The following is a 461,373-nucleotide window of genomic DNA, read 5'->3' as shown; positions in this document are numbered from 1 at the left end:
TCGGAAAAATGCGACAGATTTACAAGTAGATTTATATAAACAGCTTCTTGATGCGATCAAAAATTCGAAGTCTGATGAGACCGTTGCAGGACTTGTGGCTCAGAATTTTGTAGCGGATTATTTTACGTTCGCTAATAAATTAAAAGTCAATGATATCGGAGGGCTGCAGTTTATTGATCCAACACTGAAAGTTAGTGTATATCGACAAGCAAAGGATACACTGTATTCGGTGCTGCTTGAACATCTTAATAACAACACTGTAAATCAAACTCTGGAAGTCGCATCTGTAAATGGTGTGTCCGCTCAGAAGATTGACTTTACCTTATTGGGTGAAGAAGATGATGATGGAGAACGTGAAGAATCTATCGTAGATGCAATTGAAGTAGTAGTAAGGTGGACATATCTTCCTTCCACTGAGATAGACAGCACAAAGTATGATACAGAGGCACAGATTATATTGATGAAAGATGGTAATGGAATCTATTATATAGTGGGGGTAAATCATGAAGAAGAAACGCAATAATAGAATCGTGAATTCTATGATTTTCGCGATTATTACTGCAGTAGTCATGAATGCACTTTGCATCTTGTTGGTATTATTTACACGACGGTATGCTGCAATTGAACCCCATTACTATACAATTTTTGTAGCTGTTTCTGTAGGGTTAATTTTACTATTAAATCTATTTTTGCTCTTTGGATATGGGAAACCCATCTTGTGGATGCGTAAAGCCTTTGTCTTGGTGGGAACACTTTTTATTGCAGTATCAGGCGTCGCAACCTATTATGTATATCGCATTAACTCAGGCTTTGATGGATTGACAGATACCTCTGCAACTGAAACGGTAAATTATTCGGTGATTACATTAAATGATAACCTCAATAAGGGCGTCATCACCAGTGATTATTCAGTGGGCTTTGTAGAAGGCAATCAAGAATTTAATCAACTTCTCAAAAGTAAACTCGAATCAATTAGTGGTTCCGCTACCGTCGCAACCTATGAGAATTATGCAGATTTATTGAGGGACTACCTGCAGGAACCTTCAAGCCTTGATATGGTTGTAGTTCCTTCGCAGTATACACGTCTTGCGGAAAATATGGATTCATTATTTCAAGAACGCCTGAACCAATCCATTGAAATGGGTAATTTTAATCTATCACTTACGGCACAAGTGTCGGGTGTGAATGTATTGGAAGAACCCTTTACCTTACTTATTATGGGGATTAATGAGAACCTAGCGGATTCTATTATCCTTGCTTCCATTAATCCGCAAACGATGACCATCACCCTTTCAAGTATTGCGAGAGACTCATTGGTTCCGATTGCTTGTTATGCAAATAACAGTATGGATAAACTGAACCATGCCCATGCGCGCAGTCGCCAATGCTTAATTGATACGATTGAAGACTATGTGGATACGGATATTGATTTTTATTTTGAAGCAGATTTCTATGCGCTCATTAAGATTGTTGATGCATTGGGTGGGTTAGAATTGACCAGTCCAATTACATTTACAGGAACCCTTCCGTTAGAGGATGAAAGTGGATTTAAAGATATAACCATTCATGAAGGGACCTATGTAATGAATGGTGAAGAGGTGCTCACTTTTGCACGAGAGCGGCATCATTTCTTGATTGGTGATTATCAAAGGCAAATTAATCAACAGTATATCATTAAGGAATTATTGTTCTCAATTATAAATAAAGCGAAGACCAATCCAAACATTTTGGTGGATGTGCTTGATGCTGGAAAAGACAACATCGTGATGAATTTGTCTATGGAAAATCATATTGCACCTCTTCTAGGTTTTGCATTGAATGCATTTTCAAGCTCACCAGTTGACATGCAATCAACCTTTACAATTAATCAAACACAGATTGTTGGGGAAGAGCGGATGATTAATGGGACAAGCTACACAATCCCTTTAAAAGGTTCTGTTTTAGAAGTGAGAAGTTTAATTGATGAAACACTTGGAATTGGTTCACAAGATCCATTGACAACCTTATCCATTGACATAAATAACCCCTATACAGGCTTTGTGTTTAGACGCTATGCGCATATGAACTCAGGAAGTATGTATAGTCTATATGGAAATAACAGCAGTACACGTGATCAAAACGAATCAAATTCATCGGGTTCAAGTGACTCAGATTCAGAAACATCTAATCCTACCCAACCCGATACATCCCCTGAACCTACGTCGACCTTCACGGTTCCAGAATTAACAAACTATGGCGGAATTGATAGGGTTAAGGAATGGGCAAATACTAACGGGTAACCCTAAATATTACGGTCATTACCAAAGACAGTCCGTCTTATCGCGAGGTCTATGAAAATGGACAAGTCATTCATCAAAGTGTGGATAAGGGCGAATATGAGACAAAACCAACGTCAATCTCGATTTCAGTTGTTGAAGTTTCTGAGAACCAAGAGTAATTTATAGCTAAAAGCGTGATTTATATCGCGCTTTTTCTTTTGATTGTTTGACGTGAATGATATAATACTACTAGTGGACAAAGGTGAGTACATGAAACATATTTTTATTATCAACCCAAATTCTGGAATTGGGGAGTACAAAGAAGTACAGCAATGGATTGAAAAACATCAACACGATACAGGTTTTGATTATGAAGTATTTGAAACACAGTATGTTGGCCATGCTACTGAAATTGCATCGACATTTGATGACCCAAATGTCGTGCTATATTCATGTGGGGGAGATGGGACATTACATGAAGTGTTGAATGGAATTGGATTAAACAGTCAACTCGGCGTGATTCCAGTCGGGACAAGCAATGATTTTTGGCGTATGCTTAATTTCTCGGGAAATATTGATGAAATATTAACGGAGCTTGTGTTCAACGGACATGAAACGAAGGTCGATATCGGTGTTTCAAATGGAGAACGGTATCTTAATTGTGCCAATTTTGGGCTTGATGCATGCATAAATCGTGATGTAAACTTATCGACCAATACAGTGGTTCCAAGAAGAATGCTGTATCTTTATTATGCAGTAAAGAATATTTTCAAGATGAAACCTGTGAAGTATGAACTGGAAATGAATGGCAAGACACGACATGTGGATGCAATCTTAACATCAATCATGAATGGACGGTACTATGGGAATGGGTTTAAAAGCACCCCAGATGCACGCATTGATGACGGTCTTTTTGATGTTTGTGTCGTTGATCCTATATCCATACTTGAGGCATTCAATTTACTTCCAAAGTATATGAAGGGGACTCATGTATCTCATAAAAAAGTTCATGTTGAACAAACCCAGGCTTTGACAATAAGAAGTATGGCACCCATACTTTATGGTCTTGATGGGGAAATCTTTGAAGCGACACAGCTTGAATTCTCAATTGAAAAACATGCATTACGCTTGCGTGTACCACGTGGATACTCATCATGATTCGATGCATTGTCAGTGATCTTGATGGGACGCTTGTAAAGACATCCATGAATGTAGTGGATGAGAAGACAATTGCATACTTGAAGCAATGTCAAAAACAGGGAATGTTGGTAATTCTTGCCTCAGGACGTCCATTGTCAATGATGGAGGATTTGGGTGAAATCTTAGAACTTGATTTATATGGTGGTTATCTTATTGGTCACAATGGTTATCAAGTGTTGGATTACAAGCAAAACAAAACCTATGAATCTTCAAGCTTACTCCCAAAAGAGGTTGTTGAGGATGTGTTTAATTTCTCGAAAACCCATTTGGGGTATCTGACATTGATCACACATAAAGCCAGCTACAATTTCGGTTCAAAGTTAGTAAGGCATGTGAAACGTTTGTATTTTTATATACGACTTCGAAAAACCGCCCATGGATTTCTGCGAGAATATAATGACTTTAAGTCGTTAAATGAGGTTCAAGAACCAATATTCAAAATTGGCTTTGCCTCATACAGCCGTCGAGCGCTTGTTCAACTTCAAAATGAAATGGATGCAGTATTTGGGGATTCGATTGAAGTGGTGCGGGTTAACTCGCGCTATATTGATATCACCCCTAAGGGAATTACAAAAGGACAAGCTTTGAAGACACTCATGGACAAAGAAGGACTTCTACCAGAAGAAGTTGTCGCATTTGGTGATGCAGAGAATGATGTCTCAATGTTTGAGGTTGTGGGAACGGCTGTAGCCATGGATAATGCGTTAGATAGTGTAAAAAGTAAAGCAGATGCAATTACTGATTCAAATATGAAGAATGGTGTTTTGAACTATCTGTTGAAGGCTGTTGGGCATATAGATGAGTGAAATTTAAAAATGTGCTATAATATTAATGCTATCAGGAGGTGCATATATGGAAATTGTAAAAACACATACATTTGATGAAGCAGTAAAAGAAGGTGTTGTCTTAGTTGACTTCTACGCCGATTGGTGTGGGCCATGTAAGATGATATCTCCAATCTTAAAAGAAGTTGCGGAAAGTAATAAAGAAAACGTTAAAGTTGTTAAAGTTGACGTTGACGCTGATGGAGAACTTGCACAACGTTTCGACGTTATGTCAATTCCTACATTGATTCTCTTTAAAGATGGGAAACCTGTTGGACGTCGCACTGGTTTTATGCCAAAACCAGAAGTTGAAAAATTCATCAATTCATAGTAAAAATCGACATTAACATGTCGATTTTTTTTATCCTTTTATACTGACTGGGTTATTATTATACCCATATAAAAAAATATTTAATGACATCAAGGAATATTTTGATAAATCTACTTGCATTTTCAAGTGAACTCTGTATAATAATGTTTGTTTGGTCTTACTAACATTTAAGTTTAGTAGAAGTAAACAAGGAGGCTAAAATGGAGATCGGCAAGAAAATTAAACGCTACCGAATTCAGAATGGATTAACACTTGAGGAATTAGCAAGCCGTTGTGAATTGTCGAAGGGGTTTCTCTCTCAACTCGAGAATGACTTAACATCACCATCAATTGCAACGCTTAGTGATATTGTTGAAGCGTTAGGGATGGATTTATCTCGATTTTTTGAGGAAGAGTCTTCAGAACAAATAGTCTTTAAAAAAGATGATTTCTTTGTGGATGAGCGGGAGAACTCAAAAATACATTGGATTGTGCCAAACGCACAAAAAAATGAAATGGAACCAATCTTATTAGAGTTAGGTCAAGGGGCTGAGTCTAATGAAATTGCGCCACATGAAGGCGAAGAGTTTGGCTATGTCTTAATGGGAAAAGTCACCCTAGTATATGGGGATGAGAGTTATGTCATTAAAAAAGGTCAAACATTCTATATTAAAGGGAACAAGGGTCATCTCTTAAGGAATGACTATCCTCAACAGGTACAAGTCCTATGGGTTTGTACACCACCAGTCTTTTAATAGGGAGGAAAGCAAAAACATGGATGCTTTAATTCAATTTAAGAATATTGTTAAACAATTTGACGATCAAATTGTATTAAAAGGTATCAATCTTGATATCTTTGAAAATGAGTTTGTAACATTACTTGGACCATCAGGATGTGGAAAAACAACTTTATTGCGTATCTTAGGTGGATTCTTAGAACAAGACTCGGGTGAGGTGGTCTTTGAGGGGATTGAGATTAGTAAAGTTCCTGCTTATAAACGTGAAATTAATACAGTCTTTCAACGTTATGCACTCTTCCCGCATATGAACGTATACGATAACATTGCGTTTGGTTTGCGTATTAAAAAAGAATCGGAAGAAATTATTAATCAAAAAGTGAATCGCATGTTGAAGCTTGTTAACTTAGAAGGTTATGGAGAACGTTCTGTAACATTGATGTCAGGGGGACAACAACAACGTATTGCGATTGCGCGAGCGCTCATCAATGAACCGATGGTATTGCTTCTGGATGAACCATTGGGTGCGCTTGACCTTAAGTTGCGTAAAGAAATGCAACATGAACTTAAGGAAATCCAACAAAACGTTGGGATTACCTTTGTTTATGTAACCCATGATCAAGAAGAAGCCTTAACAATGTCAGACAAAATTGTTGTCATGAATGAAGGTGAAATCCAGCAAATTGGAACACCATCGGATATTTATAATGAACCTGAAAATCGCTTTGTTGCTGATTTTATTGGGGAGTCGAATATCATTGAAGGCACGATGATTCGTGATCGTTTGGTTTCATTTGATGATCATGAATTTGAATGTGTTGATTATGGATTTGATGAAAATGAAGCGGTTGATATTGTAATACGACCTGAAGATCTAGATATTGTGGATATTGAGATGGGGAAACTCAAGGGTGTTGTTGATTCTATTTTGTTCAAAGGCGTTCATTATGAAATCGTTGTATCCACAAAATACAGAGATTATGTAATCCATACAACGGATAATTCAGAGATTGGAAAAGAGGTAGGTATCCATTTCTTCCCTGAAGACATTCATGTTATGTGGAAGTTGGAGGCATACTGATGAAGGTATATCGTAGACTGGTTATTCCTTATATCGTCTGGATATCCTTATTGATTGTAGTGCCAATGTTGTTGATTGTGTTGTATGCTTTTACCACAACAGGGTCAAATACAATTGTGCCTATTCACTTCACCCTTGAACACTTTAAACGGTTCTTTGAACCGGTGTTCTTACAAGTGTTGTGGCAATCACTAAAGATAGCGCTCATTACTACTGTGATTTGTCTCATTATTGGCTATCCGCTGGCTTATATAATTTCTCGCAAATCAGAGAAGATGCAAACCTTTTTAATTCTTCTTGTTACAATTCCAATGTGGATTAATATGTTGATTCGGACCTATGCGTGGATTAGTATCTTGTCCGATGTGGGGCTCATTAATGGATTCTTAGCAAAATTTGGTTTGGGTCCCATCAAAATGCTTTACACTGACTTTGCGGTTGTATTAGGGATGGTTTATAACTTTTTGCCCTTTATGATTATTCAAATCTATACGGTATTAAGTAGAATGGACAATTCACTCATCGAAGCAAGTTATGATTTAGGGGCAAATCGACGTCAAACATTCATGAAAGTCGTTTTCCCACTCTCTTTGTCTGGTGTTATCTCAGGAATAACATTGGTGTTCTTACCCGCTGTTTCAACCTTTGTAATTCCTCAATTCTTAGGGGGTGGACAGTATATCCTAATTGGTAACTTAATTGAAAAGCAATTTATTACACAAGGAAACTGGAACTTTGGATCTGCGATTTCATTGATTATGGCAGCACTGATTATGGTGTCAATGCACTTAACAAACCGTGTTGATCAAACTGTCGATAATGATCGGCCAAGTAAGAAAGTGAAGGAGGCTTAATTATGGTTGGAATTAAAAAGCATAAAGGGCTCTCGTTTGCTGGAATGTTTGCGATGCTTGCATTCTTCTACGCTCCGATTCTTGTGATGATCGTGTTCTCATTTAATGATTCACGCTCACTCACTAATTTTACAGGATTCTCATTACAATGGTATGAAACCTTATTTAATAATCGAGAAATGATGGCAGCAGTTCAAACGACAATTGCGATTGCTCTTATTTCAACCTTTGTTTCAACGATTGCAGGAACGTTAGCTGCAATTGGTCTGAGTGATTCAAAGCCTTTAGTTAAACAGGTTGTCTTGACGATTAATAACTTACCAATCATGAATCCAGAAGTGGTGACTGCGATCAGTTTAATGATTCTCTTTACGGCATTCAAAGTGCCACGTGGTTTTGTGACCATGTTGATTGCGCATATTGCATTCAGTATTCCATATGTAATCTTGACGGTTTTACCAAAACTGAGAAGAATTGATCCGAATTTAACGGATGCAGCAATGGATTTAGGTGCAACACCCTCTCAGGCATTAACAAAAATTATTATTCCGCAAATTATGCCAAGTGTGATTTCCGCAGCGTTATTGGCATTTACAATGTCATTTGATGATTTTGTGATTTCATATTTCGTGACTGGGAATGGCGTCAAAAACATCTCAATTATGGTTTATACCATGTCAAAACGCTTAAACCCATCAATTAATGCACTGAGTACAATTATGGTACTGGTTGTCACAGTGTTCTTAGTCGTTATTAATGTAGTACCAATGTTAAATAAGAATAGTGCAAAACGTATTAAAGTTTAAGGAGGAAATACGATGAAAAAAATATTTGTAGGATTGGTTGCATCCCTAATGGTATTAGTTGGATGTGGTTCAAATAGCAGTGGACAAGAAGTGTTAAGAGTGTATAACTGGGGTGAGTATATTGATACGGATGTAATCAGTGCATTTGAAGAAGAATATGGTGTTCGTGTTCAGTATGATACATTTACATCAAATGAAGAAATGTATACGAAACTTTTATCCGGCGAAACTTATGATGTTATTGTGCCTTCGGATTACACAATTCAACGTCTTCGTGAAGAAGGTCTCTTAAGTAAAATTGATTTTAGTAAGATTACAAATTACTCAAACATTAGTGATGACTATCAAGACCGTCACTTTGACCCTAACAATGAGTACAGCGTTCCTTACTTTGTAGGAAGTGTTGGAATTGTGTATGACACAACAAAAGTGGACTCAAGTGTTGTTGAAGCACAAGGTTGGGAAATCTTTAAAAATACAGATTACAATGGGCAAGTGTTCTTCTACGATTCAGAACGCGATGGTTTTATGGTTGCACTTAAGGCTTTGGGATATTCGATGAACACAGAAAATGAACAAGAACTCAATGAAGCATACGAATGGCTTGTGGAAATGAAAGCCGCAACAAATCCAATCTTTGTGACTGATACTGTAATTGATGGTATGATTGGTGGCGAAAAGAGCATTGCAGTTATGTACTCTGGAGATGCGACATTTGTTATATCTGAAAACGAAAACCTTGAATACTTTGAACCAAAACAAGGAACAAATCTATGGATTGATTCAATGGTAATTCCTGAAGTGTCACAGAATAAAGACTTAGCACATAAATTCATTGATTTCATTACACGTGAAGAAAACTCAATGGCTAATTCTGTTTATGTTGGATACTCAAGTCCAATTGAAGCGGTGGTTGAAGAACTAACAGCAGAAGGCGGAGAATTTGAAGGTATTTCTTCTTATATTCCACGTGCTGACTTTGATTTAGATGAAGAATTCTTCTACAATGCAGTAACAAAAGAAATTATGGGTGACCTTTGGATTAAAGTAATCTCTCAATAAAGTGAAACAGAAGATCTAGCAGTATTCAGATCTTCTGTTTTCTTATGATTATTGAGAAATCATACGTTGTAAGATTAAGGTGTATAGTGTATGATTTAGGTGTTACCTATGAGTGTATTTATGGGTGATTTAATGCGTTAAATAAACGCAAAAGAAAGGCAAATAATATGGATAAATTAAAGGTTGTTACGATTGGTGGCGGGAGCAGTTATACGCCTGAATTAATTGAAGGATTTATTAAACGTTATGAAGAGTTTCCTCTAACAGAACTATGGCTTGTAGATATTGAAAAAGGACGCGAGAAACTCGAAATTGTTGGTGCATTGGCAAAGCGGATGGTAGAAGAAGCAAACCTACCGATTAAAGTTGTGTTAAGCTATGATCGACGCGAGGCACTTGTTGATGCGGACTATGTCACAACTCAAATGAGAATTGGGTTATTAGAAGCTCGGATTAAAGATGAACGGATTCCCCTTAAACACGGAATTATTGGTCAAGAAACAAACGGAGCGGGTGGAATGTTCAAAGCCTTTAGAACAATTCCGGTAATTCTTGATATCGTGAAAGACATTCAGGAACTCTGTCCAAATGCATGGCTAATTAACTTTACAAATCCAGCAGGTATGGTAACAGAAGCTGTATTACGCTATACAAACTTTAAACGTGTAATTGGCTTGTGCAATGTACCTTTTGGGCTTAAACACAATATCGCAACACAACTAGATGTTGATATGAATGATGTGACATTAGAAATCAGTGGAGTAAACCACCATATTTATGTTACTAATGCTTATGTTAAAGGAGAGTCTGTATTAGACAAGGTCATTGAGAAGCAAATAGAGAGCAGTGAAGAAGCCTTACAAATGAACAACTTTACAGCTCAATCGTATTCACCAAGCTTTATCAAGGGGCTAGGATACCTTCCTTGTCCATATCACAACTATTACTACTTCACAAAGGAACAACTCGAGACAGAATTAGAAGAATACAAAGAAGGTCGCGTACGCGGAGAAGTTGTTAAAAAACTTGAAGATGAATTATTTGAATTGTATAAAGATCTCGAGCTTCGTGTTAAACCCCCACAACTTGAAAAACGTGGTGGAGCGCATTATTCCGATGCTGCGTGCAGTCTTATAAACTCAATTCACAATAACAAGCAGGACATTCAGTATGTAAATGTGCGAAACAATGGTGCTATTTCAAACATTTCTTCAGATAGTGCTGTCGAGATTGCGTGTGTTATTACAAAAGATGGTCCGAAGCCAATTACAGTTGGAGAACTTGATCCACGAATTAATGGTTCAATTCAAAACATTAAGTCATTTGAACGCATGGTATGTGAAGCAGCAATCACTGGAAATCGTGAACTTGCAATATATGCCCTTAGCGCAAATCCATTGTGTCCAAGTGCAACGATCGCTGAAGTTGTCGTAGATGAATTGTTAGAAGCTCATAAAGAGTATTTGCCACAGTTCAATAAATAAAACATTTATATCAAGAGAAACAATTGAGTACTGAAGAGGATCCATAACTGGCTTCCTCTTTTCAGTATTCTCATATAGAGACAAAATATAATATGACCTAAAAGTTGTGTCAAAACTCAACATAAATAACTGAGAAAAAACAATTAAAAAAAAAGTAAATTAGTGCTTGCAATTTTTCACTGATATTGTATAATGAATAAGCACAGTGTGAAACGGTTCCTTAGCCAAGTGGTAAGGCAATAGACTGCAACTCTGTGATCATCGGTTCGAATCCGATAGGAACCTCCAATAAAACATGGGGATGTGGCGGAATCGGTAGACGCAACGGACTTAAAATCCGTTGAAGCCAGCTTCGTAAGGGTTCAAGTCCCTTCATCCCCACCATCTTTATTTAAAGGTTAATCGGATAAGATAGAAACGCGCCCGTAGCTCAATTGGACAGAGCGTCTGACTACGGATCAGAAGGTTATGGGTTCGACTCCTGTCGGGCGCGCCATTTTTTTATCGGGATGTAGCACAGCTTGGTAGTGCACTTGATTTGGGATCAAGGGGTCGCAGGTTCAAATCCTGTCATCCCGACCATTTAAAAAAAAGATACTGTTTATATACGGCGGGATAGCTCAGTTGGCCAGAGCGTCCGGTTCATACCCGGGAGGTCGTGAGTTCGACCCTCACTCCCGCTACCATTTAAATTAATAACAAAAGGGACGGACCCTTAGCTCAGTTGGTTAGAGCATCCGGCTCATAACCGGTGGGTCGTAGGTTCGAGTCCTACAGGGTCCACCAAATAAAATTCAACTGGAGGAGTACCCAAGTGGCTGAAGGGACTGGTCTTGAAAACCAGCAGATGTGAGAGCATGCGTGGGTTCGAATCCCACCTCCTCCGCCATTGATTTTTATTTCAAAGTTTGTTATACTGTATAAGCGCAGTAAATATATATCGCGGGGTAGAGCAGTTCGGTAGCTCGTCGGGCTCATAACCCGGAGGTCGCAGGTTCAAATCCTGTCCCCGCAACCATGGCTCTTTAGCTCAGTTGGTAGAGCAACGGATTGAAGCTCCGTGTGTCCTCAGTTCGATTCTGAGAGGAGCCACCATTCGACATCAAGTCCACTATTTAGTGGACAATGGGGTCAACTTAGCATAAGCTTGGTTGACTCCTTTTCTTTTGTTTTCAAAGAATATTTCCAATAAATGTAATATCAAAAGATATAAATGTAGTTAAGAATAAATGTAATATAACCTTTAATTTAATTGCTTATAGATATATAATGTAGTTAAGAAAAGGAGGGTTTTGTTATGTTTGTTAGAGCAGTTAAGAATAATAAAGGGAATGATGATTCATATTATTGTGCCCTTGTTGAATCATCTCGTGATCATTTGGGTGTATCAAAGCATAAAGTACTGATTAACTTTGGTAAAGTCCCTTCGGAAAGCGTCCCATATCTAAAAGCAGCTTTTGCTAAGAAGAAGCCGAGGTTAGTTTATGATGACGAACCAAGTAGTTAAGAATTCTACGATTACTAATTTCATTCACACTTTCAGACAATCATTGAATCAATCTTCTCTTGTTGACATCGCCCGTAAGTCACCAGCTTATTTCACGCGTACTAGGGAACTGACATTTTTCCGATTATTGATGTTTCTCATTTTTAGAAGTGGGAAAACAATCAATCAAGAATTGATCCGTTTTTACTCGCGTGTTGACTGCATAAAGAGTATCGTTTCAAAGCAAGCACTTTCTAAAGCACTTCGTAAAATTAATCCAAAAGTGTTTGATTCAATTATGCAATCTTTCACTCGTATTTTTTATAAATCAAATCTTGTTAAGACTTATAAAGGATACATAATTCTTGCAGAAGATGGGACTGTTATAGAAGCTCCCTTATCGAAAGAATCAATTAGTACATTTGGCTTCCATAAGAACCAAAAAGTTCGATGCGAAACCGATGTAAAACGTGTAACGACTAAAATGGGGGGATTGTTTGACATAACCAACGATTTTTTCTTAAGTACCACCATTGGCGCATGTATTTGTCAACTGAATAATGGTCCAAATCTCAATTGAAAACTGGTCCACTACCGTTTGTCATTCTTTGCTCTTTAGCCAAGCAATTGTTTCTTCAACACGATAACTCTCTCCACTCATATTTAATAGATGTGATTTATAGGTTAAGCGGTCGACTAGAGCAGTTGTTAGAATGGGATCTTTGAATATTTCTTCCCATCTATCAAACATTAAATTTGTTGTAATAATCATAGAGCCCACTGTTATTCTATTTGAGATTAGATTGAATAGAATTTCACTTCCTTCTTTATCAAATGACACATAGCCGAGTTCATCAAGAATTACTAGATCAAATTTTTCAAACTTCTTTTTGTATTGCGTAATTTGATTTTTTGACATAGCTTCTTTTAACTCTATAATTAGATTAGGAACGCTGATAAATAGCACTTTTTTATTTTCTAGACAAGCTTTGATTCCAAGTGCGGTCGCATAATGTGTTTTTCCCATTCCAGGATTACTCATTAAGATAATGTTTTCTTTATTTTCTATAAAGTTCAATGTTTCCAGTTCTTTAAACTTTCGTTTTAATTCTGAATTAAATTTTACAGTCGTAAAATCCTCCAATGTCTTGTTTTGAGGAAATCGAGCAGCACGAATGCGTTGTTTTATTCCGTTGTCACGACGATTGTTTCGTTCGCAATAAAGCAGTTCGTTAAGAAATTCTTGAAAATCCAATCCTTTGTGTTTCGCTTCCTGTATTGCTGCTTCATAGTGTGTTTTTATGAATGAAAGTTTTAATTCTTTTGACAATTGTTCAATTGTTTCCATTAATTTTTCTCCTAATGCATTAATTGGCTTATTTTCTTAAGTTGTTTACGTGATTGTTCTTGTATGCTGTCATCATACTCAACGGTGTCAATTGTATTTGAAACCAACCGATACTTTAAAGCATCTTTGAGCGTTTTATACGTTTCATTCCTGTTTTCTTGAAGAATTTCTATGAACTCTTTAGTTCTTGTTTTATAATGATTATGGTAGATGTTATAAAGCTCAGGATGTTGTTTTAGGACAAGTGAATTCTTTACGGATCCCGGCTTAGTCATCATTGTATTCAGATAGTGGTCCAACACAAGCTGATATTGATGGTGACCATCTATCTTTTTATGTTCGTACACAAATGTGTGATTTGAATAGATGCGTATCGAATTTACGGTGTTTTTGACCGTAACTCTTTTGTGTTGGAGATAGTCTGGGACTGAATAAAAATTATTTTCAACGTGTATACAACCATACTTGTCAACACTATATACTTCGATATCAGCGAATTCATAAGGAATTCTGTAAGGTTGAAGTTCTTTCTTTTCATCTTCGATTGAACTCTTTATATTGATTTCATCAAGAGTCTGTTCAAGATGAACACATGCCTCTTCAAATGTTTCAAACTTATAGTCCTTTGCGAATACACGATTTCGAATTACCTTAACACTGTTTTCTACACTTCCTTTTTCATGACCACTTCGTATATTAGTCAGGTTAATTTCAAAATTATAATAGAGTGCCAGTTTGAGGCAATCATCATTAATTTCTTTTTCATAAGGCGTTATAAAGCGCTTCACGACGTTTCTCATATTGTCATATACAACTTCACCCCAAGAGCCTTTAGAATGCTCAAAGAAGCGAACATGTGCATCTATGAATACTTGTTTGCGTTGGTTTGGATATAAATATGCATACCGATATCCGCTTGCTGGTGATGAGAAAACAGCGAGATAATATGTTCTTAGTTCACCATTAATTAAAAGCTTTACTTCTCCAAAGTCAAACTCTAACCGCTCACCATATCGATAATCTTGTCGAATAAATGTTTCTCGTGAAGCTTGAATTTCATGCACAAAATTTCGTATGGTTGTCTGACCAATATCATGTCCCTCGCTTTTGATAATTTCAAATATTTGAGTGACTGTTAACTTTTGCTTATGATGTCTTCCTAGTAACATATCTTTATCTTTTTCTGAATCCATAATTTCAATGATGCGTGCTTGAATTTCTTGCGTTAACTTGCGCTTACCTCGTTTGCTTGCATCATAGTGACGGTCCCCAACAATTTGATCAATGACTTCTACTTTTCTTTCGTCTGATAAATCATGATTATCAATCAATTGTATTTGACATTTATTATATTCCTGAAGATACCGTGCGACCGTCTTTCGGTCTATACCCAATTCAAGGGCAATCTTTCTGTTGGACCATCCTTTCTTTTTTAATGTGATAATTGAATATTTGCTCATTTGTGATATCACCTCTTTCACCTCCAAAAGCATTATCACACACTTCTGAAGTTATAAAAATAGTGGACCAGTTTTCAATTGAGAATTGGCCCACTTTTAGATTAACAAATACAGCGCACGAAACACATCAGAAATCAAGCTAGGATATGAAAACCTGTATAAGTCAATTGATTTGATTCGCAACCACAAATCAATTTATATTACGGATCGGTATTATGGTAGTGTTGAACTGTTCAGATTCCTTGAACTGAATGGATGCAAGTATTGTATACGAGGGAAAACGAACTTTTTCAAAGAGGAAGTAGCTAAAATTGAGAAAGATGGATGGATTGATATTACAGTCAATAAACAGTGGCAAAGAAGACTTAAACACGAAGAAGTGCGTGATTCATTTGAATCGAATCCTCGCATTAGAATACGTGTGGTGAAATATGAATTGAAAAATTCCAGTAAAAAAGACGAAACACACCATATCTATTTCACAAATTTGAGTCAAGCCGAGTTCTCGCATAAAGAAGTTGCTGAACTATATTCAGATCGTTGGAAAATTGAAACACATTTTAAATATTATAAGTCCGAATTAGAAGCTGAGCGATTCAATACAACTTGTCCTGATGTTTACAAATGTAAAATTCTTGCACGCATTATTGCTTTGAATATTTTAGGTATCATTGAAGCAGAACTGAATGCAGAATTACACAATAAAAGAACCCAAAATCACGTGGATGGATTTAAAACAAAATTTGTAACTCTAAAAGATCTGATGTATGAAGGAACCTTGGTAAAGGGGGGTGATATTTGACAATGTTAAAATCATTTTTGAGGCAGTGTCCTTAATCACCGAAATTGCTATAAAAAATATAGTGCCTATCAGGAGAGATAGACACTATGAACGCTATGGTCGCTTTATGAAATCTCCTCCATTCTATCGGTTTAGAATAGATGGTAGAAATCATCCGAAGGTCCGAAGAACTCACTACGGACTGAGAACGGTACGACAATAGTGTAGTTAAGACAATTAAATTGTAACACAAAATTTGCGTAACCATATAGCGAAAGTTGTTTTAATGACGCTTGATTTATACATTGCTAAGCATTACTTAATTGTCCGAATAATTGAAACCGTCATTATAAAGAACAAAAGAAAAGGAGTCAACCAAGCTTATGCTAAGTTGACCCCATTGTCCACTATTTAGTGGATTTTTTTGTACCCAAAAGTCTTCTGAGAAGATTTTGAGAAGATTTTATGGCGGTCTGAAATAACTTGGGGATAATTCAGAAAATGATATAAAATAACTTGGGGAGTAAGTTACCCCAAACAAGTTTGTTAAAGACCAAAGGGAAGCGTAGTCGCACATGACTATAGCTTCCCTCTTTTTGTTATAGTATATCAATAATGAGTCATTTCTTAAGAGAGTCCTTTGTCATAGGTTGTTTTAATTATTGGGTTAATTCGATATGTTGCGTCTTCATTAAGCACATACAACACACGATTCCTAAACCGCTCCCAATTACGATAGCCACTTGCATTGTTTTTTATTTGCTTGATTATGCGATTTCGATTCTCAATCAACGCACTGTTTATGTGTGTTATGGAAACTTCATAATGGGTTTCTCCTGTTTTCTTATTTGTGACCTTTGTGCATTTTTCTACTTTATTGAAAGTTGCGACAATTTCATTTTTCCACTTTCCTAAAGTTCGGCTAAAATCAACGATTGATGCAACTCTACTCTGAGCCATCACTCTGATGAGTGTGTTCAGATTCTCGTGTGCATTCTCAGCTTTTGATTCATTGAAGAATTGATCGAGTAAGAACTTCATGTTATATGCATCTTCAAGGCCATTGCTCGTTTGAAGAATTAGGTCTATTATGTCGTAAAGGTTTAGAAACTTTCCCAATTTCTTATTGCGTTGTTTCGGTACATTTGGATCAAATATATTGTATTTCTTATCTTTAACTGTGGTTGTTGCTTTGGGGTTTTTATAGAGTAACCAGTTGAACTTTTTAAGCAGATAGTATTGCTGGTCACGCTTATAATATTCTTGTCTTTTGACTTTATCTTCTGTTTGCTTCCAGTTCTTAGGAGGTTTTAGTTTCTTCATAGTGTCTACCCTAATAGAGTCGATACGTTTCATTAAATCACTATAAACATGAAAACGATCAACACTGATAAACGCGTTTGGAAGGAATTGTTTTGCGACGACTCTATAGCTATACCACATGTCGATTCCAATACCTAAGACTCCTTTGCGTTCTTCAAGGGGGATTTGGCTAAAATACGCGACTAAGTCTTGTTTCTTACGGGACGGTAATATATCTACGATATTCTTTGTCATTGCATCAATAAGAACGCATACATAATCACTGCGATCACTGTGGTACGCATAACATTCATCAATAAGCAGATAAGCGGGTAGTTTTTGTCTGGAGACAGAAACGTGGGAATCGAAAATAGATGATACTGTAGTGGGAGATAACCGATATCTATTGGCAACTGTGGTAAACGTTTCATGTGGCGATTTAAGATCATTCAGGACATTATATACGGTCAGCTGAGTAATCTTCATATTTCGATACGCAAATGGATTGTGTTCAAAAAAGCATTTATTACACGTTGTGCATTTATAACGTCGTGCACGGTAACGAATGTAACAGGGTATATGTGTTACCAGTGAGTGGAGAAGCTTCTTTTCAGAATAATCTTTGATTGTGGATGTTTTGCTTTCACAAATTGGGCATGTTTGTTCCTCTACCTGAAGCGTAATGTACACATTCAATGCGTCACTTTGACCTTTGATATCAATCTTCTGGACTTGATGGTGTTCTAAGTTAAATAATTCAAGAATTTTTTCGTTACTTAAAAGAGTGGCATTAGCGTTCATAGAAACCCTGCCTCTCTTTGACTATTTTGATAAGGTTTCATTATGTATCTTGCTCCTAAATATAAAAATGATTGTCTGTTATTTAAATAACCATCTTCATTATATTCAATCTGAGGAGTTAAAACTATTTTTCTCATGTTGGTGAAGTAATGGCGGAATGATAGATATTCCGTTTTGTGGATAATATGAAGTAATTCAATCGTTCCAAATAACTTAAATGTCTCACCGATTCATAATCGTTAAAACGTATTTTTATCCGAATATATGTTGATTCATCAATATCAGTTAAAAGCGTGCTATCAAGTTCATGGGTTAATATTATTTCAATTGTGGGTACAGACAGTTGAAAATAGGGAAGTAAGTTACTTGGTATTATTGCATGAGTTCTCTTACATTGATTACAAAAGAAACGTGCGATTTCTACGACAATGGTTAATCGCCCAGTAATTATGGTTTTCGGATAGTATCCATAACGAATCAGTGTATCTGTTTTTGAACAGCACGGACAAGGTATTGTTTTTGGATTAATTGAATTGAGAAATTTGTAATATTCCTTTTGAGAAAACTGTTTATTATTGAATGTGTTTGAGAAAACTGTTATCATATTCTTACTCCTTTATAGGAGGTATTGGATTGGTAGAAACTTAGGTCTGGAAACTTGGGGTTTCTACCATTTTATTAACCTCGTTAAACTAATAATACAAAAAAAATCACTTTAATACAGCACTTAATTGTGCATAAAGTAAAGTGATTTTTTATTCTGCTGGTCTAAGATAATCAGTTTACAACAGAAATCCCCAAACTTCTTTAAAGACAGAGGCTAGAGCAAGATTACCTCACCCCAAGAAATAGTGTTGCGAGTGAAAACCCCAAGTAAAGTTTAATATCCGATTTTATATTATTATTTAGGGAATAAACTCTCAACCTTCACTGTTTTTTGTGCTTGAAATAGATAACTGGTCTAACATTTTTTTTCGAGAATTCAAGAATTAAGAGAGCGCAAAATAGGAGTATATGTTCGTGTCAGCGCTGATGAACAAGCCAAACATGGTTATAGTGTAAGACATCAATTTGATGTACTTCAAAATGTGATCACAAATAGTGGAATAGGAGGTGTTCACAATGTAAGATTTTATGTGGATGATGGTGAAAGTGGAACGACTATGGACCGCCCTAATTTTCAAAGACTTCTATCAGATATAAAGAAAGGTAATGTGAATCTTGTTATGGCAACTGATAGTGAGAGAATTGGACGTGAGAATGAATACAATAGTTTCTGGATTAAGTATCTGAAAGCTTACAATTGTGAGTTTTATCTACATGTGTTTATCGTACCGATTCTGGTGTGAACGAATATAAAATCAAATTAGCATTCAGAGGGTATGAATTAAAGAAGATAAAGAAATGTTCTGAAGCAAGAATAACACGCTTATTTTTGGAGGGGAATTATGCATCACCCCAAGCACCACATGGATATCGTAAAGAAAACAAGAAATTGATTGTCATCGAAGACCCAGCTGAGGCAGTAAGAAGAATGGTTACCCTGATGATGAATACTTTTTCTAAAGTTAATTGATGCAAGTAGAAAAACCTATGTTAAAAATGTAACATCCCACAAGATTTGTGATTGCAATAAAAATAAAAATAACAATAAATGAAAGGGTATACATTTTCGGTTGTCATGATAAAATATAATTAGAGCGGAAGATATAAACAAGGGGACTAACTATGATTAGAGCTACAAAAAATAATGGAAGGAAAATATTTACTGCGATTTTATTGCTTGGACTTACACTTATTTTGTTTTCAACAAACATATCAGCATTGTCAAAGACTGATTCTTATATGACCGTAAGAGTTTCAATGGTCAGTGATAGAAAATCAGTTGATGGGTCAATTGCTAATGATACAAAGTATAACGGTCAAATAACGACGTATATTACTGAGACTATAGGGTATCAATCATTCGATTCGTCAGGCAGTTCCAGTGGTATGGGTGGAGCATATGTTAGAGTTTATTGTCAATTTAAGAATTACGCTATTTCTAGTGCTTCTTCAAGAGGAACTGTGACTTATCAGGGTAAAACTTTGAGCACGCTCGGTTCAGGAACTGTTACAGCACCCGGTCAATAAATTCTTTTTGTTGTAAAAAATATCACTAGGGAATCCGCTCCACTAGTGATGTGCACAAAAGCGTATTAAGCTTGATTAGTTGCCGTATTTTTTACAGGTAAAATCAAATTTACTAGTCTTGAATGTAAAAGTTATTAAGACTGATGAAAGAAAATTAAAACACAATATTATTTATTAGTCTTGGTAAGCCACGGAAGAGGGAGAAGAAGAATATATGAAGAAAGGTTTGTTGATTGGACTTTTATTGTTGGCTGGATGTACGCAAACATCCACTAAAATTGACGAGAGCATTCCTGCAAATCAGATGTTTACTGGGATGAATACTAATATTTCAAAAATTAGCATTTCAGCAACAGATGACGCAATTTATTACATTGATTCTGGAACACTTTATGTGTACGATGATGCGATGCAAGAGTCTTTAAAATTAGCGGATTTGAACTATATCGATGATGAAGTCGTCAGTGTTTCTCAGGATTATGAGCTAGAGTATGAGAAGTATTTTGATATCATGGATGGGGAATACTTTCAATGCTATGGTGGGTCGCTCTATTATATTTCATACTATGGAACGATTGAAGGGGAAAATGGCTTAATGCTTAATCGCCTTGATTCTGAAGGGTTAAATAAAGAAGTTGTTTATACTTTTGACACGGTCCCTGATAAGATGTTTATTACCTATGGTCACCTATTTTATGTTGATACTTTTACCCAGGAAGTATTTGTGGTAAACCTAAATTCGAAGGAGAAAACACAAATTATCGAACCTGAAGGACAACGTTTCCTTCGTTATGTTCCTTCACAAGATGGTTTATATCTTAATATGTATAATCAATCAACGAATGTTAGTACATTGTATGCTTTTTCCTTTGATGATTATTCATTGGAAAATGTAATATCGGCTCCAGACTATTTTTTAGCAAGTTCTTATGATTCCAATTTTATTTATTATGAAATCCAAGCCGATAAAATATTAGCACATGTTGTGAATGAAGCGGGTGATGTTAGAACCACTTTTGAACATACAGTGATGGAATATATTGATGATCAGTATATTTATGCTACAAGTGCAGAATCTCCGTTGAAATTTCAAGTGTATGATTATGATGGAACACTTGTCTATGAAGTGGAGGCAAGTGAGTCATTTGTCCCTTCGAATTCTTTGGACCTAAACGGCAGTAAGGTTGAAGTGTCTGGAATCATCGGTGTGTTTAAAGACACGCTGGTTGTTGTCGCAAATGACAAGAATGATGGCTTGGGATATTATACAGTAAACTATAAAACAGGTGAGTGGACTAAGATCGCAACCTCTTCTTATCTCAACGCACTTGATAATTAGGATTCATGATGTTAAATCAAGAGCTAAAGCGTCTTAAATCTTATCGTGGTATTCTTCCAGGGGTCATGATACTGATGCTGGTACTCCTGGTTTTTTTGGTGGGTACATTTTATAGTGATGAAAACCAAAGTTATATAACACAACGGAATCAGTATCTTCAAGGGAATCTTTCCACTGAAGCACTCAGTAGTTCATATCTTAAAAATCAAATTGAGACGATTCAAAACTTTACGCAATATAATAACGAAATCATTGAAAACAATCAGAAGAAAATACAGTCATCGCTTTTTAATTCAAAAGATAATTTAGTGAGGTTTAAGAAGGAAATTCAATATTATCAAACATTGAACACACTCGAATTGAATGTGGAAAATACCTATGTTCCATCGGTTGTATTGCGCTCTCCTATTTTTTCAATCCTGTCATTTATTTTTGTAATTATGTGTGTACAAGCGCTTTTCTATCAGGATGTTCAAATAAAGATTTTGCGTCTTTTTGAGAGTACGCATACATCGTTGAAGCACCTATATATTTCTAAGATACTGGCATTATTAGTTAGTGTTGTTTTGTTTAGAGTGGGTATGCTTCTTATTACAGTGGGTACACTTAAGTTAATGGGGTTGTCATTATATGTTCCGATTCAATTTATTTCAGGATTCAACCGGTTCCCTTATTATCTAAATTGTTTGTCTTATCTCATTATGATTTCAAGTCTTGGTATTCTGAGTATGCTTTTCATTGGTTCCATTCTAATCATATTTATTCACATTTTTAGAAATGATGCACTGGCATTGTTTGTATTTATTTTGATGACATTAGTTCAGTACTTAATGCATAGCTTTATCTCAATTACATCGGGTTACAGTGTTCTCAAATATATTAATGTGTATGCTTATCTTATTGGATCAATGCCAAGCTTTAATATTTCGATTGTTTTGGGACTAGGGTTTCAACTTGCTACACTGCAAATTGTTGCACTGTGTGTTCTTACTGTTTGTGTTAGCATTTTATCTTGGGGAATGTATCGAAATATCAATCGAATTGGCTTTAAGCAGTTTGACCTTAAACTTTCCTTTAGGTTTAAATCACTTGCCCTTCAAGAATTCTTCCAAATGGGAATCCTTTATAAAGCATTTTTAATCTGTGTAATCTTAATTGGATACAATGGGTATCGCTATATGAGCTATACCATCTTAGAAGATGCAGAACAAGCAAACGTGGATGCTATGCGTGCTGAGTATCTGGGGATTGTTGATGCGGATGTTTTGGAAGCTTTGAACGTGCGCATCCTTGACGCTCAAGAAGCGCGCGACAAACTCAATGCCTGTATTGATAATACAATGGATTGTGATGAAACCAATAATAGTGAACTCATCGAGAAAGCAAACAACCTCAGTACCCTTGTCATGATACGCGATGAAATCGAACAAGTACTAATAAATGGGGAGGCCTACTATTCAAATATACAAGGGTACGAACAGCTTTTTGGTAGAGAGTCCTTGTTTAGCATGCAGATTCATTTTATAACCCTTTCTTTAGCACTGATGAGTCTTGTGTTTATGTTTGTGAATCCAACGAAGACATCAAAGATTGATGCACTTTTTGATAGTACTCTTTTAGGTCGAAAACAAAAGAAGAAGATCGACCTCCAGTTGTTGTTGGGGATTGGTGGGGTGCTCTGTATTGGTGTTTATGGAATATATATTGCGAAGATCTTAAAATACTATAATTTGTTTACTGTGAACTATCCAATGAGTCTAATTCTTGACACTGACCTGTCCTTGGATGTTTCACTTGCAGTGTACATGGTGTGTACACTGTTAATTAGGGCCTTGGTGTATGGATTGATTGTTTTGAGTAGTTATCGACTTGCCCGACAAACAAGCGGATTAAAGGCATTATTTGGCATGATATTTGTTGTTATTGTGGTGATGGGGTTGTTTACACTCTTCCCTGAATACTCACCACTTATGGTGCTTACAACGGCTATATTAGAACATCCTGTGGTTGCGGTAGGTTATATGAGTTTGGTCATTGGTGGTATTGGTATGAATGTGAAAAGAGGGTTAATATCATGAGTATTCTTGAGCTTAAAAACATAACAAAACGCTATGGAGAAACCATAGCGCTGAATAAGATTAGTTTATCGTTAGATGAGGGTGTGTATGCTTTATTGGGACACAATGGTGCTGGGAAATCGACCCTTATTAATATTTTAAGCACAACCTTGGGCTATGAAGGGGACGTTTTATATCATGGAAAAAGCATTCATCAATTGGGTGATGACTATCGAAAGATGATTGGCTATATGCCACAACAACAATCGCTAATCCCTAATCTCACAGTGGAGTCTTTTTTGATTTATATGAGTACAATGAAAGGGATTAAGCGAAACGTGATTTCAGAGAACGTAAACACCATCATGAAACGCACTGATTTAGAAACGATTAAACATAAATCTTTGGATCAATTATCAGGTGGTATGAAGCAGCGGGTCCTCATTGCCCAAGCACTGCTTAATGATCCCAAGATATTATTATTGGATGAGCCGACAGCAGGCCTTGACCCCGTTCAACGGTTAAATTTAAGAAAGGTTATCGCGGAAGTAGCGACAGATCGCATTGTTATTCTTGCAACGCATGTTATCTCGGATGTTGAAATGATTGCAGACCAGATTATTGTGATGAAAGATGGACAAATTCTGTCGATAAAGAATCAAGAAGCACTGATTAATGATACAAATGTTTTTGAATCGTATGAATCCTTTGAGTCAATCAAAAATGAGGATGATTCTGCGAAGTTTGTGAGCGCAATGGCTACATCAAACGGTTTAAAGATTCGCTTTATTTCAAAACTTTTACATGAGAGACAAGTCCAGACAACCCTTGATGATGTGTACATTGATTTGTTAGGCTGACAGTTTAAAATATTTTGTTCAATATTGATTGAAACGAGAATAATGGATTTATGGAGAAATTGAATTCTTAGAAAGTAAGGATTTATAGGTAGCAGAATATGTGTGAATATGCTTTATTCAACGCTTTTAAATGTTTACCAATGTATCCATTGAACTGTTGATTGTCACTTCAAAGATAATCGTAATATTAAAAATTTTTTTCGCAAATAGTGCCACACTTTATTTGTAAATGCTGATTGAATCTCAGCTCGCTACGGCATTTTTTCTTTCATTTATGCCTTTGAAAATAAGATAAACCAAACACTTTAAAGAGGGAGTTTAGAGAGAAACTGTCTCTCCCATAGTAATTGTGTTGGCTGTCAAAACCCCATATAAAGTTTAATATTCAAACATATATTATTTATTGAAGTATATTTAGTTCATTATTATACCGTTAATATAGAGCAAAATTACTAATTATTCACCTTGATATGTGAAATCTGTTGAAATTAAGTAAAATAAATACAAACCACTTAAAAAATAGCGTGATAGTACTACATATTTTTTGGAAGATTAAGTATAATAGTTTTAGGAACCATAGCATAAGGGTACAATTTTGATGAGCAAAACTAAAAAGAAATTACTTGGAACAATTCTTTCGTTAACAGTTTTTCTATTTCTTTCACAAAGTGTAAGTGCTGCAACTGATACATACGAATATTTGATTAACAAAGTAAACGACACTACTGCAACTGCATCCATAAAGTCAAATAGTCTAAGTACTGCATTGATAGTAATTCAAACCACATGGGCATATAAGGGCTCAACTATGTTACAGCGTACAGCATCAGACAATAGTGCAGGGGACGGTTTTGAGTATACGATGATAACATTCACTTCTGGTTATAAAATCGCACGTGTTAAAGGTGAATTTTCTTATGGAAATATCAGGCGAGTCCTGGATAAAAGTTATTAATTAATCTGTAAACTAACTAACAAAAACAGCTATAGTCCCTTGTTAACTAGATACTTTGATAAGGAGAAGTGCTCTATGAAAATAAAAACAAGTGTGCTCGTTGCATTTTTATTGCTTACTGGGTGTAGTAAAACAGAAGAAAAGCCAATTGACCCCACAATTTGGGGTTATGATTATAATATAAACCAATTAAGTGGTTCTTTTGCAGCGATGAGATCTGCCACCGAAAGTGAAGAGGGTATTTACTTTGAAATTTTAAACACGGATTTTGTGCAAATCAATAATACTTTCATGTTGGGTTATGTTGATAAAAAGACTAATCAATTTTCAATTGTTGACGCTAGTGGCGATGCGAAATGTTCGTTTCAGTCACCAGAATCATGTACTTCATTTTCAGAAACCGATTACTATCAACTAAACTATTATAATGGCTATTTATATTACGTTAGTGATAGTGTTAATGATGCTGGAATCATATCAGAAGTACTAATGCAAATGGATTTGGATGGTAACAACAGGAGGCAAGTTGCGGTACTATCTGAACGTAAACCTGATGAATCATCATTCACTATGATTTATCATAGGGGTTATGTTTATTACACATATGGCGGCACTAAAGTCAACCGTATTGATATGAGTGACTGGAGTCTTGAGGAAATAGAAGGCGGAACAGGTCTTCGACTTATATCGGCCTCCGGTAATGAAGTATTTTTGAATGCCACAACATTCACTGATGAAGACAAGACTAGTAGTAATGCAATTATTTCGTTGAATACAGAAGACAATCAGTTATCACTCATCGATGAAAATCTATCCCCTTATCAAAAGGAGAATGATAAATATGTAACCTACGTTGAAGCAACCAATTCAATGAATCTCTATAATTCCAGTATCAAAGAAACAGTGTACATAAAACCAGCAACAGGCAGTGTTATCATGCAAAAAGATTACTTTGTGATTGGGAATTTAGCTGATGAGCCTGAAGATATTTTCCTTTATGATATTGAAGGAAATATCTTGTCGACATATACAGAAAAAGAAGACCTCAGACTCGTTGGGTTTGTGCAAATAGTAGCTGATGATTATTACTATGCGTATCGATATGGGCAAGATTATATGGAGTTTATAAGAATACCAATCCAAAACAATACATTTGGTGAAGCAGAAATTATCGCAAGTTGGCCTTGGGGCTTATTGAGTCACTAATATGGAACTTCTAAATCTAACAAATGTGTCAAAGAAATTTAAAGAAGTTCAGGCACTAAAAGATGTTTCTTTTACCATGAAGCCAGGTATATATGGGTTAATTGGGCCCAATGGTGCTGGTAAGAGTACGTTGATTCGGCTCATTGCGACACTTGATAAAGCTACATCAGGTGTTATTTCTTATGGTGACAAACATATTTGGGATATAAAGGAATCGTATCGTTCTTTAATTGGACTTATGCCACAAAATCAAAAAGGTTATGGTAATTACTCGGGACTCGCTTTCATGTATTATATGGCGAACCTAAAGGGAATTTCAAAACAAGAAGCGACAATACAAGTCAATGCCTTGGTTAAGCAAGTTGGACTTGAAGAAAGTATTAACCGGAAGATTAAGACCTATTCAGGTGGCATGAGACAGCGCTTGATGTTTGCGCAATCCTTATTGGGTGATCCGAAGATCATCATTCTTGATGAGCCAACCGCAGGACTTGACCCATTTGAACGGATTCGGTTAAGAAATTATATCAGTGAAATTGCAGAAAATCGTATTGTATTAATCGCAACCCATGTCATGCAAGATATTGAGTCCATTGCAGACAAAGTTATTTTACTTAATAAAGGGAATATTGTGTTTGAAGGTACAGGCTTTGAACTTTTAGAGACATTGAAAGGCAAGGTTGTAGAAAAGTTTATTGAAGTCCATGAGTTACCAAATTATCAAAGTCAATACCGCGTTTCAAGAGTATACAAATACGAATCCAAGTATTTGATTCGCTATATTGATGAAACAGCACAAGGGGATAAAACACCTACTTTTGAAGACGCATATCTATACTATATGGTGGATTATGATGCTAATATATGAGGAGCTAAAAAAGCTGTGGTCACAGCGTTTCATTAGGGGAGTCTTATTGATTTCGCTCTTTCTTTCAGTAGGAATGATGTATATATCAAAGACAAGTTTAGAGAAAGACTCGGTAAATATTTCGGCATATTCGGAATTAAAGGACAACTATGATTCTTTGGAAATAGATGTCGCTACACAGGAAATAGCGCATGAAATAGAGACGCTTAATCTATATATTGATTATGAAACTTATATAGCACTTCCTGATATTGCTGAGAGTATGCGTCAAGAATACTATAATGATGCATTTATGACAGAAAGTTTTATCCAAGACTATCAAACATTTGTAAGGGATTTTGATATCAATGAGACTTTAATGCTCTATCAAGCACTCTTTGATTATTATACAATGATTCAAGACTTTCCAAGGTTTGTTGAGGATTCGATCAATGTCATTGAAGCCATGGAAAACCAACCTTTTTGGAAAAACTACTCTGAACAAAGAAAGGACTACTATAGTAAACAAAGTGCATATTTTGAGAACCTAAGGGGAGTGAGTTTGTCATCTGAGAATCATAAGGGTGTTGATGTGCTTTTAGGTACAAATCTTGAGCCAATCCTGATAATTGTGGGAATATTTATCTTTTTATCTGTTTTTGAAATAGACCATACAACACAGATGAATGATCTATTATTGATTACCAACAAAGGAAGAACAAGAACAACCATCGCAAAACTTATTGCAGGGACAATGAGTTTGTTGGGGGTCTTTATATCCATCTATGCCTTGCTTATCCTAACAAATCAACTCATTTTTAGTTCTATCAACTGGCTTGCACCAATCCAATCTTTTCCATCTTTGGCTTATAGTTCTTTTAATATGTCTTTGGGTCGATGGTTTATGTGGATGGTGTCTGGGCAATTTGTAGGCATGCTGGCGTTGTCATTTTTGTTTGGATTACTCTATCAAGTTATTCCAAATCGTATACAAGCGGTATTCTCTTTCCTCTTGATTTTTTCATTCAGTGCAGGGTTATACTTCACCATTCAAGATACCATGATGCTTGTTCCTTTCAAGTATCTAAATGTTTATGCGCTTATTCAAGCAAGAGACCTATTCCAATCATATTCAATAATTGAGACATTGGGTTTTTCCTTATCAAAAATTAATTTTATATATGGAGTGGGAATTATTATATGCATTATTGGAACAATCTGCATTATCGTTTTGCGCAATGCGCAATTAAAACCACAACTTTCGATCAATTTAAGATTTGATAAACTTCATGCGACTATTGTACCAAGATTGAAACGGTTTGGATTTGAGTCTTACAAAGGTTTCATTATGCAAAAGGGATGGCTTGTGGTACTCGTAATCGGTCTGTATTTGGGAAATATCTATATCGGAATATATCAAGGACTCAATATCAAGACACTTGATGAAAAACTTGTTGAGGTTTATCGTGAACATGGTGGAGAACTCAATGAAGAGAAGATATTGTGGATTGATACGCAATATGATTTTTATGATAACTTAAATAAACAATTGAGTCTAAACGCAAAAGCATACAAAGATCACACGATTACAGAAGAAGCATATTACGACTTTATAAATGAATACCTATCACATTCAGTTGATAAGGCGGTTTTCAATCAATTCTATGACCATTACATAACGAATAATTCAGAAGAACTCGTCTATCCAAATGGATACCAAGCATTGTTTTCTATTAATACAGAAACACGAGAATTTAGAAATGCATTACTACTCATTGTCTTACTAGTACTCGTGTTATCACCCATTATTGCATTTGATTATGAACAAGACCCAGATGGGATTGCTACCATCACGAAAAAGGGTAATTTACCCCTTTTCAAAAGTAAGATTAAGCTTGCTTATCTCATTGCATTCGGAGCAGTTATCATAGTATCACTTGTTGACCTTTTTACATTCTCTTCGATATATACCATGGATGCATGGCAAAGTACGTTCCAAAGTATCTTACCAAGTGATTTCAAAATAAGTAACATACCAGCTTGGGTACTGGATCTAAAACTGTGGCAATACCTGCTTCTAGTTTGGGTTTTAAGACTCTCTGGAGCAATATTTTCAACCAGCATTATTCTATGGATATCCTCTAAATTTACGTCTATAGTTATTGTATTTATTATGACAGGGGTTGTGTTACTCCTTCCATTACTTATGATACTTATTGGGATACAATCTTTTGAAGCACTATCATTGCATAGTCTACTAATGGGGAATGGTTCGATATTTAATGGGACCTTCTTAACATCACTAATTGTCTATGGTTTCATAGCCTTAATAAGCAACTATTCACTTTATATCTATTATAAGAATCGGTGAATAAACTGTAGCAATTAGACTTTAAATGAATGTTTAAATGCTTAATCAAAGGGTTTTGAGGCAATGAAATCAAATAATGAGGGAATGCTATATTGGTTATATTATTCTGGTGATTATGATTTTTCTTTTTGGCATTTAAAATGGTAAATACCAGTATAATTTTGCTTAAGTATTGAAACGATGTTTGCAGAGAATGGTGTATCAAATATCAAACTATGTTCACCAATAATGAGAGAACTGTTATCAGGAAAAATATATGTTCCGCGTTCATAGTCTGAATTTGGGAAAGGTTCTGCCATAGTTTGTTCAAGGATAGTTTTATCACTGAATAAATTAAGAATCGTTGTGCCATCTAAAAACATCATTAATGTAAAATTAGGGACATCAAACTCCAAAAACATTTGTCCAATTATATTCAGAAGAAGACTGTGACAGTGAACCCCATAGAGATGCATCGCCACACAAAAGGTGTTATTAAATCCGCGACGATATCAAGGAGTACAACAGGAATCTATCACGTCTCACTCTTAGTCGAAGAAACAATCGAGCACCTACCTAAGACGGGGTCTGAGGTTGGGATTGATCTTGGATTGATTGCTTTTGCGGTACTCTTTTGATGGAACACGGATTTTTAAACCCACGGTTCACGAACCAAGAAGCACAAACACTGAAACGAGAACAACGTAAGTTATCAAAACGTAAAAGGGAGGCAAAGAAACGGGGTGTCCCGCTGAGTGAAGCTAAGAATTACCAAAAGCAAAAGTTAAAAGTCGCACGAATCCATGAGAAGATCGCAAATCGACGCAATGATTTCTTAAACAAGGTGAGTAAGGAGCTAATCGAGAACCATGATGTGCTCTTTTATAGAAACCTTAAAAGTTAAAGAAATGATGAAGACGAAGCGGGTTTCAAAGAGTATTGCAGATGTGTCGTGGTCACAATTTGTGGCAAAGCTAAAAATACAAACCCGGTTGGTATGGGAAAAAAGTAATCAAGATTGATTCCTGGTATCCGTCCAGTCAGCTGTGTTGTCACTGTGGACATAATGATGGAAAGAAACCACTGGAGATACGTCAATGGGAATGTTCCAACTGCAACATCACACACGATCGTGATTTGAATGCAAGCATCAATATCCTGAATGAAGGATTAAGACTTTCGCATCAATCCTAAGAATGAAAAACAATAAACCGATGGGACATCGGGGATAGCTTGATAAATAAAAGTGACCGCTGGTCGACAGGAATGTCGATTAAGTTTGCTTTGTTCTCAAGAAGCCCTCACTTCGAGCGTATGCTAAGTGGCGAGTAGTTCACGAAGTAATGGGTAATAATGATTCCAATGAAGTTTGGTGGATACTTTCAGGTGTCCTCTTCTAAACATCAGATTAAACGATACGATACGGTTTTGAAAAATGCTAGAAGTAAGATGGGTGTTTCAAAAGGATTCTGTTTAAATATCGTGAAATGTTTGCTGTTCCTAACAAAATTCAGCGCATTCTTGGATTATATGTTGATTTTGTGAATAAAATATTAAATGAGTGCCAGAAAAAAGGTGTATTGATATGTATTTGATGTATGATTTTATAAAAGGGGGGAATTTTACTAATGAAAAAATTAATGTGTATTTTGGCTGTGATTCTATTCGTTATCACAGGATGTGGTAAGTCAAATACCACGGATAAAGACAGTGACGAGAAATCGAGTGCTACTTCATTTCAAGGTGCTAAACTTGATACGTTAAAAGACGCATATGATGTAATTGTAATCGGTGCAGGTGGTGGAGGAATGTCCGCTGCAATCGCTGCAAAAGAAGCAGGTGCTGATACTGTCATCTTCGAAAAGATGCCAGTTGTTGGTGGAAATACTTCTAAGTCATCGGCGGGGATGAATGCATCTGAAACCAAGTTCCAAAAGAATGAGGGAATCGAAGATTCAAACGATTTGTTTTATGAGGAAACGCTCAAAGGTGGGAAAAACACAAACGATCCTGAATTGCTTCGGTTCTTTGTGGATAATTCATCAAGTGCTATTGATTGGTTGGATTCAATGGGAATCACATTGTCTAACTTAACAGTGACTGGGGGAATGAGTGTGAAACGTACTCACCGCCCCGCAGATGGATCAGCAGTGGGACAATATTTAGTCAAAGGACTTTTAGAGAATGTTGAAAGCAGACAAGTACCTATCTTCTTACAAGCTGAAGTAACAGAACTTGTAAAGGAAGGGAATGAGATTGTTGGCGTCAAAGTAACCTTCAATGGCACAGAAACAAAGACCATCAAAGCAAAAGCAGTAATCGTGGCAACAGGTGGTTTTGGTGCTAATGCAGATATGGTTACACAATACAATCCATCACTTAAAGGATTTGTTACAACCAATCAAAAAGGATCAACGGGTGATGGCATTGTCATGATTGAAAAAGTAGGTGGTTATGCAATAGATATGGAACAAATCCAAATCCATCCTACAGTTGAACAAAAAACATCGTATCTGGTTACAGAAGCTGTGAGAGGTGAAGGTGCAATCTTAGTGGCTCAAGATGGCAAACGTTTTATTAACGAATTAGAGACACGAGATACTGTGTCTCAAGCCATTATAGGATTGGATGATCACGCTGCGTACCTTGTATTTGATCAAGGTGTTAAAGACCGCGTTAAAGCAATCAATACCTATGTTGAAGCAGGATTTGTACTCGAGTCCGACACACTTGAAGGCCTCGCTGAGAAAATGAATGTAGATAAAGAAAGCTTTACAACCACACTGGAATCGTGGAATCAATCAGTTGCTTCTCAAAACGATACGGACTTTGGACGAAAAACTGGAATGGATCATGATTTAGGTACTGGACCATATTTCGCAATAAAAATTGCACCGGGTGTTCACCATACAATGGGTGGTGTAAAAATGAATGCAAATACTGAAGTATTGGATCAATCGAACACACCAATCCCTGGATTGTATGCAGCCGGTGAGCTCGTAGGCGGTATCCATGGAAATAATCGTATTGGTGGTAATGCTGTAGCAGATATCATTATATTTGGAAGACAATCAGGTGTTAAAGCTGCGGAATATATCAAGAATAAATGATTTAAGGTCAAAGGGGTAACCATAGCGGTACCCCTTTTTATTAAAAGGTGTAGCAACAATATTTATGATTTAATTATAGTTCGATCATAAATAAATAGTGAATTATTACAAAGAAAATCCAGTGAATCGTATCATATCAATTATGATTTAAATAAAATATATTGGAAGAATCTATATCAAATTACGATAAAAATAACGAATAACCCTACTAAACAGTACCTTTATGATTAAAGTATTGAAATCTTTTATGGTTATCATGATAATTTTTCAATTTCATGAAGTAATTTACCTTGTTTGGCTCAGATGCACTCCCCTATAATAGGAGAGATCCAAAGGGAGGGGACTTATGAAAGAGAATAAAAAGAATAACGGAAAAAGAAGCCTAGCGCTTCTAATTAGCATTGTAGCACTCTTTGTTTTTGCAGGCTCACTATTAGCTTACTTTAGTGACCAAGTTAAGGGAGATGCGAAAATCACTGCTGGTACACTTGATATAGATGGTAAGTATCAGCTATATGATAAAGATGGTAATCTATTGCCATCAAACACACTTACAAACTTTAACCCAGGGGATGTCATTTACGTAAAAGCAACGATGAAAAATTACGGGACAAAAAGTGCATGGATTCGCAATGGACTTACCATTAGTGGTGAACTGACAAAAATTACATATGGTTCACCTGCGACACCAGTAGTTAAAGTGTATGAAGGGGAAGTCAAAGATTTTACCCAATCTGGACTTACACTTTTAACCTTCGATCCTAATGGTGCATATACATCGAAAATCGATAAAATAAGTGGTTCAGTTGAAATAGATGGTCCTTCAGATGAATATTCTGTTGTATATACCATTTTATTTGCACCAGAAGCTAAGAATGATGCACAAGATAAGGCGATTGATTTTACATTCATTACAGAAGCGCTACAACTTCGTAATAATAACGAGGGAAGACTTCCAACAAATGCAGGATGGCAAAATATCGAAACAACCAGTATTAAAACTCCGTAATTATGAAATGGCTCTTGGCAACATTAATATGTTTGTCAACACCTGTTTCAGTGATTGATATCAATGATGCATTAATCAATCAAAAAAATACTGTCATAGAGATAAGTGTTGATGATGTTCATCCAGGAATGTCATCAACATTTACTTATTCATTTAACAATACAACACATGAAGTAGTGGATATTTATCTCATAAGTGTGAAATCGATGAATGATAATGCATTAACACAAAGTATGACACTAAAGTTACCTCAAAGCTCTGAAGCCCTTGATGTCTCAGGACTTGAGGTAAATCAATTAATAACACGATTGAACATCAATGAAACCTATGATTTTAATGTGGATTTTAGTATCTATCCAGGCACAGGAAATGTCATTCAGACCTTATCTGAGACGTATCGCTTTACCTTTGGTATTGTTCGAAAAGGCGAAAAACTCGCCAATACGGGACATCAATCCAAACACTGGGAATATCTCATAATCATAGGGGCTTCTTTGATACTTTGTGGATATTTAATTAAAGAAAGAAGTGAAGACGATGAAGAAAAATCTATTCAATAATCTGCTTATTGGATTATCGATTGTTTTGTTATTGCTTGCACTCCACTTTTCTTTAACACGAAAAGATAGAGATGAAGTGTTTATATTTGGATATAAACCATTTATCATCACTACGGGGTCTATGGCTCCAGATTACCCCATTAATACCTTAGTAATCATTAAGAAAACGGATGCTTCGAGCCTCAATGTTGGGGATCCAATTGCATTTCATAGTAACGTTGTGAATGCGACGGTATTCCACCGTGTTGTGGATATAACCGAAGAGGGGTTCATTACTAAAGGCGATAACAATAACGACATTGATCCAGAAATCATCGCGTCTCACGATGTTTTAGGACGCGCAGTTTTTCATACAACACTTGCAGTATTCTTAATTGAAATCGTTAAAACACCAGTAAACTTTGTACTTTTTGGATTGCTGCCCATTGCGTCCATAATGCTTGGTTTATATCTGTTTAAACAATACCGTAAGCATAACAAGGAAAAAGTATCATGAAACGACGTCTCATAAGTGCGCTTTTGATGGGGTCATTTTTCCTGTTTCTTTTATCTGTGTTCTCTCCAATACAAAGCATGTTCAGTGACAACGTGCGTAGTTCATACCAAGTTAGTGCATCAAAACTAAACATTGACATCACAGAATTTAGAGTGGGTGTCATTAACCAAGATGGTACAGTAACCTGGTATGCAAATGATGCAAGTGGATTTGGCACAAAAATCGTGCAGGATGATATTTTGTTGGTCGAATTTGTCGTTAAAAACAAATCTGATCTTAGTGTTGACATTGAATCAAGTATCGAGCTCGCTTTTGAAAACGAAACCAATGAAAAAGATATTGTGCTTTTATATCCTTCAACAACTGATGATGGTGATATCCGATCAAACACAGGAACGCATGCATTGATTGGGTTTAACGAAAACGATACACAAGCATTACAAACACCCGGTGGCGTTCGATATGGGGTTAAAAAAACCGTCAACCAAGATACTCTTTCAACAATCAGTGGTGAAGGAGACGGGTATGACTCGAAACGCTATACGTATAAATTACACCTTAGTGACGCGAAATTAACGGTAAAAGAATTACGAGATCGGTTAATGGCGAATAAAATCGGAATTGGAGTCCGTGTCAATGCAAGCGCAAGCAACCCAACCATTTTATGGACAGACATGGCACAAGTTTATGGACCCATTGATACCGGCATAAACATTCCAAGCAGTTTAAGAATTGAACTATTGGGTGATACGCCCATGTATATCGATCAAAACACAAAATTCACTGATCCAGGGGCTGTGGCATTCAATGAGTTTGATGAATCGGTACCTGTCATCACATCCGGAAATGTGAACACATCAAAGGTTGGAATCTATACAATCACTTATACCGCAAGCCATGATGGACTCTCACAAAAGGTGGTGCGTGAAGTTTATGTAACGGATGGAGAACCACCAGTAATCACACCAATCAGCGATTCACCACGAAGGGCGAAAACTGATAATTTATCTCTATCAAGTCTTGTGAATGTGAGTGATAATATTGATGATGAACAAACATTAAGAAACAACCTCGTCATTACAACACCTCCAAACTATGATTCAAAGGTACCAGGAACCTACCATATCTGTTATAACCTAACCGATAGCTCTGGGCTTGCGGCAATTGAGAAGTGTCTTGATCTTACAATCTACAGTACCAGAGGTGTGCAATTGTTGTATGAAAACACAATCGTTTTGTCCAGTGATGGAAGGGTTTATACTGCGGGTTATGGTGGAAGCGGACAGTTAGGAATCAATTCGGGAGCCGCAAAAAATCGATTAGTTGAAGTGTCTTTACTTAAAGATCATAATATTGTAGACTTAGCTGGCGGTATATATTTTATTATCGCACAAAGTGATGAAGGTCGTATTTTCATTTGGGGTTCAGATGCATACGGCGTACAAGGAAATGAGTCAGGAACCAAGCATAACTTTGTACCTACTGAACTTAAAGGTCTTGGAAAGATAAAACAAATCGATGGTGAATATTACACACCTCTAGTCTTAAATGAAGCAGGAGAAGTCTATTCATGGGGACAAGGGCTAAACTATAGAACCGGCTTAGGTACATCAAAAGATACAGAAGTACCAACAAAACTAACGTTTCCAAATGATGCAAAGATAAAATACGTCGAACAAGGTTACTACAACGGTTATGCAATATCTGAAGATAATCAATTATATGCTTGGGGAAGGGGATTATATGGATTAAACCTTGAATCAACTTCAGAAGACTCAAAAACACCGATTAATGTAACGCAAAAACTGCCAAGTACACTCAGTGTATCGGATATAAAAGAGATTGAAGCTGGAGAAAAGCATACATACATCCTAACACAGGATGGTAATGTTTATTCGTGGGGATTAAATGAACTCGGTCAGCTGGGTCATAATAATCTAACAGCACTGACAACACCAACACTCATTGAATACTTCCCAGATAACAACATCACCGTTGAGCGTATCATTGCAGGAATGCGTTATGGAATTGCAGTGGACTCAAATGGCGTTGCATATGCTTGGGGAGAAAATGTATCGTATGCTTATGGAGAAGGCCACACCACGGTTCCCATTGTAATATCACGGAGTATTGGAGACAATATTGTCTCAATGGGAGCATACTATAACCATAGTGTCTTGATCAATGACAAGGGTGAAATGTATGTCATTGGAAGCAACAATTATGGAAAACTTGGACTTGGTGATTCTATTTTTAGAAAATCTTGGGTTGAGTTAACGCTACCATAAGGTCCATTTCATGACATCCAAACGATACAAAAGTGAAAGTCAAATCGGTGATTTTCATTCCGATAATCAGAAGACTTGGAAGCCAATTCCAAGTCTTTTTTTAAACCGCTCTTATGGAAAACACAGCGTTGGATTTTATAAAATATTGTTATAAAATGGGAGAAAATTAGAAATAAATTATCAAATATATTAATTAATTACCCGTTATTACTTAAATGTCGAAATTATTATCAAGATGATTTATAGGTATAAATTTTAAAAGTGTTTAATAAGTGTTCTAAGTGTATACAAGGGTTGCGGTGAAAAGAGTTGTCCACTTATAATAGACCTAACAAGAGGTTAGAATAGGGGGTATGTATGGAGAAATACATCCAAGATGTGATTAAGTTGGTTGATTTGGGCCAAAATCTACCACTTTACCAAATTATTTATGAGGGATTACGCACCGCAATTATTAGTGGTGTTATTCCAACAGGGGAACGGATTAATGAGAAACAGTACGCTGAGTGTTTAAATGTAAGTCGAACACCCGTACGCGAAGCATTGCGACGGATTCAAGACGAAGATATTGTCGAATATGTGCCGAATTATGGGATTGTTGTTCGTCAGTTTTCAATGGAAGACGTTCATGAGATTTACCAGATACGAACATCCCTCGATATCTTAGCAGCAGAAAATGCAATGGTAATGATGACTGAGGAAGACTTCAGAATTATGGAGGATTTGTTAGATCGTACCGATGAAGCACAGCGTGAAAATAATGTAAAACAAGTGATTAATTTGTCTCGGGAATTTAACTCGTTGATTTTCCAATTTGCAAGAATGCCACGACTTGAGGCAATCCAAAATCGGTTGCATGATTATCTTGCACGGTTTAGAAACATTTCACTGTCCGCTGATGCACGGAGGGAACATGCTTTACATGAACATCGGTTAATATTACGATGCTTAAAAAACAAAGACACCGAACAGCTTAGAATGGTAATCGCAGAACACTTAGCTTTATCCGAGGATTTTATTCTTGATGAATTTACGGAGTTGATCCGTTAAGTGATGATGCATGAAGTTGTGAATCAAGCAATTAAAGCACTCATATTGGAAGCTGCATTAACACCAAAACCAGGACTTGTTGATGCAGCTGATAATGGTGCCCATACTGATATGGATTTTGAACTATTCATTGATAGTGCGTTGTGCTTTAAGGAAAGTTTTGAGGCGTATTATCAGGTAGGTTTTGAACATGCGTCGAATCCTAAATACGTGTTCAATAAAATACGCGTCATTGGATTAAACGCAGAAGAAACCATGTTTAGAACTACCAAGGGTGTTAACACACACAAAGGTGCAAACTTTTCCTTTGGTGTTGTGTTAAGTGCGATTGGTGCATGCCAAGCGCAACAGAACACTGATTTAGTCAGTATCATTGCGTATGTGATGGCGATGACAAAAGGATTGACCGAAAAAGAACTGACTTCTTTGAAGTCCTACCAAACACATGGTGAACACATGTACCATCAATTTGGAATTTTAGGCATACGGGGGGAAGTAGAACATGGATTTCCGCTTATCATGCATGAGGCACTGCCGTATCTTAAAAAAAATAAGCACCTTCCTCCACGTCAACGCCAACTGGGCGTATTACTGCATTTAATGGCAAAGAATGATGATTCTAATATTTTGAAACGGGGTGGAATGGAGGCGTTGAGTTATACGCAACATGAAGCCAAACGAATCTTAAACAGGCCCCCCGCACAGTTTGAACATGAACTTGAGGTGTTAAATCGTGAATTCAAAAGCCGTAACTTAAGTCCAGGAGGATCTGCAGATCTACTTGCATTAACTTTATTTTTCGATATGATTGAGACCTCGCTATGAGGTTTTTTTATGAAAAAAAAGAATGACCGAAGTCATTCTATAGGATTACGGTAACATCTTGAACGATCACATCGTAAAATGGGTCATGCTTCTTCTTTAAGTAAGGAAGGACAAGTTGAGGGAAGAGTGCATAACTTAAGACATCTTCTAAAGAAGTGGCAATTTCTTTAAGGGTCTCTTTACATTGTTCAAGTTCAGGCTGAAGCAGGTCAGCAGGGCGGACACTGATGATTTCTTGGTCATCACCCAACACCTGATGAATTATGTTCTCATCTATGGGTGCAGGTGGTTTACCGTAGTATCCCCGCATGTATTCTTTAATCTCATTGGGTACGAGTTTGTAGCGTGCATTGCTTAAGATATTCATAACCGCTTGTGTTCCAACCATTTGTGATAAAGGCGTTACAAGAGGTGGATACCCCAGTTCTTTACGAACACGTGGTACTTCATTGAGAACATCTTGGAATTTATCCAATTGTTTCGCTTCTTTGAGTTGCGATAATAGGTTGGATATCATGCCCCCTGGTACTTGTGTGATCAATGTGTTTGGATCAATTGCATACACTTGAATGTTGAGGTCGCCACTCTCTACAAAGGTTTCTTTTACCTTGAGGAAATGGTCACGTATGATTTGAACTTCATCAAGATCGACGGCGATGTCATATCCCATTTCTCTTAATGCAAGGATCATGGATTCTGTAGCAGGTTGGCTGGTACCACCAGAGAATGCAGAGACTGCTGTATCAATAATGTCTGCACCTGCTTCAATTGCTTTTAGGTAAGTCATTTCGGAGATACCACTTGTTGCATGAGTATGCACTTCGAGTGGAATCGTGGTAATTTTTTTAATCCCTTTAACGATGCTTTCTGCACGGTGCGGTGTTAAGATTCCAGCCATATCCTTAATGGCAATAGAATCTGCGCCTAATTCAACCATTTCTTTCACAAGATCAAAGTAATACGCATCTGTATGAACATCACTGATGGTATAACAAATCGCAAGTTGTGCATGGCCTCCGTATTTCTTCACAGATTTAACGGCTTGTTTCAGGTTTCTAATATCGTTAAGTGCATCAAAGCAACGGACAATGTCAATACCATTTTCAATGGATTTTTGAATGAATGCATCGACAATATCGTCAGGATAGTGTTTGTACCCCAATAAATTTTGCCCACGTAGTAGCATTTGCAGTTTTGTATGTTTTACATGCTTACGGATTGTGCGCAATCGCTCCCATGGATCTTCGTTTAGGTAACGTATGCATGCGTCAAAGGTTGCGCCACCCCATACCTCTAAAGCATGGTATCCTGCATTATCGAGATTTTCTAGTACAGGAATCATTTGTTCTGTAGTCATGCGTGTCGCAATCAAACTTTGATGTGCGTCACGTAGAATTGTATCAACAATTCCAACTGATTTAGTCAATAGACTCAGCTCCTCTCTCTTTTATTAGATATTTAATGATCGTATCATGGAGCTCAGAAACAGAGTGTTTGCGCGAGCGTCCACACGCTTTGGCTTCGTGATCACAGATGAGACATTTTCGTGGGCTAAACCCTAATGCTGTTCGTGATTGTGAATGAAGTGCGTTGTTTTCATAGGTCAGTACATCGATATCAAACAGACGACCAAGGGTGTCTGTTTCTTCAAGTTGAACCATCGCACTTTTTACTTCTTTCATGTGAGCCTCTTTTACAACATAGAACCCATCAAGTCCAGTCGGTAGGTTTATGGTTTTATGATAAACCATGTGCCATGAAACAGTTTGAAGTGTTGTGAGAATGCGCGTATGTCCAACGTTAAAGATCTGTGTGATGACCGCATTATTCTTAATGGGACCCGGTATGTTACATTTATAGGAGATAATGACACACCCAGGATATGTTTGTCCCAACTTGATCTGAAAACTTCTGCGCTTTTCGCGATGATCTAAGATTGCATCCAGTGTTGATACTTCACCAACACTGAATGCTTGTTTCAACGAAATTTCTAAGTTATTCATCACGCTTAACTTGACGTACAACATCAATCAAGCTACCGTCACGGTATTCAATGAGTGCCACAACTTTTTCACCGTACTCAATTGGATCAGGTGTCCCCACAATGCTGTAAGCCTTGTTTTTGAGTTCTTCGATGGTGAATTGTGGAATGTCTGAATCCTTAAAGACTTCAAGAAGGTCCTTACGCAATGGATTAATTGCAATCCCCACTTCGGTACATACGATATCAATCGATTGTCCTGGTGTGATAATGGTATTCACATGTTCTACTACAGTTGGAATCCGTCCACGTACCAATGGTGTTAAGATAATACATACTTTTGATCCGCATGCAGTGTCAGAGTGTCCACCAGATGCCCCACGAATCATACCATCGGATCCAGTCATTACATTCACGTTGTAATCGGTATCGATTTCAAGAGCAGATAATACGACAAAGTCAAGGTTGTTGACAGCTGCACCTTTGTTTCCAGGATTCGCATAGAATGAAGCAGAGATTTCATAGTGTGATTCATTCTTTTTAAGTGATTCAGTTGCTCCAATATCAAAGGATTGGGTATCGAGTACTTTCTCGATGAGTCCTTCTTCCATCATGTCACATAAATGGCCTGTAAGACCACCCAATGCGAAGCTTGCTTTGATATGATCGCGCATCATTGAGTTGCGAAGATAACGAGCAACAGCCAAAGCAGAACCACCAGTACCGGCTTGGAATGAGAAACCATTCTTATAGTATGGTGTTTCTCTGATGACGCGTTCTGCATATTCTGCAATCAATAACTCTTTAGGATTTGTGGTATAACGTGTTGCACCTTTCGCAATTCCTTTTGGATCACCAATTGAATCCACCACAACCACATAATCTACATGATTTTGAGGAATACTAATCGGTGTGTTAGGATATGGCACAAGGTTATCCGTAATGATTACTACCTTATCTGCAAACTCAGCATCAACCTTAGCATACCCTAAAGAACCACAGGTTGCTTTACCATGTGAGCCATTTGCATTACCGTAATGGTCACAACTTGGTGCACCTAAGAAGGCAACATCAATGTGAATGTCACCCATTTCAATCGCACGTGCACGGCCACCGTGTGAACGAATGACAACAGGGTTTTCCATGATGCCTGATGATATTGCAGCACCGACTTTATCACGAAGTCCACTGGACGTAATGTTTGTAATCACGCCATTTTTAATATGGTCAATGAGTGGTGCGTGAACATTTGCAATTGAACTGGATGCAAGCGATAGGTTTTTAATTCCCAGTGCTGCAATCTCGTCCATTACCATGTTTAAAACCTGATCACCCTCACGGAAGTGGTGGTGAAATGAGATGGTCATACCATCTTTGAGTCCAGTCTCAAGGATTACCTCACGAATTGAATCTCTAAGTTTTGATTCATTGGGTAACATTGCGACTGCTTTACCACTTGCACGTTTGTATTCTGGTTTGCGTGCAAATTGATCTTCAAATACACCAAACTTCGATGCATATACTTCTGGAATTTCACGTCCGACTTTATTCTTTGCCATGGTCAGTCTCCTTTGCATTTAGGTTAATTCCTGCTGCTTTAGCAAGCATAATCACACGTTCTGCACGTTCAACAATTGGTTTGTCAATCATCTTACCATTGAGTGAGATAACCCCAAGACCTTTGCTTTCAGCTTCTTGAATTGCGGCAATAACATCAAGTGCATTCGCAATTTCTTTATCTGTTGGACGGTATACTTTATTTACAATCGGTATCTGACGTGGATTAATCACGGATTTACCGTCAAATCCAAGTTGACGGATAAAGGCTGTTTCACGTTCAAATGTTTCTGAATCATTGACATCTGAGAATACTGTATCAACCGCTGCAATGCCTGCAGCACGTGCTGCATGAACAATCATTGAGCGTGCAAAGAAAATTTCATCGCTGTTACGCTCTGGGTAACGACGAGTCTTCATGGCGGTTACATAGTCCTCTGCACCTAAGGCAATCCCTACCAAGCGCTCGCTTGCAGTTGCGATGCTGTAAGCATTGAGCACTCCTAATGGGCCTTCAATTGCTGCAAAGATCTTGGTTGAGCCAATTTCGCGACCACATTTTGTTTCTGCATCTAGAATTACTTTTTCTGCAGCAATGACATCCTCTTTTGTCTCCGTTTTAGGGAGTCGAATCACATCAATCCCCGCACGAACCATCGCGTGAATATCATCAACACCCCCATTAGATAAGTCATTGACACGAACCACCGTTTCTGTTGTTCCAAAATCAAGCGTTTTTACTGCTTGATAGAGTAAGAACCGTGAGGTATCTTTTTCTTTCAATGAGATTGAATCTTCAAGGTCAAACATAATTGAGTCTGCACCATAGAGATTTGCATCACGTAACATTCCAGGATTACTCGCTGGTATAAACATCATCGTTCTTCTTAAACGTTCCATGAATCAAGTTCCTCCCAATCATAATTCATTGTAATGCCACATGCACGATGAACTACTGCGATTGTACGTGCTTTGATTGTACAATCTAAAGCACCTTTATCCACTGCTTCAACCTTTGCATCAGTGATACCCAGTTGATTGAGTGTTTCAAGGATTACTTCTCGGATTTGTTTCCCAAATTGATACTCAACACTTGATTGAAGATTGATTTCAATTCCCTTGCCATCGTTTTTGTCGATTACGATTTGTAAATCAGATGACTCAAGTGTTCCTGCCATTGCTTGTTTCTGTATTTCAAATTTAGCCATTTCCACTTCCTCCTGTTCTTAGTTTTTCTATTGTTTTTTGTCCATCAGTACTGATTAAGTACTGATAGGTTGTGGCCGGTACAAAAGGCTTTACAGCCTCTGTGTTCTTTTCCTTTAACAATTTACGCACAGTCGTAGCGCTTACGATGTGGTTGTTGATTTTCTTGCGTTCAAGAATTTCAACATGAATTGTTGGTTCTAACACTTCTTTTAAAACTGTGTTATAGATTGCAGTAGCGAATGAATACGGTTCATCCCCAACAAATCGCTTGGTAATTGAGAGTGCTGGTGCAATGTGTGTTTTAAATACCATTGCATCGAGTGTTGCATGAACCCGTGTTACATCTTGATCGTCCTTCAAAAAATATGAAGGGAATGTTTGCGAAGATACCATGTAGTTCCGTGTGTCTAAAACAACAACATTTTTTAAATGAGACACCCCTTTAACGACAAGTTCTTTGCGAATTGCACTTGGAAACTGTGAACTGTCTTCATTTACAACAAAGACATAAACACAGTCATTTTCCGAAGATGCTTGTTCAACCAAATACTGATGCCCCAATGTAAAGGGGTTAGCATTCATAACAATTGCGCATGCATTATCAGATGCTTGTTTGTTATCTTTTAGATAAGCAAGATAGGAATCAAGACCTGTCATGCTTTTCTCAAGGAATACAAGCGCATCATTAACGCGGACAATTTCTTTAAATCCAAGATGCATAAATGACTGGACAACACTGGGTTTTGTGTACACATAACATGCTGTGTATCCTTTTTGCCATACTGCATCCATAAGATGCGATATCAGTTTGTTTAATGCCGCACCTCCTTGATAATCCTCGCTAATTGCAAGACATTTCAAGATGTTTTGGTAGATGGCACCCGTACCAATCAGCGTTTGGTCGTCATAAATACCATAAACCGCATCAACACTTGCTTCAGACTTGATGCCTGATGTTTTAAGAAACGATTCCCATGTATCCTTTTGGTATTGATTGCGATGAATGAATAATTGCTTCAATTGAAACATACAGATTATTTATGCGTTTCTTCTGGGAATATTTTGAGTAAAAGCGCACTGGATGCATAGATAATAAGCAACGATGCAAAGATGCCACCCATACCTACAACCATGATTTCTAACCCTTGTTTAATTAACTCCATATCGAATGTCATACTGGGTTCCTCCTATTTAAAATCCAAAGAACATTAAGATCATACCACCTGCGATAACAGAAGCAATTTGACCCGAAACGTTTGCGCCAATTGCGAAATTGAGAACAAAGTTTTGAGGATCTTCATCTGTTGCAAGTTTTTGAACAACACGTGCCGACATTGGGAATGCAGAGATTCCTGCAGCACCAACCATCGGATTGATTTTTTCTTTTCTGAAAAGATTTAAGAGCTTCGCAAATAAAACACCACCAATGGTATCCATGATGAATGCCACAAGACCAAATCCAATAATCATCAGTGTTTGAATATTAAGGAAGGCTTCTGCTGTCATCTTCAAAGAGATAGTAAGACCTAAGAGAATGGACACAAGGTTAACGAGTTCATTTTGCGCTGTTGCACTTAAACTATCCAAGACACCACATTCACGCAATAAGTTTCCAAACATAAGGAATCCTACAAGTGGAAGTGATACCGGAGCGATAAATCCTGCGACAATTGTAATCACAATTGGGAAGAAAATCTTCACGCGTTTTGATACACCCGTTGCTTTATACGTCATCTTAATTTTGCGTTCATTTTTTGTTGTAACAAGCTTAATTGCTACAGGTTGAATGATTGGCACAAGTGCCATGTATGAGTATGCTGCAACGGTAATTGGCCCCAGCAAATCAGGAGCGAGTTTATTCGCAACAAAGATAGATGTTGGTCCATCGGCAGCACCAATGATTCCAATTGAAGCCGCTTGTTCAAGTGAGAAATTAAACAATAATGCGACGATTATTGTGAAGAAGATTCCAAACTGCGCTGCAGCACCATATAGAAGCATGGAAGGATTTTGAAGTAAGGGTCCAAAGTCAATCATGGCCCCAATTCCAATAAAGATGAGTAATGGGAAGAGCTCTGTAGCGATCCCGGCATCAAACAATACATTTAACACCCCTTCTGGTCCACCAGGGTGGGTAATCAATCCAGATGAAGGAAAGTTCACAAGTATTGAGCCCAATCCCATTGGAATAAGAAGGGTTGGTTCATATTTCTTCACAATCCCTAAATAAATTAAGATGGCCCCAATCACCATCATGATGATCTGCCCCATTGTAATGCTGGTAATACCTTGTATTAGAAAATCCATGTTCGCCTCCTACTTAACTACAATCATCAATGCGCCAACATCAACTGTTGACCCTTTGGTGACATTTACTGCTACAACTGTACCCGCTTGTGGAGAAACAATATTGTTTTCCATTTTCATGGCTTCAAGTACAAGAAGCACTTGGTTTTCAGTAACATTATCGCCAACTTTAACCAAAACATCTAAAATGTTTCCAGGCATCGGTGAGAATACTTCTGTACCACCGGTTGTATCCATCTGAACTTGCGGTGCTTGTTGGACCGGTTGTGGTTGGGCCGCAGGTTGTGGGGCACTTTGAGGTTGTGGCGGTGGTGTTGGTTGGACAACAGGTGCTCCAAGTTCCTCCATTTCAACGATGTATTCCTTGTCATTTAATTTGACTCTAAATTTCCTTAGCATTTATGCTTCCTCCTTATTAACTTCGTGTAAACTGACTAAGCGTACGCTTGATTCTGGTTTATCTTGAGCCAGTACGGATGCAACAATCGCCGCAACCGCAACTTTATCTTCATCAACACGCCTTACAGAACGCACTTTAAACGTTGTATCTGTTTTATCTTGCGTGAGTATGGAAGATGTGATGACACTGACCAATTCGACTTCTTCTTGTGTCGCTTTTACTGTAAAATCAAGTGGTTCAACACGGGGTTCCATATGAATGGGTTGACGTTGTGTTTGCTCACGTGACGCTTTCTTTTTACGATTCCAAAACATGATTTCACCGACCTCTCCTCTACACAATAATTATAAATTCTCTTTAAATCAAATAGTGCTTTTCAAGTGTTCTTTAGACTGTGAACCCTGTGAAAAACATCAAAAGAACACCTATTGTAAACTAAAATCATTATTTTGGTTTACAATGGTTCAAAACCGTGATACTGTTCCTCATGGGAGGACACTTTATGAATCAGAAATTACTTGAAATTCTAGAAAATAACATGCATCAACATGTAAGTGGCGAAGCGATTGCTCAGTCTCTTCATATGACGCGTGCAAATGTCTGGAAAGAAATTCAGAAACTTAAAGACCTGGGGTATTCAATCGACTCCGTTCGAAATCTAGGGTATTGCTTGAACAGTCATTCTGGCAATATCTCACCAGACTATATCAAAAGGTCGGTGGATGATGTTTCTGAAGTTCATTATTTTGAATCGCTAGATTCAACAAACACCTATGCGAAATCACAGCCTTTTAGCGCAAATACCTTGATTCTCGCAAGTCACCAATCACAAGGCAGGGGTCGCTATGGGCGCAATTTCTATTCACCATCAAATCATGGTGTTTATATGTCGCTTGTATTAGAACCCAAGCTCGAACTCAATGATGTTCAATTGGTGACGGTCTGTGCAGGGCTTTCAGTATGTCTCGCACTTGAAACCTTATATGGTTTAAAACCGAAGATTAAATGGCTCAATGACATCTTGTTAAATGGCAAGAAGCTTTGCGGCATCTTAACTGAAGGCGAAATCGAATTGGAAACACAGAAATTTAAACACTGTATTGTAGGATTTGGTATCAATACAGAACACGACACGCATCTTCCAGATTCGCTCAGTGCAATCTATACTGCACTTAATGAAGACACCGACCATCTTATTGATAAAAATGAGTTAATTATGAGTGTACTTCACCAATTTTATACGCTCTATAACGCATTGCCTGACAATCGTGAGGCACTGATTGATGCGTATAAACATCGTTCAATGATCTTAGGAAAAGATGTAACCTTAAGTACCAAAGAAGGCACTTATAAAGCACTGGATATTACCCGTGATGGTCATCTGGTCGTGAGTGATGAACACCAAACAATTCACATCCTCAATTCAGGAGAAGTAAGTATAAAGGAGAAAATCAATGAAAACTAAAGATTTAGTACATATAGCACTGTTCGCAGCTTTAATCGGTGTCTGCGCACAAATTACCATTCCTACACCGATCGTTCCATTTACATTACAACCATTCGCAATCTCACTCACCGCATTAACACTTCCTCGTAAGCAAGCTGTTTCTGCAGTTATCCTCTATGTATTATTGGGACTGATTGGACTTCCAGTCTTTGCAGGAGGATCGGGTGGATTTGGCGTTGTACTCAGTCCAACCTTTGGATTTATCGTTGGGTTTATTCCCATGGCTTATGCGATTGCAACCTTTAAAGACAAGAAAGTATATGGGTTCAGGATACTATCCCTTATTGCAGGAATTGTGGTACTCTATGGTATCGCAATGCCTTACCTCTATTACAATCTAACTGTACTTCTAGAAGCACCTACTGAAATCAGCAAGCTTTTGATGCTCTACTGTTTACCATATCTTCCAACGGATAGTCTCAGTTCTGTGGTATCATCATGGATCAGTGATCGAATCCCTGTTTAAAATAAACAAGAACCGAGATGCACTCGGTTCTTTTTAAACTATTAGAATGCTTTTATGGTTATCGCACAAATGGTACGATATTTAAAACTCCGGCTGTAATGATAAAGATTGCGAAGATACCCAATGCCCATTTCGCAGATTCTTTTTGCCATTCGAACATATCAAGTTCAGTTTTCGCAAGAAGTAGGTAAATGAAGGCAACAAGTGGACTGAGAAGGTGGAATGCTTGACCAAGTAGGGAAGCAACACCCATTTCCATTTGAGTAAATCCATAAGTAGCACCAACATCAGAAAGTACCGGTAACACACCATAGTAGAATGCATCATTTGATAAGAAGAATGTACCTGGTGCAGATAGGAATGCAATAACAAGTCCCCAGTAACGTCCAAGGCTTGTAGGAATAATGCTTGTTAAGCTAAGCGCAAGTGCATCAGACATACCTGTAGCGGTAAAGAGTCCAGTAAATGCTCCAGCACCTAATACAAGAATAACAACTTGTACTGCATCTCCAGCGTTGTCTTGGATACGTGCTTTTTGATCCTTCAGTTTCGGATAGTTAATTAGAAGTGCTAAGATTGTTCCAATTAAGAATAGGAATAATGAAGGGAATGTATCTTCTATCATCAGCAATGCAATCAGAACAACGGTCATTGTTAAGTTAACCCAGAATAATTTAGGACGTTTCAGTGCGATTTCTTCAGGGTCTACTGAGGTTGTCAAACGTTCGATGTCAGCTTCTGTTAAGTGGGCAACACCTAAACGCTTACGTTCTTTCATCCCTAGATATGCTGAAACACATAACATATAAATTGTTGCAGCAATCATACCTGGTAATAAAGCTCGAAGGATTTCTGAATCCTTACCGTTAAGCTCCGTTAATACTGAGATAACACGGGCAGTCGGACCACCCCATGGAAGTAAGTTCATAATCGTGTTCATCAAGATTACAACAACCCCAAGATTCATCATCTTCATGTTGAGTTTCTTATAAAGTGGTATAAAGGCAGTACATACAATCAAGGTTGTTGTTGTACCATCACCATTTAAGGATACTGCTGCAGCAACAACTGCTGTTGCCACTAATACCTTAAGGGGATCCCCATTTGCCATACGAATCATGACTTTAGTAATTGGATCAAACATACCTGCATTCAACATGATTGCGAAGTAGAAGATCGCGAAGAGTAACATAATACCAGTCGTGGATGTCTTTTTCACACCATCTTGTACGAACTCTCCTAAAATTCGAATTTGATGCCAAACATTTGGATTGGTTATTTCTGGCCACAGTTCTTTAATTTGCTCTGTATAGAGTCCTAAGAATGCACCGATTAAAGCAAATACTAGTGGCACAATGATAAGTGCCGTGAATGGTGATAGTTTTTTTCTCATTAATAAAACGATGAAAACAACAATCATCAACCAAGCTAAGATCGTAATTGTATTCATTTATTCTTCCTCCCTTATGAATGCTTATAGCAATTACACTTTTACAATAAAGTATGCAAGCGGTTACCACAATGGATTTGGCGTTAATAGAACACAATAAAAACACCATAAACACTCAAAATACACTTTGTTATAAATAAAATCTATATTCGAAGTTGAAGCATAAAAAAAACAACTCGTTTAACCAAGTTGTTTCATTGAATCGTCTAAATAATGAAGTATTTCTTGGATCGTTTCATGAACTTCATCCGGTAATATTTGATAAGCATCTGTCCATGTATTGAGAAGATTTTCTCGAAATTTAAATGTGTCATAAAGATTACTTATAGTGGAGTCTTTGTGAATTAATTGATCAAATTCACGAAGTTTCATGACGCTCATTCCCGGTATCCCACACAATGATTCAAACTCTGCACTGTTATTTACGATGGATTCAATGGCTGAAAGGGTACACTGGGGTGTAACTTTCTTCCCCGAAAAACTCCCTGTATTCAAGATATAACACGCAATATCATCACATTCAAAGAGGTTTTTGAAGTCCTCATAATCTTCACTCAATGGATACAGTCTAAATGGATTCGCGAAGGGTTCAATGACACGAACATTCACATCCTCTGTATTTTCTGCATTAGAGCGTTGGGTGGTCATGGTGGCCCCCATGATGGCCCCAAGGCGGGGATTATCAATTCGAATGAGAGGTGGAAACGATTCATCTTTCATAATCCAAAACACTGCATTGATTTTATGATTAAAGACATTCACACGATTGGGAGTACAAAATTTTGACTTTATCGTACGCCCATTGCCATTGCGTATGTCCTCAGTCACAAACACCCGTTTTCCATGTTTTAAAGTAACGCCCACATTTTGTAAGGTTAAAAAGTACTTAAGCTGAGGATGGGTAAGCGGATAATCCGCGGTCTTATCAAAATATGAGGGCTCAAGGGCAATTGATTGCGTGCCATCATGGGATAATACAAAAGCATCATCATGCAAGATCTCAGTTTCAAACTTCTGATTGTGATCACTTAGGGTAATGGTTGATTTTCCCGAGCCAGATAATCCAAAGACAGCCATGGTATAACTCGGATCGCCTTTTATGCGCTTAAGGCCCCCATGACAGGGGATGAATCCTTTCGATTTAGACAAATTCCATGCTAATGAAAGAATCCCTTTTTTAATTTCGCCAAAATAATTCAACCCAAGAATTGCACCTACATTGTCAAAGGGGTCCAAAATCACAAGACCTTGAGGAAACAAGTCATTACGCCATGTTGAGTCGACATAAAGAAAAATGGATTCATCATTTGAATCGTCCACTGGTTCAAAGTCCTTTTCAAAATTCAATAAGGTATTATATAAGTTCACAACATCATCTTCATGAACCATGACATGCGCTTTTACTTCAAACGCTTCATCCAATCCAACTTTAATGCGTGATGCATAAAATCGATGTTTATGATTATGTGCAATCACATCCCGCATTATGCCACAATAATCAAGGGTATCTTTTCCCACAATATGACGGGCCTTGGCAGTACGCCCCACTATCTTGCCATCATTGGTTACAATTACTTTCGCACCTTCAGGAAGACCAAAGGCAGTCGGATTTGTCACCAACATATCACTCACAATTGATTGAGGTGCTAAAGAAGCAAGATCATATGCTTCATGTAAACTCGAAATCGAAACAACATGATTGCTATAAAATGCTGTTTCGATGGTAGTTCTTAATGCTTTCATAACGATTCACCATCCTTTACTTTATCATATCACGATGAAGGTTCAATGAATGCTCTTTCAGTGTCTTAAAACGCTTTATAAGACATTTTTTTCACGATCTTGCGACACCGCTTAACTGGATGAGGTATATCAGGCTATATTATGATATAATCATGACAAAGAATACACCATTCAATGCGAATACAGGAGGACATGATGACACAATTCAAATCAAAAAAACGGGTGTTTATCACACTGTGTCTTTTGATCGTTTTAGGAATCGGGATGTTTAGTGTTGATTCAAACAGAATACACAAAGGAAAAGCACCGATTTTTTCGATAAAAGTATCAGAATATACCTATATAGGACTTGGCACCAAAATAAAATATGTACCCGGTGGTTATGCAACAATGCTCTTATTATGGGGTGATTTTGAAAGTGCTGGCGAACCATCAAACCATGCAACTATTTTTTATATCGGATATAAGTAATGTGCGAATTTAAGGCATTCACCTGTTGATGTAAATCCTTGAACTAAGGTCTGTATGATGCAGACTTTTTTTATACCCATACCACAACCAAAAGGGATACTGTGCGTGAGCGATGACTTATAAGACTATTATGAGTTGTCAAAGGTATGTCCAAGGATGTACACTATAAGTGAGGATAAGCCGTTCATAAACTTTAAAAAGATTATAAACACAATCTTTAAGGGGGGTCTTATGAAAAAGCGTTATGTATGGGGTTTAGTCGCATGCTTTAGTATCGTGGTGGGTGTTTTTTGTTGTGCTCAAAATCAAGCACTTGAAATACGTACACCAACACTTACGATAGAATATGGACATCCCTTTAATGTTGATGTTGCCCAATTACTGAATACAGACGACCAACGGGTGATCCAATCCATTAAAGTGGATACCACATCACTTGTTATGAAAGCGCACGATTATCCTGAAGTGGGTCACTACATCCTACCCTTTACATATAAATACGGATTTGGAGAAAAAAAAGGGGAACTTAAGCTTGAAGTCAACGATACCACAGCCCCTGTGTTCACCAAGAAACGCGATGTATTTGAATTTGTTATAGGGGAAATCGATTCTGATTTCAACTATATAGAAAGCTTCAGCGTTGAAGATCTCTCACCAGTCACACTTGAGGTAATGTTTGATTTCATCGATTATGATACACCGGGTGAATATTATGGAACCTTGAGTGCAACGGATACATCAAAGAATCAAAGTCAAACGCCATTCACACTCAAAATTAAACAGAAGGTAATCACAAAGGCAGAAAACCCAACGCATGCAACGTGCAGTGTAACCCCGGATACTGTAACCCAACCTACCATCATACAAGGCGTTATCATCGCAAATAAGAAACACCCACTCCCACAGTCGTATGCACCTCAAGAAAATGCGGAAGCTGGGGATAACATTCGAAGACTTATTCAAGATATGCGCGATTTAGGATTTGATATCAGTACAGGATACAGTGGCTATCGAAGCTTTGATACCCAACAAAAAATCTATAACAGTTATGTTTCAAGTGATGGAAAAGAGGAAGCTGAGCGCTATTCAGCGCGTCCTGGATATTCAGAACACCAAACAGGTCTAGCTTTTGACCTTAAACACAAAAATGGGAATCTTGTTGAGAAAGAACACGAAGCAGCGTGGATCAAAGAACATGCCCATACCTATGGATTCGTTTTACGCTACTTGGAAGAAACCGAGTCAATTACAGGCTACATCTATGAACCCTGGCATTTACGTTATGTTGGGGATCTTGCAGAAGATATTAAAAATTCAGGACTCACCCTTGAGGAATATCTGGGCTTTGAAGGGGGTGGATATTGTCAATGACGCGCTGTGTTTTCGATGTTCTTAATACCATGAGCACGCTTGCGAAAGCAGTGTGAGAATGGTACGATAGTATTGAAAAAGAGGCAACATCACGCTCAGGTATAAAGGAACCTTAACAAAAGGACAACCCTAAAATATTATCCGGGAAATAATGAACGTGAAACATCACCATTACGGATGCAGCACGTTAAGTGGCAAGTAGATGGTTTTTTACATAAGGCTTAAAAATAAAAAAAGATAGGGGGTTTAATATGGACAAGAAGGATGTGTGTAAGCATTGTGGTGGAAACAGTTTTGTAGAGACAAAACATGGCAACGAAGCGGTAGTTCATTCCATTAACCGATTAAATTCTAGAAAAGAGACGTTGTATCATATGATTTGTGTTGATTGTGGTACTGTAAAACGTTCCTATGTTAAAAATGCCAAACGCTTGTTGTGATGGGTTGAAACCATAACCAACCCTTAAGAATTCATGTATAAAGACAAAGGGCTTTTTATAATGAATTCTTTTTTTATGCATTGCCCAATAAATCAAGTATAATAATCCTAAAGATTGTGAGTGATGAAAATGATAAAGCGATGGCTTGTTTTAATGTTAATACTCCTAAGTGGTTGTACCCAGACTGTAAGAGAAGACCTCGTGTCCACAAACCCAATTCTAAGTGATGCTGATGAGGTGCGTATCATGATTGCTTCTGATCTTCACTACCTAACACCACAGCTTTATTCACAAGACAATGAAACCTTCATGAAAATGATCCGATATTCAGATGGTAAGATGGTTCATTACGCTGAGGAAATTGTGGACAGTTTTATCAATGAGGTAATCGAAACAAACCCCGAAGTGCTCATTTTGTCGGGTGACTTAACCTTTAATGGAGAACGACTCAGTCATGAAGCACTGGCTCAAAAACTAAAACGGGTAAAAGATGCGGGCATCAGTGTTTTTGTAATTCCAGGCAACCATGATTTCTCACAATACGCTGCTTTTGACTATCATGATGAAGGCACAGCATATCAACGCGCGGATAATACAAGCATCAATGAGTTTCTGAACCTATACAAAGATTATGGATACAGTAACTATGCCTCAATGGATCAAACCTCATTGAGCTATCGTGTGATTCTTAATGATTCAGTGCAACTGCTATTTATTGATGTAAATGGCAATGAAAAAGAGAATGTGATTTCAGATAAGACCCTGACATGGATTGAAACACAGTTAATAGAAGCCCAACAGGCCAACAGTCAAGTAATTGTAATCAGTCATCAAAACATGGTTATGCATACGCAACGCTTTTCAAACGGATTCACCATCGAAAACAACGAGAGCTTGTTGAATCTGTTTGAGACTTATGGTGTACGTCTTGGATTTTCAGGGCATTTACACATCCAAGACATTGCGACTCAATCCGGCTTTTATGATGTCGCCTCCAGTTCTCTTTCGGTATTGGACCATCGCTATGGCATCCTAACCATCCATAAAGATACATCGTTGGACTATCAAACAATCCCTTTGACACTTGACATACCCGAAGATTCAACGGATTTCTTTAACACAATCTCTTATTGGAAAGGGTATGAAGCCTTAGAAGGCTATGACTTTGACAAAGAAACAAAAGACGCCATGCTTGAGTTTGTGGTCAGTGTCAATGAACACTATTTTAGAGGGGATTTATATGCGTTTTCTGATTTGTTTAAAGCTAGTGAAAGCTACACCCGATGGACACAATTAAAATACAATGCCTTTGGAACTTATATCGAATCCATGTTGAACCAAGAACTCCAAGATGAAAACACCCTGATCCTAGCGCCAATACGGTAGGTTTAAGGGCACAATCGAAATCAAACAAACACGTGCTGGGAAGACGCGTGTTTTTTTAAGTTATAACACATCAACACCAATACCTGTGAAAAAATCACACCTCCCACTTCATTTCATGGATTTTTTGTTTTATTAGGTATACTAAATGAAACCCTCAAATCAGGTTAAAGTAATGACGCAATCATCTCAAAAACAGCGTGAAGTAACGGGGGAATGCGTGGATTTGTTTAGTCAGAATAAATGAAATGAATCGACGGGTTTTCTAAAATGATTGAGTTTAGTAATGGTAAACAAAAGTATTGATATGAATTAACAAATTTCTCTTGTCAGTTGGCCTTCAGGCATGATATTATCAATCTCGTTAGTTTAAAACAGGAGGGAAGTATGAAACTAAAGAAGCTACTATTAATCAGTGTTCTTGCACTGATTCTGGCAGGGTGTTCACCTAAAAGTGAACATGTTACACTGGCCCAAGCACAGGCTCAGTTTATTGAAAAGGTGGATACTCAGTATGCGTATGATTTTGCATTAAAGTTGGGAACCTTTCGAACCAATGAAGCCTTAGGTTATCGCAGTGCAGGATCATCTGCTGAATATGAAGCAGGGGAAGCAATCAAAGAAGAAATGGCTGCAATTGGGTTACAAAATATTACCAAAGATGAAATTACTGTCGATGCGTGGACCTTTGAGTATGCAAAGTTGACGTACACAACCGTTGATGGATCACAAAAAGAAGTTGAATTGGGGATGTACCAAACCAACTTTGATTCCAGTGGGTTGTCTGAGTATACCTTGATTGATGGTGGTCAAGGGACTCAAGAAGATCTCAAGGATTTGGATGTTAACGGGAAACTGGTGTTAATCGACATTAACCAACGTGAAAACTGGTGGGTGAACTATCCTGCCTATGAAGCGTACTTAAACGGAGCGTTGGGTGTCATTGTTGCGCAAGATGGTGGATATTCAGAAATCAGCGATGATGCGTTAAATGCACAGGATATTTGTGGCAGCGAAGATGCTGCAGCGTTCTCAATCAGTCGAAACGATGCGAATGCAATTCGTGAAACACTCAACCAAAAAGCATCCCATGAAATGAGCATTAAACTGGATGCGAAAAGTGAGGTCGTGCGTGATCAAAAGACCTACAACATCGTGGGAACAATTCCTGGAAAAGACCCCGAATCCATGGTCTTAATGAGTGCTCACTATGATGCTTATTTTGAAGGATTCCAAGATAACAGTGTTGCGGTGTCATTAATGCTGGGGATTGCGAAATCCTTGGTTGATTCTGGGTACACACCTGAAAAGACCCTGGTTTTTATTGCAACAGCAGCAGAAGAATGGGGTGTATCCAATACCCGTTATGACTGGTCAACAGGGGCATACAAACAAATCTTTGAAGTGCATCCAGAGTGGGTTGGAAAGGTAATTGCGAACATTAACTTTGAACTCCCGGCAATGGTTGAAGGCGATGTGGATCAAATCCGTGCATCGTATGAGTTGACCTCTTATCTTGAAACCTTTATTCCATCAATTCAATCGAGTGAAGGGGTTTTTGAAGGGGGCGTTGAAATCATTAACCCAATCCAAACATGGTCGGATGATTTTTCATTCTCCATTGCAGGTATCCCATCATCAGTCACCGCTTTACGTGGCGGATTTGCGGCATCCACCTATCACTCACCCATGGATGATAAAACGACGTACAGCGAAGCTGCATTAAGACATCATTATCATATGTATGGGCAATTGATGATTCATTATGATCGTCTTGCGATATCACCGCTTGACTTTTCCACACGACTTGAAGCATTTAAAGAACGTTTGGATGAATCGGTTTTAGGGGGAGTTATTATGGACGATAACATCACAGCTTATGATGCTTTGTCTGCAAAAATTGAAAGCCTTGAAACCTTTGCAAATCAAGCTTGGGAACGTGTAAAAACACTCAATGATGCCTACGTGAAAGCGTTGGATGAAGATAAGCAAGATGAAGCACAGTCAATTCTTAATGAAGCGGCCGATGTCAATCATCAGGTTCTTGAAACCTTTAGGTATGTTGAAGATAACTTTGTACGACTCACATGGGAAGATGTATCGATTTTCCCACACGAACACTCACAAAACAATCTCATTGCACTCAAGGATTCCATTCAAGCCCTTGAAAATGGTGTTGCTTCCGAAGCGCTAGACAATTCACTTTATCTCATTGACAACAATTGGTATGCGTATGATTGGAGTAAAGAAACCTATGAATACTTTACAGATTATGCCATCAACCAACCACAAGATCGCTTATTATGGGGATATGGAAGACTTCAAGGTCATGTTGATCTGTATGATGTCATTAAAAGCCTTCAAGCTAAAGGGGATCAAGGTCAGTATGCTGAAGAACTTGAGATACTCAAGAATGCAGTAGAAGGTGAGATGGACAATCTGCAAGCTCAAGTTCACCATGAGCTCAATGCGTTGGATGGTTTATCAACCAAACTTCAAGAAATATTGAAATAAATCACGATCGAACCACTTCACGACAATCATCTGTTATACTTAACACATGAGGTGATGATCATGGATGAGCTGTTTGTGTATCTTGTGTTAGCCATCGTAGAAGAAATACCACGTGGGTATGTGAGTACCTATGGGGATGTTGCGAAACGTGCAGGGGCACCCAAAAACGCACGACTCATTGGGAAAATTCTCTCACACGCATCGATGTATGGTGATTATCCATGCCATCGTGTTGTGAATCACAACGGACGATTGGTGCCTGGATGGGATGAACAATACACCCTTTTACTTCAAGAACACATCACGTTTTTACCCAATGGCTGTGTTAACTTAGCCAACCATCGATTGAAGGGATAAAGGATTGATAACTCAATCATTTTAGCCAAAATCTGTCACTTTTTTATTCTGGGTTCACGATGTTATGTTCATATCATTTGAAATATTTCAATTATAAGCGTAATTTATAGGTATACCAAGAAGGGAGTACTTATGAAAAAGTATTTGAGTATTTTAGTTGTATTATTTGCATTGGTTGCGTGTGGCAACTCAGGTGATTCAGAAAAACCCGATGCAAATTCGACAGCATCTGTGACCAATGATGCCACGGTTGTCAAGAAATCATTAAGTGCTGAAGGGAACTGGATTACAGCAATTACCGCTGATGTGACATTTACCGATGAGCTTGTTGTTGATGGAACATTCCACCAATCAAACGAAGAATCAAAGGATATCTATCGTAAACTCGCATTACATACCCAAGATGATGCTTACAACGTTATTGATAACTTTACACTCACAACACCAAAACTTGTGGTGAATTCAGAAAACTTTACCATTTTCTATGGTACAGTCAAAGGTGACATTTATGTCAATGCCGATGGTTTTGCGTTGTATGGTACAAAAGTAGATGGAAATATCGTCTTTGCCAGCGATGCGTATAAAGCATCTTCAGATTTAGATAAAGAAAGTAAAGGCGCTGAAGTAACTGGCGACATTACGGTTGAATAAGACAGGTGTTAAAAAGGATGTTTCACACAATAAGGTGAAACATCCTTTTATTAAGTTATAAAATAGGGTTCGAGTTGTTTGGAAATCATAAACAAGAGCGCTTCGTTTCCTTTTGATGCCATAAACTGAGATCCCAAATTAAACCCTTTAGCGTTTTGATATAAGGGTAAACTGATCGCCGGTTGACCCGTGATATTCGCAAGCATGGTATAGGGTGTATTTGCTAAAGACCGCTCAAACATGTCCCATAAGACCGCATATTTATGCGGATCTTTTTCAATGTGCTTCATTTTGTTTAAGCATGCTTGTGATTGATAGATTGTGTCAATTTTTGGCGCTGTTGTGGCAGTCGTTGGGGTTAAATACAAATCATGAGTTTGATGAAATGCATGCATGATAACACTGCACTGGTCCCAAAAGCTGAGTGCATCCACTACGTCAACCCCACTTAAGTCTTTGCCATATTGATACATCACCCATGAAGTAAGTTCCATATCATCGATTGTGATTGGTTTTTGAAAGATGTGTTCAAGTGAGCGAAACATTGCGGCGGTTTCAACCCCATTGACTTGATAATACGTTTCCATCAAACGGTTTCCATCAATATCTGGGGTATCTTCAACCAGTATGTGTCCTAAATCCTTAAGATGTTGGATGGTTTTTAAAAGGGCAGCGTGCGCATCTGGGGAAACATCCAGACCAACTGGTGATTGTAGACTATAGGCAATGGTCAGTGTCTTATTGAGGTTGGGTTTTTCAACATAAGGAAACGGTGCTTCAATTTGGGTTTGTTTCATGGCATTAAAGAGGCTTTCACAATCTTCCACAGTGTGAGTCAAAAAGAAATTGATGGCGGCACCTTGCCAACTTCGATAACCATGAGGGCCAACAGGCATACTTCCACGCGTAGGTTTGAGTCCAACAAGCCCGCAGTAACTTGCAGGGATGCGTATGGATCCTCCACCATCACTGGCTCCTACAACAGGCACCATCTGAGCCATTAATGCACTGGCACTCCCACCACTTGACCCACCAGGTGTATAGTCATAGTGTGTTGGCATCCGTGTTGAACCATACAAAACAGGATCTGTAATGTTCTTGAATCCAAACTCAGGAGCATTGGTTTGTCCCACTATAATAAACCCTAAGTCTTGAAGTTTTTGGACAAAATAACTGCTTTGATTGGAAACCATATCCTTCAATAACACAGCACCATTGGTACTGGGTTCACCCTTTAAATCCTGTCCCAAACATTTGATCAAAATAGGAATTCCTTTATACAGTGTGTTTGAATAATCCCGTTTTGATTCAGCTAATGCCGCTTCAAAGCGTGTCGATACAACAGCATTAACCTTAGGGTTTTCACGTTCAATGATTTCAATGGCCTGCTTTACAAGGTCATAGGGTGTCACGCTGTGTGATGAAAGCTTACTAACAAGGCTTCTCAGTGTCATCATTTTATGGGTCCCAATAAGGTAGCTGCCCATGCACCATGGAGTGATTCTTGATCTGATGGTTGGAAGAGTCCGGCATAAACATCTCTTAATAAACGCGAGAGTTCCTGATCATTATAGTAAGCACGTCCTCCACACGCACGGATTATTGCTTCAACTGCAATCTTTGATGTTTCCACTGCATTGTTTTTCACAGCTGAGAGTTTTGGCATCCAAAACCTGCCATAATCAAAGTCTGATTCGAATTTATGTGAGAGCCCTTCAATTTGAAGTTCAACACTATCTACGGCAATTGCCGCATCCGCAATTCGCCACCGAATGTCTTTATCTTGATCATACGTTGTGTTATTGGATACACTGTGACGTTTAGCGCTGATTTCAACCCCTAATTCAAGGGCACGTTTTCCGATGCCATGATAGGTAGCCGCTAAAAGAATCTCAAAGTTTGCGAAGATTCCAAAAATCACAGGGTCAAAACTTGGACCAGGTGACACTTTTGTTAGGATACGCGACTGTGGAGCATAAGCACCCTTTAGTTCGATATTTTGTGATTGTGTTGCCCGCATGCCCAAGGTATTCCAATTTGGATTCACGACGAGTGTTTCAGGGTTGTTATCGAGATAGGCAAAAATCGAGTATGGCCCCGTGTCAGTGTCTTCTTGACCAAAAGTAATCAGACGTGTGCATTGTTGGATCATGGAGATGAAGACCTTTTGACCATAAAAGTGGTATCCACCTTGATCATCTTGGATTGCTTTACTGATGGAACCAAATAATACTTTGTCATTGGATGGTTCAGAAATTCCAAACGCCAATAGTTCACCATTCACAGCATCTTCCAAGATTTGAACGCCTTGCATATTCCCATGACGCACCATATGTTTTGCCATTCCCACAATCACATGATGCATGTTAATCGCCAGTGCAGTTGCTGCTGCATAGCGTGCTAATCGAGTTTGTTCAGCTGCAACCTCAGCTAAACTCAGCCCATAGCCACCATACGCTTTGGGGACTAAGACCTTTAGGTATCCTGCGTCTTTGAGGGCCGTAAAGTCTTCGTGTGGAAAACTGTTGGTTGCATCATAGTGTGCAGCGCGTGAGCGTATTTCATTGAGTAATTCTTCATTTAGAAACATGTTAAATCAATCCTTCCTTTAGTTCATTTTACCATATGAGAATCTTTACGTTTGGGTTTGTACCCTGTGAACGCTCGTTTGACCTTTCACAAACTTAAAGTGTGTATTCATACCCATGGGTCTTTATGTGGATTATAATAAGAGCATAAACAAGGAGGAACAGGATGAAAGCAGTTCAATATAAAGACTATGGGAATCCAGATGTGTTAAAACGTGTTGATGACGCATTGATTCCGGTATGTGGTCCTCATGAAATACGGATTAAAGTTGTGTGTGCAGGCATTAATCCCTTTGATGTCAAGAAACGTTCAGGCATGATGTCCAAAGGACACCCCCTTGACGCACCGATTATTCCATCCACAGAAGCATCTGGGATTGTTGATGCACTGGGATCACAGGTTACGGATACGAAGATTGGGGACGCGGTGTTTGGCTTCGCCTTTGGGGGTGCTGCGTGTGAATATGCGTTGTTATCCCAATGGAGCCATAAACCCGATAATGTGAGTTTTGAAACAGCAGGGTCTGTTTTGGTTTCAGCCCATGCAGCATTGCGGGCTTTAAATGAACTTGATTTAAAACAGGGAAACACCTTATTTGTTCATGGTGGATCGGGTGGTGTGGGTCAAGCAACCATTCAAATGGCAATCGCAAAGGGCCTTAGTGTTATCGCAGATGGTAGTGAGAAAAACCAAGCCCTTATTCAATCGCTTGGCGCAACACCAATTCGCTATGGTGAACACCTTGTCCGTGATGTGTATGCGCATGCTCCAAACGGTATTGATGGGATTGTAGATACATCTGGAACACAACTGGAAGACTTACTAACCATCGCCAAAACACCTCTTAAAATCCGCACTTTAGCAAATTATGATGGCCCCAGCTTTGGGGTAAAAATCCCATCGTATCCTAAAGATTCCAAACAGTTGTTGGATGAAATTACCGGTTATTTAGCGGATGGTAGACTGAAAGTAAAGGTCACAGGTAAGTTCACACTTGATCAAGCACAAGAAGCCCATCGATTTGTGCAAACGCAACATACATCAGGGCGTAGTGTCTTTATCATAAACGAAAACTTGTAAAAAAAAGCACTTCAATTGAAGTGTTTTTTTAAATCGATGCACCCGCATCAACAGTCTCAAAAGGTTTCATCCACGTTGGTTCAAGAATGTTTCCATCAGGATCACAGACTTCAAGTCCAAACATCACATCCTCAGATACTCCTGAGTCAATGCGATAGACGCTGCCTCCATGTTCAACCGCTTTTTGACCAAACGCTTTCACCCCTTCTGCACTGTCCATTAAAAAGGAGATTAATGCAGCACTGTGTGTTTGGGTATTGGCAATGGCTTTATCGCCAATGAAACGTTGGTAAAAATCATGGGTAAGAAGCATAATAACAAAATGATCATCCCATGCCATTGAAGCAGCATGGTCATCTGAAAAATCAGGGTTTAACTTAAATCCCAAATGCGTGTAAAAGGATACGGACCGTGCGAGGTTTTGCACGGGTAAATTCACAAATACCATTGAACTCATAAAAGGTCCTCCTTAGCTTTATTATAAGGACCAAAAGCTGATATATCGAGGGAAGTGATATTTTTTTGTGGAAGGGTAAAAAGAGTTCGCAAAGAAACGTTTCAATGTGAAATTAATTTCAAATTATGATACATTTTTTATTGTTTATTCAACGCATTAAGCTATAATTGAGTGGTGGAATAATAAAAATTATTTATGAGGATAGAATGAAAAATAGAAATCGCAATTCAAGAAATTTGTTCTATGGTGGTAGTGAGCCCTTTGACGAGCTCAAAGTGATCCAAGAGTATCAAACACTCCAAGATTTTCGCCATGATACTTCAGTTATGAGAAATCATTTAGCGGGTGTTTTGTATCTGCTTGACCATAGTCCGTTGGGAATCTATGTTACGGATTTAAGGGGCGTGATCACATGGACCAACGCTGCAGTGCATGTCATTACTGGATATAGCCGTGAAGAACTTCATGGACATAACATGAAAATACTACAATCTGGTCACCAAGACCACTTGTTTTATGAAGCAATGTGGGCGGATATTCTTTCACATGGAACCTGGGAAGGTGAAATCTGGAATCGCAGAAAAAATGGTGAAATCTACTATCAATGGATGCGCATATCATCCGTAAGTAACCACGAAGGTGAACCCTATGGCTATGCATCCGTCGTATTTGATATGTCGTATCGCAACCATATCCAACACACATTTAATGAACGATTATATGTTGACGGACTCACTGATTTACCAAGCCAACAACAACTTAGACAAGATATTAATTACTTATTAACTGAAAAAAACAAACGAGAAATGAAACATGCTTTGATTCTTTTAAACATGAATTACTTTCACGAAGTGAACCTGTGCTATGGGTATCGCAGTGGTGATGAAGTGTTAAAAGAAATCGCACGAAGACTTGAGAATGCTGTAGGTTCACGGGCACGGATCTATCGATTTAGAAATGATATATTCGCGGTATTCATTGATCACATTGAAGCACATGAAGTCATCACAACCATGATTGACGATGTGTATGTATGCTTTGAAAAACCTTTTGAAATTTATGACAAACTTGTTGAAATGAGTCCTTCATTTGGCATTAGTCTTTATCCAGATGATGGACAAACTGTGGATGATATCATCGGAAGTGCAGAGATTGCATTAAATGCTGCGAAACATGCAGAGAACCACTTCATCCAATTCAGTAATGCCTTACTCAATGAGAAAGCAATCCGTCGGCTCTTGTTGGGGGATGCAATCCAAACCGCTATCGAAAATGATGAATTTGAAATGCACTACCAAGTTATTGTTGATAATGAAAACGAATGTCCAGTGGGTGCAGAAGCGCTAATTCGCTGGCATCACGATCAATTGGGGTTTGTATCCCCCCATGAATTCATATCGTATTCTGAGAATACAGGCCTGATGATTCCTTTAGGAAATTGGATTATTGAACATGTATTTCATGATATGAAACACATCAAAAAACGATCCACGAAACAGGATTTCTATATGTCCATCAATTTATCAGGCAAGCAAATTGAAGATCCAAACTTTGTAGAGATTGTGAAATCACTGGCTCATCAATATCACATTGATCCCAAAGATGTTGTGTTTGAAATTACGGAGCGTGTTGCGATGAATAACGTATCTAAAACCCAATCAATCTGTAAACAACTGAAGCAAATCGGCTTTAGATTGGCTTTGGATGATTTTGGAAAAGGTGAATCCTCCCTTTCATTTTTATCCGATTTTGAGGTGGATATCGTGAAGATTGACAAGATGTTTATTACAGGGATCCATGATCAAAATTACAAACGAAGACTGACTCAAGCCATCTTTGACTTGTGCAGTCACATTGGTGTTCAAACCGTTGCGGAAGGGGTGGAGACACTGGAAGATCGAACCTTTTTAAAAGAACTAAAATGTAAGAATCTTCAAGGGTTTTTCTTCAGTAAACCCAAATCCCTACAACCTTTCATCAAGTGGTTGAATCAAATGTGTACATAAAGTATGCTAGGCCATCATATCCCCATGACGGTCATTTATTTTCTTTGATAGCGATGGAGCGTGGTGTTTTATGAAACTGATTTCCAAGTTGATACATAACCCCCTATAAATCATGCTCACCACAGATTTTAAGCGAAACTCGTGGTATACTGAACATGGATAAAAGAGGTGATGACCCCATGATTATTAAAATGAACCTAGAAAATGATGCGTATGATATGATTCGTTTAGGGATGAAAGATGTGGAAATGAGAATCAATGATGAAAAACGCCAACTCATTGAAGTGGGTGATACCATTATCTTTACAAACCTCACAACACGCGAACGGTTTAATGCAACAGTCACTGCATTGACCCCTTTTAAATCATTTAAAGAACTCTTTGAAGCGTATGAGCCAACACGTTTGGGATACAAAAAAGATGAAATCAGTGATTATCGTGATATGTATCATTATTATGCTCAAGAAGCAATTGAAACCTATGGTGCATTGGCCATTGAAATACAGTGTGTAAAGGAGCAATCATGAGCATAAAAATTGTATTCTTTGATGTCGATGGCACACTTGCCAGTAATGCAGACCATTCGCTTGGTTTTTTAGAACGCATTCCATTCAGTGCGAAACAAGCCATTCATAAACTCAAAGAAAACGGTGTTTTGGTGGCCATCGCAACTGGACGCAGTTATGCAAGTATGAAACCATTTGAAGATATTTTAGAGATTGATACCCTTATTTGTTCAAATGGAAATATCGTGATTCATCATGGAGCCATTCTCGATATCAATGTGATTCCATACGAATTGGTAGTCCAAGCAATTCACGTCCTTGAAGGTGTTTGTGACCTCAATATTTTTGTTGAAACATCCAAAGGAGACTATCGCATAGGCCCCCCTAAAAGTGACTTGAGTTTTATGGGCGATGATCTACAAACCATCCACCATATCGAGGATTTGAAGCACTATGACGTATTTCAAGTAATAGGGAATGGGTATGATGTTGCACAGTATGTAAATCATTTGGATGAAAAGCTAACAATTCGTAAATTCGGCCCGCATGCCTTTGATATTTGCCTTAAAGACATCAACAAAGGCGTTGCAGTGGAACATGTCTTAAAAAAACTTGGACTAACGCCAGATGAAGCCATGGCCTTTGGTGATGAAGCCAATGATCTCGAGATGTTTATGAGTGTAAAAACTTCTGTCGCTATGCAAGACAGCAATGAAGCACTCAAACAGGTTGCAACGCACGTGACCTCATCCGTAGAATCGGATGGTATCGTGAATGGCTTGAAATACTTCAACTTAATCTAACTAAATAAGCATCCTCATACATGTGGATGTTTTTTTTAAGCCCGTCTAATCATCCCACGAAACAAGATAAATATAGACTTATACTTTTTTATAGGTAAAAAAAAGAAGAATATTAAAACCCCGAAACATGATGTTATGGTTGTATTCTAAGAAACAAGAGTGCTTTTTTGAAATGCAAAATAGGTCACTTTTGATTAAGGGGGAAATAATATGAATAAAAGAGACGCTGTATTTCGCGCACTCCTTCAGCATATATGTGTATTGTGTACAGTATGCATGACGGTTATGACCATACATATCACACCGATATTCGCTGAAGACGAAAACTACTATGATACCTGTGGCTACGATGCTGCCAACGTCTGCAGTATCAATAGTCAGTCCGAGTTAGAGGCATTACAAACTTATGTCGCTTCTGGCGGAATTACAGCTTCAAGGTATTATCGTTTAGAAACGGACATTTCTCTGAACAAAAGATGGACACCAATCGGGAATGAAACCCATCCTTTCTCAGGAAACATTAATGGCAATGCAAAGACTATTTACGGATTAGCTATTTCTACCAGATACCCGGAAGAAACCCATGCCGGTCTCTTTGGATATCTTAGCAATGCGACCATTTCAAGCCTTACGATTTTCACCAATTCAACTGGCGTTGATGGCACCAATTATGTTGGTATCCTGGCAGGGCAAGCTGTAAATTCTACTATCGAAGGCGTCCATGTATCTGGAAGCGTAACAGGCAGTAATGATGTCGGCGGTCTTGTTGGTTCTATGTCTGGGTCAATAATGACGAGTGTTTCTACTGCAATTGTTCAAGGAACCATCAATGTCGGCGGTTTAGTTGGATATTCTTCCGCAACCATATCAGAATCGTTTGCGAGTGCTAGGGTTAATGGCACAACAAATGTCGGAGGCCTTGTAGGCAATAACAATAACCAAATCAGTGACAGCTATTCAACGGGGTCTGTTTCTGGTACAACTGCAACGGGTGGCTTTGTGGGTAACAACCAAAGCAGTATAAATAAATCGTATTCAACTTCAGATGTAGCGATCCAAACAAATATGGAATCGATTGGACTTTTTATTGGAAGGTCATCCGGTAGTATTTTTGGGGGTTACGTCTACCAACGACCAGGATTTGAGACAGCAGGTATTGAGGGATTGACCGAATTGACGCTAGCACAAATGCTTGCAAGTAATGCACTTGGCATTAATGGAACTATGGCATACCTGGGCGGTCAAGCATGGGAGAAAACGACCAGTACCGATCAGACACATCATACCCCTGAACTCATTCGAATGCAGACTTCAAGTGATGAAAGGGTCAAACAGATTTCAAGTGACAGTACCCGAGTGGATCGAAAACCGATCACATTAAACGAGGATACCCTTGAGAACCTAACCTTAGGTACCACCGCAACTGAACTTATAAATCGTATTGAAGTAAAGGATGCGGATACCAACAGTGTGATTTTAGGAAGTCTAGAAATAATTGCATCAGAACCTGAACTCAATGACAATTCTGAGTTTCATGAATCATCCCATACAGTGTCATTAAGGTTTACGCCTGATGATATCCTTTATGAGGTGCGGACATTCCAAGCAACACTCAATTTTCTTAAGAAGACGGGTGCTGCCATTAGCGACATAACTGCCACCACACTGGGATCTGATTCAATACGCATTAATGCTGAACTTGAAACACAAACAGGACAAAGGATCCTCTATGGTGTGATAATAAATGGAGAAATACAATGGTCTTCCAGTAACATCATCACCGAACTTGAACCCGAAACAACCTATGAAGTCTATGTGAAAAGCGAAGAGAACGATCTCTATTTTGAAGGCGCAATAATAAGTGGTGGGACAGTACGAACAGCAAGCACCCACCTTCCGATCATAACCATAGGGTCTGATAATTGGTCTAGATTTCTTACCACCACAACCTACGATACCATGTATAAGACACCGATAATCGTGGAATTTGAAGTAAACGAAAGTGCTACAGAACAAAAGGCCTTTAATTACCTGATGGTCGATGCGTTCTATATGGATGAAGCATCCTTAAGGGACAGTGAGCATTGGAAGACAAACATGCAACGTCAACCGTTGTCACCGGGACAAAATACCTATACATTGAACATAACACAACCATTCAAAGGGGTTATCTACATGGAAACAACCGATGAATTTGGTTTTCTCAAGATGTCACGAACCCCTGGTATCCTGATTGTTGCAGAAAGTAATCCATTCCTCCAAGCAGATTTCAATCGTGAACGTGACGATGATCTTGAACTAACAGTTGAGATGCGTCAAAACACGGTAAAAGCGATTCAATACAAGGGTGAGACGCTGGGTGAAGATGTCGTATCTTATGGCGTTGATACCATCACATTTACCCAAGCATACCTTGAATCGTTACCAAACGGAACACACGATTTTATCGTCAGTTATTATCCATTGGGTTATGAAGAACCGCTTCCAGAAGGTACAATTGGTGTCAACGACACCCTGATTTCCATTAATATCCAAGGAAAAAATAATACCGTGTTGGAGGTGCCGTCAGGTATTCAAACAGTGACCTATGGGGATCAAGGCGTTCATTTTCCAGTTAACTCAAATAGGCCAGGTGAAATACACTATACCATCAGTGACCCATCGGTGCTTTCCATTGACGCACATACTGGAGTGATTACACTGCACAAAGCATCTGAAAATGTCATTGACATTACTGTGACACAAGAAGAAACCCAAGACTATACACAAGCAAGTGCGACGATTCAGGTTAAGGTTGAACCAAAATCCATCAGCTTAACCATTAACGATCAAGAGAAATACTATATGGGTTCAGAACCTGAGTATACCTATGAAATAAATGGGCTTGTGAATGGGGACACCTTAGCAGTCGACTTTAATGAAAATACTGAACTGCCAGGACAATATGAAATATCCTATACGATTGACCTTGAAGATAAGTATGTGATTGATACTCAAAGCATTGGCATGATTACCATCAAAGACAATCCACCAACTGGATCCATTACCATTAACGAAAACCTGTGGGATACTTTGGTGAAAACCATTACCTTTGGACTCTTTGGTAAAGATACGCTCTCTGTTAATTTTAGTGCTGACGATATAGAAGCGCCTGATTCCTTACATTTATCCTATCTTCTCTCTGAGAATTCACTCAGTGAAGAAGACCTTGAATACAACCCCGATATGATTCAAATTGTGAATGGGTATACCCTTACGTTGGATGCAAATTTTGTTGGGTTTGTGTACCTTAAAATCACGGACAGCAATCAAAATATCACCTTAATTGGATCGGATGGCTTGGTTGTCTTTAAAGACAGTGAACCTGAAATTGAACAGGAATTCTCAAAAGCACAATCCAGTGATCTGCGTGTTGAGATTGAAATGAATGGAAATGTCGTAAAGGCAATTGAACGTCACACACAAGAGGGGAATATACTGGGTTCAAATGATGCAGTGGAAGTAATCCAAAACGCACTCATCTTCAAGAATGCTTACCTTAAAACCCTGCCACAAGGAATCCATACCTTTGAAATTTCATACCACCCACTTGGTGTACTTGATTCAATGGACCAAAGTGGTATAGGAACAACCACACTCACGATCCAAGTATTCGATATTAGTTCAAACCCAACCTTATATGGAGGGATGCTTAATGTACAGTATGGGGATCAACCCCTTGACTTGAATGAAGGCCTTGAGGGTGTGTTGGGCAGTAGTCCAATCACATGGACATCCTCTCATCCTGAGTTAGTATCGGTTGATGCAGACTCTGGCATGGCAACCTTCCACCATGCAACACACGATACAAGAGTTATGATCAGCGCAACACAACGCAGTGATGGACTCTATGAAGACGCAATCGCCACAGCGGTTGTGACTGTAAGCCCGATGGACGTAGTCGTCCAAGCCAATCATGTCACACGACACCTAGGAGAAGCTATGCCAGACTTTACCTATACAATAAGTCCAAGCATTCAAGACGACCTTGGTGGTACACTGATATCACAGGGTGAAGGTGTTGGCGAATATGACATTGTGGAAGAGATTCCATTTGAGCATCGTGACTACACCATTACCTTTATCAAAGGAACCTTGAGTGTTGTGAATTCAGAAGCAATGGATCAAATCATTGCGCAGATCAACACTCAGCTCAGTGATGAAGCTTATGCAGAAGTGGTGATTCTCGCTACACAGACCTTCAATACACTGAGCGCCCAAGAACAAGCCCCTCTATTAGAAGCACTTCAACGTGCCCAAGAACAGGTGAGGGAGCTGTATCATACGACAGACCATGCAATCATTGACAATGTTGCGTGGAACGTTCGCTTAATTTCAACACCCGTAACGCCAACTGACGTAACATTTGAACCGACGGAGACACAGCTTGACCAATACTCATTAATTAGAATGTTAGATTTAAAGTTAGTTGATATCTTAACCATGCAAGATTATCAAATTCCAAGCGGTGACCGTGTTCGCGCTACCCTTGTTGATATAAATCAGCCAGATGGTGTGGAAGTGTTAATTGTCCACCAAAAGAATGATGGAACCTTTGAGACTTTCCGGTCTGTGGTTCAAAATAATGCATTGGAATTTGAAATCGACTCATTTAGTCTCTTTGGCTTCTATGTATTATCAACACCAACACCACCGGATGTACAACCAACACCACCGGATGTACAACCAACGCCACCGGATGTACAACCAACACCACCGGATGTGCAACCAACACCACCGGATGTACAACCAACACCACCGGATGTACAACCAACACCACCAGATGTACAACCAACACCACCAGTTGAACAAGAAACTGTGGATGGGGAAGATCGCATATCAAATCAAACCGAAACCGATCAACAAGAGATCGTCAATGTAGGAAGTGTTTCATATACACTTCAACCAACTCGTTTGATTGTTGGTGGAATGCTTGTTCTTCTTGGTGTGTACTATTTACGGCGAAAAGAAATGAAGTAAACATTAACAAATAGGTATGATTAAGGGCATGGATCTTCCGTGCCTTTTTTCAATGTTAGGGGGTTATCGGATCAAGAAAGTCATGATTGTACACAGTTCAGGGTGTTTTTTTTACGAATATCCGCTAAAATAAAAAAAGGACAAAAAATTTGAAGAAAGTTGTAATTAACCAGTCATTATGAATGAACCAACTAAAAAAAAGGTTTATTATAGGCATATAAAAGGAACACGAGGGATACTTATGAATACAGATCGAATGACACAGTCGTTTATGGAACTTGTTGGAGTTGCATCAGTCTCACGACATGAAGGGGTATTTCATGATGTGCTTAAAAAGAAACTGATTGACTTAGGGTTAGAACTCAATGAAGACAGCTCAAGAACACAAACAGGATTAGGTGGGAATAATCTTGTTTTTACACTAAAGGGAAACTGTGAAGGGACACCACTGTTCTTCTCAGCACATACCGATACAGTACAACCAGGGGAAGGCATTGTTCCAATCCTGGATCAAGGGATAATCACATCGCAAGGCCACACTATCCTTGGTGCTGATGATAAAGCAGGGATTGCGATTATCATTGAGCTCATACAGACGATTCAAGAAGAACACTTACCCCACCCAACCTTAGAATTTGTGTTTACCCCTGGTGAGGAAATTGGACTTGTTGGGGCAAGTGCACTGGATATGTCTACGATCCACGCACATTATGGAATTGTATTGGATAGTGATGGACCTGTGGGTGGCATTACCTGTGCAAGTCCCACCCTTATTACCCTTGAGACAGAGATTACTGGAAAATCTGCCCATGCTGGTCTTGAACCTGAAAAAGGTATTTCCGCAATCAAAGTGTTAGCGGAAATAATCAGCCAAATTAAGATGGGACGACTTGATGAAATCACCACGGTCAATGTGGGTGTTATTAAAGGGGGCAGTGCAACGAATGTTGTTGCGGAAAAAGCCACAATGAAAGCAGAAGTACGGTCCATTGATCATCAAGTATGCCTCAATGAGATCGCATCAATAACCCAGATTATTGATGCAGTAACTACTCAATATGGTGCCCATCATCATACGACAACCCAACAACTTTCAACCGGTTATCGATTTACTCAAACCATGCCATTTATTGGTGTGATTGATCAAGCAATCAAGGCGAACCGTTGCATGTCACGCTATGTTATTTCGGGTGGAGGCAGTGATGCGAATGTGTTCAATGCACATGGAAAGCAATGCGTGAATATCGCGATTGGTTATGAAAAAATACACACTGTAGACGAAATGATTCCTGTATCTCAAATGGAAACATGTGTCGGTGTGTGTTTGGATATTATAGACAGAATGAGAGGTTTTAAAGATGAATCATAAAACATTGATACGTATCTTATGGATTGCATTGGGGGTAGGGCTTATTACCCTAAGCATCCAGTGGTTTTTAGCTCCCTTTAATATTGCGGCAGGGGGAGCCAGTGGGTTGGGGATTATTCTTCACTCAATGATTGACATTGAAGTTGGGACAGTTGTCTTGTTATTTAATATTGTAGTCCTTACATTGGCTTACTTCATGTTGGAACGCAAAGTGTTCGCAAACGCACTAATTGGAAGCATCATGCTCCCAATCTTTCTAGACTTAGTCCCAGAATTACAACTTGTAAATGATCAATTGTTTGCAGTTATTGTAGGAAGTATTGGATTTGGTATCGGAGTATTTGTGTTGTTTTCACACAGTGCGTCCAGTGGTGGGACGACCATTCCACCCCTTATCTTAAAGAAGAAATTCAACATTGATCCTGCATTAAGCCTCATGATTACTGATGCTTTTGTGGTAGGATTCTCCTTTTTCATCTTTGGTGTTGAGTCCTTCTTGCTTGCGATTTTCTCAATTCTCTTAACGATGGCAACCATGAACTTCTTGAAATCACAAAGCAATAATGGACGCTCAATTATGATTATGAGTCCAAAACACGAAGAGATTCGAACCTATATTACCAAGACCTTATCGCGTGGTGTCACAATTTTGAGTGGTCAAGGGGGGTATACCCAAGAATCATTCCCTGTATTGATTGTGGCAGTGAAAGGGAAAGAATATAAAACATTAATTCATGAGATTCAAAAGATAGATCCCGATGCCTTTATGATCTCACAAAATACACACAACATTTACGGATCGGGATTCACATATACACGAGCAGTGTAGGAGGATAGCATGAACGCGCTAACAGCTTTTGCGATTATTATGATGATATGGACGATTAGTGATGCGGTATCAAAGAAAACCAAATCCATGGTCTCTTCATTATTAGTTGCAAGTGTTTTGTTTTTGATTGGCTTTAAAACAAATATTTTACCCGAAAACATCTTAGTTAACTCAGCATTATTACCACTGGGTGCAACCGTCGTTGGACTGATTATCATTCACTTAGGAACCATGTTGAGTGTGGATGATTTTAAGAAACAATGGCGAACTGTAGTCATTGGGGTGGGTTCAATCATTGGATCAACAGGTGCCCTATTGGCACTGTTCCCATTATTTGGTGGCACATTTAGTGAAGCAATTGCTGCAGCAGCAGGGATTACTGGAGGAACCATTTCCGTGATCTTAGTTCAAGATGTCGCCATACCTTTAGGGCTTTCGACTGTTGCGGTCCTTCCAGTACTCATCGTCGCAATCCAGGGGATTATTGGATTTCCAATTACATCCTTTATCCTTCGTAAAGAAGCACAACGCATTAAGAAAGATGGCATTAAACCTTTGGTAGAAGATGAAGAAAAAGAAACAAAGAAACGCAGTTTTGCGCTTCCTGAAGCCTTTCAAACAACTGCGGGTACACTGTTTCTTCTTGCAGTCATCATGTTGATTGCATCCCAAATCAGTGCCCTTACCAACAATGTTATCAATGAATTTGTAGTTGCCTTGTTGTTTGGGGTAACGCTCAGACACTTTGGCATTTTAAAACCAAATGTACTCAGTGGCATTGATGCGTTTGGTTTCCTTATGATTACCATTCTGATTATCATCTTTGGACCCCTGGCATCCCTATCCATCCATGATTTAATCGCGATGGCAGTACCTTTGGTTTTATCCTTTACAATCGGTGTCAGTGGTGCAGTAATTGGCGGTGTATTGGTTGGTAAGCTCTTGGGCTACAGCGCGATGATGTCAATTGCAATCTCCTTAACACAACTCTTTGGATTCCCAGGAACCATGATATTAAGTCAAGAAGCAGCAAAAAGTGTGGGTGAAACTGAAGAAGAAGTAAAAGCAATTGAAGGTGAAATCTTACCGAAAATGATTGTTGCGGGGTTTTCAACCGTAACCGTTACATCCGTTTTGGTCATTGGACTGCTTGTTCAATTTATTGGTTAATGAAGACAGGTTTTAAGACAACCTGTTTTTTTTAGCCCATTCACAACAGCCTCATCGCATCATGGATGATGGGCAAACTATAAAAAAATGCGAATTCTTCACAAACTTTTGATAAAAAAAAGATGTCACACCCTGCAATCTTTGTGAAATGTTTAAAATTCTATAATTTTTTAGGTTCAATCACAAATCTTGTGGGATGGCACATTCCTAACATAGGTTTTCCTACTTGCATCAATTAACTTTAAGAAGAAGTATTCATCATCAGGGTAACCATAACCTTGTCTTCGTAGAGTCTTGATTTTATTATTGATACCTTCTATTTTACCCGCAGAAATCTTAATAGTTGCATGAGCGATGATTCCTTCAAAGTGATTGTCTAAGAGTCGTCCAAACCATTGAAAGTGTTTGTTTTTTGTAGCTTGACAGATTTCGACAATTGAACTGATTTCATCTGCCATTTTACTCTCATCATTAAGGGTGTATGCGTAGCGCAATTTCTCTTTTACCACATCCAGTGTGAAGATTAATGCATTCTCTTTCAATAGTTCATCGTAACGTACTTCATGACCTTCTTTACGCGTAATGTTGGGTATATTAAATAAAGAACTGCCTTCCTTGATAATCTTTCCATTTCTGGCTTCATTGTCTTTTCTAATGAGCGTTTCTCGTGATGACATTAAGATGTATCTTGTCTTCTTAAGTGCCGCAGCAGCCTCTATATTCCCTTCATTCTTCAAACGATTTTGCTCATCCTTGCGAACCTCGTTGATGACCTTATCATTAAAGTTTTTGATGATATGAAAATGATCAAATACAACTTGGATGTGTTCGCATTTTTCTTCAAACGCTTCTTGGTAATTTGAGTTCATATCGCATGCAACAGCTTCAACGTGATCCATCCACTTTAGGCCAACATGCTCTATAAAATCATAGACGACTTGCTTCTTCTTTCCGTGTGCAATCCATAAAATGTGACCCGTTTCCATATCGATAATATGGGTTGCATACTTATGTCCATCATGGAGTTTAAACTCATCAATGCCTAGGTATCGTGTGTAGTCCTCTGGTTTCTTTAGTACCTCGCCATCAATTGTATAGAGTTCTTTCAAGCGTTTGAGGTCGATGGCTTTAACAGTGTTTTTCCCTAATCCTGTAATCTCAGCGACTTGCTTGAGGGTATATGTTCCAATACTGAGTAGGTCTCTTGTATAGTTTTCAAGTTCAATAGTAATAAAGTGGTTTTCAGCCTTAAACGGTACACTCTGCATCTTTGAATTCCTACAAGAAACACAATAGAATTGGGGTCTATCAAAACGAACATGCATCAGTGTTGCACCAATACTTAAATGCCTTAGTGTGCACGGTTTACGATTGTTTATATGCATCACCTTACCACAACCGCTGCATACTTTATCTGTTTCTTGAACTTCTAAAATACCATGCATGCAATAAGCATCTCTTTGGGATCTTGTTGTTTCGATTGTGGTGTTGGTGTTATGAAATCCACGGAGTGTATTAGGGATTAAGAAATGATTTAAACATAGTTCTTGTGATTGGGTTAGTGTCTGTGTATAATTCATGTATGGACCTTCCTGTTTGTTTATTCTGCAAAATAAATTCTACAGTAAGGTCTTTTTTCATTCAAGTTGTTATTATTTTACAAATGTCATTCACAGGCAATCCCACATAAAAAGTGATTGACCCATTTTTTAACTTTTTTTCTTAAATTTAAGACTAATTAAGGGTATAATTCGTCATATATATAGAAGCTTGTATATCTATGGCTTGATTTTGCTTCAAAGGTCTACTTTGAGATGATTTCAAGACATTGAGGGTATGCAAATTTTGGGGGTGGGACTTTAACAATGAGCATAACATACAGTGAAGTACGAGTCTGTAATTCACAAGCGTTTTTAATCCAAAGTGCACATGGATGTTTTTATGATATGTGCACCAAGGATAAAGGAGGAATCGTTAGAACGAATATTGAATGGATTTGATTAAACCAATGGAATGTCAATTAAGTTTTAGTGAAAAGTGATTTAATTCCATTGCGATGATATCCAATTGGGTGGGGGATAGTCGTGTGAATAATGATGAAAGAGTTTATGATTCTGACGGACTGACGTTAGAACTTTTTGACTACTTGTATCATGTAACATACAAGTCAGTCTATTTTACAATATCAAGATATATCAATAATGAGAGTACAATCTTGGATTTGTTGCAAGACACGTATATTAGTTCTTTCATAAAGTTTGAATGTCTTGGAACTTTTAGTGTTGAAGGATATCAACGATGGGTAAATCGAATTGCGACCAATAAAGCAAAAGATTACCTTAAACGAAAAAAACCAGCGTTGTTTTCCGAGCTGTCGTATCCAAATTCTGAGTTTGATGCTGAGGATTTGTCCAAGCGATACAGCCCAGAAGATTACGCGCAGCGTAAAGAGCTTACTGAGCTTTTTGATTATGTTTTAGGATGTTTACCCAAAGATCAAAGGGAATGCATCTTTCTATATTACTATGAAGATATGCGAATATGTGAAATCGCGAAGTACTTAGGAATTACTGAGAGTACCGTTAAAAGTCGTCTGCGGTATGGAAAAGAAAAAATGAAGCTAAAACTTGAGGAAAGTGAGAAAAATGGGTTTCGCCTGTTTTCCTTAACACCAGGTTCGATGGTTTTATATATTGTGAAACACAAGCAACCCAAACGACACTTCAAACATGAAGACGTCTTTCAGCTGATTCAAACCTTGTGTACACTCCTGGCAGTAGTAGGGATGATTATGTCCTTAATGCTCCCGTTTGGAATCATGAAGCCAAGTCAAAAGAACATCAGTACTGTCTCATTTACCAATACGTACCTACCGCGATTTATGAGGTGTTCAAATATGAAATTCGCATCCATAAAATGAAGCAGATCAACACGTCTTAAAAACGTGGACTTCATGAATTGGATTGCTGCTTGAGTGGTTAGACTCAAAGTGAGTGATCACAAATGTGTCAAATTCGTACCATTTAAGTGCGAAACCCTCTATAAAAATAAAACAAATAAAGACACAGGCTTTTGATGTATCGTGAAGCCTTGAATGTCATTAAAATAAACATACTTTACGGGTTTAAAAATCATCGTTTGCTTTATGAGATGTAATGTTTAAACATCCAATTGCGAACTGTTCGTAAGGTAATAATAGTGTTTGAATCAATGTTGAGAAAAACACTGAAAGATGAATCCTGAATCGTATCGGGGTCTTTGTGATCCTTAAAAGTGTGCACTTCACCAAATGGACTTGAACCAATTATCAAGCGTCTTGTCAAAAATGAAAGAAGATGCGCTAAATCAGGACTGACTCAGTGTACTCAGTATCTACCCCCCCTTAGATGTGATGAGATTATGTTGATTAATGTTTTACAGGTTTTAAATCAATCTACCTAAAAAACATAAAACGATGTTTTATGCATCTTTGTTTGGAACATAAAAGCCAAGCAAAATTACTGAAAAGGAGAAGAATATGGCAACGACCGATAAATCTTTACTGGATCGATTATCAAATGTTATGGATTTGCTAAATAAAAAATCCGGTGAAGTATCAATTTTAGAAACATCAGAAGTGAATGAATGTTCAGAAACTACGGTATATTCCGATGTGAAGTACCTTGTAAACTACTATGATAATTATCTGGACATTGGTACAACGGGTGGAATCATTAAGACACGTAACAATGTGTGCGAGAACTATCAATATATATTGAATTGTCTCATGGCATCTCAAACTGAGATTCTTATTTTAAGAGATATCATTGAAAGGCCTGGACAATCCATTAAGGAACATTCCGCAACAACCTTCCGTAACAGACAAACTGTGAAAGCAATCATCCAAATTCTTGTGGATAAACTTGCCCAAGATGATGTTCGACTCAATAGCCGAAACAGACTGTTACTTGAAGGCGATGAATATAAAATACGCGTATTTATCGCATCATTTTATTACTACTTCCAAAGTGCGTTCTCATTTAGAGACCGTGTTCCAAGTTTTAAACTGAACTATATGGATCAATTATCAGCAAACTCAGACTTACTGGACTTCTTGTACTATTTGGAAAAAGCATCAATCCTTCGCAATATGCAAGGGTTTAGAATGAAATCAAGTGATACGCACAATGTCATGGATGTCGAACATGATATATCACAAACGATTTACAGATACTGCAACGAACTGCAAGCACTTGTGAATGAAAAAGAAGAAACCCTCAAGACCATTATTGATGAACTCAATGTCTTGGGTTATGGTATCAGTGAAGATTCCTATAAATCATTATACTCAATTATTGCGCATATCATGATTAGCAATGACAAGCTCTTCTCATTCTATAAGAATCGTAAATTCACAATCGATAAATTTATGATAAACCATCTTGAAAGTGTCTATAACAAGTACGATATGAGAAATACAAACCTTAGATCACTTTTTAAAACACTGACGGATGGCAATGAACAACTCATTGGATGCCTTGTCTACTATTTAGAAACCAATGAGAATAAGAAGAAAATGCCAAGTGGCCGAAATATCGCAATTTATTGTGACTTCAGCGTCAATTATGGCAATGCAATGGTGAATTTCATTTCATCAATCTTCCCAAATAACTACTATTTCCTTTATCATGGAAATGACAAACAATCGCAACAAAATGGGCAATCACTTGAAGACTTTATGAATGAACATAATTGTTGTGCTGTTGTCTCAGCGCGTAATCTAATTAAAGACATCGCAAAACCAAGCATTGCAATTAACAGCTTTGCGAATGAGGAAGATATTGGGCGGATGTATTACTTCTTTAGGTGTCTGAATAATCACAAAGATTAAACACACACACGCATGATTGTCATCCATGAGAATGGCTGATAACATTCTTTAAAATAAGGACTATAATATTATAATCAATTCAAAAAATGCACGTGTTCCACACAAGGAATGGGTGCATTTTTATATGGGTACACCGATTCATAAGTGTTCCATAAATAGTCATAAATTATTGAGTCTTTTCGATAAATTGAATCGTTAATAGGGTGAAGGGATAGGCAATACCCACCCGGAGCCACCCTATAATATAAAAGGAGAAAGTGTATGAATCGAAAGATTATGACCTTTATTTTAGCAAGTTTGCTTGCTTTTTCATCGCTAATCTCTTCATCAACTACGCATGCGTTGGATGATGGAAGCTTAGGAGGAAACCAATACGTTAAGATTACTACCAATTCTAACGGGGAAGGCGAAAGGAGTGAATATCGTTCACATGAACAGATTACATTCTATGTATCGGCTAATATATCTGCACTTGTTACCAATGAAGAAGGATCAAAACTTACAGTAACAATTCCTAAGCAATATATTCCAAAGGATTCAATCACATATCATAAAGATGGTCCAATCAAGGGGATTACTTTAGAAGAAGATGAAACCTCTTATAAGATAATTTATGATATTGGAAACTTAGGAACCGCGGGTTCAATCAGCACAGCGATTACAATTAATACTGAAGATGGAAATACACCAGACGGATACACGTTTAATGTTGCTGCTGATTATGAAACAAATAATAAGGTAACAATCGGTAAAGCAGAAAAGGAATATGTCATCGTTACCGAAGCACCTACTTTCAAAAAAGCAGTCTTTGCTGGTAATTGGCAAGATGTGGATGGGAAAGTTGCACCTGCAGGCATTCCGGATGAGAATGATCCAACAATCCTGAGTAAAGATCCTTCAAAATTAAGGAACGTTGCATTTTCCTATAAACTCAATAGAACGGAGAATTATGGAAATCGATTCTATTCTCAAATACTTGTCTCGGATATTTTACCAGAAGGGGCAGAATTTGTTCAGGAGCATAATGAAGACTGGACTTATGATGAAAAGACCCGTATTGTAACGTATACGTATAATTTGAATGAACCAAGTATGCTAAAAGATATACGGCTTACCCCTTATTTACATGTAATTTTCCCTGGTGGAGCGCTTGATAAAGACTATACAAATAGTGCCACATTGACGCTGGTTCCACATGAGAAAAAAGACTTTGAACAAAATAAAGTTGTCAGTGATTCAATTACGTTTAAACTGGGAATACTTGAACAGTATCGACTCACTAAGTCAACGCTGACGACTGTTTTTGATATTGAGCGTTCCAAAGAACAAGAAGTGTTGTGGAATGTAGTCTTTAAGAATCTTGCATTACAAGATAATCCAGAGTCTCAGATATACAACATTTCCCTCATGGATTTTAACCTTGATTCAAACCTGAAGTACTCAAAAATTAAGGTGCCAAGATCCTATAACTACGTGGGAACCTACAGTATCTACTTAGATTATGGGGATAAAACTGAAGCACTTGTTGAGAAACAACCTGCAACCACCGCTTTTGAAAAAGAGATTCCTGATGGTGTGCAAAATGTCACATTAAAATCAGACGGTGATGGGTATTTAAAGGGCGGTGATCGATCACTGAGCTTTGAAATTTATACGAAATTTATCGATCCAACCAAGAAAATTCTGAATGCGGGTGAAAAAACACGATCCCTTGAAAACTCTGCGCGGGTTACCGGACACAATGGTCTAAATGATCCAATCGATATCGGTATTACCGGTAAGCTAAAACTCACCGATGGCGACCCACAGGCATTTATCAAGAAAACCATCATTGGTGAAGATGGGAAGCAATGGAGCGAAGGCAATTGTAATTTTGTGCCTGGAAGTACCATCCATTTTAAACTTGAAGTCAATGTAAAAGACATTGTTGGGGAAACAATCCTAAAAACAAACGCACTTGTCGATATATTACCAATGGGGTTGGAATATATAGGGGGTTCTGCCACAGTGAGTTTTCCACTCAATAACTTTGATGTAAGCATTCATTCATCGACATTAAGAGAACCATACATATACCGTAACTTTATGGATACGGGGTTGACATCAATCAGTTGGTTGTTAAAAGATATTAAAGGGTCTGATGTTAAACCAAATTCATGGAATATACCGGTGGTAATTACGTATAGTGCCATGGTTACAAATGATACACCAGAAGGTCTAAATACGAATCAATCCATTCTTTCATGGACAAATTCGGATGTTGTGAAACCAGTGAAAACCGATTATTCACGAATTGTTTCTGATATCTATAATATAACAAGCTTAGGGACTGGAAAAGTATTGCTATCGCAATCGGATGCGAAGTTTAATTACCTTCCGGATAAAGTATTGTTTATCAGTAAAAAAGTAAAAGGCGATGCTGACCGTGATTTTGTGGCAGCACCACTCAAAGGAACATCAAGTGTCGGTGGCACTGCAACGTATCGAATTCATCTTAAAAACTATACGGATGAAGCATTCAGTGAAATCACCTTGATTGACCTTCTACCAACACCAAATGACCGCACTGTTGCAAAGGATTCTCAGGATGCACGCGTAAATCGTAATTCAACATTCAATGTGAAATTAGCGGGTCCGATAAGCAAGACGGACAAGTTTGAGGTATTTTATACAACAACAATACCAACTGAAGATATGCATGATTTCAATTCAAACGCAAGCTGGGTATCACAACCTAAAAGCTTTGCGGCAGTAACTGCACTCAAAATCGTCTTACGAAACGATCAAAAATTGGATGTCAATGAAGAAGCCATCTTTGATATACCTGTTAATGTTCCGGATAATCCAATACTTGGAAGTAAGGATGTTGCGATAAATTCAGTGGGGCTCTTAACGCCAAACTCAGAAGACTTCCTTGAGTCTAATTTCGCAATACTGACACTTTCTGAGTATACCATTGATGGCTATGTATTCTTTGATGAAGACGCAGATGGTATCTTTGATCCTAAGACCAACGATCAACCGATAAAACCGTATACCGTCACACTCTATGACAGTCAAAATCGACCAATCGATCGTGTTGATACAGATGCAAATGGGTATTATCAGTTCATCACAAACAAAGCAGGTTCGTATCGAGTTGCTGTTCCGATTCATCCAGAATATGACGTTACTCGACTTGGAACGGGGCCAATGGAAAGTCATGTTAAACGTGCTACCAATGACCTAAGCTCCGAAGCCTTTACTTTATCACTGGAAAAGCCAACGGCACGTGTCAATGCTGGATTCATCTCTGTTTATACGGGGTTGGCTGTCTTTAAAACGGTGAAAAATGAGGATGGAGCGCTCTTGGATATCGATGAATCCTTTGAATTTGAGTTGTTGATCGATGGAAGCCCATATAATGGTGGTGCAACTTTCTACTCTGGAGGTACTGAAAAACCGATAACCATAACCGATGGACTTTTCTATTTGAAAAACGCTGAGAGAATTGCTGTGTTTGATTTACGGATTGGCTCAACCTATAGTGTTACTGAAGCATTCAATGAGCGCTATAAAGTATCACCGCAATCTAGAAATTTATCAGGAACATTGACCAGTGATGCCCCAAACATCGTTTTCGATAATGTGTATCAAGTTCCATTCACAGAGTTAATCCTTAATAAAGTTTGGGAAGGGGGACCATCACCACGACCAGATATTGAGGTGACCTTGTACCAAAATGACGTGGTATACCTGGATCATATCGTGATCAGTGGAGAAAGTGGCACCACAATCATCAGGGATATACCACTCACTGATAAGAAAGGCAATCCGTATGTTTACACAATTGATGAGAAAAATGTGCCACAAAACTATACTAAATCCAGAAAAGATCTCACCATTACCAACACCTATGTGATTCCAAAGATCGACATTACCGTTGAGAAAATGTGGGAAGGCGGCCATACCGATCGTCCAGAAATCCAAGTTCAACTGTATCGTGATCAGATTGCTTTAGGTGATCCTGTCACATTTAGTGCAGGTAAAGTGAGTCACACATGGGGTGGCATGGATGAAACGGATATCAATGGCGTCAAATATACGTATACCGTTGATGAAGTAAATGTTCCTGCACACTATACCAAACGTGTTGATAACTTTATAATTACCAACACCTACGTGATTCCAAAGATCGACATTACCGTTGAGAAAATGTGGGAAGGCGGCCAAACTGATCGTCCAGAAATTCAAGTTCAGCTGTATCGCGATAAAATCGCTTTAGGTGATCCTGTCACATTTAGTGCAGGTAAAGTGAGTCACACATGGGGTGGCATGGATGAAACGGATATCAATGGCGTCAAATATACATATACCGTTGACGAAGTAAATGTTCCTGCACACTATACCAAACGTGTTGCTGACTTTGTCATTACCAACACCTACGTGATTCCAAAGATCGACATTACCGTTGAGAAAATGTGGGTGGGCGGCCACACAAATCGTCCAGAAATCCAAGTTCAACTGTATCGAGATCAGGTTGCTTTGGGTGATCCTGTCACATTTAGCGCAGGTAAAGTGAGTCACACATGGAGTGGCATGGATGAAACGGATACCAAGGGTGTCAAATATACATACACTGTTGATGAAGTAAATGTTCCAGAAAACTATACGAAACGTGTTGAAAACTTTAAGATTATCAACACCTATGTGAGTCCAAAACGAAACATTGACGTTTGGAAAGAATGGGTTGGAGGATCCGATGACCACCCAACAATTGAACTCCAACTCTATCGCAATGACGTACCATTTGGAACTCCAATAACACTTGTGAATGGTGTGGAAAAATTCACCTTCATCAATCTTGATGTAACCGATCAAAACGGTGTCAACTATGAATACCGTGTTGATGAAGTGACAGTTTTAGAAAATTATGCCAAGCGTGTTGAAGGGTTTGTTATTTCCAACACCTATGTGATTCCTAAGACTAACCTTGTTGTGAATAAAGTGTGGGATGGTGGTCCAACCACCCATCCATCAATTCAAGTGCAACTCTATCGAGATGGCCTTGCAGTTGACACACCGATAACCTTAGTGAACGGAGTTTTGACGTATACATGGTTTGATCTTGATGCAACCGATGCAAATGGAAAAGCATATGTTTACAGTGTTGATGAAGTCAATGTACCTGCTAATTATCAAAAACGTGTGAATGGGCTCACCATTACGAATACATATAGAGCCCCAATTATTCCGGATACTGGTAAGAAAACAATTCCAAATCCACCAGTAACGCCAACGCCAGTACGACCAGCACCTGTGCTTCCTTCAACCGGAATGCAACACGATCCTACCATGATCCTTGCAACCCTTGCAGTAGTGTGTGGTCTTGGATTGATTCTTGTTTCAATCCGTCGAAAAGCACCAAAGAAGAAATAAAAACGCGTTGAGATGATTGAAGTGGGAGGGCATTAATGAAAGGCTAAATAAGCCTTAATCCCATCAACAAACCAATAAGTGGAAACTCTAGTACTATCAGAGTTTCCGCTTATTTATAAAAATTTCCCTACTAAAGAAAAATATCATCACGATTAATCGAAATGGTTTCGTTATAATAATGTTAGTTTGATTCATTGTTTTATCATTGAATCATAAATCAACACATAAGACAAAACCACACATCGGTCTGGATTAAATACTGGGTGGTGTGTGTTATTATGATGCACATGTAGAAGAGAAGACCGTATGATGGATAAAGAGCGCACAACCCAAAGAATATCAACAGAAATAATTGATCTAGACCATAGTGAGTTTGTGGCACAAGTGCTTCAAGGGATGGACAAACAGGAATTTAAATTGTTGTTTCATCCGATTTTGTGTACCCAAACACAATCAATTGAAGTTGTGGAAACACTTGTTTATTGGCAACACCCTACCTATGGATATATCTGTTGCAATGACTTTTCAAGGAAAATTGAAATGTGTTCGCTTTGCATCCCTTTTGGGATTCATATCTTACGTCTGTTTAGTGAAACCATGAGTTTTATGAAAAAAAGAATTGAGAAAACACTACGGTTTAGTATCACCATCTCAATTCGACAGCTGATTTCGGAAGGATATGTTGAATATATTTGTAAAACGCTTCACATGTTTAATAATTCTTTAAAAGATATCTTAATTGTGATTCCAGATCATGAAGCCATTGAGAATCTTGATCTGGTTGAGTCGGTTTTAACAAAACTTTGCGAACAAGGGTTTTCCTTTGCACTTAGTAAATACGAAACGGGATTCAAGACATTGGAATGCATTAATCGCTTGCCGTTGTCGATGATTAAAATTGATCAGCAATTTATTCCCAATAAGCCATTACATGATGAGTTTCAAGTTGGATCATTATTTGAGTCAATTGTTGGACTTTGTCAGTGTAAAAATGTCACAACAATCGCACATGGAATACAGGATAAAACACAAGCAACCATGATTCAATGTCTGGGTGTGGATTTTATGCAAGGCGCAATCTTTCATGAACCCATGAGTGTTTCTGATTTGATCAGTCTTTGTAGTCAATGTGATTAGTGGAAAATTAGGGAGGGTTTAGCATCGAAACTTTAGTTTATACTGTTCAAAACAGTCAGTCGTGTCGCCTATTGACGCGACAAATCAGAGAAAAAAATGTAAGTGCACGGATTCATCACATCACGAAATCCAGACCCCTTACGTATAATGAAGTGAAGTATCTTTTAGTGTGTTCAGATACCGGAATTGATGGATTGATTGCGAAAAAATCATCTGCGTATCATCTCATAAAAGACTGCATTGATGATATGTTGGTCTCAGAAGTGATTCAGTTCATCATCAACAATCCCAAAGTATTACGATTCCCAATATTTGTCGAGAATGGAATCGTGTTATCGGGGTTAAGAAATATAGGGTTTGATGATTTCTCATAAACCCTAAGGGGTTATATGCAAATAAGAGGACTTGTCTCATAAGGGCAGGTCTTTTTTAACAGAAATGCCAAGAAGTCTCCGACTTCTATAAGTGGGGGATGAATTGGCTGTCTTTAACCCTTAAATCATGATATAATATAGTCAGTAGAAATGTAAGGGGAGTGCATAATATGCAGGTTTTAGACAATAATGCTCATTCTGTGTTTTTATTGACATATCATATGGTTTTTGTCACAAAATATCGCAGAAAAGTCATCAACGATTCAATTTCGAAACGGGCTCATGAAATCTTTGTTTCCATTGCTCCAAACTACAATATCACCTGTATTGAATGGAATCATGATGTTGACCATGTTCATATTCTATTCAAAGCCCATCCAAATACACCACTTAGCAAGTTTATCAATGCTTACAAAAGTGCAAGCAGTCGCTTGATTAAGAAAGTATTTCCAGAAGTGAAAGCACCCCTTTGGAAAGATGCTTTTTGGTCAAAAAGTTTCTGCTTGATTTCTGTTGGTGGTGCACCTCTAGAAGTGTTGAAACAGTATATTGAGACACAGGGGGAAAAGCGATGAAACGTGCCTACAGGTTTAGAATTTATCCAAACCAAGAGCAAATCACCTTTTTCGCAAAAACGTTTGGTTGTGTTCGTAAGACGTATAACCTCATGCTTGAAGAGCGGCTTCAAATGAATGAGGATTATCGAAACGGACTTCCAACAAACGATAAAATTCCAACACCTGCAAAGTATAAGGAAGATCACCCTTATTTGAAGGAAGTAGACAGTCTTGCCTTAGCGAATGCACAATTGAATCTTGACCGAGCATTTAAGAATTGTTATCGAGATCCAAAGGTAGGTGAGCCAAAGTATAAATCAAGAAAAATGGAGCAGTCCTATACCACAAACAATCAAAAGGGAACAATATCCGTTAAAAATCATAAATACCTTAAACTGCCAAAACTTAAGAGTCTTGTGAGAATCAAGATGCATCGTCACCCAAAAGGTGATATTAAATCCGCAACGATATCAAGGAGTACAACAGGAATCTATCACGTCTCACTCTTAGTCGAAGAAACAATCGAGCACCTACCTAAGACGGGGTCTGAGGTTGGGATTGATCTTGGATTGATTGCTTTTGCGGTGCTCTCTGATGGAAGACGTATTCCAAACCCACGGTTCACAAACCAAGAAGCACAAACACTGAAACGAGAACAACGTAAGTTATCAAAACGTAAAAGGGAGGCAAAGAAACGGGGTGTCCCGCTGAGTGAAGCCAAGAATTACCAAAAACAAAAGTTAAAAGTCGCACGAATCCATGAGAAGATCGCAAATCGACGCAATGATTTCTTAAACAAGGTGAGTAAGGAGCTAATCGAGAACCATGATGTGCTCTGTATAGAAACCTTAAAAGTTAAAGAAATGATGAAGACGAAGCGATATTCAAAGAGTATTGCAGATGTGTCGTGGTCACAATTTGTGGCAAAGCTCGAATACAAAGCCGATTGGTATGGGAAAAAAGTAATCAAGATTGATTCCTGGTATCCGTCCAGTCAGCTGTGTTCTCACTGCGGACATAATGATGGAAAGAAACCACTGGAGATACGTCAATGGGAATGTTCCAACTGCAACATCACACAAGATCGTGATTTGAATGCAAGCATCAATATCCTGAATGAAGGATTAAGACTTTCGTATCAATCCTAAGAATGAAAAAACAATAAACCGATGGGACATCGGGGATAGCTTGATAAATAAAAGTGACCGCTGGTCGACAGGAATGTCGATTAAGTTTGCTTTGTTCTCAAGAAGCCCCCACTTCGAGCGTATGCTAAGTGGGGGTAGTTCACCGACTTAGCTTAATATAAATTCAACGATATGAAAAAATACTTAATTGTTTAATGGTATTATTAATGCGTAACTAAGGAGGGTTCACATGCTCGCAAAAGTATATACTGAAAACTATCGGAACCTTCAAGATGGGGTCATATCGTTAAGAAACCGAAAAGGTGCAGTTAAACAATTCATTTTCCTATTTGGTGAAAATGGGGTTGGAAAGTCAAGCTTTGTAGATCTATTTGCCTTTCTTAAACAGAGTTGCAATGCCCTGTATTATAATTCCCGTGTCATCCAAATGACCAAAGAAACACCCCTGTTTAATTTGAAAGAAGCCGCATTACAAAATTTGAGAATGGGATCCAATCAAAATCACGTGCTCATTTATGAGTTAGTTTTCAATCGTGATCACTATGATTACCAACTCCGCTTATCCCCTGAAGGAAATATCGTGTCTGAATCACTCTTTAGACGCGCTCATAATGAGTATCACGTGGTATTTTCGGCGACTGAAACCGGATTATATATCGATGAAAAATTATTGAGTCAAAGAAATCGAGAAATTGTTGAACGGTATTATCACGACTATGGTCAGGATTATACGGTCCTATCGATTTTTTATTTTGCTGAACGGTCTGAAAAAATACGCGTCAAGAAGAGTTTACGAGAACTGCTCCGTAAGTGTGGCCGTATTCACATTCAATCCGATGAGCTACACCATGTGGAATACCAAAACATTATTGAAGACTTCGGGGTTTCATCATCGCATGGATATGCCCAAGAAGATCTGGTTCATTTCTATAAAGCATCATCAATTGTTATCAGTGAAATTGTCAAGTCAATTTACCCCCAAGTTGACCACGTACGTTATGAATTCAAACGTGAAGGATCAATGCTTACCTATAAACTAGTGACCTATATGAACACCGGTGATGGGGTTCAAAAAGCCCATGATTGTCACTTACCTTCAAGCTATAAAGAAGTCCTTGATTTCTGTACGGTGTTTTTAGATAGTTATGTGGGTAATACTGTTGTTTATGATAATGTTGGAAGAAATTTTAGTCCTGAAACACTGAAATACCTCTTAGGGAAAATATTGAAACGCGCAACCGGTCAAGCCATCTTTACACTGAACTATCCAACATTGTTGAACTATGTTGATTCGCATTATATCTATGTGTTTCAAAAGGAAGACAGTTATGCAAAAATCAGTTCACTTGAAGATATTGAGACGATTCGAGAGAATCACAATATACGCAAACGCTACGAGTCCGGGGTATATGATCAATTCAACCCGGTATTTCCAGACTATAATCACTACCGTTTGATGGAGTGGTTTGACAAGCATGTGGAATTGTTTGTGAAGAAAAGTAATGGACTTATCAGCGAAAAGTAAGCATATGATGAATCAGCCATTAACACTAAGGTGCTTTAATGGCTTTTTAATGCAGACAAAAAGCCCGGGAATACCGAGCTTTAAGGGAAAAAGATGAAATGTTAGGGTTTATCCAATAAACTGAACTAAGAATCCAACAATTAGTACCGAAGTTACTGTTACCGTTGAGAATCCTGCAACGATCATCTTAGGAAGAATCTCGCCTTCGATCATACTGATCTCCTCTGGTGTATCACCAGCACTCTTCGCAGCCTCTTGGCTAAGAATCATTGTTCCTGGGAACCCAAAGAGCATTGTTAGAGAAATCGCGGTTGAGATCATAGTGCTAAAGCCAACAACCTTACCTGCGAGGATGCCACCCAGTATACCACCACTGATTCCGATTACAAACGCCATGAGTAATGGGTAAGCCATTGCGATGAGGTCATGGATTGATAGGTTAGCCAAAGGACCGAAGATGATAATCATAATGGTAATCATCATGAATCCAAAAGCGTCAATACCACTGAGTACATTTGGCTTTAGTACGCCAAAGTGACGTAGTGCAACACCGAGAAGTAATGCAACAACAAACTCATTGATTGCGCCTCCAGTTAAAGCAGCAATTTGGGATGCGATTAGCATGAATACTGCAAGTGTAAAGAGTGTTCCAGCCGTTGTCTGGAGTGCCTCAGGAAGCTTGAATCCACGCTTCTTCTCTTCTTGATTTGAAGTGTCAACAGGTGTTGAAGGACCTTCTGCTTTAATGCGAAGTGCTTCCTTACGAAGAATGAAAGATGTAATTGGGAATCCTATGATTCCTTGAATTGCGACAATTAAGATTGGAAGTACTGCTGCGGTTGTCAGTCCCAATGGGATTGCGGCATCTTGTACTAAGATTACGGAAATGGTTCCACCTGTGATTCCACCAACTGCTGCAATTGCCTCACTGAAGCTAAAGCCAAAGAGTGGGAATACAAGAAGAAGGGCAGCTGTTGCGCTTAGAATTGCGGAAACACCGATGACTACGGTTTTCCATTGCTTCTTGAATTCTGCGATACTGAGCATGGTTCCTAGGTGAATAATAATGAGTCCTACGACGGTTGCACCTAAGGGGAGTAGGGCAGATGTCACTAGGATATCTGCTGGAAGAATATTCGTTTTAAATCCTACCAGAAAGAAAATACTGGCAACAAGTAGTGACGAGACAAGCGACTTTGTTTTCTTTGATACGGCATCGCTAATGGTCCATATCATCATGATTATTGCAAATGATTGTAGTGCGTTCATATGTTTTACCTCCTATTTTATACGACACGTGCGTAGGTGAACCCTGATCCGTAGATGTTATGCGTATTTTGCGATATCATAAATGCTTCGGGATCAATCTCGTTAACACACTGAATTAATGCTTTGTATTCTTTTCCAGTAAGTGCAACCATGAGAACTGGAAAGGTCTCAAGTGTATAACCACCCTGTCCATGAAGTACAGTGACGCCACGGTTTAATGTTTCTTGGATGGTGTTGCGGATTGTTTCATGTTTTGAACTGATGATCGTGACTGAGCGTCCCACATTTTGTTGGGATTTAAGGAAATTCATCGTTGCCATCGTAATTAAGATAGAGACGATTGCGAGTAAGAATGGTTCTACGCCAAAGAAGAAGAGTGACAAACTTACAACGATTGCATCCGTTAACATCAAGCTCAGTGCTGGATCGATGTTGAATTTTTTCTTTAAAATGAGCGGGGGAATGGTTGTTCCACCACTAGAAGCATTCAAGGAGAAGAGGATGAAGACACCAATTCCAAAGAGAATACTTCCAACGATTACTGCAAATAATTGGTCTTGTACCAATTGAATCTCAGGGATAAAAGCAAGCATTACAGGAAGCATTGCACTTCCAATAAATGCACTTGCGAATGCATCGAAGTCTAAGAAAATAAATGCGAGTGTTAATACAATGATGTTCATGACTAATACCACTGAAGAAACACTCACTCCGAGTACATTATGTAGAATTATACCCAGTCCGCTTGCCCCTCCAGCTGCAATGCTGAAGGGTGCAAGGAACCATTGGATACTGATGGTAATAATTGCTACGCCAAGTGCGATGAGGGTGATCTTTTTGATCTTATTTAAGATCATGATTCCCTTGTGCCATGCGCTTAATCAGCTCGAGGCATAATAAGACGCATCGCTTCATTTCTTGAACCGGAATGTACTCATTGGTTGTATGAATCTCCTCATACCCAATGGAGATATTAATTGCTTGCTTTCCACCTGCATTAAATGCGTTCGCATCACTTCCACCACCTGAAACCATGTAGTTTGGTGTAAGGTCATAGACGCTCAATGCATCAACTAAGAGTTGTACAAATGGCATATCTTGTGTAAATTGGTATCCTTGAGATAGTATTTGTGTTGTTGTTTCATGGGTTGCGCCATGCTTTGATGCAATTGCTTCAATCGTATCAAGCATCTTTTGCTTTGTGACTTCAAACTCTTGAAGATCAATGGAGCGAAGCTCTGCTTTCATTTCAGCCTTGTCACAGACTACATTGGTTGCACTTCCTCCAGAGATAACTCCAACATTTGCGGTTGTGTTTGCGTTGAGTCGGCCAAGTTCTAGGTTATTAATAATGTCTGCAAGCACAGTGATGGATGAGATTCCCTTTTCAGGCTCAAGTCCAGCATGGGCAGATTTACCATGAATGGTTGAGCTTAAGGTCATCAATGTTGGGCTGGCCATTGTAAGACCACCTACAGGACCATTGCTGTCAAGAACCAATCCATATTGAGAGATAAGCTTTGAGTGATCCAATGCAGCTGCACCTACAAGTCCAATCTCTTCACCTGGAGTAAATACAAACTCAAGTGTTGGATGAGCCATGTCATTTTCTTGAATATGACGAATCATTTCAACTAAGATAGCGATCCCAGCTTTATTATCAGCGCCTAAAATTGTATCGCCTTTTGAAGATAAGATGCCATCGACGCAAATTGGTTCAATGTTAACACCTGGCTCAACTGTATCTGTATGTGCTGAGAAGAAGAGTGGTGTTCCTTCTGTATTTCCTTTTAATGTGAAGATGAGGTTGTTTCCACCAAGACCGGTTGTCTCCATTGTGTTGTCCTCATAAACCTCTAATCCTAAATCTTTAAATAGCCCCTTAAGGTAATCATGAAATGCTCCTTCATTTCGTGATACCGAATCTATCTTTACCATTTCAATAAATGTGTCAATCATTCTGTTGATGTTCATAATTGTTTCCTCCTTCATCATGTTTATCCTGATTGGTGTAACTAACTTACGAACTAAGTGTAACAAACAGAATTTCATTTAAATTATCAAAATAAGCGTCATTTCTCGCAAAATTTGATAATATAATACTAAAGAGGTATAAAAATGATTAATTTACTATCGAAACGAGATCAACGTATCGTTCAGATCCTAGATTACCTTGTTGATACCCGTAAAACTTCCTTACAAGCACTCAGTAAAGGCTCAAATGTACCTGAGAGGACCTTGTGGGGAGATATAAAACGTATTAACGAGATGTGTGAACCTACCCAAATTGTCTCAACTTCTGAAGGGGTAGAGCTGTATATACCAAGTGAGTACAATGAACGCTACTTATTTGATAAAATACTTGAAGAAAGTGTGGAACTTCGTGTATTAGAAGATATTTTCTTACAAAAAGTATGGAGTATTGGGGGACTTGCAGAGCGATTATTCTTAAGTGAAGTGACCGTTCGACGCTTGATCCAACAAATCAATAAGGGACTTGAAAAGTTCAACATCCAGATTTCATCCAATCCTTTGGAAATAAAAGGGGATACCAAAGCAATCATTCAATTGTTTACAATTTTTTTCCTTGAGAAATACAACAGAGTCAATCTGTTTATGAAACCTGAAGAAATTGAAGCAGTTGAATTATTACTTCATAGCATTGAACTCACCAATAAACTCATTCAAAACAATCAGGACTTTAACCTGGTTCTTTTACGGTTTTATGTGCGGTTGAAATACTATATCGGATCACCCCAAGATACCGTTGAAGAAGAGATTACAGATTACGTAAATGATTTCGATGCTGTGAATCAGAAATTTAGAAGTGCCTTTGGTATCAAACTCACCCCTTCGATTGTGCATTTCTGTATTCCATATTTGTTTGATAAAACATCGATTGCATTAACAGCTAAAGAACTTGAATCACTCTTGGTAGATGATAAAGAAAAAGAGATCTATGATAAGGTTGTTGAGTTATTACAACGCTTTACACAGACCACAGGGATGGAATTTACCAGTTATGATGAACTGGTTGTGACATTATTTGATGTGATGAAAGAGGCCAATAAGACGCCGTATATTGTCTATGATCGTGATCGGCACTTTGTGACACACTTAGAACTTTACAATCCGATTCTTGTGAAGCAAATGATTGATGTCTATGATTCCTTGTTTAGTGATAAAAAATATCAGGTGATGAAATACAACGTGTTGTATATCTTTATTACACACTGGGAAGGACTCATGACCTTATTTAAGAAACGCGATCGCGAGATTGATGTTGCGATCTTCTTTGACAGTGATATTGAACATGCTTTATTTGCGAAAGAAGTTTTGGGACATGAATTTGGTGAACACATTCACTTTGAAGTCCTGGATTGCAGAACCTATGAGGAATTGTATCGGGATTTAGATCGATTTGAGGTGCTCATTACCAATAAACCTGGATTGAGATACACAGGATGTGACATCCTGTGTTTGGATGAATTCTTCTTGGATGAATCATGGACTGATTTAAGAAAAAAGTTAGTTCAAGCAGAAAGTGCGCTTTTATCGCAAGGATAAAAGATCGCGTCCATTGATTTATAAGTTTGTATAAACATGAAAAAACGTCTGAGGGGGGAAGATTTGCCAGACGTTTTTTTATTGATAATCAAATATATCTTTGGTTGACTGTGGGATAAACACGAAGGGTGTTTTAACCAAATTTGCTTATATAAAATTCTAGTTGTGTGGGGGGATAGAATTCAAGCTTGATAATATTTGACCATTTACATTATAGCAAGTTCACACCCTCAATTTGGTTAGATAATTTACCTCGAAAAGAAAATATTTTTAAGGTGATGATTGAAAACTTATTCAACAGATTTCAAGGACTCAATCATATTGATGGTCTTGATCTTAAGATAGGTGACCCCTTGCATGATCATGATGAAACCCAATGTCATCACAAATGAAATCACAAAGGTTAAGGGTTCAATGGTTCTAAAGAAGATGCTACCAACCAGTTCCACAAGGCCAATCACAAAGCGATGGAGTCCAATCCCCAATCCCATGCCAATAAAGATTGCGATGATGGAGAGGATCAAGGCTTCTCGATAGATATAGGCATTGGTTTCATGATCTTTGAATCCAAGAACTTTCAAGGTCGCAATCTCACGAATGCGTTCACTGATGTTAATGGATGTTAGGTTGTACAGCACTACAAGGGCTAAGATCGAAGCGATAATTACGATTAAGGTTACCACACTGTTTAACCCACTATTGGCATCCAGAGCAGCTTGAATGATGTCCTGGGTAAAGGTAATGCTTACCACGTCATCTAAAGCCATTAACACTTCACCTAATTGAGATGCGTTTGTGGTGAAGTCCGCAAAGACGCTGTTGAACGTCAGGGTCTCATTGATAAAGGTTTCATAGGTGTGTGGTGTCATAAAGATATAGTTGGAGAGATAGTTCTCTGCAATTCCTGATATTTCTACGGTAAATTGCACTTTATCTGCATTTTCAAAGGTCAGGGACTCCCCAACGCTTAAGGATAAAAGACTGGCAGCATTTTGAGATAGGATGATTTTATTGTCTTCAAGGGTGAGGGGTTGCTGGGTTTGAAAGTCCACTAAGTTAAAGTAGGTTTCAAATTGATCCAGGTTCTCAGGAACAATCATGATTGCATCAATACTTTGATCCGATCCAAGCAGTGAATACGAATTTTGATTCACAAATAGGGGGTTGATCAGACCGTTTAACTCAAGGGTATCTTGAAGTGGTGAAACATCGCTGAGTGCATCACTCAGGATTACCATGGAATCATACGTGAAGATTTCATTGTATTGTTTTTCCACTACACCATTCACACTGTCGCGAATCCCAAAGCCCGTCACTAGAAGTCCAGTACAAGCTGATACACCCACCAGTGTCATAAGGCCACGTTTTTTATAACGGAACATGTTACGAATCGTTACTTTCCACGTAAAGGATAAGCGAGACCAAATAAAGGGGATGTTCTCTAGGAATATCTTTTGACCTTTCTTTGGAGGAAGGGGACGCATCAGGTTTGCGGGCATGTGTTTGAGTTCAGTATTGCACGACCACATCGTGACCACACTCATCATCCCTGCAATAATGAGAAGCATGATTCCAAAAAGTGGGAAGTTGAGATCGTTGATAAGGGGTGGAATTGAGAAGTCAAAGGTTGAAAAGATAACCGGTGGGATGATGAAACTACCCAGTACAAATCCAATCAGGGCACCAACACCCGAAGATGACAAGACATAAAGAAGATATGCGCCTGTGATTTCTTTGTCTTTAAAGCCAAGGGATGTGAGGGTTCCCAGTTCACTGCGTTCTTCCGCAATCATACGCGCCATTGAGTTTGAAGTCATTAAGACTACGATTGCGATAAAGAATAAAGGAAAGACGTTTGTTACTTGTCGTATGACTGTAATCCCTGTTTTAAGAAAGCTAAAAGCAGTGATGTTATCACGTGTTGTGATATGCCATGTTGGCATTTCAAGGGTTAAAACCTCTTGACGTGCATCGTCGATTTTCGCTTGTGCATCCTTGATTTCTTGATTAAAGGTCAGGGTGTTTTCATCCAAGGTTTCATAGCCATCGTATACTTTTTGTAAGTTTGTATCAATGTCTTGTTGTCCTTGATCAATTTGACGTTGTGCATTATCTATTTCGGCATTAAACTGTGTTACACCTTCATTAAGCTGTAGTTCCTGTGCATCCAATTGATTGATTGAATCGGATAAGGTTTGAAGCTGTGCTTGTTGGGTTTGAAGTTGTGTGAGATAGCCTTGTGTTTGGGCATACAATGGATCTTCAGGGTCCAATAAGGAGAGCTGTTGTTGGATGGATAAGATGGTTTCATCCAGTTGTGCTAAGGTTGTTTCAAGGGATGTGGGGGTCAAACCTGCCTGGTCTAATGATGCATTGATGGTAATGCGTGCTTGATTGATTTGAGTGCGCGCTTCATCAAAGGCTGCATTTTGTTGGGTGATTTGATCATTGAGTGTGGCACGTTGAGCATCCAATTCCTTTTGAGCATCTTGAAGTTTAAGGTAATTGGTATCCAGTTCATGGCGTGCATCGTCAAGCTTTTGAAGCCCGTTTTGTCGTTCTTGATCCAACGTCCGTTGATTCGCATCGATCTCTTTTAAAGCATCCGCGATAATTTCATCACGACGTGCATTTTCTTGTGTTGCACTGATACCTCTGACTTCATCCACAATGCGACTTACCTGTTGGGTGTATGCATCTGAAAAAGGTGCATCAACGGTGTTGTTGATGCGAAGATAAATCTCAGTATAGACATCAAGAATAAAGTTTTCACGCGGTATGAAGATATAACTGGTGAGGCGTCCATCACCAATCGTGGCACTGCCATAATCATTGGATAAAAACAGGACGGATTGTACCGTACCAACCACCGTGAAACTGGTTTGCGAGAGTGTGTCTTGGACATCACTGGTGATGGTAATCACATCTCCTACTTGATAGGTGTTGGCATCCGCAACTACTTCACTGAAGCTTTCAGGCAATCGTCCTTCAATAAGACGCACTTGATTGACATCGTTTTCTAAAGCGAATACGCGAATGACTTGATCGTTGTTAAAGACATCAACAGAATATGTGGGGGTAACAGATTGAATCCCATCCAGTTTTTGAAGCTGTGTGACATCATCTGCGGTTAACCCAAGGGTACTGACAATCTTGATGTCCATGAGGTTGTAGTCTGTGACATAAGTTTCTGCGGTTTTTTCAATATTATCGGAGCTGGCTTGAAGCCCTGCCATAAAGGCAACACCCACCACAACAATGGTGAGGATTGAGAGGTATCGTCCCAGTGATTTTTTTATTTTCGACAATGTATTTTTAACTAACATACATTATTTACCATTCGACTTCATCGACTTTCTTTGGATGCTTATTATGGATGACAGATTCTACAGATCCATTTTTCACACGGATGACCTTGTCTGCCACTTCAGCAATTGCAGAGTTATGGGTAATTAAAAGGGTGGTCATGTTGAGCTTGCGACTGTTTTGAATCAAAAGTTCAAGGATCAGTTGCCCCGTTTTACTATCAAGAGCACCCGTAGGCTCATCACACAAAAGTAACTTAGGATTTTTTGCGATGGCGCGGGCAATGGAAACACGTTGTTGTTCCCCACCCGATAGTTGTGAAGGGAAGTTATTGACACGATGCGATAAACCCACTTGTTCTAAGACCTGTATGGGTTCTAGAGGGTTTTTACGAATTTGACATGCAAGTTCGACATTTTCTAATGCGGTGAGATTTCCAACAAGGTTATAAAACTGAAACACAAACCCGATATCATCCCGTCGATAATCCACGAGTTTTTTCTTTGAGAGTTTGTGAACGTGATTTCCATCCACGATGACTTCACCAGCCGTGGGTAAATCCATACCCCCTAAGATGTTGAGTACGGTTGTTTTCCCCGCTCCGCTGGGTCCAAGCACCACAACAAATTCACCTTCATCCACTGAGAATGAACAATCAGCGACAGCACTGATGGTGACATCTCCGACATGGTAATCTTTTTTAACGTTTTTGAATTCAATAAATGACATAGAACCAACACCCTTTCCTTACGTTCTTATTTGACACTTTATACCTTATATATAATAATAACAGTGTGTTGTTTTTACAACAGTCAGTTTAGGACTAACTGTTTTGAAATCAACAATTTCTATATCAAGTGTTGTTTTTGTGAGCCTTTCACATATGATACACACAAAAGAAAGAGGGTTTATGGAACAGAAACTGAGCCGAAAAGTACGGTATACACAAAGCGCTTTAAAGGATAGTTTGATTGAATTGATGCAACAAAAATCCATTGGGAAAATATCCATTACTGAGTTGTGTGAAAAAGCAGATATCAACCGGTCAACCTTCTATAAGTACTATAAAGATCAATACGACCTACTTCAAAGTATTGAAGATGATACACTCACCTGGCTTCAAGCACGACTTACGACCCTCAGTGGTGCGAAAAGTGAACGTGACTTTAAGATTATTGAGAGTTTCTTTGAATACTTTAATGAAAACTCTCAGTACATGAAAGTCTTGATGAGAAAGGGTGGAAACATTAGTTTTCAAGAGAAACTGATGGGGATTGTGTTTAGCCGTGTTGATCAGATCATAAACACTCAACCCCATGGATCAAATTTGAATCGTTATTATTCAATCTTTATGTTGAGTGGTGCCTTAGGCATCTTGCAAGAATGGCTGGATAATCCCGATGATATTGATGAAAAACAACTCGCAGAAATTGTGTTTAATATTGGTGGACAACTCGAACTATAAACAAAAAAAGATGTCGATCTTCTTTTCTTTTGTTCATATGTATGGAAAGTATTGCGTTCTTCATATAAAATAGTTTTATAAATGAATCGCAATGAACCTTAAAACGTGGGTTTTTATCACAGTTCATTGGGCTCATCCCTCCATCCATAATTTTGATAGCATATGGATGTGAGGCACTTATCCCCTCAGTCATTTGCATACATACAAACGGTTCACCTCCTTGATGTAGTATCACTATAAGGTCATTGATCGCATGTCTTGATTAAAAAGACGATGAACCTCGAGTCGTAATGTATAAATGCAGTCTTATCACGATCGCAATTGGACACCCTAATCCTTGCGACACATTTTCCCCCACGTGATAGGATTATCGATGCAGAGGATGGTATCAAAGAGATTACACTTGATTTTTAAAACATGGTAAGTGGGTTTATACGATGGTCCCTTTATTAGATATATGTGAATATAAACCTTTTAATAACCATGGTGTCGTAAGCAAAAACCATTCGCTTCCTATACATTACATTTATGAGGGTGTCCAGTAAGTAAGTCTGACTTTAAAGGTTGGGCTTATTTTTTATCCCTAAAAGGTACTTGATTATTGTTTGACACAAGACAATGATATAATAAGCATGAAAGTAAAGCACAATGCGTTATGATTAAGACAGAACCAAAGCTTCGCAAGATTATCAATCAAGGTGTATCGTGTGTGATTGATTAAAAGGGATGTTTAAGGTGGATTAAGTGAAGGGTTTTTTAAGGCATTAAAGCGAATTAAATCACAAGTAAATGACCTTAAGTTCACTGACCCATGATTCATTTATGGTGTGTTTTAAGTATAATAGGTGCATTGGTATAGGAGGGTATGAACCGATGATTAAGAATTTAGAATCTGCTCAAATTATGAAGCTGGATGAGCAAGTAGATTATGCAACAGGACAAGTTGTCAGTAAGACCTTGTCACAAAATAAAAATGTAAGTTTGACGTTGTTTGCCTTTGACCAACATGAAGGGCTATCAACCCATACATCAACAGGGGATGCCTTGGTACAAGTGTTGGATGGTATGGTTGAGATTGTGATTGATGACACACCCTACACACTGCACAAAGGCGAAACGATTTGTATGCCTGCAAATGTGCCGCATTCACTGTATGCCACAACACGCTTTAAGATGTTGTTGACGGTAGTGTTTGCGCAATGAGTAAGTCGTTGACCCGACCCGAGGTGGGCCATAACTTTTTGGCAAGTCTTGGAAAACGTCGCTTAAGACCTGGTGGTAAAGAAGGGACAGAGTGGTTGTTGGATCATCTGGACCAAAACAAGCCCCTTAAAGTGCTCGAAGTTGCCTGTAATCAAGGGACAACGACCTTTGAACTGGTTGATAAGTATCCCATTGATATTGTTGCTTGTGACTTAAGTGAAGATGCACTGAACCGTGCAAGAAAACGCGCAAAAAATCATCCGAAAAAAGATCACATTGAATTTAGAATTGCCGATGCCAGATCGCTGCCATTTGAAGACAACAGTTTTGATATTGTGATCAATGAAGCAATGCTCACGATGCTCAGTGATGTGGATAAGCTTAAAGCGCTTAAAGAATATCATCGGGTCCTTAAGCCTGGTGGCAAAGTTCTTACCCATGATGTCCTCTTTAGAACCGATGACAAAGCATACCAAGTAAAGATTCGTAAAGATATGACACGAAATATCTTAGCGAATGTGAAGCCTTTGACAGGTGTAGAGTGGGAAAGTTTATTTACCTCATGTGGGTTTATTGTGCAAAGTAAAACGGGTCCGATGTCTTTAATGGATCCCAAAGGTATGATTAAAGATGAAGGATTTGGTGGCACACTTAAAATCATTTCAAACGCATTAAAACTAAAGAACCGTGCACGATTTAAATCCATGTTTAAGATGTTTAAAGAATACCAAAATGACTTGGGATTTATCGTGGTAGCGGGTGTGAAAAAAGATTAATATCAATGAGGGTCAGTGAATGCTGACCCTTTCTTTACCATTGGTGTTCTTTATGGCTAATCAGAGTCATAATAAAGGTTGACTTTTAAAGAAATGTGGTGTAATATCTGTTAGTACCCTAACAATCGAGGTGAGATTATGGATCGAAAAATTGGCTATGAAATCCGAGAGTTTCAACAATTACTAAATCGAAGAATCGAAGCACAACGCGAAGCATCAGAAGTTTCACTCACGCACACCCAAACACGGATTGTGCTTTTTATTTCCAAACAAAAAGGACCTGTATTTCAACGTGATATTGAAAAAGAACTCAGTGTCAGGCGTTCTACCGCTACAGAGATGTTGAATGTTTTGGAAAGAGATAGCATTATTGAGCGAAAACGCGTTGATTTTGATGCGCGGTTAAAAGAAGTCGTGCTTACAGAAAAAGCCAAGTCGTTTATAACGGCGATGAAAAAAGACATCCAAGGCACTGAAGCGTTGTTACGGAAAAACGTTGATCCCAACGATTTAGACGTGTTCTTTAACGTATTGGATCAAATTAGAGAGAATTTGAGGTGAAGGTAAGATGGTAAAAAGACTCTTACAAGAAGTAAAAGAATACAAAGCAGCATCAATACAAGCACCTTTGTTTATGGTGGGAGAAGTATTGATGGAGCTCATGTTGCCGTTCTTAATGTCTTTCATTATTGACCAAGGGGTGAATAAACAAGACATGGGAGCTGTGATTCGTTATGGTTCCATTATGCTAGTGTGTGCGTTTATGTCTTTGCTATTTGGAGCATTAAGTGGAAATAAAGCAGCCTATGCGTCTGCTGGATTTGTTAAGAATTTAAGAGAAGCAATGTTTGTGAAGATTCAAGATTTCTCATTTTCAAATATTGATCGCTATTCAACATCAGGGCTTGTTACGCGAATGATGACCGATGCAACCAATGTTCAAAATGCGTATCAAATGATTTTGAGAATGTGTGTGCGGGCACCACTGATTCTAATTGTCGCAATGTTTATGACCTTTTACATCAACTCAGAACTTGCACTTATCTTTTTAGTAGCGATGATCTTCTTAGGTGCTATCCTAGCAGTGATTACACTAAAATCGTATCCAATGTTTAAAGCAACCTTTGAAAAGTATGATGATTTAAACGAAAGTGTTCAAGAAAACATCACAAACATTCGTGTTGTGAAAGCCTATGTAAAAGAAGAAGCAGAGTCACAGAAATTTGTGAAAGCTGCATCCAACCTCAAACGCATGTTTATGCGTGCTGAGAATATTCTTGTGATCAATAACCCAGTAATGCAACTCACCATGTATGCATGTGTGATTGCTTTAAGTTGGTTTGGTGCACATTTTGTAGTAGCGGGATCGCTAACTACCGGTGAATTGATGAGTATGTTTACTTATACCATGAACATCTTAATGAGTTTAATGATGCTGTCAATGATCTTTGTGATGTTAAGCATGTCCTTTGCATCCGCACAACGGATTGTGGAAATCTTAGAAGAAGAACCAACAATTAAAAATCCAGAAAATCCACGGTATGACATCAAAGATGGTTCCATATCCTTTAAGAATGTATCCTTTGGATATTATAAGGGTGAGGATAAGTATGTGTTAAAAAACGTGAATGTAGAAATTCAAGCTGGCGAAACCATTGGGATTTTAGGGCCAACGGGTTCCAGTAAAACAACGCTCACCAATATGATTCCCCGTCTTTATGATGTGAGTGAGGGGCGTGTTGAAGTGGGCGGTGTTGATGTACGGTCGTATGATGTGAAAGCACTTCGTGATGCCGTTTCAGTTGTACTTCAAAAAAATGTCTTATTCTCTGGAAGCATCTTAGAGAATATGCGATGGGGTAATGAAAAAGCAACACGTGAACAAGTAGAACAAGCGTGTCGCATTGCCTGTGCGCATGAATTCATCATTCAACAGCCACAACAATACGATGCGTGGGTTGAACAAGGGGGTTCAAACTTCTCAGGGGGACAAAAACAACGGTTGTGTATTGCACGTGCGTTATTAAAAGATCCAAAAGTATTAATTCTTGATGACAGCACCAGTGCGGTCGATACAAAAACAGACAGTATGATTCGTGCTGCCTTTAGAGAAAGCCTTCCCCATACCACAAAGATTATCATCTCACAACGGATTTCATCGATTGAAGATGCGGATCGAATTATCGTGTTGGATGAAGGGATGATTACCGGTATTGGTGATCATGATACCTTACTTCAAACCAATGAATTGTATCAAAAAGTATATGAAACACAGAAACGAGGTGAAGACGAATGAGTCAACGACCACGTAACGTAGGACGTGATGGCGAAAAGCTTGATATGAATATCTTAAAACGCTTAATGTCATATGTCTTATCGTCTTATAAAAAACACTATATCGTGATATTGATCTGCATCGTGATTACATCCCTTGCATCGGTCATGTCTTCACTCTTTATGAAGACCCTCATTGATTCTTATATTAATCCATTAATGGGTGTTTCAAATCCAAACTATGGACCTCTTGCCAGTGCACTGGTTACCATGGCAATGATTTATGGTGTTGGAATCATTTCAAACTTTACCTACCAAAAATTATTGGTCATCGTTTCACAAGGGACGATGGAAAAGGTAAGAACCGACCTGTTTACCCATATGGAAACCTTGCCTATTCGATACTTTGACACCCATTCACATGGGGATATCATGAGTATCTATACAAACGATACCGATACCTTGCGTCAAGTGATTTCGCAAAGTATTCCACAATTTATTTCTTCAAGTATTACCATTGTATCCGTTGGTGCATCGATGTTATTTATCAGTGTGCCATTAACCCTGGTTACGGCCTTTATGGTGTTGGTAATGCAACTTGTAATGCGCTTTATTATGTCACAATCGGGGCGTTTCTTCTCAATCCAACAACGTCAGTTGGGTAAAGAAAATGGCTATATTGAGGAAATGATGGAAGGGGCTAAGGTTGTGAAAGTCTTCAATCATGAAGAAAAAGCAATTGAAGCCTTTAAAGAAATTAATGATGAACTTGCAAATGCGTCGTACAAAGCCAACAACTTTGCGAATATTTTAATGCCGATTGTGGGAAACCTAGGAAACATCTCCTATGTTATCAGTTCCTTTGTCGGAGGGGCACTTGCGATAAGTGGTGGATCCAGCCTATCAATTGGTGGATTGGCATCATTTCTCGCTTTAAACCGCTCCTTCAACATGCCACTGAGCCAAATATCCCAACAGCTCAACGCTGTGATTATGGCCATGGCTGGTGCAAAACGAATCTTTGACCTTCTAGATCAAGTGCCTGAAGTCGATGATGGGATTGTGACTTTAGTCAATGCATCCCTGGATACACAAGGTGAACTTCAAGAAGTTGTGGAAGAAACGGGAATATGGGCATGGAAACATGTGCATCCTGATGGCAGTATTGATTATGTTAAACTCACAGGAGATGTGCGCTTCCATGATGTGAACTTCTCCTATGTCAAAGAAAAACCAGTCCTTCATGACGTAAATCTCTATGCACAGCCGGGTCAAAAAATTGCCTTTGTTGGGGCAACAGGGGCTGGTAAAACAACCATCACCAACCTCATCAACCGCTTCTATGACATTGAAGAAGGATCCATTACCTATGATGGCATTGACATTAAGCTCATTAAAAAAGATGACTTAAGAACCTCACTGGGGATTGTCCTTCAAGATACACACTTGTTTACAGGAACCATTGAAGAGAACATTAAGTATGCGCGTCCTGAAGCAACCCATGAAGAAGTGGTGGCAGCTGCGAAACTTGCGAATGCCCATACCTTTATTAAACATCTTGAGTTTGGGTACGATACCTTACTCAGTGGGGATGGATCATCCCTTTCCCAAGGGCAACGTCAATTGCTCTCAATTGCACGGGCCGCATTAGCAAACCCACCCGTACTCATTCTTGATGAAGCAACCTCATCCATCGACTCACGCACTGAGAAACTGGTACAAGAGGGCATGGATAAGTTAATGAGTGGTCGTACAACCTTTGTAATTGCACACCGACTCAGTACCATTAAAAACTCTCATGCCATTATGGTTATGGACCATGGTCGCATTATTGAACGTGGTGACCATACATCCTTGATGGGTAAACGTGGAACCTACTATCAACTCTATACGGGACTTATTGAAAACGATTAAGTCAGTATCAATTCATACCACACACTAAAAGTGTGTCAAAAAAACACTGTATCACTTTAAAGGGAATGATCCAAGCAATCGCTTCGCTCATTCCCTTTTTTACTTACAAGTGCAAAGGATTCGTTTATAAAAAAAGGTCTAGGGTATTGGTTGTATCGAATACCCTAGAGGTTGGGTTCACAAGAATATCTCAAAGTGACCCTAAGATCAAGACCCATGATAAAAAAAGCTTTATGTTTAGTTAATGATAAGAGGGTAAAATAAGAAGGTCACCCCCTGTTATTTGAAACGATGTTGAACAGTTTTGTGATTTGTTGTGATAGTATTGAATCTGTTTATCAATATAAGCTACAATGCAATTAGGAGGATGATATGATGAAGGATAAAGTAGTTGTAATTACGGGAGTAGCCCGTGGAATCGGACAAAGACTTGCGGAAGGCTTTGAAAACTTAGGGGCTCATGTTTATGGTATTGATATCCTTGAGAATCCCTATATGATGGGAGACTTAAAAGATGATGCAGTGCTCATCGCACTTAAAGAACACGTATTATCAAAACACAAAACGATTGATATTCTCATTAACAATGCCGTCTTGTCATCGGGAGGCATTGATTCATGCGACCGTCAAGGATTTGAAGATGCCTTGAATGTGGGTGTCATTGCTCCTTTTCGACTCTCACAACTCTTTAAAGATCATTTCAGTGAGGGTGGGTCAATCATTAACATGTCATCGACACGCTATCGGTTGAGTCAACCAGATACTGAAAGCTATACAGCAGTAAAAGGTGCCATTACATCACTCACCCATGCCCTTGCAGTTTCGTTAGCAGGTAAGGTTCGGGTGAATGCAATCGCACCAGGATGGATTGATTGCAGTGAAACACTGTGGGATCCACAAGACCATCATCAACACCCCGTTAAACGCATTGGCTCTCCTGAAGACATCCTCAATACCGTCTTATTCTTAGGCAGTGATATGAGTAGTTTTGTAACTGGGGAAGTCATTCATGTGGATGGTGGCATGAGTAAACAAATGATCTACCATAACGATTATGGCTGGACTTATAATGGTGAGTAATCCATGTGGAGGGAATAAACGTGTTATCTAAGAAAAAATATGAAATATCATTGGAAGATGATTTAGTATTGTTGAATGAAATGAATTCAGAGAATGGCCACATCAGCAATCTGTTTCAAAACCTAATCTCTCTATCACATCTTTATGATGCTGCACTCAAAGAGATTAATACGAAGTTAGAAATATTGGATGAAGAGTTCAGTGTCAAATATGATCATAATCCAATACATAGCATTGAGTCACGTATCAAACGACCCAACAGTATTTTAAATAAACTCAGAAAAGAAGGCATTGAGGTGAGTGTCGAGCAAGCAACACAACACCTTACAGATATTGCAGGGGTTCGCGTCATTTGTAATTATGTGGAGGATGTATATACCATTGCTGCCCTTTTACTCAAGCAAGATGATATTGAACTGGTAGAAGCAAAAGATTATATAAAAAATCCTAAAGAATCGGGATATCGCAGTTATCATGCAATTGTAAATGTCCCCGTGTTTTTAGCAGAAGAAACCCGTAAAGTCCCTGTAGAAATTCAATTCAGATCCATCGCCATGGACTTTTGGGCCAGCCTAGAACATCAATTGCGCTACAAAACACACGTTGAATGTCATGATGATATTGCACAAGAACTCATTGAATGCGCGGAAATTATTACCGATGTTGATCAACGCATGCAATCCATCTTTAATCGCATTCATAATCTTGAATCCAAATAGGAAAAAGAAGCAGATCATGATCTGTTTCTTTTTGTAATCAGGCCCAAATACAAGTCCATCCACAAAAACAGGCTGAATAGAAGTGCCTACAGTGAAAAAACAACACCACCACCAACACAATCTATCGATATACACCTTGATTCATAAAGAAAAACAATTCGGTTAAAAAATATGGTTTTTAATAGGTTCTATATGAAATTTTAAACACTTGATATAGAAAGATGCTATAATTCTAGGTAGAAGAAGGTGGCAGAATGATTGAGTTTTATAGCAATAACCAGGGGAGACTTGAAAAGACAGAATTACCCGTTGCAGGAAGCTGGGTAAACTGTGTAAACCCAACTGAATCTGAGTTTGCGTTTTTGGTTGATACCATGAAATTTGAAGCAGATTTTATCCGTGCAGCACTGGATAGTGAAGAAACATCACGGATTGAAAAAGAGAATGATCAAGTACTGGTTGTTGTGGATTATCCAACGATGACTGAAGATGATACACAAGAGCATACAGTACAGTATTCCACAATGCCAATGGCATTTATCACACAAAAAGGGTATGTTCTTACAGTGTGTTTGGAAGACAACAATGTCATTGATGACATTAAAAACAATCGCTTAAAAGGAATACAAACCAGTCTTAAAACACAGTTCATATTCAAAGTACTTTTATCGATTGCGAAGCGTTACTTAATTTACCTACGTCAAATTGACCGTTTATCACTGAAAACGGAAAGACAGTTGCATCAATCAATGCGTAATAAAGAATTGATTCAATTATTAGGACTTGAGAAATCATTGGTGTATTTCTCAACATCCCTAAAGTCAAATGAAGGAACCATCACGAAATTAATGCGCGGTCGTTACCTTAAATTATATGAAGAAGATGAAGATTTACTGGAAGATGTATTAATCGAGATCCAACAAGCCATTGAGATGTCAAACATCTATGCAAACATCTTATCAGGGACCATGGATGCTTTCGCATCAATCATCTCCAATAACCTGAACATCGTGATGAAAGTCTTAACATCACTCACCATCGTTATGGCAATTCCAAACATCGTCTTTGGATTCTATGGTATGAACGTCATGAACTTGCCCTATGCATCCCTTTGGTGGATGCCACTGATTGTAACTTCACTGCTCTGTATTGTATGTGCAGTTATCTTATATCAAAAGAATTTATTTAAATAATTCTAACGTTTATGGTTCAATTATCGTGTAAATTCTAAGTGCATTTTTATGTGTGGTTTCTAGATACTATAGCTTTGCATTGACTCATTTGAATCTATTTATTAAAGGTACTTTCACAAAATGCGAGAGTACTTTTTCTTTTTAAAGATGCTTTGATTGATGCTTTTTTCCATGATTATTCAAAACTTGAAAAGACGTTTATATCAGATTTCTTGCATTAAGGAATGATCTAAAAGAACCAATACATGGTGAAGTGCAGATATCGAATCTGTTTAATCAATTCAATATTTTTTGTGTTTTATAGTGATTTAAAGACATCATATTATTTTATAATGCTATAATATGGTTAATCATGATAAAAGAAGGATAATTTATGCGAAACACTCAGAATAAGAATAATAAAAAAAGTACCGCGAATACGTTTGTGAAAGAAGAATCTGAAAAATTACAGGATAAACCGTTTGAAATGTCTTCAGATTATTCAAACGAAACAAAGGATGCTACGCATCATAAAGAACTAAAGCAAGAAGACGTTGTGAGTGAAATAAGAAATAGTTTTGATGGTGCCCTTCGAGTTGTTTCAAAAGGGTCCAGTAAAGTTGTTGAACAAACCAAAAAGGTCTCAAAAGATTTGGGGAATCGCACTAAAAAAGTCGATGTTATGAATTCAAAGTTAAAAAAGCAGTCAGTTTATGCGTTTAATGCGGGTGTTGCTCGCTATGAAGAGATTGCCAGACAATTTGGAGACTTGTCCAATCAACTTTATAGTGTGCGAAAAGGCGTCGTTAATGTTATCAGAGTCATTGAAAATCAAATTAATTTAATTTCAAATACACCAAAGTCTTTTCATACTGATCTTCAAAACATAAATCTTGAGATTTTATCCTTTAAGGATAAACAAGGGGAAATCGAAAAGGCAACACTTGAAGTAAAAGCAGCTAAAGGTGGAACAGGAGTAGGGGTTACTTTTAGTGCCTTAGGACTTGCTGTTGCTACGATGGGGCCAAGTGCAGCAATGAGTGTTGCAACAACATTTGGTGTTGCTTCAACGGGTACTGCTATATCTTCGCTTTCGGGTGCCGCTGCAACAAATGCTGCACTTGCTTGGCTTGGGGGCGGTGCACTTTCAGTGGGTGGCGGTGGTATGACTTCAGGAGCAGCATTCATTGCGCTTGTTGGGCCCGTTGGATTTACAATCGCTGGAATAATGCTCACGACCTCAATTGGTTCAGGTTTTTTTGCAAGTCAAAAAAACAAAGAAATCGCTCAAAAGTTAAATGAAGAAAGAGAAAATTTAGAACGTGTTATTCTTAAATTTGAACACTTGAATCAAAAAATATCCGCAATCCTTGAAACAACACTCAATCAAGTGGATGGTGTAATTGAAGCATCGTCTCGGATAAGCAAAGCGGATTTCTCACTTTATTCACGTGAAGAGAAACTTTATGCGGGGATATTAGTGAATACAACACTTACACTCGCTCAGCTTGTAAATAAGGAGCTTAGCCTTGATGATTAAGAAAAGAAGTATAAATCAGGGTATTATTCAAGGTGTAGCGGACTATTTTGATTTTATCAATGTAATGAGATTGGATACACTTGAGAATAATCTAAAACGAATATTTGCCTCACAAGAGATAAACTTGGAATCAATATCAAAACGAAGTAAGCAAGCGATTGATTGTCTTTCAGGTGCTGAGAAAACGATTGACAGTTTAATTATTTCAAGACGGGGTGCAGATAAAGGTGTCCACGGATTTATTGCGGAATTTACAGAAGAAGCAATACGAAATTCACGAAGTATTTACCAAAAGATTAGTGAACACTGCCATGTATTAAATGACAATGGAATTACAGATCTTAATTTGAATGGTGAGAATGTTCAAATGAAGTTTAATAATAATATTAGGCAAGGACTTGAGCATGCGAAAAACTATCGATCCATGAAACTTATGATTCCAAAGGACAAATTTGAAATTTGCGATAAGATCATGAATGGTGAACGGTATCTTTCATATGATGGAGAACTCAGTTTAAGAAAGACATCAGCAATTAAACAAATCATTCAAGACGAAAGCAAAGCTCGGGGTCAACACTATACTGAGTGGTTAATTCCTTCCGTTTCAAAGTATGATGATGTTCAAAAAGGTAATATTTTTGAAACCCTAGGGAAAGAAAAAGAATCGATAATAAAGCAAACATCAATTGATAAAGCACACGTTGAAGAGACGATGCTCAAGCAAAAGGAAATTGCAATACAAAATGCAACGCCATCTATGAGCGAAGCGTTAAAATCTTCAGGTGTTGTTGTTTTACTCCATGGTGGGATAAATTTTGGGTTGTTTGTCTTAGCACAACACCAAAATGGAAAAGAAATCTGGCAATTTGACCGCGAGGATTGGAAAAACGGTGGAATCCAAACCATCAAAGGAAGTGTTAAAGGGGGAATCTCTGGACTATCAATTTATGCCTTAACAAATTTTACTAAGATGCCTTCACCGATTGCTGCTTCAATAAATTCATGTGCCTTTGGAATATCAAACGCGATTATTCGATATAGAAATTCTGAAATCGATGAGCATGAATTTGTGAGTCTTTTGATGTTGAGTACGTTAGATTCAACAGGTTCTGCTATTGGCGCAACAATTGGGAAGACATTGATTCCAATTCCAATCTTAGGTGCTCTTGTTGGATCTGTTGTTATGACTACAGCACTGAATGTTGGACAAGATATGTTTAGTACGTATGAAAGAGACTATATTATAAAACGTCAAGAAGAAATCAATGATTATGTCCATTCACTTAACCAAGAATATCAAGCAATGTATGAGAAACTCATTGAATCAACGCGTAAACTTGGAACTATCCAAGAATATGCATTTGATTTTGATGCAAACATTCAACTCCAGTTTGAATCTTCAATTGATCTCGCGCGCTTGTCAGGTGTTTTAGAATCAAATATCATCCACGATGAAACAGAGGTTGATGATTACTTCCTTATTTAGGTACTTAGAGAGACTCCATTAAGGACTCAAGCAGTTCATCCCGTATCGCAAAGCAATGAGTATGAATCGGATAAAGTAATTTGAGCCGTTCTGCATATGTATAAGGTGTGCCAATTGCATAGGCTTGGTATAAGGTATTGAGTTGTTGGAGGAATGCTTCATTTACTTGAGATGAATGGGCGCGTATCGCGTCCATTTTCTGTGTATAAACAGCATCAATCCCTACAATCGTATTATCGTGCTTTGTAAAGTAATGGCCTAAGATCTCAGGGTGATACGCATCATCATGGATTCTATGCTCGTGAAATGGATAATACCTTTGGGGACAGCGCACAAAGGCTTCATTCACTGCGCGTCCCACAGTTAAATGCACGGGATGACATTCATTGTCTAAATCAGGATCTACAGAGATTAGGGTTTGAATGTGGTGGGTTCTCATGATGTTTACGATGTCTTCACAGATTGAAGATATGGTTCCTGGATTGGTATTTGTATATCCCAAATCACCCAGGTAAGTGACCCCTAAGATGTCTGAAGCATGCTGTGCTTCAAGCGCACGTATGGATGCAAGTGCTTCAGGTGAATGTTCATCACTCCCGCCATCCCCTTTTGTCACGCTTACGGAATAGACTGGAATGCCCTTTTGTACAAGGTAAGCCATGGTTCCACCCGCTCCAATTTCATTATCATCAGGATGTGGTTGAACAAACAAAGCACTTTTTATATCATCTAAAGTTGGATAGTCTAACATGGTAAATCGCTCCTTTATACAGTAAGTTTATGCATTTTAAGTGAAACATTCAAGATAAACGAAACCTAAACAAAAAAGTATATCAAATCGTGCTATCCCATCAGGGAGAACAAACACTTCACAATCGAATCATGAAATGTCTGATTCAGATAGGATGTATGATACCCATAGAAATCATCGCATTGATGTCTAAAACCCTAAAAGATCTTAAATAATCCTTGATCAACACTCATGAAAACTCTGAATCTTGATTTTATGGAGGATGCGTTTGATATCACTCTTGACTAAATCATCCCCTTAAAGAAGAGATTTTGGGTCTTTTTGTGTGCGTCAATGTGAAGTCTTGATGTGAAGTATTTTATAGGTATAAGCATTTAAGGTTCGTTTAAGTAAGTGTTGGTAAGATGTGTTTTGTGTAGGAGGTATCTATGAGTTATTTATTTAGAGCACAGGCGTATGTGAAACGCCACTGGGGGCGTACCTTAGTCATTTTTGGATTACTTACCATTATCGCAAATATCACACTTGCTGCATTAAGTGTCCAAAAAGGGAGTGAATTAGCCCAAGACAATTTATTAAACCAAGCACAATCAACGGTTGTGTATTCTCAAAACCAACAAGCCATCATGACAGCGCGTCAAGATGGAACCATAGCAGAAGGGGAAAGTGTCACAAAAGGGCTTCCTACGTATGGAAACTATACCCTTATGAGTGATTCAGACCTTTTAAGTTATAGTGATGCAACTGCTGTCTATGAAGTCACATCTGAGTCGATTGATCCTTATGTGAATGAAGACCAAGCAAATATGCCGCAAGGCGACTCAAATATGCAAAATCAAATGCCAGATATGGGTGGCCATGAACGTCCAGATGGGTTTGTGCAAGGTGGATATGAGTCCTCAGGTGATTTTACCTTGAATACGTTCTCAAATGAAACACCGTTAAGTTTCTATGATGAAACACTGACTTTAAATGAAGGGCGATATGCCACAACAGATGAAATTGAAAGTGGTGCACTGGTTGTATTAATCAATGATACATTGGCATCACAAAATGACTTAAGTGTGGGGGATACAATTACGCTCACACCAACACTTGAAGGTTATGAAACTGAACAAAGTTTTGAAATCATTGGAATCTATACATCCAGTGCAACCCAAGACAGTCGTTTTAATTTCCAACTAAGCAGTTCATTGTTAACACAGAACCAAATGTATGTACCGTTTAATTCATTAAAAACGATTGGCTTAAGTGACGATGAAATCAACAGTTATTCAATCAGTACTGCTGAGTTTGTACTCGCAGATCCTCAAGATGCTGATGCATTTATTGAAGAAGCAAGTGCCAAGGTAGACCTTACCTATTCAACCTTTGCTGCAAATACCAGTGAATATGATCGAATTTCTTCCTCATTATCCAGTGTATCAAGCATGTCCACAACCATGATTGTGATTATATTGAGTGCATCGGTTGCAATTTTAACCCTAATTATTACACTAACCATTAACCAACGTAAAAATGAAATTGGCTTACTCTTAGCGTTGGGTGAGAAAAAAAGCAAGATTGTCCTTCAACTGATTACAGAAACCGTCATGATAGCAAGTGTCGCATTTATTCTCTCATGCTTCACCTTCTCCTTTTTTACCAGTTCAATCACCAGTTTTGCGACATCAAATTCGTCATCCATTCGCAATATCGTAAACGCTGATTCACAACCAACACGTGGTGGGAATATGCCGAGTATGGGTGGGGGTGAAATGAGTGGTACAGGACCGAGCTTTAACTTTGGGGTTGGATCTCAACCCAATACACAATCAGAGGATGTTTCTTCATCCATTGATGCAAGCCTAACAGCGCAAACACTGATCACCTTTACCTTACTGGGACTCTTTATTTGTGTTGCATCCACTGCATTACCTTCAGCAATCGTTATGCGATACAATCCAAAGAAAATATTAGCACAAAACTAGGAGGTGCCTTATGTCTGAAATACTTAAAATTAATGAGTTAAACTATACATACAAAGATGGCATGTCTGAAAGACAGGTGCTCAGTGATGTGAATTATGAATTCAAAGAAGGTGTTTTTTATACCATTATGGGTGAGAGTGGCAGTGGTAAAACCACACTGCTTTCCTTAATGGGTGGTTTAGAGAAAGTACAAAGCGGGTCCATTGAATTTGATGGTAAAAACATTCAAACCATCGGACTTGACAACTATCGACGTCTAAATCGGACGATGATCTTTCAAAACATGAACCTTGTCCCTTATTTAAGTGCCTATGAAAATGTAACCAATGGTCAGTTAATACGTGGGCTTAAAGTCAACAAAGAATCAGCCCTTCAATCCCTGAGTAAAGTTAGAATCGAAGGGGATATGGTGAATCGAGGCATTAAGAAGTTATCGGGTGGTGAACAACAACGCGTTGCCATTGCGAGATCTTTGGCCATTGATGTGCGTCTTATCCTCGCAGATGAACCAACTGGGAACTTAGACAAACAAAATGAAAACCACATTATTGAACTCTTTAAAGACTTAGCCCACAAAGAAAACTGTTGTGTGATTGTGGTAACGCACTCAGAACGCGTTGCACGACGCAGTGATGTCACCCTTAACATCGCAAAAGGCCAACTTTACACCAATCATTAAACCATCGTAACATCGACATCTTTTCTCCTTCTCATGATATCGTATGGGTCATACGATATCATATAAAACCAGGATTCTCCACCTGGTTTTTGGTCTGATACTGTGTACGGACACCTTTAGTTTCGTGTGATGGATCATCTGAGTTTAAGGATTTATATGCGAGCACCAATCCTCATCAATATTTTTCAATGAACTTAAGGTTCAGTTAAGGTTCTTTGTGTATACTATAAGTGTGTTCAAGGAAGGACACAAAATAACCCCTAACACAATACTGTGTTAACTTCCTCATAGATCTTGAATCTACATAAAAGTAGTGTCACTGCAATCCCCCCCTCAATGCAGAACTGGACACTACTTTTTTGGTGTATTGATAAAGATGCTTTACAAAGAGAAGGGGTAAATGCTATAATATCGATAGACGATATCGTAACACGATATTAGGAGGTGATGATCATCGATTCATTCAAAAATTTAACCGAGTCCATGTTCTATGTCCTGATGGCCTTTTATGAAAAAGAAACCTTTGGTACTGAGATTGTTGAGTTCATCACGCGGGTTAGTAATGGAAGAGTACCCATGGGTCCTGGAACCTTATATACCATTCTTTCTAAATTTGAAGAGGGTGGTCTGATAATAGAGATTGCGGTAGAGGGAAGAAAACGTACCTATCAAATTACGCAAAAAGGACGCGATGTCTTCGATGAAGAAATAAGGCGGCTTGATGAGGTATTGGAAACAGCACACTCATTAAAAAAACGTGTGGATGATCATAAGGTGTGATTGATGAAGGGGATAAGGGTTATGAAATATAAACTGAGGTTTACAAAACTGAGCGTAGTTGACCAACAAAATCTTGAATATCTACTCAACGAATATGCACACGAAGGGTGGTATATCAAGAAGATCGTGTTTGACGTACTGTTCTTTGAATATGATCCAACACGTGATTGTCGGATTATTGTAGTGATGAATTATAATGCAATGTCACGACTCAGCCAAGCAAAAAATGAAGCGGATTTACAAAAACAGCTCGATGCTTATGAATTATTTGACTACAAAACCATCCTTAAGTACCGATACTTTGTTGTACTTGAAGCATCGAAAACATCACAGTTTATCACGGATGAGTTCGTAGATGAGACTACCAGCAAACCCAATCGAAAAAAGATATTTCGTTCAGTCTTTTTGGAAGAAATTCTAAGTATCTTATGGTATCAAATCATGTTCATTGGTAATCCAGTGAATACAATTGCACTCTTTATTGCTTCAAACTATGGGATTATGTATCTTCTGTTTCTATGTGGGCTCATGATTTGGATTATTATGGATGGTTTTATGAGAATCAAAGCGGCACATGGGTACTATCGTCAGTATAGAAATCCAATTCCTCAACGGTTCAAGCAAACTAAACATAGTTCAAAAGATCTGTGGAAGATGGGGTTATTCATCCTTTCCATCGTGTTATTTGTATGGGTTGGGATGACCAACAATCCATCCCAGTTTGTGATGATATTCGGCATACTTGTATCCCTGATTCTCACAGTGAACTTGTTTGCGTTTGGGACGAGATCAGAATCAATGACGCTACGAAGACGCATTGTCCTCATGATATCAGGGTTTATCAGTCTTGCGATGTTCTGTGTATGCTTTATGTTAGTGCTTAACCATGAAGAGGGGGCGTCAAATATGCGTCCAATTTCAGATGCACACCAAATAACGCATCTTAAAATGGAAAGTTTTGATAGATTTTTAGAAGAAAATACGCAATGTAGCTTCAACCAATCGGACTCACTGCTTGTGACAAAGGTTGAGATATGGTGTGATTCACAAGACATCAGCGTGGTGGTGTCAAAGACTGAGCAATTCTTACCCTTTGTGATATGGAGTGGCGTCGGTACCTTTAACCTTCCAGAGCAAACCTCCACATTATCAACACGAGGCTTTCAAACAGCATTTCGAGTGAATCATACAATACTCTTGAGTTATCGAGAAATACCACAATACTTTATTGATGAGCTCAATAGTCGCTAGAACATCACATATAAGGAGAAACTATGAAGCATAAATTTCGATATATTAATTTACAGCCAACAGATCAACATAATCTTGAAATTCTTCTCAACAGGTATGCTCATGAAGGGTGGTATCTAAAGAAGAAAATATGGAATATTTTGTGCTTTGAAGCTGATCCAAGTCGAAATCGTCGGTATATCGTATTGACAGATTACAGTGTATTCACAACGAATAATAAAGCGGATTACTTATATGAACTGAATAATACGATCGATTATCTTGAAGACTTTGATTACCATAAAGTACTTGAAACCTATGACTTTATTATTTTAGAGAAACCCTATGACGGAAAGTATATTACGGACATTGACCTTGATGAATCAGTCAGTAAACCAAAACGAAAACTCGTTTATAGGACGCTTCGAAACAGAGCAATCCTTACTTTGGTTAATTTTGCGATCATATTTACGTTTAATTTTGTCCAATCAGTTTCATCCTTGCTTTTTACAAATTCCGGTTTAACAATCATTATGGTAATGATGCTGTTGTTTGGCTATTCCCTCGTTTCAAGCACACGCATGATTCGATTGGGGTATCGCTATTACAAAAATTATGAGAATCCAACGCCAAAGAAATTCTATGCAACGCATAATAGGGCACTTGATATTCTAGATTTTATGTTCTTTGCGGTTTTAATCGTGTTATGTTTTGGCACCCTAATATCAATGGCACATGGTGATATGTTCTTGTTTACACTCTTGTTAATGATGGTTATCGCGTGTGGTGTGGTACTTCTTATCGTTGGATTTATCAACACAAAGAGCAAATCATGGATGGTTATCCTGGGCTACATCATGTCTATTGCATTTTCTATTTTCCTTTTGTTTCTTGTGTTTAAAAGCATTGAGACAAACACTGGGGTGTATGATGAAGCGGATGATGTTGTTCATTCAGGATCTTCAATCACCCTCATCGCCTTGGAGAGTTTCGACACCATGATCCAAGAAAACCAGAATTGCCGTGTTTCACAATCCAATTCAAAAGCTGCAGGTTCTGTTGATCTATTCTGTGATTCAAACAGTATTTGGGTATATGTATCACACCATGATACGCTGACTCCACTTGTAAGCAAAGCTACCACTGGCATGTTTAATATTCCAAATCACACGCCAATAACAACATCAAAATTTCAAAGACATGTGTATCGCAGCGATAATGTCATCATCATGAGTTATCGAGAAATACCACAATACTTTATGGATGAGCTGAATCAAAAATAATAAAAACATTAAGGGGGATGTCATGAAAACTAAAATACGATTTATAGGGTTGAATGCACTGGATTCACAAAACTTAGAAGGGTTATTAAATCTTTATGCACGTGAAGGATGGCACTTTAAAACGGTTATTTGGAAGTTTATAGTCTTTGAATATGATCCCAGTCGACAAAGAGGCTATACAGTCTTGATAGACTATGGACGATTTAGAAGTAAAAAGAAACAAGCGTATCGAAATGAACTTGCGTCTCACATCAATTATCTGGAAACCTTTGACTATCACGGAGTTGGTCGTACACGGTTTTTTGAAATCTTAGATCGACCTCAAGATGTGACACACATTACAGATCGTGAACTTGAACATGAATCAAACCATGACAAACGGGTCATGATATTTCAATCAACGATGCAAGATTTACTATCAATGGTGTTGTGTTGGATTATTTGGTTTTATGGACACGCATTGAATTCGCTTATTCAGCCGATGATACAATCCAATGCGGGATTAATCATCTTCGTGCTGTTTATATTGATTCTTGTTTATGGAATTATTAAGTATGTGAGGGTGGGATATTTTGCATATAAACACATAAAACAGTCTGAATACACGACTCCTTCAAGCTTCACCATTACTCATCACACACTCAACGACGCCTTGGGATTGTATTTCCTGTTGATGTTAATGGCAGGTGTCTTCAGTACGATCATGCTCATCATGTTTAACTTCTCAAATGCCTGGATTGTGTTTATTTTATCCTTGATTGCCTTGTTTGTGTCGGGTGTATTGCTTGTTGTTATGGTGAAAAATGATGCGAAAATAGGTGAGAAAATCATCTTCTATTTGATTCCAAGCATCGCCTGCATTGGCCTAAGTGTTTATGGACTTCTTACAACCTTCCAACAATCCTCAAGGATCCATGAATCATCAACTCAACCAATTGAACTGCGTAGTACAGGATTACAGCTACACGCCTTGGATGAACTCCTAGAAACCAATACAACCTGTCGTGTGACACGTAGGGAATCAATTGTTGTGGAGTATATTGGTGTTGAATGTGATACGATGCGTGTTGAGATTTATGCTTCAAAACAACAACGCCTGAACGCTCTGGTGACATTCGCAACAACGAACCATTTCTATATTGAGAATCAAACAGCTTCACAAGGCATGTTTGCCAATGAGTTTGTCCACCGTATCAATAATATCTTCATATTAGGAGACATCAGTACATATGACTCACTCACTGAACTCATCAATGAAATTACAAACGCACACATAAGTCAAAGATAACGCTTATGGCATTGTTACTCTTGAAATTGATATACCTGAGTGTTTGATTTAAAAAAACAAACATACCGATACTAAGGAAGTGTTCCCCACTTCCTTTTTAAAACGGCTAAAAAAATACAGACTCTTTTCGTGTTATCTCACAATTTCACAAAATTGGTCATGGGTGTAAAAAAGTTATGAAGAAACCGTAAGATTGAGTCTATGAAATATGACGATAATATCGTAAAATAAGGCTATATGCGTGATTGGTAAGGTTAGGTTATCATGATAAATCCGAGGGCTTTAAAATTTTTCATCCTGACAAATGTTTCTGGGTCTTTAAGAAATTTGAAAATCTTCGAATTTTAGCGTATAATTTGCAAGTTATGTTATGATGATACTAAGGTATATCCATGCTGTGGGTCATCTATGATTTAAAAAAAAAAAATCCGATGAGAGGTATATATGAAGAAACAAAAAGGATCAAATCCAAAAAGAGATCTTACAATGAAACGTTTTGGATGGGTAGTCTTGGGAATTCAAGCGTTATTTTCTGCGTTATCGATTTACGCAATTATCGATGCGAATGTTTTACCAACACGTTATCTATTAATTGCAATGGGCGTGATCGTACTGCTCCTTATCTTGATGGGTCTATGGGTCATTAAGAACAAAGGCTTTGCATCACGAATTATCAGTTTAATATTATCGATTGCGATTTTACTGGGAACCATCTACGTCATGAATGCCAGTAGTTTTATTGGTGGTGTGACAGGTGGGAGTACAAATACACACGTTATTAACGTTCTTGTATTGGATGAAAGTCCTGCGAAAAATATTTCCGATGTCAAAGATGAGCAGTTTGGTGTAAATACACAACAAGAACAAGAAACTGCAAACCGTGCAGTAACCCTTATTAAAGAGAAAGACAACATTGATATCTCAATTAAGGCATATTCTGATTATGAAACCATGATTGATGATCTCTATGATGGAACGGTTAAAGTGATCATTATGAGTGAAGGGAACATGTCATTAATGGATGAAATTGATGAAAACTTCACAAGTAACGTACGTATTATTGCGTCTTATAAATATGAAGAAGAAGTCGTACAAAGAGACACACGACCTGACGTCTTAAAGGAAACCTACAGTATCTTCCTCAGTGGAATTGATACCTATGGACCAGTTTCCACAGTATCACGTTCAGATGTGAATATGATTATTACCGTAAACCCAAAAACAAATCAAATTTTACTCACAAGTATTCCACGTGATTACTTCGTAACCCTTGCATCACGAGGTGCGAAGGATAAACTCACTCATGCGGGACTTTATGGTGTTGAAGAATCCATGAATACACTTGAAAACTTATTGAACATCGATATTGACTTCTATGTTCGTGTTAATTTCTCATCTGTAACGGATATTGTGGATGCTTTGGGTGGTGTTGAAGTTTATACTAAATATAACTTTGTTACGTTACACGGTGGATATCGATTTACTGCAGGGAATAACTCAGTAAATGGCGCACAAGCATTGTCATTTGTGCGTGAACGTTACAACTTGCCAAATGGTGATAATGATCGTGTTTACCACCAACAACAACTTGTACAAGGAATCTTAAATAAAGCAATGTCACCATCCATTATTACACGCTTTAGTTCAGTCCTTAACTCAGTGTCAGGTTCACTTCAAATGAGTTTCTCAGAAAGTGAACTCACATCCATTATTCGTCATCAAGTGGATTCGATGGAAAGCTGGGATATCCAACAAGTACAATTAACCGGTACGGGATCATCGGGTGTTACATACAGTATGCCTGGACGTAATCTATACATTATGATTCCAAACCAAGATTCAGTAAACCGTGCATCATCATTAATCCATCAAATGGAAAATGGTGAAGTGATTAGTGTTGATTAATAAGTAAGTACTTAGGTTATGTGAGATACACCTCGCATAACCTTTTTTTATTATGTGAAATCATCTAAAAACATTGTTTATTGTTATAAAAAGAGTTATACTATTAATAGTGATAATGATTATCATTATTGGAGGTTTAATATGAATCTATTGAAGGCAATGTGGACGACACTTACCTGTGGAGGATTAATTCTACTGGGGATTGTGGTACCTGAAGAGATTTCATGGATGTTTTTTATTGGAGCAATTTGTATTGGTGGGTACCACCAAACAAAAGAAGGCTTAAAAGATAGCTTTCAAAACAAACGACTTAACATCGAACTGTTGATGATCCTTTCAGCATTCGGTGCCTGTGCCTTGGGTGATTTTAAAGAAGGGGCAATTCTTATCTTTATCTTCTCACTTGCAGGCAGTCTTGAAGACATGACATTGGATCGCAGCAATCGTGATATTCGATCTTTAATGGAAAAACAACCCCAAAGTGCAACACGCATAAACCGTGATGGGACTTTAGAGGTTATTGCTGTGGAAGACATCCAAATCAATGATCGAATTCAAGTAGCATCTGGAGAATTGGTTCCAGTAGATGGAACCATTGAACAAGGTCAATCCGACTTTGAAGAATCAAGCATTACGGGTGAATCCGTACCCGTTGAAAAAGGGGTAGGGGATGGTGTATTTGGTGGTACGCTTAATATGAGTAATCCAATGCGCCTTGTTGTAGACAAAAATCCCGATGATATGGTATTAAAACGAATTGTGAAAATGGTTGAAGCGGCACAATCCCATCAATCCAAAGCATCTTCACTGATTGAAAAGATTGAAGGGAAGTATGCCTTGGGGGTTATTATTGCGGTTGTGGTTGTGATTCTTGGCGAGATGTACTTATTACACAAACCTTTTGAATCCGCATTTTATACAGGCATCGTATTGCTTGTCGTTGCATCCCCATGTGCACTGGTAGCATCTGTAACACCAGCTACACTTGCAGCAATCTCAAATGGATCACGCCATGGTATTTTAGTAAAAGGGGGAGCTTACTTTGAATTATTGTCTGAGATTAAAGCCCTTGCCTTTGATAAGACAGGAACCATTACTGAAGGAAAGCCTAAAGTAGTACGCATGAACCTTGAGAAACACCATCAATTCCCATTAAGTATCTTAAGGGTTCTTGAAGAACAATCCACCCATCCCTTAGCACATGCAATCACTGAGTATTTACGTCAAGAAAATGAGACAGTTAATGTATCGATGATCCAAGAAGTCAAAGGGTATGGAATTCAAGGCGTTTATGAAGGATCTGTGTTTAAACTGGGCAGTGAAGCCTATATGCATGATATTCCGGTAACTATCCTTGCCCAAGCCCAACAAGACAGCAGTGAAGGGTATTCTTTGGTTTACATTTCAAATGATGAAGTCTGTATTGGTTACTTTGCGATTGCAGATACAGTACGGGATGAAGCACAAGAGCTTGTAGCTTGGTTGAAACAGAATCATATTGAACCAGTCATGATTACAGGGGATAATGAACATGTTGCGAATCGGATTGGGAAACAATTGGGGATTGATACAGTGATTGCGAAATCACTACCTGATCAAAAAGCCCATCATATCCAAGAGCTCTTAACACTCTATGATACCGTTGGTATGATTGGAGATGGGATTAATGATGCACCTGCACTTGCCAGTGCAAGCATTGGGATTGCGATGAGTAATGGTACCGATATTGCCATTGAAACCTCAGATATTGTGCTTACAACACCCAACTTATCCAATGTTGCTTATGCAATAAAACTATCAAAACGCCTTAAAAAGATTTCCAGACAAAATATCATATTCTCATTGTCTGTAATTGCTTGCCTCATAATCTTGAATTTCACACGCTCACTCCCATTACCACTTGGGGTTGTATTTCATGAAGGAAGTACAATTTTAGTGATAATGAATGGACTTAGAATGCTTCGTAATATAGAATAATAAGTATCAACGGGGTAAAGAAAGGAAAAAGAAACAATGACACGTAGGAAAACACAATTACGCGACTCAATCTATGAGCTCATTAATCATTCAGATGGTCATATGACTGCCGATCAAGTGCATGCACTCTTGCGTGCCGATGGTGTTTCCATTGGAATCGCAACCGTCTACCGAAATCTCAATGTCCTCTTTGAAGACGGACAGATTAATCGTGTAAAACATCCAGATTATGGATTTATCTATGATAAAAACCTCCACCCTCACAATCACTTTATTTGTTCACAATGCGGTAAAGTCATTGATGTGGATGTGGATGTATCCGTATCAGACATCGAATCCATCAATAAAGCCCTTGAAGGAAAGGTACTCAGTCATACGGTCTTCTTTGAAGGTTTGTGTAAGGACTGTTTAAAAAAGAACTGAAATTCATGACACCCGCTTGTTTAAGTGGGTGTTGTTTTCTTATCGCATCACAAAGGTTAAAAAAAGAGGATGTTTAAACATCCTCTAGGTTTGATCCATTGGTTTCAATGACTTGTTTATACCAACTATAACTGCGTTTTTTGACACGTTTTCCGGTACCATTTCCATAGTTATCAATGTCTACATAGATGAATCCATAGCGCTTACTCATCTCTGAGGAGGAACAACTGACGATGTCAATAGGTCCCCATGGATAATAGCCTCTCACATCACACCCATCCTTAATGGCTTCAAGGATTTGTTCGATGTGGATTCTTAGGTTATGGATGCGTTCTGTATCATTGACATAGAGGTTTTCGTCGGGTTCATCAAAGATCCCAACCCCATTCTCCGCAATATACATTGGCAATCCATAGCGTGCTTGGTAAAGGTTCAACATACTTCTTAATCCGATTGGGTCAATGGTCCATCCCCATGGATTGGCTTTAAGCATGGGGTTACGATAAGATTCTTGCGATTGAGCATCAATAACGCGTGCATAGTAATATGAGAATGAGAAGAAGTCAATGCCGGCTTTAATGTCTTCTAAATCGGAAGGTTCAATCAGGATGTCAATGTGATGTTCCTTAAAATAGCGAAGCATGTATTGGGGATACGCTCCAAATGCTAAGACATCTGATATATAAAGTGAGATCTGTCCTTGTTGGATCGCGGTAAACACATCTTCTGGTTTTGACGTCTTTGGATAAGCAATGAGGGATGAGTTCATCACACCGACTTGAAACTTAGGATTAATGGTTTTCGCAAGTTTTTTTATCCGTGCGCTGGCGACAATTTCATGGTGCAACCCTTGAAACTTTGCTTGTTCAAGATTATCCACGCGATCACTTGGAATTCCTAGGTGATTAAACGATTCATGATCGAATAGATTGATTTGGTTCACAGGAATCCAAAGCGTGACTTTATCTTTATAGCGTCTCATCACAACCTCAGCAAATCGTACAAAGAAATCAATTAATTTACGATTCACCCATCCATTATAGTGGGTTGCTAGGTGTAGCGGCATTTCATAATGTGATAAGGTCACCATTGGTTGAATGCCTAGACGAAGCATCTCATCAAACAGGTTATCATAAAAGCGCAGCCCTGCTTGGTTGGGGTGGTCTTCATCCCCGTTTGGGAAAATACGTGTCCATGCGATTGATACACGAAGGCTTTTCAACCCCATGCCTGCAAGTAACTTCAAATCTTCTTTATATGAATGATAAAACTCAATTGAAGTCCTTTTAGGAAAGATTGCATCTTTGTCATTCAATAGGGCTGTAATTTGTTTCATGCTCATTTCAGTATTTGATTTAGATTCAAGGTCATCATGATCTTTAAATTCATTAATGTCCGCGACGCTTAATCCTTTACCCTCTTCTTTAAAGCCCCCTTCCAATTGGTTAGCGGCTGTTGCCCCTCCCCATAAGAAACCATCTGGAAAAGCATCAATTGTTTTACATATATCGTTTAGTTTTTTCATTGTTCACCTATACTATTTCTACAAACTTGAACCGTTTGACTTAATGACATTTTTATACCATTCGTAACTCTTCTTCTTGTATCGATTTCCAGTTCCCTTGCCATAATCATCAAGGTCAACATAGATAAAGCCATAGCGCTTGCTCATTTCAGAGGATGAACAACTGACTAAATCAATAGGTCCCCATGGATAATAGCCTCTTACATCAACACCATCCTTGATGGCTTCAAGAATTTGTTGGATGTGCGTACGATAGTATTCAATCCGTTGTGGATCATCAATGGTATGATCCGCATTGAGTGTATCATAAAGTCCAATTCCACTTTCGGTAATGTAAATTGGAAGTTGATAGCGATCATAATATACATTGAGCATAAACCGTAACCCCAATGGATCAATGGTCCATCCCCAATCACTGGCTTCTAATAATGGGTTAATGTATGAGGATTTTGGTTGGTTTGCGACGGTAGCATCGGAAACTTTGGTGTAATAATATGAGAATGAGAAGAAGTCACAGCCTGCTTTTAAATCCATGAGATCCTCATCGCTCACATCAAGATGGATGTTGTTTTCTTCAAAGTAACGGATCATATATCCAGGGTATTCACCACGAATTAAAACATCAGAGATAAACAAATCACGTTGGTTTCTTTGTTCTGTCGCAAGGACATCCTGTGGTAAGGTAGTTGCTGGATAAGCAACGCCACCAATCAACATGACACCCACTTTAAACTCAGGATTAATTGACTCAGCCAGTTTCTTTATTTTTGCACTGGCAACCATCTCGTGATGCAAACCTTGATATTTGGCTTCAAGTAAGTTTTCAACCCGATCTTCGGGGATGCCCAGATGGTTAAATGATTCATGATGGTATAAGTTAATTTGGTTCACTGGAATCCAAAGCTTGACCTTATCCTTATAGCGTCGCATCACGACTTCCGCAAATCGTACAAAGAAGTCAATCAGTTGTCGGTTTGCCCAACCATTGTACTTCAATGCAAGGTTTAGCGGCATTTCATAGTGTGACAAGGTCACAAGGGGTTGTATATTGAATTTGATTAATGTATCAAAAAGATCATCATAGTATTGAAGTCCACGCTCATTTGGAACAGCATCATCCCCATTAGGAAAGATGCGACTCCAAGCAATCGAGACGCGCAAGCTTTTAAGCCCCATGCCAGCAAGCAGTTCGATGTCCTGTTTGTAGGTGTGGACAAAATCTATGCCATAGCGTTTAGGATAAATGCCTTCTTGATCATTGAGTGCTGCCTCAATTTGCGCGGTGGTCATTTCTTTGTTTGATTTTTTAGAAATATCAATGTCAGGTCTGAACTCGTTGAGATCCGCAAGGCTGATGCCTTTACCATCTTCACCAAATCCCCCTTCAAGTTGGTTTGCAGCTGTTGCACCCCCCCATAAGAAATCCTTTGGGAAGGTATTAGGCTGTTTCTTGAGTGCCATTTGCATCTCCTTCTTCTTGAGCAAGTAATTGCTTTTCATAGACTTTAAAGAATGGTAAGTAAATAAAGTAAGACAGGATAAAGTTCACGACAACCAGTGCAGACCCTTTCCAACTGGATGTGACGATTGCACCAGCAATCAGTGATGGTACCGTCCATTCTGCCGCTAAAGGATTTCCCATACCTGGAACAATTCCGGTATAAAATGCGACATATGTCACAATGACTGTCACAACCATACTGCCTACAAACGGCACGAGAAGTGTTGGATTCAGTACAATTGGAACACCAAAGAGAACAGGTTCGTTAATATTGAAAAGTCCAGGCGCTAAGCTGAGTTTACCCAATGCTTTCATTTGTTCAGACTTTGAACGAATCATGTGAATTACAAGCGGTAAGGTTCCACCGCCACCACCAAAATAAATGAAGCTGAAGATAAAGGGTTTTACACCAATGTAAGGAATCGGAAGCCCTGCAGCCATGGCAGTCATATTTGCTTCTGCATTTAGGAGCCAAACAGGTGTTGCGATTGCGGATAAGACACCTGGATGAATCCCAAAAAACCACATAATTGCAGTGAGAATGACATAAGCTAATGGGAACCAGATTGAGTTCACAGACATTCTAAAGATTGGTGTGACTACGCTGTTAATCACTTCATTAATGTTAAAGCCCAGTCCATTGACCACGATATTGATAAGAATTGTAGAAAGTGCGATTGGGATAATGGATTCAAAGGTCTTTGTGATGCTTGATGGAACAGAATCGGGCATCTTAATGGTGAAGTTATGCTTAATGGTAAAGCGCATAATCTCAACCGATACGACGCCAATAATCAACGCTGTAAACATCCCTTGAGCACTCAGATAGGTAGTTCTAAGACCAACCATGCCATCTTCGCTCACCGTAGTGATGGTCATTAAGAATGAGAATAGGGAGGTTAGACCACCTGATGTTTCATCAATGCCATAACCATGAGCCAGTTTACTCCCAAGAACAAAGGCAACATAAATCGACAAGAGCCCCATCCCCATGGTATTAAATTGGGATAAGATATTTTTAAGTGTATCCGCTTTTGCCATAAAGTCTACATAGGCTTGTGGCCACGGTAAGTAAATGATAAGCAGTGCAATACTACTGATCATGGTAATTGGAATGGTTGATACCAAGGTATCTCTAATCGCGACTAAATATCGATTGGTCGCAACTTTTTGGGTAATCGGTACGAGTACTTCTTCGAGTTTGCTAAACATAAAATGTGTGTTGGGTATCATGAATTCGTGTGCCCAACGTTCCCCTTTCATCGTATGAAAAATGGTCGTACATCACCAAATACGTGAAAGTACACACGCAAGGGTGGGATAAATCATCTCCAAAAGAAAAGGAGAAGGTGTTACATTTAAATTATCGTCATGCATCTTACAAACATTAAGTGTAAGGAATCAATCCATTGATATCACGCGTACTTATCAATGGATGATGGTTTTTACCAATTGGTTTACACTTAAACTTTACCACACTATGACACAACTTTTTAAAAGGTTTAATGTCCAAAACTCGACACGGTTTTTAAACCCCAAGGACTATAATTATTGGACGTATTATGGTACGATTAATAGATACAAGCACCTAAGGGAGGGGTACAATGAAAAACATTTCTCGTTATTTGTGGAATGAACTCATGTACTTTATGCAGAATAATACTAAAAATTCTGCAGAGTATGCGATTGCTTTAGAACTTGTTAATCGATTTGAAGAAATTTCACAGATGAAAATTGAAGAGATTGCACACAATGCAAACGTAACGCCAAGCACTGTCAGTAAATTCTGTAAGAAATTAGGGTTTGAAGGATATAATGACCTCAAAGCCTGTCTTCCTGACATTCCCTTTAATGACTCCAAAATTGCTCATATTCGTGAATCCTATCCACGTGAGCAATACATGGATGCTTTTTTGATTTATGACTCACAACTCACAACCCTAATTCTTAATAATATTGGCAAGAATTTAAATGCTCAAAAACTATCACAAGACATCATTGAAACCAAAAGTGTCTGTATTATATCACCAGATTATGCCTCAAGTGCTGCGGTCATATTCATTAAGACTTGTAATTGTGAAGGCATAGATTGTTTCAAAATAGCCCGTAAATCAGATCATGATTTCATCATAAAACTGACTAAATCATGCAATGTGGTGATTGTGATTTCCACAACAGGAGAATGGATTGAAGAAAATAGAGACCTTATTGATGTACTGAAGCACCAAGATAATCAGATCTATGTAGTGGGTTCGTCCACAATTCTTCACACCCAAGATGAGTCTGATACATTGATTCCTATTGTTCTTGGTGAAGAACTCACAGTCTTAGATTCCCATTATAATTCATCACGCTTTTATACGTTATTCTTCGCATACCTGTCTTTATCGATATGATAAACCCCCATGGTTTATCTCATTTTAAAAAAATAAAGATGAACACGGTTTTAAAACAGATTTTATCACGTTGTAATTAAAAAAATAAAAATCACCTATTAAAGTGAAACACAAGATACACAGCTACTGAGCGTGTATTTTTTTATTGGGGGCAATAACAGGTAATGGGGGAATGTAAACCAGCCCATAACACTCATGAAGTCATGACACCAACAGCTAAAATCATAAGAATCTAGAGCACGTTGGGTACATAAAAAAATGAATGAAAACACCCGCTTAAGGTTATCGAGCGGGTGTTGTTTTATGGCAGTAAGTTTAAGTTGTGAAGGGTTTTTTTAAAAGCCTCAAGACTTCCTGTATAGTGAAATGTATGAATACCAAGGGATGAAGCAGCCTGAATGTTTGCCAGTGAATCATCAATAAACAAAGACTCTTGGCCTATGATATCAAAATGGTTCAAAAGATATTCATAGATTGCTTTATCTGGTTTTGATATGTTAATATCGCCAGATATGAGTAAGCCATCAAAGTATTGAAAGACATCATAGGTATCTTTATAGGTATGAAACAGGGGTGCTGCGTTTGAACAAAGATAGATCTTATACCCGTGTTCTTTAAGTTTTTTCACAAGTTCAGTCATTGACTTATCTTCTATTTTATAGTGATACCATGTCGAGAAGAGCTCTTTGATGATGGCAGGGTCTATCATAGGGCAGCGTTTCAATGCAACCTCACATGCGTCATCAAAGCTGACATCACCATTATCCAAGCTTGCCCATAACCCTGAATAGAAGATGGATTCCTTAAGGACTTTGATCGTGTCAAGGTCTTGTGTAAAGTGACTTAAGATGTATTCGGGTGAAAATGACATGAGCACATTTCCCATATCAAAGATCATGTTTTTAATCATAGTTGTAAGAATCCTTCCATTGTTTTAACTAAGGAATCTACAGTCTCTTTAGAACCTGCTTCTGCAAAGATGCGCAAGAGTGGTTCAGTGCCTGAAAAGCGTGCGCTTACCCATGAGTCATCTTCAAACACAATCTTTAAACCATCAAGATAGCTTACCGTTTTAATTGGTAAGGGCATCGTTGGAATTTCTTTAAGTTCAAATAATGTATGAATTAACGCGTTTTTCTTTTCGTTTGAGAAGCTGTAGTCTCTTTCTTCATTATAACATGAACCATACCGTGCATAGAGGTCTTTAACCAATTCATGAATCGTTTTGTTAGTAACTGCAATCATTTCAACCAAGATACTTGCAGCTAAGATTCCATCTTTCCCATTGATATGACCACGTATTGTGAGTCCACCACTGGATTCACCACCAATAATGGCTTGGTGTTGTTGCATAGCAGAAGAAATGTGTTTAAACCCAACGGGTGTTTCAATGCATTTTTCACCGTGTTCTTTCGCAATACGATCAAGTAGATGTGTCGTAGAAAGGTTTCGTACCACAGGCCCTTTCCATCCTTTTTCCTCCAATAGATACTGATAAATCAATGAGATGAGTAGATTGGGATGAATGTAATTTCCATACTCATCCACAATCCCAATACGGTCTGCATCACCATCGGTAGCAATCCCTAAGTCATAATGATTCTCTTTGACCATATCACTGAGTTTATTGAGTGTTTGCGAGGTAGGAGCTGGTAGTTTGCCTCCAAATAGTGTGTCATGTCGATCGTTAATAATATCCACATCACAGCGTACTGTATTTAAGATAATTGAAAGTGTTGTCTTGGATACCCCATGCATTGTATCCACAAGAATGCGCAGATTTCGTTTGCGAATTGTATCCCCATCAATAAAGTTCAAGATATGATCAATGTATTCATTCTTAGGTTGAATGATTTCCACACGACCTTCTTTTAATCCTTTATCAAAATCCATTGACTGTACAGGTGCCAAGTGTTCTAAATTTTGTGAGAGCTTTTGTGTCACTTTTTCCGTCGCATCACGGCCCCCTTTTGTAAAGATTTTTATCCCGTTATATACGGCTGGATTATGACTTGCGGTTATCGAAAAGCTATAGTCTACATCGTATTTCATGGCAGCAAACATGACTAAGGGTGTAGGCGCTGCTGCGTTCATAAAGTATACCTTAACATGATTACCGATAAATACTTCCGCAAGCCACTTTGAAGCGATGTCTGATAAGAAACGCCGATCATAGCCAATTACCACAGCTTTCTTATTGTTGAGTTCAGGGATAACGGATTGTGCGAGTTTTTGTACATTTTCTTTTGTAAAGCCATCGCCAATGATTGCACGCCAGCCTCCAGTTCCAAATTGAATCATAATGCTCCTCCTCTTTAATGCTTATTTTTACACGGACATGAAAACTTACGCAATGACCTGCTCGAAATTTGAACATATTGACTGGATTGTCGCGTTCTCAAGTGTTTTTGTATGTGTTATTCTAGTTGTGTAAACTGAAAGCGTTTGCGAGGGAGGAACTATGAAACGAATTATTAAAGCGTTCACATTGGTGTTGTGTTTATCATTATTGAGTGCCTGTGGATCATCATCAGGTACAGGGGATAAAGAAAGCAATACGCTCACACTTTATTCACCACACCCTGCAGAAACCATTAACTTAATTGTTAAGGAATTCCAAGAGAAAACAGGGATTCAGGTGGATGTAGTTGCAGCAGGAACTGGCGAACTTCTAAAACGTGTTGAATCAGAAGACGGGCAACCTTTAGGTGATGTATTGTGGGGTGGAGGCGCTGAATCATTAGCTGCCTATACAGACTACTTTGAAGCTTATGAATCACCAGAACTTAAGAATATTGATAGTATCTATTATGATCCAGCATTCAAATGGATTGGGGAAAGTCCATTACCAATGGTATTAATGTATAATACAAACTTGGTATCTGAAAGTGATGCACCGACATCATGGAATGATGTCTTAAATCCAGCATTTAAAGGTCAAATCGCGATGGCAGATCCTGCGAAAAGCGGTTCAGCATATACGATTATGGCAACCATGATCCAAGCCTTTGGTAAAGATGATGGTAAAGGTTGGGACTTTATGAAACAATTTTATGCAAACCTTGATGGCAAGATTCTTACCAGTTCATCAGGTGTCTACAAAGGTGTTGCAGATGGGGAATATGCATTGGGATTAACACTTGAAAAAGAAGCAGTTAAATATGTTGCAAGTGGTGCTCCTGTGAAAATAGTTTACCCAGAGGAAGGCACTTCAGCAATTCCAGATGGTGTTGCGATTATTAAAGACGCGAAAAACCTAGACAATGCGAAGAAATTTGTGGATTTTGTACTCAGTACAGAAACACAAGAAATTATGTCATCAGAATTAAGTCGCCGTTCAATTCGTAAAGATGCGAAAGCGCCTGAAGGATTAATACCATTAGCAGATATTAAGTTGGTTGATTATGACTTTGACTGGGCTGCAATGGATAAAGACGCAATCCTTAAACAATGGAAAGATATTGTTGTAGGTGAATAGTTAACGAAAAGAGGGAGTTCCTCTTTTTGTATTAGGGAAGGAATATGAATTATGAGTGTAGATGTAGCAATTAAAAATACAGTGAAATATTATGGAACATTCAAAGCCATCGATGATGTGTCTATCACAATTGAAGAAGGTGAGTTTTTTACCTTGCTGGGTCCCAGTGGATGTGGTAAAACTACACTACTGCGTATGATTGCAGGGTTCAACAGTATTGAACAAGGGGGCATCTATTTTGGGGATAAGAAAATCAACGATATGCCAGCGCATAAGCGTGACATCGGTATGGTGTTTCAAAACTATGCAGTGTTCCCACATCTTTCAATCTATGACAATGTAGGATATGGACTCAAAGCACGAAAAGTACCAAAAGATAAAGCCCATGAGCGCATTATGAAGGCTCTGGACATTGTTCAGATCTCTGATTTAAAAGATCGTATGCCGTCTGCCTTATCAGGTGGACAACAACAACGGGTTGCACTTGCACGTGCCATCGTTATTGAACCTAAGATATTACTGATGGATGAGCCATTGAGTAATTTGGATGCAAAGTTACGGATTCAAATGAGAACAATCATTCGTAAACTTCAAAAACAACTCAATATCACAACCATCTATGTTACCCATGATCAAGAAGAAGCATTGGCGATTTCAGATCGTATTGCGGTAATGAATAAGGGTAAAGTGGAACAGATTGATGCGCCTGATCGGCTGTATCAAAGTCCACAAAACAAGTTTGTATCCAATTTTATTGGTACCTCTAATTTCTTAAATGGTGTCGTAAAAGACTCTAAAACACTTGTGATTGGCGATTACACAGTAACTAAACCCAATAAAGGAAACCAAGGGGATCAAATCTTAGTTTCAGTACGTCCAGAGCAATTCAGATTTGCGTCCAATAATGTAGGACTAAGAGGAACCATTATTCTTGCGACTTTCTTAGGTGATTTTGTGAACTATGAAATTAAGCTGGATAATGGAGATGTTGTTGAAGTGAATGAGTACACCCAAAATGGGATGGGAATACGAAAAGAAACCAACGTTTATCTACAGCTTGATGAAGCAATGATCAACATCTATGACGCTGAAGGTAAGGTGAACTTAAATGGGTAAAACTTTGAATCGAAGAAATCTTGATTTTTGGTTCTTTGCGAAAATAGGGATTTTTCTAATCTTTGCTATTTTTCTGATGTATCCGTTCTTTTCACTGTTTGGAAGAAGCTTCTTATCCTATGAAGGGGAGTTTACGTTAGATAATTTCAAGACATTTTTTACATATAAGTATTACTACGAGACTTTATTTCGGTCCTTGAAAGTATCAGCAAGTGCAACCATAGGGGCAGTGATTATTGGGGTACCTTTAGCCTATATCACATCACGCTATAATATATGGGGTAAACGAATTGTGAATGTGATGATTATTATGTCGTTACTGTCACCACCGTTTATTGGTGCTTATTCATGGATTTTACTGCTTGGAAGAAATGGAACCATTACACGTTTTCTTGATACGCTTGGAATCCACTTCCCATCTATTTATGGGTTTTGGGGAATCATTCTTGTTTTTACACTGAAACTATACCCATATGTGTATTTGTATGTATCTGGAGCTTTGGATAGCATTGATAGTTCATTGGAAGAAGCTGCTGAGAATTTAGGGATGAGTAAGTGGAAACGCATGATGACTGTCACCTTTCCAGTAATCCTTCCAACAATTGCGGCAGGTGCTGTCATGGTCTTTATGTCTAGTCTTGCTGACTTTGGAACACCAATGCTAATTGGTGAAGGATATAAAGTATTGCCTGTATTGGTGTATGAAGAGTTTATGAGTGAAATGGGGGGGAACCCAGGACTTGCATCTGCACTCAGTATTATTGTAGTATGCTGTTCACTCTCAGTACTTTTATATCAAAAACGAGTTGTTGCGAAAAAACAATATACGATGAGTACACTTCGACCTCCTAAGATTGAACAACTAAAAATCATCCCAAGAGTTCTGTTAACTCTGGGTGTATTTATTGTGACATCCATTACATTCTTACCACAGGTTGTTGTGGTCTATACGTCGTTTTTAAAAACTAATGGACCGGTATTTGTGAAAGGCTTTAGTTTAGACAGTTATCAAACAATATTCTATAAACTGGGTATGAACATTCGCAATACCTTCACCTATTCAACCGTAGCGATTGTCTTGATTATTGGTTTAGGCATCATTATTGCGTATCTTATCACAAAACGTCGCAGTAAGAGTTCAGATATTCTTGATATATTGGTGATGTTCCCTTATGTTATTCCAGGTGCAGTCCTTGGAATTGGTCTTCTACTTGCATTTAAAAAAGGACCAATCGTACTTGCAGGAACTCCTTACATTATGATTATTGCCTATGTCATTCGAAAAATGCCCTTTACCGTACGGTCATCCAGTGCAATTCTTCAACAAGTGGATCAAAGTGTGGAAGAAGCTTCGATTAATTTAGGGGTGTCCCCAATGAAATCATTCTTCTTAATTACTGCACGGTTGATGCTACCTGGTATTGTGTCAGGTGCAATCTTAAGTTGGATTAGTACCATTAATGAACTGAGTTCAAGTATTATGCTATATACTGGGAAAACTGCTACAATTTCAGTCGCAATCTATACTGAGGTTGTACGAGCTAGTTTTGGTACCGCTGCAGCGCTTGCTAGTATCCTAACACTTGCTACTTTACTATCCTTTGTGTTATTTAGTATAATAAGTAAGGGTAAGGTATCAGTTGTTTAGGGGAGTATTATGAAAATTAAAACCAAGAAAAGTATTAAAAGGAAATTATTGTGGATGATTATTTTATCATCAATACTTCCTTTACTGCTACTTGGTTTTTTTTCGGTGTTCTTTATCACGCGCACAACAAATACGAGTTTAACTCAACGCCTTGATGAAGTACTCTTAACAGCAGATGACATTTTAAGTTCAACCATTGAATCACAACAGTTCACCATAAAGAACTTAAAAAATTCGCTATTGGAACATGACCTTATAGGGAAAGAAACCATAACTCCAGATCAACAAAAAGGCATTGAGACAGCGTTTTTTCATACATTAAATCGGGATTTAGGAGCGATGAATTTATATTATGTCAGTATAAGTGGTCAGCATGTTGGCACAGATCGACTGCCTGAACTGTATTCATATCCGACGAATAAGAATTGGGGTGTGTATCGCTTCGCGCAAAATGAGGACACACATTTTTATGCCAATGCTTATAAGGTAAATGATTCATTTTATAATGCATACTCCATTGTATACAGTGTGATACAAGACGATGTACACACCGGGTATTTGATACTTGATGTGTCAACAGAATATATTCAATCTTTATTTAGTAGTGTAAAGGGAACATCCTATGGTTATGTTCAGTTTATTTTGGCTTCAAAGTATGACACGGTAATCTATAATGATTCCTACTTCTACAACAACATTGGGCTTATAAAGAATGTATTGGCTCAAGATGGTACCAACACAGGGGTATCATCATTAAAAGAGAACACGTTGAAAACCATTGAGAATGCAGCGTATGGATATCAGATATATGGTTTGATTCACAATCGATTGGTATATGATCAAGGAAAGATGCTGGCATCACTCATTGTCTTACTCATCATTACAACCATTATTTTATCGTTCTATATTGGAAACGGACTCACACAATCCATTGTGACCCCCATCAATAGTCTTGTGAACAAGATGAACGCTTATAAAAATTATGACAGCACACTGGAAATCTTGGATCAAAAGGATGAGATTTCACGACTATCCAATCAGTTTGATTTGTTAATTGATCGCATTGAAAAGTATCACAAACTGAATTTGGAGAAACAAGATTTGATGCGACAAGCAGAGATTAAGTCTTTGATGTCGCAAATTAACCCGCACTTTATTAATAACACCTTGGATTCGATTAAGTGGAAAGCAAAACTTAAAGAATATGATGACATTCAAGAAATGGTGACAAAGTTAAGTGTCTTATTATTGAGTGCAATGAATAATCGAGATCAGTTTTGTACCCTTGAAGAAGAAATCGAAATGGTATCCAGTTACATCAGTATCCAACAGATACGCTATGAAGACCGTTTAAATTTCATGCTTGGAATTCAGTCTGAAGCGTATTGCATCCAAATACCGCGACTTATCTTACAACCTATCATTGAAAACTCTATTATCCATGGCATTGAACCGATGGATCGAAAAGGCATTGTGGAAGTGAGTGGTTGGGTTGATGATACCCATGATTATTTGTATTTAACGGTTGCAGACAATGGTGTTGGAACGGATGCCTGTTTTGAAGACATTTCACATTCTGGGATTGGTCTTCAAAACGTAAATCACCGCATTAAACTACATTATGGAAACCAGTATGGTTTGTGGTGGGAAAGCAAAAAGGACATTGGAACCGTTGTATATATCAAGATTCCAATAAGTAGGGAGGAAGCATATGATTCGTGTACTGGTAGTGGAAGATGAAAAGATTGCACGGAAAGGTTTGATTATCACTACACCTTGGGAACGATGGGGATTAGAAGTCATTGCGGAAGCATCCAATGGTAAAGAAGGACTTGCATTAGCAAACAAACTAAATCCAGATATTATCATGACTGATATTCGTATGCCAATTATGGATGGACTGGACATGATTGAAGCACTCTCGCAAACTGGTGAGTCAATCTTTATTGTAATGAGTGCATTTAGTGAGTTTGAATATGCCAAAAAAGCTTTGCAATATGGTGCTGTTGATTATCTCATTAAACCCTTTAGTGATGAACAGTTGAATGATGCTTTAGTCAAAGCAGTGGATAATGTAAAAGCACTCCAAACTCTGAAGCGACAACAAACTGTAACACGAAATGATATGTTGAATACCATGGATCGGTACTTATCTAAAAGTAAACGCAGTCAACATTTGAAGATTATCGCAGCATTGGATTATATACATGAACATTACGCTAAAGAAGTATCCATATCGAATTGCTGTGATATTTTGGATGTATCGGAGAGTTCATTGAGTCGTTTGTTTCGGTCTGAAACAAGCTTTAGTTTCCATGAGTATCTGACCATCTACCGGATAAAGATTGCGTGTGAACTGCTTCTAGATCCTAACCTGATGATATATGAAGTTGCGAAGTGTGTTGGATATCGGGATCAACGATACTTCAGTGTTGTCTTTAAAAAATACATGGGGATGACCCCTAACCATTACAAAGAGGTTTATCAGTAACCTCTTTTTTTCACTCATTTATTCCACATAATTTCGAGGTAAAACATTTATTTAAGTGTTTAAAGTGTCAGATTGTTTAGTGACACATGAGATTGTGTGACCAGTGTCACATAATTAAAGGTGTTTTCAGCTCATTAAAGGGAGAAATAGGCGCATTTGTTTGTTTTTTTGAACTTTTATTTCAAAGTTTCACAATTTTATTTCAAGATTATGTTGAACCTTTTGTTCTTGTTATGGATGATATAAACACTAAAATCAGATTCATAACATGTAGAAACATCGAATTTATGACCGAGAATTCACATATTAATGCTAATTTCATTTGTGATAAATAAAGTGTTTTGAGTAAAAAACGACCATTTTAAGTGGATAGAGTGTGAAATGACGGTAAAATGTAATAAAAGTTAAGATAGAGACAAAAAAAATTTTTGAAACATAGGTCCTTTTATAAAAATGTATAATGACGATAAACCATGTAAATAGTAGATAATAGGGGTATCTATTGAAATAAAATTTCTATATATCAATAAATTATGTGAAACCACCACATTTTTTGTGATAATGTGTGATTTATCGCTTGAAAACGCTAACACAGTGTGATATTATTTCAATGTCAAAGTTGCTTAGGCGCTTTACCACAAAATTTGGTCTAGGAGGTAAACATGGACAAATTTATGGAAATTGCTGCTAAAGTTGGCTCGAATAAGTATATGATTGCTATTCGTGACGGTTTTGCATCTACAATGCCATTATTAATGGCTGGTGCAGTCGCTACGATGATTAACAACGTATTCTTTGTTTCTTGGTCACTATTAGCTGGTATTATTGGTGGGGAAAACCCTGCTGAACACCCATTCTTTATATGGGCAGGTCAATGGGTCGCTCCATTCTTCAGTGCTATCGATCCAGGTACACTGTCATTAACTGCATTCGCTGTAGCTTTAGGTATTGCTTACATTAGAGCTAAAGACGAAGATGTAGATCCACTTTCAACAGTATTAATTACTGCTGGTGCATTCTTCATCTTAGGTCCTAAAACACGTGTTAGTGAAGTAGCATCATACATCGCTGACTACTATGGAGCTATGGGTATCTTGGTTGGTATGCTAACTGGTTTAATTGCTCCACTTATCTTCATTAAGATTGTTAAAAAAGGTTGGATTATTAAAATGCCTGATATGGTGCCACCTGCAGTTGGACGCGCGTTTGCTGCGATCATTCCAGGTTTCATTACATTATCTGCATTTGCTTTAGTACCATACCTATTCTCAATTGGTGCTTCAACTGGCTTCTTAGCGGAAGGTTCAGCATCAAATATCTTCGCATTATTTGAAGAAACAATGCAAGCTGGATTAATGAGAATCTTCGGTGGTCAATCTACTGATGCATTCTTACCTGGTCTATTGGGTGCTGTATTCTTCAAGATGTCACAAACAATTCTATGGTTTGCTGGTCTACACGGACCTAACTTGACAGCTCCTGTACAATCTCCAATCTGGGGAACATTTGATACACTTAACGTACAAGCATTTGCTCAATACGGTAAAGACGCTGTTCTATATCCTTGGACAGGAACAAGCTGGGTAATCTATGCTGACCTTGGTGGTTCAGGGGCAACTCTAGGACTTATCATCGCACTTAAATTCTTCAACAAACGTCCAGATGCTAAGGAAATCGCTAATATCTCATTGGCTCCTGGTATCTTCGAAATCAACGAACCAATTATCTTCGGTATTCCTATCGTTCTTAACCCTACATACTTAATTCCATTTGTAATATCAACACCATTGTTGACTGCAATCGGATTTATCTTAACTTGGGTTGGATTTGCTGGACGCGTTGTAAATAGTATTCCTTGGACAACACCTCCAATCTTAGGTGCTGCGATGGCTACTAACTTCAACATAGGAGCAATCATTACTTCAATTATCTGTTTAGCAGTTTCTGTAGTAATCTACGTACCATTCGTATTGTTATCAAATAAAGAATTTGAAAAACAACTTGCAGAACAAGCTTAATAATATATAATGTAAAGAGTGGGTTTCCACTCTTTCTTTTCTTACTCGAGGTGAATTATGAAGAACAAAGCTGTATTTAACTATCCAATCGAAGTCGTATATCAAGCAATTGCACAACTGATTGTTGATAATGCAAATGCATATAATGATAATAAGTATACACTGGATACGGTTCACAAGATCGATTATAAGTTTAAAATTGAGACCACGATGGGGCCTTTTATGAATTATTCTAAGGTTGTGGACGTTAAACCAAATGAGTCAATATCATATACGATACATCGTGAAAAGATGGAGAAATACCTTGTAACATATAACCTCATCAAAGAGTCTGATGATAAAACGCGTTTAGACTATCGTTATGAACTTGAAACGGATAAGAAATCGGATTCATTAAATCATATGCTTGTATCGTGGTTGTATAAGTTAAAACAAAATAAGAAGTTTAAGGAAATGCGTGATTACTTAAACACTCAGTGTGAACTGATTGTTTCTAACAAGTAATTGCGGATGCATAGAATGGTTGTTAAATTATGAAAGTAAAATATAGAGATAAACTCAGAGAATTTAAAAAAGGGACTGTGTCCAATATATTAATGATAGCAGGTGTGTTTGCGATTGATTTGATTACGGTCATGTTACAAATAACTGCTGCACATAATAACAATACCAATACAGAAACAACTCAGTTGATACTCAATTGGTCATTGGTTACCTATATTATTATTTATGCATTATTGTTGTATGCTTATATTAACCTCAATAAAGGGAACTTTAAACTCATGAGACGGTTGATGTTGATCATTATCGCAATCTCAATCATGAATCTATTGACCTTCATGTATGCGGGGTATGTATTCTCGTTTATATTGATTGTTCCTATATTGATGCTGGTGTATATTCAACAAAAAGCAAAAGACTTTATTCATTAACCATCAAAAACAAAACCTCTTGCAGTAATGTAAGAGGTTTTTATGTATTAAGCAATCGCGTGCTGCGTTTTTTTAACTGTCCGTTGAGGTACTTTGTTGCATCACTTAAATCTAAGTGAAGTGCAAGTGCTGCTTCAATCGCGAGTTGGTGAATTGCCTTTTCATAAAGGACACGTTCTCGCTTTGGCATTGATCGTTCTTCTTTCTCGTTTCGCACTTTACCATCATGTAAGTAAATTAATAAGTCAAAGCGCTCTTCTAGGTCTGTTAAGGCTACCATGTTGGATATCTTTTTCCAACGTTCATGGTATTTTGCTTCTTGTCGATACGGTGTTGATATAATTGCGTCGAGGTGTTCTTTCATCACCTCTGGTTTAGCGAAAGGTCGTGTGCGATCATCAATCTGGTCAATGGGAACATAAATATATGTATCCTCATTTTGAACGTCTTGGAGTTTTAAATACTGTTTAATCTTGCCGTTTACATTCTTTGTAACTTCTCCGATGACTCTACAAAGTCCATAACCGACATGAAATAAATAATCATTACGAATCATTAAATCACTCCTTTCCTATATTATACCACTTATTGACCCTCATGTTTGCAATTGAAAAATTCTCTAAAGATTGTGAGTCCAGTTCACAATAACTTGGTTGATATGGTATAATTCAACAATATATTAGGGGGCGTCTACCATGAAAAAGTTTTCTTTAGCAACACAAGTCTTTATCGCAATGATTCTTGCGCTGGGATTTGGTCAAATTAAAATTCTTCCTGAAGTGATATTTCAGGGATTTGCGACATTTACAGGGTTCTTTGGAGCCTTCTTATCGTTTTTTATTCCAATCCTTGTGTTAGGGTTAATTGTTCACAGTATTACACAACTTGCATCCATGGCACATAAGATATTGATTAAGTCATTACTCTTGTGTTGGATCTTAACTGCATGTGCAGTCACAATCGCATCACTTGTTGGGTTTAATCTTTTTCCACACATACTGAGTACAACGGATGTTGTATTAAACAATGACACTGCAAGTGTAAGTGCACTGATGGAGTTTTCACTGATTCCACTTTTTAAAGTGTTTGAAGCAACCGTACTTGCGCTAATGATTGGATTAGCCCTTGCATCACTCTCAAAACACAATAAAGGCATCACCATGCGCAAGTTCTTTGGTGATTTCTATGAAGTCGTCCTTGTCATCTTAAAATCATTTGTAGTACCCTGCATTCCATTTTATATCTTTGCGAACTTCGCAATCTTAAGTTATACCAATCAAGTGTTTGTGATTATTGGTCAATACTGGAAGGTTTATGGTGTCATCTTTGCCCTTCATTTCACTGTATTAGGTTTGGGATATTTGGTGGTTTCAATTGTGAAGAAACGCTCATTTATTGAATTGATCCGACATGTAACCCCAGCATATCTTGTAGGATTTGGTACGCAGTCTTCAGCTGCATCTATCCCTGCAAACTTGGAAGCGGCTCAAAAGATGAATATTTCCAGGGAAACACGTGAGTTTACAGTACCATTGACAGCCACAACCCTTGCCTTAGGCAGTACCATTACACTAACGCTGTGTTTAATCTCTTCGTTCATTATCTTTGACATGATGCCAGAAATGAACGTAATAATTCCCTTTTTAATCGCTTTTTCGTTTATAATGGTAGTAATACCAGGTGCACCTGGTGGTGCGGTCATGACGGCACTTCCTTATCTCACAATGGTAGGGATCGAACCATCAAGCCTCATCGCACAGCTTATGATTACACTCTATATTACCCAAGATTCATTTGGGACCGCTGCAAATGTCGCAGGGGATAATATCATTGGTATCTTTGTAGATAAACCTTAGGTCAAGGAGGCCCATTATGTCACGTCTCAACATGTGGTATAAGAAACTCACAATCTTTCAAGCCGTTATCTTAGGCTTTGTGATTATTAATGTGATCGGTGCAATTCTATTGTACCTACCGTTTTCATCACGCAATCACATACATACGTCTTTTATTGACGCCTTATTTACTGCCACTTCAGCACTGAGTGTCACCGGAAGTATTGTGGTCAATACCGCAACACACTGGACACGATTTGGTCAAACAATCATTCTCATCCTTGTGGAAATCGGGGGATTAGGGGTGATGACCATCCTAATCTTCTTTTTCTTTTTCTTAGGGAAAAAGATGAATATACGCCAACAACGCCTCATGCAAGAAACCCTGAATATTTCTGATCTATCACAAACAGGGGAAGTGGTCCGATATGTGTTGTATTTCTCGTTAATTGTTCAAGTAATCGGAGCACTTATTTTATCCATTGACTTCATTCCTCAATTTGGATTAGCCGATGGTATCTATTATTCGATCTTTCACAGTGTCTCCGCCTTTTGTAGTGGGGGATTTGACTTATTTGGAGGTAACATCCTTCGGTTTCAAAACAACCCACTGGTAATGCTCACCCTGACTTCATTGATTATCTGTGGGGGTTTGGGGTTTATTGTATGGCGTGATTTACTTACCTATCACAAGACCAAGAAACTCCTTTTACACACACGTTTTGTCCTAACATCATTGTTTATCCTTATGTCAATCAGTGTCATCACATTGTGGTTAAGTGAAAGCAGTCGGGGTGCCTTTGACAATATTGATCCACGGTTTAGATGGGTTCATTATATGTTTCTTGCAATCTCACCAACAACCGCTGGTTTTTCCAATGTGGACTATAATCACATTTCAATGTTTGGCATCTTCGCAACGATTATATTGATGTTTATTGGTGGAGCACCGGGTTCTACTGCTGGGGGAGTTAAAGTCACCACAATCGGTGTCGTGATGATTTACTTAGTCTCAAGCTTCAGAAACAAACAACCGACCTACAAACACCGTTCATTATCCGATAACTTAATTCGTCGATCATTGTTTATTATTCTCTTTGGACTGTTATTGGTGTTAGGTGCAACCTTGATTCTATTGGGAACCGAGACCATTCCAAATGGCTTTGGCCTTGAATACATCTTAATGGAAGTCGTCTCCAGTTTCTCAACAGCAGGACTCTCCTTAGGATTAACTGGACGCATTACAACGATTGGTAAATGTGTGCTTATTGTTCTTATGTTTATTGGTCGTGTGGGTCTTGTAACCTTCTTCTGGTCATCTTCATCACGTTCACAAGAAGTGAAAGTGAAGTATCCAGAAGGTAGTATCCTGGTCGGATAAACCCAAAGAATTCCCCTTAAACGGTATTAATCATTATAAAAATCAGTTATAATATAGGTAAATACATACAAAACAGTCATTGATAGAGGTGATCACATAAACAAACCCCGCGATAATAAACCTAAAGGGGCGTGGTTCATCAATCAATTACAAAAAGTAGTATATTAGAAAGGGGAACGGTGAGGTTTTAATCATCTCAATATCATTATGAAGAAACTTTTACGATCAGTATTCGTCGCACTAGTTCTATTCATCGCATCTTCTACACCAATAAGTGCTATAGACACATTGGTGGATTCTAGCGATGTATCTGTTGGAACAACCATGAACCAAGAGCACTCAAGTCACTATTTATATATACTGGGTATTCTTGTTCTAACAGGAAGTATTGTGGGAATGTATCAAAAGAAATACGACGAGGATTAGTCTTCAAACCAAAAGCACTATGGGGATATATACCTATAGTGCTTTTAAGTGAAACGATAATAAAAAAGGCGGTCTGAAATAACTTGGGGATAATTCAGAAAATGATATAAAATAACTTGGGGAGTAAGTTACCCCAAACAAGTTTGTTAAAGACCAAAGGGAAGCGTAGTCGCACATGACTATAGCTTCCCTCTTTTTGTTATAGTATATCAATAATGAGTCATTTCTTAAGAGAGTCCTTTGTCATAGGTTGTTTTAATTATTGGGTTAATTCGATATGTTGCGTCTTCATTAAGCACATACAACACACGATTCCTAAACCGCTCCCAATTACGATAGCCACTTGCATTGTTTTTTATTTGCTTGATTATGCGATTTCGATTCTCAATCAACGCACTGTTTATGTGTGTTATGGAAACTTCATAATGGGTTTCTCCTGTTTTCTTATTTGTGACCTTTGTGCATTTTTCTACTTTATTGAAAGTTGCGACAATTTCATTTTTCCACTTTCCTAAAGTTCGGCTAAAATCAACGATTGATGCAACTCTACTCTGAGCCATCACTCTGATGAGTGTGTTCAGATTCTCGTGTGCATTCTCAGCTTTTGATTCATTGAAGAATTGATCGAGTAAGAACTTCATGTTATATGCATCTTCAAGGCCATTGCTCGTTTGAAGAATTAGGTCTATTATGTCGTAAAGGTTTAGAAACTTTCCCAATTTCTTATTGCGTTGTTTCGGTACATTTGGATCAAATATATTGTATTTCTTATCTTTAACTGTGGTTGTTGCTTTGGGGTTTTTATAGAGTAACCAGTTGAACTTTTTAAGCAGATAGTATTGCTGGTCACGCTTATAATATTCTTGTCTTTTGACTTTATCTTCTGTTTGCTTCCAGTTCTTAGGAGGTTTTAGTTTCTTCATAGTGTCTACCCTAATAGAGTCGATACGTTTCATTAAATCACTATAAACATGAAAACGATCAACACTGATAAACGCGTTTGGAAGGAATTGTTTTGCGACGACTCTATAGCTATACCACATGTCGATTCCAATACCTAAGACTCCTTTGCGTTCTTCAAGGGGGATTTGGCTAAAATACGCGACTAAGTCTTGTTTCTTACGGGACGGTAATATATCTACGATATTCTTTGTCATTGCATCAATAAGAACGCATACATAATCACTGCGATCACTGTGGTACGCATAACATTCATCAATAAGCAGATAAGCGGGTAGTTTTTGTCTGGAGACAGAAACGTGGGAATCGAAAATAGATGATACTGTAGTGGGAGATAACCGATATCTATTGGCAACTGTGGTAAACGTTTCATGTGGCGATTTAAGATCATTCAGGACATTATATACGGTCAGCTGAGTAATCTTCATATTTCGATACGCAAATGGATTGTGTTCAAAAAAGCATTTATTACACGTTGTGCATTTATAACGTCGTGCACGGTAACGAATGTAACAGGGTATATGTGTTACCAGTGAGTGGAGAAGCTTCTTTTCAGAATAATCTTTGATTGTGGATGTTTTGCTTTCACAAATTGGGCATGTTTGTTCCTCTACCTGAAGCGTAATGTACACATTCAATGCGTCACTTTGACCTTTGATATCAATCTTCTGGACTTGATGGTGTTCTAAGTTAAATAATTCAAGAATTTTTTCGTTACTTAAAAGAGTGGCATTAGCGTTCATAGAAACCCTGCCTCTCTTTGACTATTTTGATAAGGTTTCATTATGTATCTTGCTCCTAAATATAAAAATGATTGTCTGTTATTTAAATAACCATCTTCATTATATTCAATCTGAGGAGTTAAAACTATTTTTCTCATGTTGGTGAAGTAATGGCGGAATGATAGATATTCCGTTTTGTGGATAATATGAAGTAATTCAATCGTTCCAAATAACTTAAATGTCTCACCGATTCATAATCGTTAAAACGTATTTTTATCCGAATATATGTTGATTCATCAATATCAGTTAAAAGCGTGCTATCAAGTTCATGGGTTAATATTATTTCAATTGTGGGTACAGACAGTTGAAAATAGGGAAGTAAGTTACTTGGTATTATTGCATGAGTTCTCTTACATTGATTACAAAAGAAACGTGCGATTTCTACGACAATGGTTAATCGCCCAGTAATTATGGTTTTCGGATAGTATCCATAACGAATCAGTGTATCTGTTTTTGAACAGCACGGACAAGGTATTGTTTTTGGATTAATTGAATTGATAAATTTGTAATATTCCTTTTGAGAAAACTGTTTATTATTGAATGTGTTTGAGAAAACTGTTATCATATTCTTACTCCTTTATAGGAGGTATTGGATTGGTAGAAACTTAGGTCTGGAAACTTGGGGTTTCTACCATTTTATTAACCTCGTTAAACTAATAATACAAAAAAAATCACTTTAATACAGCACTTAATTGTGCATAAAGTAAAGTGATTTTTTATTCTGCTGGTCTAAGATAATCAGTTTACAACAGAAATCCCCAAACTTCTTTAAAGACAGAGGCTAGAGCAAGATTACCTCACCCCAAGAAATAGTGTTGCGAGTGAAAACCCCAAGTAAAGTTTAATATCCATAAAAAATCCACATAGCAAACCTTATAAAAATAGTTTATAATATAGTTATAACACATCACTTTTTTATGGTAAGGGTTGGTTCACAATTATTATAATGAGGGCAGTACGTGAACACGCTTTAAAGAATCATAAAAAATAGGAAGTGAATAACAATAAAGGGGACGGATGATTTTGATCATCTTAGTATAATTATGAAGAAACGAATCGGATTTACAGTGATGATGAGTGCGCTATTTTTAGCGTGCTTTACACCAATCTTTGCAGCAGAGGATACAACACCACCTCAAATCAGTAATATTACAATGGACAAAAGAGAATTTAAAGGCGGCGAAAGTGTTGTATTTAGCTTCAGTGGAACCGATGATTTATCGGGTATTGATACATATATGATGGAGTACACATTAAAAAGTGATCCTTCAAAACGAATTTCTATCCAAATTTACAATAACTCAAACACAAATAACTTTTCACAGTCATACACGATACCAACGACACTAAAACCTGGAGAATGGCAATTTGAAGTCGTTCAAGTATGGGACACTGCCGGGAATCTTAACACGTATTATCGAAACACAACCGATGAGAGTGTCACCATTAACTTCAGTGGTCTTGATTTTACACTCATCGAAGACCCAGCAGTTGATCTGACTTTTCCTGTATTACAAAGTGTTTCCATTAGTCCACAAGAAGTAAAAGCACCTGGATCGTTTACAGTCACAGTAAAAGCCACCGATAATGTTTCCCAAAACTTACATGTTTCAGTTTATATGGGTGGTATCAATACGGGTACAGATCTCACCAAGAAATCAGGAAATACCTATTCAACAACCTTCAATATTACCGCAGAAGATAAATACAAGAAAATTAAAATTGAACAAATTACACTCACAGATGAACAAGGGAATTCAGTTACGTATACTCATGATATGAGTAATGGTGGTTCAGACTTTGAAAGAAGACCCTTACCCAAAGAATATCTTGTGAAAATAAGTGGTATTACAACCGCTGATACCACCGCACCAACACTCATCAATTATAAAAAAGAACACAGTGTTGTGGGTGTTCCAGGCGTGTATCGACCAACAATCGAAGTTACAGATGATATATCAGGGTTTGAGCGTGCAAATATATCCATTGTGAAAGTCGAAAGTGTGGGCAATTATAGTCTTGGTTATATCGCAAATCTGTATGATTCTTCTAAGAATGGGAATAAATACAGTGGTGAATTAATTTTTGACCAATTTGAAGGTGAATCAACGTATCTTATTGAATCAATCGAACTCATTGATTATGCAGGAAACTCAAGTATTTACGCGATCAATGCAAGTGATCCAAACTATAAGATTCCGGAAAAAACCTTTAGTTTGAAACGCAATGATGTTTCCAATGTAAGCACTGGAACGATGACTGATGATTATGAATCCGTCATAAAGGATTCCAACGAAGATTCAATCATTTCAATTGACTCCACAAAGAATAGTATTGTGAAAGCAAGTGTATTTGAATCCATTCGAAACACGAGCAAAACCATTATCATCAATAACAGTGGGATTGAGTGGGTGTTTAACGGGAAAGATATTGTAAATGCAAGTAAAGATATTGACTCCAAAATCACAATCAGCACCTTTGTGAATGGTGGGGATATAGTGAATATTGAAAGCTATATACAAGGAGGAAATGGAATCATTATAGAATTTCCAGCCAATGGATTATTACCCGGGAAAGCGTTAGTCAAAATAAAAGCAGATTATACCTTAAGAAACTATATGGGTGACACTGATCTTTATGTTTATTATTATAATCAAGAAGATAATGGGCTTGAAGCCGTAGCAAACAAGATCAACATTTCCTCAGCAGGATACTATGAGTTCTATATCACACATAACAGCACTTATATCATCTCATCAAAGAAAGCAAATGCGGTGATCAAAGATGCCAGTGCAATCAATGAAACCATTAATAATGATGTTGTTAAACCAGAAGATATCATTGAAGTGAAAGAAAAAGAGGTTGTTGAAGAAACACCAATTGGTGATGTTCCAGTTGTTGTTGCACCAATAAACACAAAGAACACCATAAATCCATGGATACTTACCGGAGTTTTACTAACTGGCACGGGTATCGCCACGTATGTTTATCTAAGAAAAAAGAAATCAAAAAGTGTATGAATTTAAGAACCATCGAGGGAACCAATCATGAACCCCTCATGGTTCTTTTTAAAGCAGAAAATTCCTTTCCTTTACAAGAAAGAACCCTCAACCTAACACCGCCTTATTAATGATACACTAACTCTATATATGAATATCAAGATTCGGAGAGGAGTATATTCATGAATAAAATTAAACAGATAGGTGTTGTGTGTTTTGCAGTGATGCTTGCATTCTTTGCAACAACACTTACAGTATCAGCAGAAGTAACAAGCACTGAGCAACGAATTATTACTGCACTACAACAAACTAGAATTACAGAAAAATATATCACACTAACAAAACAACATCTCGCGAGTTCAAGTGTCAATCTTGATGAAGCAGCAGTGAATATTATCGTTAAGAATATAGAAGAAGCGAGTCTTATATTAGGGAATCAGTCAATTCAACAATTCTTGTCAAGTTCACCAGACGCAAGCCGTTTTGTTTCACTTGTTGTTGAAGCAGGTAGAGCTGCTGATTTAGTCGTGGTAGTAAACTTGGAGAATCACCTATTATCAACGATAAGTGGTATTCCTGTAAATAGTTTAATCAATGGTACAAATGCCGTAGATGACATTATTAAGAACACAGGAAGTGATTTCACAGGATCACTTGTTGTTGCAGCAGGTATTGTGACACTCTTAGGTGCGACGACATTCGTAGCGAAAAAGAAAGAACTCTTTTAATTCATCATGAATAAAAAACACAAGAAGTTATTGGCATATATCTATGTGCCAATAACTTTCACTTTTTTGAGCTACCTAGTACTTGGCGTACTCCTTTCACCATTCTTTGAAATTGTCACATCTGTTGCTGGAATGGTTGCGATAAATCAAAATGTAAATTATGGAGATCAAACTGATTCTGTTTTAAATCTCACCGATATACATGATGGGTTTATTGAGCTCAAAGATCTTACTTTACCGAACTATGGTGAACACTATGCACAACTGGTTATTGATCGCATTGAACTTGAAACACCTTTATACTATGGTGATGACTATGCACTTTTAAGAAAAGGCGCAGGTCAATATATTGGAAGTGTATTCCCTGGGTTTAAAGGGACAACGCTTATTGCTGGACATAATACACGAGGACTTAGGCCAATTCGAAATGCAGAAGTGGGCGATATTGTAAATCTACAAACAAGTTATGGAAATTACGAGTACAAAATATACGATATACAGTTGGTTCATGAAAGTGAATATGCATTATACCTAGACCTGTCACAGACTAAGAAGGATATCATTGTTATGTATACATGTTATCCATTTGATGGGCTTGTTGGACTGGCGAAACAACGTTTGTTTGTGTATGCAGAGAAAGTAAAAGGTCCAACGATTATAGATGGAGGCGTGAATGAATAAGAAAAAAGATACACGAATCATCTGCAGTATTTTTGCATTTGTTCAAACACTGAGTATGGTTTTAATGATTATGACAGTGCTACTCTATACTTCTTTCTTATCCTATGGCTCAATTATAAGAAACCTAAACAGTATCAATTATTACGAAGACATAAAGGAATATACGTTGGAACGGATTTATGACATTCTGATTCCAACAGGATTACCAAATAGTATTACTGACGATGTTTTTACACTTGAAACCTATACATTTAATGTTAATGGATATATCGAGAGTACATTAAATGGAACAGTTTTCGAGTTTGAAACAACAGAAATACGTGATGGCTTAACGCGCAATATCAACGCATTCTTGGAATCTGAAGGCTTATATGGTTATGTTGAACAAAGTGTCATCGATGAAGTAATTGAAGCAATACTTGAAAGCTATATAAGTATTGCGAAACTTCCATTCTTATCAACTATCGCAGACTATATTGGAATCTATCGACAGTTATTGAATTATATCGTACCTGCATGCTTAGTCATTATTGCATTTTGTGCATATATGAATTTTCAAATCAACAAATGGAAACATCGCTTCTATAGATATCAAGCATATTCATGTGTCGCAACAGGTCTTATGATCACCATAATTCCTTTAATTATTAAAGTATGGGGCGGTTATGCGCGAATTGCGCTACAACCAGACTATATAAACCACTTTATTGTGTATCAAATCAATGCGCTACTCCATGCATTCATTATAGTAGGAATCCTGTTAATCATTAGTGGTGTACTGATTGCATGGCTCTCTGAAAAAGGTAGAGAGACACTCATTAAAGAAATCAAATCAAAATATAAGAAAGTAGATAAAGTTGACAATACATCGATTGTTGAGTCATGAATCTATCAAAACACAAGGGGCAAACCAAGACGTGATGTAGTCTTAATGGGCGGTCTGAAATAACTTGGGGATAATTCAGAAAATGATATAAAATAACTTGGGGAGTAAGTTACCCCAAACAAGTTTGTTAAAGACCAAAGGGAAGCGTAGTCGCACATGACTATAGCTTCCCTCTTTTTGTTATAGTATATCAATAATGAGTCATTTCTTAAGAGAGTCCTTTGTCATAGGTTGTTTTAATTATTGGGTTAATTCGATATGTTGCGTCTTCATTAAGCACATACAACACACGATTCCTAAACCGCTCCCAATTACGATAGCCACTTGCATTGTTTTTTATTTGCTTGATTATGCGATTTCGATTCTCAATCAACGCACTGTTTATGTGTGTTATGGAAACTTCATAATGGGTTTCTCCTGTTTTCTTATTTGTGACCTTTGTGCATTTTTCTACTTTATTGAAAGTTGCGACAATTTCATTTTTCCACTTTCCTAAAGTTCGGCTAAAATCAACGATTGATGCAACTCTACTCTGAGCCATCACTCTGATGAGTGTGTTCAGATTCTCGTGTGCATTCTCAGCTTTTGATTCATTGAAGAATTGATCGAGTAAGAACTTCATGTTATATGCATCTTCAAGGCCATTGCTCGTTTGAAGAATTAGGTCTATTATGTCGTAAAGGTTTAGAAACTTTCCCAATTTCTTATTGCGTTGTTTCGGTACATTTGGATCAAATATATTGTATTTCTTATCTTTAACTGTGGTTGTTGCTTTGGGGTTTTTATAGAGTAACCAGTTGAACTTTTTAAGCAGATAGTATTGCTGGTCACGCTTATAATATTCTTGTCTTTTGACTTTATCTTCTGTTTGCTTCCAGTTCTTAGGAGGTTTTAGTTTCTTCATAGTGTCTACCCTAATAGAGTCGATACGTTTCATTAAATCACTATAAACATGAAAACGATCAACACTGATAAACGCGTTTGGAAGGAATTGTTTTGCGACGACTCTATAGCTATACCACATGTCGATTCCAATACCTAAGACTCCTTTGCGTTCTTCAAGGGGGATTTGGCTAAAATACGCGACTAAGTCTTGTTTCTTACGGGACGGTAATATATCTACGATATTCTTTGTCATTGCATCAATAAGAACGCATACATAATCACTGCGATCACTGTGGTACGCATAACATTCATCAATAAGCAGATAAGCGGGTAGTTTTTGTCTGGAGACAGAAACGTGGGAATCGAAAATAGATGATACTGTAGTGGGAGATAACCGATATCTATTGGCAACTGTGGTAAACGTTTCATGTGGCGATTTAAGATCATTCAGGACATTATATACGGTCAGCTGAGTAATCTTCATATTTCGATACGCAAATGGATTGTGTTCAAAAAAGCATTTATTACACGTTGTGCATTTATAACGTCGTGCACGGTAACGAATGTAACAGGGTATATGTGTTACCAGTGAGTGGAGAAGCTTCTTTTCAGAATAATCTTTGATTGTGGATGTTTTGCTTTCACAAATTGGGCATGTTTGTTCCTCTACCTGAAGCGTAATGTACACATTCAATGCGTCACTTTGACCTTTGATATCAATCTTCTGGACTTGATGGTGTTCTAAGTTAAATAATTCAAGAATTTTTTCGTTACTTAAAAGAGTGGCATTAGCGTTCATAGAAACCCTGCCTCTCTTTGACTATTTTGATAAGGTTTCATTATGTATCTTGCTCCTAAATATAAAAATGATTGTCTGTTATTTAAATAACCATCTTCATTATATTCAATCTGAGGAGTTAAAACTATTTTTCTCATGTTGGTGAAGTAATGGCGGAATGATAGATATTCCGTTTTGTGGATAATATGAAGTAATTCAATCGTTCCAAATAACTTAAATGTCTCACCGATTCATAATCGTTAAAACGTATTTTTATCCGAATATATGTTGATTCATCAATATCAGTTAAAAGCGTGCTATCAAGTTCATGGGTTAATATTATTTCAATTGTGGGTACAGACAGTTGAAAATAGGGAAGTAAGTTACTTGGTATTATTGCATGAGTTCTCTTACATTGATTACAAAAGAAACGTGCGATTTCTACGACAATGGTTAATCGCCCAGTAATTATGGTTTTCGGATAGTATCCATAACGAATCAGTGTATCTGTTTTTGAACAGCACGGACAAGGTATTGTTTTTGGATTAATTGAATTGAGAAATTTGTAATATTCCTTTTGAGAAAACTGTTTATTATTGAATGTGTTTGAGAAAACTGTTATCATATTCTTACTCCTTTATAGGAGGTATTGGATTGGTAGAAACTTAGGTCTGGAAACTTGGGGTTTCTACCATTTTATTAACCTCGTTAAACTAATAATACAAAAAAAATCACTTTAATACAGCACTTAATTGTGCATAAAGTAAAGTGATTTTTTATTCTGCTGGTCTAAGATAATCAGTTTACAACAGAAATCCCCAAACTTCTTTAAAGACAGAGGCTAGAGCAAGATTACCTCACCCCAAGAAATAGTGTTGCGAGTGAAAACCCCAAGTAAAGTTTAATATCCTCTTAATGGTTCGCCCCTTTTTTATTTTTGCTCAAACAGAATGAAAGAAGGGTTTCACAGTGAAATAATTTTCATTATGAAGAAAATTATTTTAAGAAAACAGCCCAAATCTACACTAAATAGTGGAATGTAAGCGTATCATTAAAATCTTTTCGCATATGCGAAAGATTGCCGTCGTTACAAGGTAAAAAGATTTGGTAAAGTTAACGTGTTGGTATAAACAATACTGATAACATAAGTATTTAATGAGTTTAAAATACATACTAAAAGACACTGATTTAAAGAATGTTTGTAGTGGTGCATCTCAAGTTTATTGCGCCATTTTTAGTACATTTAGGGATTTTAAGCTCATTAAGTATCGATATGTTTTATCAGGAATCGGAGGGATAAAGTGAACCAAAATAACAACGTTGAATTTATACAAGAGGATGAAATAAGCATCCGTGAACTCTATGAAATATTCAAACCTTACTTATTAATGATTGTGGCAGTAGGGATTGTGTTTTCAATGGTCGGCTACTTAGGGACAAAGTTTCTAATTGCACCAATGTATCAAAGCACAGCTACGCTTATTGTAAATAATCGAAGAGATACAAGTGATGATTCCATCACCAATGATGAAATCACGTCTGCGAAAAACCTTGCAACTGTATACAGTATCATTATCAAAAGTGATGCGGTAATGGGGCCAGTGGTTGAGAATACTAATACAGGAATTACTACATCTCAACTGGCAAAAAATGTTTCCGTATCAGCAGTAGATAGCACACAAGTAATTCGTGTCTCAGTCAAAGATGAAGACCCACTATTAGCACAGAAATTTGTTAATGAAATTGTGAAAGTAGCACCGGATATTATTATAGACATGGTTGAAGCAGGGTCTGTGCGGGTTGTTTCACTTCCACAAGTTCCAACATCACCAGTTTCCCCAAATACACTCATGAATGCAATGATTGCGGGCATACTTGGAATTATGTTGTCTGCAGGAATTGTTTTAGTTAGACATTTAATGGATCGTACATTTAGATCCCCAGATGATATTGAGCGATACTTAGGTGTTCCTGTTATTGGAATCATTCCAAATATTCAAGAAGTTAGTAGAGGTGGAAAATAATGAGTAAGAAAAAAAGAAAGTCTTCACGAGTACATCCTACACAAACGGATATCATCGATCCAAAATCACCGTTTCAATTTATTGAAGGGTATCGTTCCTTAAGAACAAACTTAGGCTTTACCACATTTAATGGTGAAGTAAAAACAATACTAGTGACGAGTGCACTGATGGGTGATGGGAAAAGCTCAGTATCTATTAACTTAGCACGTATTATGTCTATGTCCGGTAAGAAAGTGTTACTCATCGATGGTGATATGCGTTCTCCTTCGATTCATAAATACTTAAAAATTAGAAGCAAAGTCAAAGAAGGATTCTCATCTGTTATCGCAGGTAGAACCACAGTCAACGAAGCAATTTATTCGTTTCCTGCACTTGAAATTGATGTCATGCTCTCAGGTCCGATTCCACCCAATGCTTCGGAATTGCTATCTCATGAACACACTAAAAAAGTTCTCGATGAACTTCGCGGAAAATATGACATGGTTATTGTGGATACACCACCAGCAGGAATCGTAACCGATGCCGTTGTATTGTCAAACTATGTTGATGGTGTGCTCTTTGTGGTTAAGCAGAACTATGCTGAGAAAGAAGTCGTAAAAGGCACACTCAAAGCATTCAGTGGTACTGAATCAAAGATCTTGGGAGTAGTTATGAATGACTATAGTATCTCAAAGAATCTATCACGTTATCGCAGCTATGAATACCGTTATGGTTACGGTTACGGTTATGGCTATGGTTATGGACACGGAGCTGGAGATGACTCTGAACAATGATTGATTTACATACACATATACTATTTGGTATCGATGATGGTGCAAAGGATCTTGAAGAGTCACTTGCTTTACTTGATTTGCAAATTGAACAGGGAGTTCACACAGTTGTGCTAACTCCTCACTATAATCCTTTGACGCAAGAACTCAACGAATTTCTAAAGATACGCGATGAAAATTATATAGAACTAAATAATGCTATTAAGAAAACTAGTCGACAGATTAGGATACTAAAAGGTGCAGAAGTATATTATTCATCAAAATTAATTGAGATGGATTTAAGTGAACTGGTTATCGAAAATACAGACTATATCCTAATTGAATTCCCGACAACGACAATGCCTAGTAATATAAAAGGTCAATTAAGTGAAATTCAAGTTATGGGGTACATCCCCATAGTCGCACATTTCGAAAGGTATGACTTTTTTAGGGAAAATTTACAATTGCCGGTTGATCTAATCAATCAAGGAGTATTGATGCAAGTGAATGCAGAATCAGTACTTGATAAAACATATAGTAATTTCATCAAAGCAAGTGCAAAACATAATTGGATACACATAATAGGATCAGATACACATAATCTAAACGAAAGAATACCAAATATAAAGTCTGCAATGAGTAAGTATGACAAAATGTCAAAACTTGGTGAAAGTACAAGGATTCTCAACAACTCAAAAAATGTTGTTAATAACGAGTATGTCAATTATCTAGGTCCAACTTATATGAGGAAGATATTTGGATATTATTTTTAAAAAAATAAATTAAAGAAATAGTTTCTGAGGAGAAGAACATGAATAGAATTAACACTGTTTTAGAAAGTGAATATATTGAACAAGACTATACCACTAATGATTTATTAGAATCTATTGATGCTATTTGTAGCGAAGAATGTAAAACGTCATTTTACCTATCAGCAAGAAGAATATTGGATTTAGTATTATCATTAGTGGTTTCAGTTCCAATCGCTATAGTTGTTCTTATTACTGGTATTTTTGTTAAGTTGGATTCAAAAGGTCCAATTCTATTCAAGCAAGAAAGAGCAGGGAAAAATGGGAAAGCATTTACTATCTATAAAATTCGAACAATGTCACACGCACCTTTAGACGAAACAAGAGATATGGTGTGGACTGAAAAAGATGATTGTCGAATTACAAAAGTTGGAAAAGTTATTAGAAAAGTAAGACTCGATGAGTTACCACAAATAATTAACGTAATTAAGGGAGATATGAGTTTTGTAGGACCACGCCCAGAAACTGTTGTACTAACAGAGAAGTTTAATGAGTCGATTCCTGATTTCAATAAAAGACTTATGGTTCAACCAGGAATTACTGGACTTGCCCAAGTGAATGGTGGTTATGATCTGAGTGCAGAGGAAAAAATAGTGTTTGACCTACAGTATATTGAAAATGTATGTTTCTGGGAAGATATTAAAATACTATTTGCAACAGTGAAAGTGATATTCATGAGAGAAGGCGCAAGATAATTTGCTAGAGAATGAAACGCTGATCAGGAATTAGAAAAGATAAATATAAGATGGGCAATGAAGTGTACTGAGTATATAGCAAAATATAAATATAACAAAATTAGCGGAGGTGTTTATGGAAGAAGTAGTAAATAGTAAAAAAGTGTGGATGTTTCATCATTATGCAACTCCTCCAACAATGAGTGGACTTACTAGACCTTACGAGTTTTCTATGAAACTAACAGAGGTTGGATACAACTCTACAATATTTTCCGCATCACATTTACATTATACGGGAGAGAATTTAATTCAGAATGGAGATTTATCTTTAGCTCATAATGAAGCTGCAGTTCCTTTTGTATTTATAAAGACATATTCTTCAAATGGTAATGGTATAAAAAGAGTGTTTAACATGATTTCATACTATATAAATTTGATAAGAGTTACAAAACAACTCATAAAGGATAATGATAAACCTGACATCATAATTGCTTCCTCACCGCATCCCTTAACGATGTTGGCTGGGCTTAAAGTTGCAAAAAAGGCTGGTATTCCATGTATATGTGAAGTTAGAGACTTTTGGCCAGAGGTTTTCTTTCAAGGAGGAAGACTGAAAAAAGAGAGTTTTATTGGAAAAATATTACTAAGAGGAGAACGTTGGATCTATAAAAAATCTGACGCCTTGATCTTCCTTAAGGAAGGAGATGTCTCTTATATCACTGAAAATGGATGGGCAACTTCACAGGGTGGAGATATAGACGTAAATAAATGCTATTACATTAATAATGGAGTTGATCATAAAAGCTTTTCAGAAAATATAATAAAAAATGACTATGATGATGAAGATCTCAATAGTAATAAATTTAATGTTATATATGCTGGAGCGATCAGACCAGTGAACAATGTAGGAAATATAATTGATGCAGCTAAGTTATTGACTAATTATGATGATATTCAGTTTCTTATTTACGGAGATGGAAATGAATTAGAATTTCTCCGTAATCGTGTTCTAAACGAAGATATTAATAACGTTAAACTTAAAGGTTACGTTGATAAAAAATATGTGTCAAGTATATTGAGTAAGTCTTCGGTGAATGTCCTAAATTATTCACAGAGTAAATATAATTGGTCAAGAGGAAATAGCTCTAACAAATTATTCGAATACATGGCTTCAGGTAAACCAATAATATCAACTGTAAAAATGGGGTATTCTCCGATAGACAAATATGATTGTGGACTAACTTTAGAAACAGATACGCCGCAGGCACTTGCAGATGGAATTGTCGAAATTTATAGCATGCCAAGGGAGAGATATATAGAAATGAGTAATAATGCTCAAAAGGGATCCAGAGACTTTGATTATGAAGAACTTACAAAGAAATTAATTTCGGTTATGGAGCGTGAGTTAATATGAGTAATCCCATAAGGTCAATTATCAATGAATATGGTCCTGCTTGGGCAATTAACAGAACGCTATATTCGAGTAAACTCAAAATGATGAAGCTAATACCTTTTTCTGAAATACTATTCGAAAGAAAAGCAAAAGCAAAAGTAAAAAGATTGGATTTATTTAAATTTAATGTTCCTGCTATATCAAAGTTTCTTGATTCTATTACCCTTTCCTCGCAAAATGAGATAATCAACATTGCAGACAAAGCAATAGAAGGAGTTATATATGGTTTTTCATCGTCTGACTTAGCTTTTGGAAACCCTATAAATTGGCACTTAAATCCATTGACGGGATATGAAAATAGACGGGATGTGAAGTGGTACCAGATACCTGATTTTGACAAAAAGGTTGGAGATATTAAAGTTATTTGGGAAGCATCAAGATTCACTCACTTTCTTTATTTTGCAAGGGCTTATATTCTAACAAAGAATGACAAATATTATGAAGCTTTTTCTAGTCAACTTGATAGTTGGCTAAGAGACAATCCTTATTCATATGGTTCAAATTATAAATGCGGACAAGAAGCTACCTTACGAATGACAAATGTATTAATAGTTTACGCTATTTTTAACGAATTTAACTTAATATCAGTCAGAGATAAGGAGAATATTGCAAATCTTGTTGAAAATAGTTACAAAAAGGTTTTATCAAATTTCTTTTATGCTCACAAATGTATTAAAAATAATCATACCTTTACAGAGATTTTTGGTTTAATTGTTGGTTCTTGGTGTTGTGAAAATTATAGTAAGCTTAAGTCATCATATAAATTGATGGATAAGGAGATTGTAAATCAATTCTTAAAGGATGGGGGTTTTTCTCAATACTCGTTTAACTATCATCGATTTACCCTACAAATATTGGAAGTATTACTAAAGGTGAGCAATACAACAGGGATTCAAATCAAGGAAGTAGACAGAATTAAGAAAAGTGTACTACTGCTATATCAAGTTACTAACATCAAAGGAGATGTTCCAAACTATGGCTCAAATGACGGAGCGTTAATATTTCCATTATCATCATGCAAATATAGAGATTTTAGGCCCGTATTAAACACGGTTTATTCACAGATATCAGGGAAACGCTTATTTGAAAAAGGAGAATATGATGAGGAATTATTGTGGTTTGGAGATACACTAGATTTACCTGTAGATATCAATGAATATAAAAGTATAGCATATGATGACATAGGTATATATGTATTAAGAAGTAAACAGAGTTATTTAATGACATGCTTGCAAGATTATAAATCCAGACCCGCTCATATGGATCAACTACATATAGATTTATGGCACAAGGATATAAATGTTTTATGTGATTGTGGAACTTATTCTTATGCAAGTGATTTGAGCAATACGTTATCATCAACCATCAGTCATAATACTGTGAAAATACCTGGAGTAGAACAAATGAATAAAAAAGGAACATTTCTAGTTACGGATTGGTCTCAAAGAGAAAATGTGTTTTTTTGCGATTCGAAGTTTCAGGGAAAGATGGTATCAAAGAATGGTTATAAGCATGAAAGAATTATCGAAATTAATGAAAATGGTTATTTCGTGGAGGATTGGATTACCGGAACTACAGGGACTTGTGATATTATTTTCAATACTCCGTGTGATGTAGAGATAAATGAAGATGGCTTTGATTTAATAATAGATGGACAATTAATTGTTTCGATAAAAATTCAAGGTACTATTTCAATTGAAGAATCATATAGGAGTCTTCACTATTTAAAAAAAGAAAAAATTAATAAGGTGCTCGTATCAAAAAAAATAACAAAAAAAATATGTAATTCGAAATTTAGTATAATTTTACACTAAAAGGAAGGTATAAAAATGATAAATATTATTGGACTTGGTTATATTGGTCTTCCCACAGCGCTAATGTTCTCCAAGAGTGGAATCGAAGTTGTTGGAACAGATCTTAATGAGAAATTAGTGAGTTGTCTCTCAAAGGGGGAGTTAACATTTGAAGAAAATGGATTACAAGATTTATTTAGTCAAGCAGTTGAAAATGGTATTACGTTTACTACTGAATATCAAAAAACAGATACCTACATAATCGCGGTTCCCACTCCTTATATGAGTTCAAGCAAGAAGTTAGATGCAAAATATGTAATCTCTGCAGTAAATAGAGTTCTTGATGTATGTGAACCTGGTTCGATTATAATAGTTGAATCAACGGTATCACCAGGATCAATTGATAAATATATTAGACCTGAAATAGAAAAAAGAGGTATTGTTATTGGAAAAGATGTACATCTTGTACATGCACCGGAGAGAATAATACCAGGAAATATGATTTACGAGCTAGAGTACAATTCACGAACTGTCGGTGCAGATAATATCACTATTGGTGAAAAAGTAAAAATATTGTACAAAAGTTTCTGTAAATCTGAGATTGTGGTAACAGACATTAGGTCAGCTGAAATGTCAAAGGTAGTTGAGAATACATATAGAGATATCAATATTGCTTTTGCTAATGAATTGGCTAAGATTTGTAGAGCTGATGGTATGAATGTTTACGAAATAATAAAAATAGCAAACAAGCATCCAAGAGTTAATATACTCCAACCTGGTCCGGGCGTAGGCGGTCATTGTATTTCAGTAGATCCTTGGTTCTTAGTGGGAGATTATCCTGACCTTACAAACTTAATATTAGCTGCAAGAAAAATTAATGATTCAATGCCAACCTATGTGCTTGGAAGAATTAGGGACATTATGAGAGAACACGGTATTTCAGACATATCAAAAATAGGAATATATGGTCTTGCTTATAAGGAAAATGTGGACGACACTAGAGAAAGTCCCACACTTCAACTACTAGAACAAATGAATGACCACTTAGCTTTTGGTGTTAAAGTATATGATCCATTTATTAGCGAAAGAATAGTCGAACATCAATTCTTGAACTTCGAAGACTTTATTAGTGAAGTTGAAATTTTGGTTATTATTACTGCACATGACCACATCAAAGAAAATATGAGTTTAGTGAAGGATAAGTTAATTCTAGACACGAAGAATATATGTAATTTTGATGGTGTATACAAATTGTAGATTGGAATTAGAGAAAATGAAAAAAGTAATGGTAGTTTTTGGGACAAGGCCAGAAGCAATAAAAATGTGTCCGCTAATTAAAGAACTTAAATCAAGAACAAAAATAAACACGTTTGTTTGTGTGACTGGTCAACATAGAGAGATGTTGGATCAAGTATTAACTGCTTTCGATGTTGTACCTGATTACGATCTATCAATAATGAAAGCTGGACAAACGTTGTTTGATGTAACTGTCAGTATTATTGAGAAAATGAAAGTTGTACTCAGTAAAGTCAACCCTGATATGGTTCTAGTTCATGGAGATACATCAACAACATTTGCTACAGCTTTAGCATGTTTTTACCTACAAATTCCTATTGGTCATGTAGAGGCAGGGTTAAGAACATACAATATTTACTCTCCATATCCAGAGGAGTTTAATAGACAGGCTGTTGGAATAATTGCTGATTTGAATTTTGCACCGACAACTGTATCAAAAGATAATCTAATAAAAGAAGGTAAGGATCCAAATAGTATTCACATAACAGGAAATACTGCTATTGATGCTCTTAATACAACGATTCGTGATGATTACTTTCATAAGCATTTGGAATGGGCTTCAGATAGCAGACTTATCATGATTACTGCGCATAGAAGAGAAAACCTTGGTGAACCAATGAAAAATATGTTTAGGGCTATTAAGAGAATTATTCAAGAGAATCCTGACATTAAAGCTATCTACCCAATTCATATGAATCCAGTTGTCAGACAAGTAGCCCAAGAAATACTTGGTGATTCAGATAGAATAAGAATTATTGAACCACTCGAAGTACTAGATTTTCATAATTTTCTAAACAAATCATACTTAATACTAACAGATAGTGGAGGGATTCAAGAAGAAGCTCCTAGTTTAGGAAAACCTGTATTGGTAATGAGGGATACAACTGAACGACCTGAAGGGGTGTTGGCAGGAACTTTAAAATTGGTAGGGACGGAAGAAGAAGTTATCTACGGAGCTTTTAAAGAACTAATAGAAGATAGTAATGAATATAAGAAAATGAGTCAAGCAAATAATCCCTATGGTGATGGTTATGCGAGTATGAGAATTGCCGATATTCTAGAAGATTGGTTAATATAGTGTAGATTAATAAAGGAGTTTAATAAATGAAAAAGATATTTTTTGCATATCAATATAGTATGGAAAATGCAGGTGACTTCGCAATTAATGTTGGAAGTCTTGATTTACTATCTAGTCTTGGATATGAAATAACTGTCATGTCCAAGAACACAAAAAATAATGAGGAGTATTCACTTAATGAAAGATATATTAAAGAATACTATACGAATGTCAAGATGTTACCTGGTCCATTCGATTTAAATCGAGATGGAACAATCAAAACATTGATTAGTTACACTTTTGGGTTTGTAAAATTAATATATTATTCATGTTTTGGACAATATAAGTCTGAAATAAATTCATCAAATTTTGTAGTTTTAAATGGTGGCAATGTATTAAGGTGCAATAGTATTACTGATTATATTAGATTATTTGCACTTATTTTTCCACTAAAATTATCTATTTCAGGTGGTGTTCAATACGCTCTATTTCCACAATCTACAACAACTATAAATAGAAAAGGGAAAAAGTTATTAGAAAAGTATATGGACAATGCAAAAATTGTATTTGCAAGAGAAAACATTAGCTATAATAGCCTACAAAAAACCTTTAATAATGCAAATATTATTGAATCATTAGATAGTGCATATTTTATTAGAGATAGAGAAAATGTTTTAAAAGAATTTGAAGTGAAGTATGATGATTACTTGAAGTTAGATCGAAAGATTTGTATAACACTAAGGAAAGAGGATATAGGTGACATTGGTGAGTTAAGTAAAGAGAAAAGGGACAAAATTGAAAATAAGATTATTTCTTTTATTTCTCAGGCAATTAAGGGAGGTTATTCAATTGTTCTAGTAATTCAAACAAAGAAAGATAAAAAGTTTACCGAAGATATTTTTAATAAAGTAAACAGTAGTAATATTAGCATAATCGAAGAATATAATCCGTTATTTTTAAGAGAGATATATCGAAATTCAGAATGTTTAGTTGGTATGAGACTTCACTCTATAATTTTAGCTATGTCTGTGGGGACACCAGTTGTCGGGTATTTTGATGAAGCATGGGGAATAAAAAATCCAGGTACTTTATCAAAATTTAATATGCCATATTGTTATTTGAACAGTAATGACAGTTTTTTTACAATGATAAATGAGGCGAAGAGTAATAAAGAATTAATGAATGAAACCATTCAGAATTGTAAGTTAAGAATGATTAGCGATCTTGAAAATGTGATTAACAATCGGAAAATTGTTGGTTAAGAACAAAGTTACATTACTTGATATATAATCGAATGTGAAAGATGTGATCAATATAGTACATTTGAATTAATTATGTGTCGTTAAAGCTAATTATTTTCACATTAGAATCATAGTAACTGAATTATTAATATTTGATTATTTCTCATTTATTTATGATACTAGTAGATTTTACTTGTGCACAATATATTCATATAAAGATGGGAGTCAATACAATTGAAAAAAAAATATGGACTTATATTTATGATTTTAATCTTTTTTCCATACATTACACCAATCTCTACTGGGGTAGATACACAACCTTGGGCATTAATTTTTTCGATGATTGTTTTCATTTATTCAATGCTGGAAAATAATTTTGGGGTGAACAAACAATTAGTTGTTAGCTTACTAATTGCACTTATAGCGACATTTTCATTTGTTTTCTATTTCTTAGCAGGATTTTCTACCATAATTGAAGGAATTAGGTCATTGTTAGGATATTGGAGTTTATTTTTTATTCCGTACACAACAATTAAGTATAAAGATAGGATGGATGGGAAGTATCTTAAGATATTTTGTTATATCTGGGTTTGTGTAGCACTCATTCAATACTTTATTTACCCAGATTTTGGGATTTCAATAATGAATCGTTTATGGCGCTCAGGAAATAGAGGGGTTACCGCACTTGCACCAGAACCAGCATGGTTAGGAAGGTGGGGAGTTTTTGTGATTATTATTAATGATTATTTTAAGATGAACAAATTAATCAATTCAAAAGACTATGGAATTGTATTTGCAATTTGCATTCTTCTAATTTTTCTCTCTGCATCAGGGATGGGAATTGCGTGGCTAAGTGTCTATTTAGTATTAAGATTATTAGTTGAAATTCTCTATAAGAAGAGTATAAAGAATGTAATCATAACAATTCTCTCAATGTTAGCGTTTAGTTTTATGTTTTTACAAATTCCAATGTTTTCAAACAGTAGGGCTGGTATACTGATTAGAATGTTTTTAGAAAACCCTTCATCACTTAAAATATTTGCGGGTGTAACACTTCGTCTTGGAAATCCAATAAGAGCATTTTATGGTGGATTAATTGTCATGAGAGGACTTGGATTTGGTATAGGATCAACAATCTTATCAGATACATTGCTTCCGCAATGGCTGATTGATACGCTTAGTATAACAGGAATTGATATATATTGGGGTGGAAGAGTCAGAGGAGGCTTAGTATCATTTGTTTATGAGCTCGGTATTATTGGTTTAGTTTATATCGCATATATACTATTTATTTTTATTAAGCCAATTGTTATCGGAAATAAAAAAAAGATAAAAGAACACATAATTTGCTTTTATGGTGGATTGCTTATTATTTTTGCTTCACAATTTATCGAGGGATCAATGATGAATCCATTATTCAGCTTTGTTTTGGGATTAAATATGATTTATTTGAAAGAGAACAGGAAAAAATTAAAAAAACCTGTGTAAAAAATCAGGCTTTCATGACAACTCTTATCTGTTTTTCATTTTAAAATGTAGGCAAGATTCTACGTTGACATCTAAGTCAGTGGGTAACCATATGATTTAGATAATAAAATGTTTAATACTATTAGAGCTATTGCATACTTGTGTTAATGTCAATGATTTCTTGAATACCATGCTTCGCTCCAAGAAAATACGGTGTAGATTACCCCCCCAAAAAGTCTTAAGACAACCATGATAAGAACACTTGTTAAGACACAGTCATGGTCGCATTAACCAAGGTAAGAGTTGTACGAGTAGATTAAAGCATATCCAGTATAGGTGCAAACAACGTCAAAATGAGCACCTTGCGTCGCTTTATCTTGAGCACCCAAAACCTTTAAATATAATTCAATAAATTGATTAGATTTTATGTTGCGCAACTAATGCAAAGTGCAGCATTTTCTTATGCTGGAATAGGAGGTGCAATTATGCTCATTAATTACAACAGAAGTATAGAACGATTAAAAGGAAAGGAGGTCTCAAACAAAAGAATATCGGAAGTGTTAGGAATATCAAGGAATATAGTAACTAAAGTGGTTAACATAAAGGATGCGTGCCCATTAATATATCAACAGTCTTAGGAAATGTCTGATGAAGATCTAGTTGTTCATTTTCAGAAGAAAAGAAATACCGATGGTTCTTACGAAATGCCAGATTATTGTATAAAATTGGAAAAAGAACTTACACGAAAGGAGGTGACCATGCAATTACTTTAGGAAGAGTATGTTGAGTTATGTAGGATAGACAATAGTAAAGCATATTTACTAACCCAATTCAAATTTCACTTTAATCAGTTGGCAAATACAATAGTACATTTGTAGATGTTATCAATCATAAAACTGGCGAAAAGTCAGAAGTGGATTGGGCTAGTTCGTGACAACAGTGGCAAGATCCACTTACTGGTGAAATTTTATATGGGTGGTTTTTTGTAGCGGTCTTGCCATCCTCCCAATATTTATTCGCTTGCGCTACAACTAAAATGACACAATAGCAATTGAACTTGACAAGATTAATAGAAGACCTCACCAAAAGAAAAATGGGTGACGGTACGATGTGTTTAATAACGTAGAGAAAAACTATTTAAAACTATTACAAAATTATAGGTTTGAAGTCTCTGTATGGAACAAGCTAAAGTACAAAGTAACAGTCACATCGCGTTTCGAAAACACTATTATTCAGTTCTGCACGCTTATATTGGGCAACTTGTAAAACTGAGAATCACGAAAGAGACAATTCAAGTGTATAGTGATTTATTACTGCTTTGTGAGCATAAATTGAAACATGATCAGGATAGTATGCGATATTCTACCTTCCCAGACCACATGCCCCCAATAGTAATGCCCACAATGAGTGGAATAAAACCCGATATCAGAATTGGGCGAAACAAAAAGGACCGAATACATTCGAGGTTGTACAACGTTTCTTTTCCCGAAGCACGGTCGAACAAGAACAATATAAAGCGGTCCATTCATTACTCAAGCTAGCAGACAAATTCACTAATGAGAGACTAGAAAAATGCCTGCAAGCTTGCGTTGAGACACCTAAAAAGCCTCAACTACTCCATTATTAAAACATTTTGAACAATAATTAAGACATTGGGTATGAAGACTTTAAAAAGAAGAATCTAAACCATTTAAATTTTTAAGAGGAGTAAATTATTATGAATAAAGAGAAGCTACTAGGAATCACAAAGATGACGCGTGAAATGAGATTGCCAGAAATGGACGAACAGTTGTTTCTATCTATGGAGACAGGAGAATTATCCAGTGAAGAGCCACTGATAACAATCGAAAATATAATTCGTTCCGAATATATATCTCGGAAAAATAATATTGTTATTCGAATGAAGAAAAGCGCTAAATTGTTACAACCATCAGCAAGACTTGAAAATCTTGATTATAAACCAACACGCAATCTAGATAAAGCTGTTATTGATCAACTAACAACGAATGACTATATCCAAAGGATGAGAAATGTTGTCATTCTTGGTGCATGTGGAACAGGAAAATCATACTTAGCTAATGCATTGGGAAATAATGCATGAGAAGGATACTATAGCGCTAGATACTGTAGGCTATACGAGTTCCTTGACGAATGTCATCGTGAGCAATTAGTTTATAGCAGTGCGGAAAGAGTCATCGGAAAATATACGAAGTTTGACGTGTTGATATTTGATGATTTTCTAATCAGTTCACTAACCGATCAAAAACAAACATTACTATTTAAGATCCTGGAAAATCGCTATAATAATAGGTCGACCATTATTTGTTATCAACTTGAACCAACTGAATGGCACTCAAGACTAGATTCAAGTATACTAGCGGATGCAATTATTAATAGGATAAGCCCGAGTGCTTACAAGATTATAATAGATGGAGATTCATTGAGAGAATAGGACAAACAAAACGAGCACTAAAGTGATGCTCGTTTTGAACTTTTACATAACCTTTAAATCAATAACGGAGTGCTCAAGATAATCCGTTAGGAGGTGCTTGCGTTAAAGCCTTGAGGGTGTTCAATTTAAACCGATTCAGCATGCTATAATTGACCGACGTATTCAACAATCAATCCAAATTCGATCTCGCAAACTGATGATAGAAAAAAATCAACCCTTTATTCTATATAAATTTTCAATAATATTAAAAAAATTTACCAAAAATAAGTTTTAAGTGGTACAATACTCATGAAATACTTCAAATTGTTTCGTGGCTGTGAAAGAATGTGGGAAATTGACCGCTGATCCTTTGCTCTTAGTTTACTAATTGCATTGATAAGTACGCGGTTAAGTCACAGTCATGGAATATTAATCAAGGTAAGCATTGTACGAGTAGATTAAAGCATATCCAGTATCGGATTGAGGAAACCTGTGGTTGTATTGATACACCTTTGGATCGGTTTATAAACGAAAGTAGCTTTTTATGCTTAGTGTAAATAATTTGAAGACATGGGGGGGATTATATAAAAAATGATGAGATAACTTTTATGGAAGCTTAAATGCTAATAAAGCCTTATTTCTTAAGTATGATGGGATAAAGAAACGTGTTAGTAGCGTATCGAGGATCATACTGAAATAAATGCTAAGTTTACAAAGAAAGTTATTTTTTTTGTGGTTAATTGAATCACAAAATGTGTGGGGATTGACTAAAGATACCAATTCGTAAAAGGTTAGTGATCGTCTTTTATGAATGCGTAACTGTGGATCAAATAAATATGGATTCATATAGAGGCTGGTGTTTATACAACATCCTATGAATCATCGTCTGTTAGGTAAGCGTTTTGATATTAAATGCTTGTCACGTCAGATATTAAACAGTCGATTCAATGAATCGGGTGTATTAATTTCAAATGAGTACAGTTTTTAAAAATAACCCCCACGATGAATAACCTGCTGTTTTATACAGCAAGAATATAAAACGTAACTATTTGAAATTAATATAGGTGGGACTTCTATTGATCTAAATCAAAACATAAAATGGGTATCGTTTTGGTTAAGAAAGATCATGTTAGCACTGTAAACGTATCAAATAATATATAAAAAACCATTATGTTGTGTGACATAAGAAGGTGAAAAACAATTGGTTTTGTCGTCTTTAAGTAATTGAATAACCATGCATAAAGTGATGACTGATGCATTAATTTCAGGACGAATATGAAATGGTTCAAGTGTCCATTGATGGTAATTCGTAAAGACATAAAATCTAGGAGTTTAGTTGGGCAATTGTATTGCTGGAGGGAAAACGTGAATCAATTTAGTAACGATTTAGTTTTAGACAATGAAATAAGCGTGTCTGAAATATATGGGGTTTTTAAACCTTTTATAGTGCTCATTGTTTTAGTGGGATTGGGATTTTCAATTGGGGGATTCTTATGGACAAGGTTCTTGGTTGATCCTGTTTATGAAAGCAATGCGACCTTGATTGTAAACAATCGAAGAGAAGAGAATACAGGCGTAATAACAAACGATGAGATTATATCTGCACGTGGACTTGCGACTGTGTACAGCATTATTATCAAGAGTGATGTGGTGTTGAATCCCGTAATTTCAAATACGAATTCAAATCTTGAAACGGAAGATCTCGCTAAGAATGTATCCGTATCTGCTGTTGATAATACACAAGTGTTTCGTATATCTGTAAGAGATACCGATCCAGACAAAGCGTATGGTTATGCAAATGAAATCGTGAATGTTGCACCGGATATTATTGTAGACATGGTTGAGGCAGGTTCAGTGAGAATTATATCCAGTCCACTTTTCCCAACAACGCCTGTGTCACCAAGTATATTCATGAATTCACTCATTGCATTCATCATTGGAGTTCTGTGTGCAAGTGGTGTTGTGTTCGTGAGACATATCCTTGATCGTACAGTGCGATCACCAGAGGATATTGAGAAGCACTTAGGATTTCCAGTAATTGGAATCATTCCAAATACAACAAAGGGTAGATAGGGGGGATACATAATGTTTCGAAAAAAGGCAATGTTGAGTGCGTCAAACCATAACAAGATTGATATTCTTGATGACAATTCATCATTTTCATTTGTTGAAGGGTATCGTTCACTCAGAACAAACCTAAGCTTTATGACTTACAGTGGTGATGTTAAAACAATCTTAGTATCCAGTAGCCTTCCTGGTGAAGGGAAGAGTTCTGTTTCGGTCAACTTGGCACGATCCTTATCAATGGCGGGAAAGAAAGTACTTTTAATTGACGCTGACTTAAGGTCACCTTCAGTGCATAAATATTTAAGGATTCGCAAAAAGGTACAAGATGGGTTCTCTACAGTGCTTGCGGGAAGAACTAAACTCGAAGATGCCATTTATATGTTTCCACCCCTTGAGATTGATGTGATGCTGTCAGGATCAATTCCACCAAATGCTTCTGAATTACTATCAAGAGAGCATACTGGTGAAATCATGTCAGAGCTTAAAGAGAAGTATGATGTTGTGATTATAGATACACCCCCGGCGGGTGTCGTTACAGATGCCGTTGTATTATCGCGTTATGTTGATGGCCTCTTATTTATTGTAAAGCAAAATTATGCAGAGATTGATTTAATAAAACACGCCTTAAAATCATTTGAGCAAACGGGTACAAAAGTACTTGGGGTCGTTATGAGTGATTACAAGAGCACCAAGGATACACGGGGTTCAGGTTCCTATGCTTATGACTACACCTATGGAGTAGATTCGAAATAATGATCGATATCCATACCCATATATTATTTGGAATTGATGATGGGGCTAAAACACTTGAAGATTCCCTTGCACTGATTGACATGCAGCTTGAACAAGGAGTTCATACAATCGTATTAACACCCCATTATAATCCACTGAAACAGGATCTTGATGCATTTATTGAACTCAGAGATAAAAACTGCCAGATTCTTAAACAAGCAATTCTTGAAACGCATAGAGATATCACAATTCTCAAGGGTGCTGAAGTATTATACTCTTCAAAACTGTTTGAAATGAATCTTGAGGATTTAGTCATTGAAAACACGGACTATATACTCATTGAGTTTTCACCACGAACCCTACCCAGCAATCTTATGAATCAAATCAGCGAGCTTATTGGGATGGGGTATATTCCAATCATTGCACACATGGAGCGCTATCCATATTTTAAAGACAATTTAGACTTACCGATTGATTTAATGAAGTGTGGTGTGCTGATGCAAGTCAACGCATCGTCATTTATTGATCAATCACAATCAAGTTTCATCCATGCCTGTATGAGACATGGATGGATTCACTGTATTGCAAGTGATGTCCATTCAATAGACAAAAGACCATCAAACATGATCAAAGCAAAACAAGCAATTAAAGAAAAGCATCCTAAGCTTTGGAATACATGGATGGTCAATGTCAAACAAGTTTTAGAGAATGAAATTATAAGTGTTCAACAACCTTCAAAAATAAGAAGTTTTTTAGGTAAATACATTTGAACTTAAGGGGAGGGGCGATTAATTTGAAATCCAAAGCATTGGCTGTTATTGTTGCGGATTTAGCGGTAGTACTAATTGGTTATATTTTATCGTTGTGGGTGAGACTTGAGTTTAATGTTCAGGTCATGCTTCAATTTGAAGGTTTCTTTAGATTACTTCCAATTGTACTCATCATCTATTTATGCTCTTTTATCGTATTTAAGATCCACAAAGCAGTGCTATCAGCAGCAAGTATTGGAGATGGTATCTCAATCGTTTCCGCAAACCTTCTCGCTACACTCATACTGACATGTTTAAAAACTCAATTCTCAGTATTGGATGATATGCCAGGAAGTGTGATTCTAATCAGCTTCTTTGTCGTAACTATCTTTAATGTAACAATTCATTTTTACTCACGGGGTGTTCTAACATTACGCCATAGACACAATCAAAAAACCACATCAAATGCTACTTTAATATATGGCGCAGGAAATGCTGGGCGACTGTTAATCAAAGAAATCCTACAAAACGATGACTATGAATATCGTGTACTTGGATTTGTGGATGATAATCCTTCCTTGATAGGATTTGACATTGATGGCTATCCTGTTGTTGGAAATGGCCAAAGTCTGAAGCGTCTTGTTAAACAAAAAAAAGTAAACCAAGTCATCATCGCAATGCCAAGTGTCACCAATGGAGAACTAAAAAGAATTTCTAACCTGGTATTTGACTCAGGTGCTAAGGTTGTACACGTGATGTCATCAGTCGCACTGACTGATCCAAACAATGTCAAAAATAAACTTCGAAAAATTGACATAAAGGATTTATTGAATCGCAGTGAAGTAAGAATTGATTCCGATGGTATCTTGGAAAAGATAAATGGCAAGAAAGTAATCGTTACAGGTGCTGGTGGGTCAATTGGAAGTGAGTTAGTCAGACAAATTATTCAATACAAACCAACACGGATTGTATTATTCGATATAAATGAAACAGGTCTGTATGCAATAGAACAAGAGTTAATGATCCACTCGCGTAAGAACATAACATCCTGTGATACTGAAATTAAAGCTGTCATTGGTTCAATTAGAGATGAAAACAGGCTGGAAGCATTATTTAGTGAAGAAAAATTTGATCTTGTATTCCATGCTGCTGCACATAAACACGTTCCACTCATGGAAACATCACCCCAAGAGGCCATAAAGAACAACATTTTCGGTACGAAAAATCTAATCGATGTGAGTATTAAGTATGGTGTTGAAACATTTGTGAATATATCAACCGACAAAGCAGTTAACCCCACAAATGTTATGGGTGCAACAAAAAGATTCATCGAAATGATGATCCAAAGTCAAAGATGCATGAAGTCCAATACAAAGTTTGTTGCTGTACGATTTGGGAATGTTCTGGGTTCAAATGGCTCAGTTATTCCACTCTTTCAAAAGCAGATTGAAGAAGGTGGGCCTGTAACCGTAACGGACCCTAACATCGTTCGATATTTTATGACCATTCCAGAAGCAGTGAGTCTAGTCCTTCAAGCGTCAGCATATGCACTTGGTGGAGAAATATTCGTCTTAGATATGGGAAAACCCGTTAAGATTGATGACTTGGCACGTAAGATGATCCGACTCTCAGGCTATGAACCGGATAAGGATATTGAAATTCAATACACTGGTTTAAGACCGGGTGAAAAACTCTATGAAGAACTCCTCATGGGGACAGAAACGTTACGAAAAACTGATAACAAACTTATCTATGTCGCAACGCCAACACTATGGAAGGACGATGATATTCAATCATACCTTACGGAAATTGAAGCGAGCCTATACAAAGAGAATTCAAATGATATTAAGATAATACTTAAAAAAGTAGTTAAAACCTATACTTAAGCGAGAACTTAAATAGCTAATCAAAAATATCGATAGATGACAGACTCGGTTTGAATATATGGAAACTATTATAAAAGATTACACACAGTCTAGAGTTTAATTATTAATTTTTACAAGCCAATTCGTATTAGCACTATGGGAGGATAATAAAATGAATACTATAAGAAATATTCCATTTTCTCCACCTGATATTTCAGATGAAGAAATAAATGAAGTAGTTGATACATTAAGGTCAGGTTGGATTACTACAGGTCCAAAAACAAAGCTCTTTGAAAAGAAAATTGCTGAGTATTGCCACACCAGTAAAGCAGTTGCTCTTAACTCAGCTACTGCAGCTATGGAAATAACGCTGCGACTACTAGGTATTGGCCCTGGAGATGAAGTTATTACAAGTGCATATACTTATTCTGCGACTGCGAGTGTAATTACGCATGTTGGAGCAAAAGTAGTGCTTGTTGACACAGGGAAAAACTCATTCCATATTGATTATGATGGGATTGAAAATGCTATAACAGAGAAAACTAAAGTAATTATTCCAGTTGATATTGGGGGAGTAATGTGTGATTACGACAAAATATATGAAGCAATAGAACGTAAAAAGAGCTTTTTTAATCCGACTAATAAACTCCAAGAAGCATTTGGAAGGATAATTGTTATTGCAGATGCAGCTCATTCAATAGGTGCTACTTATCAAGGGAAAATGAGTGGAGAAGTTGCAGATTTCACCTCATTCTCCTTTCATGCTGTAAAAAATCTAACGACTGGAGAAGGTGGGATGGTTACATGGAAGGACATTAATGGTATTGATAATGAAGAGATTTACCGACAATATATGCTTTTTTCTATTCATGGACAATCTAAAGATGCATTAGCAAAAACTAAGTTAGGATCCTGGGAGTATGACATAGTAGCACCTTACTATAAATGCAATATGACAGATATTATGGCATCTTTGGGTCTTGCACAGTTTAAAAGGTATCCAAGTATTATTGATAAAAGAAAACATATGATTGAAAAATATGATGAACTATTAAGTGGATTAAATGTGACGTCTATGAAACATTATGATGAAAGCAGTAAGTCTTGTGGTCATTTGTACTTATTGAGATTGACAGGGAAAAACGAATCTTTCAGGAATGAAGTGATTAAGAGAATGGCGGAAAAAGGTATAGCAACCAACGTCCATTATAAACCATTACCAATGCTTGAAGCATATAGAAACCTAGCGTTCAAAATAGAGGATTATCCAAATGCTTATGAAATGTTCCAAAACGAAATTACGTTACCACTGCACACGCTATTAACTGATGAAGACATTGAATATGTCGTAAACATTTTTAAAGAATCATTCCATTAATCACAATAGGGGGAATAATATGTATCAAGAATACTTTAAGAGAATATTTGATCTGCTTTTAGCCATTATCGCTTTTCCAATGTTTCTTGTCATAGTAGTGGTAATTGTTCCTTTAATATATTTTGAGGATAAAGGGACTCTTTTCTATAATGCACCAAGACTTGGGAAAAATGGAAAGTCATTTAATATGTATAAGTTTAGGTCAATGAAAATGAATGCCCCCGATATTCGAAATTTTGATGGTTCAACATATAATGCAAAGGATGACCAAAGGTTGACGAAAATTGGGAGATTCATTCGAAAAACAAGTCTTGATGAAACACCACAACTGTTAAATGTCTTTAAAGGGGATATGAGCATTATCGGTCCAAGACCAGACCTTATAGAACATAGGAGCCTATATGAAGGGAACGAATATAGAAAACTTGAAGTTCGACCAGGAATTACAGGATATAGTCAAGCTTACTTTAGAAATGCAATACCTTGGAAAGATAGAATAAAGAAGGATATTTACTATATCGACCATTTGACATTGTGGATGGACGTAAAAGTATTATTAAAAACAGTGGTACTAATAATAAAAAGAGAAAAAGTGTACGGTGAACAGAAGTCAGACAATGTGAAGGACGAGAAAGCTAATGACTCCTAAAAATTATGAGTTGAAGCCTTTACAGTGGGATACAGATTACTTTGGAGTTAAGGCTGCTCGCGTTAATCTAACTGGTATTGTAAATGAGAATAATCAAAAGGATATTATAAAGTTTTGTGCAAGATATGACTTTGTAACTATCTCAAACATAGATAACATACAAGAGAATAACCAATGGATTGGAAATAAAACAAGTGCATTCTTAGTTGATATGAACATTCAATTTAAGAAAACTCTAGGTGGTAAACAAGATTATCAAGATGATAAAACATATGTAGTTAGCAATATGTCTAGAAATGATCAAATAATGAGAATTGCAAAAAAATCGTTTTCTTATTCCAGATTCTTTAATGATCCGAATCTTCCAAAATCAGAGTCCAACAACATATACCTTCATTGGACTGAAGATGCATTTAATCAGGAAAATAAGTTTTTTGTTATATCTGAAAGAGAAGGTAATATAGTGGGATTCATTCTATTCTCCCTAGATGAAACGAGTAGCGTAATAGAACTAATTGCTGTTGAAGAAAAGTATAAAGGGAAAAGAGTGGGGAAGTCATTGATTCACACCATGGAATCATTTGTTATAGATCAAGGAATTAAAAATATTAAAGTTGGAACACAAGTAAATAACATATCAGCGGTACAATTCTATTTAGCAATAGGATTTAAGTATGTGGGCTGTGTGACTATGTATCATTTGTGGGGAAGATATAGGAGTGAATGACATGAAAAAAATACTATTCATATGTACTGAAGGGTTTGATACACCAGGACCGTCGAATCACTTAATTGGAACCTTAATCGAAGATCTCTTAGAAGATGGGTTTCAGATTACTTTAATTCAAAGTTGTAGGCAAGGCATATATGATGATATTCCAGATAATCTTAATGATAAGCTGAATTTCGAATCAATTTCAGTCAATCGAAAGGTGATAAACAAAAGTTCATTTATAAAAAGGTATCTAGAGGAAGGTGTTTATCACTTCAAAGCCTTCTTAAAATGGAAAAAAGTAAAGGGAGTTGATGCAGTTTTTGTACAATCATGCCCCACCGTAATGTTCTCAATCATACTTTTGAAGTTATTTACACGATATCCAATTCTATATAGCATTCAGGACATGTGGCCTGGAAGTGCAGTAAGTAGTGGAGTCTTGACAAATAAATGGTTAGCTCTACTATTTTATAAGCTTCAAAGGATAACATATAGCCTTAGTGATGTCTTAACGGTAATATCTGAAGACATGAAAAGGAAGGTTATTGAGCAAGGAGGCGAAGAAGAAAAGATTCATACAATTGTCAACTGGTTTGACGATAGATCAATTCATGAGGTAGATTGGACAGAAAATAGATTCGTCAATAAATACAAATTAAAACGACATATGTTCTACGTTCAATATGCAGGAACCATGGGTTATGTATTTGATTACAAAATGGTCCTCAAGGTTGCGGAGAAGTTGAAAGATTGGCAAGACATTGAATTTCATATGATTGGTGAGGGGAGTCAGAAAGATAAATTTCGACAAGAAGCCGATAAAAATTTCCTAGATAACATTGTATTTTTCCCGCTCGAACCACAAAATATGGTTTCAGATGTATATAGCGCATGTTCAATTTGTTTGATTCCCTTAATAAGGGGTGTAATCGGAAATTCTGTTCCAAGCAAAGCGGGTCTATTAATGGCATGTAAAAAGACAATTGTTAATTCTGTTGATGAAAATTCAGATTATTACAAAATGTTCAATGATAACGGTATTGGTGTTTCTGTTTCTAATAGAGACCCAGATAGTATAGCTCAAGCAATCGTTCAACTGTATGAAAATAAAGAAATACGAGATGTAATTGCAGAAAATGGGAAAAGATTTGGAGAAAAGTATTACTCAAGAGCTGAAAATACTATAAAATTTGCGGAGATATTTAATCAGATGATAGGAGGTGTTGAATGAAGGTACTCGTTATTGGTTTTACAAAACTAGCTTATATGCCCTATATGAATTTTTACACTGAACAATTAAAAAAAATGAATAGCAATACGAGTTTACTTTACTGGGATAGAGATTTAAAGCCTGATATAGAGGCACCCATTGTAAATCAACTGTATTGCTTCAAGAAAAGTATGTCAGATAGCGATTCTATGATAAAGAAGATTCCAAATTTCATTAGCTTTAGAAGGTTTGCAAAAAAGGTAATCACAAAAGGGGATTTTGATTTAATTATCGTGTTACATTCAACACCTGCAGTATTATTGTCAGATATTCTGAATAGGAAATTCAACGAGAAATATATCTTAGACTATCGAGATTTTACTTATGAAAATATTGGCGTATACAAGAAAATTGTTCATCAACTAATTAACCACTCAAGGTTGACATTTGTAAGTTCCAGAGGTTTTCAGAAATATCTTCCTGATTCTGATAAAATCCATGTTTCTCATAATTTACTTCTGCATTCCTATGCAGACAGAAATTGTCGAAAAACATTACCGAGAAATAATGTACCTCTACGAATCAGATTCTGGGGATTAATAAGACATGTTGAGATTAACATGAAAATAATAGATAATCTAGCAAATGACTCAAGATTTGAATTGCATTACCATGGACGGGAACAAGAGCCAGGACGCCTTCTAAGACAGTATGTTCAAGCGAATGAAATAAATAATGTCTATTTTCATGGTGAATATATCCCAATTGATCGTGTGGACTTTGCTTCAACAACAGATATACTTCATAACTTGTACGAAAATGACACAAAAACAACGTATGCAATGGGGAATAAATTTTATGATGGTCTCACTTTCTATATCCCGCAATTATGTAATAAAGGCTCATTTATGGGTGAAGAAGCAATGTCAAGCGGGATTGGTGTAATGTTGGATCCTTCAGAAAATAACTTTTCAGATAAAATTTTTGAATATTACCAAAAGCTTGATTGGGATGAATTTACCAAGAATTGTGATGAAGCATTATCAAGAATCACTAAAGAGTACAATAATGGAATTGACGTTCTTCAGGAATTATTATTTTGTGAAAAGGAATCATTAATAAAACAGTAGTTCAATTCAGGCGAATTAAATTTTAACGAAAATAAAATGTAAATTGCCGGAAGGTAACATTTGAAACACTAACCTTATGTAGTAGCCTATTTTGGACTATAAAAAGATATGGATGTTTTGAAAACAAAGAGAAGGGGTTTTGAGTCAATGAAAATTTTATACATATCGCCACCATTATATGGATTTTGGGAATGCTTATTTGAGGGTGCAACTGAAATTAATGGTCTGCCTTCGTTCAATAAACCTTTGAGAAAACTTATCGAAAGTGGTCATCAGGTTGATATTGTGCTACTCCATAATACTAAAAACTTACCTAATTTTAATATTAAGGCCAGTTGGTTAAAAAGAGAAATGATTAAAGAATGTCTCTATTATGAGAATAAAATGATATTGAGACCTATGAATATCATAAATAACCGAAGAATCATAAAAAGATTAATGAACGATGAGCATTATGATTTTGTATACGGTCATGGATCAGCAACAGAGATTTTTAGGAGCACTGCTCACAAATCTGGAATACCCTTTGGGCAAAGGTTATATGGAACTTTTCTGTGGAATAGCATTGAAAAAAACGGGTTATTCAAAACTAAAATCAAGCACTATATTGAGTATAATTCATTTAAGACTGAGAAATCCTTTTTGTTAGTAACAAATGATGGATCAAGAGGTGACTTGACATTTAATGCGATTAATAAAGGGAATCATCCATTTGATTTTCAATATTGGATAAATGGTGTGAATATACCTTACAGTATTACAAATGGAGAACTTATTGATTTCAAGAGAAAGTTAGTATCTAAACCATTTCTTTTCTATGTTGCGAGGTTTGATGAATGGAAGCGACAAGAAAGGGCGGTTAGAATTTTAAAAAAACTAATTGATCGAGGCCATAACATTCATTTATATCTAGCGGGTCCTTCTGAGAAAGGTAACACGTGGTATTTTGAGTATGTAATGGATCTAGTTGAAGAACTTGGACTTAATCGTAATGTGACATATATGGGGCACATTGATGCCAAAACTATTTATATGATGTGTAAGTTATCGATTGCATCGCTTAGTTTGTATGATGTCTGTAATTTGACCAATGTTTTTCATGAGATGTTGGCAGCAGGATCAGTTGTTATTGTTAAAAACGATGGTGTTGTAAATGATTTTATTAAACAAGATGAAAATGGCTTTGTTGTTAATTATGAAGAAGAAGTGGTTGACATAGTCGAAAAGCTGTTATTAAACCCCGAAATAAGTAAATCCATAAGGCAAAGAGCAATTGAAACTTCCAAGACAAAAATGCTAAATTGGGATCAAAGAATTGATTTGGAAATTCAACTCATAACGAAATACGCGAAGAATAAAAAGGATAGTAAATATGATAAGTAGAATAAAGATGAGTACATTTGATCGGTTGGTAACATTCATTATAATTGTTGGTCCAATGTTCACGCAATACTCTAGTATTTCAAGTGTGATACTGCTTCCAGAATTACTAATCTTTCCGTTATTGTTTTATTATTTTATGAGGTGCAAACCACTTACTATATTGAACTTAAATACTTATTTCCGATATTATTGTGTCGTTTTGATATTAACGCTCTTCATTTATTTCGTAGACTCCGATTTGAATTTATCAGTCTCAACTTTCGCTTTTATCAGACATATTTTTTATACACTAATCATTGTTAGCATTGGATATAAGAAGTTTAATATAGATTATGCTGCTAAAACATTGATTGTCATTGCTCTCATTAATTCATTGTATGGGTTCATTCAGTACTTAGCATATAATTTACTGGGGTTAATTTTACCATGGCATTTTAGTTTTCTTCCATTAAAATATGGCAGAAGCCTTGTTGAGAACAGTAATTATTTATTTAGCGAATTTGGGTATAGATTCTCTGGCTTATTCTCGGAGCCAGCTCATTTCAGTCAGTATGTGTCAATTGCACTGCTTGTTATCTTGTTTTACAAGTCAGATAAATTTAAACCTAACAATGTTGTGAAAACAATTGTTTCGCTAATTTATATTTTATCTCTGTTGCTTAATGGATCAGGAACTGGTTTTGCAATGATCGTGTTTGTTATTGGATTATATTTTATAAATAGCGAACGTAAAAATATCAAAAGTCTATTTTCAAAAGGCGCTTTATTAAGTTTAGGTATTCTATTTGTAGTTTATATTACAAAAAACGAAATCATTAACGGAGGATTAGATCGGATTTTAAGTACATCCGATGTATCAAGTGGAAATATCAGGATATTTCGCCCATTCTATGTATTTAGTACGCTTCCTGTTTTAAATAGATTTATTGGAGTTGGATATGCGAACTATAGTAACTATGTGATGAATTCATCATTAGCGACTGCCTATGAATTATCAAATAATAGAGCATGGACGAATACTATTGGTTATATCCTAGTGGGTTCAGGAGTTGTTGGTTTCTTGTTTTATATCAGTTTCATTTTACTGCTGTATCGTAGGACTCGCAACTTTTATAGGTATTTAGTTCTGTTGATACTATTATTCGCACTGTTTACTGAAGTACCACTGTCATTTCAATTCATCACGATTATGGGTTTCATTAATAAAGGAATATTCACAAAAGAAATTTCATTTATAAACTAAAATGAGCGCATAAATCAAACAACAAAGTAAAGATAATATCCTCAAGGATTAGATGTAGATTGTAAGTCTTACTTTTCGTTTTGACTTCACATATAACCGACTATAGATGTTTGAGTGAATTGATTATGTGGAATGTATGAATCGGTGACATACATCAAATTATTATAAATATATTGCTTAGATTGCTTGAACGAAACAATTAATCGTTCAATAAGAAGGATGGGAACGATATGATTAACGTAATTGGATTGGGTTACATAGGGCTTCCAACAGCTCTAATGTTTGCTAAAAGTGGCATTGAAGTTATTGGAACAGATCTAAATGTAAAATTGGTAGAATCTCTTTCTAGAGGGGATCTTACATTTGAAGAAATGGGATTGAATGAACTATTTAATGAAGCGAAGGATAAGGGTATTATATTCACAACAGAATATCAGAGGACTGACACATATATTATCGCAGTTCCTACACCTTATATTAAATCAAGTAAGAAACTTGATTCACAATATGTAATAGCAGCTGTGAATTCAGTTCTGGATGTTTGTGTAGAAGGATCTATTTTGATAATTGAATCAACAATTTCTCCAGGGTCAATTGATAGATATGTCAGACCAGAAATTGAAAAAAGAGGGATGTGTATAGGTAAAGATATTCACATCGCTCATGCACCTGAAAGGATTATCCCAGGAAATATGATTTACGAACTTGAACATAATTCAAGAACGGTCGGAATAGACAATCATAAGATTGGTGAAATAGTAAAAAAATTATATTCAAGCTTTTGCAAATCAGAGATAGTAATTACTGATATAAGATCTGCAGAAATGTCAAAAGTTATTGAAAATACATACAGAGATGTAAATATTGCGTTCGCAAATGAGCTCGTAAAAATTTGTAGAGTAGACAATATGAATGTTTATGAAATCATCCGTATTGCTAATATGCACCCAAGAGTAAACATCTTGCAACCTGGGCCTGGAGTTGGAGGTCATTGTATATCAGTAGATCCATGGTTTTTAGTAGGGGATTATCCAGAACTTACTCATCTAATCCATACAGCAAGAGATATTAACGATTCTATGCCTTCGTACGTCCTCCGAAGGACCAGAGACATCATGAGGGAAAATAATATTACAGATACCTCTAAGGTCGGTATTTACGGATTAACCTATAAAGAAAATGTTGACGATATACGAGATAGCCCAACTATTCAACTTCTGAATATTATGGATGCCCATTTAGCATTTGGTGCAAAAGTGTTTGATCCGTATATTAATGAAAAAATAGTGGATAATCAGTTTATGAATTTCGAAACGTTCTTAAATGAAATCGAGATTCTGATTATAATAACCGCACATGATCACATTAAAGATAATCTGGAAATGGTGCGGGGTAAAATAATTCTTGATACTAAAAATATATGTGACTTTGATAGAGTTTACAAACTATAAGACAGGATTTAAGCAAGATGAATACAATAATGGTGGTCTTTGGCACCAGACCTGAAGCAATAAAAATGTGCCCATTAGTTAAGGAGTTAAAGACACGAGACACACTGAATACTGTTGTTTGTGTTACGGGTCAACATAGAGAGATGTTGGATCAAGTATTATCCGCCTTCAATGTAGTGGCGGACTATGATTTATCGATAATGAAAGACAGACAGACTCTTTTTGAGGTAACAATCAGTATTCTTGAGAAAATGAAGGCAGTTCTTGAAGAGGTAAAACCAGATTTAGTTTTAGTTCATGGTGATACAACTACAACGTTTGTGACATCATTGGCATGTTTTTATCTTCAAATTCCTGTGGGTCATGTAGAAGCTGGATTAAGAACTTATAATATTTGTAGTCCATATCCAGAAGAGTTTAATCGGCAAGCGGTTGGAATTGTATCAAATTATAACTTTGCTCCTACTGAGATCTCAAAAGAAAATCTTCTGAAGGAAGGCAAGAACCCAGACACTGTATATGTAACAGGAAATACCTCAATCGATGCACTTAAGACGACTGTTCGAAAAGATTACACTCATGAACACTTAAAGTGGGCATCAGATAGTAAATTGATTCTTATCACTGCTCATAGAAGAGAAAATCTTGGTGCTCCTATGAGAAGTATGTTTAATGCGATTAAACGCATTATAGATGATAAGAAAGATATTAAGGCAATTTATCCAATTCACATGAATCCAATTGTAAGGGAATTAGCGGATGAAATATTTGGAAATACAGATCGAATTCGTATTATTGAACCTCTAGAAGTTCTAGATTTCCATAATTTTTTGTCTCGGGCATATCTAATTTTAACTGACAGTGGGGGAATTCAAGAAGAAGCACCAAGTTTAGGAATCCCTGTTCTAGTAATGAGAGATACAACAGAAAGACCAGAAGGTATCGAAGCAGGGACCTTAAAGTTAGTTGGTACAGATGAAGAGGTCATTTATAAAACATGTATTAGCTTATTAGAAGACGACGAAGCGTATGATAAGATGAGTCATGCAAGTAATCCATATGGTGATGGCTTTGCATGTAAAAAAATTGCAGACATTATCTGCAAAGAATTAATTGTTAAGGCTTCTTCAGTATGTGACAACAAGCATTCTATTTAGCCCAGATGTTAATGATAACTTTGATGAGATAACACCACTTATGATCAGGCTCTTAAGTACGCAAAACCTATGTGAAATCTATGATGAGTCTATACTTATCATTACTAAAATGAGCTTAGTGTCGTTTCAAAAGGTATACCATGCTCAAATGTGATTGCGTTATGCTACGAGAAATTAATAGGTTCTGAAGTATATATAATATTCAAAGAACTCGATACTGATTAAGTAGTAGGGTCATTCAGTACAAATACAATATACGAAAAACTGCAAGTTAATCCATTAATCATACAAATGATAACGGATTAATTTGCAGTTATTTTATGTGCACGTGATTATGTTGAATAATACAGCACATAATAAAAGCCAAGTGATATAAAGGGGTATCCACCTTTATTCACAAGGCTTATATAAGCATTAACGTTTTGTTCTTTTTTTACTTTCAACAAATAACAATGTACATCCAAGTAGGATACTGACATAGTGTCCATAGTGTGTTGAAACACCAGAACGTGGTAGTGTTTGAGATGGTGATTGTGTCTTTGATGTTTGTGTACTTGGAGTGTGTATACTTTGTGTTTCAATGATATTTGTAATCACAAAGTGACTAAACTCAGTGGCTTCAAAGGTTAGGGTACCATCTTGATTGAGTGTACTCTTAAGCTGTGTCATGGTTGTATCATGGTTCACATGATATACAGCGATTGTCTTGGATGGATCAATTGAATCGGGTATGTTTAGGGTAATGCTGACCACGCCATCGACTGAAGTGATGTTAGTTTGGTCTATGTCTTGTGGTGTGATAGAAACCACAAAGACATTGGATATTGTTTGGTTTGTAAGTGTTTTTTTGATTGATGCAATGTATGCATCAAGTATATCGTGTGTCAGTGTTGGTATGCTGATATTAATGGTATCCAGTGGTTTTTCAAATACAGATTCAAGATACGCAACACGTGGCGTTTTCTTAAGATATGCAGCTGCATTCCCTGTAATCAACGCCTGTTTTATTACTGGGTCTGTTTCAGTATGTGGTTTCTTATCAGGTTGTGGGTTGATTGGGGTTACAGGTTTTGGGTGTACTGGTATTTCAGGCTGTACTGGTTTTGGTGGTGTTGGTATTTCAGGTTGAACCGGTTTTGGTGGTGTTGGGATTTCAGGTCGAACCGGTTTTGGTATGATGGGTTCAAAGTCTTCAGACTCGATGATTTCAAACCCTTCTACATCACCACGATGTCCATAATCAGTATAGAGATCAATATCATAGTGTGTATCCGTAAAATCCCCATCCCATCCCACAAAAGGATAAATCTTACCAAATCCTTTAATTGCGGGTGCGGGTTTATATAGCGCATAGATATCTTCGAGAGTTATGGTTGAACCATATGGAACTTTTGTAGTGATGCTTTTATTTTGGTAAAGGTCACGTAGAGTAACGGTGATGGTTTCAGGTAACACTTCAGTGAAGTCGGGTTTTGCCCTAAAGTTTGACATAATTTGGTTGAAGTCACCAATCCAACCATGGAAGGTGTACCGTGAATCTGAGTCTAAAGTTGGTAACAAGTGCGGTTCTATTGAGTCTCCTTTAAAAATTAAGATAGTGTGGAACTCCTTACCACGGTAATCTTCAAAAGAGATGTGGACATATTCTTCGGCGTAGTTTGGCCAAATATTAACGTCATCATGGGTATCAAAGAAAAGTAAATTCCAACCGGTAAACATCAGGTTACCGATATCATTGAGTGTATAAGGTTCTACAAGTGTTTCAAAGTCAACCTCTGAGTTCACAGGAACTTCGAAACGTTGTATTTCCTTCCCATAGTAATCAAAGAGTTTTATCTGAATGGTTGTTGGTGTTTTTTCTTCATATAATGGGTAGATATCCATGTCTTCAGTGATGTCATTTGTTTTAATGTCCCATCCTTTGAAGGTATAACGGGATGTGTCCTTAAGGGTTGGTAAGATGATTTCATCCAAGGTTTCACCTTTATAGAGGTCAATCTGGGATGTGTAGTTATTGTGATAATCATAGAAGGTGAGTGTGTGGGATGGACGTATATATTCTGGGTATACAAGAATATCATCGGTGGTATCTGTTGTTGTCCAGCTCCATCCCATAAACTCATAAAAATCATAATCTTCAAGTGTGTATGCTTTTTCAAGGCGTTTGGGGTCGATTGTGGATCCAAAAGGGACCTTTTCCACATAGGCTACTTTTTGTTGATGATCGTAGAACTTAATCAATATTTCTTCAGGTGTCTTTGTATCAAAGATCGGGTATATCTCAAGATTGCTGGAAATGTTCTCGATCTTAGAATCCCATCCTTTGAAAGTATAACGAGAAGTATCTTCAAGGATTGGTAGGTTTTCATCTAATATTGTTGAACCAATTTCGTAGTTTGCAGTTGTGAACGCTTGCCCATTATAATTATAAAAGACAACCGTAAATGTTTCAGGGTGATAAAGCGGTCTTAGAATGATGTCATCCTTAATAGGGATAAACCCTTCCCATCCCTTAAATAAGAGACTTCCACGATCTGGAAGTAGATGTCGATTGAAGATTTCTTCAATATCAAGATCAATGTTCGTATTGATTTTGTAGGTTGCGATTTCATTTCCCACGCTATCAAGATAGGTAAGTGTATAACTTGTTGGATTTTTATCAGTGGATTTAGGATGTACATCAAGATCTGTTTGTATGTTTGTGAGATCATGATCCCATCCATCAAAGGCATACCGCGATGTATCCTTTAGGGTGGGTGTAAGATCCTGTGTTAGGGTGTTTCCTTTGAATACATAGATGGATGTGATGAAGTTTCCATAATAATCATAAAAGGACACTTCTAATTGGGTTGTAGTTGATTTGGGTGTTACTGTTATATCGTCACTGGTATCTGAAAACGTAAGATTCCACCCTCCAAATATATAATCTTCGCCATCTTCGAGTTGGAATAAATCCATAAGATAAGCTTCGTCAATCTCAGTATTCGCAGGAATGGATCGTTGCGCTTTTAAGAGATAATCAAATCCTAAGAAGTTTACGACAATCGTTTCGTTTTGTTTTATCGTGACATCGGGATAGATATCTGTCTTTTCTAGAATTGGCTGATCCATATCATACTGCCACCCATTAAAGGTAATCTTTGATGTATTATCAAGGATTGGTATTTCAGATGGATTCCTACTAAATACATACCCTTTTGGTAGATCATATTCACGAAACACTGGGCCATCTGGATTGTAGAAAACAACAGGATATTGAACATTCACGCGTGATGCATAGGGTACACCTTCAAAGTCATAGATACCGATGCGTGAGGGTGAAACGGTATCCTCATGAATGAAAAGATTAATGGTACTTTGTGTATGTCTTTGTTGATTCGATATCGCAATCAGGTCAGTCCCCATGTTATTGATGATTTGCGTTCTTTTGATGGTTGCATTAATTGAACGATCCCCTGTATCCTCTGCGAATGCAAGGATTATTGGTGCACTTATTTTTCCTGAATGAGTGGCACTAATAATTCCAGTTGGATTCTCTATGGATGGAATATCATACTGCAAAATACTATCCGTAATGAGAAGATCCCCAGATCTAAAATCAATGATGGATGGCACACCTCTTTCCTTTTTGAATTCAGATTGATTGATGTGTGTGAATCCTGATTTACTATCAATAAATAGATTCACATCACTGATTACATCGTTGATATAAAGCTGATGTGATTCCAAGGTTTGTTGGGTCCTTATTTCACCACTCAAAAGACTTTGGAAAAATGAAGTGTCTGATGCTTCATGTAAGATGATTGAATTGAAAGCACTGGGTAAACCAATCTGACTCTCAGTTGCGGAAAAAGTGCCATAGTTCGCAATCACAACATCAAACGGGTGATTACTATAAAGCGTTCCTTTTTTTTGATTTTGGGATGCTCCATTGACATGAAGTTGACCTCCCTTTTCAATCACAATCATTTCATGAATCATTGCTTCATCTTCAAAATCCCCCATAAGGGAAAACCCACTAAGATTGAGATGGATCATAACGTCTTTAGGTATGGTGATGGTTTGGTCTACCGTAATATCCTGTATTAAGGAAATATAGACGAAGTCATCCGATTTTACGTTTTGTGTTATTTGAATGAGTTCTTCTCCTGAAATAACAGAAAAATTTTTTGCATCTGCGCTGACGCGTGTTTGCATTGTAAGAAATGCAAGACAAAAAGAAAAAAAGATTAAAAGTGCTTTTTTCATAGTTCCCCTCCCATGTGTATCATGAAATCCTCTAAAAAGAGGTGCCTTTACTCGAATTATAGCACAGTTATTTCTCGTTTAATTCTATAAAATAAGTTGGATTATATGCTAATTTTATAGAAGAAAAATAGATTTATAGGTCAGTGATTAATCAATGGTGAAAAGCCTGTTATTTGGTTTTATCGTGTGGGATCATGAGATTGATAAAAAGTCAAAAATACCCTTGACCGGTTGTTACTACCGTACTATAGAATAAGCGTATGGGTGAACCCCAAAAGGAGGACAACATGGAATATGTAACGTTAAATAATGGCGTCTTAATGCCTGCAGTGGGTTTTGGCGTCTTTCAAATCAATGATCACGATCAATGTGTGCAATCCGTATTGGATGCAATCGAATGTGGATACCGTTTGATTGACACTGCACAATCATATGGCAATGAAAAAGCAGTAGGGGAAGCACTTCGTAAAACAAACGTTGCGCGTGAAGACCTATTTATTACCACTAAAGTATGGATTAGTAATGCAGGGTATGACAAAGCCTATCAATCAATCCTTAAGTCTATGGATGACTTGGGAGTAAGCTATATTGATTGTGTCTTGATTCACCAACCCCTCAACGATGTCTATGGTACCTATCGTGCAATGACACAGCTCTACAATGAAGGTAAAATCAGAGCCATTGGTGTGAGTAACTTCTATCCAGATCGCTTAGCTGATTTTGCAATGTGTAATGATATCATTCCAACTATAAATCAAATTGAAGTGAACCCATTCCATCAACAACTTAAAGCACTTGAAATTAATGAAAAATTTGGTGTCTGTGTTCAAGCATGGGCTCCATTTGCAGAAGGACAACACGATATCTTTAATAACCCAGTTCTTGCATCCATTGGATCAAGGGTTGGTAAAACAAATGCACAGGTGATATTACGTTGGCTAATGCAACGCAATATTGTACCACTTGCGAAAACCGTCAACAAATCACGCATGAAAGAAAACCTCGATATCTTTGACTTCAGCTTAACAGAAGAAGATATGAGCCTAATCGCAACACTAAATACAGACAAGAGCTCCTTCTTTGACCACCAAACACCCGAGGCTGTAGAGCGCTTATTATCCCTTGTGAGAAACGTTTAGTGAAAGGTATGGGGGAATATACAAAACATTTCAAAATGATGGGTTTGATAGTATTGGTGTTCTTACTCAGTGCCTGTCAAACATCGCAACAAACGCCATCACAGAAACAAGACAACATCGAACCAAATACAAACACCAAGATCCTTGTTTTATACTTTAGCATGCCAGAAGATGAAGCAAACAACACGTCGGATTCAAACGCGCAAGCAAGCATTGTCGTCCGAAACAACACCGTCTATGGCAATGTAGAAAGTGTCGCAAACATAATTCATGAAACGATGGGTGGAGATATCATTGAAATAGAAACGAACCAAACCTACCCTTTAGATCATGAAAAACTGGTTGAAGTAGTCAGTCAAGAAAAAGAAGCCCAAGCACGACCAGAACTGACCCAAAACTTCAACTTTCTAAATACGTATGACACGATATTTCTCGGCTATCCAATATGGTGGTATGATTTACCCATGCCCCTGTATTCACTCTTAGAACAAGTAGATTTAAGTGGTATCACCATCATCCCATTTACAGTACATGGAGGAAGTGGTTTTTCCACAACACAAGAAACCCTTCAAACACTGCAACCTGAAGCAACCATCAGCAATCAAGGTTTTTCTCTTTCAAGAAACAACATGCTTCAAGCCAAAGATTCAGTGGAAGATTGGCTAAATGCAACCTTTAATTTAGGAGCATCATCATGATCAACACACACGAAACATCCAACCAACTATGGACCGGACTTAAAACACAAGATCAAGCACTGCTCACTCAAGTGTTACACCCAAATGCAATCTTTGTTCACATGGGAGCAACCATGACTCGCGATCAAGAAATTGACACCGTCATCAATAAAGGCATCGTCTATAAAGATGTCACCTTTGAAGCAAGTACACTTCATGAGTATGGCGATGTATCCGTACTCCTTAATACATTGACCCTATGTGCGGTTGTGGGAAACAATGAAGTCACAAACCGCTTTGTAGTGACTGAAGTCTACAAACAAAGTGATACCTTAACTCAGTGTATCTCAATGTCATTCACAAAGATCCTGTATTAAGACACGGTTTAGACTAAAAGCGATAGCATGTATTTCATTAAATAATAACCTAAAGCTGTGATTCATTTTGATAACTCACAGCTTTTGTTATGTCTAGCATACTTGAACATAAAAAGATTGTGTCATATACCCAATCAACCCGTTACAAACATGAACCTCAAGGCAGAAATGCGATCTTACCTTAAGTGAGACTTCTTTATACCAAACATCAGCAAATTCAATACACTATTCATCGATAAAGGGATGGATTGCTGGGTGTCGTGATGATGATCAAAGCGTAGCCACACGTATAAATTTCTCGTGCCTTCTTTCTTGAAAACACGAGCGTTTGTTAATGCAATCTTCAAACCATTAACTTGAACCCTGTGTATAAGGATCTATTGGATACATACTATCAAGAATAGTTCCCTAAACCATCAGTAAATTCCTCAACTGCTCCACACGCCATAATCACTTGAAACAACACGCTTCTCAGCAAAGAATACACTTTTAAAAAACCCCCTAGATAAAAATCAAACACTCCAATAGTATACGGTTCACAAAATTCTTTAAACAGATCAACGAAAGACATGAGTGCCTCATTCATTTCGAGTCTTGGTTTATAAAATAAAATAATGAACAGAAAGCTTCTAAACACCCTTATTGCAACCCCATACAAAAACATTCTTTCGTTATAACGAAACTTTATTTAAGCAAAAATATCTTCGAAAAGTGTATCATTTAGGTAGAAGATTGTGTGTTTGATTTTAGTTAAATCTGATGGTTTATCTTCTCACAAGAAGGAGGCAAAAAGTGTGGTAAATTTTAATAATATCCAAAAAAAGGTGATTGGTCTTTTACTAATTGTGACATTAGTCATAACCAATACATCGACAAGTATTGCATACGCAACCGGGGATAGTAATGGCTTTGCAGGAGGAAATGGTACAGCAGAGAATCCATACATCATCCAAACAGCAAAACAATTGGATGAGATTCGATATGGTCTCGATAAACACTATAAACTCGATAATGATATCGACCTTACAGTTTTCCTAGAAAACACACCAAAAGGATGGGTTCCTATTGGAACTGAAGATGATCCTTTTACTGGAACCCTTGATGGTAACAATCATCAAGTTACTGGGCTATGGATCAATGCCGGGTTTGAACTAGGTTTTTTTGGTTGGATTAAGGGTGGTACAATAAAGAACTTAGGTGTTGTTACAGACGAAGAAAAAAATATAATAGGGGTAAATACTATTGGGATATTAGCTTCAATCGCAGAAAATGTACAGATTGATAATTGCTATACAATATGAACCGTAACAGGAGAGGATACTGTTGGGGGATTTATTGCTTGGGTTTTTGGGGGGGACTCTAGCTTAATTACAAATAGTTATTCTATGGGACATGTAAAAGGTAGCTTTTCAGTTGGTGGGTTCGTGGGTTCAAATGACGGTATCATTAATACATCATTTTCCACAAGCACAGTGATATCTAGGTTTAGTGCAGGAGGGTTTGTTGGGTGGAATTTTGGAGATATAAAAAACAGTTTTTCAACTGGAAATGTCACAGGTAGTACTACTGCAGGTGGTTTTGTTTCGTGGAATAGCGAGAATAGTAGAATTTCAGAATGTTACTCTACCGGAGATGTTCTTAACGGAGAACTTGTCGGTGGGTTCATAGGTGATAATGACGGTACTGTGCGAAATAGTTATAGCATTGGAAAAGTAACTAAGACTCAAGATGTGGGTGGATTTTTAGGGGTTAGTTCAATGTCTGATGATGAACAAGCTAATGGGCTACTGATTGAATGTGTATATGATATAGAATCGTCACAAACAACCAATGGGGTTGGATATGCCGTGAAACCCCAGGACATAACAGGACTAACAACATCAGAAATGATAAGTAATACTTCGAAGAATATATTAGGCGATTCGTTCGTAATTCAAAGCCAGCCAATATCAAATGACATACACGAACTGGAAGTCACATACTATCCAGAATTAAAAGTATTTATTGAATCTGATAATGATGTATTCGTGAAAGAATCAAAAAAAAGTGTGAGCATTTATAGTGATACTACTTTGCAGGATAATGAAGAAATATTTGTTGATGGTGAAGGTACTAAGGAAAGTCCATTTGAAATATCAAATGCTAAACAACTTAACCATATTAGAGAACACTTAGATGCTTACTTTGTTCTCACTGAGGATATCGACCTTACAGATTTGCTAGAAAACACACCAAACGGATGGGTTCCTATTGGAACTGAAGATGCTCCATTTACTGGAACCCTTGATGGTGACAATCATAAAGTAACTGGTCTTTGGATTGAACAATCCAAAAATAATGATATTGGCTTTTTTGGTTATGCTAATAATGCAACAATATTAAACCTGAGCATAGTAACACATGATAATGGTATTACTGGTAATGAATTAGTGGGTGGTTTAGTAGGTCGATTGGAAGAAGGTCTTATTGACAACTGTACATTCACTGGAACAATAAAAGGAGTTTCTAGTGTTGGAGGTCTTGTAGGTATCAATGAGGGTCAAATTTCTGGATCTTATTCTACTGGTAGTGTCGAAGGTGAGTCTTATGTTGGTGGTCTTGTAGGTAACAATGGTGGTCCAATTTCTGGTTCTTATTCTACTGGTAGTGTCACAGGAAAATATACGGTAGGTGGGGCTGTTGGTTACAATTGGGATGAAATATCTGATTGCTATTCTACTGGTAGTGTTGTAGGGGAAGATGTTTTAGGTGGCTTTATTGGTGATAATCATGATAAAATCTTTACTTCATATACGACTTCCAAGGTTGAGGGAACTTATGCTTCTGCTGGTGGTTTTGTTGGCGAGAATTATGGAGAAATATCAGAATGTTTCGCAAGTAATGATGTACAAGGTAATAGTAGTGTGGGTGGCTTTGTGGGGTATAATCCTGATACCATTAGCAACTCATTCTCATCAGGTAAGGTATTGGGTCAATATGAAGTCGGAGGGTTTGCAGGGCATCACGATGGTATTATTGAGAATTCTTTTTCGACCTCAAAAGTAGTTGGAGATAACGAAGTCGGAGGGTTTGCAGGTGAATCAACAAATAACAGTAGCTTAACAAACATTTATGCTGCTGGAAGTGTTGAACTTAATGAATCATCCGATTCAAGTTATATTGGTGGTATATCAGGGAATGATTCTATACCAAACACTGTAATATCAGTATTCTTTGATAAAGAGTCAACAAATCAAACACATCCTTTTGGTAACTCAACCGGTGATACATCCTTAGGTGTAACAACATCAAGTCTTATTAGTGCAGGTGTACTAACAAAAGATGGTGTGATGGGATCCTTTGATTCATCAAATTGGACCAAACGAGATAGTGACGATACAGTGTTTTACTATCCAGAACTCAAAGCTTTTAGCAGTGGAATACATGAGACACAATCCAAAAATGCAGTAGCTGTAAGTCAAAGAGATGTTGTGGTGAACGAGATAAGTTCAACAGATCTTACCTATGGACAAACACTATCTGATTCAACACTTTCTGGTAAAGTATACGATAGTGTGAGCAATCTAGACGTTGAAGGAACCTTTGAGTGGATAAATCCAGGTGAAGTCTATGATACAGGCAAAGTAGAAGCACTTGCTGTTTTTACGCCAAACGACGATTTCTATAAAACAGTTAAGGACATCAAAGTTGAACTTACGGTAAATAAAGCAGCGGGTGCTAAGGTAAATAAACCAAGTGCTTCAGAAACTACTGCTAGCAGCATTACCGTAAATGAAGGAGCTTTAGAATCCCAAACTGGGCAATCCATTGAATATGCTATTGGGACCAATTCAACAACACCGGGAACATGGCAATCAAGTACCCAGTTTACAGGACTTCAAGAATGGACAGAATACTATATCTTTGCACGAAGTGTTTCAAACTCAAATTATGAAACCGGCGCGGTATCTGTGAGTGATGGAATAAGAACACTTGATAATACACCACCAAGTGGTACAATCTCAACAAAACAATCCGTATGGAATACGTTTATTAATTCAATAACCTTTGGTATATTTGGCAAGAACACCCTGCAAGTAACACTATCAGCTACGGATAACGAGTCAGGAATTAAGTCCGTTGAATATGTTATATCTGAAAGTGAACTCAGTGAATCAGACCTTAAAGCACTGACTAATATGACGTCGATATCAAGTGGTGGAAGCTTTACAATTAGCCCAAACTTTAAAGGGGTTGTCTATGCACGGATTACGGATAATGGAGACAATGTTACAGTGATCAATTCTGATGGTCTGGTTGTCTATGTTGATAGTCAACAAACTGCAAGTGCAAGCTTCACAAAAGATCAATCGAATGATCTCAGGGTAGCTGTTGAAATGAATGGCAATACGGTAAAACAGATTGTGAATAACAGTGATTCAAGTGCTCTACTGGATTCAACTCAAGTTATTGTTGGAACAGATACAATCACATTCACCAATGCATACCTTAAGACACTGTCTGTTGGAACGCATACCTTTGAAGTTTCATATTATCCTCTAGGTGTTAATACAACACCATCAGAAGGTAGTGATACACCATCAAACACAACCATTACCCTTACCATCAATCAGATTCCAACAAATCTAAATCTTAGTGATGGGTCAATTGAGAAAACATATGGGGATGCAACCTTTGATCTAAACACCCTACTGAGTGGTAATACAGGAACAGGAGCTCTTACATGGCGTAGTTCTCATCCAAGTATTGTATCTGTTGATGCAAATGGGGTTGTAACCATTCATGGTGCAACCAATACTACAGATGTAACCCTCACTGTCACACAAGCCAGTGATGCCGAATACACACAAGGCACTGCAAGTGCAACCATTACAGTAAACCGTAAAAATGCAACTGTAAATGTAGATGATCAATCCATGCTGTATGGTGAGACTTTACCTATCTTGACCTATAACGTGGAAGGACTTGTAGGAAATGATACCTTACAAGGGTCACTAAAAGTTACAGATACTTCTGTAGGGACCCATGATATTGTGGAAGATGCTTCGTTTACAAACGATAACTATACCGTAACTTTTAATAAGGGAACCATGGTGATTGGTGATAATGCACCTACAGGTAGCATTACCATTAAGAACTCACTGTGGGATTCATTCCTGAATACAATAACCTTTGGTCTTTTTGGTAAGAATTCACTCACCGTAACAATTACAGCTTCTGACAAAGAACCAAATAGTGTTCCAACACTTGAATACGTAGTATCTGAAAGTGAACTCAGTGAATCAGACCTTAGAGCACTGACTCAAATGACGTCGATATCAAGTGGTGAAAGCTTTACAATTAGCCCAAACTTTAAAGGGGTTGTCTATGCACGGATTACGGATAACGCAGGCAATGTTACAGTAATCAGTTCTAATGGTCTGGTTGTCTATGTCGATAGTCAACAAACTGCAAGTGCAAGCTTCACGAAAGATCAATCGAATGATCTCAGTGTAGCTGTTGCAATGAATGGCAATACGGTGAAACAGATTGTGAATAATAGTGATTCAAGTGCTCTACTGGATTCAACTCAAGTAATTGTTGGAACAGATACAATCACATTCACCAATGCATACCTTAAGACTCTGTCTGTTGGAACGCATACCTTTGATGTTTCATATTATCCTCTAGGTGTTGATACAACACCATCAACAGGTAGTGATACACCATCAAAGACAACCATTACCCTTACGATCAATAAGATTCAAACAAATCTAAATCTTAGTGATGGGTCAATTGAGAAAACATATGGGGATGCAACCTTTGATCTAAACACCCTACTGAGTGGTAATACAGGAACAGGGGCTCTTACATGGCGTAGTTCTCATCCAAGTATTGTATCTGTTGATACAAATGGGTTGGTAACCATCCATGGTGCAACCAATACTACAGATGTAACCCTCACTGTCACACAAGCCAGTGATGCTGAATACACAGAAGGCACTGCAAGTGCAACCATTACAGTAAACCGTAAAAATGCAACTGTAAATGTAGATGATCAATCCATGCTGTATGGTGAGACTTTACCTATCTTGACCTATAACGTGGAAGGACTTGTAGGAAATGATACCTTACAAGGGTCACTAAAAGTTACAGATACTTCTGTAGGGACCCATGATATTGTGGAAGATGCTTCGTTTACAAACGATAACTATACCGTAACTTTTAATAAGGGAACCATGGTGATTGGTGATAATGCACCTACAGGTAGCATTACCATTAAGAACTCACTGTGGGATTCATTCCTGAATACAATAACCTTTGGTCTTTTTGGTAAGAATTCACTCACCGTAACAATTACAGCTTCTGATAAAGAACCAAATAGTGTTCCAACACTTGAATACGTAGTATCTGAAAGTGAACTCATTGAATCAGATCTTAGAGCACTGACTCAAATGACGTCGATATCAAGTGGTGGAAGCTTTACAATTACCCCAAACTTTAAAGGGGTTGTTTATGCACGGATTACGGATAACGCAGGCAATGTTACAGTGATCAATTCTGATGGTCTGGTTGTCTATGTCGATAGTCAACAAACTGCAAGTGCAAGCTTCACAAAAGATCAATCGAATGATCTCAGTTTAACTGTTGATATGAACGGCAATACGGTGAAACAGATTGTGAATAACAGTGATTCAAGTGCTCTACTGGATACAACTCAAGTTCGTGTTGGATCAAATGCAATCACATTCACCAATGCATACCTTAAGACACTGTCTGTTGGAACGCATACCTTTGATGTTTCATATTATCCTCTAGGTGTTACTACAACACCATCAACAGGTAGTGATACACCATCAAACACAACCATTACCCTTACCATCAATAAGATTCAAACAAATCTAAATCTTAGTGATGGGTCAATTGAGAAAACATATGGGGATGCAACCTTTGATCTAAACACCCTACTGAGTGGTAATACAGGAACAGGAGCTCTTACATGGCGTAGTTCTCATCCAAGTATTGTATCTGTTGATGCAAATGGGGTTGTAACCATTCATGGTGCAACCAATACTACAGATGTAACCCTCACTGTCACACAAGCCAGTGATGCCGAATACACACAAGGCACTGCAAGTGCAACCATTACAGTAAACCGTAAAAATGCAACTGTAACTGCAGATGATCAATCCATGACATTTGGTGAGACTTTACCTACCTTAACGTTTAAAGTAAGTGGACTTGTAGGAAATGATACCTTACAAGGGTCACTAAAAGTAAACGGAACTTCTGTAGGAACTCATGATATTGTGGAAGATGGTCCGTTCACAAACGATAACTATACCGTAACCTTTACAAAAGGGTCCATGGTAATCGAGAAAACCAAGGAACTTGAAACCGTTATTAGTTCAGTTGAAAAAGTAGTGAGATCCATGCCTTTACCTGAATTAGAAATGGAACGACATGATGCGGTGAGTTTTGCGGATGCTGTTGCGGAAACAGTGAATGCATTTAATGCACTCAGTGAAGAAGAAAAAGCACAATTACCGGATGAAGTTAAGGAACAACTGGTAGAAGCACAAGTGCAAGCAGGAATCATTAACCACACGACTGAACAGGCTACAGTTGAAGGACTGAACTGGGATATTCGACTTGTTGTAGAAGAACTTTCTCAACAAGCAACTGATTTTGAAAGCATTCGTGAAAGTATTGAGGCATATGATGTTCTGTATCTCTTTGATATTTACCTACTCAATACATTAACTGGGGACAGACATATTCTTAAAGAAGGCGATGTCGTGACCCTTGTATTTGAAGGCATTGAGTTTGAAGAAGGCACTGAAATCATGATTGTCCATCAACTAAAAGATGGAACACTTGAGTACATTGACGCAACATTAAAAGATGGTGTAATTACCTTCATCGCAACGTCTTTCAGTTACTATGGAATTATTACGAAAGATAGTTATGATGGTGATGTTCCATCTCAAGAAGTGCCGTCTACACCAAGTGAGCCACAGGTAAGTGGTCCTGAATCAAAACCAAGCACCGATTTACCATTAACGGGTGTTTCTCAATCAAGAACACCTGCATATCTCATTGGCTTGGGTGCTGTCATGATGATGACAAGTTATAAACCAACTAAGCGCAAACGCAAGAAGGTTTAAACAACCACGATCGCATGATGAACCTATCATGATAATATGAATACAAAACATGTGTTTTCACCCTTCGTAATGACGGACAATCCGCCCCGATTACGAAGGGTTTTTTTGAAGCTTTAACTATTACACAAACAACACAGTCATCATCAAATCGGATTCCATTGGATGGATCGCTGTGTAATTCAAATTACTTGGATTTGGTGCTCCATCTTGAGGGATATGCCATGAAATCAAGCAATTCAAAGGGATGATTCATTACGGACGATACCTTAAAATAAAAGACAGCCCTTGATGTTCTTTAAATCAGGTGCTGTCTTATAAACGATACATGAGATGTTTTGGACTATGCAAAGACTTGATTAGCCTAAGTTTGGATAATTCGGTGTGATCGTTTTTAAAGTTAAGAGCGAATCAAGTATAAGAAATCCGCAAGCCAGAAACGGGGTATTGCATAATACTTTAGGTCTTTTAAGTTGATGATCTGTTGGATAATGTGGCGGTTCTTTAAGATATAAAGACGCTGTTGATAGACATTGATTTGCTTGTTTATGGCTTTAACTTTCTTAGTATCAAGCTCTAAGGACTCAATACACCGGCGCATGACATCAAGATCACTTTGGATACTCTGAATTCGATACGATGGATCGTTTTTTCCTGTGTCAGACGCATTGTGATCATGACGGATGAAATTCATCAAGGATTCGGGATAGTGTGCAAGACTGTCTTGAACATACGCTACACTCCATAAAATAGCATCATGGGCATCTTGTTTGTTCCATATCTTTAAATAATCGTCCACAAGATGCTTACGTATTGCATAGGAACATCCAGGTAAACTTGGGCGAATCCAGTTGCTCGAGAACGCAAGTGGGGAGACTTTTTTGGTACTTTTGATGTGAGTTTTGCGAACTAAGACGGATGAATCCGAAGTATATATAGGTGTTACATTGGAAGCAATCAGTGCAATTGAAGCATCATGTGCCATGATATCAACAAGTGTTTCAACTTTATGGTCAAACCAAACATCATCTTGGTCACATAAGAATATGACATCACCCGTTGCTTCTTGAAGCAGTGTTGTGAAGTTTTCACGATGCCCCATGTTTGTGGTGTTGATGCGTAAAGACCAGTGTGAGAGTGAATGCTTGAGGATGAAACGTTGAATGAATTCAACTGTGTTATCGCTTGAACAATCATCACGAATCAAGACTTCATCCGGTTGAACTGTTTGATTAAGGATACTATCGAGTTGATCTTGGATAAAGTGTTCGCCATTATATGTTGCGATGATACATGATATTTTCATGGGGGAAAGACTCCTTATCGTCCAGTTGATCTATCCCCTATTATTCGTGATTTGATATAAAAATAATATATGAATTATCAAACCCTTCAGTTTTTTAAAGATGCGTATTATTGTTCCTGTATAAATTCAGGTTTTAAAGGGGGTGTTGTATAAGGGGTGATAAATGCTTTGGGTTATGAATCACGATTTGATTGAAAAGTGAATGATCGTTTTTTTCGTTATAACGAAATTTTATTATCACAATATCACTGTGAATAATCGTACAATTAAAGTAATCAATACTTGAGGCTATACTTCAAGATATTCAGGAGGCAAACCCTATGACACCATTCAAAGAGATAAAGAAAGTATTGCTCAAACTCATCATCTGTTTCACACTGATTATCTTCAGTGTCTCAACACAGATCACACAGATATCAGCAGATGATACACATGATTTTGCAGGCGGAACAGGGACCCGTTCAGATCCGTATCAAATAGAAACAGTAGACCATCTAGATAATGTGCGAAAGTATCTCAATCAAACGGTGTATTTTCAATTGAACAATGACATTGATTTAACAACATTCTTAGAAGATAAACCTGCAGGGTGGAATCCAATCGGAACGGTTAAATTCAATTCTTTCTCAGGTCATTTTGATGGAAAAGGTCATTCAGTTACTGGGTTATGGTTTAAACAGAATAATGCCCCAACAAATGACCAGAGAAATAATATCGGATTGTTTGGATATACACAGGATGCCACAATCACTAATCTTGGTGTGGAAACAAACGATACGATGGGTGGGATTAATATAATTGATGATGAAATTGGATTAAATGTTGGGATATTAGCGGGATACTCAATTAAAACAAAAATTTCAAATTGTTACTCCAAAGGTAAGATATCAATTTCAAGTTATTATATAAATGTAGGCGGACTATTAGGAAAGATAGAGGGTTCTGAAGTTCTTGAATCCTACAGTGATGTCAATCTCAGGATTAGTGATTTTATTTTTAATGTGTCGTTAGGCGGTTTAATCGGAACCAGTATAGCGAGTAATGTATTAAAAAGTTTCGCAATCGGAAGAATATCTGATGAAATTGGTTCGAATATCACTGGGAATGTAGGAGGATTTATTGGGACTTTGGATACTGCTAATTTGATAAACGCTTTTTCTGACAATTATTCAAATATGTCCGTATCAACTACAAATAGCTGGGTTAATGTTGGTGGATTTGCAGGGCTAATTTCTAGTGGAAGGATTCAAAAATCATAGGCATTTGGACCAATAAACGCTAACGGAAGTAAAGGCGGGTTTTCGGGAGGTACAAGTTATGAGAATACCAATGTTGTAAACAGTTATTATAATATGGAAACTACAGGACTGAGTGAGGCGAATGGGTATGTCGTATCTGGAACGAGCTGTCAACAAGCAACTGGCCTCACGACATCACAGATGATTAGTATGGATGTATTGAACTTGAGTACTGGAAGTATGGGATCATTTAATCCATCTATTTGGACAAAAAGAGCCTGTGATACAGACAATTGTTACTTCCCAGAGCTGAGTGGTATGAGTCAAACCAATGAAACAGTTTCTAAAGAAAGTACACGGTTTTCACGATTACCCATATCAATGAAAGATGCTGTATATGGTGACTTTATTCCAGGAGAAACATTGAGTCAAGTCAAGTTGAGTGCAAGTTTTTATGATCAAAACAACAATCCAGTGGAAGGTATCTTTTCCTGGGTTACACCTTCTACAGGTATAACCAAAGGAACCCATACATATGATACTGTATTTACGCCGAATGATTCAAAATATAAAGTGTTAACGGGAAGTGTGGATGTACAGATTGGGACACAAAGAACCCTTTCATTTACAGTGAGTGATCTTACTAAAACATACGGTGATGCGCGCTTTGATCTCTCAACGCTTCTAAACGGTAATCGAGGAACCGGTGCACTTACATGGACAAGCAGCCATCCACATCTTGTATCCATTGACCAATTGGGGATTGTGACACTACACAATGCAACAAATGGCACAGTAGTAACACTGAGTGTGACACAAGCTGATGATGATCAATATTATGATGGATCGGCTTCCCTTGATCTCATCGTTAACAAAAAATCAATCACAGTGAGTGCAGAGGATAAAACGATGATTTTTGGAGAAATGATGCCTGCATTAACATATACAACCACTGGACTTGTAGGAACGGATACACTGGTTGGATCATTAAAGGTAAGTGATAATACAGTTGGAACCCATGATATCGTGCAAGATAAAACCCTATCACATGACAATTATAATATTACGTTTCTTAAAGGCAGGATGGTTATTCAGTATCCACAGGCAGTTAACGATATACGGGATGAGATTGAGCTGATTTATAGAAACCTATCAACGCAAAAAACACCCACAACCCATGAAGAAGCACTGAAGTTTGCGGATGAAATCGCGATGCTAAGTGTTGCATATAATGCATTGAGTGAACAAGAAAAAGGACTCATTTCTGAAGAAACTAAAGAAAAACTGGCGTTGGTACAAAAACAAGCAGGTGAAACGAATCATATCAATGACTATGCAATGGTAGAAGGATTACCCTGGGAAGTAAGACTTATCACTGAACCGCTATCAAGTACGACGCACGACTATAGAACCATAAGAGAAAATATGGAAGATGTAGAAAACTTAACCCTGTTTAATATGACCCTTTGGAATACGTTAACCAATGAACGTTACACACTGAGCGAACAAGAGATCGCAATGATTACCTTCAGAGACTATATCGCAAAAGAAGGGGGTGAAATCGTGATTGTGCATCAACTTAACGATGGAACCCTTGAATATATAAACCCAACCCTTAAGGATGGATGGGTAACCTTTGGTGCCACATCCTTTAGCGCCTATGGAATCGTTGAGAAATACAGTCCACCAAAAGAAACACCACCAAGTAGTAATGTAAATACAGGAAATACAACACCCGACACATCACAAGAGACTAAAACAGATGAAACGCTACCCAAAACAGGTGTAAGTCAATCCTACATACCATGGTATGCTTTGGGAATTGGTCTAATACTCTTAGGGGTAAGTAAGCGTCGAAAAAACAAATAGACAATCATCAATCCATGTTTAAGAGCTTAGAAATAGGCTCTTTTATCATAAGTGCTGATCTACTATGATGGAGGTCGTATCATTTAAGACACGGGGACTAGAAATCTAAAAGGATTATGGCTGGGCTCTTTTGATGTTTGGTATAATAGATAAAAGAGAGGTAACAAGATATGTTTGATAATATTAAGGCAATTTACTTTGACCTCGATGATACACTCATTAATATAGGGGGAACATCAGCACAAGCATGGGAAGTGACGTGCCAACAACTTCTAATCGCTTTTCCAGAACTGGATCTACCCAAAGCTGTGATTCTTGATGAAGTGATTCATGAACACGCTGCATACTTAAACAATCCTGCTCGTATTGCTGATTTTACAGGCAGTGTGTATGAACTTAGGCGACAAATACTATTCGCTGCACTTAAGAATCTTGAGTTTGAAAAGAAAGAAGCAGTTCTTGAATTTATGCTGACTCAGTTTCCAATCAATCGTAACGAAATGATTTCATTGTATCCATATGTCCACAAGACACTGGGTGCGTTAAAACAAAGAGGGTATAAGCTCGCACTCATTACCAATGGTGGGGGTGAGGTTCAGATGGAGAAGATTCAACATTTTAATCTTGATCCCTATTTTGATGTGTTATGGATATCAGGTGATCGAGGATATTTTAAACCCGATCGAAGGGTCTTTGAAACAGTATCTGACGAACTGGGTGTAACACTCAAAGAAGCATGCATGGTGGGCGATAATTATAGTTGGGAAGTAAAAGCACCCATTTGTTATGGTATGAAGGCAATATACTTTGATGGGCATCAAAAAGGACTTCCCAGGGAAGTCCAAATCAAACCACATTGCATTATTTCAAGTATGTCAGAGCTGTTGGAGCTCTTCTAAGTAAACATGGTTAAAAGGTATGTTATACTTGAACCAGTGTGATGATAATATCCGTAACACCGACGTCATAACAGGTTTTAATCATCAAATCAAAATCAGTTCCGACTGCATCCCACAGTGATGAGTTGGAATCATAGTATGCGTTAACCGATTGGATTGTTTTCGCAACAACACGATAGTTTCGTGTTTCACCATTTTCAAACTTAAGGGTAATGGTGTTGCCGACATTTGCATCATATACTAATTTACCTGCAGCATAATAGTGTGCAAATAGAATGTCAAAGGTTGTAGCGTACGTTACATCTTGCCAAAGACCATAGGATCCAGGATTGGTGTCAATGAAGTTTTGTGCTACCTGTGTATTAAGAGCAAGTTCCTTAAATGGGTATTGGGTTCCATTAAGGGATACGTATTGACTTAATGACTGTTTAGGGGCTTGAACAGCCGGTTCTTGTGCTTGTGGGGCAGGTGTTTCAGGTTGCGTTGAAGCGGAAACAGTTTCTTGTTTTGGTGTCGTTTTAACCACAACTTCCGCTTGTGCTTCTTGAGCTTTTTTTAATGCGATTGCTTCTTGTTCAAGCGCTGCTTGAGCCTCTTGCTCAAGTCTTAATCTTTCTTGTTCAAGTGCTCTTTCTTCATCCAATGCTTCTTGAGCTTCTTCAAGTACTGTTTCAAGCGGTACGTCATAAGCTTCACTTACAGGGTCATAAATAGCACTCTTCTTGTTGTGGGTTTCGTCAAGAATGATGGATGGGTCAGATATTGAAGTGGCATTACTCGCACCAGTAAGTGTTAAAAAACCAGACACAACTATCACGAGCACATCTTTAATAATCTCTTGTATGAATAACATAGTAACCCTCCTTGTTTTACACTGAAACTATAAACTATAAAACATATCTGTTACAAAGGTTATGCTTTGGTGTGTCTGTTTGTTTTTTCACGAACAATTTTTTTATACATGTGAACAATTTACTAATAATTTAAGCATAAGAAAATTATTTAGACACCACCGATATCGCAATAATGACGCAGATGATGTACAATGAAAGTGCTTAAAGGAGGCACATTATGTTAGGTATATCAATTTATCCAGAAAAGAGTTCATTTGAAGAAAATAAACGATATATAGATACGTCTGTATCGTTAGGGTTTGGACGCGTTTTCACAAGTTTATTAGAGTTAACGGGTGATCAAGAACAGGTTTTAGCGAATTTCAAAGCAATTGTTGAATATGCAAGTTCAAAAGGAATGCAAGTTATTGTTGATATTAATCCAATGATTTTTAATCAACTGGGAATCTCTCATGATGATTTGTCGTTCTTTCATGACTTAGGTGCTTATGGCTTACGCTTAGACATGGGGTTTACAGGCCGTGAAGAAGCAATCATGACACGAAACCCTTATGGGCTTAAGATTGAGTTGAATATGAGTATGGGAATCTCCAATGTGGATGTAATTATGCAATTTAATCCAAAGAAAGAAAACCTGATTGCATGTCACAACTTTTACCCAATGCGTTATTCAGGATTGGATGAAGCATTCTTTAAGAAAACAACTGAAAGTTTCACAAAGCATAACTTAAGAACTGCTGCTTTTGTTACTACACAAACAGGTCAATTGGGTCCATGGCCGATGCAAGATAGACTGTGTACCTTAGAAATGCACCGAGATCTATCCATTGAAGCCCAAACAAGTTACTTTGTTATGGAAGGGTCAATGGATGACATCATCATTGGTGATGCATTTGCCAGTGATGAAGAACTTGAAAAGATGTCAAAAGCATACTTCGCACAGTATCCTGAAATCGAATGTGTGCTTGAAGATAACATCTCAGCTATCGAAAAAACGATTGTGAATGAAGTGGTTCATAGTTACCGTGGGGATTACAATGGGTATATGATTCGCTCAAGCATGCCACGGATTACATACAAAGAAATACCAATTCAACCCGTGAATACACATGATGTCTTAAAACGAGGCGATATCATTATTGGAAACAACGCCTTTGGTCAATACAAAGGGGAACTTCAAATTGTCTTAAAAGAAATGAAAAACAAGGGACAGGTTAATGTTGTAGGTCACTTGACAGACAATGGATATGCATTACTAGATTGCATCAAACCATGGTCAAACTTTAGACTCGTTACAAAATAACAAATACACACACAAATGGGGTCTCTTTTTACTAAAGGGGCCCCATTTGTGTTGAGCTAATTGATATCTGGATCTGTCAATCATCAAGTCAAATCGTTTATCCACAATGCACGAAATACTTTTGAGATACCTGATCTAATTAAACAAAACAATATTTTTTTTGTGATTAATTTTTGCAGAGTTAATGTTAATAGAGCATAATTACCTAGATATCAACAAAGTTGATACCGATGATAACCTTAAAATTGAAAAAAATTGGTGTATAATAAAAGTAAGGTGAACTTTTTATTAGTTTTATTAATGATGATTAAAGTGGGGGTGTATAACGTGAAAAGATTTGTGAAATGGGCGAATATTGTTTTTTGGGTCGGTCTTGTGGGATTGTTTGTACTCCCTTTATATCTCATTGATTCCTCAGGTGAGATGGACTTTGAACAAATCCTCTATGTAATGGTTAGTAAAGGGGATGGTGCGAACTATACTATGTTCTTTGACTACCTTTGGTTTGGCTTGCCTTATTTCATTGGCTTTGGACTCTTATTTTGGGTTGGATATACACTCACAAAGAAACAACCCAAACTATCCTTTGAGAGGTTTGGAAAGAAAATCGAAAAGGTAGTTACCTTTAAACCCACACTGAAGAAAGCTGTGTTAAGTGCATTGGCTGCAGTCTTGGCGTTGGGATCATTTGCAAACTATAAGTTGAACATTTGGGGATATGTCAGTGAACGGTTGAATCCTGGGTCTCTATATGAAACCTATTATGTGGATCCAAATGATGTTTCGATTCAATTTCCACAGGAAAAACAAAACCTGATTTATATTGTATTGGAATCCATGAACACAAACTTCACAAGCATTGAAATTGATGATGAAATTGTGAATTTGATTCCAAATCTAGAAACATTGGCGAATGATAATATTAACTTCTCTTCATCGTATGGGTTTGGTGGCCATGTTCATGCACGAGGATTAACTTGGACGGCCGCAAGTCTTGTTGGGCAAACCAGTGGTGTGCCACTACAGATTCCAATTACAAGTGAACCAACATCATTTGGGATGAATGGTGAGTATTTACCCGGTCTTACAACACTGGGCGAAATCTTACAGGGTAATGGGTATTCGAATTACTTCTTTATGGGGTCGAATGCCGACTTTGCAGGACGTCGTCAATACTTTGAAACCCATGGGAATTATGAGATCTATGATTTGAGTTATATGAAGGAAATTGGGTACATTCCTGAAGACTATAATGTGTTTTGGGGTATGGAAGATTCCAAGATGTTTGATTATGCGAAAGATAGAATCTTAGAGATTGCATCCAATGATGAACCGTTTAATATTACCATGTTAACGGTGGACTCTCATTTTATGGATGGTTATACGGATGCATCGTGTAAGACGGAGTATTCCGTAGATTATGCAAATGCCTTTGCTTGTTCAGATAGCATGGTTCGTGAGTTTGTGACGTGGATTCAAAACCAAGATTTCTATAAGGATACGACGGTAATTCTTGTTGGGGATCATAATTCAATGAATAATGATTTTATGCAACGGACAACCAGTGATCAATACGCTATCTATAATGCATTTTTAAATGTGAACCGTGAGGTTGATGAAACACGGATTAAAAACCGTGACTATACGGTGATGGATTTATTCCCTACAACATTATCTGCACTGGGTGCAACCATTGAAGGGGATGTGTTAGGTTTGGGTGTGAATCTTTTCAGTAAAGAAGAGACGTTGCTTGAACGATTAGGGACTGATTTGCTGGATGAAGAACTGGCGAAGAAGTCATATTACTACGAAAATCATTTCTTTAAAGAAAGGGAACCAGCGCGTACTGGTACGCATTGATTCTCTTTATATTAAGAGATATAGACAATATTGATAGATGCTTTTTACATAACCTGTGTCATAATAAATTGGTATAAAGTATGTAAGGTGGCATCCGGGGGGGCTTATGATTCAATTTATGTGTTATTTCGTTTGTGCAATGTGTTGTATGAGTGGTGAATTAAAACGAAGCGGTGAGTCACTCAAAACACCGCTTGATCAAATCGTGTACACTGTTCAGAAACTAAATTGCGATAAATTGAGTGATTCATGCTTTTCTTATTATACTTCCAAATACTCGTTTTATCTGTTTGTCAACATGTGTGTTTAACGACTCATTTACATTTAAGTATTTGATGTGTGGGTGGTTGGTGTCAGGGATCATACCACAGGGTTTGGTTCATTGTAGCACAACATGTATCAATTTGGGATAAAGGCTGAAAGGAAGTAAGAATGAAGAAGATAAAGTTTATGCTTAAAGGTGTGTGTGGGATCGTTGTGACATGTTTATTTGCAGCACCGATATTTCTTGAACAACAGTTTGGTGAGATGAATATTGACCAAATTCTTTTTGTATTGTTGAGCAGTGGAGATGGTGCAAATGTGGATATTGTTTATGAGTATCTTATCTTTGTAATACCCTACGTGCTCATGTTCATAGGGATTGTTTTAGTGTATCAATTCATCAGTCGCTATACAATTTCCTTTAAGATTAAGTTCTTTAATAAAACATTTCATCCTAAGATTACCTTTGAACCATCCCTTTTAAAATCTGTGATTATATCCCTATGTGTCATAGTTGGGTTGGTGTTCTTTGTGGATTCGCATCTTGATGTCGCAGGCTATGTCAGTGATCGCTTAAACCCAGGAACGATGTATGAAACGTATTATGTGGATCCTGAAAGTGTTGAGATAAGGTTTCCACAAGAAAAACAAAACCTGATCTATATTGTCTTGGAGTCCATGAATACAAATTTCAGTGAGATCGTGGTGGATGGGGAAATCGTAAATTTGATCCCAAATCTTCAAGTGATTGCGGAAGAAAACGTGAGTTTTTCAAATAGTGCGCAATTTGGGGGTGCAGTACCAATGGCAAATCTATCATGGACTTCCGCAAGTCTTGTGGGTCAAACCGGTGGGGTGGAGTTACACGTTCCCATTGATGGAAATTCCTATGGTACAAGTGGTGTCTTCTTACCAGGATTAATAACACTGGGAGAAATTCTTGAAGCACAAGGATATTCAAACTATTTCCTCATGGGTTCGGATGCAAACTTTGGTGGCCGACAGATATATTTTGAAACCCATGGCAACTATACAATATTAGATACGAAATATTTAAAAGAAATTGGTTATGTACCTGAGGATTATCATGTGTTTTGGGGTATTGAAGATCGTAAGTTATTCGACTATGCGAAGGAATTACTGCTTGAAGTTTCAGGGTTTAATGAACCCTTTAATGTATCTTTGTTGACGGTGGATACCCATTTTATGGATGGGTATACGGATGCATCGTGTGAGACACCTTTTTCAATTGACTATGCCAATGCGATCGTATGTTCTGATAAGCTTTTGGATGAGTTTCTAGGGTGGATTGAAGATCAAAGCTTTTATGAGAATACTACGGTCATCTTAGTGGGTGATCATCACAGCATGAACAACAGCTTTCTGATTGAATCGGTGAATAAAGTCTTTACAACATATAATGCCTTTATGAATGTGAATGTTGATGTTGATGAGAGTGAGTTTACCTATCGAGATTTCACGGTGATGGATTTATTCCCAACAACCTTGGCTACGCTGGGTGTTGAGATTGAAGGAAATCGATTAGGGTTGGGAACAAACCTGTTCGCGCATGAAGAAACATTGCCTGAAATGTTAGGTTTTGATAATTTAAGCGTTGAGCTTGCGAAGAAGTCTTTATTTTATGAAAGAAACTTTTTGAGGTTAACCGATGATGAATAATAGAACCCTGCTTATTTATAATCCGGTATCGGGGAAAAACTCAGATGACCTGGATGCGATTGAATGTATATTGAATCAAGGATTGGTTCACTATGATGTATTGAAGACTAAAAATGAGACTTCAATTGACCAGTACTTAAGGTTAAAAAAAGATAAATATGATATGATAATAGTCGCAGGTGGTGATGGCACCATCTCGCAGACAATTGATGCAATGATGTATTATGATATCGCCAGTACGATGTGTATTTACCCTAAAGGATCCACCAATGAGTTTGCGATGGCTTTAGGAATTACCAAAGAGAGTCTTAAAAATATTGTGAATAAAACACATGAAACATTAAAGATTGATATTGGAACCTATAATGGGAATCGATCCTTTATTTATTCCATGACCTTTGGAAACTTTACCCATGTAACCTATCAAACACCCCAACAACTTAAAAATGTGTTTGGTCATTTAGCGTATTGGCTCTATGGTTTTTTTTCATTCTATTTTCTTAAATTGAGAACCTATGAAATGACTGTGCGGTGTGATGATCGTGTCTATGAAGGTCAGTTTGTATTTGGTGGTATCTCAAATTCAAATTCAGTTGGAACCATCCTTCAGCTTCCTGAAGTGTCATTTAATGATGGTGTGTTTGAACTGATGTTGATTCGTAAACCAAAGAAGCACAAAGACTTTAGGCATATTCTTAAATCACTTGTACTTAAAAATTATGATAACGACATGTTTATATTGGATAAAGGGAAAGCAATCAGCTTTGACTCTAAAAGAACGCATTCTTGGAATAAAGACGGTGAGTTTGCAGGAAAACTGGATTCACTCAACGTCACAGTCCATAAGAAGTATCTTACCCTTTATCGTTAACTTAAAGGGGTGACTTAATGACTTGGGATTTTAATTTTGCGATTAAGACATCGATATTTGTCTTTCCGTTTTTAGCACTATTACTCACAATACCATTCTTAGTATATCAATACTTAAAATATGGTGCGGCACATTGGTGGCGTTCAATTACGATTTATTCGATGGTATTTTATTTAATGACTGCATTGTTTACCGTTGTGTTGCCTCTGCCAACGCGTGCTTCAGTTGCGCAAATGACAGGACCCGAAATGCAACTTGATTTTTTTAACTTCTTAAATGAGTTTAGAAATCAAGGACTCAGAACACAAGGGTTTGATGCATGGATTACATTTATTCAAACAAAAGAATTCCAACAAGTATTCTTTAATGTATTATTAACAGTACCCTTTGGCGTATATCTGAATTACTATTTTAAGCAAAACTTTTTTGTGACCATGATCTTAACCTTTGCACTCTCATTGTGCTTTGAGTTGATTCAATTATCTGCCCTCTTTGGTTTTTATCCAAGACCCTATCGACTCTTTGATGTGGATGACTTGTTTTTAAACACCTTGGGTGGTGTAATCGGGTATCTAATTACACCAATTATCGTAGCGCTCTTTCCAACACGTGATAAAATGGATGAAGATCAATACAGTCGTGCCCAGTATGTTACCGTTGGACGTCGTTTGGTAGCACTGGCGATTGATGTGGGCTTATGTGCACTGATTGCCTTTGTTGTGGTGTATTTCACTTTTGATACTCCTGAGTTTATGAAATATATGACTCAACCCAAAGAACTCATCAAACTCTTTATCCAACGGCCAATCTTATTTGGGATTCCAATGGGGATTGGCGTATTATACTTTACATGGATGCCATGGATCACCAATGGGTTCACCCTTGGAAAACGTTTGGTACGGATTCGACTGACATCACTTAAAGAAGATCATTTGAAGTTTTGGAGATTGTGTGTGCGCTATGTCTTTATTGCATCCATTATCTTCATTATGTATGGATGTGCAGCACAGCTTATCGCAATTCGCCACATTACTACAGATAATCTTGAAGGAATTATGACTGCGATGATCATCTTATTGTTCTTAGGCTTTGCTTTATTGATTGATTATATTTACGCACTTGCAAACAAGAAACCAATTTTCTATGAAAGAGTGAGTACGATTGTGAATCAAGCAATCTAATTTACGCTAAAAAAGACACAGGTAAAATACTCTGTGTCTTTTTTATGTTGTTTAAAAAAATATGACTTATTTTATACTCGGTGTGAATAGAAATATATCATTTCCCGGGTAAAATGTGATAGAAAAATGTGAATTTTAACAAAGTTTGAACATAAAATCAAAATTGTGTATAATTTATAAGCATAAATTAAGTTTATATGAATAAGTAATGTAGGAGGACCCATGATTCAATTTGTCTGTTATTTCTTTCCAGCGGTATTAGCACTCCGCTTCGATAAGAATATTGGGGGATCAAAGTCAAAAGATTTATTTGAGATTGTTACAATGTATGTGTTATATGTCATTCTCATAAATGCAGTGATATATATTATTTTCTATCTATTTGCAGTGTATCGTTACTACTACTTTAGAGTTGCGCATTTTAATGTATCCTTTACTTTAAAGTATCTCATGCTTGCATGTCCATTGGCATGGATCATACCAAATATGAAACACTTGCTAAAAAAACATCTAGAAGTTGATGTAAACGTATCGAGGAAAGTATAAATGCATAAGTTTTCAAAAGGGATAAAAATAGGGTTATGGATTCTTGTAGCGTGTTTATTTGCAACACCGGTGTTCTTACAAGATCAATTTGGGCAAATGGATTTTGAACAGATTCTTTTTGTTATGCTTAGCGAAGGGGATGGTGCAAACATCGATATCGTGTTTGACTTTCTAATCTTTGCACTTCCATATCTCTCGTTTTTTGTGGTGGTTGCTTACTTATTTAGTGTTGTTCGTCAATACAATTATGAGTTTCATGTTCGGTTATTTAAAAAGCAATTCAATCCAACCATAACATTTCAAAGAAGTTTTAAAAACACGGTCTTTAGTGGGGTGTGTATTGTTCTTTCTTTAGCATTATTCATCAATGGCAAATTGGATATATCAGGGTTTGTTATTGAACGCATGAATCCAGGGTCATTATATGAGACGTATTATGTGGATCCAAATACAGTGGAGATTACATTCCCACAAGAGAAACAAAACTTAATCTATATTGTTTTAGAATCAATGAACAACAACTTTACAGACATTAATATCGATGGAAGCACTGTGAATTTAATTCCTAACTTAGAACAACTCTCACTTGATAATTTAAACTTTTCTAACAGTGAAACATTAGGGGGACATGTTCAAGCACGTGGACTCTCTTGGACTGTCGCAAGCCTTGTAGGACAAACGTCAGGGGTGCCTCTACAAATTCCGATTGGAAATAATCAGTATGGTAAAAATGGTGTGTTTTTACCTGGTATCACAACACTTGGAGAAATCCTAGAAGACAATGGGTATTCAAACTATTTCCTCATGGGCTCAGATGGAAACTTTGGTGGTCGCCAGACTTACTTTGAAACCCATGGTAACTACACAATATATGATACGAAATATCTGAAAGAAATTGGTTTTATCCCTGAGGACTATCATGTGTTTTGGGGTATGGAAGACAGCAAGCTGTTTGAGTTTGCGAAGAAACAACTTCTAGAGATTTCCGCAAACGATGAACCGTTTAACTTTTCAATGTTAACCGTAGATTCACACTATACGGACGGATATACAGATGGCTCATGTCCTGCTTCTTACAATACAGATTATGCGAATGCATATGAGTGTTCAGATCTTCAAGTGATTGAGTTTATTAACTGGATTCAAGCACAAGATTTCTATGAGAACACTACAGTCATCATTGTTGGTGATCACAATACCATGAACAATAATTTCTTAATGCAATCCGTAAATAGTGAGTACACACTTTATAATACCTTCATGAATATAAACACAGCGGTAGATGAGCGCGCGACTGTTAATCGTGACTTTATGGCAACCGATTTATTCCCAACAACACTTGCTGCACTAGGTGCAGAAATTGAAGGCGACAAACTTGGATTGGGCACAAACTTATTCTCTAACCAAAAGACACTTTTAGAGACATTAGGATATGATACACTTGATGCTGAGCTTGCCCTAAAATCCATTTACTACGAAAACAATTTCTTAAGGAAATAACCCATGGTTAATAAAAACTTGCTCGTCATTTTCAATCCAGTATCAGGTAAAAACAGTGGTGACCTTGATTTGATTCAAAGTACCCTTGACGATGCAAACAAGACGTATGACTTATTAAAGACAAAAAATGAGAAAAGTGTTGAGAAATATTTGAAGAATCATCGGGATACATATGATGTTATTTTAGTTGCAGGTGGTGATGGTACCATCTCACAAACTATTGATGCTATGATTCATTACGACATCAAAGCATCGATGTGCATTTACCCAAAAGGCTCTACAAACGAATTTGCGCTTGCTTTAGGCATTACTAAGGACAGTCTTCATAATCTTGCAAATAACACGCAAGAACCGCTTAAAATTGATATTGGGGCCTATAATGATAACCATTCATTTATTTACTCAATGACCTTTGGTAATTTCACGCATATTACCTATAAAACCCCACAACAACTCAAGAATATCTTTGGACACATTGCATATTGGTTGTATGGGATATTCACATTCTATTTTCTTAAGATTAGAACCTATGATATGAAAGTAACCTGTGATGATGAAGTGTATGAAGGTCAGTTTGTATTTGGTGGTATTTCAAATTCAAACTCATTAGGAACCGTGATTCAACTTCCTGAAGTATCCTTTAATGATGGTGAATTTGAGTTGATGTTAATTCGAAAACCCAAGAAACACAAGGACTTCAGAAATCTATTGTTATCGCTTGTCATGAAGCAATATGACAACGAACTGTTTATTCAAACAAAAGGAAAAGATATTCGCTTTGAATCCAAACGAGAATACTCGTGGAACAAAGACGGAGAATTTGCTGGAAGATTAAACTCCTTGCACGTATGTGTACGCAAAGACTACCTAACGCTTTATCGATAATCGGTAAAGCGTTAATTTATCAGTTGAACACCCTAACAAATTAATGATAAAATAAAGGTGTAAATACAACTGATACTGCACTTCCTAAAATAAGATTAGGTTTTAAACGAATTGTTATTATAGAAAAGGAGGTGCTGTATGGATTTGTCAAATCTCGATTTTTTTGATAAGTCACCAGAAGAAGAACTCATCAGACGATTAGTCAAAACTGGGCTCACACGACTTGAAGCAGAATTTCTACTTTACTGTTTCTTCTCAGACCGACTCGATGATATCTCAAGACCAGACGAAGATTCTATATTGAACAATCAATACTTCTAGTGATTATTATGCATAAAGTCCCAACTCTTAAGCACAAGGGTTGGGATTTTAGTGTACAAATCGAAAAAAAATTTTGCCGTGAAGTAAAAATATTTATTTAAAACTCATTAAAGAATGACTTTATATCATATAACAAGTTTTGTAATCATGATATTTTTGAGAATGTTTTGTAGAGAACTATAATATTTCTAGTAACAAATGTATCTGTCAATTAATCAAAAATAATCAAATACCTTTTATTTTGGTATGTTTATCTGCTTTGTGTTCCATTATTTCACCTTGATGCTGACAGATATTGAGTGGTACAAAATCAACAAACAGGGTTATTTTGCCTAATATGTTTTTACCACCGCTCTCTAGGTGATCAAAAATTTTGTATCAAATCATTAATTATTCAAAAATCTATTTTGTTTGCTCATTCTCTTCCTTAAATTTGGAAAATTCGGATTTCGCTTTCTGAATAATATTATTTTTATCATCCAAATAAGCTGAAAAAAATTGCTTGTACTTTTCACAAATACTTTTTAATCTAGGGTCTTGGACACTTTCGTCTATTTCTAGGTTATCTTTGTGAAAATCTGTAATTGGATCAGTTAGCTTAATAACGAATTGTTTATATTGTTCCTTATCTTTCAAGCAATAATCTTTACTATCATAACTAATAATTACTTTTTCATCTTCATTTATTCTAATCATTAACTGTCTCCTTTAGTTTGAAATCATACTTAGTTAAACGCATTTTTAGATTTTTTTCTCCACCATCTAATGTATCTACAATACTCTTTTTCATTGATGCATCAATAATTCTTCCAGAACTGTAAGATAGAGTATTATCATTTTCAGATGCAAATATAAGGTTATCAGAATCACCATTGATAATGACTGCAGCTGAGTGACTTATCACAAAGAGCTGTATATCTAATTTTAACTGTCTTATTCTATTTATTAGTTTATCAGTAATTGTTTTTGTGTCCATATTATCTTCAGGTTGATCCAGTATAATATATAAATATTCCTGGCTCAATATAGCTTTATCCAAGAATATATCTAGTAAAATTTCAGATTTCTTCCCAGGAGAATAATTATTTAACTCTTTTCCATTAAAGTACAATTTAAAAATAAATTCATTTACCGAATTAATACTTTGCTCGACATTGGAAAAATACTTATTCAAGTACTGTGAAGAAGATTTAAGACTAGTTGGTTTATATTTATTTCCATTAAAATGTGCCCTGAGCTTATCAATTTCATTATATGAAAGCAGAATTTTTACCATGTATTCATTATATTTCTCGCTGTTTTGGATTTTTAATTGAGTTGAAATAGTATCACAATAACTATTGCTATCTTCAATTGAAGTTGAAATAATCAATTTATCAGTTGTGTTTACGGTTATTTCACCACTACTTTTCTCATTTTTCAACTCCTCTGTTAAATTTTCAATGTAGTCGTATGATTCTTGAATAAATGTCCTAAAACTGGTAATTTTATTTAACTGATTTATAGCATTGCTTCTTGATGTAACAAAATCCTGAGCCTCTGAATCACTTTTTTTATTCCCAAATTCTATTTTTGATATTAACTCCTCAATTAGTTTTTCTCTGACATGAATGTTCTCTAAACTTAATTCACTAATTTTTGTGTTGGTTTCTTCGACATAATCAATTAACTGTGTTGCCATATCAGCGAACGTTGCCTTAAAATCATCAACAATATCATCAAATTCATTCATTTCTACGTATTTAATTTTCGGATGTTCTATTTTTTTCACATTTATCAAAGTGCTCATAAGATTTGAGATAAGTGTTACATTATTCTCAGAAAATTTGCGTATTCGTTCTTTGTTGTCTTCGAAATCATCTCTTTTTAGTGTGGGTATCATAAATTCATCATTTACACTTTTCTCTAGAAAGGAAATATCATCCAAATTAAATATTTTGCTAATGTCCATAGTATCTATTAGATTTTTTTCTTTTAAAAGCATTTTCTTAGATTTAGCAATAAAACTAGCAGTTTGTTTAGAGATATCATCCTCCATTTGGCTGCACAATTCTTTAATGAAATCGATTTCCTTAACGTCTCCATCGTTATATATATTCAATAAACTATTTTGAGACAAGTACTTAGATTTAGGGGAGTTATTCTGATATTTTTTTCCTTTTACTTTATATAATGTTGAAGAATGATCTACATAGTTATTGTAATTATCCACATTTTTGTTGCCAAGGACACTACCTAATAGTGATTTCCCCGATCCTCTTGATCCAATAATCCCGTTAAGTGATGGGGAAAATGTCAGAATAGTTTCCTTTGATGTTTTGTCTTTAGAATTTTTCATGGTAATTTTGATTTCCTCTAAATAATTCTCTCGATTTGACTGAGGATTAACACTCTTATCATAAGAAGTGAAAATTCTACTTTCGGGATCTGATAAAGGAAGAACAAGTGATTCAAATTCGCCATCAAAATTAATCCAAGAGAATTTAGTTCCGATATCTTTCAATTCTATAGCATCAGAAAAGAAAAATCTCGCCAAAAGTGTATTTAATTGATTTTCAAAATAATTGCTAATCACTCTTGTTTTCTTCCCACCTTCAATAGCATACTTATTATTATAGTAAAATAAATTATGTTTATATTTTATGTTTGGATCATAGGCTTCCCCATCTTTTGTATTAGGTAAATAATCTGATAAATTTCTATCACTTTTACATTCATGAAAAACCAAGTAATAGTCAATATTCTTGAATATATTTTGAATGGAACTCAGTTCGAAGTAAATCCCTTCAGTCCTCTTTGAGGTTGTTTTTATATCTGCTTCATCAACTTCAATATTTTTAGATTCTAGAAGTTTTTTTAGTTGAACCCAAAATATATCTATATCTGCATATGAAAACCAAACTATTCCATGAAAATAATTATTCTGTACATACAAACTATGTTTGTTAACTATTTCTTCATCTATTGCTATATTAAGTTCTACGCCACCTATCAAATATAACTCTGGGATTTCTTTCTTAAGTTCTTTATACAACGATACATCTACTACATTATGATCTGTGATTGAAATAACATCTAAAAGTGGTTCATTCTTCAATTTATTGATAAAACTGGTTTTGTCATAGCCTCTACTGTAGCAGGAACTAGAATGCATGTGTAAGTCACATTTTTTGAAACTATCCATAATAATCTCCAATCTTTAAATTGTTTTCTTAATGATAATTATAGACTATTGTTTCCAGATTTGATATATGTTGTGTAAGAAAGTTGGAAAAGGCAATATTTTGTTTACTTTCAAAATTAAATGTCTAAAGGTGTTTATCACTGCTGAGAAAGTAATCTTGTGCTCGTACAACGGAGAATCAATTTCTCTCAATTTGAGCAATAACTATAAACAATGCTCATTTTAATTGAGATTTTGCACAATTATTTTCTGTATGTATTTGTTTATTATACTCTTTTACTCCACTGAAAGGTGTATGGTGGAATATTTGAATTACTATCCAACAGTTTGGACGTCATTATATTTATTAAAAAATGAAAAGTTCAAGGTTTTCAAAAAAGAATCTTATGAAGACAATTATAGATTCTTAACAAAAGAATAGACATTTTGTAGAATTAGCATTCGAAATAGTGAGATTGTAACATATATAAATTAGGGATTCCCAAACCTCTTTAAAGTATGAGGTGACCCCAAGATTGCTTTACCCTAGGATATTGTGTTTTGAGCAAGATCCAAGTAAAGTCTATTAACCCTTCAGTGAAGATTTATTTTTGCATTCCTGGAAATGGAAATGAGTATATTTATATATTTACATTAACATTTATACTATGACATCATTTGTCATAAATTTGATATATAATAGTAGTAAATAGATCTAAAAGGATCTGTGATATTTGTAAAGGAGATCAATTATGGAGCCGTCTAAAGTTATCAATCAAATCAGAAGAATGCTTGTAATCATACAAAACTATGAGGTAGCACTAGAGAGGATGGATTCTGCCAAAAGGAGTCTAGTAGATGCTGAACATTATATTCCGAAAAATTTGAAAATGTTTGATGAAACGAATAAAGATAAATACATCCTAGAACAAGTTGGTGATAAACCAAAAGCTTTAAACAAATGGAATCCATTTAGTTATACTCAAAAACGTAAAACAAACATGGAAGAAGCTAACAAACACTATGATTACAAAAGACAATTAGCTGAAAAAGAGTACTATGAAAAATATGCTAGTCATAGAAAACGTCTTATGGAAGAGGACAATGCAGAAAAAATGCATAAAATTCGATCTGCTAAGTTAGAGATGGATGCTTCTCAAGAACTTTTTGTATTAACGGAAAGTGCTTGGAGAAGTGAAACTCTATTTCCCGAAAAAATAAGAACATCTGAAGCGCTTAAAACTATACTGGAGCTTTTTGAAGAAGGAAGAGTCGAAACCGTAAAAGAGTCGATTAATCTATATTTTGATGAACTGAGAAAAGATAATGAAGAGAGATTAGCTGCTGAACATCGAAAAAAAATTGAAGAAATGATAATATTACAAAACGAAAATATACAGAAAGCGATTGATAATTCTGAAAAAGCGATATCTGATTCTAGTCAAGCACTATTTATGGCTCAACAAGCACATGATAAGGCTGAAGAAGCTTACAACTTATCTAACTCGATAAGTAGCAGAATTGATTTATAATTGCGATATCTGAATTATTTAGATTTATATCAATAAATGGCTACAACTGTTAAGAAACTTGGGGATCAAGTAAAATTCATTGAAGGAACCGAGTACATGATGCATTTTGAATTGAATTAGTTATTAAAGACGTTCATAATGCAAACAACCAACAAGTGATTTTTCCTTTTTCTACAATATTGATAAGAGAATCTAAATTTGATGCGATTGGTAAATTGAAGTTGAAGATGTGATTGGATTATTTAAGAAGACAAGATTCATAAGGGCAGATAAAATGCTGAATAGTATGTTGTGCTTATATTTGGTAGATAATATAATATACGAGTATATCTCATTATCTTGCAATTTTAGAAAAATCTGATATATTGTATCAGTGATAGTACGATTGATCGTTCAATTTTGAAGGTTAGCCGTATGTGTGCAAAATAGGTTTATTAAATTTCAAGATTTAGTGTTATAATGATTCTATTAATGAATTAAATATTGAATTTGAAAAAAATTGCTTGGGGGGGATTTTTTTTGACTAGAAATAAAAAGCTCGAATTAGCTGTAACAATAACAGATGTTATATCTTTAAGCGTGAGCTACCTAATCGGTTCAATTTTATACTTAATTATACTTCAAAATAATGTGCCCTTTTTTAAGGATATCTTTGTTCATACCTATCTTCTGTTCATCTTATCCTTGTTTTTGGCTGAACTCATAACTTTAGGAAAAAACAAATTATTTCTAAAAAGAGATTATCTACAAGAAATGTATAATATCATCAAAAACATAGCATTCATGGGAATGTTTTTTGCGCTTCTGGTCTTTACGTTAAGTTTCTCAATGATCGTATCCAGGGGTGTTTTTTTGTTGACGATTATTATATATGTGTTTGTTGGATACTGTGGAAGAATGGTACTTCGTACAGTATATAAAAAAGGGATGACCAATAAATCTCAAATACTCTTAGTCGTCACAACAAAAGAAAAAGCACAGTCAAAAGACAAAATGAATATAATTCAAAATGGACAACTTGATAATCGTATCGAGTTGGTTATCGTAGACGAAGACTGTGTGGGTGAAGCAATTAATGGTTTCAAGGTGGTTGCAAATCTTGATACATTGGTTGAGTATACCCGCTCACAGATTGTTGATTCAGTCTTACTCATGTTAAACAATGGTTGGTGGGGACGCATTGAAACCATGGTTAATGAAATATGGACAATGGGTGTTGTTGTTAATTTAGGGGTAGATCTCTTGTCATTTTATAGTGGCTATCCAACACAAGTTAACCATATCGGGGATTATCCTGTACTATCCTTCTCAGAAACAGTACCAAGTGAAGAGTCCTTATTCATTAAACGAGGCATTGATATTGTTGGTGGGCTTGTGGGCTCAACAATCACACTACTAGTCGCCATAATACTGGGACCAATTATCAAACTTGAATCACCCGGTCCTATTTTCTTTAAACAAAAGCGCGTAGGCCTAAACGGACGTTACTTCTATATTTATAAGTTTCGATCCATGGGTGTCAATGCAGAACAGCAGAAAAAAGAGTTACTGAAAGACAATGAAGTCGAAGGACATATGTTTAAAATGACCAATGATCCACGGGTCACAAGGGTTGGTAAGTTTATTCGCGCAACAAGTATTGATGAACTTCCACAGTTCTTTAATGTTGTTAAGGGAGAAATGAGTTTGGTTGGGACACGACCACCAACTGTCGATGAATTTAAGCATTACAGTTCACATCACAAACGAAGACTCAGTATGAAACCTGGGATTACAGGGATGTGGCAAGTAAGTGGAAGGAGCAATATTACAGATTTTGAAGAAGTTGTCCGACTGGATACAGAGTACATTGACAACTTCACATTAATTTTGGATTTCAAAATTCTCTTTAAAACTGTAATTGTTGTGTTTGCGAAAATTGGTTCAAAATAAGGGTAGGGGAAAGTATGAAAAATGTATTTGTTATCGGTTCAAAAGGGATTCCATCCAATTATGGTGGTTTTGAAACCTTTGTTGAAAAACTAACGGAATATAATGATGTTAATCATACAGAAATTAAATATCATGTATCGTGTTTATCCGATAATGACCAAGAATATGAACATAATAATGCACGGTGTTTTAATGTTAAGGTACCAAACATAGGGCCTGCAAAAGCTGTGTATTATGACATTGTTGCTTTAGATCATGTGTTAAAATACATCGAAAACAATAAAATAGAAGACGCAATCATCTATGTGTTAGCGTGTAGAATTGGACCATTCATTGGACATTTCAAAAAGAAAATGGAAAAACTTAATGTCAAACTTTTTGTTAATCCAGATGGTCATGAATGGAAAAGAGCTAAATGGAATTGGTTAATTAGAAAGTATTGGAAGTACTCTGAAAAGTTAATGGTAAAGCATGCTGATTTGCTCGTGTGTGACTCGATTACGATCGAAGAATACATAAAGACGTGTTATGCTAAGTTTCAACCAAATACAACGTTTATTGCTTATGGTGCAGATGTCAGCAAGTCACCCTTAGTAGAAACGGATCAAAAAGTAGTAGACTGGTTTCAACAATTCTCAGTTGCGTTTGATCAATACTATCTTATAGTCGGAAGATTTGTTCCGGAGAATAATTATGAAACGATGATATCTGAATTTATGAATTCTAATTCACAGAAAGATTTAGTGATCATCACGAATGTCGAGAAGAATAAGTTTTATGATCATTTAAAAAATAAAACGGGATTTGAAAGTGATCCAAGAGTTAAGTTTGTTGGAACAGTTTATGACCAAGATTTATTAAAGTTTATAAGAGAAAAAGCTTTTGCTTACCTACATGGTCATGAGGTAGGTGGGACGAATCCATCACTTTTAGAAGCATTAGCATCAACGAAATTAAATCTGCTTTTGGATGTAGGATTCAACAGTGAAGTTGCAAAAGACCACGCAATTTATTGGTCGAAAACTGCGAGTAGTAAGGGTGTAAGTTTAAAACAACAAATCCATCGTGTTGAAGAAAACCAGGATGTTATAAGTCAATTGAATGCGCAACAAGTAATCATTGATCATTATTCATGGGATAAGATTGTCAATGACTATTCACATTTATTCTTAAGTGAATAGATGATTCATGAGTTAGGTCTATGCTGATGCAGTGATCTTTTTTAATCGAGAAAGAGATGATTGCATAAATGTATATCTTAGGAGGAAATATGAGAAATTCAAGATTGTTTAATTTTATGGAGGATAAACAAAAGTCAAATAGGATGTTTGTTAGTGTTCTCATATTTGTGAGTCCTTTTATTGATATGTCCATTTATTTTGGAAGTGTAATGAACTTAGGAATCCCGATTAATCAAGTTATGAGATTATTAATGTATATATTATGTGTTTTTTTTATCGCGTATAACTCGAAGCGTCACACCAAGTTTTGGATAGGGATAAATCTAATTCTATATTTAAGTGTATTGATCTATCAACTTATGGGTATTTCAAAAAGTTTAATGCTAGATATAAATTATGCCTTGAGAGTATCTTATTGTTTCTCGGTGTTAATACTACTGGATTGCTTACTCAGAAATAAGATGATTACATCACAATTTCTAGTAAAGAATTTGGTGTTTGCCTCACTAATTGTCTCAATTAATATTATTATCAGTCCATTTGGTTTCGGATTGGAATCATGGATATGGAGATTTGGATATCGTGGATATTTTGATCATGGAAATGTTATAACACAGCTCCTACTCATTACCTTAATGCTATTTATTTCGTATCAGGATATGTTTACATATAAAAAGAGTTTCATCGCTATCACTGTATTAGCACTCCTGTTAACAGGAACCCGTGCAGGTCAGATTGCAATTCTGTTAATTATTGCGATGATTGTGTTTTACTACGCATTCTATGATCATTCGATCAGTTCAAAAGCAAAGAAAAATCTGAGGATATTTTTTTATTGTTCGATTGTACTCATCATCATAGGCATTTTTGCAAGTTCATATTATTTAAGCAGGAATGCTGATTATACGAACTATGACTCTATTTTGAGTGCCATTCTATCGTATCGAAATCATATGGCACTTCGAACATTCAACCATTTTATAGGACAAACCCCACTGCAGATTACTGTATCCAGTATTTTTGGTATGGGTTATTCAAGCATTATGAGTGTGCTCTTATCGTTTGGGTTGACTCCGACGTTAGAGATTGACTTTCTCGCTGCGTTCTTCTATTCAGGAATATTTATTTTTATATTTATCCTTGCCATCAATTGGAAGGCATTTAAGTCAGTATTATCACAGTTTCGTACGCATCATAAATTTGACATATGGATGTTAATCACTGCATTAGTTGTTTCAAATTCATTGGCACTTATTAATGGTCATGTTTTCTTTGAAACGCTCGTGTCACCATATTTTTATAGTTTAATTGCGATTTGCATCAATGGTAAACATGTACGATAAGCAAGCAAGTAATAAGGGGTAAAGCATGAATATCACATTATAAATGTGATGCTTTGGGGGGGCTATATGAATAAAATATCAAGTGATAGGAAAAAACTATCAATCATAATTCCAATTTATAATGTAGAGAAGTATTTAAGTGATTGCCTTGATTCAATCAAGAAACTTGATCCTACAGAATTTGAAGTAATTTGTGTAAATGATGGGAGTACCGATAACTCAAAAGAAATTGCGCAACGCTATGTAAATGAGAATCCTGAATTGATTTCATTATACACCAAGGCAAATGGTGGGTTATCTGATGCGAGAAACTATGGACTTGATCAAGTTACTGGCGAGTATGTGACGTTTTTAGACTCTGATGATTGGGTGAATGCACCGATCTACACTTCGATGTTAACGACAGCTTATCAAAAAGACGCGGATGTTGTTGTATGTAATTACGTTGAGTACACGGATGGTGACGAAGTGTTGGTCAGTGACAATAACATTGGGGACAAAATTGTTTATGAAGCAATGGTATGTAATAAAATCTTTAAGACATGCTTATTCAATGATAATGCCATTCGTTTTCCAATTGGCCTTCATTATGAAGATAATTTAACCTGTTATATCCTGTTAGGATATTCAAATCATATCGTAAAGCTTGATGAAACATTATACTATTATCGACAAATGCGTGAAGGACAGATAACAAGTCAATTTAATGACAAAATATACGACATCAACAAAATCGGGGAACAATTATATGAAGGCTTTAAACCTATGCCAACATACAATGACTTAGCGTCTGATTTGGAGTTGTTATTTATTCGAAATATTATGTTTCGAACCCTGCCCAAAATCGTGCGTCTCAATCGAATTCACATCTTCAAATCAAAGAAAGAAATTTGGAAAGAATATCAATTTCTTGAATCCTATTTTCCTGATTGGTATCTCAATGAGTCACTGAAAAAAGATGACAGTGGATATTTTAAAGGCAAACTAGGGAAAGGACACGTAAAAAAGATAAGAGCTTTGAAATATAGCTTAGTACTCTTGGTCTTATTCGCAATGAGTGGGAAACTATACAGTATTCGTCATAAAAACCCATCCATAATGATGGTTAAGGAGGAATCCAAATCTTGAAATATTCAATCATAATCCCAGTCTTCAATTCTGAGAAACATATCGAACGGTGTTTACTTTCAATTATCGCAAATAACTTTGATGATTATGAAGTAATCATTGTCGACGATGGTTCAATAGATCGCACTGCAGCCTTATGCGAAACAATTATCCGTGAACATAACACAATCAAGTATGTTCGCAAAGAGAATGGGGGGGCTTCTTCAGCTCGTAACGTTGGGATTAAACAGTCAAAAGGTGACTATATCCTTTTTGTTGATAGTGATGATGAGGTCAATCAATCCTATTTTAAACACTTGGATAAAATTCTTGAGGCTGATAAAGAAACAGACATGATTTTGTTTAATATTGATCCAGAAAGCACGTTAGCGAAAACAAAACCAGCTTTTACAAAACATGAACTTTATAAAGCCTTAATTTCGTATGAGTATAATGCGCCATGGAATAAGTGCTATTTAGGGTCTATCATTCGAGATCAAAATATAGTGTTTGATGAACAGGTCGTTTTTGGTGAAGACTTACTTTTCTTTATTCAATACTATGCGTATGTAAATCATCCACACGCTTTGTATGAACACATTTATATTCAACATATGAATCCAGAATCAATTACGAATTCAAAGCTAAAGTTTGATGAATTAGCAGACTTGGATAAAGTCTTCAGGACCTTAATTGAGGTGTGTGAAACTAAAGAAGATGAGGACATCGTCATCAATAAAGCATTCTCAATTCTTTTAAATCGTTATGTTCGATTGATTGACCAAGTTAATGATAAACATAAGGTTCAGGATGAATTTATGAAATACCAAACAGTGAAGGCTGTATTTGAATATCAAAATTTATCGACTGTAAATCAAGTAAAAAAGACACTGGTGACAATTGGTTTGGGGGGTCTACTCAAAAAAGTACTAAAAGGATAAAGAGATGGTATATCAACAGTATCGCGATGAATTTAGCATAAAATCATTCATGTTTCGCGATATTTATGGGTAAAGAGGTTTATGAATGATTAAGACGAATCGTAAAGGAGTAAGCAAAAATGTTTAAAGACAAAATATTATTAGTAACTGGTGGAACCGGATCATTTGGACATGCGTTAGTGCGTCGTTTCATTAAAGAAGATATCAAAGAAATTCGCATCTTATCACGTGATGAAAAGAAACAAGATGATATGCGTAAGGAATTCAATGACGATCGTCTTCAATTTTATATTGGGGATGTACGCGATCGTTCAAGCATTGTCCATGCAGTACGGGGTGCAGATTTTATATTCCATGCTGCTGCGCTTAAGCAAGTCCCTTCTTGTGAGTTTTTTCCAGTTGAAGCCGTAAAAACCAATGTATTGGGAACGGATAATGTGCTTGAAGAAGCAATTGCTCAAGGTGTAAAACGGGTTGTTTGTTTATCTACGGATAAAGCAGCCTATCCAATCAATGCAATGGGGATATCAAAAGCCATGATGGAAAAGACCTTTGTTGCGAAAGCAAGAATGGCTCGTGATACAACCATTATTTGCGGAACCCGTTATGGAAATGTTATGGCTTCACGTGGTTCTGTAATCCCACTCTTCTTAGATCAAATTAAAGAAGGCAAACCCCTCACCTTAACAAACCCTTATATGACCCGGTTCTTAATGAGTCTTGATGAGGCGGTTGACCTTGTGTTATTCGCATTTCAAAATGGGAAACCTGGGGATTTATTTGTTCAAAAATCACCTGCAAGCACCATACAAGACCTTGCAAATGCGATTTTAGAACTGACAAAATCAGCGGTTGGTTCCCGTGTGATTGGAACCCGACATGGTGAAAAACTCTATGAAACATTGCTTACCAAAGAAGAGTATGTGAAATCCGAGGACTTTGGGAATTATTACCGTGTACCGATGGATCAACGTGACTTAAACTATGATAAGTATTTTGTAGAGGGTGAAGAGAATACAAGTGAACAAGAGTATAATTCACACAATACCTATCAATTATCAATTCAAGAGATTCAAGAGAAACTGTTGGATCTTTATGAAATTAAGGATACACTCAAAACCATGTTGAAGGATTAGCGTTTTGAAAGAACACTTTAGTAGATGTAGAAGCTATCAAGGCTACAATCAATACACACATTACAATTAATATATGAGAAAATATGTGGAGAGTAATATGACAAATCAACTTAAAAATTATCAAGATTTAAGCGTTTTAATTAATTCTTGTGACGCATACCAAGATCTTTGGGAACCTTTTCAAATACTCTTTAATAAATTTGGTGGCATGACATTTGAAAATGTATCGCTTAATAGTGAATCTGGAGGAAGTATTAAACCCAATATCAAGGGGATACAGACAGGTCATGGTTCTTATGGGAACAGAATGATCAAAGCATTGACACGTATTGATCGTGAATTTGTACTGATTCTTCTCGATGATTTTTTTATTCGAGAAGCGATTGATCACAGGATGCTTGATCAACTCATCGGACTGATGAAAGAAGACCCATCGATTGCATGCATATCCTTTGATGATAACCTTCAGTTTGGACGAGTATATAATGAAGCAATGCACCTAAATGTTACAGCTCAATATGCACCCTATAAGTTAAATCTTCAAGCAGGTTTATGGCGCACACAGGATTTCCTTTCTTTTTGGGATGATGCAGACAACCCTTGGCTTTGGGAGTTATTTGGAAACATCAAAGCAGTACAGTCAAAAAAGACATTTTTATATATCAGTGATCTGAACTACGCACCGATTAAGTATGGAAAGAACTCTGGAGGATGGGCTGTTTATCGTGGAAAATGGGTTGAAGAAGATGTTGTGCCTTTATTTAAAACCCATGAGATTGAAATTGATTTTAGTAAAAGAGGATTCTTTACAGAAGATGACATGCAATCTTTAGGCATCCCGATGAAACTAAAAATAAAGTATATCTATAAAAAATTAGGGGTAGGCGTTTTATTAAGATACTTTCAATTCCTTGTTAGTAAGACTATTTTAAAAAGAACGTATTCATCATTTGAAGAATTTCTTGAAAGGAAAGGCAAATAAAAAACATCGGATGTAATAAATTAGATATTGTGATTGCGATGCGTATGTATTATATCAATACGCAATTCATGGATTATCTTTAATAGGAGAATACAATGACAAAACATACAGTGAGAAACAATTATTTAGACTTTTTAAAAGGATTCGCAATAATATTTGTGGTATTGGGACATAGTATTCAGTTAACAGGTGGCATCGAATTCGCAAACTATCTCCTCTTTTTTTATAATCCATTATTCATTATTATTTATTCATTCCATATGCCCCTCTTCATGCTGATCAGTGGATACCTATTTAGTTTTACGAGCAAGAAAAGAAACATTGGATCGATTATTAAAAATAGGATCAGAACTTTGCTAGTTCCAATCACAATCTGGACACTTATCTGGTTTACGATTGACCATTATCTAAATGGTAAAATGCTCTTAAGCTTAAATGAGGTTCTTGAATACTTTACGGGAACGTTTTGGTTTCTGTGGTCTGTATTAGTCTGTTCACTCATTGTAATGCTTGTAGATAAGACAACAAAAGGTAAACTTAGTTTTGTGATTTACTGCATCATATTTGCATTATCCTTTATTTCATTGGATCAGTACTCATTTCATATGCATAAATATATGTTTCCGTTTTTCCTAGCTGGATACTATACGAATAAATATGAGAACACACTCAAGGTGTCTAAACGTGTAGAAGCAATCCTTGCATGTATATGCTTAATCGTGTTTGGATTCCTATTCAAAATGTATACAATCGACACTTCAATTTACATATCCATGTTTTCAATTTTGGGTCGGTCTGCAGAGACAATTATTTATTATGATATGTATCGTTATGCAATTGGATTTGTCGGCTGTTTTCTTGCTTTATTTGCATTGAAACACATATATAAATGGGTGCCAGATTCTATTAAACACTGGATATCAGATATGGGTAAGAATTCTTTGGGGATTTACATTATTTCAAACTTCTTGTTTATCTTCCTAATTAAGCGTCTGTTTGCTCCATTACAAGGACTTAATTATTGTGTCGTAGGTATCGTTTCAATAATTATGCTTCTCTTGTGTAATGTCATCACTCAGCAAATTAAAAAGTCAAAGATCTGTTCGGTGTTGTTATTTGGGCGATAACAGGTATGAAAAAAAAGAATATTAAGAAAATGACAAGAACACGCTTTTAAACATAGTGGATAAAGTCTATTAAAAGATATGGTTAACAATTTTACCATGCATAGATTGATATACAGATAACACGGTATAAGTGTAGGGTAGTAATATTTAAAATTTAAAATTTGGGAGGGAAAAGCATGAAAGGTATAATACTCGCAGGAGGATCAGGAACACGACTCCATCCACTGACAAAGGTTACAAGCAAGCAATTACTTCCGGTTTATGATAAACCGATGATTTATTATCCATTAAGCACACTGATGCTTGCAGGAATAAACGAGATACTGATTATCTCAACACCACAAGACTTACCAAACTTTGAGAGGCTTTTAGGTGATGGAAGTCAATTCGGATTATCACTTTCTTATAAAGTACAACCATCTCCTGATGGATTGGCTCAAGCCTTTACCTTAGGTGAAGCATTCATTGGTGATGATTCAGTAGCCCTGGTACTTGGAGACAACATCTTCTATGGGCGTCACTTTGGTCAATCTTTGAAGCATGCTTCATCTAAGACGTCTGGAGCGACTGTATTTGGATACTATGTCACCGACCCAGAACGGTTTGGTGTTGTAGAGTTTGATGAAAACGGTACAGCAATCTCAATTGAAGAGAAACCATCTGAACCTAAATCGAACTATGCAGTAACTGGGTTATACTTCTATGACAATAAAGTGGTTGAATATGCAAAGAACTTAAAACCAAGTCCACGAGGTGAATACGAAATCACAGACCTGAATGCAATTTACCTTGAAAAAGGTGAATTAGAAGTTGAAGTCCTAGGACGTGGATTTGCGTGGCTTGATACCGGTACTGTTGAATCACTGTTAGAAGCAGCACAATATGTAGAAGTCATGGAGAAACGTTCTGGAATTAAGATCAGTGCTCCTGAAGAAATTGCATACCGTCAAGGGTGGATATCGAAAGAAAAACTCTTGGAATCTGCAGAACTGTATGGTAAGTCACCGTATGGTCAACATTTAAGAAATGTGAGTGAAGGGAAGATTCGTTAATGAATAAGACAGAAACTAAACTTGAAGGGTGTGTCATTCTTGAACCCAAAGTATTTGGAGATCATCGTGGATGGTTCATGGAATCCTATTCTAAGAATACTGTAGAAAGCTTAGGGTTAAACTATGACTTTGTTCAAGATAATCACTCATACAGTAAGATGAAAGGGGTACTGCGTGGTATTCACCTACAGAATGCACCCTATGCCCAAGCGAAGCTTGTACGCTGTACACGCGGTGCAATCTTAGATGTCGCCGTAGACCTAAGAGAAGACTCTAAAACCTATAAACAATGGATCTCTGTAGAACTCAGTGCAGAGAACCAAAAACAACTCATGATCCCTAGAGGGTTTGGACATGCCTTCGTAACACTGAGTGATGATGTAGAAGTACAATATAAAGCCGATAACTTCTATGATTATCCAAGTGATCGAAGCATTCGTTATGATGACCCTGAACTAAATATTGATTGGGGAATTGATAATCCAGTATTATCTGATAAAGACAAAGCTGCACCGTTTCTAAACGATGCAGATATCAAATTCTAATAAAGGAGATCATAAAAAATGAAATATTTAGTAACAGGTGGAGCCGGGTTTATTGGCTCAAATTATGTATTCTATGTATTAAAACATCGACCAGAGATAGAAGTAGTCTGTCTTGATGCATTAACCTATGCAGGAAACCTTTCAACACTTAAAGATGTGATGGATCATCCACAGTTTAAGTTTGTGAAAGGGGATATTGCAGATCGTGATTTCATTGATCAACTGTTTTCTGAAGAACAGTTTGATGTTGTTGTGAACTTTGCAGCAGAAAGTCATGTCGACCGTTCAATTGAAAATCCAGGGATCTTCCTACAAACCAATGTATTAGGGACACAAACACTGCTTGATGCATCGCGTAAATATAATGTGAAACGATACCACCAAGTATCAACTGATGAAGTATATGGTGACCTTCCTTTAGACCAACCTGAACTTTTCTTTACGGAAGAAACCCCAATTCATACATCATCCCCCTATTCTGCTTCTAAAGCAGGTTCAGACCTTTTAGTTCAAGCATACAACCGTACCTTTGGATTACCCGTAACGATCAGTCGCTGTTCAAACAACTACGGACCTTACCATTTCCCAGAGAAACTCATTCCTTTAATGATCAGTCGTGCACTGGCAGATGAAAAACTTCCTGTATATGGAAAAGGTGAAAATGTAAGAGACTGGCTTTATGTGGAAGACCACTGTAAAGCAATTCAAATGATTCTTGAGCATGGACGTGTTGGTGAAGTCTATAACATTGGTGGACACAATGAACGCACAAACTTAGAAGTTGTGAAGACAATCCTTCATGAACTGAACAAGACAGAAGATTTAATTACGTATGTTACCGATCGTAAAGGACATGATCTACGGTATGCAATTGATCCAACCAAGATTACTACAGAACTCGGATGGACTCCAGAAACAACCTTTGATGAAGGCATTAAGAAAACAATCAAGTGGTATCTTGAAAACAAACCATGGTGGGAAGAAATCCTCAGTGGTGAATATCAAAACTACTATGAAACGATGTATGGACAACGAGGCGAATAAGATGAAAGTATTAGTAACCGGTGGTAATGGACAACTGGCTTATGATGTGAAGCTTGCCTTAGATAAAGCAGGGATAGACTATAAGTCAATAGACTTTGAAGATGCAGATATCACAAACGAAAAAGAAATCAAAAACCTCATTCGGGATTATGCACCTGATGCAATCATACACTGTGCAGCATATACTGCAGTAGACCAAGCAGAAGATGATAAAGAAAAAGTAGAAGCGATTAATGTATTGGGAACTCGCTATATTGCGGAAGCTTCAAAAGAGATTGATGCAAAGCTTGTATATATTAGTACTGATTATGTCTTTGATGGTGAAGGAACACAACCCTTTGAAGTTACAGACACACCCAATCCAGTAAGCTGGTATGGGATTACGAAGTATCAAGGAGAACTCGAAGTCCAAAAAGTACTTGAGAAATACTTCATTGTTCGCATATCATGGGTATTTGGTGTGAATGGGAATAACTTTGTAAAGACCATGCTTCGTTTAGGAAATGAACGCGATTCACTGAATGTTGTGAATGACCAAATTGGATCACCAACATACTGTGGGGATGTAGCACCAATCTTAGTCGACATGATTCAAACAGAGAAATATGGTATCTATCATGCAACCAATGAAGGCTTCTGTTCATGGTATGACTTTACACAAAAAATCTTCGAGATTGCGAATATCAATTGTGAAGTAAAGGGTATTCCAACACGTGAATATCCAACACGCGCAGTAAGACCTTTAAACTCAAGAATGTCAAAACAATCACTGATTGATGCAGGCTTTACTGTTCCACGTAAGTGGGAAGAAGCTTTAGAAGCAATGATTGAATTACTGTAATACACGCATATTATTAACGAGAATAAAATACGAATTTGGTTAACACACTAACACTACAAAAATGGTCGTAAGTCCTTAATTTAAAGGGTTTGCGACCATTTTTGATTAGTATCAAACACGCGTTATATCTAGATTTCATTAATTCACCACATTCACAGTGTCCCTTTGCATTGTGAAAAAATTTAGGGTCAGCCCACATACCAACACAATCACCTCAGAAAAATTACCACCTATGTTTTTAGAATACCCGTATCATAATAAGATTACAGATGTTATAATATTAATTTATAAAGGGATTATTGAGAGGATAGTGTATGGATATAAAGTCTGGGGAAGGGTTTGTGAAAAAACCTGTGAAACCGGTTGTTTCTAAAAGTTTTTGATAATCGAAAACAACCATTTATTAGAAATAAATCGAAAGAGACATTTGTGTTGATTGACAATCTATCCGCTCAACTTTTCAATGTACCACAGCTCATTGAACAATTTACGAATGGGAAAAGCTTGGCCTTCAATGTATCAAGAGAACTCGCCCATAAGATATCAAGTGGTGAGCTAGAATTTATCCGAAAAGGAAAAACAGGTGAAGCGGTGGGGATATTGCGTGATGCTTTATCAAAGAAAACTTTTGCACAGCTGCCAATTAAAGAAATTCCGCTTGAACTTGGAGTTTTAATTGCAAGTATGGGTTTAACGAATGAATTGCAAAAGATGACACAAAAACTAGATGAATTAGGCGACAAGATTAATAGTGTAAATCGCAATTTTGATTCGAATCGATATGCAGAGGTTCACGCTGCTCAAGCTAAGTATCATTATGCTTTATTAAGTAAAGATATAGAAGTGAAAAAAACACTCTATCTTGAATCATTATCACAGTCCACAAATGCCTACAACTTATTATTAAACCAACTTTACGAAACGAAACAGAAGTTTAGAGATTCAAAGGAAAATATACGGTTTTTCTCAGCAATAAAGTCTAATCTTGAAGAAGAAGAGAATGTAGCAGAAGTCGCATTGTATAATTTGAATTATCTCAAAGATGCATTTAGTCTACAGATTGCGAGTCTAGCTGGACTCAAAGAATACGATGCACTTGGGCATGCACTACAAGATTTTAGAACAGTCATTTTAGAGGAGTTTTCAAAGGAAGAATCATTATTTCTAGACGGCCATCTACCACCAAAATATGGAAATCCATTCTCCTTTTTATCAAGCAATGTCATTGATACGACGACATCAATTATTGAGTACATTGATAATAATGAAGACTTACTAGAATTACATTTGTATCCAAACACATTACAATTAAGGAAATAGGGTGATACTTGATAATAGCACCTAATTATTGTAAGGAAAGGACTGTGGAAGAGAAAATAATGCAGGGGAAAAGTACTCAAGCTAACACGTACAGAAACACAAAGAGAAGAAAAGGAATGTTGCACTACAAATTCTATTACTCACCCCCGCAAGTCTATTGCTTGTCTTAAAAGTAGTGAAGAACAAAAGAAATATTAAATAGTACATTAGATCACAATACGACCGAGCCAGTTGAGGGTTCGGTCTTTTCATGTGAAGTAGTCTGACATTTAATTTATAGGAGAATACAAGACATAACTGTTTGGATCTTAATCATCATGATAATGATAAATGGTCAATCGCTTAATTTTCACAACAATTCACCATGGCCACGTGTTGGTTTGAATACAACAGAACCCTAGAATACACAAGTTTTTCAATGCTATCATTGTTTTACCCTTAATAGTGCAAATAATTTCACAAATTCAATAATAATCTATCAAAATCTATATTTTGAGAGAAAAATCTTTACAATATGCTCAAAATTCGGCAAAATGTTTCAGTACAGAGAAAATTCTTTATAAGAAAGTGCTGTTTAAACAACATATTCTATATTAAAATGCTATAATGTTCTATGTAGTCATAGGAAATTTTGATATGTATCAAAATTTTAGATATTATAAGGTACGGAGGGGTATTTTGAATCGGACTAAGAAACTAGAGCTGTCGGTCACTATTGCAGATATACTATCATTGAGTATCAGTTATATTCTTGCAGCTATTATATATCTTATCATTTTTCAGGATGAACGAGTTTTCTTTGATCAATCATTTGGTCAGACTTTACTCATCTTTTTGTTGTCGCTTTTTTTCGCAGAAATTATAACGCTTAGTAAAAATAGATTGTTTCTAAAAAGAAACAATGTTCAAGAAATTTACAATATTATAAAAAACATAGCATTCATGGGAATGTTTTTTGCTGTATTCGTTTTTATTATGAATTACAGTAAGTCAGTATCTCGTGGAGTATTTCTACTGACATTAGTAATTTATGTCTTTGTTGGGTTTATTGGAAGATTAATTATTAGACGATTTTACTTGAAAGGTCATTTAGCAAACAAACAAAAATTAATCATCGTGACAACATACGAGAAGGCACAATCACAAGAGAAACTAGATATCATTCAACATGGTTCAAACTATGAGTTTGTTGGTTTTGCCATTATAGATAGAGATTGCATAGGCGAATCAATTAATGGCTATAAAGTAGTCTCTAATTTTGAGTCTGTAGTTGAATTTACTCGTAAAGAAATCGTAGATTCGCTCTTATTTGTTGTAGATAACGGTTGGTGGGCAAAAATTGAGCCAATCGTAAGTGAAATCTGGTCAATGGGTGTCGTAGTGAATTTTGGCGTTGATTTGTTGGAATTCTATGATGGAGTTCAAACTCAGGTAAACTACATAGGTGATTACCCTGTACTCTCATATGCACAAGCCTTTCCAAGTGAGGAAACATTGTTTCTTAAACGAATTATGGATATTATCGGAGGGTTAATTGGTTCTGCGATTACTTTACTTGTGGCTATTATATTAGGGCCAATAATTAAACTCGAATCACCGGGCCCTATATTCTTTAAACAGAAAAGAGTAGGACTTAATGGAAGGTACTTCTATATTTATAAATTTAGATCCATGGGTGTCAATGCAGAGCAACAAAAGAAAGACCTCTTAAAAGAAAATGAAGTTGAGGGACATATGTTTAAGATGACAGATGATCCACGAGTTACAAAAGTTGGTAAGTTTATCCGTGCAACCAGCATTGATGAGCTTCCTCAGTTCTTTAATGTTGTTAAGGGAGAAATGAGTTTGGTTGGGACACGACCACCAACAATTGACGAGTTCAAACAGTATAGCTCACACCATAAACGAAGATTGAGCATGAAACCTGGAATTACTGGGATGTGGCAAGTAAGCGGAAGAAGTAACATAACAGACTTTGAAGAAGTTGTACGGTTAGATACAGAGTACATTGATAACTTTACATTAGTATTAGACTTCAAAATTTTGTTTAAGACATTAATTGTTGTATTTGCGAAGATTGGATCAAAATAAAATGAAAAAAAATATAAAAATATTAATTGCAGCTCATAAAGAATATATGATGCCAAATGATGATCTTTATTTACCAATTCACGTTGGTAAAGGAAATAGTAATAGTGAAATAGGATATATGGGTGACAATAGTGGTGATAATATATCTGAGAAAAACCCGTATTATAGTGAGCTGACAGGACTTTACTGGGCTTGGAAGAATTTAGAGGTTGATTACCTTGGGTTAGTACACTATAGAAGATACTTTGCTTTAAAGAAGTCGATGTCAAAAAATCCAAAAGACAGAATGAATTCAGTATTAACACTTGAACAAGCAAAGTCAATTCTCGATGAATTTGATGGTATTGTACCAAAGAAAAGAAATTATTATGTAGAAACACTATACTCACATTATGAGAATACACTTCATGTTGAACCGCTTGAAATCACAGGAATGATAATTAAAGAGAAATACCCGGAGTATTTTGAATCATTCGAGAAATTGAAGGTTTGGCGTGAAGGATACATGTTTAATATGATGATTTTAAAGAAGGATGATATGAACCGGTATTTAAAGTGGCTATTTGAAATACTAAGTGATTTGGAATTTAGAGTTGATAACTCTCGGTATTCTCCGTTTCACGCTAGATTCTATGGCAGAATTAGTGAATTATTATTTAACGTATGGCTAGATTTAGAAAATTTAAATTTAAAAGAAATTCCAGTAATAGACATTGAACCAGTTAACTGGCTTAAGAAAGGTACTAGTTTCTTAAAGGCAAAGATAACTTCAGAAAAATATGAGAAGAGTTTCTAAAAAGGAGATTTTGATGAAAAAATATGATTATTTAGTTGTTGGTGCTGGTCCGTTTGGATCAATATTTGCTTATGAAGCTCAGAAAAGAGGAAAAAAAGTAAAAGTAATAGACAAACGAGATCATGTTGGAGGAAATATGTATTGCAAACCTATGGAAGGTATAAACGTGCACTGGTATGGAGCACATATATTTCACACAAGTAACAAAGAGGTTTGGAACTATTTAAATCAATTTGCAGAATTCAATCGATATACAAATTCACCTATAGCAATTTATAAAGATGAATTATACAATTTACCTTTTAATATGAATACTTTTAATAAGCTTTGGAATGTAAAAACTCCTGAAGAAGCAAAAGCTAAGATTGAAGAGCAAAGAAGTATTCATTATGTAGAATCTCCGAAGAATCTCGAGGAGCAAGCAATTAATTTAGTAGGATATGATATCTATGAAAAATTAATTAAAGGCTATACGGAAAAACAATGGGGAAGAAAATGCACTGAATTGCCATCTTTTATCATAAAGAGATTACCTGTACGTTTTACATATGATAATAACTACTTCAATGATATCTATCAAGGGATTCCAATAGGAGGGTATAACGTGTTCTTCGATAAATGGTTGGAAAACATTGATGTAGAATTAGAAGCTGACTATTTTGAAAACAGGGAATCATATGATGCGCAAGCTGATAAAGTCTTATTTACAGGGATGATAGATCAATTTTATAATTATCAGTTTGGGACCCTTCAATACAGAAGTCTTAAATTCGAACATGAAGTACATAATGTTGAAAATTATCAAGGAAATGCAGTTGTAAATTACACAGAAGCAGAAGTTCCATATACACGTATTATCGAACATAAGCACTTTGAATTTGGAACTCAAAGCAAAACAGTTATTACAAAAGAATACTCCGCTGAATGGGAACTTGGTGACGAACCATATTACCCAATTAATGATGATGAAAACAATAGAATTTTTGAAAAATATTATACTCTTGCTGAAAAAGAAGAGAATGTTATTTTTGGTGGAAGACTGGCAGAATACAGATATTATGACATGCACCATATTGTTGAAAATGTTCTTAAATTGGTAGAGAAGGAATTAGGTGTTCAAGTTGACTAAATCAAATAAAACAACCGCTGTTATCGTTGTGACGTTTAATAGAAAAAATCAATTAGTAACTACGATAGAAAAATTGCTACAACAATCGAATCGTGATTTTGATTTATTTATTATTGATAACTGTAGTACAGATGGAACTTACGAATACTTAGAAAGCAATATCTTACTAGATAAAGTATTTTATTTTAATACAGGTGAAAATATCGGTGGTGCAGGAGGATTTAACTTTGGGATCAAGACTGTTTTAGATCATTCTAATGAATATAAGTATGTATGGTTGATGGATGATGACACATACGCTGAACAAGATGCTCACAGAGAGCTGATTAATGCAGCTGACCGGTTAAATAATAACTTTGGTTTTTTATCAAGTGTTGTACTGTGGAAAAATGGAAAATATTGTGAGATGAACAGGCAGAGGCTTGTTAGAAAATGGTATAAAAAAATGGAATATCTAGATGAAGGTTTAATCTTAACTGATCGGGCTACATTTGTGTCATTTTTTACATCAATCAAGTCAATTTATGAAGTAGGACTACCTATATCTGATTTCTTTATTTGGGGAGATGATATTGAATATTCAAATAGAATTAGTAAAAAGAATTATTCGTTTGTTGTTGGCAAAAGTAAAGTTGTTCATTATACAGAGACAAATGTTGGGTCAGATATATCTAAAGACGATAAAAGTAAATTATGGAAATATAAGTATGCTTATCGAAATGAGGTGTACATTGCAAAAAACAATGGAATTAGAGGCAGACTTTATCAATTTGCTAAGATTGGTTATCATATCTTACGTGTATTAGGGACAAGATGTGATAATAAAATTAAAAGGATTTCAATTATTCTTGGATGTTCTATAAAAGGATTATTCTTTAATCCGAGAGTTGAAGTTCCTAAAGAAGGTGATTAGAATGGGACAAAAGATTAACATTTTACATATAGTTGGTGAACCCCTTAATTTTGGTGGTCAAGAAACATTTCTAATGAACTTAATTGATAATAACAATAATGTTGATTTGATTCACCATATTCTTACACCGTTTGAATGTACAAATCAAAAACTAGTAGACGTCGTGAAAACAAATGGTGGAAAGGTATTTTTTGATTCAAAACCGTTTGAAAGTAGACTTAGAAAAGTTTATTTTAGAAAGTCTATAAAAAAGCAATTGAGTAATATATCCTCATCAATTGATATAGCTCATATTCACTCCGGAAGCATATATAACTTATCTCAAGGCTCTAAAATTGCGAAGATGATCGGCATAAAACAAGTATTTGTTCACTCACATGCAACAGGAAATGATAATCTTAAACATAAAGTAATTCGATTCATTTCTCAAAGAACGTTTTTGAGCTACACTGATCGTTTTTTTGCATGTTCGAAAGAAGCAGCTAATTGGAAATTTGGGAAGAAAGTACTAGCTAAAAATGAATGTGTGATCATTCCTAATGGAATTAAATATGAAGATTATTTATACTCAGACTCTTCTCGGCATGATTACCGAGATAAGTTATCGTTAAAGAATAAATTTGTAATTATCCAACTTGCTAGATTTAGTTTTGAAAAAAACCATAGTTTTTCTCTTCAATTGTTTAAAGAGTTACTAATCAAAAATACTAATCTTGAGTTAATTCTAGTAGGTTCTGGACCGCTAAAAGGGGAAATACTAGATACAGCAGATAAGCTGGAAATTTCTAATAGTATATTAATATTGGAAAATAGAACTGATGTTCCTCAGATATTATCTGCCTCGGATTTATTAATTCTTCCTTCAATTTTTGAAGGTTTGGGACTTGCTGCTGTTGAAGCACAAGTATCTGGGCTTAATGTAATATGTTCAACTAATGTTCCAGACGAAGTGAAAATTTCTGATAATATTGTATTTATTGATACTGAAGATAAAACTAAATGGACAACTGAAATAATGGGGATTATTAAGGAGAATTTAATAAATGACCGTGAAAATACTATGAAAGGTCTTAGCGATCGATTTAAAGTAGAAAGAATGGTTTCTATTCTTAACAGCTACTATACAAATGAGGAGATTTAGATGAACTATTTTATGAATATTGACTGGAAGACTAATATAGGTAAGTTAAGAGCTGCGCTATTTGAAAATACTATTTTCTTGTCTTTAGCAATGTTAACATTTTTGCAACCAGCTACTGAGTTACTAGGAGAATTCGATATTGTATTTGACTTAATGAAAGTTGCTTGTTTGCTTTTAATCTTACCATGTTACATTTTTTATAATAAAAAGTCTGTAGTTTCGTATGTAATTATTTTTATGCAATTTGTATTTCTTACCTCTACTATATTGAATCAGGGTAGAGTATGGTGGTCTTTAGTTCAGTTTGCATCCATCGTTTTGCTAGTCATGTTGTTTGATGTTGGGCTTAAATACAATCATTTTTTAAAAAGAATATTCCCAATTTCATTGTCTATGCTATTATTATGTGTTTTATCTATGTTTGTTTTTTTTCCAGAAGGAATGTATGTAGTTGATTATTCCCAAACTCCTTCAGTTGCAGGGAGCATTGTAACAGACAACTATCTGTGGGGATTTGATAATAGTTCGATATTTCGGGTTATTCCTGTTTTGATGTTAGTCGGAGTATATTTGTATCGGCAAAACAAGGAATGGCATTTTATATCACTAGTCTTTATTACTGCTTCAGCATTTGGTTATGTAAGATCATTTGCTGCATTCTTTTCCCTCGTATTCCTGTTCTTTGCTCTCATATTATATAAAAAGTTTCCTAACTTAATAAGAAAATATTTTACTTTTAGAAATTCATTTTTACTTGTATTAGCTATATTCATTTTCTTATCCTTTGGAAGATCTAATTTTATTATGTATTATATTGCAGAACAATTGGATAAAGTGGGAAGCATGTTTTATAGATTTACTGTTTGGCAATTAAGTATTGATTACGTTCTAACAAATAATCCTATTCTAGGAGTTGGTTTTGCTAATCAGTCAATTGATATAGCTCGAACGTTAATGGACCACCCTCACAACATTTTTATTGATGTACTCTATAGAGGTGGATTAATCGCCTCGGCTAGTTATATGTACATTCTATGGTTAACTCATAAATATACAACTAATAAAACTAATACTGACACTATACTAGCTACAATTTTCTTCTTCACATTTTTACTAGCTTCGCAATTTGATTACTATAATAATGAATATTTGCACTTCTCATTTTACATCTGTTTTAGTTATTTTGGCGGTTTCTACAAAAGCTCTAGAATTAATACTTAAGTATTTTTACGCGGATTTTTATGTTCAATAATCAATTGTAAAAAGTTCAGTAAGTGAAAGGAAAATAATTATGACTAGCAGAAAAGAATTTGATGTTTCTATAATAATGAGTGTTTATGATGAAAGTGAACAATTAATTTTTGAATCAGTACGATCAATGATTAATCAGACATTTAGTCGATTTGAATTTATAATTGTTAACGACAATCCTGAATCAAAAAGAATTAATAATATATTAAACAGAATTAGTAATCTTGATACAAGAATCAAAGTTTTAACAAATGAAACAAATATTGGTCTTGCTAAAAGTTTGAATAAAGCAATTACTGCTTCAAAATTTGACTATATTGCTCGAATGGATGCAGATGATATATCACTTAAAGATAGATTGGAAAAACAGGTTCATGCATTTAAAATAAATGATAATCTTGATATTGTTGGTACTGATTATGCATTAATAGGTGAACAAGGAGAAGCAATTGAACAAAAACATTTTCTTGCAATATCTGATTTAGATATTAAAGAATACCTTCAATTTGATTCACCAATATGTCACCCTTCGGTTATGATGAAAAAATCAAAATACCTTGAACTTGGTTGTTATAATCCACTACCATCAGCTCAAGATTATGACTTATGGGTTAGGGCAAATAAAAATGGAATGACGTTCTATAATATTCCGGAAGTGTTGATACATTATAGGGTAAGATCAGATGGTATTTCACATACAAATTTATTGCGCCAATTCCTGTGTACAGAGTATTCAAGGAAAAAATTAGCTTCTTCTGAAAACTTTGTACTCGAAGAATTAAAAGATTATCTTGAAGATAATGGAGCTAATGATTCAACGAAGGTTGATAACTTTAAGAAGGATACAAGAGTGTTTCTCAAATTCTTACATAACATTAAGTCAACTAGTTCAATCAAACCTTTCATACAAACCTTATTAAATCTTGCTGTTAATGCACCATTTAGAAGATGGCTTAAAAATTGGTTTAGACTTTTTTTACTAAGAAGGAAATTAGCGCAATCAAGTTTGACTTGATTGCATATAAATATGGAGGAATTATTATGTATTTAATTACAGGAGTTGCTGGTTTTATTGGTTCGAATCTAGCAAAATATTATCTTGATAGAGGAGAAACAGTCTATGGCGTTGATAATCTGAATGATTATTATTCTGTAGATCTTAAAAAAGATCGTCTAAAACGACTAAATAGTTTTGATAAATTTCATTTTTTTAATGTTGATTTATGTGATTATAAATCACTAAAGCAAATTTTTGATACATATAGGATTTCGATGGTTATTAATCTTGCAGCTCAAGCTGGAGTTCGCTATTCTTTAGAAAATCCTGATGCTTATATTGAAAGCAATATTGTAGGGTTCCATAACATCTTAAAGCTATCTAAGGAATTTGGCATTGACAAGCTATTATATGCTTCGTCCAGTTCTGTCTATGGTGGAAATAAAAAAGTTCCTTTTGAAGAATCTGACAATGTTGACCATCCTGTTTCTTTGTATGCTGCATCTAAGAAAACAAATGAATTAATGGCGGAAGTCTATTCACATTTATACGATATTAAATGTTATGGTCTTCGGTTTTTCACTGTATATGGTCCAATGGGAAGACCAGATATGGCATATTTTAGCTTTTTAGATAGGTATTTTAAAGATGAACCAATTCATATTTATAATAATGGTGATTTTAAATATGATTTATATAGGGATTTTACATATATTGACGACATTGTTGAAGGGATTGCTAAACTATCAAAGACAAGTATTGATAGCAATCATGAAATATTCAATATTGGAAATAACCAGCCAACCAAATTAATGGATTTTATTTATACATTAGAATCATGTCTTTCAAATAGTCTAGGAGAAGAAATTTCTTTCAAAAAAGTTTTTGAACCTATTAAGCCTGGCGATGTTAAAGCTACGCATGCAAATACTGATAAACTTTATAAAATTACCGGATTCAAACCCTCAACTTCATTAAACATTGGATTACAGCATTTTACAGATTGGTACGTGACATATTATGACTATAAATAAAATTACTGTTGTAGGAACAGGATATGTAGGATTATCATTATCCACATTACTTTCGACAAAATATAGTGTTGTAGCACTGGATATTGATGAAAATAAGATTAATATGATTAACAATAAACAATCACCAATCCATGATGACTTAATTATAGAATATCTTAATAATATAGATTTAAGTTTAGTAGCAACCACTGACAAAGAAATTGCTTATAAGAATACAGATCTTGTTATTGTAGCAACACCTACTAATTATGATGAAATTACTAATACTTTTGATACGAAGTCAATTGAGTCAGTAATTGAAGATGTGATCCAATTTAACACAAAAGCACCTATCATCATTAAATCTACTATTCCTGTAGGATATACAAATAGAATTAAAGTTAAATATGGAAAAGAGAACATATGCTTTTCTCCAGAATTTTTGAGAGAAGGTAAAGCCTTGTATGATAATTTATATCCTTCAAGAATCATCGTCGGATCTGATGACGAATTTGCAGTGAACTTTGCAAATATTCTTAGTGATGTATGTTTAAAACCGAACGTTAGTATATTATTGATGAATAATACAGAAGCTGAGGCTGTTAAACTTTTTTCAAACACTTATTTAGCGTTAAGGATCGCATATTTTAATGAATTGGATACATATGCTGAAGTTAATGATTTAGACTCAAAAAAAATCATTGAAGGCGTTGGTTTAGATCCAAGGATTGGAATGCATTATAACAACCCTTCTTTTGGTTATGGTGGATATTGTTTGCCAAAAGATACTAAGCAACTATTAGCAAATTATCAAAATGTTCCTCAAAACATGATTTCTGCAATAGTTGATGCTAATAGAACACGTAAAGACCATATATCCAATATGATTATTCAAAAGAATCCTGCGATAGTTGGGATTTATCGACTAACAATGAAATCAGGTTCTGATAATTATAGGCAGAGTGCGATTCAGGGAATAATGAAGAGAATTAAGGCTAAAGGTATTGAGGTTGTTATATATGAACCCACAATGAAAGAAGATACTTTCTTCAAGTCAAGAGTAGTAAGTGATGTATCGGAGTTTAAGAAGATTTCCGATGTTATCTTGGCTAATAGATGGAGTGATGATTTAATAGACGTTACTTCAAAAGTTTATACACGTGATTTGTTTGAGGAAAACTAGACTATGTTTTTAAAGATTTCATCAGAAAGAATAGGTAATTAATTAACTAGTCTCATAAGGTAGTTTGATTTGAAGAAAAATTCTAGAATGAAACGCTTATACATGTTACCTAACAACACTTGTGATATTAGAAATGTTTTTTGTTCGGTAAGCATATCTAACTTTTTTCCGATGAAATTTGAAATCTTTGAAGTAGTTATACCTTAAAAGATATATACGATGAAAGGACGTTCCCAAATCAACCGTCCTTGGTGCATACGGTGAATAGTTTGTTGGTGGAAGTCACTGCTACGATCTTTTGGTATCCAAACCTTTATTGATTGCCAAATGGTTTTGAGGTCTCAAGTGAATAAAATTCGTTCCCTGAATTACGCAAAATTACAACCACAAACACCATGTATATAATAGTTAAGAAAACAGTTAGGTTTGTCTTAAGCAAGTGATTGAGCAGTTCTTAAAGTTCATTGTAGGTATTTTAGTTAATGCTCATACTCTATGATTGTGTATTGTAGTTTTCTGTGCTAAAATTTTTCATGAGTAGTCGTCTTGTTGTATTTGTTAATCTAAAAGTGGGCCAATTCTCAATTGAAAACTGGTCCACTATTTTTATAACTTCAGAAGTGTGTGATAATGCTTTTGGAGGTGAAAGAGGTGATATCACAAATGAGCAAATATTCAATTATCACATTAAAAAAGAAAGGATGGTCCAACAGAAAGATTGCCCTTGAATTGGGTATAGACCGAAAGACGGTCGCACGGTATCTTCAGGAATATAATAAATGTCAAATACAATTGATTGATAATCATGATTTATCAGACGAAAGAAAAGTAGAAGTCATTGATCAAATTGTTGGGGACCGTCACTATGATGCAAGCAAACGAGGTAAGCGCAAGTTAACGCAAGAAATTCAAGCACGCATCATTGAAATTATGGATTCAGAAAAAGATAAAGATATGTTACTAGGAAGACATCATAAGCAAAAGTTAACAGTCACTCAAATATTTGAAATTATCAAAAGCGAGGGACATGATATTGGTCAGACAACCATACGAAATTTTGTGCATGAAATTCAAGCTTCACGAGAAACATTTATTCGACAAGATTATCGATATGGTGAGCGGTTAGAGTTTGACTTTGGAGAAGTAAAGCTTTTAATTAATGGTGAACTAAGAACATATTATCTCGCTGTTTTCTCATCACCAGCAAGCGGATATCGGTATGCATATTTATATCCAAACCAACGCAAACAAGTATTCATAGATGCACATGTTCGCTTCTTTGAGCATTCTAAAGGCTCTTGGGGTGAAGTTGTATATGACAATATGAGAAACGTCGTGAAGCGCTTTATAACGCCTTATGAAAAAGAAATTAATGATGATTGCCTCAAACTGGCACTCTATTATAATTTTGAAATTAACCTGACTAATATACGAAGTGGTCATGAAAAAGGAAGTGTAGAAAACAGTGTTAAGGTAATTCGAAATCGTGTATTCGCAAAGGACTATAAGTTTGAAACATTTGAAGAGGCATGTGTTCATCTTGAACAGACTCTTGATGAAATCAATATAAAGAGTTCAATCGAAGATGAAAAGAAAGAACTTCAACCTTACAGAATTCCTTATGAATTCGCTGATATCGAAGTATATAGTGTTGACAAGTATGGTTGTATACACGTTGAAAATAATTTTTATTCAGTCCCAGACTATCTCCAACACAAAAGAGTTACGGTCAAAAACACCGTAAATTCGATACGCATCTATTCAAATCACACATTTGTGTACGAACATAAAAAGATAGATGGTCACCATCAATATCAGCTTGTGTTGGACCACTATCTGAATACAATGATGACTAAGCCGGGATCCGTAAAGAATTCACTTGTCCTAAAACAACATCCTGAGCTTTATAACATCTACCATAATCATTATAAAACAAGAACTAAAGAGTTCATAGAAATTCTTCAAGAAAACAGGAATGAAACGTATAAAACGCTCAAAGATGCTTTAAAGTATCGGTTGGTTTCAAATACAATTGACACCGTTGAGTATGATGACAGCATACAAGAACAATCACGTAAACAACTTAAGAAAATAAGCCAATTAATGCATTAGGAGAAAAATTAATGGAAACAATTGAACAATTGTCAAAAGAATTAAAACTTTCATTCATAAAAACACACTATGAAGCAGCAATACAGGAAGCGAAACACAAAGGATTGGATTTTCAAGAATTTCTTAACGAACTGCTTTATTGCGAACGAAACAATCGTCGTGACAACGGAATAAAACAACGCATTCGTGCTGCTCGATTTCCTCAAAACAAGACATTGGAGGATTTTACGACTGTAAAATTTAATTCAGAATTAAAACGAAAGTTTAAAGAACTGGAAACATTGAACTTTATAGAAAATAAAGAAAACATTATCTTAATGAGTAATCCTGGAATGGGAAAAACACATTATGCGACCGCACTTGGAATCAAAGCTTGTCTAGAAAATAAAAAAGTGCTATTTATCAGCGTTCCTAATCTAATTATAGAGTTAAAAGAAGCTATGTCAAAAAATCAAATTACGCAATACAAAAAGAAGTTTGAAAAATTTGATCTAGTAATTCTTGATGAACTCGGCTATGTGTCATTTGATAAAGAAGGAAGTGAAATTCTATTCAATCTAATCTCAAATAGAATAACAGTGGGCTCTATGATTATTACAACAAATTTAATGTTTGATAGATGGGAAGAAATATTCAAAGATCCCATTCTAACAACTGCTCTAGTCGACCGCTTAACCTATAAATCACATCTATTAAATATGAGTGGAGAGAGTTATCGTGTTGAAGAAACAATTGCTTGGCTAAAGAGCAAAGAATGACAAACGGTAGTGGACCAGTTTTCAATTGAGATTTGGACCATTATTCAGTTGACAAATACACTTGTCTAATTTTGATTAGTCACAGTTGAATCTAATAGTAACAGCACTCTTTTTTATGATAAACATTCTTCCTGGTTTGGTAGTATCAGGAATACACATACATTATTTTGTACTACTTAGTTAAAGTTATAGGAGAATATATGAGAAAAAAAATTTTGTTTATAATAGATAGTTTGTTTACTTTGGGAGGTGAACAGCGTGTTCTATCTGTCTATGCCAATGAATTTGTCTCGTTAGGGTATGATGTATCTATTTTTTGCAGAGACATTGAGACTAAAGAAGACAGAAGTATTTTTGGTCTAAAGAATACCATTAATATATATTATCCAAAAGAATATAATAAAATAGAAAGGGTAAACAGATTCTTATTAAAAAAATTTCGTGGATTGAATAGAAAAACAAAAATATTTAGTTGGAGTTCAAGAATATGTGAATACTTACTGTCTGATAAGACTTGCAAGGTTGCAGTTGAATCTAATATTAAGACCGGAAAGTACGATACTGTCATAGCTCTAGGATCTGAAATGATTTTCACCTTAGCTATGATTGCGCCTAAACTAAATTGCACAACAATTGGATGGCAACATAGTAGTTTTGAAGGATATTTTAATGAGAAAAATATGCGCATGATTAATGAGCACCGGATGGTTAAGAAATTGTTGCCAAATTTGGATAACTATGTAGTATTGACTGATTATGATAAAAGACGTATGAAAGAGGTATTTGATTATGATTGCATCAGAATCTATAATGCTAAAAGCTTTGAGTCAGACAAACAATCCAATTTAACTAGTAAAAAATTCTTAGCAGCAGGAAGACTGGATCCTGTAAAAGGATTTGATATGATGTTGGAAGCATTCAGTATTTTTTGCAATGAGAATAATGGATGGAGTTTATCTATTCTGGGGGAAGGCAATATAAAAGATCAAATTAAAGAAAGAATTAAATTTTACAATTTAGGAGATAAAGTTTTTTTACACGGACGAATTAACAACATTCAGGATTACTTGTTAGATAGTAGTTGTTTTTTACTTTCATCAAAACTTGAAGGATTTGGGCTTGTAGTCGTGGAAAGCTTGGAAATGGGAGTTCCGGTAATTTCTTTCGATACAACTGGACCCCATGAAATTTTAAATGGGTATGATTGTGGAAATCTTATAGAGAAATATGATGTGAATTTATTTGCAGCTGCAATGAATAAAATTTCAAGAGACTACAAGGAGAGGGTTCAAATGGGAATTAATGCAAAAAAAAGAGCTGATGATTTCAATTTGAAACAGATAATAGAAATGTGGACAAATATAATATAGTATAGTGCAAAGCTTCCCTATAACAATCATATTAACAAACTCTTTTTTCTGTGAAAAATAACTAATATTAGATTGCTCTTATACAGTTTCTATTAAAATTGTGTAAGAAAATTAGATAAGCTTAGTTAAGTATATATTTTATTAATGGTAACTGAAAACCGAGTATGACAAAAACAACTATACAACATAGCACTTTGATTTTATGTGATAATAGTGCTAGACAACATATGTGTTGCGACTCTTGTGAATGTCGAAAATTGTTCTCAGCAAGTTATCACTTGTGGCTACTTTAGCAGACTATATGAGTAATTTAAAATAGCGTGTGGTTTTGAGAAATCGCGCTCTAAAATACCGTGTGGGTAACAACAAAGAAAAAGAGATGATTTTCAGTAAGTCCGGAGATGGAATATTCTGAGATCATCTCATTTTTTTTGCGATCATTTTGAATTTTTATATGATTACTTTAGATAACTACCCCTAGACTTTTTCTTTGTTTTGTCAGATTTTAAGTTTTCTGATATATCGGAAACAAGAAAATATTAGTTCCTTTATTCACCCACATAATGAATATAAATGCTTTTGCAGAAAATGCGAACTCAAGGATTCGCTCTTATATTGCAATTACCAATGGCAGTCAAAATTTCACTCAGTTTAGAAAAGGGTCCTCTATGCTCTTTATCCGAAAATACAAATAAATTGTATCATTAGTATACGAAACAATTTTTCGAACTAAATACTGTGCCACAACTTGAACAAAGCCTTTTAATTAAAGTGTAGAAACAATCGTTGTGAGAACAACAAACGCAAAATTATTAATTTTTGAATTAATCTGTAACTTGAACTACTTCACCCTTTTCCATTTGATGGATTAATGATGATGCACGGTTTACTGAATCTTGGTTTGGAATCATAATGTATAAATTGCGTCCTGGCATACTGTATGTAACACCCGATGATCCCGTACCGGTTAATTGTACTTGTTGGATATCCCAGCTTTCCATCGAATCCACTTGATGACGAATAATGGATGTGAGTTCACTTTCTGAGAAACTCATTTGAAGTGAACCTGACACTGAGTTAAGGACTGAACTAAAGCGTGTAATAATGGATGGTGACATTGCTTTATTTAAGATCCCTTGTACAAGTTGTTGTTGGTGGTAAACACGATCATTATCACCATTTGGCAAGTTGTAACGTTCACGCACAAATGACAATGCTTGTGCGCCATTTACTGAGTTATTCCCTGCAGTAAATCGATATCCACCGTGTTCAGGTAACGTAATAAAGTTATATTTAGTATAAACTTCAACGCCACCCAAAGCATCCACAATATCGGTTACAGATGAGAAATTAACACGAACATAGAAATCAATATCGATGTCCAATAAGTTTTCAAGTGTATTCATGGATTCTTCAACACCATAAAGTCCCGCATGGGTGAGTTTATCCTTCGCACCTCGTGATGCTAGGGTTACGAAGTAATCACGTGGAATACTTGTGAGTAAAATTTGATTTGTTTTTGGGTTCACGGTAATAATCATATTCACATCTGAACGTGATACTGTGGAAACTGGTCCATAGGTATCAATTCCACTGAGGAAGATACTGTAGGTTTCCTTTAAGACGTCAGGACGTGTGTCTCTTTGTACGACTTCTTCTTCATACTTGTAAGACGCAATAATACGTACGTTACTTGTGAAGTTTTCATCAATTTCATCCATTAATGACATGTTTCCTTCACTCATAATGATCACTTTGACCGTTCCATCATAGAGATCATCAATCATGGTTTCATAATCAGAATATGCCTTAATTGAGATATCAATGTTGTCTTTCTCTTTAATAAGGGTTACTGCACGGTTTGCAGTTTCTTGTTCTTGTTGTGTATTTACACCAAACTGCTCATCTTTGACATCGGAAATATTTTTCGCAGGACTTTCATCCAATACAAGTACGTTAATAACGTGTGTATTTGTACTCCCTCCAGTTACACCACCAATAAAACCACTGGCATTCATGACGTAGATGGTTCCCAGTAAAATCACAATCGATAATATTAAACTGATAATTCGTGATGCAAAGCCTTTGGTCTTCATGACCCATAGACCCATCAAGATAAGGAGCAGTACGATCACGCCCATTGCAATTAATAGATAACGTGTTGGTAAAACATTCGCATCGATAATTGCGTAAATCGATAACGCAGAAAATAACGCTTGAATTCCCAAGACTACCCATCCAAAACGTTTCATTGTAAGATCTCTTTTTGGATTTGATCCTTTTTGTTTCTTCATATATACCTCTCATCGTTTCTTTACATACGTTGTGACTTAAAATATTCATTTATCTTTATGTCATCATTACACAACCTTCAAATTATAGTTTATAATTCCCAAGCTATCAAGCTTCTCGTGAATATACTCCTCTTCTTAAAGAAAAAATGCTAGTGTGTAAGCAATAATTTCTTTATACCATATACTATCAAAAAGACTAATATAAAATTATTTTACACTATTCATAGCATTTTACATAGCCTTCAATTGCTATTTTTTTTATTCTAATATAAAAATAGTGTCAAATTTGCAAACAGAAGTCAAAATGAGCACCTTGCGTCGCCTTATCTTGAGAATTAAAATTTTTAATATTATCATAGTATATAGGTTAGAATTTATGTTGTGCATAACTAATGCCAAGTGCAGCATTTTTTTGCTGTAATAATAGGTGAAATTATGCACATTGATTACAGAAGTATAGCAAGATTTAAAGGCTTACGAAAGGAACAAATTAAGTGACTGCAAAATTGATTAACAACTTAGAAGATTTAGGACTCACCAAAATGATTGAGAATTTCGATGAATATTCCGATAGAGTCAATCGAAATGATATGACATTCGCACAAGCACTCTATGAACTCAGCGAAAAAGAGATGTCATTCAGAGACGAAGGTGCAATTACCTCTTGGGTGAAGGTCAGTAATTTTCCATACCTTAAAACTGAAAGAGACTATGAATTTGATTTTCAGCCTAGTGTTAGTAAAAAGCAAATTATAGATCTAGTTTCGCTTCGATTTATTGAAAACAAGGAGAATATTATTTTTGTTGGGACACCAGGAACAGGTAAGACACACCTAGCAACTGCAATTGGAATTGCATCTGCTATTAAGCACTTCTCAACATACTTCATAACTTTTGAAGAACTAATTAATCAACTGAAAAAGGCCAACTATGAGAACAGACTCGAAACGCGATTGAAATTCTTTGTAAAATATAAGGTGTTAATCATTGATGAACTGGGCTATTTAGAAATGGATACTGAGGCAGCGAACCTGTTTTTTCAATTGACAGCTAAGCGATATGAGAAGCATAGTACGATCATAACGACAAATACACCTTTTAGTAAATGGGGTGATATATTCCAGAATCTAACGCTTACAAACGCACTACTTGACCGACTCCTTCATCACTCACATATTATAAATATTAAGGGTCCGTCATACCGAATGAAGGAAAAAATGGGAAGTATCGAAAAGGAGGAAAGCGACAAAAATCTCATATAAAAATGTTGGTTTTCCTACATTCTTATATGATAAAAAAACTATTTTTTATATTAACATTTACAAGATTAGCGAGTTCAATATAATGTAGCACAAAAAGTCAACAAAATAAGTACCTTGCGTTGCTTTATCTTGAACTTCATGAAAGTTATATCGCGAACATAATGCATAGATAGGGCTTGAGTGATCAAATCTACTAATAGATAGGCGTAATTATCGTTTAGCATTTATGGGTACAACTCATGCTTGGTATATCATCTACTTGCTGGAAATGAAAGTGCATATAAGGCATTGAATCGAGAAGAAAATCAAAATTAAAATAGGAGTAAATCTCAAATAAAAGAAAACCGGAAGTATTAGGAATAAGTATTTTTGGTGCGTTTCCATTAATACATCAATAATTTGGAGAAGGCACAATGTGAGCATCTACGTTCATTATCAAAAGAATAGAAGTATTTAAATGATTTGAATATTTAGAAAAGACAGAATATATTACGGAACACTAATTAACAATATGTGTCAATACAAGTAGATAAAGGGATTAAAACTTCTAAGTTGATATAAAAGTAATTCTATTAGCTTTGATTACTTTCATTACTAAATTGAATCAGTTGCTTTGGGAATTCTTTTGTGACGTAATTTATAACTGCGACAGCTCCTTCTTTTAATACATCCGAAGTGTACGCAGTATCTAATCTAAAGTTCCCATGAGATAAGTCCTGCATAAATGTATAAATTTCTAAATTTTGGTTTAGTTGTTCTTTCTCACAAATCATATTATACAAACTTGAGCTTTTATCACCATAACCGCAAAATTGTGCAATTGTTTCAATAATATGTCTAATAGAATTGGGAGTGGTATGACTTGGTAGCTTTTTCCCTTTTGCAACTGACCACACGTCATATAAATGATAATCATAAGGCATTAAAATCTCATTTTTATATTCATCCAATCCATCTTCCAAGATTAACTTATGTTTAGATAAATTGTTTCTTGATAAAATATTAAAAAATTCTAAATTATGAGTAAGCATTATAAACTTCAATTGAAACCCTTCAATATCTTTTTGATAGTTCTTTAGCAAAGCAACAAGTTGATATGTATATTGGATATCCATACTTGATACTGGGTCATCTATTACAAGAATTATTTTATTATACTCTTCAGTATCACTGACAACCTCATGAATGCTTGCTAAAAAATAACAAAATGCAAGTATACTCTTTTCTCCTTCACTGAGGGCCTTATTTGAACTTGTATTAATATTATATTCTTTTAATGTTAAAGTAAAATCATCTTTATTTAGAACGTACTTATCTCTGAAAAATTGAAATAAGTATTTTTCTAAGTCATTTGCTACTAAATCTTTTTTATTGGATTGATTCGTGTTTTCCTTTTCTAAAATTAAACTTCTAAGGTCAAAGGTATTTTTGCGAAGAACAACTATTCTATCAATTAGTTTCCTGTTTTCAGAGTGAAGTTTATTGAATAAACCTTCACAAATTGATCTTCTATACTCTGTTTTTAGTTTTGCTATGTTATTCTTTTTTATGTTAAATTCAGATAAGCTCATGTTAATTTGCTTAATATTGTTAGCTAATTTATCTATAATCTCATTAGTTATGTCAGTGCTGTCAAAATCAAGAGTGATATTTTGCTTCTTAGACTTTACTCTTTCCAAAATCATAGTTGCTAAGTCTTTCCACTCATCAATATGAGTTTTTAGTGAAACAATACTTGTTAAGTCAAATGGCCCAAAAAATTGGTTGTAATATCTGATTCTCTCCTCGAACTCTCCTAAATATCGATAATATTCATCAATATGTCTTCTTATCTCTTCAAACTTATCGAAATATGCTATTAACATTTTGTTAACCTTTGTTTCTTCATCGTTAACAAATTGAACATATTGATTAATTAATTGAAAGGCATTGTCGGATAGATTCTGTTTGCAAAATGGACAATTGTTACCCTCATGTAATTTAAGTCCCAACTCTATAAACTTTAAATTTGTTTTTACATATTCCCTAAAATCAGCTTCAAATTTATTCAAAGTATACTTTGTTTTCAACAGATTTTTAAGGTCACTTATTTCTATCCCAATATCAGAAATTCTATCATCTAATCTAAAGTCACGGATATCATCAGGTAAACTCGAAAGTTCAGAATATTTTCCCACCTCAACACTATAGTCTACATCTGTTGGTTTGTATTCAATTATATTAGTGTAATTTATATCCTTACACTTAGTTAAAGAGTTTGAAATTTTGTACTTTTTAAGATTTGATTTTGCCTCTACTATATTTTCTTCTATTTTTGATCTAAGCGAATTTCCCTCATCTAAAAGTGAGTTGAGCATCCTCTTTTCAGAAGATAGATCAATATTTCCTTTTCCTAGCACAATTCCTTCGATATTACTATTAGGAATAAACTCTTTTTCGCTGAAGTTCTCAATAATATAATCATTGTTAAAAACATGGAACTTGCGGTCTAAAAGGTTTTGACAATTATCAATTCCATTATTGCTTAAACGGAAGCTTGCGCTATTACTTCCAATGTTAAATGAGAAATTTCCAGATTGTTGTCCATACCTAAGTAGAATTTTTGAATATTCATTTCTGTCCTCTAGTTTCATTGCAAATACATTGAAACATCGGCTGATGAATGTTTTTCCTGCACCATTTCTTGCATATATCGAAATTCTCATATTATTTAGGGTTTTACTAAAGTCTATAGTTTTATGTGGGCCTATATTCACAAGCTTAAGGTCAATTTGTGTTGTCATCTTTCTCTCCTACTCAAAAAGTTTATGGTTAAATTGATTATGGCATATTATTGCTATATTTTCCATCATAAACTCAATTAAATTATGTTATCAAGTTACATTTAGTATATCTTAATCCTATTTTTATTCTTCTAGTTCAGTTTCTGTTTTCGAGCTCCTTTCTGAATAGTAGCTCTTTTGTTTTCGTGGCTTTAACGACAATGCCTCTAGTTCTTCTATGTTTGGTGTGCGATATAAATTTTAACCTATGTATTATGATAATACTAAAAGATTTGGATGCTCAACATAAGTAGGGGAGCAGTCCTCAAATAAAGTGATGAAAGGAGCTAATATTGACAGCTTTAGAAATCTATCACATATCCGTCTTTGCCCATTATTTGTATAAATTGCAACACAAGTTAAAATTTCACCGATAAGGGTTGTTTGATTAAATTTCGTATTTTTATGAATTGAATCTAATAGTTCAAGTTAGATGCTGTTGGTACAGCTATGCTTGCTTTGTTAGCAATCATTTTAAGCATTAACACTTCAAGAGTGTCTCAACATATGCTATCCTTGGTTTGAAGTATTCTTCTACGAGAAGGTAAGAAAGTTGTTATTCGTGAGTTTATGCATAATCTTTCATTCTAATTCCAATAACAGTAGTTATACGTTTTTTCATATTTTTCGCAGTGACTTTCATAATGTTCTAAATAGATCAATTATAAGATACTATTGGGTTAATTCCAAAATTAATCACTGAACTTTCATAAGGTAAGATTATTTGCTATAACTCAACTAAAAAGAGGAGATTTTATGATGGATGATCAATTAATTCAATTAGGTATTACTTTTGCTGATGTTGTTTCTAGTAATACTATTAGTTTTGTTAGTACAAAAATGGAGACAGCAAAACAGAAAAAAATCTTGAGGATCAATCCCTTACATATAGGAAATAGTTAATAACTTACTCACAGATAAAGAAGAACTAATTACGATAGCAAGAGATTATAAACAGCAATTAGATAATGTAGTGATTAGTGATGAGAATATTGAATACCTACATAACACTCTTGAGCAATTAATTAAAATTCTCAACTTTTTTGCACCTCAAACTGAAGATACAAATCAGTTGATAACAATGTTGATACAACTACTCAATAAAGATACCCTTAAGACTATGCAGCTCCTTGGGTTCAATTATAAGGAAGGCATTGGGATCTCTCTCTCTCAGATGTATGCTCAGCGTTCATAAAATCAAAATTGAATTCAAAACACAAAAAAAAGAAATAATATACTAACAGATTCAATTGTTAGTTTGATATCTTAGAACCAGCAATATTAAAGCAAGAACTTTAGCATTAACACTAACATAAGAAAATAATGCACACTAATTCAAAAATCACTATGACAGCGAAATCACAATTTAAATAAAACTTGAAATTGTAGTATCGTCAGATTAATGAAAATATAGTTCAATAAAACGAGTTTGAGATAACTGTCACTTTCATAAAAAACGGCAAAAACGAACAAAAATTGCCGTTTTTTTATGTGTCATGTTTGTTGCACATTAAATGTGGTAAACTTTAGCAGTGTATTGTCGTTGGAAATGAGTCCAATATTTATATAACATCAGAAGTGGGAATATGCATTTGGAGGTATAGAGGTAGAGAAGTTGTATATTAGAAGCCAGTGATTGAGATCAAAGGTCTTGGATACCCACTAGATTAAAAACCAGAGAAGTAAACTAAAAACAACAATCAACTAAGGATGCAATACGAATTGATTATCCAAAACTGTTTAAGGAGTTTCTTACAAAAAAGCATTTAAGCCACAGTTTAAATCAGATTTTGAGAATGTAGAAACAAAATTAAAGAAATGGTTATCATGGGCTAGTTGTTGTTGTATTCCTCCATTTGTGATTCTAAACAAAAAGATAAAAGGCACTATGACTCATTCATCAAAACTGTAGGGCATTAGCTCTCACATGCACACATTAAATCAATGAACAACAAATTCAAGATTTTGATAAGAAAGAGTTATGGATTTTGAAATGTTCAAAACATGATAGATATGGTTATGCTTATTTGTTCAAATCTTTATCATCAAATCAAACTTCTTTACGAAACACATTAATTAAACACACTTTGTGACGATATCAAAAAAATCCTTAAAATATAGCAAATAATTCCATTTTTTTGAATCTCCACTCCTTTTTTGCGCGATATTCCAATAACCATCATTGTTAACTATTTCACGAAATGTTATGATAACATTATAAATACATTATTGAATATGATTATAGTAGATTCTTTTACTGCATTAAAGTTAACTACATTATATGGGTTTTGATTAATGAATCCGTTAATGTTAGTATATACGATTAGATTTCATTTATCTGGATGAATATATAATGCAGTATATTCTAAATTCATGAGTTGGTTTTGAATATCTATCTTCGCTTTGATTTTTATTTTTTGGATTAGAATTAGTAGATTTATTTAGTAATGTAATAGAGGGGGATATGATGAGTGTATTCAAAGTTGATTTGGAAATAGAAAATGTAAGTAATGCGAATACTAAGGACAAGTTAAAAGAAGTATTGTCATGTTATAATAATGGAAATTATAGGGCAACTGTAGTAGTCTTATACACAACGTTAATTTATGATTTGCTTCAAAAACTTGTTATACTTAGTGATGTCTATGATGATAATAAAAATGCTAACAAAAATGCTAACAAAAATGATAATAAAAATGATGACAAAAATGATGACAAAAATGATGACAAAAATGATGACAAAAATGATGACAAAAATGATGACAAAAATGATAACAAAAATGATAACAAAAATGATAATAAAATAAATAATGCAAAAGAAATTTTACTTTGTATCGACGAGGAAAGGAAAAAAAACATTACTAGTTCTAAGTGGGAAGGAACTCTACTTGATGAAATAGCAAAGAAAACAGAACTGCTCTCAAATGTGGAAAAAGAAGAGCTTATGTACTTAAAAAAATGTAGGAATTATGCTGCACACCCAATCTACTCTATAGAAGAAAATGTTGTTTTAAAGGAAATAACAAAAGAAACAGCAATAGATTTGATTCGTAAGGCTTTTGAAATAGTGTTCTTACGTGATCCTATACTTGGGAAAGATGTAATTAATTTTTTCGTAAGTGAGACGAATGAATATTATAAGCGCTTAAATACAAGAGGCTTTCGAGAATTTGTTGAGGATAAATTCTTCAAAAGGATGACTCAAAAAATTAAGGACAAGCTTTTCAAGACTTTGTGTAAATTTACATTTGTGCTTGATGATAATGATTGCAAACTTAATAGGGAGGCAAATTATTTTGCTTTATGTTACTTATTTGAAGAAGATAAGAGCAGGTACACTAATCTGTTAATTGAAGATGAGTATCTACGAAATAAACTTCAACCTGAAACAATTAAATCTTTTTCTGATAAAAAGGATGCCAATGAAATAAGTTTTATGGTCATTGCAAACTATAAGCGTGAGAGTAGGATGTTTAAATTTGTTCAATTTTTCCAGTCTTATCCATCCGTATTTGATGTATTACCCGATTCTACCAAAACATTAGTTTCTGAATGTGTTAAGATTATGTTCTTTGACGAAGATTTAGAAAATTGTGAGTACTATAAGTTAACTTGTAAAAATGTTAATTTGGCTAAAGAACAAGTAAGTTTACGTGCAAGATGTGTGTTTTTATCGTCATCAATTGATACGCATTTAGATTTGATTTCAAAATTAAGAAGTAACTACTATCTTAGTAGCAAAAACTTCTCCGACATTTCTATTTACTGCGTATTTGATGCGGAAGATCTTCTTGTTATTCGGGACCAGTTTGTAGGTGTAGCTGAGCTAACATTATTTAATAACTTTCTAGTCGATTATTGTCTTAATGCTACGCAATTTGATTATGCAATAAATCTTTTCTCATATTTGAAAAACTTCTATAGAACATTTAATAAAGGTGATTTCTACACAATTCTACGTATCATGAATTCGAATAGTCAATACTATCATAATAATGAGCTACCAAATATGTTGAGTTGGTTATGTGGTGCGTTTTATGATGTTTTCAAAACAGAACTCTTTAGATTTGAAGAAGAAAAATTGTTATATCCTAAACTATTTAAATCAATTAATTATAAGAATGTTGAATCAAGTGTTGTGTTTGATTCAATTGAGGAAAGAGCTTTTGTGTATAGTGAAGATGAACTGACAAATTTATTATTGGAGGCAATTAGTATACTAACGAATCTGGGTCAGGTTTTTAATACTCAATCCTTTGAAAAATATGTTCATTTAAAAGAAATTGCCGAGAGAATTATAATTCCCTTACCAGGTCAATAAATTGTTATACGTCAGTTAATACCAGTAAGTTTTACAGCAAAAAGTCAAATTAATCCAAAATACTTAGTTAAAGTGTTAGGTCAATTTGACTTTTTTGTTCCATAACACTTTTTAAGTGAATGGACATTGCTTTACTTCTATGGTTTGTAATGCTTGCTGGAATGATTAACATTACTTACGAAATATGATTGAAATGTGAAATAGGTTATAGGTACTTGAACCACCATGTGAAAGCACATGGATTGCTAGGTCTCTTTTAGCTCGTATGTTAGCATATATCCTGCGGGTGATCATTTGGGTAAGTATTTGATGTGGGTCGAATGCTTATACAATGAGACGCTTAAAAGGGAGGAACATATTATGCTTTTGAAGTACAAGAAGCAAGTATATCGTCTTGCGAATATTTTAGATTTACTCATTAAAAACGATCGTGTGATATCAATTGCAGAGATTGCTGCAGTGAATCAGTGTGTGGAACGAACAGTATATAACGATATCTATTATTTAATTGATAACTACAATGATTTAATTGAATTAGACTTTAGTCATTCTAACATCGTATCCAGTCATACCTCTGTTGGGAATATTCAATTTATCTATGAAAACATTATTGCGTGTCAACCAAGAACAAGGCTATTACGACTGATTATTGAAAGGCCAAACATGCCTATTGATTTCTATGCAAATGAAATCAATAAGAGTCCACAATCAACGCGTAAGTTGATGTGTGATTTTGATGATATCTTAAGACACTATGAAATGAAGCTTAATGATAAGCGTTTAAGTTATGAGATTGTTGGTGAAGAAGATAAAGTATGATTCTTTATTGCTTCATTCTATCCGTAATAAGACAACATCACCACACTCATAGAGATTCTAAATATATCCACCTAAGAACATATCGAAACAGATGAAGAAATTAATTAAGACGTAAAAAGAATATGAAGTATCTGTCTCAAACGCACTAAAGTATCCATACTCTATTGGTCGCTTAGAAGGGACAAACAATTTAAACAAAGTGATAAAACGGGTTGCCTACGGTTATCGAAGTTTTGAAAATTTTAGAACAAGAGATCTCTTAATTTGTAATACTATGGTAAGTTTGGAAATAATAAAAAGTACTCACTAGAAATTCTAGTGAGTACCGTAACTTAAGATTCTAGGAATTGGCTTCCACAACCTATTTATCAGAATTATATAAATTGCATCCTGAAAGCTAGAAACCTAATTAGAGTTTGTAACATTTTGGTAATTCTAAATACATTGAATTAGTTTTGATTATATGCTAATTCAATATAGTATTTCGAGTTATAATAGTCATCTATTGATGTAATTATTATTTCTAAGTTTCCAGTACCAAAATGTCCGATTTTAGTCATATCTCTCATATTATTTTTAAGTTCAATTTCAGAAGGGTCAACTTTCAGATACATTTGAATTTTATCATTTGTCATATCAATCGTAACAAAGTTACCAATCTTTTTATAAGCAATATATTGACGTAAAACTACTTCAGAAACATCGTCACCTATTTCACTAATGAAGGATCGTAAATCTTCTAAGATTGGCTTTAAATTACTATTCAGTGTGTTCATTCTATCATTAATATCTCGCTGCATTTTTTTTGATTTATCAATTATTAAATCATTGCCTACTTCTTTGACTTTAGAATCTAAGTTTAGGAAATCAAATATAATCAGATCATTTTCAAAAAGATTATACTCCACCAAATAAATATTTCTTTGCATAATTTTAACTGCATTTACATCATATTTGTTGAAATTGTTTGCAATACAATACACAATTGGTGTCTTCCATTCTATTGCATTAGCTCTGTTGTCTCCGTATTTATCCAATACTAGAAGTTTAAAATCAGCTTTATGATCAAGTAACCATTCTAAATAGAAAAGACCTTGGTTAATAACGTTCTCATTCATACTTCGTTTATATTCAAATATAACAGGACAGTTGTTTTCGTCAATTCCAAGACTGTCAATTCTACCACTAGGAAAAGAGTATTCGCTTGCTAAAAAATCTACTGAAAAGAATGATTTCATATTTCTTTCAATTAGTTTTTGCAAATGTGATTCAAGTGAATAGGAAGTACTCTCTAGCTGTCTAATGTTATTCTCATCACTTGTGTTAAAAACACTTATATTTGACATATTACACCTCTTTTTTATTTTAATATAGTATACCATTATATGAGAACTTTGAATATACATATTAAATAATGGGAGTAGTTACCCCAATCAAATTGGCTAAGAACCAAAGGGAAGCGTAGTCGCATAGATGGGTGTCGCAATAACTCACACAATCAACAACGAAATATATCTTAGAAACTATTTCTTGGATGGTCGTCTTGAACTCACGATAATCGAGCAGACATGCAATCAAACCATTTGTAATTGGACAAAAGAACTTTTTATTCTCTAACACAAAGAATGATGCACAAATGAGTTCAATCTACTATAGCATCGTAGAAACTGCAAAGCTAAACAATCTTGATATTCAATCATACTTTGAATATATTCTTGACGAAATGATCATTTGGGTAAGTATTTGATGTGGGTCGAATGCTTATACAATGAGACGCTTAAAAGGGAGGAACATATTATGCTTTTGAAGTACAAGATGTATTTGTTAATCTAAAAGTGGGCCAATTCTCAATTGAAAACTGGTCCACTATTTTTATAACTTCAGAAGTGTGTGATAATGCTTTTGGAGGTGAAAGAGGTGATATCACAAATGTGTATTGGAATCGGTATACGGTCTATTAATGCTTTACGAAGAAGTTGTTGTCAATCCAAAGTAGTCATTGACTACCAAATATACAAACACAAAAAATGTACTTTGAGTTTCTAGTAGATAAATTTATGTAACTTCCTCTATCATAATTAAACGGCAAAAATGTATTAAAATTGCCGTTTTTTTTAGATTAACAAATACAATACTGCAATTAGGTGATAAAAGTGAAGAAAATTACGCAGTATCAAAAAGTTCAGATATTATTTAAGTCAATTAACTGATATGGAACCTTTTAGTAGAACAGAGATTAATCGACGATATATTGACGGATTTGGTGACATTAAGAAAAACAGTATTTCTTGGATCTTGTATAAGTTAGTGAAAGAGAATGAAATTACTCGTATTGGACGTAATAAATATGTAAAATCTAGCACTAGCAATCAACGTCGATTTGAATATGAATTATCAACGCAAGCAAAAAAATACTAGATGAGGTGCTATTTGATTTTGATGAAATCCAATTTCAAATATGGGAACTAAGAATGCTAAATGAATTCCTAAATCATCAATTAACGACTAATGTAATTTTTGTAGAAGTTGAAAAAGGATACGAAGAGTTTATATTTGAAAGTATTAAGGAAAAAAATGAAGGGAATGTTTTACTCAAACCGGATGTAAAAACATTCAATCAAGTTTTAACTAACAATTTAATTGTTGTCCTTAATCTTATTAGTGAAACCATTAGTAACAAGAACGACAGTAACAAAATAGTTATTGAAAAACTGATTGTTGATTTATTTGCTAATAAATATATCAAAGAGATTATAAATAAAAGTGAGTATCAACAAATTGTAGACTCCATGATGGAGCGCTACATTATTGACTATGCGACGTTAAATAGATATTCATTGCGTCGTAATAAGCAGAACATAGTTGATCAACATATTCATAGGGACAAGTAGAAATATTATGATATCAAAAAGTAACTATTCACAGGAACACTTGGAAAATATGGTAAAAGAATATGGAGGCGATAAAGCAATTTTCGAAAGGGTGCTTTTTGCATTTGGTTTATTACAATCGCTCGTTGATGTAAATCTCGACTTTGTATTCAAAGGTGGAACCTGTCTGCTACTTTTTCTTGATAATCCTAGAAGATTCTCAACAGATATTGATATCATGGTAAATGCTGATACAGATATTGATGAGTTTATAACAGAGGCAGGCAAACTTTTTCCTTTTGAGAGTTGTGTTGAGCATCATAGAAGAAGGAATAACGGAATTGAGAAGAGACATTTTAAATTTGAATATACCTCAATAATAAGTAATACACCATCAAATATTATTTTAGATGTTGTTTTTGAAGATGACGATTTTATTGACACCAAGTTAGTTGAAATCAAAAATTCATTGCATATCACAGAAGATCCACCTTCATACGTAAAAGTTCCAATTGTAGACTATATGATTGCTGATAAACTGTCAGCTTTTGCTCCAAATACAATTGGAGTGTTATATAATAGTGGAAAAGATCTAGAAATAATTAAGCAAATGCATGATGTTGCGGTATTGTTTGATCATATTGAAGATTTTGAAGTTGTAAAACGAGCGTATTACGAATATTCAAAAATACAAATTAAATATCGGAGGCTGGATATAGATTTTCAGGATTGTTTAAATGATACAATTGAAGCATGTATTTCAATACTAAGTGATGGCGCTCATTATGATAAATCACAATTTTATAAGGAACTTAAAGGTGGAATAAAAAAAATTGGCACTCATATATTTGGTAGTTATTCAAGAATAAAAGCAATTCCTCATGTGAGTAAAGTGCTCTATATAGCATCGATGATTCGACATGATTTGGATTTGAGTTATATTGATACAATTGATGTAGAAGAGCTGATTCCTCATGGAACAATATATGCAAATTTAAATAGAGTGAAGAAAATCGACTCAGAAGCATTTAAGTATATAAAAGCATCGGTTTCTCTTCTTTAGATAATGTTAATAACGAAAGTATTCTAGTTTTGAGAGATCAATTAAAAACGATGATATTTACTGTTACAGTTCCTGGCACTTTTAAATTATTCCCTGAAAACTAACTTGATGAAACATACTGTTTATATCAATTATGAAAGCCACGTGAAATAGGTGATAGGTACTTGAACCACCATGTGAAAGCACATGGATTGCTAGGTCTCTTTTAGCTCGTATGTTAGCATATATCCTGTGGGTGGTCATTTGGGTAAGTATTTGATGTGGGTCGAATGCTTATACAATGAGACGCTTAAAAGGGAGGAACATATTATGCTTTTGAAGTACAAGAAGCAAGTATATCGTCTTGCGAATATTTTAGATTTACTCATTAAAAACGATCGTGTGATATCAATTGCAGAGATTGCTGCAGTGAATCAGTGTGTGGAACGAACAGTATATAACGATATCTATTATTTAATTGATAACTACAATGATTTAATTGAATTAGACTTTAGTCATTCTAACATTGTATCCAGTCATACCTCTGTTGGGAATATTCAATTTATCTATGAAAACATTATTGCGTGTCAACCAAGAACAAGACTATTACGACTGATTATTGAAAGGCCAAACATGCCTATTGATTTCTATGCAAATGAAATCAATAAGAGTCCACAATCAACGCGTAAGTTGATGTGTGATCTTGACGATATCTTAAGACACTATGAAGTGAAGCTTAATGATAAGCGTTTAAGTTATGAGATTATTGGTGAAGAAGATAAAGTACGATTCTTTATTGCTTCATTCTATGATAGTTTCCAACGCAACTTCATGCTGCCTAAGATAAACATTGTTTATAGCCCTAAGGTTGAACCATACTTTTCGATAAGCTCTAAGTTTCGTTACTTCTTAAAAAGCCTTGAGGAATCCTCTGCAATGCGTTATAGGCAAGGATATCGCTTGAATGATTGTGAAACAGTGTTGACACTTGAAGAAGAGTCACAAGAAATAATCATTCGATACATTAAGGCACTTGATAAAATGCATGCACGTATTGAAGATCATTTTGAAGAGCTCATGGATGCACTTCAAGATATGGGATATGTCTTTGATGACACAAAGCATGGGCAAGTCTCTACCATTCTATGTCATATCTTATACATGCGTGATGTTATTTATTCCGTCAACAATGTTAACTTACATTCCGTGCTTTACTATGTAAAAAACTACTCACGGATTAATCGTAAGAAGTTTGAAATGCATAAAGAGCGCATTGAAGCAATCCTATCCAAAATGTCTGAAGACTACGAACATGTATTCGCAAACTTAATCTTTAACATTGATTCAATTCAACCGTCACTAGACCAACCGCACTCATTAAATGTCATGATCTATAGCGATATCAGTCGTGATCATGCCTATGCACTCAAGGCACACCTTGGCACAAATTTTCCATTAAACACTTATCATGTTTATGAAGGAGATGTTACATACCGTGCACCTGAGATGAATGGGTTTCTGGATTTCTACTGGCGTCATCAGTGCATGGGGATTATATCTACCTGTGACTTTCCTTATAAGGTAGAACAACCTAAAGTCACGGTCAGCAGTTATCTTGTTGGTTCGGATATTGGTCGAATTTACGATTTCTTTCATGAACTCAAGACACACCAGTCATAAACTTGTGTATAATAGTGATACAACAGTGGAGGAAACAATGAAAACAATTGATACATGGATACAAACACTTGAATTACAACCCCATACAGAAGGGGGATACTATAAGGAAACAAGCCGTTCGAATGAAACTTTTGAGAATGGACGGGCTTATTATACAAACATCTTATTTTTACTCACACCCGATTCACCCTCACACTTTCATCGACTGGATGCGGATGAAACCTGGTACTATCATGATGGTGCACCTTTAAGTGTTCACTGTATTTATCCTGATGGCACCTATGACGAAATACGGTTGGGTAAAGACATTGAAAATGGAGAAACACTACAGTTTGTGGTTCCTAAAGGCACAATCTTTGGATCATCGGTTGATCATGATTATGCATTGGTAAGTTGTATGGTATCCCCAGGGTTTGACTATACAGCATTTGAACTCTTTACACAGGATATGCTCCTTGAAGACTATCCACACCATGAATCCGTGATTAAACGCTTAGCATACAAAACACTCCCTTAAGGAGTGTTTTTCACTGATTGAAGTATGACGAATTATTGATTTCGTTTGAATCGAAGATATCCCACTAAGAAGCATCCAACACAAAGTGAAACGAAGCCAATCGGCATGAATATGTGGTGTTGTCCAGTGTTTGGAAGTTCTTGAGCTGGGGTCTTAATAGGTGTGTTTGTCCCAGATGTTGCGGGAAGTTGTTGAGTTGATGTACGCTGTGTATTATCCTGTTGAGTTGATTGATCTGTTGGTGTTGGTTCAACTGGTTTAACTGGCGTTGGTTCAGCAGGCTTAACTGGTGCTGGTTCAGCAGGTTTCGGTGTGGCCTCACACTTACATTCACTAACTGCCTTTGGTAGTGTTTTAAACGTATATTCCTTTGAAGTTGTTTCGTTATTCAACGGATTTGTGATTGTTACTTTTACTGTATATGAAGTATCATCTGTTAAGTTAGATAGCGATAGTGTTGATGATGTTTCACCATCGATGACTTTCCATGAACCATCAATAAGCATTTGCCACTCATAGATTAAATCATCAATGATATCCTTGGTTGATGCGTTGATGGTTGCACTGTTATCCGTGATTGTTTTAGTTTCAATCGTATCTATTTTTGGTATATATGTATTTGGATCAATTAATGTTGTAAAGGTTAATGTAGGTGAAATACTTTCACGCGTTGTAACTGTTGATAAGGTTTTATACGCATCAACTTCATCCGCTGGAATCGCCAAGCCACCATTTGGGTACACTAATGTTGCTTTACACCATGCTCTATAATCATGATGATTCGTTGCTCCGTTCCAAACATAGATATTACTGTCTGTAGGTGATTCTTGAAGCACCTGGATCGCATTTCTTAGGATGACTTCATCACTTGAGTCCCCCATGCTTTCTTCAATTTCCGCAGGCATGACATCACTGCAACCATCATCGTCAGTATCCCAAAGCACAAGTGACCCATAAAAAATATACTCGTTCTCATCTGGAGCAATCGTCTTGGTTGTGGACACAAACATCTTCGCCCGAACCGAAACACTTGTATTAGATGGTAAGTTTGTGAGTGCATATGTTGGGGTTGTTGCATTGGGTATGTCATCCCATTGTGTCCCATTATACTGTTGCCACTGTACTTTATAATCCAGTGTTTCATCCACAGCTGTCACAACAAACTTTGCACTGTTACGCGTAATATCTTCGACCCAAGCCTCTTTGATATCTGTGAGTGTTTGTGGAATTTCAGATGAAGTATCGTCTGCATACGTAGGTAAACTAAAGAACACACATAAGCACAACGTGCATACAGCAATGATATAAAAACAATACAATTTCAGTCTATGTTTCATAGTCCCTCCCTATCTTTATCCGATATAAACCCATGGATAAAGATTCCTTATACACCTATCGTACCTAAGTTTATATGTGAGTACAATATGGACCTATCTGAAACACGCATGCACCTTACTTATTCGTATAAAAGGTTGTTATAATGCCCGTAAAAATGATATGGGTTAAACTCAATGAGAAATCTCTGTGAAATAAGTGATAGAATTTTGAATCACCATGTGAATAATCGAGATTTCATGGTGTGGCATAGCCTAAAGTGTTAGAATACAAATTGTGCGAATAATAAGCGAAGCAGTCGATATCTACCTGATGTTGACGTGTTTTGAATGTGTACACACATACTGTGAAAAGTGCGTGTTTATAGTGATGGTCCCATCAAATTAAAACCGCATAAAAAAACATTCCCAATATGAGAATGTATAAGGGTATTTAAAGCTTTGTATCAACGTAGTGCATGAAGTTCTTATAAGCAATACGCTGTGCAATGTCCTGTCCAAAGTGCTTTTCAAGATGAGAGAGTAAGTTTTGGGTTTGACTGGAATCTTCAAGACCAACAATCTTATCATCGATTCCATCAAAATCAGAACCTAAACCAAGTTGTGAGACTAAACCCATTTGAATCATGTATTCAACGTGTTTTATAAGGTCATCCAGTGTACACGGTGAATGATCGGACGTGAATCGACTAAAGAAGACCAGGTGAACGGGTGCCCCTTTTGTAAGCATCCGACTGAGTTGATGATCCGTTAAATTACGGACATGGTGATATACAGAACGTGCATTTGAATGACTTGCGATAACATGATCAGCACTGTTAAGGATATCTTCAAATCCGTGTTCACTAATGTGGGATACATCCGCAAACACACCACGCTCATTAAGAAGTGACACCACGTCATATCCAAATGCACTTAACCCTGCACCCCGTGGTTCCATGATGCCATCACAGGCTAGATTCGCATTGTTCCAGGTAAAACCAACAGAAAGTACACCTTCATCCAGGAAATACTTCACTTTATCAAGGTCAGACCCAACACAGTCAAGCCCTTCAAGGGTTAAGAACACCCCAATTTCATCGTCTTTAAGATCATGAATTTCTTTGAAATGACGAATCTGTACAAAGCCGGGTGTTGAAAGTACATGGGTTTTAAACCGCTCAACTTGACACTTTGCAGATGCAAACTTATCTTCAATGGGAATGGATGGTTCAATAAAAAGCGCGAACGCTTGAACCTTAACTCCGCCTTGTCTCATCTTGAGGGCATTCACATCAAGATGCTCACAATCAGAGAAACGCCATTCAGGATGTTTCTCAAGTTTATAAAGCACATCACAGTGCCAATCAATAATGGGAATCATACATAATCTCCTTTTTATAAATTAGACATATCATATCACAAAGGTGATTGATGCGTAAGTATAAATGACGATTAGTCACGAAACAGACAAAACCATAAAACACTAAAACAAAACATATTAAAAAGAGAACCCGAATCTTGGTTCACATTAGAAAGTGGTGCGCAATGAAAATCCTCTACAGCCTTATCGTATTTACCGCAACCTCAATCGGCGCTATGACTGGTCTTGGTGGGGGCGTGATCATCAAGCCCATGTTTGACTTTATAGGGTATCACGATGTCACATCAATTTCTTTTTATTCATCCTGTGCGGTGCTTGTAATGTCGTGTTACAGCGTTTATAAGAATCTAAAAGGAGAACGACAGTTTGATTTGAATATTGTGGTGACAGTTGCAATCGGAGCAGCATTGGGTGGTTTTGTAGGTACCATGGTCTTTGACGCACTCATCGAAGTATTCAGTGAACCCATTGTCTCAAATATCCAATCCGCAATACTCATTGTCTTATTGTTGTTTGTACTCTCAAGTATGATCATTCGCTATAAAAGCTACAAAATAAAAAATAAACTCGCAATCTTTACAGTAGGGATCGTGTTAGGATTCATGTCCGCATTCTTAGGCATTGGAGGCGGTCCCATTAATGTCGCAGCCTTCACAATTCTCTTTGGGTTTAACTTCAAAGCCGCAACCATTTACTCCATTGCGACCATTATGTTCTCACAAATCACATCACTTGCAACAAAAGGACTCACACGAGGCTTCACTTATTTTGACCTTTCATACCTTTTATACATCATACCCTTTGCCTTATTAGGGGGTGTTATTGGAACTTATATTGGGCGACGTACATCAGAAAACACTTTGAAACGCTTATTTAGTTGTGTGATGGTTTTTCTTGTACTTCTGAACTTTATCAACTTCTTAGTTCTATAAGGAATCTACTTGTTAGGAAAATATAGAAATGAAGTAAAAGGAGAATATTTGATCGATTTAATGGAGAATTCGAATATAATTGAAGCATTGTAAAGGTGTGTAAACTTGAATACAGCACAGATATAAGCGTTGTTAGTTTAAATCAAATCAAAAAAACGTAAAGACTTATAGAGAACTGCATATCCTCATCTTTGTTCGAGATTTTGGGATCTGCTCATAATAAGTCCTTTTATGTCTCACTTATACAATGATCGTGTATCCTATTTCTTCACTGTTACAATGTTACAGCAGTATAATAATCAGAAATAATATATAAAACCCGACAGCTTTCTTATGAATTTGTTTACATGAATTAATGATTTTCAAACGAATATTATTGAAATAATAACCTAGCATAGATTTGAAATACATCTTTATCATCGGAACTGTGATATACAATACGAATGAAAGTTATTCTTCTATTCATAGTATGTCTATCCACTGACTGGGGTAATGCCGAATAATTCCTCAACCAGAGCGAATAATCATTTAGTGGATAGTTTGATATAGATTCTAATACATCGAAGAAGAATGATTCAATTTGTAGTGAAAAAACACATTAGTAATTCTATATTTGCCTTTTTATTACAATCATTATATGCATATTTATACTAAAAAAGGACAAATTCTATGCCGACATAGAACTGTCCTTTTAATTTAAAATTTAATTACATTGCAAGATTGAAAATATTAACAACGTCTTTTTGAGATAAGGGTTTAAAGAACTTCCCAATTGTCCCACCTCCTGTCATCACTGCATGATTTGCCATTTCTTCAATCTCTTTATCTGTTGGATTAACCCCTAGTTCTGATAAAGAAGTTGGCATTCCTATGTCTTTGCACCATGTTTCCCATGCAACAATTCCATTTAATGCAGTTTCTTTTAAATCTTCAAAATTTGGATCAATTCCAAATACATTAACTGCTAGCTGAGCAAATTTATTGATGTGATTATTTAGTACATATCGTGACCATGTTCCCCAAACTGCTGTTAAACTAGCACCATGTGTGACATCATACATTGCACTTAACTCATGCGATATTTTGTGCACAGGAAAATCAGAAGCTCTACCTGTTCCTGTCAGCCCATTATGTGAAAGACTGCCTGCCCACATTAAGTTAGCTCGTGCTTCGTAATTATTAGGATTAGTTAATACTTTCGGAACTTCTTGATATACGGTTTGAAGAATCGCCTCACCGATTTTATCGGTTAACTTCACATCTTCTGTATTTGAGAAATATCTTTCCATGGTATGAAACATAATATCTGCTCCGCCACTTGCAGATTGATACGGAGGAACTGAGAATGTTAGCTCTGGATTCATAATTGCAAAAAGTGGTCTAGCACAATCGTGATTATAGGAACGTTTTAATACTTCACCATTATATTCAAGTGTAACAACAGTTGAATTACTCGTTTCAGAACCGGTTGCTGCTATAGTTGAGATGCAACCAATTGGTGCTATGTTTGATGTAGTTACTTTTGCCATAAATAGGTCTTCTAAGTCAAAGTCATTTACGAGGCCATATGCGATAGCTTTAGCTGAGTCTATTGCACTACCACCCCCAACAGCAAGAATAAAGTCTACTTTTTCTCTTTTTGCTAACTCAACACCTTCTTTGGCTAATTCTAATCTTGGATTAGGAACAACACCTCCAAATAGTATATATTCTAAACCTTCTTGAGTGATGCTAGTTGTTATTGCATCCATAACACCATTTTCAAATAAATAATTTCCTCCATAATGGATTAGCACCTTATTACCGTTAAAGCTTTTAATGAGTTGACCAACTTGGCTTTCGGATTTTTTTCCGAAAACTACTTTCGTTGGGTTATGAAATTCAAAATTTATCATATATTAATATCCTTTCTTAATGTATATACTAAGTCTATATTATCTGAAAAACTTTATCATCTTTATTATTGCACTATGTTATTGCAATTTATAAAATGGCATTTTTTTTGATCTGGTCTATAATATAAGTGTAATTACATTAGCTATACAGAAATACAAAGGGGGAATATAATTTGCTTCAATCGCGCGAGAAAAAAATTATTGAAATCCTTCTTGATAGCCAAAGTCCTGTACGGATCATTGACTTAGCGGTTCAATTGAACGTAAGTAAAAGAACCATTAGCAATTCGATAAATCACTTAAAGACTTGCTTATCAGAATATGGTGCAACCTTAGTATCAAAGCAATCATTGGGAATTTGGCTAGAACTTCAGGAAGACATTGATGAGTTTCGTTCACGCATTTTCAACGATGTGTGTATCGAAGAAGATGATCATAATAGGTGGTCAACTATAGCTCAAAATCTCCTAGAGATAAATGAGTCAAGAACAATTGATGACATTGCTGAGTCGTTTTATCTTAGCAATAGTGCAGTTTATCGAGAACTCGTAAAAATAGAGAAATTTCTTGAAAAATATTCGATTGTGTTAAAACGAAAGCCAAAACTTGGGATTCATGTAGAAGGGTCAGAGACCAATATTCGGATTGCTAAAGCGGAATTAATTAAGTTTCGATCAGGTGAACTAATAACAACGTCTTTATTGAAAGACCTAACGGACTATTTTCCAAATACTCTACTAGAGCCCATAATAGCATCAGTCCAAACGATTCAACAGAACAATGACATTTCTTTGTCATATATAGCAATGAAAGGATTGATTATTCATTTAGCAATAACTGTTAATCGAGTAAATAAAAACAAAAGGGTTGTTCTAGAAATGAAAGATCTTGAATTCCTATCAATGCAAAAAGAATGGACGATTGCTCAGAAGTTAGTCCAGGAACTTAACCATAATTTGGATACTTCACTTGATGATGAAGAATGCGGGTATATTACAATCCATTTAATGGGTGCAAATTTATCAAAAACAGTCGAAGCACCACAATCAGTTAAGTTAATTGATATAGAGTTGTATGAGAAGATCGAAAAAATTGTAGGTTCACTATCGGATAAAATTAATATCCCATTCATAGAAGATGAATATTTTATGAGTGTATTGTTTCTTCATATCAAACCGATGATAAACCGTTTGAAAAATGGTATTTCACTACATAATCCATTCATAGGGAATATAAAAGAAGAACATCCGTTGATGTTTGAATTATCAGCAGAATTTTCTCGGAAACTGAGTGATCAGTTTAATGTTGAGATGAATGATGATGAGGTTGGTTACATTGCAATGCACTTCGGTGGTGCCTTTGAAAGGGCAAGGAAATTAGAACAAAGGAAATTAAAAGTGATTTTAGTTTGCGCTTCAGGAATTGGAACTGTAATGTTTCTTAAAGCAAAACTAGAGAATCTTTTCCCAGAATTTGAGATCGTTGGTGAAGTATCATCTTTCAAGCTCAACATTGAAAAACATCAGATAGATTATGATTTAATAATATCTACAATCCCTCTCGACATTCAAGGGGAACCCATTGCCTATATCTCTCCAATATTAACTGAACGGGATATTTCAAAAATAAATTTGAGAAAATCTCAAGTAGATAACACCAGAGGATCTAAATTGATTCCTTTACTACATGAATCTATTTCAGTATTTGATGAGAAAGTTCAAGATCAAAATGATGCTATATCAATACTTAGTAACATAATGTTTAAGCAAGGTTTTGTAGATCATGAATACAGAGACTCCTGTCTATTACGGGAAGAATTATCCTCAACATTCATAGGAAATATGGTTGCAATTCCTCATGCTTATCATGGACATGTCTTAAATCAAGGTATTGGCCTTCTCGTTTCGAAAAAACCATTTGATTGGAACGGAGCAAAAGTACAACTCGTATTTGCCCTAGCTATTGACCTTAAGTCAAGTCAAGATTTTGGTGACATTGCCAACGAAATTATTACTCTTGTTAATCAAGTCGATGTCCTAGACAAGTTATTTCAAACCAAAGACCTTAGATCATTCAAAAAATTTATAAAGTGAGGGTAAAAATGAGCTTAGCAGAAATATTAATTAAAACACCAAATTTGATTCAATTTGATTTTGGGGGGGATACAAAAAAAGATGTAATATCTTCAATTGTTGAAGTTTTATCAAATGAAGGGCTACTTAATGACAAACAAGTGTTTGAAGATGATGTTTTTAAAAGAGAAAGTGAGTATTCTACAGGAATTGGAATGGGAATCGCAATTCCCCATGCGCGAAGTAATGGCGTTAACGAAACATGTTTTACAATAGTAAAACTAAAAAATAATGTTGAATGGGAATCACTTGATGGGGATCCTGTTAGTATTGTTATAATGCTAGCGGTACCTGCAAATGAGACGGGTGATTTTCTAAAACTGCTTTCTACTTTGTCATATAATTTGATGAATGATGAGTTTAGAACCGGTATTGTTAATGCTTCTTCGAAAGAAAAAATAATAAGTATATTTCAGAGTATTGATAAAGAAAGATAAGGAGAAAAAATATGTTTATTTTAGCAATCACAAGCTGCCCAGTAGGTATTGCACACACCTACATGGCGGCAGCTAATTTACAAAAAGCAGCAAAAAAACGTAATGTGGAGATTAAGATTGAAACTCAAGGAGCTCAAGGACCTGAAAACGTAATTACTTCAGAGGACATTTCTAGAGCAGCTGGTATTATCATTGCAAGTGATGTGAAAATTAGAAATCCTGAGAGATTTGATGATATTCCTGTGCTTGAATGTAGAGTATCAGAAGCTGTAAAAGACGGATTAGGTCTTGTAGATGAATTATTGGAGGCAATTTCATAATGGCAACTATCACTAGAAAAAATAACAAAAAAGTCAGTCAAGGAGAAAAAATAAAAGCATCATTTTTAACTGGAACATCGTATATGATCCCTGTTATTGTAGCCGGTGGAATTATCATGGCCATTGCAAAAGCAATTGGTGGCTATGATGTTGCGAATAATCCTGGTACATTTGCTTATTTAATTAATCAGATTGGTGCATCAGCGTTCTTCTTCTCAGTTCCTATTTTAACAGCAGCAATTGCATATTCAATTGGTGATAGACCTGCAATTGGTCCTGCCTTAGCAATTGGTTATCTATCAAATGAAATTAACGCTGGATTCGTTGGAGGGTTGATTGGTGGATTCCTTGTTGGTTATATGGTATTGGCGTTCAAAAAACTAAAGGTACCAAATTGGGCAACGGGTATTATGCCGATTCTTGTTATTCCTGTAACTGTTACCTTAGCGGTTGGATGTATCTTCCAATTCATTATTGGTGAGCCTATCGCATTTGTAATGAACGCAATGGTTAATTGGCTAGCATCATTACAAGGAGGATCTAAATTCATTCTTGGAGCAGTAATGGGAACATGTTGGGGGATTGACTTCGGAGGACCGTTTACGAAAACTGCAGCATCATTTGCAAATGGATTGAATGCTGATGGAGTTTATGGACCAACGTCTGTAAAAATGGCAGCTGGTATGGCACCTCCTTTAGGAATGGCACTTGCTGTATTGTTAGCTCGAAAGAAATTTACTCAAGCAGATATAGAAAATGCGAAAGTAGCAGTTCCTTTAAGTATGTGTTATATCACCGAAGGAGCTATCCCATTTTATCTAAATGACCCAATTCGAGTTTGGTGTTCAACAATTCCAGGTTCTGCGGTAGCAGGTGGTTTAGCATTAATGTGGGGGGTTGAATCTCCGGCTTTACATGGTGGAATATTTGTTGTTCCAATGATGAATAACCCACTTGTTTTCTTAACATGTTTAGGAATCGGTACAATTATTACAGGTGTTATTTATGCGATTATTAAGAAACCTCTGACCGAAGAAGCAGCACTGGATTAGTGAAAGGTAAAGAAAAATTATGTATGTTTCAATGAAAGGCATGTTACAACATGCACACGAAAACTATTATGCTGTTGTCGCAATTAATTGTACAAATATGGAACAGGCAAGAGCTATAATTGGGGCAGCAACAGCAGAAAATGCTCCAGTAATCGTTAATATTTCACCACGTCAAATGAAAGCTCATGCAAGTCCAGAAATAATGGTTCCGATGATTAAAGCTCTTGCTGAGCAAACTCATGTCCCAGTTGCACTAAACCTTGATCACGGTCAGTTATATGAGGATATAAATCGTGTTATGAAAGCTGGATTCTCAAGTGTAATGATTGATGCTTCAGCCCTAGAATTTGAAGAAAACATTAAGCGTACAAGGTTAATTACGATTATGGCTCATGAAAAGGGACTTTCAGTAGAAGCAGAACTTGGACATGTGGGTATAGCACAAGATGGAGATGATGCGAAAGCTGATCTATATACAAATCCTGATCAGGCTCTCGATTATGTCCAAAGAACTAATATAGATTGTTTAGCCGTAGCTATTGGAACTGCTCATGGTAATTATCCTAAAGGTATTATTCCAAAGTTGGATTTCGAACGTCTCAAAGTGTTAAAACAAACACTAAAGATTCCACTAGTACTCCATGGAGGATCAGGAGCAGGGGAAGACAATATAAAAAAGGTAGTATCTTTAGGAATCAATAAAATCAATGTCTGTACCGATCTGTTCAGGATAGGAAGAAAAGCAATGGTTGATGCTGCTCTTGAAAATCCAAATATTGATTACATGGATTTCCAGATTGTTGGTGAACAAGCTATGAAAACATATATTCAAAGCTTTATGAAAATGATTGGTTCATCAGGACGCTATGTATTTGACCAAACTACTACTAAAGAAGTTGAATAAAAAAAAGCAGCCGAATAAGCTGCTTTAAATTTAGAGAGGAACTTATAATGGATGGTTTACTACTTGGTTTCATAGTAATAACCTTTACTTATTTTCTGGTTGACTTAGTATATCAATACAAAATATATCGAATAAGTGTTCTACGAGTAATCTTCAATGGCTACCTAGAATACTACTTTTCGATAAGGAAAAACAAAATTGAATCTACAAGACACCTTAATAACCAACTTGGAAAGCACTTTTTGGTTTTTGGGAAATCATCTCAGAGGGAAATAGGAAATTACATTTTATTAATCCATAAAAATGGAATTGGTTTCATTATAGTAAACGGAAAGAAAATTAGCAAAATAAAACAAATGAATAACGAACTCGTGAGAGCTTGTCGAAACCAGTTCTTAAAATTAGTAGGAAAAATTGACGTTGAGTATTCTTTCAATGTATTTGTAATAAATAGTTTAGTTTCAGAACCATATCATCAAGGTCAAATTGCAATTATATCCGAAAATGATCTTGTAGATGAGTTGGAATTAATGAGTAGTGAAAAACAACTATCACCTAATGAAATGAAATATTTATACAGTTTAATTATGAATGAGGAGAATTTGAATTATGGGAAAATATAAATATGAAACGACTCAGTGTTTCATTGATGGGAAATGGCGATCAACACAGGGAACTGCACCGCTTTTCAATCCATATAATCAAGAAAAAATCGCTGATGTTGCTCAAGTAAATGAGATACAGGTTCAACAAAGTATTACCTCTGCACAACGTGCACTAGGACAATGGAAGAAAACAAACACTTATGAACGAGCGAAACTACTTCAAAGTATTGCAGAAAAAATGTCTGAAAAACGAGATTTATTAGCAGAAATAATCTGCCTTGAAAGTGGTAAAAAAATAGTTGACGCAATAAGTGAAGTAGATCAATCCATTGAGAATTTTCTTTGGAATGCTGAGGAAATTAAGCGGATAAATAGCGAGATTATTCCTTCTCACTCAAATACGACTCAACTTGTTGTACAAGAACCTATCGGAGTCGTTGGCTTAATAACACCGTGGAATTTCCCTTTGAACTTAGTGACACGTAAACTAGCACCCGCACTAGCTGCAGGATGCACGATAGTGCTAAAACCGTCATCTATGACACCATTAATTTCTACAGAGCTTGTAAAAATAATTGCAGAGCTGCCATTTCCAGATGGGTGTGTAAACTTGGTAACAGGTAGCTCATCAATGATTAGCAGTGAGTTTATGAAAAGTCCTATCGTCCGGAAAATATCGTTCACTGGATCGACTAAAATAGGAAAAAAACTATTTGAAGACAGTGCAACTACCCTAAAGAAACTTTCCTTAGAATTGGGTGGAAATGCTCCATTTATTATTTTTAGTGATGCAAATTTAAGTAAAGCAGTTAAACTACTTGTGTCCGCAAAAAAACGAAATATGGGACAAGTATGTACTTCCCCAAATCGTATATTTATACAGAAAGATGTCAAAGATTTATTCCTTGAGCTACTAAAAGAGGAAATTTCAGGACTAAATATAGGGAATCCTATGAAAAAGGATACTGAAGTAGGTCCGTTAATTAGTATCCAATCTAACAATCGCATTAATAAGTTAGTTGAAGATGCAGTGAGTAAGGGTGCCATAATGTATCGAGACATCCCGAAAGACAATGTTATCCCAGATAGTATTTATCCGATGACTATATTATATGAAGTTAACAGTACAATGGATATTTACTTTGAAGAAATATTTGGCCCAGTATTTAGTGTTATTACATTTGATACGGACGAGGAAGTATTAGGAAAAGCGAATGAAACTGAGTATGGGTTAGCATCTTATGTATTTACTGAGAATTTAGAAAGAATCAAAAAATTTGCGATTGACCTAGAATTCGGATTAGTAGCAATAAATGAAGTTGTTGTTTCAACAAATGAAACACCATTTGGTGGAATTAAATACTCAGGATTTGGAAGAGAAAATGGAATTTATGGGATTAGGGAATATCTAGAATACAAATTTATCAATATTGGAGGTGGAAGTTCATGCCTCTAGTAAATTCAAATAATACAAAAGAGTTTGCATTAGATATTAGGAAGTGGACCTTATTCGCAGTTTCATCATTTGGAGTGGGACATGTGGGAGGAGCATTGTCAATCGCAGATTGTTTAGCCGTTCTATATAATGGTGTGATGAAAATTAATCCACTTAATCCCATAGACGTTACTAGAGATAGGCTCGTATTGTCAAAAGGACATTGTGGCCCAGCATTGTATGCGACATTAGGATTAAAAGGTTATTTTCCGCTTGATATCCTTAAAACACTTAACAAACCTAATACGATTCTTCCAAGTCATTGTGATCGAACAAAAACTCCAGGAATTGATATGACGACTGGTTCACTAGGACAAGGAGCTTCAAGTGCTGCGGGGATTGCTTTAGGTATAAAATTAAGAGGCTTTGATAGTTATGTGTATTTAATTCTTGGTGATGGTGAATGTCAAGAAGGTCAAGTTTGGGAAATGGCTCTCTTTGCTGCGCAAAATAAGCTTAATAACTTAATTGCATTTATTGATAATAACAAAATTCAACTTGATGGGTTTACTGATGATATTAATTCGTTAGGAGACATTGGGGCGAAATTCGGCGAGTTTGGGTGGTTTAGTCAGACAATTGACGGTCATGATTTATATGCTATTGAGAGCGCAATCTCAGTTGCCAAAAACCAATCGCAAGGAAGACCATCAGTAATTGTGCTAGATACTGTAAAAGGAAAAGGATGGGACGAAATAGAAGGAACAATTAAGAGCCATTCAATGAATGTATCTTCTGAGGACTATTATCACTTTCTAAAAAGTATTGACAAATGGAAGGGGGAGATTAAATAATGCCGATAATAGCGAAACCAATTCGAAATGAAGTAAAAGAGATGAGAGAGGAGTTTTGCGATACCTTAATATCATTGGCTGAAAAGGATAAGAACGTGGTTCTACTAGATGCAGATTTAATGAGTGCTATGGGAACAAAACCATTTCAAGGGTTATTTCCAAAGCGAACTTTTGATTGTGGAATTCAAGAAGCTAACATGGTTGGGGTTGCAGCTGGATTGAGTTCTGTAGGATTTATTCCATTTGTACATACATTCGGTCCATTTATGTCAAGAAGAGTAGCTGATCAAGTATTTGTGTCTGCAGCATATGCGAAACTAAACGTAAAACTAATTGGTTCAGACCCAGGAATAACCGCTCAAGCGAACGGTGGTACACATATGCCATTTGAGGATATGGGTATTATGAGATGTATTCCCGAGGTAACAGTAGTTGAGCCAGCTGATCTAGAATCACTTAAGATAATTCTACCTCAATTGCATGACAATTATGGTGTTTCATACATGCGATTAGTTAGAAAAACCTGTACCAAAATTTATGAGAATGCAGATGATTTAGTTCTTGGAAAAGCAAGTCTAATTCAAGACGGAACTGACGTAACATTAATTGCTAGCGGCTTTTGTGTATCACAAGCAATTCAAGCTGCAAAAAAATTAACAGAAGAAGGTATATCGGTTCGTATTTTAGATATGTTTACTTGGAAACCAATTGATGAAGAGGCAATTGTTAAAGCTGCACAAGAAACCGGAGCAATTGTTACGTGTGAAAATCATAATATTACAACTGGACTAGGAGCTGCTGTATCTGAAATAGTCGTGAAAAACTTCCCTGTACCAATGGAACTGATTGGTGTTCAGGATAGGTTTGGTCAAGTAGGAACTCTTGATTTCCTTGCGAAAGAATATCATATTGATTCACAATCAATCTATGAAAGTGCAATAAAAGTAATAAAGAGAAAAGAGGCCAAATATGGAATTAATTAAAATGCGTACAAAACTATATCAGTTTAACGATCTAGATGATTATCTTGATGAATTTCCATTTGGCGAAGGTGATATGGTAGTCGTAACAGATGTCATTTATAAAAAATTTAAAGATTTATTCAGTGCTGAAGTGAATGTTGTTGTCGTTGAACGATATGGAAATCAAGAGCCTACTGACATAATGATTGAATCCATGCTAAATGATATCAATCACATCATCATAAAACGTATTATTGCAATAGGTGGAGGGTCGTGTCTCGATATCGCAAAAATATTGTCAATTGCATATGGTTCAACGCAAGAAAATATAGATTGGATTTTTGAATCAGATTCTATTATTGAAAGAAATATTCAACTGATACTTATCCCAACAACATGTGGTACTGGAAGTGAAGTAACAAGCATTGCAGCAATCAATAGAACAAGATTGGGAACAAAAGTTGGAATTTCAAATGAAAGTATTTATGGTGATTGTGCGATTTTAATTCCAAGACTTATCGAAAATTTACCACAAGGAGTTTTCGCAACGAGTTCAATTGATGCCTTTATCCATGCAACAGAGTCTTTCCTGTCTGATAACAGTACTGATTTAAGTAGAATATTTAGTATTCGCGCAATAGAAATGATTCTTAATGGTTTTATTGATATAAAAAACTTCGGTTATGAAGTTACAATCAAACAAAAGGCGCAAGATTTTATTCTTGCAAGCACTTATGCAGGATTTGCATTTGAAACTGGGGGATGTGGGCCAATCCATGCTTTGAGTTATCCACTTGGTGCAAAATATAAAATAGCTCATGGTGAATCGAATTTTTATGTACTAAAAGGGGTTCTAAATGCATACGATAAAATGAAACCAGATGGAAAGTTTTCTTCTCTCAAGCAAGCAATTGCAGAAAAGTTTGACTGCAATCTTGATGAATCCTTGGATGAATTATACAAACTCCTCAATTCCATAATGAGAAATAGGAAACTTTCCGATTATAACTTTGGGGTTAATGATGTCGAAAGTTTTTCTATTTCGGTGGTAAATAACCAAAAAAGACTACTCAAAAATAGTTATGTACCAATGAACCAACAATTGATTAAATCAATATATTTATCATTAATAGATGGAGAAAAGTAAATGAATGTAATAAATTATATTGTTAGCCTGGGTGCGAGTGTAATGATGCCTATTATTTTCACGATAATTGGTGTAGCAATAGGAATGGGATTTGGAAAATCAATTAAGTCAGGGTTATCAGTTGGTGTTGGTTTTGCTGGATTAAGTCTAGTAACGGGAATGCTTACGGATAATCTAGGACCAGTAGTTGCGAAGATGTCAGAGCTTTACCACTTGCAAACAACTATTCTTGATGTGGGGTGGCCCACTGCTTCTCAAATTGCTTATAGTTCTGCCATTGGAGGATTGATGATACCGATTTGCGTTGGTGTTAATGTAATAATGATTTTATTCAAGATGACAAAGACTATGAATATGGATATTTGGAATTATTGGCACTATGCATTTATTGGGTCTATTATTTATGTGGCAACCGGTAGTTTTGGATGGAGTATATTTGGAGCGGTTTCCAATTTTATTTTAACTATTTGTCTTTCTGATTACTATACACCTCGTGTTCACAAGTTCTATTCAAATATAGATGGTCTGGCAATGGCGTTCCCAATCACTGCTTTGTATGCTCCACTTGCTGAAGTATTTAATTGGGTAATTGATAGAATTCCTATTATGAATAAAATAGATTTTGACTCGGATACATTGCAAAACAAAATTGGTGTATTTGGTGAACCGATTATCTTAGGAGCAATAATTGGAGCGATTTTAGGATTTATTTCTCAATATGAATTATCAGGTATACTGAAATTGTCGGTTCAGATGTCTGCGGTTATGGTTTTAATCCCGCGAATAACCGGCTTACTGATTGAAGGATTAGCCCCAATATCGAAACAAACCCAAAGCATACTTGAGAAAAGATTCAAAGGGCGAGAGCTTTGGATAGGTATGAGTCCATCGTTAGTAATTGGTCATCCGACAAATTTAGTGTGTTCATTATTAGTAGTACCTTTTATTCTCTTTATTTCGGTTATTCTTCCAGGAAATCATTTTTTACCAATCGCAAGCTTAGCTGGGGTTATGTATATATTTCCGTTTGTAATACCAATCATGAATGGTAATGTTTTTAGGACCTTTTTATTTGGATTGTTCGCACTAATTTTAGGTAATTATGTTTCTACTAGTTTAGCACCAATATTTACTCAAAGTGCACTTGTATCCGGATCGGTACTACCAGAAGGCATATCGCTGATTTCTTGTTTTGATTATGCAGGTCATCCTGCTGCATGGTTCTTCTTTAATTTCACTGCTAACTTTAACATTATTGGGGTAGCAACTATTATAATTCTTTGTTCAACTTCAATTTACCTAAATTATAGAAGGATTAATGCATCTCATTAAGGTATACTAGTGGCTACCATACTGAAAGAAATCTATACTTATAGATCTCTTAAGTAAAGAATGACTGTAAAAATTTCTACTTGTATAGTATTGCATTTTGAAAGATATGGTTCTTTTAATTATATAACTTGTATTATTTCACATTTTTGGTCGGTCATTTTATTTGCCAAAAAAAGAGATCTTGTAAGCCAGAAAAGGACACAAAATCTCTTTAATAGTGTTTTCGATATGTTGAAATGTTAAGTTTCGCCTTGCTGATTATATCCTAAATCAGAAATTGACTTAAATAGCGATAACTTAAGATGCACGAGTCTTCAATGTCTTGTGTAGTGTCTTCAAAGGAACGGTCTTCAACTTCCACACACGCATGTCCCTTATAGTTGATATCACGAAGGGCAGAGATATATTTTGCCCAATCAACATCACCAAGACCTGGAATCTTTGGAGCCATGTAGTGAAGGGGTGTTGCCATACACCCATAATCATCCAGTTGATCGCGATAAAGTTTGATGTCTTTAAAATGAATGTGGAAGATGCGGTCTTTAAACTCAGTGATGGGTTTGATGTAATCCATCTGCTGCCAGATGAAATGTGATGGATCAAAGTTAATGCCAAAGTTATCTTCTGGGATTAACTCAAAACATTTGCACCATATTGCAGGGGAGGTAAAGATGTTTTGACCTCCAGGCCATTCATCATTTGAAAATAACATCGGACAGTTTTCAATCGCAATCTTAACATTCAGTTGTTTTGCATAATGAATAATATCAGGCCATACTGCCTTAAACTCTAGAAGATTCTCTTCTAGGGTTTTTGTTTGCATACGACCAATGAATGTGGTAACCATGCCCACATTTAGTTTGTTTGCACCTTCAATCACTTTCTTAAGGTGTTCAATATTAAAGGCACGGGCTTCAAGATTTTCATCCAATGGATTGGGATAATACGCCAAAGCACTGATTTCGATATCATGGGTTTCACATGCATGAAGGATTTCTTCAACCTTATGGGGTGTTAGTGCATCAACATTAATATGCGATACACCTGCATAACGGCGTTCTTTCTTTCCAGAAGGCCAACAAGCAACCTCTAGGCTTTTGTAACCTACCCCATGACAAAACTCTAGGACTTGATCAAAATCCATATGACCAAGTATTGCGGTATTCAATCCAAATTTCATCGTCTAAATTCCTCCCTTATTTATGTTTATTGGTGTTGAATCTCTTATAATCAGCTCGGTATCAAGAATAATTTGCTTTGGTGATACACTTGGGAAATGAATCTTCTCAATCAGTAACTCACTGGCTTGATATCCGATTTGGTAACTTGGTTGTTCAATGGTTGTGATGGATGGTTGAACCATTGTGGTAATTTCAATGTTATCAAACCCAACAATCGCAACATCTTCAGGAACCCGAAGGTTTCTTTTTTGACATGCTTTTAAAGCGCCAATCGCAAACATATCCGATACACATAAAATAGCATCCGGGCGTGGGTTTTGGTCCAGTATATGCAAGGTTGCAGCATAAGCAAGTGCATGGGTTACGGATGATAAGCGTACAATGTAATCTTCATTGATGCTGAGTCCTGCTTGCGACATAGCGAGTCTAAATCCTTGTTCACGTTTTCTTGCATAATTGCGATTTAATTGGGAATTAATAAAGTAGATGTTCTTACGACCTACAGATAAAAGATAATTGGTTGCTTTGTGCATTGCATCTAAGTCATTGATTCCAACATAGGGAACGTTTGAATCTTCGATGAACTCAGAACACAATACAATCGGAGTTCGATGACTCAATTGATCTGTGATATCTCTCAGTTGATGTTGATTTAAGGTTGATACAAAGATTACCCCAACAAAGCGTTGAGATTTTAAGACGGATTCAAAATCAGAGAAATCCATATAAATATCTTTGGTTTGTAGGATTAATACATCATAACCATTTTTCTTCGCGGAATTTTGAATTCCATCAAATATTGGAACGTTAAAGGGGTTTTTAAGTTCAGTCACACATACCAGAATTGTTTTACTTTCTTGATCCGATAATTGCGAACGCTTTTGAAGTTCATATCCATGTTGAGCAATAATCTTTAGAACATGCTCTCGTGTTTCTTCTTTGACCTTATCTTTACCACTCATAACCCGTGACACAGTTGCAGTCGATACATCTGCCAACTCTGCAATATCCTTAATGGTTAATTTCTCTTTCATAACAATCACATCCTATTCCTACATACAATTATAACTGTAAATGTAACCGTATGCAATAATTACACTGTAAATTACATTTTATTCTATCAATAATTGAACAAATTTATAAAGTTATCATAAATTATATTGACATTTCCGGTTGAAAAGGCTTACAATATGAGCGAAAAGAGTGTAACAAGGTAATTAATTACAGTAAGGAGCGTGGTTATTATTTCAAAAAAGATACAAGCAGCAGTCGTTGGGGTTGGTTTTATTGGAAAACAACACATAGAAGCAATTCATCGTATCCCCAATACACAAGTGGTTGCTTTAGTTGAACCCAATGGAGAAAGTGCAAAACGTGCGGCAGAGTCCTATGGCATTGACCATTACTTTACAAGCATTGATGACATGTTGAACATGGACGGTATTGACGTGGTCCATATTTGTACCCCTAACTTCCTTCATTATCCAATGGCAAAACAATGTGTTGAAGCAGGGTTGAATGTATTTTGTGAGAAACCCTTATCCTTAACAACCCTTGAGTCAAACGAACTTAAAGAGCTTGCACGCAAACACTCAGTCTATACTGCGGTCAATTTAAATTACAGAAGCAATGTAATGATTCGAGAAATGAAACATCGCATCAGTTCAGGCATGATTGGAACCCCATTATTAGGGCAAGCACAGTATATACAAGATTGGTTGATGTTTGATACAGATTATGATTGGCATTTTGATCCAAGTAAAGTTGGACCATCGCGATCGGTTGCGGATATCGGAACCCATCTCTTTGACTTAATTCAATTTGTCTATGGTGAGAAAATCGTGAAAGTCTTTGCAGATTTAATGATTGTCTACCCCACACGAAAGAAACGTGAACAAACCGGTGAAACCTTTGCCTTAGAATATGGTGATACAGTGACTGAGGTTGATGTTGTGAATGAAGATGCAGCCTTTATCCTTGTCCAACTGGAAAGTGGGATCAAGGTTTCAATGGATATATCTCAAGTAACCGGAGGCTATAAGAATGGTGTCGAACTGGTTGTAAGTGGCTCAAAACACTCACTATCGTGGCATCAAGAAAGAGCAGACCGATTGATCATTGGAAATCGAGCGTCTGGCAATGAAGAATTGTACGCAGATCCAAAATATATTGACCCATCCTTAAGACGCTTTATATCACTGCCAAATGGACACGCAGTGGGGTGGGCTGATGCCTTTAAGAATTCAATTTCAGAATTCTATGAAGATATCAGAAATGATGGCCATAACGATTCACAGAGTTATGTGGATTTTGAAACAGGGCATACCTTAATGAAATTGGTTGAAGCAAGCCTTCAAAGTAGCAAGGAAAAACGTTGGATTGACATGGAATGACGTTTTAAGCATGACATCAATTTCATAATAGAGACCATAGCACGATCAATAAAGGAGGGACCTATGAAAAGATTATTGAGCGTATTATTGATAGTATTGGTTGCTGTAGGCTTAACAGCTTGTGGTAGTCAAGGTGATACCAACGATGGTAAGAAATCAATCGTTGTGATGACCCCAAATGCAACACACGGATTTACTGGGCAAAGTGTGAGCGATGCACAGACAGGCACAAAGAAACTTGCTGAAGAAAACGACATGGACTATAAAGTTGTGACATCAGCAAACGCAACAGAACAAGCAGCTCAAGTTGCTCAAATTGTTGCAGAAGCACCAGACATTGTAGTCTTATGGCCACATGATGACACGTTGAAATCCGCTGCACAAGCATTTGTAGATGCAAAGATTCCTGTTGTTATTTATGATAGACTTCTTGATGGCTTTGACCAAGTCTCAGAAGTAATGGGTGATAATGTCGAAATTGGAAGACAAACAGGGCTATACTTCAATAACTATTTCAAGAATGAACTTGAAGATTCATCGGTTGAATCAATCAACTATATTGAATTTCTTGGTGACAACTCCTCTGTACCACGTCAACGTAGCGAAGGATTTGCAGAAACAATTGATGGTAAATTCAAGAAACTCAATGAGTGGAGTACAGATTGGCAACGTTCAAACGGACAAAAATTCATGGAAGAATTCATGGGTACCCCTGAGTTTGAAACACTGGATGCGATCTTTACACACGATGCAGAAGTTGCATTGGGTATCTTAACAGCACTTGAAGGTTACACAGGAACACATAAGGTTAAGATTGTATCTGCAGTCTCTGAACCAAAAGAACTCTTAGGTAAGATTCAATATTATGCTGATCAAGGCATTGATGTTGTAACATATACATTTAATCCAAACATGGTTGTAGAATCAGTACGAATCGCAATCGATTATCTTAACGGAAAAGATGTACCTGCGCAATACCTCATTCCTACTAAAGCAGTAGACAAGACAAACTACTCAGAATTTGAAGGTTGGGGAAGCTAACAGATTGTGTGCAAAAGAGGTTAATCAATCCTGGTTAACCTCTTTCTTCTAAAGGGTGATAACAATGAAAATAACGTTTGATAATATCGTAAAACAATTTGGTGCAACACAAGCCCTCAAAGGTGTGAGCTTTAGTGTACAACAAGGCAGTATACTAGGACTACTTGGAGAGAATGGGGCAGGGAAATCTACATTGATGAATATTTTAGGTGGGGTTTTCGCACCAACGTCTGGAACAATTGAAATCGATGGCAAAAGATATACAAGTTTAAACACCGACGAAACGTTTAAACTTGGCATTAGTTTTATCCATCAAGAACTTAACTTGGTGAATGATTTAAAAGTATATGAGAACCTATTTTTAAATCATGAACTGACAAAAATGGGTCTATTGGATAAAAAGGAAATGATAAAAAGGTCCAAAGATGTCTTTAAACGCATGAAGATTGACATTGATCCTGAAGCATTTGTGAAAGACATCGATACATCTCGAAAACAACTGGTAGAAATCGCGAAAGCATTGTTGTATGAAAGTCGTGTCATAATTTTTGATGAGCCCACAACCGCATTAACCGATAAGGAAATAAAAATCTTATTTGAACTCATGCGAAACTTTAAAGAAGACAATATTTCATGTATTTATATTTCTCATAAAATGCCAGAAATCTTTGAAATCTGCGACGACTATGTTGTATTAAGAGATGGTACCTTTATCCAAGAAGGGAAGATCCATGAGATCAATGAAAAAATCGCTACTGAGTTATTGGTTGGAAAAGCTATGAATCATGATCAATCCTATGTAAGTAAGGGCGTCCAAGATGCGGTTATATTTAAAGTAGAAGGGCTCAGTGCCAAACCCTACTTTAATAATATTAGCTTTGATGTTAAAAAGGGTGAAGTTGTTTCGATTACTGGATTATTTGGAGATGGACGGGGTGAATTGAGTGAAGCCCTCTTTGGTGCACGCGCCATTGACTCGGGAAGAATTGAAATAAATGGGGAACAGATTGGTAAAATAACGATACCAAAAATGATTAAAAATGGGGTATCAATGGTACCTCGTGATCGAAAAGATCGATCCGTCATCAAAGATATGAATATCAGTGATAATCTATCCATCCCATACTATCGCTTCCGTCATCATAAAAGGCTCATATCAAGTAGCATTGAGAAACAACGGTTTGAAAGAAACAAAGAAATCTTCTCGATTAAAGCTGAATCGCATAAAGCTGGGATTACATCCTTATCAGGTGGAAACCAACAAAAAGTCATCTTCGCCCGTTGGTTTGAACTGGATAACGATTTATATATCCTTGACAACCCAACACAAGGCATCGATGTTGGTGCTAAGGGTGAAATCTATGAACTCATATCAAAGATTGCCGATGAAGGAAAAAGCATCATTGTATTTAGTTCTGAGATCCCAGAGATTCAAAAAATATCACACCGATGTATCGTAATGTATCGCGGTGAAATCAACCGAATTCTTCATGAAGATGACATTACGGAAATGAATGTCATGTATTATTCAACAGGTGCAAACAAAAAGGAGAACCAAGATGTTAAAAACTAAAGGAGACAAAGAATTATTCGATATCAAAGAGTTTATGGGGAATATTGTACGAAACCATAACTATATATTTTCACTGATTGCACTGGTCATTGTCGGAAGATTTGCAAATCCAAACTTCCTCAGGTTCTCAAATGTGATGATCATGATGCGATCCGCATCGATTCTTGGGGTACTCGCATTAGGGATGACATTGGTCATTCTTATAGGACAAATAGATTTATCCGTTGGCTCCATGCTTGCATTTGCAGGATCGGTTGGTGTCATAGTATTTAATCGCACAGAAAATGTATTGCTAACGCTCCTTGTTTGTCTTGCATTTGGATTAATCCTAGGACTTTTTAATGGCTTTTTTGTAGGGAAACTGGGTATTGCAGGATTTGTTGTCTCACTAGCAACCCTAGCAGCCTATCGATCCCTAACCATTCAACTGGGTCAAGGGGGTCCACTTGTCACAAAACATGAAGTATATACCCAATTGTTTCGATACATTGGATATGGTCAACTGTTTGGAATTCCTTACCTTGTTCTCATTTTTATCTTCACTACATTCTTAGTATGGGTATTACTTACTAAAACAAAACTCGGACGATACATCTATGCAGTGGGTTCAAATGCAAAAGCAACACTGTTAACAGGGGTTAAAGTTTCAAACATTCAAATTATCGTATACGGATTGTCTGGGATGTTATCAGGTTTAGCGGCGTTTCTTTTTATCGCACAAATGGGTGCGGTTGATACCGCAACTGCTGCACGTGCTATGGAAACCGATGCAATTGCTGCAGTCGCAATTGGTGGTGTATCCATGTCAGGTGGTAAAGGATTTGTTCAAGGAACATTCTTTGGTGCAATCATCCTACAATCAATCAGTACAATCCTGACATCATTTGGTGTTCCAGCATTTGTAAACGACCTGATCAAAGGACTGTTAATTCTGACCGCAGTTGTATTACAACGCCTCATCAAACGAAACAAAGATTAATAAGAACTCAAAAGAAACATTTTATGCTAAGTGTTTCTTTTTTTCTAATTCTGATTCGCACACACTTACTAAGGAATATCAAATTGATATCCACCCTATATTTGATAGCGTACTATCCATAATTTTACTAACTGTGTATTTGCGTGATGGAGAATGCTAAATAGAAATGTATAGATTTAATGAACCACCAGTGTTATAAAGAAAGCTTTCCCACACTTAGTAAAACATAATGAAGAAATAGATGGACATTTTATTGGGTTTTTGTTGACCTAGGTTTGAAGATATCAAAGTTTCTTTACAAAACATTGTTACACATCAAGTGGCATAATTACAGATGGTAAATTGAAGTATCATGCTCTTTAAAAAAGATAAACGGCACTATCATGTTATCGTTGGAAATTACGACGGATGGTCTCTTCTGATGAAGTTGGTTCCATGATGGAAATAATCGCATCGGACTGATAAAACATACCGCGTTTTTCATTACCTATTGGTCATAGTATTCCATATTCTTTAGCACGTTTCATCAATATGTTTGATGCACGTAATGAAATACCGATTTTAGATTCTAAATACTTTAAGTTAATTACTGGCTGTCCGACAATTAGATATAAGAGTTTCCATATTGATGATGTTTTTCGTTTTTCAATGATCGTTTCCCAATGTTCAATAAGGGTAGAAACATCTGTTGATACGCAATTTCCATTCAAGTGTTTCATACTGCATCGTGTACCATTTTGGATTCATAAGGACCCTCCTTTTTCATTTAGAGAAACTGAAGGTAGATTTGATTCTTCTAACTAAGATTAGAAGCACAAAAAGAATCGCAAGAATTGACAGGTATTATGCATGCAATCATCCGATTCTTTTTTAAAGGGTTCGAGTGTTGTTTGATCCAATTCAAAAAACATCGCGTAACCATTATCCCAAACTACAGTCACAAATAATACCAATCACAAACATCGTGTAGTGTGCTATGTATAAGCTATAACAGATGCCCAAGATCCTGATAGACTTATTGATATGGTGTGAGAAGAAATCCAGAAAGATAAATGGGGGAGATGGTGTTTCTTTAGCAATAACAAAGAACAAACAAATGAGAATTGGACAAAAAAAAGGCTGTAAAGCCTCTTATAATCCGATCATCAAATGAATCAATGAATTACAAATCATCCTCTTGATCGAGGGTGTTTTTGTTATAGCCAATATATCGATTCACAAGGGATGCGATCACAACCCCGACAAAGGTTTCAATCATGCGATTGATGACATAGAATAAGGCATTGTTGTTGGAACTGCCAAATGATAGTAAGGTGACTAGAATCACAATCCCGGTCATCGATGCAACATATTCTGGAAGATTAAACAGTTTACACAAATATAGCCCAATCATCGTTGAAAAGGCAAAGAGAACCATCGCTAACAGTGAGTTCTCATCAACCTTTAAAGTAATCAATGCTTGTATAGCAATTAATGAAATCACACCCCCTAAAAGGGTCCCTGCCAAACGATGAATGCTTGTTCGATAGGATTGTTCAGGGGTAGTTTTCATGACAATGACACAGGCAATGGCTGCTTGTATAGGCGTGTCATAGTTTAAGAAATATGTAATCAATAAGGTAATCAAAATCGCAATCGCTGTTTTAATGATGCGCATACCAGGTATAAATCGTGAATTCATTGTGTTTCTCCTTCAACAATCCGTACGGATATTTCCGTAATAAACTCGTGAATGTTCTTAACGGTCAATTCTGACTGAAGTGGCATTTCATATAGGGTATCACTCAAGGTCAGGTGATGTGTGTCTGCATATGCGATGATTGTTTTATAGGCCTGATCCAGATCACTGGGATTTCCCTTATGATACAACACCAAGTAGTGGCCACTTTCTCGGATATGGTTAATGCGTGAATCATTTTCATCAAAGCTCATAAAATAATACTGTCTGTAAGTATCAAAGATATTATTGCGAATATCTTCAGTGCGAATGGTAATGCCAATATAATTCGTATATTGAAGTTTATAGGTTTTAATGAAATGACTGTAATTCTCAACAAAGTGACCGAAATCAAGGGGATGTGGGAATTGACTTTGTACCACATAGCCGCGCTGTCTTTGTTCAATACGACAGGTATTGTACTCCAAATCAACTGATGCATCCATCATTTGTAATGTATGCTCAATAAAGCGCTGTTTTTGTTGGAGGGCTTCAATCTCATCATGGAGTGTTTTCTGTTGAGACTCCAACACAATTTTAAGGTTATCCAAAGAACGTGTATCCAGAAATTCCTTAATATCTTTTAATGACATGCCTGTTTGTTTTAAGAAACGAATGGCTGATAATAAATAATACTGATGATAATCATAATAACGGTATCCATTTTCATCCACGATTTGCGGCTTAAACAAATCAATGTCATCATAGTAAAAGAGGACATGTTTTGGAATATTCGTCAGTTTCGCAAATGCACCGGTTGTAAGTTTATGTTTCATACTTTCTCCTTGACTGTAATGTTACCTTATACCTTATGATACCACTACTGGAAACATATGTATAGTTATGCGAAAGGAAGGTTTTTATGTCGTTAATATTAAGATATGTAAAAAAATATAAAGGGTTGATGATTCTTAACTTCATAGCGGTTTTGTCATTCGTATTGGTTGAGTTAGGAATTCCAACAATAACAGGGATGATGATTGATCAAGGGATCTTAGGCCAAGATAAAGACGCTTTATCACGATTAGGGTTCTTTTTATTTGCCTGTGCCATCATTGGAGGGGTTGGAAGTGTATTACTTAACTACACATCCACACGCTTTTCTACCTATATGACACGGGATATCCGCACCGATGTGTTTGACAAAACACAACGTATTTCACATGCGCAATACAACAATCTGGGAATCTCTTCCATGATTACCCGTATTGTGAATGATGCATACCAACTCACACTCTTTACCCAAATGATCCTGAGAATGGGATTGATTACACCGATTATGGTCGCAACCAGTTTCTTCTTGATGTTTAACTCAAGTTCTAAACTTGCGATTATTAATGTACTCAGTATTCCTGTAATCTTGCTTGTGGTGTTTACCATCTCTAAGCTATCAAAACCACTTAGTACAAAACAACAAGGACTTCTTGATAAAATCAACCGCATCACCCGTGAAAACATTACCGGTGTGCGTGTCATTCGTGCATTTCGAAGTGATGATTATGAAACACACCGCTTTGCACACGAAAACAAAGCATATGCCGATACTTCAAAGAAACTCTTTAGACTCATGTCCATGACCGAGCCTACCTTCTTCTTTATCCTCCATATGGTGGTGATTGTAATCTTTATTTACGCAACCTATATGATTCGTGATGCAAGCTTTAATGTCGGAACCTTGGTCGCATTCTTAGAATATCAATTCCATGCATTGTATTCATTGATGCTGTTTGCGACGGTCTTTATTATGTACCCACGCGCACAAGTCAGTGCAGCACGGCTTCAAGAAATCTTAGATGCACCTGAAGAAATCATCAACAGTACGACAGGCCTCAACAATCTGTCTGGCCCACTTACCCTTGAATTTAAGGATGTAACCTTTGGCTATCCAGATAGTGAAAAAAACGTTCTTCAACACATTAGCTTTAAAGCCCATCAAGGTCAAATGGTTGCCTTCATTGGTTCAACCGGAAGTGGTAAAAGCTCCATTATGAATCTTATGGTTCGGTTTTATGATACCAAAGAAGGCAGTGTTGAACTCAACGGAGTGGATGTCAAAGACTATGAATTAAATGGTCTTCGCTCACACTTTGGGTTTATCTCACAACGCACAAATCTCTTTAGTGGCAGTATTGCAGACAATATTCGCTATGGTAAAAAAGATGCCAGTTTAGAACAAGTGATTGAAGCAAGTACCATGGCATCGGCCCTTGAATTCATTCAATCCAAAGAACAAGGCTTTGATACATGGGTGAGTGAAGGGGGATCAAACCTTTCAGGCGGACAAAAACAACGTCTCAGCATTGCGCGTGCGCTTGTCAGAAAACCCGCAATCTATGTCTTTGATGATTCATTCTCAGCACTTGATTATAAGACTGATGTTCAAATACGTAAAAACATTAAACCCATTACACAAGATTCCATTGTGTTTGTGGTTGCGCAACGCATCAGTTCAATCCTTGATGCTGATCATATTATCGTACTCAATGAAGGTGAGATTGTAGGCCAAGGCACACACAAAGAACTGATGAAGACGTGTGAAGTTTACCTTGAAATCGCGCGCTCACAATTTAATGAAAAGGAGATGGAAATCTATGGGTAAATCACTGAAACAACTGACATCGTTTTTAAAACCTTATTGGAAACAACTCATCCTTGTTGCACTCTTATCCATTGTGATTGTCCTCATGGTTGCACTGGCACCCCTTATCGAAGGAAACATCACGACACAACTGTTAAGTGATGTAAAAGACATCGCCCAAGGTGTTAAAGGGGCACAGATTCAAGTGGATGTCATCTTTAGGTTTTTAACCATACTCTTTGTTGTCTATACACTCAATGCAGGATTACGACTCATCTTACAATCGTTGCTTGCGAATGCAATTCAATCCGCAACCTATGACCTCAGAATCGCAGTAAAAGAAAAAATAACACGCGTGCCAATTCGATACTATGACGCCCATCAAACGGGGGACTTAATGAGTCGAATGTCAACGGATGTTGAAGCTATATCCAATGCCCTCCAACAATCCTTTGCAGCCATATTCCAAGCAATTATTATGTTGGTTGTGGCAATTATCATGATGTTTGTAATTGATGTTCAATTGGCATGGATTGGTATATCAATCATTCCATTAACACTCATTGCATCACGCTTTATCGTAAAACACTCGCAAATTGGCTTTAGAAATACCCAAAAAGCACTGGGAAACCTCAATGCCATTACCCAAGAAAACCTCACGGGGTTTGCGCAAATAAAACTTTATAACTACCAAGAAGAAACCATTCAAACATTCAAAAAAGCCAATGAAGCGTTGTGTGAGTATGGGTTCAAATCATCCTTTGTCTCAGGACTCATGGGACCCAGTGTCTCCATGCTTACCTATCTTGCCATCGCAACAACCATCTTCTTAGGGGCCAATAAGGTTCTGGCTGGTGCAATGCTTGTTGGGAACTTACAAGCCTTTATTCGTTATGTCTGGCAAGTAAACCAACCGATGAGTCAAATGACACAACTCTCAGCTGCCATTCAAAGTTCCTTTGCAGCAATGGACCGTGTCTTTGGTTTTCTCAACGAAGCCGATGATATCAAAGATCCAGACTACCCAGTCATACCCACCCCATTTCAAGGAGCAGTGTCTTTTAACCATGTAGAATTTGGATACAACTCAACACCAATCATCAAAGACCTTAGTGCTGAAATTCAACCTGGACAATTGGTTGCGATTGTTGGACCAACCGGTGCGGGTAAAACAACCTTGATCAATCTTCTAATGCGGTTTTATGATGTCGAAAAAGGCTCAATCAAGATTGATGGTGTTGACTTACGGGATATGAACCGCGATACCTTGCGATCATACTTTGGTATGGTCCTTCAAGATACTTGGCTCTTTAGTGGAAGCATCGCCGATAACATTCGTTACGGTAAAAAAGATGCGACAATGGATGAAGTGATTGAAGCAAGTAAAAAAGCAAACGTTCATCACTTTATTCAAACCCTTCCAGATGGCTATGATATGATCCTTAATGAAGAAACAAACAACATTTCCAATGGTGAAAAGCAACTCATTACCATTGCACGTGCACTGCTAAGTGATCCAAAGATTATGATCCTTGATGAAGCAACCTCATCCATTGATACGCGTCTTGATCAACGCATTCAAGATGCACTTCAAACCGCAATGCAGGGTCGTACAAGCTTTGTGATTGCACACCGACTCACAACCATACGCAATGCAGACATCATTCTTGTGGTAAGGGATGGGAATATTGTAGAACAAGGGAACCACGAACAACTTCTACAAAATAAAGGGTTCTATGCTGAACTGTATAACAGTCAGTTTGAACTTGCGAAAGACTAAACAACACTCAGGTGTTGTTTTTCTTATCCTTTAAAACAAAGGATCAAACACCAAGATAGTTCAAGGATATTCACCAAGAATAATCCACAAGCAAAGTGAGTTATTGAAATGAAGAATCCTTCATAAATTGGTAAATTTGATTTCGATGGTATTAGAATAATCTGATTCCCAAAATTCGCATGATTATTGAAGGTAAAAAAAACACCTGTTTGTACATGAATGTAGTGAATGGAAAAAGCGACTAAGAAAAATGTACATAAAGCACTGTTTTCCTCTTATTATTGATCAGTGCCTATACAAAAGATTTACGTGATGATCTTATCGTCAATCATAATAAATGTCACATATATGTAATTATCTTTCTTCATTTGGAAAAGAAGTTTCTAAACCCATCATCAATGCATCCATAAAGTGGTAAACCAGGATTCATCACACTCATTTTTAATAAATGGGGAACGTCGGGTCATGACATTAGAGAGAAAGTACAAACGTATGGTAATTGTTTAGATATTAGGCGTGTGATGTATCTAGAAATTCAATGGATAATATGAAAAAAAGTCAAACGATATAGAGGGACCTTTGGTATAATGAACTTAAGGCGGTGAACACATGGAAGAACTTCTGTCAACACTACAAAATATTGTGAATAATTCATCTCATGCTTCCAAATCCGATGCTGATGTGGCGATTGCTCGGTTTTTAATCGAGAACATCGCACCTCCACTTGTCGACCTAGACATTGAAACACTTGCGAAAGAATGTTATACATCCCAAGCAACGGTCTCACGGTTTTGTCGCAAGATTGGGTTTGAGTCCTTTGGTCAAATGAAAGGTACATACTTAAGAATTGAAAAGATTGGGAGTGAGTTGTTTAAAGACAATGAAGCAAATCTGAAGTTTGATTCAATTCATGATTCCCAAACACTCAGTAATTACATTGAACTCATCTATGATGCACTCTTAGACTTTGATGAACAAATCAATTTCGCCGTTATTGAAAACCTCTGTCATTCCATAAAAAAAGCGAAGAAGGTGTATGTCTATGGAGCTCAGTTATCCGGGAATGTTGTGAGTAACTTTCAATACATGCTTTTGTGTATTGGGAAAAACATTGCGTACTTTCCAACAGCACAACTTCAAATTGACAGCATTGAGACAATTGATAAAGATACCTTGGTCTTGGTTGCTTCTGCCGATGGAAATCTGATTAATAAGCGTGGATATTTTATGAATGAACTTGTCGAAACTGATGCGAAGAAGATTCTTATTACTCAAAACATCACCATCAAACGTATTGACTCATTTGATGAAGTGGTTCAATTGGGAAACTATAAACACCCTAAAGTAGGACGCTATAAGCTGCAATTGTTCTTTGAAGTGCTCATCAACAAATACTATCAACTCTATGGTAACATCAAGCCACTTTCATAATATGAAAGTGGTTTTTTTACCTGGAAATACTTTCTTATGAAGAAGCCTATATTCAAGAAAATGCGTGATATATTGAGGGTAGGAGGGAAGTTTATGAAATTTCTAGAGAAGTATTTGCTCCCGATTGCACAAAAAGTGCAAGGGAATAAGTATATTAGTGCAGTATCCGATGGATTTGCATTGATATTACCGGTTATCATGATTGGTGCGATCTTTACATTGCTTTCAAGTATGCAGATCAAACCCTATCAAGACTTTATTGTGAACACAGGTGTCAAAGGATTTCTAGGACTACCATCACGTGTCACAACGGACCTACTTGCATTATATACAGTGTTTGCGGTTTCGTATTCGCTTTCACATAAAATGGAAATGGATCGTGAAGCAAGCATTATTGGGATTCTATCAATTGTGATGTTACTGCTTTTGATTCCAATGGGTGTGAGTAAAACCTTGGACAGTGGTGATGTCGTAACAATCGATGGTGCCATTAATACTGGATTCTTAGGTGCTAAGGGGCTTTTTATGGCAATCATCGTGGGATCAATTGTCCCAACAGTGTATCAGTTTATTGTTAAGCAAGGGATGATTATTAAACTCCCAGACAGCGTGCCACCCACAATATCACGATCATTTACCGCACTGGTTCCAGCATTCGCAGTGGCGTTTATCTTTGCACTAATTCGGTATGGCTTTTCCCTTACATCTTATGGTGATGCTAATACCTTTATCTATGCCATGGTATCAACACCACTTCAAAACTTAGGGAAGACCCCGTTTGCAGTGATTGGATTTATTCTTGTCGCACAAATTCTATGGTTCTTTGGATTGCATGGATTTATGGTAATCCTACCGTTTCTTCAAACGATTTTCTTGCCATTGAGTTTAGAAAACTTGGCAGCATATGAAGCAGGAAACACGCTTCCAAATGCCATTGTCTATCAACACTTTGGAACCTATGTCCTGATAGGAGGCAGTGGGGGATTATTGGGACTTGCCATCCTGATGACATTCTTTGCGAAAAGCTCACAATATAAACAAATTGGACGCCTTGGATTACCGGGTGCGATTTTTGGAATCAACGAACCCCTAATCTTTGGTGTTCCGATGGTATTGAATACCATGATGTTCATTCCATTTGTATTTGGCCCCGTTTTAGCATTCTTAATTCCATACCTTCTTCAAGTGATGGGACTCATCCCAACACTCTATGGGGTATCACTCCCACTGGGAACACCAGTATTGATGTATGGTATGATGCAAGGTGGTATTCCAATCATGTTGATGCAATTAGTACTGATTGGTGTCCAAGTACTTATTTGGTACCCGTTCTTTAAAGTAGGGGATCGTAAAGCACTTGCTGAAGAGAGAGGAGAGATTGAAGTTTGATGAATAAATTTCCAGAAGGGTTTTTATGGGGTGGCGCAACTGCAGCCAACCAATGTGAAGGCGGATTTAGTGAAGGCGGACGCGGTCTAGCGAATGTCGACTTAATTCCCCAAGGTTCACTTCGTCGTGAAGTGATGAATGGCGATCGCATCATGCTTGATTTCGAAGCAGGGTTTTATTATCCTGCAAAACATGCCATTGATTTCTATCACACATACAAAGAAGACATCAAGTTATTTGCGCAAATGGGGTTTAAAACATTCAGACTTTCCATTGCATGGTCACGCATTTTCCCTAAAGGCGATGAAGAAACACCCAATGAAGACGGACTCATGTTTTATGAAAACGTCTTTAAGGAATGCAAGAAATATGGGATTGAACCATTAGTAACCATTACCCACTTTGATTGTCCAGTCCACCTAACACAAACCTATGGTGCATGGAAAAATCGTAAGATGGTGACATTTTATGAAAGACTGGTACGGGTTTTATTTACCCGCTACAAAGGCCTTGTTAAGTATTGGCTTACCTTTAATGAAATTAACATGATTATGCATGCGCCATTTATGGCTGCAGGCCTTGTGTTTGAAGCACATGAAGACGTGATGCAAGCAAAATATCAAGCGGTGCATCATCAATTTGTAGCCAGTGCACTTGCAACAAAGATTGGGCGAGAAATAGACCCAGAAAATAAGATTGGGTGTATGCTTGCTGCAGGTCAGTATTATCCGTATACATCCAACCCAGAAGATGTCTTTGAAGCACACTTAAAAAACAGAGATAACTTGTTCTTTGTGGATGTTCAAGCACGTGGGGAATACCCAAGCTATGCACTGAAAGAAATGAAACGTTTAGGAATTACCCTTGACATACACGAAGGTGATGAAGCACTCTTACGCGAGAACACCGTAGATTTTATATCATTCTCGTATTATTCTTCAAGAACTGCCAGTGTTGATCCACAACTCCAAGGCAGTACATCTGGAAATATCTTCGCATCGGTAAAAAACCCGTATCTTAAAGCCAGTGAATGGGGCTGGCAAATTGACCCACTGGGCTTTAGATATACGATGAACGTCTTGTATGAACGCTATCAAAAACCCTTGTTTGTGGTTGAGAATGGGTTGGGTGCGCATGATGAGATTTGTGAAGATGGAACCATTAACGATGACTATCGCATTGAATACCTTAAAGAACATATCAAGGCGATGCGGGATGCCATTGAACTTGATGGTGTTGATGTCATGGGATATACATCATGGGGATGTATTGATCTGGTCAGTGCTTCAACCGGTGAAATGAAGAAACGGTATGGGTTTATCTATGTTGACTTGGACAATCAAGGAAACGGTACGGGAAAACGCATCAAGAAGAAATCCTTTGACTGGTATCGTGATGTGATTGCGTCAAATGGAGCAATACTATAATATAAACACACAATTTCACGCACTGTACGCTTTACCTGTGTAATGAAATCTATGTAATAAGAAATATGCAAGGATAACTACCTTGCATATTTTATGTTTAAACCTAAATGGTAAATCCTAAGGGCTCTTATTACAACTTATTGTAATTTTTATGTTTGTTACCTATATCAACGTTGTGATTTTGCTTTATGAAGCCAAAACAATATGATAAACAGGTCACTGATGATACAAAAGACCTATCAATAAAGAAGGTTATGTCAAGGATTTATACCATTCATGTTGAAGTATGGTCTGTCTTGGTTGGTAGTGTCTTAACATTACTTTATCTCTGTTTCTTTGTGAGATTTGTAGATTGGGATATACAAGTATCAATCAATGAAGCCACTCGCTCATTCACCTTCAATCCATCCCAACTTCATCCGATTGAATCTTCTTTTTATATCGCATACACAAAGAAAACATGACTCGATAGTAGGTATTCCTCTATCATGATAAAGCTTACCATAACACAGTTTATGAAAAGTGATTATGATGAATGGTTCTTTAAATGAATTCATTCATGAAATAGAAATATATGAAACAGTGTTTTCTTTTTGGGAATAGGTTTCATACCCTAAATTGAACATGATAGAATAACAACACCAATACACTTTGATAACTATAAGAATCTTATAAATTGTAATTAACTAGCATCAATTACAAATTATGTGGGTAAAGTTGATCAAAATTTTTAAAATAAAATCACTTCAATGCAAACTTTAGATGTGGGATTATTGTAATCGAATGGTGTGTATAAAATGTGGTCTTGACGCGAAACATCGATTGGAATGTGTGGGATTACAAGTAAACATAGAGGTAAGGATTGGCACAAATGTGTACTGTGCTTACCGTACTGAATTTACACGAAATGAGTCACTTTTAGTCAATAAAATAGTCCTTATATTTAATAAATAGCGGTAAAGTGGCTAGATATGTCAAGGTTAACGGTTTGCAGTTTCTGTTTGTGATTAGGTCTGGGTTGAATCAAATCAAAGACTATTGCTTATAATACTGTGTGGTCACATGCAAAAAGAAACGATAAAAAATCCATGCTACAAAACAATGAAGGGAAGGATTGGTACAAGATGAAGTGTATAATTTGTTCTTATTTAAATGACATTTCTTAATGATCAGTGCAACATATCGATATTGTGCATAATTGGAGATTGAACCATAATTAGAGTGTGAAAAAAACAAAGAGAGACTCAAAATAACGTGTATTAACCGTTTATATTTATGTAAATCACATATATAAACACGATAAGGTTATAAGAACGTGAGTCCTAAAGAGAGATGCTCTATTTACGTTTGTTCAAAGGATTGCACACAGCAAGTATCACACTTCAAGGAGAACGAAAGGGGATATTATGAGAACACGGCAAATAGAAATGCTTCACATTATGGTAAATAACAAAGTAGTTGATATTTCCACAATCATGGGTATTTATGATATATCAAAACGTACATTATTTTACGATCTTGAAGAAATCAATTATGAGTTATCTGGCTTAGGCAAGTTAAGAATAAACCAAGATGTATTAATACTAGAAGGTGATGTTGAAGCGATTAATACGACACTTGCTCAGCGTGTGTTTGAACCTTATTATGATCGCATTGAAAGGCAAGATCGGATTTTATATTCAATACTTGAAGAAGAACATAAAACACTCGATGATTACCTAACTGCATTTAGTGTAAGTAAGACAACAGTATTTGCGGATATTGAAGCGATCCGTTCTCGATTATATCAAGATGGGCTGTCTCTGGATTACAACAAACACTATTTAGTTACTGGTCCTGAATACAAAATTAGGGATGTATATCTTAGTATGTTGAATGTGATGGATTTTCAATATCAGGATATCTTGGATTCTGTTATTCAATTTAATGAAAGAAATCAATTGGTCTTGTCGGATTACTCAATGTTTTATCTCAGTAAATTTATAAAATTTATCGATAAAAGAAGAAAACATCAAAGTGTCTCAATTTACCAAATGTTAAATTTGAATCAGTCATTTATAGAAACAGTAGATATTGATGTTCGGGAAATACTTAATATAGAAAATGATCAGGAGGCAGATTATCTCAAAGCATACATATTGAGTTTATACTCTTGTGGTCATCAAGATGTCTCAAATATTGTTCACCTATATGTGAGTGAATTGTTGAAAGAAATAAAGATTCGTATGGCACTAAATGTTACATGGAATGATAGTTTTAAGGCAAGTCTTGAAAATCATTTGATTGCATCATTTTATCGAATTAAGTTCGGATTTCCTGCTTTGAATCAAAGCCTGAACGATATCAGAGTAAAGTACTTTTATATGTTCATGATTGTGAAAAACACAATCCGTTCGATTGATCACATTAGTATTTTTCATAAAATGCGTGATGAAGAAATTGGATTTGTAGTTGCATACATTGGTGGATATCTGTATGACAAAAGGGAAGAACCAACGATGCAACACCGGGTAATTCTCGTATGTCCACAAGGACGAGCTGTTGCCCACCATCTACGAAATCAAATTGAAAAGGGGTTTTCAAGTATTGATGTCATTGATGTCTTGTCTATCAATCAATTGGGTAACATTGTCGAACATTATGATGCAATTATCACCACACTGGATTTGCCCCAGTTTCAAAATGTCATAAAGGTTAATCCAATTTTATCAGAAAGTGATTGTGACAGACTCTTTACAGAATTTGGATCAGAAAAAAAAGAAACGAAGCATCTAGAAATACAGGTTATGAAAATTATAGAAAAATATACAACAGTTCATAACCGTCCCCAACTCATCCAAGCTCTATCGGATGTATTAGAAACCAAAAATGAAGGAAGGAGTGGACAACCTATGTTAAATGAAGTAATAAATCGAGATCGAATTCAAATCATTGATTCAATATCTGATTGGAAAGTAGCCATACAATTTGCCAGTAAACCCTTACTAAACGAAGGGGTGTTTACGCAAGACTATGTGGATGCAATGATTTCGGCCGTTGAGCAATATGGGCCCTACATTGTTTTAGCAGATGAGTTTGCATTACCACATGCATCAAATCAGGGCAATGTTAAAGAAGTTGCAATATCGTTACTTAAAGTAAACGAGCCTGTAGATCTTAAGGGTAATCCTGTAAAAATATTCATGGTATTAGCGACTGTAGATAATCACACGCATCTAAAGGCACTTGCCGGATTAACGGAGATAATATCAGTTGATGAAAAACTTCAACAGATTAAAGATGGAGATATTGAAACAATCTTACGCGTACTAAAGGAAGGAGGAGACCTATGAAAATTCTAGCTGTATGTGGATTTGGAGTTGGATCATCAATGATCCTACGTATGAGTATTGAGAAAGCTTGTAAAGATTTGGGAATTGTTGCGGAAGTAGAAAATACGGATGTTAGCAGTGCCCAGGGTGCGCAAGTAGACTTAGTGTTTACAAGCAACGAGCTTGCAACACAACTACGATCAAGTGTTAAATGTCCTGTAGTTGCGATTCATCGTTATATGGACAAAGAAGAGGTAAAGGGAAAATTACAAGAATATATTTAAGAGGAGGAAAATATAATGGAAGCTGTATTCAACTTTGTAACTCAGAATATCATTCGTAACCCGTCAATTTTATTGGGGTTGGTCGCGGCAACGGGATTGATGATTCTTAAGAAACCAATTGGAGATGTGATTAAGGGAGCGCTACTTGCGGCATTTGGCATGGTTATCTTAGACTTTGGCGTGGGTGTGCTTGTAGGGGCTATCGCACCAATTAATACTGCATTTTCAAATATCGTAGGAGGTGTTGTAACTGATGGACTTAATGATGTCACCTTTACGGCACAATATGGGGCTGATGTGGGGATGGCCATGTTTTTAGGACTAATGATTCATTTGCTTATTGCACGCTTTACCCCAATCAAAACAATCTTTCTTACAGGACATATGATTTGGTGGTTCCCATTCATTTTCGTTGCAGCAGGTGTTGAAGGTGGATTATCTGGCGTTGCATTAATCATTTTTGGAGCAATCTGTTCTGCATTGTATTGGTCAATTATGCCATGGGTACTGAGAAAGTATGTATGGAAGACAACAGGTGACGAGTCATTTACAATTGGGCATCCAACAGGTATGCTATCACTCATTTCAGGATTTGTAGCATCGAAGTTTGGAAACACAGAAAAATCAACAGAAGATCTCAACCTACCTTCAGGACTTTCATTCTTAAGAGAAATATCCATTACGGGTGGCATTGTAATCTTCATAATGTTTATCGTAGTGGGACTTATCATTCCTGAGTTAACTCCAGAAGGATCAAATCTCTTTATGTATGCCGTGGAAAACGGACTTAGTTTTGGTGCAGGTCTTCTCATCATGCTACAAGGAGTACGTATGTTGATAAACCAAATCGTTCCTGCATTTCAGGGGATCTCAGAGAAGCTTGTTCCAGATGCATTACCTGCATTTGACTGTCCAATTATCTTCAACTACAAGCCTAATGCAGTAATTCTTGGGTTTGTTGTTGCAATGATTACATCTACAGCGGCACTTGTTATCGCAAACTCGATGAATCTCTTTGGTGTAATGTTGATTCCATTAGTAATTACTTCATTCTTTGAAGTAGGGACTGCTGCAGTCATCGGAGAAGGTACAGGAGGACTTCGCGGATCCATTATTGGAACCGTTGTAGCTTCAATTGTAATGGTTGCGTTCATGGGAATCTCTGTAATGGTGTATCAAAACACGATTTCTAACTGGCTCTTAATATTTGGAGGGAATGACTTCTCATTCTTTGGTTCAATTGTACGTTGGATTGCTAGCCTGTTTGGTGGCATTCTATGATGTCCTTCCAGTTCTTTGATAAAATCAAAGAGAATATTGAACGTGTATCCAACGAAGAAACACAAAAAATTGTAACACTTTCTGAAATGCTCTACGAAGCGGTCGTGAATAAACAAAGTATCTATATATTTGGTGCAGGTCATGCAGGAATTATTAGTTGTGAAATGTATTATCGTGCTGGAGGGTTTATGCTCTTTAATCCAATATTTCCACGGGAATTGTCCATTGATAATGAGCCTATAACTATTACAAGTCAAATTGAGCGACTTGAGGGATATGGTAGAGTCATTGCAATGAAAGCAAATTTTAAAACCAACGATCTTCTTATTGTTCATTCAGTGTCTGGTCGAAACAGCGCTGGTATCGATGTAGCTTTAGTAGCAAAAGAAAATGGAGCACACGTTGTAGCAATCACAAACTTAGAATATTCAAAATCTGTCTCGTCAAGACACTCAAGCGGCAAACGCTTATATGAAGTGTCTGATCTAATTATCGACAATCATGGAGTCATTGGGGATGCGATTTGTGAACTTGAAGGAAGTCAGCAAAAAGTGGCATCGAGTTCAACAATCATTGCTACAGTGATTCTTAATGAAGCAATCACTCAACTTGCTCAAAGACTTGTGGATGAAGGATTGAAAGACTTGCCATTCTTCACAAGTGCTAATCTTGATGGTGGTGATCAAAAAAACGAGAACTTATATAAGATATATCGAGATCAAATTCACTATCGTTACAAATAAATCTTGATAAGCCATTGGGCAATAGAGTACGTTGTACTTTATTGACCATTGGCTTTTTTATTTTTAATAGGCAGAAATCTATCGAATTGATAATAGATTCCCTAAACTCTTTATAGAAATTGTATATAAAGCAGTAGATCACTTTATATCGATATATGGGAGTATATTTTACATAAGTTGGTGATTGTATCCTTTTGTTAGTAAAAGACATGACCTCTGTAAAATGAGAACACTTTTTCGATGATTTACCATAAAAAATACTTGATATATTATTGCACTATATAGTGAAAATAACACGTTGAATACATCCGCATATATATGAGAGACTTTGAATATAGGACATAAGCTAGTGAATGGTAAATAATATGCGCATAATACGATTAATTTAATAGTGAAATACCATATATAAGGAGAAAAAATGAAAAAATTTATGGATTGGCTGACAAATAAATTTGCTCCAGCTGCAAACGAATTATTCAATAGACCTTGGTTAGCAGGACTTTCTGCTGCTATGCAAAAGGTTATTCCATTTATCTTAACTGGGTCGGTAATCTTTTTCTATAATGTATTCAAAGAGTATATTTCTTTCTTACCAGATTTAGGACCGATCTTGACATACAGCTTTGGTTTATTGACGCTATATATTACCTTTATGATTACAAATCAGCTTATGGAGAAGTTAGGGCACCCTGCATACACAATAAATGCGGGTCTTGTGGCTATAGGGACGTTGTTTATGGTTGTAATGCCAGTAGGCGAGAATGCTGGAAGTGTTGATGCGCTAATGGGAAGTCTTGGTCCATCAGGAATTGCAGTTGGTATGATTGTTGCAATTTTCGTAGCGATAATATTCAACCTTTGGGGGAAATTAGAATTTCTTAAAGATAGTAATATTCCAGACTTCTTAATTAACTGGATTAATGTTATTATCCCAAATTTAATCACTTTAGGTACTGCAATGATATTAGTTGTTATACTTGAGATAAATGTCATGGAAGCTATTTTGTCATTATTTATGCCTATTGCAAATATTGCTCAAACATTGCCAGGGTTTATTCTTATTTGCTTTATTCCTGCATTCTTCTATTCGTTGGGTGTATCAAGTTGGATGTTTGGAGCAATTACAACACCAATTTATATGGCGGGAATTCAAGCAAACATTAATGCAGTAGCACAAGGCCTGCCTGCAACAAATATCGTTACCAGTGAATCAGTATTTACACTCGCATTTATTACAATGGGTGGTATGGGTGCAACATTGGGACTTAATCTCTTAATGTTGTTCTCAAAATCAAAAGAATTAAAGTCAATGGGGAAAGTATTTATTGCACCATCAATCTTTAATATTAATGAACCCATTATATTTGGTGCACCTGTAGTATTTAATCCGTTATTGATGCTACCTATGTGGATTAATGCCATAGTAGGACCAGTTTATGTGTGGATTATAATGAGAGCTGGCTTATTAAATATTCCGACTAAGTCAAATCAAATGGGTCAGGTTCCTGCTCCTATAAGCAGTTGGATGATTACTGAAGACATCAGGGCTTTCCTATGGTGGGCTATCCTGTTTGTGATTTACCTAGCAATTTGGTATCCATTCTTTAAGTCATACGAAAAAATAAAACTTGCGGATGAAGGGAAGTAACATACAATGAGAACATTCACACGTGTCCTAAAAGGAGGAAAAATGAAAAAAATACCTAATGGTTTTCCAAATGAATTTTTATGGGGAGGAGCAATAGCTGCATGTCAAGCAGAAGGAGCATATGATGTTGACGGGCGAGGAATGTCAACCTCTGATATACACCTTTATGACACAAACATGGATCGTTCCAATATTAGTAAAGAGGGTGGTGGAACATTACTTCAGATTGAAACAGCCATAAACGATAAAGTTGGATATTATCCAAAACGATATGGCATTGATTTCTATCACACCTACAAAGATGATATAAAGTATTTTAAAGAGATGGGTTTTAAAGCATTTCGAACTAGTATTTCTTGGTCTCGTATATTCCCAAATGGTGATGAGACAATACCTAATGAAAATGGTTTGAAATTCTATGATGATTTAATTGACGAAATAATTGCAAATGATATGGAACCAATAATGACAATGTATCATTACGATATTCCATTACATCTTGTGACACAATATGGTGGATTTGGAAATCGTAAAGTGATAGATTTCTTTGTGAATTACGCAAAGGTTCTATTGCAACGTTATAAAGGAAAGGTGAAGTATTGGATAATTTGCAATCAAGTGAACCTTGTTCCAACCGTACAATTTGGCTCTCTTGGTATCTATGATGACCAAGAAGAACACATGGAATCATTGATGTACCGAGCAGTTCATAATCAGTTTGTTGCATGCGCTAAAATTGTGGAGCTATCTAGTGAAATTGATCCTGATGCAATATTAGGAACTATGGTAGCTGATGGTACTTACTATCCCGCGACATGCAAACCTGAAGACGTAGTTTTGACAATGAAGAAGAACAGAATGCAATACTACTTCACAGATGTTCAACTTCGTGGAACCTACCCAATGTATGCACTCAGATACTTTGCTGAACATAATATAGATCTACAGATTCATGAAGGAGACCTCGAGTTAATTCAAAAGAATACCATGAGCTTTCTAGGAATCTCATACTATTCATCCAAAGTTGTTGATTCAACTGTCAATACAATTAAAGCATTTGATGGTTCCCAAAATCAATATCTTAAGCCCACACCATGGGAATGGAGAGCAGATCCTCTAGGGCTCTATAATTCACTATCTCAATATTGGGATCGATATAACGTACCACTAATAGTTGCTGAAAATGGTTTAGGTGCAATTGATGTAGTTGAAGAAGGTGGATTTATTCATGATGAATATAGAATCGCTTATCTAAGAGACCATATAGCTCAAATTAAAGAATGTATCAAGGATGGTGTAGAGATTATTTCATATTTGAGTTGGGGACCAATTGATATCGTAAGTTCATCAAGTGCTGAAATGAGTAAACGATATGGTTATGTTTACGTTGACAAAGATGATCTTGGAAACGGAACGGGTCAAAGAATTAGAAAAGATTCGTTTCACTGGTATAAAAACGTGATTAAAACAAATGGATCAGTTTTATAACTAGATTTGGTGTACGAAGGAAGCATGTTTATTCATGTTCCTTTCGTACACTATTGCTAAATATTGAATAAGAGCCTCACACATATTAACAAATAAAAAGGAGAATGTTTATCATGGAAAAAGTAAGAATTTTATTGTGTTGCGGAGCGGGGATGTCAAGCGGGTTTTTAGCTCAAAAAGCAAGAAAATCTGCTAAAAAAAGAGGAATCATTGCAAGTATCGAAGCAAGATCTGAAAGTGAGGTTTCGAGTTATTTATCATCTATTGATATATTGATGATTGGCCCTCATTATTCTAATCAACTGGAAAAGTTTCAAAAAATGGCTGAACCCTATGATTTACCAGTTGTTGTGATATCACAAACGATTTATGCAAGTCTAGATGGAGATAGTCTTCTTAATTATGCACTCGATATCATAGACAAGAAATAAAAAACTAACAAGTATATATTTTGATACAGATTAATTTGTAGATTTTAAAGCATTGATAAAAAATAGAAAGAGGTTAACATGACAAACGACAGCCTAGAAGAAAATTTACATGAGAACAGCGAGCTAGTTGAAGTAGCTATGAAAATCATATTACATGCAGGAGATGCCAGGTTGAAGTCTCAAACTGCAATTGACAAAGCGAAAATAAAAAAGTTTGCTGAATCGTACGAGTTGCTCGATGCTGCTCAGGAAGATATTGTCCTTGCTCATAAAGCACAAACGGATATTATTCAAAGTGAAATGGCTGGAGTTTATCATGGAAACAGTCTATTATTTACACACGCACAGGATACGCTTATGACTATCATGAGCGAAATTAAACTAACTTTAGCAATTATTGAATTGTTTGAGATATCCGTAAAATAATGATAAAAGCATACGTTTTACTCGTATGTTTTTGTGTTTGTGAAGGGGTGGTCAGATAATATATGGCTACCTATAACACTGATTTGATCTATTTTTTGTTGGTATTATCTTTGGTATAAAACTTTTTATAATAATATATCGCAAGAAACCTTTAAATCAGCGCGAAAAAATTCTAAAGTAATAATTGAGAAGACTCTCAATTGAAAGGATACAAAATAAAGTATTAGGTAAAACTCTGTTTTAGGAGAACAGAATAAATGCATTTTGAATGTGAAAGGGGAAGACAATGAATGAAAAGCAAACAAATCTATTAAACTACCTCTTACATAAAAGTTATCCTATATCTGCACGTAAAATTGCAAATCTTTTGAATGTGTCGATAAGAACCGTAAAAAATTATGTAAAAGAAATCAATGCTATTTCCGGTGATACAATTATTTTTTCTTCGAATCAAGGTTATTGGGTGAATAACTATTTACCAAGTGAAACTCTGGAACAATTGATGCCTACCACCAAGATACCACAGACTTTTAAAGAGAGAGCAAATTACATTATTAAGAAAATTGCAATCGATAATCTAAAGGTTGATGTTTTTGATCTGACAGAAGAATTATTCGTGAGTTATTCAACTATCAAGTCTGATATATCAAGAATGAATCAAGTATTCGATTCCTTTAACCTACAGTTTGAAATTAGTCAAGATAAAATTGAAATAATAGGGAACGAAAAGGAAATCAGAAGACTAGCATCATACGTAATTTTTGAAGAAATCCCTAACTATTTCATGACACAAGAAATTTTAGAACAAAATTTTGAATATGAATATGTCACTAAAATTACGAATCTCATTGAGGAAGTTCTTGAGTATGAAGATATTAAGATGAATGATTTTGCTTTCATGAATCTCTTGTTACATATACTTGTACTCATCGTTTCTGTGAAAAATGGGCGTTCTCTTATTTCAAATGAAGATATAATTCTTCTTTTCAAAGACTCCAAAGCTAACATTGTAGAGGAGTTTGTCGAGAAGCTTGAAAAAGAATTCGAAGTAATCCTAAATGATGTTGAGAAACAAGAACTTTATTACCTATTCCAAGCAAACGTCAACTTCATTCCGAATGTGAATATTAAAAAAATCGAAAATGTGATACATAGAGACATCATTGAGAGTCTGAATATTATTGTTGGAGAAGTATATCAAAGCTACGGAATTCATTTAAAAAGCGAACAATTCTTTTTGAATTTCGCGATTCATCTCAGTAATTTATATCATCGTGCAAAAAACGATGCTTACTTGAAAAATCCGATGATTGAGGTGCTAAAGACTGATTTTCCTATTGTTTACGACATCTCAGTATATGTATCCTACCGACTAGGAGAGTTATTAGGAATTACGATTAATGATCATGAGAGTGCATATATTGCTTTGCACATTGGGTCAGAGTTAGAGGGGCAAAAGAAAAACAGTTCCAAAATTAAGACGGCAATTTTATGTCCGAACTATATGAATCATGCCGAGCAACTATACCGGCAACTGCAAAAAAATTTCAGTGATGAACTGAATATAGTTCTTGTTACATCAAATCCTATCGAACTTGAATCCGCGGATATAGATTTACTTATCACGACATTGAAAACGAGCATCAACTTGAATTGTGCAACGATCGAAGTCTTACCTATTCTTTCAGATGAACAAAAACTTCACCTAAGTTCAAAAATTCAAGATATGCTTTTGCAGCGAAAAAAATCAATTCTTTTTGAGAAATTTGACACATATTTTAGTGAAAAGTATTTTTACAATAATCTTGATATTGAAGATAGAGATGAACTGCTAGAATTTATGTGCAATAATCTTGAAGCGGATAATATTGTTAAAACTCAGTACCTAGATAAAGTTCTTGAAAGAGAAAAAGCATCTTCGACAGCATTCGAGCTCTTTGCAATACCACATTCTGTGTATATGGATGCAAATAAAACGAATATTAGCGTCGCAATATCAAAAAAAGGATTTGTATGGGGTGAAAAAAGAGTTAACATTGTACTTCTAGCTTCGATTAACTATGTTGATCGTTATACTTTCTCCAGTGTATATGAGGCGATAATCTCACTTTTTGATTATCCTGAGCTTTACTCTGAACTATGGAACATTCAATCATTTGATGAATTTAAACACTTTATAAAATCAAAGATGTAAACGACAGAATTCAATAAGTATAGCAAATCAATATAATGGAAGCATAGACTATCATACAATTAGTTGTCGCTATAATTTTTCACCTGAGCGTGCAAAACATTGGTTGAGATATCAACAAATATCCTTAATAATAAGATTATATAGAGTTAACACTATACTGAAAGAAGAAAAGCATCACACGAGATTAATACTTGACTCGTGGATGAGTGTTTTTTAGTTTAAGATTGTGCACATTGACCATCCCTTCATCAATAACCCTTTAATATGCACACTAAAATAACATAGTTGCACAAAGTGTATTAATTGGATGGTTTTGATGGAGAATATACTAACATTAGCTAAATACATAGTGTTAGGTAAGCAAATATAATAAGTACAATTGGAGGACCAATTTGATGAAAAAAGTATGGAAAGTATTATTGACCTTACTGATTGCCTTCTGTCTTGTTGGATGTAATTCAGCTGATAAAAAAACAGAAAATGCTGATAAAGAAGTAACGATATATCTAGTGAGGCATGGTAAAACATGGTTTAATACAACAGATCAGGTACAAGGATATTGTGATTCGCCACTCACAGAAGTAGGCGAAGAACAAGCGAGGAAAGTAGGCGTAGGACTCCAGGATATATCATTTGCTGGTGCATATTCAAGTGATCTTGCAAGGCAAAGGAATACAGCAAAATTAATCCTAGCTGAGAACAAACATGAAGTACCATTAATAACTGAAAACATAGGATTTAGGGAAATGAATTATGGGGGATTTGAAGGCGGTCCGAATATGGAAATTAACATTCAAGTTGCAAAATCCTTGGGTATTGAAGAGTTCCCAGACGATGTAGAGAATGTCTGGTTTTGGTTACTAGACATGATTGGTGAAGAAGATTATATTAATCGGACAGCACAAGTAGATCCGCTACATGCAGCAGAAACCTATGATGAAATGGTAAAAAGGGGGAAGGATGCAATGACCGACACTGTGGAAGATGCATTAAAACGCGGTGGCGGTAATATACTGATTGTTTCTTCTGGAGGTATCATTCCTCTTATGGTTGAAAGCATCGTTCCGGGTCAGTATCAAGGTGAAAAGATCGCGAATGGCTCTGTTACAATCATCCATTATAAAAACGGTGTGTACACAGTAGAAGTTATTGGTGATACACAATATGTTAAATAGATACAAGTAGATTTCTTCGTGAAAATAAAATGAAATGATTTTTAGCCAAAATAGGATCACACTTCGTTGTGCTCAAATAGGACATAGTTCTAGAAATAATAAAGAGTATGACATCAATCATTAACATAGATCTGTAAAAATGCCATATCTATCACGGTATGGTATTTTTGTTCATTAATCGAATCATAATATATTGCAGTCGTTTAGTTCAAATGGAACACTAATCAATAAAGTTTAAGTAGAAAACATTTCCTAAGTCATTCCTAAAAAAAGTATTATATAAATACATGGGATTTTGCTAGAATAATATATAGAGAAAGTGAGCGACCTAAATGACAGACCTTAATCAAAAAGCATTGGATCTTCATAAACAATTAAAAGGGAAGATCGAGATAAGAAATAAGATGGATGTGGATTCACTTGAAATCATGAGTTTACTGTATTCACCAGGTGTTGCCCAACCTTGTGTTGAAATACAAAATAATCCGCAATCAATCTATGAAACAACATGGAAATCGAATACTGTGGCAGTTGTGAGTAATGGTTCAGCGGTGTTAGGACTGGGCGATATTGGTGCATCTGCAGGACTTCCAGTGATGGAAGGAAAAGCCATGCTCTTTAAAGCATTCTCAAATGTTAATGCTGTTCCTATCATGCTTGATACAAAAGATCCTGATGAAATCATTCGTGCTGTTGAGATGATGGCACCTACTTTTGGGGGGATTAACCTTGAAGACATTAAAGCACCAGAATGTGTCTATATTGAGAAACAACTTCAAAAACGTTTGAATATTCCAGTGTTTCATGATGATCAACATGGTACTGCAATTGTAGTAATGGCAGGACTCATCAATGCATTTAAACTCATTGGCAAAGAACTAAAAGAAGCTAAAGTAGTTGTATCTGGAACAGGTGCTGCTGGAAGCTCTATTATCCATATGTTAAGTGAAGCAGGTATTTCAAACATTTATGCATATAATGTTAACGGTCCAGTTGATAAAACAAAGAAAGACAGCTATGACTTTGTGGTTCAAGGAATTTGTGAGTGCATTTCTGATTTAAATGAAGAGAAAACACTCAGTGACTTACTCAAAAATGCTGATGTCTTTATTGGTGTCTCTGCACCAGACATCGTCAGTGAAGAGGATATACGATCCATGAATCACGATGCAGTTGTTTTCGCAATGGCTAACCCAAACCCAGAAATAACCTATGAAAAAGCAAAACGTGCTGGTGCTCGTATTGTAGGAACGGGTCGTTCTGACTATCCAAATCAAGTCAACAATGTCCTCGCATTCCCAGGTATCTTTCAAGGGGCCTTAAGTGTAAGAGCAACTGAAATCAATGAAGCCATGAAACTAGCGGCAGCGTACGGAATTCAAAGTGTTTTATCCGAAGATGAACTCAATGATGAGAACATCATCCCATCTGCACTCAATCCTGAAGTGTCAAGAAACGTGGCACAAGCGGTGGCTCAAAAAGCAATTGAGATGGGAGTGATTTTAAAATGAGTGCGAACCATCAATTTGAATCAGTCACACTGGATGACACAAAGACCTGGGGTAAAAACACCCAACGTTCACTCAATAATTTCCCCATTGGAACTGAAAAAATGCCAAAGGACTTAATTAAAGCACTTCTTGAAGTAAAGTATGCGTGTGCCTTAAGTAATATGACCCAAGGTATCTTAAGTCAGGAAAAAGGAAACGCCATCATGGAGGCTATAGACACACTTCTAGATACGGATTTTATGATCCATTTTCCGTTATCAGTCTGGCAAACGGGTTCTGGTACACAAACTAATATGAATGCGAATGAAGTGATTGCACATATTGGGGGACATGGCCTTCATCCTAATGATGATGTCAACAAAGGACAATCGTCAAATGATGTATTTCCTACAGCACTTCACATCATGACCCTTTCCATGATTCAAAACACCCTGCTTCCAACACTCACACAATGTATCAAGACCTTAGAAGAATTGGAAGTACAATCACATGCATTAATCAAAACAGGACGGACGCATTTACAAGATGCAACGCCGTTGTCTTTTGGACAGGAAGTCAGTGCGTGGGTGTCTATGTTAAATCAAAATAAATCACAAATTGAAGACAGTCTTAAATATGTGTTAGACCTTGCAATTGGGGGTACTGCTGTAGGAACAGGACTCAATACTTACAATGGCTTTGATAAGGACGTGTGTGATGTTTTAAATCAAAGACTAAACCTCAATGTCAAACCCCAACTCAATAAGTTTCATGGGTTAAGCAGTAAGGATGCACTTGTGAATACACACAATGCGATTACAACCTGTGCGACAAACATTATGAAAATGGCCAATGACATTCGATGGCTTGCAAGTGGGCCACGTACAGGTCTTGGTGAACTTGAACTTCCTGCCAATGAAGCGGGAAGCTCCATCATGCCGGGTAAGGTGAACCCAACCCAAATTGAAGCACTGACGATGGTCTGTGTTCAGATCATGGGGAATAACCAAACAATGACCATCGCCAACTCACAAGGGAACTTCCAACTTAATGTCTACATGCCATTAATGGGATATACGCTCTGGCAATCTATTACATTACTCAGTGACAGTCTAGATTCATTCACCAAACGCTGTTTAATGGGTCTTAAACCGATCACATCAAAGATGGCCTATAATCTAGAACATACCTTAATGAGTGCAACTGCGTTGAATCAAACCTTAGGGTATGACCAAACAACAAAGCTTGTTAATGAAGCACATGAAAAAGGACTGAGTATCAAAGAAGTCGTCTTAGGCCATCAACTCATGAGTGAAGAAGACTTTGATCAAAACTTGAATGTGAAATCAATGATAAAACCCTATGATATAAAGGGTAAGTAGGAGGCATTGATGCTTTGTTCTGCATGCTAAGATGCTTGAAAGATACCTATGTCAGAGATGATTAAGATCATCACGATTAGGAAGTGTCCTAATAAAAATAGTGAATTACCTTGATAATTGGTGCCAATGATAACGGCTCTTTTAATCGGATCATGTTTGCTGTTTCATCTGTTTCATTTTAAGAATAAGAGCAAAGATTATTACGGTTTTAGTTAAGAGGAAATCAAGAAAATAATAAGACTCAAACGAGATGATTTTAAAGAAACAAGAAATATCGCTTACACTTAAAGGATATCTTGTTTCAATTTCTTTTGATATGCTAAAGACTTGTGTATCAAGAGAACATGGTCTTCAAATCATATAATTCGATTCATGAAAGTTTGGGCTTACTTAACAAAGATGAACCAATAATCGATAAATAACTTTTCCCAAGAAATAGTGTTGAGAGAAAAAACCTTTAAAGTTTAATATCCAAATATAAGAAGAAACCGAGATTTATCCCGAGAAGAAATGGGAAGATTTGGGTTTCTTTTTTGAATCTACACAAAAGTCTGTCACTTTTGTATTCCTAACTGATAGGAAATTTACGATAATCAAAGATTCGGTTCATTTGTTAGGATATTAATATAAGGACGAAGGGAGAACATTCATGAAAAGAGTGTACTTATTCTGTAATGCGGGGATGTCGACGAGTTTGCTTGCAAGCAAAATGCAAGAAGTCGCAACCCAGTATAATTTACCAATTGAGGTAAAAGCTTTTTCGGATTCAAAGATGGAAGATATTGTGTCACAGTTTAATCCAGATGTCATTTTACTGGGACCACAAGTGAAATACTTAGAAAAAGAAACAAAAGCTAAGTATGAACCAAACACACCCGTTGAGGTTATCAATTTAGAGGATTATGGAAAAGTTAATGGTGAGCGTGTTCTTAAATTTGCGATATCACTCATCAAAAATAAGGGGAAGGGTTAAATTATGTTAGATAAATTGGAAAATGTTCTTGGACCAATCGCCGAGAAACTCAATAACAATAAGGTGTTAATTGCTATTCGTGATGGGTTCTTGATTTCAACCCCATTAATCATCGGAGCATCTGTTTTCTTGCTCATCCAAAATTTCCCAATCAATGGGTATTCAGAGTTCATGGCAAGTATCTTTGGTGAAAACTGGTCCACGTACTTAGGGGCAGTGTCAGGAGCAACCTTTAGTTTACTCGCAATGATCAATGTCATTTGTATTGGATATGTTTATGCACGTGAGCTTGGTAGTGAAGGAATGGTCGGTGGAATTGTTGCACTTGTAAGTTTCCTAATTCTAACCCCACAAAGTCATCCAAACTTTGTCAACGATGCAGGGAAATCATTCTCTGGTTTCGCTTATTCAAATTTAGGATCGAGTGGATTGTTCTTAGGAATGATTTGTGCGATTGTGAGCGTACTGATCTTTAATAAAATTGAGAAAAAAGGGTGGGTCATTAAAATGCCTGCTGGTGTACCCCCAATGGTTGCGATGTCATTCAGTGCATTAATTCCAGCATTCTTCTCAATGACATTCTTTTTCTTACTAAGAATTGGCGTATCCTTAACATCATATAACTTTGCCCACGATATGATTATGGAAGTTCTACAAGCACCATTAATGGGTCTAGGTCGCTTGCCAATATTCCCTGTATTATATCAATTCTTCTCTACATTGTTTTGGTTCTTTGGAATCAATGGACCTGCAGTAACCAATACTGTATTTAGTCCAATCACCACAGTATTAACTCAAGAGAACCTCAGCGTTTTCCTAGAGTTTGGAATGAAAGCAGACCTTCCAAATATCTATACTGCGTCATTCTCTGATTTCTTTGGAAATTATGGTGGTGGAGGATCAACGTTATCCTTGGTTATCTGTATGCTATTCTTTGCGAAGTCACAACGTCTAAAACAACTTGGTCGGTTATCGATTGTTCCAGGAATCTTTGGAGTTAATGAAATGGTTATCTTCGGGCTTCCAGTAGTATTAAACCCAATCATTCTAGTACCGTTTATATTAGTTCCTGTTATGAATATTTCACTTGGATATATTGCTACTGCAATAGGGTTGATTCCTCGGACATTTGGGATTTCAATTCCATGGACGATGCCAATCTTCTTCTCTGGATGGCTTGCGACCGGAAGCTTTAAAGCAGCGTTTTTCCAAATATTCCTGTTAATATTAGGTATTCTGGTGTATTATCCGTTCTTCAAAGTGTTAGATAAACAATATCTAGAGGAAGAAACTAAAGGATTGGAAAGCGAAACAGATGAACTTGATGATATCTCGCTTTCAGATATTTCCTTTGATTAACAAAGGGGGGACTTATAGTGAGAACACTATTATTCTTTGATCAAATTCAAGCTGGTAAAGGTGGAAAAGAACATACCGATGTACCGCTTAGTGTTGAAAAAGGGGGGATCGGTTCATACGCAATGTTTGAAAAATATTTCAAACAAGAAGGATTAGCTTTAGTTGCTACCATGTATGCAGGTGCTGATTTCTTTGAAGACAATAAACAAGAATGTTGTGAAAAGGTCGTGAATTTGATTCAAAAGGTTAAAGCAGAAGTTGTAATCTGCGGGCCTACTTATGATTATGATCGTTACACACAAACCGCATGCCACTTAGCAGAGTATATTAATAAAAACTCAGAGTGTAGAGCTATTGTATGCTGTGCTCCTGAAAAGAATCACGAAACTATTGAAGAATATAAAGATAAGATTGTGATGGTGAAAATGCCAAAGAAAGGTGGAGTGGGACTGAATGAGTCCCTTCATCATATGGTTCAAATTGCGAAATATGTTGGGTCAAATCATTCACTTGAAGCGTTAAGCATGTACCTATATTGATGTTTACCTCAAACAAAAAGCAGCGTTTGCTGTTTTTTGCTTTATATAGTTCCTCCCATAAGTTTATGGTGCTAAAGAAAAAGCCGTATCAAACGGCTTTTCTTGTAGACTTTAGTCCTTAATGATGACATCCTCAAGTTTCTTAATCCGTGTATATAATGTGATGTGTTCAAGTGCTATTTTATGAAACACCTCACAGGTTAAGAGTTGATCTTCAGCATGCATAAGAATGAGACTGAATGGGAGCTGGTTACCTGAAGCTTCCAACTGAATCAATCCAAAGTGTTCTGTGTGTGCTTCAATCTTTAGCAGGTCTGCTTCTTGAATCAGCTGTTTTGCGCGTTCAAAGTTCCCTTCGCGTGATTCGCTGAGCGATTCCACATAGTTAGATTTCGCAAGTCCAATTTTAGAAATCATCATCATTCCAATTTCTTGTATCTTTTCGAGTGTCATTACATATCCTCCAACATCCAGTAAACGAACTCATCTCTATTTTTCGAGTTAATCAGTTTATCAAACTTTGACTGGTTTGATATTGCATTGCTGAGCCAACTAAAGAAGGCTTCTAATGTCTCACGGTCATGGTGAGAGATTGCTAAGAGAATTACAAGGTGAACCTCATAACTTCCCCATTTAACAGGTTTCTCTAAAGTCGCGATTGATATGTGCGAGGTTGAGCTTTCAAAGACAATCGGATGCGGTGTCGCAAGTCCTATTTCAAATGATGTCGCTGCATATTTCTCGCGTTCTAATACAGACTCTTTAAACGACTCAAGAAAGCTTTGATGTGTAAAGAGATTATTTGACATTGATTCAATGACTTCTTCAGGTGTTTGCCAGGATTCGTTTGTATAAAAGAATTGATCTTCAATGAGACCTGATAAGCAATGCGCAAATTGAAGCTTAGATCGTCTTTTATCAAGTTGATTCAAAAGATTGAAGACATTTGCTTCATCTTCTGTATTGACGAACATTGAAATCTTAACGGTAGGGATATCGAGTGAGTGTTCAATTTGAGTCACACAAATTAATATGTCGACGTTGCTTTCTTCGATTTCTTTTATTTCAAAATAACTCGAAATTGAAACGATGTCCATTCTATCATTAAAGCGTCCATCTAATTTTTCTTTTGTTACTTTGGAGAATGCTTGATTACTGGATGTAATTAGCATAGCACGATATTTTGAGCTGGCAATATTACGCTCATAAGCAGTGCCTAAATGTATGGCGATGAATCCCGTTTCTGCTTCTGATATCACGATACCAAAGTAATCGCTGATGAGTCGTGCTACATGAATTGCCATTTCAAAAATCATGGGATAGGACATCTTAACTTCTTGTAGGTAAGTGTTCTGAATCTCGATACCATTCTCTATTCGGTAAAAAAGCGACTGTAAGTGAAGGTGAATGCCCGATTTGAAATCATCGTCATTCTTTAAATCTATGTCAAAGTGTATATCGAGGTATGTAATAATATCTTGAATACATTGTGTTACCGAATATATTTCTCCCTTGATTTGAACATGTGATACAGTGTTGGTTGGGTTTTTATAACCTAACAAAAGTGCTACGACTTCATAAATTTCCCAATCGTTGTATCGAATTGGCAAGATTTTAGAAAGTCGTTCTAAAAACTCCACTGCAATCTTATATTCTTCCGATTGAGTATCAACGCGTTCTAGTTTTGACAGATCTGGTGGCAAGTTATGACCTAATATCATCCGTTCCGTCATAATTCCAATATGTAGAACAATTAGCGGTAATGTAGAATCTCTCATTTGGTAATCATAAGACTCCATCACTTCCTGGAGAAGCTTGGTAACGCTGATTAAGTTGAATTTGTCATGTTGAGAAGCAATTTTGTTAAGGTTCATAAAATTACCATGAATCTCACTGTTAATCAGGTCTCGATATAATTTCCTCTTTGTATATTCATTACTCTCGAAGAAAATATTGTTATGTGTCCTCACCAGTCGTATTCCCTTATAAGGTTTAATCAATTTCCGAATTCTTTTTAGGTCCGTTTCAATTGTATAATCACTTACAAATAATTCTTCTTGTAAGTCAAAAATACGAATGGGACGATTTAAAAAGAGTAGTTTTTTGATGATATAAAACGTGCGCTCTTCTGGTGTCTGTGGGATTTGATTTTTTTGTTCAACTAATACATTACCAAGATCACTGGTCTGTGATAGTCGATAACCTTTACGTGTATTTGATTCCACTACATTTCCCAACTCACTGTTTATTTTTTCAATGTCGGAACGAATTGTACGATCGGTAACGTCTAAACGTTTTGATAATTCGACACCACGAACCCAGTCTTTTGAGGCAGTAAGAATCGATAGAATTTGTTTTTGTCGTCGATTCATTATATCCCCCTTTCCACACACTTTAATTTTATCATTATATTGGAATACTTTTAGTTATGTTTGTGCGAAGCATTTAGGAAATTTTTTATTGAGTTTAAGGTATTCATTTCCTAAGTACGTGCTGAATTAATCCCTTTTTTTAAGAGAAGATTATCGTATAATTTTCGTAGAGGTGATTCACATGGAGATAGTTCATCAAATTAACGCTGATTACGAGAAACGAAAACATGAATATAAGGCATTGTCCTTCGATTCTTATTGCGACCAAGAAGTATTGTACGCGAAATACATACTTGCGTATTTGATGGATAATGACTTAGGAATTACACAAGATCAGTTGGATGATTTTGTACAGCACAGTTACTTTATAAAGTCGAAATATGCTCAAGAAGTACCTGAACAAATATACTTAGACTATGTAGTCCAACCACGCATCAATAATGAAACACTTGACGCATCTCGAAACACATTTTATGAGTTGTTAAAACCGATCTGTTGTGATGACTGTGTTGACACTATTTTTGCGATTAATACTTGGATGATTAGTATGGTGCAATATCGAAGTACGGATGCGAGAACCCAGAACCCATCTTTGACATTAAAGAGTGGGATTGGTAGGTGTGGCGAAAAGTCAACGTTCTTGGTGCATGCGTATCGATCGGTGGGAATTCCTGCACGACAAATCTATGCGCCGTGGTGGTCACATTGTGATGATCGACATGCATGGGTTGAAGTTTATGTAAATGGGGCATGGCAATACCTTAGTGCAGGTGACAGTGCCAAAGAGTTCAACAATGCGTGGTTTACACCCAGTGCATCGCGTTCGCTCATCCTAAGAACCAATCAATTTTCAAATCTTACTCAAGACGAAGCAATTGTAGAAAAACGCGGGATTCATACCAAAATTAATGTCACCCACCATTACACAAAGACACGTAATCTCACGATTTATGTTGGTTTAAAGGATTGTCACGAAATCTCAATCGCAATACTCAATTATGGAATCTTAAGAAATGTCGCCACGTTAAAGGTACAAGATAATAAAGCAACGGTTGAAATCGGATATGGTGATTGTTTTGTAAGAGTACAGACCAATCACAAGATATATCTTAAAGAAATAGCAGCACGAGATATGGTCGTTGAAATCAATGAAACAGACTTGTTAAGTGACATAGGATTCAACTTGATTCAAGTACCTTTCAAGGAAACAATTCCTTATGATACTTCTGATGAAAAAAAACAAACTCTGTACAAAACTATCAAGAATCAAAACTTGAACCAATATCATAAGCGTATGGAAGCCATAAAACCAGAAATAGTCAATACAAAAGCACATCAACGCTTAAAAGAAGCATTGGGTGAACCATATGCAAATCAAGTGAAAGCTTGTTTGACTCAAAAAGATCTCTTTGACTTTGATGCGCAGGTACTGATTGATTATGCAAAGGTTGTCCAAAAGTGGAAGAAGTCAGTGCCATCAGATATTTTCCAAAGTGCACTGTTGAATCCACGTGTTAGCCATGAAGACCTTACTTTTAATACAGAAGCATTGGTTCAGTTTCCTTTCTCTACCCCTCAGCAAATCTATCAAGAAATCATGAATTGGGATAGTGGTCCATGTGATTATTTCATGGAAGACACGATTTTACCCTTTGAAGTGATGTTGAAAAGAAAGCGAGGGACACTCAATGATAAGCTCCATCTGATTACGATGATATGTCGTGTAAAGGGGTATCCAACGCGTTTAAATCGACATAGTCAGACTTTGGAAGTTTATAATCGAGGTAAATTTGAACCTCTTGGTGGTCATTTGAGCTATGAACTAAGCATAGAAACACAAGATAAACTCCTTAACATTGCATTATCTCCGTTTTCTTTGATCAGTGAATCGGGAAACTTTGATTTAGATCAGCCCATTTCCTATTATGAACAAGGGGATTATGTGTTGACTCTTTCGAAACGCTATCCAGATGGGTCCGTGATTGGTAAGGTTGTTCCCATATCACTCACACAGGATTTAAATCTTGAGGTAAGTGTTCCAAAACGTTCATACAATGGAGCATTTGAGAATACTGATATGCGATTATACTTGGATGAATCTTGGGATAACACACTTTCAATTCTTTGTTTTGGGCAGGTTGATGAAGAACCAACCCAGCACATTATCAACGAACTCATTGAAATAAGCGATGTTTTGAATGGACAATCTTTTTCACTTCATCTTTATAATATAGGTAATCCAAATCATGAGATGATTCAAAAACTTAAGGGTGTGATTTCAAATACTCAGGTACATACACAATGGGACAAACATTGGCTGCACCAAATCATACAAGCCAATCATCTAGATGCGAATGTCCTGCCCTTTATCGCAATTATAAAAAATCGTATTACTTTATGGAGTACCAGTGGATATCAGGTGAATGCCATCAACAATCCCTGGATACGCCAAATATTTATAGATTAAAAACTTACAGGAATAAAACCAAACAATGATAGTGTGTGATAAAATAAATTTAAAGTGTGTGAATGACTGAATCACACAAATCAAATGTTTAAATCATAAAGAAAGATAGGGGTTTAAAGAAAATCTATGCATGATCAAACAATTCGAATCGAAAAGGATTCTTTAGGTGAAGTACAGGTACCCATTGATGCACTATATGGTGCACAAACGGTTCGTGCAATGGAGAATTTTAGAATCACAGGACGTCGTGTCAATGATATGATGTACCTGTCACTTGCAAAGGTAAAAAAGGCCTGCGCACTCGCGAATTATCAAGTCACTGACTTATCAAAGGATCGCTGTGATGCCATTATGCAAGCGTGTGATGAAATCATTGAAGGGAAACATAAAGAAGCCTTTATTACGGATGCAATTCAAGGTGGTGCAGGCACGTCCATGAATATGAATGTCAATGAAGTCATCGCGAATCGTGCAGCTCAAATCCTGAACAAACCCATTGGAGTCTATGATTACATTCATCCTAATGACCACGTAAATCGTGCTCAATCCACCAATGATATCATTCCAACCGCAGGTAAGCTCACCGCCATTAATCTAGGGGTATTATTACTTCAGGAGATGGACCTTTTATCTCAAGCATTTGAAGTGAAAGCGAAAGAGTATGGTGATGTGATCAAGGTGGGGCGCACACATCTACAAGACGCCGTCCTTATTACAATGGGTCAAGTCTTTCATTCTTATGTCTCAGTGATTCAACGCGATATGAAGCGTCTTCAAAATGCTTTAACAGAACTTCAAGTCATTAATCTTGGCGCAACCGCTGTAGGAACGGGTATTAATTCCATCCGAGGGTATCGTGAATTCGCAGTCACAAACCTTTCTAAATTCAGTGGTCGCCCGTTTGTCAGTGCGGATGATCTTGTGGATGCCACCAAACACGTAGACAGCTTTGCTTATGTTCATGGCTCGCTTAATACCTTTGCAATTGGACTATCACGGGTATGTAATGACATTCGCATGATGGCATCGGGACCGAAGGTTGGATTCAATGAGATTAACCTCCCTGATCGCCAACCCGGAAGTTCCATCATGCCAGGAAAAGTGAACCCTGTGATACCAGAAGTTGTGAATCAAGTATGCTTCCAAGTCATTGGAAACAATCAAACCATCATGATGGCTACAGAAAGTGGTCAAATGGAACTCAATGTATTTGGACCCGTACTCTTCTATAATCTCTTTGAGTCTTTTGAGATCTTAAAAGAAGCCTGTCGAACCTTGCGCGTTCATGCCATCGACAACCTCACTGTCAATAAAGAACGGGTGCATGATTACGTTGAGCACTCACTTGCAATGGCAACCGCACTTGTCAAGTATCTGGGATACTCAAAAGTATCCGAAATTACAAAACAAGCCTTGAAAGAAAACAAGTCTTTAAGAACAGTAGTTGTAGAGCATGGACTCATGACACACGAAGAACTGGATAAAGCACTTAGACCCGAATCAATGATTACACCACAATAAGGAGACCAACTATGAAACATTTAATTGAAGTTTGTGCAGGCTCTGTAGAAGACTGCATAATCGCAACACAATGCCATGCACATCGCATTGAACTTAACAGTGCGTTACACTTAGGAGGGTTAACACCAACCGTAGGAACGCTTGTGAACGCAAAGAAACAGACCACACTCCCAATCCTCACGATGATTCGTGTTCGTGCAGGCGGGTTTCACTATACAGAAACCGAGATTGAAACAATGTATTTGGATGCTGTGACCTGCTTAGATCATGGCGCTGATGGCTTGGTGTTTGGCTTTCTAAATGAAGATGCTACCATTGATAAAAACACCACGAAACGTTTTGTGAATCTATGTCACAGATATCAAAAAGAAGCCATCTTTCACCGTGCTTTTGACTGTGTCAAAGATTCTTTTGAAGCCTGTGAAGGGTTAATTGAATGCGGTGTTGATCGAATCTTAACCAGTGGCTTAAAAGCAAGTGCCCCTGAAGGCATTGCGACACTCAAAGCTCTAAAAGACCGTTTTTCAGATGCCATAGAGTTCTGTATTGGAGCGGGTGTGAATGCATCCAATGCCCGTGGTTTGATTGAACAAACAGGGATCTCTCAACTGCACGGTTCCTTTAAAGGGTGGTTTAGTGATCCCACAACACAAGGGGATTTTGTAACATATCGATACAGTGATCTGGGGGACTATGAAGGGGTTGACGCTTCAAAACTAAGGGCGACTCTTGACGCATTCAAGGATTAAAAAACACCCATATTTCCTAACTGTAATTTCATTTAGGGTTTTAAATACTGAATAAACAGGGGTATTTTCTTTATAATTTAGGTGTCAATTCTTAATGGAATTAAAAGGAGGAAAACAATGAAAGTATTAGTAGCACACGTATCCGCAGAATGTAATGAACATATATCACATACTGTAGGCTTGGATGAATTTTTATTGTTGAGAGGGGATGAATGCATAGACGCTCTATATGTAAGAGAAGTATTTGAAGAAGCAGGGATTGAGATTATCCCATCCCAATTCGCAAGCTTACCCCCAAATGGCATGGTAAAAAAGGAAGCTTATGTTGAGATTGCAGACCGCATCATCAACGATATCAACACTCACATGGGAACCTTTGATGGCATTTACTTACATCTACATGGTGCCAGTGGTGTTGTAGGACTTGAAGAAATATCCGGTGAACATTATATTATCAAACGGATTCGAAATGCAGTCGGGAAATACCTACCGATTGCGGTATCTATGGATCCCCACGGAAACCTCAGTGAGGACTTTACAAAGTATACCAACATTGTTCGCTGTTACCGTGAATCCCCACATATTGATCATATAGAGACTAAGAAACTTGTAGCTGAAAAATTGGTTGACTTAATGAAAAACCGCCGCCCAATGACACCAATCATAAAAAAACTACCCATCATGGTCGGAGGCGAACGCAGTGTATCTGCCAAAGAGCCAATGCGTAGTATCAATCAACTGATGGATCAATTTGAAGAAGACTCACGTGTTTTCTCAATCTGTTATAACGTCGGTTACATTCGTCATGATGATGACAAGTTGGGGGCAGCGGTCATTGTAGTACCAAACACAGAAAAAGACCATGAATATTGCGACTTTGTTGCCCAACAAGTCTCTCAATATGCATGGGACCACCGTCATGAGTTTAAATTCTCAGGAAACTATGATGAACCCGATGCATCCGTTCAAATGGCCATTAATTTTGATGGCAAGACCGCAGTGATTACCGACTCAGGGGATAATTGTGGCGCAGGGGGTGCTGGACATAATACGGTTGTTTTAAGAGAGTTGTTGAAGGCAGATCTTAAAGATAAACATGTGTTAGTAGCTGGAATTCATGATAAAGCTGTACACAGTGCACTTGAAGGCACCCTTGAAGGACAACCCGTATCCTTTGATCTTGGGAATGGGGAAACCCCTGAATCACAACCCGTATCCATCAAAGGAACTCTTGTGAAAATTGGTGAAGGTATGTATGGTGGTAATGGTAAACACGTCGTAGGACCAACCTATACGGTTAATGTTGAAGGGACAAATTTGGATGTGCTTATCATGAATCGAAACATTCAATATGGGCAAATGTCTCAATTCCATAAAGCAGGGTTGGAATTTCATGATTATGAGATCGTTGTGGTCAAGATGGGATATCTAGATACAGATTTGATTCCAGAAACCGCATATCATGTGATGGCATTGACTGATGGACCAACAATCCAACGTTCAGAACGTATTCCATTCAAACGCATCCACAGACCAATGTGGCCAATGGATGATGTAGAAGAACTTATTTACATTAAATAAGATACAATTTTATACAAAAATTCTATGGAAGTTGTATGCTTCTCTATATGAAAATGTGTAGCGATGGTCCTGAGAGGCCATCGTTATTCGCTTGCTATTTATTAAATCATAATTCAATTTAATCGAATAATTTCATTATGATCAAGGTTCTCAAACATCTATAGCAACATCACAAAAATACCTTGAAAATCCGTTTGGATGTATAAAAAGTGGAAGATAACAGGTGTTTCATAATAGAATATTCATAACATGTGAATTTAAAAGAAAACAGGTTATTAAAAATGATTGATAACTTATGAAGCTGTTAGACCATCAAAACTCATGGATGTAATGCAATCATTAGTATAGTTGATGATTGGAGAAAAAAAAAGAACTGTGAAACCCCTTAAATGTCAAGAGAAAACGCAGAAATGTAAGCGTTTTTTTTCTTGGTTTAGGTAATTATTTATTCCGAAACATTTAATCATAAATTTTGTTAAAAATATGAAATAATATTTTGACTATAAAATAATAATGTGGTATATTTACGGTGTTAAGACAGAAAAGGGGATATACTTATGGATTTCTTAATACAATTCATGGATCAACATCTTGCGGGTCCTATGAATAAATTAGCTGCACAAAAACACTTGCGTGCAGTACGTGATGGTATTGTTGCGACATTACCATTAATTATTGTTGGTTCTTTCTTCATGATTGTTGCCAACCCACCGTTACCATTATCATGGGGTATCACACAATTTCTAAAGGATAATGCAGCACAAATCGTGCTTCCTTACCGTATGACAATGGCGTTAATGACATTGTACTCAGTATTTGGTATTGGATATAGTTTAGCTCAATCCTATGAAATGGATGCATTAACTGGCGGTATCTTAGCTGAAGCTGCATTCTTGTTAACATTTACACCAATTAATGTAGCTGCTGATCTAGAAGCAGGGGTTTCTGGATTTGTTCTTCCTGTTGCGAACCTTGGTGGAGGCGGAATGTTTGTGGGTATTGTTACAGCAATCTTAGCTGTTGAAATAGCACGACTCATTCTTAATTCAAATTTCAAGATTACAATGCCTAAAGAAGTGCCACCTTCTGTTGCACGATCATTTGAAGCATTAACACCTGCTGCAGTAATCGTTGTACTGATGGGAACTGTTACTTATTATCTTGGATTTAACTGGCATGCATTTATTGGAAATCTAGTAGCACCATTAATTAAAGCTTCAGATTCACTTCCAAGCGTATTGCTACAAGTATTCTTAATTACATTCTTCTGGGCATTTGGTATTCATGGTGTTTCAGTTGTTGGTTCTGCGGCGCGTCCAATTTGGAACGTGTTACTTGACAAAAACGTTGCTGCTGCAGCTGCAGGTACTGCAGGTACTGCACTTCCAGCAATCGCTGTTGAACCATTCTTCCAATGGTTTATCTGGATTGGTGGTTCAGGAGCTACAATCGGTCTCGCAATTTGTATGGCATTCTTTGCGAAATCATCGTATGCTAAATCACTTGGTAAAACTGCATTTGTACCAGCATTATTCAACATCAATGAACCATTGATTTTTGGTACACCAATTGTATTAAACCCAACACTTATTATTCCGTTTATTTTAGCACCGATGATCAATGCTACGATTGCATGGGTCGCGACATCGATGCGCTTAGTGGATCGTTTAACAATTATATCACCTTGGACACTTCCTGGACCTATCGGTGTATACTTGGCATCAGCTGGAGATTGGAGAACTGCTGTACTCAACATCGTTCTGATTGTTCTATCAGTAATGATTTACTTCCCATTCTTTAAGATGTATGACCGCAGTCTAGTAAAACAAGAAACTGGCGAATAATTTAGGTATTAAAAAAGTTAGTAAACGGCTTGCTATTTAGCAAGCCTCAATCTATTTGGAGGAAACAATATGTTAAGACAAAACGAAAAACTACCCTATTTTACAATCAAAACAGCATTCATTGTGCTGGGCGTATCTTTGATTGGATCTTTAGTGATTCCATTATTACTGGATGCTATGGGTATTGGGTACAACTGGTTAAAAGTGATTGTAACTGCAATACCGTTTGCATTCATCGTTCCCTATACAACGTTGGTAATGCAAAAAGGTAAGAAAATGGACCTATCATTTTGGACGATCTTTATATTACTGTTTGCACTCACTGCATTAATAACTTATGTGTGGGTTTTTGAAGGTGTATTCATTTAACATCGTTCTCTATCCAATGATCTTTGTATGTCTCATCTTGATTCTTCAGTCATTTTGAGTATGCAAAAGTATCAATTGTTCAAGTATAAAAGTATCTTCAAATAGCACTTAACTTTTTCATGACTTAAGTTTAACTTCTCATTACATCTACTGTGTGAGAAGTTTTTTATTTATGAAGATGTGAGTCATCCGGCGTGATTTGTAAAGTCGAGATTATAAGTCAAAACGATCATCAATAGACATTAATCAAGGGTCAATCATTGATGACATCAATCCAAGAAATCATGCTTAATAGGGTTTGATTAATCTTAGATAAATTTTGATAAAGAATTTTAAAATCAACATAAAGAAATATAGTTTCATATATTAATAAATCATATTGACACATTATTTCAGTCATGGTATATTCTTTATGTAAACGATTGCAGAACACATCTTTACTGATTTAATCAATTATTTATCTGCAATTGGTCTTTGATAAGTGAGTTGTTACTATTTTGAAGATTGGTGGGGCAGTCTTAGCTTATGTTGTGATGGAGGGTAAAAATCGTTGGGAAGAGTCAAGGTTGAATTTTCAAACTGGATAATTATTGAGTACAATTTGTTTTATAATTCTCGCAATTTAATTTGAATGGAGAATTTAATGACTACTGATAGTCTAATCGGTAATCCTAATCATCAGAATCGGTGTAATCGCATTGTTTGCTTTGAATTTATCCTTTGTTATAAATTCAAGATTGATAAAAGTAAGCTAGTATAATTTCAGATTGTTATCAAGAGATGAGTTTTCAATTACACGAAGCATACACTCTAAAAACGGTTTAATAATTTATGAGTTTATATTTTATGAATTTGCTACTTACAAGATTTGGTTAGAATTAGCGTAGATATATCTTTTGCTTAGTTTGTAAAACTATAGGTATTTTCAGTAATATTTGTACAGACAATAATTAGGCTCGCATTTCATTTTACATATAGAGATATGCTAAGAGGAGGGTATATGAAGAAATTAATGGCTTTGCTATGTGGGCTAGGAATTGTTTTAAGCCAAACAGGTCATATAAAAGCAGAGGATTCAACAGACTTGTATCGATATGTTAAATACAGCGATGGAACATATGGTTATGATACTAATGTTCCTGTAATGTTTTATTCAGGGTCAAATGAAAGAATTAGTATTCCAAATGTCTACACTCAAGAAAAGGAGCAATTTAAGTCAACATGGATCGCGACGATCTTTAATTTGCATTTTAAACCAGACAGCTCTGATAAAGAAGATATTCAAGAGTTATACAAAGAACGTATTGAAACTGCAAAAGAAATGAACTTAAATGCGCTAATATTTCAAGTTAGACCAACATTAGATGCAGCTTTTTACCAATCGGATATTAATCCATCATCAGAGTATTTCACAGGGAAACAAGGTGTTGAAGCATCTTATGACCCAATGTATTGGATGATAGAGGAAACGCATCGTAATGGAATGGAATTCCATGCTTGGTTCAATCCATACCGCGTTACAAATAGTGATTTCGCAGTTGTTACAGGAAAAAATTCAAGTGACTATACTCCGGGAGAAAAAGCACTATACTTAAATGAAATTGGTCTATTGGCAGATGATAATTTTGCGGTATTAAATCCAGAGTATGTCTTAGAATTCAAAGGTAAATTATTCTTAAATCCTGGTGAACCTGAAGTTGTACAACATGTTGTTGATACTGTTGTTGAATTCATGGAAAAATATGATACGGATGCAATTCACTTTGACGATTACTTCTATCCATATAGAGTCGGGGATGACTATTTTGGTAAAAATGGAGAAGACGCTACAACTTATGATAAGTATGGAGAAGGCTATACAGATATTGATAGCTGGAGAAGAGATAATGTTACGTTTTTAATTGATTCCGTTAAGGAAGCCATTGATAACCATAACGAAACAAATAAAACGGCCATTCAATTTGGCATCAGCCCATTTGGTATATGGGAACACAAAGCAATTGATGATCGTGGTTCAAATACTCCAACTGGTTCGAGTAAGTCTTATTCAGAACAAATCTATGCTGATACCTATCAGTGGATTAAGGATGAAAAGCTTGATTATGTTGCACCACAAATATATTGGGCATTTGCAGCGGCAGCAGCTCCATATGGAGAAATAGCACGTTGGTGGGATTCAGTGGCAGAAGGAACAAATGTCAATATTTATGTTGGTCACGCTGCTTACAAACATACATCTAACGGGGGTTGGGATGCTGATTGGATGAACCCTGAAGAGCTTAACAATCAAGTGAAGTTTAACCAAAACTACAAAAATATTAAAGGGTCGATTATGTATAGCTACAATGATATTTTAGTAGATGAAAACACAACAAGCCCTCAAAAAGAAGCAAATAATAAAGCAATTGAAATTCTTAAGAGTGATACATTCAAAATTGCTTCATTGACGCCATCACATCAAAAATTATCGCATAATGATACTAAGCCAGTTGATTCTGTTGTGCTTGAAGGGTCAACACTAAAATGGATTGATTCAAACAATACAAATGCTCGATTCTATGTTGTATATGCAGGGAATGAAACAGGTGTTGAAGAATTAGTAGCAAATCCAAACAATATTGTTGATAGAGTTTATTTTGAAGGTAAAGGGGATTACGAATACACTTTATCAACTCAAGACTTGAGTAAAAACTATGCAGTTACTGTATTGGATCGTGCATATGTGGAAACTAAGCCGGTAACTTTAACTGAAGATAGTGATTTCAGTGTTACGTTCCCAGTTAAAGAAATCACGGTCAAATATGGTGAAAAACTAACTGAACAACAATTTATTGAACGACTTAATATTGAAAGCAATTATGATATTACTGTAACAACAAACTTTGATGAAGTAGTGGACCATTTAGTAAGTGGTGCATACGACGTAAAAGTTGTAGTTGAGCGAAATAACGTTCAAAATCAAATTGCTAGATTGTCAAACGAAAGCTACGAAACAACAATTAAAGTTGTCGTAGAAAATAAGGATGTTGAGACTCCTGAAGAACCAGATACTGAGAAACCAGGCGAAACGGATAAAGAGAAACCAGGTGGAACAGACACAGAGAAACCAGGTGGAACAGACACAGAGAAACCAGGTGGAACAGACACAGAGAAACCAGGTGGAACAGACACAGAGAAACCAGGCGGAACAGATACAGAGAAACCAGGTGGAGCAGATACTGAGAAACCAGGCGGAACAGACACAGAGAAACCAGGTGAAGAGGGATCCAAACTTCCAGAAACAGGGTTGAGTTCTGGTATGTTCCTATCATACGCATTAATTTCTCTTGTAGGACTGGCTTTAGTAACATACTCACGCAAGTTTGTAAAAATAAATAAATAGTCGATCGAGTTTAATACAGTACCTACACTTTCCTCATTTTGGATCGTGTAGGTATTGTTTTATAACAAGCAATCGGTTGCTTCTTGGATAAAATATCCCATTAACCTAAATCCAATATTTAAAAAAAGTAGAAGCATTTCAGAAATAAAAGTAGAGGGAATTGTGTGCAAGTTCCAACCATAATAAAGTAAAATCAAGTAGAGGACATATTAGGCAAATATGGAACTGTATCGAAGGAGACAAAGGTAGGAGTGGTGAAAACACTCACGATAACTCGTGAAAGACAGTTTATAAGAACATTGCACGTATAAGTCATCCTAAAATCATAACTAAAAACACAGGATTATCTACATAGATTTATTTTTCATAAAGGCTACCCTTGTATTTACTTTGGTGTTTCCTGTACAAATAAATTAATGAAAAGGAGAGAATTCATGAAGAAACATAATATTGTGTCCAAAGCGCGTATTTTAGTGCTAGCATTAGTGTTGCTCGGCATGTTTACAGGATGTACCAGTACCAAACAGGAAGAGAACACTATAACCCTACAAGCCAATCAAGGCATCTATATGATGTATCAAAATGATTTGTACCCAATCATCTCACATAAAATGATTGATAATTCGAGTTTAGTCACTAACACAATCACTGCTGAAAAAGTTGACTCAACACTTATGGAAAATTTTATAAATCAAAAGAAAGAGTTGGACACAAAAATTAATGTATTAGAATCAGATGGTGTTGTTACTCTATACTTGAATAAACAATTTGAGCTGCCTGTTTCTGTACACATTATCATTTCTGATAGTGAAAGAGAACTTATAATACCTTATGAATGGGTTGATGGTGATCATGTTCAAATCGACTTGAATAACATCAGCAAGGATACGGTTTATACGATACAAGTAAGCTATATGAAGTTTCAAAATAACCAACTGAATATGATTGAAACTGTGATGTTCTTTATGAGCTTCAGATAATCCGACATCATAATTTGAATACATTTATAAGACTTGATACAAAAGAAAAGGTTGAAGCCTCTAAGAGGACTCAACCTTGTTTTGTTATACTTGGGTAATCTCGATGTGTTGGGGTTTGCGAATCGCAATTGGCACAATCTCTGTTGTTGTTTCACTGTATTGAATGCCAAACCACTTCTCAGGAAGTACAGTTCTTCGTTTAATGGCGATTTTTGTACTCATGATAAATTGTTCAAACTTAGAGAGACCCGATTCCACGGATAATTCATCGCGAAGTAGAATAAAGGCAAAGTCACCCACTTCGCGTCCCTTAACAGTCGTGTATTCTTGAGGTTGTGTATCAATTGTACCTTGTTCCATGAGTTCTTGAACAATTTCACGTAAGTATACATTGATGTGTTGTTTCATTCTGAATCCTAAGTAAAGGTGAACCTTAAAGACATAATTAGTATCAAAGGTATCAACATGGTATTGTGCACCATATGGTTTATCCGTTACTTCGATATTCACAAACCAATAAACTTTCGCACGTTTTGGTTTACGGTCTAATAGTGAATACATAATCTTATAGTCTACTTCATCAGTTGTACTGTTTGATGTGAGGTAAACAAGGTTTGTATTGACTAAAGGTAAACTCTTATCATTTCTTAACAGGTCAATTTGATCAATATAGTCTGGTATCTTCACAGCTCGCGCTGCTTTTTTCATGACTAGGTTTCCACGTGTCCAAATGTACATCACTGCATAGATTGCTAAAGCCATAAATGCTGCAACAAATCCACCGTGGAAGAATTTCGAGAGACTTGAAATAAAGAAGAGTGTTTCAATCAATCCAAAAAATCCGATAAGTAGTCCCGAAACAAGCACACTGTGGTTTTTAAGACGCATGTATTGGTAAAGCAAGATGGTTGTCATTAACATGGTGACTGTGATGGATAACCCGTACGCAGCTTCCATGTGGGCAGATGTTCTAAAGTAAAGAACACAGGCAACACAACTGATCCATAACATGGTATTTACCGCAGGGATATAAACTTGACCTTTGTTGTCGGTTGGATATTGAATGTTCATACGTGGTAGCATGTTGAGCTTAATGGCTTCAGATACTAAGGTGTATGATCCAGTAATTAAAGATTGTGATGCAATGATTGCTGCAGTTGTTGAGAGAATTACCATCGCAAAGACTAAGCTGTGTGGTACCATCTCATAAAATGGATTCAATGCTTCAATCTCATAATATGCTGGCATTTTTGATGCGGATAAAATCCATGCTGCTTGGCCTAAGTAATTCAAGACAAGACATACTTTGACATAAGGCCATGTGAAGTATATGTTTTTACGTCCAACATGTCCCATATCAGAATAAAGGGCTTCTGCTCCAGTTGTGGAGAGGAAGACCATACCCAAGATTAAGATACCACTTTTGTTGGATGGTGAGAATAACACTTGTAATGCATATGTTGGCGATAACGCACGAATAATTGTAAAGTCTTTGGATAAGTTATAGATACCAAAGACGGCAAGTGTTGTAAACCAAACAAACATGACAGGTCCAAAGACACGTCCTACTTTTTCTGTGCCAAATCGTTGGAAAGCAAATAACGTACTGATAATCACAATTACAATGATGATAATTGTGTTTTGAGACATGGTATGACCCACATGCGTTGATAAGGCACTTCGAAGTCCTTCAATTGCAGTTGTAACGGTTACGGCAGGTGTTAAAATACCATCAGCAAGCAGTGCTGCTCCCCCAAGCATTGCAGGGATAATCAGCCAACGCATGCGTTTTTTTACTAATGTAAATAAAGCAAATATCCCACCCTCCCCGTGGTTATCTGCCTTTAATGCTATAAGTACATATTTGATTGTTGTTAATAAAGTGAGAGTCCAAAATACTAAGGATACTGCCCCTAAAATATATGTTTCATCGACATATTGGATGCCCCCGTTTCCTTCAAGCATTGCTTTCATAACGTAAAGTGGTGATGTTCCAATATCACCATAAACAACCCCTAAAGCAACTAAGATTCCTCCAAGTGCTTTTTTATTGACTGTATGTTTCTCCACTGATTTCAAACCTCTTTCTATACCATCTAATAGTACTCCTTTTAAAAAAAATTTCAATCATCATTTTCACTTATTCTACTACTAATGGACTTAATGATAAAACTTTTGCTTGAAGGACTAAAGGTATGTGAAGATTCAGTGCTTTTTCATATCCCTTTTGGAAGGTTTTCGCAATGCATATTCCAAGTCCACAAACCTGAGCACCACTTTGGTGAAGGAGGGCGATTGTTGCATCGAGTACATTGCCATCTGCAAGAAAATCATCAATCAAGACAATCCGCTTTCCTGCGATGTGGAGACGCTGTACTGTGAGATAAAAGGTATGATCTTTTGTATAGGAATAACAGGGGATCTGAACGATATCATCCGATTGTTTTGATGTCATTTCTTTCTTTATAACTACCATGGGTTTTTGTGATGCTATGCTTGCACTCAGTGTCGGTGCAATACCTGAACTTTCGACAGTAACATAAAGATCAAACTCAAGAGATTGAAAATGATCGTGAAAGTCATGTCCGAGTGCATGCATTAACTGTGGGTCAATGCGGGTGTTGAAAAAACCCGATACATCCAATATTTTCTCATTTTTTATAATGGCTTCTGTTTTAATACGATTTACAAGCTGTTCCATTGTCATCCTCCTTATATTTAGACTTAAACTTAATGAGTACACTATGTCAGAAATCAGCTCAAGTTTCAAGATAGATTCCTTTAAAATTCACCTTTTTGGTGTAAGGTTTCATAAATTACATATTGAGTAAGCAGATTCACGCATTATAAGAATTTGATTTTCAGAATTTTGAGTTAAGTCAAAGTCTTGATTGTAGGCTGGATAGATTATGACCCTGTGTTTTGGAACAAAGTTTTGTGTTATTGTGTAAATCCATTAAGTTCAGTTGACCAAAGGGATATCGATATCACAGATCAAACTATGTTTTCATCACCTAAGGTACGATCACCAATAGCATAAATACCCACGTGATTGAGCTTCGGTTTGGTTTTACGACCAATAGATACCATCTCTATAAATTGTAGATCGTAATGATGAAAATCAATGTGCATAATGAGTCGATTATTCATAATAACTAAACCTCATAGACATCGTATCAAGCGTATACGAAAGCTCGCGTTGTATCGTAATGATTAGTTTGTGAAGTGGGTTAATTTAAGGCATATGAATGCAGGTGTAGGATGAATAATGGTACACTATTTATAAGCAAAGGAGACAAAACCTCATGCGAAAACATGTGATAATAGGGGGGATACTATTTGGATTGTTGAGTGGATGTAGTGCTACCAGTAACCTAGATACAACGGTGAATTGTAGCTATACAGATGAGATTGGGGATACCTATCAGGAAACCTTTGTCTCAGTAGATAATAAAGTTCAAACCAACGATATTGTGATTCTTCGTGACTATGCACCCGATGTCGCAAGTGGTCAATTAACAAAAGAAGAAATCCAAGAAGAATATAATTATCGTGATGCTGTGGTTTATGATGGCATTGATGGATTGGATTACAGCTATACCATGGATGATGCATTTGTTGTTGAGACGATACACTTTGACTATAATACGGTTTCTTTTACCTACCTTGCAGATATTGGTTATCTTGATTCAGAAGACTATGAATACATTGCGTTAGACTTAACACTGAAGAACTTAAAGGAATCAGGGTATACCTGTGATGATTAGTTAGGTGGTAAAATCATCAAATCAACGATTTAAGACTGTCTTTGGACAGTTTTTTTATAAATGTGAAAAAAATGGTGTATTTTACGTCACGTACCTTATGGTAGAATAAAATAAAAAGGGGAATTTATGGGCTATATTCACAATATTTATGTTGGGATATTAATATTTGGAGTCACAGCTTTAGTTCTTACAATCCCATACTTAGCATTTAATTATTATAAGTATGGCAGTATCGTATGGAACCGTGCATTCTTGGTATATGCATTCATTTTTTATGCAATCTGTGCGTATTTTATGGTAATCTTACCCTTACCATCTGTTGAAGATGTTTCGAATATGACAGGACCAACCATGCAACTCATGCCATTTAGTGTGCTTTTTGATTTATTTACACACAGTGTTCTAAGAATCCTTGACCCAAGCACCTATTGGCCTGCACTCAAACAAGGCGTTTTTACACAGCCAATTTTCAACCTACTTTTAACGGTACCCTTTGGTATCTTTATGCGTTATTTATTCAACCTTGACTATAAAAAGACGGTTCTGTGTAGTTTCTTATGTGCTTTATTTTTTGAACTTACCCAGCTTTCAGGACTCTATGGTATTTATCCCCGCCCATATCGATTGTTTGATGTGGATGATTTGATGTTGAATACGTTGGGTGGGATGATGGGATATGCCATTGCGCCTCTATTCAAAGTGCTTTTTATCTCAAAAGAAACCATGATTAATACCGCGCAAAGCCGTGCATCGCATGTCAGCATACTGAGACGGTTTGTGGCACTGAGTGTGGATCGATTCATCGTGAGTGTCTCATTGAGTGTTGTTTTCAATGTAAACCAAGATGTATGGATTGCACTAGGTTATCTTGTCTATGCATCCTGCATGATTATGCTACTCAATGGCTCGACCATTGGAATGCGTCTTACTAATATTACGTTTACTTCAGATAAGGAAAACTTGCGTTATCAAGCCCTTATCAGAACCCTTATGTTTGTGGTATTTGTCTTACTCGTACCTGAAGCGTTCAATCAACTCATCATCTATGTAAATTCTCAAGAAGTTGTTGATGTCGTCATGGATGTTTCGATTGTGCTAATGAGTCTTTCGTATCTTGGTGTCTTAGGTGCTCATATCCTATGGGAAATCAGCACCCAACACAATAATTTCTTCTATGAACGCCTCTCCCATACCAGCATCGTTTCAACCTTTGATATTGAAGCATAAGAAAACAGGTTCACGTGAACCTGTTTGTTTATGTATTGAGATTACTCACAGCAGTGAACCGCTTTTTATGATACTTATTCTCAAGTGCTTCATCGATGAGAAGCTGTGCAGCATCCGGGTAGGTTAAGATACTGTTGCCCTGTGTATTGGTTAACACAACATCTTGTCCCAGACGAATATTATGTGAGAATGGTCCTTTTGCATCAAATTTAAGCGAAGGACTAAAAAATGTCCAATTGATGTCACTGTTTCGATACTTATCCAGTGCATTTACCATTGGTGATGCAAAGACTTTGAGAAAGTCGGGAATTTGTGGGGTATCGATGAGTTGAATCGTCAACGTCTCATCAGTATAAAGACTGGATGCACCGCCTACAATAATAAGACGGGTTGAAGCATTGGTAAATATATCAATAAGATGATCGGTTACATCATCAAACAATGCTGGATCATTTTGAGGTGCTCCAAACGCAGATATAACAACATCAAATTGTGTAATATCTTCATGAGTCAATGCGAGTATATCCTTTTCAATATAAGGTGCAGCTTGAATCAGTTTTTTAGGGTTACGAATGATTGCAGTTACATCAAGATGTCGTTTCAATGCTTCATCCATTAAAAGCGTCCCCAATTTACCGGTTGCACCAATAATTCCTAATTTCATATTTGAGCCTCCTTGTACCTTTATCGTAAACATAAAGTACTATAAAGTAAAGTAATGTGGTCTTAAATTTAGGCAAGGTTTAGGCGTATTTATCGGTAGTGGATAGACTCAAGATAATATTACTCAATGTGGACCATTCCGACATGGTTGGAATGTATGAAAAATGAATCACGCGTGTGGATAAATTATTAAATTCAGGAGAGTCATAATTCACAACTACAAGGTCAGCATTTGTTTTCTTAAAGATATCTTCAGTAATGATTTGATCAAAAACATAGAATGGAACGACATTTTGCGGAATCATGCTTCGAGTCTGTTGGACTAGAAAATCGTCATAGCCAACACCCCCTTGAAAGCAAAAGAGAATGCGAATGTCGTGTTTTCTTAAATTGCTTAATACAGAATAATAAAGCATCGCAAGTGCGAGTGCAATATCATCACGGCAAATAATAGGGAACAATGCTTGTCCTTCTTTTGAATACAAATTTTTCATCCAGATCATATAGTATTCATTGAGCGACTCGGTAACAAATAGACGTGTTGTGACGGATAAACTTTGAAACTGAGGAGACAAATTCGTTAACATCGATAAATTAATCAGGTAAGCCCGCATCTTATCAAGGTATGGACTTTTTACGGTTTCCATATCAAACTCAAGAGCCAAAAAGTCATTGACACGATCGATTAAATCTTGACTAACACACCGGTGCAACACATACTCATATTTATCGTCTGTAAATAGGTTACGGGATGGCTCACTATAGGATATGCAGTGTAAAAGTGCAACATACGCCCAGATGATGTCATCGAGGGGTGGTTTATATATATAGAAAGAACTTGCGAAAGCAGCCGTAAAGGATTGTTTGAAACATTCGAAATCTTCATTTGCCATAATTTGATGTTTGAAGGCATCATCCAACTCCACATACAATTTCGCTTGAATCCGTTGTCGAATAATCATAATCCAAAGTGTTGCTCTAAAATGACTCACATGAATTCGAGGGGTAATGCTTTCTTTTGAATCACTAATGATAGAAATATAGGCATTGTAGTTCTTATTAAATTCAGGATCAACCGTATAGTAATCATTAAAATCATAATAGAATTTATAAAAGAACAAACGAATATCTGTTTCAGAACCAATGAAGGTTACCGGAGAGGTCGAAATAGAGATGTTAAAATGCTTAATAATTGAATTAATGTGGGCCAAGATATTTCGAAGGGTACAGGGATTAATAAACAATTCTGATACCATCTCATCGAAGGTATAGACTTGATTGTTGAAGAGCGAATCAATGATTCGAAAAACATCCGTTTCTTTCGCTAAATCCATAATAATCGATGGCATGGATATCCCATCCGGTGCACGTAATACATAACCATCTTTTCCTTGTGCTTCAATTTGAACAGTGTTTGGAAGTTCATTGTTTAAGGCGTTAATATCACTACGCATTGTCGGCATAGAACAACCAATTTTTATCGAAAGATCGTTAATACTAATGGGCGTTTTAAGTGAACTTAAATATTCAATTGTCTGTATTTGCCGACTAAATTGCTTATCAAAGTTCAATAGAAAGAATAAACGTTTGCTTTGCATACAGGAGTCTCCTTCATCTTATTTCTCTAGATAATAAAATTTTAAAATATTGATAGATAAGAAATTTCAATAGTTTTTTCCTAACTTTCGAAAAAACGTGTAATATTTTTTTAATTCTATGGATATTTCACAATTCAACTTGATTTTTTGGGTCGTTCTTGAAACGAAAATGAATTATTTCATTAAAAATGACTGTAGTATTCCTGTTGTCGAGATTTTTATTCAATTTTTGACCCTTAAACACATTCAAAATTATTTCTTTATTTACGAAAAATTTTCTTAAATTGACAAATTCTTGTAAGTTATTTCAAATTGAAAAATGAGATTGGTTTTCTTAAAAGGTCGACAAATAGTGATGAAAATTATAGGCTTGTAAATTGCTAAAATCAAAGTAGTTGCAGGAGGTTACCTTGCAATACAGTGTTAAGGAGGAGAAAGATGAAATTAACACATAAAAAGAAAGCAACCGTAACAACGGGTGCTCTGGCAATCGCCTTACTATTATCTGGGTCACTTGCGTGGCATGATTATACACAGCACAAGACCAACAATTTCACAACGAAAACAGTAGACTTCAATGTAACATTGATTGAAGACTTTGAAGAAGTAAGTGAATGGGAAAAAGGTCAAGCAATCGTTAAAGCTGTTTCTGTAAGAAATGGTGAAGACGCTGACACAGCTAAATCTATATATAAGGATGCATACATCCGTTTACAATTTAAAGAGTATATGGAAATTGGCGAACGTACCTATGTATATAGCGAAAATCGTTATATGATCGATACAGATGGAAACTTCTACCGTTTTTCAACTCAAGCAGAAGCAGAAGCGTTCTTAGCAACACTAGACCAAAAAGATTATGATTCTGATCTAGATCCACAAGATCGTATTGTTTCGCAAAAAGGATACTTTGATGACCAAGCATATTTCTACATCCGTACCCAAGCACATGATCCAAATGGACAATATGGTAAGTTTGTAATCCTTGATGTTGAAGAAGAAATGAAATCAATTATTGATGGTCAAACAAACCAATCTGAATCAGCACGTAATGATAAACAACACGATGAAAATCCTGCAGATAATAATGAATCACAATACACTGTGAAAACATGGGATGATTCAACTTCAGCATTTGAAAAATATGTTGAATGGCAATTAGGAGAAGATGTCATTACATTGGAACAATGGATTGAAGGTGGAAAACAACCAGTAGCGAAGTGGATCATTGATACAACGAGTGATGAAGGTTGGGTATATTGGGGTCAAGCACTTGCACACAGCAAGACTGCTTCAGTTCCTGAAACACTTACTCCAAACTTCTTAGAAACTGTAACATTGATTGAACAACCTAATGGTACAGCATTCTACCAAATTAATGTAGTTATGGATGCAGTATCCATTGAAGACCTTGACCTATGGGTTAATGGAAACAAAGACATCGTGAATATGTTAAAAGGCAGTGAGGGATCAGCACCTGTTGAGGACACTCAACTTAAAGAACTTCTACAAGAACTTCAAGATCTCATCGATGAAGCAAAACTCATTGACTCAACTACACTAGAAGATGCATCAGCTCAAGACTTACTTGATGCAATCAATAATGGTGAAACAGTTCATGATAAATCAGGTGTAACAGCTGAAGAAGTGCAAAATGCAATTGATAACCTTCAAGATGTTATGGATAACCTTGTTGTAAAAGCAACAGGTTTTGACATCACAGGTAAAAAAGTAGGGGATAAGATTCAATTTGCTAACCGTACTTTCACAATCGCTTATATTGATGAAGCAGCGAACACTGCATTGATTCTATCTGATGTATTATCATACTCGGATCTGAATACTGCAGATATTAATCACGGAATATTGAGCAATCAAGTGCGATACCAAAATAATGGCACTTCAAGAACCGCTTACTCTGGATCATATCTAAAGACTGCTGATACAGCATTCTATAATACATTTATTAATGGAAAACAAGATAGTGAGTTTGTGTTAGCTGTAAACCTACCAGCTGAATCAGCAAGTACAAACTGGAATTCTTCAAGTGCGACACCAACAACTGTAGATGAAAATGGAACAAAAACAGCATTCTCACTCAGTGTATCTGATGTAAATCGTTATGGTATATCAAATACTATCTTGGATGCAAATACAGAAGTATGGTTGAGAACACCTGCAAATGGAAACGTAAATGTAGCAATCGTAAACAGCCAAGGAAGATTAACAACTGCTAATGGTACAACAGGCACTAATGCATTACGCCCTGCACTTTGGATTTCGATTACTAAATAAAACGAGTACAAATATTAGTTAATAACACGATCAATGGAGCATACTTGAGTATGTCTCCTTGATCCTTGTTTGTAAACCATTAACTATGACATAAAGACAACTCAATTAATTATGAGTTATCTTTATAAGAATTGCCTTGTGAACCTATTCCGCCAGCCAAATTCTTGTACAAGGCAATTCCTATAAGGATAGATAAGGAAGATAGCCATGAATGAAAACCAAACGAACGAAACATTGAAACCCATAAAAAAACATCGAATTTCAAGCGTCATGAAGTCGCTTTCTGAGATACTGTTCTATGCGTTAATTGGACTTATTATTGTTTTGGTTGTATTGCAAAACCAGCGTCCAGATGAAGCAAAGACACTCTTTGATACCTCAATCTTCTACATTCAAACCGATTCAATGCGTTCAGTCATGCCAAGAGGGTCCCTCATTGTAACACATCGAGATGATCCTGAAACCTTAGAGGTGGGTGAATACATCACCTATTACACCAAAATCAATGGCAAGGTGAGTATTGTTACCCACGAAATCGTTGAAGTGATTGACAACTATGAAGGCAATGGACTTGCTTTCAGTACAAAAGGTGTTGATAACGATGAGATTGACAAAGAAAAAGTCTATGCTGCCAATGTGATCGGAGAAGTAAAACTAACCGTTCCTCAGTTGGGAATCTATATTTCTTACATTAAAGAGAACTATATCCTAAGTGGTGTTATTGTTATTCTCATCATTGCATTTAAAAATTCAGCAAGTGATTATTTGAAAGAATTGAAAAAAGAAAGGAAGAACGTTATTGATTTATGAGAAAACGAGCGTATAAGAAAATCAAATCGGGGGTCATTGCATTATTTGTCATGCTCCTTACAATCTCAACACTCAGTGCTTGGTATGATGATACGCAACACAAAACCGCAAACTTTGGAACAGAGTTTAATCAATGTGTTGTTATTCTTGATAATTCAGAACTGAATACAAGTAAAATGTTAGAAGGTGCAAGCTTTGAATTGTACCGTAAAAACGAGCTTGGAGATGAACGTATCGGTGATATTTACACAACAAATGAATCAGGAGAAGTTACCCTGCATCTTGAATCAGGGGACTATTACTTCAAGGGAATTATGCCGCCTTCTGGATATGATTTTTATCTTGATGAACAGTTAGAAGACCCACTCAAGTTTGAATTTAGTGTTGATTGTAGTCTCAAAAAGTATGTATTAGTTCAAACCTATAGTGTATGTAATACATGTTCACTTGAACTGTTGAATATCGTGAAAAACAGTAATGGCACCATGCTCAGTGATGATCAACGCAATCTTGAGTTTGAGTACGTGATTACATTTAGTGATGGAAAATCCTATCCATATACCTTTACAGGAAGTAATCAAAGCGGTGTGATTGATGGAACAGGTTCAGTCTTTTTGAAACACCTTGAATCCATTCTTTTCGAAAACCTTCCATGTGGTCTTGAATACTCTATACAAACCATTCCTAAAGAAGGCTACACACCCGATATCACAGATGTTACAGGAATTCTTAAAGGGCATGATGATGTAACCATTACTCATGTAATTGATGAAGAAAAAGGGGATGGATCGTTTATTCTCACAAAGCACGTTGTGAATCGGGATGGTTCACAATTATCCTTAGACCAACTTCTGACTGAATTTGAATTTACCATTACATTTGAAGACGGCATGACCTACTTTGCATCGTTAAATGGTTCGATCCCATTTGAACTCGCAAGTGGAGACACAATTATGCTCAAACATTATGACACCCTTGTGGTACAGACACACAAAGACAATTTGAAGTACACAATCAAGGAAACTGATGCAAGCAATCAAGGATATAGTAGTTCACACAATGAGATCCAAGGGACAACATCACGCGATACAGTGATGGAATATGTCGTGACCAATACCTATCTAAACGATACACCTGAAGCAAAGACGGGATCGCTTATTGTTAAAAAAGATGTTGTGGGAACCACGCTTAAAGACAGTTTCACATTTACCGTATCATTTAGTGAACATATTGAAGAACTTACTGTGTCAATTGACGGTGGAAATCCTGTGAAGTATGATGAAGGGTCAACACTTCAAATCCCAGCAAATTCAACTGCTGTATTTGAGAACATTCCCTATGGCACAACCTACGAAATCCATGAACAAGATCTTGAAACATATCAAGAACTTGTTAATACAGTGAGTGGAGTGGTGGATCGTAAGGATACAACTGTAACCTTTAAAAACCGTTTCATACCTGAACCACAAAAAACGCTTCTAGAAATAAGAAAAGAAGTAGTTGGTGAAGGAGACTTAAATAAAGCATTTGAGTTTACACTCACAATCGATGGTGTTACAGAGTCATTCACGTTGAAACATGGTCAATCTAAAACGATTGAAGTAAAACCTGGAGCACACTATGAAGTTAAAGAAAAAGACTATCAGCAAGAGGGGTATATTCTAAATCTATTCAATGGAAAAGGGAATGCAGTTGAAGGAACGACGACGCATGTTAAAGCGGTCAACACCTTTGATAAATCAATCATCAACAATATCATTGAAGGGGAAGTGATTTGGAATGTTCCAGATGGCTATGATCATGTGATTCCAGATGAAATTGAAGTGTGTGTTTATAATGGCGATGGTGTTGAAATTGCATGTACAACCACAAACAAAGACCAGGATTGGAAGTTTGAGTTTGAAGTGCCGAAGTATGATAAAGATGGCAATGAAATCGAGTATTATGTCAGAACAAAAGACCGCGAACATTTTGAAATCGAATACTTAGACAATTATGTCATTAAGCTCACATACCGTGTCCCAACAAGCCTTCAATTTGATATTAGTAAGATTATCAAATCCGATGGAAATGCACCCGATGAAACCTTTGCATTTAAACTGACGGGGATGAACAACGCACCCGTTCAAGATACAAGCACTGTACTCATAAATGGGGAAGGGAGTGCATCCTTTGGAGAAATTACCTTTACCAAAGTAGGCACTTATACCTATGTCATTCGAGAAATCGTCGATCGAACTTCTGAGTATGAATATGATATGGACCCTGTTACAGTTCAAGTAAGTGTCAGTGAACAAAGACTGAAACTTGTAGTTGATCAGGTTACTTATACAAAAGCCGGACAAATTGTGGATTCAATTACCTTCACCAACACGTATGAAAAACGCATTGATGAAGAACCTAAACCGGTTAAACCATCAAAACCAGATCTACCAGAAACCGGAACTGAGCATAGAAACACTGCATTTATAGGATTCTTACTCGTCTGTCTTGGAGGATTAACCTTTGCATTACAAGAGTTAAGACGCTTTGCACACTTGAAAAAAGGATCACACAACGAATCCAATTCATAAACACTTAAAAAGGAGTCAGTGACTCCTTTTGAGTTTTATGAGAAAGAATGTGAATCCATGTCTTCATCGGGTTTACTTCGCGAATGCTTTGAAGCAGCCAAATTGAGAATTGCATTTCGAAGTGAAGTCCATTCAGCCATACTGGGTATGTAGGATAATTGAATGACATCACACTGCATCTTATGTGCATCGGGTAAGTCATAATTTGTTACAACCAAATCAGTGTTTACAAGATTCAAGATATCATGTGTGATTGGCTTGTCAAACAAAAACGCAGTTGTTACATTTTTAGGAATCATAAATTGCGATAGATACATGAGAAAGTCATCATATCCAGGTTCACCATGAAAAGCAAACAGAACACAGAGGTCAAAATCCTTTTGGTGGCTGATAAAAGAGAAATGAAGCATTGCTAATGAACACGCAACATCTTCCTTGAAGACAATTGGTAATAACCCTTTTGCTTCAGGGGTCTCGAGATGGTTCATCCAAAGGATGACTAAATCATCAATGGTCTCGTGTGCAAAGAGCTTAAAAGACTTCGACACGCGTTGAAGTTGTGGTGAAATACGTGTAAGAATTGAAAGGTTAATCAAATAAGAACGAACCGGATCAATTGCTGTACTGTGAATCGTTGGTTCATCAAATTGATGCATTAATAAGGATTCAACACGCTGCGATAATTCCAAAGGAATCGTTTCAAGGTGTGTATAATCCTTGATGTAGTGACTAAAAATGCTATGGCTGGGTCCGCTGTAGGATACACTATGTAAAAGCATGGCATACGCCCAGATAATATCATCAAGGGGAGGGTTATGAATTAAGAATGCATTGCGATACACATCGATAAACGCTTCTTTAAACTTTTCAAACGAAACAAAAACTTGCAATTCCTCTTTAAGATGATCGTCAACCCTTACAAATCTTTGGTGTTTAATACGATTATGGATGATTATACTCCATAAGGTCATTCTAAAGTTGCTTAAGTGAAAATGAGGGATGATACTCTGAATTGCGCGTTCATGAAACACCTGATAAATATACTCCCTCCGATCAAAGTTACTATCAATGGTGAAAAAATCATTAAAATCACTGTAGAAGGCAAAGAAGAAGTAACGGATATCCGATTCACATCCAATAAGATCAACATATCGTGTGGAAAGCGCAATATTATAAGAAACAAGCACGGTGTTTATATGATTTAATGTTTTCCTTAGTTTAGTTGGCGATAGGTATAAATCTGCAAGTAATTCATCAAAGGTATGGATTTCATGATGGAAAATGTCATCAATAATACGAAAAACATCACTCTCTTTAGCCATCTTCACCAAAATCGCATCCATACTCATCGTATCCAATGATAATGTATACCCATCTTTATCGTTGGATACAATTTTCAAATAGCCCATAAGCTCATCATTGAGGTTATTGATGTCTTGACGCATTGTTGGGATAGAGCATCCCACATGTTGTACCAGTTCATTAATACTCATTGGGCTGTCGTGAGAGCGCATATAGGTCAATGTTTTAATTTGCCTACACAATTGTTTATTATTATTTAAAGCAAAAAATAGATGATTTTGCATCGCCATCTCCTTTTGTTATTTGCAATTTAAAATCGTACTTAAGGTAAAAGATATCAATTTATTTTATATATTTAGATTATAACATTATTGTAAGGTCCAATTTGGTGTTAGAAATTTCTATTTTTACGTAATTTTTTGCTGCCTTCCTTATTTAACACTTAATTATGTACAATATGTCACTTGTAAATTGGGTTTCATGTTAGTTTCAAGACAAGGTTTGAAGATAAGCACATATCATAAGTAAAGAAAACTACGGAACTTACCATAAAGGTAAATATCAAACAAATTTTGACCATTAATTTTTCTATTTTTGAAATATGAATCGTTCTTTTTTCAAACATAAATAACAAATATTATTTTTTCGAATCATTCACTTGGTAAGATGGATTTACTTGCAGGACACGTCCAGCAGTATTAGTGTTAAGGAGGAGAAAGATGATACTAACACGTAAAAAGAAAGCGACCTTTACGACAGGCGCTATCGCTATCGCGTTGTTGTTGTCAGGGTCACTTGCATGGCAAAACCTTAATCAGCATAAAAACAACAGCTTTAGCACTGCTAATTTTGAACATCATATTGTTCTTGTAGAGAACTTTACAGAGGTTACAAATTGGAAGAAAGGTGAAGCAGTTACAAAGAGTGTTGCTGTTCGAAACGGTGAAGACAATAACGACACCAACGCAATTTATCAAGATGGATTTATTCGTCTTCAATTCAAAGAGTACATGGAAATTGGAAGCCGTGAGTATGTCTACACAAGACATCGTTATATGATTGATACTCAAGGGAACTTCTATCGTTTTGATACAAAGGAAGCTGCAGAATCATTCCTTGCGACCTTGAATCTAACCGATCATGATTATGATCTTGAAGATGATCAACGCATTGAGAAACTAAAAGGTTACTTTGACAAGCAAGAATACTACTATATTAGAACACAAGCTCATGATCCTAATGGACAATATGGTAACTATATTGTAACTGGAATAACTGGTGATGATATGACATCAATTGTAGACGGTGTTGAAAATCATGCAGATTCTTCACGCACTGATAAACAACATGATGTTAAACCAGCGCAAAATGATCAAAGCACATATACAATTAAGAAGTGGGATGGCGTTGAATCACCATTTGATGAGTATGTTAAGTGGCAATTGGGTAGCGAAGTAATCACACTTCAAGAATGGATTGCTGGTGGAAAACAACCTGTTGCGAAATGGATTATCGACACAAATAGTGATCAAGGATATGTTTATTGGGGACAAGCACTTGAACACAGTAATGTTGCGAAAATACCAAGTACAATGACACCAAATTTCTTGGAAAGTGTAACACTTGTAAAACAACCTACAGGAACTGCTAACTACCAAATCAATGTATCAATGGATGCAGTATCTCAAGATGACTTGAAACTATGGATAGATGGAAATCCTGATATCATTGATATGCTTGGGGGAGACCAAACACCAGGGTTTAGTATTGATGATAAGGGTGTAGGTGATAAAATAATCTTTGCGGATCATGAATACACAATTGAATATATAGACGAAAAAAACAGAACGGCCTTAATCTTAGGAGATTTTATCCCTGGGAATATTCTTAATGAGATGAATATTATCAATTATGGTGGAGAAATCCGTTACATTCTAACGAATGATGAATATGATGGGTACGAAGAATCTTATTTGAAACAAGTTATCGACAAATTTTATGAGGTGAAGGTTTCTACACACGAAGACAATGTATTCGTTCTTCCAGCTATATTTCAAGTAGAAGGATTCGACCCAAGTAATTGGAATGTGAAGAACGATAAGTTTTCTTACATTCACGAAAATGGTCTAAAAACTGCATTTGCATTAGCAGTTTCGGACATAAATTATTATAAAATGACTGATGTATATCTCGCAGATGGTACTGGTTCGTGGCTTCGCAGTCCGGGTGGCGATGTTGATCAAGCTGGAACTATATACACGGATGGTAAGCTATATGCAGGACAAGTGTTTAATCACATAAACCTGGTTCGTCCCGCACTTTGGATTTCAATTGACAGATAATTACGGATTAACTATTTCTTAATAAATATGAGGTTGTAGCGAATGGGATAATGATTCTCTTCTCGCTAGAACCTTTTTTATTATTTTGAATGGGGGAAAATAGCTACAGTTATAACAAGCCAGTTGAATAATATAAAAGAGATGCAACAAATTTATAAATAGGATAGTATTCTGATTATGATGTGATGCCAAACGCTAGTTTACAATGATTTGTACCAGTAAACTGTTGCGTAGAAGTTATATATTGATTGAAATTAATCAATTGAAATAAGAAAAACAAACGTAATTTACTGTATATAGATAACATCGACTTCTGAATAATTAACTCTGTATAACTCTATTTATTTAGTTTGAGTTAAGAATGATAACGTAAGTTTCATAGTGAATCAATAAAATATATAAATTTCCCAAATTTAGAAATAATATTAGAAAATAGCGTTCATGATTGTACTCAAACGAAATCCAACGCATATTTTCCTCTGGAATAATTTTTATTATTTTTTCAAATCATGCACTTGGTAAGATGGTTTTACTTGCAGGACACGTCCAGCAGTACCAGTGTTAAGGAGGAGAAAGATGAAACTAACACGTAAAAAGAAAGCGACCTTTACGACAGGCGCTATCGCTATCGCGTTGTTGTTGTCAGGGTCACTTGCATGGCAAAACCTTGATCAGCATAAAAATAACAGCTTTAGTACCGCTGATTTTGAACATCATATTGTTCTTGTAGAGAACTTTAAAGAGGTTACAAATTGGAAGAAAGGTGAAGCAGTTACAAAGAGTGTTGCTGTTCGAAACGGTGAAGACAATAACGACACCAACGCAATTTATCAAGATGGATTTATTCGTCTTCAATTCAAAGAGTACATGGAAATTGGAAGCCGTGAGTATGTCTATACAAGACATCGTTATATGATTGATACTCAAGGGAACTTCTATCGTTTTGATACAAAGGAAGCTGCAGAAGCATTCCTTGCGACCTTGAATCTAACCGATCATGATTATGATCTTGAAGATGATCAACGCATTGAGAAACTAAAAGGTTACTTTGACAAGCAAGAATACTACTATATTAGAACACAAGCTCATGATCCTAATGGACAATATGGTAACTATATTGTAACTGGAATAACTGGTGATGATATGACATCAATTGTAGACGGTGTTGAAAATCATGCAGATTCTTCACGCACTGATAAACAACATGATGTTAAACCAGCGCAAAATGATCAAAGCACATATACAATTAAGAAGTGGGATGGCGTTGAATCACCATTTGATGAGTATGTTAAGTGGCAATTGGGTAGCGAAGTAATCACACTTCAAGAATGGGTTGCTGGTGGAAAACAACCTGTTGCGAAATGGATTATCGACACAACTAGTGATCAAGGATATGTTTATTGGGGACAAGCACTTGAACACAGTAATGTTGCGAAAATACCAAGTACAATGACACCAAATTTCTTGGAAAGTGTAACTCTTGTAAAACAACCTACAGGAACTGCTAACTACCAAATCAATGTATCAATGGATGCAGTATCTCAAGACGACTTGAAACTATGGACCGATGGAAACTCTGATATCATCGATATGCTTGAAGACATCAAAACACCAGGATCTTCTAACAACAAAACCTTAGAAGACTTACTTCAAGAACTTCAAGACCTTCTTGATGAAGCAAAACTAATTGATCAAGATACATTAACGGATGAGTCTGGTGATAAACTTCAAAATGCTATCGAAAATGGCGAAAACACATATGATAATCCAAATACAACAATCGAAGATGTTATCAAAGCGATTGAAGACCTTGAAGATGCAATTAAAAATGTCGAACCAAAAGCTGAAGCACCTGGTTTTGATCTTGGAAACAAGAAAGTCGGAGATTCAATTAACTTCGCTGGACATATATATACAATAGTGTATGTTGATGCCCAAAATAAGACTGCGCTTTTACTCGGTGATATTCTCTCAGCAAGTGTTATCCAATCCATGGGATTTGAGCACTCTAGTGGAAAAGTTCGATTCAACAAAACAGGCGCTAATTATCAAGGTTATGAGGGTTCATATCTTGAAGAAGTAAATGAAAAGTATTACAACAATTACATCAAGAGTCATACAGACAATGCTTATGTTCTTCCAGCAAATTATGAAGTAGAAGAAGATGAGGGTATATACACCGATTGGAAAACTAAGGATTACGCATACTCTTATGTTAGCCAAACAGGTACTAAGACTGCATTTGCTCTGAGTGTTTCAGATATAAATTATTATGAAATAGCTCCTGCGACTATCGTTGATGGATTGTCTTCATGGTTGCGAAGCCCAGCTAATAGCTCGTTCGTTGCCGCAAATATCTATAGTGATGGTAAACCAGGAAGTAGTAAACCGTATGATCAGCCTTGCTATGTTCGTCCAGGACTTTGGATCTCAATTGGCGATTAATACAACAATCATCAAAAAGCATTAATCAATAAAGGAGCATACTAGATTTCTACTATGCTCCTTTATTGTTTTATCCCAAATAGGTCTATAGTGTCTTTATAAGAATTGCCTTGTTTATCTGTTGTTTAGTGTATTCATTTTTATTTGAATAAGGCAATTCCTGTAAGGATATTATGAAGAACTCATCATTTATGAAATTATCTCGATATAAACAAAAGTGTGAATATTTTTTTTCTGTATCATAAAATTACTTGAAATGTATACGAAATCTTTGTGAATCATCGTGAAGAGTTTATGAAAACCATAGTGTTACCTAGGTAATTCCTATATAATTATAATTGTGAATATATAAGGAGGAACCAATGATTAAAATTAGAAATAATGAAGTAATCGCAGAAATTACTGTTAAAGGTGCAAGTTTGGAATCCATTACAGTGGATGGGAAATCGATTTTATGGAATAAAGATGCAACATGGTGGAATCGTGTGGCACCATTTTTATTTCCGATTGTAGGACGTCTTCTAGATAATGAATACAGTGTTGACGGGAAAACCTACCCATTATCTCAACACGGGTTCCTACGAGACAGTGATTTTAGCGTAGAGGATCAAACTGAAACAGCATGTACACTAAAATTCATGAGTAATGATAAGACCCGTGAAGTATATCCTTTTGATTTTGAGGTGATTATAGCCTATACATTATTGGGAAGAAATTTATTAATCGATGCGACCATTGTTAACGCAGGGGAAACAGATATGTATTACAGCTTTGGATATCATCCGGCATTTATCGTCGAATCAAAAGACGCATATATTGAATTACAAGGACCTAAGCCATTTAAACAATATACCTTTGATGGACCGTATTGTAATGGTGAAACTGAATTCGATGGGTATCGTGTTGATTTTGATATGATGACGTATGAAAACATGACCTTGGTATTTGAAGAAGTACACCGTGTAATCCTTCATGATGGAAAACGTAAGCTTGCGATGGATGTACGCTCATATCCACATCTTGGAATTTGGACACCAACCCTTGAAGATGGAACCCAAGCACCGTTTGTTTGCTTGGAACCATGGGCAGGATTTGGGGATCGGATCGATCATGATAAAATCCTAAATCATAAATTTGGTATTGAAAAGATTGAGCCACAATCACAAAAAAATTGGAGTACTACCATTGAGGTATAAATGATTTCTGTGATGAAAACATAAAGAATAACAAAACAAGTGATATTTTTCACAAGCAAAGCGGTTACAATTCTTACATGGAAAAAATTGTAAAAAATATGCGAATTAATTTGCATATATTATTTGTGAAAAAAATAATAACTGATATGATACTAGTGAATTGATTAACAAGGAGACAAAGTATGACGAAAAAAGTAGATAAAGTACAAGAAGTAAAAATTGATAACGAAGTCGATGTACTCGTTGAGAAGGGTCAAAAAGCCCTCCAAGAGTTCATGGAGCTCGATCAAGAGAAAATAGATTACATTGTAGCTAAGGCATGTATCGCTGCGATTGATGCCCACGGAACACTTGCTAAGTTAGCAGTTGAAGAAACAAAACGTGGTGTATTCGAAGATAAAGCGACAAAAAACATGTTTGCTACTGAATACGTAACAAATAATATGCGTAACTTAAAAACTGTTGGAATCATTCATGAAGATGAAGTAACAGGAATTACTCAAATCGCTGAACCAGTTGGTGTTGTATGTGGTATTACTCCAGTAACAAACCCAACATCAACAGCAATCTTTAAATCTCTAATTTGTTTAAAGACACGTAACCCAATTATCTTCTCATTCCACCCATCTGCACAACAATGTTCAGTTGCTGCTGCAAAAGTAGTATTAGATGCTGCGGTTAAAGCAGGTGCTCCTGAAAACTGTGTGCAATGGATTGAACGTGGATCAAAAGAAAAAACAGACCAATTAATGAAACATGAAGGCGTTGCGACAATTCTTGCAACAGGTGGTAACGCAATGGTACACGCTGCTTACTCATGTGGTAAACCTGCACTTGGAGTTGGAGCTGGTAACGTACCTGCATACATCGAAAAATCTGCAGACATCGCCCAAGCAGTGAACGATATCGCATTATCAAAAGCATTTGATAACGGGATGATCTGTGCTTCTGAACAAGCTGTAATCGCTGATAAAGAAGTGTACAAACAAGTATGCGATGGTCTTAAGAAGTATGGCGTATACTTTGTAAATAAAGAAGAAAAAGCGAAACTCGAACGCTTCCTATTCGGAGTTGCTTCAGTTGACGAAAACTTTAAAGATGCTGTATTGAATCCTGCAATCGTAGGACGCGATGCAACATGGCTTGCTGAACAAGCTGGAATCACAGTTCCTGCAAATACATCAATTCTTGCTGCAGAATGTAAGTCTGTTGGACCTCAAGAAGTACTCACTCGTGAAAAACTTTCTCCAGTATTAGCAGTAATCCAAGCGAAGGATACCGACGATGGAATTCGCCTTTCAAAAGAAATGGTTGAATTTAATGGACTAGGACACTCTGCAGCAGTTCATACAAAATCAAAAGAAATCTCAGAGCGTTTTGGTAAAGCAGTACCTGCAATTCGTATTATCTGGAACTCACCATCAACATTTGGTGGAATCGGAAACGTATACAACGAATTCATCCCTTCATTAACACTTGGTTGTGGATCATATGGTCATAACTCAGTTGGCGATAATGTTAGTGCAGTTCACTTATTAAACATTAAGAAGATAGGGAGACGTAACAACAATATGCAATGGTTCAAAGTTCCACAAAAGATTTACTTCGAAAGAAACTCAATTCGTTACCTAACAGAAATGGTTGATGTTGAACGTGTATTCATCGTAGCAGACCAATCAATGGTTAACTTAGGATTCACAAACGTGATCATTGATCAACTCAACAAACGTAGAGACGCTGTATCCATCCAATTGTTTACAGATGTTGAACCAGATCCATCAATCGAAACAGTACGTAAAGGATTCGAAATGATGCAATCATTTAAACCAGATACAATCATCGCACTTGGTGGTGGATCACCAATGGATGCTGCGAAGGGTATGTGGATCTTCTATGAACAACCAGATATCGACTTCAATGATCTAAAACAAAAATTCATCGATATCCGTAAACGTGCATTCAAATATCCTGAACTTGGGCGTAAAGCGAAAATGGTATGTATCCCAACAACATCTGGTACAGGTAGTGAAGTAACACCATTTGCTGTTATCACAGACAAGAAAGAAAACAAGAAGTATCCATTGGCTGACTACGCTATGGTACCTCAAATCGCAATCGTAGACCCAATCTTTACCACAAACCTACCAGCATCTGTAACTGCAGATACAGGGTTAGACGTATTAACACATGCTACTGAAGCATTTGTTTCAAACTTCGCAAGCGACTTTACAGATGGACTCTGCGTTCAAGCTGTTAAGATGGTATTTGAATACTTAGAGCGCGCAGTTAAAGATGGTAAAAACGATCTTGAAGCACGTGAAAAAATGCATAATGCATCAACACTTGCAGGGATGGCGTTTGGGAACGCATTCTTAGGAATCAACCACTCACTTGCACATAAGATCGGTGGACGTTGGCATGTACCTCACGGACGTATCAATGCAATCTTGATGCCTCATGTAATTCGTTACAACGGAACACAACCAGAAAAACCATCACTATGGCCTAAGTACAATGTATACCGTGCAAATGAGCGCTATGCTGAGTTAGCACGTATCTTAGGACTCAAAGCAGACACTGTTGAAGAAGGTGTTGAAAGCTATGCAAAAGCATGTCATGACCTTGCAGAGCGTTGTGGAATTGTGATGAACCTTCAAGAACAAGGAATTGCTGTTGAAGACTTCGAAGCACACAAGGAAGAAGTTGCATACCTTGCATACGAGGATCAATGTTCACCATGTAACCCACGCTTGCCAATTGTTACAGATATGATTGAAATTTTAAACAAATCATATTATGCAAAACCAAAAGCAAAATAAATAGCTTTAACAAAAACTGAGCCTAATAAACTCAGTTTTTTTATATGCCTCATTTACAAATCCCACCACGAAGAAATCCATCGTATTTTCATCATTCATAAACAAACGATGTCATTTTTCAACTTGATAAAAATATACAAAAAAGACACCCGCTATAAATTGGTACAATGTTAGTAGAAAAAAGGGTAACCGATTAAGGAGAATATACGATGAAAAAAATGTTTAAGAAAAAATCATTCACACCGATTCTATTAGCAATATCACTCTTGTTAACAGGTTCCTACGCTTGGCGCGATATCAACCAACATAAGACCAATCAATTCAGTACTGAAGTAGCACACCATAATGTCACACTTGTTGAGAATTTCTCAGAAGTCACACAATGGGGCATAGATCAACAGATTACGAAAAGTGTCGCAGTGCGTAATGGTGATAAAGCAGATGATAATGCCCTAATCTATGATGATGCCTACGTACGCATCCAATTCAGAGAATTTATGGAAATCAGTGAGCAGAAATACATATACAGTGACCATCGCTATATGGTGGATGAAAAAGGCGATATTATGAAATTTACTTCATCATCTCAAGCTGTAGGATACTTACAATCAATCAAACATTCATGCACCTCTAGTGGATCATCGTGTATGAATATCTTGGAAACAATTAAAACTGCCTTTGATGCCCAAGAGTATGTTTACATACGAACCGACGCACATGATCCTAACGGTCAATACGGCAAATTTCTTGTAATGGATGTTGAGTATCTCAATCCAGTTTCTTTAGTGGAAGGTCAAACGAATCAATCCAATTCAGCACAGAGTGATTCACAACATGACGCGCTGCCAGAAAACAACAATGAACACAACTATACCATCAAAACATGGACAGACACTGATCGGGTCTTTGATGAGTACGTAGCATGGCAACTTGGCTCCCAGGTAATCACCGTAGATGAATGGATACAAGATGGTCTACAACCTGTTTCCAAGTGGATTATTGATACACACAGCGAAGAGGGCTGGGTGTATTGGGGACAACCACTTGAGCATAGTACAACCGCTACGGTTCCAACAACCATGACATCTAACTTCTTAGAATCCGTAAGTCTTGTAAAACAACCTAACGGTAAAGCAAACTATGATATTAACGTTTACTTGGATGCAGTGTCCTATGAAGATTTAGACCTTTGGACCGATGCCAATCAAGACATTCTCGGAATGTTGAAAGGATCCAATGATGACACTGAAACAATAGAGTTTGACCTTCAAGGCAAAACAGTTGGCGATACCATCACATTTGCGGATCAATCGTTTATTATCTTGTATATTGATCAAACCACAAAAGCAGCACTTATTATGACCAAGGATGTTGTATCTATGGAAGTGCTAAACTCCATGGAAATTCTTGCAGTGAATGGAAATGAAAAATTTCCATATAGCCATGCTACAAATACTAGTGAACCAGCAATTTATAACGACAGTTACTTAAAGATTGTTGATCAAGCGTTCTATGATAAAATTATCAAAAATCATACTGATCATGAATCAGTACTTCCTGTATCATGGGATGTAGAAGTTCCCATGACTGGTAACGCCGACTGTTATAAAAGAACAGATGCACCTACATTAGTTGACAAAAAAGGAGAAAAAACAGCATTTTCACTCAGTATGTCGGATGTAAATGCATATGGATTATCTGAAGAATTACTGGTGAAGTCTAGTAGATACTGGCTTCGAAGCCCTTCCTTCTTTGTAAACTTCGCTGGAACAATCGAATCGAATGGTACAATATGGCGCGAACATTTCTCTGATTTAAAAACTGCATTTGCACCTGCATTATGGATCCAAACCAAATAACAAACAAAAGACGATGACAGCATCGTCTTTTTTATGCGAAAGTTTAACGATTATTCGTTGCAGAGAGCGTTAAGATGATACTTCCCAAGGAATCCCACTCAGTCTTACTTGGGCGGTCTGAAATAACTTGGGGATAATTCAGAAAATGATATAAAATAACTTGGGGAGTAAGTTACCCCAAACAAGTTTGTTAAAGACCAAAGGGAAGCGTAGTCGCACATGACTATAGCTTCCCTCTTTTTGTTATAGTATATCAATAATGAGTCATTTCTTAAGAGAGTCCTTTGTCATAGGTTGTTTTAATTATTGGGTTAATTCGATATGTTGCGTCTTCATTAAGCACATACAACACACGATTCCTAAACCGCTCCCAATTACGATAGCCACTTGCATTGTTTTTTATTTGCTTGATTATGCGATTTCGATTCTCAATCAACGCACTGTTTATGTGTGTTATGGAAACTTCATAATGGGTTTCTCCTGTTTTCTTATTTGTGACCTTTGTGCATTTTTCTACTTTATTGAAAGTTGCGACAATTTCATTTTTCCACTTTCCTAAAGTTCGGCTAAAATCAACGATTGATGCAACTCTACTCTGAGCCATCACTCTGATGAGTGTGTTCAGATTCTCGTGTGCATTCTCAGCTTTTGATTCATTGAAGAATTGATCGAGTAAGAACTTCATGTTATATGCATCTTCAAGGCCATTGCTCGTTTGAAGAATTAGGTCTATTATGTCGTAAAGGTTTAGAAACTTTCCCAATTTCTTATTGCGTTGTTTCGGTACATTTGGATCAAATATATTGTATTTCTTATCTTTAACTGTGGTTGTTGCTTTGGGGTTTTTATAGAGTAACCAGTTGAACTTTTTAAGCAGATAGTATTGCTGGTCACGCTTATAATATTCTTGTCTTTTGACTTTATCTTCTGTTTGCTTCCAGTTCTTAGGAGGTTTTAGTTTCTTCATAGTGTCTACCCTAATAGAGTCGATACGTTTCATTAAATCACTATAAACATGAAAACGATCAACACTGATAAACGCGTTTGGAAGGAATTGTTTTGCGACGACTCTATAGCTATACCACATGTCGATTCCAATACCTAAGACTCCTTTGCGTTCTTCAAGGGGGATTTGGCTAAAATACGCGACTAAGTCTTGTTTCTTACGGGACGGTAATATATCTACGATATTCTTTGTCATTGCATCAATAAGAACGCATACATAATCACTGCGATCACTGTGGTACGCATAACATTCATCAATAAGCAGATAAGCGGGTAGTTTTTGTCTGGAGACAGAAACGTGGGAATCGAAAATAGATGATACTGTAGTGGGAGATAACCGATATCTATTGGCAACTGTGGTAAACGTTTCATGTGGCGATTTAAGATCATTCAGGACATTATATACGGTCAGCTGAGTAATCTTCATATTTCGATACGCAAATGGATTGTGTTCAAAAAAGCATTTATTACACGTTGTGCATTTATAACGTCGTGCACGGTAACGAATGTAACAGGGTATATGTGTTACCAGTGAGTGGAGAAGCTTCTTTTCAGAATAATCTTTGATTGTGGATGTTTTGCTTTCACAAATTGGGCATGTTTGTTCCTCTACCTGAAGCGTAATGTACACATTCAATGCGTCACTTTGACCTTTGATATCAATCTTCTGGACTTGATGGTGTTCTAAGTTAAATAATTCAAGAATTTTTTCGTTACTTAAAAGAGTGGCATTAGCGTTCATAGAAACCCTGCCTCTCTTTGACTATTTTGATAAGGTTTCATTATGTATCTTGCTCCTAAATATAAAAATGATTGTCTGTTATTTAAATAACCATCTTCATTATATTCAATCTGAGGAGTTAAAACTATTTTTCTCATGTTGGTGAAGTAATGGCGGAATGATAGATATTCCGTTTTGTGGATAATATGAAGTAATTCAATCGTTCCAAATAACTTAAATGTCTCACCGATTCATAATCGTTAAAACGTATTTTTATCCGAATATATGTTGATTCATCAATATCAGTTAAAAGCGTGCTATCAAGTTCATGGGTTAATATTATTTCAATTGTGGGTACAGACAGTTGAAAATAGGGAAGTAAGTTACTTGGTATTATTGCATGAGTTCTCTTACATTGATTACAAAAGAAACGTGCGATTTCTACGACAATGGTTAATCGCCCAGTAATTATGGTTTTCGGATAGTATCCATAACGAATCAGTGTATCTGTTTTTGAACAGCACGGACAAGGTATTGTTTTTGGATTAATTGAATTGAGAAATTTGTAATATTCCTTTTGAGAAAACTGTTTATTATTGAATGTGTTTGAGAAAACTGTTATCATATTCTTACTCCTTTATAGGAGGTATTGGATTGGTAGAAACTTAGGTCTGGAAACTTGGGGTTTCTACCATTTTATTAACCTCGTTAAACTAATAATACAAAAAAAATCACTTTAATACAGCACTTAATTGTGCATAAAGTAAAGTGATTTTTTATTCTGCTGGTCTAAGATAATCAGTTTACAACAGAAATCCCCAAACTTCTTTAAAGACAGAGGCTAGAGCAAGATTACCTCACCCCAAGAAATAGTGTTGCGAGTGAAAACCCCAAGTAAAGTTTAATATCCCTTACTTGGAACATAGGATAAACGCACAATATCACAACTCAAATCATTAAACTCAGGTGAATCATAATTTGTAACAACAAGTTCAGCTTGTGTTCTCGAAATCATTTCCTCAGAGATGGGTTCATCAAAAGAGAAATGAGGCACAATGTTTTGTGGAATCATAAACTGTGTCTGTTGGGTTAAGAAATCATCATAGCCAGGTTCACCCTGAAACGCAAAGAGCACACGAATGCTGTGTTTTTTTAAATGCGTCAAAGTTGAATAATGCATCATTGCCAAAGAAATCGCAATATCTTCACGATACTCAATGTTAAACATGCGCTGGCTCTCTTTTGAATACAGGTGACGCATCCAAATCATAAAATACTCATTTAAGGATTCTTTCAGAGAAATCCGTGTAAGAGCAGAAATTCGTTGAAACTGTGTAGAGAGATGGGTCAACATCGAAAGATTCAATAAAAACGTACGCATTTTGTGTAAGTGAGGACCATCAATTACCGAAGGCTCAAACTCAAGACTCAGAAAATTATTGATGGATTCAAGATGTCGTGGATCACTGTTCTGATAGACATACAATTCATTAACATCCTCAGATTGCTCCAACGGTTCCATTTCACTATAAGAGATGCAATGCAGGAAAATTGTATACGCCCAAATAATATCATCAAGGGGAGGTTTATAAATCAAAAACTTTTCTGCAAATGTATGGGTGAATGAATACTGAAACTCAACAAAATCAGCCTCATTAAGGATTCGCTGTCTGATTGAATCGTCCAGTTCCACAAAACACTTCGACTGAATACGCCTTCGAATGATCATTATCCACAAGGTAACTCTGAAGTAACTGAATCGTAATGGAAAGGACAGACTATTTCTGGTTCCATCAATAATCGTTTTATACGCTTCGTAGTTTTTCTCAAAATCACAGTCAACGGTAAAATAATCATTAAAGTCATAATAGAAATTATATAAGAAGAGTCGGATATTCGTTTCACTTCCTATAAATCGAATCGGAGACTTAGACAAAGATACACCAAATTCAGTAATGACTTGATTAATATGTGTCAATATTTTTCGCAAGGTACTTGGGTTCACAAATAACTCCGCAACTAATTCATCAAAAGTATATGAATCATTGTGGAAAAGTGCATCAAGGATTCTGAAGACATCCGTTTCCTTCGCCAGTTCCATAATTAATGCAGGAATTGATATACCCGGAGGATAAATTAAGATGTACCCATCTTTTCCCATCGATCGAATTTCAATGTTAATTGGTAAATTGTTATTGAGCTCTTGTAAGTCACTTCTTAAGGTAGGAATTGAGCATCCAATGCGTGTCGCAAGTTCATGAATACTCACAGCAGTTTGTTGAGCACTCAAAAATTCAAGTGCTTGAACTTGCCTACTGAATTGCTTATCGATATTTAAAGAAAAAAATAGTCGTTTGTTATGCATAGTTACACTCCTTTACACCATCTGATAATAGAATTCTAGAATATTCTTTCGCCATAAAAATTCCGTTTTCTTTGTGAACAAGAAAAAAGTAAACAAATGGGAAAAAAAGATGCAGATGTACGCTCATATTGAAAAAACAACATGAAAATTTTCGGTATCTGGAAGAAATATTATCCTTCCAATAAAATACATGAGGAGATTTATGCCAAAACCAATACCACGATACAAAAAATAGATGGATGAATTGGGCTCGTTGATCATCATTTCAAAAAACACCCCAAAGATCCCTACTTTTAAATACAAAATTGTCGTGAAGGATTAAACTTAATTATAAATTGGATAACCATCTCAAATTGATAATAAATTCAAGTTACCTCCCTCAAAGATATAGAAATTATCGATAGTACAGATTGGTATAATATGGGCAGATAAAAGCTGTACTTATATACCTAAAATAGTAAGCGACGTTTGAGAAGTTTAAAGCGAATTACGCCCTTTTATCACCCTGAAAAACACACATTACGATAAGCGAGGGGTTCGCCAAAAGAATAAAGCAAAGGTTCACGAATAAAATCTTCCGTTTCAATTAATTGGTTGATTTTTTTTGTTGGAAAAACGAAGTACAGAAGACAGCACAGGAGGCGCACATGCTTAAAAAATCAATTCTCATCCTTACCTGCATTTTTACACTCATCGTAGGTAATTTGGTCATTCAAGCGGATACAAATAATGACACACAAACAGGAAATAATGTCACGGAAGATTTCCAAATCGATTCGATGAACATCACAATTGCAGGCAAGACTGTCTATGATGAATCTGGCAAAACAGGGCCTTCAGAAATTGATTATACGGGAACATCACAAACGTTATCAATCAATTTAGCGTGGTCAGTCATCGATCAAAATAAAGACACATTTCATCAAGGAGATTATATCGAATTTGACTTATTGATAGCAGTTGGAAATGATACCACAACCTTTACGAATCTTTCACATGAACGCACACTAACCTTTGATAACTCCGTGATTGGAAAAGCAACACTCATTGTGACCCCCATCGATGATACCCATACAAAACTATCCTATCGGATTGTCTTTACTGAAGGGATTGAAAATAAAGTAGATATCTCAGGTACACTATACGGAAGTGCTAACTTTTCTGGGAATAAAGTGGGAGAGCATTCAGAGTTTTACTATAATGATGAGCTGATTGCGAAAGTAAACGTCACACAACCCTCAACTGCCGAAACATCAATCTCAGTCATCAAACCAAGTCAAGTTGTGAAAATGGGGAAGACACTGAATTCATACAGTCAAAATCAAAACACCATAACATGGAAAATCACCATTAATAATTACCTTTCAAATCAATTCACTGACTTTGAAGATAATTATGAAAACAGTAAATATGATGATTTGATTATCGAAGAAATCTTAGATTCAAATCTTTCTTTCACAACGTCAGCTAACGCAAAAATTATTAACTTAGAAACCCCAATCTACCTGTATTCCGATGATTTTAATGGGACAACTGCAATCCGTTACCCTTATTCCAAACAAACGCGGTTATATGATCTTCTTACAAATCTATCATCTTCAGAGAAGAGTAATGATACAGTTCTTGAAGCAGTTAAAAACACCCCCCGATCGTATGCAATCGTCCTTGAAGCAGATCCAGAAAATCCATCACGAACACGTGAACGCCTAGTGATGAACCTGGGTGCAATTGGTTCAACAGGACTCCGTTATACGGATGTTAACTATTCTTATTATAAAGAAATTGTCGATCAAATGATTCAATCCTATGATTATGTCAATGAGATCATCGAAACTGCGCACCAAGAAGGCAAACAAAACAGTGATATCATTGTAGGGAAATACAACGACAGCTATACCCTTGAAACCTGGGAAAACATGTCGGAAGTGTATCGAAAATCGATAGATTATTACGCTCAAACAGATGGTGAAGGCAAATACATTGGGCCCTATCTCTATGATCTTCAACTTACCGTAACTACAGGGATTAAATACCAAGACCTTGAAACCATCAATGAACCCTATGTAACCAATCGGGTAAATATTGAGACCGGATGTGAAAAATTCACTTACGAAAAGAAGCAAGATAACTTCTGGAATGACAGCATAAAACTTACTGCGACTAAAGGAGATGTTGTGGTATATAAATCGGATTCATTGTATGAGAACACCTACACTGAAGGTGTCGAATCGTATGAAGGACTGATTTCTAATACAGTCTTTGAAGTGTATAGAACCTCAGACAACGTCCAAATGAACTTCAATAAAGATGGTAATAAATACGTCTATTCAAATAGCGGATCATTCAAACAAGTAGAAACTGGTGGAAATGGAACCTTAATTCTCAGTGGACTTCCCACCGGTAATTACTATCTGCTTGAAGTTACACAAAGTGATGGTTATTATCGTGTCGAAGGATCCAAAGCAATAACGCCATTCACTACATCAAGCAAAATAATTAATCATATCATGGTAGAAAATACACCTCGAACTGTATCATTGATAAAGGTTGATGCAGATGATGAAACCGTAACACTCCCTAATGCAGAATTCGAACTGTTCATGTGTACTGGAGAACCTTGTGATGCAAACTCCGTTCAAATAACAAACTTCAAAAAAGTGGTCATAAGAGATGAAGAAATATATCAAGTTGACCCAGAAGGAACAGACCCTCTCATCACAAATGAAAAAGGAATGCTTACAATCTCAAAACTAGAAGCACAAACCTATTATCTTAAAGAAAAAAGAGCACCTTTTGGCTATCTAACCAGCAACAATCTTAGATACTTCACACTAGGTGAAACATCAGATGATGATGAAATCCTTTTCCTTGGAACCTTTGAAAACAGTCAATCTAAGATGACGATAGCAGGTCATAAGGTATGGGTTGACAACAACAATAGTGAAGGATTAAGACCAGACTCCATTCAACTCATCCTCAGAGCAAATGGCGAAATTGTAGAAGGTGTTGAACCAATCTGGTTTAATACTGATACAAATACATGGGCCTACATGTACTCAGACTTGCCATTTGTGGAAGGTGGAAAAGCAATCAACTATACTGTAGAAGAAGTACCTGTCGAAGGTTATACCACAACACAGGATGGTTTTTATTTCACGAATACCCATGAACCATCCTATATAACCATCGAAGGGACCAAAACCTGGGTTGATAATCACAACTCTGAAGGGTTTAGACCAGATAGCATTGAACTTGTACTCAAAGCAAATGGTGACGAAACGGACTACCAACCAACATGGACATCAAAAGAAGGAGATGTCTGGACTTATGAATATACAAACTTACCACAATATGCTAATGGACAAGAAATAAAATATACAGTCACAGAGAAATGGGTCAGTGGATATGACTTTACACAGGAAGATTTTAATCTAATCAACACTCGAATCCCTACCTACTTGTCAATTTCAGGAACCAAAACATGGATTGACAACCACAACAGTGAAGGAGCAAGACCTGATTCCATCGAAATCATTCTCAAAGCAAATGGCGAAGAAACAGACTATCAACCAACATGGACTTCAAAAGATGGGGATGTCTGGACTTATGAATATACAAATTTACCATTCTATGCGAAAGGACAAGCAATTGATTACACTGTAGAAGAAGTAGCAGTTGATGGCTATACCACAACAAAGGATGGTTATGATTTCACGAATACCCGCGAACCATCCTATATGACCATCGAAGGAACCAAGACATGGGTGGATGATCATAATGTAGAAGGGTTTAGACCTGATAGCATCAAGCTTATACTTATAGCAAATGGTGTGGAAACAAACTACCAACCTACTTGGACTTCAAAAGACGGGGATGTCTGGACTTATGAATATACAAATTTACCATTCTATGCGAAAGGACAAGCAATTGATTACACTGTAGAAGAAGTGGGTGTTGAGGGCTATGAATCGATTCAAGACGGATATAATTTCCGCAATGTTCGAAGACAATCCTTCACAAGTATAACTGGAACCAAGACATGGGTGGATAACAGTGATAAACAGGGGTTACGTCCTGATTCAATTACATTAAAACTCTTTGCTAATGATGTTGAAGTTATGGATATTAATCCAGTATGGATCATCAACGGGGATGTCTGGACCTTTATTTACTCTGGACTTCCTCAATATATGAATGGTTCAGAAATAGTCTACACAATAGAGGAAATTTCTGTAGAATTCTACGAACTTATCCAAGATGGATACGATCTCATTAACGTTCTAGTTGAAACCAACCAACCTGAAGAACAATTGCCACAAGATCCTGAAGAAAAACCACAAAAACCATCACTTCCTAACACAGGTAAACCACTACCGCAAGATCCTAATGACACAGATTCTATTCAAGGTGGAGTCAAACCCGATGATACAAACAACCAAGAGAATCGATTGCCAAATACAGGCATTGAAACCCATTCTTTTAATCTGTTGATCATTTCCATGGGACTGCTTTGCATAGTATTAGAAAGACGGTTATCAAAAAAAGATTGATTGTTTGAATGGGAATCATTGATGCTTTTGTTAGGACATGCTTACGACTCGATTAAAGACTCACAAATATATCACATGTATTTTATTGTTAAATCGGTTATAATTAAAGGGTAGCTTAAGGAGGAATAAGCATGGCAACACCACATATTAATGCAGAAAAAGGGCAAATTGCAAAAGTAGTATTAATGCCTGGAGATCCACTTCGCGCAAAGTTCATTGCAGAAACATTTTTAGAAGATGTAAAACAAGTGAATGATGTTCGTAATATGTTCGCCTTTACAGGAACATACAAAGGGCACCCAATTACAGTAATGGGTTCAGGAATGGGACAACCAAGTATCGGAATTTATTCATATGAATTATATTCACAATACGATGTTGAATCAATTATTCGTATTGGATCTGCTGGGTCATACTCAGACAAAGCACATGTTTACGATGTTGTGCTTGCAAACAGTGCATTCAGTGAGTCATCCTTTGCGAAGGTCGCATTTGGATACCAACAAGATACACTTGAACCAAGTGAATCACTAAACAAACGCATTCTAGAAGCATCGACAGCACTCAATATTCCTGTTATTGAAGGACGGGTACATTCAAGTGATGTATTCTATCGCGATTCTGGGGTAACATACGAAGATCTTCGTGATAATCACGGTGTTCTTTGTGTAGAAATGGAAAGTTTTGCATTGTTTGCGAATGCAAAAAATCTAAATAAAGAAGCAGCATGTCTTTTAACTATTTCAGATTCATTTGTAACTGAAGAAGTGACAACTGCAGAAGAACGTCAAAATTCATTCACTAACATGATGAAGATTGCACTTGAAGCTGCGATCAGTAACGCATAATTATTTAAAATATTAACCAAAGGGTTCGATTTCTTGCTTGTTGAATCCTTTGGTTTTTTTGTGGGAACATAAAGATCTAGGTAGTACTCTTAACAGTCCCACTAATATCTATAGGGTTGATTAATTATTAAAAATAAATTTGACATATTTTTAAAATTTATTAAGGAAATATATCAATGCTCGCTTATTTATGAATAGACTCATACGAATTACCCATGCATAAAATGACTCGAGATTTAAACATAAAGGAGATACCCCTGTTGATACTAACCGTATACGGTGCCTGTGAAGGCATGAATCGCATTTACCATAAATTATCGCACACATCCTATGATGTCCATCGGCTAAAAGACCCTCTCGATGCCATTGCATATTGTATTAATCATTCAGTAACTTTAGTCATTGCCTATGATGACCTAGAGTTTATGAAAGGTGTACAAATGCTTGGCGCAATCAAAGCAGTTCGTCCGTATATCTGTACCATTTTGTGTACATCACAGGTCAAGGACACACTAGAAATGAATGCACTCACTGCAAAAGTTGATACGATTGTTGACCTAAGCCGCAGTGAAACCCTGAATTGGGAAAAAATCAAACGTACTATGACAATCCGTAACTTAGGGACCCGTTACATTGAATCGGACGGTGTTTGTCTTAATGTTCACAGTCATACTGTCACAAAAGAAGGACAAGAGATTTCACTTACAATCCGTGAATTTGAATTTCTAGAGTTCTTTATACGAAACAAAAACCGTGTTTTATCACGCCATGAGATCATTCGTGCACTCAACGATACAAGTATTTCAGAGAAGGATGAAGGACGTACGGTCGATGTCCATATTAAACGGCTAAGAGATAAATTAGGACGAAAAAACCTAGTAACAGTGCGTGGGGTTGGGTATAAGTGGAAGGAATAGGTGATGCAAAGGCGTTGCCTTTTTTTATCCAATCCTTTATACTAAGACTATACACCCCCTACATAGGGGGAGGAGGGTTCTTATGAATGAAAAGAAAGAAGCAATGAAATATCTTAAGACTGCTCAAGGGCAATTGAATGCAGCAATTTCAATGCTTGATGAAGAACGATACTGTGTGGATGTATCGCATCAAATTCTTGCATCAATTGCTTTACTTAAAAAAGCAAACGAAAAAATGTTGAAACAACACATGACAAATTGTGTCGTAGAAGCCTTTGAAACTGATCAAGGTGAAGCAAAAATCGATGAGGTTCTAAAGTTAGTTAATAAAATGATTGGATAAGAGGGTGAAGGTATGAGTGAAAGAAATTATGATGTAGAAGGCATGAGTTGTGCCTCGTGTGTGAGTCATGTTACAAAAGCGATTGAAGGTGTACCTGGTGTTAAGAATGTATCCGTCAATCTCTTAACAAATAAAGCACATGTTGAATTTGAAGGTGATGATAAAACTGAGGATATCATCAAAGCAGTCCATAAAAGTGGTTATGAGGTAAAACGTCCACAGGAAGTGGAATCACTGGACCTGAATGTTGAAGGGATGAGTTGTGCTTCATGTGTGGCACATGTTGAAAAAGCAGTTCAGAAACTCGAAGGTGTTGAGTCTATCAGTGTTAACCTGTTGTCAAACTCAGCACATGTTGACTATGATCCACAGAAAGTTCGTAAGTTTGAAATCTATGATGCAATCACAAGAAGTGGCTATACACCATCGGACAAAGAAGATATCTTTCAAGATGATAAAGATGAAAAGACAAAGGAAATCATTAAACATCGAAACAGCGTCATCGTGTCACTTGTTCTTGGCGCAATCATGCTTTATGTTGTAATGGGACCGATGTTATTTGCAAATCTACCCATACCAGCATTTTTAGACCACATGAAACATCCATACATTTTTGTGATTTTTCAGTTTGTGGTAGCAGTTATTGTGATGGGAATCTATCGTCATACACTAATTAAGGGCTTTAAAGCGCTCTTGAATCGAGCACCAAATATGGATTCATTGGTTGCGGTAGGGACATTAAGTGCCTTTACCTACAGTCTATATGGTTCAGTACGTGTTTTCATGGGAGACACACACTTTGCAATGCACCTTTACTATGAAACAGTAGCTGTTGTACTTGCATTAGTGGGTCTTGGTCGTTTGATGGAAGATATTTCTAAAGTAAAAACCACCTCAGCTATCAAAGCACTCTTAAACTTAAAACCAAAAACCGCGATCTTAATCGTTGATGGTGAAGAAAAAGTGATTGATGCAGATGAGATTCGCGTGAATGATATCCTGCGTGTTAAACCTGGAGAATCCATTCCAATGGATGGAATTGTGATTGAAGGGCGATCCAGTGTGGATGAATCCATGCTTACAGGTGAAAGCTTACCAGTCGACAAAGAAATTGACAGTAATGTCACGATGGGAACCTTAAACGTCAATGGAAGCCTTGTAATTAAAGCAAGTGTCACAAACAAAGACACAAAATTAGCCCAAATTATTCGTCTTGTTGAAAAGGCCCAAACAGAAAAAGCACCCATCGCCCAATTCGCAGATATGATTGCTGGAGTTTTTGTGCCCGTTGTCATGGTGATTGCGACTGTGGCTGGAATCCTATGGTATATTACCACTGGTGATCTTGAATTTAGTCTTACCATTTTTGTAACCGTGCTTGTCATTGCATGTCCGTGTGCACTTGGCTTGGCAACCCCAACAGCAATCATGGTAGGAACCGGAGTTGGCGCAAGCCATGGTGTCTTTATTAAATCATCTGAAAGTCTTGAGCTTGCCGCAAAAACCAATGTTGTAGTGTTTGATAAAACAGGAACACTCACACATGGAAAACCAAGTGTCAGTGATGTTGAATCCGACCACAAAGCACTGATGCTTCAAATTGCAGCATCGCTTGAATCAAATTCAACACACCCTTTAGGCAAAGCAATCATTGATAAAACAACATCGGATGACATTCAATTATTGCCAACCGACCAATACTTTGAACATCATGGTATGGGATTGAGTGCAAAAATAAAGGGTAAAAACGCATATATTGGAAATGCAAAACTGATGGACTTCGCCCAAGTAGCTTATGATGAAGAACGCGCAAATGCCATTTCAAGTGAAGGGAAAACCGCAATGTATGTTGCTTATGATGGAACCTTATTAGGCCTTATAGGCGTTTCAGACTCAATCAAAGAAGAAGCTGTGGATGTGATTCAAGAACTTAAAGATATGAACATCGATGTTGTCATGCTTACAGGCGATCATCCTAAATCAGCACAAGCTATATCAAAACAACTGGGTCTAAGTCATGTGATAGCACAAGTCTTGCCTGAAGAAAAATCAGAACACATAAAAAAACTCCAAGAAGGCAATAAAACGGTAATGATGGTAGGGGATGGAATCAATGATGCAGTCGCTTTAGTTCAAGCAGACATTGGTGTTGCAATTGGAACCGGAACGGATGTTGCAGTAGAATCCTCAAACATTGTCTTAATGCGCGATGATTTACATGGTGTATCGGGTGCAATTAAACTCAGTAAGAAAACCTTACGAAACATTAAAGAGAACCTATTTTGGGCATTCTTATATAATGTTGTATGTATTCCAGTAGCTGCGGGTGTGATTTATGCTTTATTTGATGGTCCATTATTAGACCCAATGATTGCTGGAGCAGCAATGGCATTCAGTTCTGTATCTGTAGTGTTAAATGCGTTGCGTTTAAGACGATTTAAGTTTAAAATGAAATAGGAGGTAATCAAATATGAAAAAACATATATTGTTTGTGCCTGATATGAAGTGTCAAAATTGTGTGAAACACATTTCTGAAGAACTTGATAACACACGTGTTGACTACGAAATTAGTTTAGAAAACAAAACAGTATCAGTAAGTGGCGACAATGACGCGATTCATGCCGCAAAAAATGCAATTCGCAATGCAGGGTATACAATTCAGTAACCCTGCTTTTTTTCGCGTTATAGGAACAATAAATGGTTGCGTGAAAACTGTGTCAAGACAACTTGTTCACCTTGGTAGACGTAGTAAAATTTGGTATCTTTAGTTTGACAGTAATAAAGTATAAAAGCATCAAGTATCCCTTTAAATAGTAGATACTTGATGCTTTATTTGTAATAAAATGTTGTTCCATATTAGGGACAACTTTTTAGATTTTGAAAATATTTTTTAATTCGTTTCTTTCTTGATATTTCTTATTTAAATCTATGGTATAAATCTTCGATAAACACCCAAGTACTTCATCATAATAATTGAGCAAATAGATGTTATCTTCAAAAGGATGTGCTTGATATTTGTTTAGTGAGTTTGCGATTCGTTGCGTCGAGTATGTATCTCCAAGTAAAGTTTCAATTAGGCGCATAATTACTAAAGAGATAACACAGATTAGGAAATGACTTGCAATTCGCTCTTTATTGGAAAGATAAACTGGACGCGCTTTAAATTCAAATTTCAAGACTTTGAATGAATCCTCAATTTTCGCTAATCCTCGGTATGCGTCAATGATCTCTTGAGTTTCCATTTCAATCTCACTGGTTACAATAGAATCGTAACCATCATGCTTTGATTCTTCTTCAATAACTTCGCGGTTTAATTTTAAGACTTTAGGAATAATGTTTCCTTCTTTGTCATATTGAATGTCCAAGACATACATAGATACTCCATACGAGGTTTGTCGAGTGTAGTTAATCTTAGTTGATGACGAGGACTGTCGTATTCTTATGATACTTTAGTACCTATACAACCTGTAGGTGGGTCACAATGAATGATATTAAAACAATGGCTTAATAAGAGTCAAAAGATTAAACTAGAGCTAATTGGTAGAATTTATCAAGCACTATTAAGCGAGAAAATCATAGATAAAACAACAGATGATAAAGGAAAATTCATATGCTGTCACTACGAAGGAACTCATACTTTTAAAACAAGGTCTAACACCACAAAAAAAAACAAACAAAGGACTAAATGTTTGGATTGTAATAAGCATGTGATTTTCATGAACAACCTTCAATACTTCATTGATCAAAATAGATTGAAAAAGAGCTTATTTATACCGTACTAAAAATTCAACTCTATGAAATGAACCCAATAGTTAATGCAATTATATATGTGTTATTCTTATTTATATGGCGTTATTCATTTTGGCAAAATCTAGTAAAATCTTTCAACTATGATAAAAATAAGTAGAATTATATCCATATAAAATATATATCATTAGTATATTGATATCAATTTTAGGGTATCGATGGTATTTAATAAAGACATGTTATAAACGTGAATTTAAACATATGGATATTAAATATATTGAGTTTATCTTATTTGAATTCAACTAATTATTTTTGAATAACATTAAAATGTGACAAGGGGATATATGAGTTTTAAAAAGTATAAGAATACAAACCAACATGATGCATCAGATTGCGCAGCAGCTGTAATATCAACTGTGTTATTACCGTATAAGAAGAAAAATGCCCATTATGAAGATACGGGAAGTCAATAAAAACAGATGCACATAAAACAAGTGTAAAAGGACTTGTTGAGGGACTAGAAAAGTTAAACATGAATGTAAGGGCGGTCCGAGTTGATATCAAGGATATCACGAGTGATTTAACCTATCCTGCGATTGCAGGTATAAACAGCAATAAGTATGGAACGATAACTTGACAACTTGTTTCCATTGATTCAGGAACACTTTCACAAGAAACATCAAATGGGAATGCTCTATTTTACAAAGTCACGGTGTCAATCGAAAGTACAGAATTAACGAGCAAGAAAGAAACAGTTAAACTGACTAAATCAATACCAATAGAAGCACGGGTTGTTTATGAATAAGAAACCTATCTTGAATGGGTTCTTAATTTACTTAACTATAGAAATTAATATTAAAGGACGTGGTTAATATAGGGGGTTAGGGGTTAGTATTGGGTCAATCATTAAGATTGGTAAGACTTGTGTTAACCTGAGTAAAGGTAGAAACAGGAGGATATGACTATGGAATTAGGTCTACCGATGAATTATGTTGAATTAGATCAAGAAGAAATGATGTACTTGGATGAAGGATTAACGTTTTCTAGAGGGTGGGTATCGACAATAATTGATGCGGTTGCCACGCCTTTTTGCTGGTATCTTGCTCCAATAAAGTTTATGGGAAAGCAAGCTGCATCTGCCTAATTAGGCAATATTTACCTCAATTAAGTGGTTTAGTTCCTAAAGCAGCAAAATGGGCATTGGGAGTTACAATTAACGTTGCGTCAGGTAAAGTTGGAAACGCAATATTAGGAAATGCTTGGTGTTTTACTTCAGTTGGAGGAATTTTTGCATTAGGTTTAGACTATGTTACTGATAATATAATAAATAACCAAATTGTGATTTAGGAGGAGATTATGAAAATTAACTTGCCAGATAACTATAAGTATTCTATTCATGGTAATAACTTGCTTATAGAAACCTCAATTTTTAATAATAGGTTTAAATCGGTGATGTCAATATTTTTAGATTGCATGAGTGGGATTCTTCAAGAAGATCTTCAGCCACCCATTGTAATCGAGATTTTCAACATTCCTTGTGATGAAACTGTGGAAGTAAAAATAGACAAGAATATGAATATTAGTGTGTCCCCTAAATATGCATATGAAATCAGTACAAGAGATTATGAATTGATTTCATGGAGGTTCGGATTTTTGAGTCTGATTTTGTTTTCTATTATTGTAGGTATTTTTGTTTCGTTAATTATTCTAAGTGCTTCCTTTACAGGGAAGTTGTGGGTTTTGGTTTTACTTCTTCCAATATGGGTAATCGTGGTGGGATTGATTCGTAAATATTTCAAGTTAACAAGAATAGTTAGATCGATACTATAAATGATCCTGATATCGCAATTATCAAGTCAATGATCGTTAAAACAGTAATTAGTATGGAACAATAACAGGACAACTTATCTCCAATGAATCTGTAGTACTTTCACAAGAAACATCAGATGGGAATACTCTATTATATAAAGTCATGGTGTCAATCGAAAGTACAGAATTATCAAGTAAACAAGACACAGAAAAAAACTCTTCAAATCAATGCCAATTGAAGCACGCATCATTTATGAAGAAGAAACCTATCTTGAATGGGTTCTTAATTTGCTGAACTTCAAAAACTAGCATTAAAGGAGTTGGTTAATATAAGGGGTTAGGGGTTAGTATTGGCCCAATCATTAAGATTGGTGACACTCAGATAAACCTGAGTAAAGGTAGAAACAGGAGGCTATGACTATGGAATTAGGTCTACCGATGAATTATGTTGAATTAGAACAAGAAGAAATGATGTACTTGGATGGTGGCTTGAGTTTTGGTAGAAATTGGTGGAATTCAAGAGATGCAATTGCAGCTGGGATTGATGTAGCATTACTCTTATTTGGTATATGGTCAGTAAAGGGACAAGCTGCAAAAAAATGGATTACTAATAATGTGAATAGTATTGCAGGTGCAATAGCAAAGTATTTTAGTGTTTCAATAAGTATGAGAAAAAAGATTGTAGCCACAATTAGTGGATTAGCTGGCATTGCGTCACTATCAGTTGGATATTTTGTAGCATGGGGAATTGATGCCGCTGATGGTTGGTTTGGAAGTTACGGAAATGATGGATACTGTTTTGGATAAGAGAATCAAATCAACAATATTGTTAGTTATTGGGATATTATTATTTGTTATAAATGAAGTTATTTTCAAATTTGGAACTATTTATTCTTTTATCGCATTTGGGATAGTGTTTATTGTTGCTTTTGTAACGTGGCTCTCAAATTCTTCAAAGAGTTAAGTAGTAGCAGTACTTTATAAGAGTTGGGAGATATTTTGAATTAGGATCTCTCATTTTTATAGTATGACAGGCAGTCATATATCTTAGGTGAAAGTCCCAAGGAGCGTATCTATCGCGAATTGATAGCGACCTGCAAGTTTCACATCGTGAGGTGTGGGAGAGGGGAAGCAATAGCGAGATCGGCTGGTTCGTACAACGCTCATAGAAAGTGAACAAGCATTAATCAAGGGAAAAATTGGGTATAAAAGTAAGGTAGAGAGTGAAACTTATTCGACAACATCAACTCAAAAATCATTGGAATAAAAGAAAGAGAAATTGTCAGATTTGAACGCATCCATCCAAACAATCCAAAATGACATAAAGAGTTTGGAAAAAAATGATGAAGACGAAGCGGGTTTCAAAGAGTATTGCAGATGTGTCGTGGTCACAATTTGTGGCAAAGCTCGAATACAAAGCCGGTTGGTATGGGAAAAAAGTAATCAAGATTGATTCCTGGTATCCGTCCAGTCAGCTGTGTTCTCACTGTGGACATAATGATGGAAAGAAACCACTGGAGATACGTCAATGGGAATGTTCCAACTGCAACATCACACACGATCGTGATTTGAATGCAAGCATCAATATCCTGAATGAAGGATTAAGACTTTCGCATCAATCCTAAGAATGAAAAACAATAAACCGATGGGACATCGGGGATAGCTTGATAAATAAAAGTGACCGCTGGTCGACAGGAATGTCGATTAAGTTTGCTTTGTTCTCAAGAAGCCCCCACTTCGAGCGTATGCTAAGTGGCGGGTAGTTCACCAAATACTTCTCCATGTTGGTCAATAACAGCGACATAGTGCTTACACGTAGCAATATCGATTCCGATGTAAAACATAAAAGGATCCTAGCGTGAGAGAAAAGTTCAAAGATTTATTTTAGCTAATTGCAATTACAGTAGTAAGAAGTGGCAATACTCTCCTGAGGGTAGTTAAGATTCAAAGGTAAACAAAAGTACACATTCACGGTTCAATTTTACTAGGTTTAGCTTGAAATAAAAAAGAAAGGAAATACGGGTCAGGTTTATTAGATAAGTCTGATTACAGTGGGTTGGTCTTCATGACGATACGATTTACGAAACAAATAGCAAATCTGATGTTTATTTGTTTTATTGGTTCATTTATTTATAGTGCTAATTACATATTTGTTTTTGAACCTATGAATATACTGAGCCTATTAATTTCATATTTACCATTTTTATCTTTGATTTTCTATACGCTTATTTTGTTACCAATGGACGCAATTAGATCCTTAAACCGAGGTAAGCCATACGAAAAATCAAGTGTTTTTTTACTGAGTCTGTTGCTTGTTTTCTATATGTGCCTAAATTATTTCCATCAGTTAGGTACACTTCTATTCTATGGAATACAGTGCTTCTTGATCATCATGTCATTAGTGTTTCATATCCGTCTTATTGAATCGATGAATAAAATTAGTGAAGAGTCTTTTAGTCAAGCGTGTAACGTTATCACGGAGCATGGTACTGACATTTTTTTTGAAAGCAAACAAACAAAGAAAATTCGTCAAGTAAAGTTTTGGCTACTTGTTATTGTTTTAGCAGCAATATCAGTTGATAATTTACTAGTCTATCTCACATTAGGAAGTTATACACTACTTTCTTTTTATGAGTGCTTTCGCTTATCAAAGGAGTGGAAGAATAATAAATTAGTTTATGTGCTAGTCCTAAAGTATTGTATTTTAGCGGTCGTACTTTTGTGCTTGACTTTTCCTTTGCTCTATTTTGATTATATTCCTGCAGCAATCTTTAGCTTATTATTCAGCGATTTTCCTTTCTTTCAAATAAGATGGCTCGTATACAAATCCAAATTGGAAGAAATTAATACTAAAATGTAAGCTTGATTCAAACTGTGGCACAATTATCAGTGTACGTCTAAAACTGTCGTATACTCTTGAAATGATAGAAAAAGGAGCTAAAATTATGGAATAAGGTTTACCTATGAATTATGTTGAATTAGAACAGGAAGAAATGATGTATTTGGATGGAGCAGACGCAACAAACTTTTGTAATAATTTAGAAGGAGTATGGAATAGTTGGAGTATTAATGTATCAAAGGCACGAGTAGCGGCTGGGTGGTCATGGGCTTTATTCTCCAAATCATAGGCACAAGTTGGTGATTATGGATATAGTTGGGCTGCTGTTAAAATTTGGTACACCAGTAATTAAAATTGCGTCATTTCTGGGCGGTTTTATAGGGGGTTTTATTGCAGGTCTAGAAGTTAGTTTGGCGGTGTCATATGTTTGGAACAATAGAGTCTGGTATTAATATTTGATAGGTGGAGGAAAATTGAGATGAATAATAAAAAGATGTTATATATTTTTCTGGGAGTGATTGATGGTTTTATTATGCTCCAAATCATTGATAGTTTTAGAGGAGAATTAAATCCCTGGACTTTAGTGTTCGTTTTACTGGTCATTGTATTGATGTTAACACTCGTTGGTGCAGTGGTCATCTCTAATATTGATGATTTTTCACTATGGTTATTTGAGGGAGGAGTCAGGAAGATAGGGCCTCTATATTTCAAACCTTTTAGAATAAATCCTTTAGGGATCATTGCTCAAAGAAGTATCTTTGAAGAAAGAAATGTATTTGGAAGAAATATCAACAAAGTTCGGGATCAGTTTGTTTAATCACTGTATTTTCATTAACTACTATATGTGTTTATTTGAGCTACGTCTTAAATTTACTGGCTGTATTATTGTTCCCGATTGGATTAATTAATGCACTTGTAATAATCAACGTTATTCGAAATAGTGCTTTTTCTGATAAAGAGCAATTTACTTTTCACTCACTGATTCAATTTCGCACAAAAGAAATAAGGGATTCTGAATTGGAAGCGTTAAACCACTATTTAGAGTCAAATATTGAAGATAGAAGTGGAACATACTTTGAAATATTAAATGCGGCCTACTGCATGTTCCCAGATCAGTTTGAAAATATAATATTGAGAAGAATTGGACATATGACGGATCAGTATAATGACACTTCAGAATCACTCGATTATATTGCAGAGAGTGAGCAAATGTTATTGATTTTTCTGATTCACAACCAAAACAAAGATTACTCAGATTTGGCTTCAAGTTATTACTCAGCATTACTTAGAAGAAGCCCAATAGAAAACCTGTACATCGGAAAAAACAGAAATAAAATGTTTGTTGAAAATCAAGATATCTCGGTTGTGGCACGAAAAATGTTGAGTAAAAGGTATAAATCTCGAATAGTTGAACGCTAAGAATGATCATGAAACGAGGTTGAAAAAACTATTTTTGACATAAGTTCTATGATAAGGCTTAGTGATTTCGTATGTATTCAATAAAGTGTTTAATAAAACAAAAAGATCTTAGCGAGAGATACAAGTTCAAAGACTCATCTACTAATTATAGTAGTATGACGGGGTGGTGTTCTTTTTAAGGTGGTTAAACTATGAGGAGCGACAAAAATGCACATTCACGATTAAGTTTTACCAGAAATAAAAAGAAAGGAAATACGGGTCAGGCTCATTAGATAAGTCTTGTTACAGTGGGTTGGTCTTCATGACGATACGATTTACGAAACAAATAGTAAATCTGATGTTTATTTGTTTTATTGGTACAGTCATAATAGGTGCGTGAAACATGTCATTTACCAAAGGTGTCAACAATTGATTTATTCATGTGTTCGATTAAAGCATCCTTATAGGGTGTCAAAACACTTAAGAAACGGTAGACATCATGTAGTTTCTAAATCAAAGGAATGAATCTATGAGGTCTTATGATTATAGGCTTCTTGGATGCTGGAAGGGGTTAAGATACGGTTATACGTTAAGAACCGTTGAATATCAATAAATCTATACTCAGCTTTATGTTTACGTTGAATTTTACCCAAGAATATCTGGAAGCCCTAATGTATGAATCATTTTATAGATAAACGCACTTTTGACGTTAATGTTCGGTGAATTGGTATCTATGATTGCACTCTTATCAATCGTTAGTACAACCTTGGTATCTTTAGTTTTTTCAAGTGTCATGTCCTTAACGACTTGTTTGAAATGTGCGATTGGATCGTCGTATTGGAGTTTAAGGTCGTCAAGATATCCAATATTCTTAACATTGCGCTCTTTCTTTTTCTCGCTTTTCCCGATAGGCATGAGTGATTGTATGATAGATTCCTTTATGAGATTTGTTTTGATTGAGATACATAAGATCCTCCTTATTAGGTATATTACACCTTTCAATGGGACGTTATGGAACATAAAATATAAATAGTATTGACAAAAAAGCGCACTAACTAGTGCACCAAAGATAACTTAATTAAATTATAGCTGTCAAACTCTTAGGACAATAAATGGTTGTGTGAAAACTTTGTCAAGATAGCTTGTTCACGTTGTAAGACGCAGTAAAATTTGGTATAATGTTAAATGGTAAAACAAGGAGGATCCTATGGCAAAGAAAACGGTCAAAGATTTAAATGTTGACAGTAAGAAAGTCATTGTACGCGTGGATTTCAATGTTCCACTCAAAGATGGTGTAATTACTGATGACAATCGTATTCTCGGTGCGTTGCCAACCATCAAATACTTGGTTGAAAACAATGCACGTGTGATCTTAATGTCTCACTTAGGTAAAGTGAATCATAAAGATCCAGAAAAAACAGAGGCAGACAAGAAGAAGAACAACATGGCACCTGTTGCAGTTCGTTTGCAAGAGCTACTTCCAGATGTGAAGGTTTCATTTGTTGATGCAACACGTGGACCAAAAGTTGAAGAAGCAGTGAATGCACTTAACAATGGTGAAATTGTACTTCTACAAAACACTCGCTATGAACCAGGTGAAAGCAAAAACGATCCTGAGTTAGGTAAATATTGGGCAAGTTTAGGCGATCTATTTGTAACGGATGCATTCGGTTCAGTACACCGTGCACATGCATCAACAGTTGGTATCGCAGAAAATCTACCTTCAGCTCTTGGGTTCTTAGTTGAAAAAGAAGTAAAATTCTTAGGTGAAGCAATTTATAGTCCTAAGCGTCCATTTGTTGCAATCCTTGGTGGCGCTAAGGTAAGTGATAAAATTAATGTAATTGAAAATCTATTAAACACAGCTGACAAAGTAATTGTTGGTGGTGGTATGGCATACACATTCTTCAAAGCACAAGGTTTAGAAGTCGGAACTTCTCTTGTTGAAGAAGATCGCATTGATGTCGCAAAAGCAATTCTTGCAAAAGCAGACGGTAAATTGGTATTACCAATTGATAACGTTGTTGCTGACGCGTTTGCTCCAGATGCACATCATGAAGTAGCACCTACTGAAAATATGCCTGCAGGCATGATGGGACTTGACATTGGACCAGAAACAATTGAACTCTTTAAGAAAGAACTTGAAGGCGCTCAAACTGTTGTATGGAATGGCCCAATGGGTGTATTTGAATTCCCAGCGTTCGCAAAAGGTACATTAGAAGTATGTAAGGCTATTACAGAACTTCCAGGAGTTCTAAGTGTAATCGGTGGTGGTGATTCAGCTGCTGCTGCAATTCAATTAGGATTTAGAGACAAGATTACCCACATCTCTACAGGTGGTGGTGCAAGTCTTGAGTTTATGGAAGGAAAAGAATTGCCAGGAATTGCAATTATTGAGGAAAAATAAATGAGAAAACCTGTTATATTTGGAAATTGGAAAATGAACAAGACAAATGCGGATGCGAAAGCTTTCTTTGAAGGTGTTGATGCATTTGTTACTGACAAAGCAGATTTCGGTGTTGGTGTGCCATTTACAGCACTTCAAACATCAATCGAAGCTGCTACTAAACTACATGTTGCTGCTCAAAATGTGCACTTTGCACCAAATGGAGCATATACAGGAGAGATTTCAGTTCCAATGCTTGTTGAACTTGGAACAAAATGGGTAATCTTAGGACACTCAGAACGTCGTCAATACTTCGGTGAAAACGATGCTGACATCCAAAAGAAAGCTCTAGCTGCACTTGATGCAGGTATCACACCAATCGTGTGCGTTGGTGAAACATTGTTTGAATTTGAGGCAGGAAAAACTGAACGCGTTGTACGTAAACAAGTTTCAGGATGCCTTTCAGGATTAAGCCCTGAAGCAGTTAGCGGACTTGTAATCGCTTATGAACCAGTTTGGGCAATTGGTACTGGTAAGAGCGCTACTGTTCAAATCGCTCAAGATACATGTGCACTTGTACGTGACGAAGTTCGTAATATTTTCGGTGCTGAAGTAGCTGACAAAGTACGTATTCAATACGGTGGATCAGTTAAACCAGATAACATCGCAGAATATTTATCACAAGAAGATATTGATGGTGCTTTAATTGGTGGTGCTTCATTAGAAGTTGCTTCATTTAAAGAAATCATTAACGCAATTCAATAAGGTATAGGAGGAAACTAAACATGCCATTTATTGCAGACATTTATGCTCGCGAAGTCATTGACTCACGCGGTAACCCAACAATCGAAGTAGAAGTAACAACTGAATCCGGTGCATTCGGACGTGCAATCGTTCCATCAGGTGCATCAACAGGTGAACGTGAAGCTTTAGAACTACGTGATGGTGATAAGAGCCGTTACGGAGGAAAAGGTGTATTAAAAGCTGTAGACAATGTAAATGAAATTATTGCTGACGTACTTGTTGGTTTTGATGTAACAGACCAAAACTTACTTGACAAAACAATGATCGATTTGGACGGAACTCCTGACAAATCAAAACTAGGCGCTAACGCGATCTTAGGTGTTTCATTAGCTGCTGCACGTGCTGCTGCTGATTTCTACGGAATGCCATTATACAAATACTTAGGTGGATTCAACGGTAAAGAACTACCTGTTCCTATGATGAACGTTATCAATGGTGGATCACACGCTGACTCATCTGTTGATTTCCAAGAATTCATGATTATGCCAATCAGTGCTCCAAACGTACGCGAAGCAATCCGTATGGGTGCTGAAACATTCCACGCTTTAAAAACTGTTCTTAAAGACAGAAAACAAGTTACTGCTGTAGGTGATGAAGGTGGATTCGCTCCAAACCTTTCAAGCAATGAAGAACCTCTAGAAGTAATCGTTGAAGCAATCAAACGTGCTGGATACGTACCAGGTGAAGACATTGTTCTTGCAATGGACGTAGCTGCTTCAGAATTCTATGATACTGAAAAAGGTACATATGTACTTTCAAAGAGCACAGGTGAAGAACTTACAACCGACCAAATGATCGATATGTATGAAGGATTCATCAATAAATACCCAATCGTTTCAATCGAAGACGGTTTAGGTGAACGTGACTGGGACGGATGGAAGAAATTAACAGATCGTCTTGGTGATCGTATCCAAATCGTTGGAGACGACCTCTTTGTAACAAACCCTGCAATCCTTAAAGAAGGAATTGAAAAGGGAATTGGTAACTCAATCTTAATCAAAGTTAACCAAATCGGTACATTGACAGAAACATTTGATGCTATGGAAATGGCTAAACGCGCTGGTTACACAGCTGTTGTATCACACCGTTCAGGTGAAACAGAAGATTCAACAATCGCTGATATCGCTGTTGCATTCAACGCTGGACAAATCAAGACAGGTTCAATGAGCCGTACAGACCGTCTTGCTAAGTACAACCAATTACTACGTATTGAAGATGAGTTAGGTGCTGCTGCTAAGTACAGTGGAGCTGCTACTTTCTACAATATCAAAAAGTAATTCACTTGAATTAATTTAAAGTTAAAGGATGGATATGAAACCCTATGGTTTTGTACCCATCTTTTTTTATGAGAAATCATCAGCTCCTTTTACACTTATCAAAAAAGTGTCGACTAAATCTATGGTGATTCCATGCTAAGGCAATCTATTGTAAAATGGGGGTATCGTGATATAAAACCTGAAGAAGTGGACGACCTTGAAATTATGTAAAAAAAGTATTTACACCTAAATAATCAATAATATAATCAACACCGTTATGATCTTGAGATATGACAGGTTAGTAAGACACTTAAGTGTCTTTTTTTTTAAAAATATCGGTGCTTTTAAAATCTTAATCAATTCTTAAGGATTTGTAACTATTACCTTAAACGTGATATTGGTAGAATAAGTCTATACAAAGGAGGTGGTGAGATGTATCAAAAAGAGATGGTTCGATACAACTCATGGTTATTGTTTATTCGAGGACTTGTAGGGGTGTTTCTGATATTATTTGTATTCAATAAAGCGTGTGAGAATCATTTGCTGACTGTATTTATAGTCGGGTTTATTCCTATCTTTATCAGCGTGATTATATGTTGTTACTTCAAAGAAATGACGTCACCAAAAAAAGCATCCCGGGCTTTGAATATCAGCATGATCCTCGCATTGTTCATGATCGCAATCATTTTCAAATCAGATATCAAAGGAATTGTTTTGTCCATGCTGGGATTTATCCCACTGATTCAAGCTTATGATGAAGAAATGCCTTCATAACACACAATCTCATTAAATAGCCTTTGTGATTTATAAAAGATATTGTAAAATGAATATGGAGGGATTTTTTATGAAACCTATAAAAGTTTTGTTTGTACACGGTGGGACCTTAAAAAGAGCAGGAACTGAAACGTTTTTGATGAATACACTACGCACAATCGATGCAACACGTGTACATATTGATTTTATGGTTTTTGGAAGAACCCCAGGAGACTTTGATCAGGAAGTATTGGATCACGGGTGTAAAATCTATCGCATCCCATATACACCGCAAGATTTAAAAATCAAAGGCCCTTCAATTCGTGAAATCAAAAAACAAATCAAATATGAAGACTATGATATTGTCCATGCGCATATGAATGCACTGAATAGTATTGTGCTGAAACAGATGGAAAAATTAGGAATTAAGATTCGCCTATCCCATTCACATGCCAGTGAAAATATCGTAGAAAGTAAAATCATTTCAAAATGCTTTGATTGTGCTACAAAATCAATTCCAAAGTATGCAACTCAACTGCTTGCTTGTTCACATGTAGCAGGAGAATTCTTGTATGGTAATCGTCCTTTCATTGTGGTGAATAATGGCATCAATGTATCCCAATATGCATACAATCCAAACGTACGTGATGCCGTACGTGAAACGTATAATCTCAATGGAAAATTTGTCGTTGGACATGTTGGACGTTTTCACTTTCAAAAAAATCATGAGTTTCTCATCGACGTCTTTCAAAAACTGATAAAAATACAACCCAACGCCCATCTTGTATTAGTAGGGGAAGGGGAACTCGAACCAAAAATCAAACAAAAAGTGAAAGCCTTAGGATTAGAGGGACACGTAACCTATACCGGTGTCTTATCGTCTACAGAGCGTATCCTACAAGGGTTTGACATCTTTGTCTTACCATCCCTGTTTGAAGGGTTACCCTATGTTCTTGTCGAAGCACAATGTAGTGGACTTCCGTGTGTTGTCGCAGATACCGTCAGTTCAGAATCAAAACTGATTGAACCGTTTACCTTTTTACCCTTAAAAGATCCTGGCATGTGGGCTGACACGATTATAAACTTTGAACGTGTTAACCGAGTATCACAAGCTGAGACTTTGGATCAATTGGGCTTTAATAACAAAAAGACCGGTCAATGGTTAACAGACTATTATGAAACTTTAGTAAATGGAGGAAGCGATGCCGAAAATATGCGTATGTGATGATGAAAAAGATATTGTAAGAGCCCTTCAAATTTACCTTGAAGCTGAAGGCTATGAAGTTGTTGGATTTCATAATGGCCAAGATGCCTTAGACTATATTCAACACAATCCAGTGCATTGTTTGTTGTTGGATATTATGATGCCCATCATGGATGGCATCACAACACTGAATGAACTGAGAAAAACCATCGATATCCCAGTGATCCTAATCAGTGCAAAAAGTGAAGACACTGATAAAATCTTAGGATTGAACTGTGGTGCGGATGATTACATTACAAAACCCTTTAATCCAATCGAAGTCATTGCACGTGTGCGCTCTCAAATCAGACGCTATACCTATTATCAACCGTATAAGCAAAGTCATGTGGAATTGAATATTGGGGATATTGTCGTCAATGATTCCACAAAATCAGTCAGTGTCTTAGGAGAGTCTGTGCGTTTAACCCCCATTGAATTCTCAATTCTAAAACTTCTGATGTCACGACCGGGTCATGTGTTCTCACTTCAAAGCATCTTTGATGCCATTTGGGATGAAACCAACATCAGTGCGGAATCTTCAATTCCCGTACACATCAGACACCTCAGAGAAAAAATAGAAATCGATCCTGCGAACCCACGTTACATTCATGTGGTGTGGGGACAAGGATATAAAATAACGGAGTATTAATATGAAATATAAAAAAACGAAAACCCTGATCCTGTTTTGGATTGCCTTTTTGTCATGCCTTTGTGGCTGGATTGGAATTGGTATTGCGAGCTCAATCGTCAATATTGTCAGTGATGGATCAATCGAAAAAAACCTCATCGTGAGAAACTATGGATATAGTGTCGTACAAGAATTTATCTATGACTATGTAGATTTTGGTCAAGTAAGTGAGAACAATCAACTTCAATTTAAACCGGAAAATACAAATCTGGATTTAAGATTTCTGGTTAATGGTGAAGAAGTCTTCACCAATACATCCAGACTCTCTCAATCATCAAAATTAGTCATCATGGTGTATGGTTATGAAGTAAACCTAGACAATGACACACGCCAGTATACGTTAGAATTTGAACTGAATTGGCGTAATGCAGATGATTGGATTGATCAACAATTCAGGGAAGTCAATTTTGTTCTGGAATATCGCCCTGCGCTGTATATTGCAACAGGCATTGCGACATTACTCACGCTTATCATCGCAATTTTTAGTTTCAAATACATCGGACAAAAGGCTGATGGAACCTATGCACTCTCTTTTTTCGAGCGCATCCCCCTTGAACTTATCGCCTTTGCATTTATTAGTCTTTTGGGAATGACGATGGTGGATGAATTTTGGGTCCTTATCTTTTTTATAACAACACTTGTCATCGTGCGAAGTCTCATTGTGAGAATTAATGCGGGTGTGTTGTTTAAAAACTCTTTGATAAACATGCTCATTGGCATCATCACCTACTCCAAAAATAACCATATGGGATTGAGTTACATTGGTTTAGTAGGCTTAATTATGAGTCTCATATCCTTAGGAATGGATGGAGAACTGTTTGTTTTTGTGATGATTCTTTTCTGGGTACCTTATTTTGTGATTACCCGTGCTTGGATTAAACACACTGCAGAAATCAAAGTGCTACAAAAGCTGAGCTTAGACATACGCAGTGGAACTTATACGAACACAGCGGTGAACCTCACATCCGTAGCCCTAAATGACATCAGTTCAAACCTTACTGAAATTCAAAGTGGACTTGATGATGCTGTCCAACAACAACTCAAAAGTGAGCGAACAAAATCGGAACTCATTACCAATGTCAGCCATGACTTAAAAACACCCCTGACTTCGATTGTAAACTATGTGGATTTATTGAAACATGAAGATTTATCCCCAACACAAACTGAATATCTAGGGGTGGTAGATAAACAAGTCCATCGTCTCAAAAAACTTACCGATGATCTTTTTGAAGCAGCGAAGATTAATACCATGGATGTTGAACTCATCAAAGAACCGATTAACCTTAAAGTCTTCTGGGAACAATCCATTGGGGAATATGAGGACAAGATTCATGAAAGAAACCTAGAACTCATATCAAAACTGGATGCAGTGGATGTGGATGTCCTTGCAGATGGGAAATATCTCTGGCGCGTGATTGATAATGTCCTGCGCAATCTTACCCTGTATGCCCAAGAACATACACGGGTCTATATTGATGGTGCACTCAATGAGACACACGCAACCTTATCCATCAAAAATATCTCTAAAGATGCCTTGAATATTACTGAAGAAGAACTGATGGAACGCTTTGTACGCGGTGATTCTTCACGCAATACAGAAGGCAGTGGACTTGGACTGAGCATCGCACGGAATATCATGGAAATGCTGGGTGGAAGCTTTAGCATCAAGATTGATGGCGATCTCTTTAAAGTGAGTCTATGTCTACCACGTGCAACAGAAGACGAATTATTAATGTGAAACTGTGGCATTATCCAACGGATGATGTCATTTTTTCATTGTGCATGGTAGACTATATATAGTTTATTTGGAGGCGTTATGAAACACAAAACAATTCAGACATTTGGTATTGTTGCGTTAATGTGCACATTAATGCTCTTAAAACTTCCACCACTCGGAATCATCCTGGTATACCTTGCGATTTTTAGTGTGTCGCTTCTGTATAAAGATCGCGTGCATTTGAGCCTATTATGCTATGTGTGCTTGTATATTATTTTAGAATTCTGGTTTCGACTCTCACTTAAAGACACGTTTTTAATGATGAGTGTTTATGCACTGATTATTGTGCAATATCGAGACCGACATGTGACCTATGTGATTGTTCCCATTGTACTGATCGTTTTTACCTATCTTTTGGTGTTCTACAATATCTTGCTTCAAGAGCCGTATTCAGCCCAAGATTTCAACTACGAAATCCTAGACCTTGAACACGATGAAAACAACAATGGTCACTCAGATAATCAAGACATCTTAACGGGTGCTTATCATCAAGCCCAACTCAAACCACAGTATAAAAGTGTTTACTATGCAGGGGGTATCCCCCCAGAAACAGAAGGGGTATGCACCGATCTTGTTTGGCGTTCACTACAAGAAGCAGGGTACAACCTAAAAGCAATGATGGATCTTGATATTGATCAAGACCCAGATGCATATCCGTATGCTGAAGATGCAAACATTGATTTCAGACGTGTGCGTAATTTGATCGTGTTTTTTGAACGAAACACACGATCACTTTCACGAGATCTTGATGACAAAGCTCAATGGCAAGGCGGTGACATCGTATTCTTTTCACTCGACCATGTTGGAATCCTTTCAGACCACTACAATCAAGATGGACTCCCACGCCTGATACACAGTGCCCATCCCTATCAATTCAACTTCGAACAAGATGTACTGGTTTCACTCAATGACTCCAAAGGGATTAGTGGTCATTACCGTTGGGAACTAAATGAACAGGGCTATGCGCTCTTAAATGCACTGACATAAAAAAGAAACCTAATCCGCTTGGTTTAGGTTTCTGCTGTATTCTTTAAGGTTATCCGTCATATTAAAGGAGTAATCACCCTGTTGATACCAATCTGGGTTATCATCCACAATCCAAAACACACCAATTTGATCATCAGGATGGTCTTGATTGTAACGTTGTGCAAAGTCTTGTCCTTCTTCATAAGTCATCATAAATAGAGCCGTAGACAAGGCATCAGCAGCACCGGAGTCTTTCATAATTACACTGACGGATCTAAAGTTTGTGGCTGGGAATAACGATTTAGGATTAATGAGATGAGAGAAACTTTCACCATTAGGTCCTGTAAAGGTGCGTTGATAATCACCCGATGTCACAACCGATACTGAATGGGGAATGCTGATTACATCAATATTCTCTGCAGTCGCAAGCACGGAAGGTTCTTGAATCCCAATTGCCCATGAAGCACCATCAGCGCGTGTATTAATGGTACGAATATTTCCACCACCACTGACAATCCCAAATTCCAGGCCTTCAGCTTCAAGCTTTAGTGCAACTTTTTCAGTTGCATATCCTTTGGCGATTGCACCTACATCAAGGGACATGCCTTTTTCGGTTAAGAATACGGTATGATTGGTTTCATCAATTTCAACCTTATCCCATCCTGTAAATGCCATGGCTTCTTCAAGAATCTCAAGGGATGGAATTTCACCTTCTAACCCTTCAGCATTCTTTAATTCACCCGCTTCACGATAATCATGCCAAATTTCAAGCATTGCACCTAAGGTAATATCAAAATAGCTGCTTATTTCAGAATAAGTCCGTGCGAGAAGCAACATGGAAATAATCTCTTGGTCCACTTCAACTGCTGCAATTCCTGCATTATCATTGATGGTTTTGATGTTATTAACGCCTGTATAGCTATTGTATCGATCAAAGAGCTCATTGTAATGAATGAACTCATTACGCATCATGTCGAAGTAATCATCAAAGTCATCTTTAGTTTTTGTATAAGCAAGCAGAGTCATGACGGTATCAAAGCCTGCTGTTAATGTTTGGTTGGTATATCGTGTGTATTCTGATTCAGGTTCTTTTGTGCCACACCCTACTAAAAGTAGTCCAACAAGCACAATGGATAATATTTTTTTCATAAGAGCATTATATCACAAATAGCACGTGCTTTATATGAACCTGCCGTGAAACATATCAAAAATTAATCACCATAAGGACGAAATAAAGGAATGAATTTATGAAACAACAAACCACTCAATTACTTGTGATATTATGCGTGCTTGTATTGTTTTCAGATGAAATCAAATACGTGATTCAAACCCTACTTATCATGTTGTATAATCGTTCTTGATAAGAAAGAAAATATAGCCTATAATTGAACAGTTAGGATGTGAGAACGATGATTTGTACAATCGATGTGGGGAATTCAAATATCGTATGTATACTCTATAATGAAACCCAAGAAATAGTTGAAAAAAAACGCTTTGAGACCATTACGGATCTTGATCATGCTTATGATGCATATACAGCACACTTCAAATCCATGACACACAGTGTTCATAAGGTGATTCTGAGTTGTGTTGTACCCCGTATTCATGATCTTTTAATGCGAGTACTCGAAGATGTTTTTAAATGCCCACCCATCAGTGTCTCACAAAAAACAATACCAACGTTTAAGAACTTACTGGACAACCCCGATGAAATCGGTGCAGACTTTATCGCAAGTTCCATCGGTGCGATGAAACGATTTAGGCCACCCTTGGTGATCGTGGATGTGGGAAGTGCTACAAAAATCACTGCAGTGAATCAACACGGCGCATTTAAAGGCGGAATTATTATTCCTGGACTGGGTGAATCCATGAAGTCGATGCATGCAAAAATCCCCCATCTTCCACAAGTGTCCTTCGAATTTCCACAACAGGTAATCGGACATGATACCGTTTCTGCCATTCAATCGGGTATTATGTACGCAACTTATTATCAAATACGGGGTCTGACACAACAAGTACAACACGAACTGGGTGAATCTTGCACCGTTGTCTTAACTGGAGGATATTCATCCCTATTTAAAGCACGCTTGCATGATTATATCTGGATTGATGATCTTGTGAATGAGGGTCTTTTCCACCTAGCTCAAGAGGATGGATTACACCATGATTAAGTGGCTTTTTCTGCTGTGTGTTTTGGGATTGATATGGGGATTTATTGAAGCAAATACCCTCAAAGTCACACACCTAGATCTTAACAAATCAGACCTTAAGAAATCCGAAAAACCCCTTAAAATCGTCTTTGTTTCAGACATTCACTTAGATTATGTAACCAAATTTAAGCATCACTTCATGAAACGCGTATGTCGTGCAATTAAAGCACAACAGCCTGATCTTGTGATAATTGGTGGGGACATCATCACCAAACCCCGTACATATCCAAACCCTGTCTTTAACTACTTCAAAGATTTAGATATTGAATGTATTGCTGTCTTAGGAAATCATGATTATCTGGATTTGGAAACAGTCAAACAAGCATATCAAGATGCAAACATTAAACTGCTTGTGAATGAATGGATTGAATGGGAAGGGTACACCCTTTATGGAACGGATGATTACCGATTGGGACATCCTTACATTCCACCACTCAATACTCAAAAAGAACAGTCAATCTTAATAAGCCATGAACCTGAAGTGTTACGTAAAAACCCCAATGCACATCAATTTGCTTTTGGACTTGCTGGTCATCACCATGGTGGACAGATTACATTCTTTGGTCATTATGCACCCGCTGTACGCAGTGAATTTGGTCAAGATTTAGTGCGAGGGTATCATGTTGAACATGGCATGCTATGTTATATATCAAAAGGCATTGGTGGATTTCCACTGCGCTTTTTTGCAACCCCAGAAATCGTGGTACTTGATTTATCAAAAACCCAGATAAGTCAAACCCTTTAAAGCCAGTCACTTTTATATCAATAATTACACAGTGATAAGTCTTGGAGCAGATGTTTAAAAGGAAGTAACAAAAACGGTGCGCCGTTTTTATCATTCAGTGAATTTAGGTGATTAATCTTATGTTAATGAGTGGGAGGATATGAAATAGAGAGGTTGAAATATGCTCAAACAAGCAGAACAGAAATTACAAGAATATTTTGGATATCCAGCGTTTCGAAGTGGACAAAAAGAGATTATTGAACAAATCCTAAAGGGATACGATACGATGGGAATCATGCCCACTGGTGGCGGAAAATCCATGTGTTACCAAATCCCAGCACTCGTTTTTGAAGGGATGAGTCTTATTATTTCCCCCCTTATTTCGCTCATGAAAGATCAGGTTGATACTTTGGAGCAGATGGGGATTGCAGCAACTTATATCAACAGTTCCCTAACGATCAAACAGACGAACCAACGTATGCGTCGCATTGCTATGGGTGAAATCAAGTTACTTTATGTTGCACCAGAACGTCTAGATTCTTGGGATTTTTTAGAAACCATAAAGCATCTGAAGATTCCGCTTGTAGCGATTGATGAGGCACACTGTATCTCCCAATGGGGGCATGATTTTCGACCAAGCTATCAAAAAATTCGCGGTTTTATAAACCAACTCCCGATAAAGCCAATTATTCTTGCTTTGACCGCTACAGCTACTTCATTGGTACGAGATGATATTTGCAAGCTTCTCAACATACCACAAGAACACACCATTATGACAAGCTTTGAGCGAAAGAATTTATCGTTTCAAGTTTTGAAAGGCGAAGATAACGAGCGGTTCATTAGAGACTATGTTAAAAAGAACAGCCAAGAAGTGGGGATTATCTATGCTGCTACTCGTAAAGATGTGGATAACCTTTATAACCAACTTAAAAAGGATGGAATCTTCGTGGCAAAATACCATGCAGGACTTTCTAAAGAAGAACGGACTCAGAGTCAGGAAGACTTTTTATTTGATCGCGTTCATGTAGTTGTAGCCACTTCTGCCTTTGGAATGGGTATAGATCGCAGCAATGTACGCTATATTCTTCATTACCAAATGCCCAAAAACATGGAAAGTTATTATCAAGAAGCAGGTCGTGCAGGTCGTGATGGATTGGATAGTGAATGTATCCTATTATATAGCTCCCAAGATGTCCAAGTGCAACGTTATTTAATTGAACAATCCACAAGCGAGGATCGTCAAGCTGATGAACTGAGAAAACTTCAAACGATGGTAGATTATAGCCATACCGAAGGATGCCTTCAAACCTTCATTTTAAATTATTTTGACGAATATGATATCGAAGCCTGTGGCCGTTGTGGAAACTGTACCGATACTAGAGAACGGATTGATGTCACAGTCGACGCTCAAAAAGTCCTTTCTTGTGTTATGAGAATGGGACAACGCTTTGGGAAAACGATGGTGGCTCACGTGTTGGTCGGATCTCAAAATAAAAATATCCTCAAATTCCAATTTAACGAATTATCTACTTTCGGGTTGTTCAAGGGTCAAAGAGCAAAGGATGTCAGCACATTTATTGAATTTCTGATATCAGAAAATTATTTAGATGTCGAACAAGGACAATTTCCTGTTGTTAAAATAACGCCTAAGGGTAAAGCAGTTTTACTTGGAAACATGAAAGTGTGGCGCAAACAACAGGGTAAAACCAAACGCCTTACACAAGAGAATCCTGTATTCGAAGCGTTACGCGCTCTAAGACGTGAAATTGCTTCTGAAGAAGGCGTTCCCCCATTTATCATTTTCTCAGACAAAGTGTTAATGAATCTTTGCATTGAGTTTCCAAAAACTTTGGAAGACTTCCTAAAGGTTAATGGAATAGGAGTGCAAAAACAAAAAAAATACGGACCGAAATTTTTGGAAGTTTTATCCAAATTCAATGAGGAAGCCCTCCCTGTTGAAACAAAAGTCGTTGAAGTCAAAGAGAAAAGACCAAAAAAGGCGAAGGTTACAATGGATAAAACACCGACACATCTACTCACTTTAGAACTTTATCACGATGGGTATACCATCGAAGAAATCGCGAAACTGCGTGAGATGACAACGCAAACAATTGAAAACCATTTGCTAAAATGTGGTGAAGCACAACTACTCGATTTGACACCTTTTATTCCTGAAAAGATTCGTGAACAACTTCAAGAAGTCGTCAATGCCCATCGTGACGATGGTTTAAAAGCAATGAAGGATCAACTTCCAAAGGAAGTCACCTACTTCACCATAAGGGCTTTTTTAGCATCACAAATATAAAAACCGCTGATATACACATTTAATATAATCAATTTTCAACCAAAATCCATCGAAAACCATTACACTTTGATGAATTACTCCTATTTCAAACTTAAGTCGGTCAACGCATTATAACGACAGCCAAATTACACCAAAAGACAGGAAACCCTCATCATTTTATCCAAAGTGGGTTTCTTTTTTTATAATAAAAACGCCATCAAGGCGTCTATTATTTCACATAAGTTTTGTAAACCAGGCAGATACACCATCACGCACGAAACGTCGTGTTTCCTCGAAATCCCCCGTATACCAAGGGTCAGGTACATCACAGCCTTCATAACCTGTAAGAACATCTAAGAACAAATGAATCTTTGGATGATATTGAGGCGGAGCTAATCGCTTTAAATCTCGGACATTGTTTTTGTCCATCCCAATAATAACATCAAAGGTATCAAAGTCAGAGTCCATAAGTGGTCGTGAACGTAAATTTGAGGATGAAACACCATCTTTAGTAAGCACCTCTAAAGTTTTGTGATGGGGACGCTCACCCTGATGCCATCCTGAAGTACCGCATGAATCAACCACCATGGATGTGACCTGATGCTTTCGTAAAAGATCACGCATATAGGCTTCAGCCATGGGTGAACGACAAATATTTCCAAGACACACAAAGAGAATTTTCATAGATAACCTCCCAATAGTTCAATATAAGGTAATCCCAGTATAAACAGGGGAGCAATAATAATGGTAATAATTCCTGAAAGAATCAAGGCAAGCCCTGCCATAGTTCCTTCAAGTTCCCCCAGTTCTATGGCTTTTGAGGTTCCCACTGCATGGGCACTGGTTCCCAGTCCGATCCCTTTAGAAATGGGATGCTTAATGTTAATCGCATTCAAAAGTGAGGGTGCAATGGCAGCACCAAAGATGCCCGTAAGAATCACAATCGGTACGGTGATGCTCGCATTGCCACCATAACTCAACGCGAGATCTTGTGCAATTGCTGTTGTGACCGATTTGGGAAACAGTGATACAATCAGCGAGATGTTTAAATCAAACAATGCGGATAAAATGGAGATACACACAGCATGAACACTCACACCCACAACACACCCCATCAAGATGGGCTTGATGTATTGTTTAAGAATCTGTGTGTTTTGGTACAAAGGAATTGCTAGACATACGGTTGCAGGGGCAATCAAGCGGGTCAAAATATTGGTTGCTTGAGCATACGTCTGATACGGTAAGTCCACCAATATCAGCATGCCAATGATCACCACACTGCTGATCATCAATGGATTAAACAACGGTGACTTCACACGTTTTGAAACAAGACTCACTAAACCATAAACACCAAAAGTCAGTGTTAAACTAAACAAAGGATTCACAATTAGATCACGCATGGTCATCCTCCATTTCTTTTTCAAGCAACGCATCGGTTGTCTTTGCACTAATAACAAGCGTCAGTAATGTTGATACAAACACAATCACAAGAATGGGAATCATGATATCTTGAAACACTGTCCACGATTCCATTAACCCAACTGTCAGTGGCACAAAGAAGAATGCCATATTGTTTTTTAAACCGGATGCAGTGGGTTCGATCGTGTCAATTTTCACTATTTTTAGTGTTAAGGCAGTATACAATAAAAGCAGTCCAATCACACTTCCTGGAAAGACAAACGGTAAGGTGCTTGCAACAACTTCCCCCAACAATGTAAACCCAAATATCACAGATAACTGTACAATTATACTCATAAACCCCTCCTGGACTCTAAAAACAAAAAAACAGCATATCATTAAGTTTATAAATTATGATTTTTGAAATCACAGATTCATAAAACGTACTTCTTAATTATGACGATGAAACACGGGATGTGTCAAGGGTAAAAATGGGAATCAAAATGAACCGATTAAAGCGGATCTTCATGATGAGGATCTTTTTTGTTTGTGAAAAGTATCAATCACATAAAAATGAAGTGTATGATGTTAAGTCGAGACATTTGGGTAATAAAAAAACCTACGTTTTATCGTAGGTCTGATGTCATTTGGTGCACCTGAAGAGATTTGAACTCTTACGAATTGCTTCACACGCCCCTCAAGCGTGCGCGTCTACCTATTCCGCCACAGGTGCATTTCTTTTTGCTTTGTAATTATAACAGTTTACCAAACGAGATTCAAGATAAAATTAAAACATTGTTTGACACAAAAAGATAGATCATGGACATAAACCATCCGCACACTATAATATCACTCATATTAAACGCATCACGTCTTTGGACGCTAAAGCTCAGGTTCAATTGCTTTGAGTTTATTCACCAGCGACTCAAGGGTAATCTTTGACATGGTATCACGCAGTGTATTCGCAATGTCTTGATACGGTTCTTCAAGAATTGTGTTGATGTTTTTCCCTATTGGACACTCTTTTTCAGGATGTTGGTGAACACCTATGAGTTCATCAAGGGAAGTGGGGTCAACAGCACTGAATATATCGAACAGTGTTAGGGTCTTTGGATCGTGTATCAACGTTGCACCACCTGTTCCACGCATGACATCGATGATGCCAGCTTTTTTTAGGCTGCTTAATAATTTTCGAATCTCAACAGGATTACGACCCACACTTTTGGCCAATAAATCACTGGTTACTTTTTCTTTAGATTCAAGTGTCGCAATCATTAAGAGCACATGGACTGCAGTAGAACACTTCACACTGATACGCATTATAATCACCCCTTATATGTATGGCTAGTTTATCATAGAATGTTTAGACAAGACAAGATTAGGATTGACAACACATCAAAATGAGCTACAATTAAGATGTAGGAATTGACGCTACATCAAAGGAGGACGTCACATGACAACGAATTATAATAGAATGGAACTTGGAACATTTGGACACGACCTAAAAGAAAAAGGACGGGTTATGTCAAAGGAAGCGTTAGGGCTTACCGGTACGGAAATATCATTCAACTATGTTAAGGCGGGGGATTTTACACCCTTTGTGCATTCGCATACCCTAAATGAAGAAGTCTATATCATCCTACAAGGAGAAGGTATGTTTATGGTTGATGCGGATGAGTTTGAAATCAAAGAAGGAAGCGTCATCCGTGTGTCTCCAAAAGGACAGCGTGCAATCAAAGCCGGTGATGCAGATTTAGTTTACATCTGCATTCAAGCACAAAGCGGAAGCTTAACCCAGTCAACAGAACACGATGGTGTGATGAGTGAATCAAAAGCATCGTGGATGAAATAACAGGAGTGCCCGTACATGTTACGGGTTTTTCTTTTGTTTAAATTCCCATCCATCAATGATAAGATCGTATCTATTGAATCAAGGAGTTTTAAGATCATGAAAAAACCAACATCATAGTAAAAATCCACGCGCATCCCAATCTATGCACCCAAAGATCGGATCAAAGACCTCCTCCCACACGCATCATCCTTGCAAGACAGGATTCATTATATGAAGAAAAGCACGCCTACGCAGCATATCTTGATCATGCGGGGGTATCGGTATCTTGACATATTTTTGATCAAGCAAACCATGGCTTCACCTTAAAAGACAGTTTGGATGCCACAAAGGCACTCACAATCATGAAAGATTTCACAACACCATGAATCAAAGGGAACCACAATCAAGCGATTAAGCACAAAAAAAACAATGAAGTTGGTCTGAAACATTGACTTCAATCTCCCTACACTGTATTATGGTTTTAGAAAAGTCCTTTAACTTAAGTCCAGAGAGGCTTGGAAGGTTCATCAATTTTTGTGTGTGTTTTTAACGCAACCGATGTTCACCATCCTTGGCTCACTGGTCAAGGATTTTTTATTGGAGGAACGCATGATGGAAAAAGTGATTATGGACGAAGTGACCATTCAAAGGGCACTGACACGCATCGCATACGAAATAATAGAACGCAATAAAGGCATCGAAGACCTTGTGATTGTTGGGATAAAAACCCGCGGTGTTCACATTGCCCAGCGCATCGCACATCGCATTGGACAGCTTGAAAACGCAACGATTCCCTGTGGTATCTTAGATACAACATCCTATCGTGATGATCTTGAAAACCACCAGAAACAGTCCAATAAACCAAAATCCACGTTGGGCTTAGACTTAACAAATAAAGAAGTCATCGTCGTTGATGATGTGCTCTTTACAGGACGTACCATTCGCGCTGCTATGGATGCCATTATTGATTGTGGTCGACCAAAACGGATTGCACTGGCAGTCTTAGTCGATCGTGGACATCGTGAATTACCCATCCGTGCCGATTATGTTGGGAAAAACATTCCAACATCAAAAACTGAAACCGTACGCGTACACTTAAAAGAAAAAGATGGTGTTGACAGCGTCGTGATACTCAAACAATAAGCCATTGATTCAGCTTTAATTTTGTCCTGTGAGGCAAAGAAGGTGGTCATTTTAATGATTAGCTCTTTACTTCACAGTAAGGAGTTTTTTTATAAGGAGAAACACACATGCAACTCAAACACTTTACAAGTTGTGATACATTATCTGATGAAGACGTTTATGGACTTATTCACCGTGCGTGCGATTTAAAGGCAGGAAATGTATCCCCAATCCAATCAAATCTTACCGCCGTGAATTGTTTCTTTGAAAACAGCACACGTACTCAAACTAGTTTCGAAATGGCGCAACGAAAATGTGGGATGAGCGTCATCCCATTCAATGCCTCAACCAGTTCCATATCCAAAGGAGAATCACTCTTTGATACCCTGTTGACCATGGATGCCATTGGCGTAGATATTGCGGTGGTACGCTGTTCAGAAGAAGGATTCTTTCATGAAATCATGAACTGTCCCACCATGAATATTTCCATTATCAATGCCGGTGATGGTGCTGGAGAACATCCAACCCAATGCATGCTTGATATGATGACAATTTACGAAGAATTCAACACCTTTAAAGACCTCAATGTCGTGATTGTAGGGGATGTGAAACACTCACGGGTTGCCCATTCAAATGCACGCTTACTGACACGCCTTGGTGCAAACGTCAGCTTTTTTGGACCACCACAGTTCATGGATGAAACCATGGATCAATATGGACCGGTTGTGGATTTGAAATCTGTAATACAAACGGTTGATGTGGTCATGCTACTGCGTGTTCAAAATGAGCGCCACTCTGATGTTTATATTGAAGACTATCACAACCATTATGGTCTGACACAAGAGATGGCCAAAAAACTCAAAGCATCCGCAATCATTATGCATCCAGCACCGGTAAATCGCGGGGTCGAGATTGACAGTGATTTGGTTATCAGTCAACACTCACGCATTGTTGATCAAATGCGAAATGGGGTTTATACACGCATCGCAATACTTGAAGCCATAACAAAAGGGAGGACACAATGATTACAGTTATACAAAATATAAAGATCAACACCAAAGACAATGAATTAATACCGCAAGAAATTCGCATTAATAACGGTCGAATCGAAGCGATTGGAGACCAAGTATCCACACAGGATGCAACCCTCATCGATGGTCAAGGGTGTGTCGCACTGCCTGGGTTTGTGGATGTGCATGTTCACTTTAGAGAACCCGGTTTTGAAGCCAAAGAAACCATTAAAACAGGCGCACTCAGTGCTGCGATGGGGGGCTTCACAACCGTATGTGCCATGCCTAATACCAATCCTGTAATCGATTCAAAAGAAACCTTAGAGCGCGTCAATGCGATTGCAAGACGGGATGCATGCGTCAATGTTTTATCGTATGCAGCCATCACAAAAGGGTTAAGATCACAGGAACTCACTGATTTTGAAGCCTTAAAAGAAGCGGGATGCTTCGCTCTGACCAATGATGGTGTAGGGGTTCAAGAAGCAGGGGTGATGTATCGCGCGATGTTAGAAGCCAAACGCGTCGGACTTCCCCTCGTAGCCCATACTGAAGATGACTCCTTACTTTTTGGGGGTGTAATGCATGAAGGCATCCAAAACAAGAAACTGGGACTTCCGGGTATGTTAGGACTCACAGAGTCCACCCAAATAGCCCGTGATATCTTACTGGCAAAGAAAACAGGCGTTCACTATCATGTATGCCATGTATCCGATGAAGACAGTGTCGAAATGATTCGTCTGGGTAAGAAAATGGGAGTCCATGTGAGTGCAGAAGTCACTCCCCATCATTTACTGCTTGTGGATGAAGACATCAAAGAAGACGATGCAAACTATAAAATGAACCCGCCTTTACGATCAAAACGCGATCAAAACGCCCTGATTAAAGGACTTCTGGATGGAACACTTGACTTTATCGCAACCGACCATGCACCCCATACCCACGAGGAAAAGTCAGGCGGATTTATGACATCACCATTTGGGATTGTAGGTCTTGAGACTGCCTTCCCTTTGATGTATTCATACTTTGTGAAACCTGGGGTGATGACCTTACACCAACTCATTGAATTTATGAGTACCAAACCCGCCCAAACCTTTGGATTGGATTGTGGGGTACTCGAAGTGGGTGCAGTGTGTGATATGGTGCTGGTTGATCTCAATCAAAAAAGTGCACTTGAAGCACCCAAAGGATCAAAATCATCAAATACACCGTTTATTGGAACCACGGTCTATGGAACAATCAAAAAAACATTTGTGAAAGGGAGTTGTGTATATGAATCGTAGATTTCTAATTTGTGAAGATGGCACTCAATTTATCGGAGAAGGGTTTGGACACAGCGACACAATCATTGGTGAACTGGTCTTCTCAACAGGGATGAGTGGATACCAAGAAACACTCACAGACCTTTCCTTTCAAAATCAAATTGTAACTTTTACCTATCCCTTAATCGGCAATGCAGGGATTAACCGCGATGATGATGAAAGTTTACTGCCAGGATGCTTAGGCATGATTTGTCGTGATTATGCAAAAAAGGGCAGTAACTGGCGCAGTGTGATGAGTCTTGATGAATACCTTAAACAAAAAGGCATTGTCGGATTATCGGGGATTGATACGCGAAAACTCGTGCGAAAATTACGTACCCTAGGGGTCATGAAAGCCATGATTATCGATGAAGACCAAATCACAGGGGATGAACTAAAACGCGTCAAAGCCTATGAAGCACCGCGCGATATTATTGCACAAGTCTCAACTGCAAGTGCCTATCCAAATCCAAACAGTGGGCATAAAGTGGTGGTCATTGATTATGGATTGAAGCACTCTATTTTAAGAGAACTCTCAAAACGTCAATGTGATGTCACGGTGGTCCCTTATAATACTTCAGCCCAAACCATTTTGAATTTAAGACCCGATGGTGTCATGTTAACCAATGGTCCAGGGGATCCAAAAGACATGGAAGATGCTGTAAAAGAAATTCAAGGATTGGTGGGGAAACTTCCCATCTTTGGGATTTGCATGGGCCATCAACTCTTATCCAAAGCCTATGGCTGTGATACCTTTAAAATGAAATTTGGACACCGTGGGTTTAATCACCCCGTGCGTGAAATCGCAAGTGGCTCCATTATGTTCACCTCACAAAACCACGGGTATGCGGTTGATGAAGCATCCGTAGACCAAACACAACTCATGATTACCCATAAAGAAATCAACGACTTAAGTGTAGAAGGCATTCGCCATCGCCACCATCCATCCTTCAGTGTACAATTTCACCCCGACGCAGCACCCGGTCCCCATGATGCCAGTGCACTCTTCGATGACTTTATTGAACTCATGGACCGCTTTAAGGAGACGAAAACATGCCAAAAAGAACAGATTTAAAGAAAATTATGGTGATTGGTTCAGGACCAATCGTCATTGGTCAAGCAGCAGAATTTGACTACGCTGGAACCCAAGCATGTTATGCGCTTCGTGAAGAAGGCTATGAAGTCATCTTAGTCAACTCCAACCCCGCAACCATCATGACGGATAAAGAAAGTGCAGATCGTGTCTATATTGAACCCTTAACCCCTGCATTTCTTGAATCCATTTGTCGTAAAGAAAGACCCGATGCAATCTTACCAACCTTGGGGGGACAAACCGGTCTTAATTTAGCGATGGAACTTGATGAAAGTGGCTTTCTTCAAAAACTCAACATTGAACTCTTAGGAACACCCATCAGTGCGATTAAACAAGCGGAAGACCGCGAAGCCTTTAAACATCTGATGGAAACCATTCAAGAACCCATTCCCGAAAGCGAGATTGTGCATACCGTTGAAGCGGCTGTCGCCTTCTCTAAAACGATTGGATTTCCCCTCATTGTACGCCCCGCCTTTACCTTAGGAGGAACGGGGGGTGGTATGTGTGATGATGAAGACCAACTCATTAAAATTGTATCTGCAGGATTGGCTTTGTCCCCAGTAAACCAATGTCTTGTTGAGCGAAGCATCGCTGGATATAAAGAAATTGAGTTTGAAGTGATGCGTGATCACCATGACAATGCAATCGTTGTATGTAATATGGAAAACTTTGACCCCGTAGGCATTCATACCGGTGACTCCATCGTCTTTGCACCAGTTCAAACGTTGACGGATGTGGAAGTCCAAATGCTTCGAGATGCCTCCCTTAAAATTATTCGTGCTTTAAAGATTGAAGGGGGTTGTAATGTGCAATTAGCCCTGGATCAAGACAGCTACAAATATTACATCATTGAAGTAAACCCACGTGTATCACGCTCCTCAGCCCTTGCTTCAAAAGCAACCGGATACCCAATCGCGAAAATCGCCGCAAAGATTGCAGTCGGCATTTCACTGGATGAAATGATCAACCCGGTAACCAAGACAACCTATGCGCAATTTGAACCCGCATTGGATTATGTCGTTTCGAAAATTCCACGCTGGCCTTTTGATAAGTTTGAAGATGGCGCAAGACGCCTTGGAACTCAAATGAAAGCAACCGGTGAAGTCATGGCGATGGGACGTTCCCTTGAAAGCTCGCTTTTAAAAGCAGTCCGTTCCCTTGAAATTGGATGCATGCATTTATCCATGAAAGAACATGAAGCCTTGAGTGAATCAGAAATTATGCACCAACTCATTCATGCCCAAGATGATCGACTCTTTGTGATTTATGAAGCAATGAAACGCGGTCTTAGTGATGAAGAAATTCATGCCTTTACCAAGATTGATTTATTCTTCCTTGATAAAGTGCGTCACATTTTAGACATTGAAACCCAATTAAAACACGACACCAGCGATGCAGCTCTTTGGAATGCGAAGTTTTATGGCTTTCACGATCAAACCATCGCCCACACTCACAATACCGATGAAAAAAGCATTCGAGATCGCCGCCACCAAATCGGGTGTCATCCTGTCTTTAAGATGGTAGATACCTGTGCCGGTGAGTTTGAATCCTCAACCCCATATTTCTATTCAACCTATGAAGAAGAAAATGAAAGTGAAAAAAGTGATCGTAAGAAAGTTGTAGTCCTAGGCAGTGGCCCAATTCGTATTGGTCAAGGGATTGAGTTTGACTATGCAACCGTACACTCAGTGCGTGCCATTCAAGCGATGGGCTATGAAGCCATTGTGATTAACTCAAATCCAGAAACGGTATCCACTGACTTCTCTGTTGCGGATAAGTTGTACTTTGAACCCCTCACAGCAGAAGATGTCTTGGAAATTATTAAACTGGAAGACCCAATGGGTGTCATTGTACAGTTTGGTGGACAAACCGCCATCAACCTTGCCCAAGTCTTAGAAGAAAATGGGGTGACTCTAATTGGAACACGCTTTGATGATTTAGACCGCGCTGAAGATCGTGACCGATTTGAAGCGGTCCTTACATCTCTAAACATTGAACGACCAAAAGGGGGTACTGCCCGTTCCACACAAGAAGCAATTCATATTGCAGATTCAATTGGCTACCCAGCACTTGTTCGTCCGAGTTATGTGTTGGGAGGACGTGCGATGCAAATTGTTTCCAATACCCAAGAACTTGAAAACTACATGCGTAAAGCGGTGAAAGCATCTGACCAACACCCCGTCTTAATTGACCGTTATATCCAAGGGGTTGAATGCGATGTGGATGCCCTATGTGATGGCACAACCGTATTAATTCCAGGCATCATGGAACACATTGAACGCTCTGGCGTTCACTCAGGCGATTCCATGGCCATCTACCCACCTCAAAACCTAAGTCCAGAGATTCAAGATAAGATTGTGGAAATCACCCAAAAACTGGCGATTGGCCTTAATTGCATTGGGATTATGAACGTCCAATATATCATTTGTGATCAAGAAGTGTATGTCATTGAAGTCAACCCACGCGCAAGCCGTACCGTGCCATTTTTAAGCAAGATTACCAATATTCCCATGGCCCAAGTCGCAACCCGCATTATCTTAGGTGAAAGCCTTGTTGATCAAGGATATGTTGGTGGCTTAGTCAAAGCTCCCTCACGCATCAGTGTGAAAGCACCGGTCTTCTCTTTTGGAAAACTAGACCAAGTGGATGCGATTTTAGGACCTGAAATGAAATCAACGGGTGAAGTTATGGGAAGTGACACCTCATTAGAAAAAGCATTATACAAAGCCTTTGTGGCAAGTGGTATGCACATTCCAGAATATGGCAAAGTGTTTGTGACCGTTGATGATCACAATAAAGAAGAGGTTGTGGACATTGCGAAAGACCTCGTTCAATGTGGCTTTGATTTAATCGCAACCCATGGTACTGCAGATTGCCTTGAGCGTGCAGGCTTATATGTCCAACGCATTGAAAAACTCAGCGAAGGCCTTGATATCGTGCAAACCATGAAAAACGGGGATATTGCGATGGTTGTGAACACCATTGGTGAAGATAAAACAGCCAATAGCGATGGCTTTAGAATCCGTAAAGCATCCATCGAATACCGCATTCCACTGTTTACCTCACTGGATACCGCACGCGCCATTACCAACGTCATTAAAAATTCAAACTTCTCACTGGAAAGGATTGGATAAGGCATATGAAACAATGCGATGCAATTGTGATTTCAAATAAAAAAGTAGCCTTTAATGTATATGAAATGATATTAGAAGGAGACTTTGGTTTAACAGAGGATTTTGCGGGACAGTTTGTACAAGTACAAGTACCCGAATCATCCGCCTACCTAAGAAGACCCTTCTCCATCACCGATTATCGAAACGGCCAATTGGTCTTAGTCTATCGCATCGAAGGAAGGGGCACACTGGCATTAAGAGGCTGTAAACCCAAAGACACCCTCAATGTTTTAAGCCCGCTGGGTCATCCCTTTCCCATACATCCAAACCAAAAAGTTGCCCTTATTGGGGGTGGGATTGGCGTTGTTCCTTTGTATGGACTCAACAAACGATTGGTTGAGATGGGCTGTCAAGTACACAGCTATTTGGGATATCAAGATGCAGCATCGGTCATCTATAAAGATGAATTTGAAGCACTCAGCGATCTGACCATCACAACACTGGATGGAAGTGTTGGACAAAAAGGGAATGTCTTAGATTCTGTTGATGTCAGCGACATCGATGTTATCTATGCCTGTGGCCCGCATGGTCTTCTCAAAGCAATCCAAGAAACATACCCAGACAAAACCGTCTACCTTTCCCTTGAAGCCCGTATGGCCTGTGGGTTTGGGGTATGCAATGCCTGTGTCTGTCGAAAACAAACCGATACAGAAGAGACCTTCCTCATCTGTAAAGATGGGCCAGTCTTTAATGGAAAGGATGTAATCTTATGAATCGACTCCATGTAAGCCTCCCAGGACTTTCCCTCAAAAACCCAATCATGCCTGTAAGTGGTACGTGTGGGTTTGGGGAAGAACTCTCAAAGCTGTATGATTTAAGTAACCTGGGAGCAATTATCATTAAAGCAGCTACCCTTGAACCCCGTCTTGGAAATCCACTGCCTCGTGTTGCGGATACACCCAGCGGTATGTTGAATGCAATTGGACTTCAAAACCCGGGAGTGGATGAAATCATTCGCTCAAAACTTCCTTTTTTAGAACAATTCTCCTGCAGTGTGATTGCGAACATTGCTGGAAGTTCCTTAGAAGACTATGTTGAAACGGTAAAACGCATCACCAATCATCCCCGTGTCGATGCCCTAGAACTCAACATTTCCTGTCCAAATGTTAAAGAAGGTGGGATTGCCTTTGGAACAGATCCACACATAGCCTACCAACTCACAAAAGCAGTTAAAGAAGTCGCAACAAAACCCGTCTATGTGAAACTCTCTCCCAATGTGACGGACATTAAGGTCATTGCCCGTGCAGTCGAAGAGGCTGGCGCAGATGGGTTCTCACTCATCAATACGTTGTTAGGCATGCGCATGGATATGAAAACAAAAGAACCTCTGTTATCCATTAAAACAGGGGGCTTAAGTGGCCCAGCAATCTTTCCTGTAGCCCTGCGGATGGTCTATGAAGTTTCTTCAATCTCACAATTACCCATCATTGCAATGGGCGGCGTCAGTAGTGCACATGATGCCATCGAACTCATGATGGCAGGCGCAAGTGCTGTGGGTGTTGGTACCGCAAACTTCATCAACCCATGGGTATGCATGGATATAATCAACGAATTACCGGAAGTCATGGATAAATATGGTATTGAGTCGTTGGAATCACTGCGTCAAGAAATCAGAAGCAAACGAACGGTTTAATCACCCTTACGCATAAAATGGTTATCACACCTTGAGTCGATAACCATTTTTATGCGTAAGTGTATGGGGATGTTTTTGTTTAGACACTTGTGTGAAGGGGCGAAAGGGTGATTTTGACCCATAGCCATTAAATTTCTTCATGCAAGTTCGTCGATGCGTGTTTACACTTGATAGACTCTATGGTATCATTTAAGTGAATTTGGAGGATAGAAACTATGGATCGTAACAAATCACAAATCTATCGGGCTTCATGTTCGCTTACTTGGTAGCACGGCTTTTTTCGTAGGCTGTGTTTTTATTTTTTTAAAATCATTATATTTTGTATAATCGTGAAATGTTGGTTCACAAGTCTCTACCTTGCTCCGTTCGTGCAAGACTACAAAATAGAATACTTCTTTTTACTATTCTATTTTCTAGGGAGACTTCTTAACATGAGTCTCTTTTTTCATGGTTATACCAGGAGGACAAAATGGCAAGAGTAGCAGTTATTATGGGAAGCAAAAGTGACTTTGAAGTGATGCAAGAAACCTGTACCATCTTGGATCAATTCAATGTAGAGTATACCAAAACCGTCGTCAGTGCACATCGAACACCACACAAGATGGTCGAGTTTGCCAGCGAAGCGAAAGCAAACGGATTTGACGTGATTATCGCAGCTGCAGGGGGTGCAGCCCACTTACCAGGCATGGTCGCAGCCATGACACCTTTACCCGTAATTGGGGTACCGATTCAAAGTAAAGCCTTAAATGGCATCGACTCACTCCTTTCCATCGTCCAAATGCCCCAAGGCGTTCCCGTATTGACGATGTCGATTGGTAAAGCTGGGGCCATGAATGCAGCATACAGTGCAATTTCAATTCTTGCACTTTCCGATGAAGCACTCTCGAAACAATACATCAAATACAAAGAAACACTCGCAAACGATACCTGGGAGCAACAATTTAGATGAATGTGATAAAACCCCGCCAAACCATTGGGATTTTAGGGGGCGGTCAGTTGGGGCAGATGATGGCGTTTGTTGCGAAGTCGATGGGATATCGCATTCATTCCTATGATACAAATCAAGACTGTCCTTTATCCCTAATCAGTGATCACCATACCGTAGGAACATTCGATGATACACAAACCATGCTTCAATTTTGTAAAGCCTGTGATGTGGTAACCTATGAGTTTGAAAACATTGACGCAAACAGTGTCAAGCACTTAATCCATACAGTCTCAATTCCCCAAGGCCTTCAAGCACTTACCATCTCCAGTGATCGCTGGCTTGAATATCAATTTGTGAAAGATTTAGGGGTAAATACCCTAGATTGCATCTGTGTTGATTCAAAAGAAGCACTCATTGCTGCTATGGATACAATAAAACCCCCATTTATTCTTAAAAGTTTGCGCTATGGGTATGATGGGCATGGGCAAATATGGGTCCATTCACAAGAAGATGTGTCAGCCCTTGAAATCAATCAGCCCTATCTGATGATGCGACGTGTGGATATTCAAACCGAAATATCCGTTGTATGTGCGCGTGGGAAAAACGGTGTTGTTCTCTTTCCTTGTATTGAAAACAAACACACGGATGGCATCTTGGATGTGTCCATCGTCCCTGCACGTATTTCAAACACACTTCAAGAAAAAGCCAAAGGGGAAGCCACAAAGATTGTGGAAGCACTGGATTATGTTGGGGTCATGGCCTTTGAATTCTTTATTGAACAGGACACACTTATATTCAATGAGATGGCCCCCCGTCCTCATAATTCAGGACACTTCAGTATTGAAGGCACGACATCATCCCAATTTAAAGCCCATATTGAAGCGATTTGTGGGCTCACCATTCAAACACCCCATTTGATCAACACCTCCATGATGGTGAATGTCTTGGGTCAACACTTAGACAAAACATTGGAGTATGTCAGTACCACCAATCAAGTGGGTGCATACCACGACTACAGTAAACGTGATGCGAAACACAATCGAAAAATGGGTCACATGACCTTTGTTCACAATCAAGCAATTGAAATAGGAAATGAATTCAGAAGAGAGATAAGAAAATGAAACCAACCCGACTATTTGTAGAAAAGAAGCCAGGTTATAGACTGGAAGCAGATCACCTCAAACAAACCATCAACGATGTGCTCAAGATTGATACAAAAGCCTGCCGTCACATCTTAGTCTATGATGTATATCAATGTGATGAAAACACCCTAGAACTTGCGAAACAATCCGTATTCCAAGAACAAGTGATTGACACATTATCACTCACACTTGATACAGACGGCTATAGTGTCATCGCGTATGAAGCACTGGATGGGCAATATGATCAACGATCAGACAGTGCGATGCAATGCATTAAACTGTTAAACCCGCACACACAGGTGATTGTGAAAAGTGGGATTGTGGTATTGGTCGATGCAATGGATCAACACCAACTCAACACCATCAAATCCTATTTGATCAATCCCGTAGAAATGAAAGAAAAAGACTTAAGTGTCATGAATCTTACCAAAAATGTGGATGTGAAACCCTTGGAGTCATTAAGTGGGTTTATCGCAATGGATGAGCCTAAACTTCACGACTTCTACAACGATTTTGGATTTGCGATGACCTTTGATGATTTAAAATACATTCAAGATCATTTTAAATCTTGTGATCGTGATCCAAGTGAAACGGAAATTAAAGTGTTGGATACATACTGGTCCGATCACTGCCGGCATACAACCTTTAATACCAACCTAGAAACCATCACTTTTGAAGATTTTGACCTTAAGGATGCTATTGAAGCAAGTTTTAATGCCTATGTTGAAGATCGCATTAAACTCAATCGCGCACACAAACCCCTAACCCTGATGGACATCGCTACGGTGAATGCACGCCTTGCGAAACATGAGGGTGATACAACCATTGAAGAAAGTGATGAAGTCAATGCTTGCAGTATCATAATTGATGTTGACCTTAAAGGCGCAAACGAAAAATGGCTCTTAATGTTTAAAAATGAAACCCACAATCACCCAACTGAAATCGAACCTTATGGTGGTGCATCGACCTGTATTGGTGGTGCAATTCGAGATCCATTGTCGGGACGTGCGTATGTGTATCAAGCCATGCGTATTAGTGGCTGTGGGGATGTGTTGGACCCAATTGAGAAAACACTCCCGAATAAACTACCCCAATCCCTGATTGCGAAACGAGCAACCGATGGCTATTCAAGCTATGGGAATCAAATTGGGTTAACCACGACCTATGTTCATGAAATTTATCACCCAAGCTATGTTGCGAAACACTTAGAATGTGGTGCAGTTGTGGGTGCAGTGAAACAGTCAGATGTCATTCGCCTTGAACCCACACCCGGTGATGTGGTGATTTTATTGGGTGGAAAAACAGGCCGTGATGGAATTGGGGGTGCGACTGGCTCATCGGTTGCCCATAAAGAAAGCTCACTGACTCAAAGTGCTGCGGAAGTTCAAAAAGGAAACGCCCTTGAAGAACGCAAGATTCAACGCTTATTTAGAGATCCTGAGGTTACAAAAATCATCAAACGATGCAATGACTTTGGTGCAGGGGGTGTCAGTGTTGCGATTGGCGAGTTGGCCGATGGCTTAGACATTCAATTGGATCAAGTCCGCTTGAAGTATGAAGGCTTAAACCCAACAGAAATTGCTATTTCAGAATCCCAAGAACGCATGGCTGTGGTTGTATCAAATACCGATGCAGATGCCTTTATTCAAAAAGCATCCATGGAAAACTTAGAAGCGTACATTGTCGCAACCGTGACCAATACAAACCGACTCATCATGCGCTACCACGGTGAAGAAGTCGTAAACCTTGATCGTGATTTCTTAAACAGCAGCGGTGTCACGCAACGTAAACCCGTTCACATTGCACCCAAACAGAACCCCAACCCATTTGGACCCTTATGCAAACTGGAAAAACAATCCCTTTTAGACCTTGCCGGTTCCTTAAATTATGGCTCTCAAAAAGGGCTGATCGAACGCTTTGATGGATCTATTGGCGCAACAACCGTACTTATGCCTCTTGCAGGGAAATACCAAACAACTCAAAACTGTGCCAGTGTTCAAAAGATTCCGGTACTGGATGGACAAACCCGAACCTGTTCCATGTTAAGTTATGGATTTATTCCTGAAATATCCGACTATTCACCCTATCTTGGTGGCCAATATGCGATTGTGGAAAGTGTTGCGAAAAGTGTAGCACAGGGGGGCGACCCTTCAAAAATCTACCTGTCACTTCAAGAATACTTCGCAAAACCTGGCGATGATCCTCAAAAATGGGGCAATGTGTTTCAAGCACTGTTGGGTGCTTATGAAGCACAATCTGGACTGGGACTTTGCGCAATTGGGGGTAAAGACAGCATGAGTGGAACCTATCAAGACCTGGATGTTGTGGATACCTTAATCAGCTTTGCGTGTTCACCACAACAGGTCGATACCATCATCTCAAGTGCACTCAAGAAAACCAATTCCTACCTTTACCTTGTTCCAACTTCAACTCATGACAATCATACCGTGGATTTCAAGGCACAAGGTGAGACCTTTAAAACAGTACATGAACTCATTAAAGCACAGACTATTCTCAGTTGTTCAAGTGTTGATCGAGGGAATGTATTTATACAAGTCCTCAATATGGCATTGGGTAATCGTGTCGGTGTCACACTTAACGCTAAAGAACACATGCTTCTCAACCGCTTAAGTGGGAGCTTGATTGTTGAAAGCAAATCACCCCTTGATATTCAATCATGGGTATTGATTGGAACCACACAGGATTCACAAGACTTTATCATCAACGATCTCACATTGTCACTGGATGAACTTCAAGAGGCGCATTTAGGTGCTTTAGATGCCTTGTATCCTGTGCATCGCAAAACATATGATCATGAATCACTGTTTCATCCTGTTTCAACCCAAGATACTTATAAACCAAACACACCCACTCAAGATGTCCATGTTGTCATCCCTGTCTTTCCTGGAAACAACTGTGAATACGATATGGCCCGTGCGTTTAATGAGCAGGGTGCATCCACTGAATTTGTGATTTTCAGAAATCAGAGTGAAACCGCGATTCAAAAATCCATTGAAGCCTTAGAACAAGCCATCAAACGCTCTCATATTATCGCAATACCGGGTGGATTCTCCAGTGGCGATGAACCCGATGGCAGTGCGAAGTTTATTGTGAACGTCTTAAAAAATGAACGCATCAAGAAGGCTATTACCCAACACCTTGATCAAAAACGTTTAATCATTGGCATTTGTAATGGATTCCAAGCGCTCATTAAATCAGGGCTCATCCCGTATGGAAACATCAGGGATGTACAGGAAGATGGCATCACACTCTTTAGAAATGATTGTCAGCACCATGTTTCAAAACTGGTAAACACATGTGTTTCGTCCAATAAATCGCCATGGCTTAAAGACTGCGGCCTTGGATCCATCCATACCTTACCGATTTCTCATGGTGAAGGAAAGATTACCGGAAATCCTGAAGTTATCAAGTCGTGTATTGACCAAGGCTTAGTGGCCTTCCAATACTGTGATTTAAACGCAATGGTTAGGATGGATGAAGCGTACAATCCAAATGGATCGCAGTATGCGATTGAAGGGATGGTCTCACACTGTGGATTAGTGTTGGGGAAAATGGCCCACAGTGAGCGTGTTTCCACACATACTTTTGTGGATCAAGACATTGAAGCACAATCAATTTTTAGAAATGGCGTGAATTATTTCAAGGAGGAACAAGCATGAAAGGATCCCTACTTTACGAAGGAAAGGCAAAGCAAGTCTATGCTACCGATAATCCAGACATGATTATCATGCATTACAAAGATGATGCGACGGCATTTAACGGTGTCAAAAAGGCCCAAATCAATCACAAAGGGGAGCTCAACAATGCCATCAGTACCCTCATCTATGACTACTTGAAAAAACAAGGGGTTCAAACACACCACATCAAAACCTTGAGTGCACGTGAACAACTCTGTAAGAAAGTAGACATCATTCCTTTGGAAGTCATTGTCCGTAATGTTGCGGCGGGATCATTTTCAAAACGCTTGGGCATTGAAGAAGGAACACACCTTAAAAACAGTGTGTATGAAATCTGTTATAAGGACGATGAACTAGGCGATCCGCTCATCAATGAAGACCATGCACTGGCCTTGGGAATCTGTGATATTGAAACATTGGGGTATATAAAACTACAAGCTCTAAGCATTAATCGCTTTTTGATTAAACTCTTTGAATCCTGTGGCATTGAACTGGTTGATTTTAAACTGGAGTTTGGAAATCTATCCAATGGGTCCCTTGTCCTAGCGGATGAAATCTCTCCCGACTCCTGTCGCTTATGGGATCTTGAAACCCAAGAACGCTTAGACAAAGACCGCTTTCGTCGTGATTTAGGGAAGGTTCAAGAAGCCTATGAAGAAATCTTAAAACGCTTAAGTGAGGTATCCACATCATGGTAAACACACAGTTTGATGATCGATCCTTACATGAAGAATGCGGTGTCTTTGGAATCTATAATGTCCAAGAAGCCGCACAGCTCAGTTTTTATGGATTACACAGCATGCAACACCGCGGTCAAGAAGGAACAGGCATTGTGACTTCTGACTCTGAAAATCTGTATGGTCATAAAAACGAAGGACAAGTACGGTATGTCTTTAACGATGCAAACCTGTCCAAACTCAAAGGGGACAAAGCCATTGGTCATGTCCGCTATGCAACCCAAGGGGGCAGCGGTTTGATGAACGTGCAACCCTTCTTATTTAAACATTCCACCGGCGACTTTGGATTGTGTCACAATGGGAACATTGTGAATTCATCCCAACTGCGTGAATTCTTAGAATCCAAAGGATCCATCTTTCAATCAACCTCAGATACTGAAATCTTTGCCCACTTAATCAAACAAGGCCGTCAAACAAACTTCTTGGATGCGATTAAGGAAAGCTTGTTGTATCTTGAAGGTGCCTTTGCCTTTTTATTACTTACCAAAGATACACTCTATGCGATGCGTGATAAAAACGGACTCAGACCCTTATCGATTGGCCAGTTGGACAATGGATATGTTGTCAGTTCAGAAACCTGTGCATTGGATATGATTGGCGCAACCTTTACGCGAGATATATTACCTGGTGAAGTGGTCATGATTAATCAAGAAGGCATTCACTCCTCATTCTATGCAAAAGATGTCCAACATCGCATGTGTGCCATGGAGTATATCTACTTCTCACGTCCAGACAGTGATATTACAGGTCTAAATGTACATACGGCTCGAAAACAATGTGGACGCATGCTGGCCCAAGAAGCACCTGTTGAAGCCGATATTGTTGTGGGGGTTCCCGACTCCAGTTTATCCGCAGCCTATGGGTATGCTGAAGAAAGTGGCATTCCCTATGAAATGGGGATGATCAAAAACCGCTACAGTGGTCGAACCTTTATTGAACCCACCCAAGCCATGCGTGAAAAAGGGGTAAAGATGAAGTTATCCCCGGTACGTTCTGTCGTATCTGGAAAACGCGTGATCTTAATTGATGATTCCATTGTACGGGGTACCACTTCCGCAAACTTAGTGGCGATGTTGAAACAAATGGGAGCACTTGAAGTGCATATGCGCATTGCATCCCCACCCATTATCGCACCTTGTTTCTATGGTGTAGACACTTCAACCTATGATGAACTCATCAGTGCCAATATGGGATTGGATGAATTGTGTGAGAAAATCGGGGCGGATTCCCTATACTTTTTAAGTGAAGCAGGACTTCAAAAAGCCCTCAATAATAAAGGATTATGCATGGCTTGCTTTAATAAGAATTACCCAACCGAACTGTATTCAAAACTGGAAGAAGCCAATAAAGATGGAAAGTGTTAGGAGAAAACTATGAGTGAAAAATATAAAGCAGCAGGGGTCGATATTGAAGCAGGATATGAAGTTGTCGATCGCATTAAAAAACATGTCGGCAAAACCTTTAATCAAGGGGTGATGCAAAATGTGGGGTCCTTTGGCGCCTTATTTGACCTTGCGAAATACAACATTAAGGATCCTGTATTAGTCAGTGGAACCGATGGTGTTGGAACTAAATTAGTGATTGCCCAAACCTTTAACCGCCATGAAACCATTGGCATTGATTGTGTCGCAATGTGTGTGAATGACATCTTGGCACAAGGCGCAATGCCACTGTTTTTCCTTGATTACTTAGCGGTTGGGAAAACAGATCCAGTCATGATTGAAACCATCATCCAAGGGATTGTGGAAGGATGTACCCAAGCAGGCTGTGCTTTAATTGGCGGTGAAACTGCAGAAATGAATGATTTGTATCAAGGGGATGATTATGACCTTGCCGGATTTGCCGTGGGTGTTCAAGAAAGAGATCGCCTCTTAAAACCAGAAGACACAAAACCTGGACAAATCCTCATTGGTCTGAAAAGCTCAGGAATTCATTCCAATGGATTCTCACTGGTGCGTAAATTAATCTTTAAAGACAATGACCTCGATATGAATCAAAGTGTTGATGGCATGCCACTTCTAAATCGTCTACTCACACCCACTCGCATTTATGTAAACAGTGTTATGGGACTCATTGACCAAAACCTTGTAAGTGGGATTGCCCACATTACTGGCGGAGGGTTTTATGAAAACATTGAACGCTGTCTTCAAAAAGGCTTAGGGGTCAGTATCAATACACATGCTTGGGAAAAAGATGAAATCTTTACCCTGATTCAATCACTGGGCGATATCAGTGATGAAGAAATGTACGCCATCTTTAACATGGGAATTGGCATGGTATTAGTGGTTGATGAAGCAAAGGTTGAACCAGTATGCAGTCATCTTAAATCCAAAGGTGAAACACCTGTGATAATGGGTGAAGTCATCGCAACACCAGGAGTTATTTTACGATGAGGCTGTGTGTCTTTGCATCAGGAACCGGATCAAATTTTGAAGCCATTTATGATGCAATTGAACAAGGTCGTATTCATGCAACCCTTGATTTGTGCGTATGCGATAATCCACAGGCTGCCATTATCCAAAAAGCCCAAGCACGGGGTGTGGATACATTCGTATTTAATCCCAAAGATTATCCAAATAAAAAAGCCTATGAAACACAGATTCTTGAACAACTCAAATCACACGCGATTGATTTCATCGCACTTGCAGGGTATATGCGTTTGATTGGGAAAACCTTACTTCAGGCATATCCCCAAAAAATCATCAACATCCATCCATCTCTTTTACCCAAGTACAAGGGACTGGATGCCTTAGGACAAGCACTTCAAAATAACGATACGCTTTTGGGTGCCAGCATCCATTATGTTGATGAAAGTTTAGATGGTGGGGCCATCATTCAACAACAATCCTTTAGATGTTATCAAGGACAACCACGATCAGAAATCGAAGCAGAACTCCATCGCATTGAACATAAACTCTATGTGAGTGTGTTGGAAACAATCAGTCAGGAGAATAAACTATGAAACGCGCCTTATTAAGTGTCAGTAATCGAAGCGGTCTTGTGGAATTTGCACAAGGATTGCTATCACAGGATTATGAAATCATTGCGACAGGGTCAACGAAACAATACCTGGAAGACCATGGACTCACAGGGTTATTAAGTGTTGAAGATGTCACAGGATTTGAAGAAATGATGGATGGTCGTGTCAAAACACTGCACCCGCTCATTCATGGCGGGTTATTGGGACTTAGAGACAACCCATCCCACATCAAAGCCATGGAAAAACATGGCATTAAACCCATCGACCTTGTGGCAGTTAACCTATATCCGTTTAAAGAAACCATCGCTAAAGAAGGGGTGGTCTTAGAAGAAGCGGTTGAACAAATTGACATTGGGGGCCCTTCAATGCTCAGAAGTGCTGCGAAAAACTTTAGAGATGTCACCGTCATCATTGATCCCCACGATTACACCCGTGTTTTAGAAGAAATTTCGATGCATCAAAACACGACTGAATCCTTTAGACGCCATCTTGCGACCAAGGTCTATGCAAGTACTGCCTATTATGACACATTGATTGCAGCGTATCTGAATGAACAGTGTGAAGAACCCGTCACATCCCCATTGACCCTTGGATATGAGTTAAACGCATCCTTACGATATGGAGAAAATCCACATCAAGATGCTCAGTTTTACGCAAGTGCACACACAGAAAGCTATGCTTTGGCCAGTGCAAAACAATTGCATGGGAAAGCATTATCCTATAATAACATTCAAGATGGAAATGCTGCCTTAAATATGGTAGAAGAATTTAAACATGATTGTGTCTGTGTTGCGGTGAAACACATGAACCCCTGTGCCATAGCATGTGGGAAGGATGTGAATGAAGCGTTTGATAAAGCTTATGCAGGCGATCCCGTCAGTATCTTTGGTGGAATCGTGGCATTTAATCACAGTGTCACTTTAGAAGTCGCACAAAAACTATCCGCCATCTTTTTAGAAATCATTTTAGCACCAGCTTTTGATGACGATGCGCTGACACTGCTTAGTAAGAAAAAGAATCTAAGATTGTTGGAATATAAAACAGAAGGGCCATTGGCGAATCATGAATTTAAGTCTGTGAATGGGGGACTGCTTGTGCAAGCACGTGATACCCACGCACCCACACCCGATTCAATTCAATGTGTAACCCAAACACCCCTAGATCCCCACGATCTCAATAGCGTCTTGTTTGCCCAAAAAGTTGTGAAGCATGTGAAGAGTAATGCAATCGTTGTGGTGAATGGTACGCAAACCGTAGGCATCGGTGCAGGACAAATGAACCGAGTAGGTGCAGCACAGATTGCGCTAAATCAAGCCGGTGAAAAAGCAAAAGGTGCAGTCTTGGCCTCAGATGCATTCTTCCCAATGCGTGATACGGTTGATTTAGCTGCACAGTATGGCATTAAAACAATCATTCAACCAGGCGGTTCCATTAAAGACCAAGAATCCATTGATGCATGCAATGAAGCACAGATTGCCATGGTCATAACAGGTGAAAGGCACTTTAAACACTGATGGGACGCGTATTAGTTGTCGGAAGTGGGGGACGTGAACACGCCCTTGCCACCCGCTTTAATCAAAGCCCATCGGTTGAAACTGTCTATATTGCGCCAGGTTCACCATGCATGGACGATGTCGCAACCTTAGTGGACATTGATGCACTTGACTTTGAAGCACTTAAAGCATTTGCCCTAAAACATGCCATTGACCTTGTGGTGGTGGGCCCAGAGATTCCACTGGTACAGGGTATACAGGATGCATTTAAAGACACAAACATTTGTGTGTTTGGACCTTCAAAGTATTGTGCAAACCTTGAAGGCTCAAAAGCATTTGCGAAAGAAATGATGAAACAGGCCAATATCAAAACGGCCGGTTATGAAACCTTTGACGATGTCACACAGGCCATCGCCTATGCCAAAACCAAAACCTATCCCCTTGTCTTAAAGGCATCCGGTCTTGCAGCTGGAAAAGGGGTTGTGATTGTGAACTGCTTTGAAGATGCAGAATCTGAACTGCACCACATGATGACACATAACAAATTTGAGGATGCAGGCAATGTCGTGGTGATTGAAGACTTCTTAGAAGGTGAAGAATTCTCCTACTTATGCCTAGTGTCCCATGACACAATAATCCCCCTACAAGTATCTCAAGATCACAAGCGGGCTTTTGATCATGATGAAGGGCCGAATACAGGCGGTATGGGAGCCTATACCCCTGTTGATTCCATTACGGATGATGATTTGAACTGTGCCCTTAATGATGTAGTAAAACCCATCGTTTCAACACTTCTAAATCAAGGTCATCCTTATACCGGGGTACTTTATGCAGGGCTCATGAAAACCAAAGACGGCATTCAAGTTATCGAGTTTAATGTACGTTTTGGTGATCCTGAAACTGAAGTCTTAATGTTAGCCCTTGAAAGTGATCTCTACCAGGTCATTATGGACTTAATGAGCGGGAAAAAAACGGAACTACAATGGACCAAAGACTACGTGATTGGAGCCGTTTTAGCAAGCCAAGGGTATCCCGATGCTTATCAAAAGGGGGCTGTGATTAAAGGCTTAGAGACACTCAAGACACCAGTATTCCATATGGGAACCACACGCAATGATCACGGTGTGATTGCAACAGGTGGACGTGTTCTTTTTGTAACGGCTCGCGCCGATACCTTACAAAAAGCCCAAGCCATGCTCTACCAAGAAATTGATAAGATCGACTGTGATGCACTGTTTTATCGACGCGATATCGGGTTTCACAATTCTTAAACACTCAAACAGGGATTTCCCTGTTTTGTTTTATGGGTGGGTGAACCCCAGTCATTTATTTAAATTGTGGTACAATTAAACTATAAAAAGACAGATGAAAGGAGTGGTATCATCAATGGGATGATACCAAAGAGGAATGTATGAAAAAACTTTTGGTTGTAGTGGATTATCAACATGATTTTATTGATGGAAGTTTAGGATTTGATGGTGCGAAATCACTGGCACCGTTAATTAAAGCGCGTATTGAAGAAACCCTTCAACACGGGGGCGATGTCGTTTTCACCCGTGATACCCATGACGAAAACTATCTCAATACTCAAGAAGGTTCAAAGCTTCCAATCAAACATTGTATCAAAGGCACTCATGGGTGGGAAATTGAAGAATCATTAACTCAGTATGCTTCCCATGTGTTTGATAAACCAACCTTTGGATCGTTGGAATTTGGTGTGTGGCTCAACACTCAAACTTATGATGAGGTTGAACTGTGTGGCTTAGTGTCCAATATCTGTGTTTTATCCAATGCAGTGCTTTCTAAAGCGGCACTTCCCGAAGCAAGAATCGTGGTTGATCATACATTAACCGCAAGTTTTGATGAAAAAAGGCATACTGAAGTGTTGAGTATCCTTGAGGGGATTCAAGTTGAGGTAATTTAAACTTCATCACGTCCCAATGTGTGTTATAATTACCAAGAAATGAGGCGTATATGAAGAAATTAATCTTATGTGTGATTTCGGTTGGTTTGTTAGTGCTTGACCTTTGGTCTAAGGCAGTGGTTCAAACAAGCGTCGGAGTCAATGAAAGAATTCAAGTAATTCCAAACTTTTTTTACATCACTTACTTAAAAAATACAGGGTCCGCATGGAGTCTTTTTGAAGGATTGGGACCCATCGTGATTGTTGTGAGTATTGTTGTGGCATGTGTGATTGCTTATTATTTTGTGAAGCAAACCAACATGGTGTTACTAACTGGACTTGCATTAGCATTTGCGGGAAATTTAGGCAATCTTTATGACAGAGTTGTGTTCAATTTTGTGCGTGATATGTTTTCGTTTAACCTCTTTGGATACTGGTTCCCAGTATTTAATGTGGCGGATGCATGCATGGTAATTGGCGTAGCGCTGGTGTTTATTTATACTTACTTAGAAGACAAGAAGGGTGGGACGTTATGATTAAGCTCATTGTAGAACTTGAATATGATAATGAACGGTTGGATGTGTTTTTAGCGCAAATGGTTGAGAATACATCACGCAGCGTCATTCAATCATGGATTAAAAAAGGAAATGTCAATGTCAATGGCTCCCCTTCAAAAGCAAACACGCGACTTCGCGAAGGCGATGTTGTCCAGTTTCACGTTGAAGTGGTTGATACAACCCTTGCTCCAGTAAACATGGACTTAGACATTGTGTATGAAGACGACCATTTACTTATCATTAATAAACCCCGTGATATGGTGGTTCATCCATCCATGACAACCTTAGACCGTCCTACCTTAGTGCATGGTCTTTTAGCCTATACAGATCAACTCAGCGATATTAATGGGGAACTAAGACCAGGTATTGTCCATCGTATTGATAAAGATACTTCTGGATTATTGGTGGTTGCGAAAACAAATGAAGCCCATGAAAAACTTGTGGAAGACTTAAAAGAACACTTAATAAAACGTGAATATATGGCACTGGTTCATCATGTCATGGAACATCAGTCCATCTTAGTGGATGCGCCGATTGGACGTGATCCAAAGCATCGTCAACGCATGGCAGTAACGGATGTGAATTCAAAACCTGCAACAACACGGATGTTTGTGATTGAAAACTATGCGCAAGAAGACATGAGTTTAATTCGCTGTGAACTTGAAACCGGACGAACCCATCAGATTCGGGTGCATTGTAAATACATTAACCATCCAATTGTTGGGGATAAGACCTACAGCTATCGAAACACACCGGATATTGGGGGTCAATGGTTGCATGCTTATGCACTCACCTTAAATCATCCGATTACGGGTGAACCCCTTCATTTTGAAGTCGAAATCCCCCACCAACTTCAAGCATTTTTAGATACCGTGAGGGGGGATGTATAGTGGCATTACGAGATTTAGATGTATGGGCATTAGAACTTACTGATTACTTTATGAAATCACATGGGTATAAACTGGTGACATTATCACAAGAAATATCTCAAACCTGGCTGATTAATGAAAACGAAGCACAGGTTCCCATTATCATGATTTCAGCGCAAAGTATCAAGGAAGTCAATCGCTTTGAAATCAAGCAAATTCACGCAACCTTATCGCTGCTTGTGAAAACAACACGACCTGGGCTTTTTATCACTGTGAATGAACAAGACTTTGATGATGCGGATGATTTTGTATTGGTAACACCCACACGCATATCCGATACAAACTTTGCAACCCGTTACCCTAAAATTCAAGGGGAAATGCATCCCTTACAAAATGTGAACCTGCAACGCGCACGCACAGTCATTATGGATCGCATTCACACACGCATGCGTAAAGAACAACAACGGTCTATGATTAAAAACACCATGGGAACCATGATTGTGATCATCTTAGCGTTGATTGGATTTATCGCCACAAACTATCTGATATCACAAGGGGTAACCCTTGAACTCTCAGTGGTTATGCTGGGTGCATATTACAAACCGCTTATTTCAAAAGCCTATGAATTTTGGCGTTTTTTAACCCCGATGTTCTTGCACGCTTCATTTATACACCTCTTGATGAATGTGTATGCATTACGAAGTATTGGTCGCATCTTAGAACCACGCTTGAAAACAGGACGCTATCTTTTGATCCTATTTTTGGGAGTCATTATGGGAAATGTCTTTGTATTCTTACGTGAAGACTCCATGATTGGTGTAGGAATGAGTGCAGGGATTTATGCCTTGTTTGGTGCCTTTGCGATTATGATGTATGAAACCGATATGTATAAAAACCCACTGGTTCGAAACCAAATGATTTCAATTATTGGGGTAAACTTATTTATCAGTTTACTTCCAAATGTAAGCTTTACAGCACATGCTGGTGGCTTGTTTGTGGGAATCTTCTTTGGGTTTATTTTCTCAAGACGCCAAGATTGGGCAACCTTACGAAAAGGAACCCTTGCGATATTTTGTCTCACCTGTGTGGGATTGGTGGGGATGGTCCTCACACGCAATCACTACATCGAACCTTCAATGTTTGATTTAAACTTTATCAACACAGTGTATGAATTTGGATTTAAAGATTACGCATTGCATTTGCGAAACTTACTACTAAAATAAGGAGTATAGACTATGGGAAAACGTTTAAATGCCATTTCATGGGATGAATATTTCATGGGCTTGGCACATTTATCTGCCTTTCGATCAAAAGATCCATCGACACAAGTAGGGGCTGTGATTGTTGATCCAAACAAACGCATTGTTGGGATTGGATACAATGGCTTTCCTGCTGGCATCAGTGATGATGAATTTCCGTGGGAACGTGAAGGCGATTTCTTGCATTCAAAATATGCATATGTCGTTCATGCTGAATTGAATGCGATTCTCAATGCAACCCGAAACCTAAAAGATTGTTCTTTATATGTTTCATTATTTCCATGCAATGAATGTGCGAAAGCAATCATTCAAGCAGGCATTAAAGAAGTCGTGTATGAAGATGATAAGTATGCTGAAACAGACGCAGTCCTTGCATCAAAATCCATGCTTGCACAAGCAGGAATTACCTTAAGAAAAACACCCAAGCGGGTGTCAGTTGAGCTTAAGAGCCTATAATGCGTTGGGTGTTCTTGAAGTGAGTTTTAGCCACGTCGTAAAGGACGTGTTCACCAAAGCGTTTCACAAACTGCTGACCAAACACATCAACATGCGCTCCAGCGCCTTTTGGGAACGTACAATCATAGTGGGTTCCCATTTTTTCTATGGCGTGTAAAAAGGCATAACGCGCAATGATTGAAGCACAGGCCACTGCAAGGTATTTTTGTTCCGCCTTGGTTTCAAAATGAAGCGGCGTGTATGCATCAATGCCTTTAAGTGCTTTGTAATAAGCATCTTTTGGCATGAACTGATCCACAACTGCAAGGGGTGGCATGGGTGCTTTTTTAGAGAGATGAAGATAGGCTTGATTGTGTAAGCGTGCCTTAATTTGGTTTAAGTTATAGATTTTATGGGTGTCATTATAGGTCTTGTTGTCAAGAATCAACAAGCTATAGTCCAAAACATCCATTAATTGCGGTGCAATGTTCATGATGACATCATCCTTCATCAGCTTTGAATCAAGGATTAAGTCTAAAGGTAAGTGGTTGGCATTTTCTTGCGTCACAATACATGCACACACTGTAACCGGACCAAAATAATCACCGGTCCCCACTTCATCACTGCCTGCCATGGGTAGGTGTGGTGTGAGGGGTTTAGTGGATGGTTTGGATGAGGATGTGGGTGCATAGGGTGAAAGGATTAGATCCAAATTCTCACCTTGAAACACCACTTTACAAGAAGTGTAAACTGTGATGGTGTAATCTGAACCTTTGAGTTGAAATTGCGTATGCGCGATATCATAACGAAAGGATGCATCCTTATGACGCACCTTTAAGTCATCGATTTGTTTTTGAGTTAATGTCAGTGATTTAGTTTCCATACTAATAATATAGACGATATCTCCCTTTTTTAAAAGAGAAATGTTGTGTATAATAAAATAAGATAAGGAGTGAAGGTCCATGTTCTCGATTCCAGAACCTATTATACTGTATATAAACCCACTATTGGTATTGCTATTTTTGTTTGTCCTTTATCGAGGCTATAAAAAGGGATTCCTTTTACAAGTACTCGATTTAATATCTTGGGGTGTATCCGCAATCGTTGCATGGTTATTTTCACCAGTGTTTGCGCGCATCATTTCCCTTGTGAGTGTTGAAGCAACTCAGATTGAAGCGCTTGACACCTCTTTAAATGCATCCTTAAACCAACTTGCGTGGTTTGGAATCTTACTGATTCTGATCCGTATTATCTTGCTTGTGGTTACACCACTTGCATCCTTGATTTCAAAAATGCCTCTTATTAAACAAGTTAATTCCGTTGCAGGTGGCATTTTTAGTGTGGTTGTCTATTGCGTCTACGTGCTTTTACTGATTGTATTTTTATCCCTTCCAATTGTGTCCAATGGCCAGGTAGTTGTGGATAAAACAGTATTAGGGCCGATTCGTAATATCACAAGCCCACTGATTTCGACTGTGAATGATGAATTAAATAAAAATAGTGCACTGCAATCAATTCTCACAAACCGCAGCTTAACCCAACAACAAGAAGATCAAATGGTGTTGTGGCTTCAGTCTCAAGGATTTACTGACAGTGCGATTAGGGAGTTTTTAAATCACTATGAATGATCTATATAATCGCTTAGAATTTGACAAAATATGTGAACGCGTTGCTTCGCGTGCTGCGTTTTCACTGGGTAAAAAGAGGGTCCTTGAGAGTGAACCTTCTTTTTCGCGTTTAAATACACAACGTGAACTGACTCGATTGCGAAGTGCCATGGACTTGCTGATCAAGTTTGGTCCATTATCCTTTGGTGGAATTCGTGATATTACCCCACATCTCATCCGTGCCTCAAAAGGCGGGGTGCTTTCAATTGAAGAGATTGTCTTTACGGGTCGCTTTATGCAAGGGTCACAACGCCTAAAAAAACAATTCCAAAGTCTTGAAGAATCGTTTGAACCCTTGGAAGATTTGTTTGAAAGTATTGTAATTAATCAACACTTACTAAATCACATTGACCATTGTTTCTCTGAGACATCTGAAGTCTTAGATCGTGCCAGTGACACTTTACGAGACGTTCGAAAAGAAATCGCACAAAAGAAACAAAGCCTTGAAGCTAAAACACAGGAGTTTCTATCCAAAAATAAAGACATTTTAGCGGAGCCTGTTGTAACCTTACATCAAGGTCGCCGTACCTTTTTAATTCGTAACAGTGATAAAAACAAGTTTGATGGAACAGTGTATGGATACTCTGCAAGTGGTCAATCGGTCTACTTTGAACCCCAAAGTATTGCCCGACTGCACGCCGACCTGATGGGTGCATACGCGAAAGAAAAAGAAGAAATTGACCGCATATGCAAAGAAACATCCCACGCTATTGGTCAAGATGCAGATCAATTAATTGCCGATCTCAACACCTGTGGTATGATTGATGAACTCTTTGCGAAAGCAGATTGGGGACGCATCCATGATGGATGTGTTGCACGCTTGAGTGATGATACCTTAAATATTATCAAAGCACGCCACCCCCTCATTGATGATAAAGAAGTGGTTGCTAATACGTATACCTTAAAACCACCGTATCGAACAGTGATTATCAGTGGTCCCAATACAGGGGGAAAAAGTGTCAGCTTAAAAACAATGGGTTTAAGTGTCTTAATGACATTATGTGGGTTTCCGATTCTTGCTCAAGAAGCAGAAGTGATGTTTGTTGACCAAATATTTGTGGATATTGGAGACCAACAATCCATCGAAAAATCATTGTCTTCATTTTCTGCACACTTAGAAACCATGAAGATCGTATGTGAGAAAGCAACCCCACGCTCCTTAGTCCTACTGGATGAGTTAGGGTCTCAAACCGATCCATTAGAAGGGGAATCCCTTTCAATGGCAATTTTAGATTACTTCAGACATGTCGGATGCTTTGTGATCGCGACAACCCATTTCTCAAAATTAAAACAATATGGGACAAAACACGATGATATCTTGATTGCATCGGTTGCGTTTGATATGGATACCTTATCACCAACTTATCGCTATCGTGAACATGTCATGGGTGAGTCCAATGCCTTATCAATTGCAAAGCGTTTGGGATTAAATGAAACCATTGTCAATCAAGCATGGGAATATAAAAAAGAAAGCACTCAAGAAGCAGATCAGCTCCTTGAACTCTTAGAAACACGCATCAAGATGTATGATGATATGAGTGTTGAATTGCAAGCGCAAAAAGACGCTTTTGAACATGAAAAAGTGACGCTTGAGAAAACGGTTGAACAAACCCTTGAGCGCGTTCAAAAAGAAAAACGTCAATGGTTGGATGAAAAGAATGCTGCCTTTGACCAACAACTTGAAGCCTTGAAACAACAAATCGAAACCCTGAATAAAACTAACAGTAAACCACAAGAACGAAAAGCCGTCTTAGAAACCATTGAGAAGGCAAAACCAAAGATTGTGGTTGAGCCGGTAGGTGTCGGAGATCGGGTGAAGATTGCAACAACAGGACAGGTTGGAATCCTTGAAAAAATCGAAAAAACGACGGCTTATGTTGCAGTCGGTTCACTGACGCTACAAGTCGATGTTAATAAACTTGATCGCCTTGCAGGTCCTGTGAAAAAGAAAAAGGCGAAACAAAAAAGCCACTCAGTCTCACGCATCACCCCGCAAAAAACAGAACTCAATATTATTGGGAAACGGGTTGCAGAAGCAATGCCTGAAGTCGAACAGTTTGTTGATTCATGCATATTAAATCGCGTGAATACCTTTAGGATCGTACACGGTCATGGAAGCGGCACCTTAAGAAAAGCGGTCCATGAATACCTTCGACGTAATAAAAACATCGCTAGTTTTGAGCTTGCAGCTGTGAACGAAGGTGGCACGGGTGCTACGAAAGTCGTGTTGAAACAATGAAACTCACACTGAAGGAAAAATTGAGCGTACTACCACCTGAACCAGGCTGTTATCAAATGAAGGACAAACACGGCACGATTATCTATGTCGGTAAGGCAAAAAATCTCAAAAACCGTGTCTCTTCATATTTTACCGGTGCTCATGATCACAAGACAACACGCCTTGTCAGTGAGATTGAAGACTTTGATATTCTGGTTACTAAAACAGAAAAAGAATCCCTGATTCTTGAAATCAATTTAATCAAAGAACACCGCCCTAAATTCAACATCATCTTCATTGATGATAAATCCTACCCGTACTTAAAACTCAACCGTACAGGCATACCGGTGGTAAGTGTGTCACGCGATCGAAAACAGAATCCTAAGTTTATGTACTTTGGACCCTATCCAAATGCCACAGCAGCACGTAAAATGTCTGAGCTTCTGAGTGAAACCTTACCCAGCGACGCCGGATTTGTGCCCAATAAACAAAAGATTTACACAACACTGAATCATACTGAAGCAGTATGGAGTGAAGCGGAAATTGATGCATGGCGTCAAAACCTCGTAAAAGTCTTACAAGGCAACGACAAAGGATTTAGAGATGCCCTGGTTGAAAAAATGATGCATGCCAGTGAAACCTTAAACTTTGAAGTCGCAAGTCATTATAAGGAGAAACTGGAGGCCTTGGATTACATTAGCGATCGCCAACAAGTTCAATTCTCCATCCGTGAATCGTTTGATATGTTTAGTTATGCCGTCCATCGTGGATATCTTGCGATTGTTGGATTATTTGTGCGTTCTGGCCGACTTTTAGAAAAAACCATGGCGCTTGAAGCTACTTTAGAAGATCCTGAAGACGCACTGTTATCCTTTATATCACAGTTTTATGAACGTCAACCCAAACCCAAACACGTCTATGTCCCAAACATTGTGGATGCTCAAAGTCTTGAAGAACTGTTAGGGATTAAGGTATCACATCCACAACGTGGAAACAAACGACAACTGCTTGATATTGGAAAACGCAATGCTGAGATTCAACTGGAATCCCAGTTTGAAGTCCTCCAATCGCGCCAAGAACACCTTGAGAGTGCATTGGTTGAATTGCAACACACACTCAACCTAAACCAACCAATTCGTCGTGTGGAAATCTTTGACAACTCTCACATATCTGGATCCTTTGCAGTATCTGCATGTGTGGTGTATGATGATGGAGAACCCAATCGAAAATTATACCGAAGGTATAAACTTAGCACCGGCAGTGATGACCTTGCTTCAATGCGCGAAGTCATTTACCGACGTTACTTTAGAATTCTCAAAGAACAGACGCAATTTCCAGATTTGATTATTGTGGATGGTGGGTTTAATCAAGTGAAATCTGCACAAGAAGTACTGGACGATCTCGGATTAACAATCCCACTTTGTGGTCTTGTGAAAGACGATCGACACCGTACACGAGGCATTATGGACTGTGATGGTCAAGAAAAAAGTGTGTCACTCTCAAGTGCCTTATTTAACCTCTTAACACAAATGCAAGATGAGGTACACCGTTATGTTATTACATACCACCGCTTGTTGCGAAAGAAAAAAATGACCGCATCCATTCTTGACGAGGTTGAAGGATTGGGGTCTGTTGGTAAGAAACAATTATATGCGAAGTTTGGGTCATTAAAAAATATGCGACAAGCATCAATTGAAGAATTAAGCGCAGTTGTATCAACATCCGTTGCGCAAAACATCTATGAACTACTACATTTAGAAATGGAGTGAGCACGTTTGAAGAAAATTAGAAAACTTGGATTATTTGATTCAGGCTTGGGGGGATATACAATTTTTAAAGACCTCAAAGAGCATTTTCCAATGTTATCTTTGACGTTGTATGCCGATCAAAAACGAGCCCCAATCGGAAACTTGTCCAACGATGAAATCATTGAACTTGCATCACTCGCAATGGAATGGTTCAATAAACATGGGATTTATGATGTCTTACTCGCATGCAATACCGCAACCTCTGTTGCACTTCCTGAGTTGAAACGACGATACCCCACAATGCGTATTTGGGGAATTATTGATCTTACAATCAATGCATTACCTGATAATGCACGCCATGTTGCGGTACTCGCAACACAAGCTACGGTAAGCTCACATGCCTATTCAAAAGCCTATCATCGAAATCATTTAGGCGAAATCATTGAAAAACCACTGCCACTTCTTGCCAGTGCCATTGAATCTTTGATCCCTGAAAAGGAAATTGAATTGATGATTTATGAAGGCTTGGAGAACCTAACGGGACGCACACACATTATTTTAGGGTGTACCCATTACCCATTAGTAAAACATCTTTTTCTAAAAACAACAGACGCACAGATCGTGGATTCAATTGAACCCATTCGCACGTTTATTCAAGCACATTATGAAAGCGATGGATTGCCGACACACCGTGTCTTCACAACCGGTGATCCCCAACACATGAAAGAACAAATCAAACAGCTGTATCGAATACATGAGGAGGTATATAACGCATGATTGAAGTTATAATTGTCAGTGATAATCACGGGCTTACAACGCCCTTAGAACTTGTGAAACTCAAGCACCCTCATGCTGATGGATTCATACACTGTGGGGATAGTGAACTCAGCCCACAATATCTCAGTGGATATTATGCATGCACTGGAAACAATGATTACTATTATCAATATCCAGAGTATGTGATTGCGGAAATCAAGGGCATTAAGTTTTACATTACCCATGGTCATCAATTTTACACCAATAATCGCATTGAAGGTCTTACCAAAAAAGCAGTAAATCATCACTGTATGTTTGCATGCTACGGACATACTCATGTCTATAATGTTGAAGAAAACAATGGTGTGACCCTGATTAATCCAGGTTCCATGCGATACAATCGCGATGGCACAAAACCTTGCTATGCTCAAGTGCTCATCGACCATGATAAAATCACCGTTAACCGCTGCCTTGTCAGTGACCTTTAAGCACCTTTAAAAAATATAAAAACAAGGGAGAATCGGGTTATGGTTGGACTATTGCTCATTGCACCACTATTTGTAATACGTTATGGTGTGTTGGGACACATCAGTAAAGACGCAATCCATCGTGCAGCTCACATCGCACCACCAAAAGACAATGAACGATTCGCACATCTGATGAATCAGTTTTCCGTTGTCTTTTTTTGTATCGCAGCATGGTTTATGTCCCTAAAGAAAAGCGTGTTTTTTTACCCAGGAATCATCATTTACAGTATTGGAATTATCCTGTATCTGTGTGCCACAATAGCCTTTGCGAAGCCCAATAAAAAGGGAATCAATCAAACAGGGATTTATGCTTATTCAAGAAATCCCATGTATGGCTCCCAATTTTTAGTCATGCTAGGGTGTGGCCTGATAACACACTCAATTATTCTCATCACACTTACACTTCTCTTTCAAATTTCAGGACATTGGGTAATCCTAGCTGAAGAGCGATGGTGTCTTGAACAATTTGGCTTTGACTACCAAGAATACATGCAAAAAACACGGCGAACGATTTGATAAGAATCTTTTTAAATTGTCGCTTTTTTTATCAAGAATCTTTGGCATACTATGACATGTTACCTTAAAAAAAGTAAATGATTATGAAGATAAACCATCTAAAATTCCATATTCTATATTTTAATTCTATTACACCATAATATTTTATAGGATATCTTATAAGTGTGAAATTCGTCACAAGAGAATCCAGTCATCTGCATTGCGAAAAACACTAAAAATGCGTAATATACAGGTGTATGCTGATTAGAACCTTAATCAATGGAGGATATTATGAAAGTTGTAGTTATTGGATGTACACATGCTGGTACTGCTGCAGTAAAATCAATTTTAAAAGAAGCACCAGGAAGTGAAGTTGTTGTATTTGAACGCAATGATAATGTGTCATTTTTATCATGCGGTATCGCACTTTATATCGGTGGTGTTGTGAAAAATGCCCAAGAGTTATTTTACTCAAGCCCTGAAGAATTATCTTCATTGGGAGCAACTGTGAATATGGAACATGATGTTACACATATTGATCACGACAACAAAACCGTTACTGTTAAAGATTTAAAAACACAAGAAGTTTATACTGAAACATATGATAAGCTCGTCCTTACTACGGGATCATGGCCAATTGTTCCACCAATTCCAGGAATTGAAACAGAAAACATTCTGTTATGTAAGAACTACAATCAAGCTCAAGAAATTATCGCACGCAAAGACGCAGTTCAAAAGGTTGTCATTGTAGGTGGTGGATACATTGGGATTGAACTTGTTGAAGCATTCAGTGAATCTGGAAAAGATGTTACCTTGATTGATGGATTGGATCGTATTTTAAATAAATACCTTGATCAAGAATTCACCGATGTCCTTGAAGCTGATTTACGTAGTCGTGGTGTAACCGTTGCATTAAATCAAACCGTACAAGAATTCAAGAGCACTGATGGTAAAGTTTCGTCCGTAGTGACACCACAAGGCGAATATGAAGCTGACCTTGTAATCTTATGTGTTGGCTTTAGACCTAATGCTCAACTTGCGAAAGACCTTGTAGATACGCTCCCTAATGGTGCAATCAAAGTGAATGACTACATGCAAACCTCAGATAAAGATATTTATGCTGCAGGTGATAATGTTGCAGTTCACTATAATCCAAATGGTGATCATGCTTATATTCCACTTGCAACAAATGCGGTTCGTATGGGTAACTTAGTGGGTAAGAATATCTTAGAAAACAAAGTAAAATACCGTGGAACTCAAGGAACTTCAGGACTATACCTCTTTGGATTCACCATTGGATCAACAGGTGTAAACGTAGCTTCCGCTGCAAACTTTGGCTTAGATGTAGACAGTGTTGTTCTTGAAGATAACTACCGTCCAGAATTCATGCCAACAACTGAAAAAGTACTGATGAAACTTGTTTGGGAAAAAGGAACCAATCGTATTGTCGGTGGTCAAGTGATTTCTAAATATGACATCACTCAATCCGCAAATACCTTATCACTTGCAGTGCAAAACAAAATGACCGTTGAAGACCTCGCTTATGTAGACTTCTTCTTCCAACCACATTTTGACCGTCCTTGGAATTATCTAAACCTGCTCGCACAAGCAGCATTGGATAAGATTCAATCAAGTCAATAAAACGTGTTAATTAGATTACCCGTGTAATACACAGTGTAAGAAAAAATAGAGATGATTTTTTTAGTTTAATCACAAGATATCCATTAAACTGAAGTCATCTTTTTTTTGTAAACCTTAATAGTTTGAGAAAGGGGTTTACTAAGAGAAATTCCTAGTTTGTCTCATCCATTCATCCATCATGCGCTTAATTTTTAAGAATGCTTCAACCACAATGGATACATACTAGACGTTTTACGAATTTATATTTTATTTTGATTATGCACTGTTAATTTAAAGAAATAATCATAAATACCAATTCTAGAAGTCTGACATTTAGAAAACTTATATTTATTTACCCAAATTAAGTAAAGATATGGACAAAATTTGTGCATCATATATAAAATCCCTATGATTAAATTGAAACTACAACTGATATTTGATAAAAGAATGGGGAAGCAATATGTGTGGGTGAACTCTTTGAATCATTGATTATCAAGATGATTTTTTCAATATAAACTAAAAATCGATTGGTAATGTGTAGTTATTCAAGGGAGGAAATTATATGATTAAAAAGATGCTTGTTGCATTCTTATGTTTGTTGATGATAATCGTGGGTAATAATTATGTGTTTGCTGAAAATGAGGAAACACCAATTACAGGAAATAATGTAACAAATGATTTTAAAATTGATTCTATTAATATTAGTGTTGCAGGGAAAAAAGTTCATAATGATAACGGAGTAATCAGCGTTGATGATTTCAGTTATAATTCTGGAACGCATAATCTATACTTTGATTTACGATGGTCTGCAATTGATTCAAATTACGACAATTATTTATCAGGTGATTATATCGAGTTTGATATTTTAACGGTCAAGGGAGTTGAAAATGCAGGGTTTAAAAATTTATCACAAATCCGCCAATTAACGGATGGTAATGTGGTCTTCGCAATTGGTCAACTGAAGGTTGTTAAAATCGATGATACAACTTCTAAGTTAGTATATGTCATTACATTTAATGAAAATATTGAAGGAAAAGATAATATATCTGGTGGTCTTGATGGAGGTGCATCCTATTCAGGGATTGCAAATGGTGAAACTGTTGAGTACTCATATGGTGATGAAACACTTGTTAACGTAACCGTTGATTTAAAACCTTCTTCAGAGACAATTAAAGGTGTGATTAAACCAACAGATGAACCAAAAAACAATAAAGCAGTAAGTTCTATTAGCACAATTGATTATACTATAACTTGGAATGTTGATGTAAACAATCATCTTGGAAACCAATTTAAAGACTATGAATCAAAATATGCAGATGCAAAGTATGAAGACCTCATAATAGAAGAAGTCCTTGATTCAAATTTATCATTCACAAGTGAATCTGGAAGTAAAAAGATCTTCATTGATATACCATTCTATTTGTATTCAGACAAACATGATGAGAATGGCAAGATTATTCAATATAAAAGCTGGTTTCAATATAACATGTTTGATTATTTCACAGAAATAACCAGTGAAGGAAAATCAGTATCTGATGTTGAACTTGCAGTACGTTCACAGCCATTATCGTTTGCATTAATTACTGAACAAGACCCAGATAACCAAGGAAAGACTCGTGAACGGGTTATCATGAATTTTGGTGCACCAGGTTCAACAGGACTTCGTTACACGGATTTAAGATATGATGGATATGTTCAGTTTGTCAATAGTCTTATCAAATCACAGGAATACGTTAATGGCATTGTTGAATACGGGACAGCTATGGGTCGAAATGATAGCGATGTAGTATCTGGTGATTACGAAGAGAGTCATACCTTTTTAGAATGGAAGGAAATGGCGAGCATTTACAATCAGTCCGTAGACTATTACACTGAAAAGAATGATTCAAACCGATATATTGGTCCATATGTTTATAATTTTTCACTCAAAGTAGTTACAGCTGTTAAGTATAAGGATATCGATACTTTGAATGCAGTGAAAGTAAAAAATACAGTCATCATCAAAGGGACCGATAAAGACGGAGATTATTCTGCTGAAAAAGATAACTTCTGGAAAGCGTACATTGTTGCTAAACCAACAATCGGTGATGCAGTTATTTATAAAGCAAATAAACTATATGAAAGTGGTACAAATCAAGAAATCGCCTCACATTATATTAAAGACGTACATTTCAGAGTATATAAAGCAAGTGATAATACGCCAATTTTATTTAATTATTCAGGTGGGAAATATGTTTATTCTCCACAAGGACAACTTGCATTAGTTAAAACTGGAATGGATGGAAGTCTGATACTCAATGGGCTTGCTACCGGAAACTATTATTTAGTCGAAGAAGCATCACCCGATGGATTTTATCAAACGAAGTCAGGAAATGAAAAAATAAGCTTCACCACATCAAAATATGATATATCATACATCACAGTTACGAATGTTCCAAGAACAGTCGTGTGGAGAAAAACAGATGCAGACAACACTCAATTGACCCTTCAGGATGCTCAGTTTGCACTTTACAAATGCTCCGATAACCTTTGCCAAGGTAACATGGAAAAGGTAGAGGGCTTTACAAAAACAATCGTCAACGGAATAGAATACTATGCATATGATGGTAAAGGCACTGATGCACTTATTTCGAGTAGTGATGGAATGGTTCGTGTTACATATCTTGATGCAGGGGCATATCAAGTTGTTGAAGAAAAAGCACCAATCGGCTATCAATTAAGTGATCATAAAATAACCTTCATTCTTGAAGAAGATTATAATAATACGGATGTAATTAATCTGGGTGATTTCCTCAATGAAAAACAACTTGTTACAGTAAGTGGAACGAAAACATGGGTGGATGATAACAATCAAGAAGGTTTCAGACCGGATGCGATCGAACTCATTTTAAAAGGTAATGATGAAGTAGTTGAAGGGGTTACGCCAACATGGACAAAAGTAAGTGACAACGTTTGGTCATATACATATGAAAACTTATTGAAATATCAAAACGGTGCAGAAATTAAGTACACTGTAGAAGAAGTGCCAGTCGCAGGTTATGTGATGACACAAAAAGGGTATGATATCACAAATACCCGAATCACATCTTACACAGAAGTGAGTGGAACGAAAACATGGGTGGATGATAATAATAGAGAAGGTTTCAGACCCAATACGATCGAACTTATTTTAAAAGCCAACAATGAAGTTGTTCAAGGGGTTACGCCAACATGGACAAAAGTAAGTGACAACCTTTGGTCTTATACTTATGAGAACCTACCACAATATCAAAACGGTGCAGAAATTAAGTATACTGTAGAAGAAGTGCCAGTCGCAGGTTATGTGATGACACAAAAAGGGTATGACATCACCAATACCCGAATCACATCTTACACAGAAGTGAGTGGAACGAAAACATGGGTGGATAATGATAATAAAGAGGGGTACAGACCGGATTCAATTCAGTTAATCTTATTTGCGAATAATCAGGTTGTTACAAATATCGAACCAACATGGGTAAAAGATAAGAATGTATGGACATATACTTTCAGTAACCTTCCAAAATATATCAATGGAGAAGAAGTAATCTATACTGTAAAAGAAGTGCTTGTTGATAACTATCAAGGTAGTCAAGATGGATTTGATTTGGTGAACACACTAGACGTAAGAAGAAAAACAGAGACAATAACACCAAACCTTCCTAATACAGGCGATCGACCTCATAAAGATGTACTTCCAAGTACTGGTGTAGAAAATGATAGATTCGGATTCTATATTTTATCATTTGGAATGATTTTGCTTAGTTTCAGTCATCTTTCAAAGAAGAAAGAAAAAGCAGATAAATCATGATTCTATAAAGGATGAAGTCAAAAAATCGATCTCGCTAAATTGATTCATCCCTAGTAATTGTGTTGCAGGTCAAAAACCCAGGAGAAGTTTTAGTATCCCGGGAAAGGATTGTTTGGACTACGCACAGAATGTAATAATCCCACTATAAACTTAGTGGGATTATTTCGTTTTATGGGTGGTTGTACAATTATCGTTAGAAGTCAACATTACTTAAGACATTATCATTTTCCAATCAGAAATTCGCGCTGATAAAAAATATGATTGCAATCGCATAAAGGACATGAAATTGTTACAACAATTCTCAATTTTGAAAACTAAAATTTAGAAACAACACTGGAGAGTTTTTTATTCAGAAAATTAGAATGATTTCATAAAATGATTGAAACTGATTGTGTATTCATAAAAGCATTTATATATATCTTACATAAACTAGAGATTAACACTATTAATTGAATCATCTGATACGAATACGCTTTAATGAGTGCACATGATTTTAAAATGTTACAATTTTATTACAACTAGACTTTTTGATATTAAAAAACTCACTAAATAGTGAGTTAATGTCATATATGGCGTCCCCGAGAGGACTCGAACCTCTGACCACACGCTTAGAAGGCGCGTGCTCTATCCACTGAGCTACGGAGACAGCTGCTTAATTATAATACCAAAACATTACCAAAAGTACAACCCATTTAGACGTAATATCAGGTAAAAATCACAAATATGATTTTGGGTGAATCTATATCAATAGATTCTATTTAGGAGGATTTAATCTAGAAAGGATGATCAGTGTAGACGTTGGTTTTTATGAAACAAAATATTGATGAAAGTGTATGAATTGATTGTTTTATCTAAACTTTAAACCAAGATATTAAAATAGAGTGTAAAGTGTTCAAACTTTGAGATATGATAATTAAGTAGTAACAACATTAATTGGATTGGTCATGATGATTTAAGGGAATTTACCCAAGGAGGAATACACAATGACAAAGTTTCCACATAATTTTTATTGGGGTGGTGCAACAGCTGCGAACCAATGCGAAGGTGCATACAATGTTGATGGACGAGGAGCCATAAAATATGATTTCTTGACAGCAGGAACCCATGAACAAGCACGTTCTTATATGTATAAAGACAAAGAAGGAAATATCAAACGCGCAACGATGTTTGATATTATACCAGACGATGCTGAGCTTATTTTAGATGAAAATGAATACTACCCAAATCATGAGGGTATCGATTTCTATCACCGTTATAAAGAAGACATTGCTTTATTTGCGGAAATGGGATTCAAGATGTTCCGTATGTCAATTGCTTGGTCACGCATTTTCCCAAATGGTGATGACGAAACACCAAATCAAAAGGGCGTAGATTTCTATCGTTCTATGTTTGAAGAAATGAGAAAACATGGAATTGAACCACTTGTTACATTGCACCACTTTGATACTCCATATGCACTTGAAGTGAAATATGGTGGATGGACAAATCGTGCACTTATTGAACACTTCGAGCGTTATGCAGACTTTGTGATGAACGAATACAAGGATCTTGTAACGTATTGGTTAACATTTAATGAAATCAATAATCTTACAATGATGACTGCATTCATTGAAAACCTACCTGCAAAAGTAGCAAAAGACGCATATCAATCATTACATCATCAATTTGTCGCAAGCGCACGCGTTGTAAAACGTGCCCATCTAATTAATCCAGAAAACAAAGTAGGATGTATGATTTGTGGTATTGTGTCTTATCCACTAACCTGTGATCCAAAAGATATCTTAGAGAATCAACACAAAATGGAATCAGTAATGTACTATTCTGGAGATGTTATGGTTCGTGGTGCATACCCACATTTTGCACAACGTATCTGGAATGAATTAGGAATTACACTTGATATTACAGATCAAGATAAGCAAGAACTCCTTGAAGGGAAAGTAGATATCTATACCTTCTCATACTATATGACAAATTGTGTTACAACACATGATGATTCAGAAACAGCAGGGGGTAACTTCTCATTTGGCGCAAAAAATCCATACCTTAAATATTCAGACTGGGGTTGGTCAATGGATGCCGATGGATTACGCTATATCCTAACTGAACTTTACGCTCGTTACCAAGTGCCAATTATTGTTACGGAGAATGGTCTTGGACAAGATGACGTTGTGGAAGAAGATGGAAGCATCCATGATGATTACCGTATCGATTATCTACGTGATCACTTTGTCGCAATGTCACAAGCACTCAGTGATGGTGTAGACCTTATTGGTTACACTTCATGGGGCTGTATTGACTTAGTATCTGCTGGTACTGGTGAAATGAAGAAGCGCTATGGTTATATCTATGTAGATCGTGATAATCAAGGTAATGGAACAATGGACCGACTTAAGAAAGATAGTTTCTATTGGTACAAGAAGGTCATTGCTTCAAATGGTGAAGATTTAGTTTAACCGAATTAAAAATAAATGAATTTATAAAAAGTGGCACCACTTTGAATGGACAGCATTATCAAACTGTTCACAAAGGTGGTGCCTTTTATTTTTAAATTTTTGATGTTCCCAAGTGAAGAAATAATATCACAGGATGGATTGAACGACTCATAAAATCAATGGATTAATTACTTACATTAGAATTTGCTGTGTTATGATCATCGGATAGAATCCGGTCAATCGCCAAAACAATCCCTAACGCTAAGATTGCATCGTCTTCATCTCGAATATCCAGCTCATAACTATCACCCCAAGTGAACCAATGTTTATCAATCGACATGATGATGGTATTCCCATACAAAAGCCGATACTTATGTGCAGTGAAGTTTCCTTCAAGTTTCCAGTCAATATTGTCAAGAATGTACGCGCTAAACAAAAACGTAAATTGCTTTCTAAGGGTTACTTCACGACGACTATCTCTAATCACATACCGTGGCATCAAGGTTAACATAACCTTTTCAACTTCCCCAACAATCTCATGGTTCTTATCATAGATTGTAAATTTTTTTGGAATTCTAAAGAAACTTCCCTCACAGTAAAAAACAGTTTCTCCAAACTCGTTTTTCACTTCAAATTTTTCCGCAATTGTAAACACCTTTTGCTTTATATATAGCTTCATCAATCTCTCCTTATATTCCCCACAAAAATCACACCATGCAATGTGTCCTTGATAATATTATAATCGAAAGATTTATGAAATTAAAGATGGTCATTAAATTACTGGATAAACCATCATACCCAATGCGGGATATCCATAGTGATCTTAATAGACCTATGTCCGTGCAAGCGTCTATTTGGATTATTCTTTTAGGTTATAGGATTGCTTGGGTAGAATGCGCAGGTTTAATATATGTTGATATGTAAAAAAATTACCTATATTTCAAAATTTGGAAAATTTATCATAATGCGGAATATGTTTCGAGTTTAAACGCTTGTAAACGTTGCCATCAATTGGATAAAAAAGATACCATATGTATGTAAGCGATATAGTGCACACAAAAGGGGGTAGGTAAATGTGCATATATTGAAATCAAAAATAAGAATTGAGAAGTCTTATTAAGGAGAAAAAGGAGAAAGAATATGAATAGTTTTATGGATAAAATGGGAGATGCATTACTTCCAATCGCGAACAAGGTAGGAAATCAAAGACATTTGCTTGCCATAAGAGATGCCTTCACGACCATAATGCCACTGATGATTATCGGAGCGCTCGTTGTAGCAATTAATAATTTACCAATTGAAGCATTCCAAAACCTTATGAATAGCATCTTCGCATATACACTCGAAGATGGGTCTCATATTTGGAAAAATCTTGGCGGAAATGTTTGGAACGGAACCTTTGGAATTATGTCACTCTTTATGGCATATCTAATTGGTGATAACCTAGGCACTTCATATGGAATGAATGGGAAAACAGCGGGTGCTACCTCACTTGCTTCATTCGCAACAATTGGTGGTATGGCTGGTGTAAGTTCAAGTGGTCTATTTATCGCAATTATTGTTGCATTACTTTCTGTTGAATTACTCAAAGTACTCAGCAGTATTGATAAGTTGAAGATTACTATGCCAGAGGGTGTTCCAGCAGGCGTTGCTTCTTCATTTAACAGTATGATACCAATGATGCTTGTTATCGTTGCAGTTGGTCTTATCACAACAATTCTTGTAAGAGTTGGAATTCCAAATGTAGTCGAAGTATTCTATGAAAACTTCCAAAAACCATTCATGGGATTATCTTCAACACTACCTGCTGCATTGATTCTAGCAGTTGTACCAACATTCCTTTGGTTCTTTGGTATTCACGGTGCGAATATGATCGACCCAGTGATGCAATTGATTAATGCTCCAGCAATTGAAGCAAATAACGCCGCAATCGCAGCTGGAAAAGCAGCAGAAAATATTGTAAATAAACCATTCTTTGATTCATTTGTAAATATGGGTGGTACAGGCGCAACAATCGCCTTACTCATCGCAATGTTTATCATTGGACGTAAGAATAAGAAGATGATGACGATGGCAAGTTTAAGTATTGGTCCTGGTATCTTTAATATCAACGAACCCCTTACATTTGGACTTCCAATTGTCTTAAATCCAATTTACTTTATTCCTTATGTATTTGGACCAGTTGTTCTTGCTGCAATTGCATACTTCGCAACATCTTCAGGACTTGTACCTGTATGTACCGTTGTAACTGCTTGGGTAACACCGCCAGTTATCGGTGGGCTACTTGCTACTGCAAGTTGGAGAGGCGGATTACTCGCTGCATTTAACTTAGTTGTGATGATTTGTATCTATCTTCCATTTGTATATGTTGCAAATAAACAAGATATGTTGGAAATCGAACAAGAAGCTTCAAACAATTAAACCTGTCTTATCAATTGGGGTGTGTTCACGTGTGAATGTGCCCCTTTTACTTTTTAGCCTTTTAAGATTGATTCAAATCAAATATAATGAATGTGACAACCAAAAGATTGGAGTATATCAATGACACATAAACCCTTTGAAACACTGCGCTTTCCTGAAAACTTTTGGTGGGGCACAGCTGCATCAGCCCCTCAAACAGAAGGCGAAAGCTCATCGCATGGTAAATCACAAAGCACATGGGATCGATGGTTTGAGCTTGAACCTGAGAAATTCTCAGGTGTAGGGCCAGAAACTACATCAAATGTATATAACTGTTATAAAGAAGACATTCAATTAATGAAGGACATGCATCTGAATTCATATCGCACGTCCATATCTTGGACAAGACTCATGCCCGATGGTATAACAGTGAACGAAGAAGCCGTTCAATTTTATCGTGATTACTTTAAAACTTTGATTGAACATGGGATAGAACCGACCATCAACCTTTTTCACTTTGATATGCCATGGTGGATGATGGAAAAAGGGGGCTGGACCAATCCACAAATTACCACTTACTTTGAAGAATATGCAAGACAATGCATCCTTCATTTTGGGGATCTGGTAAAACATTGGGTAACCTTTAATGAACCACTTGTACATGTTGAGTGCAGTTATATTTCTGGACACCACTATCCAGCAATTCACGATCTTCGTAAAGCGGTTGTTTCAGGCTATCATACAATTTTAGCCCATGCAAAAGCAATTCGAGCAATGAAAGGTGTACGTAATGATATTAAAGTAGGAACCGTGCTCAATTTAACCCCTGTATACAGTGGTTCAAACCAAGAAAAAGATGTCATCGCAAGTCAAAAAGCACACTTGTTGATTGTTCGTTCATTCTTAGACCCAATGGTCAAAGGAATCTTTCCCCAAGAGCTCATTGACCTGCTTAAGACACATGAACTACTCATTGAGACAGATGTGGCTGATTTGGACATCATTAAAACCAATACAGCAGAATTTCTGGGTGTGAATTATTACCAACCAATGCGTGTTCAAGCACCGCAAAAAACAGCCCGCGTTCCAATGCAAACACTGGATGATTTGTTTGTACCATTTGTTTGGGAAAACCGTCGTATGAATCCTTATCGTGGCTGGGAAATCTTCCCAGAAGCTTTATACGATATCGCAATGATGTTAAAACATGACTATCAAAACATTCCTTGGTATGTATCTGAAAATGGCATGGGGGTCGCAGACGAAGCGCGATTTAAAGATGATGCTGGGATGATCCAAGATGATTACCGCATTGAGTTTATTCAAGAACATCTTGAAGTCCTTCATCGTGGAATCCAAGAAGGATCCAACTGCTTTGGATATCATTTATGGACCTTTGTGGATTGTTGGTCATGGCTTAATGGCTATACAAATCGGTATGGATTTATCAGTCTTGATCTCGATACTCAAAAAAGAACACCCAAAAAAAGCAGTGTTTGGTTTAAATCATTCATTGAAAATCAATCAAAATAATAAGAAGCGTCATGATCCAAAACGTAAGCATCATGACGCGTTTTTATTTATGCTCACTGATATTTTTTTGAGCATTCGCATATTCAAAATACACAGATATAAAATAATCAATAAATAACATTAACTTATACTTTGCAGTAAAGTTATCCGACTTCGTCCCAAGTGGAATAATAAAGTCGAAATTATCCGAGAACTTTAAATTAATGTTTTGTGTTATAAGAATGCGTTTCGCTTTAGAAATGATAATTGGGATGATGATTTCCTGTGCCATTGCTAAAGTACCGTCAAGAGAAACAATGATAAACGCATCGGATGGTGACGCTTTTTCAGCCAAAAGCATTTGGCTGTGTTTATCTTGCACAAATTCAATATACTTACCCGTAGCCAAAACAGCCCGGTGAAGAATCGTTACGAGATTACTGGTAATATGTGTCGCAAACAAAAAGATTGTGTCATATTCGTAAATGAATTCCGCAAGCCATGTCGCATGTTTTTTTAAATCAATCTCGTTCATTGAATCAAAAGAATGAATAATCCGTGCTTTATACTCCTTTACGGAATGATTTTGTAAGAATGAATTATCGATTTGAAGTTCATAATACTCCGATTCAATACCGGTAAAATCTGCTTTCATATCATTGAAACTATCATAACCAAGATTGGTCGCAAAACGACTGATACTGGATACTGATGTATAACACGCTTTCGCAAGTTCATTTAGTGTTACATTTTTATGCGCAAGCTGTGGATTTTGTAGAATCAGACGAGCAATTTGCGAATCAGAATTGCTGATATTCGCAGACGTAAGTAAAACATTTTGAAGCTTATAAATGAAACCAGGCATAGCGTCCCCCCTTAAAAAATATTAAATAAATCATCACGCTTAAACACTGAATATTTCATGTGTTTAAACTGTGGTATGAGAACAATATGAATCATTGAAATATCAGTTATTTTTAAATGCTATCCTATAATAGTGGTGATATATGCACGTTTTAAATAGATTAACGTGTTCACCTTTAAATAAATAGTAGCATATATTTGTTCTTATGTTCAATGGAAATAATAAATGGCAACATTTCAGAAAAGATTTCCATCAATAAAAACGGCCAAAATAGCACGTTCATATATTATTTATGCAACAATCAATAAAAAAAATACAAAATCCTAACGACCAATAAATGATAAAATAATACCATAGAAAGGGGATGTATATAAAAGCAATAAACCACATTTATATACACAAAACATATGAATACAATCATAATGAATGAAGTAAAGGAAATTGCGAAAACGTTAATACCATGTCGAAGACATCTTCACGAAAACCCTGAATTAGGTCTTGAGTGTTTAAACACACGTGATTATGTCGCACAAAAACTCACTGAAATGGGTTATGATGTCACACACATTGGACATGCGGGACTCTGTACAACCATTGGAAATAAAAAAACTCCCGTATTTTTACTGCGTGCAGATATGGATGCTTTACCGATTATAGAAAATACAAACTTGGAATTTAAGTCGAAGATTGACGGACGCATGCATGCATGTGGTCATGATATGCATACAACCATGCTTTTAGGTGCAGCACAATACTTTAAAAATCATGAGGATGAAATCAATGGAACCATTAAACTCATGTTCCAACCTGGTGAAGAAACAATGCAAGGCGCAAAAGATATGATTGAACATGGCGTGCTTCAAAATCCAACACCGGATGCAGGCATGATGGTTCATGTAATGACGGGTGTTCCACTAGATATTGGAACCCTTGTGTTCATGCCACATGGTCCTTGTATGGCATCGGTGGATTGGTTTGATATAAAAATTCAAGGCAAAGGTGGCCATGGATCATCTCCTTATTTAGGGATGGACCCACTCCTTCCCGCAACCGCAATCCTGCAAACACTTCAAACCATCCAATCACGTGAACTTCCACCCAATGCACTGGTCTCACTTACTGTCGGTGCACTAAATGGCCCTCAAACATCCAATGTCATCAATGATGATGTAACCTTGGGAGGAACCATTCGAACCTATAATGAAAAACATAGATCCTTTATCAAAGAACGGATCGTTGAAATTGCAGACCATATTGCGAAAGCATACCGATGCACAGCAGAAATTACATTCCCAGTCGGAGCACCTTATCTCAAATCATCCAAGGTTGTCAGTGATTGTGCGTATCAAGCCCTAAAACCCATCGTAGGTGATACAGGGGTCATCGCACCACAGCGTCCAGAAATCCCCGTGATGGGATCTGAAGATTTCGCTTATATCAGTCATGAAATCCCAGTAACAAGTGTCATGATTGTCGCAAGTGATGCCCGCACTGAAAACGATTATCCATTACACCATCCATCCGTAACCCTTGATGAAGATGCCATTGCGTATGGAATTCTCACCTATACTCAAACAGCACTCAATTGGCTAAACAATAACGCATAAAAGAATGCTGTATGCATGGTATAATAATGGATATAAACAAAGAATTTAGATGGAGAAACTATGAGTAAAACAGCATTAGTGCTTGAAGGTGGTGCACTGAGAACCTTTTATACAATGGGCGTTTTAGATGCGCTCCTTGAAGCAAATATTGAGTTTGATTATGTATGTGGTGTATCAGGTGGTGCATTATGTGCCATCAGTTATCTTTCAAAACAACACGGTCGAACGGTACGTTTAAATCAAGAATTTCTCCATGATAAACGATACCGAGGCTTTTCAAGTCTATTAAAAAACAAGTCATACTTCAATATTGGATTTCTCATGAGTCAAGCAGTTGAAGCAAAATATCCACTCGATTATGATGCATATATTACCAGTGATGCACAGTTTGATTGTGTCATTACAAATACACACACAGGCAAGCCAGAATATCATGCGAAGCCAACACGCGAAGCATTTGATCGTATTGTCGCAACTGCAAGTGTCCCTTATCTATCTAAGATGGTTCCAATTGGAAATCATCTTTATTTAGACGGCGGAATTGGTGATCCAATTCCTTACATCAGAGCGCGCGAACTGGGGTATGATCGCATTGTTGTGGTGCTTACACAAGATGAAACCTATCATAAGAAAGCACCATCACACGCAGAGAAAGCCATCACGAAACTTTTTTATCATGGATACCCACACCTGATGGATACCATAAACTCACGCTATCAAGCATATAATACGGTTCGTGATAAACTCAAAAATGATCAAGCTCATGATGATGTGTATATCATTGCACCTTCAAAACCCGTTGAAGTATCTCGGTTTGAAACCAACAATCAAAAACTTAAAGCACTCTATGACGTTGGTTACACTGAAACAATGGACCAAGTTGAAGCGATTAAAAAATATTGCATGCAACAATGATATAATGGATAAATGAAAGGACACATGGATTAATATATGTGTACAGGGTATTATGCAGAACATAAAAATTATCTTTTTTGATGTCGATGGGACATTAATCGACATCCATACAAAAACAATGTCACCAAAAACAGAAGAGGCACTATTAAAACTTCAAGCCAATGGAATCAAACTATGCATCGCAACGGGAAGACCGTTATCTAAAGTACCACGTTTTGATAATATCCAATTTGATGCTTATCTCACGTTCAATGGGTCATATTGTTCAACAGAAACTGACATCATATACCATCAACCCATTCCAAAAACAGATGTTTTAAAAATTGTAGAGAATGCTCAGGCAATTAATCGCCCCGTTTCAGTTGCGACTATCCATAAAAGTGGAGCAAATGGCCGTGACCAAGCGCTGATTGACTACTATGCAATATCAGAACAAACCGTTGATATCGCTGAGGATTTTGATGCAATGATCCAAGAAGACATCTATCAAATTATGTTAGGACTAGATCCACACCAATACGATGATTTACTCAAAGACGTAGAGGGAGCTCAAATTACTGCATGGTGGGATTGTGCAGTAGATGTCATTCCTAAGGGTGGCAGTAAAGCAGTGGGTGTTCGCGAAATATTGAACTATTTTAACCTAACAACCCAGGAATCAATGGCCTTTGGTGATGGTACCAACGATGTAGAAATGCTCCAAGCAGTTGGGGTCGGTGTTGCGATGGGTAATGCTACGGATAATGTTAAAGCCATCGCAGATGATGTATGTGAACCGGTCGATCAAGAGGGTATTTACCAATACTGTATGAACCATAATCTTATCTAATAAACACACGGTCTTCATTTGAGATTACCATGAAAATTAATACCATATTTTGCTGATTTCTTTTTGATATAGACGGTTTTTATACAAATTCGAAAGGTAAAAACCCATAAAATCCACCAACTTTTGATTCGTGATGATACTTATTTTCAGATAATCTTTGATTTGTTTTGAATGTGGTAAAATAAAGACAATAAAGACACGCAAGAAAGGATTTAAGTTGATGGAACGACTCACAGAAGTAAAGTTTATAATTGCTGATATTGACGGAACAATCGTTAATGAAGCACGTGATTTAACCCCGAAAACAAAGGAAATACTCCAAGCAATGAATAAGCAGGGGATTTTATTTGGTATTGCCTCAGGAAGACCCGTTGATGAGGTATCAAGAACGGTTCACAATTGGGATTTAGGATTTGAAGCAGATTGCTATATCGGCATGAACGGAGCAGAACTCTTTGATTTACAAACACAAAAACAATACGATTACTACATTTTAAAAAAAGAATGGATCAAGGAAATCATTGATCTCATGAAACCATTCAGTCAAGAACCATATATTTATTCACACGGTGTGATTAAATGTGTTGAGGATAATTTACAAATCAGTAAGTCTGCTCAACATGCTCATAAAGATGTGATTGTTGTCGAAGATATTTCTGAACTGTATGAAGAAGATAATGGAAAAGTCATGTTTAGACTGGATGAAAACAAAATGGCAGAAGTTGAAGCACACTTTGAAGCCTTGAATCTTGAACACTATAAAGCATTCAAAACACAACCAACACTGATTGAGTTTGCTAATCGAAAAGTCTCAAAAGCTTATGCACTGCATAAATTTTGCGAGATGCGCGGGATTGCAATCGAACACGTTGCTGCCTTTGGAGATACATCGAATGACAACGATATGCTAGAAGCCAGTGGTATTGGAGTGTGTTTAAAAAATGGAACGGATGATACAAAAGCAATCGCCGACTACATTACTCAACTTACCAACGAAGAAGATGGGTTTGCTGATTTTGTAGCACAATACATTCTAAACTAGAAACGAAAAAAAGGGGCTCACCCTTTTTTTGTTGGATCACTTGTGCTCATAACCTGTAAGGGCTTAACGGATTGTTAAGCTCCTATTATATTGCGTGTGCTCATATGATATAATGAGACAAAGGAGGGGTGGACATGTTAGATATTGTATTTAATGATAGTTTTCATGCTTCGCTTGCCATAAAAACACGAAATGCAAATAAAGATCCAGAGAACATTATTGGACTGGGACATTTCTTAGACTTAGGCGATATTAGCGAAACATTTGATTCAAACCAACGACTCAATAGCCTCAAAGAACTCTTTTCAATTTATTCATTCACTGATGAAGATGTAGAGGCAATGTTTTCAGATCGCATTAAGGGGCGAGAAAAACTCTTCAAACACATCCGACAGCACGATCTCTTACAAGTATGGGTGGATAATACGCCAGAAACTTGGTGTGGTCTGTATCATCTTTGTTATGTATTACAAAACCAATCCTACACACTCAGAGTTAATCGACTTGAAACCAATGTAAAATATAATGTTACGTATGGTTCATGGCGCGAAGTGAATGTTGAATCAATTGATGATATGATCGGACACACTGAAATACTGAATGAATCGACAAAAGAAGTCATGGCGCAACAGTGGGAAACACTCGCAGCTGAAAATGCGAACCTCAGAGTGATTATCAATGGGATGTTGATGTCTGTAAGGGATGATTTCTATGATTTTTTAATTGATAAATGGACACCAGAAGGACCGTTTGCGATTGCAGAATTGATAGGTCGCATAATTGGAAATGAAATGCCAGGAATTCGTGATGTTTGGCTCTTTCATCGGATTCAACATCATCTTGAAACCCATACGTTTCGCCTTGTTCAAAAACAGGCTCAAGTATCCTTTGATGACTCACCGTTTATGGATATCATTGAATTAGTTTAACCTCACATAGTAGGGGATGATGAATGGCATGATTTGGTATTTTTAGCGTAATCATAGATAAAGTCAACATAATGCATGCAAACCATTCAAGACATTCTATGAAATCTAAAAAAATTGGCAGATGTTATAAAAAAACATCTGTTTTTATTTTGCTTATAAGACCAGGTTTTACCCATAAATTATTAGAATTACACAACAGATTCATTGAATCAAGGCGTTGAAAACGCACTGAATATGCTTAAATAAAAGCCAATCATACATTTGATTTAATTCTCTATAAATGCACCTTTTACCCTAACTATTTTTATCATTATATTCTTACTGTGTGGTTGGTATAATGTCACCATAAATGATGTAAGAATTTAAAAAATGCATCAATTCAAAGAATTTTTGCACCTTATATTTAGTAAAGTGCAAACTAAAGAAATGCACGTAATGTTTGGGTTGATACACTATAGAAGAGGTAATCTGTATGCGCACCATCAAGAAAAGACATATGAACATTATTAAGAAGCTCTACTATTCAGTCACACCGATCAGTACTGAAATGTTGTGTTCGTCATTGAATGTGAGCCTTCGTACGATTCGATATGATATGGCACAAGTTAAAGAGATCTTGGCTGAAATTGATGTTGAACTGATTGTGAAAAGTGGGGTTGGGTATACGGTGTTAAACCGTGACAAGTCAAAACTCTCTTCAATCTTCGCTTTTGACCTATCCGAAGAAGAAATTGATGAGCGAACCTTTCGTAAAAATACGATTATATTAACCTTACTTGTTCAGCGAAGACCCCTAAGTTTAACCCAACTTGCTCACAGTGTATACATCAGTGAATCATCAACCTCAAAATGTGTCCATGAGATTAATGAAGACATTAAGGCATCAGGGTGTGTGATTGAGGCCAGTAATATGGGATATATGATTGTGGGATTGGAACATCAACTGCGCATCTTGATGACTGAGAAGATCATGGAAACCATCAGCACGCACTACAATCTTTTGGACTATTATGATGTGTTGCCAAAGCAGATTAAACAACAAGTCAGCCCAGAGCGATTCAAAGTGATTATTTTAATCCTAGACCGTGTGAATCATCAATTTCATGTGTGGCTAAGCCAACACTCATTTATGAAACTAATCTCAGCAATTATAACACTTGAGATTCGGATCAATTTAGGATTTAGAGATAACGGTTCACAAACATTCGATCACGTTGCATTTAAATCAGAACGTCACTATTGTGAGTTTCTTTTTGAACACTTATTTACGACATGTCATGAGGAATCAGAAGTATGGGGGTTTATTTCGTTTCTTGTTGATGAGGGGATTGTGGTAATTAGTGAAGAAGGGAATACGTCGCATGTGAGTCATATCTTAGTGGATGAGATTATTGAGTATCTGATCCACCATAATTATCCAATTGACCCACTACCGCTTGCTGATGACTTGCGCAAGCATATCAACGGTTCAATCAAAAGACAGCGCGTCGTATTAGCCAAAGACTTTAATCCACTGCTTAACCAAGTTAAACAACAGCATGCAGAACAATTTGAACTGGCAAAACGGATTAATGAAAACGTGATTCAAAAATCACCCTATGCGTATGCAGTCAGTGAAGATGAACTCAGTTTTATCGCAATTTATCTTTACAAGAACTGGTTGAAAAAACCGGAATTAAACCATCCAAAGGTGTATGTTGCCTGTGCTTCAAGTCGAGGGGTATCCAAACTTCTTGAAACACGGATTAAGCATGTATTTCCCCAAATTGAAGTTTTGGGAACCTTAACCATCAATCAAATGTTGAATAAGAAACGGTATCAAGATGCTGACTTTATCATCTCTACCATTCCTGTCAAAGACATTTCGATTCCGGTGATTCATGTAACCCAGCTCTTAAATATTAAAGATATCGAGCAAATTCAACGCCTATTGAATTATGGCATTGTATCGCGTGTGATGCCAAATACATCCAAACAAAGCTTGGGCGAATTTCTTGAGAAGCAATTTCAAGCTTCCAATGCAAATACCTATATCAGCGTTGAAAAACTCTCATCGGTAATCTTGAATATTTTGGATGTATTAATGTCATTGGATGAAAAATATGGAGTCAACGATCAAAAAATACTGGGCATCTTAATTCACTGTATCCTCGCTATACCCCGTTGGATCGAATCAAAAGAAGTCCATGACGCGTTTGTTATGAAAGCACTGGATGACATTGAAACCAATCACAACGTTGTCTATATTCAATTTGAACAAGTCTTTGATTTGATTGAACAAGAACTGGGCGTGCTTTTAAATATCCAAGAACGAATGAGTTTTTTTGATTATATTATTGAAAGGAAAGACGGACAATGAAACAGACCTTACACGAAGAGTTAAGACAATATTTCGCGAATATTGACACCTTGCATCAAGAAATCAAAACGATGGAAGATGCAATTGAAACCTTGAACTTCAATCAAGAAATCCTCGATGATATCTTGTTTTGGAATCATTATTTATCACTTGTAGAGCGTGTATACAATCACGCACAAAATGATCTTGAGTTTGAAGATACAGGAGAAATTCCTCAGGAGTGTATTGATGTGTCAAAAGAATTATTTAAGACACACAAACTGCTTAAGGACTATGATATTACAGATTTTGAAACGTATTTATTTGCGATTTACTTTGCGAAAAATAGAAAGGAGGTGGACAAATGAAACGACCAATCGTAGTTATTGGACACCGTATGGGAAAAGGTCAAAATACTGCCAAAGGCATTGAAGATGCTGGGGGAACTGCTATTGTAGTTGAAGGAATGGCAGCAGACATGAAGCTTGGCGATGCAATGAAGGAACACAACGCTGACTTTGGTATCTCATTTTGTGGGTCAGGGGGAGCTGGAGCAATTACTGCAAGTAACAAATATGGTTACAAAGCAAAACATCACTTAAGAACCAATGAAGCAGGCGTTACCGCAATCAATGAAGGCGTCGAAGTATTGGGCTTTGGATTTATGGATACTGAATCTTTAGGAAGTGATTTAGCGAAAGCTTGGATCAAACGAAATGACTCATAATCATCTTGTTGAAGATCACTTAGTGATGCATGTCAAAGGACATGGAGCATCCCAACACAGTGCTGTTGAAGATGCGTTTAAGTCAATGCGCCTTGAACTGCAAACGCTGATTAAAGATCCAATTATCAGTGTGAGTGCTGATGCAATTGAAGTTAAGAACATTCAAAAAACGCAAGCGAAGGAAGCGTTCTTATATTTCTTTTTTAAACGGATTGTGGATTCATACGCACTTGAATTGAACATTCACTTAACAGTCAAATACTTAAATATAGGAGGCGAGTAAATGATAGAGTTTGAAATTATTATAAAAGCAATTATCGTCGGTGCACTATCAGGTGGCGCAATCGCTGCGGGTGCTGCACGTATGTTTAGAGCCCCTGAAATACAAGGGATGGGAGCATTTAGAACATTAGGAGAAATGAATGCATGTAATGGAGACTCTGTTTCACACTTCTCCTTTGGTCTTGGATTCTTTATTACTTCTGCTGCTTCAGCAATCGGAACAGGGGCATTAACACAAGATATCTTACACCGTGTGATTCCAAACTGGACTGCAGCTGTTATCAACTTAAATAAGAAAAAGGACTACACGAAAACCATCAGTTCAAATCTTATTGTTGGTGCAATAATTGGTGCCAGTGTCTTTGTTTTCTTAACAACTGCATCAGGTCTTGTACCCAAGAATATTGCGGAAGTAGCGGGGAATATTTTGGCCCCTGCATCCACCAACATGATTAACATCGTGATGCCACTGATCTTTCTATGGGCAGCACTTGATGCTGGACAAACTGTTGGTGCTTATGCACTTGTCCTTGCAGGTGTTATGCAGATGATATCTGGAAACTCTCTACCGGGTATAATCTTTGGAATTCTTGCAGGAACCTTAGCGCAAGAAAAAGGAACGAAAGACAAATCATTCAGACTCATGCTTGCAGTTATCGTGATTATGATTTGTATGATTGCGTACTTCCGTGGCTTCCATAAGACAATTCTTGGTCTATTTTAAGAAAGGAGACCCACTGTATGAAAGAAAAATTTGAAGCATTCTTAGAAAAAGATATCGCCTTTATTTTACTGCTCGCACTGGCATCAGCTGGTGTTGTTGGGGCTACAAGTATGTATTTAACACATGGCGTAGGACTCACAAACGAGATCTATATTGCGGAGTTTTTAGATCAAGGAAAGAGTACAGGTGCCTATGATGCTGCACTCGCATTCTCTTCTGCATTTCTGATTGCCCGCATTCTTGAAGGGCCACTTGTCGGAATTTTAGATATTGGGGGATCCTTAATGACCGGTATTGGTGTTGGGATTCCAGCAATCTTACTGACTTCTAATATGGGATTTTTAATTGATAGTTTTATCCTCGCAATCTTATCTGGGTTTGTGATTGGCGGGAGTATTGGTGCACTCATTATTTTGATTCGTAAGTTTACACCCACAAACTCCTTAGGAACAGCAACTTCAATCATGATCGGTGCTGGAAATAAAACCGGAGACGCATTAGGGCCTCTTGTAATCCTGAGTGCAGTTGCCTATGGACCATTTATTGGGATTGGCTCTGTCATTGGTTCACTGGTCTTCTATAAGATTCACAAACCAATTGTTGGGGGTGCAATCTTAGGTGCGATTATTATGGCTGCATTCAATGTACTCGTTGGTATTCCACTCCCTGTTGTAAGCTAATGCGCACACTCATCACAAACTGTGTTCTTGTGGATCAAACACATCCACTTCATAAGTGTCAAGTAAACATACTTGTGAAGGATGATGTCATTGAATCCATCACACAAGAACCATGTACAGATTTCGACACAGTGATCGATGCAAAAGGGGGCTATGTCAGCCCTGGTTGGATTGATATCCATGTGCATTGTTTCCAAGATACGACAGACTTAGGAGTGGAAGCAGACCGTATCGGAGTAAAAACAGGTGTCGTTTGTGTCATTGATGCAGGATCCAGTGGATCGGATACAATTGATACATTCTACAATCAAGTAAAAGACAAACAAACAATTGTGAAAGCATGGATCAACATTGCGAAATCAGGACTCATTGATCGTTTTGAACTGAAGGATCCTGACAATGTAGATATTGATGCGACAATTGCGAAGATTCAAGCCTATGATGATTTTGTAGTGGGCATCAAAGTACGAGCATCCGGTAGTGTAATGGGCGAAGATACTGTGACACCATTTCTTAAGGCGCACACAGTGTCAAACACAACCAATCGTCCCATTATGGTTCACTTTGGAAACAACCCACCTACCATTCATGAGGTGCTCAAACAAATGCGTGAAGACGATGTGTTAACCCATTGCTTCCATGGCAAACCAAACAATATCTTGGATGGTTTGCATATCAAGGACCTTGTGCTTGATAAACGCAAAGAAGGGGTTCTATACGATGTTGGACACGGTCAAGATAGCTTTAGTTTCACGATTGCGAAACAAGCCATGTCCAATAATTTTGAACCCGATAGCATTAGCACAGACATTCATAAGTACAATGTTGAAACACCGGTCGGTTCTTTAGCAGGTGTTATGACGAAGTTTCTAAATATGGGCTATAGTCTTGAGAATGTGGTTCATCTTGTGACATTGGGTGCTGCAAATAATGCGAAACTTAAAGGGTTTGGAATGCTAAAAGACGGTGTGAAAGCACACCTAACATTCTTTGAAGTGGAAACTGTAGATACAACTGCAGTCGATTCCAACAATGAATCCATCCAAATCCACAAACAAATTACACCAAAAGGTTGTATGATTTCAGGAGTATATACGGAGGTACACTAATGGTCTATCTAATGGACAAGATAAATGGGTGCATTAATGCATCCGGACGGATGACAAAATTAGGAGTCTCAACACAATCACACGGTGTGAAAGACGCCATGAACTATGGCGCTTCAAACTACTTTTTAATGGATGATCTATACAAAATTTCCGGCGAAACCTTGGCATCACTCTTTGATGCACCCGATGCAGTTATTACCTCAAGTGCATCCGCAGGGATCAGTTTAAGTGTAGCGGCGGTTTTATGTAAAGATCATGACGCACAAATTCAAAAGATTCACGATTCCAGCATGCAGGATTATCCACATGAAATCGTGCTTCCAAAAGGACACAACGTTGACTTTGGCGCGCCAATACAAACCATGATAGAAACAGGCGGGGGTTGTGTTATTGAAGCAGGTTATGCAAATAAGTGTACACAACGCGATGTTGAGCTGTGTATCAATAAAAAAACAGCGGCACTGATGTATGTAAAAAGCTCACACTGTGTCCAAAAAGATATGCTATCTCTTGAGGAAATGCTTGACATCGCACGACAGTTTAAAAAACCATTAATTCTAGATTGTGCAGCGGAAATTGACTTCACATCATTTACGAAAATGGGGATTGACTATGTCATCTATAGTGGCTCAAAGGCATTGATGGGACCCACTTCAGGTTTTGTGTTGGTTCAATCACAGGATGATGCAATCAACCTAAGAAAACACATCTATGGTGTTGGACGTGGGATGAAGATTGGTAAAGAAAACATCTTTGGATTGATTCAAGCAGCCTATGAATATACCACTTCATCACAAAACTTTGAGGTATCTTATGATGATTTGGATCCATTCATTGAGACACTGAATACCATCAACGGTGTTTATGCGCAAAAAATCAAAGACGAATCAGGACGGGACATATATCGGGCTAAAGTTCACTTTGATGCACAAATCTTAGGAATAAGTGCACACGAAATAATCCATCGTCTCGAAAAAGGAACACCACAAATCTTCACACGTAATTATGATGCAAATCAGGGGATGATCAGTTTTGATCCAAGACCCCTTCAGCATAAAAATGACTTAGATATTATCATTAAACGAATCAAGGAGGTTTTGAGTGATGTTGAAGTTTTATAAAAATAAACTCTGTTTAAACGTCTTGGCCAATTCAGTTGAAAATGCCAAAGCAATCTATGAAGCCTGTGATGGCCATGTGTGTGTTGGGGTATTATCCTCAAACTATGACAGTATTGAAGAAGCGGTTAATGATATGCTTCAATACTGTGATGTCATCAACAACAACGTATCCATTGGATTGGGTGGGGGAAATCCAAAACAAGCAGACATGGTATGGCGTATTGGAGCACATGTTCCTGCAACGCATATTAACCAAGTCTTTACATCCGTAAGTGCAACACGTGCTACGTGCATCAATGAACATGCACACATCAATGCACTTGTGTCACCCAGTGGAACACCTGGGAAAGTTATCATCTCAACGGGAGCGAATGCATCGCGTGCTCAAAAACCAGCCATTGTATGTATTGAGACCGCAATCGCTATGATCCAAGATATGGGGGGTAATTCGATCAAGTTTTTCCCAATGAAAGGCTTGTCCACAAAAGATGAATACATTGCAGTATGTGAAGCCTGTGCTAAACATAAGTTTGCACTTGAACCTACCGGCGGTCTTGACCTTGATAACCTAGAGGAAGTGTTAAGAATTGCCCTTGATGCAGGGGTTCCAAAGATCATTCCTCATGTTTACTCGTCAATTATTGATCAAGAAAGTGGGAGTACCAAGATCAATGATGTACAGACAATTATGAACATCTTTGATGCAGTAACAGAATAATTAAGTGTCTATTTTTCAACTTACATTAAAAAATGCCAAGGAGTGTATCTTCTTGGCATTTATTGCATTATTGAATCGGAACATAGATGTCAACGCTACTTGATCCTTTAAAGTTTCTTGGTGGCTCAGTGACATATAGCTCAAAAGGCAATGCATCACGGACTGGATACGAAGTCCAAATATCAATCATTGTATTCCATGCAAGCCCATATTCATTGAGCTTTAAGTCAAAAGTTCCAACGCAAAACTTACCCGATAATGTCAGTGTTGAGATTTCATTTGTTTCATCAATGACTGCAGTGGAAGGTATCGTCATTGCGACACTGGTTCTAAGGTTATCACCGTGTGTAATAAATGGATTATCATGATATAGGGTTAAGACCTTGGTTTCACCTTCAATAATTAGATCGTGTTTTTTTGCATACTCAAATAATGTGTTAAACATTGCGCGTGAGTGCTTACGAAATGCTGCATAAGAGCCTTTAAACCGAATGTATATGAGTTTAAGGCTGATGTCTTCTTCGATTCGAATATGTGGTTCATTCATTATGATGTCCTCCTAGTTGAAGTATATCGAAATGATCCATGAGAAGATTGTGAAATCTTGCGGTTTTTAAATTCAGAGGGTGTCATATGAAACTGCTTTTTGAATGCACGAATATAAGCGCTTGCATCACAATACCCATAGGCATAAGCAATATCTGTAAGACTGGATTGTGTATCTACTTTAAGAAAAAGAGCAGAGCGCTCCATTTTTATACGCGATATGAATGCATGCAGTGTCTCATTGGTGGCTTGTTTAAAGAGACGGTGAAAATGATACTTAGAAACACCGATGTGATTCGCAATATCATCAAGCGTTATTTTTTCTTGAAGATGGTCTTCGACATAATCTTCAGCTTTGTTTATGATGTATGTTTGGATCATACATCTATTATAACCTTTGGATTTGAACCAGTAAACCATATCTTTAAAATGGGTGATAAGTATCATGAAGTCGAAGGCTTTGTCACTAAACGAATGGGTTTTTCAAAAAAGGAAGGTAGGCGTATACCCATAAGTTTCCTCAGTGATGTCAAAACGAAACGAAGCAGGTTTCAAAGAACTTATAAACATTTGTATTTCATGCCTTTAGTTTTTGCACTTGTGATACTCACTTCAGGCGGAGATTTAAAAATGATAGGTATTAAAAAATCCCAAGCAGAGTTATGAATTTGAAGGGTTTTTAAGATTTCCATTAAAATATGTCATGATTGGAAAACTTAAACCGAAGTGTCAAGGGATTGTTGGATACATCAAATCCAGGGATTGAGCTATCATGCAAACGATGTTCAAGTTAAGATTGGGTCATTTGATTTGATTCAGGGGTACTTCTTTTTTTAAGAAAGTAGTTATAGGGATGACTTCTTAAACGATATTAAAAATCTGAAACCACAGGTGTGATTTCAGATTCTTGTGTACGCTAATGGTCACTGTTTTTTACTAAGATATGCTTTTTCATCATATTCAACAAACAACATCTTACAGTGTTCACAACATGATGCTGGAATAGACCAACCATGATCATGATCAAATCGTGCTAAACGGATTTGGTCTTTTTCAAGATTCCATGTTGCACTCACGGTGTCACATCGATTTGTGTCAGACCATGATAAGATAGCACTGCGATTGTTGATGTATCCTAAAGTAAGTAGAGATCCACAACGAGGACATTTATGCATATAAAGTACCCCCCTTATGATGGCAATTATAACACGAAATAACACAAGTGCATCCATCTATTTTTTTTGTTAATATAAATTAAGCGTTCCCATTAACAATAAGCCCATATTAAGAGCGCACATTGTGCAAAAATTATGAGTGGTAACCCAAGCATAAACCGTTTGTGTTTTGTTTTATGGCGAATGACTAACATTGTAAGAATCATCGCCAATGCCCCACCAAACACCGCCAACATAAAAAGGGTGGACTCCTTAATGCGCCATCGTTTATGGATTGCTTGTGATTTGTCATACAGGGTCACAATACTTGAGATACAGGATATCACAAGAAGGTAAAGTGTGAGTGGATTCATCGGATCATTCCTTTCAATAACGGGTACATTACTTCTATTATACTTAAATCCAAAGACATTTCACACAGCATCACCTCAATAAAATATCAGAAAAATGGTTTATTTTACGAAATAATTTATGAATTTGTTACTGTTTTCACATAAAATCCCAAAAAGTTATTGATTCATGGGGTGAATAGTGCTAAGATTGAGTTGGTTGTTAACTTAAGAGAGGAGAACAAGATGATGTTAAATTTAAATGCACAATTTACAGTAACTTATATGGCTTCGTCTTGTTTATTAAACGAAGCAAAAAAATAGCGTCGTTTTTGATGGATTAATTATAATACCGTTGCAAGACCACGTTTGTGTGTCTTTTTTTATTGGAGGAACGTATGAAATACATAAAATTTGTGATGCGATATTTGGGCAAATATCGACATCTTATATGGGTCGTGGTTGCTTGTACAGGGTTGCACGCACTCTTTAACTTAGTTTCGCCCCTTATCATCAGCTTCTTTATTGACTATGTCATTGATTCAAAAGCTGTACCATCGGGGTGGCAAACCACGGTCATGACCTTTTTTGGAGGCCGTGATTTCTTGCGCGATAATCTATGGATTAGTGCTGTGTGTATCATGGTATCTGCCATTATACAATCGCTTAACGTATGGATTCGTGGCCGTGCCCTTGCAGATTACTCAGAAGGATTTACTGAAAACCTTCGAAATGAACTCTATGCACACATTCAAAGACTGCCATATGGCTATCATGTGAAAGCACAAAGTGGAGACTTAATCCAACGTTCAACTAGTGATGTGGATCAGGTGCGTAAATTCTTAACCAATCAAATCCGTGAGATTGTCTTTACAACCGTAATTGCAATCGCATCGGTGTCCATCTTATTCTCAATGAATGCCTTTCTCGCAAGCATTGTACTTGTGGTATTGCCAATCATCTTGATTGTATCTTGGGTTTTCTTTAAACGCATGCAAAAAGAATTCAAGAAAGCTGATGAAGCGGAAGCGGAAATGTCATCCAGCATTCAAGAAAACCTTCACGGGGTTCGTGTTGTGAAAGCATTTAACCGCGAACTTTATGAACTGGAACGCTTTGAATCAAAGAACGCGAAATTTCGCGCATTGAGTTTAAATGTTAACCATCAACTCGCTTATTATTGGGCAATCTCTGATGCTATTTGCTTTATAACAATCTTAATTATTATCGTATTAGGGATACAGGAATCCCTAAAAGGAAACCTATCAGTGGGTCAGTTCTTTGTCTTCATCACCTATATTTCAACGGTACTATGGCATGTACGAAGCTTTGGACGCGCACTTTCTGATATGGGGAAAGTTACCATTGCGATTAATCGTCTTGAGGAAATCTTTGATGTAAAACAAGAGGATCTTGTTTCAGGTGACTCGCCAACCATTGATGGCGATATTGTCTTTGATGATGTCGTCTTCCAATACGATGATGGCACAACACCCGTACTCGAAGGCCTCAGCTTTACCATTGGCAAACATGAAACAGTCGCAATTATGGGACCTACTGGAAGTGGTAAGAGTTCACTGATGTACCTACTTACCCGTCTATATGATTACAACAGTGGGGACATCACCATCGGGGGTCATTCGCTGAAATCAATGAACCGTGAACACTTACGAGCAAACATCGGAATTGTCCTTCAAGAACCGTTCTTATTCTCACGAAACATCATTGAGAACATTCGAATTGCCCATCCTGTCGCAAGTGATGACGAAGTCTATGAAGCAGCACGTCGCTCTGAAATGCACCATGTTATCGATCAATTTGATTTAGGGTATAACACAATTGTGGGTGAAAAAGGGGTCACCTTATCGGGTGGACAAAAACAACGGATTGCGATTGCACGTACCGTGATTAAATCACACCCAATCTTAATCTTTGATGATTCATTGTCTGCGGTGGATACACAAACAGACAAGAACATCCGTGAGCACCTGAAAACCTTGAGCGATGCGACCACATTAATTGTGACCCATCGTGTTGCATCGGCGATGGATGCGGATAAAATTATTGTCTTAAAAAATGGTAAAATAGAACAAATCGGAACGCATGATGAATTGATGGCTCAAGAAGGCTTGTATCAATCCACTGCGAAAATCCAAAATATCTATGGAGAGGAGGCGTAACATGCAAGAAAATCAATTCAAAGAAGAAGAATTTGAATCCAAAAAAATAGACATCACGCTGTGGAAACAAATCTTTAAACTTTTATTTAAACACAAGAAATTTGTCTATGGACTCATTGGATTCAACATCGTCGTCACAATCTGTGATGTCGTCTTTCCAATGATGAACCAATATGCGATTAATAACTTTGTTATGGTTGAAGGGGACCATACAGGAATGTCGTT

The 461,373-nt window shown here is 36.9% G+C and carries 381 protein-coding genes, 11 tRNA genes, 2 pseudogenes and 1 riboswitch (2 of these 395 running past the window's edge); of the genes and pseudogenes, 314 read left to right on the top strand and 80 right to left on the bottom strand.

From position 1 onward, the window contains the following. The 22 genes from AOC36_RS09460 to AOC36_RS09355 all read left to right on the top strand — a co-directional run. On the top strand, positions 1 to 523 hold the 3' portion of the coding sequence (locus tag AOC36_RS09460) for a hypothetical protein (RefSeq protein ID WP_067633651.1). 149 nt of this gene lie to the left of the window's left edge; 523 of the gene's 672 nt are visible here — the last part of the coding sequence; its start codon lies beyond the left edge, outside the window; the stop codon is at positions 521 to 523. Beyond that, positions 504 to 2,279 carry an LCP family protein gene (locus AOC36_RS09455; protein ID WP_067633649.1) on the top strand — a complete coding sequence of 592 codons (1,776 nt, stop codon included), beginning with the start codon at positions 504 to 506 and terminating at the stop codon, positions 2,277 to 2,279. Before AOC36_RS09460 ends, AOC36_RS09455 begins: the two co-directional genes overlap by 20 nt. A gap of 249 nt (positions 2,280 to 2,528) precedes the next feature. Beyond that, positions 2,529 to 3,416 (top strand): diacylglycerol/lipid kinase family protein, encoded by an 888-nt coding sequence (locus AOC36_RS09450; protein WP_067633647.1) that lies wholly within the window; start codon positions 2,529 to 2,531, stop codon positions 3,414 to 3,416. Then, positions 3,413 to 4,264, top strand: coding sequence for a Cof-type HAD-IIB family hydrolase (locus tag AOC36_RS09445; RefSeq protein WP_067633645.1), 852 nt, complete (start codon positions 3,413 to 3,415; stop codon positions 4,262 to 4,264). Before AOC36_RS09450 ends, AOC36_RS09445 begins: the two co-directional genes overlap by 4 nt. Before the next feature lie 46 nt (positions 4,265 to 4,310). Then, positions 4,311 to 4,613, top strand: a complete 303-nt coding sequence (gene trxA / locus AOC36_RS09440; protein WP_067633643.1) for a thioredoxin — start codon at positions 4,311 to 4,313, stop codon at positions 4,611 to 4,613. Positions 4,614 to 4,813: 200 nt separating this feature from the next. Continuing rightward, positions 4,814 to 5,347 carry a helix-turn-helix domain-containing protein gene (locus AOC36_RS09435; protein WP_067633641.1) on the top strand — a complete coding sequence of 178 codons (534 nt, stop codon included), beginning with the start codon at positions 4,814 to 4,816 and terminating at the stop codon, positions 5,345 to 5,347. A gap of 19 nt (positions 5,348 to 5,366) precedes the next feature. Further along, positions 5,367 to 6,410, top strand: coding sequence for a spermidine/putrescine ABC transporter ATP-binding protein (potA, locus tag AOC36_RS09430; RefSeq protein WP_067633639.1), 1,044 nt, complete (start codon positions 5,367 to 5,369; stop codon positions 6,408 to 6,410). Next, positions 6,410 to 7,264, top strand: a complete 855-nt coding sequence (locus tag AOC36_RS09425; RefSeq protein ID WP_067633637.1) for an ABC transporter permease — start codon at positions 6,410 to 6,412, stop codon at positions 7,262 to 7,264. Before potA ends, AOC36_RS09425 begins: the two co-directional genes overlap by 1 nt. A gap of 2 nt (positions 7,265 to 7,266) precedes the next feature. Beyond that, positions 7,267 to 8,070, top strand: a complete 804-nt coding sequence (locus AOC36_RS12515) for an ABC transporter permease (RefSeq protein ID WP_067633635.1) — start codon at positions 7,267 to 7,269, stop codon at positions 8,068 to 8,070. Between the two features lie 12 nt (positions 8,071 to 8,082). Next, entirely contained in the window at positions 8,083 to 9,132 is a 1,050-nt protein-coding gene (locus tag AOC36_RS12510) for an ABC transporter substrate-binding protein (protein ID WP_067633633.1), read from the top strand. 167 nt (positions 9,133 to 9,299) lie between these two features. Beyond that, on the top strand, positions 9,300 to 10,616 hold the full coding sequence (locus AOC36_RS09410; RefSeq protein ID WP_067633631.1) for a 6-phospho-beta-glucosidase: 1,317 nt from the start codon (positions 9,300 to 9,302) through the stop codon (positions 10,614 to 10,616). 214 nt (positions 10,617 to 10,830) lie between these two features. After that, positions 10,831 to 10,904, top strand: a tRNA-Cys gene (locus AOC36_RS09405). A gap of 9 nt (positions 10,905 to 10,913) precedes the next feature. Then, positions 10,914 to 11,000, top strand: a tRNA-Leu gene (locus tag AOC36_RS09400). Positions 11,001 to 11,035: 35 nt separating this feature from the next. Then, positions 11,036 to 11,112, top strand: a tRNA-Arg gene (locus AOC36_RS09395). Positions 11,113 to 11,121: 9 nt separating this feature from the next. Then, a tRNA-Pro gene (locus AOC36_RS09390) sits at positions 11,122 to 11,198 on the top strand. 27 nt (positions 11,199 to 11,225) lie between these two features. After that, positions 11,226 to 11,302: transfer RNA gene (locus AOC36_RS09385), tRNA-Met, on the top strand. Positions 11,303 to 11,325: 23 nt separating this feature from the next. Beyond that, positions 11,326 to 11,402, top strand: a tRNA-Ile gene (locus AOC36_RS09380). A gap of 14 nt (positions 11,403 to 11,416) precedes the next feature. Next, positions 11,417 to 11,505: transfer RNA gene (locus AOC36_RS09375), tRNA-Ser, on the top strand. A gap of 52 nt (positions 11,506 to 11,557) precedes the next feature. Further along, positions 11,558 to 11,634 (top strand) — tRNA-Met (locus AOC36_RS09370). Position 11,635: 1 nt separating this feature from the next. After that, positions 11,636 to 11,711 (top strand) — tRNA-Phe (locus AOC36_RS09365). Between the two features lie 202 nt (positions 11,712 to 11,913). Continuing rightward, on the top strand, positions 11,914 to 12,123 hold the full coding sequence (locus AOC36_RS09360) for a hypothetical protein (RefSeq protein ID WP_067633629.1): 210 nt from the start codon (positions 11,914 to 11,916) through the stop codon (positions 12,121 to 12,123). Beyond that, positions 12,101 to 12,682 carry a hypothetical protein gene (locus AOC36_RS09355; protein WP_067633627.1) on the top strand — a complete coding sequence of 194 codons (582 nt, stop codon included), beginning with the start codon at positions 12,101 to 12,103 and terminating at the stop codon, positions 12,680 to 12,682. The genes AOC36_RS09360 and AOC36_RS09355 overlap by 23 nt, the downstream gene beginning before the upstream one ends. 21 nt (positions 12,683 to 12,703) lie before the next feature. On the opposite strand, the gene istB (AOC36_RS09350) is transcribed toward AOC36_RS09355, so the two are convergent. Further along, positions 12,704 to 13,450 (bottom strand): IS21-like element helper ATPase IstB, encoded by a 747-nt coding sequence (istB, locus tag AOC36_RS09350; protein ID WP_067630339.1) that lies wholly within the window; start codon positions 13,448 to 13,450, stop codon positions 12,704 to 12,706. 11 nt (positions 13,451 to 13,461) lie between these two features. Further along, complete coding sequence (gene istA, locus AOC36_RS09345) at positions 13,462 to 14,910, bottom strand: IS21 family transposase (RefSeq protein WP_157777170.1); 1,449 nt, start codon at positions 14,908 to 14,910, stop codon at positions 13,462 to 13,464. 172 nt (positions 14,911 to 15,082) lie between these two features. Between istA (AOC36_RS09345) and AOC36_RS09340 the strand changes: the two genes are divergently transcribed. After that, a complete protein-coding gene (locus tag AOC36_RS09340; RefSeq protein ID WP_067633624.1) occupies positions 15,083 to 15,712 on the top strand; it encodes a transposase in 630 nt (209 codons plus the stop codon). A gap of 606 nt (positions 15,713 to 16,318) precedes the next feature. Here the strand turns inward: AOC36_RS09340 and AOC36_RS09335 are convergent. Then, positions 16,319 to 17,794, bottom strand: a complete 1,476-nt coding sequence (locus AOC36_RS09335) for an ISL3 family transposase (RefSeq protein WP_067629964.1) — start codon at positions 17,792 to 17,794, stop codon at positions 16,319 to 16,321. 133 nt (positions 17,795 to 17,927) lie between these two features. Then, positions 17,928 to 18,398 carry a DUF6431 domain-containing protein gene (locus tag AOC36_RS09330; protein ID WP_067629969.1) on the bottom strand — a complete coding sequence of 157 codons (471 nt, stop codon included), beginning with the start codon at positions 18,396 to 18,398 and terminating at the stop codon, positions 17,928 to 17,930. 376 nt (positions 18,399 to 18,774) lie between these two features. Between AOC36_RS09330 and AOC36_RS12000 the strand changes: the two genes are divergently transcribed. The 10 genes from AOC36_RS12000 to AOC36_RS09280 all read left to right on the top strand — a co-directional run bounded on the left by AOC36_RS12000 (position 18,775) and on the right by AOC36_RS09280 (position 29,562). Beyond that, positions 18,775 to 19,143 carry a recombinase family protein gene (locus AOC36_RS12000; RefSeq protein WP_078055146.1) on the top strand — a complete coding sequence of 123 codons (369 nt, stop codon included), beginning with the start codon at positions 18,775 to 18,777 and terminating at the stop codon, positions 19,141 to 19,143. Beyond that, entirely contained in the window at positions 19,140 to 19,370 is a 231-nt protein-coding gene (locus tag AOC36_RS09320; RefSeq protein ID WP_067633620.1) for a hypothetical protein, read from the top strand. The genes AOC36_RS12000 and AOC36_RS09320 overlap by 4 nt, the downstream gene beginning before the upstream one ends. 152 nt (positions 19,371 to 19,522) lie before the next feature. Further along, positions 19,523 to 19,927, top strand: coding sequence for a hypothetical protein (locus AOC36_RS09315; protein ID WP_067633618.1), 405 nt, complete (start codon positions 19,523 to 19,525; stop codon positions 19,925 to 19,927). Between the two features lie 214 nt (positions 19,928 to 20,141). Then, positions 20,142 to 21,266, top strand: a complete 1,125-nt coding sequence (locus AOC36_RS09310; RefSeq protein ID WP_067633616.1) for a hypothetical protein — start codon at positions 20,142 to 20,144, stop codon at positions 21,264 to 21,266. An 8-nt stretch (positions 21,267 to 21,274) separates the two neighbouring features. Continuing rightward, entirely contained in the window at positions 21,275 to 23,344 is a 2,070-nt protein-coding gene (locus AOC36_RS09305; RefSeq protein ID WP_067633614.1) for a hypothetical protein, read from the top strand. Then, positions 23,341 to 24,183, top strand: coding sequence for an ATP-binding cassette domain-containing protein (locus AOC36_RS09300; RefSeq protein ID WP_067633612.1), 843 nt, complete (start codon positions 23,341 to 23,343; stop codon positions 24,181 to 24,183). The genes AOC36_RS09305 and AOC36_RS09300 overlap by 4 nt, the downstream gene beginning before the upstream one ends. A gap of 598 nt (positions 24,184 to 24,781) precedes the next feature. Beyond that, the gene (locus tag AOC36_RS09295) at positions 24,782 to 25,138 is read left to right on the top strand and encodes a hypothetical protein (protein ID WP_067633610.1); all 357 of its coding nucleotides are present in this window, start codon (positions 24,782 to 24,784) and stop codon (positions 25,136 to 25,138) included. A 75-nt stretch (positions 25,139 to 25,213) separates the two neighbouring features. Continuing rightward, complete coding sequence (locus AOC36_RS09290; RefSeq protein ID WP_067633608.1) at positions 25,214 to 26,344, top strand: hypothetical protein; 1,131 nt, start codon at positions 25,214 to 25,216, stop codon at positions 26,342 to 26,344. 1 nt (position 26,345) lies between these two features. Further along, the gene (locus AOC36_RS09285) at positions 26,346 to 27,212 is read left to right on the top strand and encodes an ABC transporter ATP-binding protein (protein WP_067633606.1); all 867 of its coding nucleotides are present in this window, start codon (positions 26,346 to 26,348) and stop codon (positions 27,210 to 27,212) included. Continuing rightward, positions 27,199 to 29,562: a hypothetical protein gene (locus AOC36_RS09280; RefSeq protein ID WP_067633604.1), complete on the top strand. Its 2,364-nt coding sequence runs from the start codon at positions 27,199 to 27,201 to the stop codon at positions 29,560 to 29,562. The genes AOC36_RS09285 and AOC36_RS09280 overlap by 14 nt, the downstream gene beginning before the upstream one ends. 113 nt (positions 29,563 to 29,675) lie before the next feature. Here the strand turns inward: AOC36_RS09280 and AOC36_RS09275 are convergent, their stop codons facing one another. Then, positions 29,676 to 29,957: a hypothetical protein gene (locus AOC36_RS09275; RefSeq protein WP_198401174.1), complete on the bottom strand. Its 282-nt coding sequence runs from the start codon at positions 29,955 to 29,957 to the stop codon at positions 29,676 to 29,678. Positions 29,958 to 29,996: 39 nt separating this feature from the next. On the opposite strand from AOC36_RS09275, the gene AOC36_RS09270 reads away from it, so the two are divergent. From AOC36_RS09270 to citG, 10 genes are all read left to right on the top strand, one after another. Then, positions 29,997 to 30,179 (top strand): hypothetical protein, encoded by a 183-nt coding sequence (locus AOC36_RS09270; protein WP_157777176.1) that lies wholly within the window; start codon positions 29,997 to 29,999, stop codon positions 30,177 to 30,179. Next, entirely contained in the window at positions 30,179 to 30,445 is a 267-nt protein-coding gene (locus AOC36_RS12240; protein WP_067633598.1) for a transposase, read from the top strand. The genes AOC36_RS09270 and AOC36_RS12240 overlap by 1 nt, the downstream gene beginning before the upstream one ends. Positions 30,446 to 30,552: 107 nt before the next feature. Then, positions 30,553 to 30,735, top strand: a complete 183-nt coding sequence (locus AOC36_RS12680; protein WP_157777195.1) for a zinc ribbon domain-containing protein — start codon at positions 30,553 to 30,555, stop codon at positions 30,733 to 30,735. 434 nt (positions 30,736 to 31,169) lie between these two features. After that, positions 31,170 to 32,651 carry a flavocytochrome c gene (locus tag AOC36_RS09260; RefSeq protein ID WP_067633596.1) on the top strand — a complete coding sequence of 494 codons (1,482 nt, stop codon included), beginning with the start codon at positions 31,170 to 31,172 and terminating at the stop codon, positions 32,649 to 32,651. 346 nt (positions 32,652 to 32,997) lie between these two features. Next, a complete protein-coding gene (locus AOC36_RS09255) occupies positions 32,998 to 33,660 on the top strand; it encodes a TasA family protein (protein WP_067633594.1) in 663 nt (220 codons plus the stop codon). Between the two features lie 2 nt (positions 33,661 to 33,662). After that, a complete protein-coding gene (locus AOC36_RS09250; RefSeq protein ID WP_157777175.1) occupies positions 33,663 to 34,220 on the top strand; it encodes a hypothetical protein in 558 nt (185 codons plus the stop codon). Then, complete coding sequence (locus AOC36_RS09245) at positions 34,198 to 34,716, top strand: signal peptidase I (RefSeq protein ID WP_067633590.1); 519 nt, start codon at positions 34,198 to 34,200, stop codon at positions 34,714 to 34,716. Before AOC36_RS09250 ends, AOC36_RS09245 begins: the two co-directional genes overlap by 23 nt. Continuing rightward, positions 34,713 to 37,004 (top strand): immunoglobulin-like domain-containing protein, encoded by a 2,292-nt coding sequence (locus tag AOC36_RS09240; RefSeq protein WP_067633587.1) that lies wholly within the window; start codon positions 34,713 to 34,715, stop codon positions 37,002 to 37,004. Before AOC36_RS09245 ends, AOC36_RS09240 begins: the two co-directional genes overlap by 4 nt. Before the next feature lie 357 nt (positions 37,005 to 37,361). Further along, positions 37,362 to 38,054 (top strand): GntR family transcriptional regulator, encoded by a 693-nt coding sequence (locus AOC36_RS09235; protein ID WP_067633585.1) that lies wholly within the window; start codon positions 37,362 to 37,364, stop codon positions 38,052 to 38,054. A gap of 3 nt (positions 38,055 to 38,057) precedes the next feature. Continuing rightward, positions 38,058 to 38,879 carry a triphosphoribosyl-dephospho-CoA synthase CitG gene (gene citG / locus AOC36_RS09230; protein ID WP_157777174.1) on the top strand — a complete coding sequence of 274 codons (822 nt, stop codon included), beginning with the start codon at positions 38,058 to 38,060 and terminating at the stop codon, positions 38,877 to 38,879. Between the two features lie 37 nt (positions 38,880 to 38,916). Here citG and AOC36_RS09225 read toward each other — a convergent pair whose 3' ends face one another. The 10 genes from AOC36_RS09225 to AOC36_RS09185 are packed head-to-tail and all read right to left on the bottom strand — an operon-like array spanning position 38,917 to position 46,647. After that, the gene (locus AOC36_RS09225; RefSeq protein WP_067633581.1) at positions 38,917 to 40,305 is read right to left on the bottom strand and encodes an oxaloacetate decarboxylase subunit alpha; all 1,389 of its coding nucleotides are present in this window, start codon (positions 40,303 to 40,305) and stop codon (positions 38,917 to 38,919) included. After that, positions 40,298 to 40,882: a citrate lyase holo-[acyl-carrier protein] synthase gene (citX, locus tag AOC36_RS09220; protein ID WP_067633580.1), complete on the bottom strand. Its 585-nt coding sequence runs from the start codon at positions 40,880 to 40,882 to the stop codon at positions 40,298 to 40,300. Before citX ends, AOC36_RS09225 begins: the two co-directional genes overlap by 8 nt. Then, positions 40,875 to 42,419 carry a citrate lyase subunit alpha gene (gene citF / locus AOC36_RS09215; RefSeq protein WP_067633579.1) on the bottom strand — a complete coding sequence of 515 codons (1,545 nt, stop codon included), beginning with the start codon at positions 42,417 to 42,419 and terminating at the stop codon, positions 40,875 to 40,877. Before citF ends, citX begins: the two co-directional genes overlap by 8 nt. Beyond that, positions 42,406 to 43,317, bottom strand: a complete 912-nt coding sequence (gene citE / locus AOC36_RS09210; protein ID WP_067633578.1) for a citrate (pro-3S)-lyase subunit beta — start codon at positions 43,315 to 43,317, stop codon at positions 42,406 to 42,408. The genes citF and citE overlap by 14 nt, the downstream gene beginning before the upstream one ends. Beyond that, the gene (gene citD / locus AOC36_RS09205; protein ID WP_067633577.1) at positions 43,305 to 43,625 is read right to left on the bottom strand and encodes a citrate lyase acyl carrier protein; all 321 of its coding nucleotides are present in this window, start codon (positions 43,623 to 43,625) and stop codon (positions 43,305 to 43,307) included. Before citD ends, citE begins: the two co-directional genes overlap by 13 nt. Then, on the bottom strand, positions 43,618 to 44,655 hold the full coding sequence (gene citC / locus AOC36_RS09200) for a [citrate (pro-3S)-lyase] ligase (RefSeq protein ID WP_067633576.1): 1,038 nt from the start codon (positions 44,653 to 44,655) through the stop codon (positions 43,618 to 43,620). The genes citD and citC overlap by 8 nt, the downstream gene beginning before the upstream one ends. A gap of 5 nt (positions 44,656 to 44,660) precedes the next feature. Next, positions 44,661 to 44,801 carry an OadG-related small transporter subunit gene (locus AOC36_RS12090; RefSeq protein ID WP_099091543.1) on the bottom strand — a complete coding sequence of 47 codons (141 nt, stop codon included), beginning with the start codon at positions 44,799 to 44,801 and terminating at the stop codon, positions 44,661 to 44,663. A 16-nt stretch (positions 44,802 to 44,817) separates the two neighbouring features. Further along, the gene (locus AOC36_RS09195; protein ID WP_067633575.1) at positions 44,818 to 45,933 is read right to left on the bottom strand and encodes a sodium ion-translocating decarboxylase subunit beta; all 1,116 of its coding nucleotides are present in this window, start codon (positions 45,931 to 45,933) and stop codon (positions 44,818 to 44,820) included. A 9-nt stretch (positions 45,934 to 45,942) separates the two neighbouring features. After that, positions 45,943 to 46,332: a biotin/lipoyl-containing protein gene (locus AOC36_RS09190; protein ID WP_067633574.1), complete on the bottom strand. Its 390-nt coding sequence runs from the start codon at positions 46,330 to 46,332 to the stop codon at positions 45,943 to 45,945. Continuing rightward, on the bottom strand, positions 46,333 to 46,647 hold the full coding sequence (locus tag AOC36_RS09185; protein ID WP_067633573.1) for a hypothetical protein: 315 nt from the start codon (positions 46,645 to 46,647) through the stop codon (positions 46,333 to 46,335). A 188-nt stretch (positions 46,648 to 46,835) separates the two neighbouring features. Between AOC36_RS09185 and AOC36_RS09180 the strand changes: the two genes are divergently transcribed. Both AOC36_RS09180 and AOC36_RS09175 read left to right on the top strand, forming a co-directional pair. Continuing rightward, positions 46,836 to 47,798 carry a biotin--[acetyl-CoA-carboxylase] ligase gene (locus AOC36_RS09180; RefSeq protein WP_067633571.1) on the top strand — a complete coding sequence of 321 codons (963 nt, stop codon included), beginning with the start codon at positions 46,836 to 46,838 and terminating at the stop codon, positions 47,796 to 47,798. Next, the gene (locus tag AOC36_RS09175) at positions 47,788 to 48,306 is read left to right on the top strand and encodes a biotin transporter BioY (RefSeq protein WP_067633570.1); all 519 of its coding nucleotides are present in this window, start codon (positions 47,788 to 47,790) and stop codon (positions 48,304 to 48,306) included. Before AOC36_RS09180 ends, AOC36_RS09175 begins: the two co-directional genes overlap by 11 nt. A gap of 58 nt (positions 48,307 to 48,364) precedes the next feature. On the opposite strand, the gene AOC36_RS09170 is transcribed toward AOC36_RS09175, so the two are convergent. Together AOC36_RS09170 and AOC36_RS09165 are read right to left on the bottom strand one after the other, a co-directional pair. Continuing rightward, positions 48,365 to 49,756, bottom strand: a complete 1,392-nt coding sequence (locus tag AOC36_RS09170) for a CitMHS family transporter (protein WP_067633569.1) — start codon at positions 49,754 to 49,756, stop codon at positions 48,365 to 48,367. A gap of 180 nt (positions 49,757 to 49,936) precedes the next feature. Then, a complete protein-coding gene (locus AOC36_RS09165; protein ID WP_067633568.1) occupies positions 49,937 to 51,499 on the bottom strand; it encodes a phosphoenolpyruvate carboxykinase (ATP) in 1,563 nt (520 codons plus the stop codon). A 195-nt stretch (positions 51,500 to 51,694) separates the two neighbouring features. Between AOC36_RS09165 and AOC36_RS09160 the strand changes: the two genes are divergently transcribed. From AOC36_RS09160 to AOC36_RS09130, 7 genes are all read left to right on the top strand, one after another. Then, the gene (locus AOC36_RS09160) at positions 51,695 to 51,970 is read left to right on the top strand and encodes a hypothetical protein (RefSeq protein ID WP_067633567.1); all 276 of its coding nucleotides are present in this window, start codon (positions 51,695 to 51,697) and stop codon (positions 51,968 to 51,970) included. A gap of 231 nt (positions 51,971 to 52,201) precedes the next feature. Further along, a complete protein-coding gene (locus AOC36_RS12085; RefSeq protein ID WP_067633565.1) occupies positions 52,202 to 53,341 on the top strand; it encodes a M15 family metallopeptidase in 1,140 nt (379 codons plus the stop codon). 251 nt (positions 53,342 to 53,592) lie between these two features. After that, positions 53,593 to 53,781 (top strand): hypothetical protein, encoded by a 189-nt coding sequence (locus AOC36_RS09150; protein ID WP_067633564.1) that lies wholly within the window; start codon positions 53,593 to 53,595, stop codon positions 53,779 to 53,781. A 123-nt stretch (positions 53,782 to 53,904) separates the two neighbouring features. Next, positions 53,905 to 55,167, top strand: coding sequence for a metallophosphoesterase (locus AOC36_RS09145; protein ID WP_078055143.1), 1,263 nt, complete (start codon positions 53,905 to 53,907; stop codon positions 55,165 to 55,167). A 384-nt stretch (positions 55,168 to 55,551) separates the two neighbouring features. Further along, positions 55,552 to 57,678 carry a M28 family peptidase gene (locus AOC36_RS09140; protein ID WP_078055142.1) on the top strand — a complete coding sequence of 709 codons (2,127 nt, stop codon included), beginning with the start codon at positions 55,552 to 55,554 and terminating at the stop codon, positions 57,676 to 57,678. A gap of 60 nt (positions 57,679 to 57,738) precedes the next feature. Further along, entirely contained in the window at positions 57,739 to 58,035 is a 297-nt protein-coding gene (locus tag AOC36_RS09135; RefSeq protein ID WP_067633562.1) for an MGMT family protein, read from the top strand. Between the two features lie 132 nt (positions 58,036 to 58,167). Next, entirely contained in the window at positions 58,168 to 58,686 is a 519-nt protein-coding gene (locus AOC36_RS09130; RefSeq protein ID WP_067633560.1) for a putative periplasmic lipoprotein, read from the top strand. A 50-nt stretch (positions 58,687 to 58,736) separates the two neighbouring features. On the opposite strand, the gene AOC36_RS09125 is transcribed toward AOC36_RS09130, so the two are convergent. Together AOC36_RS09125 and AOC36_RS09120 are read right to left on the bottom strand one after the other, a co-directional pair. After that, positions 58,737 to 60,173, bottom strand: coding sequence for an amidase (locus tag AOC36_RS09125; protein WP_078055184.1), 1,437 nt, complete (start codon positions 60,171 to 60,173; stop codon positions 58,737 to 58,739). After that, the gene (locus tag AOC36_RS09120) at positions 60,140 to 61,276 is read right to left on the bottom strand and encodes an acyl-CoA dehydrogenase family protein (protein WP_067633558.1); all 1,137 of its coding nucleotides are present in this window, start codon (positions 61,274 to 61,276) and stop codon (positions 60,140 to 60,142) included. The genes AOC36_RS09125 and AOC36_RS09120 overlap by 34 nt, the downstream gene beginning before the upstream one ends. A gap of 164 nt (positions 61,277 to 61,440) precedes the next feature. Between AOC36_RS09120 and AOC36_RS09115 the strand changes: the two genes are divergently transcribed. After that, positions 61,441 to 62,355 (top strand): NADP-dependent oxidoreductase, encoded by a 915-nt coding sequence (locus AOC36_RS09115; protein WP_067633557.1) that lies wholly within the window; start codon positions 61,441 to 61,443, stop codon positions 62,353 to 62,355. Positions 62,356 to 62,383: 28 nt separating this feature from the next. On the opposite strand, the gene AOC36_RS09110 is transcribed toward AOC36_RS09115, so the two are convergent. Continuing rightward, positions 62,384 to 62,812: a VOC family protein gene (locus AOC36_RS09110; protein WP_067633556.1), complete on the bottom strand. Its 429-nt coding sequence runs from the start codon at positions 62,810 to 62,812 to the stop codon at positions 62,384 to 62,386. Positions 62,813 to 63,018: 206 nt separating this feature from the next. Between AOC36_RS09110 and AOC36_RS09105 the strand changes: the two genes are divergently transcribed. The 7 genes from AOC36_RS09105 to AOC36_RS09075 all read left to right on the top strand — a co-directional run bounded on the left by AOC36_RS09105 (position 63,019) and on the right by AOC36_RS09075 (position 74,514). Further along, positions 63,019 to 64,818, top strand: coding sequence for a putative bifunctional diguanylate cyclase/phosphodiesterase (locus AOC36_RS09105; RefSeq protein WP_067633554.1), 1,800 nt, complete (start codon positions 63,019 to 63,021; stop codon positions 64,816 to 64,818). 179 nt (positions 64,819 to 64,997) lie between these two features. Next, entirely contained in the window at positions 64,998 to 65,345 is a 348-nt protein-coding gene (locus tag AOC36_RS09100) for an ASCH domain-containing protein (protein ID WP_067633553.1), read from the top strand. Further along, a complete protein-coding gene (locus AOC36_RS09095) occupies positions 65,342 to 66,127 on the top strand; it encodes a Cof-type HAD-IIB family hydrolase (RefSeq protein ID WP_067633552.1) in 786 nt (261 codons plus the stop codon). The genes AOC36_RS09100 and AOC36_RS09095 overlap by 4 nt, the downstream gene beginning before the upstream one ends. A gap of 210 nt (positions 66,128 to 66,337) precedes the next feature. Continuing rightward, entirely contained in the window at positions 66,338 to 71,146 is a 4,809-nt protein-coding gene (locus tag AOC36_RS12230) for an MBG domain-containing protein (protein ID WP_067633551.1), read from the top strand. Between the two features lie 241 nt (positions 71,147 to 71,387). Then, positions 71,388 to 72,515 carry a M20/M25/M40 family metallo-hydrolase gene (locus AOC36_RS09085; RefSeq protein WP_067633550.1) on the top strand — a complete coding sequence of 376 codons (1,128 nt, stop codon included), beginning with the start codon at positions 71,388 to 71,390 and terminating at the stop codon, positions 72,513 to 72,515. After that, positions 72,505 to 73,344 carry a YitT family protein gene (locus tag AOC36_RS09080; RefSeq protein ID WP_067633549.1) on the top strand — a complete coding sequence of 280 codons (840 nt, stop codon included), beginning with the start codon at positions 72,505 to 72,507 and terminating at the stop codon, positions 73,342 to 73,344. Before AOC36_RS09085 ends, AOC36_RS09080 begins: the two co-directional genes overlap by 11 nt. Positions 73,345 to 73,353: 9 nt before the next feature. Next, complete coding sequence (locus AOC36_RS09075) at positions 73,354 to 74,514, top strand: hypothetical protein (RefSeq protein ID WP_067633548.1); 1,161 nt, start codon at positions 73,354 to 73,356, stop codon at positions 74,512 to 74,514. A 176-nt stretch (positions 74,515 to 74,690) separates the two neighbouring features. On the opposite strand, the gene AOC36_RS09070 is transcribed toward AOC36_RS09075, so the two are convergent. Further along, positions 74,691 to 76,094 (bottom strand): ISL3 family transposase, encoded by a 1,404-nt coding sequence (locus AOC36_RS09070; RefSeq protein ID WP_078055020.1) that lies wholly within the window; start codon positions 76,092 to 76,094, stop codon positions 74,691 to 74,693. A gap of 506 nt (positions 76,095 to 76,600) precedes the next feature. Here AOC36_RS09070 and AOC36_RS09065 point away from each other — a divergent pair. From AOC36_RS09065 to AOC36_RS09030, 8 genes are all read left to right on the top strand, one after another. Beyond that, positions 76,601 to 77,434: an RNA polymerase sigma factor gene (locus tag AOC36_RS09065; RefSeq protein WP_067633547.1), complete on the top strand. Its 834-nt coding sequence runs from the start codon at positions 76,601 to 76,603 to the stop codon at positions 77,432 to 77,434. A 597-nt stretch (positions 77,435 to 78,031) separates the two neighbouring features. Beyond that, complete coding sequence (locus tag AOC36_RS09060; RefSeq protein ID WP_067633546.1) at positions 78,032 to 79,384, top strand: helix-turn-helix domain-containing protein; 1,353 nt, start codon at positions 78,032 to 78,034, stop codon at positions 79,382 to 79,384. Positions 79,385 to 79,645: 261 nt separating this feature from the next. Beyond that, complete coding sequence (locus AOC36_RS09055) at positions 79,646 to 84,802, top strand: Cna B-type domain-containing protein (protein WP_067633545.1); 5,157 nt, start codon at positions 79,646 to 79,648, stop codon at positions 84,800 to 84,802. Positions 84,803 to 85,108: 306 nt separating this feature from the next. Continuing rightward, positions 85,109 to 85,939: an EAL domain-containing protein gene (locus AOC36_RS09050; RefSeq protein ID WP_067633544.1), complete on the top strand. Its 831-nt coding sequence runs from the start codon at positions 85,109 to 85,111 to the stop codon at positions 85,937 to 85,939. Positions 85,940 to 86,010: 71 nt separating this feature from the next. After that, complete coding sequence (locus tag AOC36_RS09045) at positions 86,011 to 86,313, top strand: ArsC/Spx/MgsR family protein (RefSeq protein ID WP_067633543.1); 303 nt, start codon at positions 86,011 to 86,013, stop codon at positions 86,311 to 86,313. Between the two features lie 170 nt (positions 86,314 to 86,483). Beyond that, positions 86,484 to 86,888: an IS200/IS605 family transposase gene (gene tnpA, locus AOC36_RS09040; RefSeq protein WP_067633541.1), complete on the top strand. Its 405-nt coding sequence runs from the start codon at positions 86,484 to 86,486 to the stop codon at positions 86,886 to 86,888. Next, complete coding sequence (gene tnpB, locus AOC36_RS09035; RefSeq protein WP_067633539.1) at positions 86,885 to 88,018, top strand: IS200/IS605 family element RNA-guided endonuclease TnpB; 1,134 nt, start codon at positions 86,885 to 86,887, stop codon at positions 88,016 to 88,018. The genes tnpA and tnpB overlap by 4 nt, the downstream gene beginning before the upstream one ends. A 229-nt stretch (positions 88,019 to 88,247) precedes the next feature. Further along, positions 88,248 to 89,543, top strand: a complete 1,296-nt coding sequence (locus AOC36_RS09030) for an AAA family ATPase (RefSeq protein WP_067633537.1) — start codon at positions 88,248 to 88,250, stop codon at positions 89,541 to 89,543. A 108-nt stretch (positions 89,544 to 89,651) separates the two neighbouring features. Here the strand turns inward: AOC36_RS09030 and AOC36_RS09025 are convergent, their stop codons facing one another. From AOC36_RS09025 to AOC36_RS09015, 3 genes are read right to left on the bottom strand one after another with little or no spacing between them, the layout of a single operon-like run. Then, a complete protein-coding gene (locus AOC36_RS09025) occupies positions 89,652 to 90,812 on the bottom strand; it encodes a hypothetical protein (protein ID WP_067633534.1) in 1,161 nt (386 codons plus the stop codon). A gap of 17 nt (positions 90,813 to 90,829) precedes the next feature. After that, on the bottom strand, positions 90,830 to 91,669 hold the full coding sequence (locus AOC36_RS09020) for a YitT family protein (protein ID WP_067633532.1): 840 nt from the start codon (positions 91,667 to 91,669) through the stop codon (positions 90,830 to 90,832). Further along, positions 91,656 to 92,786 carry a M20/M25/M40 family metallo-hydrolase gene (locus tag AOC36_RS09015; protein WP_067633530.1) on the bottom strand — a complete coding sequence of 377 codons (1,131 nt, stop codon included), beginning with the start codon at positions 92,784 to 92,786 and terminating at the stop codon, positions 91,656 to 91,658. The genes AOC36_RS09020 and AOC36_RS09015 overlap by 14 nt, the downstream gene beginning before the upstream one ends. 144 nt (positions 92,787 to 92,930) lie before the next feature. Between AOC36_RS09015 and AOC36_RS09010 the strand changes: the two genes are divergently transcribed. Further along, a complete protein-coding gene (locus AOC36_RS09010) occupies positions 92,931 to 94,379 on the top strand; it encodes a helix-turn-helix domain-containing protein (RefSeq protein ID WP_067633528.1) in 1,449 nt (482 codons plus the stop codon). Between the two features lie 290 nt (positions 94,380 to 94,669). On the opposite strand, the gene AOC36_RS09005 is transcribed toward AOC36_RS09010, so the two are convergent. Both AOC36_RS09005 and AOC36_RS09000 read right to left on the bottom strand, forming a co-directional pair. Next, positions 94,670 to 97,705, bottom strand: coding sequence for an FtsX-like permease family protein (locus tag AOC36_RS09005; RefSeq protein WP_067633526.1), 3,036 nt, complete (start codon positions 97,703 to 97,705; stop codon positions 94,670 to 94,672). 7 nt (positions 97,706 to 97,712) lie between these two features. After that, positions 97,713 to 98,414, bottom strand: a complete 702-nt coding sequence (locus AOC36_RS09000) for an ABC transporter ATP-binding protein (protein WP_067633524.1) — start codon at positions 98,412 to 98,414, stop codon at positions 97,713 to 97,715. A gap of 181 nt (positions 98,415 to 98,595) precedes the next feature. On the opposite strand from AOC36_RS09000, the gene AOC36_RS08995 reads away from it, so the two are divergent. The 11 genes from AOC36_RS08995 (at position 98,596) to AOC36_RS08940 (ending at position 111,314) form a co-directional block, all read left to right on the top strand. Then, positions 98,596 to 99,150 (top strand): TetR/AcrR family transcriptional regulator, encoded by a 555-nt coding sequence (locus AOC36_RS08995; protein WP_067633522.1) that lies wholly within the window; start codon positions 98,596 to 98,598, stop codon positions 99,148 to 99,150. An 873-nt stretch (positions 99,151 to 100,023) separates the two neighbouring features. Then, positions 100,024 to 100,353 carry a cupin domain-containing protein gene (locus AOC36_RS08985; protein WP_067633517.1) on the top strand — a complete coding sequence of 110 codons (330 nt, stop codon included), beginning with the start codon at positions 100,024 to 100,026 and terminating at the stop codon, positions 100,351 to 100,353. Positions 100,354 to 100,391: 38 nt separating this feature from the next. After that, complete coding sequence (locus AOC36_RS08980) at positions 100,392 to 101,129, top strand: class I SAM-dependent methyltransferase (RefSeq protein WP_198401173.1); 738 nt, start codon at positions 100,392 to 100,394, stop codon at positions 101,127 to 101,129. Between the two features lie 138 nt (positions 101,130 to 101,267). Next, a complete protein-coding gene (locus AOC36_RS08975) occupies positions 101,268 to 101,690 on the top strand; it encodes a MarR family winged helix-turn-helix transcriptional regulator (protein ID WP_067633513.1) in 423 nt (140 codons plus the stop codon). Between the two features lie 7 nt (positions 101,691 to 101,697). Continuing rightward, positions 101,698 to 103,425: an ABC transporter ATP-binding protein gene (locus AOC36_RS08970; RefSeq protein ID WP_067633511.1), complete on the top strand. Its 1,728-nt coding sequence runs from the start codon at positions 101,698 to 101,700 to the stop codon at positions 103,423 to 103,425. Then, on the top strand, positions 103,422 to 105,317 hold the full coding sequence (locus AOC36_RS08965; RefSeq protein WP_067633509.1) for an ABC transporter ATP-binding protein: 1,896 nt from the start codon (positions 103,422 to 103,424) through the stop codon (positions 105,315 to 105,317). The genes AOC36_RS08970 and AOC36_RS08965 overlap by 4 nt, the downstream gene beginning before the upstream one ends. Positions 105,318 to 105,692: 375 nt before the next feature. Beyond that, positions 105,693 to 106,397: an SDR family NAD(P)-dependent oxidoreductase gene (locus AOC36_RS08960; protein ID WP_232505364.1), complete on the top strand. Its 705-nt coding sequence runs from the start codon at positions 105,693 to 105,695 to the stop codon at positions 106,395 to 106,397. A gap of 20 nt (positions 106,398 to 106,417) precedes the next feature. After that, positions 106,418 to 107,116, top strand: a complete 699-nt coding sequence (locus AOC36_RS08955; protein ID WP_067633505.1) for a GTP pyrophosphokinase — start codon at positions 106,418 to 106,420, stop codon at positions 107,114 to 107,116. Between the two features lie 254 nt (positions 107,117 to 107,370). Then, positions 107,371 to 108,309, top strand: coding sequence for a magnesium transporter CorA family protein (locus AOC36_RS08950; protein ID WP_067633502.1), 939 nt, complete (start codon positions 107,371 to 107,373; stop codon positions 108,307 to 108,309). 373 nt (positions 108,310 to 108,682) lie between these two features. Continuing rightward, on the top strand, positions 108,683 to 109,828 hold the full coding sequence (locus tag AOC36_RS08945) for a hypothetical protein (RefSeq protein ID WP_198401172.1): 1,146 nt from the start codon (positions 108,683 to 108,685) through the stop codon (positions 109,826 to 109,828). Then, positions 109,821 to 111,314, top strand: a complete 1,494-nt coding sequence (locus AOC36_RS08940; protein WP_067633500.1) for a hypothetical protein — start codon at positions 109,821 to 109,823, stop codon at positions 111,312 to 111,314. Before AOC36_RS08945 ends, AOC36_RS08940 begins: the two co-directional genes overlap by 8 nt. 4 nt (positions 111,315 to 111,318) lie before the next feature. On the opposite strand, the gene AOC36_RS08935 is transcribed toward AOC36_RS08940, so the two are convergent. After that, complete coding sequence (locus AOC36_RS08935; protein WP_067633499.1) at positions 111,319 to 112,065, bottom strand: PIG-L deacetylase family protein; 747 nt, start codon at positions 112,063 to 112,065, stop codon at positions 111,319 to 111,321. Between the two features lie 428 nt (positions 112,066 to 112,493). Between AOC36_RS08935 and AOC36_RS08930 the strand changes: the two genes are divergently transcribed. The 9 genes from AOC36_RS08930 (at position 112,494) to AOC36_RS08890 (ending at position 123,600) form a co-directional block, all read left to right on the top strand. Next, positions 112,494 to 114,035 (top strand): ABC transporter permease, encoded by a 1,542-nt coding sequence (locus AOC36_RS08930; protein ID WP_067633497.1) that lies wholly within the window; start codon positions 112,494 to 112,496, stop codon positions 114,033 to 114,035. 10 nt (positions 114,036 to 114,045) lie between these two features. Further along, positions 114,046 to 114,714, top strand: coding sequence for an ABC transporter ATP-binding protein (locus AOC36_RS08925; RefSeq protein ID WP_067633495.1), 669 nt, complete (start codon positions 114,046 to 114,048; stop codon positions 114,712 to 114,714). 447 nt (positions 114,715 to 115,161) lie between these two features. Then, positions 115,162 to 115,494, top strand: a complete 333-nt coding sequence (locus AOC36_RS08920; protein WP_067633493.1) for a PadR family transcriptional regulator — start codon at positions 115,162 to 115,164, stop codon at positions 115,492 to 115,494. Positions 115,495 to 115,515: 21 nt separating this feature from the next. Beyond that, the gene (locus tag AOC36_RS08915) at positions 115,516 to 116,745 is read left to right on the top strand and encodes a hypothetical protein (protein ID WP_067633491.1); all 1,230 of its coding nucleotides are present in this window, start codon (positions 115,516 to 115,518) and stop codon (positions 116,743 to 116,745) included. A 23-nt stretch (positions 116,746 to 116,768) separates the two neighbouring features. Then, positions 116,769 to 118,007 carry a hypothetical protein gene (locus AOC36_RS08910; protein WP_067633489.1) on the top strand — a complete coding sequence of 413 codons (1,239 nt, stop codon included), beginning with the start codon at positions 116,769 to 116,771 and terminating at the stop codon, positions 118,005 to 118,007. A gap of 22 nt (positions 118,008 to 118,029) precedes the next feature. Continuing rightward, positions 118,030 to 119,295 (top strand): MFS transporter, encoded by a 1,266-nt coding sequence (locus AOC36_RS08905; protein ID WP_067633487.1) that lies wholly within the window; start codon positions 118,030 to 118,032, stop codon positions 119,293 to 119,295. Between the two features lie 444 nt (positions 119,296 to 119,739). Further along, positions 119,740 to 121,200, top strand: a complete 1,461-nt coding sequence (locus tag AOC36_RS08900; RefSeq protein ID WP_067633485.1) for an LCP family protein — start codon at positions 119,740 to 119,742, stop codon at positions 121,198 to 121,200. A 141-nt stretch (positions 121,201 to 121,341) separates the two neighbouring features. Then, positions 121,342 to 123,177 (top strand): heavy metal translocating P-type ATPase, encoded by a 1,836-nt coding sequence (locus AOC36_RS08895; RefSeq protein WP_067633483.1) that lies wholly within the window; start codon positions 121,342 to 121,344, stop codon positions 123,175 to 123,177. A 36-nt stretch (positions 123,178 to 123,213) separates the two neighbouring features. After that, positions 123,214 to 123,600 carry a Fur family transcriptional regulator gene (locus AOC36_RS08890; protein WP_067633481.1) on the top strand — a complete coding sequence of 129 codons (387 nt, stop codon included), beginning with the start codon at positions 123,214 to 123,216 and terminating at the stop codon, positions 123,598 to 123,600. A gap of 73 nt (positions 123,601 to 123,673) precedes the next feature. Here AOC36_RS08890 and AOC36_RS08885 read toward each other — a convergent pair whose 3' ends face one another. Genes AOC36_RS08885 through AOC36_RS08875 form a run of 3 tightly spaced genes read right to left on the bottom strand, consistent with a single transcriptional unit; the run spans position 123,674 to position 127,838 of the window. Next, entirely contained in the window at positions 123,674 to 125,125 is a 1,452-nt protein-coding gene (locus tag AOC36_RS08885) for a glycoside hydrolase family 1 protein (protein ID WP_067633479.1), read from the bottom strand. An 18-nt stretch (positions 125,126 to 125,143) separates the two neighbouring features. Next, on the bottom strand, positions 125,144 to 126,586 hold the full coding sequence (locus AOC36_RS08880) for a glycoside hydrolase family 1 protein (RefSeq protein WP_067633477.1): 1,443 nt from the start codon (positions 126,584 to 126,586) through the stop codon (positions 125,144 to 125,146). Next, a complete protein-coding gene (locus tag AOC36_RS08875; RefSeq protein ID WP_232505363.1) occupies positions 126,564 to 127,838 on the bottom strand; it encodes a PTS sugar transporter subunit IIC in 1,275 nt (424 codons plus the stop codon). The genes AOC36_RS08880 and AOC36_RS08875 overlap by 23 nt, the downstream gene beginning before the upstream one ends. Positions 127,839 to 128,230: 392 nt before the next feature. On the opposite strand from AOC36_RS08875, the gene AOC36_RS08870 reads away from it, so the two are divergent. Further along, positions 128,231 to 129,022, top strand: a complete 792-nt coding sequence (locus tag AOC36_RS08870) for a MurR/RpiR family transcriptional regulator (RefSeq protein WP_067633475.1) — start codon at positions 128,231 to 128,233, stop codon at positions 129,020 to 129,022. A gap of 301 nt (positions 129,023 to 129,323) precedes the next feature. Here the strand turns inward: AOC36_RS08870 and AOC36_RS08865 are convergent, their stop codons facing one another. Both AOC36_RS08865 and AOC36_RS08860 read right to left on the bottom strand, forming a co-directional pair. Continuing rightward, the gene (locus tag AOC36_RS08865; protein WP_067633473.1) at positions 129,324 to 129,932 is read right to left on the bottom strand and encodes an HAD family hydrolase; all 609 of its coding nucleotides are present in this window, start codon (positions 129,930 to 129,932) and stop codon (positions 129,324 to 129,326) included. Beyond that, complete coding sequence (locus AOC36_RS08860) at positions 129,929 to 131,323, bottom strand: phosphoglucomutase/phosphomannomutase family protein (RefSeq protein ID WP_067633471.1); 1,395 nt, start codon at positions 131,321 to 131,323, stop codon at positions 129,929 to 129,931. Before AOC36_RS08860 ends, AOC36_RS08865 begins: the two co-directional genes overlap by 4 nt. 160 nt (positions 131,324 to 131,483) lie before the next feature. Between AOC36_RS08860 and AOC36_RS08855 the strand changes: the two genes are divergently transcribed. The 8 genes from AOC36_RS08855 (at position 131,484) to AOC36_RS08820 (ending at position 140,705) form a co-directional block, all read left to right on the top strand. Beyond that, a complete protein-coding gene (locus AOC36_RS08855; RefSeq protein ID WP_067633469.1) occupies positions 131,484 to 132,500 on the top strand; it encodes an ABC transporter substrate-binding protein in 1,017 nt (338 codons plus the stop codon). Between the two features lie 51 nt (positions 132,501 to 132,551). Further along, positions 132,552 to 133,616, top strand: a complete 1,065-nt coding sequence (locus AOC36_RS08850; RefSeq protein WP_067633467.1) for an ABC transporter ATP-binding protein — start codon at positions 132,552 to 132,554, stop codon at positions 133,614 to 133,616. Further along, positions 133,609 to 135,264, top strand: coding sequence for an ABC transporter permease (locus AOC36_RS08845; RefSeq protein ID WP_067633465.1), 1,656 nt, complete (start codon positions 133,609 to 133,611; stop codon positions 135,262 to 135,264). The genes AOC36_RS08850 and AOC36_RS08845 overlap by 8 nt, the downstream gene beginning before the upstream one ends. A 9-nt stretch (positions 135,265 to 135,273) precedes the next feature. Then, a complete protein-coding gene (locus AOC36_RS08840) occupies positions 135,274 to 137,004 on the top strand; it encodes a sensor histidine kinase (protein WP_067633463.1) in 1,731 nt (576 codons plus the stop codon). Then, the gene (locus AOC36_RS08835) at positions 136,976 to 137,755 is read left to right on the top strand and encodes a response regulator transcription factor (RefSeq protein WP_067633461.1); all 780 of its coding nucleotides are present in this window, start codon (positions 136,976 to 136,978) and stop codon (positions 137,753 to 137,755) included. Before AOC36_RS08840 ends, AOC36_RS08835 begins: the two co-directional genes overlap by 29 nt. Before the next feature lie 662 nt (positions 137,756 to 138,417). Beyond that, positions 138,418 to 139,773 (top strand): PTS sugar transporter subunit IIC, encoded by a 1,356-nt coding sequence (locus AOC36_RS08830; protein ID WP_067633458.1) that lies wholly within the window; start codon positions 138,418 to 138,420, stop codon positions 139,771 to 139,773. A gap of 57 nt (positions 139,774 to 139,830) precedes the next feature. Continuing rightward, positions 139,831 to 140,277, top strand: coding sequence for a DUF3284 domain-containing protein (locus AOC36_RS08825; protein ID WP_067633456.1), 447 nt, complete (start codon positions 139,831 to 139,833; stop codon positions 140,275 to 140,277). 29 nt (positions 140,278 to 140,306) lie between these two features. Next, entirely contained in the window at positions 140,307 to 140,705 is a 399-nt protein-coding gene (locus AOC36_RS08820; protein ID WP_067633454.1) for a hypothetical protein, read from the top strand. 40 nt (positions 140,706 to 140,745) lie between these two features. On the opposite strand, the gene AOC36_RS08815 is transcribed toward AOC36_RS08820, so the two are convergent. Beyond that, complete coding sequence (locus AOC36_RS08815) at positions 140,746 to 141,261, bottom strand: CarD family transcriptional regulator (RefSeq protein WP_067633452.1); 516 nt, start codon at positions 141,259 to 141,261, stop codon at positions 140,746 to 140,748. A 139-nt stretch (positions 141,262 to 141,400) separates the two neighbouring features. Here AOC36_RS08815 and AOC36_RS08810 point away from each other — a divergent pair, with 139 nt between their 5' ends. The 3 genes from AOC36_RS08810 to AOC36_RS08800 all read left to right on the top strand — a co-directional run bounded on the left by AOC36_RS08810 (position 141,401) and on the right by AOC36_RS08800 (position 144,347). Then, positions 141,401 to 142,561: a cation:dicarboxylate symporter family transporter gene (locus tag AOC36_RS08810; RefSeq protein ID WP_067633450.1), complete on the top strand. Its 1,161-nt coding sequence runs from the start codon at positions 141,401 to 141,403 to the stop codon at positions 142,559 to 142,561. Between the two features lie 16 nt (positions 142,562 to 142,577). After that, the gene (locus AOC36_RS08805) at positions 142,578 to 143,921 is read left to right on the top strand and encodes a TrkH family potassium uptake protein (protein ID WP_099091541.1); all 1,344 of its coding nucleotides are present in this window, start codon (positions 142,578 to 142,580) and stop codon (positions 143,919 to 143,921) included. Positions 143,922 to 144,128: 207 nt separating this feature from the next. Then, positions 144,129 to 144,347: a hypothetical protein gene (locus AOC36_RS08800; RefSeq protein WP_067633448.1), complete on the top strand. Its 219-nt coding sequence runs from the start codon at positions 144,129 to 144,131 to the stop codon at positions 144,345 to 144,347. A 227-nt stretch (positions 144,348 to 144,574) separates the two neighbouring features. Here the strand turns inward: AOC36_RS08800 and AOC36_RS08795 are convergent, their stop codons facing one another. Both AOC36_RS08795 and AOC36_RS08790 read right to left on the bottom strand, forming a co-directional pair. Beyond that, a complete protein-coding gene (locus tag AOC36_RS08795) occupies positions 144,575 to 146,050 on the bottom strand; it encodes an ISL3 family transposase (RefSeq protein WP_067629964.1) in 1,476 nt (491 codons plus the stop codon). A gap of 133 nt (positions 146,051 to 146,183) precedes the next feature. Beyond that, positions 146,184 to 146,654 (bottom strand): DUF6431 domain-containing protein, encoded by a 471-nt coding sequence (locus AOC36_RS08790; RefSeq protein WP_067633446.1) that lies wholly within the window; start codon positions 146,652 to 146,654, stop codon positions 146,184 to 146,186. 478 nt (positions 146,655 to 147,132) lie between these two features. Between AOC36_RS08790 and AOC36_RS08785 the strand changes: the two genes are divergently transcribed. From AOC36_RS08785 to AOC36_RS08770, 4 genes are all read left to right on the top strand, one after another. Next, complete coding sequence (locus AOC36_RS08785) at positions 147,133 to 149,109, top strand: hypothetical protein (protein ID WP_067633444.1); 1,977 nt, start codon at positions 147,133 to 147,135, stop codon at positions 149,107 to 149,109. A gap of 161 nt (positions 149,110 to 149,270) precedes the next feature. Next, positions 149,271 to 149,816, top strand: a complete 546-nt coding sequence (locus AOC36_RS08780; protein ID WP_067633442.1) for a hypothetical protein — start codon at positions 149,271 to 149,273, stop codon at positions 149,814 to 149,816. Positions 149,817 to 149,822: 6 nt separating this feature from the next. Next, the gene (locus AOC36_RS08775; RefSeq protein ID WP_067633440.1) at positions 149,823 to 150,497 is read left to right on the top strand and encodes a class D sortase; all 675 of its coding nucleotides are present in this window, start codon (positions 149,823 to 149,825) and stop codon (positions 150,495 to 150,497) included. Next, positions 150,490 to 151,383: a hypothetical protein gene (locus AOC36_RS08770; RefSeq protein WP_067633438.1), complete on the top strand. Its 894-nt coding sequence runs from the start codon at positions 150,490 to 150,492 to the stop codon at positions 151,381 to 151,383. The genes AOC36_RS08775 and AOC36_RS08770 overlap by 8 nt, the downstream gene beginning before the upstream one ends. Positions 151,384 to 151,591: 208 nt before the next feature. Here AOC36_RS08770 and AOC36_RS08765 read toward each other — a convergent pair whose 3' ends face one another. Together AOC36_RS08765 and AOC36_RS08760 are read right to left on the bottom strand one after the other, a co-directional pair. Further along, a complete protein-coding gene (locus AOC36_RS08765) occupies positions 151,592 to 153,067 on the bottom strand; it encodes an ISL3 family transposase (RefSeq protein ID WP_067629964.1) in 1,476 nt (491 codons plus the stop codon). 133 nt (positions 153,068 to 153,200) lie between these two features. After that, positions 153,201 to 153,671 carry a DUF6431 domain-containing protein gene (locus AOC36_RS08760; RefSeq protein WP_067629969.1) on the bottom strand — a complete coding sequence of 157 codons (471 nt, stop codon included), beginning with the start codon at positions 153,669 to 153,671 and terminating at the stop codon, positions 153,201 to 153,203. 676 nt (positions 153,672 to 154,347) lie between these two features. On the opposite strand from AOC36_RS08760, the gene AOC36_RS08755 reads away from it, so the two are divergent. The 25 genes and pseudogenes from AOC36_RS08755 to wecB (AOC36_RS08640) all read left to right on the top strand — a co-directional run bounded on the left by AOC36_RS08755 (position 154,348) and on the right by wecB (AOC36_RS08640) (position 183,769). After that, on the top strand, positions 154,348 to 155,070 hold the full coding sequence (locus tag AOC36_RS08755; RefSeq protein ID WP_067633436.1) for a YveK family protein: 723 nt from the start codon (positions 154,348 to 154,350) through the stop codon (positions 155,068 to 155,070). Continuing rightward, positions 155,070 to 155,843, top strand: coding sequence for a CpsD/CapB family tyrosine-protein kinase (locus AOC36_RS08750; protein WP_067633434.1), 774 nt, complete (start codon positions 155,070 to 155,072; stop codon positions 155,841 to 155,843). Before AOC36_RS08755 ends, AOC36_RS08750 begins: the two co-directional genes overlap by 1 nt. After that, on the top strand, positions 155,840 to 156,592 hold the full coding sequence (locus AOC36_RS08745; protein ID WP_067633432.1) for a tyrosine-protein phosphatase: 753 nt from the start codon (positions 155,840 to 155,842) through the stop codon (positions 156,590 to 156,592). Before AOC36_RS08750 ends, AOC36_RS08745 begins: the two co-directional genes overlap by 4 nt. A 38-nt stretch (positions 156,593 to 156,630) precedes the next feature. Further along, on the top strand, positions 156,631 to 157,323 hold the full coding sequence (locus AOC36_RS08740) for a sugar transferase (RefSeq protein ID WP_078055139.1): 693 nt from the start codon (positions 156,631 to 156,633) through the stop codon (positions 157,321 to 157,323). A gap of 115 nt (positions 157,324 to 157,438) precedes the next feature. Further along, a complete protein-coding gene (locus AOC36_RS08735; protein ID WP_067633430.1) occupies positions 157,439 to 158,716 on the top strand; it encodes a glycosyltransferase family 4 protein in 1,278 nt (425 codons plus the stop codon). Positions 158,717 to 158,796: 80 nt separating this feature from the next. Continuing rightward, positions 158,797 to 160,569: a heparinase II/III domain-containing protein gene (locus tag AOC36_RS08730; protein WP_198401171.1), complete on the top strand. Its 1,773-nt coding sequence runs from the start codon at positions 158,797 to 158,799 to the stop codon at positions 160,567 to 160,569. Between the two features lie 15 nt (positions 160,570 to 160,584). Then, entirely contained in the window at positions 160,585 to 161,805 is a 1,221-nt protein-coding gene (locus AOC36_RS08725) for a nucleotide sugar dehydrogenase (protein ID WP_078055138.1), read from the top strand. A gap of 16 nt (positions 161,806 to 161,821) precedes the next feature. Further along, a complete protein-coding gene (gene wecB, locus AOC36_RS08720) occupies positions 161,822 to 162,922 on the top strand; it encodes a non-hydrolyzing UDP-N-acetylglucosamine 2-epimerase (protein WP_067633424.1) in 1,101 nt (366 codons plus the stop codon). A 26-nt stretch (positions 162,923 to 162,948) separates the two neighbouring features. Then, positions 162,949 to 164,163, top strand: a complete 1,215-nt coding sequence (locus AOC36_RS08715; RefSeq protein ID WP_067633422.1) for a polysaccharide pyruvyl transferase family protein — start codon at positions 162,949 to 162,951, stop codon at positions 164,161 to 164,163. A 213-nt stretch (positions 164,164 to 164,376) separates the two neighbouring features. After that, positions 164,377 to 165,630, top strand: a complete 1,254-nt coding sequence (locus AOC36_RS08710; protein WP_067633420.1) for a hypothetical protein — start codon at positions 164,377 to 164,379, stop codon at positions 165,628 to 165,630. A gap of 1,154 nt (positions 165,631 to 166,784) precedes the next feature. After that, positions 166,785 to 167,150 (top strand): Mu transposase domain-containing protein, encoded by a 366-nt coding sequence (locus AOC36_RS12675; RefSeq protein ID WP_417935078.1) that lies wholly within the window; start codon positions 166,785 to 166,787, stop codon positions 167,148 to 167,150. A 176-nt stretch (positions 167,151 to 167,326) separates the two neighbouring features. Further along, a pseudogene (locus AOC36_RS12505) lies at positions 167,327 to 168,061 on the top strand (ATP-binding protein). A 1,344-nt stretch (positions 168,062 to 169,405) separates the two neighbouring features. Further along, entirely contained in the window at positions 169,406 to 170,113 is a 708-nt protein-coding gene (locus tag AOC36_RS08700; protein WP_067633416.1) for a YveK family protein, read from the top strand. 12 nt (positions 170,114 to 170,125) lie between these two features. Further along, positions 170,126 to 170,860, top strand: a complete 735-nt coding sequence (locus AOC36_RS08695; RefSeq protein ID WP_067633414.1) for a CpsD/CapB family tyrosine-protein kinase — start codon at positions 170,126 to 170,128, stop codon at positions 170,858 to 170,860. Then, positions 170,860 to 171,609, top strand: coding sequence for a tyrosine-protein phosphatase (locus AOC36_RS08690; RefSeq protein WP_067633412.1), 750 nt, complete (start codon positions 170,860 to 170,862; stop codon positions 171,607 to 171,609). Before AOC36_RS08695 ends, AOC36_RS08690 begins: the two co-directional genes overlap by 1 nt. A 23-nt stretch (positions 171,610 to 171,632) precedes the next feature. Then, positions 171,633 to 173,474, top strand: a complete 1,842-nt coding sequence (locus tag AOC36_RS08685; protein ID WP_067633410.1) for a polysaccharide biosynthesis protein — start codon at positions 171,633 to 171,635, stop codon at positions 173,472 to 173,474. 151 nt (positions 173,475 to 173,625) lie between these two features. Continuing rightward, entirely contained in the window at positions 173,626 to 174,831 is a 1,206-nt protein-coding gene (locus AOC36_RS08680) for a DegT/DnrJ/EryC1/StrS family aminotransferase (protein ID WP_067633408.1), read from the top strand. A gap of 19 nt (positions 174,832 to 174,850) precedes the next feature. Next, entirely contained in the window at positions 174,851 to 175,480 is a 630-nt protein-coding gene (locus tag AOC36_RS08675) for a sugar transferase (protein WP_067633406.1), read from the top strand. Further along, complete coding sequence (locus tag AOC36_RS08670) at positions 175,470 to 176,207, top strand: GNAT family N-acetyltransferase (protein ID WP_067633404.1); 738 nt, start codon at positions 175,470 to 175,472, stop codon at positions 176,205 to 176,207. Before AOC36_RS08675 ends, AOC36_RS08670 begins: the two co-directional genes overlap by 11 nt. Position 176,208: 1 nt before the next feature. Continuing rightward, on the top strand, positions 176,209 to 177,426 hold the full coding sequence (locus tag AOC36_RS08665; RefSeq protein ID WP_067633402.1) for a glycosyltransferase family 4 protein: 1,218 nt from the start codon (positions 176,209 to 176,211) through the stop codon (positions 177,424 to 177,426). After that, entirely contained in the window at positions 177,423 to 178,535 is a 1,113-nt protein-coding gene (locus tag AOC36_RS08660; protein WP_067633400.1) for a glycosyltransferase family protein, read from the top strand. The genes AOC36_RS08665 and AOC36_RS08660 overlap by 4 nt, the downstream gene beginning before the upstream one ends. Positions 178,536 to 178,682: 147 nt before the next feature. Next, positions 178,683 to 179,918 (top strand): glycosyltransferase family 4 protein, encoded by a 1,236-nt coding sequence (locus AOC36_RS08655; RefSeq protein ID WP_067633398.1) that lies wholly within the window; start codon positions 178,683 to 178,685, stop codon positions 179,916 to 179,918. After that, a complete protein-coding gene (locus AOC36_RS08650) occupies positions 179,908 to 181,161 on the top strand; it encodes a hypothetical protein (RefSeq protein ID WP_067633396.1) in 1,254 nt (417 codons plus the stop codon). Before AOC36_RS08655 ends, AOC36_RS08650 begins: the two co-directional genes overlap by 11 nt. 230 nt (positions 181,162 to 181,391) lie before the next feature. After that, positions 181,392 to 182,612 carry a nucleotide sugar dehydrogenase gene (locus AOC36_RS08645; RefSeq protein WP_067633393.1) on the top strand — a complete coding sequence of 407 codons (1,221 nt, stop codon included), beginning with the start codon at positions 181,392 to 181,394 and terminating at the stop codon, positions 182,610 to 182,612. 17 nt (positions 182,613 to 182,629) lie between these two features. Continuing rightward, on the top strand, positions 182,630 to 183,769 hold the full coding sequence (gene wecB / locus AOC36_RS08640) for a non-hydrolyzing UDP-N-acetylglucosamine 2-epimerase (RefSeq protein ID WP_067633391.1): 1,140 nt from the start codon (positions 182,630 to 182,632) through the stop codon (positions 183,767 to 183,769). Positions 183,770 to 184,183: 414 nt separating this feature from the next. Here the strand turns inward: wecB (AOC36_RS08640) and AOC36_RS08635 are convergent, their stop codons facing one another. Then, positions 184,184 to 188,017, bottom strand: a complete 3,834-nt coding sequence (locus tag AOC36_RS08635) for a hypothetical protein (protein WP_067633389.1) — start codon at positions 188,015 to 188,017, stop codon at positions 184,184 to 184,186. 287 nt (positions 188,018 to 188,304) lie between these two features. Between AOC36_RS08635 and AOC36_RS08630 the strand changes: the two genes are divergently transcribed. The 5 genes from AOC36_RS08630 to AOC36_RS08610 all read left to right on the top strand — a co-directional run bounded on the left by AOC36_RS08630 (position 188,305) and on the right by AOC36_RS08610 (position 198,357). Next, positions 188,305 to 189,156, top strand: a complete 852-nt coding sequence (locus tag AOC36_RS08630) for an aldo/keto reductase (RefSeq protein ID WP_067633387.1) — start codon at positions 188,305 to 188,307, stop codon at positions 189,154 to 189,156. A gap of 35 nt (positions 189,157 to 189,191) precedes the next feature. Then, positions 189,192 to 189,854 (top strand): flavodoxin, encoded by a 663-nt coding sequence (locus AOC36_RS08625; RefSeq protein WP_157777172.1) that lies wholly within the window; start codon positions 189,192 to 189,194, stop codon positions 189,852 to 189,854. Further along, positions 189,851 to 190,210 carry a nuclear transport factor 2 family protein gene (locus AOC36_RS08620; RefSeq protein WP_067633383.1) on the top strand — a complete coding sequence of 120 codons (360 nt, stop codon included), beginning with the start codon at positions 189,851 to 189,853 and terminating at the stop codon, positions 190,208 to 190,210. Before AOC36_RS08625 ends, AOC36_RS08620 begins: the two co-directional genes overlap by 4 nt. 794 nt (positions 190,211 to 191,004) lie before the next feature. Beyond that, complete coding sequence (locus AOC36_RS08615; RefSeq protein ID WP_067633381.1) at positions 191,005 to 191,511, top strand: M26 family metallopeptidase; 507 nt, start codon at positions 191,005 to 191,007, stop codon at positions 191,509 to 191,511. Between the two features lie 84 nt (positions 191,512 to 191,595). Continuing rightward, positions 191,596 to 198,357 carry an MBG domain-containing protein gene (locus tag AOC36_RS08610; protein ID WP_067633379.1) on the top strand — a complete coding sequence of 2,254 codons (6,762 nt, stop codon included), beginning with the start codon at positions 191,596 to 191,598 and terminating at the stop codon, positions 198,355 to 198,357. A 397-nt stretch (positions 198,358 to 198,754) separates the two neighbouring features. On the opposite strand, the gene AOC36_RS08605 is transcribed toward AOC36_RS08610, so the two are convergent. Continuing rightward, positions 198,755 to 199,660 (bottom strand): glycosyltransferase, encoded by a 906-nt coding sequence (locus AOC36_RS08605; RefSeq protein WP_067633377.1) that lies wholly within the window; start codon positions 199,658 to 199,660, stop codon positions 198,755 to 198,757. A gap of 320 nt (positions 199,661 to 199,980) precedes the next feature. Between AOC36_RS08605 and AOC36_RS08600 the strand changes: the two genes are divergently transcribed. The 3 genes from AOC36_RS08600 (at position 199,981) to AOC36_RS08590 (ending at position 203,666) form a co-directional block, all read left to right on the top strand. Beyond that, a complete protein-coding gene (locus AOC36_RS08600; protein ID WP_067633374.1) occupies positions 199,981 to 200,919 on the top strand; it encodes a hypothetical protein in 939 nt (312 codons plus the stop codon). A gap of 93 nt (positions 200,920 to 201,012) precedes the next feature. Beyond that, complete coding sequence (locus tag AOC36_RS08595; protein WP_067633372.1) at positions 201,013 to 202,767, top strand: MBG domain-containing protein; 1,755 nt, start codon at positions 201,013 to 201,015, stop codon at positions 202,765 to 202,767. Between the two features lie 170 nt (positions 202,768 to 202,937). Next, positions 202,938 to 203,666: an HAD family hydrolase gene (locus AOC36_RS08590; RefSeq protein ID WP_067633370.1), complete on the top strand. Its 729-nt coding sequence runs from the start codon at positions 202,938 to 202,940 to the stop codon at positions 203,664 to 203,666. 22 nt (positions 203,667 to 203,688) lie between these two features. On the opposite strand, the gene AOC36_RS08585 is transcribed toward AOC36_RS08590, so the two are convergent. Beyond that, positions 203,689 to 204,519, bottom strand: a complete 831-nt coding sequence (locus tag AOC36_RS08585) for a hypothetical protein (RefSeq protein ID WP_067633368.1) — start codon at positions 204,517 to 204,519, stop codon at positions 203,689 to 203,691. A 218-nt stretch (positions 204,520 to 204,737) separates the two neighbouring features. Between AOC36_RS08585 and AOC36_RS08580 the strand changes: the two genes are divergently transcribed. The 9 genes from AOC36_RS08580 to AOC36_RS08540 all read left to right on the top strand — a co-directional run bounded on the left by AOC36_RS08580 (position 204,738) and on the right by AOC36_RS08540 (position 214,931). Beyond that, positions 204,738 to 205,823 (top strand): DUF871 domain-containing protein, encoded by a 1,086-nt coding sequence (locus AOC36_RS08580; protein ID WP_067633366.1) that lies wholly within the window; start codon positions 204,738 to 204,740, stop codon positions 205,821 to 205,823. 327 nt (positions 205,824 to 206,150) lie between these two features. Beyond that, entirely contained in the window at positions 206,151 to 207,683 is a 1,533-nt protein-coding gene (locus AOC36_RS08575; RefSeq protein ID WP_157777171.1) for an LTA synthase family protein, read from the top strand. Between the two features lie 432 nt (positions 207,684 to 208,115). Then, complete coding sequence (locus AOC36_RS08570; RefSeq protein ID WP_067633362.1) at positions 208,116 to 209,627, top strand: LTA synthase family protein; 1,512 nt, start codon at positions 208,116 to 208,118, stop codon at positions 209,625 to 209,627. Then, the gene (locus AOC36_RS08565; protein ID WP_067633360.1) at positions 209,617 to 210,498 is read left to right on the top strand and encodes a diacylglycerol/lipid kinase family protein; all 882 of its coding nucleotides are present in this window, start codon (positions 209,617 to 209,619) and stop codon (positions 210,496 to 210,498) included. Before AOC36_RS08570 ends, AOC36_RS08565 begins: the two co-directional genes overlap by 11 nt. A 17-nt stretch (positions 210,499 to 210,515) precedes the next feature. Further along, on the top strand, positions 210,516 to 211,679 hold the full coding sequence (locus AOC36_RS08560) for a VanZ family protein (protein ID WP_067633358.1): 1,164 nt from the start codon (positions 210,516 to 210,518) through the stop codon (positions 211,677 to 211,679). Positions 211,680 to 211,901: 222 nt separating this feature from the next. After that, complete coding sequence (locus AOC36_RS08555) at positions 211,902 to 212,225, top strand: hypothetical protein (protein WP_067633356.1); 324 nt, start codon at positions 211,902 to 211,904, stop codon at positions 212,223 to 212,225. Beyond that, positions 212,226 to 213,725, top strand: coding sequence for an LTA synthase family protein (locus AOC36_RS08550; RefSeq protein WP_067633354.1), 1,500 nt, complete (start codon positions 212,226 to 212,228; stop codon positions 213,723 to 213,725). A 3-nt stretch (positions 213,726 to 213,728) separates the two neighbouring features. Next, positions 213,729 to 214,610, top strand: coding sequence for a diacylglycerol/lipid kinase family protein (locus AOC36_RS08545; RefSeq protein ID WP_067633352.1), 882 nt, complete (start codon positions 213,729 to 213,731; stop codon positions 214,608 to 214,610). Between the two features lie 138 nt (positions 214,611 to 214,748). Then, entirely contained in the window at positions 214,749 to 214,931 is a 183-nt protein-coding gene (locus tag AOC36_RS08540) for a hypothetical protein (protein ID WP_067633350.1), read from the top strand. Between the two features lie 402 nt (positions 214,932 to 215,333). On the opposite strand, the gene AOC36_RS08535 is transcribed toward AOC36_RS08540, so the two are convergent. Next, positions 215,334 to 215,627 (bottom strand): hypothetical protein, encoded by a 294-nt coding sequence (locus AOC36_RS08535; RefSeq protein WP_067633348.1) that lies wholly within the window; start codon positions 215,625 to 215,627, stop codon positions 215,334 to 215,336. Then, positions 215,620 to 218,115, bottom strand: coding sequence for a PHP domain-containing protein (locus AOC36_RS08530; RefSeq protein WP_067633346.1), 2,496 nt, complete (start codon positions 218,113 to 218,115; stop codon positions 215,620 to 215,622). The genes AOC36_RS08535 and AOC36_RS08530 overlap by 8 nt, the downstream gene beginning before the upstream one ends. Before the next feature lie 731 nt (positions 218,116 to 218,846). Between AOC36_RS08530 and AOC36_RS08525 the strand changes: the two genes are divergently transcribed. The 26 genes from AOC36_RS08525 to AOC36_RS08400 all read left to right on the top strand — a co-directional run bounded on the left by AOC36_RS08525 (position 218,847) and on the right by AOC36_RS08400 (position 248,931). Beyond that, entirely contained in the window at positions 218,847 to 219,626 is a 780-nt protein-coding gene (locus AOC36_RS08525; protein ID WP_067633344.1) for a hypothetical protein, read from the top strand. A 519-nt stretch (positions 219,627 to 220,145) separates the two neighbouring features. Next, entirely contained in the window at positions 220,146 to 221,558 is a 1,413-nt protein-coding gene (locus tag AOC36_RS08520) for a sugar transferase (RefSeq protein WP_067633342.1), read from the top strand. A 14-nt stretch (positions 221,559 to 221,572) separates the two neighbouring features. Then, positions 221,573 to 222,739 carry a beta 1-4 rhamnosyltransferase Cps2T gene (cps2T, locus tag AOC36_RS08515; RefSeq protein WP_067633340.1) on the top strand — a complete coding sequence of 389 codons (1,167 nt, stop codon included), beginning with the start codon at positions 221,573 to 221,575 and terminating at the stop codon, positions 222,737 to 222,739. 461 nt (positions 222,740 to 223,200) lie between these two features. After that, positions 223,201 to 224,082 carry a hypothetical protein gene (locus AOC36_RS08510; RefSeq protein WP_470295748.1) on the top strand — a complete coding sequence of 294 codons (882 nt, stop codon included), beginning with the start codon at positions 223,201 to 223,203 and terminating at the stop codon, positions 224,080 to 224,082. 66 nt (positions 224,083 to 224,148) lie between these two features. Next, a complete protein-coding gene (locus tag AOC36_RS08505) occupies positions 224,149 to 225,210 on the top strand; it encodes a glycosyltransferase family 2 protein (RefSeq protein WP_067633337.1) in 1,062 nt (353 codons plus the stop codon). Further along, a complete protein-coding gene (locus AOC36_RS08500) occupies positions 225,207 to 226,130 on the top strand; it encodes a glycosyltransferase family 2 protein (RefSeq protein WP_067633335.1) in 924 nt (307 codons plus the stop codon). Before AOC36_RS08505 ends, AOC36_RS08500 begins: the two co-directional genes overlap by 4 nt. Positions 226,131 to 226,249: 119 nt before the next feature. Then, positions 226,250 to 227,266 carry an SDR family NAD(P)-dependent oxidoreductase gene (locus AOC36_RS08495; protein WP_067633333.1) on the top strand — a complete coding sequence of 339 codons (1,017 nt, stop codon included), beginning with the start codon at positions 226,250 to 226,252 and terminating at the stop codon, positions 227,264 to 227,266. Between the two features lie 97 nt (positions 227,267 to 227,363). Next, positions 227,364 to 228,248, top strand: a complete 885-nt coding sequence (locus AOC36_RS08490; RefSeq protein WP_067633331.1) for a hypothetical protein — start codon at positions 227,364 to 227,366, stop codon at positions 228,246 to 228,248. A gap of 95 nt (positions 228,249 to 228,343) precedes the next feature. Then, a complete protein-coding gene (locus tag AOC36_RS08485) occupies positions 228,344 to 229,375 on the top strand; it encodes an acyltransferase family protein (RefSeq protein WP_067633329.1) in 1,032 nt (343 codons plus the stop codon). Between the two features lie 176 nt (positions 229,376 to 229,551). Next, positions 229,552 to 230,427, top strand: a complete 876-nt coding sequence (gene rfbA / locus AOC36_RS08480; RefSeq protein ID WP_067633327.1) for a glucose-1-phosphate thymidylyltransferase RfbA — start codon at positions 229,552 to 229,554, stop codon at positions 230,425 to 230,427. Then, complete coding sequence (gene rfbC, locus AOC36_RS08475; protein ID WP_067633325.1) at positions 230,427 to 230,972, top strand: dTDP-4-dehydrorhamnose 3,5-epimerase; 546 nt, start codon at positions 230,427 to 230,429, stop codon at positions 230,970 to 230,972. The genes rfbA and rfbC overlap by 1 nt, the downstream gene beginning before the upstream one ends. A gap of 18 nt (positions 230,973 to 230,990) precedes the next feature. Further along, positions 230,991 to 232,016 carry a dTDP-glucose 4,6-dehydratase gene (gene rfbB, locus AOC36_RS08470; RefSeq protein WP_067633323.1) on the top strand — a complete coding sequence of 342 codons (1,026 nt, stop codon included), beginning with the start codon at positions 230,991 to 230,993 and terminating at the stop codon, positions 232,014 to 232,016. Next, a complete protein-coding gene (gene rfbD / locus AOC36_RS08465; protein WP_232505362.1) occupies positions 231,985 to 232,857 on the top strand; it encodes a dTDP-4-dehydrorhamnose reductase in 873 nt (290 codons plus the stop codon). The genes rfbB and rfbD overlap by 32 nt, the downstream gene beginning before the upstream one ends. Positions 232,858 to 233,220: 363 nt before the next feature. Continuing rightward, a complete protein-coding gene (locus tag AOC36_RS08460) occupies positions 233,221 to 234,177 on the top strand; it encodes a hypothetical protein (protein ID WP_067633319.1) in 957 nt (318 codons plus the stop codon). A 606-nt stretch (positions 234,178 to 234,783) separates the two neighbouring features. After that, on the top strand, positions 234,784 to 236,268 hold the full coding sequence (locus tag AOC36_RS08455) for a sugar transferase (RefSeq protein WP_078055130.1): 1,485 nt from the start codon (positions 234,784 to 234,786) through the stop codon (positions 236,266 to 236,268). Position 236,269: 1 nt separating this feature from the next. Next, the gene (locus tag AOC36_RS08450) at positions 236,270 to 237,064 is read left to right on the top strand and encodes a DUF4422 domain-containing protein (protein ID WP_067633316.1); all 795 of its coding nucleotides are present in this window, start codon (positions 236,270 to 236,272) and stop codon (positions 237,062 to 237,064) included. A 13-nt stretch (positions 237,065 to 237,077) separates the two neighbouring features. Beyond that, on the top strand, positions 237,078 to 238,193 hold the full coding sequence (gene glf / locus AOC36_RS08445) for a UDP-galactopyranose mutase (RefSeq protein ID WP_067633315.1): 1,116 nt from the start codon (positions 237,078 to 237,080) through the stop codon (positions 238,191 to 238,193). Continuing rightward, positions 238,186 to 239,106 carry a glycosyltransferase family 2 protein gene (locus AOC36_RS08440; protein ID WP_067634608.1) on the top strand — a complete coding sequence of 307 codons (921 nt, stop codon included), beginning with the start codon at positions 238,186 to 238,188 and terminating at the stop codon, positions 239,104 to 239,106. The genes glf and AOC36_RS08440 overlap by 8 nt, the downstream gene beginning before the upstream one ends. A 1-nt stretch (position 239,107) precedes the next feature. Next, entirely contained in the window at positions 239,108 to 240,247 is a 1,140-nt protein-coding gene (locus tag AOC36_RS08435; protein WP_067633314.1) for a glycosyltransferase, read from the top strand. Continuing rightward, positions 240,248 to 241,468: an O-antigen ligase family protein gene (locus AOC36_RS08430; protein ID WP_067633313.1), complete on the top strand. Its 1,221-nt coding sequence runs from the start codon at positions 240,248 to 240,250 to the stop codon at positions 241,466 to 241,468. It begins immediately after the preceding gene. A gap of 70 nt (positions 241,469 to 241,538) precedes the next feature. Further along, entirely contained in the window at positions 241,539 to 242,513 is a 975-nt protein-coding gene (locus AOC36_RS08425; RefSeq protein ID WP_067633311.1) for a glycosyltransferase, read from the top strand. 26 nt (positions 242,514 to 242,539) lie between these two features. Continuing rightward, on the top strand, positions 242,540 to 243,529 hold the full coding sequence (locus AOC36_RS08420) for a GDP-mannose 4,6-dehydratase (protein WP_067633310.1): 990 nt from the start codon (positions 242,540 to 242,542) through the stop codon (positions 243,527 to 243,529). Then, on the top strand, positions 243,516 to 244,691 hold the full coding sequence (locus tag AOC36_RS08415) for a nucleotide sugar dehydrogenase (RefSeq protein ID WP_067633309.1): 1,176 nt from the start codon (positions 243,516 to 243,518) through the stop codon (positions 244,689 to 244,691). Before AOC36_RS08420 ends, AOC36_RS08415 begins: the two co-directional genes overlap by 14 nt. Before the next feature lie 663 nt (positions 244,692 to 245,354). Beyond that, positions 245,355 to 246,803, top strand: coding sequence for an IS21 family transposase (gene istA, locus AOC36_RS08410; protein WP_157777170.1), 1,449 nt, complete (start codon positions 245,355 to 245,357; stop codon positions 246,801 to 246,803). 11 nt (positions 246,804 to 246,814) lie between these two features. Then, on the top strand, positions 246,815 to 247,561 hold the full coding sequence (gene istB / locus AOC36_RS08405) for an IS21-like element helper ATPase IstB (RefSeq protein WP_067630339.1): 747 nt from the start codon (positions 246,815 to 246,817) through the stop codon (positions 247,559 to 247,561). A 200-nt stretch (positions 247,562 to 247,761) separates the two neighbouring features. Next, positions 247,762 to 248,931 (top strand): glycosyltransferase, encoded by a 1,170-nt coding sequence (locus tag AOC36_RS08400; protein ID WP_067633307.1) that lies wholly within the window; start codon positions 247,762 to 247,764, stop codon positions 248,929 to 248,931. 824 nt (positions 248,932 to 249,755) lie between these two features. Here the strand turns inward: AOC36_RS08400 and AOC36_RS08395 are convergent. Continuing rightward, positions 249,756 to 251,225 (bottom strand): LCP family protein, encoded by a 1,470-nt coding sequence (locus AOC36_RS08395; RefSeq protein ID WP_067633306.1) that lies wholly within the window; start codon positions 251,223 to 251,225, stop codon positions 249,756 to 249,758. Between the two features lie 494 nt (positions 251,226 to 251,719). On the opposite strand from AOC36_RS08395, the gene istB (AOC36_RS08390) reads away from it, so the two are divergent. After that, positions 251,720 to 252,487 carry an IS21-like element helper ATPase IstB gene (gene istB / locus AOC36_RS08390; protein WP_257721649.1) on the top strand — a complete coding sequence of 256 codons (768 nt, stop codon included), beginning with the start codon at positions 251,720 to 251,722 and terminating at the stop codon, positions 252,485 to 252,487. A gap of 572 nt (positions 252,488 to 253,059) precedes the next feature. Here istB (AOC36_RS08390) and AOC36_RS08385 read toward each other — a convergent pair. Continuing rightward, positions 253,060 to 255,270 (bottom strand): AAA family ATPase, encoded by a 2,211-nt coding sequence (locus AOC36_RS08385; RefSeq protein ID WP_067633305.1) that lies wholly within the window; start codon positions 255,268 to 255,270, stop codon positions 253,060 to 253,062. Positions 255,271 to 256,068: 798 nt separating this feature from the next. On the opposite strand from AOC36_RS08385, the gene AOC36_RS12225 reads away from it, so the two are divergent. The 4 genes and pseudogenes from AOC36_RS12225 to AOC36_RS11980 all read left to right on the top strand — a co-directional run. Next, a complete protein-coding gene (locus tag AOC36_RS12225) occupies positions 256,069 to 256,212 on the top strand; it encodes a hypothetical protein (RefSeq protein ID WP_157777169.1) in 144 nt (47 codons plus the stop codon). A 1,564-nt stretch (positions 256,213 to 257,776) separates the two neighbouring features. Continuing rightward, entirely contained in the window at positions 257,777 to 259,630 is a 1,854-nt protein-coding gene (locus AOC36_RS08375) for a hypothetical protein (RefSeq protein WP_067633303.1), read from the top strand. A 360-nt stretch (positions 259,631 to 259,990) separates the two neighbouring features. Further along, positions 259,991 to 260,449, top strand: coding sequence for a hypothetical protein (locus AOC36_RS08370; RefSeq protein WP_067633302.1), 459 nt, complete (start codon positions 259,991 to 259,993; stop codon positions 260,447 to 260,449). A gap of 133 nt (positions 260,450 to 260,582) precedes the next feature. Then, a pseudogene (locus tag AOC36_RS11980) lies at positions 260,583 to 260,759 on the top strand (transposase); the annotation flags it as partial. 139 nt (positions 260,760 to 260,898) lie between these two features. Here the strand turns inward: AOC36_RS11980 and AOC36_RS08365 are convergent. Further along, a complete protein-coding gene (locus tag AOC36_RS08365) occupies positions 260,899 to 261,795 on the bottom strand; it encodes a DUF5655 domain-containing protein (protein ID WP_067633300.1) in 897 nt (298 codons plus the stop codon). A 290-nt stretch (positions 261,796 to 262,085) separates the two neighbouring features. Here AOC36_RS08365 and AOC36_RS12360 point away from each other — a divergent pair, with 290 nt between their 5' ends. The 5 genes from AOC36_RS12360 (at position 262,086) to AOC36_RS08345 (ending at position 266,558) form a co-directional block, all read left to right on the top strand. Continuing rightward, positions 262,086 to 262,196 (top strand): transposase domain-containing protein, encoded by a 111-nt coding sequence (locus AOC36_RS12360; RefSeq protein WP_198401170.1) that lies wholly within the window; start codon positions 262,086 to 262,088, stop codon positions 262,194 to 262,196. 676 nt (positions 262,197 to 262,872) lie between these two features. Further along, positions 262,873 to 263,340 (top strand): DUF6577 family protein, encoded by a 468-nt coding sequence (locus AOC36_RS08360; protein ID WP_417935077.1) that lies wholly within the window; start codon positions 262,873 to 262,875, stop codon positions 263,338 to 263,340. A gap of 49 nt (positions 263,341 to 263,389) precedes the next feature. Beyond that, on the top strand, positions 263,390 to 264,382 hold the full coding sequence (locus AOC36_RS08355; RefSeq protein ID WP_198401169.1) for a nucleotidyl transferase AbiEii/AbiGii toxin family protein: 993 nt from the start codon (positions 263,390 to 263,392) through the stop codon (positions 264,380 to 264,382). 309 nt (positions 264,383 to 264,691) lie between these two features. After that, positions 264,692 to 266,041 carry a helix-turn-helix domain-containing protein gene (locus AOC36_RS08350; RefSeq protein WP_067633297.1) on the top strand — a complete coding sequence of 450 codons (1,350 nt, stop codon included), beginning with the start codon at positions 264,692 to 264,694 and terminating at the stop codon, positions 266,039 to 266,041. Positions 266,042 to 266,078: 37 nt separating this feature from the next. Next, the gene (locus AOC36_RS08345) at positions 266,079 to 266,558 is read left to right on the top strand and encodes a cupin domain-containing protein (protein ID WP_067633296.1); all 480 of its coding nucleotides are present in this window, start codon (positions 266,079 to 266,081) and stop codon (positions 266,556 to 266,558) included. 32 nt (positions 266,559 to 266,590) lie between these two features. Here AOC36_RS08345 and AOC36_RS08340 read toward each other — a convergent pair whose 3' ends face one another. Both AOC36_RS08340 and AOC36_RS08335 read right to left on the bottom strand, forming a co-directional pair. Next, positions 266,591 to 267,895 carry a hypothetical protein gene (locus AOC36_RS08340; RefSeq protein WP_067633295.1) on the bottom strand — a complete coding sequence of 435 codons (1,305 nt, stop codon included), beginning with the start codon at positions 267,893 to 267,895 and terminating at the stop codon, positions 266,591 to 266,593. 430 nt (positions 267,896 to 268,325) lie between these two features. After that, positions 268,326 to 269,255, bottom strand: a complete 930-nt coding sequence (locus tag AOC36_RS08335; RefSeq protein ID WP_067633294.1) for a dipeptidase — start codon at positions 269,253 to 269,255, stop codon at positions 268,326 to 268,328. 164 nt (positions 269,256 to 269,419) lie between these two features. Between AOC36_RS08335 and AOC36_RS08330 the strand changes: the two genes are divergently transcribed. Beyond that, complete coding sequence (locus tag AOC36_RS08330) at positions 269,420 to 270,187, top strand: sulfite exporter TauE/SafE family protein (protein WP_067633293.1); 768 nt, start codon at positions 269,420 to 269,422, stop codon at positions 270,185 to 270,187. Between the two features lie 707 nt (positions 270,188 to 270,894). Here AOC36_RS08330 and AOC36_RS08325 read toward each other — a convergent pair. After that, positions 270,895 to 272,082 (bottom strand): iron-containing alcohol dehydrogenase, encoded by a 1,188-nt coding sequence (locus AOC36_RS08325; protein WP_067633291.1) that lies wholly within the window; start codon positions 272,080 to 272,082, stop codon positions 270,895 to 270,897. Between the two features lie 173 nt (positions 272,083 to 272,255). Between AOC36_RS08325 and AOC36_RS08320 the strand changes: the two genes are divergently transcribed. From AOC36_RS08320 to AOC36_RS08270, 11 genes are read left to right on the top strand one after another with little or no spacing between them, the layout of a single operon-like run. After that, entirely contained in the window at positions 272,256 to 274,175 is a 1,920-nt protein-coding gene (locus AOC36_RS08320) for a BglG family transcription antiterminator (RefSeq protein ID WP_067633289.1), read from the top strand. Positions 274,176 to 274,183: 8 nt separating this feature from the next. Beyond that, complete coding sequence (locus AOC36_RS08315) at positions 274,184 to 274,651, top strand: PTS sugar transporter subunit IIA (RefSeq protein ID WP_067633287.1); 468 nt, start codon at positions 274,184 to 274,186, stop codon at positions 274,649 to 274,651. A gap of 11 nt (positions 274,652 to 274,662) precedes the next feature. Then, positions 274,663 to 274,971, top strand: a complete 309-nt coding sequence (locus tag AOC36_RS08310) for a PTS fructose transporter subunit IIB (RefSeq protein ID WP_067633285.1) — start codon at positions 274,663 to 274,665, stop codon at positions 274,969 to 274,971. Continuing rightward, entirely contained in the window at positions 274,971 to 276,023 is a 1,053-nt protein-coding gene (locus AOC36_RS08305; RefSeq protein ID WP_067633283.1) for a PTS fructose transporter subunit IIC, read from the top strand. Before AOC36_RS08310 ends, AOC36_RS08305 begins: the two co-directional genes overlap by 1 nt. A gap of 40 nt (positions 276,024 to 276,063) precedes the next feature. Beyond that, entirely contained in the window at positions 276,064 to 276,927 is an 864-nt protein-coding gene (locus AOC36_RS08300) for a class II fructose-bisphosphate aldolase (protein WP_232505360.1), read from the top strand. 47 nt (positions 276,928 to 276,974) lie between these two features. Further along, the gene (locus AOC36_RS08295) at positions 276,975 to 277,550 is read left to right on the top strand and encodes a hypothetical protein (RefSeq protein WP_067633279.1); all 576 of its coding nucleotides are present in this window, start codon (positions 276,975 to 276,977) and stop codon (positions 277,548 to 277,550) included. Continuing rightward, positions 277,537 to 278,988: an NAD-dependent succinate-semialdehyde dehydrogenase gene (locus tag AOC36_RS08290; protein ID WP_067633277.1), complete on the top strand. Its 1,452-nt coding sequence runs from the start codon at positions 277,537 to 277,539 to the stop codon at positions 278,986 to 278,988. Before AOC36_RS08295 ends, AOC36_RS08290 begins: the two co-directional genes overlap by 14 nt. Further along, positions 278,979 to 279,821 carry a transketolase gene (locus AOC36_RS08285; protein WP_067633275.1) on the top strand — a complete coding sequence of 281 codons (843 nt, stop codon included), beginning with the start codon at positions 278,979 to 278,981 and terminating at the stop codon, positions 279,819 to 279,821. The genes AOC36_RS08290 and AOC36_RS08285 overlap by 10 nt, the downstream gene beginning before the upstream one ends. Then, positions 279,821 to 280,804: a transketolase family protein gene (locus AOC36_RS08280; protein ID WP_067633273.1), complete on the top strand. Its 984-nt coding sequence runs from the start codon at positions 279,821 to 279,823 to the stop codon at positions 280,802 to 280,804. The genes AOC36_RS08285 and AOC36_RS08280 overlap by 1 nt, the downstream gene beginning before the upstream one ends. Further along, on the top strand, positions 280,791 to 281,930 hold the full coding sequence (locus AOC36_RS08275; RefSeq protein WP_067633271.1) for an iron-containing alcohol dehydrogenase: 1,140 nt from the start codon (positions 280,791 to 280,793) through the stop codon (positions 281,928 to 281,930). The genes AOC36_RS08280 and AOC36_RS08275 overlap by 14 nt, the downstream gene beginning before the upstream one ends. Next, complete coding sequence (locus AOC36_RS08270; protein ID WP_067633269.1) at positions 281,931 to 283,262, top strand: PTS galactitol transporter subunit IIC; 1,332 nt, start codon at positions 281,931 to 281,933, stop codon at positions 283,260 to 283,262. Between the two features lie 265 nt (positions 283,263 to 283,527). Here AOC36_RS08270 and AOC36_RS08265 read toward each other — a convergent pair whose 3' ends face one another. Next, the gene (locus AOC36_RS08265) at positions 283,528 to 284,442 is read right to left on the bottom strand and encodes a sugar phosphate isomerase/epimerase family protein (RefSeq protein ID WP_067633267.1); all 915 of its coding nucleotides are present in this window, start codon (positions 284,440 to 284,442) and stop codon (positions 283,528 to 283,530) included. A gap of 3 nt (positions 284,443 to 284,445) precedes the next feature. After that, the gene (locus AOC36_RS08260; RefSeq protein ID WP_067633265.1) at positions 284,446 to 285,477 is read right to left on the bottom strand and encodes a LacI family DNA-binding transcriptional regulator; all 1,032 of its coding nucleotides are present in this window, start codon (positions 285,475 to 285,477) and stop codon (positions 284,446 to 284,448) included. 201 nt (positions 285,478 to 285,678) lie between these two features. Between AOC36_RS08260 and AOC36_RS08255 the strand changes: the two genes are divergently transcribed. The 4 genes from AOC36_RS08255 to AOC36_RS08240 all read left to right on the top strand — a co-directional run bounded on the left by AOC36_RS08255 (position 285,679) and on the right by AOC36_RS08240 (position 290,429). Continuing rightward, entirely contained in the window at positions 285,679 to 286,836 is a 1,158-nt protein-coding gene (locus AOC36_RS08255; protein ID WP_078055126.1) for a Gfo/Idh/MocA family protein, read from the top strand. A gap of 63 nt (positions 286,837 to 286,899) precedes the next feature. Continuing rightward, positions 286,900 to 287,877, top strand: coding sequence for a substrate-binding domain-containing protein (locus AOC36_RS08250; protein ID WP_067633263.1), 978 nt, complete (start codon positions 286,900 to 286,902; stop codon positions 287,875 to 287,877). 64 nt (positions 287,878 to 287,941) lie between these two features. Continuing rightward, positions 287,942 to 289,450 (top strand): sugar ABC transporter ATP-binding protein, encoded by a 1,509-nt coding sequence (locus tag AOC36_RS08245; protein ID WP_067633261.1) that lies wholly within the window; start codon positions 287,942 to 287,944, stop codon positions 289,448 to 289,450. Further along, entirely contained in the window at positions 289,437 to 290,429 is a 993-nt protein-coding gene (locus tag AOC36_RS08240; RefSeq protein WP_067633259.1) for an ABC transporter permease, read from the top strand. The genes AOC36_RS08245 and AOC36_RS08240 overlap by 14 nt, the downstream gene beginning before the upstream one ends. A 494-nt stretch (positions 290,430 to 290,923) precedes the next feature. Here the strand turns inward: AOC36_RS08240 and AOC36_RS08235 are convergent, their stop codons facing one another. The 3 genes from AOC36_RS08235 to AOC36_RS08225 all read right to left on the bottom strand — a co-directional run bounded on the left by AOC36_RS08235 (position 290,924) and on the right by AOC36_RS08225 (position 292,922). Beyond that, positions 290,924 to 291,148 (bottom strand): hypothetical protein, encoded by a 225-nt coding sequence (locus AOC36_RS08235; RefSeq protein ID WP_067633257.1) that lies wholly within the window; start codon positions 291,146 to 291,148, stop codon positions 290,924 to 290,926. Positions 291,149 to 291,591: 443 nt separating this feature from the next. Further along, the gene (locus AOC36_RS08230; RefSeq protein WP_067633254.1) at positions 291,592 to 292,110 is read right to left on the bottom strand and encodes an FUSC family protein; all 519 of its coding nucleotides are present in this window, start codon (positions 292,108 to 292,110) and stop codon (positions 291,592 to 291,594) included. Then, the gene (locus AOC36_RS08225) at positions 292,107 to 292,922 is read right to left on the bottom strand and encodes a MerR family transcriptional regulator (RefSeq protein WP_067633252.1); all 816 of its coding nucleotides are present in this window, start codon (positions 292,920 to 292,922) and stop codon (positions 292,107 to 292,109) included. Before AOC36_RS08225 ends, AOC36_RS08230 begins: the two co-directional genes overlap by 4 nt. Before the next feature lie 86 nt (positions 292,923 to 293,008). Between AOC36_RS08225 and AOC36_RS08220 the strand changes: the two genes are divergently transcribed. From AOC36_RS08220 to AOC36_RS08120, 21 genes are all read left to right on the top strand, one after another. Further along, positions 293,009 to 294,745: an ABC transporter ATP-binding protein gene (locus tag AOC36_RS08220; protein WP_067633250.1), complete on the top strand. Its 1,737-nt coding sequence runs from the start codon at positions 293,009 to 293,011 to the stop codon at positions 294,743 to 294,745. Further along, a complete protein-coding gene (locus AOC36_RS08215; protein WP_232505359.1) occupies positions 294,738 to 296,504 on the top strand; it encodes an ABC transporter ATP-binding protein in 1,767 nt (588 codons plus the stop codon). The genes AOC36_RS08220 and AOC36_RS08215 overlap by 8 nt, the downstream gene beginning before the upstream one ends. A 609-nt stretch (positions 296,505 to 297,113) precedes the next feature. Further along, positions 297,114 to 297,935 carry a MurR/RpiR family transcriptional regulator gene (locus AOC36_RS08210; RefSeq protein WP_067633246.1) on the top strand — a complete coding sequence of 274 codons (822 nt, stop codon included), beginning with the start codon at positions 297,114 to 297,116 and terminating at the stop codon, positions 297,933 to 297,935. Between the two features lie 93 nt (positions 297,936 to 298,028). Next, a complete protein-coding gene (locus AOC36_RS08205; protein ID WP_067633244.1) occupies positions 298,029 to 299,324 on the top strand; it encodes a PTS sugar transporter subunit IIC in 1,296 nt (431 codons plus the stop codon). Then, on the top strand, positions 299,324 to 300,751 hold the full coding sequence (locus AOC36_RS08200) for a 6-phospho-beta-glucosidase (protein ID WP_067633242.1): 1,428 nt from the start codon (positions 299,324 to 299,326) through the stop codon (positions 300,749 to 300,751). Before AOC36_RS08205 ends, AOC36_RS08200 begins: the two co-directional genes overlap by 1 nt. A gap of 188 nt (positions 300,752 to 300,939) precedes the next feature. Further along, positions 300,940 to 301,215: a hypothetical protein gene (locus AOC36_RS08195; protein WP_067633240.1), complete on the top strand. Its 276-nt coding sequence runs from the start codon at positions 300,940 to 300,942 to the stop codon at positions 301,213 to 301,215. Between the two features lie 942 nt (positions 301,216 to 302,157). Continuing rightward, a complete protein-coding gene (locus tag AOC36_RS08190; RefSeq protein ID WP_067633238.1) occupies positions 302,158 to 304,083 on the top strand; it encodes a BglG family transcription antiterminator in 1,926 nt (641 codons plus the stop codon). After that, a complete protein-coding gene (locus AOC36_RS08185; RefSeq protein WP_067633236.1) occupies positions 304,080 to 304,346 on the top strand; it encodes a PTS sugar transporter subunit IIB in 267 nt (88 codons plus the stop codon). The genes AOC36_RS08190 and AOC36_RS08185 overlap by 4 nt, the downstream gene beginning before the upstream one ends. 15 nt (positions 304,347 to 304,361) lie before the next feature. Then, positions 304,362 to 305,627 (top strand): PTS ascorbate transporter subunit IIC, encoded by a 1,266-nt coding sequence (locus AOC36_RS08180; protein WP_067633234.1) that lies wholly within the window; start codon positions 304,362 to 304,364, stop codon positions 305,625 to 305,627. Beyond that, the gene (locus AOC36_RS08175) at positions 305,624 to 306,370 is read left to right on the top strand and encodes an SIS domain-containing protein (RefSeq protein WP_232505358.1); all 747 of its coding nucleotides are present in this window, start codon (positions 305,624 to 305,626) and stop codon (positions 306,368 to 306,370) included. The genes AOC36_RS08180 and AOC36_RS08175 overlap by 4 nt, the downstream gene beginning before the upstream one ends. Positions 306,371 to 306,788: 418 nt before the next feature. After that, entirely contained in the window at positions 306,789 to 308,018 is a 1,230-nt protein-coding gene (locus AOC36_RS08170) for a PTS sugar transporter subunit IIC (RefSeq protein WP_067633232.1), read from the top strand. Between the two features lie 42 nt (positions 308,019 to 308,060). Further along, entirely contained in the window at positions 308,061 to 309,506 is a 1,446-nt protein-coding gene (locus AOC36_RS08165; RefSeq protein ID WP_067633230.1) for a glycoside hydrolase family 1 protein, read from the top strand. A 113-nt stretch (positions 309,507 to 309,619) separates the two neighbouring features. Next, positions 309,620 to 309,937, top strand: coding sequence for a PTS sugar transporter subunit IIB (locus AOC36_RS08160; RefSeq protein ID WP_067633228.1), 318 nt, complete (start codon positions 309,620 to 309,622; stop codon positions 309,935 to 309,937). A gap of 138 nt (positions 309,938 to 310,075) precedes the next feature. Next, positions 310,076 to 310,363, top strand: a complete 288-nt coding sequence (locus AOC36_RS08155) for a PTS sugar transporter subunit IIA (protein ID WP_232505357.1) — start codon at positions 310,076 to 310,078, stop codon at positions 310,361 to 310,363. A gap of 286 nt (positions 310,364 to 310,649) precedes the next feature. Further along, the gene (locus AOC36_RS08150) at positions 310,650 to 312,557 is read left to right on the top strand and encodes a BglG family transcription antiterminator (RefSeq protein ID WP_067633224.1); all 1,908 of its coding nucleotides are present in this window, start codon (positions 310,650 to 310,652) and stop codon (positions 312,555 to 312,557) included. Between the two features lie 395 nt (positions 312,558 to 312,952). Further along, entirely contained in the window at positions 312,953 to 313,732 is a 780-nt protein-coding gene (locus tag AOC36_RS08145; protein WP_067633222.1) for a histidine phosphatase family protein, read from the top strand. A gap of 332 nt (positions 313,733 to 314,064) precedes the next feature. Further along, a complete protein-coding gene (locus AOC36_RS08140) occupies positions 314,065 to 315,243 on the top strand; it encodes an NAD(P)-dependent malic enzyme (protein WP_067633220.1) in 1,179 nt (392 codons plus the stop codon). Beyond that, on the top strand, positions 315,240 to 316,604 hold the full coding sequence (locus AOC36_RS08135; RefSeq protein WP_067633218.1) for a class II fumarate hydratase: 1,365 nt from the start codon (positions 315,240 to 315,242) through the stop codon (positions 316,602 to 316,604). Before AOC36_RS08140 ends, AOC36_RS08135 begins: the two co-directional genes overlap by 4 nt. 649 nt (positions 316,605 to 317,253) lie before the next feature. After that, positions 317,254 to 317,577, top strand: a complete 324-nt coding sequence (locus AOC36_RS08130; protein ID WP_067633216.1) for a PTS sugar transporter subunit IIB — start codon at positions 317,254 to 317,256, stop codon at positions 317,575 to 317,577. A 3-nt stretch (positions 317,578 to 317,580) separates the two neighbouring features. Beyond that, the gene (locus AOC36_RS08125) at positions 317,581 to 318,936 is read left to right on the top strand and encodes a PTS sugar transporter subunit IIC (RefSeq protein WP_067633214.1); all 1,356 of its coding nucleotides are present in this window, start codon (positions 317,581 to 317,583) and stop codon (positions 318,934 to 318,936) included. Positions 318,937 to 318,953: 17 nt separating this feature from the next. After that, positions 318,954 to 319,475: a GrdB-related putative oxidoreductase gene (locus tag AOC36_RS08120; RefSeq protein WP_067633212.1), complete on the top strand. Its 522-nt coding sequence runs from the start codon at positions 318,954 to 318,956 to the stop codon at positions 319,473 to 319,475. 111 nt (positions 319,476 to 319,586) lie between these two features. Here AOC36_RS08120 and AOC36_RS08115 read toward each other — a convergent pair whose 3' ends face one another. Next, on the bottom strand, positions 319,587 to 319,928 hold the full coding sequence (locus tag AOC36_RS08115) for a PTS lactose/cellobiose transporter subunit IIA (RefSeq protein ID WP_067633210.1): 342 nt from the start codon (positions 319,926 to 319,928) through the stop codon (positions 319,587 to 319,589). After that, positions 319,928 to 321,847: a BglG family transcription antiterminator gene (locus AOC36_RS08110; protein WP_067633208.1), complete on the bottom strand. Its 1,920-nt coding sequence runs from the start codon at positions 321,845 to 321,847 to the stop codon at positions 319,928 to 319,930. Before AOC36_RS08110 ends, AOC36_RS08115 begins: the two co-directional genes overlap by 1 nt. A 181-nt stretch (positions 321,848 to 322,028) precedes the next feature. Between AOC36_RS08110 and AOC36_RS08105 the strand changes: the two genes are divergently transcribed. From AOC36_RS08105 to AOC36_RS08070, 8 genes are all read left to right on the top strand, one after another. Next, positions 322,029 to 324,314, top strand: a complete 2,286-nt coding sequence (locus AOC36_RS08105; RefSeq protein WP_067633206.1) for a transglutaminase-like domain-containing protein — start codon at positions 322,029 to 322,031, stop codon at positions 324,312 to 324,314. Positions 324,315 to 324,440: 126 nt separating this feature from the next. Then, positions 324,441 to 325,835 carry an aspartate ammonia-lyase gene (locus AOC36_RS08100; protein WP_067633204.1) on the top strand — a complete coding sequence of 465 codons (1,395 nt, stop codon included), beginning with the start codon at positions 324,441 to 324,443 and terminating at the stop codon, positions 325,833 to 325,835. A gap of 11 nt (positions 325,836 to 325,846) precedes the next feature. Continuing rightward, complete coding sequence (locus AOC36_RS08095) at positions 325,847 to 326,584, top strand: copper homeostasis protein CutC (protein WP_067633202.1); 738 nt, start codon at positions 325,847 to 325,849, stop codon at positions 326,582 to 326,584. Between the two features lie 117 nt (positions 326,585 to 326,701). Next, a complete protein-coding gene (locus AOC36_RS08090; RefSeq protein ID WP_067633200.1) occupies positions 326,702 to 328,165 on the top strand; it encodes a M81 family metallopeptidase in 1,464 nt (487 codons plus the stop codon). A gap of 557 nt (positions 328,166 to 328,722) precedes the next feature. After that, positions 328,723 to 330,009, top strand: coding sequence for a PTS sugar transporter subunit IIC (locus AOC36_RS08085; protein ID WP_067633198.1), 1,287 nt, complete (start codon positions 328,723 to 328,725; stop codon positions 330,007 to 330,009). Between the two features lie 69 nt (positions 330,010 to 330,078). Beyond that, positions 330,079 to 330,378, top strand: coding sequence for a hypothetical protein (locus AOC36_RS08080; RefSeq protein ID WP_067633196.1), 300 nt, complete (start codon positions 330,079 to 330,081; stop codon positions 330,376 to 330,378). A 1,000-nt stretch (positions 330,379 to 331,378) separates the two neighbouring features. Then, positions 331,379 to 333,760 (top strand): family 10 glycosylhydrolase, encoded by a 2,382-nt coding sequence (locus AOC36_RS08075; RefSeq protein ID WP_067633194.1) that lies wholly within the window; start codon positions 331,379 to 331,381, stop codon positions 333,758 to 333,760. Positions 333,761 to 334,194: 434 nt separating this feature from the next. Then, positions 334,195 to 334,740 (top strand): hypothetical protein, encoded by a 546-nt coding sequence (locus AOC36_RS08070; protein ID WP_067633192.1) that lies wholly within the window; start codon positions 334,195 to 334,197, stop codon positions 334,738 to 334,740. A gap of 84 nt (positions 334,741 to 334,824) precedes the next feature. On the opposite strand, the gene AOC36_RS08065 is transcribed toward AOC36_RS08070, so the two are convergent. The 3 genes from AOC36_RS08065 to AOC36_RS12220 all read right to left on the bottom strand — a co-directional run bounded on the left by AOC36_RS08065 (position 334,825) and on the right by AOC36_RS12220 (position 337,890). Beyond that, positions 334,825 to 336,810 carry a KUP/HAK/KT family potassium transporter gene (locus AOC36_RS08065; protein WP_067633190.1) on the bottom strand — a complete coding sequence of 662 codons (1,986 nt, stop codon included), beginning with the start codon at positions 336,808 to 336,810 and terminating at the stop codon, positions 334,825 to 334,827. Positions 336,811 to 336,880: 70 nt separating this feature from the next. Then, entirely contained in the window at positions 336,881 to 337,441 is a 561-nt protein-coding gene (locus tag AOC36_RS08060) for a type I phosphoribosyltransferase (protein ID WP_067633188.1), read from the bottom strand. A 293-nt stretch (positions 337,442 to 337,734) separates the two neighbouring features. After that, positions 337,735 to 337,890 carry a hypothetical protein gene (locus AOC36_RS12220; RefSeq protein ID WP_157777168.1) on the bottom strand — a complete coding sequence of 52 codons (156 nt, stop codon included), beginning with the start codon at positions 337,888 to 337,890 and terminating at the stop codon, positions 337,735 to 337,737. Between the two features lie 155 nt (positions 337,891 to 338,045). On the opposite strand from AOC36_RS12220, the gene AOC36_RS08055 reads away from it, so the two are divergent. Both AOC36_RS08055 and AOC36_RS08050 read left to right on the top strand, forming a co-directional pair. Next, positions 338,046 to 338,507, top strand: coding sequence for a DUF1307 domain-containing protein (locus AOC36_RS08055; protein WP_067633186.1), 462 nt, complete (start codon positions 338,046 to 338,048; stop codon positions 338,505 to 338,507). A gap of 126 nt (positions 338,508 to 338,633) precedes the next feature. Further along, entirely contained in the window at positions 338,634 to 339,734 is a 1,101-nt protein-coding gene (locus tag AOC36_RS08050) for a VanZ family protein (RefSeq protein WP_067633184.1), read from the top strand. A gap of 28 nt (positions 339,735 to 339,762) precedes the next feature. On the opposite strand, the gene AOC36_RS08045 is transcribed toward AOC36_RS08050, so the two are convergent. Both AOC36_RS08045 and AOC36_RS08040 read right to left on the bottom strand, forming a co-directional pair. Then, positions 339,763 to 340,398, bottom strand: a complete 636-nt coding sequence (locus AOC36_RS08045) for an NAD(P)-dependent oxidoreductase (protein ID WP_067633182.1) — start codon at positions 340,396 to 340,398, stop codon at positions 339,763 to 339,765. A gap of 79 nt (positions 340,399 to 340,477) precedes the next feature. Beyond that, positions 340,478 to 341,995: a helix-turn-helix domain-containing protein gene (locus tag AOC36_RS08040; protein ID WP_067633180.1), complete on the bottom strand. Its 1,518-nt coding sequence runs from the start codon at positions 341,993 to 341,995 to the stop codon at positions 340,478 to 340,480. 438 nt (positions 341,996 to 342,433) lie between these two features. Between AOC36_RS08040 and AOC36_RS08035 the strand changes: the two genes are divergently transcribed. The 3 genes from AOC36_RS08035 to AOC36_RS08025 all read left to right on the top strand — a co-directional run bounded on the left by AOC36_RS08035 (position 342,434) and on the right by AOC36_RS08025 (position 347,673). After that, a complete protein-coding gene (locus AOC36_RS08035) occupies positions 342,434 to 344,290 on the top strand; it encodes a DUF6273 domain-containing protein (RefSeq protein ID WP_067633178.1) in 1,857 nt (618 codons plus the stop codon). 207 nt (positions 344,291 to 344,497) lie between these two features. Next, positions 344,498 to 345,100: a signal peptidase I gene (locus tag AOC36_RS08030; protein ID WP_067633176.1), complete on the top strand. Its 603-nt coding sequence runs from the start codon at positions 344,498 to 344,500 to the stop codon at positions 345,098 to 345,100. Further along, positions 345,097 to 347,673: a DUF7601 domain-containing protein gene (locus AOC36_RS08025; protein ID WP_067633174.1), complete on the top strand. Its 2,577-nt coding sequence runs from the start codon at positions 345,097 to 345,099 to the stop codon at positions 347,671 to 347,673. The genes AOC36_RS08030 and AOC36_RS08025 overlap by 4 nt, the downstream gene beginning before the upstream one ends. Before the next feature lie 35 nt (positions 347,674 to 347,708). On the opposite strand, the gene AOC36_RS08020 is transcribed toward AOC36_RS08025, so the two are convergent. Further along, entirely contained in the window at positions 347,709 to 349,259 is a 1,551-nt protein-coding gene (locus AOC36_RS08020) for a helix-turn-helix domain-containing protein (RefSeq protein ID WP_067633172.1), read from the bottom strand. Between the two features lie 435 nt (positions 349,260 to 349,694). On the opposite strand from AOC36_RS08020, the gene AOC36_RS08015 reads away from it, so the two are divergent. The 5 genes from AOC36_RS08015 (at position 349,695) to AOC36_RS07995 (ending at position 359,636) form a co-directional block, all read left to right on the top strand. Continuing rightward, entirely contained in the window at positions 349,695 to 351,317 is a 1,623-nt protein-coding gene (locus AOC36_RS08015) for a hypothetical protein (RefSeq protein ID WP_067633170.1), read from the top strand. A gap of 576 nt (positions 351,318 to 351,893) precedes the next feature. Continuing rightward, a complete protein-coding gene (locus AOC36_RS08010) occupies positions 351,894 to 353,762 on the top strand; it encodes a hypothetical protein (RefSeq protein WP_067633168.1) in 1,869 nt (622 codons plus the stop codon). 362 nt (positions 353,763 to 354,124) lie between these two features. Continuing rightward, a complete protein-coding gene (locus AOC36_RS08005) occupies positions 354,125 to 354,958 on the top strand; it encodes an aldose epimerase family protein (RefSeq protein WP_067633166.1) in 834 nt (277 codons plus the stop codon). Positions 354,959 to 355,140: 182 nt separating this feature from the next. Next, positions 355,141 to 357,777, top strand: a complete 2,637-nt coding sequence (adhE, locus tag AOC36_RS08000) for a bifunctional acetaldehyde-CoA/alcohol dehydrogenase (RefSeq protein ID WP_067633163.1) — start codon at positions 355,141 to 355,143, stop codon at positions 357,775 to 357,777. A 209-nt stretch (positions 357,778 to 357,986) separates the two neighbouring features. Beyond that, positions 357,987 to 359,636 (top strand): hypothetical protein, encoded by a 1,650-nt coding sequence (locus tag AOC36_RS07995; RefSeq protein ID WP_067633161.1) that lies wholly within the window; start codon positions 357,987 to 357,989, stop codon positions 359,634 to 359,636. A 271-nt stretch (positions 359,637 to 359,907) separates the two neighbouring features. Here AOC36_RS07995 and AOC36_RS07990 read toward each other — a convergent pair whose 3' ends face one another. The 3 genes from AOC36_RS07990 to AOC36_RS07980 all read right to left on the bottom strand — a co-directional run bounded on the left by AOC36_RS07990 (position 359,908) and on the right by AOC36_RS07980 (position 363,727). Continuing rightward, positions 359,908 to 361,383: an ISL3 family transposase gene (locus AOC36_RS07990; protein ID WP_067629964.1), complete on the bottom strand. Its 1,476-nt coding sequence runs from the start codon at positions 361,381 to 361,383 to the stop codon at positions 359,908 to 359,910. 133 nt (positions 361,384 to 361,516) lie between these two features. Next, entirely contained in the window at positions 361,517 to 361,987 is a 471-nt protein-coding gene (locus AOC36_RS07985) for a DUF6431 domain-containing protein (protein WP_067629969.1), read from the bottom strand. Positions 361,988 to 362,263: 276 nt separating this feature from the next. Continuing rightward, positions 362,264 to 363,727, bottom strand: a complete 1,464-nt coding sequence (locus AOC36_RS07980; protein WP_067633159.1) for a helix-turn-helix domain-containing protein — start codon at positions 363,725 to 363,727, stop codon at positions 362,264 to 362,266. Positions 363,728 to 364,374: 647 nt separating this feature from the next. Here AOC36_RS07980 and AOC36_RS07975 point away from each other — a divergent pair. The 6 genes from AOC36_RS07975 to AOC36_RS07950 all read left to right on the top strand — a co-directional run bounded on the left by AOC36_RS07975 (position 364,375) and on the right by AOC36_RS07950 (position 373,050). Continuing rightward, a complete protein-coding gene (locus AOC36_RS07975; RefSeq protein WP_067633157.1) occupies positions 364,375 to 368,277 on the top strand; it encodes a Cna B-type domain-containing protein in 3,903 nt (1,300 codons plus the stop codon). Positions 368,278 to 368,408: 131 nt separating this feature from the next. Next, on the top strand, positions 368,409 to 369,125 hold the full coding sequence (deoD, locus tag AOC36_RS07970; RefSeq protein ID WP_067633155.1) for a purine-nucleoside phosphorylase: 717 nt from the start codon (positions 368,409 to 368,411) through the stop codon (positions 369,123 to 369,125). A gap of 260 nt (positions 369,126 to 369,385) precedes the next feature. Continuing rightward, positions 369,386 to 370,042 (top strand): winged helix-turn-helix transcriptional regulator, encoded by a 657-nt coding sequence (locus AOC36_RS12615; protein WP_067633153.1) that lies wholly within the window; start codon positions 369,386 to 369,388, stop codon positions 370,040 to 370,042. Between the two features lie 82 nt (positions 370,043 to 370,124). Continuing rightward, the gene (locus tag AOC36_RS07960) at positions 370,125 to 370,385 is read left to right on the top strand and encodes a metal-sensing transcriptional repressor (RefSeq protein ID WP_067633152.1); all 261 of its coding nucleotides are present in this window, start codon (positions 370,125 to 370,127) and stop codon (positions 370,383 to 370,385) included. 12 nt (positions 370,386 to 370,397) lie between these two features. Further along, entirely contained in the window at positions 370,398 to 372,842 is a 2,445-nt protein-coding gene (locus AOC36_RS07955) for a heavy metal translocating P-type ATPase (protein ID WP_067633150.1), read from the top strand. 13 nt (positions 372,843 to 372,855) lie between these two features. Beyond that, a complete protein-coding gene (locus tag AOC36_RS07950) occupies positions 372,856 to 373,050 on the top strand; it encodes a heavy-metal-associated domain-containing protein (protein WP_067633148.1) in 195 nt (64 codons plus the stop codon). A gap of 205 nt (positions 373,051 to 373,255) precedes the next feature. Here AOC36_RS07950 and AOC36_RS07945 read toward each other — a convergent pair whose 3' ends face one another. Continuing rightward, entirely contained in the window at positions 373,256 to 373,759 is a 504-nt protein-coding gene (locus tag AOC36_RS07945; RefSeq protein WP_067633146.1) for an IS1634 family transposase, read from the bottom strand. A gap of 717 nt (positions 373,760 to 374,476) precedes the next feature. Here AOC36_RS07945 and AOC36_RS12590 point away from each other — a divergent pair. The 10 genes from AOC36_RS12590 to AOC36_RS07900 all read left to right on the top strand — a co-directional run bounded on the left by AOC36_RS12590 (position 374,477) and on the right by AOC36_RS07900 (position 380,199). After that, positions 374,477 to 374,605: a hypothetical protein gene (locus tag AOC36_RS12590; RefSeq protein WP_257721648.1), complete on the top strand. Its 129-nt coding sequence runs from the start codon at positions 374,477 to 374,479 to the stop codon at positions 374,603 to 374,605. Beyond that, on the top strand, positions 374,602 to 374,769 hold the full coding sequence (locus AOC36_RS12495; RefSeq protein ID WP_232505408.1) for a cysteine peptidase family C39 domain-containing protein: 168 nt from the start codon (positions 374,602 to 374,604) through the stop codon (positions 374,767 to 374,769). Before AOC36_RS12590 ends, AOC36_RS12495 begins: the two co-directional genes overlap by 4 nt. 327 nt (positions 374,770 to 375,096) lie before the next feature. After that, positions 375,097 to 375,276 (top strand): hypothetical protein, encoded by a 180-nt coding sequence (locus AOC36_RS07935; RefSeq protein WP_067633142.1) that lies wholly within the window; start codon positions 375,097 to 375,099, stop codon positions 375,274 to 375,276. 212 nt (positions 375,277 to 375,488) lie between these two features. Then, positions 375,489 to 375,962: a hypothetical protein gene (locus tag AOC36_RS07930; protein WP_067633141.1), complete on the top strand. Its 474-nt coding sequence runs from the start codon at positions 375,489 to 375,491 to the stop codon at positions 375,960 to 375,962. Between the two features lie 399 nt (positions 375,963 to 376,361). Then, entirely contained in the window at positions 376,362 to 376,748 is a 387-nt protein-coding gene (locus AOC36_RS07925) for a hypothetical protein (protein WP_067633139.1), read from the top strand. Positions 376,749 to 377,281: 533 nt separating this feature from the next. After that, the gene (locus AOC36_RS07915; RefSeq protein WP_067633135.1) at positions 377,282 to 377,566 is read left to right on the top strand and encodes an RNA-guided endonuclease TnpB family protein; all 285 of its coding nucleotides are present in this window, start codon (positions 377,282 to 377,284) and stop codon (positions 377,564 to 377,566) included. 803 nt (positions 377,567 to 378,369) lie between these two features. After that, on the top strand, positions 378,370 to 378,801 hold the full coding sequence (locus AOC36_RS12215) for a hypothetical protein (protein WP_157777167.1): 432 nt from the start codon (positions 378,370 to 378,372) through the stop codon (positions 378,799 to 378,801). 103 nt (positions 378,802 to 378,904) lie between these two features. Then, entirely contained in the window at positions 378,905 to 379,069 is a 165-nt protein-coding gene (locus AOC36_RS12355) for a hypothetical protein (protein WP_198401168.1), read from the top strand. A 189-nt stretch (positions 379,070 to 379,258) separates the two neighbouring features. After that, the gene (locus AOC36_RS07905; protein ID WP_067633131.1) at positions 379,259 to 379,597 is read left to right on the top strand and encodes a hypothetical protein; all 339 of its coding nucleotides are present in this window, start codon (positions 379,259 to 379,261) and stop codon (positions 379,595 to 379,597) included. Between the two features lie 68 nt (positions 379,598 to 379,665). Next, positions 379,666 to 380,199, top strand: coding sequence for a hypothetical protein (locus tag AOC36_RS07900; RefSeq protein ID WP_198401167.1), 534 nt, complete (start codon positions 379,666 to 379,668; stop codon positions 380,197 to 380,199). 624 nt (positions 380,200 to 380,823) lie between these two features. Here AOC36_RS07900 and AOC36_RS07895 read toward each other — a convergent pair. Further along, a complete protein-coding gene (locus tag AOC36_RS07895) occupies positions 380,824 to 381,093 on the bottom strand; it encodes a hypothetical protein (RefSeq protein WP_067633127.1) in 270 nt (89 codons plus the stop codon). Positions 381,094 to 381,385: 292 nt separating this feature from the next. Here AOC36_RS07895 and AOC36_RS07890 point away from each other — a divergent pair, with 292 nt between their 5' ends. The 8 genes from AOC36_RS07890 (at position 381,386) to AOC36_RS07855 (ending at position 390,072) form a co-directional block, all read left to right on the top strand. Continuing rightward, positions 381,386 to 382,585 carry a phosphoglycerate kinase gene (locus tag AOC36_RS07890; protein ID WP_067633125.1) on the top strand — a complete coding sequence of 400 codons (1,200 nt, stop codon included), beginning with the start codon at positions 381,386 to 381,388 and terminating at the stop codon, positions 382,583 to 382,585. Beyond that, entirely contained in the window at positions 382,586 to 383,329 is a 744-nt protein-coding gene (gene tpiA / locus AOC36_RS07885) for a triose-phosphate isomerase (protein ID WP_067633123.1), read from the top strand. A gap of 20 nt (positions 383,330 to 383,349) precedes the next feature. After that, the gene (gene eno / locus AOC36_RS07880; RefSeq protein WP_067633121.1) at positions 383,350 to 384,645 is read left to right on the top strand and encodes a phosphopyruvate hydratase; all 1,296 of its coding nucleotides are present in this window, start codon (positions 383,350 to 383,352) and stop codon (positions 384,643 to 384,645) included. Between the two features lie 411 nt (positions 384,646 to 385,056). Then, positions 385,057 to 385,398 carry a hypothetical protein gene (locus tag AOC36_RS07875; RefSeq protein WP_067633119.1) on the top strand — a complete coding sequence of 114 codons (342 nt, stop codon included), beginning with the start codon at positions 385,057 to 385,059 and terminating at the stop codon, positions 385,396 to 385,398. A 70-nt stretch (positions 385,399 to 385,468) separates the two neighbouring features. Beyond that, the gene (locus AOC36_RS07870; RefSeq protein ID WP_067633117.1) at positions 385,469 to 386,602 is read left to right on the top strand and encodes a glycosyltransferase family 1 protein; all 1,134 of its coding nucleotides are present in this window, start codon (positions 385,469 to 385,471) and stop codon (positions 386,600 to 386,602) included. Continuing rightward, positions 386,580 to 387,269 (top strand): response regulator transcription factor, encoded by a 690-nt coding sequence (locus AOC36_RS07865; protein WP_067633115.1) that lies wholly within the window; start codon positions 386,580 to 386,582, stop codon positions 387,267 to 387,269. The genes AOC36_RS07870 and AOC36_RS07865 overlap by 23 nt, the downstream gene beginning before the upstream one ends. Position 387,270: 1 nt before the next feature. After that, complete coding sequence (locus AOC36_RS07860; protein WP_067633113.1) at positions 387,271 to 389,046, top strand: sensor histidine kinase; 1,776 nt, start codon at positions 387,271 to 387,273, stop codon at positions 389,044 to 389,046. A gap of 78 nt (positions 389,047 to 389,124) precedes the next feature. Beyond that, positions 389,125 to 390,072 carry a DUF1287 domain-containing protein gene (locus AOC36_RS07855; protein WP_067633111.1) on the top strand — a complete coding sequence of 316 codons (948 nt, stop codon included), beginning with the start codon at positions 389,125 to 389,127 and terminating at the stop codon, positions 390,070 to 390,072. A 9-nt stretch (positions 390,073 to 390,081) separates the two neighbouring features. On the opposite strand, the gene AOC36_RS07850 is transcribed toward AOC36_RS07855, so the two are convergent. Next, complete coding sequence (locus AOC36_RS07850; RefSeq protein ID WP_067633107.1) at positions 390,082 to 391,200, bottom strand: FAD:protein FMN transferase; 1,119 nt, start codon at positions 391,198 to 391,200, stop codon at positions 390,082 to 390,084. A 260-nt stretch (positions 391,201 to 391,460) separates the two neighbouring features. Here AOC36_RS07850 and AOC36_RS07845 point away from each other — a divergent pair, with 260 nt between their 5' ends. The 3 genes from AOC36_RS07845 to recQ all read left to right on the top strand — a co-directional run bounded on the left by AOC36_RS07845 (position 391,461) and on the right by recQ (position 395,290). Further along, positions 391,461 to 392,222 carry a type III pantothenate kinase gene (locus tag AOC36_RS07845; RefSeq protein WP_067633106.1) on the top strand — a complete coding sequence of 254 codons (762 nt, stop codon included), beginning with the start codon at positions 391,461 to 391,463 and terminating at the stop codon, positions 392,220 to 392,222. Further along, complete coding sequence (locus tag AOC36_RS07840; RefSeq protein ID WP_067633105.1) at positions 392,215 to 393,006, top strand: metallophosphoesterase; 792 nt, start codon at positions 392,215 to 392,217, stop codon at positions 393,004 to 393,006. Before AOC36_RS07845 ends, AOC36_RS07840 begins: the two co-directional genes overlap by 8 nt. A 160-nt stretch (positions 393,007 to 393,166) precedes the next feature. After that, positions 393,167 to 395,290: a DNA helicase RecQ gene (gene recQ / locus AOC36_RS07835; protein ID WP_067633104.1), complete on the top strand. Its 2,124-nt coding sequence runs from the start codon at positions 393,167 to 393,169 to the stop codon at positions 395,288 to 395,290. A gap of 213 nt (positions 395,291 to 395,503) precedes the next feature. On the opposite strand, the gene AOC36_RS07830 is transcribed toward recQ, so the two are convergent. The 5 genes from AOC36_RS07830 to AOC36_RS07810 form a co-directional block, all read right to left on the bottom strand. Continuing rightward, positions 395,504 to 395,953: a low molecular weight protein-tyrosine-phosphatase gene (locus AOC36_RS07830; protein ID WP_067633103.1), complete on the bottom strand. Its 450-nt coding sequence runs from the start codon at positions 395,951 to 395,953 to the stop codon at positions 395,504 to 395,506. Next, positions 395,950 to 396,669, bottom strand: a complete 720-nt coding sequence (locus AOC36_RS07825; protein ID WP_067633102.1) for an LrgB family protein — start codon at positions 396,667 to 396,669, stop codon at positions 395,950 to 395,952. The genes AOC36_RS07830 and AOC36_RS07825 overlap by 4 nt, the downstream gene beginning before the upstream one ends. After that, positions 396,662 to 397,024: a CidA/LrgA family protein gene (locus AOC36_RS07820; RefSeq protein ID WP_067633101.1), complete on the bottom strand. Its 363-nt coding sequence runs from the start codon at positions 397,022 to 397,024 to the stop codon at positions 396,662 to 396,664. The genes AOC36_RS07825 and AOC36_RS07820 overlap by 8 nt, the downstream gene beginning before the upstream one ends. A gap of 291 nt (positions 397,025 to 397,315) precedes the next feature. Further along, a tRNA-Leu gene (locus AOC36_RS07815) sits at positions 397,316 to 397,400 on the bottom strand. 149 nt (positions 397,401 to 397,549) lie between these two features. Then, the gene (locus tag AOC36_RS07810) at positions 397,550 to 397,987 is read right to left on the bottom strand and encodes an Rrf2 family transcriptional regulator (RefSeq protein WP_067633100.1); all 438 of its coding nucleotides are present in this window, start codon (positions 397,985 to 397,987) and stop codon (positions 397,550 to 397,552) included. Between the two features lie 133 nt (positions 397,988 to 398,120). Here AOC36_RS07810 and AOC36_RS07805 point away from each other — a divergent pair, with 133 nt between their 5' ends. The 22 genes from AOC36_RS07805 to AOC36_RS07700 all read left to right on the top strand — a co-directional run bounded on the left by AOC36_RS07805 (position 398,121) and on the right by AOC36_RS07700 (position 423,849). Further along, complete coding sequence (locus AOC36_RS07805; protein ID WP_067633099.1) at positions 398,121 to 398,519, top strand: cupin domain-containing protein; 399 nt, start codon at positions 398,121 to 398,123, stop codon at positions 398,517 to 398,519. A gap of 588 nt (positions 398,520 to 399,107) precedes the next feature. Then, positions 399,108 to 399,641, top strand: a complete 534-nt coding sequence (gene pyrR / locus AOC36_RS07800; protein WP_067633098.1) for a bifunctional pyr operon transcriptional regulator/uracil phosphoribosyltransferase PyrR — start codon at positions 399,108 to 399,110, stop codon at positions 399,639 to 399,641. Positions 399,642 to 399,748: 107 nt separating this feature from the next. Continuing rightward, complete coding sequence (locus AOC36_RS07795) at positions 399,749 to 400,645, top strand: aspartate carbamoyltransferase catalytic subunit (protein ID WP_067633097.1); 897 nt, start codon at positions 399,749 to 399,751, stop codon at positions 400,643 to 400,645. Beyond that, a complete protein-coding gene (locus AOC36_RS07790) occupies positions 400,642 to 401,910 on the top strand; it encodes a dihydroorotase (protein WP_067633096.1) in 1,269 nt (422 codons plus the stop codon). The genes AOC36_RS07795 and AOC36_RS07790 overlap by 4 nt, the downstream gene beginning before the upstream one ends. Further along, positions 401,900 to 403,003 (top strand): carbamoyl phosphate synthase small subunit, encoded by a 1,104-nt coding sequence (locus tag AOC36_RS07785; RefSeq protein WP_067633094.1) that lies wholly within the window; start codon positions 401,900 to 401,902, stop codon positions 403,001 to 403,003. The genes AOC36_RS07790 and AOC36_RS07785 overlap by 11 nt, the downstream gene beginning before the upstream one ends. After that, positions 402,982 to 406,155 (top strand): carbamoyl-phosphate synthase large subunit, encoded by a 3,174-nt coding sequence (gene carB, locus AOC36_RS07780; RefSeq protein WP_067633093.1) that lies wholly within the window; start codon positions 402,982 to 402,984, stop codon positions 406,153 to 406,155. The genes AOC36_RS07785 and carB overlap by 22 nt, the downstream gene beginning before the upstream one ends. A 5-nt stretch (positions 406,156 to 406,160) precedes the next feature. Continuing rightward, positions 406,161 to 406,907 (top strand): dihydroorotate dehydrogenase electron transfer subunit, encoded by a 747-nt coding sequence (locus AOC36_RS07775; protein ID WP_067633092.1) that lies wholly within the window; start codon positions 406,161 to 406,163, stop codon positions 406,905 to 406,907. Next, positions 406,904 to 407,827: a dihydroorotate dehydrogenase gene (locus AOC36_RS07770; RefSeq protein WP_067633091.1), complete on the top strand. Its 924-nt coding sequence runs from the start codon at positions 406,904 to 406,906 to the stop codon at positions 407,825 to 407,827. The genes AOC36_RS07775 and AOC36_RS07770 overlap by 4 nt, the downstream gene beginning before the upstream one ends. A gap of 299 nt (positions 407,828 to 408,126) precedes the next feature. Continuing rightward, positions 408,127 to 408,226, top strand: a riboswitch (purine riboswitch). A gap of 70 nt (positions 408,227 to 408,296) precedes the next feature. Beyond that, positions 408,297 to 408,776, top strand: a complete 480-nt coding sequence (purE, locus tag AOC36_RS07765; RefSeq protein ID WP_067633089.1) for a 5-(carboxyamino)imidazole ribonucleotide mutase — start codon at positions 408,297 to 408,299, stop codon at positions 408,774 to 408,776. Next, a complete protein-coding gene (gene purK / locus AOC36_RS07760) occupies positions 408,773 to 409,876 on the top strand; it encodes a 5-(carboxyamino)imidazole ribonucleotide synthase (RefSeq protein WP_067633088.1) in 1,104 nt (367 codons plus the stop codon). The genes purE and purK overlap by 4 nt, the downstream gene beginning before the upstream one ends. Continuing rightward, positions 409,873 to 413,577: a phosphoribosylformylglycinamidine synthase gene (locus AOC36_RS07755; RefSeq protein WP_067633087.1), complete on the top strand. Its 3,705-nt coding sequence runs from the start codon at positions 409,873 to 409,875 to the stop codon at positions 413,575 to 413,577. The genes purK and AOC36_RS07755 overlap by 4 nt, the downstream gene beginning before the upstream one ends. Further along, positions 413,574 to 414,293, top strand: coding sequence for a phosphoribosylaminoimidazolesuccinocarboxamide synthase (gene purC, locus AOC36_RS07750; RefSeq protein WP_067633084.1), 720 nt, complete (start codon positions 413,574 to 413,576; stop codon positions 414,291 to 414,293). Before AOC36_RS07755 ends, purC begins: the two co-directional genes overlap by 4 nt. Continuing rightward, a complete protein-coding gene (gene purF, locus AOC36_RS07745) occupies positions 414,287 to 415,696 on the top strand; it encodes an amidophosphoribosyltransferase (protein ID WP_067633082.1) in 1,410 nt (469 codons plus the stop codon). The genes purC and purF overlap by 7 nt, the downstream gene beginning before the upstream one ends. 9 nt (positions 415,697 to 415,705) lie before the next feature. After that, entirely contained in the window at positions 415,706 to 416,725 is a 1,020-nt protein-coding gene (purM, locus tag AOC36_RS07740) for a phosphoribosylformylglycinamidine cyclo-ligase (RefSeq protein ID WP_067633080.1), read from the top strand. After that, positions 416,722 to 417,294, top strand: a complete 573-nt coding sequence (purN, locus tag AOC36_RS07735; protein ID WP_067633078.1) for a phosphoribosylglycinamide formyltransferase — start codon at positions 416,722 to 416,724, stop codon at positions 417,292 to 417,294. The genes purM and purN overlap by 4 nt, the downstream gene beginning before the upstream one ends. Continuing rightward, a complete protein-coding gene (gene purH, locus AOC36_RS07730; protein ID WP_067633076.1) occupies positions 417,291 to 418,826 on the top strand; it encodes a bifunctional phosphoribosylaminoimidazolecarboxamide formyltransferase/IMP cyclohydrolase in 1,536 nt (511 codons plus the stop codon). The genes purN and purH overlap by 4 nt, the downstream gene beginning before the upstream one ends. Next, positions 418,826 to 420,076 carry a phosphoribosylamine--glycine ligase gene (gene purD / locus AOC36_RS07725; RefSeq protein WP_067633074.1) on the top strand — a complete coding sequence of 417 codons (1,251 nt, stop codon included), beginning with the start codon at positions 418,826 to 418,828 and terminating at the stop codon, positions 420,074 to 420,076. The genes purH and purD overlap by 1 nt, the downstream gene beginning before the upstream one ends. A gap of 140 nt (positions 420,077 to 420,216) precedes the next feature. Next, positions 420,217 to 420,729, top strand: coding sequence for a cysteine hydrolase family protein (locus AOC36_RS07720; RefSeq protein ID WP_067633072.1), 513 nt, complete (start codon positions 420,217 to 420,219; stop codon positions 420,727 to 420,729). A 50-nt stretch (positions 420,730 to 420,779) separates the two neighbouring features. Then, positions 420,780 to 421,244 carry a signal peptidase II gene (gene lspA, locus AOC36_RS07715; protein WP_067633069.1) on the top strand — a complete coding sequence of 155 codons (465 nt, stop codon included), beginning with the start codon at positions 420,780 to 420,782 and terminating at the stop codon, positions 421,242 to 421,244. Further along, positions 421,241 to 422,155 (top strand): RluA family pseudouridine synthase, encoded by a 915-nt coding sequence (locus AOC36_RS07710; protein ID WP_067633066.1) that lies wholly within the window; start codon positions 421,241 to 421,243, stop codon positions 422,153 to 422,155. Before lspA ends, AOC36_RS07710 begins: the two co-directional genes overlap by 4 nt. Further along, positions 422,155 to 423,357, top strand: a complete 1,203-nt coding sequence (locus AOC36_RS07705; protein WP_067633065.1) for a rhomboid family intramembrane serine protease — start codon at positions 422,155 to 422,157, stop codon at positions 423,355 to 423,357. The genes AOC36_RS07710 and AOC36_RS07705 overlap by 1 nt, the downstream gene beginning before the upstream one ends. Positions 423,358 to 423,369: 12 nt before the next feature. Next, positions 423,370 to 423,849, top strand: coding sequence for a deoxycytidylate deaminase (locus AOC36_RS07700; protein WP_067633063.1), 480 nt, complete (start codon positions 423,370 to 423,372; stop codon positions 423,847 to 423,849). Here AOC36_RS07700 and rnhC read toward each other — a convergent pair. Next, positions 423,836 to 424,711, bottom strand: coding sequence for a ribonuclease HIII (rnhC, locus tag AOC36_RS07695; protein WP_067634600.1), 876 nt, complete (start codon positions 424,709 to 424,711; stop codon positions 423,836 to 423,838). The two genes, AOC36_RS07700 and rnhC, sit on opposite strands and share 14 nt — an antisense overlap. Before the next feature lie 79 nt (positions 424,712 to 424,790). Between rnhC and AOC36_RS07690 the strand changes: the two genes are divergently transcribed. From AOC36_RS07690 to AOC36_RS07655, 8 genes are all read left to right on the top strand, one after another. Beyond that, the gene (locus AOC36_RS07690) at positions 424,791 to 425,456 is read left to right on the top strand and encodes a CvpA family protein (protein ID WP_067633062.1); all 666 of its coding nucleotides are present in this window, start codon (positions 424,791 to 424,793) and stop codon (positions 425,454 to 425,456) included. Next, positions 425,449 to 427,734 (top strand): endonuclease MutS2, encoded by a 2,286-nt coding sequence (locus AOC36_RS07685; protein ID WP_067633061.1) that lies wholly within the window; start codon positions 425,449 to 425,451, stop codon positions 427,732 to 427,734. Before AOC36_RS07690 ends, AOC36_RS07685 begins: the two co-directional genes overlap by 8 nt. Further along, a complete protein-coding gene (uvrC, locus tag AOC36_RS07680; RefSeq protein WP_067633060.1) occupies positions 427,731 to 429,482 on the top strand; it encodes an excinuclease ABC subunit UvrC in 1,752 nt (583 codons plus the stop codon). Before AOC36_RS07685 ends, uvrC begins: the two co-directional genes overlap by 4 nt. A gap of 6 nt (positions 429,483 to 429,488) precedes the next feature. After that, positions 429,489 to 430,238 (top strand): glutamate racemase, encoded by a 750-nt coding sequence (locus tag AOC36_RS07675; protein ID WP_067633059.1) that lies wholly within the window; start codon positions 429,489 to 429,491, stop codon positions 430,236 to 430,238. Continuing rightward, the gene (locus AOC36_RS07670; protein ID WP_067633055.1) at positions 430,235 to 430,705 is read left to right on the top strand and encodes a metallophosphoesterase family protein; all 471 of its coding nucleotides are present in this window, start codon (positions 430,235 to 430,237) and stop codon (positions 430,703 to 430,705) included. Before AOC36_RS07675 ends, AOC36_RS07670 begins: the two co-directional genes overlap by 4 nt. A gap of 39 nt (positions 430,706 to 430,744) precedes the next feature. Next, complete coding sequence (locus AOC36_RS07665) at positions 430,745 to 431,260, top strand: methyltransferase family protein (protein WP_067633053.1); 516 nt, start codon at positions 430,745 to 430,747, stop codon at positions 431,258 to 431,260. A gap of 270 nt (positions 431,261 to 431,530) precedes the next feature. After that, positions 431,531 to 432,880 (top strand): FAD-dependent oxidoreductase, encoded by a 1,350-nt coding sequence (locus AOC36_RS07660; protein ID WP_067633051.1) that lies wholly within the window; start codon positions 431,531 to 431,533, stop codon positions 432,878 to 432,880. Between the two features lie 541 nt (positions 432,881 to 433,421). After that, on the top strand, positions 433,422 to 436,688 hold the full coding sequence (locus tag AOC36_RS07655) for a Cna B-type domain-containing protein (protein WP_067633048.1): 3,267 nt from the start codon (positions 433,422 to 433,424) through the stop codon (positions 436,686 to 436,688). Positions 436,689 to 437,258: 570 nt separating this feature from the next. Here the strand turns inward: AOC36_RS07655 and AOC36_RS07650 are convergent. Then, positions 437,259 to 437,334 (bottom strand) — tRNA-Arg (locus tag AOC36_RS07650). A gap of 337 nt (positions 437,335 to 437,671) precedes the next feature. Here AOC36_RS07650 and AOC36_RS07645 point away from each other — a divergent pair. Beyond that, complete coding sequence (locus tag AOC36_RS07645; protein WP_067633047.1) at positions 437,672 to 439,141, top strand: glycoside hydrolase family 1 protein; 1,470 nt, start codon at positions 437,672 to 437,674, stop codon at positions 439,139 to 439,141. Positions 439,142 to 439,304: 163 nt separating this feature from the next. On the opposite strand, the gene AOC36_RS07640 is transcribed toward AOC36_RS07645, so the two are convergent. Continuing rightward, positions 439,305 to 439,799, bottom strand: a complete 495-nt coding sequence (locus tag AOC36_RS07640) for an LURP-one-related/scramblase family protein (protein ID WP_067633046.1) — start codon at positions 439,797 to 439,799, stop codon at positions 439,305 to 439,307. 461 nt (positions 439,800 to 440,260) lie between these two features. Between AOC36_RS07640 and AOC36_RS07635 the strand changes: the two genes are divergently transcribed. Together AOC36_RS07635 and AOC36_RS07630 are read left to right on the top strand one after the other, a co-directional pair. Continuing rightward, on the top strand, positions 440,261 to 441,541 hold the full coding sequence (locus tag AOC36_RS07635; RefSeq protein WP_067633045.1) for a PTS sugar transporter subunit IIC: 1,281 nt from the start codon (positions 440,261 to 440,263) through the stop codon (positions 441,539 to 441,541). 120 nt (positions 441,542 to 441,661) lie between these two features. Next, on the top strand, positions 441,662 to 443,053 hold the full coding sequence (locus AOC36_RS07630; RefSeq protein WP_157777165.1) for a glycoside hydrolase family 1 protein: 1,392 nt from the start codon (positions 441,662 to 441,664) through the stop codon (positions 443,051 to 443,053). A 43-nt stretch (positions 443,054 to 443,096) separates the two neighbouring features. Here AOC36_RS07630 and AOC36_RS07625 read toward each other — a convergent pair whose 3' ends face one another. Next, positions 443,097 to 443,897, bottom strand: coding sequence for a MurR/RpiR family transcriptional regulator (locus AOC36_RS07625; RefSeq protein WP_067633039.1), 801 nt, complete (start codon positions 443,895 to 443,897; stop codon positions 443,097 to 443,099). A 407-nt stretch (positions 443,898 to 444,304) separates the two neighbouring features. Between AOC36_RS07625 and AOC36_RS07620 the strand changes: the two genes are divergently transcribed. The 14 genes from AOC36_RS07620 (at position 444,305) to dagF (ending at position 456,918) form a co-directional block, all read left to right on the top strand. Then, positions 444,305 to 445,504 carry a M20 metallopeptidase family protein gene (locus AOC36_RS07620; RefSeq protein WP_078055116.1) on the top strand — a complete coding sequence of 400 codons (1,200 nt, stop codon included), beginning with the start codon at positions 444,305 to 444,307 and terminating at the stop codon, positions 445,502 to 445,504. Between the two features lie 60 nt (positions 445,505 to 445,564). Next, entirely contained in the window at positions 445,565 to 446,419 is an 855-nt protein-coding gene (locus AOC36_RS07615; RefSeq protein WP_067633034.1) for a patatin-like phospholipase family protein, read from the top strand. Between the two features lie 52 nt (positions 446,420 to 446,471). Next, positions 446,472 to 447,248, top strand: a complete 777-nt coding sequence (locus tag AOC36_RS07610; RefSeq protein ID WP_067633033.1) for a Cof-type HAD-IIB family hydrolase — start codon at positions 446,472 to 446,474, stop codon at positions 447,246 to 447,248. Between the two features lie 220 nt (positions 447,249 to 447,468). Next, the gene (locus AOC36_RS07605; RefSeq protein ID WP_067633030.1) at positions 447,469 to 448,290 is read left to right on the top strand and encodes a Cof-type HAD-IIB family hydrolase; all 822 of its coding nucleotides are present in this window, start codon (positions 447,469 to 447,471) and stop codon (positions 448,288 to 448,290) included. Positions 448,291 to 448,424: 134 nt separating this feature from the next. Beyond that, positions 448,425 to 449,219, top strand: coding sequence for a DUF3658 domain-containing protein (locus AOC36_RS07600; protein WP_067633028.1), 795 nt, complete (start codon positions 448,425 to 448,427; stop codon positions 449,217 to 449,219). A gap of 496 nt (positions 449,220 to 449,715) precedes the next feature. Beyond that, on the top strand, positions 449,716 to 451,578 hold the full coding sequence (locus AOC36_RS07595) for a BglG family transcription antiterminator (protein ID WP_198401165.1): 1,863 nt from the start codon (positions 449,716 to 449,718) through the stop codon (positions 451,576 to 451,578). Next, on the top strand, positions 451,575 to 451,925 hold the full coding sequence (locus AOC36_RS07590) for a hypothetical protein (protein WP_067633024.1): 351 nt from the start codon (positions 451,575 to 451,577) through the stop codon (positions 451,923 to 451,925). The genes AOC36_RS07595 and AOC36_RS07590 overlap by 4 nt, the downstream gene beginning before the upstream one ends. After that, positions 451,922 to 452,284 carry an SFCGS family glycine-rich protein gene (locus tag AOC36_RS07585; RefSeq protein ID WP_067633022.1) on the top strand — a complete coding sequence of 121 codons (363 nt, stop codon included), beginning with the start codon at positions 451,922 to 451,924 and terminating at the stop codon, positions 452,282 to 452,284. The genes AOC36_RS07590 and AOC36_RS07585 overlap by 4 nt, the downstream gene beginning before the upstream one ends. Beyond that, entirely contained in the window at positions 452,274 to 452,567 is a 294-nt protein-coding gene (locus tag AOC36_RS07580) for a DUF4312 family protein (protein WP_067633020.1), read from the top strand. Before AOC36_RS07585 ends, AOC36_RS07580 begins: the two co-directional genes overlap by 11 nt. Next, positions 452,568 to 453,290, top strand: coding sequence for a DUF4311 domain-containing protein (locus tag AOC36_RS07575; protein WP_067633017.1), 723 nt, complete (start codon positions 452,568 to 452,570; stop codon positions 453,288 to 453,290). It abuts the gene before it with no gap. Between the two features lie 17 nt (positions 453,291 to 453,307). Next, positions 453,308 to 453,970: a DUF4310 family protein gene (locus AOC36_RS07570; protein ID WP_067633014.1), complete on the top strand. Its 663-nt coding sequence runs from the start codon at positions 453,308 to 453,310 to the stop codon at positions 453,968 to 453,970. Further along, positions 453,970 to 455,079: an amidohydrolase/deacetylase family metallohydrolase gene (locus AOC36_RS07565; RefSeq protein ID WP_067633011.1), complete on the top strand. Its 1,110-nt coding sequence runs from the start codon at positions 453,970 to 453,972 to the stop codon at positions 455,077 to 455,079. The genes AOC36_RS07570 and AOC36_RS07565 overlap by 1 nt, the downstream gene beginning before the upstream one ends. Next, positions 455,079 to 456,200, top strand: coding sequence for a DgaE family pyridoxal phosphate-dependent ammonia lyase (locus AOC36_RS07560; RefSeq protein ID WP_067633008.1), 1,122 nt, complete (start codon positions 455,079 to 455,081; stop codon positions 456,198 to 456,200). The genes AOC36_RS07565 and AOC36_RS07560 overlap by 1 nt, the downstream gene beginning before the upstream one ends. After that, positions 456,184 to 456,918: a 2-dehydro-3-deoxy-phosphogluconate aldolase gene (gene dagF / locus AOC36_RS07555; protein WP_067633006.1), complete on the top strand. Its 735-nt coding sequence runs from the start codon at positions 456,184 to 456,186 to the stop codon at positions 456,916 to 456,918. The genes AOC36_RS07560 and dagF overlap by 17 nt, the downstream gene beginning before the upstream one ends. A gap of 67 nt (positions 456,919 to 456,985) precedes the next feature. On the opposite strand, the gene AOC36_RS07550 is transcribed toward dagF, so the two are convergent. The 4 genes from AOC36_RS07550 to AOC36_RS07530 all read right to left on the bottom strand — a co-directional run bounded on the left by AOC36_RS07550 (position 456,986) and on the right by AOC36_RS07530 (position 458,992). After that, complete coding sequence (locus AOC36_RS07550; RefSeq protein WP_067633001.1) at positions 456,986 to 457,465, bottom strand: AraC family transcriptional regulator; 480 nt, start codon at positions 457,463 to 457,465, stop codon at positions 456,986 to 456,988. Next, positions 457,465 to 457,845, bottom strand: a complete 381-nt coding sequence (locus AOC36_RS07545) for an AraC family transcriptional regulator (protein ID WP_198401164.1) — start codon at positions 457,843 to 457,845, stop codon at positions 457,465 to 457,467. Before AOC36_RS07545 ends, AOC36_RS07550 begins: the two co-directional genes overlap by 1 nt. Before the next feature lie 542 nt (positions 457,846 to 458,387). Further along, entirely contained in the window at positions 458,388 to 458,639 is a 252-nt protein-coding gene (locus AOC36_RS07535; protein WP_067632997.1) for a PF20097 family protein, read from the bottom strand. A gap of 92 nt (positions 458,640 to 458,731) precedes the next feature. Further along, a complete protein-coding gene (locus AOC36_RS07530) occupies positions 458,732 to 458,992 on the bottom strand; it encodes a DUF1294 domain-containing protein (protein WP_067632995.1) in 261 nt (86 codons plus the stop codon). 374 nt (positions 458,993 to 459,366) lie between these two features. Here AOC36_RS07530 and AOC36_RS07525 point away from each other — a divergent pair, with 374 nt between their 5' ends. Then, a complete protein-coding gene (locus AOC36_RS07525) occupies positions 459,367 to 461,148 on the top strand; it encodes an ABC transporter ATP-binding protein (protein WP_067632994.1) in 1,782 nt (593 codons plus the stop codon). A gap of 1 nt (position 461,149) precedes the next feature. After that, a protein-coding gene (locus tag AOC36_RS07520) for an ABC transporter ATP-binding protein (protein ID WP_067632990.1) crosses the window boundary here: on the top strand, positions 461,150 to 461,373 show its beginning. It continues 1,642 nt past the right edge of the window; 224 of the gene's 1,866 nt are visible here — the first part of the coding sequence; its start codon is at positions 461,150 to 461,152; its stop codon lies beyond the right edge, outside the window.

Origin of the sequence: Erysipelothrix larvae (assembly GCF_001545095.1) — a bacterium.
GTDB classification, from domain to species: domain Bacteria; phylum Bacillota_I; class Bacilli_A; order Erysipelotrichales; family Erysipelotrichaceae; genus Erysipelothrix; species Erysipelothrix larvae.
Note: the sequence above shows the minus strand (reverse complement) of the source record. Positions and strands in the feature narration are given on the sequence as shown.

Bases quoted from the DNA above. Each gene is read 5' to 3' on its own strand.
- AOC36_RS08665 (WP_067633402.1), top strand. From the start codon at position 176,209: ATGAAAAAAATACTATTCATATGTACTGAAGGGTTTGATACACCAGGA.
- purH (WP_067633076.1), top strand. From the start codon at position 417,291: ATGAAACGCGCCTTATTAAGTGTCAGTAATCGAAGCGGTCTTGTGGAA.
- AOC36_RS07545 (WP_198401164.1), bottom strand. From the start codon at position 457,845: ATGATCCAAACATACATCATAAACAAAGCTGAAGATTATGTCGAAGAC.
- AOC36_RS07895 (WP_067633127.1), bottom strand. From the start codon at position 381,093: ATGCCTATCGGGAAAAGCGAGAAAAAGAAAGAGCGCAATGTTAAGAAT.
- AOC36_RS09110 (WP_067633556.1), bottom strand. From the start codon at position 62,812: ATGAGTTCAATGGTATTTGTGAATTTACCCGTGCAAAACCTCGCACGG.
- AOC36_RS09235 (WP_067633585.1), top strand. From the start codon at position 37,362: ATGGAGAAATACATCCAAGATGTGATTAAGTTGGTTGATTTGGGCCAA.
- AOC36_RS08125 (WP_067633214.1), top strand. From the start codon at position 317,581: ATGTTAGATAAATTGGAAAATGTTCTTGGACCAATCGCCGAGAAACTC.
- AOC36_RS09010 (WP_067633528.1), top strand. From the start codon at position 92,931: ATGATTAATTTACTATCGAAACGAGATCAACGTATCGTTCAGATCCTA.
- AOC36_RS08915 (WP_067633491.1), top strand. From the start codon at position 115,516: ATGAAATATAAACTGAGGTTTACAAAACTGAGCGTAGTTGACCAACAA.
- AOC36_RS07630 (WP_157777165.1), top strand. From the start codon at position 441,662: ATGACACATAAACCCTTTGAAACACTGCGCTTTCCTGAAAACTTTTGG.
- AOC36_RS08660 (WP_067633400.1), top strand. From the start codon at position 177,423: ATGAAGGTACTCGTTATTGGTTTTACAAAACTAGCTTATATGCCCTAT.
- AOC36_RS07830 (WP_067633103.1), bottom strand. From the start codon at position 395,953: ATGAAAATTCTCTTTGTGTGTCTTGGAAATATTTGTCGTTCACCCATG.
- AOC36_RS08770 (WP_067633438.1), top strand. From the start codon at position 150,490: ATGAATAAGAAAAAAGATACACGAATCATCTGCAGTATTTTTGCATTT.
- AOC36_RS07580 (WP_067633020.1), top strand. From the start codon at position 452,274: ATGACTCATAATCATCTTGTTGAAGATCACTTAGTGATGCATGTCAAA.
- AOC36_RS08815 (WP_067633452.1), bottom strand. From the start codon at position 141,261: ATGATTCGTAATGATTATTTATTTCATGTCGGTTATGGACTTTGTAGA.
- AOC36_RS08530 (WP_067633346.1), bottom strand. From the start codon at position 218,115: ATGGATAGTTTCAAAAAATGTGACTTACACATGCATTCTAGTTCCTGC.
- wecB (WP_067633424.1), top strand. From the start codon at position 161,822: ATGAAAAAAGTAATGGTAGTTTTTGGGACAAGGCCAGAAGCAATAAAA.
- AOC36_RS08490 (WP_067633331.1), top strand. From the start codon at position 227,364: ATGACAAATCAACTTAAAAATTATCAAGATTTAAGCGTTTTAATTAAT.
- AOC36_RS08940 (WP_067633500.1), top strand. From the start codon at position 109,821: ATGATTAAGAAAAGAAGTATAAATCAGGGTATTATTCAAGGTGTAGCG.
- AOC36_RS08135 (WP_067633218.1), top strand. From the start codon at position 315,240: ATGAGTGCGAACCATCAATTTGAATCAGTCACACTGGATGACACAAAG.
- AOC36_RS09020 (WP_067633532.1), bottom strand. From the start codon at position 91,669: ATGATCTTAAATAAGATCAAAAAGATCACCCTCATCGCACTTGGCGTA.
- AOC36_RS08585 (WP_067633368.1), bottom strand. From the start codon at position 204,519: ATGTTATTCATACAAGAGATTATTAAAGATGTGCTCGTGATAGTTGTG.
- AOC36_RS12510 (WP_067633633.1), top strand. From the start codon at position 8,083: ATGAAAAAAATATTTGTAGGATTGGTTGCATCCCTAATGGTATTAGTT.
- AOC36_RS07640 (WP_067633046.1), bottom strand. From the start codon at position 439,799: ATGAAGCTATATATAAAGCAAAAGGTGTTTACAATTGCGGAAAAATTT.
- AOC36_RS08300 (WP_232505360.1), top strand. From the start codon at position 276,064: ATGTTACAACATGCACACGAAAACTATTATGCTGTTGTCGCAATTAAT.
- AOC36_RS08865 (WP_067633473.1), bottom strand. From the start codon at position 129,932: ATGATTAAAAACATGATCTTTGATATGGGAAATGTGCTCATGTCATTT.
- AOC36_RS08220 (WP_067633250.1), top strand. From the start codon at position 293,009: ATGTCGTTAATATTAAGATATGTAAAAAAATATAAAGGGTTGATGATT.
- AOC36_RS08625 (WP_157777172.1), top strand. From the start codon at position 189,192: ATGATGGGTTTGATAGTATTGGTGTTCTTACTCAGTGCCTGTCAAACA.
- AOC36_RS09175 (WP_067633570.1), top strand. From the start codon at position 47,788: ATGAAAACTAAAGATTTAGTACATATAGCACTGTTCGCAGCTTTAATC.
- AOC36_RS07860 (WP_067633113.1), top strand. From the start codon at position 387,271: ATGAAATATAAAAAAACGAAAACCCTGATCCTGTTTTGGATTGCCTTT.
- AOC36_RS07550 (WP_067633001.1), bottom strand. From the start codon at position 457,465: ATGAATGAACCACATATTCGAATCGAAGAAGACATCAGCCTTAAACTC.
- AOC36_RS09100 (WP_067633553.1), top strand. From the start codon at position 64,998: ATGATTATTAAAATGAACCTAGAAAATGATGCGTATGATATGATTCGT.
- AOC36_RS08455 (WP_078055130.1), top strand. From the start codon at position 234,784: ATGTTCTATGTAGTCATAGGAAATTTTGATATGTATCAAAATTTTAGA.
- AOC36_RS08680 (WP_067633408.1), top strand. From the start codon at position 173,626: ATGAATACTATAAGAAATATTCCATTTTCTCCACCTGATATTTCAGAT.
- AOC36_RS08745 (WP_067633432.1), top strand. From the start codon at position 155,840: ATGATTGATTTACATACACATATACTATTTGGTATCGATGATGGTGCA.
- AOC36_RS08185 (WP_067633236.1), top strand. From the start codon at position 304,080: ATGAAAATTCTAGCTGTATGTGGATTTGGAGTTGGATCATCAATGATC.
- AOC36_RS09335 (WP_067629964.1), bottom strand. From the start codon at position 17,794: ATGAACGCTAATGCCACTCTTTTAAGTAACGAAAAAATTCTTGAATTA.
- AOC36_RS07575 (WP_067633017.1), top strand. From the start codon at position 452,568: ATGATAGAGTTTGAAATTATTATAAAAGCAATTATCGTCGGTGCACTA.
- AOC36_RS08910 (WP_067633489.1), top strand. From the start codon at position 116,769: ATGAAGCATAAATTTCGATATATTAATTTACAGCCAACAGATCAACAT.
- AOC36_RS07535 (WP_067632997.1), bottom strand. From the start codon at position 458,639: ATGCATAAATGTCCTCGTTGTGGATCTCTACTTACTTTAGGATACATC.
- wecB (WP_067633391.1), top strand. From the start codon at position 182,630: ATGAATACAATAATGGTGGTCTTTGGCACCAGACCTGAAGCAATAAAA.
- AOC36_RS07985 (WP_067629969.1), bottom strand. From the start codon at position 361,987: ATGATAACAGTTTTCTCAAACACATTCAATAATAAACAGTTTTCTCAA.
- purK (WP_067633088.1), top strand. From the start codon at position 408,773: ATGAATGTGATAAAACCCCGCCAAACCATTGGGATTTTAGGGGGCGGT.
- AOC36_RS07990 (WP_067629964.1), bottom strand. From the start codon at position 361,383: ATGAACGCTAATGCCACTCTTTTAAGTAACGAAAAAATTCTTGAATTA.
- AOC36_RS08050 (WP_067633184.1), top strand. From the start codon at position 338,634: ATGGGCTATATTCACAATATTTATGTTGGGATATTAATATTTGGAGTC.
- eno (WP_067633121.1), top strand. From the start codon at position 383,350: ATGCCATTTATTGCAGACATTTATGCTCGCGAAGTCATTGACTCACGC.
- AOC36_RS08605 (WP_067633377.1), bottom strand. From the start codon at position 199,660: ATGAAAATATCATGTATCATCGCAACATATAATGGCGAACACTTTATC.
- purN (WP_067633078.1), top strand. From the start codon at position 416,722: ATGAGGCTGTGTGTCTTTGCATCAGGAACCGGATCAAATTTTGAAGCC.
- AOC36_RS08485 (WP_067633329.1), top strand. From the start codon at position 228,344: ATGACAAAACATACAGTGAGAAACAATTATTTAGACTTTTTAAAAGGA.
- AOC36_RS08020 (WP_067633172.1), bottom strand. From the start codon at position 349,259: ATGCAAAATCATCTATTTTTTGCTTTAAATAATAATAAACAATTGTGT.
- AOC36_RS07600 (WP_067633028.1), top strand. From the start codon at position 448,425: ATGTTAGATATTGTATTTAATGATAGTTTTCATGCTTCGCTTGCCATA.
- AOC36_RS08630 (WP_067633387.1), top strand. From the start codon at position 188,305: ATGGAATATGTAACGTTAAATAATGGCGTCTTAATGCCTGCAGTGGGT.
- AOC36_RS07890 (WP_067633125.1), top strand. From the start codon at position 381,386: ATGGCAAAGAAAACGGTCAAAGATTTAAATGTTGACAGTAAGAAAGTC.
- citX (WP_067633580.1), bottom strand. From the start codon at position 40,882: ATGAATAACTTAGAAATTTCGTTGAAACAAGCATTCAGTGTTGGTGAA.
- AOC36_RS07525 (WP_067632994.1), top strand. From the start codon at position 459,367: ATGAAATACATAAAATTTGTGATGCGATATTTGGGCAAATATCGACAT.
- AOC36_RS08290 (WP_067633277.1), top strand. From the start codon at position 277,537: ATGGGAAAATATAAATATGAAACGACTCAGTGTTTCATTGATGGGAAA.
- AOC36_RS09450 (WP_067633647.1), top strand. From the start codon at position 2,529: ATGAAACATATTTTTATTATCAACCCAAATTCTGGAATTGGGGAGTAC.
- AOC36_RS09330 (WP_067629969.1), bottom strand. From the start codon at position 18,398: ATGATAACAGTTTTCTCAAACACATTCAATAATAAACAGTTTTCTCAA.
- AOC36_RS09360 (WP_067633629.1), top strand. From the start codon at position 11,914: ATGTTTGTTAGAGCAGTTAAGAATAATAAAGGGAATGATGATTCATAT.
- AOC36_RS12085 (WP_067633565.1), top strand. From the start codon at position 52,202: ATGAAAAAGCGTTATGTATGGGGTTTAGTCGCATGCTTTAGTATCGTG.
- tnpB (WP_067633539.1), top strand. From the start codon at position 86,885: ATGAAACGTGCCTACAGGTTTAGAATTTATCCAAACCAAGAGCAAATC.
- AOC36_RS07995 (WP_067633161.1), top strand. From the start codon at position 357,987: ATGAAAAAAATGTTTAAGAAAAAATCATTCACACCGATTCTATTAGCA.
- AOC36_RS08580 (WP_067633366.1), top strand. From the start codon at position 204,738: ATGTTAGGTATATCAATTTATCCAGAAAAGAGTTCATTTGAAGAAAAT.
- AOC36_RS08935 (WP_067633499.1), bottom strand. From the start codon at position 112,065: ATGTTAGACTATCCAACTTTAGATGATATAAAAAGTGCTTTGTTTGTT.
- AOC36_RS09135 (WP_067633562.1), top strand. From the start codon at position 57,739: ATGGATGAGCTGTTTGTGTATCTTGTGTTAGCCATCGTAGAAGAAATA.
- AOC36_RS08285 (WP_067633275.1), top strand. From the start codon at position 278,979: ATGCCTCTAGTAAATTCAAATAATACAAAAGAGTTTGCATTAGATATT.
- AOC36_RS09260 (WP_067633596.1), top strand. From the start codon at position 31,170: ATGAAAAAATTAATGTGTATTTTGGCTGTGATTCTATTCGTTATCACA.
- AOC36_RS08105 (WP_067633206.1), top strand. From the start codon at position 322,029: ATGGAGATAGTTCATCAAATTAACGCTGATTACGAGAAACGAAAACAT.
- AOC36_RS08855 (WP_067633469.1), top strand. From the start codon at position 131,484: ATGAAACGAATTATTAAAGCGTTCACATTGGTGTTGTGTTTATCATTA.
- AOC36_RS07820 (WP_067633101.1), bottom strand. From the start codon at position 397,024: ATGAGTATAATTGTACAGTTATCTGTGATATTTGGGTTTACATTGTTG.
- AOC36_RS07925 (WP_067633139.1), top strand. From the start codon at position 376,362: ATGGAATTAGGTCTACCGATGAATTATGTTGAATTAGAACAAGAAGAA.
- AOC36_RS08760 (WP_067629969.1), bottom strand. From the start codon at position 153,671: ATGATAACAGTTTTCTCAAACACATTCAATAATAAACAGTTTTCTCAA.
- AOC36_RS08325 (WP_067633291.1), bottom strand. From the start codon at position 272,082: ATGATAAATTTTGAATTTCATAACCCAACGAAAGTAGTTTTCGGAAAA.
- AOC36_RS07720 (WP_067633072.1), top strand. From the start codon at position 420,217: ATGAAAAAACTTTTGGTTGTAGTGGATTATCAACATGATTTTATTGAT.
- AOC36_RS09005 (WP_067633526.1), bottom strand. From the start codon at position 97,705: ATGTTAGTTAAAAATACATTGTCGAAAATAAAAAAATCACTGGGACGA.
- AOC36_RS08650 (WP_067633396.1), top strand. From the start codon at position 179,908: ATGATAAGTAGAATAAAGATGAGTACATTTGATCGGTTGGTAACATTC.
- carB (WP_067633093.1), top strand. From the start codon at position 402,982: ATGCCAAAAAGAACAGATTTAAAGAAAATTATGGTGATTGGTTCAGGA.
- AOC36_RS08635 (WP_067633389.1), bottom strand. From the start codon at position 188,017: ATGAAAAAAGCACTTTTAATCTTTTTTTCTTTTTGTCTTGCATTTCTT.
- AOC36_RS09280 (WP_067633604.1), top strand. From the start codon at position 27,199: ATGCTAATATATGAGGAGCTAAAAAAGCTGTGGTCACAGCGTTTCATT.
- AOC36_RS07905 (WP_067633131.1), top strand. From the start codon at position 379,259: ATGAATAATAAAAAGATGTTATATATTTTTCTGGGAGTGATTGATGGT.
- AOC36_RS08435 (WP_067633314.1), top strand. From the start codon at position 239,108: ATGGGACAAAAGATTAACATTTTACATATAGTTGGTGAACCCCTTAAT.
- AOC36_RS08885 (WP_067633479.1), bottom strand. From the start codon at position 125,125: ATGAAAAAACTAAACGATATATGTAAAACAATTGATGCTTTTCCAGAT.
- AOC36_RS08030 (WP_067633176.1), top strand. From the start codon at position 344,498: ATGAATGAAAACCAAACGAACGAAACATTGAAACCCATAAAAAAACAT.
- AOC36_RS08375 (WP_067633303.1), top strand. From the start codon at position 257,777: ATGAGTGTATTCAAAGTTGATTTGGAAATAGAAAATGTAAGTAATGCG.
- rfbD (WP_232505362.1), top strand. From the start codon at position 231,985: ATGAAACGATGTATGGACAACGAGGCGAATAAGATGAAAGTATTAGTA.
- AOC36_RS08225 (WP_067633252.1), bottom strand. From the start codon at position 292,922: ATGAAACATAAACTTACAACCGGTGCATTTGCGAAACTGACGAATATT.
- AOC36_RS09180 (WP_067633571.1), top strand. From the start codon at position 46,836: ATGAATCAGAAATTACTTGAAATTCTAGAAAATAACATGCATCAACAT.
- AOC36_RS08310 (WP_067633285.1), top strand. From the start codon at position 274,663: ATGTTTATTTTAGCAATCACAAGCTGCCCAGTAGGTATTGCACACACC.
- AOC36_RS08180 (WP_067633234.1), top strand. From the start codon at position 304,362: ATGGAAGCTGTATTCAACTTTGTAACTCAGAATATCATTCGTAACCCG.
- AOC36_RS08395 (WP_067633306.1), bottom strand. From the start codon at position 251,225: ATGAAGAAACAAAAAGGATCAAATCCAAAAAGAGATCTTACAATGAAA.
- AOC36_RS08415 (WP_067633309.1), top strand. From the start codon at position 243,516: ATGACTATAAATAAAATTACTGTTGTAGGAACAGGATATGTAGGATTA.
- AOC36_RS09025 (WP_067633534.1), bottom strand. From the start codon at position 90,812: ATGAACGCACTACAATCATTTGCAATAATCATGATGATATGGACCATT.
- AOC36_RS07565 (WP_067633011.1), top strand. From the start codon at position 453,970: ATGCGCACACTCATCACAAACTGTGTTCTTGTGGATCAAACACATCCA.
- AOC36_RS08930 (WP_067633497.1), top strand. From the start codon at position 112,494: ATGAGTTATTTATTTAGAGCACAGGCGTATGTGAAACGCCACTGGGGG.
- AOC36_RS08035 (WP_067633178.1), top strand. From the start codon at position 342,434: ATGAAATTAACACATAAAAAGAAAGCAACCGTAACAACGGGTGCTCTG.
- purF (WP_067633082.1), top strand. From the start codon at position 414,287: ATGGTAAACACACAGTTTGATGATCGATCCTTACATGAAGAATGCGGT.
- AOC36_RS08965 (WP_067633509.1), top strand. From the start codon at position 103,422: ATGAGTCAACGACCACGTAACGTAGGACGTGATGGCGAAAAGCTTGAT.
- AOC36_RS08900 (WP_067633485.1), top strand. From the start codon at position 119,740: ATGAAGAAACAAAAAGGATCAAATCCAAAAAGAGATCTTACAATGAAA.
- AOC36_RS07605 (WP_067633030.1), top strand. From the start codon at position 447,469: ATGGAACGACTCACAGAAGTAAAGTTTATAATTGCTGATATTGACGGA.
- AOC36_RS07955 (WP_067633150.1), top strand. From the start codon at position 370,398: ATGAGTGAAAGAAATTATGATGTAGAAGGCATGAGTTGTGCCTCGTGT.
- citE (WP_067633578.1), bottom strand. From the start codon at position 43,317: ATGGAACGTTTAAGAAGAACGATGATGTTTATACCAGCGAGTAATCCT.
- AOC36_RS09060 (WP_067633546.1), top strand. From the start codon at position 78,032: ATGGCAACGACCGATAAATCTTTACTGGATCGATTATCAAATGTTATG.
- AOC36_RS08420 (WP_067633310.1), top strand. From the start codon at position 242,540: ATGTATTTAATTACAGGAGTTGCTGGTTTTATTGGTTCGAATCTAGCA.
- AOC36_RS08985 (WP_067633517.1), top strand. From the start codon at position 100,024: ATGATTAAGAATTTAGAATCTGCTCAAATTATGAAGCTGGATGAGCAA.
- AOC36_RS07590 (WP_067633024.1), top strand. From the start codon at position 451,575: ATGAAACAGACCTTACACGAAGAGTTAAGACAATATTTCGCGAATATT.
- AOC36_RS08245 (WP_067633261.1), top strand. From the start codon at position 287,942: ATGAAAATAACGTTTGATAATATCGTAAAACAATTTGGTGCAACACAA.
- AOC36_RS09195 (WP_067633575.1), bottom strand. From the start codon at position 45,933: ATGGATTTTCTAATACAAGGTATTACCAGCATTACAATGGGGCAGATC.
- adhE (WP_067633163.1), top strand. From the start codon at position 355,141: ATGACGAAAAAAGTAGATAAAGTACAAGAAGTAAAAATTGATAACGAA.
- AOC36_RS08200 (WP_067633242.1), top strand. From the start codon at position 299,324: ATGAATAAATTTCCAGAAGGGTTTTTATGGGGTGGCGCAACTGCAGCC.
- AOC36_RS08675 (WP_067633406.1), top strand. From the start codon at position 174,851: ATGTATCAAGAATACTTTAAGAGAATATTTGATCTGCTTTTAGCCATT.
- AOC36_RS09435 (WP_067633641.1), top strand. From the start codon at position 4,814: ATGGAGATCGGCAAGAAAATTAAACGCTACCGAATTCAGAATGGATTA.
- AOC36_RS08355 (WP_198401169.1), top strand. From the start codon at position 263,390: ATGGTAAAAGAATATGGAGGCGATAAAGCAATTTTCGAAAGGGTGCTT.
- AOC36_RS09315 (WP_067633618.1), top strand. From the start codon at position 19,523: ATGATTAGAGCTACAAAAAATAATGGAAGGAAAATATTTACTGCGATT.
- AOC36_RS08315 (WP_067633287.1), top strand. From the start codon at position 274,184: ATGAGCTTAGCAGAAATATTAATTAAAACACCAAATTTGATTCAATTT.
- AOC36_RS07840 (WP_067633105.1), top strand. From the start codon at position 392,215: ATGATTAAGTGGCTTTTTCTGCTGTGTGTTTTGGGATTGATATGGGGA.
- AOC36_RS08350 (WP_067633297.1), top strand. From the start codon at position 264,692: ATGCTTTTGAAGTACAAGAAGCAAGTATATCGTCTTGCGAATATTTTA.
- AOC36_RS08010 (WP_067633168.1), top strand. From the start codon at position 351,894: ATGAAACTAACACGTAAAAAGAAAGCGACCTTTACGACAGGCGCTATC.
- AOC36_RS08100 (WP_067633204.1), top strand. From the start codon at position 324,441: ATGCATGATCAAACAATTCGAATCGAAAAGGATTCTTTAGGTGAAGTA.
- AOC36_RS12215 (WP_157777167.1), top strand. From the start codon at position 378,370: ATGAATAAAATTAGTGAAGAGTCTTTTAGTCAAGCGTGTAACGTTATC.
- rfbC (WP_067633325.1), top strand. From the start codon at position 230,427: ATGAATAAGACAGAAACTAAACTTGAAGGGTGTGTCATTCTTGAACCC.
- AOC36_RS07960 (WP_067633152.1), top strand. From the start codon at position 370,125: ATGAATGAAAAGAAAGAAGCAATGAAATATCTTAAGACTGCTCAAGGG.
- AOC36_RS08715 (WP_067633422.1), top strand. From the start codon at position 162,949: ATGAAAAAGATATTTTTTGCATATCAATATAGTATGGAAAATGCAGGT.
- AOC36_RS08055 (WP_067633186.1), top strand. From the start codon at position 338,046: ATGCGAAAACATGTGATAATAGGGGGGATACTATTTGGATTGTTGAGT.
- AOC36_RS08400 (WP_067633307.1), top strand. From the start codon at position 247,762: ATGAGAAAAAAAATTTTGTTTATAATAGATAGTTTGTTTACTTTGGGA.
- AOC36_RS08270 (WP_067633269.1), top strand. From the start codon at position 281,931: ATGAATGTAATAAATTATATTGTTAGCCTGGGTGCGAGTGTAATGATG.
- AOC36_RS08975 (WP_067633513.1), top strand. From the start codon at position 101,268: ATGGATCGAAAAATTGGCTATGAAATCCGAGAGTTTCAACAATTACTA.
- AOC36_RS09080 (WP_067633549.1), top strand. From the start codon at position 72,505: ATGAATCATAAAACATTGATACGTATCTTATGGATTGCATTGGGGGTA.
- AOC36_RS09050 (WP_067633544.1), top strand. From the start codon at position 85,109: ATGATGGATAAAGAGCGCACAACCCAAAGAATATCAACAGAAATAATT.
- AOC36_RS08880 (WP_067633477.1), bottom strand. From the start codon at position 126,586: ATGGCACTCAAGAAACAGCCTAATACCTTCCCAAAGGATTTCTTATGG.
- AOC36_RS09000 (WP_067633524.1), bottom strand. From the start codon at position 98,414: ATGTCATTTATTGAATTCAAAAACGTTAAAAAAGATTACCATGTCGGA.
- AOC36_RS08165 (WP_067633230.1), top strand. From the start codon at position 308,061: ATGAAAAAAATACCTAATGGTTTTCCAAATGAATTTTTATGGGGAGGA.
- AOC36_RS07615 (WP_067633034.1), top strand. From the start codon at position 445,565: ATGAGTAAAACAGCATTAGTGCTTGAAGGTGGTGCACTGAGAACCTTT.
- AOC36_RS08780 (WP_067633442.1), top strand. From the start codon at position 149,271: ATGAATAAAATTAAACAGATAGGTGTTGTGTGTTTTGCAGTGATGCTT.
- AOC36_RS07585 (WP_067633022.1), top strand. From the start codon at position 451,922: ATGAAACGACCAATCGTAGTTATTGGACACCGTATGGGAAAAGGTCAA.
- AOC36_RS08430 (WP_067633313.1), top strand. From the start codon at position 240,248: ATGAACTATTTTATGAATATTGACTGGAAGACTAATATAGGTAAGTTA.
- AOC36_RS08895 (WP_067633483.1), top strand. From the start codon at position 121,342: ATGAATCTATTGAAGGCAATGTGGACGACACTTACCTGTGGAGGATTA.
- AOC36_RS08190 (WP_067633238.1), top strand. From the start codon at position 302,158: ATGAGAACACGGCAAATAGAAATGCTTCACATTATGGTAAATAACAAA.
- AOC36_RS08740 (WP_078055139.1), top strand. From the start codon at position 156,631: ATGAATAGAATTAACACTGTTTTAGAAAGTGAATATATTGAACAAGAC.
- AOC36_RS07790 (WP_067633096.1), top strand. From the start codon at position 400,642: ATGATTACAGTTATACAAAATATAAAGATCAACACCAAAGACAATGAA.
- AOC36_RS07870 (WP_067633117.1), top strand. From the start codon at position 385,469: ATGAAACCTATAAAAGTTTTGTTTGTACACGGTGGGACCTTAAAAAGA.
- AOC36_RS08540 (WP_067633350.1), top strand. From the start codon at position 214,749: ATGGATTTGTCAAATCTCGATTTTTTTGATAAGTCACCAGAAGAAGAA.
- tpiA (WP_067633123.1), top strand. From the start codon at position 382,586: ATGAGAAAACCTGTTATATTTGGAAATTGGAAAATGAACAAGACAAAT.
- AOC36_RS09355 (WP_067633627.1), top strand. From the start codon at position 12,101: ATGATGACGAACCAAGTAGTTAAGAATTCTACGATTACTAATTTCATT.
- AOC36_RS07690 (WP_067633062.1), top strand. From the start codon at position 424,791: ATGTTCTCGATTCCAGAACCTATTATACTGTATATAAACCCACTATTG.
- AOC36_RS08765 (WP_067629964.1), bottom strand. From the start codon at position 153,067: ATGAACGCTAATGCCACTCTTTTAAGTAACGAAAAAATTCTTGAATTA.
- pyrR (WP_067633098.1), top strand. From the start codon at position 399,108: ATGATGGAAAAAGTGATTATGGACGAAGTGACCATTCAAAGGGCACTG.
- trxA (WP_067633643.1), top strand. From the start codon at position 4,311: ATGGAAATTGTAAAAACACATACATTTGATGAAGCAGTAAAAGAAGGT.
- AOC36_RS08970 (WP_067633511.1), top strand. From the start codon at position 101,698: ATGGTAAAAAGACTCTTACAAGAAGTAAAAGAATACAAAGCAGCATCA.
- uvrC (WP_067633060.1), top strand. From the start codon at position 427,731: ATGAAACTCACACTGAAGGAAAAATTGAGCGTACTACCACCTGAACCA.
- potA (WP_067633639.1), top strand. From the start codon at position 5,367: ATGGATGCTTTAATTCAATTTAAGAATATTGTTAAACAATTTGACGAT.
- AOC36_RS08160 (WP_067633228.1), top strand. From the start codon at position 309,620: ATGGAAAAAGTAAGAATTTTATTGTGTTGCGGAGCGGGGATGTCAAGC.
- AOC36_RS08525 (WP_067633344.1), top strand. From the start codon at position 218,847: ATGGAGCCGTCTAAAGTTATCAATCAAATCAGAAGAATGCTTGTAATC.
- AOC36_RS08920 (WP_067633493.1), top strand. From the start codon at position 115,162: ATGATCATCGATTCATTCAAAAATTTAACCGAGTCCATGTTCTATGTC.
- AOC36_RS12240 (WP_067633598.1), top strand. From the start codon at position 30,179: ATGGAACACGGATTTTTAAACCCACGGTTCACGAACCAAGAAGCACAA.
- AOC36_RS08015 (WP_067633170.1), top strand. From the start codon at position 349,695: ATGATACTAACACGTAAAAAGAAAGCGACCTTTACGACAGGCGCTATC.
- AOC36_RS07875 (WP_067633119.1), top strand. From the start codon at position 385,057: ATGTATCAAAAAGAGATGGTTCGATACAACTCATGGTTATTGTTTATT.
- AOC36_RS09085 (WP_067633550.1), top strand. From the start codon at position 71,388: ATGAATACAGATCGAATGACACAGTCGTTTATGGAACTTGTTGGAGTT.
- AOC36_RS07700 (WP_067633063.1), top strand. From the start codon at position 423,370: ATGGGAAAACGTTTAAATGCCATTTCATGGGATGAATATTTCATGGGC.
- AOC36_RS07755 (WP_067633087.1), top strand. From the start codon at position 409,873: ATGAAACCAACCCGACTATTTGTAGAAAAGAAGCCAGGTTATAGACTG.
- cps2T (WP_067633340.1), top strand. From the start codon at position 221,573: ATGAAAAATGTATTTGTTATCGGTTCAAAAGGGATTCCATCCAATTAT.
- AOC36_RS07975 (WP_067633157.1), top strand. From the start codon at position 364,375: ATGCTTAAAAAATCAATTCTCATCCTTACCTGCATTTTTACACTCATC.
- AOC36_RS08280 (WP_067633273.1), top strand. From the start codon at position 279,821: ATGCCGATAATAGCGAAACCAATTCGAAATGAAGTAAAAGAGATGAGA.
- AOC36_RS08535 (WP_067633348.1), bottom strand. From the start codon at position 215,627: ATGATTAGAATAAATGAAGATGAAAAAGTAATTATTAGTTATGATAGT.
- AOC36_RS08330 (WP_067633293.1), top strand. From the start codon at position 269,420: ATGAAAATCCTCTACAGCCTTATCGTATTTACCGCAACCTCAATCGGC.
- AOC36_RS08060 (WP_067633188.1), bottom strand. From the start codon at position 337,441: ATGGAACAGCTTGTAAATCGTATTAAAACAGAAGCCATTATAAAAAAT.
- AOC36_RS07670 (WP_067633055.1), top strand. From the start codon at position 430,235: ATGATTGAAGTTATAATTGTCAGTGATAATCACGGGCTTACAACGCCC.
- AOC36_RS08840 (WP_067633463.1), top strand. From the start codon at position 135,274: ATGAAAATTAAAACCAAGAAAAGTATTAAAAGGAAATTATTGTGGATG.
- AOC36_RS07560 (WP_067633008.1), top strand. From the start codon at position 455,079: ATGGTCTATCTAATGGACAAGATAAATGGGTGCATTAATGCATCCGGA.
- AOC36_RS08080 (WP_067633196.1), top strand. From the start codon at position 330,079: ATGTTAAGACAAAACGAAAAACTACCCTATTTTACAATCAAAACAGCA.
- AOC36_RS07710 (WP_067633066.1), top strand. From the start codon at position 421,241: ATGATTAAGCTCATTGTAGAACTTGAATATGATAATGAACGGTTGGAT.
- AOC36_RS09285 (WP_067633606.1), top strand. From the start codon at position 26,346: ATGGAACTTCTAAATCTAACAAATGTGTCAAAGAAATTTAAAGAAGTT.
- AOC36_RS08995 (WP_067633522.1), top strand. From the start codon at position 98,596: ATGGAACAGAAACTGAGCCGAAAAGTACGGTATACACAAAGCGCTTTA.
- AOC36_RS07530 (WP_067632995.1), bottom strand. From the start codon at position 458,992: ATGAATCCACTCACACTTTACCTTCTTGTGATATCCTGTATCTCAAGT.
- AOC36_RS08335 (WP_067633294.1), bottom strand. From the start codon at position 269,255: ATGATTCCCATTATTGATTGGCACTGTGATGTGCTTTATAAACTTGAG.
- AOC36_RS08505 (WP_067633337.1), top strand. From the start codon at position 224,149: ATGAATAAAATATCAAGTGATAGGAAAAAACTATCAATCATAATTCCA.
- AOC36_RS07980 (WP_067633159.1), bottom strand. From the start codon at position 363,727: ATGCATAACAAACGACTATTTTTTTCTTTAAATATCGATAAGCAATTC.
- AOC36_RS07655 (WP_067633048.1), top strand. From the start codon at position 433,422: ATGATTAAAAAGATGCTTGTTGCATTCTTATGTTTGTTGATGATAATC.
- AOC36_RS08040 (WP_067633180.1), bottom strand. From the start codon at position 341,995: ATGCAAAGCAAACGTTTATTCTTTCTATTGAACTTTGATAAGCAATTT.
- AOC36_RS08925 (WP_067633495.1), top strand. From the start codon at position 114,046: ATGTCTGAAATACTTAAAATTAATGAGTTAAACTATACATACAAAGAT.
- AOC36_RS08260 (WP_067633265.1), bottom strand. From the start codon at position 285,477: ATGAAAGAGAAATTAACCATTAAGGATATTGCAGAGTTGGCAGATGTA.
- AOC36_RS09095 (WP_067633552.1), top strand. From the start codon at position 65,342: ATGAGCATAAAAATTGTATTCTTTGATGTCGATGGCACACTTGCCAGT.
- AOC36_RS09165 (WP_067633568.1), bottom strand. From the start codon at position 51,499: ATGAAAGCATTAAGAACTACCATCGAAACAGCATTTTATAGCAATCAT.
- AOC36_RS08795 (WP_067629964.1), bottom strand. From the start codon at position 146,050: ATGAACGCTAATGCCACTCTTTTAAGTAACGAAAAAATTCTTGAATTA.
- citG (WP_157777174.1), top strand. From the start codon at position 38,058: ATGATGCATGAAGTTGTGAATCAAGCAATTAAAGCACTCATATTGGAA.
- AOC36_RS08265 (WP_067633267.1), bottom strand. From the start codon at position 284,442: ATGAAATTTGGATTGAATACCGCAATACTTGGTCATATGGATTTTGAT.
- AOC36_RS08110 (WP_067633208.1), bottom strand. From the start codon at position 321,847: ATGAATCGACGACAAAAACAAATTCTATCGATTCTTACTGCCTCAAAA.
- AOC36_RS08025 (WP_067633174.1), top strand. From the start codon at position 345,097: ATGAGAAAACGAGCGTATAAGAAAATCAAATCGGGGGTCATTGCATTA.
- AOC36_RS07810 (WP_067633100.1), bottom strand. From the start codon at position 397,987: ATGCGTATCAGTGTGAAGTGTTCTACTGCAGTCCATGTGCTCTTAATG.
- AOC36_RS09295 (WP_067633610.1), top strand. From the start codon at position 24,782: ATGAGCAAAACTAAAAAGAAATTACTTGGAACAATTCTTTCGTTAACA.
- AOC36_RS09160 (WP_067633567.1), top strand. From the start codon at position 51,695: ATGACACAATTCAAATCAAAAAAACGGGTGTTTATCACACTGTGTCTT.
- AOC36_RS08775 (WP_067633440.1), top strand. From the start codon at position 149,823: ATGAATAAAAAACACAAGAAGTTATTGGCATATATCTATGTGCCAATA.
- AOC36_RS09300 (WP_067633612.1), top strand. From the start codon at position 23,341: ATGAGTATTCTTGAGCTTAAAAACATAACAAAACGCTATGGAGAAACC.
- istB (WP_067630339.1), bottom strand. From the start codon at position 13,450: ATGGAAACAATTGAACAATTGTCAAAAGAATTAAAACTTTCATTCATA.
- AOC36_RS08825 (WP_067633456.1), top strand. From the start codon at position 139,831: ATGAAGAACAAAGCTGTATTTAACTATCCAATCGAAGTCGTATATCAA.
- AOC36_RS08830 (WP_067633458.1), top strand. From the start codon at position 138,418: ATGGACAAATTTATGGAAATTGCTGCTAAAGTTGGCTCGAATAAGTAT.
- AOC36_RS08215 (WP_232505359.1), top strand. From the start codon at position 294,738: ATGGGTAAATCACTGAAACAACTGACATCGTTTTTAAAACCTTATTGG.
- purM (WP_067633080.1), top strand. From the start codon at position 415,706: ATGAGTGAAAAATATAAAGCAGCAGGGGTCGATATTGAAGCAGGATAT.
- AOC36_RS07620 (WP_078055116.1), top strand. From the start codon at position 444,305: ATGAATACAATCATAATGAATGAAGTAAAGGAAATTGCGAAAACGTTA.
- tnpA (WP_067633541.1), top strand. From the start codon at position 86,484: ATGCAGGTTTTAGACAATAATGCTCATTCTGTGTTTTTATTGACATAT.
- AOC36_RS09245 (WP_067633590.1), top strand. From the start codon at position 34,198: ATGAAGAAAAATCTATTCAATAATCTGCTTATTGGATTATCGATTGTT.
- AOC36_RS09075 (WP_067633548.1), top strand. From the start codon at position 73,354: ATGAACGCGCTAACAGCTTTTGCGATTATTATGATGATATGGACGATT.
- AOC36_RS09015 (WP_067633530.1), bottom strand. From the start codon at position 92,786: ATGAACATCAACAGAATGATTGACACATTTATTGAAATGGTAAAGATA.
- AOC36_RS08305 (WP_067633283.1), top strand. From the start codon at position 274,971: ATGGCAACTATCACTAGAAAAAATAACAAAAAAGTCAGTCAAGGAGAA.
- rnhC (WP_067634600.1), bottom strand. From the start codon at position 424,711: ATGGAAACTAAATCACTGACATTAACTCAAAAACAAATCGATGACTTA.
- glf (WP_067633315.1), top strand. From the start codon at position 237,078: ATGAAAAAATATGATTATTTAGTTGTTGGTGCTGGTCCGTTTGGATCA.
- AOC36_RS08805 (WP_099091541.1), top strand. From the start codon at position 142,578: ATGTCACGTCTCAACATGTGGTATAAGAAACTCACAATCTTTCAAGCC.
- AOC36_RS08655 (WP_067633398.1), top strand. From the start codon at position 178,683: ATGAAAATTTTATACATATCGCCACCATTATATGGATTTTGGGAATGC.
- AOC36_RS08130 (WP_067633216.1), top strand. From the start codon at position 317,254: ATGAAAAGAGTGTACTTATTCTGTAATGCGGGGATGTCGACGAGTTTG.
- AOC36_RS09250 (WP_157777175.1), top strand. From the start codon at position 33,663: ATGAAATGGCTCTTGGCAACATTAATATGTTTGTCAACACCTGTTTCA.
- istA (WP_157777170.1), top strand. From the start codon at position 245,355: ATGAGCAAATATTCAATTATCACATTAAAAAAGAAAGGATGGTCCAAC.
- AOC36_RS07850 (WP_067633107.1), bottom strand. From the start codon at position 391,200: ATGAAAAAAATATTATCCATTGTGCTTGTTGGACTACTTTTAGTAGGG.
- AOC36_RS07855 (WP_067633111.1), top strand. From the start codon at position 389,125: ATGAAACACAAAACAATTCAGACATTTGGTATTGTTGCGTTAATGTGC.
- rfbB (WP_067633323.1), top strand. From the start codon at position 230,991: ATGAAATATTTAGTAACAGGTGGAGCCGGGTTTATTGGCTCAAATTAT.
- AOC36_RS08495 (WP_067633333.1), top strand. From the start codon at position 226,250: ATGTTTAAAGACAAAATATTATTAGTAACTGGTGGAACCGGATCATTT.
- AOC36_RS08620 (WP_067633383.1), top strand. From the start codon at position 189,851: ATGATCAACACACACGAAACATCCAACCAACTATGGACCGGACTTAAA.
- AOC36_RS08565 (WP_067633360.1), top strand. From the start codon at position 209,617: ATGATGAATAATAGAACCCTGCTTATTTATAATCCGGTATCGGGGAAA.
- AOC36_RS08195 (WP_067633240.1), top strand. From the start codon at position 300,940: ATGAAGCCAAAACAATATGATAAACAGGTCACTGATGATACAAAAGAC.
- AOC36_RS08340 (WP_067633295.1), bottom strand. From the start codon at position 267,895: ATGAAACATAGACTGAAATTGTATTGTTTTTATATCATTGCTGTATGC.
- AOC36_RS07805 (WP_067633099.1), top strand. From the start codon at position 398,121: ATGACAACGAATTATAATAGAATGGAACTTGGAACATTTGGACACGAC.
- AOC36_RS07845 (WP_067633106.1), top strand. From the start codon at position 391,461: ATGATTTGTACAATCGATGTGGGGAATTCAAATATCGTATGTATACTC.
- AOC36_RS12225 (WP_157777169.1), top strand. From the start codon at position 256,069: ATGGATGATCAATTAATTCAATTAGGTATTACTTTTGCTGATGTTGTT.
- AOC36_RS09240 (WP_067633587.1), top strand. From the start codon at position 34,713: ATGAAACGACGTCTCATAAGTGCGCTTTTGATGGGGTCATTTTTCCTG.
- AOC36_RS08695 (WP_067633414.1), top strand. From the start codon at position 170,126: ATGTTTCGAAAAAAGGCAATGTTGAGTGCGTCAAACCATAACAAGATT.
- AOC36_RS08570 (WP_067633362.1), top strand. From the start codon at position 208,116: ATGAAGAAGATAAAGTTTATGCTTAAAGGTGTGTGTGGGATCGTTGTG.
- AOC36_RS09305 (WP_067633614.1), top strand. From the start codon at position 21,275: ATGTTAAATCAAGAGCTAAAGCGTCTTAAATCTTATCGTGGTATTCTT.
- AOC36_RS07930 (WP_067633141.1), top strand. From the start codon at position 375,489: ATGAAAATTAACTTGCCAGATAACTATAAGTATTCTATTCATGGTAAT.
- AOC36_RS09425 (WP_067633637.1), top strand. From the start codon at position 6,410: ATGAAGGTATATCGTAGACTGGTTATTCCTTATATCGTCTGGATATCC.
- AOC36_RS08140 (WP_067633220.1), top strand. From the start codon at position 314,065: ATGACAGACCTTAATCAAAAAGCATTGGATCTTCATAAACAATTAAAA.
- AOC36_RS07660 (WP_067633051.1), top strand. From the start codon at position 431,531: ATGAAAGTTGTAGTTATTGGATGTACACATGCTGGTACTGCTGCAGTA.
- AOC36_RS08240 (WP_067633259.1), top strand. From the start codon at position 289,437: ATGTTAAAAACTAAAGGAGACAAAGAATTATTCGATATCAAAGAGTTT.
- AOC36_RS08115 (WP_067633210.1), bottom strand. From the start codon at position 319,928: ATGACACTCGAAAAGATACAAGAAATTGGAATGATGATGATTTCTAAA.
- AOC36_RS09185 (WP_067633573.1), bottom strand. From the start codon at position 46,647: ATGTTTTGGAATCGTAAAAAGAAAGCGTCACGTGAGCAAACACAACGT.
- AOC36_RS08150 (WP_067633224.1), top strand. From the start codon at position 310,650: ATGAATGAAAAGCAAACAAATCTATTAAACTACCTCTTACATAAAAGT.
- AOC36_RS08820 (WP_067633454.1), top strand. From the start codon at position 140,307: ATGAAAGTAAAATATAGAGATAAACTCAGAGAATTTAAAAAAGGGACT.
- AOC36_RS07610 (WP_067633033.1), top strand. From the start codon at position 446,472: ATGCAGAACATAAAAATTATCTTTTTTGATGTCGATGGGACATTAATC.
- AOC36_RS08845 (WP_067633465.1), top strand. From the start codon at position 133,609: ATGGGTAAAACTTTGAATCGAAGAAATCTTGATTTTTGGTTCTTTGCG.
- AOC36_RS08835 (WP_067633461.1), top strand. From the start codon at position 136,976: ATGATTCGTGTACTGGTAGTGGAAGATGAAAAGATTGCACGGAAAGGT.
- AOC36_RS08175 (WP_232505358.1), top strand. From the start codon at position 305,624: ATGATGTCCTTCCAGTTCTTTGATAAAATCAAAGAGAATATTGAACGT.
- AOC36_RS08690 (WP_067633412.1), top strand. From the start codon at position 170,860: ATGATCGATATCCATACCCATATATTATTTGGAATTGATGATGGGGCT.
- AOC36_RS09310 (WP_067633616.1), top strand. From the start codon at position 20,142: ATGAAGAAAGGTTTGTTGATTGGACTTTTATTGTTGGCTGGATGTACG.
- rfbA (WP_067633327.1), top strand. From the start codon at position 229,552: ATGAAAGGTATAATACTCGCAGGAGGATCAGGAACACGACTCCATCCA.
- AOC36_RS09105 (WP_067633554.1), top strand. From the start codon at position 63,019: ATGAAAAATAGAAATCGCAATTCAAGAAATTTGTTCTATGGTGGTAGT.
- AOC36_RS08095 (WP_067633202.1), top strand. From the start codon at position 325,847: ATGAAACATTTAATTGAAGTTTGTGCAGGCTCTGTAGAAGACTGCATA.
- deoD (WP_067633155.1), top strand. From the start codon at position 368,409: ATGGCAACACCACATATTAATGCAGAAAAAGGGCAAATTGCAAAAGTA.
- AOC36_RS08425 (WP_067633311.1), top strand. From the start codon at position 241,539: ATGACTAGCAGAAAAGAATTTGATGTTTCTATAATAATGAGTGTTTAT.
- AOC36_RS08365 (WP_067633300.1), bottom strand. From the start codon at position 261,795: ATGTCAAATATAAGTGTTTTTAACACAAGTGATGAGAATAACATTAGA.
- AOC36_RS07685 (WP_067633061.1), top strand. From the start codon at position 425,449: ATGAATGATCTATATAATCGCTTAGAATTTGACAAAATATGTGAACGC.
- AOC36_RS08730 (WP_198401171.1), top strand. From the start codon at position 158,797: ATGATGAAGCTAATACCTTTTTCTGAAATACTATTCGAAAGAAAAGCA.
- citD (WP_067633577.1), bottom strand. From the start codon at position 43,625: ATGGCTAAATTTGAAATACAGAAACAAGCAATGGCAGGAACACTTGAG.
- AOC36_RS12220 (WP_157777168.1), bottom strand. From the start codon at position 337,890: ATGAATAATCGACTCATTATGCACATTGATTTTCATCATTACGATCTA.
- dagF (WP_067633006.1), top strand. From the start codon at position 456,184: ATGTTGAAGTTTTATAAAAATAAACTCTGTTTAAACGTCTTGGCCAAT.
- AOC36_RS07785 (WP_067633094.1), top strand. From the start codon at position 401,900: ATGAATCGTAGATTTCTAATTTGTGAAGATGGCACTCAATTTATCGGA.
- AOC36_RS08960 (WP_232505364.1), top strand. From the start codon at position 105,693: ATGAAGGATAAAGTAGTTGTAATTACGGGAGTAGCCCGTGGAATCGGA.
- AOC36_RS09055 (WP_067633545.1), top strand. From the start codon at position 79,646: ATGAATCGAAAGATTATGACCTTTATTTTAGCAAGTTTGCTTGCTTTT.
- AOC36_RS08075 (WP_067633194.1), top strand. From the start codon at position 331,379: ATGAAGAAATTAATGGCTTTGCTATGTGGGCTAGGAATTGTTTTAAGC.
- AOC36_RS08870 (WP_067633475.1), top strand. From the start codon at position 128,231: ATGAAAAACATTTCTCGTTATTTGTGGAATGAACTCATGTACTTTATG.
- AOC36_RS08085 (WP_067633198.1), top strand. From the start codon at position 328,723: ATGGATTTCTTAATACAATTCATGGATCAACATCTTGCGGGTCCTATG.
- AOC36_RS07825 (WP_067633102.1), bottom strand. From the start codon at position 396,669: ATGCGTGATCTAATTGTGAATCCTTTGTTTAGTTTAACACTGACTTTT.
- AOC36_RS08230 (WP_067633254.1), bottom strand. From the start codon at position 292,110: ATGAATTCACGATTTATACCTGGTATGCGCATCATTAAAACAGCGATT.
- AOC36_RS08750 (WP_067633434.1), top strand. From the start codon at position 155,070: ATGAGTAAGAAAAAAAGAAAGTCTTCACGAGTACATCCTACACAAACG.
- AOC36_RS08945 (WP_198401172.1), top strand. From the start codon at position 108,683: ATGCGAAACACTCAGAATAAGAATAATAAAAAAAGTACCGCGAATACG.
- AOC36_RS12515 (WP_067633635.1), top strand. From the start codon at position 7,267: ATGGTTGGAATTAAAAAGCATAAAGGGCTCTCGTTTGCTGGAATGTTT.
- AOC36_RS08295 (WP_067633279.1), top strand. From the start codon at position 276,975: ATGGATGGTTTACTACTTGGTTTCATAGTAATAACCTTTACTTATTTT.
- istB (WP_067630339.1), top strand. From the start codon at position 246,815: ATGGAAACAATTGAACAATTGTCAAAAGAATTAAAACTTTCATTCATA.
- AOC36_RS08735 (WP_067633430.1), top strand. From the start codon at position 157,439: ATGGAAGAAGTAGTAAATAGTAAAAAAGTGTGGATGTTTCATCATTAT.
- AOC36_RS09120 (WP_067633558.1), bottom strand. From the start codon at position 61,276: ATGTTTCTAAATGAAGAATTACTCAATGAAATACGCTCACGCGCTGCA.
- citC (WP_067633576.1), bottom strand. From the start codon at position 44,655: ATGTTTCAATTGAAGCAATTATTCATTCATCGCAATCAATACCAAAAG.
- AOC36_RS08155 (WP_232505357.1), top strand. From the start codon at position 310,076: ATGAAAATCATATTACATGCAGGAGATGCCAGGTTGAAGTCTCAAACT.
- AOC36_RS08545 (WP_067633352.1), top strand. From the start codon at position 213,729: ATGGTTAATAAAAACTTGCTCGTCATTTTCAATCCAGTATCAGGTAAA.
- AOC36_RS09290 (WP_067633608.1), top strand. From the start codon at position 25,214: ATGAAAATAAAAACAAGTGTGCTCGTTGCATTTTTATTGCTTACTGGG.
- AOC36_RS07945 (WP_067633146.1), bottom strand. From the start codon at position 373,759: ATGTATGTCTTGGACATTCAATATGACAAAGAAGGAAACATTATTCCT.
- purE (WP_067633089.1), top strand. From the start codon at position 408,297: ATGGCAAGAGTAGCAGTTATTATGGGAAGCAAAAGTGACTTTGAAGTG.
- AOC36_RS09150 (WP_067633564.1), top strand. From the start codon at position 53,593: ATGGACAAGAAGGATGTGTGTAAGCATTGTGGTGGAAACAGTTTTGTA.
- lspA (WP_067633069.1), top strand. From the start codon at position 420,780: ATGAAGAAATTAATCTTATGTGTGATTTCGGTTGGTTTGTTAGTGCTT.
- AOC36_RS08090 (WP_067633200.1), top strand. From the start codon at position 326,702: ATGAAAGTATTAGTAGCACACGTATCCGCAGAATGTAATGAACATATA.
- purD (WP_067633074.1), top strand. From the start codon at position 418,826: ATGGGACGCGTATTAGTTGTCGGAAGTGGGGGACGTGAACACGCCCTT.
- AOC36_RS08510 (WP_470295748.1), top strand. From the start codon at position 223,201: ATGATTACATCACAATTTCTAGTAAAGAATTTGGTGTTTGCCTCACTA.
- AOC36_RS08850 (WP_067633467.1), top strand. From the start codon at position 132,552: ATGAGTGTAGATGTAGCAATTAAAAATACAGTGAAATATTATGGAACA.
- AOC36_RS08950 (WP_067633502.1), top strand. From the start codon at position 107,371: ATGATTGAGTTTTATAGCAATAACCAGGGGAGACTTGAAAAGACAGAA.
- AOC36_RS07775 (WP_067633092.1), top strand. From the start codon at position 406,161: ATGAAACAATGCGATGCAATTGTGATTTCAAATAAAAAAGTAGCCTTT.
- AOC36_RS08905 (WP_067633487.1), top strand. From the start codon at position 118,030: ATGAAAACTAAAATACGATTTATAGGGTTGAATGCACTGGATTCACAA.
- AOC36_RS08550 (WP_067633354.1), top strand. From the start codon at position 212,226: ATGCATAAGTTTTCAAAAGGGATAAAAATAGGGTTATGGATTCTTGTA.
- AOC36_RS07595 (WP_198401165.1), top strand. From the start codon at position 449,716: ATGAACATTATTAAGAAGCTCTACTATTCAGTCACACCGATCAGTACT.
- AOC36_RS08790 (WP_067633446.1), bottom strand. From the start codon at position 146,654: ATGATAACAGTTTTCTCAAACACATTCAATAATAAACAGTTTTCTCAA.
- citF (WP_067633579.1), bottom strand. From the start codon at position 42,419: ATGGCAAAGAATAAAGTCGGACGTGAAATTCCAGAAGTATATGCATCG.
- AOC36_RS08250 (WP_067633263.1), top strand. From the start codon at position 286,900: ATGAAAAGATTATTGAGCGTATTATTGATAGTATTGGTTGCTGTAGGC.
- AOC36_RS09445 (WP_067633645.1), top strand. From the start codon at position 3,413: ATGATTCGATGCATTGTCAGTGATCTTGATGGGACGCTTGTAAAGACA.
- AOC36_RS09115 (WP_067633557.1), top strand. From the start codon at position 61,441: ATGAAAGCAGTTCAATATAAAGACTATGGGAATCCAGATGTGTTAAAA.
- AOC36_RS09070 (WP_078055020.1), bottom strand. From the start codon at position 76,094: ATGAATTATACACAGACACTAACCCAATCACAAGAACTATGTTTAAAT.
- AOC36_RS08205 (WP_067633244.1), top strand. From the start codon at position 298,029: ATGAAATTTCTAGAGAAGTATTTGCTCCCGATTGCACAAAAAGTGCAA.
- AOC36_RS07915 (WP_067633135.1), top strand. From the start codon at position 377,282: ATGATGAAGACGAAGCGGGTTTCAAAGAGTATTGCAGATGTGTCGTGG.
- AOC36_RS08450 (WP_067633316.1), top strand. From the start codon at position 236,270: ATGAAAAAAAATATAAAAATATTAATTGCAGCTCATAAAGAATATATG.
- AOC36_RS07570 (WP_067633014.1), top strand. From the start codon at position 453,308: ATGAAAGAAAAATTTGAAGCATTCTTAGAAAAAGATATCGCCTTTATT.
- istA (WP_157777170.1), bottom strand. From the start codon at position 14,910: ATGAGCAAATATTCAATTATCACATTAAAAAAGAAAGGATGGTCCAAC.
- AOC36_RS12590 (WP_257721648.1), top strand. From the start codon at position 374,477: ATGAGTTTTAAAAAGTATAAGAATACAAACCAACATGATGCATCAGAT.
- AOC36_RS08725 (WP_078055138.1), top strand. From the start codon at position 160,585: ATGATAAATATTATTGGACTTGGTTATATTGGTCTTCCCACAGCGCTA.
- AOC36_RS08590 (WP_067633370.1), top strand. From the start codon at position 202,938: ATGTTTGATAATATTAAGGCAATTTACTTTGACCTCGATGATACACTC.
- AOC36_RS08810 (WP_067633450.1), top strand. From the start codon at position 141,401: ATGAAAAAGTTTTCTTTAGCAACACAAGTCTTTATCGCAATGATTCTT.
- AOC36_RS08555 (WP_067633356.1), top strand. From the start codon at position 211,902: ATGATTCAATTTGTCTGTTATTTCTTTCCAGCGGTATTAGCACTCCGC.
- AOC36_RS08275 (WP_067633271.1), top strand. From the start codon at position 280,791: ATGGAATTAATTAAAATGCGTACAAAACTATATCAGTTTAACGATCTA.
- AOC36_RS08170 (WP_067633232.1), top strand. From the start codon at position 306,789: ATGAAAAAATTTATGGATTGGCTGACAAATAAATTTGCTCCAGCTGCA.
- AOC36_RS08670 (WP_067633404.1), top strand. From the start codon at position 175,470: ATGACTCCTAAAAATTATGAGTTGAAGCCTTTACAGTGGGATACAGAT.
- AOC36_RS09145 (WP_078055143.1), top strand. From the start codon at position 53,905: ATGAAAATGATAAAGCGATGGCTTGTTTTAATGTTAATACTCCTAAGT.
- purC (WP_067633084.1), top strand. From the start codon at position 413,574: ATGAAAGGATCCCTACTTTACGAAGGAAAGGCAAAGCAAGTCTATGCT.
- AOC36_RS07950 (WP_067633148.1), top strand. From the start codon at position 372,856: ATGAAAAAACATATATTGTTTGTGCCTGATATGAAGTGTCAAAATTGT.
- AOC36_RS08385 (WP_067633305.1), bottom strand. From the start codon at position 255,270: ATGACAACACAAATTGACCTTAAGCTTGTGAATATAGGCCCACATAAA.
- AOC36_RS08235 (WP_067633257.1), bottom strand. From the start codon at position 291,148: ATGAAACACTTGAATGGAAATTGCGTATCAACAGATGTTTCTACCCTT.
- AOC36_RS09170 (WP_067633569.1), bottom strand. From the start codon at position 49,756: ATGAATACAATTACGATCTTAGCTTGGTTGATGATTGTTGTTTTCATC.
- AOC36_RS08070 (WP_067633192.1), top strand. From the start codon at position 334,195: ATGAAGAAACATAATATTGTGTCCAAAGCGCGTATTTTAGTGCTAGCA.
- AOC36_RS09255 (WP_067633594.1), top strand. From the start codon at position 32,998: ATGAAAGAGAATAAAAAGAATAACGGAAAAAGAAGCCTAGCGCTTCTA.
- AOC36_RS09455 (WP_067633649.1), top strand. From the start codon at position 504: ATGAAGAAGAAACGCAATAATAGAATCGTGAATTCTATGATTTTCGCG.
- AOC36_RS07770 (WP_067633091.1), top strand. From the start codon at position 406,904: ATGAATCGACTCCATGTAAGCCTCCCAGGACTTTCCCTCAAAAACCCA.
- AOC36_RS08145 (WP_067633222.1), top strand. From the start codon at position 312,953: ATGAAAAAAGTATGGAAAGTATTATTGACCTTACTGATTGCCTTCTGT.
- AOC36_RS08210 (WP_067633246.1), top strand. From the start codon at position 297,114: ATGGAAGAACTTCTGTCAACACTACAAAATATTGTGAATAATTCATCT.
- AOC36_RS09030 (WP_067633537.1), top strand. From the start codon at position 88,248: ATGCTCGCAAAAGTATATACTGAAAACTATCGGAACCTTCAAGATGGG.
- AOC36_RS09130 (WP_067633560.1), top strand. From the start codon at position 58,168: ATGAAAAAGTATTTGAGTATTTTAGTTGTATTATTTGCATTGGTTGCG.
- AOC36_RS12090 (WP_099091543.1), bottom strand. From the start codon at position 44,801: ATGACATTCGATATGGAGTTAATTAAACAAGGGTTAGAAATCATGGTT.
- AOC36_RS08610 (WP_067633379.1), top strand. From the start codon at position 191,596: ATGGGACATGTAAAAGGTAGCTTTTCAGTTGGTGGGTTCGTGGGTTCA.
- AOC36_RS08800 (WP_067633448.1), top strand. From the start codon at position 144,129: ATGAAGAAACTTTTACGATCAGTATTCGTCGCACTAGTTCTATTCATC.
- AOC36_RS08785 (WP_067633444.1), top strand. From the start codon at position 147,133: ATGAAGAAACGAATCGGATTTACAGTGATGATGAGTGCGCTATTTTTA.
- AOC36_RS12360 (WP_198401170.1), top strand. From the start codon at position 262,086: ATGAGTTCAATCTACTATAGCATCGTAGAAACTGCAAAGCTAAACAAT.
- AOC36_RS08875 (WP_232505363.1), bottom strand. From the start codon at position 127,838: ATGTTTAGCAAACTCGAAGAAGTACTCGTACCGATTACCCAAAAAGTT.
- AOC36_RS07865 (WP_067633115.1), top strand. From the start codon at position 386,580: ATGCCGAAAATATGCGTATGTGATGATGAAAAAGATATTGTAAGAGCC.
- AOC36_RS12230 (WP_067633551.1), top strand. From the start codon at position 66,338: ATGAATAAAAGAGACGCTGTATTTCGCGCACTCCTTCAGCATATATGT.
- AOC36_RS07665 (WP_067633053.1), top strand. From the start codon at position 430,745: ATGGTTGGACTATTGCTCATTGCACCACTATTTGTAATACGTTATGGT.
- AOC36_RS09190 (WP_067633574.1), bottom strand. From the start codon at position 46,332: ATGCTAAGGAAATTTAGAGTCAAATTAAATGACAAGGAATACATCGTT.
- AOC36_RS08595 (WP_067633372.1), top strand. From the start codon at position 201,013: ATGGAAACTACAGGACTGAGTGAGGCGAATGGGTATGTCGTATCTGGA.
- AOC36_RS07625 (WP_067633039.1), bottom strand. From the start codon at position 443,897: ATGCCTGGTTTCATTTATAAGCTTCAAAATGTTTTACTTACGTCTGCG.
- AOC36_RS08005 (WP_067633166.1), top strand. From the start codon at position 354,125: ATGATTAAAATTAGAAATAATGAAGTAATCGCAGAAATTACTGTTAAA.
- AOC36_RS08370 (WP_067633302.1), top strand. From the start codon at position 259,991: ATGCTTTTGAAGTACAAGAAGCAAGTATATCGTCTTGCGAATATTTTA.
- AOC36_RS12675 (WP_417935078.1), top strand. From the start codon at position 166,785: ATGGAACAAGCTAAAGTACAAAGTAACAGTCACATCGCGTTTCGAAAA.
- AOC36_RS07645 (WP_067633047.1), top strand. From the start codon at position 437,672: ATGACAAAGTTTCCACATAATTTTTATTGGGGTGGTGCAACAGCTGCG.
- AOC36_RS12355 (WP_198401168.1), top strand. From the start codon at position 378,905: ATGAATTATGTTGAATTAGAACAGGAAGAAATGATGTATTTGGATGGA.
- AOC36_RS08045 (WP_067633182.1), bottom strand. From the start codon at position 340,398: ATGAAATTAGGAATTATTGGTGCAACCGGTAAATTGGGGACGCTTTTA.
- AOC36_RS09140 (WP_078055142.1), top strand. From the start codon at position 55,552: ATGAAACTAAAGAAGCTACTATTAATCAGTGTTCTTGCACTGATTCTG.
- AOC36_RS08890 (WP_067633481.1), top strand. From the start codon at position 123,214: ATGACACGTAGGAAAACACAATTACGCGACTCAATCTATGAGCTCATT.
- AOC36_RS07795 (WP_067633097.1), top strand. From the start codon at position 399,749: ATGCAACTCAAACACTTTACAAGTTGTGATACATTATCTGATGAAGAC.
- AOC36_RS08345 (WP_067633296.1), top strand. From the start codon at position 266,079: ATGAAAACAATTGATACATGGATACAAACACTTGAATTACAACCCCAT.
- AOC36_RS09410 (WP_067633631.1), top strand. From the start codon at position 9,300: ATGGATAAATTAAAGGTTGTTACGATTGGTGGCGGGAGCAGTTATACG.
- AOC36_RS07635 (WP_067633045.1), top strand. From the start codon at position 440,261: ATGAATAGTTTTATGGATAAAATGGGAGATGCATTACTTCCAATCGCG.
- AOC36_RS08600 (WP_067633374.1), top strand. From the start codon at position 199,981: ATGACACCATTCAAAGAGATAAAGAAAGTATTGCTCAAACTCATCATC.
- AOC36_RS08560 (WP_067633358.1), top strand. From the start codon at position 210,516: ATGACTTGGGATTTTAATTTTGCGATTAAGACATCGATATTTGTCTTT.
- AOC36_RS08860 (WP_067633471.1), bottom strand. From the start codon at position 131,323: ATGATTCAATTTGGAACTGGAGGCTGGCGTGCAATCATTGGCGATGGC.
- AOC36_RS09125 (WP_078055184.1), bottom strand. From the start codon at position 60,173: ATGGGCAGCTACCTTATTGGGACCCATAAAATGATGACACTGAGAAGC.
- recQ (WP_067633104.1), top strand. From the start codon at position 393,167: ATGCTCAAACAAGCAGAACAGAAATTACAAGAATATTTTGGATATCCA.
- AOC36_RS07935 (WP_067633142.1), top strand. From the start codon at position 375,097: ATGGAATTAGGTCTACCGATGAATTATGTTGAATTAGATCAAGAAGAA.
- AOC36_RS08645 (WP_067633393.1), top strand. From the start codon at position 181,392: ATGATTAACGTAATTGGATTGGGTTACATAGGGCTTCCAACAGCTCTA.